Source organism: Bacillus sp. N6, from assembly GCF_052805735.1.
Map to the genome: position 1 here is coordinate 4,877,643 of NZ_CM127843.1, position 461,373 is coordinate 5,339,015.

Genomic DNA, 461,373 nt, shown 5'->3' on the forward strand with positions numbered 1-461,373 from the left:
ACAAATGGTGCACGCCATCCGTATGCATTTCCGAGTACAAGACCAAGCGGTACTCCAAGTACAAGTGATCCACTAATTCCCATAAAAATGATTCCAATTGCACGCGCACGAAAATGCGGTTCTACTACACTAGACGCAAGTGTTACAGATAGTGCAATAATTAATGAACCACTCGCCGCACAAATAACCCTTGAGAACATTAGCATTCCGTAATTCACACTAAATGCGGAAATAATATTTCCGATTAAGAAAATCGATAATGCTCCAACATACAATGTTTTTCTTTCAAACTTCCCTGTCAAAGCTAATAAAACTGGACCTGACAAAGCAAATACTACCGAAAATATTGTGATAAGCTGACCAGCTGCGCTAATAGATACTCCTAAATCATTGGCAACTAAATCGAGCGTTCCTCCTATAATTAACTCAACCGTTCCGACTACGAAAGCCGCGATAGCTAAAATATAAACACGAAAATTCAAGTCTTTCCCCACGCTTTCTTTTTTGGTTACTACGACTATAGTAACCAAAATAGAAAGTGGACGCAAGTATAATTTTTTTACAGTAAAAAAGGTAGGCGTATTATACGCCTACCCTTCCATCATTCTGTTTCTTTCTTCTTATTCAAGTACCAATACACCGGTAGTCCAGTAAAGACAATTCCAATTGATAAGAAACAACTCACTGGATCGTTAATAATCGCACTACCGATTACAAAGAACGAACCTAAAATCGCTACGATTGGTACGATTGGGAATAACGGTACACTATATGCACGCTCTTTATTCTTATTACGTTTTCTTAAAATGAAGACACCAATAAACGTCATTACATAGAAAATATAAATAATGAATACGGAAATCTCAGATAGCTTATTTGGATCACTAATAATCATTAAAATAATTCCTAAAATGATTTCAACAGTAATCGCATTTGCTGGTGTTTTAAATCTCGGACTTTCCTTTGCAATAAACTTAGAAAATGGAAGTTGTCCACGTTCCGCCATAGACATTGGAATACGTGGGAATGTTAAAATCTTTCCATTTAAACAACCGAAAATAGAAACGATAATACCTATACTAATAATTTTCCCGCCATATTCTCCAAGTAACATGCCCGCAGCTGTCGCTGTTGCATTTTCTCCAAGGTCTACAATTTTCGCTGCTGGTAATACATTTAATAACGCCAAGTTAATTAATACGTATGCAGCTGTTACAATTAAAATCCCAACTGTCATTGCTTTCGGTAATAATTTTGTTGGATTCTTCATTTCTCCGCCAATCGAAGCAAGTAAAATCCATCCGTCATAAGCAAATAACGTTGCTAAAATTGCCATACCGATACTTTGATTTTCTGATATCGGCACTACTACGTTAAAGATATCGCTATTCCCTTTCCAAAAACCTAGCACGACAATTAATATGATCGGAATCATCTTCCCGATTGTCGTGATTGTTTGGACGATACCTCCGTATTTTGTTCCCATACTATTTATAACGCCAAGGAACACAACCGTTCCAATTGCAATTGGTAAATTCCACACTTTATCTAAATAGAAAAAATTAATCATTAAAGAACTAAAGTATAAACCTAATGTTCCGATAATAGCAGGTCCATAAACAATTGTTTGCATCCAACCTGATAAATATCCCCAAAAACTTCCGTAAATCTCCTCTAAATACGTATACAACCCACCATTTTTCGGGATTTGCGCTCCAATTTCAGCTACTGTTAAACCACTTGCTAGCGTCAACAGACCACCAATTACCCAAGCAAGAATGGCCATATTAGAACTCCCCGAGTAATCTAATACGCTCCCTGGTTTCATAAACACACCAGATCCAATAATCGTTCCTACTACGATAGAAAGTGCTACTGTTAAACCAATTTTGTTCTTCTCATCATGATGCATGCTGCGTATCCTCCTTCCAATCCTAGTGTGATGCAAAAATGAAATAAAAAAACACTCCTCCCTAAAAAAGGGACGAGTGTTGTATTCGTGGTTCCACCCTTGTTTCAATTCGCAAAGTAACATACTTCACCAATTTCTCAAGTCTAAATAACGGTTTTTGCCGGCAAGCAATTACTAGATGCTCGTTCACTGCTGCAGTTCAGAGGTGGTAATCCATTTTTCCGTATTAGGAAGCTCACAGCCAAAGGCTTCCCTCTCTGAGAATCGTAAAAAATTGATCATGTCCTCATCATCACTTCTTGATGTCGAATTTTGTAGTTATTGTTCATTATATTGAATTGTTAGAAAAAATCAATATATTTTTTTATATAACATAGGAAATATTTCTCTTCTTATATTATAACAGAACATACAAAACTTCTCTAATTCCCTAAAAATGGTATAATTCTTTTAGGAGGTGTACTAATAATGATTGCTGTCTTTTGTATCATCGCTACGTTTCTCTCTGTTCTATTCGCTATCATGTATCGAAACAAGTATCCTGGTTATAGCATTTTAGCGGTAGCTATTATACCAGCTGTTTCCTTCTACGTATTGGGTAAATATCAATATACGGAAGTGTTTATCGGTTTTGCAATCTTCTACTGCGTCTTCGGATACATACTAACAATAAAAAGAATTTCAATGCCTCATTAAAAGGGACCGATTTCTACTTATAGAAATCGGCCCTTGCACGTACCTTCCTGTTGCCCACACGAAAGATACGACTTCATTCAATTATTTATCTTCTTTTTTCATAAAAAACTTATGGTGCGGTAAATCAACATTCAATGCCTCTAATTGTTTCTTTTCATTGTCTAAAATCGCTTTTGCTTTTTCTTTTGTTGCTTCATCTAATCCTGCAAACATGTCTTCATGCTTCTTTTTCTCTGGGAGTTTCACGCCTAACTTCGTTAATTCTTCTTTTGCTTGCTCATGCGTTAATTTTCCGGATTTTTCTTGCTCAAAAATTGACTTCACTTTTTCTTTCGTCTGTTCATCTAAATTAGCAAGCATATCTTTACGCTTACCTTTCTCTGGCATTTTCACACCTAACTTTGATAATTCCTCTTGCGCTTGTTCACGTGTTAATTTTCCAGATTTCTCTTGCTCTAAAATGGACTTCGCTTTTTCTTTCGCCTGTTCATCTAATCCTGCAAACATGTCTCCATGCTTACCTTTCTCCGGCATTTTCACGCCTAGCTTTGTTAATTCCTCTTTTGCTTGTTCACGTGTTAGTTTTCCGGATTTCTCTTGCTCTAAAATGGACTTCGCTTTTTCTTTCGCCTGTTCATCTAATCCTGCAAACATGTCTTTACGCTTCTCTTTCTCTGGAAGCTTTACACCTAGTTCCTCTAACTGTTTCTTTGTATCGTCCATAATTGTTTTTACTTTTTGTTTTGTAGCGTCATCCAAATCCTTTTTCGCCGTTTTTGCAGGCTGATCCACTGCTGGAGTATTCGTTGCCGCGAATGCCGGAATGCCGACTCCTCCAATGATTCCGAATGATAACGCACCTGCAATCGCTAAATACCCAACTGTTTTCTTCTTCATAGGAAATTTCCTCCTTCATATTTCTAATGCATGTACACTTTCGTATACAATGCCTATAGTAATGTCGGTTTCTTAACATTTCCTTAACGACTTAACAAAAAAACACCGCTCGTAATGAGCGGTGTTTCTCTATGCTTTTTGTAATTGTAACTCTTCACGTTCCATTATTTTTCTTAATACAATTGTTTGTGTCATTGTAAATAAGTTACCTGTTATCCAGTACAACACAAGTCCTGATGGCGCCGCAAACCCCATAAATAGAATCATTGCCGGCATCATAATTTGCTGCATCTTTAGCATCTGTACTTGTTCTCCAGGTGTCATATTCGATTGGAAAACTTTCATCTGAATAAATGTCGTTAACGCTGCAATAATCGGTAATATATGATATGGATCTGCATGTCCTAGGTTCACCCATAAAAACGAAGATGTGCGAATCTCTTCCGTTCTGCTAATCGCATAATACAAAGCAGAGAAAATCGGCATTTGTATTAATAATGGCCAGCAACCAGCAAGTGGATTCCAACCGCCTGATTTCATTAGTTCTGACATTTCTTTTTGATACTGCTTTTGTTTCTCAAGATCTTTGCTTACATCACCGTACTTTTTCTTTAGCTTCTGCAATTCAGGTTGCATTTTCTTCATTTTCGCTTGGCTGCGATATTGCGAAACAGCTAATGGAATCATTGCTGAACGAATAACGAGCGTCATAATAATGATAGCAATCCCAAAGCTAGCTCCAGGTATATGATGAGCAACAAATTGAATCATAAACGAGATTGGATATACAAAATAATGATCCCAAGTCCCAGTACTATGTGCATCAATTGGGGCCGCATTACTGCAACCAGATAAAACAAAAACAAATAATAATGATAAACTAACGAGCACAGCTCGGTATGATTTTAACATGTTCATTCCTCCAATGTTTCGTAATTATTTAGCGAAACATTGGTGTATACGGACCGACCTCGTCATTCTCTTCACTTGATTCTTGTCTGCGTACAGAACGAATCATTCCATATTTATAAAAAATAGAAAATAGCGGTACATTTCCCGCACTATCTTCACATGTATCAACTAACGCAAAAGCTCTTTGTCTACCGCTTGATGCTTGTTGACGCACAAAGCGAGAAACATTAGCAAGGAAGAAAACTTCTAATAAACAAAGTGCCGTCGTTACAAACGATATATATAGAATTGCATCCTGCAATAAAAATTCCATCGCTTCACATCCTTAATAAGGTCATTTTAGCACATTCAACAAACATTCTCTATTTCCTTTTATTTTCAAAAAAAGTATTTTGCATATTTTCTCAAGAAAATAATAATTAAGAAACGTTGTATTCGCTTTCTTTAGTATATTCACACACATCAATGAATAGGCTTGATTTATTAGAAATTTATAAAATTTTTGCATTATAATAAAACTATTGCCAGTTTTTGAAAAAACCTTTATTCTCTTCTTGTAATCAAAAATGAATATGGAGATGAAACATACTATGGGTCAACTAGGAGACGCCGATTACGTTCCCGACACCGCCTTTTTATCCTTCCCAGCAGCTAAAACATTTCACTTAGAATTTATGATACAGTTGGTTGTTATTTTTATAGCTTCTATTTTGTATGCAATTTCTATGAATATGTTTTTTATCCCGCATAACATGATTAGCGGTGGATTCGCTGGTGTAGGGATGATTATCGGTTATTTAATGCACTACAATATCGGTGCACTTATCTTTTTACTAAACATTCCTCTTCTTATTTTAAGTCACTTTTACTTAGGCAAGAAGACAACCTTTTTAACAGCTTACTTTGTAGCTGTATCATCGTTAGCGATGAACATTATCCCTGTACACCAGGTTTCAGACGATATTTTACTATCTTCTGTATTCGGTGGTGTAATCTGCGGAGCAGCTTCCGGAATCATATTCCGATTTGCTTCTTCAACAGGTGGCTTTGATGTTGTTGGATTGATTGTAGCGAAACATCGAGATATTTCAATTGGAGCAATCATCTTTGTATTCAACTTAGTCTTACTTGTTGCAGCAGGTTTTATTTTCGGATGGGATATTACACTTTATACGTTAATTAGCCGGTTTGTAGTCAGCAAAGTTATCGATGCTGTGCATACGAAACATATTAAATTAACGATAATGACAGTTACAGAAAAAGGTGAGGAAATAAAAAGCGCACTACTACATCACGGCATACGCGGGGTGACAATGGTAGACGCTGTCGGCGGCTATACAAACCATAAGAAAAAAATGATTTACACTGTCGTGACTCGCTATGAGTTAGGCGAAATGAAACGTATTATCCGTCAAGTGGATAACAAAGCATTTATGAACATTACTGAAACAGTTGAAATTGTCGGCCGTTTCAAACGCATATAAAAAAGGTTAATAAATTAAAGGGCATAACATATTAGTCATATATAATATGTTATGCCCTTTGTTATTCAACTCACGTACCTTTTAGCATAATAAAATCACTAAGTTTATTACTACAAATCGGAGGATAGCATCCCATATACAATACTATCTGTCCATTCATCTTTATTCCAAAAATCTTGTATGAAATGGGCTTCCTTTCTCATGCCTATTCGTTCACACAATTTTTGTGAAGCTGTATTACGTGCATCAAGATTAGCCTGTATACGATGTACATTAAATTCATTAAATAATTTCAATACCAAACTACTTACTGCTTCTGTCGCCAAACCTCTCCCAGCTACTTCATTTGAAAAACTATAACCAATCTCAACAGTGTCTTTCATATTTGTGTACCATACGGATAAATCACCAACTACTTTAGTTTTGTATATAACTGCCAAACTTAATATTGATTCTTTAGTAAGTACATTATTTGCTAACTTCTTATTAAATCTTTCCTGCATGTCTTCATGAGTCCACTTATTATGTAATAGGAACTTACATGTATCATCACTATTATAAATAACAAATACATCCTGTAAATCAGTACTCTTAAAAGGTCTAATTATTAATCTTTCTGTTGTGAACTCCAAGTTAGCTCTCCTCCCTTACATTCATACTATAAAACATTTTTTATAGTATTTAAGCCTCCTTCTTAGATCTCACCTTGATTACATATTTCATCATAATAAATTAAAATCCTTCTTCCACTAAACTGCACCGTTAATGGTATTTCCTTGCGCTTTTTATTTTTTACACTTATTACAAAATCAGATAATTCTATCATTATGTCTCTAAATGTGTTATAATGAAAGCAGACTCACAAAAAAAGAGTATATAGACTTGGAAGTTTCTCTTATTTTACAAGCAAAAAGAAACGAGCAGTCGGGTATATTTCAGACACCATACACGTAACGGTTTAAACAACCGATCATCTTAGTTACTCTTCAATGATCTTTTTATAAAAAGATACGTACAATTAAAACTCACTTCAATATACTATACCTACCTTTTTGACTTCCAAATCATCTTATTACATAAGGAGATGAACATATGAATCAATATATACGATATACAATAGCTGTCCTGTTTGCTATTATCGGCGGAACAATCTGCTTCTGGACAAACACACAGCTTGGAGAGAATATCATTTTTAATGGAATCGAAACACTTGTAAGCGCTTCAATTTTAGGCGGATACATTTACTTCCTCTTCAATCCAGAAGAAAATGCTCAAAAAACAATGTTATTAACAATGATCGGAATCGTTGGTGGATGTATTTCCTACTCAATGACAAACTATACATTACCACTTCAATTAAGCTCAGCTTTCTTCCACGGTCTATGGACTTGGTTCATTGCATTCTGCTTAGCAGACGTATTCAACCTATTACAAGACAATGAAGAAGATAGCGGTCGCCAAATTGAAAGTAACTCTTAAGCTGGAAGATACTCTTCCAGCTTTTTTATGTTGGTTTGCATACCCCGCATCACGATAAAAAGAAGTTACCCTCACGGCAACTTCTTTTCCATATACCCCACTTCGTATTCACTAAAATATATCAACGATTTTTCAAATATATCGATCGTTTCTCCACTTATATCAACGATTTTTTCATTATATCGACGCTTCGACACAAGATATCGATTTACCGACATTCTTCGACACTCAAAACGCACAACATACCCTATCCCCCAAGCAACTTACTGCCGAACTCTACGATTAAAAAGATAATTAATAGGATCGCGAGTATCTTTAATGCTACATATGCCACTTTAAAAACAACATAAATGAGCAAGACTATCAAAATAATTGATAAGATTTCCATATTTACTTCCTCCAAGCTTTGCTCTTCTTATCTCATTTTACTCGCCCTAGGCTGTTTATGGAACAGCCTAAGACGACATATAAAAAAGAGGATACCTCACCCATCGTAAGATACCCTCTCTTTCAGCTGCTTAAACCATTCTCTTTCTAATTGTAAATATCCCATTTCACTCTTCTCGGCGCTCTTTAATTCTTGATCAGCTTTCTTCATATAAGTACGGGACGCTTCCATATTGCCCTCTACATATTTAATAATTCCTTGTGTACGGTAATATCCACTTAGGTCCATTTTTGTAATAGCCTTTGCATGTTCCTTTGCTTCTTGCAACGAAAGACTATCCATCTGATAAAGAGCTTTATATAAAAGGTACCAACTATGAAAACTACTAACGAAAAACTTATTTTCTTTCGTTACAGGTAGTTGAACAATTCGTTCTATATACGGTATCGCTCTTTCCATCCCCTCTTGATCTGCACGAGCAAAAAAGACGAGCATAAGTCTACTCATTATCTCTCTTATCCCTTTATTCTCTTTTATTTTCTCCTCACTCAATTCTACTAATCTTTCATCCCAATCTTTCGGTCTTTTATAACTAAATAACTCACTCGATATTTGAATCTCATATAAGTGATTTCTAGCTCTTTCATCATCTTTAATTAAAATAAGAAATTGCATCCCATCACTCATAAGCATTCCTTTTATCGGCACAATTGTAACCACAAAGATTGCAAAATGGAAAAAGGAAAAATATAAAAGATATTGATAATAACTCACCATGTATATGTAACCGGAAGTAATACCAAATAGTAAACTCGTAATCGGTCCACCTAAAGTGAGCCACGCCCATTTTTTCGAAAGATTCGGTGTCTCTATAGAAGGTGGTACTAGTGTTGCAACGCCTCCAAAGTACGACCATAATTTATTTTCTCGAATACGTAATTTTCCCTTTTCTTTTTGAATAGTAATGGGTCCTACTGTCATAAATTTAAATGTTAAACCACCTATTACACCAAATACTACATGTCCTAGCTCATGAATGGCTAACACTAACAATGAAATTCCAACTATTGCCCATAGGTTCAAAATTACTTCTAATTTCCCAGTTCGGATTACTCCGTATAAAATGGACAGAATTAGCGCCACTGTCATTGAGCCAGCTGGCCTTCTTAAAATATCCACCTTTTTCTCCCCTTAATAAATCATTTTTCTCTGCATTTCGTACATGAACTTCCCGAGATGCAATATCCAAATAAATGAGATTAAGCCAATTAATACAAAATCGATATCACTAGCAGCTGTATATATAACGGCAGCCCACCATACATATGCCAATATTGTATTCGTAAATTCATACGCTTTATATCCAGCCTCATGCACAATGTGCTTTAATCCTTCATCTGCGTTTTTCGTCCACATTTTCATAGATTCCATATACGTTACACCTTGTTCAGGATATAGCTTATTATAACGATTTTTTGTTATGAGTCCGATAGTTACTACAGTAGTTAAACAAACAATCGAAGCTACTAAATTCCACACCGCAAATGAAACATTTGTATCCTGCAACAGTGCACGTCTACATGTAATAACTGCATATACAAACCATGCCTGCGTAACTATATCACCTACACGTAAATATATACTTATAATGCCTAATTTTCTGCCTTGTACGCTCTCTTCTTCATCGCGTGCCTCTGCTAACATACGTGTATTCTTCCAAGTATAGTACATCATTAAAATTCCAAAAATAGTACATATACCTACAAATGTATTGGATGATAATTTTCTCGGTTCATCCGAGAGTAAATTTAAAGCTATATAAGACGTTAAAAAGCCACCCATCATACTTACTGCTATTTTCCCCACAGAATCAAATTGTTTTTTTCGCTTACTCTTACTCTTCATCGTCCTCTTCCCCCTCTACTAACGTAAATATTTCCTCCACCGGTACATTGAAAATTTGTGCGATTTTTAACGACAATACGATAGATGGTGCATAATCCCCGCGCTCAATTAAACTAATCGTTTGCCGTGATGATCCAATCGCTTTCCCTAAATCCCCTTGTGATAAACGATGCTTTGCTCGCAATTCCCTCACTCGATTTTGAAGCTTCATGTCTTCCCTCTTTTTCATTTATTTAATTAAAATTGTAAATAATATCCTTATCTTTGTCAATTATAATTGTCATTACGACTATAATAATTGACAAGATACTTATTTCTTATCCTGTATCAAATTCCTATAAAGAATGTAAAATGTGCATTAAACATAGTCTTAAAAATAAAAAAGTCAGTGCTTTTGCACTGACTTCCTAAATTCTGACATAGAATGGATTTCATATTAACTTGCGTTTTGTAGTAATACTCGTTTTAACTGCTTACGGAAACGAATACCTAACGTAACTGCTACAATCACAATAACTCCAAAAATGATTTTACCGATATGACCTTCTAGCACTCCAAAGATATCATGTAAGTTTCCACCTAACCAGTAACCACCGATTAAGAAGAATGATACCCAAAATAGAGCGCCTGAATAAATTGTAATGGCAAAACGACGGAATGGTAAATTAATAATTCCTGCAAAGTATCCTGTGAAATGACGTACACCAGGAATAAAGAAACCAATAAAAATCAGGAAGTACCCATACTTATCAAACCACATTCTCGTTAAGTCAATTTTTCTTTGTGTTAAAAATACGTATTTCCCATACTTTTGAATGAAAGGCATACCTAATTTATTTCCTAAAAAGTATTGAATCGTCATTCCTACACTTGTCCCAATAAAGGATAGAATAATTAAAATCGGTAAACTTAAATCACCCTTATGTGCTAAAAATCCCGCATATGCTAACGTTGGCTCTCCCGGAAACGGAAGTGCAATATATTCTAACAGCAAACCTACAAGTACAACATAGTACCCGTATTGCTGAAATAATTCATGAATCCATTCCATGTCATCTCTCCTTTCAATCACGTACAACTTCTTACTATTATTGTATAAAAAAATTGTCGAAATAACTATCACAATAGCTTACATTTTTATTACATTTTTGTAAGGGTCACACTAATGATTTCCGTTCTTTATTAAGTAGCTAAAAGCATTTTTTAAGTCGAAATAACAAAAAGACGCATTAATAATATGCAAATTTTATCCATTTTTTAACACTGGAAAACCTTTCTTATTTTGTTCTCAATAAAAAACCACCACAAACTCATGCTAACTTCATATTAGCTTCATATACGTATTGTAAGATTATATCGGAATTTGTTGAAAAATTTAACTAATATATGACTAAGCATTAATTTGAATAAATATAAGTCGTTTTTCGAAATTGAAAAAAGGGTGAATACGAAATGGAAGCATATAAAATGCACGATTTTATTAATACAAATGTTGAATCTCATCAAAATGAAACCGTTTTTAATTTACACATATGTGAAACAAGTGAATTTGACGTAAGTTTAACAAAATCTACAACACTATCTTTTATCGTTTCAAAAAAGAATATTAAAATTGTCACGAAAAAATGGACTAACTCAAACCAAGAAAGCATGATTGGCAAAAGCTACATCATTCCAACGAAAGCTTTTCACTATTTCTTACCAATTATTTCTGAAAATGAAGATGAGCTAAATATTCAAGTTCAAAGTTTTGGACTACGTGGTGAGCTTTTATTAAACGAAAGATTACTTATTGATAAAAACAACAAACACAACAGCAAAATCACTACATTCTTTGAAACATTAGATGAAAATGTAAATAAAGCATTACGAGGATTACAACTTCATTGTATGTAAGACTATTACGATAGTAAAAGGAGAATAACAATGAAAAAATTATTATTAAGCGCACTATTATCATTAGGATTTTTAACTCTTCCATTCGCTAGCGCAGAGGCCGCTACAACGAAAGATCAATTAATTGTAGACACTCAGTTAAATAAAATGGATTATTATCAGGATGGAAAATTTATAAAAAGTTTTACTGTCGCTACTGGAAAAGCTGCAACGCCTACACCTAAAGGCACTTTTCAAATCGTAAATAAAATTAAAAACCGCCCTTATTATACAGGCAAAATTAAAGGCGGGGATCCACGTAATCCACTTGGTGACCGTTGGCTTGGATTAAATATGGCAGGAACTTACGGAACAACTTATGCGATTCACGGAACTAACAATAATCAAGCAATCGGCAAATGGACAACACTTGGTTGTATTCGTATGTATAATAATGATATACACTGGTTATTTGAGCGCGTTCAGCAGCAAGCTACTGTCACTGTCAAATAGCCTAAAAACAAGATTTATGTGTAGCCAAGAATTTTATGTCTTGGCTTATTTTATTTATTCATTTACAGTAGCAAAACAACTGTATTTACATATATAATAGGAATAGATTTGATTAGCTAATATCTAAACATTGATAAACGTAGATATTAAAATTATACAGTTATAATGTTTTATAAATTTTATAATACATACTATAATAGAACTACTGTAATTCTGAACTATTCAGTAACACTAAACTATTCCCCTTGCTACCTTCATGATTATTTTATAGCGGGGGCTTATTATATGTATAAACAATCTGAGTCACTCGAAAAATGATGAATTCGAATATTGCAGTAAAAAGCGTTATTTAGGAGGTGTTACTATGACGCATATACTGGTGATTGAAGACAACCCAGATATACAAGAACTTATTCGTGAATTTCTAATGGCACAAAACTTTACCGTTGATGTAGTTGGTGCTGGAACAGAAGGTATTCTTCTTTTCCAAAAAAATTCATATGATCTTGTCCTCCTCGATGTAATGTTACCAGATATAGATGGCTATAGTATTTGTAAAATTATGCGAGGACAATCTGATGTACCAATCATTATGTTAACAGGCTTACATAATGAAGAAAGTGAAATTAAAGGATTTGAGTTAGGTATTGATGACTATATTACGAAACCGTTCCATTACACTGTATTTATTAAGCGTGTAGAGGCTGTATTAAGAAGGGCAGCAACGAAGGAAGCAGAAGCTGCTACTATACTACAATTCCATGAATTGATGTTAAACTCTACAGCATATGCAGCTTATGTTCATGGTAATCAAATTGAATTGACAACAAAAGAATTTGAAATTATTTATACTTTACTGCAAAATCGAGGAAAAGTATTATCAAGAAGTGATTTGTTGAATAAGGTATGGGGCTATGAACATTATGGTGATGTAAGAGTTATAGATACACATATTAAAAACTTAAGAAAAAAATTAGGAATTACTTATATTAAAACGGTGAAAGGTATTGGCTACAAAATCGAATCGTAGTAAAGACAACATCACCAAAAATATTTTCATCAAAACCTTATTATTTTGTATTCTTTTATCACTTTGTCTTTATCAAATTATTTACTTTCTAGCTTCAAACTACGATAAAGAACGTTTTGCGAAAGAAAATGGAACGCCGACTACAGAACAGGCGGATTCAGATAAGCAAAACGATCAAAGTAAAACGAATCAAAATAAAGCTGTGTCAGAAGGGAACATTTCTAATTTCCAATCTTCTATTGTAGATTATAAATCTCTTTCTGCAGCTATCAATCACCTTTTGCAGCCTAGCCAAACTGCAAAAGCAAAAGAACATACACAAAACCTTTCGGGGAAAAATAGCACTTCTAATCAGCTTACAGAAGCAGAAAAGAAAGCCGCTAATAATGATGCCTTACATACACAAAATGCAGCAAGTAAAACAAATGATACAAATGATAATCCAAAGTTAGCAGATGCGTTGCAGCAGTTAGCTCCACAGGTTGGCGCGACAATGCTTGCATTATCTCTACTCGGATCTTTAATGTACGCAAAACTAATTGCTAAACCTTTTCAATATATGAGCGATGCTTTAAAAGATATTATGAATCTTGATTTCTCAGATAAAAAGCTACTTAACAAAAATACAGATCAAACAGATTTTAATTTGTCAGTAGCTGCTTCACAAGTACCAAATATTGTGAAGAATTTACATGAAAGCAATCAAGATTTAAGAAATGAGCTCAAGAAAGAACAACAATTAGAACAATCTCGTAAAGAATTTATGTCTATGGTATCCCATGAATTAAAAACACCAATCGCAGCCGTCATGGGACAACTAGATGGCATGATTCACGGAATTGGAGCTTATAAAGATAGAGATAAGTATTTGAAACGTTCCTACGAGATGATGCAAGACATTAACATATTAACGGAAAAAATGTCGGAATTATCCAAAATACAAAACCCTCAATTTAAACCGAATTTAGAAGTCATTTCTTTATCTAATATTATTGAGGATGTTATGAAGAAAGTAGATTACTTTGTATCTGTAAAACAATTAAATGTACAATCTAATATTAAACACGACGTACAAATTTTAGCTGATCCTAAATTTATTCAAACTGCTATTTTTAACATTATTTCAAATGCAATTCATTATACAATTGACCATCAGCACGTATATATAAAGCTTTATGAAAAACCAAACGGTTACGCATTAGAAGTATTGAATACAGGTTCACAAATTGATGAAGATAAACTTGCTCATTTATTTGAGCCTTTCTATCGCGCAAACCCTGATAAACACGGTTTAGTACAAGGTAGTGGTCTTGGATTATATATCGTGAAACAAATATTAGATAAACATCAGTTTCCTTACGGGATACAAAACACAGCTCAAGGTGTAAAATGCTCCATTGTATTCCCAAAAGCAATGTAACATTCACTATAATTACATACCCCAAACTCATACTTCATGTGTGAGTGGCGGAATTTTGTAGAGTGTCTTACTCTGTTTCGTTCGCCCGTTATCCTTATTTGGATAGCGGGCGTTTTTTATTACTTAAAAGGAGGATTTTTCATGGATAAGTTTAAATATTCATTGCTCGTTTTATTCGGTGCTTGCAGCTACGGCATACTTTCAACTATTTTCAAACTCGGATTCATAAATGGATTTTCAGCACATCAACTATTAGGGGGACAATATGTCTTCGGATGGATTGGACTATTTCTACTCGTTCTTTTCTTTTCACGTCATAAAGTAACAAAAAAACAATTCTTTTCATTACTAACCGTCGGAACAACAATGAGTATGACTGGAATTTTCTACGCTATTTCTGTAGAAGAACTACCCGCATCTATCGCTGTCGTCCTACTCTTTCAGTTCACTTGGATTGGTGTCATTATCGAAGCAATTGCAAATCGAACATTTCCAAGCCGCGATAAGATCATATCTATCCTTATTTTATTTGCTGGTACATTGTTTGCAGGTGGTGTATTTGAAGGCCTCGGACAAAGTTTTTCTACGAAAGGGATTATCTTTGGACTATTAGCTGCAGTCTCTTTTTCATTCTATGTTTTTGCAAGCGGACGCGTTGCTACAGATGTTCCGCCTTATACGAAAAGCTTTCTCATGACAACAAGTGCGACTCTTATCGTATGCCTATTCTTTCCGCCAACCTTTTTAACAGACGGTGCTTTGCAAGCTGGCCTATGGAAATATGCTTTCTTCCTCGGCTTGTTCGGTGTTGTCGTACCTGTCATTTGTTTTTCAATCGGTGTACCAAAGGTTGGAACAGGACTTGGTACAATATTAGGTGCAGCTGAATTACCAACTGCTATTATCGCTTCTATTACACTTGTACATGAAGTCGTAACGTTCATGCAGTGGATTGGAATTATTTTTATATTGGTTGGGATTTTCACTCCTCAGCTGCTTACGGCTAGGAAAGAAAAGAAACACAATCGCATGCATAGCGCTTGAAAAAATACAGAATTTATATAAAAGATATAACTGCAATTAAAATAAGTAAATTTATCTGGAGGTATAAATGACTATTTTAAGCATCATATTTTTTGCTATTATGTGTATCTTCTTCCTAATAAGATATATGAAAGAAAAGAAATTTTACGATTTACTTCTCATTCCCGTTTGTATATATGCAGGAGCAGTGAAAACTCCTTTCGTAGAGTACTTAAACTTTAATACTACATTTAAAATAACGTATGATATTGCAGCTATTATTCTTGTAATCCTTGCCGTACTTTTCTTTTTGAAAGATAAGAAAGAGAATCATACTGCATAACAAAAGACCTTTCATTTACTTGAAAGGTCTTTTTCTATATTTCACTTTACCGCTCCATATAGCTTCCCTACCTCATGCTCAATTTGTTTTACATCGATTCGCTCAAATAGTGGCTGCACGCTATCAATTCTACTTGGCAACGTATTTTGCGGTTCCCAATTTCGTTTAATAATCGACAATGTGCTTCTAACTCTTTCACTTGAAAATGGTAAAAACGGTTCAAGGAGATTTGCAAAATTAGCGATAAGATACACACAGTTATAAATCGTTTCTTCACATGAAACTGGATCATCTTCTCTTTGTTTCCAAGGCTGCTTTTCATCAAAATATTTATTTGCAAAACGTACTGCATCAAATATTGTCTCTAACGCCACCTTAAATTTAGTTTGCTCAATCGCCTCTCCTACATTTTTATATAATCCTTCTACTTTATCTTTCAGCTCTATATCAATGGTCCCCTTTGGTACAGTGCCATCATAATATTTTTCAATAAACTTTAATGTGCGGTTCACGAAGTTTCCATATGCTCCTAACAATTCACTATTATGACTGTAAATAAATTCACGCCATGAAAAATCAGTGTCACGATTTTCTGGTGCATTTACTGTTAAGAAGTAACGGATAGAATCTGGATCATAGCGTTCTAATATGTCAGGTACCCATACTGCCCAGTTTTTACTTGTAGATAATTTTCTTTTTTCAACTGTTAAATATTCATTCGAAACGATATGACGCGGGATTGCTTCTTCCCCTATTCCAAGTAATACCGCTGGCCAAATGACGGAGTGAAATGGAATATTATCCTTGCCGTGTACATAATATGTTTGCGCATCGCTATTCCAAAACTCTTGATCATCTTTTCCTGTTTCTTCAGCCCAATGTTTACTCGCTGAATAATATCCTGCCACTGCTTCAATCCATACGTAAATTTTTTTATCTTCATACCCTTTCACTGGAATTGATACCCCGATTGGTAAATCTCTTGATACAGCCCTATCTTGTAACCCTTCCTTTACATATCTCTCTGTTAGTTGAATCGCATTGTCGCGCCATGTCCCTGTTTGTTTGGCAATTTCTACAGCTCTTTTAATTTGCTGCTGAAATGTATGCAATGCAAAATAGAAATGCTCTGTTTCCTCTACAGATGGCGTACTACCACATAACTTACATTTCTTTTCTAACAAATCGAGAGGATCTAAAATAGCAGAACAAGCATCGCATTGATCTCCTCTTGCTGCTTCATGGCAATATGGACATATTCCTTCTACATAACGATCCGGTAAAAACTGCGTACACGTTTCACAATACGCTTGTTCCACTGTTTTTTTATAAATATAGCCTTCTTCTAATAAACGTAAAAAAACTTTTTGAACAGTTTCATGATGATGCTCGCTATCGGTACGTGTATAGCAATCATACGTAAAACCGAGATCACGAAAACATCGCTGAAATTCTTCATGATACTTATTAGCAATTTCTTTTGCTGTCACACCTTCTTGTTTTGCTCTAATTGCAATCGGTGTTCCATTGCAGTCACTCCCTGAAACATACAGCACATTCTCACCTTTTGCCCTGTAATAACGCGCTAAAATATCTCCAGGTAATAAACTCGCAATATGGCCAAGGTGTAACGAACCATTTGCATACGGCCAAGCACCTCCAATAAAAATACTCATCTTATATTCCTCCTTTAAAATATAAAAAGCCCCGCCCCTATCTTAAAAAAGATAAGGGCGGGGCTGTATAAACAGTCGCGGTACCACCTTATTTCGCCAATTACTCACATAATTAGCCTTAACAAGTACGGAGCTATATGCTCTTATACTGTGGTTTTGATAACGAGTACCAACTCTCGTCGCCGCCTACTATTATCATTTGATAAGTTCAGGACGAAGCTCAAAGGCCATTGTTCAAATGAATATTCTTGCTTCTTCTCAGCTACCGAAGCTCTCTGGAAAGAATATTTCCATTCTACTTTTCCTTTTCAACGCTTTTACGTATAACACGTATTTTACGACTAACTAACAGAAAAATCAAACTTTAAATCAAAAAAACAGGAAATCCCATCCTCCCGCCGAATACCTATACGTTCACAAAAGGAGTGATAACATTGAACCAAAAACAACTAAGCACTATAAATGAAAAAAGCTGGAATACAGCTGCTTATGAAGCTTGGACGAATCGCCATGGGGCGCCAGAGGATTATGCAAAAAAAATTATGGAAGATCCCACACGCGAAGTAGCACATTATTTACCTTACATACAATCTCCAAAAGGAAAACGTATTATTAACTTACTCGGCTCAAAAGGAAATAAAGCTGTCGCACTTGCCCTTTTAGGCTCTGACGTAACAGTTGTTGATATTTCAGCAAGTAATGCAAAATATGCAAATGAACTTGCTGCCGCCGCAGACGTCTCTATTCATTACATCGTTTCTGATGTACTAGATGTAAATCTCTCCAAATCATTTGATATCGTATTACTGGAGCTTGGTGTACTTCATTACTTTCTAGATTTAAAACCACTTTTCAAAAAAATTTCTCAACTACTAAAGCCAGGGGGGATACTTATCCTTCGCGATTACCATCCAATATACACAAAGCTATTAGGAGTAGACCATCCATCATTTCGAGCAAGTGGAAATTATTTCGATGAAGAATTAATTGAAGATGATGTTGCTTATAGCATCCTTCTTACAGAAGCACAGAAAAAATCGCTACCTAAAACAACCATCCGTCGCTGGACGCTAGGAGAAATCATTACAACACTTGCGGAAGAACGTTTTAAAATTGAAAAACTAGTTGAAGAATATGGATCTCATCAAAGATGGGTCTTCCCTTCTACTGCACCAGAAGGAATCGAAGAACGTATCCCTGGTCTATATACAATAATTGCGACAGCATGCAAAAAAGGATCCCTTCACGGATAGGATCCTTTTTGCATGCTCACGCATATAAGTTGAGGTTGGAGATTACCATAATTCTGTAGAATAGGACACAAGATATTTCAACATTTCGTCTCTGACTTACGTCGTCAAAAAGGGGTATGACCAACATAACGAAGAGTAATGTTTTTAGTTGATACTGATAATCGTTATCAACTAATTAGAAGTATACATGATGTCATTTCAAATTTCAATAGCATTTCTAATATTTATTTATGAATTTTATGATATGCAAATGTATACATTTTAAGAACTTTTTCTAATACCAATTTGACTCCTTCCATTATCTGCTATAATTTTTATTGAACAGATTAATAACTTCATAATAATGTTTTTATTAATTTCGTTTTAAATATCTATAAATCATAATAAACAGTTTAAATGAGGGTAGGGGTAACGATGAAATATGTTAGTATTCGAAAAAAACTACTGTTCACACTCTTAAGCATTTCTTCTTTATTTAGCATTGCTCTTATTGTTATTCTTTCATTCGCCATGAATCAAGCAAGTGAAATCGAAACGTTAAAAAATGATGTATCGAAAAGAGCGACGATTTTAAAAGAACGTGGCGATTGGTTCCAAGCACAAGTTGCTGGTTTACAAGAATATTTGCTATCACATGATCAAAAAGGATTAGATAAGTTCAACCGAGAAGGGAAAAAATTAGCTGATACTAGAGAGAAAGTAACAAGTGACAAAAAGCTCCCAGAAGGAATGAAAGAAGCCATTTTAATGGGAGGAAAATGGCGTAGCGTCATAGATAATGAGGTACTCCCTCTTGCGCGTGAAGGAAAATGGGACGAAGCATCCAAAATTGCTTTATCACAAACAGATTATGTAAATGATCTTTTAGGTCGTTTTAATAAATATACAAATGAAGAAAATGAGAAACGTGACGCATTAATTGCTGATGTCGAGTCTTCTTCATCACTTATTCAATATATTATTTTCTTCTCACTCATTACATGTACATTAACGTCTATTTTATTAGCATGGTGGTTCTCTGGTAAACTCGTTAAACCAATTCGAAAAATTGATGAGAAGTTAAAAGAATTAGCTTCTCAAGATGGAGATTTAACGGCTAGATTACACGTAACGAGTAAAGATGAAATTGGTGACATTGCAAATTCCTTTAATCAAATGCTCACTAACTTACAGCATATAATAAAACAAGTTCAACAAACATCAACAAGTGTAAAAGAAGCTTCCGAAAATGTATTTATCGAAACAACCGCTTCTATGGAAAATACGGCAAGGACCCAAGAAACTATGAATGCTCTTGAACACAATATTCGTTCACAAGTTTCTAGCATTGAAGAAAGTTCAACCGCAATGGATGACATGGCAACGAGTGTTCAGCGTATCGCTGAGTCCGCCTCTTCTGTTACTAGTTTAGCTGTCACAACGTCAGAAAAAGCAGATGATGGGAATAAAGTCATTGAGAAATCTATTACACAAATGCATACAATTAACGAAGCTGTTAACGCTACATCACAAGTAGTTGAGCGACTCATTACACATACAAATCATATAGATACTGCACTTCAATCTATTTCGAATATCGCCGACCAAACAAATTTACTCGCTTTAAACGCTTCTATTGAAGCAGCTCGTGCTGGTGAACACGGCAAAGGATTCGCTGTTGTTGCCGATGAAGTTCGAAAACTTGCTGAACAATCTCAACTAGCCGCAACTGACATTAACCATTTACTTCATCAAATTCAAGCTGATACAAAAATAGCAAATGACATGATGACACAAGGTCAAGCAGAAGCTTCTGAAGGAATTACTGTTATTCGTACCGCCGGATCTTCATTCTCAGAAATTGTTAACCACATTAACAAAGTCTCTACGCAAATGCAAGAAATGTCTGCAACTGCTGAAGAGATGGCTGCAAGCTCTGAAGAAATGAATGCAGCTTTAAATAATATCGCTTCCATTTCAAACGAAGTTGCTGCAGAAACATCACAAACAGCACATTCGGCTGGTGATCAAGTAAACAAAATGAGTATCGTGGCTAACAAATCATCTGAAATGAAAACAATCGTACAAGAACTTGAAGTTCTCGTTTCTCATTTCAAAACAAACGCTTAAAGTGAAAATGACACGAACTCAAAGGTATAGGAAAGCAAGTTTTACAGTCTCTCTTTTTTCACTTTAAAATATCTCTTTCTATCTCTCATTCCGTCTGCTATAATTCCTAAAGGAAATAAGAAAGCTTTATTCCAACTGGAGTAAAGCTTTCTTTCAATTTTTTACATTTATTAATTCTAATACTAAGATTTCACAAAGGAGGCTTTTTATCATATGAATTTTGTAAGTATCAGAAAAAAACTTATGTTCATGATGGGAACGATTTGCGCTTTATTTGGTATCGCCTTAGCATTTATTTTATTTTTTGCTATCGACCAATCTCGTAAAGCTGAAACATTACAAAAAGAAATTTCTCCACTGGCAACAGAATTGAAAGAGCGTGGAGACGCTTATCAAGTACAGCTCTCTGCTTTAAGGGGTTATTTACTACAACATGATCAAGTCGAATTAGACAAGTTTAATGAGATGAGTAAACGTCTTGAGGATTCAAAAGATAAACTTCTTTCTAATCCAAATGTTTCTTCGTCCGTGAAAAGCACAATGGAATTAGGGTCTACTTGGAGAAAGTTCGTTGAAGAAAAAGTAGTTACTCTTGCAAAAGAACAAAAATGGGAAGAAGCTTTACAAGTAGCTTCTTCAGAAAATGGCACTGTCTATAAAGTAATTGGTGATTTCACAAATTACAGTAATGAACAAGCTAAATTACGTGAACAATCTATTGAAAAAATTGATCAATCTTCACTAGGAATTGAATATGCAGTATTTCTATCACTTGTTATTTGTATTGTCGTTGCAATTATTCTTGCATGGTGGTTCTCTGGTAAACTTGTGAAACCAATTCAACAAATTGACACGAAACTAAAAGAATTAGCCTCTCAAGAAGGTGACTTAACAGCACGTCTACAAGTAAATAGCAACGATGAAATCGGTGCCATCGCAGCATCATTTAATAAAATGTTAGAAAACCTACAACATATTATTAATCGTGTTCAAAAAACATCAGTGGAAGTACAAACCGCTTCTGAAAATATGCTAGAAAAAACGAATACATCACGTGAGGCGACATTAAGAGTCCAAAGCTCGATGTCCAACTTAAATGCAAGTATTCAATCACAAACTTCTAGTATGGAAGAAAGTTCAACTGCAATGGATGATATGGCAGTAAGTGTTCAGCGCATTGCTGAATCTGCTTCATCTGTAGCGGAACTTGCTGTTGCCACATCTGAACATGCTAGCGATGGAAGTACCGTTATCCAAAAATCTGTTTCACAAATGACAACGATACACGAAGCTGTAAATGCTACGTCAGAAGTGGTTGAACGTCTAATCACTCATACGAAATATATTGATACTGCTGTACAATCTATTTCTAATATTGCTGAGCAAACAAACTTACTTGCTTTAAATGCTTCTATTGAGGCAGCTCGTGCTGGCGAGCAAGGAAAAGGATTTGCTGTCGTAGCTGACGAAGTTCGAAAACTTGCTGAACAATCTAAAACAGCTGCAACAGACATTAATCAATTACTACATCAAATTCAAAATGATACAGAAACTGCTAGCTCAATGATGTCTCAAGGCCGTTCTGAAGCATTTGAAGGCATTAATGTTATTCGTGAAGCTGGTACTTCTTTCTCAACAATTGTAGAACAAGTAAATAAAGTATCTACTCAAATGCAAGATATATCAGCAACTGCTGAAGAGATGGCTGCAAGTGCCGAAGAAATGAACGCTTCACTTAATAACATCGCTTCTATCTCGACTGAAGTATCCAGCGAAACTGCCGCAACGGCACAATCTGCTGAAAAAAAAGTTATCGTTATGAATGAAATGGCAGTAACTGCTGGAAAAATGAAACAAACAGTTGAAGAGTTAGATCAACTCGTATCTCATTTTAAAACAGAATAGATTTTCAAAAAAATATCCCCCTTTCAAAGAGGGATATTTTTTTGAGCTCATTTCCTGCACATTATACTCATTTCCGTTATAATGAGAATCGATATCATTAAATTGTAGGAGGGGCTGCTTATGTCACAAGAAGCATTTGAAAATAAATTATTTGCCAATTTAGAAGCTGTTATTGACCCTGAACTAGGTGTTGATATCGTTAATCTTGGATTAGTGTATGATGTTACAGCAGATGAAAATAATAATGCTGTCATTACGATGACTATGACTTCTATCGGTTGTCCAATGGCTGGGCAAATCGTATCAGACGTTAAAAAAGTATTATCAACGAACGTACCTGAAGTTAATGAAATAGAAGTAAATGTCGTTTGGAATCCACCGTGGTCGAAAGAACGTATGTCACGTATGGCGAAAATCGCATTAGGCATTCGCGACTAGCGGGATAAAGAAAAAAAACCTGACACTCTAGTCAGGTTTTTTTCTCTTATTATTTTACGCCTACTGCATCATAAGCTTTCGTTACAGCTTGTACAGCTTTAGAGTTTTTACCATATAAATCTTCAGCTGACTGAAGTGCAGCTTGACGCATCATTTTGAAGTCAGAGTTTGCAGTTAAATATTTCGTAAGCGCACGGTAGTAAATTTTTTCTGTCGCTTCACGGCCCACTCCAGTTACTTTCACGCCGTAGTGATCTCCGCCTTCAGATACTAAATAAGCAGCTTTATTATTAATACTACTGTTAATATGAACGCCGCCATTATCAGCTGTTCCAGTATAACGTTTACTATAGTGATCTGGGTAACCTTCACTTGGTTTTAATGGGTTTGGAATAGATGCTGGATCTTTTAGTGAACGAAGTGCATCGCCTGGTTTATCAGGTGTATAAATGTCAGCACCTAAATCCCAGCTCTTCTTCTCAACCATAACACCCATAATATCAGATAACGATTCATTTAACGCCCCTGACTCATTTTTGTAAACAAGGTTTGCTGTATGCTCAGTTACAGCATGCGTTAATTCGTGACCGATAACATCAAGTCCAGCAGATAATGGAATGAATGTTTTTCCATCGCCATCACCATACATCATTTGCACACCATTCCAAGCTGCGTTATTCCAAGCTGTACCTACGTGAACAGTAGAAATAAGCTTCGCACCTTTATCATCGAAAGAGTTACGATTAAATGTCTTTTTGTAGTAATCATATACTTTTCCTGCATTTACATGCGCATCAACTGCAGCTTTATCTTCGAAGAACTTAGATTTACTTTCAACTTCTTCTCCTGTATATCCAAGCCATTGTGAGAATAAATTAAACCAGTTCTCGTCCATATTTTCTGCATCAAATGTATGAACACCTTGTCCTCGTTTACCATCAAACAAGTTGAATTGTCCTGTTTTCGTATCTTGAGCAATTTCAAATGATTGTCTAGCACCTAATACTCCGTAACCAAATCCAGTAATGTTATCTACAGCGTTATATTTCTCAATAACATTTCCATTCGTTGCATCAACAAAATAATGCCAATATCCTGGAGCTGGTTTTGAAATCGATGCCTTAACTAAGTATGCAAGGTAGTAATTACCGTCCTTTTCATATACAAATAAATCTTTTTTCACACCGTCATAACTCTTTACTTTACCAATTTCTTTCTCAATATCTGCCTTAGCAATTGTTTCTGCTTGTTCCGCAGTAATGCTTGCAGCTGCAGGAATATTTTTATCATCTAAATTCGGAATAACTTGTCCGAAGAATGCTTTTACATTATTCTCTTTATCAAGTGTAACAGTTTGATCAGAACCGTACACAGGAATGTTATTATGTTTCTCAACTAGCTTTACATGTGTCGTATCAGATTCAGCGTCTTTTTCTTCCCCAACGATATTAAAATGCTTTTCAATATTTCCTGCTAATTTAAACATATCTTTCTTACTCTCTAAGTATTGAAAGACCGTCTCTTTTTTATCTAGCCCTTCCGGTGCTTTCCATTCTTCACCTATGTATGCAGGTGTTTTAAATTCTTGATGATATTGAATTTTTTGTTCTTCCGCTTTCGTTGTCGTTGCCCCAAACGCTCCAAATCCCCCGGCGATAACAGTTAACGCTAATGCTGATGAAATGACTTGCTTTTTCACTATAACATTCCCCATTCCCATAAAGATTTTTGACACTTTTATACAATTCTGATTTTTATAGCTGATACCTCTACCCAAAATTTGAGAAACATTTTTCAGACAATTCCAATCAAAAAAAGAGGACGTCCTATCGGATGTCCTCTTTTTTTTACACATTTTATTGTTTTTTCAATTCAATTGCTAAATAGTGTGATTGCTCTTTCGCTTGAATGTGAATATCTTCTTCTACCGCTTCTGCTGCATCACGCATAACAAGATTTTCACCATTGATTACACTGCTTCCTTCAATTTGTACAAGGTACAATTGACGGCCTTCTTTCACTGGAAAATGAATTTCTTTTCCAGCCTCTAATGATAAGGAGTATAAATTCGCATCTTGGTGAATTTGAATTGGTGCATTTCCTTCTACTGAAGATACCATATGGAACCATTCATTTTCGCGCTTGCTCCAATCAAATTTAAACTCACCATAGTTTGGTTTATGATCCGCACGGTCTGGTAAAATCCAAATTTGTAATAAACGCAGCGTTTCATTTCCTAAATTATGCTCGCTATGAAATACACCCGTGCCAGCACTCATATATTGAACATGTCCACGCTCAATCGTTCCGCGATTTCCCATGCTGTCTTCATGTGTTAAAGCACCATCTACAACGTAAGAAATAATCTCCATATCACGGTGCGGATGCATATCAAAACCAGTTTGTGCCGCTACTAGATCATCATTAATAACACGTAACGCTCCGAAGTTCATGTTATTTGGGTTATAGTAATTAGCAAAAGAAAAATGAAAATGTGTATTTAACCAGCCATGATTTGCTCTGCCCATATTTTTATGATCAACTTTTCTAAACATATCCTTCACCTCATACTATCTCGAATTCGAGATTTATTTTAAAATTTTTTCTTACTGTAACTTTTTTAGTAGTGTTAATAATTGCTTTTGTTCCTCTATATTTAAATTATGAAACTTCTCTGCTTGGAACGTTTCTTGAGGTGGGACGATTTCCTCATATAAAGCTCTTCCCTTTTCTGTTAAAGAAATATATTTCGTAGTACCCTCTTGTTCACGCGAAATCCACTCAAGCTGCTCCATTTTATTTAAAAGCTGCGTTACATTTCCTTTCGTAACAAATAGCTTATTTCCAAGTTCTTGCTGCGTTAAACGATCATGTCCTCCAACTTGAGCTAACACATCAAACTGGGCGGCAGATACATTCCATTTCTTCAAATGCTGATTCGTCTCACGAATACTCTTATTATAAAAACGTGATAAACGAAACCATAATAGTAGCCCTAGTCTATCTTCTGTTTTCATTTCATCACCTCGCTCGTTTCATACCATTAGTTTAGAACTAAACTTTATAAAAGTCAAATACTTATTTTTAATAAGTACAAAGAAAGCACAGCGCTATTTCTCCACTATGCTTTACATTAACTTTCTACTCTTATATTCATCCAATTTCCTCTCCGCGAACTTCCTCGCATCTTTTTCAATCCACCGCTCTTCGTACCGTTCACTTCCCACATACAATATATCTCTCTTATGCTGCATCGCATGGCGGAATTCATGCAGTAGCGTTTTGAGAACTTGCTCATACTCTTCCCATATACAAACGAAAATTAATTGCTTTTCTTTATGATAAAAACCACCTACTGGGAATAGGAACTCTTCTTCCTCTTCTCCTAATGATAGAAGCACATCGTTTGCATCACACGTATCACAAAAAATAACGGGCGTTTTACATACTTCAATAAGAGAAAACAAATCCTCTCTCAACTTTTTGATATCCCAAGGAAGCTCCGAATCCAACACATACCAATTCTCTACCTGTTGATATACATTTTGAAACTGGAGTTCCATTTCTCTTTATTCCCCTTTCCAAGCACCCTTTTTCTATATGTATGCCACAATATGGTAAATATTAAACGTATTCTTTCATCCTTGAAAAAATGCCAATAAAAAAGGAATCTACGTCGACATAGATTCCTTTTCTGTAATCACTTTTTTTTCATCATTTTTTTTAATACAAAATAACCAATTGCACAAACAATAGCAGCAAGTGCAAAGTATTTCACATATGGCCCCGCAACTTTATTAATACTTTCCCACTCTGTTCCTAATTTAAAACCTAAATATACAAACACAATTGACCACGGAATAACAGCTAATGTAGTTAGCGTAATAAACTTAGCATGTGACATTTTCGCAATACCCGCTGGTATCGAAATAGCATGACGCACAACCGGAATAAAACGTGCGGTAAAGATAACGCCAGTTCCATAACGATTAAACCAATCTTCAGCATAATCAATATGTTTCTTCTGAATTAAAATATATTTTCCATATCGCTCAAGAACAGGTCTTCCTCCATATCGACCAATCCAATAAATGAATAGTTGTGCAATTACACCACCAATTGTACCGAACGCGACAGCGCCCCAAAATGTAATGCTTCCTGTTGATACTAAATAACCTGCATAAGACAATACGATTTCACTTGGAATAACCTCTAGCATTAATCCAAGCATAATTCCCCAATAACCAAGTCCTTCTAAAAAAACTAAAACCGAATGAATCAACTCTCCTAACATCATTTACCTCTCTTTACTGTTTTCATTACAAAAATAAAAGTACAAGCAGGAAATATCTTGTACTTTTATTTTTTTAAATTTAGTTAGTCTTCGTATCCCACTTAAAGATTTTATTTAAGAATTTATATACATTCTTCGACTCTTTTGTCAAAAGTGGGCCTAAAATGGATAGTATAAGCACGTATAGTGCTGAGAATGGCTTCAGTACTGACATTAAACCACCGGCGATACCGATATTAGCCATAATGATGGAGAACTCTCCTCTTGAAACGATTGTTAATCCGATATTTGTTGATGCTTTATGAGATAATCCAGCTTGTCTTCCTGCGATCATTCCTGCTACAAAGTTACCGATTATCGTAAGAAGGACAGCGCCTAACGTTAACCATATCGCTCCGCCTAATGAGAACGGATCAATACTTAACCCGAAGCTGAAGAAGAAAATAGCTCCGAAAAAGTCTCTAAATGGAACAACAAGATGTTCAATTCGATCACTATGCTCTGTCTCAGAGAAAACTAATCCTAGAAGAAGTGCTCCAATTGCTTCTGCAACGTGAATTGTTTCTGAAAAACCAGCAATGAAGAATAACGAAGCAAATACTACAATAATAAAGATTTCATCTGAGCTAATGTTGAGCAATTTATTTAATAACGGCGTAGCCTTTCTAGCTACTATAAAGAATAGAAGCATATATCCTAAAGCAATTCCAATTGAAGTAAGGGCACCTAAGAAGGAAGCGTGATCCCCAAGTACTAAACCAGAAACAACTGATAAATATACAGCAAGGAATATATCTTCAAACATAATAATTCCTAAAATTAATTCGGTTTCATTATTACCAGTTCTTCTTAAGTCCACTAACACTTTAGCAACGATAGCGCTAGAAGAAATCGTAATAATACCCGCAATAATTAAGATTTCTAGTAATGGGAATCCCATTATAAATCCGTATAACAAACCAAGTGAAAAGTTAATTAAAATATAAATCGTTCCACCAATCGCAATAGAGCGTCCAGATTTAATTAGTTTTTTCATTGAAAATTCTAATCCTAGATAGAATAGAAGGAATAGAACCCCAATCCGTCCAAGGAAGGAAATTACACTTGCACTTTCAATAAATTTGAGATCGATAACACCTATCGTCGGTGCATGCGGTCCTACTAACATTCCAAGAACAATTAGAAAAGGAATTACTGAGAATTTAAATTTTCCAGCAATTACTGCTGCAATTGCCACTAAAACTAAAGCTGTACCAACTTCAAAAATTAACGTATCCATCTAATCAGTCCCCCCTATTTGAAAGTAATTCATTAATAATTTTTTTAATTTCTTCCCTCTCACCTGAAACTACAAGCATATCTCCTTCTTCAATTACTGTTTCTGGTCCTGGATTAAATAGCTTCTTCATGTTCTTCTTCATAACTGCGATTATCGTTACGCTATATGTTTTTCTTATTTCAAGATCGCCAATTGTTTTTCCGATTGCTGGAGCTGTATTCTCCACTTTGAACCACTCAATCGCTAAACCTTCAAAAACCATCTCAACATTTTCTAACGCCCTAGGCTTATATACCATTCCACCTAATATTGCTGCGATTTGTCTTGCCTCTGAGTCACGTAGTGAAATACTTGAGATGCTTTCTTCATGGTCTGAATCAAAATGATACATTTCTCTACGTCCATCATCATGAATAACAATTACCATCTTTTCGTTACCTTTCGTAACGATTTGAAACTTATAACCAATACCCGGAAGTTCACTTTCTCTAATATTCATTTTTAGCTCCTCCATAACTTTTTTATTTTAATTTTCTGTTTTTCTGTCTTTTATTCATCCAATCAGCTTTAGAAATTCTAACCACTCAGGATATTTGTGATTTGGAAATCTTTTATTGTAATAATAAGTGGACCCTAAAAAGATACTTAAAGATGTAATGATAAAAAATATATTACTTCTCATTTTCAAACTCTCAAGGCTTACTTTCAATAAAGAATCTTCTTTCAAATTATCCCCACCTTCTCGCTTTAAATTTAGTTTTTTAAAATGTAAATAATTCTAAAAATATTACGATGTAACATAATCATAACACAAAAATGATTTAAGTAACATAATTTTTTAGAAAAATTGATTCTCGTATATTTTTTGCATATAATTTTCTTATTACGAAAAAAAGGAAGTGTATTATATGGTTGATATCTTTAGCAGATTCCTTGAGGTAACGAATAATATTTTATGGTCATATATTCTTATTGCAATGCTAATCGGCTTCGGTCTTTACTTCTCTTTTAAATTAAAATTTGTCCAAATTACTCATTTCAGTGAGATGGTCAGCTTAATTAGTAAAGGGTTTAATCGAAAAGAAAAAAAGAAAGATAGCATCTCCCCATTCCAAGCATTTTGCTTAAGTGCAGCAGCACGTATCGGTATTGGGAACTTAGCTGGCGTAGCATTAGCAATTTCAATGGGTGGACCTGGCGCAATATTTTGGATGTGGTTTATCGCGATTATCGGAGCAGCTACTAGTTTCGTAGAATGTACACTTGCGCAAATTTATAAAGTAAAAGATGGAAGTAGGTTCCGTGGTGGACCAGCATATTACATGGAAAAAGGGTTAACCAAACGCTGGATGGGCGTCTGGTTTTCACTTCTTATTACAGTTGCGTACGGATTAATTTTCAATTCAGTTCAAGCGAATACAGTAACAATAGCGTTTGAAAATGCTTTTGGACTAGAGCGAACGATCGTAGGAGCTCTATTAGCCTTATTAGTTGCAGTTATTATTTTTGGTGGTATTAAGAGCATTTCACGTATTACAGAAATGATTGTTCCGCCAATGGCAATCGTTTATATCGGCGTGGCTATTTTTGTCGTTATTAACAACTTCAGTATGTTACCAAGCATTTTCATGGAAATCTTTAACGGTGCATTCGGTTTAGACCAAGCCATCGCTGGTGGTATTGGAGCAGCAATCAAGTTCGGTATTCAGCGCGGTTTATTCGCTACAGAAGCAGGAATGGGTAGTTCTCCTAATGCAGCCGCAACATCTGATGTATCTCACCCTGTAAAACAAGGGCTTGTTCAAGCATTAGGCGTTTTCGTAGATACATTCTTAGTATGTACATCAACAGCATTTATCGTATTATGTTCTGGACTTTACAAAGGATCAAATTTAGAAGGCATCGAATTAACACAAAACGCATTAAGTTCACAAATTGGACCGTGGGCAAGCACTTTCTTAGCGATTATTATTTTCCTATTCGCTTTCAGTTCACTTCTAGGAAACTACTATTATGGTGAAACAAATATCGCATTCATTAAAGAAAGCAAAACATGGTTAATGATTTATCGTGTTGCAGTTGTCGGAATGGTATTCTTCGGATCAATCGCTGCTCTTAAAACAGTTTGGAGTTTAGCTGATTTATTCATGGGACTAATGGTATTCACAAACTTAATTGCCATCTCATTCCTTAGCAAATTTGCTTACGCTGCATTAGTAGACTATTTGAAGCAAAAGAAACAAGGCAAAGATCCTGTCTTCGTTGCAAACTCTATCCCTGGCTTAAAGAATACAGAGTGCTGGGATGGACAGGATGTAGAAGAAAAACAAAAGGCTGTTTAATAAATAAAAGCGGAAGCGGCTCGTTCAGAACAAGAGCCATATCTCAAACAAAGGCCCTATTACTTCACCGTAATAGGGCCTTTTATTTACAACAGTTCATAATTTGTTCAAATTAATTCCAGCAAAAGGGTTGATTTATAGAGATTACTAGATTATAATAATTATAAATTAGTAATTGATATCACATAACAACTCAAAAGGAGATTGATCATAATGAACAAACAAGTAATCGAAGTATTAAACAAACAAGTAGCAGACTGGAGCGTTTTATTCACAAAACTTCACAACTTCCATTGGTATGTAAAAGGACCTCAATTCTTCACATTACACGAGAAATTCGAAGAACTTTACACAGAATCAGCTACTCACATCGATGAAATTGCAGAACGTATTTTAGCAATTGGCGGCAAACCAGTAGCAACAATGAAAGAATACTTAGAACTATCTTCTATTCAAGAAGCAGCATACGGAGAAACTGCAGAAGGGATGGTCGAAGCAATCATGAAAGACTACGAAATGATGCTAGTCGAACTGAAAAAAGGCATGGAAATCGCTCAAGATTCTGACGATGAAATGACATCTGACCTACTACTAGGTATCTACACAGAACTAGAAAAACACGCTTGGATGCTACGTGCGTTCTTGAATCAATAATAATTAAAAGCGGAAGCGGCTCGCTCAGAATCGCAGGGCATTGGAGCTCTCGACCTTGAAGCGCTTTTTGCTTCGAGCGAGAGAGCGAAATGACCGGAGATTCTAGCCGCTGGAGCTGGATATCATTAAAAGCAGAAGCGGCTCGCTCAGAATCGCAGGGCATTGGAGCTCTCGACCTTGAAGCGCTTTTTGCTTCGAGCGAGAGAGCGAAATGACCGGAGATTCTAGCCGCTGGAGCTGGATATCATTAAAAGCAGAAGCGGCTCGTTTAGAGTCGCTTTTTTATGTAATGGTCGCACTTAACGGTACACGAAATTATATCAACGATTTTTCAAATATATCGATCATAACTCGCAATATATCAACGATTTTTTCATTATATCGATCATTACCCGCAATATATCAACGATTTGACAAAGGATATCAATTTGCCGACAAATCACAACAATATCAGCGCCCCTCTCCCCTACTTTTATCAATATATTACAATCTCATCTATGTTAAAATATAGGAAACACCCTTTAGTATCATAGATCCAAAAAGCTTTTCCAAATTCATCATTTACTACTTAAATGACGGGAGTGGTTCAGTTGAAAGACTACTTAATTAGAGCATTTTTTGCGTTGATAACAGTTGGGATTCTCTTACTTATAGCTAATATTTTCAATATACATGTCGAGGTTAAAGACTATGCTTTCCTCGTTGTCGTAGCAATTGGTGGCGGATGGGGTGGCTGGTACCTGTATAAAAAACAAAGCAATCAAAATGATAAAGGCATTCCAAAGTAATATGGAATGCCTCTTTTATTGCCTTCTGTAATAAATAATGAAATTCAGGCCACTAATACAACCAATCGCAATAAACATACAAAGCGATTGTGGATCTCCAGCCAAATTATACTCATCAACAATAAAGCCAATCATAAAGAGTGTTATCGCCGAAACACCGATACACAATATCGAAATAAACCAAAGCGAAAATTCATTAATTAGCTCTTTCTTCTGTGTTGAAACGATTAGCATAACAAGAATAGACGCTGCTAAAATACTTTTAAAAACAGGACGTAAATACACAAACTCCTCCATCAATTTCTCCTTTTCCAAAAAACATCATATCTCAACATTAACATATTTAACCAAATTAAAAACACATGCCATCTTAAATTAAAACGACATGTGTTTCCGTATTTGCTATGATAGTTGCTTCCACTTTGTTCCCAAAACAGGACGCTCATAATTTTGGATTGCATGAATTAGTTTATCTGCCGTCTCAGCTGAAACGATCAATTCTTTATTTGATGGATTCATAAATCCTTCTTCTGCTGCACGTTCAACCATTTGCAGAATTGGTCCGTAAAAACCTTTTATGTTTAATAAACCAACCGGCTTATTGTGTATACCAATTTGTGACCAACATACAACTTCAAATAGTTCTTCAAACGTTCCGTATCCGCCTGGAAGCGCAATAAAAGCATCTGCAAGCTCTGCCATTTTCGCTTTACGTTCATGCATCGTCTCTACTTCAATTAATTCTGTTAATCCTGTATGCACAATTTCTCCTCGGAATAGACCGCGTGGCATAACACCTGTTACACGTCCACCTAAACGAAGAACTTCGTTTGCTACTTCTCCCATTAATCCAACGCATGAACCACCGTATACGAGCTCATACTCGTTCTCAACAAACATTTTACCTAACTGAATTGCCTGCTCTTTAAACTCTGGTCTCTCCCCTAAATTAGAACCTGCAAACACACAAATCTTTCTCATCCCTACACCCCGAAACTATATATTGTTATGATACAATGAACATTGTACAACATATTGAGGAGATGAGGAAGAAATGGATATCGTTGCATTTCAAAGATGGGTTGAGGAATTTTACGAAAAACGAAGCTGGTCACAGTATAATGCCTTTATTCGCTTAAATTTCTTAACCGAGGAAGTTGGGGAAGTTTCACGAGTCGTTCGTGCTATTGAAATCGGCCGCGATCGCCCTGATGAAGATGCGAAAACAGAAGAAGAGCTAAAACAAGAACTAAAAGAAGAACTTGGCGATGTACTATCTAACCTTATTATTCTTTCGCAAAAATATGATTTAGACCTACAAGACATTATGGACGCACACGTCACAAAGCTTTCGAAAAGGTTCGAAGTATCTAAATGAGAATATTATCAATTATGGTATAATATTCTTGTCACAATACTAAGGGGGATTTTATGTTATCAAAAAAATTGCACGACGCATTAAATGAACAAATGAACTTTGAATTTTACTCTGCCCATGCTTATATGGCAATGGCTGCTTACTGTACAGCTGAGAGCTATGATGGATTCGCTAACTTTTTCCTTGTACAAGCTGAAGAAGAACGTTTCCACGCAATGAAGCTTTACAACTATATTAATGACCGCGGAGAGCGCGCTATTATTACTGGATTTGATAATCCGAATAACGAATACGAATCTGTATTAAACGCTTTTGAAGTCGCACTTGAGCACGAGCGTGAAGTAACGAAACGTATTTACAACTTATCTGATATCGCTTGGGATGAGCGTGAACATGCAACAATTACATTCTTAAAATGGTTCGTTGACGAACAAGTTGAAGAAGAAGCTTCATTCGATAGCATCATCCAAAAACTAAAACGTATTACAAGCGATTCAAACGCACTGTTTATGCTAGATGCTGAATTAGAGAAACGTACATTTACGCCTCCAGCTGAGTAATATTTCAATCACCTTAATACATGTATTAAGGTGATTTTTTTGTTTGCTCTCTATCTTAAAATCACCTTAAATTTCCTCATATTTGACATAGTGCCAGATATAAAATGGTATTATTTTCAATATAAAAACGAATATACGAGGAGAGGAAAAATGAATCAACGTGTAGAAGCTGTTGATTCAATTCGTGGTTTCGCTTTGTTTGGCATTTTACTAGTCAATATGACATTAATTCAATTTGGGTTCTTCACCAGTGAAAAACCAACTTATCTATTTGGCGATCTTGATAAAGGTGCTAATTGGTTTATTCAATTTTTCGGCACACATAACTTTATATCCCTATTTTCTTTTCTATTTGGGCTTAGCATTATTTTGTTACAAAAAAGTATTATCGCAAAAGGAAAAAAATTCTTCCCCACATACATAAGACGTATTATCATTCTTTTACTACTCGGCTACATTCATGGCACTTTTGTTTGGGAGGGAGATATTTTATTTGCATACGGAATAATCGGGATTTTTTTAATAATATTCATCAATCGAAAACCGAAAACTTTGCTTATTTGGGCGATTATTCTACTCGCACTTATTACACTTATGTCTTATCAAACTGATCCATCTACAAATATAAATGATTTCGCACCTTATACTGAAAAAGAACATAAAGTCCATCAAACTGGAAGCTATATGGATCACGTCAACTTTAGATTGACTGAAAATCCTTTTGATTACATGGGAATTGACGGTGCATTCGGATTATTTTTCATATCAGTTTTCGCAATAATTTTTATGTCTCCACTGTTCCTACTCGGAATGTATGTAGGGAAAAAAGGCTGGCTATTTGAGGTCAGTAAACATATACCTGCTGTCAAAAAAATATGGTTTGCCACCGGTCTCTTCTCTTTTACAATTAAAATCTTAGCTATGTTCATAAAACACCCGGTTTTAATTATGTTACAAGATGGCCTTACACCAGTAACTATGACCTTCTTTTACGGAAGCACAATCATTTTATTATTCCATTACAAAAAAGCAACCCGTCTACTAACATACATGGCGAACATGGGGAAAATGTCCGTTAGTAATTACTTAGCGCAATCTATTATCGCAACAACCATTTTTTACGCATATGGATTTGGCTTATACGGGAAAATCGGCTATTTCTTCGGTATTCTTTTAACCATCGGAATTTATACGATTCAATTATTCGTTAGCACCTATTGGCTCCAGAAATACCGAATGGGGCCAGTGGAATATGTCTGGAGACTGGGAACTTATTTAGAGAAACCACGTTTTAAAAGAAACTTGGATAAAGCAAGTTAAACAAAAAAAGCAATGAGCCTACGCTCATTGCTTTTCTTAATTTATTAAAGCATAACCCCAACGATAATCGCTGATAATATACTTACTAACGTTGCACCGTATACAAGTTTTAAACCGAATGATGATACAACGTTTGCTTGTTTGCCATCGATACTCTTCGTTGCACCTGCGATAATTCCGATAGATGAGAAGTTCGCAAATGATACAAGGAAGATAGATAAAATACCTACTGTACGAGCTGATAAATCACCAGCTACTTTACCAAGGTCAAGCATTGCAACGAATTCGTTCGTTACTAATTTTGTTGCCATAATTTGTCCTGCTTGTAGCATCTCTGATGTTGGAATACCCATTACGAATGCTAATGGTGAGAAGATGTATCCTAAAATGCTTTGGAATGTGATTCCGAAAATTGAATCGAATACACCGTTAATTGCTGTAATTAATGCTACGAAACCGATTAACATCGCCGCTACTGTTACAGCGATTGAGAAACCAAGCATAATATATTCGCCTAACATTTCAAAGAATGTTTGTTTCTTGTCTTCTTGTAATTCTAAAATATCGTCTTCTTCTTTTACTTCATATGGATTAATGATATGAACGATAATGAATCCACTGAATAAGTTTAATACAAGTGCTGTTACTACATATTTTGGATCAATCATTTTCATATAAGAACCGACAATTGACATCGATACTGTAGACATTGAAGATGCACAAAGTGTGTATAAACGATTTTTCGGTAATTTGCTTAGTTGATCTTTTACTGTAATGAATACTTCCCCTTGACCAACGATTGCAGCTGCTACCGCATTATATGATTCTAGTTTTCCTAAACCGTTAACTTTACTTAATAGGAAACCGACTGCACGAATGATAATCGGTAAAACTTTAATATGTTGCAGGATCCCGATTAATACTGCTAAGAAAATAATCGGTAATAATACTGTTAAGAAGAATGGTGCTTGTCCATCGTTTGCTAGACCACCAAATACGAAATTAACCCCAGCTTCCGCAAATTTTAAAATAGAACCAAATCCATCTGCGATCCCTTTTACTAATACAAATCCGACCTTTGTATTTAGTAAGAAATACGCAAGTACCAATTGAATAACAAGCATAAGTGCAATTGGTTTATATTTAATCTTCTTACGATCTGAACTGATAAGGAAACCTAGTACAAACACTACAAGTAAACCGACTAGAAACATTACTATTTTCATATGTGAATCCCCCACTTCTCCCACGAATTATTGGTCGTATAACGTATAACGAATGACGTCTGACCATTGTTGTTAAAAAAATTTAAAACCCCTAAAACTATTCAACTGTCATCTAAAATCAGTAAGCGTTTACATAAATTGCAATTTATAAAAGGTAGCTTCTTCTCTCCTACCATACTTGAAAGTCTGAAATTGATACCACCTACAAATCAAATTGTAAGCGTTATCTAGGTGAAATGCAATATAAATTTTAAAAGATTTTTATATGTTAATATATTCCTAATTAATTGGTTTTTTCATGCAAATTTACCATAAAAAAAGTAGCCCTAGCTATGAGCTAGAGCCATCCTTTTTTTATAACATAACACCAACGATAATCGCTGATAGAATACTTACTAACGTCGCACCGTACACAAGGCGTAAACCGAATGATGATACAACATTTGATTGATTTTCATCGATACCTTTCGTTGCACCTGCGATAATTCCGATAGATGAGAAGTTCGCAAATGATACAAGGAATACAGAAAGAATACCAACCGTACGAGCCGATAAATCACCAGCTACTTTTCCAAGGTCAAGCATCGCAACAAACTCGTTTGATACTAATTTTGTTGCCATAATTTGTCCCGCTGTTACCATTTCTGCTTGCGGGATGCCCATTACGAATGCTAATGGTGAGAAAATATATCCTAAAATAGCTTGGAATGTAATACCGAACATTGTATCAAACAAGCTATTGATTGCTGTAATTAATGCTACGAAACCGAGTAACATAGCTGCTACTGTAATCGCAATCGTGAAACCAAGCATAATGTACTCGCTCAGCATTTCAAAGAATGATTGTTTTTTCTTATTTTCTAATTTCAGTGTATCTTCTTCTTCTGTAATATCGTACGGGTTAATAATATGAATGATAATGAAACCACTAAATAAATTTAATACAAGTGCTGTTACTACATATTTCGGTTCGATCATTTTCATATAAGAACCAACGATTGACATCGACACTGTCGACATAGAAGATGCACATAATGTATATAAACGATGTTTTGGGATTTTACTTAATTGATCTTTTACTGTAATAAATACTTCTGCTTGTCCAACAATGGCAGCTGCTACTGCGTTATATGATTCTAGTTTTCCTAGACCATTTACTTTACTTAACAACGTACCAATAGCACGAATAAATATCGGTAAAATTTTAAAGTGTTGCAGAATTCCGATTAAAACCGCAAAGAATACGATTGGTAATAACGCTGTTAAGAAGAATGAAACCTCTCCTTTATTAACAAGACCACCAAATACGAAAACGATTCCAGCTTCCGCATATCCAAGAAGTGCGCCAAATCCATCTGAAATTCCTTTTACTAAAATATAACCAACTTGCGTATTTAATAAGAAATAAGATAATGCTAGCTGAATAATAAGCATAATTGCGATTGGTTTATACTTAATCTTCTTTCGATCGGCACTTATAAGAAAACCGAGTACAAATACAACGAGTAATCCTACAAGGAACATAACAAACTTCATTAATAAAATCCTCCATTTAACTCTTCATTAACGTTGAACGTCTGACCATTCAAAACAAGAAATAATCCGAACTTTCCATTTCCCCTCAAAAATCTTCAATCGGATAGGAAAGATCATAAAACCTCTTATTTCAAAGGCATTTTCCATTCTAACATAAATCACAACTCATATCCGCACTTTTCTTAAAAAAATACATTTTATTACGAAACATTCATGAATGTTCGTCTTTTTCATTATAAAGCGAAACTTTAATGAGCAGGAGTTTCACTTCACACAAATAGCTGAACCAATAAAAATGAGCATCAAGTTTCACTTGATGCTCACCTCATTATACTGCTTTTTCTTTATCAGCTACTACTGGCTCATCCCAACACTCTGTATTGTTCAAACCTGGAATAGACTCCGCATAAAAGACTGGATCTTTCCCTTGTTTCTTTTGCTTAATATAATCTGATAACGCTGCGAAAGCATACTTAGAAAGGAATACAATTGCTACTAAGTTAATAACAGCCATAATTCCCATAAATAAATCTGCTAAATCCCAAACGATTTGAATTGTCGCTACAGATCCTAGCATAACCATACCAAGTACAGCAATGCGGTATGCATTTAATAACACTTTACTTCCATTTAAGAACTCAATATTTGTTTCACCATAGTAGTAGTTACCTACTAATGAACTAAATGCAAACAAGAAGATCGCAACTGCTACAAATATAGAAGCCCATGGACCGATATGTTGACTTAACGCCTGCTGCGTTAATTGAATTCCATTTAAATCAGCTGCATTATGCACGTCTGATAAAAGAATGATAAATGCTGTACAACTACAAATTAATAATGTATCTGTAAATACCCCTAAAGTTTGAATGAAACCTTGTTTAACTGGGTGCGTTACGTTTGCAGTCGCTGCTGCGTTTGGCGCACTACCCATACCTGCTTCATTTGAGAATAATCCACGTTTTACCCCTAATAAAATCGCAGCTCCTAATCCTCCGCCTACTACTTCTTTAATTCCGAAAGCATGTAAGAAAATTTCTTTAAATACATATGGAATTGCCGTAATGTTTGTTACAACAACGAATAATGCCACTGCTACATAAATAATTGCCATTACTGGAACTATCATTTCAACCGCGCGAGCAATTCGTTTTACTCCGCCGAAAATAATAACTGCAAGTAAACCAGCCATAACAAGACCTACTAATCTGCTATCTGTTTTAAATGCACCATCAAAGGCAGCTGCTACAGTATTAGACTGTACAGCGTTAAAAATCAATCCGAAACTTACTGTTATTAGAACAGAGAACACAACACCTAACCAGCGTTTATTTAAACCCTTTTCCATATAATACGCTGGGCCCCCACGGAATGCATTCCCATCTTTTACTTTATAAATTTGCGCTAATGTGCTCTCTACAAATGCAGAAGCACCCCCAATCACCGCAATTAACCACATCCAAAATACTGCTCCTGGACCACCTGCTGAGATCGCAATAGCTACACCAGCTAAGTTACCAGTACCTACACGAGAAGCTGTACTCATACAAAACGCTTGGAATGATGATACGCCGCTCTTCTCTTTTTGCGCTTTCCTCGTTTTCGAGCTTGCTCCATCCCCAAGCAAACGAATCATTTCACCGAAGTAACGAACTTGGACAAATTTCACACGAAATGAAAAATAGAGCCCTAACCCAATTAACATCGCAATAATGATATATGACCAAAGGATATTATTTACATCCCCAATTACCCTAGCTAAAAAATCCATATTTGTATTGCCCCCTCTTCCTAACAATAAGAAAATTATATTCTAAAAACTTTAAGTAATCAAGAACTTTATGTAAGGTTTTATGACATGAGTATGTTAATTATCTTAACATACGTGTTTTTTTTCATAAAAATATAGCTATTACATACATTTATCCAATACTCAATCACTTATCCTCTTCGACCAGTCATACTTTTAAAGCCGTACGTTCCCCATAATAACGAGAGAAACAAACAAAAAAAGTTATATTAATAATTACCCCTCACCCTTTTCATCATTTACTACAATAAAAAAGGCGAGCATCGAATTTGCCTCGATGCTCACCTTTTCAATTACACTGCTTTTTCTTTATCTGTTACCGCTGACTTATCCCAACACTCTGTATTCGTTAAACCAGGAATAGAATCTGCACTGAAGACTGGATCTTTTCCTTGTTTCTTTTGCCTTACATAGTCTGCTAATGCTGCATACGCAAATCGGCCAAGAAGTGTAATTGCAATTAAGTTCGTGATTACCATTAGACCCATAAATAAGTCTGCCATATTCCATACAACTTGAAGCGTCGCAACAGAACCGAATAATACCATTCCAACTACCGCAATACGGTAAATTGTTAACCACGTTTTGCTTTGCTTAATGAATTCAATATTTGTTTCACCATAATAGTAGTTTCCTAGAAGTGAACTAAATGCAAATAAGAAAATAATAATCGCTAAGAAACTGCTCGCCCATGGGCCAATTTGTGAACTTAATGCATTTTGTGTTAATTCAATACCTTCTAAATTCGTTGCTTTATATGCACCAGAACATAGTACGATAAACGCTGTTGATGTACATACTAAGAATGTATCTACTAATACTCCAATTGTTTGAATAAAACCTTGTTTCGCTGGATGCGTTACATCAGCTGTTGCTGCCGCGTTCGGCGCACTACCCATACCTGCTTCGTTCGCAAATAATCCGCGCTGAATACCATATTTCATCGCAGCACCGATACCGCCACCTACAGCTGAATCTAAACCGAATGCACCTTTAAAGATTTCCGTAAACACATCTGGTATTAAATAGAAGTTTTTAATGACAACAAAAATAGCTACTGCAATATAAATAAGCGCCATTGGCGGAACAATCATTTCCGACATACGTGCAATACTTTTTACACCACCAAAAATAATAACCCCAACTAATGCAGCTAATACAATACCAACAATATAACGCTCTAAGCCAAATGCATTTTCAAACGCTAATGTTACTGTATTTGCTTGTACTGAGTTGAAAATTAAACCGTAACTAATTGTAATCAGAATAGAGAACCAAATCCCCATCCAACGTTTATTTAAACCTTTTTCCATATAATAAGCAGGACCACCGCGGAAGCCACTGCCATCTTTTATTTTATAAATTTGCGCAAGCGTACTTTCTACGAAACTTGAAGACGCACCGATAATCGCAATAACCCACATCCAAAATACAGCTCCAGGTCCTCCCATAGAAATAGCTAACGCTACACCAGCTAAGTTCCCGATACCAATACGAGCTGCAGAACTCATACAAAATGCTTGGAACGATGATACGCTGCCCTTTTTACGTGTCTTGCCAGTTAGTCCATCACTCATTAAACGAATCATTTCCCCTAAATGAGTAAGTTGTACGAATTTTAATTTAATAGAAAAATAAAGCCCTAAACCAATTAACATTGCAATAAGAATATATGACCAAAGAATTGTATTCGTTGATGAAATAAATTGCTCTAAAATATTCATACAATTAACCCCCTCCTTTTCTCCATAAAACGAATTATATTTAAAAAACATTCAAAAATCAACATTTTTCGACAATTTGCAATTTCCAAATATTAGCCAGGTTCACAGTAACAATATCTTTATGACTGACTACCCTCCCTCTAACTGTGCATACTAAAACAAAAAATAAATTCACAAACAACCCTATTGACAAAAACACCAACCTGTAACTATAATGATTACAACAGGTTGTAACAAACCTAATTACAACAAATTCATTTACTTTCAGATATACACTTTAACAAAACACTTTGGAGGGATTTATTATGAAAATCGGAATTATCGGAGCAACTGGTAAAGCAGGAAGTCGTATTTTAAAAGAAGCATTGGATCGCGGACATGAAGTAACTGCAATCGTAAGAAACGCTGCAAAAATTACAGAAGACAATGTAAAAGTTTTAGAGAAAGATGTATTCTCTCTTACATCTAACGACTTGCAGGCATTTGACGTAGTTGTAAATGCATTCGGTGCTCCAGCAGGCGAAGAACACCTTCACGTAGATGCAGGAAACGTACTTATTGAAGCTGTGAAAGGTGCACCAAATACAAAATTACTTGTAGTTGGCGGAGCAGGAAGCTTATTTGTAGACGAAGAAAAAACAACACGTGTATTTGATACACCAGGTTTCCCGGGCGAATACCTTGCAACAGCTCAAAACCAAGGTAAAAACTTAGAAATCTTGCAACAAACAAATGATATCACTTGGACATTCATCAGCCCTTCTGCACTATTCACATTAGGAAAACGCACTGGTTCTTACAAAGCTGGCAAAGACAATCTTCTTGTTAACTCAAAAGGTGATAGCTACGTAAGTTACGAAGACTTCGCAGTTGCAGCACTTGATGAAATCGAAAACCCAAAACACGTAAACGAACGCTTCACAGTAGTTTCTGAAGCTGAATAATAAAAAAAGCTCGTAAAACATTATGTTTTACGAGCTTTTTCTTATTATTGCACTTGCTCTAATCCATTTTGAGTAATCTTAAAGGATATTTCTTGCCCCTTCATCGCATCCTCTTTTTTAACGAACTCATTCTTTTTGTACCAATTCAAACGACTCGGTTCCGCATGATATACTTTCAACACGTCTCCATACTCAAATGCCGTTCCATTTACTTGCCCAGCAAAATTCTTTGAAGTCTCTTGTCCTTCTGCCGTTACATGCTTTTTCTCATTTCCATTTTGATCATAAATCGTAAGGCCTATATACTGCTCATTTACAAAGCGATAATGAATCTCCTCATTTGTAAATGTTGCATGTAATTTCTTTTCAGCGTGGTTTAACGTAACAATTGAACGTGTTACATTCGACACACCTTGATATACTATGCTATCTCCATATGTAACTTCCACAAATACTTCTGTCACTTTCTTATTCCCAAAGCGATCTTTCGTTTCTACTTTTGCTTTTTGTTCACCAATTTTTGTTGTATCCGGTTTCTCTACAAATCCGAGTACTTCTCCATCTTTCACTTGAACAAAGTCTTTCGCATCTAATTTTTCAGCGTCCGTTCCGATTACTACTTTTTGTGGGACTGCTGTTACTTCTTGTTGCGCTTCCATTCTCTCGAAACCTTTTTCCGTTAATTTAAAGTACAACTCTTGTTTCCCTTTACCGTTACTTACAAACTCATTTTTTTGATACCACTTCAATCGATCTGATTCTGCATGATATACCTTAATAACATCACCATATGCGAAGTCTACACCATTTAACTGTTCTGCAAAGTTTTTCGAACTCTCTTGCCCCTCTGCCGAAATAACTTTCTTTTCATTTCCATTTTGATCGTATAGCGTGATTCCCATATATTTTTCATTCTCAAAACGATAATGAACTTTAGCATCCGTAAATGTTGCCTGTAGCTTTTTCGTATTATGATCCGCAGTTACGATAGAACGCGTATTATTACCATCACCTTGGAAGACTAAGCTATCGCCATAGATTACTTCCAATGGCACTTCCGTCACTTTCTTATTTCCAAAACGATCTTTCGTTTCTACTTTCACTTTTTGTTCACCGATTTTTGTTGTATCCGGTTTTTCTACAAATCCGAGTACTTCTCCATCTTTCACCTGAACAAAGTTTTTCGCTTCTAATTTTTCAGCGTCCGTTCCGATTACTACTTTTTGTGGTACTGCTGTTACTTCTTGTTGCGCTTCCATTCTCTCAAAGCCCTTTTCTGTTACTTTAAATAATAATTCTTTCTCTACCTTCGCCTTACCTTGTCCGATAAAGTCATTATTTTGATACCAATTAAAGCGATCTGATTCAGCGTGATACACTTTTACTACATCACCATACTCGAACTCTAACTCATTAATTGATTTCGCGAATTCTTCCGCATTTTCAACACCTTTTACTGTTGCTTTCTTTTTCTCATTTCCATTTTGGTCTAGTAATGAGAATTCAAAATACGTGTCTTCTTTAAAATAATAGTGCACTGGATTTGAATCAGCTATCGCACTAAACTTTTTCTGATCATGTTGCAGTGTTACGATTGATTTAATATTATTATCATAATTGAGCCCTTTGAATACTAAGCTATCACCATAACTAACATTTGCTACAACCGGAATTAAATTCTTATTACCTTTTTCATCTATAATTTCTACTTTTACAGTTTTTTCTCCAACTTCAGGCTTGCCTTGTTTAATCACACCTGTTGTTTTTACACCTTCCCCTAAATTCTGTACAAGTTCTTTTGCTTTTTTCTCATTATATGTAGTACCGATTACCACATTTTGGATTTTTTCATTATTTGGCTCGCCATATGGAACTTCATATAACTCAATTTGTTTCTCACGAATTGGATTGCTATCTGTAGATAACCAAATTTCTTTTTCTAATTTTGGTAAATTTAATTTTTCAATCTTTTCTCTCGTAGCATCATTTGCAATTAATCCCCATTTATCAAAGAAAGGAATTAAATTTTGTCCTGCCACTTTTGACGTCATATAAATAAACATCTGCTTTTTCTCTTCATCAGATTTAGGCAATTCTGTATCATGTAACAAACGATACATTTGATGTAAATTTGGATAGAACTGATCCCCATAAGCTAAATGCAACTGCCAAAACATAACTAATTTCTCAAATACATCCATCTTCTCTTGTGCATCCGGTTTACCTAAATAAGCAAATGCAGCTTCATAGCGCCCCTCTTGCTCTAACCTTGTTTTATGCCCGAATGTAGTTTGAACTGCCAAAGAATAAATATTAACGGTTACTTCTCCAAGTCCATCCCATAACCAAGTATCCTGTTGATGTTGATGTCCCACTTCATGCCAAGGCCCCCATCCATCATTAGTTAACTCTTCTAGATTTAGTACTGATTCTAAATTCCCTTTACTATAAGCTGTTCGATAATAAGTCGCATACATATAATTATCCGTATACCAGTCTTCAACAAAATGAATGGAATGTTTACCTTGATTCGCAACACCCGCATCATCTTTTGATAAACCTGATATCTTATGTTCTATATTAATTATTTCATCATGTTTCTTTAATAACGCAGCTGGGTCTTCTTGCTTCAAATGTTCCGCCACAGTTTCAGGATGCATAGTTAATAAACTATTTTCCCCCTTCATTTCTATTGCATATGGATCAGGATTCTCTGCCAACATACGCTTCCAATCTTTTGTCGTATGCTTACCTAAAATAAATAAAGGATTTGGTGTTCCGCCTTTTTTCACTTTAGCGACTACTTCTCCTGTGTTGTGATAATTATAAAAATATAATAGCCCCCCATTTGAAGAAGAAATTTTATTCTCACCGGGATTTAAATTGAATTGTTTAGGTTCTTCTTTTTCATAAGAATATGTACCAATATAAGCTTTAATCTGTTGAGTCCCTTCTACTTGAATAACTACTTCTTCACCTGGCTTTACATAAATGCCCGTTGGTTCATAAGGAGAAAAACTCATTCGACGCTGATGCAACTCACGCATCCCTTCTACATCACCTTTTGGCAGTAATTGATACACTCGCTCTTCTTGCTGTTTCTCTTTATTTTCAATCGTCATCTCTGCATACACCTTAGGTAATTCAAGTCCATATGGCGTTAATAACGTAGCTAAACAAACACCAGCTACTAATACCCTACTCTTTTTCTGCTTTGACATAATCTGTGTCCCCTGTCCTTTTTTTAGACAAACCACCCTATATATTAATTTAATAAGAAATCCTATTATTTTTATAAAAACATTTAATGAATAGACTAATACCTCTCGCACCTATATCAATTACTACCGCATTTCTCTAAATGTATTCGCTTTCTTATATTGTAAAATTTTTATGTAATATGTCCTCCTCACTTCTCTCTATTTGTGATGAGTTCTCTTCGTACATAAAAAGAGAATAGTAAAAGATATCATTTAGTATTGTCATCTATACATCTAAAAATAAAAATAGCAATAGAATATTACATTTTCTTCATATATGACCATCTATAGGTAGTTTTTCCAACTGAATTTTACACGCTTTCTACTTCGTTTGATAGACTTCACAATTAGAATAATGTTACAATTTTGTGAATAACATCCGTTGATTGTAATGTTTAGATTTTGTTATATTTTATTATTTTTAAATACTTTTTCAAACGTTAAAATAGTGTTTCACTCGATTAATTATTATCTTGATATATTTTTAAAGAATTCATATGAAAAAGCATTGGCATAAGCCAATGCTTTCTCATTATCTCTTTTGATTCGGTTTATGCGGTTCATTTGGAGTATATGGCTTATTTGGTTTATTTGGAGCCTCAGCCTTTTTCCAGCTTACCGCTAACTCTGGACTTGTTTTTTCTTCACTACGCTCAAGTAATACTACTGCATTTTGAATAGTCGGTGTACCTTTATGCGCAATTCCTTGTAGTTTCGTTAAATTTCCTGATACTTTAAAGCTAAATCCACCAGCTGGTGTTTGTTTCGGAATTAAAATGCGGAACTTCTCTCCTACATTAAATTCTGTTTTTGTTTCGCCTTTTTCATTTGCAAATTTCACGCCCGCTGGTGCACCTGTTGCTTGCACTTTATACGTTCCGCTTTTTGCATTTGTTTCTACTGTATATAAACCTGTTTCAAAGAAATCATTTTTTAATACTGCTTCTTGTTCTTCTGTAGGAGTTACACTCATCGTAATTTCTTGTAACTCTTCACTAGCGTTTGCTTTTGCAACGATGTCTTTCGTTACTTTCTCTACATTTTTATTGCGGAAATCTAAATCATTAACATCAATTTGTTTTAACGCATTCCACACTGCCAGCTGCGTTGCGTAATGCGCCTCTCTCCAATCAGATACTCCTAATTCTTGTGGGCTCTTTTGTGGATATCCATTCAACAGTACACGGTACACATTAATATCCACTTTCCCCATTTCCGGTAAATCTTGACCGCTCGGAGATTTTAAATCTACATTTAAGCAAAATGCAATTTTTCCATCTGCCGTTTTAATAAGTTCTGTTCGAATTGGTTTCTTCTTTGACTTACTATAACTCCAATTCATTTCATACTTTGTATGATCCATAACTTCTGCGAATGCTTTTTGAAGTGGGAATAATACAAATAAGACACTTAAAAACATAGCTAAAAGTTTGAACGATTGCTTTATATTCATGTTTACAGCCCCTTAATAACAAACTTAATACTAAGTAGTATTTAATTAGAAAATATTTTTATGCAAAAAAAAGAGCGCATAAAAGCACTCTTTTTTCTTTCTTACTTTAATCTTAGAAATCGAAGTTATCAGGATCTGGACCAACGCGGTGATTTTGGTTTAACGCATCGATTTTTTCCATGTCTTCTTTTGTTAATTCAAAGTTAAATACATCAGCATTTGCAATAATGCGGTGTTCTTTCGTTGATTTTGGAATTGTAATTACTCCGTTTTGAAGATCCCAACGTAAAATCACTTGTGCTGTTGTTTTACCGTGTTTCTCAGCAATTTCTTGTAATGTTTCATTATCTAATAATTGACCTTGCATTAGTGGTGACCATGCTTCCATTTGAATACCTTGTTCTTTACAGAAAGCTTGTAGTTCTTTTTGTGTTAAACGAGGGTGGTATTCTACTTGGTTAATCATTGGCTTAATTTCTGCATCTTTCATTACATCTTGTAAGTGATGAATTTGGAAGTTACTTACACCAATTGCACGTACACGCTCTTCTTTATAAAGTGTTTCTAGCGCTCTCCATGTATCTTTATATTTTCCTTCTGAAGGCCAGTGAACAAGATATAAATCTAAATAATCTAGTCCTAATTTTTTTAGACTCTCTTCGTATGCAGCGATTGTTGTTTCATACCCTTGATCTGCGTTCCATACTTTTGAAGTGATAAATAATTCTTCTCTTGAAATACCAGTCGCTTCAATACCTGCACGGATTCCTTCACCTACAGCTTTTTCATTTCCGTAAATTGCAGCTGTATCGATGCTACGGTATCCTGCTTTAATCGCTGATTTTACAGCTTCTACAAGTTCTGGTCCTTCTTCTACTTTAAATACACCTAAACCGAACCAAGGCATTTCTACACCATTATTTAATACTGTTTTACTTTGTAAGTTTTTCATTTTATTTTCTCTCCTTTTATTTTACTTGATCTCTTTTTTCTAATGTCATGCTCCATGCTGTTAAAATCACGGCACCTACTACCATAAGACCGCCTACCCAAGCAGTATGGATTAATCCTAACGAATTCGTTACAAGGCCACCTATATAAGAACCTAAAGCGATTCCTCCGTTAAATGCGGCAATATTAATTGCTGAAGCAACATCAACCGCACTTGGAACAAAGCGCTCTGCCAATATAACTACATATACTTGTAGCCCTGGAACATTCATAAATGCGAATAGTCCCATGAAAATAATTGTGATTAATCCAGCTACTTTAAATGGCGCTGTAAATGTTAAAACAAATAATATGATCGCTTGAATAAAGAACATGTAAAATAGCGCTCGAATCGGATTATGATTCGATAATTTCCCGCCAACCATATTCCCTATCGCAATTGCGATTCCATACACTAATAAAATGATAGTAACGGTACTTGCTTCAAATCCTGTTACTTCTTGTAATAGGGGTGATAAATACGTAAATGTTACGAATGTACCACCGTATCCAAGTGCAGTAATAATGAAAACAAGTAATAGTCTTCCATTTTTAATTAATTTAAATTGATCACGAAACGATACAGGTACACCATTTTTTAAATTAGATGGGACGAGTATACTGTTTGCGATGAAAGCAATAATTCCAATTACGACAATCGCCATAAATGACGCTCTCCAGCCAAACTCTTGACCGATAAATGTTCCAATTGGCACACCAGTAATAGTCGCAACTGTTAATCCAGTAAACATAATCGCAATTGCGCTAGCACGTTTATTCTCTGGTACGATTGCAGCTGCAATTGTAGATCCAATTGACATAAACACACCATGTGCAAACGCAGATACAATTCTTGCGATAATTAATACAGTGAAGCTTGTTGCTACCGCCGCAATGCCATTACCAATAATGAAAATAACCATAATCCACATTAATAATGTCTTCCGCGACATACTAGCCGTTAACGCTGTTAAAACAGGAGCTCCTACCGCTGCTCCTAACGCATATAAGGAAACCGTTAAACCGGCTGTTGTAACCGAAACATTTAAATCTTTTGAAATAGATGGTAGTAAACCGACACTAATAAACTCGGTCGTACCAATCCCAAACGCACTAATTGCTAGCGCTAATAAAGCAAACATACTTCTTCGGCTCGTCTGAGCTTCCGAAGATGGTACTGTATATGAACTCAATTGAATTCCTCCTTATTACAAGAAATCCAATCATAATAGTATGATAAAAAGGCCCCTTTATCTTCTAAAAAATATATTTCATACTTACAAATGCTATTATGAATGGTTTCATTCCTTTTTTGAAGAACGCACTTTAAAGTACGATAGGCACTAAAAAGTAACATAGTCACTTTTTGGTACCGTACTACTCATTTGCCTCTTACATGTGCTATTATGAAACATATTTAACATAATAAAAAGTACGTACTTTAAAGTGCTATAGGTACTAAAAAGTAACATTTGTATTATTAAACTTACTTTACTCAAAAAGGGAGGGGTTCATATGAAGAAATACAATATTCCTGTAGAGGCGACTTTAGAAGTTATCGGCGGCAAATGGAAAGTTGTTATTCTTTGTCACTTAACGAAAGGTACAAAGAGAACGAGTGAATTAAAACGCTCCATGCCTGGTATTACACAAAAAATGTTAACGCAGCAATTACGTGAATTAGAAGACGACGGGGTCATTCAAAGAAAAGTATACAACCAAGTCCCACCGAAAGTAGAATATTCTCTTACCGACTACGGTTGGTCTTTAGAATCCATTCTTGACTCTCTTTGTTCTTGGGGCGAATGCCATCTTGAAAAAGAAGGTAACACATCGATGCTAATTGCAGAAGGTGAATAATAGGAAAAAGGAAAAAACGAACATGAATTTGTTCGTTTTTTCCTTTTTTTCTATATATATATGTACATTTCTAACTGAAACAAAATATTTTATACGCTTTCATACCTTGTCAGCACTACGTTATACACTCAATATCAAATAATTAGGAATCATTTTTATGTTAACATAGGTGTATATAGTATATAATATAGGATATATATTATATACACTTTCCGGTAACGGAGCTTTTCCATTATGCGGACAAGCCATATATCGGACAGTTCATAAATAATAAGTAAGACGTTATGGTTTTAGATTTATGTTTGCAGCTTACTTGCTGTCATAAATTTAAAGGCATTTTATTGTGTTTTGTGAAACTTTGCATAAAGTTTCGTAAACGTTTACTATCTTACTTATAAAAAATAAGAGTATTGCTATCGTAAAGGAGAATTGGAGATGCCAGAAACTATGACTCAAACAAAGCCAGAACAAGAAACTGTACAAATTTCTGCTAGCCAAGGACAACTTGATGTACTTGATCAGTTGTTAAAACCTGAGGTACAAGAATCATTAACAACACTAGTAGAACAGCTTCCAAAATTAACTGAGCTTGTTAACATTTTAACTAAGTCTTATGACTTCGCTCAAACTGTTGCTACTGATGAAGTATTAAAAAGCGACACTGTTGGTGCAATTACAGAGCTTGTAGAACCTGTAAAAGATACAGTGAAAAGCATGGCTGCAACTGCAATCGAAGCGAAAGATCGTGCTGACGAAAGTACTGAAGTTATCGGCCTATTCGGTCTATTAAAATTACTAAAAGATCCACAAGCACAAAAAATGTTCCGCTTTGTGAACGCATATCTTCAAATTAGTGCAGAACGTAACAATAAATAATTTAACTTATAACAACAATTAGTAAAGACGGGGGATATCATACTATGTCAAAACAAATTGTCATCTTAGGCGCTGGTTATGGCGGTCTTCTTGCCGCTTTAAACGTACGTAAATATTACAGCAAATCAGAAGCACAAGTTACAGTGATTAACCAATACCCAACACACCAAATCATCACTGAATTACACCGCCTTGCAGCTGGTAACGTGTCTGAGCAAGCAATTGCAATGCCACTTACAAAGCTTTTCAAAGGTAAAGATATCGATCTTAAAATTGCAACAGTTGAGTCATTCTCAGTTGATAGCAAAGAAATCAAACTAGCTGGCGGCACTACTTTATCTTACGATGCACTTGTAGTTGCTTTAGGAAGTAAAACTGCTTACTTCGGTATTCCAGGACTAGAAGAAAACAGCATGGTATTAAAATCTGCTGCTGATGCAAACAAAATCTACAAACACGTTGAAGACCGTATTCGTGAATACGCGAAAACGAAAAACGAAGCTGATGCTACAATCGTAATCGGTGGTGGCGGATTAACTGGCGTTGAGCTAGTTGGTGAGCTTGCTGACATTATGCCTAAACTTGCAAAAAGCCACGGCGTAAATCCAAAAGAAGTTAAACTTCTTCTTGTTGAAGCAGGTCCAAAAATCCTTCCAGTATTACCAGACCACTTAATCGAACGTGCAACTACTAGCCTAGAAGCACGCGGCGTTACATTCTTAACTGGTCTTCCTGTAACAAACGTTGCTGGCAATGAAATCGACTTAAAAGACGGTCAAAAACTTGTTGCTAACACATTCGTTTGGACAGGTGGCGTTCAAGGTAACCCATTAATCGGTGAATCAGGTCTTGAAGTTAACCGTGGACGTGCAACAGTTGATGCATACCTACAATCTACTTCTCACAAAGACGTATTTGTTGCTGGAGACAGCGCTGTTGTCTTCTCTCCAGACGGTCGTCCATACCCACCAACTGCACAAATCGCTTGGCAAATGGGTGAGTTGATTGGATACAACTTATACGCAGCACTAGAAGGCAAAGCATTCGAAGAGTTCGCACCTGTAAACTCTGGAACACTTGCTAGTCTAGGACGTAAAGATGCGGTTGCTACAATTGGAGCAAGCAATACTCCACTTAAAGGCTTACCAGCATCATTAATGAAAGAAGCAAGTAACGTTCGTTACTTATCACACATTAAAGGTCTATTCAGCTTAGCTTACTAATCTGAATATAAGCCCGAATCATGCCCAGCATGGTTCGGGCTATTTTTATCCGTAATTTTCTCTAACTTATTTATTCGGCAAAAGAATAATATAACCCTTTTAATTATCTAAATTTACTGATTATTTTATGTCCAAATTGTGTATACGAAAAGATGGAAGTATTCTTCCTACTCCCATCCTTTCACACAAACTATTCGCCTAACTTCACAAGGCTGTAGTTCTTCTTCCCTTTACGAATAATAATAAATCTGCCATCAAATGAATTTTCTACAGTAACATCCGTACCCACATCTGTTACTTTCTCACCATTCATAGAAATCGCACCATTATTAATGTCTTCGCGTGCTTGGCGTCTAGATGGTTCAATTCCTAAATCGACTAGCCACTCTACGATGTTTTTCGCCTCTTTTGAAGACTGGAACGTTGGCATTTCTTTAAAGCCTTGTTCAATTTCATCAGCTGTTAACGATTTAATATCCCCGCTAAATAACGCTGCTGTAATCTTCTCAGCTTGTAATAATGCCTCTTCTCCATGAACGAATTTCGTCATTTCTTCCGCTAACACTTTTTGCGCTTCACGTTTATGAGGTTCCGCTTCTACCTTCGCTGCTAATTCATCAATACGCTCTTTCGTTAAGAACGTAAAGTATTTCAAGTATTTAATTACGTCACGGTCATCTGTATTTACCCAGAACTGGTAAAATTCAAACGGTGTCGTTTTTTCAGGATCAAGCCAAACCGCACCACCTGCTGATTTACCAAACTTCGTACCGTCCGATTTTAATAATAACGGAATCGTTAATCCGAATACTTTCGCCTCATGACCTTCTAACTTACGAATTAAATCTAAACCACTCGTAATATTTCCCCACTGGTCACTACCACCAATTTGAAGTTGAACATCCTCTTTCGTGTATAAATGATGGAAATCCAGCGCTTGCAAAATTTGGTACGTGAATTCTGTGAAAGAAATACCTGTATCTAAACGGCTTGCTACAATATCCTTCGCTAACATGCTATTGATGCTAAAGTTTTTCCCGTAATCACGTAAAAACTCAATAATATTTATTTCATGTGTCCAATCATAGTTATTTACCATCTTCACTTCGCTATTTCCGCCAAAATCAAATAGCTTTTTCATTTGTGCTGTTAACGCATCTACATTATGCTGAACCACTTCTAACGTTTGAAGTTGACGCTCCGATTGTCGTCCACTCGGATCACCAATTGTTCCTGTTGCCCCGCCAATTAAAATAACAGGATGATGGCCAGCTAATTGGAATCTCTTCATCATCATAAACGGAATCAAATGTCCGATATGCATACTATCACCAGTCGGATCAACTCCGCAGTATAGTGAAATCTTTTTCTCTTCTACTAGCTTACGTAAACCTTCTTCGTCAGTCTGCTGATTAACGGCGCCACGCCATTCTAATTCATCAATAATATTCATCTTTTGTCATCCCCTTTATTTTTTAAAAACAAAAAAGCCCCTATGTCTACGATAGACATAGGGACGATTATTCACCGTGTTACCACCCAGTTTGCATAAATAGCATAGCTACTCATACCACTCTTAGCAATAATATCGATTGCTAGTCCGCTTAGCATTACCTAAGATACTCCAGAGTGTAATTCGCAAGTTTGTTTGTGCTAGGTTCCAGCAACCCCTAGCTCTCTCGTTAACAGTGACAAACTGCTACTGGGCTCTTTCAACGTATGTTATTTGTTAAATTATTAGCATTATATTGAATTGAAAACAAATTGTCAACAATACCCAAATATTATTTTAAAATAATTCATATCTTCATACGTATTTCGTTATTCCTTATCTTCTCCAATAATCCTTACTTCTCGCTCTAACTTCACGCCAAATTTCTCTTCAACTGTCTTTTGTACGAAGTGAATTAAATCGATGTAATCTTGTGCTGTTCCGTTATCAACATTCACCATAAATCCAGCGTGTTTTAAAGAAACTTCCACTCCACCAATTCGCTTACCTTGTAGTCCTGAGTCTTGAATCAACTTACCAGCAAAGTTATTTGGTGGACGCTTAAATACGCTACCACATGAAGGATATTCTAGAGGCTGTTTTGACTCACGCTTAAACGTTAAATCATCCATTTTTGCTTTAATTTCTTCACGTACACCTTCTTCAAGTTCAAATCTCGCTTCAAGAATAATGTAATGGTTGTTAGCAAATACACTCTTACGATATCCAAATTCAAATGCTTCTTTCGTCAAAGTACGTAGCTCTCCATCACCTGTCATTACAACAGCTTCTGTTAACACAAACGATACTTCACCACCGTAAGCACCAGCATTCATATATAACGCTCCGCCAACTGAACCTGGAATACCACAAGCAAACTCAAGACCCGTTAAGTTATGGTCTAAAGCAATACGTGATACGTCAATAATTGCTGCACCACACTGTGCTACAATCGTCGTTCCTGTTACAGTAACACCTGTAATATGAATTAAACTTACTGTAATCCCGCGAATTCCACCATCTTTAATAATGACATTCGATCCATTTCCTAAAAACGTAACTGGAATATTATATTCGTTCGCATATTTGATAACTTCTTGAATTTCATCATAATTTGTAGGCGCAACAAAAACATCTGCTTTTCCGCCAACTTTAATATGCGTATGATTCTTTAACATTTCATCTTGTTTAACATGTCCTTCAGGCAATACCGTACTTAAATATTTATAAACCTCTTGCATATTCATTTTACGATTCCTCTATTTCTATATTCATTTTATCCCGTTATACGGGCCCATAATATCCCCACGTACATGAAAGAACCTAAAGTGGTGGATACAGTGTACCCAAAATCAATTCGAGACACCTATAAACCTCTTAATTTATAAGAGGTGCCACTCATATTAAAATATATATTGCATAATAAAGCAACCCAAATGGACTACTAAACTTGACATGTCATCAGAAAGACAACAATTTGTAAAATATGTGACTTTTTCAAAACACTATCCCTCAGTATCTTACTATACCATACAAAAAGAAAGTGGTATTTTTTTGTACTTTTTACTTTATTTACATCAATAAAAAAGAGCACATCCGACAGAATGTGCTCTTTCTATACTCTTTATATTACTTTTCGTTCTCTTCTTTTTCTTTATCAAACCATAACAGCTCATCGTTATCAACTTCACCATTATAATTGATTAAAATTTCTTCTCCTGCTTTTATATCTTTATAAGCAAAGAAGTTAAACGTATGGTTCTCGAAGACAATATCATACGTTGCATTCGGTTTATATGAATGATTAAATAACATACCGTATCCTAAAAGGATTGCCGTATGATTGATCCCATACTCAAATGCGTAGTCAGCAAGTAACGTTTTCTCAATATGTTCATGCTGTTCATTCGGATAAGAGATAACTGGTGCTGCGTGTATCAACTCACCCTTTTTAATATCACGAGTTGCAAATACACCTCTATTAAATTCTCCATCACTAAGTTCAGAAGTCTTAACTTCGATCATATGCGTCACCTATATAATTCTTTCTTTGAAGTATTTTATTCCACTATTTGCGGATAGCTTGATTGGTGAGGGCTAATAATCAGTATGTACTAGTCTCACTTTATCTCCTTAAGCTTGGCAGAAAACGCGCAGAAAAGCAATTAAATTCCTATCAAGTATTCATTTCAATGAAAAAAGAGCACATCATTTGTGCTCTTTCCAAGCAATATTACTTTTCTAAAATATCTTCTAACAACTTCACTTGCTCGCTAACAGTTTGTAACGTCTTCACTGACGTATCATTTCGATGTTTTTCTTCTTCCACACTCGCTAGCACTTCTTCTGTAGCTGTAGAAGTTTGCTGAATTACGTTAGAAGCATGCGTAACATCCTTTACGATATTCGTCGTTTTAACTTGGAAACTTTCTTGATGAACAACAACCTCTCGCATTACTTCATTAATCGCATCAATAAACTTCCCTAAATCAGTTACGTTTGTTAAAACGCTTGCTAACATTTCGTTACATTCTTCTTGTACTCTTTCTGACTTCTCTACCTGCACTTCTACCTTACTTGCTTGATTACTAAACTCCTTCAAAATCCCTTGAATTCTTCCCGCAGAACGATTTGATTCTTCAGCAAGCTTTAACACTTCACTCGCTACAATAGCAAAACCTTTTCCATGCTCGCCTGCCCTGGCAGCTTCAATATTTGCATTTAAAGCTAGCAAACTCGTCTGACTTGAAATATTCGTTATTACATCTACAATTTCATTAATTTGTTTCGATTGCATCATTAAATCTCTAAATATAATTCCAGACTGTGAAACAACATCATTTAAACTTCTCATGTTAGTTTCAAAATTTCTTAGAGTATGTACACTACCTTTTGAAATTTCTAAGCTTTCATCCACACGAGCCGATGCAGTTCTTACTTGAGAGATGATTTGTTCAATATTTCCCTCCATATCATTCAATACTTCTACCGAACGATACATCATCTCTGATTGTGATTGCGTACCAACTGCCACCTCTTCAAAGGCAAAATTAATTTCACTCATCGATTCCATCGACGTGTTCATATTTTGTCTTAAATGATTGAAATTACTATCTAGTTTCACAACTGTTTCTTCAATAAGTCTTTGCGTCTCTTCTAACTCCTGAGCTTTTCTCATTACTTCTTGCTTCTCATCACTTAAACGAAGGAGCAGATTAGAACCGATTTTCGTGACGCCCCACATAGCGATTGTTACAATCGCTAACAAACTTGCGAAATTAGCAGCTTCAGATGAGGCTGTATAAGCAAAAAATTGCTCCGGCCAATAGCTACAAAGGATAAATGTGATCACAACAGCTACCCCGCCAAGAATTAAAATGAGGCGCTCACTTAAGTAAATAAGTGAAACAGCTAATGTAAAATAGACCATTTGAAATACAGCCGGGCTTTCATTAAAAGCTTGTACCATAATGTAAGACATTGTAAGCAACATAAATGTCATGATATATTTATACGCTGATTCCATACTTTTTATAAAAGTAAAAAGCGTTCCAAATACAACGACAGAAATACCACAAATCCAAAACGCTATTGCTCTCTCTGTAAAAATATATCCATAATACCCAATCGCGATTATCCCAAGGAAGAAACTACAAATCGTTATAAACAGTAATAAATGATTTTTCTGTGATTCTTTCTCAAGGTTAGAAAAACAAGTCCTCTTTAACCACTCCATATGAAGCCCCACCTTCTACTTATACATATCAATTACTTCAGTTTAAATACCGCACTTACTGGGTTATGATCGCTATTTTCAAACTTTAAATCTTTCCCTTGTACATTTACAATCTCTACATTCGGTGAAACGATAAAGCCATCAATAATAGTGACGAAATTTTCACCTTCTACATATTTCTTTACATCATCTCTCACAGTCATAACAGACGGATCTACAGCCCACTTAAAGCCACCGTCCGTAAAGTCCTTCGGTAACTCTACTAACCACTCAGGACGCTCTTTCACGAACTTCGGATCACTTAATTGAGCGTTTGAAACTAATTGATTCCAATCTCCGCCCATTATTACGTAATCACCATTTTCATAATGCTTGTTCATATATTCTTTTAAATACTCTACTTGCTGTTTTCTAATTTTCCCGCCTTCATCATAAGCAGACAAATGTAAATTTACGAGTCTAACATGTTTCCCATTATTAACAGGAATTTTATATTCCACAATTGCTCGATCTAAATCAAACAAACGCTTTGGCCAAGGCTCCATTCCAGGAAGCTGGAACCTCTTCGCTTCTTGAACAGTGTATTTAGAAAACGTACTTAATCCAGCCTCCGCATAGCCCATTGGATTTGTTATTGGCACTGGAACCCATTTCGTATCGTAGTTCTTACCAAATGATGAAACATAATCAGGTAATCCTTTTTTCAAAAATTCATGTTCATTTACATCAAATGAACGAAGTGACTTTATATCAACTTCTTGTAATAGTGCAAAATCACTATTCTCATTTTGTAAAAACGAAAGCATATTCTTTAAATTAGTTTCCGTTTGCTCTTTACTACTTGAACCAGATCCCTTTCCACCATCCATAAAGAAATCTTGGTCCTTATCTAACCCAGCATATCCAATATTAAATGTTGTAACTTTAAATTCATTTCCAGTCGCTAATACGCGCTCCTTATTATTCTCCACCTTCAAGCTTATAACATCAGCAGGCTGTTCTTTAGTAAGTGTCATATAAGCTAGAAATCCTCCTACAATGCCCGCTACTACTAAAACACATGTAAATACGATTTTAAAAAATTTCTTCAAATAAATGACTCCTTTTCACGCGAATTTATTTTTCTTTATTTTCAGTCAAATAAAACAAAACGACACACATAAGAAACATTTTATCATAATTAAAACTGTATATCACTATATTTAGTTGATAAGTAATCAATCCCATTTTAATTACTTAAAAAGCCTTCAGACATCAAAAAAAGAAAAGTTACACCCTCCTCCTCACTGGAAATTAAACGGTATATTTAGTACACTATATGTAATAATCATAGGCGATGGAGTTCGCCATAAACGCTGCTTAGCTAATGACTCCTACCAGTATACATACTGGTAGGAGTCTATTTTTTTGAGCAAGCTATTTAAAGAGGTGAGAAAATTGATTTATATTATCGTCGGCATTGCCGGTATATTAGGAGCTCTTTCTCGTTATTATTTAGGTCTTAATATCTCCACATTTTGGCATCATTCATTTCCATTAGCAACATTACTCATTAACTTAATCGGTTGCTTCTTCTTAGCGTGGCTAACTACTTATATCGCTCGGCTAAACATCTTACCTTCAGAGGTCATCACAGGCATCGGGACTGGATTCATCGGTTCCTTTACGACTTTTTCAACATTTAGTGTAGAAACTGTGCAATTGATCAATCATTCTGAGTGGAGCATAGCCTTCTTATATGTATCATGTAGCATACTTGGTGGCCTCATTATGTCTGGCCTTGGCTATACACTTGGAGATTTCTTAATTAAGAAATCTCTTACGGAAGGTGATTACTCATGATAGAAGCCTTATTAGTCGCAACAGGAGGATTTTTCGGTGCGATTACACGATTTGCAATTAGCAATTGGTTTAAGAAAAGAAATAAAACACAATTTCCAATTGCTACATTCCTTATTAATATAACAGGAGCATTTTTACTCGGATATATAATTGGCAACGGAGTTACTACAGGCTGGCAACTATTATTAGGTACTGGATTTATGGGCGCATTCACTACATTTTCTACGTTTAAATTAGAATCTGTTCAGCTTCTCAATCTTAAAAAACCGTACATCTTCCTTTTATATTTAAGTGCTACTTACATAATTGGTATCCTCTTCGCATTCCTTGGGATGAAGCTAGGTGGAATATAAAAAAAGCGACTCTATTGAGTCGCTTTCTTTCATAAGAAATATGTCCCGCCATATGGAATGGAAAATAAACCAGCTGGATGTACATCGTAATGTACAATTTGCATCGGAAGCTGTGAATACGGCATATACTGACTTTGCATCATTTGTGCTGCTTGTGCTTGCTGCTGCATGTGAATAGCCTGATACACAGCATGAATTGTTCCCTGTGCCCCTGCCCAAGTAATAGCCGATCCTACTTGTCTTCCATTATAAAAATGATGGTTCATCATGATTCATCTCACTTATTCTTTTTTTCCATATGGTATGTTTCTATTTCATAGTGAGTGTTTTGTCCCTATTGGTAGCCCCTATCTATTGCCCTTTTTCAGCTTTGAAGTAATAAATCCAAATAATAATACACCAATGCCACTAAGGAACAATACATAACTTATCGGTACTAGGAAAAAGAAAGGTTCTTCAAGGAATCCATCCGCTCCTACTTTACTGTTTGAAGCATGTATAGTTAAAGAAATAATCGCTAAAATCATGAAAGAAATAGCTACTACGTATTTATTTTTCATTTCACATTCTCCTCTACTTATGTAATTCTCCTTAAATCGTTAACATCATATTATCTAAAATGAAATTAACAGTCAATAATTATTTATTGTTAAACAATAAATAATTATTGACTAAACTAATAACAAAAAGGTTTGCGAAGCATATTAAATTCCTTCACAAACCTTCTAAATTATAAATTTTTACACTTCAAACCTCTTGCTTAATACAATATACATTGCGCAAAATAACACGAATATCCCAGCATAAATTAACAAAATCTCTACACTAAACATATCCGACAATGGACCAAATATTATCATTCCTAAAGGAAGCGCGCATGAATTCGCAATTTGTACAAGACTAAACATCCGTCCGTGCATTGATGGTTCTACTTTCTCCTGCAATAACACAGTAACTGGTGTATTAAAGCACGGCATTGTTATACCAATTAAAAAATTAAATACTAAATACATAATAAATATCGGTGCTATTCCGAGTCCAATCATAAGCAGTCCATATAATGCACAAGCTAGCGCTGTTGTATACATACGATTACGAAAGCCACCCCACGCCGCAATCAATACGCCACCAGCTGCCGCACCGGCACTAAAGGTCATCTCACTAGCAGTAAGTCTCCACATTTCGGCCCCGAAAGAACGAGTTACCATTAAAGGTGTTAAAAAAGCAGCTGGACTTATTAAAATCATGACGATAATTAATAAAACGATTAGCCTTTTAATAAATACATTTTCTTTTAAATAAGAGAACCCTTCTTTAATTCCTTGTAGATTAGATTTTTGCTTACTCTCTACATTCACATGTCCTTCCACCTGAATGATAAACATAATACTAATTCCAATCATAGCCGTAATAACATCAATAAAAAATGTTGTTTCAATGCTGGCAATAGAAAGAATCGTCGCACTTGCTGCTGGAGAAAGAAACATAATTAAAGATGTAATACTGCTATTTATTCCATTTACTTTCATAAGATACTCTTTAGGAACGATTTGCGGAATTAATGCATTCACAGCTGGCGTTTGTACTCCTGTTCCAGCTGAACGAATGAGTAACACAATAAAAAGTAACCAAATACTTTTATATCCTGTTAAAAATAAAATTGCTAAAACTAACGTCGCAATCGCTATAATCCCATCCGATAACATAATCATCTTTTTACGGTCATAACGATCAATCCAAACACCTGCAAACAAAGATATCGCAATTTGTGGTAGGAAACCGCAAACAGTTGAAATAGTCAACATCACTCCTGATGATGTTGTAAGGGTGATATACCATATAATCGCGTATTGCACGAGAGAGGAGCCGAACAACGAAATAGTTTGAGCGGTCAAAAATAATATAATTTTCGTTTTCCAATTGTTTTCACTCATATGTTTCACACCCCCTTAACTAATCCTGTCTCTATATGAAAGATGCTATCTGCCCACTCAAGATAAAAACTCGCTTCGTGAGATACGAGTATAATGCTGCCCTTAAAATTAATTAGCGCCTTTTGCAAAGCTTCCTTCGCTTCTGCATCTAAATGATTTGTCGGCTCATCTAAAATTAAGAAGTTACAAGGTGATAGTAATAATCCGCACAGTTTCACCTTCGATTGTTCACCACCACTTAACGTACGAATTTCTTGCGAAACGTGCGTATCCTTCACTCCACACGCAGCTAAATGATGGCGTATTTCCTTCATACTCAGTTTAGGAAACTGTTCTGAAATAATTTGAAGCGGCGTTAAAGAATCATTGCTCCAATTTAAATCTTGCTCATAATATCCAATCTTTATTTGCTCTGAAAAGTGAAACTCTCCAGAAATACTAGCAATATTTCCAACGATTGTTTTTAATAAAGTAGATTTCCCTACTCCATTGAAACCTGTAATAACAAGTTTTTGCCCACCCATTACTGAAAAATTCAACTTCGGTAAGAGAGCGAAGTGGTAACCAACTTCAAGGTTATTTACTTCAAGAACTGTCTGAACTGAAATGGGAAGTTCCTGAAAATGAATAGAAGGTTTATGAGTAAAACTTGGTGGCGCAATTCTTTCCATACGCTCCAATTGTTTTCTACGACCTTGCGCTATTTTTGAATTCACCCCAGCAATATTTCTACGAATATACTCTTCCGTTTTTTCAATTTTCTTTTGCTGTGCATAATATTGGCGAATATAATCTTTTCGCAAATGCTCCTTCTGCCTTACAAAATCTGAGTATTTACCGTAATACTTCTTAACTGTTCCGAACTCTACATCACATATGCAAGAAGTTACTTTTTCCAGAAAATCAAAATCATGTGACACTACAATAAACGCTCCTTCAAAATTCATTAAATAATTAGCAAGCCACTCCACATGCCCCTTATCAAGAAAATTCGTCGGTTCATCTAGTAATAAAATATTAGGCTCTTCTAATAAGAGCTTCGCTAAAATTACCTTTGCACACTGCCCTCCGCTTAATTCACCAATAACACGATCCATCCCAATTGCATCAATACCTAAACCGGCTGCCACCTTATTCGTAATACTGTCTACTGAATAAAAATCACGAGCCTCAAGCTGCTCTTGCATTTCAGCCGCTTTTAGTAGTTGATTCTCATCTCCAGTCATCGCACTTTCTTCATATAACTTGTTCATTCTCTTTTCCATTTCATACAAATCATAAAAAGCTCTCTTTAAATATTGTGAAATGGTATAACCCTCATCAATGTCAGCGTATTGATCAAGATGCCCAATTTGAATATTAGGTTGCCACTTTATGTCTCCCTTATCAGAAATAATTTCCCCCACCAATATTTTCATTAATGTGCTTTTTCCTGCACCATTCTGCCCAACAATTCCCATATGCTCCCCTTTATGCAAATCAAAAGAAGCATTCTCGTATAATACTTTATCTATAAAACTATGTGATAAACTTTCAACTTTAAGTAAACTCATTTTTATTCCTCTTTTCCTGAAATTAAAAAAAGCAGAGAGATAGCGTCATTCGACACTAGCCCTCTGCTTCGTGGTTTTTCCTATACTACTCCAATTTACAGTAAAGACTCATCGGAATAATATACACAAAGGGCCATAGACAAAGCATTGTCTATGGCCCCTTAATCTATTTTATACACCAGCTGAAAAACCATAACGAAATAAGCATAGATAAACTATACTTTTTTAGAAAAGTTATTCAGCCGATGAATATAGGGGATTTATACCCCTTGATTAAGCTCCGTACAACGCTTCACCGTATACATTTGTGCGGAGCAAAGTTTTCTAATGAGTTTTACAAATTTTATATAAAGCATATTCTGCACCTTCCTTAATACTTAAAAGGGATTTTAGCATACGGTTTTATGAAGCGTCAACATTACTTCCGAATCTTTCAACTACTTGTTTTCAAAATATTGCTTCTGAAACATACACATTCTTATCGCATTATGATAGTTACCATCAACGAAAAACTCATCGATAAGCTCACCTTCTACAATAAACCCAACCTTTTTATAAACATGTACTGCTTTTTCATTTTCCTTATCCACAACTAAATATATCTTATGCATATTTAATACAGCGAAAGCATAATCCATTGCTAAACGCGTCGCCTCTACTGCATAACCATACCCTTGATAATTCGGATCAATAATAATTTGGAATTCTGTTCTACGATGAATATAATCGATTTCTACTAACTCAACTAATCCAACCATTTCATTGTCTTTCTCAACGATAAATCGGCGTTCGCTTTGATCATGTATATGTTTATCGTATAAGTCTTGCAGCTCCACAAATGCCTCATATGGCTCTTCAAACCAATACGACATAATATGCGCATTATTATTCAGTTCGTGTACGAACTTTAAATCTTCTCGTTCCAATGGACGTAACTTCAATTCCTGATTCATTCCTATAACCTCCAAGTAAAAGAAACCTCTTCACTTAATTTCTCAATTTTTTTCGATTTCAAACGCCCTAATTTCATTGTAAACTTTCAAGCAACTTGAAGGTCAAGACGTAAAAAAGTAGTGCAAACTTACGTCTGCACTACTACTCTTTTCTCAAATCTCTCATATTCGATATGTATAAAGCAATAACTAAAACAAGAATTGCTCCTGCGTATAATAACGTCTCCATCGGTTCCTCATGAGACACAATAATTAATCGAATTAAAGCCGTAATTCCGATATAAATAAAATAACGTAACGGGAAATGATAATTCGATTTAAAATACTTAATAATTAATGCAATGAACTCGAAGTATAAGAAATAGACGATGATACTTTCAACCAATTTATAAGACGTATACTCTTTTGACGAAAAAATATACTGCACAAACGTGATCGTCTCATTCACTAAGAAAATTGATAACACAATGGATAATATAATTAAAGCTATATTTAATATCCATTGCAAAACACTAGCTATAACATGATCGATATTAAATGACTTCATTTTCTCTTTAGACTCCCCTTCGTATAAGTACTTATTTATTATAGCAAAATTACGATTGGAAAGAAGTTAAATCATATATTCGTCCTTTGTTGTTTCCAGTGTAGGGAAGATTTAGTGTGTGGAGAATTCTGTTTACAACCATACCCGACGAAACATTGAGAAACTCTTTCAAATTACCATTCGTACATGTCTTACTAATGAGCAATGCATAATCTCGTATAGCATCCACATGTGCCACTTTTGAAAAATCTTTACAACTTGTACAACGCCAACCCTTCTTAACTTTAACCATTGGAATAACTAAGCATTTCTCACATTGTACTCCATTTAGCAACTCCTCTTTTTCTATTTTATATTGCTCAAGTATATTTTGTTGAAGTGGAGAATGCTCCGCTATTATTTGATGAATGAGCCTATCTACATTATCTATAACTTTTCTCTTATATTTACTTTCAAACCACTTTATTTTATGAGGTAAATTGGCACTATGAATAATTGTATGAAGAAGATTGTCATCTGAAGATTTTATAATGGTACGAGGCGAGCTAATAACAACGAGGGACTCAATTGGAAGACTAGAGGAAAATCCATGTGAGTTTAACCATTTCTTTAGTTGTATTTCTTGCCTTTTTATTTGTAAAACCGGATCTGGAAATCCCTCTGAATTTCCTTCTGTTATTCGGATAAGTTGATTAAACTTTGCATCAAACATTAATGTACCTGCTATATTTTTTATCTCAAGAAAAAGAAGAAACTTTGTGGAAAGGATAATAGTATCAATTTGAAAGTATTTATCATAATTACATAAGCGAACATCATGTAAAACACTATACTCTTTCTCAGAAATAAAACTAAGCGGATAATCAATCGCTTGCTCTCCTTTATACCCCGCCATGTGTTTTGCCAAGTTTTCTCCAATTAAATTTCGTTTCGGATGATGTACAGGTAACCTTCTAAGAAGTGCTTCTAACTGTCTTATATAAATCGGCATTTTTCTCTCTTTCACAATCACCTCAAACACCCCTTTACAAATATATCAACGATTTTTCCAATATATCTATCACAACTCACAATATATCAACGATTTTTCTAATATATCTATCACAACTCACAATATATCAACGATTTTTCTAATATATCTATCACAACTCACAATATATCAACGATTTTTCCAATATATCGATTGGTCGACAATATCTGACACTACCTCACTCCAATCACTCACAGCATATCCTAGAAAAACATCTTCAGCAAAAACTTAAAATCGCATTTCCTCATAAAAAAACATAACCCGCTCCTCCAGCAAAGGTATGATTTTTAACCCTGCGATGCCACTCTATCTATAACCTTGCTGTGAATTCCACAAAATCCATTTGTACTTATACCAACTTTCACTTTTTTCACACTGAAACTATATCCGTTAAAATCGTTTCATAACGTTATTACTTCCGCATAGCTACAATTTATATAATAACGGTACAGTACAAATAACGTGCTGAATCACTAAGTATGGGGGAATAACGATGAACGAAGCGTTACTATTAGTAGACATACAAAATGATTACTTTGAAGGCGGCAATATGGAATTACATCAACCTGAAAAAGCCGCACAGAAAGCGAAAGAAGTTTTGAAAGCATTTCGTGAAAAACATAAAACAGTTATTCACGTACAACATATTGCGAACAATGAAGGGGCTACTTTCTTCTTACCCGATACAATAGGTGTTCAAATTTATGATGATGTACAACCAATTGCTAACGAAAGAGTCATTCAAAAACATCACCCTAACAGTTTTTTAAGAACAAATTTATTAGAAACATTACAGACAGAGAAAATAGACCGACTAGTCATTTGCGGTATGATGACTCATGTATGTATTGATGCAACAGTGCGCGCTGCCAGTGACTTCGGATTTCAATGTATTGTAATTGAAGATGCTTGTACAACAAAAGATTTAGAATTCCAAGGAAATCTAATCCCCGCAGTACACGCTCATCAATCGTTCATGAGTGCATTAGAGTTTGGTGATATTTATGCAACAGTCATGTCAGCAAACTGTTTTATAAACAAAAGCAAATAAAGAATTACAGTTCCATATGAAAAAAGAAAGGATAAGTATCTTATTCTTTCTTTTTTTCCATCGTCTTAATGACAGTATTTATACGATAATCACCATAATGTAAAACATCTGCAAGAGCCTCTTCTAATTGCTGATGCGAAGATGTGTGAAGAGTCATGACATAGCATCCATCGCCGCTTATACGATACATTTCAGTAATTACGTCCGTTTTTTCAAAAAAGTTTTGAATTTGATTATGATAGTGTGGTGCATGTAAAAATAGTGTAACAAAGGTCATAATAGAACCTTCTAGCTTCGCCCTATCGATATTTATCGTATATTTTTGAATAACACCTGCTTCTTCTAATTTATTAATTCGTTTCCCAACAGCCTGGCCAGTCAAATGTACTATCTCCCCAATTTCCTTCCAGTTCATTCTAGCGTTTTCTTGTAGTAATTGTATAATCTTAAAATCTGTTGAATCAAACATGGACATCCCCTTCCTATATGAAACGAATTCTATAAAATCTTCATTTCCCCTACAGTTTTTCTCAAAAGTTTTGCACTACAATCGATTAGCTCTATTAGCAATTACATTATTATTAGCGGCTTTCCTTCTTCTTTACAATGTATTTTTTGGATTACTCGTAGGCACTACAGCAATCTAGCGATTTTTTATAAATATGAACAAATTTTAGGAATTAGTTTATCTTTTTTTAATGTTTTATTTAGAGGCAGTTTATAGTCGGGTATTAACATAAGAAACGTAGCAACTAAGTTCATATATGACGCACTGCTACTATAATCGCTAACCGTACTACTTGAAATCATAAAATAAGGAGACGATAAAACATGAACAAAAAAGCAAAAGCACTATCATCCGTACTGCTCGGATTCACATTAGCATTAACAGGGTGTGCTGGTACTAAAGCTGAAGAAAATCATGGGAAACAAAAACAAGAACAAGTTGCTAAAGAAACAAAAAAGGAAAATAAATTAACTAAAGGGCAAAAAATGGCTAATATTCTTAGCGAGACAAATTGGCAAGGTACACGAGTGTATGACAAAGATAAGAATGACTTAACAAAAGAGAATGCAAACTTCATTGGTCTTGCAAAATATGATGCGAAGTCAGGCAGATATGAATTTTTTGATGCTAAAACAGGTGCAAGTCGTGGCGATAAAGGAACTTTCTTTGTCACAAATGATGGGAAGAAGAGAATATTGATTTCAGAATCAATGAAGTATCAAGCTGTCGTTGACATGACAAAACTAAATAAAAATGTATTTACTTATAAACGAATGGGGAAAGACGCTAACGGTAAAGATGTAGAAGTTTTCGTTGAACATGTTCCATATAAAGAAAAAGAACTTTCTTTCACTGATCCGGACAAGCAGCTGAACACGACTACAGGAGATATTGTTAAAAACGTTGATGGAGATAAAATTTTGGGCGGTACCCTTTGGCACGGAACAAAGGTATTAGACGAAGCTGGTAACGATGTAACACAGTTTAATTCAAATTTTATAAGTTTAGCAAAATTTGATGACAAATCTAATAAATATGAGTTTTTCAATAGCGAAACAGGTCAAAGCCGCGGTGACTATGGCTACTTCGATGTTGTACACGAAAATAAAATAAGAGCCCATGTTTCAATTGGAAATAACAAATACGGTGCTGCTCTTGAGCTTACTGAACTAAATAAGAATAAATTTACGTATAAAAGAACTGGTAAAGACCAAGCTGGTAAGGATATAACTATATTCGTTGAACATGAACCTTATAAAGGTGATATGAAACCACAATTTAGTTTTTAAATACGTTTGATTAAAGATCCTGTACTGAGTTGCAGGATCTTTCTTATTAAGCAAGAGAACGAAAAGACGAAAAACATGTAGCTTTTCGTCTTCACAATATTCCCACCTTATAGTTGATGATTTACAAAACCTAAAAACATACCGATACAAAATAAAATAAATCCAATTAGAATTAAGGGAAGAGTGAAGCCACCCCAAGCTGGTTTATTAGCAAACGCCCTTATTTTAAAATTAATCCTCGCTAAAGACATGATAACGATACCCGCTATTGATAAAATTGTAGTTACATAAGTCATCTATAATAATACTCCTCTTCTATATTGATTTTATATCTCTGCAAACCATCTACATAAGTGTTACAGTCCACTATTCATAAATGTCATCCCAATTGTAGCAATCCAGCTTTGTGCCACATCATTTGTAAAATTCATTCTTCACTCCTAAAAAAAAGACAGAACCAGACGGTTCGGTCTTTTTTGTTTTATAATAATCTCTTTTATTTTTGCTACAATACCTTTTTCTTATAAATCTTACGCTAACACAGCTTTTGATTAACTTATCCTGAAATATTATGAATTTGCGTTCAACTTATCTAAAATACCTTTATCTATTTTTGCTTGATTCACTTTAGCTATTTTAGAAACAATCCCACGGCGCTCTTCCCAATCAATCAAATAATATTGATTTTTTTCCAATTCATTTTGCAAGGAAATTTTCAGTTCTCTTTCTTCCCCTTTTTTATCGTACACCTTCTCATCATAAACATGATACGTAAGAACTTCTCCATTACTCAATTTTTCATTTTCTACTGTAGAATCCGTCGTTACTTTTACATAATATTGTTTAGTCGAATAGTACCCATTCCCTGACTTCATATAGTAGAAAGCACCTCCTACTATAGCTAATAACACAAAAATTCTCATGATCCATTTCATATGATAATACCTAACCTTTCTATTATACTTGTAAGATTTATACCCGTTAAAATATAAACCTTCCTTACCTTAAGTATGCTTTAACCATAAAGATGGTACAATCCAGTTTCCTTACATCCACATTACATTTTTGTAATCCTATCATTTTACAAAAGTTTCTTAAGTTGGCCCAAAACAAAGGAACATAAAGTTTTATTCCTCCAATTGCCACACTTTTAGCAACACTTGTCCAAGTAATAGGAATTTCATTTCAATCCATTTTACGTGAAGAAGTAAATCAACGCCGATTAACTATATTAGGAATTACATTATTAATCAGCCCTCACCGATCGGGCCGCCCGGCAAATAGAGGAATAAAATTTGTGACTAAGTAAAAAAGCGCCCTACTTATAGGGCGCTTTTTTTATACTTAATGACTAATACTAGCTGTTGGGTATAATGTTGTTCCTCCAATTGAAACTTTTATTTCATTTGTTAATGGAACGTTTTGTTCATTAATAATTGTTCTCCACCATTCCCATGCAAGACCTGTACATTCTCTTGCTACAATTTTTATATTTTTTGAATTCGGTGGAAGAGGGATAACTGTAGAGTAATGAGCCGTTTTGTCTTTTCTACTACCATCCCACGTTTTATGTGTTAGTACTTCGTTACCCTTTTGATCAAATGTGAATTCATCCCAAGATACATCAAATTGAGCAACGTAAGCACCGTAATGATCAAGTGTCATTTTAGCACTTGAATATTCTGTAGTTGTCGTCTCAATATAATCTGTATTGTTATGAACAGCAGCAGTTGCATTATCTTTTAAGAAAGTACTTGTATATGAAATTGGGTATGCTGGATTTTTAAGACTTAATTCAGCATTATCTTTAATAATATTTCGGATTTCATTGAAATCTTTAGTAACAACCTTGTTATGCTCTTTCGCATCTCCGCCTAATACTACAGCAGTAAAGGTACTTTCTTCAAAAATATCTTTATACTGTCCACTTGTTTCAACGCTGTTATTCTTAAGTAAGGCTTTAAAAGCAGCTTGTACATCTTTGCTCTTAGATGTTGTTTCTAATTTTACATAAATCGTTCTACCATAAGCTACATTTGAAACCATAACAGGTGGAGCCGAATTACTTACGCCTTTTCGAGTTAACTCGTCAAAAGTAACGCTATTATCAAAAAGGTCGGATGGATTGTTAGGTAGTTCAGCACTTACCGTATAAAATATTTGCTTATACGCCGCTACCATCACTTTTTTCTCTCCATTTGCAACCGCATTAAAATCAATGTTTAGACTGTTATCAAGATATTTAGCGTTAACATTAAGAGCGCTTGCGATTTGTGATTTACTATAAACCATAGATTCCGTATACTGCATTCTTGCAGGTAACGTATGTGTTGTAGAATACTTTTCATTCCAAGTAGATACTAAATCGTCTACTGCTCCAGCTACATTACCATATGTCGGATTTTGGACAGTGATTGTATTTTCTTTTCTCATACCCGGTAAGTCTATACTAATATTCAAAGGCTTTCTCTTAGCCACTAATAAACTTGGTTGATTGTCTGCAAAAGCTTTATTTGCAAGTTGTACAGCTCCTGGATACGTGCGATTCACTACAGAATCAATAATTGAAATATCGACTGGTGACGTTGTAAGTGATTTTTTCTCGCGTTCCACTACTACAAATTTACCATTTGAATTAATACTTTCTTTCGGAACAAAACTTTCTACTTTATCACCATTTACAGCTAAAACCTCTTGATTATTATATTTAAGATTTGCTATACCAGTATTAATGCCACTAGCATTTTTGGTTACATCAGTTACATTACTTGCTTGTGTTTCTGCGAAGGAAATAGATGAATAATTAATAGTGCATAGACTAACTAATAAACATGTAAGGAACTTTCTTCTTTTAGTGTTTTTCTTAATATTCAGAAAAATCACCCCGTTCTTTTTTTAGTAAAATATGATAATGATTGATAAATGATAGCTAACTAATAAACTTACATAAATGCTTTTAAAAGTTCTTGAATTAACGGGATTACGCCACCTACAAATTTTAAAACTGCCATTGCGATTTCCATATTATTTCCTCCTTTTTATTGCTACGAAAATGTGATTTATCTTTATGCCCTCATTATAGTGACCCCTTACACTTTTATCAATACACTCTGATATGCAATATTACATATACAAAAAACAAGCTGAATTCTTTTGAAAAATTATACAGAGATATTTTTTCCACTTGGTACATACTTGAAAAGGTGAAGCATTCTTTTGCATTTTATGAGTAATCACATAAAAAAAGCTGCTGCCTATAAAATACAGACAGCAACTTCAACTAGAGTGTCTTGCATAATCTACGCAAGACATTTTATAACTAATAAACAGCGATTGGCCCATAAGGACCATTAATAATCTCTATTTTTGTTTCAAAAATATCTGTCAAAAGTGTTGGGTCCATAACTTCTTCTACTGTTCCAAAAGCAGCAATTTGTCCATCTTTCATAGCACAAATTTTATCCGAGTATTTAGCTGCAAAATTTATGTCATGCATGACAGTCAAAATTGTTCTTCCAAATTCATTAGCTGCACGTCTTAAATGCTCCATCATTTGAACAGAACGAGCAACATCAAGGTTGTTCAAAGGTTCGTCCAAAAGTACATATTCAGTCTCTTGGCACAATACCATCGCTACATATGCCCTTTGTCTTTGACCACCAGAAAGCTCATCTAAATATCTATTCTCTAAACTAGTTAAATCTAAGAAATCGATATATTTAGAAATGATAACCTCATCTTCTTTAGTCAATCTTCCCTTTGAATAAGGAAAGCGCCCAAATCCAACTAATTGTCTAACTGTAAGCCTAGTTACAAAATGATTTTCTTGTCGCAATATAGTCAAAACTTTTGCTAAGTCTTTTGATTTGGATTCAGAAACATCCATATTTGCTACCTGAATTTGACCTTCATCCATATCTAAAAGTCTGCCAATCATCAAAAGTGTCGTTGACTTTCCAGCGCCATTTGGTCCAATTAAAGAAGTAAAGCCTGCTTTTGGTATTTCAATATCCAAAGGTCCTATTTTTACCTTATCAGTATAGAACTTTTTAACATTATCAATTTTTATCATAAAGCCCTCTTCCTTAAAACTATAGTTAAGAATATGATTCCACCGAATAATTCAATAATAACTGAAACTACACCTTGAGCATGGAATACATGATACATTAAAAAGTATGCGCTCGTCATTATTAAAAATCCTATAGCAAAAGCCATCGGAAAAATATATCTATGATCATAAGTTGACGCTGCCTGATAACTCAAAGTTGCCACTAAAAAGCCGTAGAAAGTAAGTGGCCCAATTAGAGCTGTTGAAATGGACATTAAAATAGCTACTAATACAAGCGTATAAATTACACTAGGTTGGTATTTAACTCCAAAAGAAGTAGCAACATCTTTTCCTAGTGACAAAACATTCAAATTCTTAGAATGAGCAAAAATTAATACCGCTACAATTATGATCATAGGAATTACAATAGGAAAATATGCAGGATCTGCATGATTAACAGAACCAAATAATCTTGCTTGTAAAATATCAAATTCTGAAGGCGCAAGTAGTTTTCTCATGAAAGTTGACACAGAATTTAGCCCGGTACCAATAATAATTCCAACTAAAAGCATAAGTTGTAAATTCCCGTATTTACCGGAAAGTAACCATCCATAAAGTATCAAACTCATGAAGACCATAACAACAACTTGGAATAAAAATGATCCAATTCCATTAAAATTTATTAACGCACTAGCACCAAAGAAGAATACTGTACTCGTTTGAATTGCTGAATAAAGTGATTCGAAACCTAAAAGTGAAGGAGTAATAATTTTATTATTCGTAATAGATTGGAAAGCAACTGTCGACAAGCTATGGCAAACCGCAGCAATAATCATTGCAACAATAGCTACTATCCTTCTCTTAACGACTGGGATAAAAGAAGGTGAATCTATCGGAACTGGATTGTTATAAACTAAAAGTCCATATGAAGAAAGAAGACCTAAAGCAATCAATGTTATCAGTAAAATCCAATAACGTCTTGCTTCCTTCTTAGACCGAAAAGCGCTAGCTGATCTACTTTCATTATGAAGGCTAGAATCGATTTCGACATTTTCTTTTTTTCTATATTCTAATGTGATCATCGTAGCCTCCTTGGTTTTCTTTGTCTCAATAAAATAGTAATAAACACGACTGCTCCCACTGTTGCAAGTATTAAAGAAACAGGTAATTCAAAAGGCTGTATAATTGTTCGAGAAATGATGTCACAGGCAGTTATTGATCCCATTCCGATCACACAAACCCAAGGTAAATTACTCCTAAGATCATCACCTCTAAACATTGAAACGATATTTGGCACAATTAATCCTAAGAAAGGTAAGTGTCCGATAACAGCTGCAACAATTCCAACTGCAACAGAGATAAGAGCAGTCCCAAAAAGAACAATTCTATTGTAATTAACTCCAAGACTCGTTGCGACATCTTCTCCTAGTCCAGCTAAAGTCAATCTATTAGCATACATAAAAATAAGAAAAGTAATGATAACAATCAGCCATAAATATTCATATCTTCCCACCTGAATGTTAGCAAATGAACCTACAAACCAAGTTTCAATACTTTGCGTCTTTTGAAAAAGGAGTCCTAAAAAAGTAGACACTGCAGAAATTACTGCTCCAAGCATCAATCCAATAATCGGAACAATTAAAGACGAACGAAGCTTAACTCTTCTTAAAAATAGAAAGAAAATCATAGTTCCTATAAAAGAAAAAATGATTGCACCAGTCATTCTTTGAACTAAAGTCGGGGCAGGAAATAATAAATACACAAAAAGCAGGCCTAAGCCTGACCATTCAATAGTCCCCGTTGTAGTAGGTTCAACAAAACGATTCTGTGTAATGAGTTGCATTACGAGCCCTGCCATCGCCATCGCAGCTCCAGTAAGCATTAATGCAGCTGTTCTCGGAACACGAGTTATGAAAAACATCTCTGTCCCGTCCTCTTGTCCACGTATATCATAAACTCCAGTAAACAGTGATATAATCCCTAAAATTATAACAACTATAACTGCTATTATAAAAGGTTTTGTCCATATTTTATTTTGATTATAAAACTGGGGTTGAGAAATATTCTCAACCCTAGAAATCATATTTTTTGACACTGTTTCGTACCCCTTTACACTACTTAGCTAAAGTTTTTGCCATATTTCCAAATAACTCTATATAAGTTTGAATTGATTCATTTGTGTAAGTATCTTCTGGTGCATAAATAACTTGTTTTTTAGAAACAGCAGTTGTGTTTTGAAGAGCAGGTGATTTAGAAATAACATCCTTAGCAGGTGTTGACTTAGCTGCATCAGATGTTGCAGCATCACGATCTAATACGAAAATCCAATCAGGATTTGTTTGTGCAATAGCTTCAACAGAAACGTCATCACCTTTATGACCTGCAGTAGAATTTGAAACTTCTAACGCTGGAGTCCAACCGAAAATTTCATACATTGGTCCCCAAACACGACCAGAATGTGGCGCAGCAAAACCAATATTACCACCAGTAACGATAACACTCATAACTTTATCTTTTCCGTTATAAGCAGATTTTGCTTTTTCAATAGATTTATCAAAATCAGCTACTAATTGTTTAGCTTCTTTATCTTTATTAAAGATTTTTCCTAAAGTAACTGTAGAATCTTTAAGTCCTTTTACTAAGTTTTCGCCAGGCTTAGTAGCTTTCTCAGAAACATCAAAATTAAGATCAATAACTGCTGCATTTGGTACTAATTTTTTGATTTCTTCGTAATGGTCAGCAAATCTTTGACCAACAATTACAAGTTCAGGATTTGCCGCTGCAATAATTTCTAGATTTGGTTCACGGTGATTCCCAATATTTTGAACTTTTTCATCCTTTTTATATGCTGAATCAGCAGGCATGATATCCTTTGGAGCAGCCGCTAATTTAATTCCCCAATCAGATAAAGTTTCAAAAGTTCTGTTATCCAAAGCAACTACATTCTTTGGGTTTACAGGGACTTTAACAGTTCCATGAGCATCAGTGATTTCAACCGTTTTTGGCTTATCACTACCATTATCTTTATTATTAGCCTTCGAAGTTTCTTTACTTGAATCTGAGCAAGCTACTAACATTAAAGTGAAAATTGCTAGAATACTCACTAATTTTAAAAGCATAGATTTTTTCATATGTATACTCCTTATAGTGTGATTTATTTCGAAAATGATGACATCCATAGATTGAATTAGAAAGTAATTTTCATTCAATTGAATCGCTATTGATAATCATTTTCATTTGAACATCCTGTTAATTAGTATAGTCATTAATTCTGTGAAAATCTTGTGAATGGTGTGAATTAATAAAATCAGGCACACAAAGTAATATGTGAAGTCGGGCGTGTTGATTAACCTTTATTCTTCAGAGCGTGTCGATTTTTTTCGAGTAGACACTTTCATTAGATCTGGTCTCAACTAATGCGCGCTAGAATCGTCCCCTCCACACTACCCAAAAGATGCTCATTAATAGCTAATGTTTTCATAATCCATTGCCTGATAGAAATATTCTTTTTTCATCTTTTAATACTTCTCAGGAACTATTTAATGATCACATTTAATAAAAAAAAATGAGTAAAACCGAATGAAATAGTTTTACTCATTTTTTTATTATCTTATTTTTATCAGTCAATCATTGAATAGCCTCTGCCATGTATCGTTTGAATATATCTGTCTTTCTTCTCGCACTTTAACTTTTTTCTTACATACCCAATATATAAATCTACTACATTTGGATTTACTACTACGTTATATCCCCAAACTTGATTCAAAAGCATCTCACGGCTCAATATTGTGTTTTTGTTTTTGATTAAAAATACAAGTAAATCATACTCGCGCTTAGTAAGTGAGAGATTTTCGCCACCTTTTTTCACAATATTGCTTGATGCATCAACAAAGAGATCTTTAAACTGAAAAAATTTCATCTCATTTTGCTGGATATAGTCACTTCTCCTTAAAATTGCTTGAACCCTTGCTACTAATTCTTCTTTCACAAATGGTTTTCTTATATAATCATCTGCTCCTGCTTGTAGCCCTGCTATGCAATCCTTACTAGAAATATTGTCGGTCACAATAATTATCGGTGTGGTTTTAACAAGTCGTATTTGTCTGCAAATTTCTGGTCCCGATATACTTAATGAGTCCCAATCCAATATGATAATATCCCAATCTTGTTCATATATTATATTTAAACCTTGGTTTTCATTGTGAAGTTTTAAAATGAAATAGCCTTCTTGCGTTAGACCGCTTACGATTTTCTTTGCTGAAGACCGTTCATTTTTAATCACCAACACCTGCTTCACCGATGGTTCACCTCTACTTCAATATAACTTATTTAGATAAAAAATTATCCCCAAAAAACAATTTAAGATTTATAAATTTAAAACTCCTAAATAATCCATTAAAACAGTTTATTAGGAGAACTCTATATAATCTTACAATAGGTATGGATAAAAACACAAAACATATGAAGATTCGAATAAAGAGAAGTATTAATTGAATAGAGATGTTTATCCCCCCACTGATTATCAGTCCTCACCAATCGGGCTTTTACTGGGTAAAATTGTGATAGTTAAGGGATAACACACAAGATGCATTGATGATGTAATTGAAAGAACCAAGAAATTAGATACATTCTATTTTTAGAACCATAAATTTGCCACAAACAAAAAGAACCATAACCTCGCCAATCTGGCAAAATTATGGTTCATATCATACAAAATAAAAAAACCACCAAATATGTATTGGTGGAGACGGTGGGAGTCGAACCCACGTCCAAAAATATCGGCACTTAAGCTTCTACGAGTGTAGTCGATATATTAGCATTTCGCGAACTCTTCGGCCTATCGACAGGCTTCCAAGTTGCTAGTCTGATTGTTCTCTTCCTTCGCCCTCAGACGGCGAACTCCGGCGTAGTCCACTTAGTTTGAGTCCCTTACCCTACCACATGGACGATGGAGGGAGGAACCTTTAGTGCAATTAAGCAGCTAAAGAAAGATTGTTTTGTTTGCCAATTATAGGCTTTGACGTTTTAACGAGGCCGATCCCCTCGACTCGCAACCTAAGCTCGAACTATCCCTGTCGAATCCGTAACGTCCCCATGATAAAAATGGAGCATACGAAGAAAATATCGTGATAGCTACTAAGAGCTGTTTTTCAATGTGCAACAACCTTACATAAGTTATTATATCATACGCGCGCCGTTTTACAAATGTAAATATCTGTATTACATCTTTTGGCGATCACGGAACACGCGTGCAATTTCACGTTTTGCTTCTTTCTCTTTTAAATCGTGACGTTTATCGTATTGTTTCTTACCTTTTGCTAAACCAAGTGCCATTTTTGCAAATCCATTTTTCAAATAGATTCTAAGTGGAACTAATGCGTAACCTGTTTCTTTTGCAGCGCCCGCTAGCTTATCAATTTCTTTTTTATGAAGAAGTAATTTTCTCGTACGAAGTGGATCATGGTTGAAACGATTCCCTTGTTCGTATGTATTAATGTGCATATTATGAACCCATACTTCACCATTATGTACACGTGCAAACGCATCTTTCAAGTTCACACGACCAGCGCGAATCGACTTAATTTCCGTTCCTTGAAGGACAAGCCCTGCTTCGTATGTTTCTTCGATAAAATAATCATGAAACGCTTTTTTATTTTGTGCAATAACCTTACCTGTACCTTTTGGCATATAACGTCCCTCCTCTATTTTTACTATTGTAACAAATGTTAATAAAAAGCGAAAGTGGCTCGTTCAGAATGTGAGGCGGATGGAGCTTCTGACCTTGAGGCGCTCTTTGCCTCTAGAGAAGAAGCGAAGCCGCCAAACATTCTAGCCACTGTAGCTGGATTATACAAAAAGCGAAAGTGGCTCGCTCTCAAGCCACCAATAAAAAAAGAAAAAGCCCCGCTTTTCATCAAAGCGAAGCCACTCTTTTCTTACTTACGCTTTTTCTTTTTCTTCTTGAATCCTGGTACGTTTTCGAAAAATCCTTTTTTCTTCTTGCCGTTACCATCTTTTTTCCCTGGCTGACTTGCGGATGCGGATGTGGATGCAGATGCGGATCCTCTTCCTTTTCCTTTGCCACCACGGTCAAATTTTCTACCTGTGCCACGTTCACCGCCGCGCTCATTACTGCGCTCGCTACGTCCACCGCGTTTCTTTCTGCCTGTTCTTGGCTGCTCGATAACGACTGGACGATCTTTGAACTTACGGCGAGGCGTACCTTTCATGCCAACGATTTCAAAGTCGATTGCACGCTCGTCTTTGTTTACGTTAATAACGCGAATTGTAATTTCATCACCGATGCGGAATACGTTTCCTGTACGTTCTCCGATCATAGCGAAATGTTGCTCGTCATAACGGTAGTAATCATCCGTTAAATAACTAACGTGTACAAGACCTTCAATTGTATTTGGAAGCTCTACGAATAAACCGAAGTTTGTTACAGAGCTAATCATACCGTCATACTCTTCACCGATCTTATCAACCATATACTCTGCTTTTTTCATCTCATCTGTTTCACGCTCTGCTTCAACAGCACGGCGTTCCATATTAGAAGAGTGCTCTGCAATCTCAGGTAATTTTTCACGCCATTTTGCTTGCGTTTCATTGTCGACTTTACCATTAATAATGTATTCACGAATTAATCTATGAACAATTGTATCTGGGTAACGACGAATTGGTGATGTGAAATGTGTGTAGAACTCAGTTGATAAACCGAAATGTCCTAAACTATCCGCATCGTAACGAGCTTGCTTCATAGAACGAAGCATAACTGTTGAAATAACTACTTCTTCTGGCTGTCCTTGAACCATTTCAAGAATTTGTTGCAGCGCACGAGGGTGCACTTCATTCGCACGTCCTTTTACCGCATATCCGAAGTTCGTTACAAACTCGAAGAAACGCTCAAGCTTATCTTCTTTCGGATCTTCATGGACACGGTACATAAACGGTACGTTCATCCAGTGGAAGTGCTCTGCTACTGTTTCATTCGCAACAAGCATAAATTCTTCAATTAACTTCTCTGATACAGAGCGATCGCGCATAACAACATCAGTCGGTTTTCCTTCTTCATCTACTAATACTTTCGCTTCTTTAAAGTCAAAGTCAATTGCACCACGGCGCATACGTTTTTCACGTAGAATTTGTGCCAATTGCCCCATCTCTTTAAACATCGGTACTAATGGCTCATAACGCTTAATTAACTCTTCGTCCTCATCTTCTAAAATGCTTCTTACGTCAGCATACGTCATACGCTCTGTCGTTTTAATCACACTTTGGAAAATCTCGTGTTTAACAACATCACCTAAGTTGTTGATTTCCATTTCACAAGATAATGTCAGACGGTCTACTTTCGGATTTAATGAGCAAATACCGTTAGATAGACGATGTGGAATCATTGGAATTACACGGTCAACAAGATACACACTTGTCGCTCTTTCCGCTGCTTCTACATCAATTGGAGAACCTTCTTGAACGTAATGACTTACATCCGCAATGTGAACGCCTAGCTTGTAATTGCCGTTCTCAAGCTTCGTTACTGTAACAGCGTCATCTAAATCTTTCGCATCTGCACCATCAATCGTTACGATCATTTGATCACGTAAATCACGGCGATCTTTTAAATCTTCTTCTGAAATCGTTTCTGGTACACTGTTTGCATGCTCCATCACTTCTTCAGGGAATGCTAAAGGTAAATGATGTTTATGAATGACAGATAAAATATCTACTCCTGGATCATTTTTATGACCTAGAATTTGAATAACTTCACCTTCTGCACTTAAACGGTTTTCTGGGTAGCTCGTAATTTTCACAACTACCTTATGACCTTCTACAGCACCCATTGATGCACTTTTCAAGATAAAGATATCACTCGTCCAGCGCTTATTGTCAGGTATAACAAACCCAAAGTTTTTCGATTCTGTATATGTACCAACAAGTTCTTTCGTTCCACGCTCTAAAATGCGTACAATTGAACCTTCTTGACGTGAACCGCTCGATTGAGAACTAAGTCGTGCTAATACTGTATCGCCATGAAGTGCACCGTTTAATTCTGTAGGAGGGATGAAAAGATCATCGTCTCCCGTTTTCTTCTCGTCTGGTACAACGAATGCAAAGCCACGTGCATGTCCAATTAACTTACCTCTTACTAAATTCATCTTTTCAGGAAGACCGTAACGGTTGCTACGTGTACGAATAACAAGTCCCTTCTCTTCCATCATTACAAGTGCCTTTACAAAATCTTTAAAGCCCTCAGAACCTTCAATTCCAAATGCCTCTTCTAACTCTTGTATCGTTAGCGGTTTATACGCTTCTTCTCTCATAAATAATAACAACTTATCAATATGTTCTTGTATGATTTCTTCCAAGCAAAAATACCTCCTTTAAAACCTTATATTATTTAGTGTATCCGAAAGATAGGGGATGTATAAAGTGAAACTTTAATCGGTGGGGGTTTGTTCATCCCCCCACTGATTATTAGTTGAACCAATCGGGCCTTTACGGGCAGTTGATCCCTACCTAACTTCTTCGCTTTCGCTGAATTTTAAGGTGGGAGGCTTACTGCCCGTTAATGCGGGATAAAGTGAAACTTCAATACTCCCCTTATGATTTTTACAGTTTTCACAAAAAATTCCTTATGAAAAAAAGAGGCAACTAGATCTTACCAATCTAGTTGCTCCAAGAAGTTATATACATCCTCATGTAGCTCGTCACGTTGTTTATCAAGTGTAATGACATGCGTAGAGTCTTCATACCATTTAATGTCTTTTAACGTAGATTCTACACCGTTATAAATAATGTTAGCACTATCTGTATTAATCATTTCGTCATGACGTGCTTGTACAACAAATGTTGGTGCATAAATCATATCCACATTGTTACGTACGTCAGCAATTAATTGTTGTAATGCTTTTAATGTATTCATCGGTGTCTTTTGGAATTCCAACATTTCTTGTTCAATTTGTTCTGGTGATTTTTGCTCACGTTTTTTATATTCGCGGGCATATGCCAATATACCTTGGTACATCGTTTCTTCGCTCTTAATATACATCGGTGCACACATTGGTACTACACCTAAAACCGGTACTGTATAACCTAATTTTAAAGAAAATACGCCGCCAAGTGACAATCCAACAACAGCAATTTTCTCAAAACCTTTATCTTTTAAAAGCTGATATGCCTCCGTTACATCTTGCCACCAATCTGTAGGGCCTGTATGAACAAGCTCTTCTGGTGGTACACCGTGCCCTTTATAAATTGGCGCATGACAAGTATAGCCTTTCTTTTCTAAGAAACGCCCTAACATACGTACATCAGCTGAGTTCCCTGTGAATCCATGTAGTAATAAAACAGCGCGGTCTCCACCCTCAAATGTAAATGGTTTCGGAGATGCTAATTTCATCATGTACTTCTCCTCTTTCTCTTCTGTAATCTAGTCGTATTCTTTCTATATCTAGTGTACCATATTTGTATTTCTATAATCTAATTAGAAACATCTTTCAAATGGCAAAACAAAAAAGAAGAACCATTAGTACATCTTACTAACGCTTCTTCTTTCAATTCTATAAGTTTAAGTACGTAACAGCAATTGTTAATACAAAGAACAATACAGCTAAAACAATTGTAATACGGTTTAATACTGCTTCAATTCCACGTGCTTTTTGCTTACCAAATAATTGCTCTGCACCGCCTGAAATTGCACCTGAAAGGCCTGAGCTATTACTAGACTGCATAAGTACCATAACAATCATTAAAATCGATACAGTAATAAGTAAAACGGATAATAACGTATGCACTTGGCGTACCTCCTACAAAGATTCAGTTATTGTAACTGTAGCATAAATCCTATAGAAAAGCGAGAGCTATAGAGTTGCCCTCGCTTTTCTTCTATTACATAAACATCATTGCAAATAACGGTCCAAGTAAACATGTCAAAATTGCTGTTAATGTCATTGTTACCGATCCAATAACACCTTCATGTTCGTTATTTTTCATCGCTCTCATAACACCCATAATATGAGAAGCACATCCAAATCCGATACCTTTACCAACTGAGTTTGTAACACGGCTCCATTTCAACAAGAGAGGTCCTGTAATTGTTCCAGTAATACCTGCGATAACAACGAAAGCTGCTGTTAAGGAAGGTACACCACCAACTTGTTCAGAAACGCTCATCGCAACTGGCATTGTTACCGATTTTGGTAAAGACGATAAGATTAAGCTTTTATCTGTTCCCATAAGTGAAGCAATGGCAAAATCACTAGCGATTGCAACTGTTGTACCTACTAATACCCCACCAGCAATCGGTACAACATATTTTTGCAGAACATGACGTTGTTTATAAAGAGGAATTGCAAATGCTACAACACCGGGTCCAAGTAGCTTTGCAATCCAGCCACCACCACTTTCCATATAATGTTGATATGGTATATCAAGCACGATAAATAGGAAAGCCATTAATCCTGTTGCTACAAGCATTGGAATGGTGAATGGTGTTGGAAATAATTTATAGATTTTTTTAGATAATTGATATAATAGCACCGTAAAAAGAACCCAACCGATTCCGATTAATATTTGGCTCATCGCGACTCTCTTTCCTTCCTATTCGCAAGATATTGTCCTGTATGTCCTGCGACAATAATAATTAAAAACGTACTCGCTACAACTGTAATGAAAAGAGAAATTCCTTTACTCATAAAAAAAGCACCGTAATTCATTAGGCCAAGCGTTGGCGGAATTAATAAAAACGGCATAATAGCAACGAGTGTTTCTGCTCCTAAATCGAACCATTTCACTGGAAGAACTTTTAGGCTAAGTAAAACAAGTAAGAGGAACATCCCAATCAAACTTCCTGGGATTGGAATGTTTAACATTTCTTGCACCCAAGTTCCAACCATATAAAACACGTAAAGAGCAGCAATTTGGACAAGAATCTTTGTAAATTTCATGTTCATCATCCCTCATGTTTATACGATCTTCTGTTAATATCTTTATCATAGTATAAATTGTAAAAAGCTGCAATTTATCAACTTGACAGCAAAAAAAGCCGATGTTATACGCTTACAACCTTGATATGACTGCATTTCCAAATGAAAATTACGTCAAAAACCTTGACCTAATATAAAAAGTTTTTATTTTCTGAATTTATAAGACTGTTATTTCAATAAAATAATCTTTTTATCCTTAAACTTACATATATATAAAGTGAAACTTTAATCATTGAGGGTTTCCTCATCCCCATTGATCATTCCTCACCAAGCGGGTTTGTACGGGATAAACAAGATAGGTGGTGAACATATGCCCAAAAAAGTTCTCATTTTTTGTGATCCTGGGATTGATGATACGATGGCTCTCCTCTTAGCATTCTTTATCAATGAAATAGAAATCGTCGGTATCGTTGCTGATTACGGCAATGTTCCAAAAAAAATGGCCGTAGAAAATGCTCATTTTCTTACAAGCGAAGTAAAGGGTAGAAATATCAAAATCTTTGGTGGATCAGAACGTCCAATTACTGGTGCTCCTCCTGCTTTTTTTACAGATGTACACGGGAAACAAGGGCTCGGGCCAATTATTCCAAAGGTGAATGTAACTAACGAAGAAATGGAGAATTTTTTTGAAGTTATTCCTCTTATTGAACAGTATAAAGATGAATTAATTATTGTGAGCTTAGGAAGACTTACCTCCCTAGCAATTTTATTTATCGTATGTAAACAATTAATGGAGCAAGTTAAATCTTACTACGTAATGGGCGGTGCCTTTTTACATCCTGGTAATGTTACCCCTATTTCCGAAGCAAACTTTTATGGCGACCCTACTGCAGCTAATATAGTCCTTCAATCCGCAGCTAACATGTACATATACCCATTAAACGTCACCCAATATTCCATCATTACACCAGAAATGACCGAATACATTGAGGCAAAAGGAAAAGCCCCACTTGTCAAACCGTTATTCGATCATTATTACTACGGATATTATAAAGACACCCTACCACATTTAAAGGGCAGCCCCTTCCATGACACAATGCCAATACTCGCTTTACTTGATAACTCTATGTTTACCTATCACAAATCACCTATCGTTGTCATGACAGAATCTTATGCACAGGGGGCAAGCATTGGAGAATTTCGCTCTTTAGGAGAACCTAAACCATTTATTGATTGGCCGAGTCATCAAATAGCAATTGATTTTGATTATAACCGCTTCTTCAAACATTTCATGTCACTTATGACAGGTGAACAATTTTAACATAAAAAAACAGACCGTGATTTCTCACGGTCTGTCGTTTATTTTCTACAATTATCGTTTGATGTTATAGAAAGATTTGATACCATCGTAAACAGCGATTTCGCCTAGTTCGTCTTCGATGCGTAATAATTGGTTGTACTTAGCAATACGGTCAGTACGGCTCATAGAACCAGTTTTGATTTGGCCAGCGTTAGTTGCAACTGCGATGTCAGCGATTGTAGCATCTTCAGTTTCACCAGAACGGTGAGATACAACTGCTGTGTAACCAGCACGTTTAGCCATTTCGATAGCTTCGAAAGTCTCAGTTAAAGTACCGATTTGGTTAACTTTAATTAAGATTGAGTTAGAGATACCTTTTTCGATACCTTCAGCAAGTTTTTGAGTGTTAGTTACGAATAAATCGTCACCAACTAATTGTACTTTATCACCGATACGCTCAGTTAATAATTTGTGACCATCCCAGTCGTTTTCGTCTAAACCATCTTCGATAGAGATGATTGGGAAGTCTTTGCAAAGCTCTTCGTAGAAATCAACCATTTCTGCAGAAGTTAAGCCAGTACGGCCTTCGCCTGCAAGGTCATATTTACCAGTTTCTTTGTTGTAGAACTCAGAAGAAGCAACGTCCATTCCTAAGAATACGTTCTCGCCAGCTTTGTAACCAGCTTTTTCGATAGCTTCGATGATTACTTCTAGAGCTTCACGGTTAGAACCAAGGTTTGGAGCGAATCCACCTTCGTCACCTACTGCAGTGTTAAGACCTTTGTCATGTAATACAGCTTTAAGTGCATGGAATACTTCAGCACCCATACGGATTGATTCTTTGAATGTTGGAGCACCAACTGGTAAGATCATGAACTCTTGGAAGTCAACGTTGTTATCAGCGTGAGAACCACCGTTGATGATGTTCATCATTGGAGTTGGTAATTGTTTTGCATTGAATCCACCAAGGTAACGGTATAATGGAAGACCTACGAAGTCAGCTGCTGCGTGAGCTACTGCCATAGATACACCAAGGATAGCGTTAGCGCCTAGTTTACCTTTGTTTGGAGTGCCATCTAATTCGATCATAGCACGGTCGATACCAGCTTGGTCAGTTACATCGAAACCAGCGATTTCTGGAGCGATAATTTCGTTAACGTTGTTTACTGCGTTAACAACACCTTTACCAAGGTAACGAGATTTGTCACCGTCACGTAATTCTACTGCTTCGTGCTCACCAGTAGATGCACCACTTGGTACGATAGCGCGTCCGAAAGCGCCGCTTTCTGTGTAAACTTCTACTTCTACAGTTGGGTTACCACGAGAGTCAAGGACTTCGCGAGCATAAACATCAATAATTGTTGACATAATAAATTCTCTCCTTTTTATATAAGCAAATTATTTAATAATTGTTTTACCTGTCATTTCTTTCGGTTGTTCCACATTTAAAAGTGTAAGCATTGTTGGAGCGATATCTCCTAAAATACCACCTTCACGAAGCTCTACATCATTTTTTGTAACGATGAAAGGAACCGGGTTAGTTGTATGAGCTGTCATAGGACCGCCATCAGCAGTTAACTCCTGATCAGCATTACCATGGTCAGCAGTAATAAGTGCTACACCATCTTTTGCAAGAATCGCTTCTACAACTTTTCCTAAACATTCGTCAGTTGCTTCTACTGCTTTAATTGTTGGTTCCATCATCCCAGAATGGCCAACCATATCACAGTTCGCAAAGTTAAGAATGATAACATCATGTTTATCATTTTCGATTTCATTTACTAAAGCGTCCGTTACTTCGTAAATGCTCATTTCAGGTTTCAAGTCATACGTTGCAACCTTTGGTGAGTTAATTAAGATACGCTCTTCTCCTGGGAATTCAGCCTCACGACCACCGCTAAAGAAGAATGTAACGTGCGGATACTTTTCAGTTTCCGCGATGCGAAGTTGCTTTAATCCCGCTTGCGCAACAACTTCACCTAAAGTGTTATCAAGGTTCATTGGCTTGAATGCCACGTAACCATCTACAGTTTCACTGAAGTGTGTCATACATACGAATTCTGGAATGTGAGGTACTTTTTCACCACGATCGAACTCACGGAAGTCTTCGTTTGTAAATACACGAGCAATTTGAATTGCACGGTCTGGACGGAAGTTATAGAAGATAACTGCATCATCATCATTGATTGTTGCAACTGGCGTGTTATCTTCGTTAACAATTACAGACGGCAATACGAATTCATCATAGATACCGTTCGCATAAGAGTCTTCTACACACTCTTCTGCTGATTTATAAGTAGGGCCTTCACCATTCACCATAGCACTGTAACATTTTTCTACGCGATCCCAACGCTTGTCACGGTCCATAGAGTAATAACGACCAGAGATAGTCGCGAATTGTCCTACTCCTGTTTCTTTAATTACTTCATTCGTTGCATCGATATAACCTTTTGCTGTTTGTGGTCCAACATCGCGGCCATCTAAGAATGCATGGATATAAACTTTCTCCACGCCTTCTTTTGCTGCTAAGCGAAGAAGAGCAAACATATGGTTCATGTGACTGTGCACACCACCGTCAGAAAGTAAACCGAATAAATGAAGTGCAGTACCTTTTTCTTTTACGCTTTTAATTGCATTTTGGAAAGTTTCGTTCTTATCGAACTCACCTTCACGAATTGCAACGTTAACGCGTGTTAAGCTTTGATATACTACGCGGCCAGCACCGATATTTAAGTGACCAACCTCAGAGTTACCCATTTGACCTTCTGGAAGACCTACCGCCTCACCACAAGCTGTAAGCGTTGTATGAGGGAATTTGTTCCAGTAACCATCAAAATTAGGTTTCTTAGCTTGTGCTACAGCATTCCCGTAAGTTTCTTCACGAAGTCCGAAACCGTCAAGAATGATTAAAGCTGTTGGCTTTCTCATTTTACCGCCCCCAGAAGACCTAAGAACGAAGCAGGCTCTAAGCTAGCACCGCCAACTAAAGCGCCGTCGATGTCAGATTGTGCCATATACTCTTTAATGTTTTCTGGTTTTACGCTACCGCCGTATTGGATACGAACAGCTTCTGCAGCTTCTGGAGAAACAGCTTCTGCAACAACTTTACGGATGTGCGCACATACTTCGTTTGCATCTGCAGAAGAAGAAGATTTACCTGTACCGATAGCCCAGATTGGCTCATAAGCGATAACAGTTGCTTTAACTTGCTCTTCTGTTAAACCTGCAAGTGCTTTTGTCACTTGACCTGCTACTAGATCAAATGTTTTTCCGCTTTCGCGCTCTTCTAAAGTCTCACCACAACATACGATTGGTGTTAAACCATGTTCAAATGCTGCGATAGTCTTTTTGTTTACTGATTCGTCTGTTTCAGCAAACATTTCACGACGCTCAGAGTGGCCAAGTACTACATAGCCAACTTTTAAGTCGCTAAGTGCTACTGGGCTAATTTCGCCAGTGAATGCACCATTTTTTTCGAAGTGCATGTTTTGTGCACCTACTTGTAAGTCAGTTCCTTCAGTTGCTGCTACAAGGCGCTCTAAGAATAGAGCTGGAGAGCAAACTACTGCATCAACAGCTGAAGCTGCTGGGATTTGACCTTTAACTTCCTCTACGAAGCTAACTGCTTCAGATAGAGTTTTATTCATTTTCCAGTTACCTGCGATAATTGGTTTACGCATGCTTTGCACCGTCCTTTTTCTTTGGCTGCTACTTATTTGTCGTTAAGACAAACTACACCTGGAAGCTCTTTACCTTCCATGAATTCTAATGACGCACCGCCGCCAGTAGAAATGTGGCTCATTTTATCAGCCATACCGAATTTTTCAACAGCTGCTGCAGAGTCACCACCGCCGATAACAGAGTATGTATCTTCTGCATCTGCTAATGCTTGTCCTACTGCTTTTGTACCTTCTGCGAATGGAGTCATTTCGAATACACCCATTGGTCCATTCCATACAACAAGCTTAGAATTTTTAATTACATCTGCATAAATTTCACGTGTTTTAGGACCGATGTCCACGCCTTCCCAGTTAGAAGGGATAGAGTCGATACCAACGATTTTAGTTGTTGCAGTTTCAGAGAATTCCTCAGTGATTACAACATCAACTGGCATGTAGAAGTTTACGCCTTTTTCTTTTGCAAGTTGCATAAATTCTTTAGCTAGTTCAATCTTGTCGTCTTCACATAGAGATAGACCAATTTCATGACCTAAAGCTTTAACGAATGTGTAAGCAAGTCCGCCACCGATGATTAAGTTATCTACTTTGTCTAATAGATGACGAATTACACCGATTTTATCTTTTACTTTCGCACCACCGATGATAGCTGTAAATGGACGTTCTGGGTTAGAAAGTGCTTTACCAAGTACATCTAACTCTTTTTCCATTAATAGACCAGATACTGCTGGTAGGTAGTCTGCGATACCTGCTGTAGAAGCATGAGCACGGTGAGCTGCACCGAATGCATCGTTTACGAAGATGTCAGCAAGTGCTGCAAATTCTTTCGCAAGTTCTGCATCGTTCTTTTCTTCGCCCGCATAGAAACGTACGTTTTCAAGAACTAATACGTCGCCTTCGTTCATTGCTGCAACCATTTCTTGTGCAACTGGTCCGAATGCTTCGTCCGCTTTTTTAACATCTTTACCAAGAAGCTCGCCTAAACGTGCTGCTACTGGAGTAAGACGTAATTCTTCTACTGCTTGACCTTTTGGACGGCCTAAGTGGCTTGCTAAAATAACTTTCGCACCTTGCTCTACTAAATATTGAATTGTAGGAAGAGCTGCACGGATACGAGTTTCATCTGTAATTTTGCCTTCTTTCATAGGTACGTTGAAATCAACGCGGCAAAATACACGCTTACCTTTTAAATCTACGTCACGAATTGATTTTTTGTTCATTGGATTTCCCTCCGACTACTAGTTAGGATTGACAAAACCCATTCAAAAGCTTAACACATTTGCTTTTAAAACGAAAGAAGAGAGAGAGGGAACAAACCCTCTCCCTCGTTTTGTCATTGATAACTTATATAATTAAGAATTAAAGACCTTTTGAAGTCATGTAAGCTGCTAAGTCTACTACGCGGTTAGAGTAACCAGTTTCGTTATCGTACCAAGAAAGTACTTTAACCATGTTACCTTCCATTACCATTGTAGATAATGCATCGATTGTAGAAGAAGCTGTACATCCGTTATAGTCGATAGATACTAATGGCTCTTCGCTGTATCCAAGGATACCTTTTAATTCGCCTTCAGCTGCTGCTTTGAATGCTGCGTTTACATCTTCAACTGTTACTTCTTTGTCAAGTTCAACAACTAAGTCAACAAGAGAAACGTTAGCAGTTGGAACACGTACAGCGCCACCGTTTAATTTACCTTTAAGTTCTGGTAATACTAATGCTACAGCTTTAGCAGCACCAGTAGATGTTGGGATCATGTTTTCAGCTGCTGCACGAGCACGACGTAAATCTTTGTGTGGTAAGTCTAAGATTTGTTGGTCGTTAGTGTAAGAGTGAATTGTTGTCATCATTCCGCGTTTTACGCCGAATTTTTCGTTTAATACTTTAGCGAATGGAGCTAGACAGTTTGTAGTACAAGAAGCGTTAGATACTACGTTGTGGTTAGCTGCATCGTATTGTTCATGGTTAACACCCATAACTACAGTGATATCTTCGTCAGAAGCTGGAGCTGAGATGATAACTTTCTTAACTGATCCACCTAAGTGTTTTTCAGCGTCTGATTTTTTAGTGAAACGGCCAGTAGATTCTACTACTACTTCTACTCCGTAGTCGCTCCATGGTAATTGAGCTGGGTCACGCTCAGCGATAACTTTAATTTCTTTACCGTTAACAACGATGCTGTTTTCGTTAGCAGATACTTCTGCATTTAAAGTTCCGTGAACTGTGTCATATTTTAAAAGGTGAGCTAATGTTTTAGCATCTGTTAAGTCGTTGATTGCTACTACTTCTACCTCAGAGTTGTTAAGAGCTGCGCGGAATACGTTACGTCCGATACGTCCAAATCCATTAATACCAATTTTAGTCATTTGAATTTCCTCCTTGGGGGATTATATTAAAGGGTAAAACCCTTTGTTAATTGTTTTGCTGCACCTTCATCTGTAATTAGAATTGAAGTGTGCCCTTGCTTTATTACAGCCTGTATTGCTTTTGCCTTTGAAGAACCTCCAGCGACTGCAACAACGTGAGATACATTTTGTAAATCCTCAAGTTGCATACCAACTGTTCTTACTTTATGAACAACATTTCCTTCTTCATTAAAGTAGTAACCGAAAGCTTCGCCAACTGCTTCGCTTGCTTGAATCTTTAACCAATCTGCTTCTGAAGTACTTCTGCGACGTGCCATTGTTAACGCATCACCTATTCCATGAATGACGATATTGGAAGATCGAATCAACTCAAGAACTTCTTTCACGGAAGGCTCTGTCACAATAGACGCATATGCTTCGCTACTAACATGGTCTGGAACATACAATAAGCGATAATTACTCATCGTATTTTGCGCCATCTTGGCACAAATGGTATTGGCTTCTAATTCAACACCTTCTCCAATTCCACCACGTGCTGGGACAAATAGCATATGTAAATCTTTGCAATCAAGTTGCATCATGTCCGCAGCAGCAGCTAGCGTAGTTCCTCCAGCCACAGCAACGATATTATTCGCTGTCAGACGGTCTTTTATACAAGTCACACAAGCACGGCCCATCTCCAGTTTGACCCAAGGTGATTCATCACTATCACCAGGGACAACGAAAACTTCATCCAAGTCTAATGTTTCCTTAAGTTGCTTTTCTAAAACCTTTAACCCGGAAATTTCTTTCATAAAGTCTTCCAAAGCAAGAACTAAAGCTGTTCCTTCTTCTGTCAAAGTCATTCCAGAAGAAGCGACGTGAACTAAGTTTTGTTCTTTCAAAACTTGAACTTCACTTCGCAATACTCGTTCTGTCATACCGAGACTTGCTGATAAGTTTCTTCTTCCAATCGGCTGCATGAGCCTAATGTATTGAAGAATTTGCATTCTCGTTTGCATAACAGGTAGCAGATCAGGTAATAATTTTTTTGTATTCTGAATCCATGAGCGCATATCTTTTCTCCTCACTACATCGGTTCATTTTCCCTCGTGGTCACTTTACGTCCCGTAGTGACATTTTGTGTCCCACATAGGTTAAAAAAATAATCCCTGCTACGTGTATTATTGTAACAGGAGATAGAAACTTATTCAACTCTTAACTGCATTCTTTATATAGTTTATTATGACACCTTTGTGAATGTTACCATATTCTACTTGTTTTCCGTCCATTTCTACAACCGGAATCATTAAGTGATATTTTTCTAAAAGGTCATTATCTTCATATATATCTATTTCCTCGATTTGAAAAGAATATTCACATTGTACTTCCTGTAAAACTTGTTTCGCCTTCACGCAAAGGCCACAATCTTTTTTAGTATACAGTACAACTTTCATCTTCTTCACCTATCCGATCGTTTTTCGTAATGACGAAGCTGGGATATGCATTTGTTCTCTATACTTCGCCACTGTTCTTCGAGAAATAACAATTTCATGCTCTTCTTCTAATAATTTTGAAATCTTTTGATCTGAAAGTGGCTTTTTCTTATCCTCTGCCCCAATTAGCGTTTGAATAAATTGTTTTACACGTTTTGTAGAAACTGCTTCATCTTCAGTCGTCGAAACGGCATTGCTAAAGAACGATTTCATCTCAAATAAACCGTGTGGTGTTTGCACATATTTATTTCGCGTCGCACGACTAATTGTTGATTCATGCACACTTAACTCTTCCGCTACCTCTTTTAAAGCGAGAGGTCTTAAATACTCTGGACCTTTCCAGAAGAAATCATGTTGTTTTTCCATAATAATATTCATCACTTGCAGCAGTGTCTGTTTTCTCTGCTTCAAACTGCGCATAATCCACTGCACATGCTGATACTTTTCTGATACGTAAGATGCTACTTCACTTTCACTATTATTAAGAAGCGCACTATATTCAGAATGAATTTCAATTCTCGGCATATTTCTCTCATTCATTTGTAAAACGAGGCGATCGCCATCTTTTTTCACCGCCATATCAGGCACAATATAAAGTGGTTTATCTGAAGAAAACGCAAGACCTGGTTTTGGTTGTAATGACGTTATACAATTTACCGCACTCTGTAATTCCTCATTACTACATTTCAACACTTGAACGAGCTTTCGCCAATCTTTCTTCACAAAATAAGCGAAATGATCTTCTACAACCTCTTCTGCTAATCCATTCCGTCTTTGTAAGCGCTTCAATTGCAAGGTTAGACATTCCTGAATATTACGCGCCCCTACCCCTGCTGGTTCCAGTGATTGGACAAGCTCTACAGAGCGGTCGACTACATGAACATGCGCAGAAAGGAGCTCTGCTAACTCTTCATTCGTTTCTTGTAAATATCCATTTCCATCCATGTTCATAATAATGAAAGAAGCTACTTTTCGCTCTTCTTCATCTATTTTATAATACTGTATTTGATTTAATAAATGTTGCTGAATCGTTGTAGAATCCACACTGTAGATCTCCATCTGATTCTCGACTTGTTTGCTGGTACTTTTACTGTTGTTAGAGCTCTTTTTCTTCTCCCTCTCAAAACCACCTAACTCAATAAGGGGATTCTCTAACGATTGCTCATACAAAAACTCCGATAATTCTTGTACATTATACTGGAGCATTGTAATCGCTTGCCTTAACTCTTGTGTCATTGCCAAACGTAAGCTTTGTTCTTGTAAAAGACTTGCCTTCAAACTAATCTCCCCCTTGTTTCTATTGTACAATAAGTTTGGTAAAAGGAGAATGCTATCACAGACACCCATTCCAAAATATTATTAATTTATATGTATTAATGAGATTTACAACTTACAACCTAAATTTGAATAATATTGAAAGAAAATAATAAACTCAATTATTTGTTACCACATACTAATAGTAACCCTTAATTTTATATATAACAACATTAAATTTATCTCTGTTCAATTCCAAAATAAAAAGAGCAGTTTAGGTATAGTGACACTTCACTATGCCTAACTACTCTTTTACGATTCTTAATTAAGAAAGAAACCTCTTATTTAAAGCTAAGGAACTTTGATTCCTAATTACATAGGAATCATAGAGATAATCGTTCGATTCACTAGACGCTCCTTGAATTCCTCTCATCTCTTCCACAGACAACTCAACTATTTTTTTCACGCTTCTCTCGTTATTACTATCCATCATTTTTTGTTTTCTTTTCGAAAAAAATCCCATAATTTATTCCCCCCTGCAATTAATTATTTTTTAACAATTGAATGAATTTAAGGTTCTTACCACTTCTTAATACACCTTTCGGATAGACCTTCGCTGCAAACATAGCAATTAAGCTAATGCTAGCCAGTAATACAACCATAGATGTAATAATTTCTAAACTCCCAACGGATCCATTAATAATCCTAACTACCATACTAATTGGAGCTGTAAACGGAACATATGATGTCACCCTTGATACTAGCCCTTCAGGGTTATCAAGTACTACTAATAACTCCACCACTAAGCTTCCCATCAATATAAGAGTAATCGGCATCGTTGTTCCGGATAATTCTTCTGGCCTGCTTACCATAGAACCAAACACTGCGAAAAGTGCCGCATAAACGAAGTAACCGAGAACAAAATATAACAAGAAATATGCAGCATGCTCACCTGTAATCATATTTACATCAATATTCACTCCAAAAAACGAATCCGATACCTTGAAAATTCCAGATTTAATATATAGCGCCATACTAAGGAAGAAAATAAATAACTGTGTCAAACTAGCAAGACCGACTCCTAATATCTTCCCAAAGACCATGTGAACAGGCGACACCTTCGTTACCATCACTTCCATAACACGCGACGCCTTCTCTGACGCTACCGCTGTAGCAATCGCATTTCCATACGAAGTAATTGCTAAGTACATAATCGCTACTAATAAATACACCAGTAAGAATGAGCTTGTTTCTTCGTTATTTAAGTTTTGCTTTTTCGCTTGCACGTTCATCGTCAGTGATTTCACAGCCTCTTCTGATAACTGTTGTTTAACTACCGCACTTTGAAAATACTGATTTTGTACAAATACCTGCGCACTTTGAATCAACTTAGGATTATCCACCTTCATAAAGTAATCTAATACTGGTTCAGCACCCGCACCCTCTTTTAATATAAAGAGCGCTTCGACTTTCTTATCTAACAAATCTTGCTTATATTGATTTAATTTTGTTTTATCACCTAAAGACCAATCCCATTCTGGAAGAGCTTTACTAAGATTAGATTGATCCAAAGTAACATTAGGTGCTTCGGAAATAAATACAACTTTTGCTTTTTCTTTCTCTCCAGAAAACTTTTGTACTAAAGTTGGAAAGGAGAATAAGAATATCCCTCCCCCTATTAATAACAATGTCATCCCAATAAATATTTTCGTCCTCACACGATCCCAATACGTTTGCCCTAAAACAATCCAGAAATTCCTCATTACTTATGCACCCGCCTTTTCAACAAAGATTTGATGTAAAGAAGGTTCTTTAATAGAAACATCTCGGATATATTGTTTAGTTTTAATGTCTTCAAGCAGCGAAAATGCATCCTCTCCATCATTAACTTTAATCATGAACGTACGATTAACTTTTTCAAAATTGAAATTTTTCTTCTTAAGAATAGGTTCAATATCCCCTTCCGTTTGCAACGTCATATATTTGTATTGATAACTTTTCTTAATATCTGACAAGGCACCCGATAATACAAGTTGACCATTTTTCATAATACAAATTTCCTCACAGAACGTTTCTACACTGTCCATTTGATGACTACAGAAGATAATCGTTTTTCTTTGCGCGATTAACTCGAGCACAACATTTTTTAACATCTCTGCATTTACAGGATCCAATCCACTAAATGGTTCATCTAGTATGATGAATTCCGGATTATGCAATATCGCTGAAATCAATTGAATTTTTTGTTGATTTCCCTTTGACAATTCCTCTGTTTTCTTCTTTAAATGTGGTGTCATTTCTAATTTTTCTAGCCACTGTAACGCATGCCTTTTTGCAAGATTAGCTGGCATTCCTTCTAACTTGCCGAAATACACCAATTGCTCCACTACATTCATTTTCGGGTATAATCCACGCTCTTCTGGTAAATAGCCAATAGATAGGTCTTTCTTTGAAAAAGGGCGATTATTCCATAGAATTTGGCCGCTATCCGGTTTGATTAAATCTAAGATCATACGAATCGTTGTCGTCTTACCAGCACCATTTCGGCCCAGCATCCCTAAAATTCCACCTTCTTCTACACGTATATTTAAATCATTAACGGCTTTATATTCACCAAATGTTTTATTTAATCCTTGAATTTCAAATGCCATATATAACATCCCCTTTACTGTTTAATAAAGTAAATAACTGCCATTCCTAAAGCAATTCCGCCAATCATAAGTAAAAACTTTTTAAAATTCATCTTTATCTCTCCCATTTTTTGAAATTTGTATTTCGAAAATCAAGTGCACCCTTCGCATTTACAATACCTTTTCCAAAATATTTTTTTCCGTCATCTAATGCCGGTTTGGCCCCCTGATATAATCTTGTTTTAACAAATCCATTACTAGGCTTCAGCCTAAATTTTTCTTTATATTCCGCAATTACAAGTGCGGCTGTAGCAGAAACTTTAGGAACTGCTAGACTCGTTCCAATCATCAGCTCATACCCTCTATCAAACCCTAACCATTCACTTAGCTGGGATTGCGGAAGGTTTGTAGGATATGTGGTTAATACCATAGCTGTTTCATCTCCCACTTTTTCACTTTCCCACAAAGATCCATAATCTCCTGATGGAGCTGCAATATCAACATTGGTTCCATAATTAGAGTAATAAGCTAATCGATCATCTTTATTTGTTCCCGCAACAGTTACTACCCCCGGTAAACCTCCTGGCATATGAAGTTGTAAGTCGTTTTCATATCCTCTTTGCTTAGCTAATTGAAAAGGATTTGAAATATCGAATCCTTCTGTTCCAGAGGAAGCCACTAGCAAACTCCCTTTACTATTCGCATACTCTATTGCTCTTTTATAAGCTAAGTACACAGCTCCTTCTTCTGGATCTTTAATGGACTTGTATGTTCCTAAACTTAAATTAATAACATCCATACCATCATTTGCAGCCTCTACAATAGCTTTAATAATCCAGCTTGAATCCGCAGAACTACCTTGAAATACTTTGTATGGTACAATCCCAATTTTGGGCGCTACCCCCTTTATTTTCCCATCAGCAGCTATTAACCCAGCAATCATTGTTCCATGACCAATATTATCTTCAATTGATTCTACATTCGGAACTAAAATTTTCCCCTGACTAACTATATTTCCCTTTAGCGCAGGATGATTTACATCAATCCCACTATCAATAACACCAATCTTTACACTATGATTTCCTTGTTCAATTTTATAGCTCTCTCCATTTTCTGTTACCTTATCGACATCCCATTTCCATTTGCTATAATCGACCTCTTCTTGTTCTAATTGTGAAGGTGCGTATTTTGTTATATTCGAAGGTTTCTTTACTATAGCGGGCGGCTTTAATTCCACTACATCCTCTCTACCTGCTTTTTCAATTATCTCTTTATAATTTTTTAATAAATGCTGCTTCGCTTCTTGTACTCTTTCTAAATTATCACCTTCGATATTCAGCATCTTAATTTCTTTTATTACTTCTAGCTTTAAATCGGGATATTTATCTCTAATTTCCTTTATCATCTCATCCGTATTTTCACCTTGCCTCAATGTAAACACATACGAATTTTCTTTAATTTGATTATGTTTCATTTCTTCAGCGCTTATCGTACTAACTCCAACTATAGGAAGGTTTAATAATAATCCTACTGTAATTCCAGCACCTATTTTCGCTATAGTGTTTCGATATTTAGGCCAATCTTTCACTTTTAATCCCTCCTTTTACTTCCTGAGCTTTTGACAATTGATAATAATACCCTTGCTTCTCAAGTAATTCTGTATGTGATCCTATCTCTACAATTGCTCCCTTATCCATAACAATAATCTTATCTGCATTCTTAACCGTACTTAACCTATGTGCAATGACAATCCTTGTACATAACATATCAGTTAAATTCTCATCAATAACTCTTTCAGACAATGTATCAAGTGCACTTGTCGCCTCATCTAATATTAGAATAGATGGGTTTGTTACCAATGCTCTAGCTAATATTAATCTTTGCCTTTGCCCACCAGAGAAGTTAACTCCAAATTCAGATACCATCGTTTGAAAATTTAATGGTAGCATCATAATATCTTCTAATATATTCGCTTGCTTCGATGCCTCAATTACTCCATTCGGAGGCACCCCTTTCCTTTGCGCAATGATATTTTCTCCTACCGTTTTGTTAAACAATCTCGCTTCTTGGAAAACAACGCCTATTGATTTCCTTAAAAATTTCAAATTTAACTTTTCGCTTTCAATCCCATCAAATCGGATTTTCCCATTCGTTGGTGTATATAGTCCGAGAAGCATTTTTACAATTGTACTTTTTCCAGACCCAGACGCCCCAACAATTGCGACCTTCTCACCAGCTTTGATTTTAAACGAAACATTCTGAATTGCATCTTCACTGAAATAATTGTGACGATAAGAAACATTGTCAAACTCAATATCACCATTCAGTTTCTTAATTCCTGAAAATTGATTGACCTCTCTCTCCGATCTCGCATGCATTACATCGTAAATCCGCTGAATATAGGAGCTAATATAAATCAATTCACCATAGCCACTCCCAATGGAGATAATCGGAGTTATAAACGAAATCGCTAACGCATTAAAGCCGAGTACACTTCCTAATGTCATATTTCCAGCTAGCACCTGTTGTCCACTGAACCAAAGCAGAAACAACGGTAAGATAAATTGAATAGAACCCGCTAATGTATTCATCAATGCCGTCCATATAGATCTCTTCTCTGCATGAATAAGCTGAGAACCAAAGCGTTCTTGCCATTCTTTATACACTTGCTTTTCCAATCCCATAACCTTCACGTCACTAATCCCATTAATACTCTCAGACAAAATCCTTTGAACTTGAGCTTGAGCCGAAACCTCTTTATCAGCTAACTTCTTAGAAACAGTCGTGCTCATGACAAGTAGGGCGAATATAACACTCCCAACTGCTAACACAACGAATCCTAATAAGGTCGAATAACGAAACATGAAGAATAAGTAAGTGAAAAGCAGAATTCCATCTATAAGAAAGGAAATTACCTTAGTAGATAATATTTGTCTAATATATACATTGGAATTTGCTCTAAATAACAGTTCTCCCATAGAGCGATTCTCAAAAAAGTTATAAGAAAGACTTAATAGTTTTTCTATAAAACTTTGCATTAAAGACATATCAATTGCCGTTTGCAACTTCGCTATTAGGAAACCTCTTAATGAAGCAAATACTTGATAACTTATTAGTAATACTAAAATACTGTAACCTATCATATTCATATAGCTCGGATCTCTCGGAATAATTACATGGTCAGTCATCCAACTTGTGACAAATGGAATCACCAGCGCAAAAGCCTGAATTATCAAAGAGGCTAATACAATTAAAGCTATTAATTTCTTTTTCCCTAACACAAACGATAAAAAGAATTGCAAATGAGAGACACCTTTTTGTTTTTGAAATGACTCATCTGGTTCTAGTGTTAATACAAATCCAGAATACTTTTCCTCCATTTCTTTTTTAGAGATTTTATTTCTTCCGTAAGCAGGGTCTATAACTATAGCCCCCTTTTTTGTCACTTTCTCTAGGACTACATAATGTTTATGTTCCCAATGGATAACTGCTGGTAATTTAACTTCACTTAAAGCTTCATATTCAGCTTTATATCCTTTTACTTGAAAACCATTTTCCCTAGCAATATGCATAAGCTGGTATAAAGATGTACCACCTTTTGGAACACCAAACTCTTCTCTTAATTCAGCTAACGAAACATGCTTTTCATAAAAACTAAAGACCATCGCCAATGAGGCTAATCCACATTCGCTATGTTCCATCTGTTCTATAAAGGGCACCTTTGCCATTTTATTCCCCCCTATCTCTTTAACTATTAATCATAGCAACACCCTCATGGTTACCATGATTAAAATTAAATTCAAATGTAATTAATCCTAAAAAATATGCAGCTATTCCAATTTGGACCCTTGAATGTATTTCTAACTTTCTTTTAATTGAGGCTACTAATTCACCCACTCTCCTTCTACTAATAAATAACTCCCTTGCTATTTCAACATCCTTCAAACCTCGTGCAATCAACACAGCTACTTCTTTTTCTCGACCACTTAAAACTTTCTTCATCATTCTCCTCCTTTATTCTCAATCCATATTAGATTATTTTTTCTCGTTTATTAAACTGTGTTGTCTTAATCTGTACTCATATCATATCCTTCTTTTAAACGTTATTGTCCGCAATGCACGTTGTAGTTACCGCAAACAAATTAGCGGGATTCTCCGCAACATCTTCATTAAAAAAACATATCGCATTTGCGATATGTTTAATTGTGAAGATGTCCCTCTTATGTTACAATTGGAATATTCCGAATTTTTACAAAAGGGGAGTTGCGAGTGATTTATTCATTACAAAATGAATTAATTTTGCGTGCAAAAAAACTGGTTTATGGACATTTTTTCGAATCTACATTACGTCAATGTTCTTCAGAATATATTGAATACAAATTCAATGATTCTACTCGTTTTGCTAACATCACTCTCGTACATTATGAAATATTTCAAGATAACCAAAATGAAGAGGAAAAACAATTACTGCTAACAATTATAGAATTACTTATGCTCGCTCTAGATATTATGGATGATATTCAAGACGAAGATTTCTTAGAAGGACCTTGGACAAAACATCCAATTGCCACAAATCTCAATATAATTATGGGATTTTTACTTATTTGTTTGCAAGAAGTTGACAAGGCTTCCCTTTCAATTCAAATGAAAAACTGGCTCAAAAATGAAATACACTCTTCTATTTTAAACTCTATTAATGGACAACAACTAGATCTTAAAAATGAAATCCATTCCGAGAAAGATTATATTGATATGGTAACTCACAAATCTGGATATCTAATTAAACTTGCATGCTTATTAGGAACAGGGAATATCAATCCTATCCAGCGTTCTTTAATTGAAAACTACGCACTATGTATAGGCGTTATTAATCAAATAAAAAACGACATGCGTGATATTATGCAATGGGATAAGAAAAATGATTTTCTTAATTTAAAGAAAACTTTACCAATACTATATTATTTAAATAGTAAAAATGATAACTTTATACTTATAAAAAAGTTCTTTAATCAAGAGATACAATATGATGAATTAAATAATCAAACATTAGATTCTTTAAAACACATATTACTGTACGGTGGATCAATGGAGTACTGCTCCGTTATGCAGAACCTATATGTATACAAATCAAAAGGATACATCGAACAACTTTCACTCAGTCAAGCAAATAAGGATAGGTTAATTGATACTCTAATTTAGTTTACTTCCATGTCTCAGCAGCTTTACTAAGTAAAGACGACTTATTTAAAGTACCTAAAATAATTTCTAATTCTTGTTTTGATATACCATCAATGGCTATTGTTCCTTGACTACACACATTTTTAAATTGAATATCTTCTAATATACGTTCAACTAATTCTCTAATCATATATCGTTCACCCCACCAATTTTTATAGTTTTATATTATTACATATTCTTTTGCTATTATCCGCAATCCTATTGCGGGATTCCGAAATTATATATGATAGTGAGGTAATTCTAGCAATGATTAAACAACGTCCAATTTATTTCGTAATTTCATTAATAATTTTTTACTTAATCATACAAAGTTACATCCTCTACAAGTTTTATCAGCCTTACAGTGGCATTATCGCTTCTAAAGAAAAACATAATACATATACAATCAGTCAAATTGATACGTCGGGTTGGGCTGCAAAAACAGCCTTAAAAGCAGGTGATGAAATTTACAAAGTGGATGGGGCGAATCCTTATTTAGGGGTTTTCAAGCGATACCAAAATCAATTTTTAAATGCAACTGAAATTCAAACTATACAGAATGATAGGATTTCTACTTATAGCACAACAGCTACTTCAGACAACGAAGAGCTAATTATTACATTATATCTACCAATGATTTTTTCTCTGACCATTTTAAGCTTATGCTTTATTGTCTATAGAAATAAAGCTATAAGGCGAGAAGAGCGTTATTTTATGCTTTTTTTATTAGCAACCTCTATTAGCCTTTCCGCCTCTTCTATATCTAGTAAATCTGATTTTGGCGGACTCTTAATTATAAGTATCTCTTTTCAAAGTGTATCTTTATTTCTTACTTTATTTTTATATCAGCTGTTTAAGCGGAAGGAAATTATTATTATACATAAAAATGTGATTAGATTTCACATTTTTCTATACATGACCGTTATTACTACCGGCTTATTATCCGTTACCTTTCTTCCAAATTTGCAACAAGTCTCTGCTTACACAGATTTAGCTTATTTATGTTTTAGTATTCTTTTAAGTGTATATTTCCTTTTAAAAGGATACATAAAATATAGAAATACTTTACACAGGCCTTTTTTTAAATTTATGTTAGTTATCCAATGTATTTCTTTCGGGCCATTTATAATGCTATATGCTCTTCCAAGGATATTATTTAATGCAGCCATTATTAGGGCTGATATTGCAGCATTATTCCTATTTTGCATTCCAATTGGCTACTTTTATTTAATATTAACAAAGCAAATCTTTGATATTGATTTTATGTTTGATCGTGTTCGGTACTACTCTTTGCTTTCATTACTTCCAACTATCATTATTACATTAATTATAAGCTGGGGTATTAATCCTGATGAGCGATTCTTTATTAGACTCATGCAAAATTTCATTATCATTTTCCCTTTAAACATACTGTTTCTTGTAATAAAAGAACGATTAGATTTCACATTTCGCAATCAATTATTCAGAAGCAAAACCAATTTACATGTAAGTATTGATCAATTCGCACAACAACTTTCTTCCATTATGAAAGTAAAAGATTTAGAGAAAAAATTTATGAATGAAATTATCTCCCTACTAAAACCGTGTTTTATACAATTTATTGAGTTTGATACAAAACAAAATACATACAATTGTTATAAAAGTTACGGAGAAACAGAAAAATTTAATCTTTCGAAAAAGAAACAATGGGGAATGGAATCAGGGTATATAAATGATTTATTAGAAGATGACGGATGCATCGGTATTTATTTATATTCTACCCAAAACACAAAGCATTACATTTGGGTTGGAAATAAAACCAACAATATTAAATTTAATATCAATGAAAAAACTTGGTTTATTGCTATCGTAAAATATGTACGTCTAGTTTATGAAAACCTAAATTCAGTTAATCAAATCATTCAATCTTTAGAAAAAGAAAGCATAGCAAATAAAACACACTCAGCAACTCTTTCGCGCCTACTATTTCAAATTTCAGAAACTGAAAGGCGTCGGCTTGCTGCGGATCTTCATGACGCTGCCCTGCAAGACCAAATTGTCTGGTATCGTAAACTAGAAACCGTATTAAAAGAACATACTGTACCAGGTGAATTGCAGGGACAATTAGAAAAAATAAAATTCGGTATGTTTGATGTTATTCAACAAATTCGTGACACTTGTAATGAATTAAAACCGGCTCTTCTATCTGAAATTGGTCTTATAGGTGCACTTAAAGAGCTATTAGCACAAATGCAACTACGTACTAATTTCCGAATTCAATTTGAATATGACTCAATACAGGAGAATCATTACGAATTTGATAAAATTTTATCTATTTATCGTATTATCCAAGAATTATTAAACAATGCTGATAAGCACTCTAATGCAACCTTAATTAATATATTTTTATGGGAAGAAAATAATTGTATTTATCTAGATTATCGTGATAACGGCATCGGTTTTAATACCCAAGCCCCCTATTCTTCAAATAAACATATGGGTTTATCTGGAATCAAAGGGCGCGTTCAAGGAATAGGAGGCGAAATTCAGCTTATTTCAGAAATAGGAAATGGACTACAAGTAAATATTACTATACCGAGGTGAATAAAATGATACACGTTTTGATTGTAGACGATCACCAAATAGTGGGTGAAGGTACGAAAAATATGATCGAATTAGAAGAAGATATTCAAGCAACATACATTTTAAACGAACAGGAAGCAATTTCTCAAAGTTCAAAAACACCTTTTGATATATATCTTTTAGACATGAACATGCCTAATTATAGTGGACTTGATGTGGCTCAAAAACTTTTACACATACAACCAGATGCAAAAATTATTCTCTACACAGGCTTCGAATATTTATCACAATTTAATTTATTAATAGATTCTGGTATTAGCGGTATTGTTAGCAAATCAGCATCACAGCAAGAGTTATTAATGGCTATTCGGGCCGTCTTAAATGGGTATACTTTAATTCCAATTTCTTTATTGCGACAACTTCGAGTTGAAGATATGACTGTTGATAACTTAGATACGAAAAGAGCATCAAGCCATGTTACAATTACACAAAAAGAATTAGAAATTCTTGAATCCATTGCGAAAGGAAAAAGTAATAAACAAATTGCAGATGAATTATATATGAGTTCTAGGGCTGTTGAATATAATTTAACGAAACTGTTTAAAAAGTTCAAGGTGAGTTCTCGTTCTGAAGCATTAGCTGAAGCTGTTCGAAAAGGTATAATAAATGTAAATGTATAATAAAGACATTCTACCAAAAGGTAGAATGTCTTTTCATTTATCCTTTTACATTTTCTAATGTCATAACGGATGGAATTTCATTCGGCTGTAATAGTCTTAACAACTGCATACCAACTCCTGCTATCCCTACAAACATACCAAATGATTGAATATCATCTGGTGCATCACATTGATAACTACCAGTTTCTCTATAATTATTAATAACTTGTATGCCAATTTGTAACGCCTGTTCATACAATTCTTTATTACCATACAACTGTGAAACAGCCAATAGTAATTCCGTGTCCCCCATATTCCCATGACATAATGTATCATTATTTTTAAATCCATACTTTCGTACATTATCTACAGCCACTCGAATTTCTTCGTCCATTTCTACATCTTCTTCATAGCTTCTTACTAAAACTCTACTCAATCCTATTCCAGTGGAACCGTGGCACCATTGATGTAAGCACTTCTTCTCACTCTCTCTTGTGTCTTTCCACGCACTTTCTTCTTTTTCAAACAATGATCGATCATAAGCAAATGCTTTTTTAGCTAAATCAATATATTCTTGATTCCTATTCATAATCCCTGAACGCCATAAGCTCCAAGCGATACCACTCGTCCCATGAGAAAAACCGCCTAAATAACTGTTAGTATGTTTATTCTTCCACGCTACTCCACTTTCTAATATTGATACATTTTCCACCAAATGCTTACTGTACATATCAGCAAGATCTAAATAATCTTGATCCTTTGTCATTTCAAATAAATTAAGAGCCACTTGAATAACTCCTGCTGAGCCACTTAACAAATCAAACTCTTCTTCTTCTTTGAGCCTTTCTTTTAATTCTACTTTTATTTCTTCTAAAAAATCCTGATATTCTTTTCTAGGACTTATAGATTGAAAATGTGCTAATGGATATAACAATGAATATTTACCCAAGAAGGTCGATAGAAGCCCCTTCGCTTTCGATAAAGGGTTCATCGCTGACTTCAACGCCTTATGAGCAACCTCTAAATATTTTTCGTTTCCCGTAACCTTATTTAGATACAATAAGAATAGTGCTACGCCACCTAAACCGTCATATAAATTTTGCTTCATCGGGGCAACATACCACTTGTCGTGAATAACATTTGCTTGTAACCATGATGCTGTTGTTTTATCATCTGATAATACTACATTCTCTACTAAAGACTCTCCGATATTTATAGCTTCCTGCAAGATTGTCTCCTGATGATTTTCTAATAATTCACTTCTGTAATCCTCTTTTCTTCTCACTTTAATATCAACATCTCTATTTCCCTGTATTGCCAACTTCAGCCACCCTCGTTGCTTTTCCAATTCCTTATCATCAAAATGATAAATTCTATTATATACTTGCTCATAACCGCTCTCCTTAAAAAAGTCTTCCATCCTTTCACCTGTACTACTATATAGATCTCGTGAATCTGTAAAAGTCGTAAATATAGGAACATCCGCACGTAATAAGTCTTGAATCTCATGAATGACTAGCCCCTTATTTTCATATGGGTAATACCATACTCTTTCAAATAATTGTTCCAATAAAATTGAATCTCTCATATAGTCTGGGTGTGTAGACTCTTGTAAGAAATTACAATATTGTTGAGTCGCCCTAGCAACAATGCGAATTTTATTTTCTCTAAATGTAATTAAAGGTCCTCTTTCTGATAAAATCTCTTCCTTATACTCAATAAAAAATTTACACATTTCCTGAAAACCATCAATAATAAAGGTTAAATAATCCTCTACATAAATTTCTTCTACTCCAAGTTTCGGTAGATTTTTAGCACTTTGACTTTTGGCTTCTTTCATAGTAAATTCCATTTCATCCTTACTATTTTGACTTAAGGCCAGCACCTTAAACGGCAAATCTTGCTCTTTTCCATTTAAAGCACTTAAATCTATACCTTTTCCATCGATGTTTTGAAACATAGCTTGCGGTAACAATCCAGATCCTATCACTGAGTCGCTTTGTTCATATTTCAATTTTACTTCCGCACTATCCGGAAAATTCAGTTTTGGATATTGATGAAAAATCGTCTCCGAATCAATAATGTATGGATACTCTCCATGAGCAATTATATTTTCAAAATGCAAATCAGCACCTTTTAACATATACATTAAACCAATCAACTTACCAAAACGTAAATAGTAGCGCTCCACCTCTTCTTTAGAAGAGCACGGTTTATACAATATTTTTTCTTCCCATCCATATTCACCAAAGTCTAAAACTTTATATGATGGAAGTTGTATACTTCCACTTACCTCATTCATCCATTCTAAAAATGCATGGTACGATTTCGTAATTTCCATAGACTTTGGCTTGTATAAAATTTCTTTACCTGAAGAGAATACAAGCTGGACAACTGTTTTCCCTTCTTGATGTGTATCTCCTAATCCAACCTTAATTTTGCTTAATGATACATCCTGCAATTGAAATTCTTTTTGTAACTGTAGCCAATTTTCATTCAAACGAAATAGTAACATTTGAACATTTTGTATAAAATACTCTGTTCTCAAAATTAACCTTCGTGTTAATGTTGCGTATTCCTCATAGAACGCAATTAAATTCTCCTTATTTCTAGCTTTCTCTCTGACAAAGGAAAGAAATCGCTCTTCTGGAGTCTCTCCTACTAGTTCTTCCCTTAGTTTTGCAATATTAAATTCTAAGACTAGTGATCGCACCGCATTATTTAATAACTCTTCTACTAAAGATCGCACTAGCATTTCTTTAATCTCTTCATGCTCATAACGTATCTTATTTAATCTATATTTCAACGAACTATCTATCATTTCGGCTGCATAAAGTGCAAACGGCCTAACAAATTCTATAAACCCTAAATCTTCCTCTGCACTTAATGACTTACTTTCACACAACTCTATTCCTATTTCTAACATGCGCAAATTCACATGTTCATTTAATTCATCTATATATAAATGCTCTTTTGATTCAGGGATTTTCTCAATTAAACTCGCAAAATCTTCTTTTGTCATTTCATTCATTTTTAATTTAAAATCAAAATCAGCTTTATTACTTCTAAACATTTTATCTATCCATTTATTTAATTGGGCTAAATTTAAATCCTCCGATAATAATAAATCTCTTCTACTCTTTAGCGTTTTATAACGCTCTTTCAAATTAAGACTCTTCGCAAATGCCTTTTCATTTATATATGAGTGAATTAACATAATAATTTAATCCCCTTCCTTATTTTAAAATCCATATTCCAATAAATTGGTCCCCTTCAGGGGAAACAGATTCCAACATTCGATTTTTCGCATTCGAATATTGGAATCTGTTTCATTCAAAAGGAGATGAATACCCCTTTCGAATGAAACCTATCTACTTACAAATTTTAATTGATGCCGTTATTCCTATAATTACTCCCACACAAAGTGGTGTTGTTTCTGGTTGTACATCCGATGCCCCTTGGATTTCCGCTAATTCTTCCTCACTTAATTCATTTAGCGCTTTTCCAGATGGGTGTTTCGGTAAGTCTTTTAACTTTTCTCTTACTTGGGGATCTTTCCAAGCCTCTACTAACTCTTCTTTTGTGAACTTGTATTCTTTTGACATTTCATTCATCCTCTCGTTTTGTTTTTTATTTTATTTACAAATCTTAATTGACGTTGTTAATCCTATAATTACTCCCACACAAAGTGGTGTTGTTTCTGGTTGTACATCCGATGCCCCTTGGATTTCCGCTAATTCTTCCTCACTTAATTCATTTAGCGCTTTTCCAGATGGGTGTTTCGGTAAGTCTTTTAACTTTTCTCTTACTTGGGGATCTTTCCAAGCCTCTACTAACTCTTCTTTTGTGAACTTGTATCCTTTTGACATTTCATTCATCCTCTCGTTTTGGTTTTTATTTTATTTACAAATCTTAATTGACGTTGTTAATCCTATAATTACTCCCACACAAAGCGGCGTTGTTTCTGGTTGTACATCCGATGCCCCTTGAATTTCCGCTAATTCTTCCTCACTTAATTCGTTTAGTGCTTTTCCTGATGGGTGTTTCGGTAAGTCTTTTAACTTTTCTCTTACTTGGGGATCTTTCCAAGCCTCTACTAACTCTTCTTTTGTGAACTTGTATCCTTTTGACATTTCATTCATCCTCTCGTTTTGTTTTTTATTTTTATTTACAAATCTTAATTGACGTTGTTAATCCTATAATTACTCCCACACAAAGCGGCGTTGTTTCTGGTTGTACATCCGATGCCCCTTGAATTTCCGCTAGTTCTTCTTCGCTTAATTCATTTAACGCTTTTCCTGATGGGTGTTTCGGTAAGTCTTTTAATTTTTCTCTTACTTGTGGATCTTTCCATGCCTCTACTAACTCTTCTTTTGTAAACTTGTAGCCTTTTGTCATTTCATTCATCCTCTCGTTTTGTTTTTTATTTTTATTTACAAATCTTAATTGACGTTGTTAATCCTATAATTACTCCCACACAAAGTGGTGTTGTTTCTGGTTGTACATCCGATGCCCCTTGAATTTCCGCTAATTCTTCTTCGCTTAATTCATTTAACGCTTTTCCTGATGGATGTTTCGGTAAATCTTTTAATTTTTCTCTTACTTGTGGATCTTTCCATGCCTCTACTAACTCTTCTTTTGTAAACTTGTAGCCTTTTGTCATTTCATTCATCCTCTCATTTTGTTTTTTATTTTTATTTACAAATCTTAATTGACGTTGTTAATCCTATAATTACTCCCACACAAAGTGGTGTTGTTTCTGGTTGTACATCCGATGCCCCTTGAATTTCCGCTAATTCTTCTTCGCTTAATTCATTTAACGCTTTTCCTGATGGATGTTTCGGTAAATCTTTTAATTTTTCTCTTACTTGTGGATCTTTCCATGCCTCTACTAACTCTTCTTTTGTAAACTTGTAGCCTTTTGTCATTTCATTCATCCTCTCATTTTGTTTTTTATTTTTATTTACAAATCTTAATTGACGTTGTTAATCCTATAATTACTCCCACACAAAGTGGTGTTGTTTCTGGTTGTACATCTGATGCCCCTTGAATTTCCGCTAGTTCTTCTTCGCTTAATTCATTTAACGCTTTACCCGATGGATGTTTCGGTAAATCTTTTAACTTTTCTCTTACTTGTGGATCTTTCCAAGCCTCTACTAACTCTTCTTTTGTGAACTTGTATCCTTTTGAAATTTCATTCATCCTCTCATTTTGTTTTTTATTTTTATTTACAAATCTTAATTGACGTTGTTAATCCTATAATTACTCCCACACAAAGTGGTGTTGTTTCTGGTTGTACATCTGATGCCCCTTGAATTTCCGCTAGTTCTTCTTCGCTTAATTCATTTAACGCTTTACCCGATGGATGTTTCGGTAAATCTTTTAACTTTTCTCTTACTTGTGGATCTTTCCAAGCCTCTACTAACTCTTCTTTTGTGAACTTGTATCCTTTTGACATTTCATTCATCCTCTCATTTTGTTTTTTATTTTTATTTACAAATCTTAATTGACGTTGTTAATCCTATAATTACTCCCACACAAAGTGGTGTTGTTTCTGGTTGTACATCCGATGCCCCTTGGATTTCCGCTAATTCTTCCTCACTTAATTCATTTAGCGCTTTTCCAGATGGGTGTTTCGGTAAGTCTTTTAATTTTTCTCTTACTTGTGGATCTTTCCATGCTTCTACTAATCCCTCTTTTGTAAATTTAAATTTCTTAACCATTTCATTCCTCCTTTTGTTTTTCTATTCATTTGTTTATTTATTTGTTTGTTGTTCTCTACAGTTATAAATTTACAAGATTCAAAGTTTTTAGGTAACTTCGCAAAATTGCATATTTTTAACATTTTTAAAATAAAAAATTCCTAACCTACAAAATGTAAGTTAGGAATTTCAGCTCCGGATTCAACAGTAAATAAACAATAATAGGCTAACAATAACATCAAAAAAGCCCTTTGCACGTGGTATTTTTACTTACCACACAAAGGGCTTCTGCACAAAATAATATTAAAGTTTATATAACGCGCCCAGAGGGATTCGAACCCCCGGCAGACGTGGTACCGGAAACCACCGCTCTATCCGACTGAGCTATGGGCGCATGATTATAGAAAACACTTCATTTTCTTCTCATAATAATAGCAATAAAATCCATCTAAATCAATAAAAATATCCCCGTAATACCTTATGCATCTTAGCTAAAAGCATATAAAATCTATTTCACCCCTAAATTTTCCAATCATAAATTCACCCCAACTCACAAATTATAATCTTTGAATTGATATTCCAAAGGGGGCTTCATTCAATGACTGTAATTACGAAACTAAAGCAAACTGTTTCTGGATTAAAAAGTGCACAAGCTAGCTTAGAGGGATTCGCTCTTGATACGGATAACCAACAAGCGAAGCAACTTTTCCAAACAGCTGCGCAGCAAACACAAACGATTATCGATTCTTTAAACCCACGCGTTGAAGAAGTCCAACAAGAAGAACCACAATACTCACAGCAATAACAAATCAGTCTTGCTGTGAAATAGAAAAAGGATGATATGCAGTCATCCTTTTTCTATCACATTACATATTGCAATAGAAATGGAATGATAATTATGCGAAAACTCGGCCTCATAACCGCATTATTTGCACTTCTATTTAGCTCTTTTACCGGATGTGATAATAGTCCTTTAGATAAAAAAGTGAAAGAAGAAGCAAAACGAACGGAGAAAGAAAAAGGTCCAAAGTTAACAAAGACGAGTACGGAATCCTTTAATCAATCTATATCACAAGGAGCAAAGAAAAGAGCTCTCGCTATGGATGAAATTATAAAAAGCACAGCAGTGAATTCAAATTTAGATCTCTACATAGCAGTTACACCTGAGCATCACGAAAGGTTTGGATTAAAACCTCTTCGTAAAAAGCTTCAAAAGCAGCTAAGTGATGAGCATCCTACTTTCGATGTTCGTGTCAGTACAGATAAAAAAATCTTTATGTTACTCGAAAAACTCGAAAGAAAAATTAAGGAAAAAGAAGTATCTAAAGATGAAATTAATAAACAATTAAAATTCATTGGTAAAAAAATGGAGTCTAACACTTAACGCTTTTTAAAAGAAAAGGAAGGATTGCAATGTCTAGTAAAGATAAAAACTTAACCCCTGTACAACAGGAGTATAAAAAATTCGAACAAGAACGCGAACCGAAACGACCTGTCTTAAAAAATTGTATAAAAGCCTTTTTCGTCGGTGGTTTTATTTGCTTCATCGGACAACTTATTTCTACTTTTTACATCACATATTTTGATTTCACTGAACGCTCAGCAGGAAATCCAACAGTCGCAACTCTTATTTTCATTTCTATGTTACTAACTGGATTTGGTATATACGATCGTTTTGGACAGTTTGCTGGTGCTGGTACAGCTGTACCTGTTACTGGATTTGGTAACTCTGTTATTGCAGCATGCATCGAACACCGAACGGAAGGATTCGTCCTTGGTGTTGGCGGCAATATGTTTAAACTAGCGGGTTCTGTTATTTTATTTGGTGTATTTTCAGCTTTCGTCATCGCACTTATTAAAACGATTCTCGTTCAATGGGGAGGTCTATAAATGTTACAAGGACACCGAACGTGGGTATTTGAAAATAAACCCGTTATTATTTCGACAGGAGTCGTTGGTGGACCGTTTGAAGCAAAGGGGAACATCCCAGAAGACTTCGATATCCTTCATGAAGATTTATGGCTCGGACAAGATTCCTATGAAAAAGCACATAAAATTTTATTCGAAGAAGCTTGTAGTCGCGCTACTGAAAAAGCAGAGCTTCGTAAAGATGATATTCAATTTGTACTTGCAGGAGATTTAATCAATCAAATTACTCCAACAAGCTTTGCTTGCCGGACACTTGGCACTCCTTATCTCGGATTATTCGGGGCTTGTTCTACTTCTATGGAAGGTTTAGCACTTGGGGCAAGTATCGTAAATGCAAAAGGCGCAAAATATTTATTAACTGGTGCATCCAGTCATAATACAGCTGTAGAAAAACAATTCCGCTATCCTACCGAATACGGCGGACAAAAGCCACCTACTGCACAGTGGACAGTAACCGGAGCAGGAGCCGCCATTTTAAGCGATACTGGACATGGTCCAAGAGTAACCTCTGCAACAATCGGACGAGTGGTTGATATGGGCTTAACGGATCCGTTTAATATGGGAGGCGCAATGGCTCCAGCTGCAGTTGATACAATTGAAGCCCATTTACGTGAACGCCAAATTGATGCCTCTTACTACGATTTAATCGTAACAGGCGATCTCGGACATGTAGGACGCGAAATTGCTTATGACTTACTACATAAACACGGAACGAAAGTAACGAGCGAACAATTTCAAGATTGCGGAATTATCATTTATAGAGAAGGACAACCAGTCATAGCTGGTGCTAGCGGGCCTGGATGTTCCGCAACAGTCGTGTACGGTCATTTATTAAACCGAATGAAAAGAGGAGAGTTCAAAAAAATACTTGTCGTTGCGACAGGCGCTTTACTATCTCCACTTACATTCCAACAAGAAGAAACGATTCCGTGTATCGCTCACGCCGTTTCGATTGAATTTGGAGGTGCAACGCAATGATTTTTTTCTGGGCTTTCGTCATCGGCGGACTCATATGCGTAATCGGACAACTTATGTTTGATGTCGGCAAGTTAACACCAGCTCATACAATGGCAACACTCGTTGTTGCTGGAGCTATATTAGATGGATTTAATTTGTATGAGCCATTAATTGATTTCGCTGGAGCCGGGGCAACTGTACCTATTACAAGCTTTGGTAATGCCCTCGTTCATGGCGCAATGGAAGAAGCTGCAAAACATGGCATCGTTGGCGTTATTACTGGCATGTTTAAAGTAACGAGCGCCGGCGTATCCGCGGCTATTATTTTCGGCTTCATAGGTGCATTGTTATTTAAACCGAAAGGATAAGGAGTGTTTGTATGACTGTTATCGCTAGCGTAAAAACTTGCCTTGCTAGTGTAAGAGGAGCTCAAGCAAGTTTAAGCTCTCTTTCATTAAATTCACAAGACGACGAATCCAAACGCGTATTTCATGAATGTATGTTAGAAATGGAAAACGTCATCGCTGATTTACAGAATAGAGTTTCAGTATTAGAACGTGAAGAACCTCAATATAAAGGGTTTTAAGTAGACTGGAGGAAATGACTATGTCTCACCTGCCGGAATGGACACTTGTCATTCTTCGCTCTGTATTCATATTAATTATTTTATTCGCTATTACGAAATGGTTAGGGAAAAGACAAATCTCTCAGCTCTCCTTTTTTGAATACATTGCCGGAATGACAATTGGTGACATCGCTGCCCAAGTATCTACAGGGCTCGATTCAAAATTTTTTCACGGCGTCTTTGCGATACTCATTTTCGCTGTGGTACCTTTTTTAACAGGAATCCTCTCTTTAAAGAACAAAACAGCTCGGGATTTCTTTGAAGGGAAATCTACCGTATTAATAAAAGATGGAAAGATACTCGAAGATAACTTAAAGAAAGAAAAATATACGAGTGACGAATTACTGGAACTTCTCCGTGGAAAAAGTGCGTTCAGCGTAGCTGAAGTCGAATTTGCTGTCTTAGAACCGAGTGGAGAATTAAATGTACTATTAAAGAAAGATTCTCAGCCACTTACTGCAAAAGACATCGGTTTAAAAGTACCAAACGAGAAAGAACCACAAACTGTTATTATGGATGGAAATGTACTAGATGAACCTCTTTCAGCAAGCGGACATAACCGCGCTTGGTTACATTCAGAATTAGAAAAACTCGGCGTTGTTATTGAAAATGTCTTTCTCGGTCAAGTCGATTCATACGGACAACTTACTATCGACATTTACAATGACAAACTCCAAATGCCTTCTCCTCAAAACAAACCTTTATTATTAGCATCTTTAAAAAAATGTCATGCTGATCTTGAACTATTTTCCCTAGAAACAAAGTCGAAATCAGCAAGCGAAATGTATAGTAAAAACGCGAAACAAATCGAAAAGATTTTAAATAAAGTAACCTATCTTTTAAAAGAGTAATTATCGAAAGAACGCTTCAGTTAAAAGGCGTTCTTTTCTTTTTTCTCCAGTTTTCATAACGTTTAAATTTATGTAATTCGGTTATGATGTTGAAGATACATAAGCAGGGAATTTCGAAAACATAGCGAATATTTCATGGTACAACTACATATTTTTTTGATTTAAAGTGGTTTCGTTTGACCTTTATTGACCATAATTGTATTATAAGACTAAGAAAGCTTTATAAGGAGGAAATAACAGATGAATTTAATTCCTACAGTAATTGAACAAACAAATCGTGGAGAACGCGCTTACGATATTTACTCTCGACTACTAAAAGACCGCATCATTATGCTTGGTAGTGCAATTGATGACAACGTAGCTAACTCAATCGTTTCCCAGCTTTTATTCTTGGAATCTCAAGATCCAGAAAAAGATATTCACATCTACATCAACAGCCCTGGTGGTTCTATCACAGCAGGTATGGCAATCTATGATACAATGCAGTTTATTAAGCCACAAGTATCAACAATCTGTATCGGTATGGCTGCATCTATGGGTGCATTCTTACTTGCAGCAGGTGAAAAAGGCAAACGTTATGCACTTCCAAACAGTGAAGTAATGATTCACCAACCACTTGGTGGAGCACAAGGTCAAGCGACTGAAATCGAAATCGCTGCAAAACGTATCCTATTCTTACGTGAAAAACTAAACCAAATTCTTGCTGACCGCACTGGTCAACCACTTGAAGTACTACAACGCGACACAGACCGCGACAACTTCATGACAGCGGAAAAAGCTTTAGAATACGGTTTAATCGATAAGATCTTTACAAATCGTTAATACTTAAAAGCGAAAGCGGCTCGTTTAGAATCGCAGGGCGATGGAGCCCCTGATTCCGAGGCGCTTTTTGCCTCGAATGAAGGGGCGAAACAACCGGAGATTCTAAACGCTAGAGCTAGATATAACTAAAAGCGGAAGCGCCCTATAATTGGGCGCTTCTTTTATATATTGTTCCCCGCTCACATACCCCATCCAGTATCCCTCTAAATATATCAACGATTTTGCAATTATATCGAACAAAACTCAAATTATATCAACGATTTTTTTAATATATCAACGGTTCGACACAACATATCGATTTACCGACAATCTCCGACAAGGACAAACCAGCTAAATACCCCTCCCCGCTAATCCGCACAAACAACAAAACAAAAAAACTATCGCATATACGCGATAGCTCTTTATTGTACATATGCAGCTAATGCTTCTAAAGCCTCTTCTGCATCTGAACCTTCTGTTGTAATTGTTATCATGCTTCCAGTTCCAATTGCTAAGCTCATAATCCCCATTATGCTCTTTGCATTTACTGTCTTTCCATCTTTCTCAATAAAGATATCTGCATGAAAGCGATTTGCCTCTTGTACAAACAACGCAGCCGGACGTGCTTGTAAACCGTTTTTTAATGAAACCTGAACTCGTTTTTGAACCACAGCTCCATTTCCCCTTTAACCTCTTATTTTTTTGCTACCGTTTCCCCCGCGCGTAATTTCTCTGCAATTTCATCGATTTTACGCAAACGATGATTAATACCCGATTTACTAATTTTCCCCCCGGATACCATCTCACCTAACTCTTTCAATGTTACATCTTGATAATCTCTTCGTAGTTGCGCAATCTCTTGTAGTTTATCTGGCAATATATCAAGACCAACCGTCTCATCAATATAGCGGATATTTTCAATCTGCCTTAGCGCTGCACCAATTGTTTTATTTAAATTAGCTGTTTCGCAGTTCACTAAACGATTTACGGAATTACGCATATCACGTACGATTCGAATATCTTCAAACCTTAAAAGTGCATTATGAGCACCAATAATATTTAAAAATTCCGTAATTTTCTCCGCTTCTTTCAAATACGTAATGTACCCTTTTCTTCTTTCCAACGTCTTACTATTTAAATCAAATCCGTTCATCAGTTCACATATAGCATCATTATGTTCCTTATATAACGAAAAGATCTCTAAATGATAAGATGATGTTTCTGGGTTATTTACTGAACCACCTGCTAAAAATGCACCGCGTAAATACGATCGTTTACAACACTTCTTCTCAATCAATTCTTGTGATATATTTCGAATAAATGAAAAGTCATCTCGAACGATATGAAGATCGGCTAATATTTCGCGAGACTTTTCAACAAGCCTTACGATATATACATTATTTTTCTTCAATCGCATTTTTTTACGAACAAGTAATTCTACCGTCACATCATATCCTTTTTTCAAAAGCGTATAAATCCTTCTTGCAATTGCCGCATTTTCTGTTTGAATATCGATAGATAGACGACGGTTTGAAAAAGAAAGCGATCCGTTCATTCGAAGTAACGCCGATAATTCTGCTTTCTCACAGCATTCTTTCACTTCAAGATTCGTCAACTCTTTCTTTGTTTCTGATGCAAATGACACAGTCAACACCTCCTTATACGATTATTATGGAACAAAATTCTTGTCCTATATGAATGAGGAGCGCCACCTCAAACGAGGCAACGCACATTTATAACAATGAATATAAAATCGAAGCTAACTTTAACGTATCATGCCTTACAACACGATCATCATACTTCGCTAATCCCTCTTGAATAACATCAATATTATTTTCAGCAAACCGTTCTTCATCCACTACAACTGGTGTAGACATTTCTTCCTCATATAACTTACGTAATTCACAAGGAATCTCACGGTTATTTACAATTGCAGTATTGATAAATGGTTGCCCTAAATGATCGTGTAACGCCTGCACATGATCAAAAGCAGTATATCCCATCGTTTCACCCGCTTGTGTCATAACGTTACATACATATACCTTCTTCGCCTTTGCAGCAAGAACAGCGTCCCCAATTTTGTTAACAACTAAGTTGGGTAATATACTCGTATACAAACTTCCTGGCCCGAAAACAAGTAAATCAGCTCGTTTAATCTCAGCCAACGTTTCATGCAATGGCTCTACATCTTCTGGAGTTAAAAAGACACGATTAATCTTCTTTCCGTAATAGGGAATCTTTGATTCACCTGTGACAATTTCCCCATCTTCAAGTTCCGCATGAAGTACCGCACTTTGATTCGCTGCTGGTAATACACGTCCTCTGACATTTAATACTTTACTTGTTTCCGTAATTGCATGGAAAAAGTCTCCTGTAATCGAGGTCATACCTGCCAACAATAGATTTCCTAACGCATGACCTTTCAGTCCGTCTCCTGTTGTGAAACGGTGCTGAAATAAAGCTTCCACCAGTGGCTCTACATCCGATAACGCAACCAGTACGTTACGGATGTCACCTGGAGGTGGAATTTCTAGCTCATCACGTAATCTACCCGAACTGCCACCATCATCAGCGATTGTAACAACTGCTGTAATATCAACAGGATATTGCTTTAATCCTCTTAATAAAACAGAGAGTCCAGTTCCGCCTCCCATGATGACAATTTTAGGCTTTCTCTCTTTTTTCATCCCTTAATGGCCCTTTCTCTTCTCCACATCACGATGAGATACATGAACACTATACTCTGGTTTCAAATGTTTCCCAAGGTATTCTGTAAGCGTAACAGAACGATGCTGTCCACCTGTACATCCAATTGCAATTACAAGTTGACTTTTGCCTTCTCTTTTATAATGAGGCAGCATGAAAGTAATCAGATCCGTCAACTTCTCTAAAAACTTATGTGTCTCATTAAATTTCAGTACATACGAAGAAACTTCTTCATCTAGTCCTGTTAATGGCTTCATATGTGGAATGTAATATGGATTTGGTAAAAAACGAACATCAAATACTAAATCTGCATCAATTGGAATCCCGTACTTAAATCCAAATGACATAACATTTACACGAAATGCTTGCTCAGTTTCTGTTGAGAACAAGTGAACAATTTTTTCACGTAATTCTTTCGGTTTTAAATCCGACGTATCAAGCACAATATTTGCTCGTGCCTTCATATCTGTTAATAAATTGCGCTCTGCTTCGATTCCCTTTAACGGCAAACCAGTTGGTGCAAGTGGATGCGAACGTCTCGTTTCTTTATAACGAGTTACAAGCGTACTATCTTTCGCATCTAAAAATAAAATATGAGGAATAATCCATGTACGTTCTGATAAATCATCAAGTGCTCCCCATAAATGCTCGAAAAACTCGCGGCCACGTAAATCAATACCAAGTGCCACTTTATTCATTTTCCCTTTTGAATCCGCCATAAGCTCAATAAACTTTGGCAATAACATCGGTGGTAAATTATCTACACAAAAATATCCTAAATCTTCAAAACTTTGTAAAGCTACTGTTTTTCCAGCTCCAGACATCCCTGTAATAATTACCATTTTTATATCATTATTCTCTGTCATCGTATCCTCTCCTTGACGGTTTAACTCGGATCTAATCGATATGAAAGCAACTCAAAATCTGGGGTATATACAAATGTACCGTAGATTATGCCATTTCCTTTAATTAAATAATCAATAATGTGATAATCTCCTGGCGCCATTGCTAAATCATCAATTTTATCAAATGTATGCCAACCAATGATGCCTTCTTCGCTCTCTAGTTTGTTTTCTCCTGCAAAATCTGTCGCTAAAAAGGAGAACATCATCCATTCAGAAACAACTTTATCACCTTCTTGGATGACAAAGGTGAAGACCCCCTTTAACGCTGGGTTTTTCAAATAAATACCTGTTTCTTCGCGATATTCGCGAACAACGGAATCTCTTACAGTCTCACCACGCTCCATTTTCCCGCCTGGTGCAACCCACCAATTTCGGCGAGGTTTTTGGAGTAAGAGTACTTCATTATCTCTAATTAACACACAGTTTGTCACTCTTTGCATGTTTCTTCACCTCAGCTACTTGCAGTAAAATTTCTCACTGCATACTTCTTTCATTATACTATCAAAAACAGTTTGCTACAACGAAGGAGCCAGTCCTCTTTCGCTAAGCATATGCTACTCAACAATTTTAAAAAAGCTTTCCATAACAAGCAATGTAAATGCTTAGACTTTTAATGAATAGCATGAAAAATCCCCTTAACGATTTTTATCGCCAAGGGGATTAAAGCCCTTATTTCTTACCGAAATAAGTAACAATCGCAAATCCTAAAATAAAGGTAATAATTGAACTTATAATTGAAAATCCGCCGGTTGGAATACCAGGGAACACAATTACAATCGAACCGATAACTAGTCCAATAATTGCCGCAAATGTCATACTTTTATAACGATCTAATAAAAAACTAATGCCTTTACTACTTACAACAAATCCAACCATAACACCAGCACCGATAACCACGATTAAAGGTAAGTTAAGTGTAGTTAAAGCGTTAATTGCTGTTGGATACACACCAATAATTAATAAAATAAACGATCCACTAATCCCAGGAAGTAGCATAGCCATACTAGCCATCCATCCTGCGAAAAATAAACCAATTGCATTTAAAATTGTTAACGTCGTAATTGGATCTGCTGCCTTATCTGGTTTAAAGAAAGCTGTGATCGCAACAAGAATTGCTGCAACTATTAATAAAACAATGTGCTTACCTTTAAACGACGACTTTGCATCAGCTTCTCTCATTAACATCGGTAATATACTAATAATTAAACCGAGGAAGAAAAATTGAGTCGGTTCATAATGATTTGCAAGTAAATATTTAATAACATGACTTAACGTTAAAAACGCTGCTGCCACACCAGCTGCAAGTGGAATTAAAAACCCTAAATGTTTTTTCCATTCACGACTAAAGAATCCACTAATTGCCGCAAGCAATTGTTCATAAATCCCTAACACAACAGCGATTGTACCGCCGCTCACACCAGGAATTAAATCACTAACGCCCATACAAAATCCACGATATATATTACGCCATTCCATACTGAATAAATTCCTCATTTCTTATAGTGATTTTTTCCGTAAAGTCCAGTATATCAATAAGAAAGCTTATAATCCTTATATTTTTTGACAATACTTTGACATTTTCACACAAAAAAAGAAGAAAGCTCCTGTCGGTAGCTTTCTTCTCACAAGGTATATTATCCCTTATTTTTCTGATACAGTTTTTAATTCCTCTAATAATTCTTCTACGTAATGTTGTGCACTTTGTGCTGCAATACTACCGTCACCTGTTGCAGTTACAATTTGACGAAGCATTTTTTCACGAACATCACCAGCTGCGAAAATACCAGGGATTTTAGTTTCCATACGTTCGTTCGTTTCAAGGTAACCATTTTCATTTGTAATACCTAGTTCAACAAATGGTTTTGATAATGGTAACATACCGATGTATACGAATACGCCGTCAGTTTTGACTTCTTTCTCTTCTCCACTGTTTACGTCTACAAGTGTTACACTTCCTACTTTACCGCTTGCTTCGTTAATTTCTTTTATAGTGTGGTTCCAAATGAAATCTACTTTTTCGTTTTGGAAAGCACGGTCTTGTAAAATTTTCTGTGCACGAAGCGTGTCACGACGGTGAACGATCGTTACTTTTGATGCGAAGCGTGTTAAGAACACACCCTCTTCAACAGCAGAATCTCCACCGCCAATTACGATAAGTTCTTTTCCTTTAAAGAATGCCCCATCACATACTGCACAATATGATACCCCACGGCCGCCAAGTTCTGTTTCACCCGGTACACCAATTTTTTTATACTCTGCACCGCTTGCAACGATAATTGCACGTGCTTTATATTCTTTTTTACCAGCAATAATTGTTTTGTATTCTTTACCATCGATGACTTCTTTCACATCACCGTATGCATATTCAGCACCAAATTTCTTCGCATGCTCGAACATTTTATTTGATAAGTCTGGTCCTAAAATAGACTCATAACCTGGGTAGTTTTCTACATCTTCCGTGTTTGCCATTTGGCCACCTGGAATACCACGCTCAAGCATTAATGTGCTTAAATTTGCACGAGATGTATATACTGCAGCTGTCATACCAGCTGGTCCTGCACCAATAATAACGACATCATAAATTTTTTCTTCTGACACACTATTCACTCCTATCCATTCCTACACAATTAAGTTACCCTCATTATACTGTTAGCATCATTTTTTTCCCAATGATTTGCTTATCTTATGTGTGCGTACGCTTAACAGCTTGCACATACTTTCGGACAGTCGCTACAGATACATTATATACATCCCCAAGCTCCGACTGTGTCATTTTATTTCCTTGTTCGCCGCGTACAATGTATTCAATCGCAGCTGACCAGCCGTACACATTTGTAAATATGTCTCCAGATGTATATAAACGTATGAACGTACAAAACCAAAAGTGTAAACACTCTTCAATTAATTCATCATCTTTTTTCGTATAATTGTATAAGGCATCCGCGATTCTCGCGCACTGCTCAAATTGTTGTAAATCAGCTGGAATACTCTTATGACTATTAAGTAAAAAGAAGTACTTTGCAAGTTGCGATACGATGGGAACACCGTTCTTCGCTTGCGTTATATCAAAGAAGAATCCAACCTTCTCCGGCGTTGACAATTCATTCATTAAATATAAAGCTAGCATTTGTTCTTCTAGCGTCGCACTTTGCTGAAATGATTTTCGTAATTCTTCAAATAACACGTTTTGTCCTTCATCTGCTAAATTCAGCGCATTCCACGGTTCTTTTCCCTTTTTATCAGGATGCAATTCCACGACATGTTGCCACATTTTTTCAGCTAGTTGCTGATCTTTCACCATATACGCAGAATATGCAAACCAATAATAAAAACTAACGTCTCCTTCGTATCCTTGACGCTTTAATAGTTTGAACCATTTATATGCATGCTCGAAATAACCAATTGTTGCAAGTGTAGTTCCCAGTTTCAAACGATGTTCAAATGAAATCGGATATACCGAAACTAACTGTCCCGCTAACGCTTCTACTTGTTTATGCTCTCCAATTGAATATAGAAAAATAAGCGTATTACAAAGCGCATGTATATTACCAGGATTTTTCTCTAAAATCATTTCTGTTAACTTCAGTGCTTTGTCTACATTACCCGATTGAAAATGTGCAATGGCTAAATTATTATGACCTGACCAAAATTCCGGATAATCTTTCGTAACAATTTCTAATGTAGCAATTGCTTCTTCCAATTGTCCATTACGAATATAACGATTCGCTTCTTCCTGCATAACAATTAAATCATCTTCATCTTCAATCTCTTCCGCACCCATTGCTTCTTCTTCCATAATCTCAAGAAGTTCTAATGTATCTTCTACGAATTCCTTCTCTTTTGCAACTTCTAAATAACGATCCGCATATTTCTTCGCCTGTTGAAATAACCCCATATATGCATAATTATTTGCAATAAAATAATAGCACTGTTCAAGTTCTGGATTAGATCTAACTAACTTTAAGAAGATTTGGTTCGACTCTTGATATTCACCAGCCTCAGATAATACTGTTGCTAATTGACATAAAATAAACGGCTCCTTCTCACTTTGTGCCGCTCTTCGAAAATATTTAATTGCATCTTGCAATTTTTGCCCTTTGTAAGCTCTCATCCCTTTTTTATAAAAGAAGTCCGCTAATTGATTAAAAGAGATAACTTGTCCGTTCTCCTTATATATCCTTTGATTTTTCCCCATATATCCTCCAGTTTTTTGTTTTCTTCGCTCACACATTCTTCTATCTATAAGTATAAACGATTCCGTAAAAAACAAAACAGTATATTATACTCAATTATTTCCTTTTTATTCATAAAAAAAGAGGAGAAATGTTACATTTTCACCATGAACCTTCTCTTGCGGTCATTTGCTCTTTCGTATAAATAATACGCATTGGATTTCCACCTACGAAAGCACCGCTCGGTACATCTCTATGAACAAGTGTGCCAGCTGAGACAGTCGCACCGTCTCCAATTTTCACACCTGGTAATATTGTTACATTCGCTCCAATCATCACTTCATTTCCAATGACGATTTCCCCAAGTCGATATTCACGAATTAAATATTCATGCGCTAAAAGCGTTGTATTATAGCCAATAATCGAATTCTCTCCCACAGTTATCTTTTCCGGGAACATAATATCCGGCATTACCATAAGCGCAAATGATGTTTTCTTTCCTACTTTCATCCGTAAAAAAGTACGGTACAACCAATTCTTCACAGATAAAAATGGCGTGTAACGCGCAATTTGGATAATAATAAAGTTTTTCATTACCTTCCAAAAAGACACTGTTTTATACACATTCCATAATGAATTTTCTCCTGAAACAGGATAGCGCGTTGTCCGTCGCACTTAGCTCGCTCCTCTACTAACTTACTTGGACCTTTATGAACGGTTCATATTAGACAAAATCGGTAGCAAATCGCTCATTTTATCTAGCATAAAGTCCGGCTTGTAAGCCTCTAAATACGCTCTACCTTTCAGCGTCCATGAAACCGCAGCTGTTTTCGTCCCCGCATTTTGACCACCGACAATATCATGATGATTATCTCCAACCATCAATGCCTCTTCTGGTTTTGCATCTAATAATTCAAGCGCTTTTTCAAGTGGCTCTGGATGTGGTTTCACATGCTCTACATCATCAATTGTCACGACAACATCAAAAAATTCATCAAGCTTTGACAACTGTAATCCCATCTCAACGGTTTGTCTCGCTTTCGTTGTAACAATACCAACTTTATAACCTTGCTTCTTCAACTCTCGAACTGTTTCATATACAGTTTCATATTCTTCTACTAATTCATCATGATGATCATGGTTAAATTCGCGATAACTTGTAATCATCTCTTCAACCTTACTTTCATCAATCTTACTGAAAGTATCATGCAAAGATGGACCGATAAATGGCAACACATCTTCACGCTTATATTGATTTGGATAATACGTATTTAAAGTATGTAAAAAAGAAGAAATAATAAGTTCGTTTGTATTAATTAAAGTTCCATCTAAATCAAATAACACTGTATTTATTCTCATTGCCTTAGTCCTTTCGCCTTCCTGAATATGAAAGAAGCAGCATCTTATAATAAGATGCTACTTTTCTCTAATTTTCCGAATATCTTTTATCAGCTTGCCCCATTTTTCGTCTCACAATAATGAAAATAATAGAAATAACAACAAGTCCAATTGACATTACTTGTGCAATACGAAGTGGTCCTAGCATTAAACTATCTGTACGTAAGCCTTCTACGAAGAAGCGTCCTACTGAATACCAAATTAAATATGTGAAGAATAATTCCCCGCGGCGTAAATTCACTTTTCTTAATGCAAGTAGTAAAATTACACCTGCAAAATTCCATAATGATTCATATAAAAACGTCGGATGATAGTACACACCCTCAATATACATTTGATTAATAATGAAATCTGGTAAATGAAGACCTTCTAAAAACTGTCTCGTTACTTCATCACCATGCGCCTCTTGGTTCATAAAGTTTCCCCATCGGCCAATTGCTTGTCCTAATAAAATACTTGGTGCAGCAATATCCGCCAACTTCCAGAATGAAACCCCGCGTCGCTTTGCAAAAAGAATCCCTGTAATAACCGCTCCGATTAAACCACCATGAATCGCCAAGCCACCTTGACGAATATTAATAATTTGACTCGGGTTTTGCGCGTAATATTCCCATTCAAAAATAACATAGTACATTCTCGCAAATAGAATAGCGATCGGTACTGCAATTAATACAAGGTCAACAAATGTATCTTTTGGAATACCTAGCCTTTCTCCCTCGCGAGTTGCTAGCCAAAGACCTAATAGCACCCCTGTACCGATAATAATCCCGTACCAATAAACAGGAAACGGCCCAAGTTGGACAGCTACGCGGTCAAGCTGCGGTACAGAACCTAACAGCATATGTATGACCTCCCTCTCCAATGTTTACTCCTGATTCCCTAACTCAATCGCACTCATTAATCGTTCTGAGAACTGCTGTGCTGCATTGACTCCCATACGCTTTAAACGGAAGTTCATCGCTGCTACTTCAATAATAACAGCCAAGTTTCGACCAGGACGAACTGGAAGTGTAATCTTCGTAAGTTCTGTATCAATAATTTTCATCTTCTCTTCATCAAGACCTAAGCGATCATAGTTTTTCTTTTGATCCCAAATTTCAAGATTAATAACAAGTGTAATACGCTTATAATTTCGCACTGCCCCTGCACCGAATAACGTCATAACGTTAATGATACCTAGACCACGAATTTCTAATAAATGCTCAATTAAATCTGGTGAGCTTCCTACTAATGTGTCTTCATCTTCTTGGCGAATTTCTACACTATCATCCGCAACAAGGCGGTGACCACGCTTCACAAGTTCAAGAGCTGTCTCACTTTTACCAACACCACTTTGACCTGTAATTAAAACACCAACACCGTAAATATCTACTAATACACCATGAACAGCAGTTGTTGGTGCTAGCTTACCTTCTAAATAATTAGTTAAACGACTTGATAATCTCGTTGTCGTTTGAGAAGAACGTAATAAAGGCATGCCTGATTCACGTGATGCTTGTAATAACTCATCTGGTACATCTTGATTACGAGTTATAATAATACATGGCGTCTCCTCGGTACAAAGCGCTTTCATTCTCTCTTGTTTTTGCTCTGTTGTTAACGTATCAAAGAACGTAAGCTCCGTTTTTCCAAGAAGCTGCACGCGATCAGCTGGATAATATGTAAAGAATCCTGCCATTTCAATTCCAGGTCGTGATAAATCACTTGTATCAATCGGACGATGAATTCCTTCCTCACCACTTATTAACTCCAATTGAAATTGTTCAATTAAATCTTTTGTCCTTACTTTTGGCATATGTATAAACCTCCACTCCGCTGCGGGTTCAGTCTCGTTTGATGTAAAATTCCATTCTACCGGATATTGTACCATTTTTTTCTGGAAACAAGAAATACGGTTTCTAATAAATAGAAAAAAACATTTCATACGAATAATGAAATGTTTTTCTTTTTGTCATTTTCTCTTTTTTTCATATAGAGGTTCCACAATTGCCTTCTCAATAATCATATTAAAAATTGAAATACAAATTGCCGCAACAATCGCTACACCAAATCCTGATATATTAAAAGCATCTCCTAATAATGAATCTGCTATTTTTAACGTAATCGCATTAATAACAATTAAGAAGAAGCCGAAAGTTACAACAGTAATTGGTAGCGTAATTAAAATTAAAAACGGCTTTACGAACACATTTAAAACCGCCAATATAATACTCGCAATAATTGCAGTTTGTATATTTGCTACGTAAAATGCATCTGGTGCAATCCCTTTTAAAAGCCCCGATACAGCGATTAACACAACGCTATTTACAAGAAGTGATACAATCCATCTCATTTCGTTACACATCCTTTTAAACATATATATTTCATCATACGCTAATAGATAATAAACGCAAGTATGATACAAACACTTATATCAACTTATTCTATCTTTCATGCTTGTATACCTACTAACATACTTACCAGTTTTTCCTCGTAAAATAAAAACCGAGCGTCATTTCCACTCGGTTTTCATCAATAAACTTATTGCGATAACTCTACTTCTTTTATTTTCTCTTTCATTCTTGCTTTATCACGATTTAAAATCTCTTTTAAATACTTACCAGTATACGAGCGCTCTTCTTTTACTACTTGCTCTGGCGTTCCCGAAGCGACGATTTGTCCACCTTTGTCCCCGCCTTCTGGTCCAAGATCAACAATATAATCAGCTGTTTTAATCACATCTAAATTATGTTCAATTACAAGTACCGTCTCACCACTCTCAACAAGACGTTGCAGCACTTCTAGAAGACGTGCAATATCATGCGCATGCAACCCAGTCGTTGGCTCATCTAAAATATATAACGTACGACCTGTAGAACGACGGTGTAATTCAGAAGCTAATTTCACACGCTGTGCTTCCCCACCAGATAATGTTGTTGCTGGTTGACCTAATTTCATATAACCAAGCCCAACATCTACAAGCGTTTGAAGTTTACGCTTAATTTTAGGAATATTGGCGAAGAATTCTACTCCATCTTCAATTGTCATCCCTAACACTTCAGAAATATTCTTATCTTTATATTTCACTTCTAACGTTTCACGATTATATCGTTTACCGTGACAAACTTCACACGGAACATACACATCTGGTAGGAAATGCATTTCAATTTTAATAATTCCATCACCACGGCACGCTTCACAACGGCCACCTTTTACGTTAAAGCTGAAACGTCCTTTTTGATATCCGCGCACTTTCGCTTCATTCGTTTGTGCAAACACATCACGAATATCATCGAATACACCTGTGTACGTAGCTGGATTAGAGCGTGGTGTACGACCAATTGGCGATTGATCAATATCAATTACTTTATCTAAATGTTCAAGACCTTTAATCTCTTTATGAGTACCTGGCTTCGCTTTCGCTTTATATAACTTTTGAGCTAACGATTTATATAGTACTTCATTAATCATCGTACTTTTACCTGATCCAGATACACCTGTTACCGCTACAAACGTACCGAGTGGGAATGACATTTTTGCATTCTTTAAGTTATTCTCTTTTGCGCCGACAATCTCCACTTTACGTCCGTCACCTTTACGTCTTTCAAGTGGAACTGGAATAAACTCTTTACCGCTTAAATATTTTCCTGTTAACGAATTATCATCTTGCATCACTTCAGCTGGTGTCCCTGCCGATACAACTTGCCCACCGTGAATACCTGCACCTGGTCCGATATCCAGTAAATAATCAGCAGCCATCATTGTATCTTCATCATGCTCAACAACGATTAATGTATTACCTAAATCGCGCATTTCTTGCAATGTACGAATAAGACGATCGTTATCGCGCTGGTGTAAACCAATTGAAGGCTCATCAAGAATATAAAGTACGCCAGTTAGACGAGAACCAATTTGCGTCGCTAAGCGAATACGCTGCGCCTCACCACCTGATAACGTACCAGCCGCACGACTTAGCGTTAAATAATCTAAACCAACGTTCACTAAGAATCCAACGCGCTCCTGAATTTCTCTTAAAATTAAATGAGCTATTTTTTGTTGTTTCTCCGTTAACTCTACATTCGAGAAAAATTCTTGTACTTCTTGAACTGAATACTTCGTTACGTCAGCAATCGTTTTATCACCAACAAAAACAGCTAAGCTTTCAGGCTTTAAGCGGCCGCCTTTACACTTCGGACACGCTTGTTCTGCCATATACTTTTCCATTTGCTCACGAATGTAATCAGAACTCGTTTCACGATAACGACGTTCAATGTTTGGAATAACACCTTCAAATAAAATCTCATTTTCCTTTACTTGACCGAATTCATTTACATAGCGGAAATAAACCTTCTCTTCCCCACTTCCGTACAACACTTTATCAAATAAATCTTTCGGTATATCTTTCACAGGCATATCCATATCAACGCCGTAGTGATTACATACAGATTGTAAAAGTTGTGGATAGTATTGTGAACTTGTCGGTTCCCAAGGTGCAATCGCATGTTCATTTAATGATAAATCCCAGTTCGGGATAACAAGCTCTAAATCTACCTCTAGCTTTGAACCAAGTCCATCACAAGAAGGACACGCTCCAAACGGACTGTTGAAGGAGAACATACGCGGCTCTAATTCTCCGATTGAAAAACCACAATGTGGACAAGCATGATGTTCACTAAATAGAAGTTCCTCTTCTCCCATTACATCGATTAACACTCGGCCTCCGCCAAGCTTTAATGCACTTTCAAGTGAATCAGCAAGACGGCTTGCGATTCCTTCTTTTACAACAATACGGTCAATTACAACTTCAATAGAATGCTTCTTATTTTTATCTAACGTAATCTCTTCAGACACATCAAGCATTTCACCATCAACACGTACACGAACATATCCTTGCTTCTTAATATCTTCAAGTACTTTCACATGTGCACCTTTACGCCCAGAAACGATAGGAGCTAACACTTGTAATTTCGTACGTTCAGGATATTCAAGAACACGGTCTACCATCTGCTCTACTGTTTGTGATGTAATTTCAATCCCATGATTTGGACAAATTGGCGTACCAATTCGCGCAAATAATAAACGTAAATAATCATAAATCTCCGTTACCGTTCCGACAGTTGAACGTGGATTACGACTCGTCGTTTTTTGATCGATTGAAATCGCTGGTGACAATCCTTCAATCGTATCTACATCCGGCTTATCCATTTGTCCTAAAAACTGGCGCGCATACGCAGATAACGATTCTACGTATCTGCGCTGCCCTTCTGCATAAATCGTATCAAATGCTAATGATGATTTCCCCGAACCAGACAATCCCGTTACAACGACAAGCTGATTTCTCGGAATGGTTACATCAATATTTTTTAAGTTATGTGCTCTAGCACCTTTTACAACGATAAAATCCTTGCTCTTACTCACTCTTTTCACCCTTCCGCTTTTAATTCTAATAGTAAATCTCTTAGTTCAGCTGCACGCTCGAAGTCTAACGCTTTTGCTGCTTCTTTCATCTCTGCTTCCATCTTCGCAATTGTCTTTTCACGCTCTTTTTTCGTCATTTTCTTAGCAGGAGTTGCTTCGTATGTTTCTGTCTCTTCAGCAGTTGTCGTTGCACGGATTACATCACGTACGCCTTTTTGAATCGTTTTCGGCGTAATACCATGCTCTTTATTGTAGGCTTCTTGTATAGTACGACGACGCTGCGTTTCTTCAATTGCAATTCCCATTGATCTTGTTATACGATCTGCGTACATAATAACGCGGCCGTTTTCATTACGCGCGGCACGACCAATTGTTTGAATTAATGAGCGCTCCGAACGTAAGAACCCTTCCTTATCAGCATCTAAAATCGCTACAAGTGATACTTCTGGAATATCTAATCCTTCTCGTAATAAGTTAATACCGACCAGTACATCAAACTTACCAAGGCGAAGATCGCGGATAATTTCAATACGTTCTAACGTTTTAATTTCAGAATGAAGATAGTTCACTTTAATTCCTACATCTTTTAAGTAGTCCGTTAAATCCTCTGACATTTTCTTCGTTAAAGTCGTAATTAATACACGTTCATTTTTTGCAATACGATCTTGAATCTCTCCTAATAAATCGTCAATTTGCCCTTCAATAGGTCGTATATCGATTGGTGGATCTAAAAGCCCTGTTGGACGAATAATTTGTTCTATTACTTCTGGTGACTGCTCTAACTCGTACGGTCCTGGCGTCGCCGAAACGTAAATAACTTGATTCGTTTTCTCCTCAAACTCATCAAACATGAGCGGTCTATTATCTAAAGCTGATGGCAGACGGAATCCATGATCCACAAGCACTTGCTTACGTGCTTGGTCCCCGTTATACATCGCTCTTACTTGTGGCACTGATACGTGCGACTCATCCATAACAATTAAGAAATCTTCCGGGAAATAGTCCAATAACGTATACGGTGTTGCACCCGCTGGACGAAGTGTTAAATGACGGGAATAGTTTTCAATACCTGAACAAAAGCCCATCTCGCGCATCATTTCTAAATCATAACGTGTACGTTGCTCTATACGCTGCGCTTCTAACAACTTACCGTTATCATTTAATTCCTTTAAACGCTCTTCTAATTCTTTTTCGATATTTTCAATAGCGACCTTCATTTTCTCTTCACGTGTAACGAAGTGAGATGCTGGGAAGATTGCTACATGATCACGTTCTGCTAATACTTCACCTGTTAACGCATTTACTTCACGAATACGATCAATTTCATCGCCGAAAAATTCAATTCGAATACAATGCTCATCAAGTGATGCTGGGAAGATTTCAACTACATCTCCGCGCACACGGAATGTACCACGCTTGAAATCAATATCATTACGTCCATACTGTACATCAACAAGTTCACGAAGCAATTGATTGCGGTCCTTCTCCATACCAACTCGAAGTGATACAACTAACTCGCGGTATTCTTCAGGAGAACCTAAACCATATATACACGAAACACTCGCAACGATAATTACATCGTCCCGTTCAAATAATGCAGACGTTGCCGAGTGACGCAATTTATCAATTTCATCATTAATCTGCGCGTCCTTTTCAATAAACGTATCTGTTTGTGGTACATACGCTTCCGGCTGATAATAATCGTAATAACTAACAAAATACTCAACTGCATTATTCGGGAAAAAGTCTTTCAACTCACTATATAACTGTCCTGCTAACGTTTTATTGTGAGCCATAACAAGTGTTGGCTTTTGCACTTCTTTAATGACATTTGAAATCGTAAATGTCTTACCCGTTCCTGTCGCTCCAAGCAACACTTGCTTTTTCTTTCCACTATTAATTCCCTCTACAAGCTTCTCTATAGCTACCGGCTGATCACCTTGCGGGGAATACGCTGATATAATTTCAAATTGATGTTCCAAGTAAAATCCGACCTCCTCATAAAAATCTGTATTATTATTTTACCACGAATGCCTATAAAAAACCTAAAAAAACGAACAGATATTCGGTAAAGTTTTCGACAATATACACATAGAAAAAGGAAGGAGTAAATACTTCCTTCCTCTACTAATTCTATTTTTTAGGTACATATACTAAGTCATATCCATTGCGCCCAGCTTCATTCATACAATCTATTAACCGATAAGTACTTTCTGATTCGCGCTGCTCTTTAACAATACTTTTACAACTATCTTTATGTAACCCTTTATCCTTCCCAGCAAATTTGTCTTTTCTATTATCTGACACATAAAATATATCGTTCCCACTATACTCTAACGTTTGAAAAATCGGATCCCCTTCAAGGGTATACTGTACAATTCTTATTTTATCAACTTCCCTTTGCTCGACATTCAAAACGAACTTTTCAAATTTATCTAGATTGGAAATCCTGGTTCCCTTTACAATGACATCGTTCTTCTTATCAATTGTAGTGTTAGATGGTGAGCATGCTACTAAACTAAAGAGAAATAGACATATAAAGCTGGTTCTTTTTTCTATTGTCATCCTCTCCTATAAAAATTATTTGTATACCCAAAAGCTACTTTCAACTATGAAAGTAGCTTTTCTTTTCCTTTCTCCTTCTTCGGAAAAACCACATATGAAAATGAAATCGCTGTATCAACTAAAAATATAATTGCCCACACTTGGCTCACGCGACTTGCAGCTTTATTTAAAACGATTCCCGATTCTAACCAATTACCCCATTGTTCAAATGGAATAAATCCATACGCGAAGAAAAAGAATATGTGCACACCAACGAATAAAACAAGATGTAATACCCAATTTTTTATTTCCTGCTTTGCATAGGCCATACCTGTTAATTCTACCTGTTCTTCAATAATAGGCGCCGGTTCATTACGCCATTTCGCAACTAGCTTTTGCGCAAATATATCAAGCTTCTTCAAATCCTTTTTCCCGTAGAAAACTGCATACAGTAAAATAATTACAGTAATGATTTGAAAATTAGAGAACTTTCCTGTTTGATAATAGTCCACTGCCCCTAATGTTAAAATAAACACTTCATTTACGAGGAGTACAATCCCCATAATAAAGCTCGCCTTCTTTAAACGGAATCCGTAACGGAGTAAAAAGAAACCGATAGCCGATAACCAAAATACAATCTCTGCTCCAATTAAAAAATACCAACGATATTCTGGGAGTATGCTCATTTATCCTTCTCCTTTTCATCATATATACGAAAAGCTTCATCCATATATAATAAAAACTCTTCGTCAATTGGATACATGCTCATTTTCTGTGAATCTTCCTTTGATTTTCTAACCTCCCATAACTTATCTAAAAACGCTTCGTCACCATTAGCCATTTCTAAACACTTCTGCATTAATCTCTTCATTGCCCTTTGTACTTCATCACTAGTGGCTTCTTTACCCTCTTTCATAAAAATACGTAATTGCTTTAATAAATCTACCCATTCTAAAACATTCTGATCTTCCTCACTCATATTCGGTAAATTATGAAGCAACTTTTGTTCTTCCTTTGAAAATACTTCATTTTGAAATATTTCACGTATACGAGGAGACTGTTTTGAAAGCTGAATAAGTTCAAACATAACTTTCCAATCAAGTTCTCCCTCTACATCTACCGAATAAACAACCGCTTGTAAAACACGCTCCATTCGATTAAATTTCTTTTGTTCTTCCTGTACAAATCGAAGTTGGTTTTCAAGTGATTTTTTCAAATCCAGCTCACCTTTTACTAACATATTCGCAACTTCTTTTAATGAAAATCCCATTTCTTTTAAAAATAAAATTTGTTGCAAACGAATAACGTCAGCTTCACTATATAACCGATGCCCACCCTCTGTTTTTCCGCTCGGCTTTAATAAATCTATTTGATCATAATAACGTAGTGTACGTACTGTAACCCCTGTTTCTCTCGTCAATTCTTGTATTGAAATCACTACCATCACCTCTTCCCCCTCATTATAGAAGATGACGTTACGTAACTTTCAAGTGTTTTGTAAAAAAAATACAAAAAGCTGTTTATACAAAGTGTATAAACAGCTTTTATGGAAATAACCCCTTTTGTATGGCGCGCCCACAAAATAAAATAAGTGCTCCAACAACAACACTCGTTGCCGTTTTATGATAATGGGCTAATACTAATAAATAATACGATAAACCTACAGTACCAATCATAATACAAATACTTGGCACTGGATTACGAGAAAAGTTTTGCATTCCCCAAAGAAGCGCAAATATAGCTGTAGCGACACATAACACCGGTAATTCCATCCCAGTTCCCCTTTTTCTATCTATTATTCTTTGTTGCTAACACGCTCGTTGATGCGATACTAATTAATAAACCAAAACCAATCCTTATATATTTAAACGTTTAATCTAATTGAAATCTCTCAAGCTTATCCTTTTTTTCTCTCCCCTTACTCCAGCGTAAAGATTTCCTCCACCTTCACTCCAAAATACTTGGCGATTTTTAAGGATAACTCTAGACTCGGATTGTAATGATGATTTTCAATCGCCACTATCGTCTGCCGCGTCACCTGCATCGCCTTTGCCATTTCAACTTGTGTTATATGATTTTGCTTTCTTAACTCTTTTATTTTATTTTTCACACCCATAGGATCCACCTTCAAAAGTAAAGATATCTTTACTTAAATTATAAATATTTTCCAGTTACAAGTAAAGATATCTTTACAAATTTTAGAAAAACATTTCAATGCATATCTTCTCTAACAAAGTACAAGAGTAATTCAATTTATATCAGCGATTTTTTAAATATATCAGCGCAACTTAAAATATATCGGCGATTTTGCAAATATATCAGCGCAACTCCATTTATATCGGCGATTTCCCAAATATATCGACATCAGTAGCACCATAAGCATAAGAAAGAAGCTGCCCCAAAATATCTTTTGGAACAGCTTCTTCGTCCTACTTATATAAATCCTAATCCCCATACAAGAACGTATCCAAGAACCGATAAGCAAACCGAGCCAATCAGCCCTGCCACGAATGCTTTACTTCCTAATTTACGGAAAGTTTTAAACTCTACATTTAAACCGAGCCCTGCCATCGCCATTGCGATTAGCATATAAGCAATTACAACAATGTATCCCGCAACAACTTCTGGAATAATCCCAAGCGAATGCACTGCACTCATTGCTAAAAACCCGAAGATGAACCATGGAATTGGAAGGTCGCGCCATGATCTTTTTTCCTCGCTACCTTCACTCTTACCAAACCATAATCCGATTAAAATCGCTACTGGTACAAGCATTGCAACGCGCGTTAGTTTCACGATAACTGCGATATCTACAGCCGTGCTTCCTCCTGGCGCCGCAGCCGCAATTACGTGAGCAATTTCATGCAGTGTCGCCCCTGAGAACACTCCATATCCGTATGGAGATAGGCCAAGCACTGGATATAATAACGTATAAATAAGCGTAAATATTGTACCTAAAATTGCAATGATCGCCGCTCCAACTGCTGTTTCGTCATCTTTTGCTTTCACTTGCGGTGCAATTGCCACGACCGCGGCCGCGCCGCAAATTGCCGTACCGCATGCTGTTAAAATCCCAAGTTTCTTTTCTACTTTAAATACTTTCGTTAGTCCGTATACAACAAAAATAGTAAATGTAATAACAACCGCCGCGATGACCAATACTTTCGGCCCCGCCTTCGCAATATCAACAAGATTTAATCGCATTCCAAGTAAGATGATCCCAAAGCGCAGTAACTTCTTACTCGCAAAGTTCGTTCCTGCAATCGCATCATGAGGAACTCCAATTGCAGCGCGCCAAACCATCCCAATTAGAATAGCAATTACTAATTGTCCCATAATATTTAAAAATGGAAGCTCTGCTAAATATTTCGCGGCAATTGCGATTAATAATGTAATCCCAATTCCTTGCGAAAATCCAAAGCCCTTCTTCTTTTGTATAACAAGTGTTTGTTCCACCTTGTACCACCCCAATAATCGTATTGGAACATGCATGTTCTTTCTACTTACATTATAAGAGAGTTTCTATAATAAGTTTAATACCAATACCAAATCTCTATCATCAGAAATACTTATGATAAGATGAAAGAAAAACGAAAGGAGCTTTGCAAATGAACGTAGACATTTTAAAAATTTTTGTTACTGTCGTTGAACAGAAACACTTCTCTCGTGCAGCGGAATTATTAAATCTTTCACAGCCTGGCGTAAGTATGCATATACGCAACTTAGAAAACGAATTTGGAACTACACTCATTCAGCGATCTCCGAAACATGTCCAAGTCACGGAAGCTGGAAATATATTATATATTCATGCAAAGCAAATGCTCTCTCTTTACGAAGATGCTAAGCAAGAAATTAATGAACTACATAACGTTGTAACAGGAACACTTCGCATCGGTGCTAGTTTTACAATTGGCGAATACTTACTTCCAAAAATACTCGCTAACTATGCGAATGAAAATCCACGCGTCGAAGTGCATACCTTTATCTCAAATACAGAAGAAGTTTTGCAAAGTCTTCGCTCTAATCAAATTGATATCGGCTTAGTGGAAGGGCAAGTCGTATACGCTGATGTTAACGTTGAAACATTTATGCAAGATGAAATGAAGCTCGTCGTTCCGCCAAATCATCCACTACTCCGCACAAAGGAAATAAATGAAAGCACACTCCAAGATCAAGTATGGGTACTAAGAGAAAGTGGTTCTGGTACACGCGCTTATAGTGACCGATTTATTCATCAACACCATTTAAAAATGAAACGATTCTTTACATTCAGTAGTATCCAAAGTGTAAAGGAAGCTGTTAGTGCCGGTCTTGGCATCGCTATACTTTCTGATTGGACTGTACGGAAAGAGCTACTAGCAAAAGAACTATTCCACATCGAAGTTCCAAATGAACAACTAATCCGTCCGTTCTCTATCGTTCGCGGCAAATATTTCATTCCATCTAAAGCCATTCAAGTGTTCTTAAATTATGTAAATTCTTTTGCGAAAAAACAGAGTTGACCTTCACATTAGTGTGAAGGTTTACAATACATGTAAAAGGAGTGAAACACATTGCGAATTGGAGAATTATCAAAAGAAACTGGCGTTAGTGAAAGATCACTAAGACATTACGAAGAAAAGGGATTACTCCCTTCTAAGCGCCTCGCAAATGGCTACCGTGATTTTGATGAAAGTGCCGTCGAAAAAGTGGAGCTTATTCAAATGTACTTACAAATTGGCTTAAATTTAGAAGAGACAGCAAGGATGCTGCGCTGCCTTGAAATTGAACCGCACCTGTACGACAATCCGTGCAGCAGTATCCTTACGCTTTACGAAGATAAACTCAATGAAGTAACAAAGCAAATCACATTGCTTTCCAACATCCAAGCGAATTTGCAAAAACACGTTTCACTCCTAAAACAAGCAAAAGAAAAGGAATGATTACATGTTTGTTATACATGGCAGTTCAAGACAAAACGGAAATACGGAAGCTTTAACACATATGATGATTGATGGAATTGAAACAGAACAAATTTATTTACGTGATCACACAGTCTATCCTATTACAGATAAGCGTCATGATGCAGAAGGATTCCAACCTGTAAATGATGACTACGAGCAGTTAACGAAACGCATGTTAGAGCACGACACGATTATCTTTGCTACACCATTATATTGGTACGGAATGAGTGGACATATGAAAAACTTTGTTGATCGCTGGTCACAAAGCTTGCGCGATACATCTCTTCATTTCAAAGAAAAAATGAAAGGCAAAAAAATGTATGTTGTCATCGTTGGCGGGGATAATCCAAAGCTAAAAGCATTACCGCTTATTGCTCAATTCCAATATATCTTTGATTTTGTTGGTTCTTCATTTGAAGGTTATGTTATTGGAGATGCGAATGGACTGGATGAAATTAAAAACGATGCTGAGGCGCTGGCAAAAACACAATTGTATAATAATAAATTCAAAAATAGCGAACAGAAATAAGTTTGACAAACCCTTTTGTATGCGCATACAATAAAGTAATATTATGAAAGGAAGGTACTTTGACCAATGAAGTTCTAATTCTCTTATTTATTTCATCCATCACAAATAGTGAACAAAAATGATGAAAACTAGCAGAGGATTAGTCTGTCCATTTGTCGATACTTTCTTTCGAAACGATCATGTAAAAAATCGTTTATTTATATACGATTTTTTACATACAAGGGCGACGTTTATCCTCTCTAGTGAAACTAGGGAGGTTTTTTTATGACTATTTTATTCGCAAGTAATATTGAAAAGAGCTTTGGTGATCGCACACTATTTACGTTACCATCACTGAAAATTCAAGCACAGGATCGCATAGGTATTGTCGGAGTCAACGGAGCTGGTAAATCTACGTTATTACAAATATTAAGTAAAGAAATAGAAGCTGACAGAGGCATAGTAACTCATCATAGTTCTATCAGCATAATTCCTCAGCTTAGCGAGGAATTACCGGAAACTACCTCTTCCCTTGCAAAAGGAAAATGGAGTATTTCAAACGTTACCGACGTAATGAGCGGTGGTGAACGAATGCGGCTAAAGATTGCCCATGCTCTCGAACAAAATGCAGGCATTTTATTCGCTGATGAACCAACAAGCCACTTAGATATGGTCGGTACAGAGCAATTAGAAAAGGCACTTTCATCCTATAAAGGAGCACTTGTTTTAATATCGCATGATCGTGAATTTCTAGATAATATATGTACCAAAATTATTGAAATTGAAGACGGTATTATTCAAGAGTATAAAGGGAATTATTCCAACTATCGAACGCAAAAAGAACGTGAACGAATACAAAAACAAGCAGAATATGAGCAATATGTACAAGAAAAAAATCGTTTAGAACAATCCATTCTACAAAAAAAGCAACGTGCTTCTAGCATGATAAAAATCCCAACACGGTTCAGTTCATCTGAATCTAAACTTTATAAATTAAGTGGAGCTCATGGTCAAGAACAGGTTAGTAAAGCAGCAAAAGCATTAGAGACACGTCTCGAAAAATTAGAAAAGAAAGAAAAGCCAAAGGATTTTTCTCAAGCTCAGTTTGACGTACAATACCATACACCCATTCATAGTAAGGTGGCAGTACAGTTCAATAAAGCAACAAAGAAAATAGGCGACCGCACACTATTTAAAAATATGAATGGAACTATTGTCCCTGGTGCAAAACTAGCTATTTTAGGGGCAAATGGAAGTGGCAAAACCACTTTGTTCAACATGCTTCTCACAAACGAGCGTGGCATGCAGCTATCGAAAAGTTGTAAAGTTGGATACTTCGAACAAACATTATCTATTTTAAAAACAGATAAAACCATTTTAGAAAACGTTCTAGAAGAAACAAAATATACGGAAGCATTCGTTCGCACAATACTTGCACGGCTTCTATTCCGTCGTGAGGATGTTCATAAACCTGTGCACGTTCTAAGCGGGGGTGAACGAATGAAGGTTGCACTCGCAAAAGTATTTTTAGGAAACTATAATATGCTTCTGCTAGATGAACCGACAAACTATTTAGACTTAGCAACGCAAGAAGAATTAGAAACCATGTTACAAGAATATCCTGGCACAATACTTTTCATTAGCCATGACCGTGCCTTTATTCGCTCTGTTGCAGACCATATTCTACAAGTAGATGAGAGTGAACCAAGAGTATTCCACGGTAATTACGAGCAATACACAAAAAGAACAACCGGGAATTCTGTAAACGTTACTAAACAAGAATTATTAAGGTTACAAACAAAATTAACTGAAGTCATCAGTCGGATTTCTATACCCAATCATCACGATGACATCACATCTCTCAACCAAGAATACGAAACATTATTAGTTCAAATACGGAAATGTAAAGAAGCGCTCTAATGTCTTCCCTATATATCGACGGGACCTTCCGCATTTCCCAAGAAATATTGAAACTTCGACATATAAAGTAAAAAGCCATGCATCAGTGAACTGCACCCCAATTGTTAGACACAGTCTAACAATTGGAGGTGCAGTTTTTTGTATGACAAAATTTACGAAGGATTTAAAGTTAACGCTCGTTCAAGGATTTAATCCGAAAATAATTTCTCAAGCAGAATATGCAAAACAGATGCATATTACAAAGGCACAATTTCAATACTGGTTACGCTTATACGAACTCCATGGAGAAGAAGGTTTATACGAGGTCTATACAAATTACACCGCAGAGTTTAAACTAGACGTACTAAATTTTATGGCTCAATCGGGTATATCGTTAATGGATACAGCGGCTATCTTCATGATTCCTTCTTTTACAACGGTTTATCAATGGAAGAAGCAATTTGAAGTAGGTGGCTTAGATGCCCTTGAACCAAAGAAAAAGGGGCGTCCATCCATGAAAAATAAAAACACAAAACATGATACTAAAAAGATTCCGGCAGAAGGTTCAGTTGAAGCGTTACAAGCTGAATTAGAACGCTTACGTATGGAAAATGCGTATTTAAAAAAGTTGAATGCCTTAGTTCAAAACAAGGAAAAATCACCAAACAAGACAAGGCACAAGTAGTCTATGAATTAAGGCATGAGTTTCAAGTGAAAGAATTAGTAAAGTTAGCGGATATCCCTCGAAGCACCTATTATTTTTATGTAAAACAAATGGATAGAATCGATCCAGATGCCGATTTAAAAGTAGAAATTAAAGCGATTTATGATGAACACGAAGGTCGTTATGGATATCGTCGTATTCGTGATGAGTTAGCCAATCGTAATCAAATAGTGAATCATAAAAAAGTGCAACGAATTATGAAAGAGTTAGGTTTAAAATGTCTTGTACGTATGAAAAAATATAAATCTTATAAAGGAACAGTTGGTAAAATCGCACCTCATATTTTAGAGCGTAAATTTACGGCAGATACGCCAAATGAAAAATGGGTAACCGATATTACAGAATTTAAATTATTCGGTGAGAAACTTTATTTATCACCTGTATTAGACTTGTATAATGGTGAAATCATTACCTATACAATTGGCTCTAGACCGACGTATTCACTTGTTTCAGAAATGTTAGAGACAGCATTAGAAGGTTTACCTGAAAATCACCAACTAATGATGCATTCAGATCAAGGGTGGCATTATCAAATGAAACAGTACCGTCACCCATTACAAAAAAGAGGTATCGTACAAAGTATGTCTCGTAAAGGCAACTGTTATGACAACGCAGTAATGGAGAATTTCTTTGGAATCATGAAGTCTGAGTTTCTCTACATAAAAGAGTTTGAAAGTGTAGAGCACTTCAAAATAGAATTAGAAAAATATATAGATTATTACAATACAAAACGGATAAAAGCAAAATTAAAAATGAGCCCGGTGCAATACCGGACTCATTTTTATCGAGCTGCCTAATGAAATAACCGTGTCTAACTTTTAGGGGTCACTTCACATCAGCACGGCTTTTCATTTTAGATACGGACAGCAGTCCCGCTCACAGCAACCATTAGCATCCCTTCGCGAACTACTTCGTAATCCACGTCGATACCAACAATTGCATTTGCATTTTTTTGTCTTGCGAAAGTTTTCATCTCTTCCATTGCAATGTCGCGCGCTTCTTTTAATTTACTTTCATAAGCACCCGCACGACCGCCGACAACGTCACGGACAGAAGCGAAGAGGTCACGAACGATATTCGCGCCCATAATCGCTTCTCCATTGACGATATCGATATACTCAATAATTTCTTTTCCTTGAATTGTAGACGTTGTTGTTACAATCATACTTTATTTCCTCCCATATGAGATTTTTACCTACTTATGGTGCACTAATTCAGTACAAATTATATTTACGAACTAAACTGAGCTTCGTATAACCTACTGTATCCTCCGCCTTGCTCAATTAATTCATCATGTGAACCTTGTTCTGCAATACCGTCTTTATTTACAACGACAATTCGATCTGCATTTTTAATCGTTGCAAGTCTGTGAGCGATAACTAACGTTGTACGGCCAGCTGCTAATTCAGCAAGTGATTTTTGAATTGCAAGTTCCGTCTCAGTATCTAGTGCGGAAGTAGCTTCATCTAGTATTAAAATTGGCGGGTTTTTCAAGAACATACGAGCAATTGCTAGACGCTGCTTCTGTCCACCAGAAAGTTTTACACCACGCTCACCGATAACAGTATCTAAACCGTCTGGTTGTGAGTAAATTAAGTCTTCTAACTGCGCACGTTTTACTGCCTGCCAAATTTCAGCTTCTGACGCCTTTAAGTTCCCGTAAGCAATATTTTCACGAATTGTTCCTGAGAATAAGAACACATCTTGCTGCACAATTCCAATTTGCTTACGAAGTGAAGATAATGTCATATCTTTCGTATCAATTCCATCAATTTGAATCGATCCAGATGATTGCTCATAAAAACGTGGTAATAGGCTACATAACGTCGTTTTCCCAGCTCCTGATGGTCCAACGAACGCAACTGTTTCACCTGCATGTATGTTCAAACTAATGTCATTTAAAATCGGTTCTTTGTTTTCATATCCAAACGTAATGTTGTTATATTGAATATCACCATGTACATGCTTCACTTCCATTGCATCTTTAGAGTCTACAATGTCAGGCTCTGTTTCAAGAAGCTCTACATACCTTTTAAAACCAGCGATTCCTTTCGGATAGCTTTCGATTACCGCGTTAATTTTTTCAATTGGACGGAAGAAAATATTCGTTAATAGAACGAATCCGATAAATCCACCGTATGTTAATTCTCCTTGCAGAACAAACCATGTACCGCATATTAATACGAAGAGCGTTACGAGACGCATGAGCATATAACTAATCGATGAATTTAAAGCCATAATTTTATACGCCATTAATTTCGTTGTACGGAAACGAGCGTTGTTCACAGCGAATTGCTCTTTCTCAAACTTTTCATTTCCGAATGCTTGTACAACGCGAATACCACCAACGTTGTTCTCAATACATGCATTGAAATCAGCAACGTCTGAGAATAAACGTCTAAATGTACCTGTCATTTTTTTATTGAAGTAAAGTGCTAACCATAATAGGAATGGAATGACGAAGAACGTTAATAACGCTAACTTCCAGTTGATCATCATCATAAATGAGAATGCCCCAACTAAAGTCATTACGGCGATAAATAAATCTTCTGGTCCATGGTGAGCAATTTCCCCAATTTCCATTAAATCGTTTGTAAGACGCGAAATTAAATGACCTGTTTTATTATTATCAAAAAATCTGAATGATAGCTTTTGAATATGATCAAATAATTTCTGCCTCATATCTGTTTCAATGTTAACACCAAGCATATGTCCCCAATATGTAACGACATATTGTAAGCCTGCATTTAACATATAAACTGCGAGTAAACCGAAACAAGCCCATAAAATAAGCGTCCAGTTTTGCCCTGGCAATAACTTATCAATAAATTGATTTACGATAAGCGGGAAGCCGAGTTCTAATAATCCTGCGACAACCGCACAAGAAAAGTCGAGTATAAATAAACCTTTATACGGTTTATAGTACGAGAAAAATTTACGCAGCATATCTTACCTCCATTTTCCAAAATTAAAAAGACTCCCTAAATGATAACCATTATCAAATAATTATTCAAGTTATCCGTCTATGAAACTGAAAATAAGCTTTGCGATAGCTGTCGTTTTTGGCCGGAAAGTCGATATATTCGAATAATCGCCGATATAAATTTCATTTACTAACTACCCTCCCCCCAAAAAACAAAAAAAGGTACCACCACAAGGTGATACCATTCCTTCTATTACATCGCTTCTGAATCCCACTCATGCTCCTGTTCAACGAATACAATACCTAATTCGTGATGTCCACCAGCATATAATGCAGTTTGTGCAAGACGAAGCTCACCATTTGTATCTAATACTTCTAATTTACAAAATGCTCCTGTCGTCTTCGTTTGAAGCGCATCATAAAATTCCTCGGCGGTTTTTGGAATGACTCCATTTACTTTCGTAATAATTTCTCCAGGCAGTAATTTCAGCTCTGCTCCAATTGTATTTGGAATTGTATCTAGTACAATGAGCCCATCATTGCGTGCAGCAAAATACGCTGGTCTTGTTTCATCAGCAATTTTCTCTTGCATCGAAATTGTGAAACGCCCAAGCATCGCGACTCCCATCGCGATAATTGCAAGTACGTGCCACCAGTAACTTGCGATTCCTAAAACGAGCACAAGTCCTGCTAATCCATAAACACGTCTTCCTGTAAATAATAAAGCTTCCGTCGGCTCATAACTTTTAATCTTTCTCATAAACCCAATTAAAAATGGAACGAGGAATAGAGAATATGTATTTGAACCTATTGAAACGACAGGCCACCATGAAATAAACTGCGTTACCGCATCACCCGGTACAAGAATAAAAATAGGAACGATCCATAAACGCTTTGATTCGTGTAAACCAATCTTTAATCCACGCTTCCCCTTCCTAATCTTCGGTGTAGAGTATCCTACCGCGTTTTTAGAAATCAATAAGCCTTCTACAATAAGCATAACGCCTAGTAAAATAGCAAGGGATACAATGGTACTCTCTTCACCTTCTCGAAGCTGTAAGAAGGAAACTGGTAGCTTAGAAGATAATAGAACACATACAATCGCAATGCTAAATGTATAAGCTGCCGATAAATATCGATACATAGCCGTTAATCCAAATAGTAATGTCCAAATTAAAATGGCCCATAAGCTTGCTTTAGAAACAACAAGTCCAAGCCCAATCGTAATAATAGATACTACTAATCCGTATCCAATCCCTGCAAATAGAGAGGTTCGCAGTTCAAACCAAATATCATAAACTTTAAAAGAAAAATCTTTTCGTTCTCTTAACATACGTAAGTATCCAACGAAGATACTACTTATTACAAATATATAGACAGCAGGGTGTAAGAAAAAACGTCCAACTGCCCGCATTATTTCAAAAATCCACGCCTCCACGAACTCATTCACCACCATTTATATCATTCTTTCTTTTTATATTATCACAACTAAACAAACGTTTGTTTAACACAAAAAAATACAGGCAGCAAACTGCCTGTATTTCTTCTTATTTTGCCATTAACTTTAATGCTGACTGTAATTGTAAATCATTTTCTCCAGAACGGATTTTTTCGATAATTTTAGTTTGAATCGCTTCAGCTGTCTTTTTATCAAGCTGTCCTGTCGCTTCCATCTCATTCGCATTTTGGAATGCTTTCAGCGCCGATTCTGTCTCTTTACTAAAGTATCCATCTTCACGACCTGGTACATACCCTAAGCTCTTAAGCATTTCTTGAGCATGTTTTACTTGTACATCATTTGAATTGTATGAAAGTGTTTTTTCAATTTGAATTGGTGTCGCATGATAATAATTTGGTTGCTTCACTTCTACTGTTGGTGCGATTCCTTTTTTATGAATCCAGTTCCCATCCGGTGTTAACCATTTAAACATCGTTAATTTAATGTTGCTGCCGTCTTTAAATGGAACAGCTTGCTGGACAGTACCTTTACCAAATGTTTTTTCACCAATTAAATCGTATCCTTCTCCTTCTTTCAGCGCACCCGCTAAAATCTCTGAAGCAGAAGCACTTCCATTATCAATTAATACTGAAATTGGATATGGTTTTCTCTCTTTCAGTTCCGTAGAGAATTTCTTCTTCTCACCATTTCGCTGCTCTACTTGTAGCATTGGCTTTTTATTCGTCATAATTTCCCCTAGTATATCTTCTACACTATTTAAATAGCCACCAGGATTACCACGCACGTCAATAACTAAGCCTTTTATATTTTTCTTCTCTAACTCTTTTAACTGATCCTTAAATTCCTTCGCTGTATTTTCAGCAAAAGAAGTGATTTGCATATAACCGATATCTTTTCCACTCTCTTGCTTCACAGAACTAAACACTGTAAAGATTGGAATCTTTTCACGCTTAATTTTAAATACAATCGGATCAGTTACTCCCGCACGTTTAATTTCAATTGCGACAGTCGTTCCCTTTTTACCACGAATTTTTAATACCGCTTCTTCACGTGATAAGTCTTTCACACTGTTTCCATCTACAGATAAAATTTGGTCATTCGGTTTAATTCCTATCTTTTCTGCTGGTGAACCTTTAATTGGCGATACGATAATAAGCTTATCGTCCGTCTTGTTCACCTCAGCCCCAATCCCCTCTAATTCAGGATCAAGCGATTCACTAAACTGTTTGGCTGTTTCTTTATCCATATACGTGGAATAAGGGTCCTTCAGCGTAGACAACATACCTTGTATTGCACCTTCAACTAACTTTTCATCTTTCACGTCTTCCACATAACGTGAATCAATTAGTGCATACGCCTCATTAATTTTTGCCAAATTCCCTTGCGCAGTGCTAGCATTCCCACTCGAAATTGTTTGCGTTACTTCTGCTGGGGTAACCCCAAATACAGACATGCCTGCAAACATTCCGCCAGCACCAATTAAAAATGCAACAACCATTCCAATAATTGCAACTCTACGTTTCAATGCGGAATTCCCCTTTCCAAAACACACAGGTGGTGTAGCAAAAGGCATCACACAGTGTGTGATGCCTTTACCTATTTCTACTATATGATAAGCTTGTACGAATTATGTTTGCAACTTTTTATACTTTTAAGAAGCGACGAATTGACATTACACTTCCCCACATACCGATTAAAGCACCGATTAATACTAGTAAACCAGCTAATTGGAATACGAAAGGACTGTATGGTAGCAGCTCGAAAATTGTTCCGCCAAGTTTTTCGTTAAACACACCTTGCAACGAATTATACGTAACTAGAATTAGGCCAATTGGAATAATTGATCCTAATACTCCTAAGAATAATCCCTCTAGCAAGAATGGCCAACGAATAAACCAGTTTGTTGCACCAACAAGTTTCATAATTTCAATTTCTGTACTACGAGCATAAATTGTAATTTTAATTGTATTAGAGATTAAGAACATCGCTGTGAATAAAAGACCAGCAATTAACGCAATCCCAATGTTACGACCAGTTTTTACAGTATCAAATAATCGTTCAACTTGCCCTTTTCCGTACTGAACATTACTGACAAACTGCATTTTTTCAACTTTCTTCGCGATTGTCGCTGTATCTGTTGGTTCTTTTGCTTTTACAACGAATACGTTTTTAAGTGGGTTATCTTGTTCAAATAACTCAAACGTTTTTCCACTATCACCTAAGCTTTTAATTAAACGTTTTAACTCTTCTTCTTTAGAAGAATATTTAATAGAATCTACTTTTGCAATCTTACTCATATCTTCTTCTAATTTCTTTTGATCCGCTTCTTTTGCAGCTGGATCAATGTGTACACGAATCTCTACATCTTGCTCTACTTTCGTCGCAAAATGGTTCATATTCATAATCGCTGTTAAAAAGACACCTACAAGTAATAATGTAACTGTTACTGCACTAACAGAAGCAAATGTCATCCATCCGTTACGTGATAGATTCTTTACACCTTCTCGCAAATGTCGACTAAGGGTCTTAGCCTTCATATCCGTATCCTCCCTCAATCTCATCTCGAACAATTTTTCCGCCTTCAATCGCGATTACACGATGACGGATTGTATTTACGATATCTGCATTATGCGTCGCCATAACGATCGTTGTGCCGCGCTCATTAATGCGAGTAAAAATATTCATAATATCAAGAGCTGTTTCAATATCTAAGTTACCTGTTGGCTCATCGGCAATTACAACCTTTGGTCTATTTACAATTGCTCTTGCAATAGCCACACGTTGTTGCTCCCCGCCCGAAAGCTCACTTGGAAGTGCGTCTGCACGATCTTCAAGGCCTACAAGACCTAGAACTTCTGTTACACGCTCACGAATTGCATCCGGTTCTTCTTCAATTACTTCTAAAGCAAACGCAACATTCTCATATACCGTTAATTTAGGTAGCAATTTAAAATCTTGGAAAATTACGCCTAATTGACGACGGAAATACGGAACGTCTCTTTCTGCCAATGTTTCGATAGTAAGTCCATTTACATTAATAGATCCTGTAGATGGTTTCTCTTCACGATACATCATTTTAATAAATGTAGATTTTCCGGCTCCACTCGGTCCAACTACGTATACGAATTCACCTTGTTTAATGTTAACTGTAAGACCAGCAATGGCTTTCATACCATTCGGGTACTCCTTATAAACATTCGTCATTTTTATCATTATTTATCACCCAATACTTAATGATTTTTTTCGAAATACTTTTCTGTACATCTGAAAATAAAAGACATCCTTCATTTTCACTTATTCATCCTTGTTGAAGGTAGTTTACTTATGCTTTCTCATAAGCAATACCACTCTATGTAATATATTTCAGCAAAATTCTACAAACCCCATTGTAACATCAAACGGTTTCCAATTTGGATACATTTTTGTTACAGTTATGTTACATTCCAGAAAAAGGAAAACGAGTTGAATATATTATCAACTCGTCCATTTCACCTTTTTTATTTATGTTCTGCTAACCATTCAGATACTTTTTTCGCATCTTCACCTTGAATAAGTCCTGGTGACATTGAACCGCGGCCTTTTTTAATAATCTCTTCGATATCTGCGGCGTCGTACTTACCGCCCACTTTTCTTAAATCAGGTCCAGTTGCCCCTGATAAATCTGTTGCGTGACATCCAGCACAACTTCTTTGGAAAATTTGTTCTGCGCTGTCTGTGCTTGCAGACTGTTTCGAAGACTTACTCTCTTCTTTATTTCCGCATGCTCCTAAAGTAAAAACAACCGATGTCCCTAGCGCAATAGCCAACAATTTCTTTTTCACTTCTATCGCTCCCCATTGTTGATATTCTTTTTATTCCTAACACACTCATTTTCATTATAAGCATTATCTTTATATAGAAAAACTAAGGTGTATTTCATATTCCTCAAAAATACAGTGAGAACCTTGATAAAATAAAGCTTTCATAAGTTGTTTCAATTCTGTGAACAACTTAAAAAACTTCTATAAAGAATCCTTTTTAAAAGGAAAATTAGAAAAGTTCTATATAAATCTTCACCCTATTACCGCTCTATTTTACTATTCTCTACTTTTTACAAAACAATATACAGCATTGTAATCTACATATAATCCCATCAAAAAGAGAAGTTGTCGTTTCCAACTTCTCTTCCTCTTTACTTCATCTATAAAAATAAAATCAAATGCCTTATATCCTCTATATCCTCAGCATGCGCCAACAATTTTGTTGGCTTTTTTTCGCTTATTAGATGCGAGAACGTAAGTAAGCATCAATAAATGGATCAATCTCTCCATCCATAACTGCTTGTACGTTACCAACCTCCGTATTTGTACGGTGGTCTTTTACAAGAGAATACGGGTGGAATACGTAAGAACGGATTTGGCTACCCCATCCGATTTCTTTTTGTTCCCCACGGATTTCATCTAATTGTGCCTGTTGCTCTTCTAGTTTCTTTTGATATAATTTCGCTTTTAACATCTTCATCGCATGCTCACGGTTTTTAATTTGTGAACGCTCTGACTGACACGTTACAACTGTATTTGTCGGTGTATGTGTAATACGAACTGCTGAATCTGTCGTATTTACGTGCTGTCCACCCGCTCCACTTGCGCGGTACGTATCAATTTTTAAATCTTCTGTACGTACTTCGATTTCAACTTCATCATTGAACTCTGGTACAACTTCACAAGATACAAACGATGTATGACGACGACCTGAAGAATCGAATGGTGAAATACGTACAAGACGATGTACACCTTTCTCTGCTTTTAAGTAACCGTAAGCGTTATGACCTTTAATTAATAAAGTTACACTCTTAATACCAGCTTCATCACCTGGTAAATAGTCAACCGTTTCTACTTTAAATCCACGTTTTTCAGCCCAACGTGTATACATACGTAATAACATAGAACCCCAGTCTTGTGACTCAGTTCCACCTGCACCTGGATGTAATTCTAAAATCGCATTATTTTTATCATAAGGATCACTTAATAGTAACTGAAGCTCATACTCATTCATTTCTTGAATTAAGCCTTTTACTTCTGATTCTAATTCCTCATGTAAATCTTCATCATATTCTTCTTTTAAAAGCTCATGCGTTACTTCTAAATTTTCGAACGTCTCATCTAACTGACGGAAACTTCCAACCATATCTTTTAACGCATTCGCTTCATTAATTACAACTTGTGCGCCTTGTTGGTCATCCCAAAATCCTGCGCCCATCATTTTTTCTTCTAATTCTGCAATTTGGTTCTCCTTAGTAGGGAGGTCAAAGAGACCCCCTAAAAGCCGCTAATCGCTTAGCCATTTTCTCTAATTCCTGTCTAATTTCTACTAATTCCATTTCCTTCACCTCTATGTAATTGCTGTTACTTTCGTATGAAAACAAGGGAAACTCTCTCCACTTATTACGGAGAGAGTTTAATTCTTCTTAATTATACATTTTTGATATAAAAGTTTGCAAAGCAGCCAAAGCTACCGCCCTATATTACTGAACAATACCACAGCAGTTTTTATATTTTTTACCGCTACCACATTTACATAAATCGTTGCGGCCCACTTGGTCACCTTTTACAACTGGCTTTTTCTTCGCTTCTTCGCCATCGCTAGATGGATGAACAGCTTCACCTTGAACAACTTCTTGACGTTCTAAGTTTTGTTCAATTTCAGCTTTCATAATGTAACGAGAAATTTCCTCTTCAATAGAAGCAACCATTGACTCGAACATCGCGAATCCTTCCATTTGGTACTCACGAAGTGGATCAATTTGACCGTAAGCACGTAAATGAATACCTTCACGAAGGTGATCCATCGCATCAATATGCTCTGTCCATTTCGTATCTACAACGCGGAATACAACAACCTTCTCAAACTCACGCATTTGCTCTTCTGGCATAAGCTTTTCTTTGTCATTATAACGCTCTATTAATTTCGCGATAATCGGTTCGCTCATTTCCTCAGGAGCAAGGCGACGTAATTCTTCTTCTTTTATGTCTCCTTCTTGAAGAAGGTTTGTATTTAAGTAGTCAACAAGACCTTTAATGTTCCAATCCTCTTCAATTTCCTCTTGTGTATGAAGCGCAACAGCACGTTCTACTGTAGATTTCATCATACCTTCAATAATGCCACGTAAGTTTTCTGATTCCATTACTTCTTGACGTTGCTTATAAATAACTTCACGTTGCTGACGAAGTACATCATCGTATTGTAATAACTGCTTACGTGCATCATAGTTATTTCCTTCAACACGTTTTTGTGCAGACTCTACCGCACGAGAAACCATTTTACTTTCAATTGGCTGAGAATCATCCATACCAAGACGATCCATCATTGCTTTCATATTATCTGAACCAAATCGGCGCATTAATTCATCTTCCATTGATAAGTAGAACTGCGTCACACCAGGGTCCCCTTGACGACCAGCACGACCACGTAACTGATTATCAATACGACGGCTTTCATGACGTTCTGTACCGATAACTGCTAGACCGAAGATTTTCACATCGTCTCCAAGCTTAATATCTGTACCACGACCAGCCATATTCGTTGCAATCGTTACAGCACCTTTCATACCGGCTTCTGCAATGATATCTGCTTCACGCGCATGGTTTTTCGCATTTAAAATGTTATGACGTACACCTTTACGTGTTAACATTTTTGAAATAAGCTCTGAAGTTTCAATTGCAACTGTACCTACAAGAACAGGTTGCCCTTGTTTATGACGATTTACAATATCCTCAACAACAGCATTGAACTTACCTTCCATTGATTTAAAGATTAAATCAGCACGATCATCACGAATAATCGGTTTGTTTGTTGGAATTACAATAACGTTCATATTGTAAATGTTACGGAATTCCTCTTCCTCTGTTTTCGCTGTACCAGTCATACCAGATAATTTTTCATACATACGGAAGTAGTTCTGGAATGTAATTGTCGCAAGCGTCATACTCTCATTTTGAATTTCTACACCTTCTTTTGCTTCAATCGCTTGGTGTAATCCTTCGCTATAACGACGACCTTTCATAAGACGACCAGTAAATTGGTCTACAATTACGATTTCGCCTTCTTGTACAACATAATCTGTATCACGGTGCATAACAACGTGTGCACGAAGCGCCTGATTAATATGGTGAAGAAGTGCTACATGTTTTAAATCGAATAAGTTTTCAATATGGAAAGCTTTCTCTGCTTTCGTAATACCATCTTCTGTTAACATTACATTTTTCGTTTTCACATCAAATGAATACTCTTTTTCATTTTCTAACGTACGAACGAATGCATTTGCAAACATGTATAGCTCTGTTGATTTTTGAGCTTGTCCCGAAATAATAAGCGGCGTACGCGCTTCATCGACTAAAATAGAATCGACTTCATCGATAATAGCAAAGTGAAGTGGACGTTGAACGCACTGCTCTTTATATAAAACCATGTTGTCACGTAAGTAATCGAATCCAAGCTCATTATTTGTGCTATACGTAATATCAGCAGCATAAGCCTCTTGTTTCTCTTCGCGTGACATATGGTTTAAGTTAATTCCTACCGTTAAGCCAAGGAACTCATGAAGTTGTCCCATTTCGTTCGCATCACGTTGTGCTAAGTATTCATTGACTGTAACAACGTGAACACCTTTTCCTGTTAAAGCATTTAAATATACAGGTAATGTAGATGTTAACGTTTTACCTTCACCCGTTTTCATCTCAGAAATATTCCCTTCATGTAAGGCAATACCCCCCATTAACTGTACGCCATATGGACGCATTCCAAGAACACGAGTTGCCGCTTCGCGAACAACTGCAAAAGCTTCAGGTAGTAGATCATCTACTGTTTCACCTTTTGTTAGACGTTCTTTAAATTCAAGCGTCTTTCCTTTTAATTGTTCATCAGTTAGTGGCTTAATAGATGACTCTAATGCATCAATTTGCTCAACTGTCTTTTGCATACGTTTAATTTGGCGTTGGTTTACATCAAACACCTTTTTTAAAATACCGATCATAGGAAATACGCTCCTCTTTTATTAAAATAAAACTTCCGATTGTTTTTCTTTTTCTCTATTACAATCAGTCGTTGTAAAAATCAAATGTATGTTATGCCAATTTTTCTCCTAATTAAAAAAACTAAAATGTATATACCTAATGATAATTGTAACACTTGTCTTATAACTATGACAACAATCGGCCGAATGTCTCGTTCTAAATTAAGAAAAGTTTTTTAAAAATCTATTTTCAGCAAAAAAAGCGCAGCCATTTCGGCTGCGCTTTTGAATTATTATTTAGTTTCGATTAAACCGTATTTCCCATCTTTACGGCCATATACAACATTAGTTTCATTTGTATCAGCATTTGTGAAGACGAAGAAATTATGTCCTAGCATATCCATTTGTAGGATCGCTTCTTCAACGTCCATCGGTTTTAAATCGAATCGTTTTGTACGTACAAGTTCTAATTCATCCTCTTCTACCGCATCCAGAACAGCTACTGCTTCTGGAAGGATAAAGTTCGTTTTCACAGAACCTTTCTCACGTAACTTACGATTTACCTTTGTTTTATGTTTACGAATTTGTCGCTCAAGTTTATCAACTACTAAATCGATAGCAGCGTACATATCACTATTAGTTTCTTCTGCACGAAGTAATAAATCAGTAAATGGTATTGTTACCTCGACACGTTGCTTGTCAGAGTATACTTTTAAATTAACTTTAATCTCTGGGAATGTATCAAAATAACGCTCTAACTTACTTAGTTTTTTCTCTACATATTCCTTTAATGCTGGAGTTACTTCAATATTTTCACCACGAATGTTGAATTTCATAGATGAATTCCTCCTTTCAAGCCTATGTCCTATAATTTCGACACTGGCTTAAAAACTCCTTCTAACTTTTTTAAAAAAATTAGTGGAATTGCGATTTTTTTATCGTTTTTTGTTGAAATGAAAAGATGCATCGTTTCTATCTTTATTTTATCCTATTAACATCATGGATAACGAATATAACTGTGGACAATTCGTTACAGAAAAGAAACAACTTTTTGACAACTTACCCTATAACAAAAAACCCCCTGCAAAAAACAAGAGGTTCTACTACATATATATAACGTTGCCACAAACGCAGCTTTCTCTTCCCAAAACAATATCCCCTACAGTTTCACAACATTAGCTGCTTGTGGTCCACGTGCTCCATCTACAATGTCAAACTCTACTTGTTGCCCTTCTTCTAATGACTTATACCCATCTTGTTGAATAGCAGAAAAATGGACAAATACATCGTCACCATCTTCACGCTCAATAAACCCAAATCCCTTTTCTGCATTGAACCATTTCACTCTTCCTTGCATGTTCATTCCATTCCCTTCACTCTAAAAATCAGGGCATTCGCCCCATATTTTGACTATAACGAATGACAACATATGAAGTCAAAGAAGACTTATCGCCTTTTTATTATCCCTTTCGACACTGCCATATTAACTTCTACAAAGTGTCAAACTAGATACTTCTCTTGCCCCTCTTTCATATAACAAACTTCCGATTTGCCTAACTGTAATTCCAGTCGTATACACATCATCAACGAGTAAAATATGTTGCCCAGAAAACATCTCTTCTCCCTGAAAATAAAAAGGATTGCTCCCTGACACCCTTTCTTTACGTGTCTTCTTACTCTGCTTTTCTGTTTCCCTTCTTCTTAATGATGGATAAGAAATTTTGACAGGTAAACAAGTTGCTAATAACTCAGCTTGATTAAAACCACGTTCAACTGCCCTTTCCTTACTAAGCGGAACAGCGATAACGGTTGAAACATTAGCAAAATACTTTTGAAATAAACTTCGAAAAGGACGATAAAAAATGCGCACTAACTCTGCATCCCCCCGAAACTTAAACTGCGCTACTATTTCTTTCATCTCATCATCATACATATATAACGAACGGTTTTTAAAAGAACGATACTTCGCCTCTTTCATCCACCTTAGACAATCTATACAAATACCGTCTTCTTGAAATGAGGCAGGAACATATTCTAAAGGCCGCCCACACTCCATACAAATTTCTCCTATAATATAGGAAAGTTTCTGCTCACATCTATCACATATATATTTTCTATGACACTTTACAAAAAAATTGTACCAACTAACCGTTTCTACAAAACACTCATCACAAAGTAAACAATGCATCAATCGATCAATCCTTGTTCTTTCGCATTTTTATTCATACCTTGAATATGTTTTTTCGCGCGCACCATCGCCTCTGTCTTACCATAGTGAAAATAAACGACCTCTCCATACGGTGCTTCAAAGCTCCGCCCTGCTCGGCCCGCAATTTGTACGAGTGCACTTTCTGAGAATATTTCTTCTTCCGCCCCTAAAACCGCTACTTGCAAATTTTTTACTGTTACGCCTCGCTCTAAAATTGTCGTTGTAACTAATAATGGGATTTCTCCTTTTCTGAAAGCCGCTACTTTTTCTTTTCTATCCGGATCTTCTGCATGTACACCTTCAATTCGCTTGTTTAATGACTTTAACAATAGGCTTATCTCTTCTATATATCGCACATGGGGAACAAATAAAAAAATAGGATATTTTTTATTTAAGTACGTTTGTAACCACTGTAGTAAAACTCGAGGAATTCTTTTATGAATGAGGCTTTTTTTCCAATTCCCGCACCAACAAAACAAAGGAACTGGCAAAGGATGACGGTGATATCGTCCAGAAACAATAACACCTTTTTGTTCACCTCTTCTAAATTTTCGCTTCCACGTTTCATCTGGAGTCGCAGTTAAATAAATACGCGCCGCTCTTTCTTTCATCGCTTGTTTTACCGCGTACTGTAACATTTGATCTGCACAATATGGAAAAGCATCTATCTCATCTACAACCATGACATGAAACGCCCTATAATAACGCAATAATTGATGCGTGGTTGCAACGACTAGTACTGCATCTTTTTCTTTATCCACACTCCCTCCATATAAAGCCGCTACCTTTATATATGGAAATACTTCTTGTAATCTCGGTGCTAATTCCAGAACAACATCCGTTCTCGGCGTTGCGATACAAACTCTTTCTCCTTTTTGAAGCGCTTCGTTAATACCGTAAAACAACATCTCTGTTTTCCCAGCCCCGCATACAGCCCAAATAAAAAATGATTCTTTTCGCTTAATAGCCTCTATAACTCCTTGCGCCGCCAAATTCTGACCAGTAGACAACGTTCCGCTCCACCGTAACAAGTTTAAATTCTTTTCTCTCTTTCTTTCAGCAATCCCGCGAACAAGTAAAGCACATTCACTTACCCTCCCCATCGTTATACACTTCCGGCAATATGTGCACACTTTACTGCATCTTTTACATAAAAACGACGCAAATAGCCGCTGTTCTATATTTCCACAGCGCTGACATACATATTTAGAAGCCTTCTTTTTTACACCTTGTACACACACGACCTCTCCCTTCTTTTTCAAATCATTTAATTCCCTCTGTAAATCTGAAGAAAGTTCGTCTAATAGCAACTGTTTCCCCGCTAGCATCGACAATCACCTCCAGCACTACTATAAACCCTTCTTCAAATCCCGTAAAAACTCAAAAAAGTCGATAACCTACTTATAAAATAGTAAGCTATCGACTTTATACACGTTTTTTATTCTTTTATAAATCCTAGAATCGACCGTAACCTAAGAAATGTTTTTGGTTATATGAGCTGTTGATATCACCGTACGCAATTCCTTTATCACTAGCATGAATCATTTGACCATTACCAACGTAAATACCAATGTGAGATGGACCTGCTTTATAAGTACCTTGGAAGAATACTAAGTCCCCTGGCTGTGGGCTACTTACTTTTGAAACTGAATGCCAGTAACCATTAACGTCTTGACGACCTACACCGAATACGTAAGAAATAAATCCACTACAGTCAAAACCACCGTTTGATGGAGATGCACTTCCCCAAACATATGGTAAACCTAAGTATTGTTGTGCTTTACCAATTACGCCAGGAGTCGGAGCTGGGCCTGGTGTCGGTTCTGGTTTTTTATCTTCTTTTTTAGGTGCCTCTTTTTTAGGCTCTTCCTTTTTAGGTTCTTCTTTTTTAGGCTCTTCTTTTTGAGCTTGTCCACCATTGTTTGCTGGTGCAGCTTGCTCTACAGGTGCTTGTGCTGGCTGAGCTTGCGCAGCTTTTGCAGCTTGCTCTGCTTGTTTTTGAGCAGCAGCTTCTTGTGCAGCTTTTGCTTGTGCTTCTTCTTCGGCAATGCGTTGTAATTGTAATGCTTGTTTCTCAAGCTCTTTCAATTGACCTTCCGTACTTGTCATTGAAGTTACAACTGTATCCATTTTACCGCTTAAATCGTTTACCGCTGTTGCTTTTTTCTCTTTTTCAGCGTCAAGTTCTTTCTTAGCAGTTTCAATTTGAGCTTGTGCTTCTTTTAATTCTTTTTGTTTCTCTTTTACCGTTGCAACATCTTTTTTCACACTAGCTTGATCTTCTTGTTGTGTTTTCATGATATCTTCATCAGACTCAAGAATTTTAGAAACAGAAGTTAAACGATCAACTAAATCTGCAACGTTTTTAGAGTTTACAAGAACTTCTGTTACAACGTTCGTATTTGGCTGTTCTTGAAGTGCAACTAAACGCTTTCTTAATAACTCTTCACGTTTTGCAATCTTCGTTTGTAATTCTGCAATATCTTTATTTTTCTTTTCAATTAATTGCTCAGTATCAGAAACTTTTTTCGTTGTTTCATCAAGCTTTGCAGCATTCTCTTGAACAGACTTATCTAAACCTTGAATTGTTTTGTTTAAGTCATTCATTTGTTTTTGTAATTCATCACGTTCTTGTTGTTGTTTATGTAAAGTGTCATTTTGTGTATTAATTTGTGATTTCACGTCAGAAATTTTATCTTCTGCAAATACATTTGGTGTTAGCCCTGAAAACATTAACCCTGCAACTAATGCGCAAGATGCCATTTTTAGCTTTTTCATTTTATTTTTTACACCGCTTTCTTTTTTCTTTTTCCGTATATAACCTATAAAATTTATACCATAATTCGGGATTTTTTTTGCTAATGTTACGTTTTTGTAAAACAAATGTAATATTATATGTAGATCTAGCGCAAAATTCGTATATTTTTGTATGTGTGTGTAGAAATTTATATACTTTTCTTACTTCTATAAACAAAGAAAAAACGTAAGGAATCCCTTACGTTTTATTAAATATACGAATACAAATGAAATGCTACTTCATCCATTTCTCAGCCCAATTTTGGACCTCATCCATAACACTTTCTAACGCTTTTCCCTTGTCAGTTAAGCCATACTCGATTCGAACTGGTACTTCTGGATAGACATTACGAACTACAATGCCCTCGCTTTCCAATTCCTTCAAACGCTCTGACAACATACGATCGCTCATATTTGGGATAATATCTGCGATTTCTCTAAAACGTTTCGACTCTTCAAGCAAAGATTTAATAATTAAGCCAGTCCACTTCTTACTAAGCAGAGTAAAAGCTGACTCAAACTTTGGACATAAACAAGAATTATGCTCCATATGTTTCACCTCTCTTCTATTATAATATAGTTTCTTGTAAAAAGTAAGTTATAAAACTTTCCTCATCATTTTATTTTACGTACATTTTACCATTTCCAAATATTAACTTGTCAACTAAACGTAACATACCCGTAAAAAAACCCTCTTAAAAAGAGAGCTTTTTATATCTTTATTACTTCGTATACCATCCAAGACCTAATGCACCTTCACCTAAGTGCGTACCAATTACAGCTCCAAAATAACCTGTACGAATTGTGACGTGAGGATATTTTGCTTCTAATTCTTTCTTCCATTCATTCGCTTCCTCTTCACGTTGCGCATGAATGATAACTGCTTCCATAGGTACACCTTTACTTGCTTGCTCATCAAAAATTTCAATGATACGTTTTAATGCTTTTTTACGTGTACGAATCTTTTCAAACGGAATAATGATTTTATCTCTAAAATATAAAACTGGTTTCACTTGTAACAGACTGCCGATGAAAGCTTGCGCGCTATTTAATCGACCACCACGTTGTAAATGATGTAAATCATCAACTACAAAATAGGCGTCCATCGTTTTCTTCATTTCATCAAAACGAGCAATAATCTCTTTTGGACTCTTTCCTTCACTTGCTAACCTTGCACCTTCACGCACATAAAATCCTTGTACTTCACAACTAATTTCAGAGTCATACGTGTATACATCAATACCCTCTACCATCTGTCCAGCTGTCGTTGATGTTTGATATGTACCACTAATTCCACTTGATAGGTGAATACTAATAACTGCATCATAATCTTTAGCTAGTTCTTCATATAGCTCAACAAACTTTCCGATTGCTGGTTGAGAAGTTTTTGGAAGTTCCTCTTGTTCACGTACTTTCACATAAAAATCATCTGCTGAAATTTCAGCTTCTTCTTGATAAGATTCTGTTCCAAACACAACGTTTAATGGAATCATATATATATTGAGTTCATCACGGATTTGCTTCGGTATATATGCTGTACTATCAGTAACAATAGCTATTTTCATTTTCGTACCTGCCTTATAAAAAGTTTTATTTCCTAATTTTACACGAAAACTACAAATGGTGCATCCATACAGGGAAATGCCGGTTGAAATTATACTCACCATCTCGACAAATTACAACAAAAAGATAAAATACTCACCAAAAACTTCAGCCTATTTAGAAAAAATGTTTGAATATAAAAAGGCTCGCTTTTAAAATGGAAAGTACTAGTCATTTTGATAGATAGGGGCGTATACAAGTGCTATTACAATATTTAACAATCAAAGACTACGGCGAACACGAAATCGTCATTCAAAAATCAAGATTTATTTGTTATATTAGCCGAGCAACGACTGAGGAAGAGGCTCAAGAATTTATACAAAAAATAAAAAAACAGCATTGGAATGCAACACATAATTGTTCCGCTTATTTAATTGGCGAACAAGATCATATTCAAAAAGCAAATGATGACGGCGAGCCTAGCGGTACAGCTGGCGTACCAATGCTAGAAGTACTAAAAAAACGTGGGCTAAAAGATACCGTCGTTGTCGTAACACGCTATTTTGGTGGCATTAAACTTGGCGCAGGTGGATTAATTCGTGCATATGGAAAGTGTACAAGCGAAGGCATTAATCATGTCGGTGTTGTCCAGCGAAAACTAATGCGTGTGATGCAAACCGAGATTGATTACACATTACTTGGCAAAGTGGAAAATGAATTACGCAATTCAAAATATGCCATTAAAGATATACATTATCTAGAAAATGTCACATTTGATACGTATGTAGAAGAAGACGGCAAACAAGCATTTACAGATTGGATGATTGAATTAACAAACGGGAAATGTACAATTACAGAAGGAGATATGTTGTACTTAGAACAAGATGTTATCTAAGCATAACTCTTTTATCACCTTCAAAGATTAATGTAGTGAATTACTTCCCTACAAATGAACTAACGAACTAAGGAGATTATATATGGAAGAACGTTATTATCATCTCCAAAATAGCAGAATAAAAAAGAAGCGAAGAAGGAAACTTTTCTTCTTCCTTATTTTCGCATTTTTATTTGGCAGTATAGGAGTTTATGTGTTAAATTCTTACTCTTCTCTTATGGGGATGTATAGTGGTTTTACTCGTGAAAAATCGGATTTAAGAAACGAAGATGTACAAATTACAAAGGAACCTTTTACAATTCTCATTATGGGTATAGAAGATTATGCGACAGATGGTCAAAATGGTCGTACAGACTCATTAATGTTTGCAACAATCAATCCGAAAACTAAAAAGGTTTCACTTATGAGCATTCCTCGTGATAGCCGCGTTCCGATTGTTGGAAAGGGAAAAGAAGACAAAATTAATGCCGCCCATGCTTACGGCGGAGAAGAAATGGCAATCAAAACTGTCGAAGGTTTTCTAAAAGTTCCTGTAGACCATTATATTAAAATTGATTTCCAAGGCTTTAAAGGTATCGTTGATGCTGTTGGCGGTGTTACCGTTGACGTACCCTTCGATTTCTGGGAGCGCTCTGACGTGGATTACTACAAAAAAATTCAATTTAAGCAAGGTCAGCAAAACTTAAACGGTGAAGAAGCACTTGCTTACGTCCGTATGCGAAAACAAGATCCAAATGGCGATTATGGTCGAGCTGCTAGACAAAGACAATTACTAGCCGCTGTTGCCCAAAAGTTAAACTCCACCTCTACTGTATTTAAAATTAAAGATTTAACAGCTGTCGTTGGAAAATATATAAAAACCGACATTCCTATTTCAGACGGACTTGCTCTTTACAATAAACTTTCTGGATTTGATCCTTCTACAATGCAAACGTTAAAGCTTGAAGGCGAAGACAAAAAGATAGGCGGTATTTATTACTTCCTTCCAGATCCAATCAGTGTAGAAACGGTGCGTAACGAAATTGAAAAAGAATTAGGGGAAAAAGCAAAAAATCCAACTACAAAAAACAACTCAAACCCTGATTCAAATTCAAGTTCTAATTCTAATTCTAACGAACAAGCAAAAAAAGAAACAAACCAAAATAAAACACCAACTGATCCGCCACCTTCTACAAATGCTCATGCAGAGTGGATTATGCGCAATCAGCCGTAACAAAAAGGCCCAATCTATCCGATTGGGCCTTTTTTATTTACTTATTAAAGTGTTGTAAAATCGCTTCTACAATGCGCTCTGATGCACGACCATCACCGTAAGGGTTAGATGCTTTCGCCATCTTATCATGAGCTTCTTTATCTGATAACAACTCATCTGCAAGACCAAAGATTGTCTCTTCGTCTGTTCCTGCTAATTTCAGCGTACCTGCTTCAATACCTTCAGGGCGCTCTGTTGTATCACGAAGAACAAGAACTGGTACCCCAAGTGATGGAGCTTCTTCTTGTACACCACCAGAATCCGTTAACATTAAGTATGAACGAGCTGCAACATTGTGGAAATCAATTACATCTAGCGGCTCAATTAAATGAATACGATTATGTTCACCTAAAATTTCATTTGCTATTTCACGAACAACAGGGTTCATATGAACAGGGTACACAACTTGTACATCTTCATGCTTATCAACAAGACGCTTAATTGCACGGAACATATTACGCATAGGTTCACCTAAGTTTTCACGACGGTGAGCTGTCATAAGTACAAGACGATCATTTCCAAGTTTCTCTAGTACAGGATGACTATATGTTTCTTTTACAGTCGTTTGCAACGCGTCAATCGCTGTATTTCCTGTGATGAAAATACGTGACTCATCTTTATTTTCCTTCTGTAAGTTCGTTGCTGATTTTGCTGTTGGTGAGAAATGAAGATCCGCCATTACACCTGTTAATTGACGATTCATCTCTTCTGGGTATGGAGAATACTTATCCCACGTACGAAGGCCCGCCTCAACATGACCTACTGGAATTTGATTATAAAAAGCAGCTAAGCTTGCAATAAATGTTGTTGTTGTATCACCATGTACAAGTACAATATCCGGCTTCGCTTCTTTCATTACTTTATCCAAACCTTCTAAACCGCGTGTTGTAACATCAATTAAAGTTTGGCGGTCTTTCATGATATTTAAATCGAAATCTGGCGTAATTCCAAAGATATTTAATACTTGATCTAACATTTGGCGATGCTGTGCTGTTACAGTCACAATCGATTCAATTTTTTCTGGGTGTTTTTGCAACTCTAATACAAGAGGTGCCATTTTAATTGCTTCTGGACGTGTCCCGAAAATTGTCATTACTTTTAAACGTTCAGTCATGTGATTGCCTCTTTTCTTTCACTATTTACAACTTCTATTATGACATATAAAAATATGCATGAGTACATCCCTTTTTAACGCATAACAGAAACTTTTCTATTACAAATACTTTTTCTGCCCACCGAGTAATAATCTATCTTTTGTTTCTTAACATCTTCATCAGTATAACAATTTCTCCCATCGAATAAAATAGGCTCTCTCATAAGTTGTACGTACTTTTCTAATGGGTACACTCGAATAGCTTCCCATTCTGTTACGATAAAAACCGCACTCGCATCTCTAATCGATTCATCTATACATCTACTATATTGTATAGCATCTCCAAATATATTTTTCACATATTGAATTGCTTTTGGGTCGTACAGAACAATTTCTGCACCTATATTAAGTAATGCTTCTATTATAATAAGAGATGATGCCTCTCTAATATCATCCGTATTCGGTTTAAATGACGCGCCAAGAACTGCAATCCGCTTTTTATTCATGTTCATAACTTTTTTCGCTTTTTCAATCAATAGCAGCTGTTGCTTATTATTTACTTCAATAACCGCTTTTAACAAACGAAAATCATGAGCAACATTTCCCGCAATTTGCACCAATGCTTTCGTATCTTTCGGGAAACACGATCCCCCGTATCCAATGCCCGCATTTAAAAAAGATGCACCAATTCTCTTATCCATTCCCATCCCTTTGGCAACATCCAATACATTTGCGCCTACCTTCTCACATATATTTGAAATTTCATTAATGAAACTAATCTTTGTAGCTAAAAAGGCATTCGATGCGTATTTAATCATCTCTGCACTTTTAATATCTGTAACATACGTTTCTAAGCATAATTGGCTATACAAACTCTCTACTCTTCTTGCTACTTCCTCACTATCCGCTCCAATTACAATACGATCTCCATGAAAGAAATCATAAATACCTGAACCTTCACGCAAAAACTCTGGATTCGATACGATATGTACTGTATGCCTCCCTTTTAAATTCCCCTCAATCCATTCCTTCATTACATCATTTGTACCTACTGGAACTGTACTTTTCGTAACAACAATAATATCGTTCTTCGCATATAATCCAATATCTTTACAAGCACTCTGAATATACGTTAAATCCGCCGTCCCATCTAATAAAGATGGTGTTCCAACTGCAATAAATATAAACTCTACATCATCAAATGCCTCTTCTTTATTTGATGTAAAAATTAAAGCATTATTCTTATATGCATGATTTATTAATTCATGTAATCTAACCTCATAAATAGTTAAATCCCCTTGTTTTATTCGTTTAATTTTTTCATCATCTATATCAAAACATGTAACTGAATGCCCCAACTTTGCCAATCCAACTCCTGTAATCAATCCAACATATCCAGTACCTATTATCGTAATTTTCATTTCCTTTTCGCACAGGAATTTACAATAGAAAAGATATGAAATACAGAATTCTCCCTGTGCTTCCCCCTCTCACATTAAAAATGAGAAAACCCTTTTCCTTCTTCATTATATGAATTACTTCCCTCATTCTTTTTAAAGTTTTTGTAAAATTAAATGCACTATAATATAAAGTGAAACTTTAATCAGTGGGGCTTTTACGGGCAGTTGATCCCCACTTAACTTCTTTGCTTCGCTGAATTTTGAGGTGGGGGTCTTACTGCCCGTTAATGCGGGATAAAGTAAAACTTTAATTAGTAGGAACGGGGCTACTAGTTGACGCGAGATAAATTCCCACATTTTAACATGAAACTTACTCATTTCTACGTGTAACACTTATAATACTGAACTAAAAGTATTCACTATCGAAGAAAAAAAGGAAATGTCATATTCCAAAGTCCAGTACGATTAACCTTCTCATATGATGCAACATTCTATATACAATTGTCATATATTCTATCCGCTTCCATTAACCGTAAAGAGAAAAAAAGATTGAATTCTAATCTTTTTGTGATACCATATGTTATGAGCCTGTAAATAAACATCATAATTTTCAGATAAATATATTTTCAAAAAAAAAAATTACGTTAGAATATAAAGGGTGGGGTATTAATGGACTCACAAGTGATTTATGCCATTTTGGCATCTTTCATCACTGTACTCGTCGTTACTCCTTTAGTTATTAAATTAGCTTTTAAAATAGGAGCGACAGATAAGCCAAACGCACGTAAAGTGCACCAAAAGATTATGCCACGTCTTGGCGGGTTAGCAATATTTATTGGTGTAGCTGTAGGATTTGTTGTCGGCGGCTTATATGAGCAAAGAATGTTATCGATAACACTAGGTGCGATTATCATTGTAATCATCGGAATTTTAGATGATATGTACGAGTTATCTGCAAGAGTAAAATTCGGTGGACAACTGTTAGTTGCCATTATGATTGTAAAAAGTGGATTATTAGTGCAAGTATTATATATCCCATTCCTTGGGGATACTGAACTTGGATGGCTTGCTTATCCAATTACAGTATTTTGGCTTGTAGGTATTACGAATGCAATCAACTTAATTGACGGCTTAGATGGATTATCTGCTGGTATTTCATCTATCGTACTTGCAACGCTAGCATATATGGCCTTCACTAGCCCATGGGGTACTGGAACAGCTATTATCTTGCCACTCGCATTAATTATATTAGCAAGTACAATTGGATTTTTATTCTACAACTTCCATCCAGCAAAAATTTTCATGGGAGATACAGGGGCACTATTTTTAGGATACTGTATTTCTGTTATATCGTTACTTGGATTATACAAAAGTGTAACGTTATTCAGTTTTATCGTTCCAATTATCATTTTAGGTGTACCTATATTTGATACGATATTTGCAATCATCCGTCGTATCGTAAATAAAAAACCTATTTCAGCACCAGATAAATCGCATTTACATCACCGCTTACTTGCAATGGGATTCTCTCATCGTAAAACGGTACTAATTATATACGCATTCGGTATTTTCTTTAGTGTAAATGCCATTATTTTCACTAGTGCAACGTTATGGTTATCCATTATTCTTCTTTTCGCTTTGATTTTCTTCACAGAAATCATTGCTGAAATAATCGGGCTTGTACATGAACGTTACAAACCACTTATTTCCTTTTATAAAAAAGTGAAAAAACGCGAAGACTAATTGTAGTATAGCCTTTACCATTATGAAATATTCAAATAGCATCCTTTAGGATGCTATTTTTTATTCCTTATTTTATATTTCCAAAATATAGATTGTTTGAGAGTTCCTCTATTGGAGAAAGATATACATAATAAGAAACGTATCAAGTTTTCTTTTTTACATCTTGATTGTCAAACTGAGGGTGAATGTTATGATCAAGCGAGTATTTCAATGTATTATTTTATTCTTAACAATTACTATGTACGCATCATCTAATACTGAAGCAACAACTGTTATTCCTGCTGAACATTATCCAAATACTGAAACGAACTCTCCTACACAAAAAATTGCGTACTTAACATTTGATGACGGGCCAAACAAATATACTACACAAATTTTAAACATCTTAAAAGAAAAGAACGGAAAAGCAACTTTCTTTGTTATTGGCGGAAAAGTGCCGCATTACAGAACAACGATGCAACGATTAATTAAAGAAGGACATTATATCGGGCTCCATAGCATGTCACATGATGTAAAACGCCTTTACACTGGTGACCCTTCCACTTTAATTGCAGAAATGGAACAAACACAAAGTATTGTCCAGCAAGTTACGAAATTAAATACACATCTCGTTCGCGTTCCATATGGTAGTATGCCTTACTTAAAAAAGAATTACCGTGACGCACTTGTATCAGCCCAGTATAAAATGTGGGATTGGACGATTGATACTTATGACTGGAAAAGCTATGATAATCCTTCTGCCATACTCGAAAGAGTGCGTAATCAAAGTGATGAACAAGTCGAAGTTATTTTAATGCATGATTCGAGTGTGACCGTACAAATACTGCCAAAAGTAATTGATTATTTACAGTCACAAGGATACAAACTTCTTCCCTATAATCCATCTTCTCATCTCAAGGTAAATTTTTGGAAAGACACAAGATTGTAACAGCTTTAGTACTTCTAGACTAAAGCTGTTTTATTTTTCTCTTCCCACCCTTCCCATTTTTGTGTAAACTTTTAAATAGTGATGAAGTTTCGAGGTGAATGGAAATGAAACGAATAGATCTCATTTTTAATGCAATACAAGAAGGAAATTATACAGAAGGTGTAACCGCATCAGAACTCGCTACATTTCTACAACTAGATCGCGCCAATGTAAGTAGCGACTTAAATAAACTTGTAAAAGATAAACGGTTATTAAAAACAAATACGCGACCTGTTCGTTTTTACATAGAAACGAACACTTCGTTGGAAACGCATTCAAAAGACATAACTTCATTAGATACATTTGCAATTGAAAATACGAGCCTTAAAATCGCAATTGAAAAAGCGAAAGCTTCTATTCTCTACCCTCCAAACGGTATGCATACTTTACTACTGGGAGAAACAGGGGTCGGAAAGTCTATGTTTGCTTCTTTAATGCACGAATATGCAATTGAAGTTGAACAGCTTCCCAAAAATGCACCATTTATCGTCTTTAACTGTGCTGATTACGCAAACAATCCACAACTACTACTTGGACAGTTATTTGGGATTAAAAAAGGAGCTTACACAGGAGCAAGTGATCAAAAAGGGTTAATTGAAAAAGCACATGAAGGAATTCTTTTCTTAGATGAAGTACATCGCCTACCTCCAGAGGGACAAGAAATGCTTTTCACCTTTATTGACCGCGGAGTGTACCGCCGCCTTGGAGAAACAGAGAACGAACGTAAAGCACAAGTATTAATCATTACTGCAACAACAGAAGAACCAAATTCCTTTTTATTAAAAACATTTACAAGACGTATACCGATGACTGTTACGCTGCCACCACTTCGTGAGCGTACACATAAAGAGCGCTTTGCTTTACTACAGCTATTTTTCACAAATGAAGCAATTCGTCTGCGAAAAGACATTCACGTTAGCCCAAATGCAATGCGTGCTTTCGTCTTTTACAATTGTCCCAATAACATTGGTCAATTAAAAACAGATGTTCAAATTGCCTGTGCGAAAGCCTATTCTGATTTGGTCACAAAGAAACGTGATTCTGTCTATGTTTCAAGTACAGATTTACCTTGGTATATGAAAGAAGGGTTGTTCATTGAAAGGAAGAGCCGTCACTTATACCAAATACCAAATGAAACATTTGTATTTACAGGTGAGGAAGGTTGGAGTAATCATAAAACAGAAGATGAAAAACGCTCTTCTATTTACGATTATATTGACTATAAATACGAAGAACTTCAAGCACGTGGTATTGAAGAGGAAGAATTAGAATTACTAATAGAAAATGATGTTCAAAGCTTTTTCGTACAATATTTTAACCAAATATCAAAAAAAACAAGCCATGAAAATGTTTTTAAAATTGTGGATCGTAATATCGTTTCCGTATGTGAAAAAATAGCGGAACTTGCTGAAAAGCATTTATCTAAGACGTTTGATGAAAAAGTATTTCTCGCTTTAAGTTTACATGTACAGACAACTCTACAACGTTTACAAAGTGGAAAACAAATACATCACCCACAATTAAATCAAATTCGTACGAAATATAAAGAAGCCTTTTCCGTAGCCATGCAATGCATTCAACTACTGGAAGAAGAATTACAAATAACAATGCCTATTGATGAAGCAGGCTTTTTAACAATGTTCTTCGTTGTTGATCCAATTCCTGCCTCACAAACAGAAGTAAAAGTATTAATATTAGCACACGGTAATGGCATCGCAACTGAAATGGCAAACGTTGCAAACGAACTTCTCGGCATTGAGGAAGTAACCGGTATTGATATGCCGTTACACGAATCACCGAAAGATTTCTTAGAGCGTGTGAAAGTTTATATGAAAACACTCCAAAATGTAAATGGGCTTCTTTTACTTGTTGATATGGGGTCACTTGCTTATATCGGTGACATATTAGAAACGGAGTTCAAAATCCCTGTACGTGTTCTCTCGATGACGAGCACACCACATGCACTAGAAGCAGCTCGAAAAGCTCAGCTCGGTTATTCATTAGATGCGCTATATGAAACAGTAAAAAATTTAACACCGTTTTACTTAAACGTACAAGAAGAAAAGAAAAAACCTCTCTCTCCAATGAAATCTGTTATTTTAACAGCTTGTTTAACTGGTGAAGGAAGTGCTTTAGCTATTCAAAAAATGTTAGAGAACTATTTACGATTTGATAAAGACTTAATTGAAATTATTCCGATTAGTATCGTCCATGAAAAAGACTTAACGAAAATGATCGAGAACATAAAAAAAGAGCGTAACATCATTTGTATCGTTACGAATTTCGATGTGCAAGTACCATGCTTAACATATCATTTCCAAGACATCGTAAACTACACAGCGATTCAGCCCATTCAAGAATTAATTACGTATGAAGAAACATATGCAAAAATGGCGGATATTCTTGAACAACAAATGCAACGTAACGATGGGGCATTACTGATCAAAACAATTCGTTACGCATTAAATACAATCCAAGAATTAATTTCCTTACAGCTAACTCCTGATAGCTTAATGGGTGTTATTCTGCATATGAGCTGTATGGTTGACCGTCTCCAAAAAGGAGAAAGCCTTCTTCCTCATCCTGATAAGGAGAAAAGGAGACAAGATGAATACTGGATGTATATGAAAGTAAAAAAAGCATTGCAACCAATTGAAAATACATTTGAAATACAAATACCAGATGACGAAGTATTTTACGTTATGGACTTCTTTATTAAAAATCAACCTGTTAAAAATTAATCGAGGCAGTTTTTAAAAATATCGACCGTAACGCGAGTTATATCAGCGATTATTGAAATATATCGGCGCAACTCAGATTATATCAGCGATTTTCAAAATATATCGATTTACCGACAATAATCGCTAAAACTAGCACCTTATATAATGAGAAAAGGCTGTTCCAACATATGGACAGCCTTTTCCTCTACTTCTTTACTTTTCTAACTCGCCCTCTTATTTCTCCTCTTTTTTGTGATTTCGTATGAACATTAACATATACATTTGCTTGAATAATTTCTTGAAGTAAATGTACAAATGATTTCCCTTGTAAAGGTCCCTCAAAATCCTCCACATTCACTACACCAGTAATACTTCCCTCGTTCAAGCTAATCCCTTGCTCCAGTGGACCATACAAATATAAAACAACAGGACCAATTTGAGTAGACTTCCCTAAATGAATTTGACACGATGTAACCTTTTCTATATTTTTTAGTATTACTCTGTAATGCAATTTCGTTAAATCATCACTAAAAATAAACTCTACTACCCCAAAAGCTTCTGTATTTACAGGAGGCACTTCCCTCTTACCTGTTAACCTGGCAAAGAAATGTGTTGTCATAAGGCATTCTCCTTATATAAATTTCCCAGCACTACTTCTACTACTTTATGGTTTAGACATAATCATTTATGACTTTTTCAATTTTAATTACAAAGAAAAGATTCACAAAATCTTTACATTAGATTTGTTCCTTTTGCTTTACCACTTCTTGTATAATGCACATAGCAAAAACATTCTAGGAGGTTATTTTGAAAAAAAACAAACACACCTTTCACGCATTATTAGAGATTTTTCTCGTCTCATTTAAATTAGGGCTTACTTCATTCGGCGGTCCTGTCGCTCATCTTGGTTATTTCCACCACGAATACGTGCAAAAAAGAAAATGGATGGATGAAAAAAGTTATGGAGACTTAGTAGCACTGTGTCAATTCCTTCCTGGCCCTGCCAGCAGTCAAGTCGGTATGGGGGTTGGATTATTACGGGGCGGGCTTTTAGGAGCTATTATTTCATGGATTGGATTCACTTTACCGTCTGTCCTTGTTTTAGTTTTCTTCGCCTCATTCCTTAATCAGTTCGATTTTGGGAGTGCTGGCTGGATTCATGGACTAAAACTTGTAGCAGTCGCTATTGTCGCTCACGCCATATGGGGAATGGCGCAAAAGTTAACTCCAGATCGCAACCGTGCGACGATTGCGATTGTAACTGCCGCAATCGCCTTATTATGGCCAAGTAGTTGGACACAAGTCATCCTCATTATAATATGTGGCTTTATCGGCTGGTTTTTATATCGCAACCAACCAATTAGCCAATCTCAAAATATAAAAGTACCTATTTCAAAAAAGATAGCAGTTTCTTGTCTCGTCTTATTCTTTGGACTATTACTACTGCTACCGATATTAAGACCGTTCTCTTATTACATCGCTTTATTTGATAGTTTCTATCGCTCTGGCGCACTTGTATTTGGAGGAGGACACGTCGTGCTGCCTCTTCTTGAAGGTGAGTTCGTACAAAACGGAATGATGACGAAAGAACAGTTCCTAGCTGGATACGGATTAACACAAGCAGTACCAGGACCACTATTTACATTCGCCTCTTATATAGGAGCAGTGTTAAACGGGACGCTTGGGGCAACACTCGCAACAATTGCGATTTTCCTCCCTGCTTTCTTACTCGTTATTGGTGTTTTACCATTTTGGAACAGTGTGAGAAAAATATCATTCATACAAGGCGCACTACTTGGAGTCAATGCCGCAGTTGTCGGTATTTTAATTGCCGCTTTTTACGATCCCATTTGGACGAGTACAATTATAAATGCTTCAGATTTCGTTTTCGCTTCGCTTCTTTTTTGCTTACTAGCTTTTTGGAAAACACCACCTTGGGTTATCGTTATACTGGGAGCCTTTGGCGGATATATTCTGTCCATTTTATAAATAGAAAAAACGACGGCATGATGTAGCCGTCGTTTTTTCTATTAAAACTTCACAAGCTCTATTCCTTCTGGCAACTCACTCTCTGTTAAAATACGCAGTTCCTTCACACGATCCATTACGTAAGAAGAACGCTTCACAAGCTCTGGATCAATATAAGCTGGATGAACCATAATTTCTACCGTTTGTTCACCTTGTACTCTTTCTTTTAACTTCACAAAGTAATCTTCCGTCACACCATCCGCATAAAAGTCACTGTAAAATACATCAGAAAATGGATGCACCGCTCTATCTTCCTCACAACGACGAATCGGAACATTATATTTAGCCGCTAATCTCTCTAGAACATCATGTAAAATCGGTAAACCATGCACATGATGATGACTATCTAAATGAGTTGGTGTTAATCCGTAAGATAGGAATTTCTCAATTTGAGCAGTCCATTCTCTCTCAACTTCTTCTGGATTTATATTCCCTTTCCTTACAACACTTTGTTTATGAAACGATCCGTTTTCCCCTACGAGTGACGGTACATCCTTTAACAGTGGTTCTCCTGCCGTTAATACAAGATGTACGCCTACTCCGAGTAGGTTGTACTCTTTCGCTAAGCGTACCGCATGCTCTGTTCCTGGCATATTCATCATCATCGTCGTTGAATTTACAAGTCCATTTATATGCCCATCAATAATGCCGTAATTTGTACCTTCTGTAAGACCGAAATCATCTGCATTTACAATTAACTTAATCATCATAATACCTCCTAATAGAATAAAAAAAGCGGGCTAAATAGCGCCGCTTTTACTTCTCTACCTTTTTAAAGAACTGCGGAAGATACTCTTTATGTGCTTCCAACATTTCATCTAAAATTTGTTTTGCAACTTTATCTGATGGTACAAGTGGATTGATTGTCATAGCAAGCAACGCCTTATGATAATCCCCTGTAACAGCAGCTTCAATTGTTGTGCGCTCGAATGATTTAATTTGTTGTACTAAACCGCGAACTGGTACTGGAAGATCTCCCACTGCAATTGGTTTTGGACCTTCTTTCGTAATAATACAGTTCACTTCAACAGCAGAATCATGTGGTAAGCTTGCAATTGTTCCGTTGTTTCGTGTATTAACAGGCTGGATATCACCTTTATTATTGTAAATAGACGTAATTAAGCTACATGCTGCATCACTATAATAAGCTCCGCCACGCTTTTCTAATTGTGGTGGTTTAATATCTAAGTTCGGGTCTTTATATAACTCAAACAAATCATTTTCTAATTGTTTTACTACTTCTGCACGTGTACCTTTTTCAACAGAAGCTTCTTTCTCTTCTTCTAACATTTCACGTGTTTTGTAGTAGTAACGATGGTATGGACATGGAATTGCACGAAGTCCGCGAATAAAGTCTGGTTCCCAGTTAAGCGCTGCGATATTTTCCATCGTAATTTGCTTTTCTGGATCTGTTACAAGCTCTAACACGCGGTCCATTACACTCACGCCATCTAAATATACGTCTAGTCCGTATACCATATGATTTAAACCTGCGAAATCAACGTGTACACGACTCGCATCTACTTCAAGTAATTTTGCAAGACCCATACGAATTCCGATTGGAACGTTACATAGACCAACTACTCTTTGAATATTTGTATAACGAAGGACAGCTTCTGTTACCATACCAGCTGGATTTGCAAAGTTAATTAACCATGCATTCGGACAGAGCTCCTCCATATCTTTACAAATATCTAAAATAACAGGAATCGTTCTCAACGCTTTGAATAGACCACCAGGACCATTCGTTTCCTGACCGATTACATCATATTTTAACGGGATTGCTTCATCTTTTGCACGTGCTTCTAATAAACCAACGCGAAGTTGTGTTGTTACGAAGTCAGCATCTTTTAATGCCTCACGGCGATCAAGTGTTAAATGTACCTCGATTGGTAAACCTGATTTTTTCACCATACGTTTCGCTAAGTTACCAACGATTTCTAACTTTTCTTTTCCTGCCTCAATATCTACTAACCAAATTTCACGAACAGGAAGCTCATCATAACGCTTAATAAATCCTTCAATTAACTCTGGTGTATAACTAGATCCACCGCCGATTGTAGCAATTTTAATTCCAGTCATGCTTTATTCCCCTTTCGCTTCAAGCTTTTTATAAAGATCGATAAACTCTGCTGCTAATTCTTTCACTGTAATCGCATTCATTAAATGATCTTGTGCGTGAATTAAAAGAACACTAATCTCTGTTTTTTCTCCTCTTGCTTCTGATTGTATGAGCTCTGTTTGGAAATGATGCGCTTCATTAATCGCTTCTTTCGCCTTTACCATCGCTTCATCTGCTTCTGCCATTTTCCCCTGTTTGGCAAATTGAAGTGCCTCCATCGCAAAGCTTCGTGCGTTACCACTATTTAAAATCAATTGGAATGGAATTTGTTCTGCTGTAGTCATCATAATTACCGCCCTCTCTATAAGGTTCAACCGATTTAAATACCCCTTCAGTTTGAACATCTCTATTAAAGTTTTAATTTATTAATGATAGTTTGGTGTTCTTGCAGATGTGTTTCATCTTTTTGAACATGATATAAAGGTAATTATTCTGACGAGCTATAAGAACTCGCCAGAATAATATTTTTTAAAGTGATACTGAATTGTCGCTTCCTTTTGTTTCAGCTTTTGCAGCCTGTACATAAGTACGGTCACACATTAATACGAATGGATAGTAAATTACTACCGCGATTGCAAAGTTTACCACTTGTAGTGCTGCACCAGCGATGCTTCCGCCCGCTACAAGATAACCACTAAAGATTGGTGGCATTGTCCAAGGAACTAAAGCAACTGTTTTTGGTACCCACCCTAAAGAAATCGCTGTATAAGAAGTAATAACTAATACAACCGGTGTAAGTACGAATGGAATGATTAACGCTGGATTTAATACGATTGGTGTACCGAAAATAACTGGTTCGTTAATATTGAAGAAACCAGGACCGATAGATACGCGACCTACACCACGAAGTTGCGCACTTTTTGCAACAAGCATTACCGCTACTAAGAATGCTAATGTTGCACCTGATCCGCCGATGTATACGTATACATCAAAGAATGGCTTTGTGAAAATGTGCGGTACATCATATGCAGACATACCATCGTTAAATAATTTAATGTTCTTTTCTAGTGCTGGTAAATAAATTGGGTCGATAATACCACCGATAATATTAGGACCATGTAATCCGAAGAACCATAACACGTGAATAAGTAATGCGATAATAATTGCACTTGGTAACGTACCTGCTAAACCTTGTAATGGTAATTGAATTGTTTCAAATACGATTTTATGAATACTTGTTCCCGCTAATTTCACAGCTAACTGAATACTTGCTGTTACGATTAAAATAACGAATGCTGGAACTAATGCTGCAAATGATTTCATTACTGCTGGTGGAACACCATCTGGCATCTTAATTGTAATATCCCTTTGAACAAAGAACCTGAATACCTCGGTTACAAGAAGAGCTACAATGATAGAAACGAATAAACCTTGTGATCCTGTCCAAGCTAAATCAATACCGCCTTCTTTTGGCGTTGTCGGAGATATAATAATTAATGCACCGAATGTAATAATTGCTGCTGACAACGCGTCTACACCGTAAGATTTCGCTAAATTATAACTTATCCCAACTGCGGCTATGAGGGCTAATATTGCAAAGGACCCTGTCCACATACCACCGCCGATATCTTTCCAAACATCCCCAAATGCACCCTTCATAAGTTTTTGGAATGCATCAACTGGTAGATTATTTATAAGTACTGCAAACGATCCAACTAAAATAAGAGGCATAACTGCGATAAAACCATCACGGATTGCAACTAAATGACGCTGCGATCCGATTCTTCCTGCGACTGGAACTAAATATTTCTCCATAAATGCAATAAACTTTTGCATTTCGCTTCCCCCCTAATTATTTTTTAAGTGTTAATGCGTGATCTAAGACTGCTTCTCCATTCATCATGCCGTAGTGCATTGGATTGATAACGTCGATTCCAACGTTTCTCTCATCAGCAAGCGTTTTCATTGAAGAAAGCATGTAACGAACTTGTGGTCCTAGTAATAACACATCTGCTTGATCGATATTTGTTTTTACTGCATCCCCAGATACAGCCCAAATCTTTCCTTCTAGACCGCGAGCTTTTGCAGCCGCTTCCATTTTTGTAACTAGTAAACTTGTAGACATCCCTGCTGAACAACATAATAAAATATTCATTTGAAAATCCCCCTTGTGTAGTATAAAAAATTTATGTTTATTTATTTTTCTTCACGCTATTTATTAATGCAATTAGCGTGCCAACTTTTTAAAACCACTAAAATCAGTGCTTTTTCGAGCATTTTCTTTGTGTGTTAACGCTTTCAATTAGTGTGTCGTCCAAAAAACACACAGTGTGTTATAAAACAACACGCTTTTAACACATAACTGTATGAAAATAGATTAGTGTTTAGTTGTCTAGTTATGTTTAATATGAAAAAACACTAAAAAACTTTTTCAATGAAAAATAATTCATTATTTTAACCCACTATTTAGTGAAATAAAAAAACCTTGCATAAGCAAGGTTCATTCATCCACCGACATCTTCCTATATAACTCTACAAACTCACTCGCTAATTCTTTCACCGTAATTGCATTCATTAAATGGTCTTGTGCGTGTACCATTAAAAGAGTAACTTCGGTCTTTTCGCCACCAGCTTCTTTCTGGATAAGCTCCGTTTGTACACGGTGCGCCTCTTTTAATTCCTCTAGTGCTTCTTGTAATTTAGCTTCAGCTTCTGTAAACTCCCCACGCTTCGCACAATCAATTGCTTCCATTGAACAACTTCTCGCGTTTCCCCCATGCAAGATTAAATGAAAAGCTTTCGTCTCTATCGTATCCATTTTAGTTCTTTACTCCCCCTTTTCTTCCGCCAGTTTTTGTTTATCCCATATTTTTAAGAACGGTAAATAAATGAAGAATGCTAGCGCAAAGTTAACAAGTTGCAAAATAACACCTGAAATTTTTCCGCCTGATCCTAAATATCCACTAAAAAGAATCGGTGTCGTCCAAGGTACAGCAGCTCCGCTCGGACGGGCAACTAGCCCCCATTCCATCGCAAAGTAAGAAACAATCGTTAATACAACCGGAACTACTATAAATGGAATAAGTAAAAGTGGATTCATGACAATCGGCATCCCGAAAGTCACCATTTCATTAATATTAAAAATACCAGGTGCAATCGACAATCGACCTATACTTTTTAATTGCTGACTTCGCGCAAACAATAACATTCCGACAACTAAAGCTAGTGTTGCACCTGAACCGCCCATATAAATCCATAAATCAAAAAACTGTGCGGTAATCGTATTCGGTACATCTTGACCCGCTTGAAAAGCAACTCGGTTTTGATCCATTAACGATAACCAAATTGGGCTCATTACACCACCAACAATTGCAGCACCATGAATTCCGCACGCCCAAAGAACATGGACAATAATAACTGCAATTACTGCACCCCAAAGACTAGCTCCCAGTATACTAAGCGGCTCTTGCAGTAGCTTCCCTACAACATTATGAATGCTGCCGAAAGTTGTGTGTTCAAAAATTAATCTAATAATCCAAACAACTGTCACAACAATAAATCCTGGAATAAGCGCTGCAAATGAACGCGTGACAGCTGGTGGAACTGTCTCTGGCATCTTTATAATTATCTTTTTTTGTACAATAAATCGATAAAGTTCAGTAGATATAAGTGCAATAATCATTGCTACAAATAACCCTTGGCTTCCCATTAATGCAGCTGGGATAGCGCCTTCTACAAGTACACTTTCTTTTGTACTTGGTATAATATATGCAACTTGAAATGGAGTCGCAAGTAAAAACGTCACAAGCGACAATGCCCCGGATGCTAAAGCATCCACTTTATAATACTCTCCAAGCCTGTAAGCGATTCCAAAAACAGCTATTAAAGCCATTATATTAAAAGTTGCACTAACTGGATACCCTAAAGCTCTCTGCCAATTCTCACCAAACAAACCTGCCATAAACTCGTTATATCCAGGTATCGGCAGTGCACTAATAATGAGGAAAAACGATCCAATAATTAAGAAAGGCATCGTTAAAATAATTCCATCTCGAATTGCTTGCAAATGCCTCTGCTCTGCAACCTTCCCTGCTACCGGCATCACGTACTTCTCTAAAAACCGTATCATCTATCCCACTCTCCTCATGGTTTCATTGACAAAGCTGCTTGCAAGATAGCTTCTCCATTACAAAGTCCGTAATGAACGGATTGAATGACATCAACAGGTATCCCTTTATCCTTACATAATTCTTTCATTTTCGGTAATAAATAACGTACTTGCGGTCCAAGTAAAAGGACATCAGCTTTATCAATATGACTATTCACTTCAGAACCTGATACTGCCCAGATTTTTACTTCTATCCCTCTTGCCTCTGCTGCTTTCTCCATCTTTGTAACAATCAAACTGGAAGACATTCCCGCTGCACAGCAAAGCAAAATATTCATTCCGCTTCCCTCCCCCTTTTTCTAAACCTAAGTTATGGTGCATCCCTTGCCACCACTAGGTTACAAATATATATGTCTAGATTTCCTGCTGTATGCCGAGCTTAAAAACAAAAATTTCTTGGTTTTCACGCTATTCCATTTATCCGTATTCTCCTAGTAAAGAGGACTCTAACTCGCTATAATGATTCAGTATGATTTTTTTAATTGATAGGAGGATATATTTATGAAGGCATATCGCTTTCCGCTTATTTTATTATCTTCTATCCTAATTGGTGGTTTCATTGGTTATTTCATGGGTGCCGATGCAGTTGCTTTAAAGCCGCTTGGTGACATTTTCTTAAACTTAATGTTTACGATTGTTGTACCTCTAGTGTTCTTTAGCATCGCATCGTCTATTGCTAATATGGATGGATTAAAACGTTTCGGTAAAATTATGTCTAGTATGGCTGGGACTTTCTTATTTACAAGTATTTTGGCTGCTATTTTTATGATTATTGTCGTGAAAGTATTCCCGCCAGCACAAGGTGTTGTACTAGAACTAACACAACCTGACAAAGCCGGCAAAGCTGTTAGTGTTGCAGATCAAATCGTCGGTATTTTAACAGTATCTGACTTCTCGAAGTTACTATCTCGTGAAAATATGTTAGCTCTTATTTTCTTCTCTATCTTAATGGGGATTGCAACTTCAGCAGTTGGCGAAAAAGGAAAACCATTCGCTACATTCCTACAAGCTGGTGCAGAGATTTCAATGAAGGTTGTATCTTTCATTATGTACTACGCTCCAATCGGACTTGCTGCTTACTTCGCAGCATTAGTTGGTGAATTCGGACCACAACTTCTTGGAACTTACTTCCGAGCGGCAATGGTATACTATCCAGCTTCTCTAATTTATTTCTTTGTATTCTTCACATTCTATGCATACCTTGCAGGTCGCAAGCAAGGTGTACAAGTATTTTGGAAGAACATGGTCTCTCCTACAGTTACATCACTTGCAACTTGTAGTAGTGCCGCAAGTATTCCAGCGAACTTAGAAGCAACGAAGAAAATGGGTATTTCTTCAGACGTTCGTGAAACAGTTGTCCTTCTTGGTTCTACACTTCATAAAGACGGCTCTGTTTTAGGTGGCGTATTAAAAATTGCTTTCTTATTCGGTATTTTCAACATGGAATTCGAAGGACCGAAAACATTAGCAATCGCACTTGTTGTTTCTTTATTAGTAGGAACAGTAATGGGTGCTATTCCAGGCGGTGGTATGATTGGTGAAATGTTAATCGTATCTCTATACGGTTTCCCGCCAGAAGCACTGCCAATTATCGCAGCAATTAGTACAATCATTGATCCACCTGCAACGATGTTAAACGTAACAGCAGATAACGCTTGTGCGGTAATGACAGCTCGCCTTGTAGAAGGTAAGAATTGGATCAAAAACAAATTTGCTTAATAGCTAGAAAGAGGATGCTCTAAACGAGCATCCTCTTTTTGTCGTTATTTGTTGATAAGTTGATATTTCCTCTCGCCACAAATTTGTTGAAATCTTCACAAATATTCCACATCCATTATCCATTCTCCGTACTATAATCATGTATGGAAAAGGAGATGGAAATAATGACACAAAGCGCACCCGAATTTAAAGTTTTGCAAAGCATTGCATTTCTCGCTGTCGTTTTGCAAAGTTCCTTATTATATACAATGAATCAAGGAAATGTCTTACTTGAGCAATCCCTCATTATGGGCATGCTATTTAATCTTGCAAAATTCTCAGCACCAGCATTCATATTTATCGTTGGATTTCACTTAATTCGTCACTATACGAAGCAATTAGTATATAAAGAATATATTTCTGAAAAAGCGACACACTTACTCATTCCTTATTTCTTTTGGTCTATTCTTTACTTATTAACAACAAATGATCTTATTACATTACAAGGCGGAATAAAAATTTTATTACTCGGAACAGCCGCGCCCCATCTTTGGTACGTTATTATGATGTTCCAAATTCACTTATTGTTCCCTTTACTATGCACACTTTTTTATTGGTTTCAAAAACGAACAGAAAATAAAAAAGACATATATAAATATATGACCTTTTTCGCTTGCCTATATTTTCTATTAATGTGGTTCTCTTCTCACTATATTTTTAATGGAGAAAAATTAACAAGTTCAACAATTTTACATTATACAGATCGATCATTTCTATTCTACTCATTCTATTTCGTTATGGGTGGCATTGCCGCTGTAGCACTAAAAACTTGGCGTCTATTCGTCATGAAACATATCCCGCTCATAACAATATTATTTTTCATCTTATTTTTATTCATCAATTATGAGTTGTTTAGTTTTTACGGAGCAAACTCTATTCATTTAACTGTTTCTACCTATTTAAAACCATCTATGTTTTTATATATCGTATGCGAAATTATCATACTGTATGTGTTATCTATTATGATAGTACAGCGTCGTGGTTTCTTATATAAAACGTTACGTTTCATTGGAAATTACACGTATGGTGCTTATTTAGCTCACTTATTCTTCTTGCAACTATGTACAAAACTTCTTTCCTTATTCACGCTGCAAGAAAATACTATATTATATAGCCTATTACTATTTGTGTTAACGGCTATTATCTCTATTTCAACAATGGTCATTTGTAGCACAATACCATTTCATACTTGGATTACAGGTCCTTCTCCTACAACAAAGATGAAATGGACGAAGGTTGTATTCCGAAAAAATCATAAAAAACTATTCAAGCCATATATTTGATATAATGATACGCATATAAAAAGAAAGCGAGAGACACCTATGATTAATCAAGTTGGACAAATTATGCTATATGTAAATAACCAAGACGAAACAGTACAATTTTGGACAGAAAAAGTAGGGTTCCAAATCATTGCGGAAGAGAATAACGGAAACGGATTCCGCTGGATTGAAATTGCACCGGCGAAAGAAGCAGGAACAAGCATCGTCCTTCACGATAAAGCGTTAATCGCCAAGATGCAACCTGAACTAAACCTTAATACACCTTCACTTATGTTCTTCTCAAATGACTTAGACCGTCTATATAAAGATCTTTCTGAGAAAAATGTCACAGTTGGACAGGTTGTAGATTTACCTACTGGTAGAGCATTCAACTTTGCTGATAATGAAAATAATTACTTTGCAGTAATGGAACGTAAATAAAAAATAAGCTATCCGAAAAAATCGGATAGCTTATTTCCTGTTAAGAAACTTGTTCTACATTCGTTTCTCTATGCTGTATATGGCTCGTGATCCAAGCAATTCCACCGGCAACAACGAGATAACATAACAATATTAAAATTTGTATTTTTAATTGCGACCAATCTCCTAAAGAGATAACATCTTGTAATCCTCTAAGAGAATGAGACATTGGGAGAAACTGCCCAATTTTGCTAAGAACAGCTATGTTTAATTCTCCTGGGAAAGTCCCCCCGCTTGTCGCTAATTGCAAGACAAGAAGCGTTACTGCTAAGAACTTTCCAACAAGACCAAATACTGTTACTAACATAAGAATAAATGTCATGAACGTAAAGGAAATCACAATACTTGATAAAACAAAAAGTGGTACACTGGCAACTTCTAATTTCATAACACCTAGCACAACTACATCTACGAGTAGCGCTTGAATAAGTCCAATTAAATATACCAATCCTAGTTTATTAATAAAATGTACCGTTCCACTTACCTTCATATTTTGTCTACGACCAAGCGGTAAAATATTCGATGCCATAATTCCGCCAACATAAAATGCAAGCGATAAGAAATATGGTGCAATGCCTGAACCGTAGTTAGGAACGTCAGAAACTGTTGACTTCACTAACTGAACTGGCTCTGAGAACATCGTATTGCGTGCATCATCATTACGAACATTCGCTATCTTCTCTGCACCCTCTCCCAATTTCGTAGAAAGTTCTTTCGAACCATCATCAAGTTTAACAAGTCCATTTGTTAATTTACCAGCACCGTTATTCAGCTCCGTTCCACCACTCGCAAGCTGGTTTACACCTTCTTGCAATGATGTAAATCCATTTCCCCACTTCGTAAATCCATCAGCCAAATTCGATGCACCATCTGCTATCTTTTGCGTTCCAGCAGTAGCTTCATTTAACTTAACTCCGAATGTATTTATGCCTTCTTCAATCTTATGTTGACCGTCAGTAAGCTTCTTCGCACCTTGTGTCAATTGTTGTTGGCTATTATTTAAAGTACTTGCTGCTTTAGCTAGTCCATTAGACGTAGCAACAATTTTTTGAAAAGCGGGATCTTGCTGCACTTCTGGATGATTTTTCACGTACTCTTCTAATTGTTGTTTTACACTATTTGCCGCATTGTCCGCTTTCGCTTGCCCTTCAGCAAGTTTTTCATTTCCATTCACCCATTCATTTGTACCAGCACTTAATTCACTAATTCCTGATTGTAACGTTTTTTCACCTTGTGCTAGTAATTCCATACCACTATGAAGTGATGTCGCTCCTTGACTCAGCTCATTTGCTCCCCCGGTTAAAGCAGATTGACTGGATGCAAGCTTTTCACTTCCTTCTTTCAATTTCGATGTCCCATTACTTAAACGATCAATACCATCCGCAAGCTGATTCACTCCATTTTTTGCATCGGTCGTTCCTTCATGTAACTTCTCAGCACCATTACTTGCATCACTCAATCCTTGTGCCAAATCTTGAAACTTTGAAAAGACACCTTCTGTATAAGATTTCGTAATACTGTTTGAGATTTTTGTTTTCATATTTTCAACAGCTGTCGTTCCAATTTGAGCTGCTACAAAGTTTTTACCTGGATTTACTTTGTACTGCAACTTTGCCGGCTCTGGTTTCTCATCCATAAGTGTACTTACCTTTTTAGAGAAATTCTCTGGAATCGTAACAACCATATAATATTTATCTTCTTTTAACCCTTCATCTGCATTTTTTTCTGATACGAAATGAAAAGCTAGTTCCTTATTCTCTTTTAAATTTTTAACAAAATCGTCTCCTGCATGAATTGTTTTTTCATCCATCACAGCACCCTTATCTAAGTTCACAACTGCAACGGGTAATTTATCTAATCTTCCGTACGGATCCCAATATCCAGCTAAAAAGAATCCTGAATAAATTAACGGAACGATTAATAAAAAAATTAAAGCGATACGTCCATGTTTATGGTGCCACATCGCTTTCCAATCTTTAAATATAAGTTGAATTCCCTTCATGAAACATACTCCTTCTCCGAATTTAACACCATTAGAATGGTTTAACAGATTTACTATACACGTCACTTTCCATACTGTATAATACATCTTTAATTATCAATTCATTCCTTTTGGTCTATAGAAAGGAGATTCGAAATGGAACTGCTCCAGTTAAAATACTTTCAGACAGTTGCACGACTAGAACATATGACAAAGGCAGCTGAAGAATTGCATATCGCGCAACCTTCACTCAGCAAAACAATAGCTAGACTCGAAAAGGATTTAGGCGTCCCTTTATTTGATCGCCAAGGCCGACAGATTACTTTAAATTCTTTCGGAAAAGTATTTTTAAAACGAGTAGAACGTATTTTTCATGAATTAAGTGAAGGGGAACGAGAAATTAAAGATTTAGCCGAATTACAACAAAGCTCTATTACACTGGCCGTTTCTATTCCGAGAATATTACCAGAACTACTTGGCTCTTTTTTAATAGAACATCCTAACGTTCGATTTCAACAATTTCTTGCATCTACTCCTTCTATGAAACGACAACTAGATAATATAGAAATTGACTTTTGTATCTCCTCTGTGCCAATTGAAGGTGAGGAGGTTGTTTGGGAACCACTTATTACAGAAGAAATTTTCTTAGTCGTCCCTTCAGGCCACCGTTTATCCGGCCGAGCAAATATCCACCTGCATGAAGTAAAAGACGAACCGTTTATTAGTATGAACACTGGCTACGGATTTCGGCACTTAACGGATGAATTTTGTAAAGAAGCTGGTTTCACTCCGCATATTGCTTTTGAAGTCGATGAACCGACCGTGATTAGCGACCTCATTAAGCAAGGTCTCGGCATCGCTTTTGTTCCAAGTTTAACTTTATTAAAAAACTCTACTTTAGCATCAAGCAAGTTGCGTATTATTGAACCCACTTGTCAGCGAACCATCGGATTAAGTTGGTCAAAAAAACGTTACTTATCAAAAACAGCTCAGCAATTCCGTGAATTTGTGATTGACTACTTCTCTAATATTAGAACGTAAAATTATATGAACAAATAAAAGGTGCCACCCTCATATGGTGGCACCTTTTATTGTTCACTCTTTTTTAATTCCATTTCAGCTAAAAGTGGTAGCACGTTATCAAAAATATGCGTATTATTATTTTCACCTGTTACATATCCACCGTAATATCTACTAAATACGTTGTCATTTCGGAATGTGGCCATATGATCATACAATTCCTTCGCAAACTTTGTATCACCTGTTTGTAGTACGTACAAAATTGTTAATCCGTACGCGGCCGGCGATTCATAATTCACAGTTTGTTTTCCCGTTTCTAAATTGTAACGACCGTATAGCTTTCCATCCTCTTGGAACTTCTTCTTTATAAATTCCAAATAAGCAGCTGATGAAAGATCTCCTAAACTTCGATGATATGCAACGTATGATTGGTCAATAAGATTCACTTCTTTATCGTACGTAAATGTACCATCTTCTTTATACTCTTTTGGGAATGCCCAGCCATGCCTTGGATAATCCGCTAAAAATTGAACGACTTCCTGATATTGCTGAGCAGAAACTTTGCCGTACTTCTTCATATAGGAGAATGCACGCGGATTTATGTATGATGTTGTTACAAAATTATTTTGTTTCCCGGCATCTGCATCATAATAATCAACATAATAATTATCTTTTTTATTATAACTAAGTACAGCATCACTTAATTGATCAGCAAGGTTTTTATAACGCTCTTCCTTATACATTTCATAAGCACGATATAATTGTTCTATAATACGAAGATCATCTATAAGTGCATTTGTAGCTGACTGCCTCTCTCCCTTTTCAGAGAGTTTCCATAAAACGATATGATTCTTATATATGAAATTATCTTGAATAACCTTTACTTGCTCATCAAATAACGCCTGATCATCTTTATCAAGTGTATACTGTAACCATAATCCCGCCGATTCTGATAATGCTTCACGTCCCTTAGCTTCACCCGTACCTGCCTTAGTATCTACTAAACGATACGTGGCAAGTGTTCCATTGTCATTCACCATATGTCTTAAAATAAAATTTTCTGTACGGTTTCCTTGTAAAGCTGACCAAAATACAATTCCACCTAAAGCGATTAAGAAGATAACTCCAATCCCTATATATAAACGTTTCCGCAATCTTTTCACCTCCCTAGTAAGGCTAACCTTAATTTTATCAGAACATACATAAATTTAAAAAAGACAATCTATTAGATTGTCTCCCGCATTTCTATCCCTCACAAACCTCTTTAGAAGGTTTATATAGCGATTGTACAAGTCGATCATATTCACGACGCGTAATTTCTTTATTATATAGCTTCAATAATAAATCTCTATGCTCTTTTGAAAATGCCATCTTTTTAATGACTTCAGGATACATAAAACACCCTCTCCATTTCACATAAACTTCTTGATTCCGAAAAATAGAACTTATGTTCGCATAAAAGATTATAAAAGATTCCTGAGCAAAAAACAAACAAAACATGACCAACCATTTATTTCTTTCTATTCAAAATATTACAACATTATATTATCATATTCACTTTTTAAATACATATATATTTTTGGTAGTTTTTTTGAATAAATCTTCCAATTCAATCAGAAAATAATGGCAAAAAAGAAGAGGAGTTTACATATGGATACGGTAACATTAGCAAGAGCATTTTTTGGTTCTTCATTAGCATTCCACATTATCTTTGCAACACTTGGCGTCGGACTTTCATTGATGATTTTTATAAGCGAAATACTTTATCACTGGAAGAAAGACTCCGACTATGCCATTATGGCGAAAAGATGGACAAAGGCGTTTGCTATTCTTCTCGGTGTAGCAATTCCAACTGGAACAATTGTTGGTGTGCAAATCTCACTTCTTTGGCCTGGTTTCGCCAAAATTGTTGGGCAAGTTATTTCTGTTCCCTTCCAAATTGAGATTTTCGCCTTCTTTTTGGAGGCTTTATTCATGTCGATTTACGTATATGCAGCTGATAAACTTCCTCCATTTATGAGATTAATCTCGCTATTTTTCGTCATGCTTGGTGCCACGGCATCCGCCGTACTCATTACATCAGCAAATACATGGATGAATACACCAGCAGGCTTTTCAATGAATCCAGATGGATCTGTTTTTAACGTTGATCCGTGGAAAGCTTTCTTTAATCCGAGTTTTGGCACAAGTGCATTCCATGTTGTTATTACGGCTTATGCAACTGGTGCGGCTGTCATTGCTTCTATCGCTGGATTTAAATTATTGAAGAAAAATTTAAGTACACGTGAAATTGCTTATCATAAAAAAGGGCTACTATTAGGGCTTGTCGTTACATTTATTACAGGCGCTACGATGTGGCTTTCAGGACATGAATCAGCGATTGCCTTACATAAACACTCACCTGAAAAACTTGCATCTGCTGAAGCTTTATTTGAAACGACATCACACGCACCGCTATCCATTGGCGGAGTTGTGGATCCTAATACACTTGAACTAAACTACGCACTTGAAATTCCAAACATGCTTAGCTTATTAGTGGGACTAGACCCTAGCACTGTCGTAAAAGGTTTAAAGGAATTCCCACAAGAAACATGGCCACCATTTTATACACATACACTATTCAACTTAATGGTCGGCACTGCTGCGTTTACCTTTGCAGTTGCAGCAATTGCGCTCTTATATTGGTACTTCGTTTACCGAAAAAAGGGAACAGAACTACCAAAGTGGCTACTTTGGGGGGCTGCTGCATGCGGACCAATTATGATGCTCGGTATTGAATTCGGCTGGATTTTCAGTTGTAGCGGTCGTCAACCATGGACAATTTATGGTATGCAACGTACCGTCGATGCATCTACACGCGCCGATTTCGTCGGTCCTTTATTTGTTTTGTTCATCATTTTATATGTTGGACTCGCTATTTTAACAGTCATTGTTCTACGGACATTCTTTAGAAGACATCCATTAAAGAATGATTTACAACACCAAGGAGGCGATTCTCATGCATGAGGAAAGTATTGCAATCATCATCTTATGGGCCCTTATTTTCGTATACAGTATATTAGGGTCCATCGATTTTGGCGCTGGTTTTTGGGGCATGGTATACGCAAAACATCCAACGCTCGCTGCTAAACTTGCGAATCGGTACTTATCACCAACTTGGGAAGTAACAAATACGTTTCTCGTCTTCGTCGTTGTCGCATTTCTCGGCTTCTTTCCGAAAGCAGCCTTTACTCTTGCGACAGTAATGTTCGTACCAGTTATGTTAATTTTAGTGCTCGTTGCAGTACGTAGTACATTTATGGTATTTGCTTACTCCTTGCCGAAATATCAGTACCTTCTTCGGGTTATTTCAGGTATTACTGGTCTCTTAATTCCAGCACTATTAATTACCGTTTTACCCGTTACAGAAGGAGCCTATATTACAATGTCTGAAGGGAAAGAAGTACTCCTGTATGGAAAACTTCTTTCTAGCCCGGTTATCTATTGCTATATGCTCTTCGGAATAACGTCTGAACTATTTCTCTCCTCTCTCTTTCTTGCTGATTTTGCGAGAGAACAAAGTTCAGAAGATACGTATAGAATTTATAGAAGAAATGCCATCATCCTTGGTCCTGCAACGCTCGTTACGGCGATCATCGCCCTCGTTGTAATGGATCCTGAAACACATTGGCTTATGCAAGGATTAATAAAGCAATTCCCGTGGTTTACAGTTTCTATTGTTTTATTCGTTATCGGATACTCGTCCCTTTGGTGGACAAACAAAAAGTACAATACACTAGGATATCCTCGCATTGCCGTTTTAGCTGTCGTCGCTCAATATGCATTTGCAAGCTACGCTTACGGCGTCGCGCATTTACCTTATATTATTTATCCTGACGTAACTGTATTTACAAGCTTTACAACGACAGAAACGTTCTATGCACTGCTCATTCTATACGCAATTGGGATTGCAATTTTATTACCAGGATTTATTTTCTTCTGGAATTTATTCTTGAAGGATCGTACTTTTTTGAAGGAAAAATAATATAGCATTGGGGTCTGTTCCAAAAGGTATTTTGGGATGGGCTCCTTTTGTCATGTTTTGTCGATAAGTCGATATATTTTAAAAATCGCTGATATATTTTGAGTTGCGCCGATATATTTCAATGATCGCTGATATATTTTGAGTTACGCCGATATATTTCAATAATCGCCGATATAAATCTCATTTACTACCCAATCAATTTATAGACTCCTCTCATAATAGTTATTTCACTATTCGTGACACTTGTCCTTTAGCTTGAAAAACACATATTCGCTTCATCTCGTTATACGTCTAGTTCTTCTTATTTTTTGCTGAATATACTACCAATATAAACTTGAGACAAGCTACATCTGTTCAAGGGAAAATAGAAAGGTAGGCAAAATATGAGCATTGAAATATGGATTACTATTATTGTATTCTTCTTAACGATGATTGTTATCTTTTGGCGGCCTCGTGGTTTAAATGAGGCATGGCCAGCAGCAATCGGAGCTGGTATCATCATAATTACTGGACTTGTATCAAAACCAGACATCATGGATATTATAAGTAAAATTGGCGGTGCCTCCATAACAATATTAGCAACTATTGTTATGGCAGTTATATTAGAAAGCTTCGGCTTCTTCCATTGGTCCGCAGCGAAACTAGCAAATTTAGCAAAGGGTTCTGGGCGCCGCTTATACTGGTATATTCAATTATTATGTTTTCTTATGACTCTTTTATTTAATAACGACGGTAGTATTTTAATTACAACTCCCATTTTAATTCTTCTTCTAAAAAATCTTCAATTAAAACCTCATCAGCAAATTCCTTATTTATTAAGTGGTGCTTTAATCGCTACGGCATCTAGTGCACCAATTGGTGTAAGTAATATCGTAAATTTAATCGCATTAAACATCGTCCATATGACTCTTTATATGCATACTGCTATGATGTTTGTACCTGCAACATTAGGCTTATTATTTATGTCATGGCTTATGTATACAGTTTTGAAGAAAAAACTTCCGAAAAAATTACCTGTTTCTTCATATGATATTGAAGAAATTTTCTTCACGAAAAACTTCCATCCACTAAAAGGAAATAATTCTGTTGATACGAAACAAAAGCGTACAAGATTCATGTTAAAAGTATTAGGTTTCGTCTTCCTTATGCGCTGCCTTTTATTCGTTGCATCCTTCTTATCCATTCCAATCGAAATTGTTGCTGTACTTGGTTCACTCGTTCTTCTCATTTGGAGATGGTACTACTTACGAACAAACCCTGTCGATATCTTGAAAAAGACACCGTGGCACATTTTAATTTTCGCTTTCTCTATGTACGTCATTATTTACGGGCTTCACAATGCAGGATTAACAGCGGCGCTCGTAAATTGGCTTGAACCAGTTGTAAGTCAACATCTACTCTATGCTAGCTTTGCAATGGGTGGACTCGTCTCCCTCCTCTCTAACGTCTTCAATAACCATCCTGCACTTATGATTGGTACAATCACATTAACCGAAATGGGACTAGACCCAGTCACATTAAAAACTATCTACCTCGCAAACATTATTGGTAGTGACATCGGTTCACTATTATTACCAATTGGTACACTAGCTTCCCTCATTTGGATGTATATTCTGAAACAAAACAAAATTAAAGTAAAATGGAAAGACTATTTAAGTGTATCCCTTATCGTTATTCCTCTCACAACAGTCGTCACATTATTCCTCTTATTCTACTGGGTACATCTCTTCTTCGCCTTATAAAGTGAAACTTTAATCAGTGGGGGTTTTGTTCATCCCCCACTGATTATTAGCCTTAACCAATCGGGCTTTTACGGGCAGCCCGACCCCGACCTAACTTCTTTGCTTCCGCTGAATTTTGAGGTGGGGGTCTTACTGCCCACAAATAGCGGGATAAACAACAGAAGCCCCATTTGCTACCGTCTTAGCAAATGGGGCTTCTTCTATAATAAAGTTAGGTACTACAGTGTGATCAATCAAGTAAAGAGGTGTAACGTGTTATTGATATAAATGACTACCAGCTTCTTTAAATTCTTCTGCTTTCTCTTTCATTCCTTTTTCAATTGCTTCTGTCGTTTCTAAATCATTTTCTTTTGCATATTCACGGATATCATGTGAAATTCTCATACTACAAAACTTCGGTCCACACATTGAACAGAAGTGAGCTGTCTTTGCCCCTTCTGCAGGCAACGTTTCATCGTGATATTCCATCGCACGTTCAGGATCTAAAGATAAATTAAATTGATCGCGCCAACGAAATTCGAAACGTGCTTTTGAAAGTGCATCATCACGCTGATGAGCCGTTTTATGTCCTTTTGCAAGATCAGCCGCATGCGCTGCAATTTTGTACGTAATAACACCCGTGCGTACATCATCTTTATTCGGTAAACCTAAATGTTCTTTCGGCGTTACATAACAAAGCATCGCCGTTCCAAACCAACCGATCATCGCAGCTCCAATTGCCGATGTAATATGGTCATAACCTGGTGCAATATCTGTCGTTAGTGGCCCAAGTGTATAAAACGGCGCGCCCTGACAAATATCAAGCTCTTTCTCCATATTCTCTTTAATTAAGTGCATCGGTACGTGTCCAGGTCCTTCGATCATAACTTGCACATCATGTTTCCAAGCAATTTTAGTTAATTCACCAAGTGTTTCAAGCTCAGAAAACTGTGCTTCGTCATTTGCATCTGCAATAGACCCTGGACGTAATCCATCTCCAAGAGAGAACGAAACATCGTACTGCTTCATAATTTCACAAATCTCTTCAAAGTGAGTATATAGGAAGTTTTCTTTATGATGGAATAGACACCACTGCGCCATAATCGAACCACCGCGCGAAACGATACCTGTCGTACGCTTTGCCGTGATTGGAATGTAACGAAGCAATACACCAGCGTGAATCGTAAAGTAATCAACGCCTTGCTCCGCTTGCTCAATTAACGTATCACGATACACTTCCCACGTTAAATCTTCTGCAATTCCATTTACCTTTTCAAGCGCTTGATAAATCGGCACAGTTCCAACTGGTACAGGCGCGTTACGAATAATCCACTCACGCGTCGTATGAATGTTTTTACCTGTAGATAAATCCATAATCGTATCTGCACCCCAGCGCGTTGCCCACGTCATCTTCTCTACTTCTTCTGCAATAGAAGAAGATACAGCAGAGTTTCCGATATTTGCATTTACCTTCACGTGGAAATTACGCCCGATAATCATCGGTTCTGCTTCCGGATGATTAATATTCGCTGGTAAAATAGCACGCCCTTCCGCAATTTCCTTACGAACAAACTCAGGCTCTACTCCTTCACGAATTGCAACGTATTCCATCTCAGACGTAATAATGCCATTACGCGCATAATGCATTTGCGTAACATTTGCACCTTGCTTCGCTCTAAGCGGCTGGCGATCCATTTGCGGGAAAACAGGTGTATGTTTCGAAGCCACTTTCACACCATCATCCTCTGGTTTCACCTCGCGCCCTTCATATGCCTCTACATCCCCGCGCTCCATGATCCAAGAATGACGCGGCGTTGGAATTCCCTTTTCCAGCTCCACTTTATACGCCGGATCCGTATAAGGACCGCTCGTATCATACACACGGACTGGAGGATTTGGGATGCCGTTCGTTTCGCTTTGTTCAATCTCACGCATCGGCACTTTCATGCCTGCGCGTGGTCCATCCACATATACTTTCTTACTCCCTGGTAAACTCGATTTCAATTCAATTTGCTCAGCTGAAACAGACTGTTTCATAACCTTTGTTGCCTCCCCTGTTCGTGACAAGGACGAGATATGGCCAGCGCATGCCAAAATAAAAAGAGCCAGGTCCATAAAAAAATAAGGACCTGGCTCATAAAAGACATCATTATGTAAAGCCGTTAACTTCCCTACGCTGGTACGAGCCAGATCAGGTCCAAAGGGTTAAGAAGATCACGCGCTTCTCTCTCAGCCTACGCATACGTTAGGCACCCCTAGTTTATCACTGATTTAATTTTCAATACTTTCCCATCATACACGATAATCTGAAAAATGCAAAGGTTATTTCTTTTTCTCTTTATGGAATCATCCACGTTAAATAATATGCTTGAACATACCTCATAATACCAACAATAATTACGAAGAACACCCTATTGTAAAAATAGTTTATGACTTAACATGGGAGTTTAAAAACATCTTCACCACAAAGAGTATTGAGAATTTCGACCATTGTATTGAGAAAATGAAGAATACTAATATACAAGAATTTAAGAGCTTTACGAATGGATTAGCCGGGGATATTGAAGCTGTCAGAAATGCGGTAACTTATGAGAATAATAATGGTCTTGCCGAAGGGAGCATAAACAAGTTAAAGCTTATTAAAAGAATCATGTATGGTCGATACAAATTCTCCACATTGCGGACAAAGATTCTACTTTTGGAGAGAATGAGACTTTTCAACTAACTCCGGAAAGAACCATTTTTTACTTGCCAAATACATTCATCAGTCCCATTTGACAAAGAGCCTTTGTCTCTGCTGCATTTCGCTACAACTGCTACCTGCCATACAACCTGCAATAGAGATAGGTAACAATTTACTATACAAGGAACAAAATTGACCTGCTCCTCCATTTAGTGATTTAACTATCTTTATTATTCAGAGCTAAAACTCAAAGAGAAAGCTCTTACATTTATTGTAACATTATTTCCTTAATATGTTAATTTTTGTTATCTTGTTAGTTAAAGGGGTACTTAGTACAAAAAATAACCGTAGATAGTAGCACGAACACTGTTCTTGTTATAATTAATTTTTTTCAGAACGTCTATAATCCTCTTTTAAAAAATATATGTAAATATAATAAAAAACGAATGATTAATAGAAATATTCTACACCACTCGTTTTTTATCGGACTTCTTTTTACTGTACTTTTATTTTCTTTATGAGTTATTAGAAAAATAATTGTCTATATAAGTCTTTATTTTTTCAAAATTCTTTTCCATAAATAAGATTGCTGGTACTTCAATTATTGGAAGATTATTTTCATTATCAAAAGCTGGACACGGTTTGGGAACTACCAAATAGTCAACTGAGTTTTTATCCCTAATATAATTAATTGAAACATCATAATACTTAGAAAAATATTCCTTCAAATCATTCTGATTCCTTAAAAATGGTAGAGAAAATATTGAACCATAATTTATACCAGCGTCGACAATTAATACAAAGCATATTTTTTTCATGATACACCCTCCTCGTATAATAAGTTTTAAGTTAATAACTGTTCCTTGAAAATTAAATAGTTTTTATCTTCAAGAGCTACATCAAAAAAATGATGTATGGGTAAAATTTAGTCTTGGATACTGGGGGATTCCCCCAGATAATGGAAGTGCAGAAATGGATCCATCGGGAATATGCTTACTCCTCCTGTAGTTCGACCACGTTAAAAGACTGTGACCCAGACCAAAATGCACTGCATACGCACAAGCTGTATCGGTTTCCTTCACTTACCTCTCATAGTGGTGGGAGGGCAGCTTAGATGAAGGCAATCATTGAATACTCATACGCGAGGTTGTGGCTATGTTTTGGACTCTAGGGAGATCCCACAGTATCCAAGCTCATTCCAAATACTATTCAAAGAAAGGAAGTCCTTTCTTTGAGATTATTCGTAGCTATTGATGTAAGCTCTGAAAAACTTGATGTATGTTTTCTTGACAGTCATGACACTGTTTTGAAAGAAATTTGTCTTTCAAACGATGTGAATGGTGCCAACGCCATTAAGGAGGATGTTCTCCATTTTCACCATTTGTACAACTATAAAAAAATTGTCATTGGCATGGAATCTACTTCCGTCTATAGTTTCCATCCTTCCATGTTCCTAACGGAAGATAAGGATTTGAGGGCTTTAGACGTGGAAGTGGTCGTACAAAATCCAACAGCCATCCATCGGTATAAAAAACTCTTTGAAGAAGATAAGACCGATAAAATAGATGCTTTCCGTATTGCCGATTTTTTACGAATCGGGCGGTATAATAAGTTTCTTATCAAGGAGGAAAAATACGTTGCCCTTCAACGTTTAACACGATCTAGATATCAACTCGTTCACCAGCAAACAGAATGTAAGCAACACTTTCTGAAGAACCTTTACTACAAATGTAATACGTTATCGAAAGAGTTAAATATCCCTGTTTTTGGTGCGACGATGATGGAAATACTCTCAGATTCCCTTTCGTTGGATGAAATCGCAGAAATGGATCTAGAAGCACTCGCTACTCTTCTTCAGAAAAAGGGGAAAGGACGCTTTAGCGACCCGGAAGATTTAGCGAAAACCATCAAGAAAGCCATACGTGACTCCTACCGACTAGGTAAGGTCGTTCAAGACTCTGTGGACATTGTATTAGCCACTTATGCACGATTGATTCAAACATTGAAAAAACAAATCAAAGAGATAGAAAAAGCATTACTGCTTTATTCTAAGCCATTCCAGAAGCGAGATATTTAACAAGTGTTCCAGGCATTGGAGTCGTATACGCCGCGGGAATCATTGCGGAAGTTGGACAAATTGAACGCTTTGAGAACGAAGCACAATTGGCCAAATACACCGGTCTTTACTGGAAAAAATCGCAATCTGGAAACTTTGAATCGGAACGAACACCCAAGACACGAACGGGAAACCAGTATCTTCGTTATTACATGGTTGAAGCTGCCAACTCTGTACAACTTCGTGAAGCTACTTACCGTGCTTATTATTTAAAGAAATATGATGAAGTTCCGAAATACAAACATAAAAGAGCCCTTGTCTAAAGCCGTAACTAGATTCGCTAAATTGTTTTTCAAATATTGAACCAAGCACTTGACTGATTGCTTGTTGAACAACCCTATCCACTACTGTCGGTATTCCCAATTTGCGCATCTTCCATAAAAAGAGCCAGGTCCATAAAAAAATAAGGACCTGGCTCATAAAGACATCATTATGTAAAGCCGTTAACTTCCCTACGCTGGTACGAGCCAGATTAGGTCCAAAGGGTTAAGAAGTTCACGCGCTTCTCTCTCAGCCTACGCATACGTTAGGCACCCCTAGTTTATCACTGATTTAATTTTCAATACTTTTCCATTATACACCATAATTTGGAAAATTCAAAGTTTATTTCTTTTGTTGTTTATGGAATCATCCACGTTAAATAATAAGCCTGAACATAAGTCATAATACCAACAATAATTACGAAGAACAAACTATGCTTCACTGTAAAACGGAACAAATCCGATTCTTTTCCAGCAAGACCAACTGCTGCACAAGCAATCGCAATCGACTGCGGAGAAATCATTTTACCTGTTACACCGCCTGTTGTATTTGCTGCAACAAGAAGCACTTCAGATACGCCGACTTGCTGCGCTGTAATGGCTTGTAAATTCGAGAACAGTGCATTCGCAGACGTATCAGACCCTGTTAAGAATACGCCAATCCAGCCTAAGAAAGGCGAGAAGAACGGGAATAGTCCGCCAGTTCCTGCTAGTGCTAACGCTAACGTAGAAGATAGACCAGAATAGTTTGCGATAAATGCAAACCCTAGTACGAATCCGATTGATAGAATTGGCATTTTTAATTCACTTAACGTTTCTTTAAATGTCACTACTGCATCTTTTACATTCATTTTCAAAATAAACATGGAAATGATACAAGCAATTAAAATCGCCGTTCCGGTTGCTGATAATACATCAAACTTCAGAATTGCCTCGTAAGGCGTTGGTTTATTTACAATCGGCTCTGCTTTCATTACTAGATTATGCAGACCTGGAATTTCAAACTTAAATACAAGACTTGCTAAAGCCCCTCCTGGAGCGAATAATGCCTTAAAGAAACTTTGGCTCCAAATGACTACCATAACCGTTAATACGATAAATGGAGACCATGCTTTTACTACTTTTCCAAACGTTAATTTCGGCATCGATGCTGCTGTCGTTGTTGCTGCTACTTCACTATTTGCTTGCTCGGATTGATAGATTTCTTTCGGCTGCCAAACTTTTAAGAACAGCGCTAAACTAATTAAACTTACAAGTGCCGATGTAATATCCGGAAGTTCCGGCCCTAAAAATGTCGCTGTAATGAATTGCGTAATTGCAAATGAACTACCCGCTACAAGTAACGCAGGCCACGTTTGTCTTATCCCTTTAAATCCATCCATTAAAAATACGATAAAGAATGGAACAAATAATGATAGGAACGGTAATTGATGTCCAGCCATTTGTCCAATTTTATGTGGATCAATACCCGTTACTTGTCCAGCAACTGTAATCGGAATTCCCATCGCTCCGAACGCCACTGGTGCAGTATTTGCAATCAAACAAAGACCTGCTGCGTATAAAGGATTTAACCCAAGACCCGCAAGAAGCGCTGCTGTAATCGCTACTGGTGCTCCAAATCCTGCCGCTCCTTCTAAAAATGCTCCAAATGAAAATCCAATTAAAATAACGAGTAGACGATGATCGTTCGTAATCGATAATACCGATGCACGAATCACATCGAATTGACCTGTTTTTACAGAAATTTTATATAAAAATACCGACATAATGATAATCCAAGCAATCGGCCATAATCCGTATAAGAAACCATATCCGGTCGCTGCCATTGCCATCGTGAACGGCATTTTATAAGCGAATAACGCTACTAAAACTGTAAGTACAACTGTAATAAATCCTGCCACATACCCTTTCATGCGGAAAACTGCTAAAGCTAAGAAAAAAAAGATAATCGGAATAAGTGCGACCGCTGCCGAAATCCAAATGTTTCCGAATGGATCATAAACTTGTGTCCATGTGTTCATTGTTCTCTCCCCCTAAAGAATCCCCTTTTAAATAGAATAACCTCATCAATAGACTATCAGGTCATCATACCTTTAAGCCTAAAATAAAAAAACGTTTAAGAAAACGTTTTCAACAACTTCCATTTATACTGTACCATAACAATTTCCATTAAAAAAGATTTTTTTGAAAATTTTATCATTTAACAAAAAAATCTTACAAAATCGTCATGTTCCTGTAATGTTCATCGATAGAAAGCTTGCAAAATTTATTGCATAATAATAGTATAACAACGGACATTATTTATGAGGTGATATATATGAATGGAAACAAAATATTAGCTGCTTTATCGTACTTTAGTGTACTATTTGCCCCTATCTTATTCCCAATTATCGTTTGGATTGTGGGGGACGCTGAAACAAAGCCACATGCAAAACGTGCTCTATGGACACACATCATTCCAAGTATTGCTACATTTATCGGCGTAGCCATTTTAGGAATTATGGGCATGGGATCTGAACAAGCAGATATAACACTTGGAATTGGATCAATGATTGTCTTAGCTATTTGCGGAATCATCAGCTTATACTACTTCATCTGGAACATTGTAAAAGGAATTAAAGTACTGAAAGCTTAATTTGAAACAAACGTTTGTTTAAAAAAGGACCCTTGCAAATTGCAAGGGTCCTTTTCCGTTCACTTTATCTTCTGCGTTTCTTCTTTTTTCTCATCATTTTCTTTCGGCGCGTATTCACTTTATCCGCTATAATGTGGAGCGTACTTGCCACAACAATTCCCATTAAGAACGTTACAATTTCAACCTCATGTTTCTTCGCAATTTCTATTAAATTACCATCCAGTGCGATTACATTTAATAGAAATAAAAATGGAGAAAAGACGATTAACATGTACGCAATACGAATCACATCACCAAGTATAATCGTATGCGTAAAGAAAGATCGATGCGGCATTACTTTTTTATAAGGATACCAAAATATACGTAAGAAACCCCATTTGTTATAAGCATTACTGTACGTATCTAAATCCGGTGTTAAAAATGAAGTACCTACTAAAAAACCAATTGCAAAAGTTAATAAAAAATCAAAATTTGTTAATCCATACGAAAAAAGCAAAAACAAAACAACCGGAAGGGATATTAAGTTTATTTTCGTATGCGTTCTTCCTGATGGCATAATGCACTTCCTCGCTTACGTTCGTCCTGTCACCTTATGACAGGTTTCACCTATTGACCTAATTTCTGATCGATAAATGTTGTGTCTATATCCGAACCAAACCATTCTGCCAACTTCACTCGTGCCTTATCTTTCACATCTTCATTGACGTATAACGACACCTGTATTAGTGCGGCCGTTAATGCCCCTAAATCATCCGTATAGCCAATTCCAGCAATGAAATCTGGAATCGCATCAATCGGTGCAATAAAATAAGCAAGTGCTCCAATTACAATAATTTTCACTCGCTTTGGAACATCGGGTCTTTGCAAAACGTAAAACAGTAATAAACTTGTATAAATGACCGACTGCCCTGCTTGCTTTGCAACATGTTTTACTTTCTTCCAAAACGCTTCAACTGAAAATTTTTGTTTCATGTAAAAGCCTCCCTATTTTTAAAAAGAAATAAGCTACAATATGTTATCAGTAAAAGTTCATGGAAATTACACAAAACCTATCAATGAACTTTCATTGTAACAAACAAACTGAAAAAGAACAAGTGTTCGTTAATTTTTACACGATTTCCTTCATATAATAGATTTCTAGATAACCCTTGCCCATCTTCGTTTCTTATTTCTCAACAAAGAAAATTTTCACTTCCACTTAACATTCTGCTCTATCTTTGTTATATTTTCTAGTTGACGGACATATAAACGAATGTTAAAGTTTTCTCTGGTAGTGACAAATCTTATACAAAAAATGTAAAATGTTATAGTGTTTCTCAGAAATGAATTTTGTTGTATAATACAGAAATGACGTTATGCTTATGAGCAACAAAAGAAACCAAAAGGGTATGCATAGTTATAGTCGTATATGGGTGAATATAGAACCTTTAATTATGGCCAAGAAAACTATGTATTTTTTATTTTAGCATTTTTCGCTCCAAAATCGACCAAGCCTGATAGAGAAAGGGTGGAAATGAATGAAAGAAACCTTGAAATCACAATTTCAAAATGTGCGTTTCACTGTATTCGTAGCTTTAGCCTTATGGCTGAAAACTTACATTATTACACGCACAAGTTTTGATTTAAAACTTGAATCTTTCATGCAAGAATTCATTTTATTCCTTAGCCCATTAGCAGCATCATTACTGCTTGTTGGTCTTGCATTATTTGCAAAAGGGAAAAAACGTAACTATATAGCACTAGGAATTAATTTTATCTTAACAATCGTTCTTGTTGGTAACGTAATGTTCTACGGATTCTACAATGACTTCGTTACTTTACCAGTACTCGGACAAACATCTAACTTCGGAAGTTTAGGTTCTAGTGTGAAAGAATTATTTAACTACAAAATTATTCTTGCATTTGCAGACATTATCATATTCTTCGTTCTGTTGAAGAAAATGAAAAACTTTGCACCTACAGAGCGTGTAGCACGCCCGATGCGTTCTCTATACTTCGTATCAACAGTTGCTATTTTCTTCGCAAACTTAGGACTTGCAGAAGCTGAACGCCCAGAACTATTAACACGTTCATTCGACCGCGTTATGCTTGTTAAAAACTTAGGATTATATGTACACCAAGTATACGATCTTGGCTTACAAGCAAAATCAAGTTCACAAAAAGCATTCGCTGACGGTAGTAAATTACAAGAAACAGAAAACTACGTAAAAACAACACAAAGTAAACCAGATCCAAATATGTTCGGTACTGCAAAAGGGAAAAACGTAATTGTTGTCTCTCTTGAGTCATTACAAACATTCTTAATTGGTGCAACAGTTAACGGACAAGAAGTTACACCATTCTTAAACCAATTTACGAAAGAAAGTTATTACTTTGATAACTTCTTCCATCAAACTGGTCAAGGTAAAACATCTGATGCTGAATTCCTAGTAGATACTTCGTTATATCCACTAGACCGCGGTGCTGTATTCTTCACACACGGTAACAATGAATATACAGCAACTCCAGAAATTTTACGTCAGCAAGGGTATCACACGTCGGTATTCCACGCAAACAACGCAACATTCTGGAACCGTAACATTATGTATCCAGCACTTGGTTATGATCGTTACTACAACGAGCTTGATTACAAGATTACGCCGGAAACAAAATTAAACTGGGGATTAAAAGATATCGAATACTTCGATCAATCTATTGATATGTTGAAAGAAGTGAAGCAACCATTCTATACTCGCTTCCTTACTTTAACAAATCATTACCCATTCACTTACGATGAAAGTACAAAATTAATCGACGAATATAATTCTGGTGATGGAGTATTTGACCGTTACATGGTAACTGCTCGTTACTTAGACGAAGCAATGAAACACTTTATTGAGCGTCTAAAAGCAGAAGGTATTTACGACAACTCAGTAATCGTATTCTACGGTGACCACTACGGTATTTCTGAAAACCATAACCGTGCAATGGCACAGTTCTTAGGAAAAGAAGAAATCACTGCATTTGACCATATGAACTTACAAAAAACACCGATGTTTATTCACGTTCCAGGTCAAAAAGAAGGTAAAACAATTTCGAAACCAACTGGTGAAATTGACATTAAACCAACTATTCTAAACTTACTTGGTGTAGATTCTACAAATGACGTTCGATTCGGTCATGATGTATTCTCACCTGATAATAAAGGATTTGTTGTTCTTCGTGACGGTAGCTTCGTTACAGATAAATACATGTACACAAACAGTACATTCTACGACCGTGCTACTGGCGAAGTTGTACAATTACCGAAAGAAGAATCTCAACCACTAATTGATCGTGCCCAAAATGAATTGAACATGTCTGATAAAATCATTGAAGGTGACTTACTTCGCTTCTCTGAAAGTAATAAGATCAAAACTGGTGAAGTAAAAACAGCTATTAAAGAAGAAAAGAAGAGCGCTGAGTAATCTCAGCCTCTTTTTTTATTTTCTTCCATACAACTACTTATATTCATTAACTTTAAAATTACATAACCTTTACCAAATATTCACATAGTTTTAATGAAGAATCTCTATAATAAAATATGTAAACAAGGTTCTACATATTTCTTATCTCTCATCTTTCGTAAGATCCCTTAAAGAAATGTGTAAATCTTTTGTTTCTACTTTCTTATAATTGTCTTTCAACATGTTTTGTTTCCATACACAAAGCATTCAACGAGACAATGTCCCTATGAAAGATAGCTACCCTCCTTGTGCAGCATTCCATAAGAATGTTGCTTTTTTTTATTTAAAAGCAGGATTCTCATTCTTATTTTCGAATTTGTATATACAAAATGCTGTAAAGTGAAACTTTAATCAGCCCTCACCAATCGGGCATTTACGGGCATATGTAGAGAATTACTTACATAAAAATTACTATAGTGATTCTTATCTCGCATGAATGAAAGTTTCACGTTACTTACGTACTTACGAAAGGATGGGACGGAAATTGGCATACGAAAAATTTGTACTTTGGAATGATGAAGTTATTGATACAACAAAACAACAAACGTACATAGAACTTGAAGAAAGAGGTTTGCAGTTCGGAGATGGTGTCTACGAGGTTATTCGCCTATATAAAGGGAACTTTCACTTATTAGATCCGCACATAACGAGATTATATCGATCCATGGAAGAAATAGAATTATCGCTCCCTTTCTCAAAAGCTGAACTCATCACTTTACTTTACAAATTAATTGAAAGAAACCATTTCCACGAAGATGGCACAATTTATTTGCAAGTATCTCGCGGTGTACAAGCTCGCACACATATATTTTCATATGACAACCCTCCGACAATTTATGCCTATATTACAAAAAAAGAAAGACCAGCGTTATGGATCGAATATGGTATACGCGCTATATCAGAACCGGATACTCGATGGTTACGCTGTGACATTAAATCATTAAATTTATTACCAAACGTACTAGCTGCTACGAAAGCTGAACGGAAAGGCTGTAAAGAGGCACTTCTCGTAAGGAATGGTATTGTAACGGAAGGAAGTCATTCCAACTTCTTTTTAATTAAAAACGGAACCCTTTACACACATCCAGCCAATCACCTTATTTTAAATGGCATTATTCGTCAATATGTCCTTTCTTTAGCGAATACTCTTCACATACCTGTACAGGAAGAACTTTTCAGCGTTCGTGACGTTTATCAAGCAGATGAATGCTTTTTCACCGGCACAACGATTGAAATTTTACCAATGACCCACCTTGATGGAACCGCGATTCAAGATGGGCAAGTTGGACCTATCACCAAAAAACTGCAAAAATCTTTTAATAAAATCTTGTTACAATCCAATATGTCATCTTCTTAAACACGAATAATTTCTGTCCTTTCATATTCAATATATGCATTTAAATGGAAATCAAGGTGTAAATTTATGCCTTGATTTTTTCTTGTAATCTTTTTGTCATATTCAGATTCCCACATAAGCCTTGACAGTAATCGACATGCTCTTTAGAATTTTTAACAGTTGGTAAATATTTCTTCACTACATTACAGACAGAAAGGAATCGACAAATTATGAAAAAGTATCTTGCCGGTCTTGCGGCAGTGTCTGTAGCAGGAGGAGCAGCACCTACACTTGATAGTGTTCAAGCTGCACCTGAACAAAATACACAAAAAGCTGCTACAACTGTCCAAGCTTCTGCGTCAAACAACTCATCTTATACGGTAAACGCGAGCGTCTTACATGTTCGTGCGGGATCAAGCACTTCTCACGACATCATCTCACGCGTTTATAACGGTCAATCATTAAACGTGATTGGCGAAGAAAATGGTTGGTTCAAAATTAACATTAACGGAAAAACAGGCTTTGTTAGTGGCGAATTTGTATCAAAAAGTGGAGCAGCAAACAACAATGTAAGCACAGGTGGAAACAATAAAGTTACTGCTGATGTATTACGTGTACGTACAGCTCCTAACACATCTAGTTCTGTTTCTGGACGTGTATATGAAGGACAAACATTAAACGTAATTGGACAAGAAAATGGTTGGGTGAAAATTAACCATAATGGACAAGTAGGTTATGTAAGTGGCGAATTCGTATCTGGCGTTTCTTCTAATGGGGGTTCTTCAAACAACAATACGAATAATAACAACCAAGAAGTAAAACCAGCAAGCGGAAACTATACAGTAAATGTATCTTCCCTTCGCGTTCGTACAGGTCCTAGCACTTCTCACACAACTGTAGGTTCTGTCAAAAAAGGACAAGTAGTACAAGTTGTCGGCGAAGTTCAAGATTGGTTCAAAATCAATTACGCAGGACAAACTGCTTATATAAGCAAAGACTACGTAACAAAAGGCGGTTCTAACGAAAACGTTACAGAAGGCAACAAACAAGAGCAAAACAATAATAATGGAACTATTCAAACTGGTGGTTCTTACGTAGTTAACGCTACATCTTTACGTGTTCGTACAGGCCCTGCCGCTTACCATAGTGTAATTGGTGGCGTTTTAAACGGTACAACATTAAATGTAGTTGGATCTGAAAACGGTTGGTTTAAAGTAAATTACCAAGGAAAAACAGGCTTTGTTAGTAGCGAATTTGTAAAATTCGTTAAAGGTGGCACTACTACTCCTGAGCAACCAAAACAACCTGAAAACCCTAACCAAGGTGCAATTGGCGACTATTACATTAATGCTTCTGCACTAAATGTACGTAGCGGCGAAGGTACAAATTATAGAATCATAGGCGCACTTCCACAAGGTCAGAAGGTTCAAGTAATCTCTGAAAACTCTGGATGGAGCAAAATTAACTACAACGGTCAAAATGGTTATATCGGAACACGTTACCTATCTAAAACACCAGTTGGAGGCGCAGTAGATAATAAGCCTAACAATAACCAAAATAACAATCAAAACAATAACAACAATAATAATACAGGCAATAATAGTGGCGACAGTTCTTCCGTACTTGCATATGCAAAATCAATGCAAGGTGTACCATACGTTTGGGGCGGAACTTCTGCTAACGGCGTAGACTGCAGTGGCTACATCTACCACGTATTTAAGAAATTTGGTCATAACATTAGCCGTCAAAGTGTTGCGGGATATTGGAGTAGCCTACCACAAACTTCAAATCCACAACCAGGTGACTTAATTTATTTCCAAAACACTTATAAATCAGGTCCTTCTCACATGGGTATTTACCTTGGGGGCGGATCATTTATCCAAGCTGGAGATAAAGGTGTAGCAATCGCTTCATTAAGTAACTCTTATTGGAAGAGCCACTTCTTAGGATACACGAAAGCACCTTAATTAATAGTTTCCAAGCCTTCTAGTTTACTAGAAGGCTTTTTGCTATGAGTTCAACATATTACTCCCTTTCTCCTACCTTCTCTCTATAAAAATAATGTATCCATTCTTCCATTTCATACACTTTATTCTGCAAAAATAATCCATAACGTTATCATAATGTATATATTCTCATAAAAAACATAACCTATTTCATGTCCATTCATTTCATATGTGTTTTTTTGAAGAATTTTCTTTTTATTTAAACTTTTCGTTAGACGTTTGACCTCCGATGTCCATTATGATAAGTTACTTAAGATGTATATTCGCAAAAGTATAGACAACTGGTTTATACACTTTTTTTACTATGAGGAAGGAGCATACACTGCATGAATCTTTTATGGGGAATTGGCGGCGTGATTGGAGTATTAGCAATTGCTTTCTTACTATCTTCCAACCGCAAAGCTATTAATTGGCGCACAATTTTAATTGCGCTAGCATTACAAATGTCATTTTCATTTATCGTATTACGATGGGATGCTGGTAAAGCAGGTTTAAAACACGCTGCTGACGGTGTTCAAGGATTAATTAATTTTTCTTACGAGGGAATTAAGTTCGTTGCTGGGGATTTAGTCAACGCAAAAGGACCTTGGGGATTTGTATTCTTTATTCAAGCACTACTTCCAATCGTATTTATTAGTTCATTAGTAGCAATCTTATATCATTTCGGTATTATGCAGAAATTTGTTAGTGTCGTTGGTGGTGCATTAAGTAAACTTCTTGGCACTTCTAAAGCAGAAAGCTTAAACTCAGTAACGACTGTATTTTTAGGACAAACTGAAGCTCCAATTTTAATTAAACCTTACTTAGCACGCTTAACAAATAGTGAATTCTTCACTATTATGGTAAGCGGTATGACAGCTGTTGCTGGATCCGTTCTTGTCGGCTATGCAGCAATGGGTATTCCGTTAGAGCACTTATTAGCAGCTGCAATTATGGCAGCTCCATCAAGCTTATTAATTGCAAAACTAATCATGCCAGAGACAGAAAAAGTAGATAATAACGTTGAACTTTCTACAGAACGTGAAGATGCAAACGTTATCGATGCAGCTGCACGCGGTGCATCTGAAGGTATGCAACTTGTTATTAACGTAGCAGCAATGTTAATGGCTTTCATCGCATTAATCGCTTTATTAAATGGATTATTAGGATGGGTTGGTTCTTGGTTCGATATTAAACTTAGCCTTGATTTAATCTTCGGTTACTTATTATCACCATTTGCAATCTTAATCGGTGTTTCTCCAGGTGAAGCTGTACAAGCAGCAAGCTTTATCGGTCAAAAACTTGCAATCAACGAATTCGTTGCATACGCAAACTTAGGACCACACATGGCAGAGTTCTCTGACAAAACAAATCTAATTTTAACATTCGCAATCTGTGGATTCGCAAACTTCTCTTCTATCGCAATTCAGTTAGGTGTAACAGGAACTTTAGCTCCTACTCGCCGTAAACAAATTGCACAATTAGGGATTAAAGCAGTTATCGCTGGTACATTAGCGAACTTCTTAAACGCAGCAGTTGCAGGTATGATGTTCCTATAAACTTATATAGAGTCTTCTCTTTCTCCAAGAGAAGACTTTTTTCATGCAATCCAAACGTATTATATATATCTATCAACCACCTTATCCCAAATATAAGAACATTATGATACAATAATGTTTAGATCTTTTTATTTTTCTGATGAAAATAGAAATACTACTTGTTGTTGCCCTTCAAAAGAATTTAACGACATAGTCAATTTCTTAATAATTGCGCATACTACAAGTATCTATGGATGAAATAGCTTTAAGGAGGAAAGTTTTGTGAAAGATAAGTTCTATAAAATCCTCTCTATGTGGATTCTACAAATTGTATTTTATTTTACTACTGTACATGTGACGAATTATGAGCATGCGCTCATTTTTACAATAATATACGTAATCGTAAATGTACTATTCTTATTTTTAGCTGACAAAACAGCATTTATTTTCTTCATACTAGGAACCATCATTTCCGTATTTTATTTATTTTATGAAGCATGGCTTCATTTATGGAGTACATCAGTTCAATGGCAATATATGATTACCCACTTCCTGATGGCAGCTAACTTCTTCATTGTATACATAACAACTCACCTATTGAAAAAAGTTATTCATGAAAATAAAACTTTGACTGAGCGTGTGAGAACGTTGGAACAATATATTGGAGAATCAAAATTACTAACAAGACAAGAATTCGAGAGACGCCAAGCGTTATTAACGACTGCAATGAATCGTCGTAATGAAACAGGCTTTATTGTTTACTTTGATTTCACTTCCTTTAGTAAATATACGAAGGAAAGTGTTATGGACCGTGTAGCTTCCTTATTAGTTGAAACCGTAAGGAATGATTTTGACCTTGCTGCTGAATATGATAATAATACGCTAGTTATTTTATTACAAAACACAAATGAAGCTGGTGCTGATATTGTAATGAACCGCCTAAAGCCAAAAATGGAGCAATGGCTTGCAGCTGAAGCAATCCGAGATATAAAAATTTCACGTGAGCAAATTGGAAACAAAGGACAGACATTGTTATGATGACTCTCGTTATACTTCTTTTATTTCTTCTGTTTTGCGTACTCGTTTTTTGGATCAGTATCACATTTTCAATTAAATATGTTCTTATTTTTACGGCCTTTCTATTCTCTGGCTTACTCGTTTACTACTCTTTCTTAACAATTGCGGGCTTAATTCACCGAAATAGTAAACGAAAAGATCGTACATTAGAACATTATCCGAGCGTCGATATTTTCATCCCTGCTCATAATGAAGGGGTCGTTATTAAAGATACTTTAGAGGCAATGGCGAAGATTGAATATCCAGGAAAGCTAACCATTTATTTATTAAATGATAACTCTCAAGATGAAACACCTGAAATCGGCGATGATTTCGACAAAGCTTATGCCCACATTCGTCACATTCGTGTTCCACCCGGTGAACCGAAGGGTAAATCACGTGTACTAAACTATGGCCTTAGTATTTCAGATGGTGAATACTTCTGTGTTTACGATGCAGATAACCAGCCTGAACCACACGCACTGCGAATGCTTGTAGAGCACGCTGAAACAACTGAAGATGCTGTTGGGGCTGTTGGACATGTTCGTACAGTAAATGAAAAAAGAAACTGGCTGACGCGAATGATTTCGCTAGAATTTCAAATCTTCCAGCTCCTTATGCAATCTGGACGCTGGTTACTATTCCAAACAGGCTCACTGACAGGAACAAACATGCTTCTTCGTCGCTCTGCACTAGAAGAGCTTGGTGGCTATGACCCTTATGCAATTGCAGAAGATGCCGAATTAACATTACGAATTACACAAAAAGGTTATCTCTTACCAATCGTCCCAGAATCAGTTACTTGGGAACAAGAACCAGAGCATTTAAAAATTCTTATTAAACAACGTACACGTTGGCTCCAAGGGAATTTATACATTTTAGAAAAAATGTTCTCGTCATTAAGCTTCTTTAAAGGAAAACTGCTCGTTCATTCCTTACAACAAGTTCTAGTGTATGTTGTATTTTGGCTATTCCTAATCATTTCGAACGTTTGGTTTGTAATTGGGCTACTCGGGATATTCCAAATTCAATATAGCATTCCGCTACTATTTATGTGGTATGTCGCATATATTACATATGTTTCTCAATTATTTAGTGCCCAGAGTGTCGAACGAACCTTTACACCGACTAATATTTTTATTAGCGTTATTATGTACTTTACGTACGCACAGCTCTTTACGTACTTATTTATTCGTAGCTTAATCTTATACTTACGTGCAAAGAGTAAGAAACAAGTCATCGGCTGGGATAAGACAGTTCGATTCAAAAAAGATAAATAATAAAAATAAGCACAGAGCGCCGTATGCTCTGTGCTTATTTATTGCCGTATAAATTATATATCAGACAATACCCCTTAGCTGAAAGTAATTTCACGTCCATCCCCCAACGAACGATCGACCTTCATTTATATACGAAAAAGTGATTGCTATTTTTGTAGAACCAATTGCTTCTCTTGCTGTTCTTTGCGCGTTTCAGTCTTAGGTTCCGTGCTTTCTTGGACACTACGATGTGCCACACGTTTCAAACAAATATGCTTCCACTTTCTTTCGTAACGTTTCATTATTCTAGATGTCCCCCTTGAATGCGCTTTAAAACTATTTGAAATCGCTTACAGGAAATAATATAGCACATATATATAAACGTGACAACACATTTCCGACATATTTTTGACAAAAATACGAATAGAATTCGTAAGGTATCGAATATTGTCGAAACCTATCGTTTTTTCTTCGTATAAAAGGCATACTACTTATATGGTAAAGTATTTTATTTCCCCTACCCGCATCTCAAATTCCTTCTATATAAAGTGAAACTTTCATTAGCCATCACCAATCGGGCTTTTACAAGCAGCTCGATTTATTTGCTTTTGCTGAATTTTGAGGTGGGGTTCTTACTGCTCAGCAAATAGAGGGATAAAAAAAGAGCTGATATGAAATCAGCTCTTTTCCTTCTATTATTAATGACGCTTCATACGTCCTTCTTTTTGTAACTCTTTAAATAAGGCTGCCATCATAAAGAAAATAACAAAGACGAACGGGAATGCTGCAATGATAGCTGCTGTTTGTAATGCTTCTAATCCGCCAATATATAATAGCGTAGAAGCTATCGCGGCTAGAACGATACCCCAAATCATTTTAATACGATTTGGTGGGTTTAAACTACCATGTGTCGTTAACATCCCTAAAACGAATGTTGCAGAGTCTGCAGATGTAATAAAGAATGTTGCAATAAGTAAAATACCTAAAACCGATAAAGCTGATCCAAAGCTGCCCATCTGATCAAACATAGCGAATAATCCTACTTCTGTTCCCATTTCTTTCACTTTGTCGAAGATATGTGCATCACCAAACAGCTCCATATGAATACCAGTACCGCCGAACACAGAGAACCAAAGTGCACCAATTACGGTCGGCACAAGTAACACACCGATAACAAACTCACGAATCGTACGACCTCGTGAAACACGAGCAATAAACGTACCTACGAACGGTGACCACGCAATCCACCATGCCCAATAGAAAATTGTCCATGACTGAATCCATTGATTTCCACCTTCATCCAATGGACTTAAACGGAAGCTCATGCTTGGTAATTCCTGAATATAAGAACCGATTGTTGAAGTGAAGTAATTCATAATAAAGTTTGTTGGACCTGCAAATAATACAATGATCATAAGTGCAAAGGCAAAAATAATATTCGTATTACTTAAATATTTAATTCCTTTATCAAGACCTGTTTGCGCAGATAACATAAATAATACTGTTACGATTGCAATAATAACTAACTGTGTCGTTAATGAGTTCGGGATAGATGTTAAATAACTAACACCACCTGCAATTTGTTTTGCACCGAGACCTAACGACGTTGCAACACCAAACACAGTTGCGAAAACAGCTAACACATCAAACGAATGAGCAATACGTCCGTGTTCCCCGCCCTTAAATAACGGACCTACTGTTGCACTAATCGTACTTGCTTTTCCTTTTCTAAAGGTAAAGTAAGCAATACATAACGCTACAAACGCATATAGTCCCCAAGGATGTAATCCCCAATGGAAAAATGAAAAACGCAGTGCAAGGCGCGCACTTTCCTCAGTTGCACTATCTCCAAACGGAGGTGCGTATAAATGGTTTAATGGTTCGGCAACGCCCCAGAAAACTAAGCCAATACCCATACCAGCACTAAATAACATAGCAAACCATGTCATATAACTATAATCAGGTTCGTCATCATCTTTACCTAAACGAATAGAACCGTATTTCGAAACAATTAAAAAGATAGATACACCTAAAATAATAGAAACGGAAATAATATAAAACCAGCCAAACTTACTAACTAATGCAGTTTGAATTGCGGTTGTTACACTTCCTAAGCTACCTTTTCCAATAATAGATTCGGGAATAATCCCCCAAATTGTAAATGCAATACATAATGTTAATGAAACGATGAATGTTTTTGTCAGTTTCCTCATCAAATCCCCCTTCGTAGGTTTCGTTTTTGTAAATAACATAAATTCCGATATGTAAAATCGGATAGAAAACTATAATTTTGTGGTGATTTTCTTACTTTCACCTTCACCAATTCGAATTCTTATGGACAGCCTTACCTTTCGTATAACCTTTTCACTCTGCAAGAGCTACAAGTTAGAAATACTGCTGTCAAATTGTGTGAGAAAAACGCGGATAGGAATGTATTTTCCTAAAAAAGGATGTGTTACATATGTAAAAAAGGGCAAAGTTCTTCCTTGCAACCCTTTCGTTTTGTAACAATTATGCGGTTTTTTTGCTAGTATATAGCACGTGTTTATAGCTTCACAAACAAAATGTTTATGTTTATATAACTATATTACCCATAAAACGGTAAAATACTCAAGGAATGTAATCGTTTAGTAAACATCATGTAACATTCCTGTAATATTCTTATTTACGTCGAAAAAAACATGTTGTATTAAATATTTTGAATATAACTAGAAACCTATGAGTCATATAGAATGAAAAACGCTTTCCTATATTTTTTGTTATATTACAGGATGTTAACGACTTATTACGAATGGTTTGTAATTGTGTGTTTTCCCCAAATCCGAAAAAATCTGTTGCTATAATGAGGACACGAAAACAAACGCAATGGAGGCTATCATGAAAAAATTAATTGGTATAGCAACAGCAGCAGTTTTTGGTCTTGGGATTTTCACATCATCTGCTAATGCAGAAACTGTTGTAACAACAGACGTACTAAACGTACGCGAAAACCCTACTACGGAATCAAAAGTTGTCGGTAAATTACTAAACGGTAATAAGATAGATGTTCAAAATACAGAGAACGGATGGTCAAAAGTTACTTTAGACGGTAAAGACGCATTCGTAAGTGCAGAGTTCACAAAAAGCATCTACTACGTAACAGCTAACGTATTAAACGTACGTGCTGAAGCGAACACAAACTCAGAAATTCTTGGAAAGTTGAAGAAAGACGATGTAATCGAAACAACGAACCAAGTACAAAATGAGTGGTTACAATTTGAATATAACGGGAAAACAGCTTATGTTCATGTTCCTTTCTTAACAGGTACAGCACCTGTAATTGAGAAACAAGAAACGACTGTTCCTGCTAAAGCTGAAGCACCAGCTAAGGCTCAAGCACCTGCAGCACAAGCAAAACCAGCTGCTAAGCCTGCTGTGAAAGCTGCTGAAACTAACACACCATCTGGTGGTCGTGAGTTAACAGTTGTAGCTACAGCATATACAGCTCACCCGAGCGAAAACGGTGGCACATATGGCGGCCGTGTATTAACTGCAATGGGTCATGATTTAACTGCGAATCCAAACATGAAAATGATCGCTGTTGACCCGAAAGTAATCCCATTAGGATCTAAAGTATGGGTAGAAGGTTACGGAGAAGCTATCGCTGGAGATACTGGTGGTGCAATTAAAGGTAACCGTATCGACATCTTACTTGGATCAGATAGCGCTGCTCAAAAATGGGGACGCAAAACTGTTAAAGTGAAAATTTTAAAATAACCAATGACTGCTAAATTACAAGCCGGTTCTCTTTATTGAGAGCTGGCTTTTATTTATTTATAATACATATAAGGAGGCTATGCCCATGAATGTACAAGCAAAAGTAGACTGGATTGGTACGCCAAAGCCGTACATATATAAAGATGACGTAACATATAACGCTACTTCTATTGATTTCTCACTCGCTGGCGATGATAATCGCTATAAGTTAATTGTGCTCAAGTCTGAAAACAATACACATTACAAAATTGTGCAATATGGAATAAAACCAGGCTCTCAAAAACCATTTCCTATCGACATTCCATTTGAACAAAATATGTTGCCAATTATAGAGCAAATATTACATGATCCGTATGTACAAGCGATATTAAAGGAAACGCACTCATAATTTTAAAAAAATATATCAACGATTTTCCGAATATATCTATCATAAATCGCAATATATCAACGATTTTTCAATTATATCTATCATAACTTACGATATATCAACGGTTTGACACGAAATATCGATTTAGCTACAAAAAAGAAGCTGTTCAAATATTGAACAGCTTCTCTCATATTAACGAGTTGGACCAGATACATCTTCTGATTTCAACGTATTATTTGCACCAAGAGAATGATACAGCATCTTTCCATTTCCATTCACAGTTACAATATGTTCGTTATTAAAACTTTTGAACTTCACAGATCCATCACCGTAACGAATATGATACTCTTCATATGTCGTTACTTTATATTTCGTATCACTTTGACGCTCTACATTACGAACTTCCATCGTTAATAAGTCTTCTGTAATTCCTTTTTTGTGTAAATACTGTATATAATCACGGTCTTCCTTATACGATTTCCCGCTCTTATCATAATTATTTTCAATTAAACTAAAATCATTTAATGAAATTGCACGTACGTTATCATAAATATGATTTTTTACAAATTCGCCCACTGCTGAATTTGATGTTTCTTTCGGGAATTTTAAGTAATACGTGCTTTGGTCTCCAATTTTAATACTTTCAGATTTCATCACACCAAAATCAGTAGTTTTCTCTAAATGTACTTCTACTGTTTCATCTGTGGATACAGGACCAAGCTTATAACTTCCATAACTTAATTTTCCACGTTTTTTCCCGTTCACAAATACAGTTGCATCACTTTCATCAGAAGAAATGCTTACATACTTGCCTTCAAGCGATAAATCAATTTTCACTTTCTCGCTCTGTTCATCCGCTAAATCTACTTCTTTCTCTGTTTCTAATTCAGTAAGTTCTGTCTTCGCCGTTGCCTTTACAACATATGTACCTGGGAAGTATGGCCCCAACTCTTTCGAATTTTTATCACTAGAAAGCTCTGTTTCTTTTTTGTCATTCACATATATTTCTGCATTCTTTGCAGTTGTACTTACATTCATATAATAAGATTTCATGCTGAACTTATACTTTGGATATAAGAACCACTCTTTTCCCTCTTCTACTATTTCCCCGTCTTTAAATGCAGCTTTATCTTTTGTTAACTTTTGATCTACTGTCTCTTTCTGTAAATAAGACAACAATTGTTTGTTGTAAGAAGGATTCTCTTTTAAATAATGCATGTACGCTTTAATATCCTCTGTCTTAATCTTTAAGCTTGAATCATTTGCTTTCACAAACTCATCAATTGCGTTAATATCTTTCTTTTGGAATGCTTCAATCATTACATTTACTTGCTTTTCTTTTGAAAACTTATATGCTCCAAATTTATATGCCCCAAATAATAAAATAACAATAATAGCTAAACCAATGATTAAAAATAAATTTTTCTTACTTTTCACTGGTTTTGTCTCGCTTTGTAATTCTGTATATGAAGCAGCAGTGTTATCAACGATTACTTCTACTTTACTCCCACACTCAGGACAAAAGTTCAAATGGTCTGCAACGTTCTTTTTACATGTTCCACAAAACTTCAACGTGCTCTCCTCCTATTTTTTAGCTAATTTCATTCCAGCAAATGCTGCTACATATGTCACAATCAAGCTAAACAAAGTTAAATATATAAATGAATTTTGCATAGATAATACCGTTCCACTTGTTCCAAATAAACCTGTTACAGTTCCTGAAACATTAATTTGGAACTTAGAAATCATATTCATTACAATCATCATAATTGTGTAAGAACCACTACATACCGCTAATGTAATATATATATTGGCAGTCGGTAATTTAGCTAACTTTCTTCCCGCTCTAAACATAAAGAACAATGGAATAATAAGCAGTAATAAACCATAATGGAATACGTTATTCACTTTATCAAATTCTGCAAGGCTTTCCTCATTTGCTCCTTTTGAAATCAATATCTCTCTGAGCTCTACGCCATTTACAGAGACGCCTGATATAAATGAAAACGATAGTGTGCTCTCATATGCTTTTGATTTCTTACCAATTCCAGTAAATTCCTTACTAAGTGCTGGACTTGATACTTCTAACGGCGCAAAATGAGCCATACTCCATAATTGAGGTGTTAACTCTAATGCTAATAATGTACTTTCTGATTTTAAAGTTGTTATTTCTTTTAATGGTTCAATACCATCTTCCTTACTTACTAACGCCATAATACAAACCGCTACCGCTGTTACTAAAAGTCCTTTTATCATAGCTGAAACACCGTAATAAACAGACGCTCCATATGGCATTAACTCTTGAAATGCTGCTGCCATATTGTTTTTGCTTGTATGAGCAATAAATCCTAATAAGGTAAATAATGTCCCACATACAAAACCACTCAATAAACTCTTAATCGCTGAATAGCCAACCGTAATCTTACCTGCATCTGAGAATGGAATTGCAAAAGATTGTGATGCTATAAAACTTATAATGAATAAAAAGACGCCATAAATAATACCAACTGTTGATGCCATAAAAATTTGATCTTTAATCGTTTTCGCAACATGCTGTTTCCCTAACCAAATTCCTGTACCAACGAAAATAATAAATGGAATGATTAGTAGTAATGTAAATGGAGTATGCCAAGATAAAGAAAATATCAATCCACTATCGTCGTTAGCTGTAAAACCAAGTAAATGATAACTTAACATCGTAGAAGTTGCACTCGAATAAAAATTCGGCAACATATCTAATTCTTTCGCAAATTTGCTAAACATCTCACTTATTATAGAAGCAAATAATAAACTACCAATCCAACCAGCAATTAACATGAGAATACTTGCAACAGCCCCACCAATAAAACCTTTTTGTAAAACGGCTTTATCTGCTTTAAATTCAACTTTAGAAGCACCATCCATTGTAGGCAATTTTACAGATTGTTCTTTTTTCTTCGCAACAAATAAAGAATACCCACACCTTTGACAATATAAATTTTTTTGAGCATTTTCATTGCCACAACCTTTGCAGTATTTTGCAGTATCTTTTTCTAATGTTATTGCATCTATAGCTCCTGCAATCTCCATACTACCTTCATTTGGACAATAATTTACTTCTTCACCATGTTGTTTTCCACATGTGCGACAATACATTTAATTCACTCCCCACTTTGCTTAATTCCACAAACTGGACAGTAAGTAGAGTTTTTATCGATATGCTCATTACATGAAATACAATTTACCGTTTCACCTTCATTTTCTACTGCTAACATTGGGTTAGGCTTTCCACACGAACCACAAAACTTATCATTTATTGATAAGGGTCCACCACATTCACATGTAGCTTTTTCACCTTGTTGTTTTTGCAATTCAACAATGCGTTTTCTTGCTTGATAAATAGCTACATCAAATTCTTGAACTGGAGCAATCATTTCTTTTAAGCTCGCTTCATTTACTCCATTTCCTCTTAATTGAACGTACACTTGCTGTCCAACCTCTAATAGAACCTCTGCTTTTTTCTGCATTTGCACTTGCATTCCCTTTTTCAATTGAGCAATTTCTTGTGCAACTTGCAACTTCATTTTCCCTTGTTCTATTCCTTCTTGTAACTTATTCATTCCACTACCTAACTTCGTCTGTAAATCTGACAAATCATTTCTCCTCCTATACGTATATATTCATATATGAAATTAACATTTTATATATTACCATGATTTTCAAGTTATGTAATCCAAATTTCATTTTTTCTGTTTTGAGCATTTTTTGTTTATAATGGTAAAGGAAAGAAATATGTGTACGGAGGAATATTATGCTGCAACACTCAATTACGAAAGATGAAATTATGATGATTGCGAATGAGTTCGTTCAAGGACTAGATCCACAGCAAACAGCTGATCAGGAACATGTCGCTACAGCTCGGCACCTATATCGTAGTGGTGTTGTCTACAACGTTGACTTTGATGGTTATACACTATCAGGAACTGTAGATGCGGACGGCAACGTATATAGCGTTCATATTCCGATTCGTAACGTCGCTGAAAGTTATTGTGATTGCTTCGCACCAACACAATGTGAGCATATGCTTGCTGTATTACTATCTGCAGCGTCTAGTTTCGGGCAAGTAGGAGATGTATTAACTTTATTTAAAAATAATACGAAACCTTCCCTTCCTCCTATTCGAACTGCAAGACAAGTATTGCAATCATCAGCTTTTGAAGAAACCGATTATAAAAGTTGGCAATCGTATTTTGAAAAAGAATATGAATCATTTAAAAAAGAACAAGCTCGGCTTACTTATAAACAAATGTATTTTCTTATGAGTATCTTTACAGATTTCTATACGAAACTTGAGCGGAAAGCTCCGCGTGTCATTGCGATACATGAATTATTCAGGTTACACGCAGCACTTTACTGCTTTCAAAAGTTATTAGAAGAAATTCAGGCATTCGACGCAAACAAAACGTATTCTTATCACCAACCTGTTAATGTCATTCGCCTATTTGTAGACAAAGTGGAATCCATCGTTCGGGACTTACAATCAGAAGCGATTCCTTCAGAGTCTGAAATAATTTTACAAGAAACAGCTCGTCTCGTTCATGAAGTATTCTTCTCTACCGACACTTATACGCAAGAGCGATTTTTCATTTATCGTCACATATGGAGTGAACTTTTAAACAATAAAGAGAAAATACAAGAAGAAGAAAAACGAATCGATACGAAAATCAATCCACTATCCAAAGCGTTAGCGTCTTCCCATCTTCTCTTTTTGAATGACGAAGATCTACTAGCGATGGACTTACTAAAAAAACAGCCTGCTTCTGTTGTGAGTCTATACTTCTATTGGTTAGAAGAACTATTAAGTGCCATGCAGTGGGATCGTGCGAAAAATTGGCTTTCCTTTACGTATAAACAAGTAAAGAAAACAATCCAAGATCACGAAAATACGATTTTTATAAAAGATGTCGTTCGCCTATTTGTAATCATGTATGAAACATATGCAACACATACAAATGAACAAGCTGGTTTCGAAATGATCTTACAAGAACTATTACCGTATAGTTTCACAAACTATGAACAGTACGTACTCGCGAAAAAACAGTATCGCACATGGGCAGAGCTTCATCTCCTATATGGATTTGAAGCAATTGAACTGTTAAAAGAGCCACTGAAAGATATTGAAAAAGAAGCGCCAGAAGCGGCACTTCCTCTTTACCATCTTGCTGCTGTAGAGGCAATTGAAGAACGAAATCGCAAATCATATAAACGCGCAGTTCGTTACTTAAAGAAATTACGTACATTATATAAACGATTAAAACGCACCGATGAATGGGATGCTTTCATTATTCACATCGCCAATCTCCATTCACGTCTGCGTGCACTACAAGAGGAATTACGGAAAGGAAAATTAATCGATGATCAATCAAACTGAAGTAACAATTAGGCTCCAGCATGTTAGTCAAGGTTGGTTCCTTTGGGGAGAAGATGACAGCGGTACTCCATTATCCGTAACAAGTTGGAAACGAAATGCATTCACATGGCACTCCACTTCTTTCTACGGTACGTTTCTAAAAGAAGCAACCTTCGAAGGAAAACAAGGTGTTATGCTAACAAACGCACAAGCATTTGAATACATTGCAAACAAACCGATGAATTCATTTGCACATATGCAAATAAACGGACCTATTACAGCCCTTACGAAAGATGCAAATGAATTATGGGATGCCTTTACGAGTGGCAGCTTCGTACCAGATATGAATCATTGGTCCAAACAACCATCTTGGAAAGTTCAAAATACACCAATTGAAGATGACACATTAGCATCTCTTTTCTCAGCAGCAGTTAATGAAAGCATATTACAAGATAATCGCTCAAATGACGGCTGGGAAGATGCCAAAAGACTATATGAACATTACGACTTTACGAAAAGACAATTGGAAACAGCACTACATGAAGAAGATTGGCTTCGAAAAATTGGTTATATTGAAGATGATCTTCCGTTTACAATCGGACTAAGACTGCAAGAACCACAAGAAGAATTTGAAATGTGGAAGCTTGAAACAATTGTGACACCAAAGCGCGGGGCGCATCGCATATATGTATATGAAAACATCGATTCCTTACCGAAAAGATGGCACGATTACGAAGAACGGATTACAGAAACACAAGAAGGTTTTAGTAAGCTCATACCGTGGTTAAAAGAAGAAGATACGTTCCGAAATGAGCTCTTTGAAACCGAAGCGTGGAACTTCTTAACAGAAGCAAGCAATGAATTACTTGCAGCTGGCATTACAATTTTACTACCATCATGGTGGCAAAATTTAAAAGCAACAAAACCGAAATTACGTGTCCAGTTGAAGCAAAATACAGCACAAACACAATCGTTCTTCGGTATGAATACGCTCGTTAATTTTGACTGGCGCATTTCGACAAACGGCATTGATTTATCAGAAAGCGAATTTTTCGAACTCGTTGAACAAAACAAACGTCTATTTAATATAAACGGTCAATGGATGCGACTAGATCCAGCCTTTATCGAAGAAGTAAGGAAACTCATGAACCGTGCCGATAAATACGGACTAGAGATGAAAGATGTCCTGCAGCAACATTTATCAAATACGGCTGAAACGGAAATTGTAGAAGATAATAGCCCGTTTACTGATATTGAAATCGAACTAGATGGATATTATGAAGAACTCTTCCAGAAGCTGCTTCATATTGGAGATATTCCAAAAGTAGATGTCCCTACTTCACTAAACGCAACACTTCGTCCGTATCAACAACACGGTATTGAATGGTTATTATATTTACGAAAGCTTGGATTTGGAGCATTGCTAGCTGACGATATGGGACTCGGTAAAAGTATTCAAACAATCTCTTACTTACTATATATAAAAGAAAACAATCTCAAAACAGGCCCTGCATTAATCGTAGCGCCGACATCTGTTCTTGGAAATTGGCAAAAAGAATTTGAGCGTTTCGCACCGAATTTACGTGTTCAATTACATTACGGAAGTAATAGAGATAAGGGCAATTTATTTGAAGATTTCCTTCAATCGGCAGATGTTGTATTAACATCTTATGCATTGGCTCAGCTCGATGAGGAAGAACTGACTTCATTATGCTGGGATGCTGTTATTTTGGATGAAGCACAAAATATTAAGAACCCACATACGAAACAGTCGAAAGCAGTACGAAACTTGCAAGCAAATCACAAAATCGCTTTAACTGGTACGCCGATGGAAAATCGCCTCGCTGAACTTTGGTCCATTTTCGACTTTATTAATCATGGATATCTCGGAAGCTTAGGGCAATTCCAGCGCCGCTTCGTCACACCGATTGAAAAAGATCGTGATGAAGGAAAAATCCAACAAGTTCAACGGTTTATCTCACCATTTTTACTGCGCCGAACGAAGAAAGATCAAACAGTCGCATTAAATTTACCAGATAAACAAGAACAAAAAGCTTACTGTCCTCTTACTGGTGAACAAGCTTCCTTATATGAACAACTTGTTCAAGATACACTGCAAAATGTCGAAGGATTAAGCGGAATTGAAAGACGTGGCTTTATATTACTTATGCTGAACAAGCTAAAACAAATTTGTAATCATCCTGCTCTTTATTTAAAAGAAGAAGAGCCACAAAATGTCGTTGAACGCTCCATGAAAACAAAAATATTAATGGAGCTCATCGAAAATATAAAAAATCAAAATGAAAGTTGCCTCATCTTCACTCAATACATCGGCATGGGGAACATGCTAAAACGTGTGCTAGAAGAAAAATTCGGCCAGCGTGTCCTCTTCTTAAACGGTAGTGTACCGAAAAAAGATCGTGACAAGATGATTGAGGAATTCCAAAATGGAACGTATGACATTTTTATCTTATCCTTAAAAGCTGGCGGAACAGGATTAAACTTAACCGCTGCCAACCATGTCATTCACTACGATCGTTGGTGGAATCCAGCTGTGGAAAATCAAGCAACAGACCGCGCATATCGTATCGGTCAAAAACGATTTGTTCATGTTCACAAACTCATTACAACAGGAACATTAGAAGAAAAAATTGATGAAATGCTAGAAAGAAAACAATCTCTAAACAATGCGGTCATCACAAGCGATAGTTGGATGACTGAACTATCAACAGACGAACTAAAAGAATTACTTGGTGTATAAAGTGAAACTTTAATCAGTGGAGGTTTTGTTCATCCCCACTGATTATTAGTTGAACCAATCGGGCTTTTACGGGCAGTTGATCACCTCCCTAACTTCTTTGCTTTCGCTGAATTTTGAGGTGGGGGTCTTACTGCCCGTTAATGCGGGATAAAGTGAAACTTTAATCAGGCCAGTTACGGGAAATTTTACTACCCGCAAAAAAGAGCTAATCTCGAAATGAGATTAGCTCTTTTTTCTATTCCAAAACCAATTACTTATTATAATCCCGGTTAATCCGCCGCACGTATCAAGCAATGAATCTTGCCACATTGGTGTACGGTCCCCCGTATACCATTGATGGATTTCATCAAATGTTGCATAACCTGCCACGAAAAGAAGGGCATATATAAAACATCTTTTCCTCGAATGACCTGATCGATGAAAAGCGTAATAAATCAATGAACCTAGCATAAAGAACACCATAAAATGAGCACCTTTACGAAGGAAAAACTCAATAAATCCGCCTACACCTTTATTGGCAATACTAACAGGGGTTCCTCCACCATAATCGATAGATACCCATGAAAAATGCTCTTTCACAAATTCAACATTCACATATTGTTCAATATCTGAACGCATATCCTGCTTTTTATATGGTTGTGCCGAAGAATAGAAAATCAGCCCCATCCATAGTAATACAGGAATCCAAAATAACCATTTACGATTCATTATCCAGAATTCTCCTCTCTTAATCTTTTAAGGGTACCAAAAAAAAGAAAAAATTTCACGCCAAAACATGACATTTGTACCCTATTTATAAAGTGAAAGGAGGTGATACACATGGCAATTGAAACAATCGTAATGGATTTAACTTTACGTCTTGTCTTAAACAACGGATTAGATAAGAACGGCAAAACAGTTTTCAAGAGCAAACAATTTAAACGTGTTAAAACAAATGCGAGCTTAGATCAAGTACACAACGTAGCTCATGCTCTCGCTTCCTTACAAGCATCACCACTTCACGCTGTACAACTTGTTAGCACATCAGATCTTTCTAAACTATAAAGTAAAACTCGGATCAGTGGGGATTTTATTCATCCCCGCTGATTATTAGCCGCAATTTAACCAGCAGACCCGAGTCCCGTAAATAGCGGGATAAATACAAAGGAGGGAATAACACATGCAAGTACTAGAGTTAATTTTCGCGAAAGAAGATGGAAAAACAGTCGTTTTTTCTATCGATACGCCCATCACACCAATCGATGCACAAGTCGTAAATCAAGTAATGGATACAATCCTTGCCTCATCTGTATTTTCATCCATTGATGAAAATACAAGAAAAAAGGGAGCTCGCCTTGTAGAAAAAAATGTATCTGAAGTTCCAATTACTCTATAAAATGAAAAAGACGAATCTGCATCATTTTGCAGATTCGTCTTTTTTCTTCGGCATTTCAATCGGAATAAAAATCTTTGAAAAACCGACGCATACGTACTTATAATGTTCTTCACCTATATCAAACTCAGTCGTATATGTTGAGAAGAATATATAATCATTTCGCTTCGTATAATGATCAATTAATAACCCAACTTGTGGCTCAACATACTTTTTCGCTAACTTTTTACCGGCCGATGCCAAGTCGCCAAGGAGACCCTCTTCATTCTCTTTTTGAACTTCATCTAGCTTCTTACTCACATCATTACGCTTCATAAACTGCTTCGCTGCCCATTCTGTATATTCTCCTTTACTCGGATTGCTGTTTGCTAAATATACTAGGAGAACGACAACTAAAGCCATAATAATATACTTTTTCTTCATACTATATCACCGCCTACTCTTTTCTATTTTCATATATATGTACAAGCGATGCAAATTAGAAAGACTATCACCTATTGATTGTAAACGAATAGCCAAAATTTACAATATGAAATAGAATATTAACAATTAATTTACTTAATTTATATATAATTATATTCAGAATGAAAATTATAAGGGAGGATATAGAATTATGGATAATGAAAACAACATTTTTATTTCTAGTTCTACAATGATGCTTGAACCATGTAAACACCCTTATTACCGTACAAAAATTATCGACAGTAGCGGGAACCATCTTTACTCTTGTCAAACTGCTCTCCAACTTATACAGAAATCTTGTCTAACAAATATTCATTCTACTTATCAAGGGAGACGTAATGCTGTAAAAACAAAATTTAAATTTAAACAAAACGTTCCAATTCCGATCAATCATAGAGAATATATTTGTGCTTTCCCAACAGAATCTCCTGCTTCTCCAAATTGTATTTGGCTTTTCTTTAAACATGTTCATACAATAGAGTTTTTCCAAAAAGCTAAACGAGCTAAAATTCATTTTTCAAACGGAGCTACCGTAACGATACAAATTAGTTCCCATAAGCTAAGTCAGCAATTATGGAAAGCTGGATATGTATTATCCCAAATGAACATGCAAGATTCATCACCTTAATAACAAATAGAATGGAAGGTAGTATTTCCTTACCTTCCATTCTATTTGTTATTTTTATCCTCTTACACTATCTCGCATTTTCTCGAGTGCTTGCCGATACATCCATCTTACTTGATAATATGTCATTTCCGTCTCTAAAGCGATTTCTCCCATCGTCTTCCCTACAAAAAAACGTTCAAAAATAATATACTTCTCCTTCTCGTCTAACACACTCATAAAATCCTTCACTCTCATTTCAACATCTTCAAAATGAAAGATGTCCTCATACTCTCCTACACATACACATCTTTCTTGTACAGTAGATTCTTTCTTCAATCTTTCTAATATATAACCACGCACCGTTACAAGTGCATATGCAGGGAAATACCCCTTCTTTGCATCAAATCTTTCATACGCATGCCAAAGACCAATTAAACCACATTGATAATACTCTTCATAATCTTGGCGAATACCTAATTTCTTTATTTGATTTACAATCATTCCTTCATACAAAACAACTGCCTCTGTAAAAGTCGCTGGCTTCACACAGTACCCGTTTCTAAAAGGTATACCTTTCTAGTATTCCGCGGTACCTTCACAATATAAAAATAAAGAAAAGATTTCACTGTGAGTAATTTCAAATACTACCGACGGAATTTGAAATTACACTATGTAGTATTTGAAATTTTGTTGGCGGTATTTGAAGTAAGGGTAAAAATAAAAAAGGTGACTCTCTTGAAGAGTCACCTTTTTTATTTTATTTCCTTATTGGAACATACCTTGTAAAGCTCCCATTCCAAGAGTTAAAACAAAGAAAACAATAGTAATAATTGTTGCCTGCTTTTTAGTTAAACCTGCTGTAATTTGAAGACCTAGCCATGTAACTGCATATCCCCAGATTGTAAACACTTCAAATTTACTTACAATGCCTTTTACAACACCACTACTTGAAGCAAAGATTGGCTCTAGGCCAGTGTACATTTCTTGACCTGATCCACCTAAAATATATGCTAAAATCGTATTTATTAATAAACCTAGTAATGAAATAACACTTGAATATACAGTAATCGCTAATAACTTTTTAAAAGAAGTATCATTGCTTATAAACACCATTAACACTTTATACACCACAGCACTAAGTAGAAAGACAAATGCCATACTAATAGCAATTACCCCAAATCCCATACCGTATGTCATTGCAGCTGAAACAGTAACACCTAATTCCTTATTAAGTTTAATTGCCTCAGGTGTTAGAGAATATACATAAGCAGCAAATCCCCCAACAAGCCCAGCTATTAAAACAAGTAGCCAAAATGCACCCCAAACTGCATTACTCGTCTTCATTCTCTCAAACTGCTCACCTGGAGAAGTAATCATTCCAAATAATGATGGCTTTTTTGAAACTACATCTTGCGTATTAATATTCGCTTCCATTATAACGCCTCCTTCTATTTATATAACCCGTTCTAACGGGCGGTTCACTTCCTCACGCAAGAGGCTACGAACCGCCCACTAGAACGGTAATGTGTAGTTCTACTACACTATTAATTATTCATAACGCAATGCTTCAATTGGATCTAATTTCGCAGCTTTGTTCGCTGGAATTAATCCGAAAATAATACCAAGTGTCATCGAGAACAGTACGCCTCCAACGACAACTTCCCATGAAACGAGTGGTGGCCATTTTGCGAATGTAGAAACGATATATGCTCCGCCATACCCAAGACCAATTCCGATCAAACCACCTAGAAGTGTTAACATAACTGCTTCAATTAAAAACTGTAATAAAATTTTACTACGCGTTGCTCCAAGTGCTTTACGTACACCAATTTCACGCGTACGCTCCGTTACAGATACAAGCATGATGTTCATAACACCGATACCACCAACGACTAATGAAATACCAGCGATACCACCGATGATCATTGTCATAATACCGGTCATCTTCGAAATACCTTCTTGAATTTCTTTTAAATTCATAACTTCATATTTACCAGTTGCATCAGTCGGTTTACGACTATTTAAAACATCTGCAGCTTTTTTACCTGCTTTTTCTAGATTATCTACATTTTTTGCTTGAACAGAAATATTTTGAATTTCATCTTTTCCATACAGTGTCGGCCATAATGAAATGGGAACTAGTGCTTCTGATGGTCCCATTCCCATAAACTCATTATCTGATTTGTAGACACCAATAATTTGCATCGGTTGACCTTTCATTTCAATAATTTTACCGACTGGATTGGTATCCTTAAACACCTTTTCTTCCATTTGTTTACTAATCATGACAACGTTATTACCTTGATCCACATCTGATTCTTGTAAAGAACGTCCCTTTAACAACTTTACTTTATTTACTGCAAAGTACTCACTATCTAATCCAGTAATACTCACCATTTCTTTTTTATCTTCAATATCAAGTGGTTCCATGGTTGAATTTGTTGTTACCACATGTGCGATTTCTGGAATTTTTTTAATTTCAAAAATGTCTTCTTCAGTTATCTTCGGTGCTTCTACCATTCCCATACCGAAAGGATCGTTTATATCTGCACTATAATGAATCGGAACTGTTTGATTACCTGCCCCAACAAACTGCGATTTCAATGCCGCTTCCCCGCCTTGCCCGATTGCAACGACCGTAATAATCGAACCTACCCCGATAATAATACCGAGCATCGTAAGAGCTGAACGTAATTTATGAGCTAAAATAGAAGATAGGGCAATTTTTATACTATCTAGTAAACTCATACCGCACACCTTCTATCTTCTGTAACTTTCCCGTCTCGCAGTACAATGCGGCGGGAAGAATACGCTGCTACTTCCTCTTCATGCGTAACCATAACAATTGTTGTACCTTCTGCATTAAGCTTCGTGAAAATATCCATAACTTGCTCACCAGACTTCGTATCAAGTGCACCAGTCGGTTCATCGGCCATAATGAACGTTGGGTTATTCGCAATCGCTCTTGCAATCGCTACACGCTGCTTCTGTCCACCGGATAACTCATTTGGTAAATGATGCACGCGGTCTGCTAATCCAACTTTACCTAACGCCTCCAAAGCACGCTTGCGACGCTCCGCTTTCTTCACGCCACCGTATACGAGCGGAAGCTCAACATTTTCCACTGCGGAAAGACGAGGCAGTAAATTAAAATGCTGGAATACAAAGCCAATATATTCATTACGAATTAAAGCAAGCTTTGACTCGTCTGCTGTTAAGATATTCACGTCATTCAGCATATATTCGCCTTCTGTTGGACGATCTAAGCAACCAATAATATTCATAAGCGTCGACTTACCAGAACCAGACGGTCCCATAATCGAAACGAACTCACCACTCTGAATCGTTAAACTAATACCATGCAAAATCGGCACCGCCAATTTTCCTTGATAATACGTTTTAGCAATATTATTTAACGTAATCATTTCTCTTTCACTTCCATTCCGTCATACACATCGTCGGAAGGATTTTTAACCACCTTTTGCCCCACTGTTACGCCTTCTACAACCTCTGTCCAGTCTCCATCAGTAGAACCTTTTTTCACATTTTGTTTACGAAGCTTCCCTTTATCCTCAACATAAACAAATGCATCATCGCCTTTTTCTACAATGCTTTTACTTGGAACAGCAATCATCGTCTTATTCTCTAAGTTTACTTGCAGGGAAACATGATAACCTGGAGATAAACCATCTTGACTATCAAGGCTAGCTTTATATGTATATTGGGACATATTTTGAGTTGCTTCACCCATGCCGCCAGCTTGCGCCATCTCTGCACTTGTTGGGAATTCGCTTACCTCTGTAATCTTACCAGTCCACTTCTTCTTATTATTTGCTTTCGCTGTTACAGTGAATGTTTGATCCTTTTGAATTTGTGACTTCTGAAGCTCAGTTAACGTACCTTGAACTTGGAATGGATCTTTAGAAGCTACTTGTAAAAACGCTTTTCCTTGACCACCTAACGCTTGAGATGAACTTTGTGCCGCATCTTTATCTAACTTTTGAACAACACCAGCGAAATTACTATAGATCGTAAGCTCTTTCTGCTTCTTACTTAACTCTTCTTTCTGCAACTTTCCTTTTTCTTTCTCAAGGTCAGTTGTCTTTTGAGCTATCTCTAATTCGTTTACTTGCTCGTCCATCGGATCTGTTACTTCTTTCCCAGCTCCGCTATCTTTTGCCTTCTTAATTTCTTTCTTGAGCGAATCAATCTTTTTCTTTCCTTGATCATAACGCATATCCGCCATCTTCTGATCAAGCTCAGCTTGCTTCATTTGAAGGTTAATCTCTTCATTGTCATAAGAGAATAACTTCGTACCTTTTTCTACCTCTTGCCCTTCTTTTACCTCAATATCTTTCACTTTTCCTTTGGCCGGATCTGCATAGAAGCTTTCGATATTACCAGGCTTCACCTGACCAGAAATTAACTTTGTATTATTCAGCTTACGCTCTGTCACTTTCTCAAAACTTACAGCATCAGCATTTGTTGATGCACCCTTCTTCTTACCTTGCATAACAAAAATATTAATTGCCGCTACAATAACAATTAGTGCAATAACCCCAATAATAATCCATTTCTTCTTCTTGTTTGGAGTACGAACCGTATTTGGTAACATATTCTCTCTCCCTTTATAAATTAATAGTTTAATAAATACCATAATTGTATAAAACTTTCTGAAAATAAATTGTATATTATTACAATCTTTTTACAAAGTTTTACACATCCATTTATATTGTAACAAAAATTCCAATGATTAGAAATATGACATTATATCTTTTAAGATAGATTTAAGGAAAGGAAAAAGAGCAATTTTAATTGAATGGAAGCCATTCTTTATTAACAAACTTCTTGCCAAAATGAATCATTAAAATCATTTTCTTAATTGCACCATCGTTATTTTGTCATATATATTTGACATTTCATCTATTCAATTATAAAATGTCACATATAAATGACATTTCGGTACACGAGGTCTACAACCATCAATGGGAGGGTTATATTTGAATAACGTTAAACAATATCGAAAATCTGAAGGTCTATCGCAGCTAGAATTAGCTAAAAAAGTTAACGTAGCGAGACAGACAATAAACTTAATTGAAAACAATAAATATAACCCCTCTTTAGCCTTATGTATCGAATTAGCAAAAGCACTAAAAACAGATTTAAACAGTCTATTTTGGGAGGGAGATTAAATGATGAAAATTGAATGGAAAGAAAGAGTTTATAATAGTTTTGTTGGAACACTAAGTGAGAGAGATGAATACCAAAAACAAGAAATCAATAAAGAGTTATCTGTAGCTGGAATTGGTTTGTGGTGGTTAAATATGTTGGTAATGCTTATTATGTTACTTGTTGATACTATGAATCACACAATATCTATAGGAACAATATTCGTTTTTCTATCTAATATGATTTACGCTAATTACTTAGCCTTTAAATTCAAGAAAAAAGGTTTAAGTGATACTGAATGTGCAACAAAAGAAGAATATTTACAACACAAGAAAAAATTAAGAAAAGCTGGCTTAAAAGCAGGTGTGCTTTGGGGCTTTCAAATGTTTGTTTTTATGAATTATATCCTTCCCTATGTAGGCTCAGAAGAAATCTCTATTTCTTTATTTGATGTTGTGCTTTGGGGTTGCGCTGGCGGATTTTTCGGTATAACCATGTATCTATTTGGTTTATGGAATCTAAAAAAATTATATTAATTAACAAAAATCATTTACATATTAAACTGCAATTTTACATACTGTTTGTTTTTTCTAATATAAAAGCTATCCAATCACACACAATTGGATAGCTTTTTCAAACAAAATATTAAGCTACTTTAGGATCTTTTCTCTCATGTCCACGTTGAACAATAAATAAGAAGATTGTTGATAAAACCGCACCTGTTAATAGTAAGATGAAACAACCATCCCAGCCAGAACGATCAACAATAACACCAATTGCTGCGTTAGCTACAAGACTTCCGCCTACATAACCGAATAGACCACACATACCAACTGTCGTACCTACTGCAAATTTCGGTACTAATTCCATTGCACTTAAACCGATTAAGAACTGTGGTACATAAATTAAACAACCGATAATAGAAACTGCAATACTTACAACAAGTACGCTAGTTGCTTGCCAATATATAAACGTACCAATAACAACTCCAACCATACTAATAATACATAATGGCATACGTTTTCCTTTAAACAATTTATCACTTAAAAAACCAACGATTAATGAACTTGGAATTGCCATACCTTCAAAGATTGCATATGCCGCATGCGCTTCCGCTTTTGAAAATCCTTTAACTGTCGTTAAATAAAGTGGAACCCAGTTAATAACACCGAAACGAATTAAATAAACAAAAGCATTCGCAATACATAAGAACCATACAAATTTATTTTTCACTACATACTTCATTAAAATTTCTTTTGGTGACATCTTGTTAGCATTATCTGCTTTTTCAAGATTTTCATAGTCATTACGATACTCATCAATTGGAGGAAGACCTTCAGATTCTGGTGTATCCTTCGCATTAATCCAAACAAGAACCGAAATTACCATTGCGATAATTGCAGGGAAAATAAACACGCCGCCTTGCCAATGGTTTTCACCAAAAATACCTACACCAATTCCGACAAGTGGTGGCACAAGCATTCCACCAACGTTATGTGAAATATTCCAAAGACCTGTTTTCGTACCGCGTTCTTTCTTCGAGAACCATTTTGTCATAACAATACTACAAGGTGGTGCTCCCATACCTTGTACAATACCGTTAACAACAAGTAATGTAACAATCATCCCAAATGATGATGCAAAGCCGAAACAAATATTTACAAGCCCTGATAAGAATAAACCGACTGCGATAAAGCGCTGGGCGAAAGCTTTATCTGATAAATTACCCATAAAGAACTTACTAAATCCATAAACAATTGCCATTACTGAACCTAGTAGACCAATTTCAGCTGTACTAAAACCATATTCTTGTACTAAATACGTACTTGATAACGTAAAGTTACTACGAACTAAATAATAAGCAGCATATCCAACTGAAATCCCGATTAACACACGAATACGTAGTAATCGATATACACGGTCGATCATATCCGCTGGCAATCTTTCAATTGCAGGTGCTGGCTTGAGCCATTTAAACATATATTTTCGTCTCCTTTTCTCACTTCAGAGAGAGACGCTGTCTATTCCATATCTCGATTATTCCGCTATTTGATATATTTTGGTTCGTCCTTCTAACCGGCTGTCCTTCTATTTCTTTCTCATTCTTCGCAAACATCGTTGGTACGCCAAACGACACTTTTTCTAAAATATGCCCCGCTTCTTCTGATAAACAATAATCAATAAATAAATCCGCAATAATACCACTCGGTGCACGTTTTAGTTTAGAAATCGCATTAACGGATAACCCTGTTTGCTCAGGTTCGTTACTTAAAATCGGAAAGCCTTGTTTTTGAAGCATTCTCTGATCTCCCATAAAGTTGATGCCTATCATATATTCACCACTCGCAACAAGTTCTGCTGGGATGTAACCATTCACTGTTACTTCTCCAACTTGTTCTGCCAGATTCTTCACATATTCCTTCGCTTCCTCTTCACCTAACGTATCAATAAGTGATTGAAAAAACGTATATGCTGTACCTGAAACATTTGGATCGGGCATGACAATCTTTCCCTTATATATTGGATCCAATAAATCTTTCCATCTTAATGGATACGAGAGACCGAGCGGCGCTATTTCCTCGTTCCACCGCTCTTTATTAATCGCAATTGCCAGCTTCTCCACTTCATAACCGTACCAATAACCATCTTTATCTTTAACAGTTTTTGAAATACGATTTGCATGTTGGCTTATCACAGGAATAGAAAGATTTTTTTGCTTCATCATTTGATGCGCATCTACTGTACCGCCAATAATAATATCCGCCTTCGGATTTCCAGCTTCTTCTTCCACTCTACGAAGAAGTTCTTCTGTTGAAAGACGAATAAATTCATACGTACATCCGCGCGGTTTACAAAATGATGAAAGTAACGCTTCACCAACTTCCTCACGAGCCGCTACATACGCAACAATATGACGATCATCCAAAATAGGGAGACCATTTTTACTATATTTAATAGAGGTTGTATCTCGAGAGCAACTAGACATCGCTCCTCCAATTACTAGCAAAAAGAAGAAAAAGGCTATCTTTCTCATGACGCATTCTCCTTTACGAATAACTCTGCTAGAGAGCCTTTCATATACATGACATTTCCGTTATTATCACCGAGATATTGCACAACAAAGTACGATGGATACACAGAAATCGTAAGAATATCTTCACGATCATTCTTTACACGCTTACCTGTTTTATAAGCTGTAATATAAGCAATCGGTTCATTCTGCGATTGTAATAACTTCTGAATTTCTCCGTAATCTGTAATTTGCTTTGCGTATCGAATAGAATCAAGTATGTGCGTAAGATTGATAGTACGTACCACATCGCCTTGACGTACTACGACGTCCTTTGCTGAAGCAAAGAAATCACTAATACGCTCTGGCGTGTAATACAGGCTTAATAAATACGTTTGAAGTGCTGAAATCATCGGATCCATGCCATTCTTTCCGTATACATTTTCCCCATACTGGAACAAGTCACCTACTGCAAAAGTACGCTTATGTCCATTCAAGTACGTTACTTCTCCAGTAAATACTTGTTCTTGGCTCTTAACGCCCTCAGGCTCTATTCGAATTCGGTCAAAGAATGAAACAATCGTATGCAAACGAACTTCATCCGTTACAACAATTTCTCCCCACTTTTCATGTCTTACTTTCACTTCAATTGGAAGAGATTCATTCACCCTTTGTAAAACGGCTTGTTTATCATTTACAATGTTAATTCGATTATAGATTTGCTTCTCCATAACATAAAACAAAACAAGAGAAACAATCATACAAATGACAAACATAAGAATTTGAAATGATAGCCTTTTCATTTCTGCCTACCTCCAAGATAAAAAAACGTTGTTTCGAAAATACCGCATAATTGTTTCATAAATGTATCATTTAACCGCTTTCAAGTTTTTTATGTCTTCCATCCTTCTCGGAAGCAAAAATGTAATGAATATTGTAGTACCTATTTCTTCACTACTCTCAATCCGCATGCTTCCGCCCTGTTTATTCATAATCTCCTGACAAATATACAAACCATAACCATTCCCGTAACTAGAAGGAAGTGCCTTTCCTTTCGGAGACTCATTCCACTCTGCAAGCACCACTTCATCTATACCGATCCCATCATCATGAACAAAAACCTTCGCCTCCTGCTCATTTACAATTACATTCATACGAATGTGCGAAGCATCACTATACTTAATTGCATTATCAAGCACATTTAAGAAAATTTGCTTCGTCTTATCAAAATCTGCAACAACATGTACATCCGTTAACTCATTTATCACTTCAATTTCAAACTGATTTAGACGAGGTTTCACAATTGAAACTGCTTCTTCTGCCAATTCCTTTATGTTCACAACTGTAGGAGACACCTCAAACGTACTCGTCCCATATTTCGAAGACTTAAGCAGTTCCTCTACAAGTGATAATAAACGCTCACTTTCCACCGCCACATAACGAAGACTTTCCTGTACATCTTCTTTCGATTGTAACTTCGGAATTAAATCAACATAACCGATAATTGCCGTTAGCGGTGTTTTTAGCTCATGCGTAATGCGGTCTAGGAAATCTTTCTGCTTCTCTTTCTCCTCCTGCAATTGCTTAATATGCAGTTCAATTCCATCGGCCATCGCGTTAAAAGATGCGGAAAGCTGAGCAATTTCCACGTACTCATTTAACTCAATCTTACTCTTATAATCACCATTCGCGAGCCGCTGTGCCATTTGTCTCAACTGATCAATTGGTTTATGAAGAGACTTCGCCAAACGAATCGCAAAGAAAATACCGGTAGCTACTAGGCAAAGAGACGTCATTAAGAACGTCCAGCTCACATTTGTTAAAACTTCCTTCTCACCCGTTAACTCATTTATAAAACGAATACTTCCAATGACATCGTTTCCATAATAAACCGGGCTTGAAAACAAAAGAATGGGAGCGGGATCCGCCTCCTCAAAAACATAAGACTTCTTTCCCTTCAAGGAACTCTCAATGTCGATGTTACGGTGAAGCAATGCTCCTTTTTGTGTATCTGCAACAACATCGCCATTCTTCCCGATCATCTGTACACGGACATCCATACGCTTCGCTAAATACGACGCAATTAAAAGTGAATTAGGACCAAGCGTATCCACTTCTGCTTCCTTCTCTAAATAATTCATCGTGTAAATTTGTGCTTCTACACTTAACTTTTCTAAAGAATCTGCTGCATTATGATACATATTCTTTTCTAACGTAATATAAACAACTGCATATAAAAGAACAAAAATCGGAATTAACAGCCCAACTATTCCGAACACCATATTTCGCTTTAAAGACATACCATCACCACTTAACAATCCAGTTTATAGCCAACGCCATAAATTGTCTTAATATATTCTCCGCTCGTCCCAAGCTTCTTTCGAAGTCTCTGCACCATAATATCAACTGCTCTCGTATTTCCGATATACTCAAACCCCCATACTTTCTCAAGCAACTCATCCCTCATAAACACACGCTGCGGATTTGAAACAAATAACTGACATAAATTAAACTCTCGGTACGTTAACTGAATCTCTTGTCCACTCACATGTACCTTTCTTTCCTTAGGACAAATCACTATCTCTCCAGCCTCAATTACTTCATGACTTACAGCCGCCTCCGTCTTCTTTACACGCCGCGCCATATTCTTAACCCGAAGAATAAGCTCCGCATAATTAAACGGCTTCGTCACATAATCATCAGCACCAAGCTGCAAGCCAAGCAACTTATCATTCATCTGACTCTTTGCCGTTAACATAAGCACCGGAATATCCCTATCCCTCTCACGGAACAAACGAAGCAACTCATACCCATCCGTATCCGGAAGCATAACATCCAAAATCAATACATCCGGCCCTTCATTCCATCGCTCTAAAGCTTCTCGCCCATCAGCCGCTGCCAATACTTCATAACCTTCCATCTCCAACTGCATCCGAATCAAATTACGAATACTCGATTCATCATCAACCACAAGTATTTTCATTATTTTCCTCCTTCCATCATGTATTATAGTACAGTTTAGTATAGCAAAAATCGTACAAAAAAAGAGAGGGTATTGTCGAACATATTTTGTCGACGATACCCTCTCTTTCACTTATTATATTTATTTAGCATATCCATTCGGTTGCTTTTGATGCCAATTCCAAGCATGTTCAATGATTGTCTTAACATTTACATACTTAGGATCCCATCCTAGCTTCTCTTTCGCTTTCTTAGAAGAAGCAACTAAACGTGCTGGATCGCCCGCACGGCGCGGTGCTACCTCAGCAGGAATTTCATGATTTGTAACTTCTCGAACTGCATCAACGATTTCTTTTACACTGAAACCATTACCATTTCCTAAGTTATAGAAATCACTCTCTCCGCCGTTCTGCAAGTCTTTAAGCCCTAAGAAATGAGCCGCTACTAAATCTTCAACATGAATATAATCACGGATACAAGTACCGTCTGGTGTATTATAATCATCACCAAACATCATAATCTTCTCACGTTGACCTAAAGCCACTTGCAGCACAAGAGGAATTAAATGTGTTTCTGGACGGTGATCTTCCCCAATAATACCATTTGGAGTTGCACCAGCCACGTTAAAGTATCTGAAAATCTTATAACGTAAATTAGAAGCTTGGCTATACCAATGAAGCATCTTCTCGATTGCTAACTTCGTCTCTCCGTACGTATTCGTAGGATTTGTCATCGTTTCCTCAGTAATAAGATCCACATCTACCTCACCATACGTTGCCGCAGTAGAAGAGAAAATGAACTTATCTACCTTAAACTCATCCATTACCTCTAATAAACAAAGTGCACCATACACATTGTTATTATAATATTGAAGGGGCTTTTCCATACTAACTCCGACTAAAGAATCAGCTGCAAAATGCATAACAGCCTCAATATTTTCTTGTGTAAAAACATCTCTTAAAAATGCTTTATCACGAAGGTCGCCATTATAAAATTTCGCGCCTTCCGTAATTGCATCTTCATGACCAGTTTGTAAGTTATCTACTACTACTACAGATAAACCTTCGTCTACTAATTTTTTCACAGCGTGAGAACCGATGTACCCGGCTCCGCCGCAGATTAGGATTGAGTTCATTGTTTTCCTCCTACTATTTTCAAATCTCTTAATTATAAAAGGACAAGGTATACGAGAACTCGTACACCTTTTATCTCTCCTTCATTACTTAGCTACAAAATAATCAGTTACATATTTCGCCCAAACGTCATGTCCTTTTGCACTTGGGAAACCAAATTCTTCTTGTAAGTATGGTAGGATAGCCTTTGTTGTCGCATCAGGCCATGCTCCCCAATGATCAATATATGTATAATTATTTTGCGTTGCAAATTGTTTTAATGCTTCAATCGATTTCGGATAATTTTTCGCACCATACACTGGATTTGATGGTTGAATCATAATCGTAGCGCCTTTTGCACTAGTAGAAAGTGCTTGAACAAACTTCTGTGTATTCACAACAGAGTTCCCATTACCAGTTTTACCGTTATCAGTAATGAATGGTGGTTCAAATAAAATCACATCTGGATTGTCTTTCGCAATCTCTTTATCACGCTTATTCGCGATTAACTCTTCTGTGCTTTCACCCTTATATTCCTTTACCGTCACATTCCATAAACCTTTACCGTAAGCTGTTTCTAAATTAGTTGTTAACTTAGCTGCCCAAGCATCTTTTGCAGATGAAGAAGCTTCATCACCAACAATAACAAGGTTTACTGGCTTTTTATCCTCAGCAGCTTTCTTTAACTTCTCTTTCACTGCATCTGGCAAGTTCTTCGCATATGCTTCATTAAAAGATGACTTTGTATCTTGTTTTTTCTCTTCCTTTTTCTCTTCTTTCTTTGCTCCGCTATCTTTCACTTCAGCCTTTGTTTTCGTTACTTCACTCGTTTGTCCTGTTGCATTCGCAATCTTCTTATTCCAGTACAGTTTACCACTCACAATCGAAGCTACAAACAATACAAAAATAATAAGGACAAGTACTGCTTTCTTATTCATCGATTCACCTCATCTATTAATCTCACAATATATAATACTAATATAAATCCATGCAAAAATAAACCCAACTCCTTCCAAAGGAGTTGGGTTATTACATATTACTTAGTCACTTCAAGATGCGCTCTTAACTTATTCGTTAAATCTTGTTTTGCTGCCTCTGGGACATAGTAGTACCAAATACCATCAGCGGCTTTGTGACCGTCACCTGGAATTTGGATATCTTCACTGTTTTCCAGGCAATTTTTATAATTCTTTTGCATATCAAACATTTGATCTTGCGTTAAGTTTGTCTTCACATTTTTTTGAATTGCTGTCAACACATCACCATAACTTGTTAAAGAAGAGAAAGTTGCGCCTTTCTTAATAACAGCTTGCATCACTTGGCGCTGACGCATTTGACGTCCGAAGTCACCGCGGGGATCTTCATAGCGCATACGTGTGAATGATAGTGCCTCATCACCTGTTAAATGAATATTTCCTTTAGCAAAATGATGCTTGTCTTGTTTAAATTCTAAATCATTATTGACATCTACCCCGCCAACTGCATCCACAATATCTTTAAATCCTGCCATATTCACTTCAATATAATAATTAATAGGAACATTCAAGAATTTTTCTACTGTCGCTACAGACATGTCTACCCCACCAAATGCGTAGGCATGGTTAATTTTATCACTCTTTCCTTTTCCAACAATTTCAGTATATGTATCACGTGGAATACTCACTGTCTTCATAGAATTATTTTTAGGGTTTAATGTAATAAGTATTAAAGAATCAGATCTACCTTTTTCATTCCCTCGTTCATCTACCCCTAATAATAAAATTGAAACGGGTTCAGATTTGCTAATTTTCACTTCTTCAGTACCTTTAGAATCTTTATCGCGTTTCAATGGCTTATGAACTTCATCTAATGTTTTTGAGACAGAAGAGTATATACTATAGGCATAAGCTCCTCCACCTATAATTAGGATTCCTATAATTCCTAATATCCAAAATAGGATTTTCTTTTTCATTACTTACCCTTCTTTCTACTTGAACACCTATTGGTTCTACATATTCCATCTAATTTAACTATACGAATGAACATTAGTAATTCCCCTAAAAACCGCTAGATAAATTTTTTGGTTATATAATTTCTAACAATCGGCTCTTTTATTTAGACTTAATCAGCATTTTAACATTACGCCATAAATCAATTATATCATTTTTCTTAATCATTAAGTAAATCATATATACTACCAGATAAATGAACAATGCTGATATAACACTTAAATACCACGATATAACAATAAATATTATTGTTATACTTAACTCTAATATAATATCCATCTTAACTTCAATATTTAAAAATCTTGCTAGATAAATTTCTGCAACAATACATCTAAATGCTAATAACAATATTATACATAATATTGTTAAATTTAAACTATTTAATACAAATACACTTATACATGTTAATACTAAACTCATAGCAACCGTAGTTAAATTTATTATCAACATCCATTTTTCTTTACGAAGGGTCTTTAAATATGTATTAATTAATAATAACATTTTACCTTCATACAAACACATTGGAAATAACAATGCCATATAAGTTAAACTATCGGCATATTGTGGTAACCATGCTGATAAGATCACTTTTAGTGGATAATAAAAAATTAAAAGCCCTACTAACGGTAGTGTGATAAGTGTTCTTACCATTTTATAAATTGCAGGCAATCTTTCTTGCGGTGTACGTTTTAAAGTAGGAAACAAGACTGCCGCTATTGCGTTAATAAACAACATCAACATATTGGAGATACTTAATGTTAAAGCGACCTTTCCAAAAGTCTCGATACTCCAGTTAGCTTCAATAAAAAAGCGTACTATTCCAATAATAAGCATACTCGCTAAATTAGCAAATAATAACTTACTGCCCACAGAAATATTTATTACTATTTCTTTTATACTCATTTTCACCGAATCAAATTTCCCAATAACTAATTCTTTACATACATAAAAAGAATAGAACACTGAAAAAATCTTACCAATTATATCAGCTACAATAAGATACTCAAATTGCTTGATTCCACTAATTAAAAAAGCAATGACTAATATAAAGTATATTACACGTTCAATCATTAACATAATAGATGATTCTTTAATACGATTAGTAGCTTGTAGCATAAACATTAACAAAGAACGTGGAACTATCAATATACCAGCTAAGCAAGTAAACAGAACAACTATCGTTTTACTTGTACCTGGTGAAACTAAAATATAAAATAGCACAATTGAAGAGCTAATAAAAATTTCTAATACAACTAGAAACCAATATTGTGATACAAAAACTTTCTTATTTAAATCTTTATATTCATATCCGCCATAACGTAAATAAGCGCCATCAGTTAAACCTAAGGACATATACGATATATATGATATATAAAAAATATATAACTGCCAGTATCCATAATCATTAATACTAATAAATCTTGGCACTATTAATATTAGAACTATGGATATGACAGTAGCCAAAACATGAGTAATAAGTGTATAAGAAAAATTCTTAGCAAATTTTTTAACCGAACTGTTCATGTATTTACCTCTTTATTTTTTACTACCTAAATTAAAATAATATTAATCACAAAAATTTCACTGTTTAAATTTAATGCTAGACGGCATATAACGAACCCTCTAGCATTAAATCTGTTAAATAAAATTTTTATAATTAATATTATCAACTGCAAAATAAAAACTATTACATTCATCCTTAAAACAAAAAAATTAAGCTTTTTTAAATTTTTTCCAAATGAAATAATAGAGTCGAACATTCATTCTAGCAATTAGGGTAGAAATTTTCAGGAAACTACCATTTAAATCGCTTATTTTAAAACGATACAAATTCTTTTTTAATTTCTCATAATGTTTTTCTTCAATAGTTCCCTCTTGTATACCATGCATTAATAAACTTATGTTCATATGCACATAATAGCTTTTATATTTTTTTTTATCAACATCATCAATATTTAATACACGAATTATGTTCTCCACTGCATCTAGAGCAGTTAATTTTTTCAAACTGTATTTCGCCTTAGATGCATTATTATCATGAATTATATAATGATAGTATGGTGTAGAATCATACACAATATTTTCAGCGTTTAAAATAGCCTTGCAACAGAATAATAGGTCTTCACAAAAGTGAATATTCTCATCAAAATGTATTTCAAAATTCTTATGGAATAATTTCGATGAAAACAGTTTATTCCATAAAAACCCTCTAAATCCATTAACATCAAGGATACTGTTTAACGCTTCTGTGCTATTTAGTACCTTAACACTTGGTGCAACTGTCTCCTGTAGAATATCTCCATCAACATTTTCCTTAATATATCCACAAATCGCCATATCTACTTGATGCTTTTGAATTAATTCATGCAGCTTTTCAAACATAATAGGATCAATCCAATCATCTGGATCCACAAACCCAATATATGCCCCACTAGCTATACTTAGTGCAGCATTTCTCGCTGAAGAAACTCCACCATTTTCCTTATGAATAACCTTAAAACGTTTATCTTTTTGAGCATATTCATCACAAATTAATCCACTCCGATCAGTGGATCCATCATTCACTAAAACAATCTCCAAATCCCGGTAACTTTGGTTCCTAATACTCTCCAAACATCTTGGCAAGAATTTCTCTGCATTGTATACTGGGATGATTAATGAAATCAACATTTTAAACACCTTTCCAATTAAGTTTGAACATTTTTAACATCTGATTCCTTCATAGTCTTTTCCACGTTTCGAATCTGGCATAATCATCGCCCCTAAGAAAATTATGCATATTGTTAAAAGGTTTATTAAACTAAATGTAGAAACAATAAAAGATGTAAAAGTATCACGTGGTGCATATAATAATAATCTTGTCATCGATAAGCACATCCAAGCCCCTAAAATACCTTTTTTAAATAACTTAGGCATTAAAGCTAAGATTATTCCAATTATAAAGTTTCCTATTATAACTCCAAAATAACTAAAATCTTTAAACAGTTCAGCAATATAGCTAGAACCGTACCCCCATCCTGTTATATATCTGGAAGGGCTGAGAATATAAGAAACACTATCTGCAAAACTATTTCCATACAATGCTGATTCTATACTTTGTGCGGTGTACTTTGGCACATCAAATAATGCCTGAGTTATACTATTATTATTAATAAAATCAGTTAATCTACCAATAGTATAAAGCTTGCCTTCTGGTAATTGGGGTGCTAATGTTTGAGCGTAACCAATTAAATTTGCACTTACGCCCTGTGCATAGAAAAATTCACTTATTCCCTCTAAAAAAGAATGTTGAACTGTACTGTCCATTCGAAGATACGATACTGTATTTAATAATACAAGCATTACTGGAAATGCACCTAGACATAACATAATTTCCTTTTTCCCAAACCAGCTCTGATCTTTATCAGTAACATTTCTAAAACATAGATAAACTACAATCATCAATACATTTAATACGAAATTATTTCTCTGTCCCACTGCTAGCGAGAAAACCCCTAACACAAGATATAAAAATAAGGGGAATACTGTTTTTTTCTTAGTTGGCATAGTACCTAAATATACAAATAATGCCACCGGGCACATTTCTGCCAATTTAATTACCCACGATGGAAATGAGGAGGCATATGAAGAATACAATTCCATATATCCTACGTCATTAGTAAATTTCGCCTTATCCCATAGCACTAAAAAATTAAAAATATAAGTAAAATAAAATAAAATTTTACTTATAAATGCAATATTTTTTATATTTTTTGTACCATACCTTTTAACCTCTTTATTTCTTTTTTGCTCATCATCTTTTACAAAACAATATCCCAAAAATAAAAATAATAAACCAAGAAATAAGGTAACAAAGATACTCCATATTATCTGTTCATTATTGAAATCTAATCCATAATAGCTATCATTATATTTATCATAATATCCAGTTAATGGCTTAACTACTAATCTTGCTACTAAAAAAGTGAAAAAAGTACCATTAAAAGCAAAAAATACTATTCTTTCACTTAAACGTTCACCTGAATATAGTATATTGTGGATAAACATCCCACAAATAGCTGTTAATATGATATTTAACTCTGAAAAAATCATCCCAATAATAAAAATGACGATTGAAAAAAACAAAGTAAAATACCTCAAAATTTTAACCAATGGTACACCCCCATTCATTCAATAAATTTTATTTATCTAAACTTGGTTATTTCCTGTTCTTCACAAAATCTATCCATAGATTATCTATTCTCTGCTGTCTACTATATTTTCGTTGAGTAATACCTTCCTGAGCTCTTTTCAGGTAAACATTATTAAATTCTCCAATAATTGTAGCTGGTGTACCAGCCACAATTACCCCACTTGGAACATCCTTTGTTACAATACTACCAGCAGCAATAATAACATTTGAACCAATGCGAACATTAGGCATAATTATAGAATTCGAGCCAATAAAAACATTATCCATAACCTCTATACATCCCATGTGAAAAACAAATTCCTCTGAATCATTTGACATATAATTAAAGACCTGATGTAGTACATCATGGCATACAAAAACTACTCCTGATGCAATTGATATATTATTATGTAATCGAATTAATTTAGGATCTCCAGGTAGTTTCCTCGGCTGAAAGAATACATTCTCACCTATCCCATGAAGGATATTTTTTTCCCTTAAATAGTCAGCTCTTTTAAATCCATTTGATAAAACCGCAAATCGTAGTTTATTAATTTTATACCGCAAACTCATAAAAGTTTCTCCTCTTATATGGATAAATTTAAATATCTACTATTTTCTAAAACAAGCTGATTTACAAATTCAGAATAAAGAACCTCAGCATTACTTCTTTCCTTCCAAATTCCTAACGCATTATCACACATTTTCTTATATTGCTCACTATTCATGCTATGAAATCCATTAAGTGATTCAACAATTTCTTTAACCGTACAATCTTTATCTAATAGATATCCGTTTTTTCCATTTTTAACAATTTCCCTTGTACCACCAACATCCGTAGCGATAACTGGAAGCCCCATAGATATTGCTTCCATGATTGCTACAGGTACTCCTTCGGATGCAGATAAATTAACAAAAACAGTTGCAGGATTTTCTTTATACCAATTTAAAACCTCTTGATTTTTAACGAATCCAGTAAATTTAACTTGTTCCATATTAAGTTTACTTTTTGCTAATTTTTTTATACGTTCAAACTCTGGACCTCCACCAATATGAGTCCAGATATATGGGATATTCTTCTCTTCTAACTTCACTAAAGCTTCTATTAGTAAATCAATTCGTTTTACCTTACGTACTACAGAACAGCTCACAATATATAACTTATCGTTCATAGTATTACTAAGTACATTAGTTGAGATTGTTCCCAATCTTTCTACACTTACCTTATCCTTATATGCAGGATATGTTTGATTTAAGGCCTCTACTCCATCTTGCGAACAAGGATATACTGCATCAAGAGACTTTAATAAATAGTCTCTCTCCGGTAAATACTTCAAAGGTGCCGCATCTTCATACAAATCATATCTATGTGCGCGCGAAATTGTATATGGATTTCTTTCTTTAAAATATTTATGCTTTAATTCTACAGCAACTCTTGCAGTTATATATAACCAATAACTATATACTGTAATTGAATCATACTGTTCAAAATCATACTCATTCAATTGACGCTCTACTCGATCGTATACATCCATTGCACGACTTTCAAAATAATAACAATATAATTTATGCGACAGTTTCCCTTTAGAATCCGCTTTAATCATTTTTGTTTTTAATTTATCTTTATTAATAGTACTAAATTGCCTTAATACCATTTTGGATTTTCCTGCAATGGAATGTTTTATTCCTATTGGTAAAATCACAACATTTTCAGGGACAGTCCTAGTCTGTTGCATCTCATTAGATACCATAGTGGAAATAATATAAATTTTTTTATAACTCTTAGATAGGTACTCTATTTCTGATTCCAAATATTCCTCACCTTTATGAAAAGGGTAATAATTGGTCAAGAGTATCAAACAATTATTCACTAATTTCCCACCTTTTGTTTTTCATCGTTATTTCTATTTATATTTTTTGATTTTATTACAGAGGTTGCCGTTAAGAATATAACCTTTAGATCCAACATAAACGATACATTTTCTACATAATACACATCATTTTTTACACGTTGCTCCATTGTAGAATTATTTCTTAAGACCGCTTGATTATAACCTGTAATACCAGGTCGGACATCAAACTTTTTAAAGAATTCTTTTGGATAAATATCCTTATTTCCTAATGGACTTGGTCTTGGACCTACAAAACTCATATCACCTTTTAGTACATTAAGTAGTTGTGGAAGTTCATCTATACTTGTCTTCCTTAAAATATTTCCAATTTTTGTTACCCTTGGGTCGTTATCAGAATTAAATGTACTACCATCTTCATTACGAATATCCGGTGCATTTACTTTCATCGAACGAAACTTATACATAGGAAATTCTCTCATTCCTTTTCCCAATCTAGGCGCATTATAGAAAACAGGTCCCTTATCTTCTAATTTAATCATAATAACTACCGGTATCATGATTATTAGTAAAAAAGGAAGTAATAATAGAGAGCCTATTATATCAAAAACGCGTTTAATACCATAACGGTACATCATCCAACCCCCGCATTAATAAATGTATTTCCTCTACAGCTGTGGCAAAATTATAATCTGTTGAAAAATCTAGTAATTCCTTTGCTTTACTACTATCCATATAAGAAGAATGTATTCCTTCATTAGCATTAGGATCTTTCACTAATAAATTATCTTTGTTTCCAAACGCATTATTAATTGTATTTGCAACTTCATAATTTGTTAAAGCATCCCCACTACCTATATTAAAAGCACCTGAAAGCTTCTCTTGTTTTAATGCACAAATTACAGATTTTGCTGCATCTTTTGCATATAAAAACTCTCTTTTTGCAACACTATTAGCATGTAAAGTTAATTGTTCACCATGAAATGCTTGTCTGAAAAACCTATTAATCATATAATTATTTTTTTCATTAAACCCATATAAATGGGCGAATCTCAAGTTTTTAATAAAAAGCCCTTTTTTTCTAGAATAAATATTTCCAATATGCTCACAGGCCAACTTACTAACACCGTACATTAAATCAGGTAACGGTAATTCCTTCTCATTCCACGGTAGGGACGTTTCATCAGAGTAGGCTGATATTGTAGATGCATACACAATATTACTAATATTATTTTCATAGCATGCATCGTATAAATTTTGTGTTAGAATTTCATTATCATGAAACTCAGATATCTTCCCTTGGCTACCTCTTGTGGCTGCAAGATGCACCACTGCATCTACATCATTTAATTGATTTATCAAGTCTTCCAAAGTATAATCCGAAACTCTGTATTCGTAATCATTTATCGCTTTACTACTAATACTTCTTGTTAAAATGATAGGAGTATTCCCATCATTTTTAATGCTTTCAACAACGTATTGACCTAGAAAACCCGTTCCACCAGTAACAGCTATTTTCATCTTAGTCTCTCTCTCCGTAATTTGTTTTTAATCCTAACCAGCACTACTCTCAAATTATTCAATGGCCTTATTTAATCTTTATAAATAAAATATCCAATCTTATCATTTTTACCATTTACTGGACGAATATTATCTCCTTGTTTGTAATAATTAAAGCTATCTAGGGAATTTTTTATTTGGTTTTCAAATGCCAAATAATCTGCTGCGGTATTTGGTTTTTGACAGATAAATTCCAAAATATATTTATCATTTGGATTTTTTTTGATATTCTCCAATTCAGAAGTATCCCCATTTAATAAGTGCTCAAATGTTAGCTTCATTAAATTAACTTCATTATAATAAGATAGTAAATTCCACATATGGCAACCATCTAAACGAGGGGTTATTTCAATAATATATGGCATTCCCTCTTCTAATTTCATTTGTGCATAAACAGGTCCATTTTTTATTTCCAATTTGGCACATGCAGCTTCTATTATGCTATTTAATAAACTCGTAGTATTAGAAGTAAGGTTTACAGTTGGGACAATGTGTTTATGAATTAATCCCGTATATTCAGGCCAAGTTTCTCTATCGGACGCAACTAAATACTTCACTTTTCCATTTACTAGATAACCATTTACAGAAAGTTCTGGACCAGAAATATATTGCTCTAATATTACTAATCCTGAACGAGAATATTCTGTAGCAGCCTTATAGCTTTCTACATATTCCTCTCGATTTTGAACTAATTTTACCCCTCTTTGCCCTTGTGAATCAGCTGGTTTTAAGATAAAAGGAAATTCCATTTTTAATTCATCATCTTCACTTTTTACAACCTGAAATTTTACATTTCCTTCAAAGTCGTTCCCCAAAGTTTTTCTCATTAAGTCCTTATTATTACATATACGTGCCGTTTTTTCTGATACAAAATGTGGCATTTCTAACTTTTCACTGATTAAAGATGCTATCGGCATAGCTAAGTCTGAACCTGTAGAGTAAACAACAGAAATTTGATTTTTCTCGATATAATCAATAATTGCCTCTGAGTCTAAAATATTTATTTCGGCAAAGTGATCTGCTACATCTGCTCCTGGTCCATCTTTAGCCATTGCACAAGCATAAGTTTCATATCCCACTTTTTTCAGTTCCAAGATTGCATCCATCTGAACTGCTGCAACTCCTAGAATTAGAACTCTTTTTTTCATATATTTATAGTTCTCCTTATCTATTGTTTAAAATCTCTTTAAAAGTATCAGTAATATATTTTACCTCTTCATTTGTTAATCTTGTATGTAAAGGTAACGTGATTTCATTTTTATACATATTAAATGCATTAGGATAATTCTTTATATCAAATCCTAAGTTTTTATACGCTGTAAACATAGGCAATGGTTTATAATGTACATTGCTTGCAATTCCCATCTCGGCTAACTCAATAATAATTTTATTTCTTTCAGACTCTTCAATCCCAGGCATTCTTGCTAAATAAAGATGTCCCGATGAAGAGAAATCATCCCCATAATGTTTCAGACTTTGAATTCCATATGGCAACAATTCTTTGTCATACATTTCAATAATCTCTCTACGTCTACCCATAAGAGATTCATATCTATCCAACTGGACTAATCCAATTGCTGCCATTATATCTGTCATATTACATTTATAAGCTGGGTAAACAATATCATACTCCCATGCGCCTTTTTGAGTCTTTGCTAGGGCATCCTTAGATTGTCCATGAAGGCTGTATAACATAAATTGTTGATATACCCACTCATCGTCTAAACCTAAATCATTGCGCCATACAACGCCCCCACCTTCTGCCGTTGTTAAATTCTTCACAGCATGGAAAGAATAGCAAGTAAAATCAGCAACTTGTCCACATCTTTTTCCTTTTCGTTCAGCACCAAATGCATGCGCTGCATCGGTCATTACAATTATTCTTTCAAATAACTCTTGAGTTTTATTATTAGGTTTGAATAAATCTTTTTTGCTTTCTACTACGCTATATATTGTATCGTAATCACACATTTTACCCGCAATATCAACTGGAATAATTACCTTAGTCTTTTCAGTAATCGCATCAGCAAGTTTTTCATAATCCATTTCAAAAGAATCAGGAGCTGTATCAACTAAAACAATTTTTGCCCCTACGTGCTCTATAATTGATGCAGAAGCTGTATAAGTATAAGCTGAAGTAATAACCTCATCTCCAGGTCCTACTCCTAAAATTCGAAGTGTTAACTCCATGGCAGCTGTAGCTGAATTCAAACAAACCGCTTTATTTGTTCCAACGTATTCAGCAATCTTCTTTTCAAGTTCCTTTGTTCTAGGACCTGTTGTAATCCAACCCGATTTCATCGCCTTTATTACTTCTTCTATTTCTACTTCTGTAATGTCTGGTGGAGAAAACGGAATATTTCTTATCGCATTATTAATCATTTAAGCTTCCTCACTTTACTTATTAATGTTCGTTTTAAAACTAGCTAGCTTATCTTAAATATCTAGCAAAAGCCTCTTGTTATACTCAATGTTTTAAATTTAGCTATTTACTTCAACTTTATTATTCGCAAAATCTAATAAGGTTTTCCTAATGTTCTCTTGACTCATCTGCTCAAACTCATCTATAAATTGTTGAATGGATTCAAAATCTTTTAAAACAGCCTTTCCTATATGAATTTTAGGAAATACTTGTTCCTTATAGATTTCATTATCATTTAACAACTCTTCGTACATCTTCTCTCCCGGTCTTAGTCCACTATACTCAATTCCAATTTCTTCAACAGAATAACCTGACAGCTGAATTAAATTTTTTGCCAAATCTGCAATTTTAACAGGTTCGCCCATATCCAATACAAATAGTTCCCCACCTCTTGCCAAGGATCCAGCTTGAATCACAAGTCTTGATGCCTCTGGAATTGTCATAAAGTATCGAGTGATATCTGGGTGGGTAACTGTAACTGGTCCCCCACTTTGAATTTGTTTTTTAAACAATGGAATTACACTTCCACGACTACCTAATACATTTCCAAACCTAACAGCTACAAATCGTGTTCGACTTATCATAGCCATGTGTTGAACAACCATTTCTGCAACACGTTTTGTTGCTCCCATTACATTTGTTGGGTTTACCGCTTTATCTGTTGAGACCATAACAAATGTATTGATTCCAAACGTATCTGCAGCTTCTGCCACATTTTTGGTACCAATTATATTATTTTTTACAGCCTCTTCAGGATTCCGTTCCATCAATGGAACGTGTTTATGTGCAGCTGCATGGTATACCACAAATGGTTTGTGCTTTTTCATTATTTCAAATATTTTATTTCGATCTTGTATATCAGCAATTTCCGTTACAAATTCTGCTTGCTCTTTATACTTAGTTCTCAATTCCATCTCGATATGGTAAATACTATTCTCTCCATGTCCTAAAAGAACCATTTTTGCTGGTTTATATTTTAAAATCTGACGGCAAATCTCTGATCCAATAGAGCCCCCAGCACCCGTTATTAAAACCGTCTTATCTTTAATCTTCTCACCTATTCCCTTATCATCTAATTGAACAGGCTCTCGCCCTAGTAAATCTTCCACTTGCACATCACGAAATTCATTTACAGACACTTTTCCATCTAATAAGTCTTCTAACATCGGCACAATTTGCGTTTTCGCCTTCGTTTTTCTACACTTCTCAAAAACCTCATTTATTTGCCCTCTATTTAATGAAGGGATTGCAATAATGATATGTTCTATATCATTATCTTCTACAATTTCTTGAATATGATTTGTTGTACCAATAACCGGCACATTATAAATCTCCAATTTTTGCTTATTTCTATCATCATCAACAAACGCAATTGGATACAAATCTGCTTCTTTATTATGTTGTAATTGACGCACCACCATTGTCCCTGCTGAACCTGCACCAATAATTAATGTTCGTTTTTTATCAGTTGCTTTTGAAATATATGTATCACGGAACATACGCCATACAAAACGAGAACCACCAATTAATAATAAATGTAACATCCATGCGATCGCTAAAATCCGAACATAAATATCATGATTTATAATCTGTTGAACAATTGCTGTTACTAAAATCGATAATGTAATTGCTTTAAATATTTGTTTTAATTCTCCAATACTTGCATATTCCCACGCCTTGTTATAAAGCTTATAAATAGCAGCAAAAATATGATGACTACACAATAATGTAATAGAACTAATAACTACTGTCATAGGAATTTTGTTTAATACATTTGGATGTATAAACCAATAACTTAAATACACGGCAGTTAATACGATAAATGAATCTAATAAAATCAATAATGAGAGCCGTCTTCGATAACTCAATATACCTGTTCCCTTCTTTATATAATTCTTATCTTATTAATAATAAAAAAGGACATTCTCCTATGAATGTACCTCTTCCTTTTTTACAAGTTCCTTCATATACTTCATTAACTCTACATTTAATTCTTCATTTTGTAGCGCCATCTCAATCGTCGTCTTAATAAATCCAAACTTCTCCCCAACATCGTAACGCGTACCCTCAAAGTCATAAGCAAATACACGTTGAACTTCATTTAAACGTTGAATCGCATCTGTTAATTGGATTTCTCCACCCGCACCTGTTTGTTGATTCTCAAGAAACATAAAGATTTCTGGCGTTAATACGTAACGTCCCATAATTGCTAAATTTGATGGTGCAGTTCCTTTAGCTGGCTTCTCCACAAATTGACGTACTTGATAACGGCGATCGCTTTGTTCAATCGGATCGATAATACCGTAACGATGTGTTTCGTTTTCAGGCACTGTTTGTACACCAATAACAGATGATTGTGTTCCTTCATATTGATCCATTAATTGACGTAGACATGGTGTTTCAGCTTGTACAATATCATCACCAAGTAATACTGCAAATGGTTCATTTCCAATAAATTTACGTGCACACCATACTGCATGTCCTAGCCCTCTTGGTTCTTTCTGTCTTATGTAATGAATATTAATTTTTGAAGAAGCTTGTACTTTTTCAAGCATCTCATACTTCCCTTTTTCTAAAAGGCTTTGTTCTAGTTCAAATGAATGATCAAAATGATCTTCAATCGCTCGCTTTCCTTTTCCAGTAACAATAATAATATCTTCAATTCCTGATTCTATCGCTTCTTCCACTATGTATTGAATTGTTGGTTTATCAACGATAGGTAACATTTCTTTCGGCATCGCTTTCGTTGCTGGTAAAAATCTTGTTCCCAGACCAGCTGCTGGAATAATTGCTTTTCTTACTTTTTTCAATTTTAGTCCCCCTGCATCCTTTTATTTATATGTAGCAATAACAAAAACCCTACCTATAGAGTCATGTTTATAACTCCATAGGTAGAGTTTCTATTACAAATAAATTATGGGCATCTAACCCACCCTCACGTCATACTCCCGACGACAAGCGTCTAAGGTAGGTTCGAAATAAAAATTTCTACCCACAGCACGACCGAGTGCCCCCATTGATAACGGTTAGGAGACATCACCAATTTTTATTTAAAAAATACCGAACAATTTTTTACGGCGAATTTGTTCTGGATCTTCTTTGTAAATTGCCTTCCCGCTAATTAATAAGTACGGATTTTCTTTCAAATCACTCATAACACTCGTTCCAAATTCTTTCTCAATTAATTCATAGCTTTCCGCTAAATGAAATCCTCTTGACGTCGTATTATGTGCATCTGAAGCGACCATATGTGTTAAATTATGTTCTACAAGTTGTAGTGAAAACTTTTTAATTTTCTTCCCAAATTTACCCAATAAACTACCTGCCGTTACTTGCGTTAATGCCCCTTTATTTACAATGTTATATAACTTATCTGGCCGCTCGATTAACTCGGCATTACGTTCTGGATGAACAATAATTGGAATCATTCCCTTTACACGTAATTCGTATAATAATTGTTCGGCATAACGTGGTACATGATTAGATGGAAATTCAATAAATATATATTTATTTGTTTCGTTTAAAGTAACGATTTTACCAGCTTCATAGTCTTCTAATAAATCGCCATATAACCTGACTTCTTGCCCAGGTAAAATAGTAAGTGGAATATTATGTTGTTGTAGTTCATCATTTAGTTGTTTTACGTGATGAATAATTGGGGTACGTTCATTTACATATTTTCCATTTTGATGGTGCGGCGTTGCGACAATTGTATGTATTCCTTCTGACACGGCTTGTTGCGCCATAGCTAAACTATCTGTTACTGTCTGTGCACCATCATCGATACCAGGTAAAATGTGACAATGTAAATCTATCATTTGTTTCATCCTCCCTCTCTCCTATAAAGATCTTTTTTCCCTTGAATATGAGATATCTCTCATATTCAAGGGAAAAAAGGAGATATGTTTTTACCATATCTCACCCTTTTAATTAGTTTGCACCGTAATAATAATATAAGCCTTCTTCACGTTCACGATCGTTCAGAACAACGCCCAACAATTTACCTTTTGCAGACTCCAATAATCCTTTTGCTTTTACTGCTGTTTCTTTCTCTGTTGATTCACTACGAACAACAAGAATGGAAGCATCACATACATTTGCCATAATTTGCGCATCCGTTACAGCTAAAATTGGCGGCATATCAAAAATAACTAAATCGTACATACTGTATGCTTGTCCAAGAAGTTCTTTCATTGATTTTGAGCCTAACAATTCTGCTGGATTTGGTGGGATTGGACCACATGCTAAAAAGCTTAGATTATCTATAGATGTCGTTTGTACACATTTCTCTAAACGTTCACTATGTGTTAATACATTCGTGAGTCCAAAAATATTATCTACTTGGAACATTTGATGCATTGCTGGTTTACGCATATCTGCATCAATTAATAACACTTTTTTTCCTTGTTGAGCAAACACAACTGCCATATTCGCTGTCGTTGTCGTTTTCCCTTCACTCGGATTCGCAGATGTTACCAGTAATGAATGTAAATTCATATCAATAGCTGCAAATTCAATATTCGTTCGAATATTACGATATTGTTCTGAAATTGGTGATTTCGGTTGTTGATGAGCAATTAATTGACGGCGTTGACGATGATTCTTTTTCTTTTTAAATAAATTAAGAGCCAATTGTTTGTCCCCTCACTTTTCTTGATGATGGAGCGTGTGATTTCACGTTCATTGTTTCTTCATCCATACGAGCTACAATCCCTAATACTGGTAAGCCAAGTAAGTTTTCCACATCTTCTTCTTTTTTCACTGTGTTATCTAAGTACTCTAGTAAGAATGCAAGACCAACTGAAGCCATTAAACCAACAATGAAAGCAATTGCTACATTAAGCATAGGCGCTGGTTTAATTGGGGATTGATTTTCTGCAACTTCCGCTTTTGACAATACTGTTACATTATCAACGTTCATAATTTTTGCAACTTCACCTTTAAATACATCTGCCGTTGCATTCGCAATATCGCGAGCTAGTTTTGGATCTTTATCCTCAGCTGTTACAGAGATTACTTGTGAATCCTTTTCATTTGCTACAGTAATCTTTCCTGTTAGCGCTTGAGCTGTCATATTTAAATTTAATTTTTCATTCACTTGTTCTAAGATTACTGGACTTTTAATAATAACCTTATATGTATTCGTTAATTGAATATTTGATTGAATTTCCCCTAACTGAATTGCCGTCCCCTCTTGCTTCTTCTGATTCACAAGAATTTGCGTCGAAGATTGATAGATTGGTGTCATGAAGAAAAAGCTAATGATAGCACTTACAATAGCTGCACCAAAGGCAATTACGAGGATCATTGCTAAACGTTTTTTTAAGATATGAAATAACTCTTTTAGACTAATTGTTTCTTCCATAGGTTCCTCCAACTTTCTAAAATTTACACATAGGAAAAATTATAACATATAAATCTTACATTTTTTATTTTTAATAATTCAGTTCTATATTTGTTCACAAGAAACAAGTTTAATCTTACAAAATAATCTTAAATATGACAACACATTCCAATCATTTTCCAAAATTTTTATTTTATCACGTTTTTTACACTGTGTAACTTGATAAAGAATTTTCGGAAAACAATAAAAAACCAACAAAAATTTTGTTGGCTTTTCATATTTTAGTAATAACCATACTGCTCTTTTTCTTCTCTTTTATCGTTTAAAACGACACCGAGTATTTTGCCTGATGCTTTATCTAATATTTGTTTCGCTTTTACGATTTTATCTTTTTCCGTCTTTTCACTTCGTACAACGAGTACGATTCCATCACATTTATTCGCAAGTATTTGTGCATCCGTAACCGCAAGGACAGGTGGTGTGTCGATTAATATAATATCAAACATGTTATATGCTTCTAGCAACGCCTCGTCCATAGCCCGGCTCCCTAATAGTTCTGCTGGGTTTGGCGGGATTGGACCTGCTGCCATTAAGTATACGTTCTCTATATCTGTTTTTTGAATGCATTGCATAAGTTTTGCTTGTCCTGATAATAAGTTCGTTAACCCATTTGAACTATGAATGGCAAATAAGTTTTGTATCGTCGGCTTACGCAAGTCAGCTCCAATTAATAAAACTTTCTTTCCTTGTTGTCCGAAAACAACTGCTAAGTTTGAGATTGTTGTTGTTTTCCCATCACCTGGATCGGCTGAAGTAACAATAATAGAACGAACATGATTATCTACAGATGTAAACTCAATGTTTGTACGAATGTTACGGTATTGTTCTGTAATACGCGATTTAGGCTCTTTATGTGTAATTAATTGTCGTAATGGTTTTCTTTTCTTTCTCCCGAACATATTCATAATCTCCTTTTGTGAAATGCGACATTTCCCTTTTCTCTCTCTTATGCTCGATTTCATACGTCTAATTAATATTCTTGCTGATTTCCCCACATTTCATCATAATCAATAACATTCTACTTTGTCTTATTTAAGTACCTTAACAATATGACAATGCCCTTATTTCTTTATTACCTTTATCACTTATCCTGTTTTCTAGATAAATAATAAAGTAAGTATATGGTAATTGCCATCTATTTACAAGTTATTTTCTGATTAGTTTGTATATTATCGTTTCATCGTTATATAGCAGAAATTAAAAAAATCTCCTTGTCTTTTTACAAGGAGATTTTTTTAGTACTATCTATTCTTTTTTATCACCAATCGCAAATGTAATTTCTGCCTCACATGCAACTTCACCATCTACTGTTGCGATTGCTTTTCCTTTTCCAATCGGGCCGCGTACGCGTGTCATTTCTACTTCTAGACGAAGCTGATCACCTGGGCGTACTTGTTTTTTGAAACGGCAATTGTCGATACCTGCAAAGAAAGCAAGTCTTCCGCGGTTTTCTTCTTTCTTTAATACTGCAACTGCTCCGACTTGTGCTAATGCTTCTACAATAAGTACACCAGGCATAACTGCATAGTCAGGGAAGTGTCCGTTAAAGAATTCTTCGTTTGCGGATACATTTTTAATCCCAACCGCTCTTTTACCTTCATCTACTTCTAATATTTTATCAACAAGTAAAAATGGATAGCGGTGAGGAATGATTTCTTTAATTTGTTCTATATTTAGCATGTAACAATCGCCCCTTTTGTAATATTGGTCTTACCACTTGGACATATTGCTATTATCCCATTTTGTTTATTGTTTGTCATTACAAAGTAACATTTTATATTTAGCACGACTTCCTAAAAAAAAAATGCACACACTCTATTCCATTAAAATAGTTGCACATTTTTGCAACTGACACGGAGGTGGAAAGGAGTGTATGCCCAAATTAGGGAAAGGCAATATGTATTGAAACATTATTTGCCTTAATGTCGTATTCGACTCATTATATTATAAACGTTTTCAATTAAGGAAATATTAAATTTAACCATATATATGAATATTTTACCTGTTTCCTTCACATTTCTCTATTTTCCTTCCATTTTCGCAAAAAATCAAAATAAAAAAATATAAAAACGAAAAAAAAAAGAACTAAGGCGTCATCCTTAGTTCTTTCAAATTATCTCAAAGCACGCTTTGGTAATCTGTCGATATTCTCTAACATAATACCTGTACCAACCGCAACGCAGTGCATTGGGTTTTCAGCAATTAATACTGGTACTTTTAGTTCTTCTGCTAGAAGCATATCGATACCGTGTAGTAAAGCTCCACCGCCTGTTAGAATAACACCGCGGTCGATGATATCTGCAGATAATTCTGGTGGCGTGCGCTCTAATACACCTTTTGCAGCTTGTACAATAACAGCTGCATTTTCTTTTAATGCTTCTGTAATTTCTTCAGAGCATACTGTAATTGTACGTGGTAAGCCTGTTACCATGTCACGTCCGCGAATTTCAAGTTCTTCGCTACGTGCACCTGGGAATACTGTACCAACTTTAATTTTAATATCTTCTGAAGTACGTTCTCCGATTAATAGCTTATACTTACGTTTAATATAGTTTAAGATCTCCATATCAAACTTATCGCCAGCCATTTTGATAGAGGAAGAGGTAACAATATCACCCATAGATAGTACAGCGATATCTGTTGTACCTCCACCAATATCAACAACCATGTTACCGCTTGGTTGGAAGATTTCCATACCAGCACCAACTGCGGCTACTTTTGGTTCTTCTTCTAAAAATACTGTTTTACCACCTGAACGTTCAGCAGCTTCACGAATTGCTTTTTGTTCTACTGATGTAATATTTGTTGGACAACAAATTAAAATACGAGGTTTTGAAAAGAAGCTCTTTACGTCCAATTTGTTAATGAAATACTTTAACATTGCTTCTGTAATTTCGAAATCTGCGATTACACCATCTTTAAGTGGACGAATTGCTACAATATTACCAGGCGTACGTCCCACCATACTTCTCGCTTCTTCACCGACTGCTAATACTTTACCACTATTACGATCAATGGCCACAACAGATGGCTCATTTAATACAATACCCTTACCTTTAACATGAATTAATACGTTAGCCGTACCTAGGTCAATTCCGATATCTCGCGCAAACATTCCCGTTTTTTCCTCCTCGATATTCAAAATCAGGTTACACCCGAATTCTTTTCACCTAATTTCTGATTTTATCATAAATTTAACAGAAACGTAATATTCGCAAAAAGAATTCTTCTGAAAAATATTACCGAATGTGAACGGAATGTTTGCTACTGTAACATTATTGACGTACAGGCTTCTCTACATCTTCTTTTCTATACTTTTGTTTTGTTGCTTCTCCACCTCTTAAATGACGAATAGACTTATGATAATCAAGAATTTCTTTTACTTCATTTGCGAGCTCTGGATTAATCTCTGGTAGACGTTCTGTTAAATCTTTATGGACTGTACTCTTTGATACCCCAAATTCCTTTGCAATGACACGCACTGTCTTTCTTGTCTCCACGATATACTTACCAATCTTGATAGTTCTCTCTTTGATGTAATCGTGCACACCACTCGCCTCCCTAATTTGGATGTGAGAAGGGTGAAATGAGCCTCGCTGCATATGACTAAGAAGTAAGTGTGAGTGCTGTTTGTAAGCGTTAAACATTCTTGGATTTATAATGAAATGATTCACGATTTCTCACCTCAAACACTCTCTTTGCTTTGGTTTATACCATTGTATTGCCCGCACTACTGATATATGCTACATGTTCACTATTTTTGCGGACTAAGTTAAGAAAAATTACGTTTTTTTGTGAGAAATACGTTAAAACTGACTATTATGGCCAAAAAAAATGACACCTTGTATAAAAGGCGTCATTCTTCTCGTTCCAATTCTTCTTCTAATAACTGATGGTGGGGAACCTCTTTCTTACCGGCAATATAATAATATAAAGTGAATAAAACAAACAATAAAATAATAGCAGTCGACAGAACAAACAAAAATGACACAGTATCCCCTCCCTTTTGTAATATATATTCGAGAATCTCGTCATTTTTCCTTGTTTTTACAACTTTTTTCTCGAAATTGAGTATTTTTATATAAAGTGAAACTTTAATCAGTGGGTGCCATTTCCCACTGATTATTAGTTGAACCAATCGGGCTTTTACGGGCAGTTGATCCCCGACCTAACTTCTTAGCTTTCACTGAATTTTGAAGTAGGGGTCTTACTGCCCGTTAATGCGGGATAAAAATAAAAAAATCAATTCTCTTGATGAGAACTGATTTTTTCACTTTCTTATTCTTGTGAAGAAGAATCGTTAGATGATTCTGTAGAACCATTTGTTGATTTTTCTTCTTTCTTCGGTTCTTCTTTTTTGTCACTAGTTGAACTGCTTGTTGATTTCTCTTCTTTTTGAGACTTGTCTTCTGTTTTATTTTCTGGTTTCGTGCTCGTTGACTTCTCTTCTTTTTGAGATTTGTCTTCAGCTTTTTTACCAGAAGCATTCGTAGCCTTTGCAGCACCTGCATCAGCTTTAATTTCTGTTACTGATTTATTTAAGTAACGTTCAGGGTTCACAGCCACATTGTCTTTACGTACTTCAAAGTGAACGTGAAATCCTGCCTCTTTATTCATTGCACTTAGACCAGATGTTCCTAATACTTCACCTTGTGCAACTCTTGCACCTTTTTCTACTTTCACACTGCCTAAGCTTTGATAAGATACCGCTACACCATTTCCACTATCAACTGTTACAACATAACCAAGAAGTGAATCTTTTTCAGCTTTCGTTACTGTACCACTTAAAGCAGCGGCAACATTAAATTCTTTTCCATTCTTCGCAGCAATGTCAATTCCTTTGTTTGGGGAATATGTGTTGTTATAAAAGACAAGTGCTTTTTCTTGTTCCGCCTCAGTTGCTGCATCTTCATAGAATTTCTTTTGTACGACTACTTCCGCATTCGCGGCTGCTGGCATTTTCACTACTTCTGAAGATTTCGTTACTGGTACTGCTGGATCTTCCGATTGTGTATACGGTGTTGCTTGATCGTGGTTTGGAGTCTTCTTCGGATTAGCTCCTTGGAACCATAGCGCAACCATTAAGATTACCGCTGCACAAGCAATGTATAGTGCCGGAAACACCCATCTTTTTTGAAATAAATGTACTACCTTTTGCGACTTTTTATTATTTCTTCCTCGCATTCCATCATCACCTCAGCAATCATTTTGAACAATATTCACGTATCCTATACAACGTATAACTAATTACTTTTCGACAAAATTTGTAAAAATATGTATAAGAACTGTAAAATTTCCGAGGAAATGATAGAAAAAAGAAAAAACTGAGCGTTTCGGCTCAGTTTTTAGTCCATTTGTTTCTTCTTATATACGATTAAACACGCAATAAGCGCAATAATAAGCCACACTCCAACATTTAATACATGCCCACTAATACTACTAAACCCAGCTCCATCTACTAAGCTTTTGATTGCTTTTACAATATGAGATGTTGGAAGATACTCAATTAGTGTCTTAATTACTTTATTTTCAACCATCGGCTCAAATTGTACAGCTAAATACATCGTCATTAAAATAGGCATACCAATTAAAGATGTTTGTGGTACAGAAGATGCAAGTAATCCAATCATTGTTCCAAGCACGATAAACAAAATAGTTCCACATAAGAATACCAATCCTACCAATGGAAGATTAATATTTAACTGATCTAAAATGAATAAATTTGCAATACAAATGACCATCGTCAGACCCGATGTTAATAAACTCTTTCCAAGAAGAACTTCAACAGAAGATGCTGGGGATAACATCAACACACGCAGTGTATGTTTTTCTTTTTCTTCTGCAATTACCATAGATTGAACAAATCCTGCGACAAATAGGAAGGCCATTATAGTAGTAGTGCCTAACATTTCCTTTCCTACTCCAAATCTGCTAAACAAAAATGAAAGTATAATTGGTAAAAATGCCATTAATAACACTTGTGAATTTGTCTTAAAATCTTGGACTTCTTTCCGAAAAATAGCTGAAAATCTTCTCATTGAAAACGTCATTATAATCCCCTCCCAGTAACTTCAATAAAGATATCGCCTAGCGTTGGTTCGTGTGAATGAATAGATAACAGTTCGCCCTTTTTCATCCATTCTGAAATACGTTTTGCGCCTAATTCATCTTTTTGCACTACTTCTTTTTGTTTATCTTTTAATACGACCTGTATTTGATCCTTAGCGTATTGTAAGCGCAGGTTCTCTGGCGTATCAAGCGCTACAATTTCTCCGCTACAAAGGAAGGCAATGCGGTTACAAAGCGTTTCTGCTTCATCCATGTTGTGAGTCGTTAAGAAAATCGTCGTTCCTTCTTCATTTAAGTCTTTTAAGATTTTATGAATGTTTTGTACGTTTACTGGATCGAGTGCAGATGTTGGTTCGTCTAAGAAGAGAATATCTGGTTTATGAAGGATTGCTCTTGCTAGTGTGACGCGTTGCTTCATTCCCTTTGATAGTTTCTTTACTGGTGTTTTTTTATCATCTAATAAATTTACTTGTGCTAGTACTTCATTGATTCGTTCTTTTTTACAATCGTATAAGTCACAAAATAATAGTAAGTTATCATAAATGCTAAGTCTTTCATATAAGCCGCTGTTATCTGTTAAAATACCAATTCGTTTGTAATCGATGCTACTTGGTCCTGTAATATCTTTCCCTAATACTCTTACCGTTCCAACACTATGAAGCAATTGAGAAGTTAAAATTTTTACTGTTGTCGTCTTACCAGATCCACTCGGTCCGAGGAATCCAAAAATCTCTCCTTGCTTCACCTCAATATTTACATTTCGAAGTGCCGTTTTTCCACTGAAACTTTTCATTACATCTTTCATTTCAATTGCCAATGTCATTTCTTCATCCCCTTTGTTTTTCTTCTTTATAGATGAAAGTCGCTTTAGCGCTTTTCGTTCGTTTGTTTCGCTTTTCTTGACTCAATCATATGAAAAACAAAGGGTTTACGCAGTAAAATACCGGTAAAAGGAGTATTTTTACCGGTGAATGAATCGCATGTTGAGCTTATTGGAGCACTTTTTATAGCCCAATCACGCCTTTTAATTCATCCATTCGTCCTTTTGAAAGTGGAATTGAACTTTTTCTTTCGTCGTCTAAAATTAAGCTAAAACTGTTACGAGTCCAAGTAATCACTTCTCGTACTCTTTGTAAATTTACAAGGTACGAGCGATGACATCTAAAGAAACCAAAACCTGTTAATCTCGCTTCTAGTTCACTTAATGTTAAGGCGCATACGAAATCCCCTTCACGAACGTGAATATGTGTTACTCCGTTTTGCGTTTCAATGAAATGAATTTCCATCGGATCAAGTAAAATGATTTTATCGTTCACTTTCGCAGGTATTCTTTCTAACTTCATTTGCGGAATCATTTGAATGACTTTTTCTTCATCGACTTCTTCCACTTCCTCTTGCTCAATTTCTATCTTTTTCACACCCTCGTTGTTTAATATGTATACATCCTCTGTTAACGAAAGGGCATCCGATAGAAATGATGACGTAATAAAAATCGCCTTTCCTTGTTCTTTCATTTTCATGATTGCTTTTCGAATAATAACCGTACTCTCTATATCTACATTTTGCTCTGGCTCTTCCAAAATAACTAAATCCGGATTATGAATCATCACTCGCCCGATATGAAGACGGCGTTTCTCTGAAAATGATAATTTTTCTATTTTAACGTTTAGTTTATCTAGGAGACCAACAGACTGCACAACTTCTTCTATACTTATCTTTGATTCATAAAGCCCTAATAAAAATTTGAAGTATTCTTTCACCTTCAAACGATCATATGCCTCATCTTTCAAAAAACAAAAACCGATGCGGGAATAATTTTTCTTTCCAATTGCTTCCCCTTCAAACAGTACATTGCCAGTCGACGCCTCTTCTTCACCAATAATGATGCGGTGTAACACTTTAGCTGTATGATTATTGCATTGCAAAACAATACATTGTCCCTTCTCCACCTCTAGCTCAACTGCCGGTAACTGGTTCGCCTTCCCTAATTGTTTCAACTCTAGTAACGCCATTTCATTTCCCCCAAATGCCTTTTTATCCTATTATATCAAACAGTTAATGGAAAATTATGATATTTTAAACAGAAAAAAATAGGTGCCAGAGTTCTGACACCTATTTCTTCACCATCAATTTTCCTTCATAATCATTCATCGTCTTTATTTCAACGCCTTTATAGTAATGAGCGACGATATCTGTATATTTCTTTCCTTCCGCTGCCATGCCGTTCGCCCCGTATTGACTCATACCAACGCCGTGACCGAAGCCTTTCGTCGTAACGATGATTTTATCTCCTTGTTGTTTCCACGTGAAATCAGAAGAACGTAAATCTAACTTTTCACGAACTTCTTTTCCTGTCAATGTTTTTCCTTGAAAAGCTACATCCTTTACGCGCTTTCCTTCCGTAAGGTCTTTAATGTTTCCAACCTTCCCGTCTGCTAGCACTTTCACACCGAGACGTTTTTGAAAATCAGCTACTGTAAATGTTTGCTCGCTCGTAAACTTTGGTGAGGCTTGATCCCACGGACTATCTACACTTTTCAAGTACGGATAATCATTTCCCCAATAGTCAGCTGCATTTTCTGTTCGACCATTACTCGTTGAAAAGAAGGATGCTGAAATTGGTTTTCCATCATACGTTAAAACTTGTCCTGCTGTTTTCGAAACAGCTTCTTCGATTTTCTTCAAATTATTTTCGTAGTTATTGCCCCATTGCTTCTTCAATTCATCTTTGCTTTTGTACACTTGATCTTTCACCGTATCTGTCACGTCTGCATTATTTTTCTTTCCTCCGCTTAGCATACGTTGTACTACAAATGTTCTTGCTGCTAATGCCTGTGCCTTTAGTGCCTCTATTTCAAAACTGGCATTCATCTCAGAAGCTACTACACCGGTCACATACTCCTCCATAGGTAATGATTCTACCTTCTTTTGTTTCTCACGATATACAGCAACTTGAACCGCTGTATCTACTTTTCCTGGAGCTGGTATACTTTCTATCGCTGGAGGAGTTTTAGAGGCCGTTTCTTCCCCTACTTTTGCTTTCGCAAATGGGATAACAAGGGCTGCAGGTACAATGATAACGAGCGCTATTAAGAGCGCTACTGTAATAAAAAGTGGCTTTGAAAATTTCATCCTATTTTTCCCCCAATATAAAAGCTTTACTCCATTCATTCTTATGGAACAACTCTTTCTTTTAGAACACACTTAAGGGGAAGAGCATAAAACGGAAATTTTCTAAATATTTTTACTGGTACGTGCATAAGTATAGAATTTATTGACTATAACAGTAATAACCCAAAAAAAATAGCCCCTATGTCAAAAGACATAGAGACTATTTCAATTAAGCGTGAAGATCAGAAACTTCTTGTTCTTTCACTTCTTCTACTTTTTCGTTTACACGTTCAATAGTTGCACCTAATGCAGCTAATTTCTTATGGAAATCTACATAACCACGGTCAAGATGTTTTAACTCAGTTACACGAGTATAACCTTCTGATACTAAACCAGCTAAGATTAATGCAGCTGCAGCACGTAAATCAGTTGCGCCTACTTCAGCACCTTGTAAGCTGTTTGGACCGTTCATAATAACAGAACGACCTTCAATTTTAATATCAGCATTCATACGACGGAATTCTTCAACGTGCATAAAGCGGTTTTCGAATACCGTTTCTGTAATCATGCTTGTTCCATCAGCTTGTAGTAATAATGCCATCATTTGTGATTGCATGTCTGTTGGGAAACCTGGGTGAGGCATAGTTTTAATATCAACCGCTTTTAACTTATCTGGGCCGATAACACGTACACCTTCGTTTTCCTCAATAATTTTAACACCCATTTCTTCCATTTTCGCTGTAATTGAGCGTAAATGTTCAGGTACAGCATTTTCAATTAAGATGTCTCCACCAGTAATTGCTGCTGCAACCATGAATGTTCCCGCTTCAATACGGTCAGGAATAATAGAGTGGTTTGCACCATATAATTTATCAACGCCTTCGATACGAATCGTTCCAGTTCCAGCTCCGCGTACTTTCGCTCCCATCGCATTTAAGAAGTTAGCTAAGTCAACGATTTCTGGTTCTTTCGCTGCGTTTTCAAGAATTGTTGTCCCTTTTGCTAATGTAGCTGCAGACATAATGTTTTCTGTCGCGCCTACGCTTGGGAAGTCTAAGTAGATTTTAGCTCCTTTTAGTTCTCCCTCAACATATGCCTCAACAAAACCGTTACCAACCTGTACTTTTGCTCCCATTGCTTCGAAGCCTTTTAAATGTTGGTCAATTGGACGTGAACCGATTGCACATCCACCAGGAAGTGCAATACGAGCACGACCGTTACGTGCTAATAATGGTCCCATTACTTGAACAGATGCACGCATTTTACGTACATATTCAAATGGTGCTTCAATGTTTAGTTCTTTAGAAGAATCGATTGTTACTTGATTATTTTCAAATACGACTTCAGCATTTAAATGACGTAATACCTCATTAATTGTGTATACATCAGACAAAACTGGTACTTCAGATAGTACATTCTTTCCATCACTCGCTAATAGGGCTGCAGCGATTATAGGTAATACAGCATTTTTTGCGCCCTCAACACGCACTGTGCCGTTTAACCGCTTTCCGCCACGGACGATGATCTTTTCCAAATTATTCCCCTCCGTGTCCTTTTTTCAGTATCTATTCACTCAATACTCAGAAGTTATGATCGGTGTGCCAACCACAATTGTATCTTTGTTGTCTGTAGAACGTATTGCTATTTGCACATTTATTTTCTCTCTATTTGTTGAAAGAGCGTCATCCCACTTTTTATTGTATGCGGAGACTGACACAAATGCTCTTTCTTCTACTTGTTCGATCGCTCTTGCTGAAAGATCTTTCAAAACCTGATTGGTTTTATTTTGCAAAACACCTTCAATCTTATCATTCAGTACACCTTGAACACAAGTGTAAATTATAGGTTTTTCACTAAAAATTTTATTTACTTTTTGAACATACTTCGGGTCCCATTTCGCCCCACTTACTTCAAAGATAATGAAAGTGTTTTCTTTAGTATTTTCTTTACTCCAAGTTACTACTACTCGTTCTTCATGAGAAGCAAACTTTTTATAGGATGTAGCTTTATATCCATCTGGAGATTGCTCTACTTCCCACTTTTGAATATTTGCCTTGTCCTTCACATCGTTTAACAACTTTTGAAACGTATGTATATTAGAAATTGTTTTTGTTTCTCTAGCTAACCATGACCATTTTTCTACTTTAGCATCATTTTTCTCTAAAGCCTTAATCATGCTCTCCATTTTCTGTTCATCGCTTATCGGTTTCATCTCTCTATATCCAACCAAAAATAAAACAACACTAAGTGCAACAATAAGAATGGCTTTAAGCTTCAATTTCATCCCCTCCTATCCCCATTGTTAACGGAGATTTGAGGTTCTATACACTTACTTTACTAAATACGTTAAACTCTTCGAATAGCCTAAATAATCAAGGAAAAAGTTACTTACAGATGTCCCAATTGCAATTGTAATTAAGATGAGTAATACTCGCGTCTGCAGCACTTTTCCGGACTTCATTAAACGCTCAATGTGAATGCCTTGCAAAGCCCACCACGTAATGGTAATAAACAATAAATGCGAAACAATGGCAATCAGTGCTTGTTGCCCTAAAAGTTGTGCCAAAAAATCGACCCCTTTTTACTCAGCTACTACTTATGAAAGAATATAAAAACGATACCATAATAAGTAGGAGCCACACTTTTTCAAATGCACATAGACATCTTACATTTTACATCGTGATTTTCTTTCAAAAAACGTATATCTACATTACAAGTTAACACAAAATAAAAAGCGCAGAGTACTGACTCCACACCTTTTATTTTCACTATTGTACCACGTTCCCTAAGAAGAAGAAATCTTTCATTAATGGAAAATATTCATAAAAGAAATTGTACCCAATCATCGGCATAATCCCTAGTATTACAATCGAAATTGCACAAAGGCTCATAACAACCTTTATATTTAATGGTAACCGTATCCTCTCTTCTGTCTCTCCGGTGCGGAAAAACATTTGTTGTAAAATACGGAAATAATATACGAATGAAACAACTGTCGTACCCATCATAATCGAAGCTAGTACGTAATGTGCTGGCTCTACATGAAGCGCGCCTAAAAAGATGTTAATCTTTCCAATGAAGCCAGCCGTCCCTGGTATCCCGGCCAGCGATAAAATAAAGATTGTCATCATGATCGCTGCAAATGGTGATTTCTTATATAATCCGGTGAAAATCTTTATGTTTTCCTTATCGTTTTGTAAGATTAAGCCGTGGATAACGGCAAACGCGCCTATATTCATAAGCATGTATGCCAGCATATAAAACCACATGCTATCCAGCGTAAATGGTGATAATGCCACAAGTGGAACGAGCAAATACCCAGCATGCGCAATGCCTGAATAAGCAAATAAACGTTTTACATTGTATTGTTTTAACGCGACTACATTCCCAACAATCATCGTAATACTTGCTAGCACCGCAATATATATACTCATATGCCCATATAAAGACTGCATATCTCCTTGTATTAATACACTTGCAAAAACCATAAGGAACAAACGAATAATGAGTAGGAACCCAGCAATTTTAGAAATCGTTCCAAGAAAGGCAGTAACAGGTGTAGTCGCTCCTTCATACACATCAGGTGCCCACATATGAAACGGCACTGTGGCAATTTTAAATGAGAGACCGACTAGCAATAAAAGAAATGCGAGAGCTAGCAATAACTGAATACCACTAGCGAGCTCCCCAGTGAGTACCTTTTGCATATCTACAATGTTAGTTGAACCTGTAATACCGTATAAATAACTCATTCCGAAGAGCGTAATCGCCGTTCCAATTCCTCCGCTAATGACATATTTCATTGCCGCTTCATTTGATGCACGGTTCTTTTTTCGTATTCCTACTAAAATATAAGAAGAAAGTGAAAGTAACTCTAAACCAACGAAAAGGGTGATAAAGTCAACACTAGAAGCCATGAACATCGCACCAAGAAGTGCCATTAAAAATAAGTAATAATATTCGCCCTTATCTTCAATCGGATTCTTCTTATCATCGCTCATTGCGATGCATAAAATGAGAGCTGAGGCGCCTAATAACAACGTTTTAAACCCTTTTGAAAATCCATCTAACACAAACGATCCGTTTAAAATATCTCCAGCTGGTTCGCTATATAGCGTAATTAATGAAACAATTGCTAATACGATGGCAGCGATCGCACCAAGAGCTACATATCTATGGTTCAGCTTAAAAAACAAATCACATATGGAAAGAAGGATGGCGGCCCCAAGAATAATAAATTCTGGCACCATTAGATGCCACGATAAGCTAAGTAACGTATTCATATCCATCCTACTTCACCCCCAATGTTTTCAATGTATTTTGAAGCGGATCCCCTAGTATCTCTGGCATAACTCCAATTGCAATAATACAAAAGATAAGTAGTAAAACAGGGACATACTCCCATCCATGTATATCAGATTTTGCTTCCCACTCTTTCTTTCCGAATGTCACTTGAAGTGTCGCCCTTAATACATATACAGCGGTTAAAATGATGCCAATCACACCGACTGCAGCAATGACGGGCTCTCCTTGAAATAAACCGAGAAAGGCAAGAAATTCACTAACAAACCCAGACATCCCTGGTAATCCAAGCGATGCCATTCCTCCTGCTAAGAAGAAGCCGCTAAGTACTGGGACACTTTTTGCGAGTCCACCAAGCGCTGTAATTTCTGATGTTCCGAAACGTTGTTCTATAACACCGAGTAAGAAAAACAGTAAGGCTGCAATTAAACCGTGCGATACAACCTGGAATAACGCCCCTTGTGTACCCGGTGCATTAAGTGACGCAAGTCCCATTAACACAATTCCCATATGCGAAATACTAGAGTAAGCCAGTACTTTCCTAAAGTCCGTTTGGATGAGCGCTAAAAAGGCACCGTACAATAAATTAATTACACCTAATATCGCAATTAGCGTTGCAACATCGTGAAAATATTCCGGGAATAGCCCTTTTCCGAAGCGAATAATACCGTACGCTCCAATCTTTAGCAAAACACCAGCATGAAGCATAACTACAGCTGGATGCGCTTCTATGTGCACATTGACCATCCAACGGTGCAACGGAAAAACAGGTAGTTTAATTGCAAAGGCAATCATTATGGAAATAAATACACCAAGCTGCAAGCTACTTGGGATGATGAGTTCTCCTTCTGCACTTACGCTTCTTAATATCTCTTTCAGCTCCACAATATTTGTTGTACCTGTTTTCGCGAACAAAATTGAGAAAACAATGAGCAAAATAGCTGAGCCAATACCGTTATATATTAAATAACTATACGCAGCCTTTTCGCTCGATAATTTCCCCCACTTCCCAATCAATAAGAACATTGGTGGCAACGTAATTTCAAAGAAGATAAAAAACAACATTAGATTTTGAGCAGCAAAGACGCCGAGCATCCCTATTTCTAGCATGAGTAACAGCATATAAAATGCTTTTAAATTTCTTTTAATAGAAAAGGCTGCAATTGCTGCGAGCATCGCTAGAAGAGCCGTCAGCACCATCATAACAAGCGACAAACCATCAATACCGAGCTCGTAATAAATAGAAAACCACCTTTTATCCACCGCTGTAAAATCTCCGAACTTAATCCATTTCACCTTTTCATCAAATAGTGACAAGCTCTTTCCAGAAGCATATGTACAAGCGAGGACGATAGCGATTCCAAATGGAAGTGCCGTCCCAAATAAGCCAAGCGCCCGCACTGTACGCAATTCCTTTTTCGGTGTTAATACAAGCAATAAAATTCCTAAAAGCGGGGAAAAAATGAAGAACGTTAACAACAAATCATTCATCGTAAATCCCCTCCTGTATAGAGCAAAATAATGACGAGTACAGCGAGCGAAACCGCCGTTACAGTACCGTACACTTGTACATTCCCGTTTTGAAGTTTCGACCCAAGATTACTTGTACCTTTAACTACGCTTCCAATTAAAACTGCAATTCCCTCGACTACATACACTTCAAATAAGCGAAGCACATGAGCGATTCCTTTTGTAATAGGGATCACCGTCATGTTGTATAGTTCATCCACATAATATTTTTCTTTCAAAAGATTATAAAGCGAGGTTTCCGTACCCCCAGCCCAATCTCTAGAAATTGATTTCTTGCCATATATAAAATATGCAAGAGCGATTCCCGCAAATGAAACGAGAGTCGCAACAATCATAATCCAAACTGGCCCATGCGCTTCTTCAACCTTGAACCCTACATCTTTCGTCAACCAATCTCCCAGAAACGTACCGAACCATGGTGTATTTATATATCCTGCCACTACTGCGAGAACGCCGAGAACAATCATTGGATACGTCATAACGCGGGGCGACTCATGCACATCTTCCTTCGTCTTCGTTTCTCCGGTAAAGACAAGAAAGTATAGGCGGAACATATAAAACGCTGTCAAAAACGCCGCAATTACTGCTAAAGTAAATAAAACGTAATTGCCATTCATCCAAGTCGCCGCTAAAATTTCATCTTTGCTGAAAAAACCGGAAAGGAGCGGAACACCGCTAATGGCAAGGGTACCTATTAGAAATAGCGTACCAGTTACTTTCATCTTCTTCTGTAAACCGCCCATTTTATTAATGTTTTGCGTATGCACTGCATGAATTACACTTCCTGCTGCCAAAAATAGTAGTGCTTTAAAAAAAGCATGTGTCGTTAAATGGAAGACACCGGCTACATAACCTGCAGAACCTAACGCAAGCATCATATATCCAAGCTGGCTAACTGTAGAATAAGCAAGTACTCTCTTGATATCTGTTTGCACGAGACCGATAGAGGCCGCAAAGATTGCAGTGAAAGCTCCAACGATTGCCACGGTCTGCATCGCCACTGTACTTGCTGAAAATAGAGGGAACATCGTCGCTACTAAATATACGCCTGCTGCAACCATCGTCGCGGCGTGAATAAGTGCCGAAACAGGCGTTGGCCCCTCCATTGCATCTGGCAACCACGTATGAAGCGGGAACTGACCTGATTTCCCCATCGCCCCGATAAAAATTAATATCGCTGTTATCGTAATCATGTAAGGAGGTAAATCCCCTGTATAAATCGCCCTAAATATTGCGTCATATTCAAAACTACCTGCGTACCAAAAAATTAAAATCATCCCGATAAATAAACCAACATCCCCAATACGGGTCATAATAAAAGCCTTTTTTGCAGCAGCCTTCGCTTCTTCTTTAAAGAAATAAAAACCGATAAGTAAAAATGAGCCAAGGCCAACTAATTCCCAAAATATATAAAGCTGTAATAAATTCGTTGATATAACAAGCCCTAACATCGCAAATGTAAAGAGTCCTAAATATGCGTAAAAGGTTGGTAATCGTTCATCACCTTTCATATAACCTTTCGAATACACATGTACAAGCAGACTCACAAGCGTAACGATAAATAACATTAAAGCTCCTAATGCAGTCACCTCAAAGCCGAATGATATATCCACATCTCCAGCTCTAAGCCACACCCACTTATGCTTCACGCTTGCTTCTGAAAACCTTTCTATTAACACAAGTACCGCAAGTATAAAGGAGAGAAAGACGAAAAAAATACTAAGTACGCTGCTTCCTTCTCTAATTTTCTTCCCGAATATAATAAGTAACAAAAACGAAACGAGTGGGAAAAGCGGTATGAGCCATGCATAATCGATCATTGTTTCCTTCCCCCTTTTTCGGTCACAATGCTATCCTTTGAGCGTATCCATTTCATCCACCTGAACTGTCGTACGATTACGATACAAAGCAATTAAAATAGCGAGTCCTACCGCCGCTTCTGCTGCCGCTACAGCCATCGTAAACAGTGAGAAAATTTGACCTGTTAAATTCGGAAATAGGCCTAATTTACTAAACGCCACTAAGTTTAAATTGGCAGCATTCAGCATTAATTCGATACAAACTAATACGCTTACTGTATTCCGCTTTGTTAAAGCTCCAAATAGACCGATGCAAAACAAAATAATCGCAAGTGTTAAATATACAGAAGCCGGAACGCTACTCATTGGAATCCTCCTCTTTCTCGTCCTTTTTCGCAAGTATAATCGCGCCAACGAGTGCTACAAGTAAAATAACTGAAGTTAGTTCAAATGGAATAATATATTTTGAATAGAGAAGCGTACCGATTTGAAGTGTGTTGTTTTCATGGAGAGGTAAACTTCCTTGTGTGCTTTCATTTGCAAAATCAACATTATTAACAGCGAAATACATAACCGCTCCAAATGCTACAACTGCAAAGAAGATAATCCATTTTCGAAGAGTAAGACGCGATTCATTTTCCGCGTTATGTTTCGTTAACATAATGCCGAAAATCATAATAATTGTGATTGCACCAGAGTAAAGTAAAATTTGTGCAACGCCTATAAATTCAGCTGATAAAAGAAAATACAAACCTGCAATGCTGAGAAATGTCAGAACGAGAGCTAGCATCATGTGCATAACTTTCGTTAAGTTCAACATAAGAACACCGCCGATAATTGCAGACAAGGATAGTATAAAGAATGCTACAAACTCGCCATTCATGCCTTATTCTCCTTCCTGACGTTTTCGTCGTTTTCGTCAAGCCACTGCAAATTTTTAAATAAGTCATCACGTGAATATTCCGCGAGTTCAAAGTTATTTGTCATGACAATTGCCTCTGTCGGGCAAACTTCTGTACATAAATCACAAAGAATACAAATCTCAAAATTAATATCATACGTGTCGATAATTTTTCCTTTTTTCGTAGGATCTGGATGTTTCTTTCCTGTTAACTGAATACAGTCTGTCGGACAAATGTTAGAGCATTGATTACAAACAATACATTTCTCCGGATAAAATTTTTGAATCCCCCGAAAACGGTCTGGCAACGGCAACGGCTGATTTGGATAATCATACGTTACCTTCTTCTTGCTCAAATTACTTAATGTATATTTTAATCCTTTAAATAGTCCTTTCATCTCTTACTGGCACCCCCCTCATAGATTAGAAGAATAACTCCTTAATCAATGCCGTTAAGAAAATATTTGCAAGTGCAATCGGCAATAATACTTTCCATCCAAACTCCATTAACTGGTCACCTCTTATACGTGGGAACGTAACGCGGAACCAAATTAATAGAAAGACTACACTGCTAAATTTCAAAGCAAACCATACGGCACCTGGGATAAATCCAAGAAACATGACTGGATTCCATCCTCCTAAAAAGAGCACTGTAATTAACGATGCCATCCCGAAGAAATATACGTACTCTGAAAGCATGAAAAACGCCCAGCGAAAACCTGAGTATTCCGTATGGTATCCAGAAACAAGTTCTGACTCCGCTTCTGGCAAATCGAATGGCGTCCTATTTAACTCTGCAACTGCTGCGATTAAGAAAACGACGAAGCCAATTGGCTGTACGAAAATGTACCAAACCTTCTCCTGCGCCGCTACAATCTCATTTAAATTCAGGCTACCAGCTAACAAAACGATACCAATTACACTCATTACGAGCGGAATCTCATAAGAAATCATTTGCGCCGCCGCACGCATCCCTCCTAAAAGGGAATATTTATTATTCGATGCCCATCCCCCAGTTACAACACCTATCGTCGTAATACCGGAAACAGCAATATAATAAAGTAGCCCGACTCCAATATCTGCAAATTGAAATTTATCAGTGAACGGGATAACTGCAAGCACCATAAATGCTGGTGCAAATGCAATGACAGGCGCTAATATAAACAGCGGTTTATCTGCTGCTTTCGGAATACTATCTTCTTTCAATAATAGTTTTAAAACATCAGCTACCGTTTGCAGTAAACCGAATCGGCCTCCAACCTGGTTTGGTCCAATCCGCCCTTGCATAAACCCCATCACTTTCCGTTCTGCCAAAATTCCATATGTAACGAAGCCAAGGACTGCAAATAGTAGAAGCACCGCTAATCCGAAAAAAATGAAGAAATTCGTCCAGCTTGAAGGTGATTGTAAGAGCGTCTCAATCATTAGCCATCAACCTCCCCAAGTACAATATCAACTCCACCTAAAATCGTAATTAAATTAGCGATATTTTCACCTTTTAATAACTTCGGTAAAATTTGTAAGTTATAAAAAGATGGCCTGCGAAACTTCAAACGGTACGGCTCTTTCTTTCCATCACTAGCGATATAACAACCAATCTCTCCGCGCGGCGATTCAATACGTACAAACGCTTCTCCCTTAGGTGCCTTAATAATTTTCGGTACTTTTGCCAGCACAGCTCCATCTTTCGGGAACTGCTGAACCGCTTGCTCAACAATCTTTAAAGACTCCTCGATTTCTTGCATTCGGCAAACGTAGCGATCCCAAGCATCTCCCACGCTTCCAACAGGAATATCAAAATCAAAACGATCATAAATCGAATATGGCTCATCTTTGCGAAGATCCCAGTTTACTCCAGTGCACCGCAAATTTGCTCCGCTTAAAGAATACGAAATCGCTTCTTCCGCGCTATATATACCAACGCCTTTCACACGATTTAAGAAAATCTCATTACCGCTAACAAGATCATGATAACCTGCCAATTGCTCTCTCATATACGGAACAAACTCTTCCACCTTTTCAATCCAACCATCTGGCGCATCCCACTTCACACCACCAACTCTCATATAGTTAAAAGTAAGCCGTGCCCCGCATAATTCATTTAATAAATTTATAATCATCTCTCGTTCACGAAACGCGTACAGAAACGGGCTGACCGCTCCTATATCAAGAAGATTCGTCCCCCACCAAACGAGATGACTTGCAATTCTTCCTAGCTCCATCGCAAGTACTCGCAAATATTCGGCACGCTCTGGAATTCCAAGCCCCATCATCGTCTCTACAGCATGGCAAATGACGTAATTATTCGTCATGGCTGATAAATAGTCCATTCGATCTGTATAAGGAATAATTTGCGTATACTGTAAGCTCTCAGCAATCTTTTCCGTCCCGCGATGCAAATACCCAATAACCGGTGTAGCTTCTTTAATAATTTCCCCGTCAATCTTAATTACGAGCCTGAACACACCATGTGTACTCGGATGCTGAGGTCCTACATTCAAAAGCATCTCTTCCGTGCGGATCATAGCTACACCTCCACATCATACGGTTCATAGTCTTTTCTAAGCGGATATCCTACCCAATCCTCTGGCATTAAAATACGCGTTAAATTCGGATGCCCTTTAAATACAATGCCGAGCAAATCGTACGCTTCTCTCTCCGGCCAGTCAGCCCCTTTCCAAAGCGCTGTCACAGACTCGACTTGCGGCGCTTCCCGGTCTAGTTTTACCTTCACCGCTACCGATTGTTTCTTGCCATATGAAAACAAATGAACATACACTTCCATATGTGTCACAAAATCCGTCGCATGTAGCTCTGACATATAATCAAAAGCAAGTCCCTTATGGAATCGCAGTGACTCCATCACTTCATAATATTTTGCGGGATCCACCACAAGAGTTGGCACATCCTTTGACAATTTATTAATATAGGAATCTACTAATGCACCCTCTCCTAACTTCTCCCTAATAGCCTCAACATACTGATTTAAATGCGGTTGATTTACGGACGGTTCTTCCTGCTTCGGCTCCTCCTCTTTCTTACCTTCAGCTCCCTTTGTCTTCGCTCTTGCAGCCGCTGCTGCTTTCGCTTTTGCAGCTGCAATTGCCTTGGCCTTTTCATCTCCCGAATCCCCATCACCTTGCGACGCTTTCTGCTTCGCTAATGCTGCCGCTTTTGCCTTGGCCGCCGCCACCGCCTTCGCCTTGGCTTTCGCTTTTTCTTCTTCCGTTACTTCTTCTGTCCCTTCTCTTTTCTGTTTCGCTAACGCTGCCGCTTTTGCTTTTGCAGCTGCTGCCGCCTTCGCCTTGGCTTTCGCTTTTTCTTCTTCCGTTACTTCTTCTGTCCCTTCTCTTTTCTGTTTCGCTAACGCCGCCGCTTTTGCCTTGGCCGCCGCCACCGCCTTCGCCTTGGCTTTCGCTTTTTCTTCTTCCGTTACTTCTTCTGTTCCTTCTCTTTTTTGCTTCGCTAACGCTGCCGCTTTTGCTTTTGCTGCCGCTGCTGCCTTTGCCTTCACTTTCGCTTTTTCTTCTTCCGTTACTTCTTCTGTTCCTTCTCTTTTCTGCTTCGCTAACGCTGCCGCTTTTGCTGCCGCTGCTGCACGTCGTTTTGCTTCTTCTATAGTAATATCATCATTTTTTGGTAGCGCTTTCTCTTTTTCTCGATCTTCTGCCTCAAGCTCACTTATTTCCGCCCCGTGTTTCGCTACAAGGCGTTTTCTCGCTTCTTCTTTTGCACGCCTAGCTGCTTCTTTTTTCAGATCCTCTAAATCTTTGTTTGGATTACTCATTTATTCGTCACCTGCTTCCCGGTCTTTGCTTCGTAACGAATTTTTTCTTTTAATTTATTAATTCCATAAATTAAAGCAGCCGGATTTGGAGGACAACCAGGAATATACACATCAACTGGTACGATTTGGTCTACACCTTTCACAACAGCATATGAATTTACATACGGACCACCTGCTGTCGCACAAGATCCCATCGCAATAACCCATTTCGGTTCAGGCATTTGATCATATAAACGCCGAACAATAGGAGCCATCTTCTTCGTTACTGTTCCCGATACAATCATGACGTCCGATTGCCTTGGTGAAGTTCGAAAAAATGACCCAAATCGATCTAAATCATAATGTGATGAGCCTACTCCCATCATTTCAATTGCACAGCACGCCAGTCCGAATGTCATCGGCCATAAAGAATTGCTCCTCGCCCATCCTTTCAACTGTTCCAATGTAGAAAAAAAGATATTTCGTTCTAATTCTGCTCGCTCATTTGGATGTAATTCCTCAAAATTTATAACCATTGTAACACCTTCTTTTTCCAAGCATACGCTAATCCAACTAGCAACATTACAACAAAGATGAGCATCTCAATTAATGCAAATAAACCTAGCTTGTCATACGCAACAGCCCAAGGATATAAAAATAAAGTTTCTACATCAAAGATCACAAACAATAAAGCGAAAATATAATAACGAGCATGAAACCGAATATTTGCATCGTGAAAAGGCTCAATTCCACTCTCATACGTCGTCGCCTTTGCTGCACTTGGTTTATTTGGGCGCAGCATCCTTCCTAATGTAAGAGCCACTACCGGCAGCAATATACCTAATAGCAAGAAAATTAAAACGATCATATAACTATTTTCATATACACTTGCCATTGTGAAACCCTCCCCCCTAAATTAAGAACAAGTTCACATAGTAAACAATATGTCCTAGTTGCAGTAATTATTATTTTTAAATTTTTCTAAATAATACAACTATTCTAATCATTATAGCAAACTTCAAATTCCTATGTCGATATGTTGGGAGACAGAAACAAGAATTATTAAAATCTATCTTTACAACTTGCTATAATTGTGCAAAATAAATATAAAACTTATATACGCTTTTCAAGGAACCGTAGGTGATATAAATGAAAAAACAAACACATGTAAGTATTCTTATAAGCATTGTATTGCTGTCCATAACGCTTCACTACGTAGCGATGCCTTTTCTATATGAATACTCATTTCCTTTTCAGCTATTAATCGGAACGAGTACCCTATTAATTGATATTATCGCTTGTAGTTATATTCTTTACTTTTCAAACATGAAAGAAGGGCTACCTCGTTTATTTTGGATCATATTATCTGTTGGAGCTCTCTCTTATTTTATCGGTGATATAGTCGTTGCCTATCAGCGTTTAATTGTAAAGGACTTCTATACGTTCGTTGATCCGTCTGATTTTTTTTACTTACTTTTTTTAGTTAGTTTTGCCTTTGCCTTTCTATACGAAATCATTTACAACCGAGATTTATTAGAAAAACTTTTTATGCTATGTGATATTTGTATTATCGTTACAGCCCAATTTACTTTAAGTTACTACTTACTTATTGAACGAACCATTCACATCTTTACAACATCCTATATCGACATATTTGTTCAACTTACCTATCCAATGGCTGATTTACTCTTTCTCTTAATAGGAATCAATCTTTTATTCAAACCACTATCCTTATTACCTAAAAAGGTTGGTGCGCTTCTTGGCAGTGCTTTAATTTTATATGCTACTACCGATGCGATTTATGCTTATATAAAATACTTCATACCAGAGTATTCTATGTTTACAGTTACTCCTTTCTATCAAGTAACCTTAGTACTAGTAGCAATTGCCTGTATTCTCCATACAAAAGAACCTGAAAAACAAGAACAAGTACTACTAACACTTAAAATTGGTGAAGCAATCCGATTATCATTACCGTATATTTCGGTAGTAATGCTTATTGTTTTTATATTAGTCGAATACGTTTTTGCGCCTATTATAGTAATCGGACTGATAATAACTTTCTCTTTCGTTCTCATACGTCATAGTTTAGTTCGAAAACAAAATAAAATATTATTGCTAGCTCAAATGCAATTCAACTCAGAACTCGAGAAACAAATTGAACTACGTACAGAAGATTTAGTAGAACAGAAAAATGAACTCTATCATAATCAACAAATGTTTAAATCTTTATACGAGCATCATCCAGATCCAATCTTCACATTAGATTTGTACGGTAATTTTCTCAAAGTAAATAACGCTGGTACTACTTTACTCGGTTATCAAACGAATGAATTATTAAACCAGCCTTACTACTCACTCATATACGAAGAAGATTTAGAAGAAATGATTAACGCCTTTCATCGTGTAAAAAAGGGATATTCTATCTCTTTAGAAATACGGGCGTACCATAAAAACAGAGATATTTACTACTTGCACGTTACCGCCGTACCGATCTTTTTAAAGGAGAAAATTTCTGGAGTTTATTTAATGATTAAAGATATTACGGAAAGCAAACAACAACAAGAACAAATTAATTTCCTAGCATACCATGATACTTTAACAGAGCTTGCAAATCGTCGTGCATTTCATAAACATTTAGAACAGGCAATTGCACGAGCAAAAGTATCGAAAAAGTCTTTTGCTGTTATGTTTCTCGACCTAGACCGTTTTAAAGTTATTAATGATACCCTCGGTCATCGAGTAGGAGACCTATTGCTTATCGCAGTAGCAAAAAGGCTCGAAAGAATATCAACATCAAATATGAAACTCGCGCGGCTAGCTGGAGATGAGTTCACAATCCTTATCGAGAATTACAAAAAAAAGCCAGATGTCCAAAAAATAGCTGATATGATTGTAGCGGCCATGAATGAGCCATTTGAAATCGAAAATCAACATTTACAAATCTCACCGAGTATCGGAATTGCAATATATCCTGAAGCAGGTGAAGATCCACTATCCATTTTGCAGCATGCTGATATGGCCATGTACGAAGCAAAGAATAAAGGAAAAAACGGTAGCTCTCTTTACACGAAAGAACTATATAAAAAAATGGAGCGAAAAGCTCGAATTGAAAAAGATTTGCCAATCGCTTTAGTAAACAAAGAATTTTATCTCGTTTATCAACCACAAATTGATACGACAACAAATAAAATTATCGGTGCTGAAGCTTTAATACGGTGGAAACACCCGCTATTAGGTGACATTTCACCATGTGAGTTTATTCCAATTGTAGAAGAGACGCCACAAGTAGTCCCACTTGGACATTGGGTATTACAAGAAGCTTGTCTCCAATTAAAAATATGGCATACCTTTGGCTACCAAAATTTAAAAATAAGTGTTAATTTATCTGCAAAAGAGTTCCGGCAAGATCAATTAATCGAAAACATTTCACAAATATTAAACGACGTGCAAGTCGATCCAAAATATGTAACCCTTGAGTTAACAGAAAGAATTGCAATGATTGACGAGAAAGAAACGTTATTAAGACTGAAGCAATTAAAAGAATACGGTATCCAAACTTCCATTGATGACTTCGGTACTGGGTATTCTTCTCTTGCTTATTTATCAATTTTTCCAATCGACACATTAAAAGTACCGAGAGAATTTACACAATTAGCTGATCATCGTCCTGAAGAACGAGCCATCGTTTCTACAATCCTTTCCCTCGCAAATACTTTAAATCTTTCAGTCGTTGCCGAAGGAATTGAAACCGAAAAACAGCTTAAGTTTCTGCAAAAACATAAATGTAAATATATGCAAGGTTACTATTTCAGTAAACCACTTACTAGCAATCAATTTATAAAGTTTCTACAAAAAAACCCCAGTATGAACAAATAATTCATACTGGGGGTTTTTTAGTGCTAAATATTTTTCTCATAATATTCTTCTGCGATCTCTTCGTAAAAAGCCGCAGATGTTGTGTAGAAATATGGAATTAACCATAAGAATCCAATCCCTAATGTAATACAACTTAATATAAACCAACCGATAAAACTTAAACATAAAATAAAATACTCCATCTTATGTCCATCCATCATACGACGACTTTCTGTAATAGCTTGGTTCAGTGAATATTCAGGATGATCGTTTATAATAAAGTATGTCATCGCATAAGAAAATGATTTAATAATACCTGGAATAATGAACAATAACGTCCATAAGAAAAGATAAAGATTTACTAATAAATATAATAAAAATGATTTTAGAAATCTCTTTCCCTCTGAAAACCAAATAAATACATTACCGATACTAGCTTGATTTTCACGAAGGATATTTAAACCAAGGTAATATCCACCTAAAGTTAACGGCCCAGTAACAAAAAATGTAAGAATATTCGTTGAAAGTGAACCATTTGTTTTTTGCCAACCGAAAATTAAAGAAAATCCCCAATCAACACTAAAACTAAAAGCCGTGATAAGAATTGAAATGAGCAGTGTAGCTCCAACAGCTAATCCCCACTTCCCTTCTAATGAATCTAGTGCTTCTCCTTTTAGATCACTAATCATGCGTAGCCTCGCCTCCTATACACAATAATTCTATTAGTATAGCATGTTCCTATTGAAATTCACCTTTTGAAATGTAGCGATAAAAGTGTGCTGTCGTTGTACTCATATACGGACTAAGCCAAAGAAATCCTATTCCAAAAGTAAGAAGCGCTAAAACAACCCAGCCTATGAAGCTCAGCCATAAAAGAAACAAATCTAACTTATGACCCCTCATAAGATTCTTACTTTCCTTCATCGCCTGCGAAACACTATATTCTGGATTTTCAATCATCACATAGTACGTCAGTGCATAAGAAAAATACATCACAATCATACCAACAATTGAAATTGCTAATAGTACGAAGAAAGCTATTGTAAACGACAGATTTCCTTCTTCACCTAAGAATATGAATAAACCTGTTAACAACATCGGAATCCATGTACCTGTATATAACAAAATCGCAAGCATTGCCCACATTGTTTTCATCATTCTTTTAAAACCACGGAATCCTTCGAATAAGTAATCTACTTTAGCATCTTCTCGTTTACTAATCTGTAAAAATACATTTGTATAACCATATGACGTAATCCCATACGATGCGTTACTCAAAATTATCATAATGCAATAAAAAATTCCAAAGGTAATACCCGCTCCAATTGACATCGTTTCCGCTTCAAATGATCCAGTCACACTTACAACTGAAAGAAATATAATAATTCCTGGAATTAATAATATAAGCATTGCAGCCATCGAAACGACATAACTTAAAATAAAATATAAAATCGTTGATCCAACACCTAGTCCCCATTTCCCCTTTAAGGAGTACAATGCTTCTCGTTTCATTTCACCGATCATTGATTCATCCCCTTCATAAAATATAAATTGTTGTACACTTCTACTTATACAAGCATCAATATAATTATACCAGTTTTGTAAAATTATCCATAAAATACACAAAAAAATCCGTAAAGGCAAGGCCCTTACGGATTTTTTTACTTCATATCAGAAACATTTAAACGGTTCACAGCACGTTGTAATGCCATTTCTGCACGTCTAAAGTCAACATGTGCTTGTTTGTCTTGCATACGTTGCTCAGCGCGACGCTTCGCTTCATTTGCACGATGGATATCGATATGGTTTGCTTCTTCAGCAGATGATGATAATACAGTTACTTTATCTGGACGAACTTCGATAAAGCCACCGCTTACTGCTACATAATCAGTGTGTCCACCATTTTTCAGACGAACTGCACTAATTTTTAATGGTGCAACAGTTGGAATGTGACCTGGTAAGATCCCCATTTCCCCACTCTCTGCTTTTACACTTACCATTTCTACTTCTTTTTCGTAAACCGGTCCATCAGGAGTTACAATACTGACTGGAAATGTCTTCATACTTCGTCCCTCCTAAGGCCTTACGCCATCATTTTCTTCGCGTTCTCAATAACTTCTTCAATGCTACCAACTAAGCGGAATGCATCTTCTGGAAGGTCATCATATTTTCCTTCTAGAATTTCTTTGAAGCCACTAACTGTATTTTTTACAGGTACGTAAGAACCTTTTTGACCTGTAAACTGCTCAGCTACGTGGAAGTTTTGAGATAAGAAGAATTGAATACGACGAGCACGATGTACAACTAACTTATCTTCTTCAGATAACTCATCCATACCTAAGATAGCGATGATATCTTGAAGTTCTTTGTAACGTTGTAAAGTTTGCTGCACTTGACGTGCTACTTCATAATGCTCTTCTCCTACGATTTCTGGAGAAAGTGCACGAGATGTAGATGCTAATGGATCTACGGCTGGGTAAATACCCATTTGTGTTAAACGACGCTCTAAGTTTGTTGTTGCATCTAAGTGAGCGAATGTTGTAGCTGGTGCTGGGTCAGTATAGTCATCGGCTGGTACATATACCGCTTGGATAGACGTGATAGACCCTTTATTTGTAGATGTAATACGCTCTTGTAATTGACCCATTTCTGTTGCAAGTGTTGGTTGGTAACCTACCGCAGATGGCATACGACCAAGAAGGGCAGATACTTCAGAACCAGCTTGCGTGAAACGGAAGATGTTATCGATGAACAGAAGTACGTCTTGTCCTTGCTCATCACGGAAATGCTCAGCCATTGTTAAACCTGTTAATGCAACACGTTGACGTGCTCCAGGTGGCTCATTCATTTGTCCGAATACCATCGCAGTTTTCTTGATTACGCCAGAATCGCTCATTTCATGGTATAAGTCATTACCCTCACGAGTACGCTCACCTACACCAGCGAATACAGAGATACCACCGTGCTCTTGTGCGATGTTGTTAATTAATTCCTGAATTAATACTGTTTTACCTACGCCGGCACCACCGAATAGGCCGATCTTACCACCCTTAATGTAAGGAGCAAGTAAGTCTACTACTTTAATACCAGTTTCAAGAATTTCTACTTTAGTAGATAATTCTTCGAATGCAGGTGCTTGACGGTGAATTGGATCACGGTGTACATCCGCAGGAAGTTCACCATCTAAGTCAATTGCATCACCTAATACGTTGAATACACGACCAAGTGTTGCATCACCAACTGGTACAGAGATTGCTTTACCAGTATCTTCTACTTCTGTGCCACGAACAAGTCCATCTGTGGAAGACATCGCAACTGTACGAACTGTATCATCACCTAAATGAAGTGCAACTTCAAATGTTAAGTTCATGCTTCCGTTTTCGTTGCTTTGTTTTACCGTAAGGGCGTTGTAGATTTCTGGTAGCTTTCCGCCATCAAACTTAACGTCTACAACCGGACCCATGATTTGCGTAACGCGCCCTTTATTCATCGGGTTCCCTCCTAGCTTTCTTTTAATTAGCCAGCTCTCTAAGCGAAGTCGGCTTTTAATTTTTTATTAGTTTAGCTTACGCGACTCTTTTGAAAGAGCCGCTTCCACTTTTTATTGAATCTAGTTCCAGCGGCTAGAACAGTCGGTCATTTCGCGCCTTCCTGTGAGGCAAACTACGCCTCTTCGTCAGGAGCTCCAATGCCCTCCTGTTCTGGACGAGCCGCTTCCACTTTTTATTACTATTCTAACGCTGCTGCTCCACCAACGATTTCCGTAATTTCTTGCGTAATCGCTGCCTGACGCGCACGGTTGAATGAAAGTGTAAGTGAATCGATAACTTCCATTGCGTTGTCTGTAGCACTCTTCATTGCTGTCATACGCGCTGCGTGCTCACTTGCTTTACCATCTAGTAATGCACCGTACACTAAGCTTTCTGCGTATTGTGGCAATAATACTTTTAAAATTTCTTCTTCAGAAGGTTCAAATTCATAAGCTGTCGTCGGTTTGTCAGACGCCACATCAGTAAGCGGTAAAATTTTATTTTCCGTTACTTCTTGTGAAATTTTACTTACGTAATGGTTGTAGTAAATATACAGCTCATCATAAGCACCATCTGCGAACATCGCAATTGCTCGAGAAGCAAGATCTTTAATATCAGTAAATGATGGGTGGTCAGATAATCCAACTACTTCATCAATGATGTTAAAGCCGCGACGTTTTAAATAATCACGTCCTAGTCGTCCAAGTACAATAATTGAATATTGATTTGAATCCATATTATGACGTTCACGAATTACGTTACTTACTGTACGTAATACGTTACTGTTATAACCACCTGCTAGTCCGCGATCAGATGTAATAACGATGTATCCTGTACGCTTTACAGGACGCGCATTTAGCATTGGATGATTAATTCCTTTACTTCCTTGCGCAATGCTCGCTACTACTTCTTGAATCTTTTCCATATACGGAACGAAAGATTTAGCATTTTGCTCTGCACGGTTTAACTTAGATGCAGATACCATCTCCATCGCCTTCGTAATTTGACTCGTTTTCTTTGTCGAGGTAATCTTCGCTTTTATATCGCGTAAAGATGCCACAGGTTTTCACCACCTTTTTTCCGGAAGTTGGCACGATTAGTAAGAATCCTCTTCCTAATCTACGTTGCAAGATATTCTTGCTCATGATTGAAGGAAAAGAATAGGTGCACCTACTCTTTTCCTTTACATAACCGTCAGCAATCTCAGAGGCTGAGATGCCTTATATATTATCTAGCGTCGGCGGCTTGTACGAGCCGCTTCCGCTTTTATTAATCTAGTTCCGCCTCTTAGCCGATGGGGCTGAACAGTCGGCTTCACTTTTATTATTATTCAGAAGCTACGAATACTTTTTTAAATCCGTTAATTGCTGCTGCAAATTTGTCGTCATCCGCAAGTTTCTTAGTTGTGCGGATTTCTTCTAATAAGTCAGTCGCATTAGAATCTAACCAAGCATGGAATTCTTCTTCGAAACGAGTGATATCTACTACTGGGATATCATCTAGGAATCCACGTGTTAAAGCGTAAAGAATGATAACTTGTTTCTCTACACGTAACGGTTTGTGTAATCCTTGTTTTAATACCTCAACAGTACGAGCACCACGGTTTAATTTCGCTTGAGTTGCTTTATCAAGGTCAGAACCGAACTGAGCGAACGCTTCTAACTCACGGTAAGATGCAAGGTCAAGACGAAGTGTACCTGATACTTTACTCATTGCTTTAATCTGAGCAGATCCACCTACACGAGATACAGAAGTACCCGCATCGATCGCTGGACGTACGCCAGAGAAGAATAGGTCAGATTGTAAGAAGATTTGTCCATCCGTAATAGAAATTACGTTTGTTGGGATGTATGCTGATACGTCCCCTGCTTGTGTTTCGATGAAAGGTAGTGCAGTTAAAGAACCGCCGCCTCTTGCATCACTTAATTTTGCTGCACGCTCTAATAAGCGAGAATGTAAGTAGAATACATCCCCTGGATAAGCTTCACGACCTGGAGGACGACGTAATAGTAATGACAGCTCACGGTAAGCCGCTGCTTGTTTTGATAAGTCATCATATACTACTAATACGTGTTTTCCATTGTACATGAACTCTTCACCCATTGTTACACCAGCATAAGGAGCTAAGTATAATAATGGAGCTGGTTGAGAAGCAGATGCAGTTACAACGATTGTGTACTCTAATGCACCGTGCTTACGTAGTGTTTCTACTACGTTACGTACAGTTGATTCTTTTTGTCCGATAGCTACATAGATACAAATCATATCTTCATCTTTTTGGTTAATGATTGTATCAAGTGCAACTGCTGTTTTACCAGTTTGACGGTCACCGATGATTAACTCACGTTGACCACGGCCAATTGGTACAAGAGCGTCGATCGCTTTAATACCTGTTTGAAGTGGCTCATGAACAGATTTACGATCCATTACACCTGGTGCTGGACTTTCGATTGGACGAGTGTTTGTTGTATTGATTGGGCCTAAACCATCAACTGGTTGACCTAATGGGTTTACAACACGACCAATTAGTTCTTTTCCTACTGGTACTTGCATGATGCGACCAGTACGACGAACTTCGTCACCTTCACGGATTTCTGTGTAAGGTCCTAAAATGATAATACCTACGTTGTTTTCCTCTAAGTTTTGTGCTAGTCCCATAACGCCGTTAGAGAACTCTACAAGCTCACCAGCCATAACGTTATCAAGACCATGAGCACGCGCAATACCGTCACCAACTTGGATAACTGTACCAACATCACTAACTTCGATTTCAGACTGATAGTTCTCGATTTGTTGCTTTATCAGTGCGCTAATTTCTTCAGCTCTGATGCTCATGTGCTTCACCCCTATCTATTCTTCATTAATTCACGCTGAATACGTGCTAATTTTCCTTGTAAACTTCCGTCATAAATGCGATTTCCAATGCGTACTTTAATTCCGCCTAGTAAATCTTCATCTACAACATTTTTCACGCGAATTGCATCTTTTCCCGTTCTCTTTGCAAATGCTTCTGCAATGTTAAGCTTCTCTTCTTCAGATAGAAGACGAATAGAATATACAGTTGCATCCGCTACGTTACGTTCTTCATTAGCAAGAACAACATATTCATCTGCAATTTCAGGTAAGATATCAATACGCTTGTTATCAATTAAAATATATAACGTATTTAAAATTGATTCAGAAACAGATCCGAATACGTTTGCAAGAAACGTTTTCTTCTGCTCTTTTGAAATGTTCGGTTGCGTTAAAAAGCTATGTAGTTCTCCGTTCTTTACATAAACGTTTTGTACAAGGCGTAATTCTTCTTCAAACATTTCTAATACGTGTTTTTCTTTTGCAATTTTAAAAAGAGCGACAGCATAACGTTTTGCTACAATCCCATTGCTCATCGCGCTTCTCCTACTTCTTTAATATAATCGCGAATTAACTTAACTTGATCTTCTTCTTTTAATTCTTTTTCAATTACTTTAGAAGCAATTTGAACAGATAAAGAAGCGACTTGTTCTTGTAAAGCAGCAATCGCTTGCTCTTTTTCGCGTTGAATTTCTTGTACAGCAGATGCTTTAATTGATTCTGCTTCTTCTTTCGCAGCAGCAACAATAACATCCTTTTGATCTACAGCTTGTTTTTTCGCTCTTTCGATTAACTCTTGTGCTTCAACACGTGATTGTTTTAACATTTCACGTTGTTCTTCTACTAACTTCTTCGCTTCAGCGTTACTTCTTTCTGCAGCGTCGATTTCATTAGTAACATGCTCTTCACGTTCTTTCATAATTCCCATTAAAGGACCCCACGCAAATTTGCGTAGCATTACTAATAGAATTAAGAAAATGAACAATGTATAAGCAATCGTTCCAAATGGAATGGCAGCTCCTAATAATAAAGTTGGCACAAGGATTCACTCCCTTCAAAATATCTAAATTGATCATATGAAAAAAAAAGACATACGTTTCGTTCATAAAGCAATGGCGAAGAAAGTTCGGAAAAACACTCTTCGCCATCTATGTAAGGGGAGTCTCCCTTATTTGTTCATTACGATGAATGCAATAACTACACCGATGATTGGAAGTGCCTCAACTAAAGCAACCCCGATGAACATAATTGTTTGAAGTGCGCCTTTTAATTCTGGTTGACGAGCAACACCTTCGATTGTACGTGATACGATAAGACCGTTACCAATACCTGCACCTAATGCTGATAAACCAATTGCAATTGCAGCTGCGATTACACCTAAACTCATTTAATTTGTCCTCCTTTGTATTATAAAAAAATAAATTTTTTCTTACTTAAATTATATTAATGGTCATGACTTACTTTATGAGCCATATAAACCATCGTTAACATAACGAAAATAAATGCTTGGATTGATCCAACGAATACACTGAATCCCATCCATGCTAACATTGGTACAAGCGCACCTAATGCTCCAAGGAATGATGCCCCGCCTAACTTAGCAAGTAATCCTAATAAGATCTCACCTGCATAAATGTTACCGAATAAACGAAGACCTAACGTTAATGTGTTAGCAAACTCCTCAATAACCTTTAATGGGAATAAGAATTTCATAGGTTGGAAATAACCTTTAACATACTCTTTCGTACCCTTCATCTTAATTCCATAATAATGGGTGAGGGTAACTACCATCACGGCTAATGTTAATGTAACTGCTGGATCAGACGTTGGTGACCTCCACCATGCAATATGTTCGCCAGCTTCAGTTGCTGAATACATGAATGGTAAACCAAGGAAGTTCGATACGATGATAAACATGATAAGCGTAACGCCAAGCGTTAAGAAACGTCCACCTGTTTTCCAGTCCATCGTACTATTGATAATCCCTTTCACGAAGTCAAACACCCATTCCATGAAGTTTTGCATCCCGGTTGGGCGAAGGGCTAAGCTGCGAGTTCCGATAACAGCGATTAAGAAAACAATAACTGCTGCTACAGTAACCATCATAACTGATGACAAATCGAACGTTAAACCTAGAAATTCAACTAATTTACCGTGTTCCACTAGTAATTCACCTCTCTTCCCTGCTCTTATACTCTAAATAAAGAAAATCTATGATCATGACAAGGTATCCTGTCAGCAATCCTACACCTAAGCCCCACATCGCAATTAACTCTTGATATTTGGCTGCAAATAAAATTAATAACCCAATCGTGGCGAATCTTGAATATGTACTTACAGCTGTCGCCTTAAACTTCACGTTTTCTCCATTTGTTACGCGATCTAACAGCTTGTCTGTTCTACGTGCAATGATGCGCAAACTAAGAAAACTGAAAATCGTTCCGATAATCAGCCCAAGAAATACATCCTTGTAAGAGGTAAATCCCCATCCTAGCACTAGAAGCGCAAGCAAGTAGTACATATATTTCTTTTGTCTTTGGACAAGTCCATGTACGTCTATCATCATTGCTCTCCCGAATAGTAATGTCGAATGAGTCGAATCATTGCGTATACCCCTGTTCCTAACCCGAGTAATAACCCTATAATAAGAAACAATGGAAACGTTCCAACCTTATTATCAATCCACTGCCCACCAAAGATTCCAACAAGTATAGAACCGACTAACTGAGCAAGAATTCCTGACATTAAAGCATATGCTTTTATATGGCTGCGATCGTTTTTTTGCAAGGATTCATCCCTCCAATATGTAACCCTCATTCACGATGTGTTAATAATAACTCATTTTTTTGCATAAATCCTATACAAAACAAAAAGTTTACATTTTCGTCACGGAATAGATGTAATTTTGTCACTGAAAGCCCTACCATCTATCCCCGTTGTTAGCATACAATAGGGTATTAACAGTGTCAACGAGAAATCGTAAAAAATCTAAAAATTTGAGTATTAGGCATTTCCTCCCAAAAATGAAAACGTTCCCCTTCTAAATACTGGTTACATATATGCAATTTCTAACAGTTTTCTCTTTATAATAGAAGGAAATGTTCACAAGTTTGTCACTATTATATTTTCGAGATATAACGCTTTTCTTCCATAATATAGTGTTCCTCAGACGTAAGACTTCTATATTATATGTGATGTGTATGCAACTTATGTTGTATATACGATGTATATTTATCCTCCCCCTCCCCTACTTGTTTGCAGCAAAAAAAAAACGAGCAGGGGAATCTCCCCTGCTCGTCAGTTGTCTTACTTCGTTCCGAATAAACGGTCACCAGCATCACCAAGACCTGGTACTACATATCCGTGGTCATTTAATTTCTCATCTAATGCTGCTACATAAATATCAACATCAGGATGTTCTTCTTGTACTACTTTTACCCCTTCTGGAGCTGCAACGATACACATTAATTTAATTTGTTTCGCACCGCGCTTTTTCAGAGAGTTAATCGCTTCAGCCGCAGAACCACCTGTTGCTAGCATCGGATCTAGTACGATAAAGTCGCGCTCTTCTACATCCGTTGGAAGTTTCACATAGTATTCTACCGGTTGCAATGTTTTAGGGTCACGGTATAAACCAACGTGTCCTACTTTTGCTGCTGGAATTAATTTCAGAATTCCATCAACCATTCCTAAACCTGCACGTAAAATCGGAATTAAACCAAGTTTTTTACCAGCGATCACTTTTGTTGTCGCTTTGCTTACAGGCGTTTCAATTTCGATGTCCTTAAGCGGAAGGTCGCGAGTAATTTCGAAAGCCATTAAGCTTGCTACTTCGTCCACTAATTCACGAAAATCTTTCGTACCTGTATTCTTATCGCGAATATATGTAATCTTATGTTGAATTAACGGGTGATCAAATACATACAGTTTTCCCATGTGAATCTCTCCTTTAGATGATATTCATGCGTTTGCACGCTTTTTTACACTATTTACGATTGTAAAGAAAACGCTACTAATATTCAAGGGCAAATTTGGCAAAATCATGATTTTACGATGAATCTATCTAGTATCTTTACCAATTATGGGAGCTGTATCCTTCATTATATCGCCAAAATTTATTCATCATTTGTATACATACTTTAAAAATAATATATGTCCACAAAAAAGACCGCCAAAACAATTAAGTCTCGGCAGTCTTCTTCAATCTATTATAGATTTGGATACATTGGGAATTTGCTAGTTAACGCTTCTACACGCTTACGTACTTCTTCTAATGCAGCTTCATTTTCATGATTTTTTAATGTATAAGCAATAAGTGACGCAATTTCATCCATTTCTTCTAAACCGAAACCACGAGATGTTACAGCTGCTGTACCGATACGTACACCACTTGTTACAAATGGGCTTGCTGTTTCAAATGGAATTGTATTTTTGTTCACTGTAATACCAACTTCATCTAATACGTGCTCTGCTACTTTACCTGTGATTTCTAAGTTACGAACATCAATCAAGATTAAGTGATTGTCTGTTCCGCCAGAAACAAGTGTAAGTCCTTCTTTTTGAAGACCTTCAGCTAAGCGGTTCGCATTGTTAATGATATTTTGTGCATATGTTTTGAAATCATCTTGAAGTGCTTCACCAAACGCAACAGCTTTTGCAGCGATTACGTGCATAAGTGGACCACCTTGAATACCAGGGAAGATTGATTTATCAATTTGTTTTGCAAATTGCTCTTCACATAAAATCATACCACCACGCGGGCCACGTAACGTTTTATGTGTTGTCGTTGTAACGAAATGTGCATGTGGTACTGGATTCGGATGTAAACCAGCAGCTACTAAACCAGCGATATGTGCCATATCAACCATTAAATAAGCGCCCACTTCATCTGCAATCTCACGGAATCGCTTGAAATCGATAACACGAGGGTATGCACTTGCACCTGCAACGATTAATTTTGGTTTATGTTCTTTCGCTTTTGCTAATACATCATCGTAATTAATACGGTGAGAGTCAGCATCCACGCCATATTCTACGAAATTATATTGTACTCCACTGAAGTTAACAGGGCTTCCGTGTGTTAAGTGACCACCATGAGATAAATTCATACCAAGTACTGTATCGCCTTGCTCTAAAATCGTGAAGTATACTGCCATGTTCGCTTGTGCACCAGAGTGTGGTTGAACATTTACGTGCTCTGCGCCGAAAATTTCTTTCACGCGATCACGTGCGATATCTTCTACTACGTCTACGTGTTCACAGCCACCATAATAACGTTTTCCAGGATATCCTTCAGCATACTTATTCGTTAAAACAGAACCTTGCGCCTCCATTACTGCTTCACTTACGAAGTTTTCCGAAGCAATTAACTCAATCTTCGAACGCTGTCTTCCTAGTTCTGCCTCAATTGCAGCAAATACCTTTTCATCTTGACGTTTTAAATGATCCACCAAAATCCCCCTTTTCTGAACGAATTACATCAATTCCCAACAGTTTTTTCTTATTTATTCAGAAAAAACGAAAATTCAGGTTGTAATTCTTTCGAACCTTCATGTTTTCAACTACATTCTAACATGACTTTCTATATCATAAAAGAAAAAAAAGACCGAAAATCGGTCTTTTCTTTCTTCTACTATAAAGTCAGACAACATACCTTTTATCTTATGATAAACAGCTACTATATGACTTCCTAATTTCTCATATTTAACTGCAAGTGGTAGTCTCTTCCGCCACCGCGTAAACAGCACGTGCTCCACCTATTAGTTTTCCACGTGTTTTGGCCATCGTTACATGTGCACTTCCAATTGCCTTCACACTTGTACGAACCGGAACAGCTACATGTTTTAAATGCATACCAATAAACGTATCACCAATATCCATTCCTGCATCTGCTTTAATAAACTCAACTACTACCGGATCTTTCAAATTGTGATACGCATATGTCCCCAATGCACCACCTGCTGATCTAACAGGCGTAACTGTTACAATTTCAAATTGATATTTTATCGCTACTTCTCTCTCAACCACTAAAGCACGGTTTAAATGCTCACAACATTGAAACGCTAATTCAATACCTGTTTGCTCTTGAAATTGTTTTAACTCAGAAAAAATCGCCTCTGCTACTTCCATCGTTCCTGATGTTCCAATTCTTTCGCCTAGCACTTCACTCGTGCTACAACCCACTACAAAAATTTGACCGCTTTGTAATGAAGCTTGTTCTTGGAAATCAGAAAGCGACATTTGTAGCTGTTCTCTTACCTTTACGATTTCTGTCATTACGCCTCTTCCTTTCACAGGTTGGTTCACCAAATTATATTTCACACTACTGATAGTTAGAATGTATTACTTTGTTTCGTATGTTTTAATTTTTCCTACGCGGTTTTCGTGACGACCACCTTCATAGTCAGTTGTTAACCAGATTTTCGCGATATCACGCGCTAGACCAGCACCAATTACACGCTCGCCCATTGCTAGCATGTTAGTGTCATTATGCTCTCTCGTTGCTTTCGCGCTGAAAGTATCATGCACTAACGCACAACGGATACCATTTACTTTGTTTGCTGCGATTGACATACCAATGCCTGTCCCACAAACTAAAATACCACGATCCACTTCACCATTCGCTACCATTTCAGCTGCTGGAAACGCAAAGTCAGGGTAATCAACAGAACCAGCTTCACATTCACAACCTAAATCAACATATTCAATATTTAACTCTTCTAATAAATTTACAAGTTCTTTGCGGATATTCATACCGCCGTGATCAGATGCTATTACTACTTTCATTTTTACCCCTCCAAAGTTTCAATCAATTATCTTCATTTCACACTCGCTACCTCAATAGGACGAAGTGATCTCCAATATCGTATTATACACGAAACATCAACCTACCGAATGTTTTTTCAGTAAAGTTTGTACAAGTTTTTCCATCTCATCTAACGTTTCTTTATAAATAGAAAGCGAGCCTCCAAATGGATCTGAAATGTCCTTGCCTATACCTTCAGTTAATCCATATAACGTATTCAATTTCTTTTCAACACTCGGATAATGCCCAAGTACAATTTGTTTATGATTTTCTGTCATCGTTACGACAATATCAGCCCAATCAAGCAAAGTTTCGTTTACTTGCTGCGCGGTATGGTCAATTGAAATCCCTTTTTCAGCTAAAGCTTCCTTCGCATGTACCGATGCATCGCTCCCAGGATAGGCGAAAACACCGGCAGATTGTACTTCAAACCTATCTCCTCCGTGATGACGAAGCAACGCCTCAGCCATTGGACTACGACATGTATTGCCAGTACAAACAAATAATACTCGTTTCATCCAAACCCACCCCTATATTCGATTTCTTACCACTCATCATAACTTACATTAGAATAGAACAAAAGAAATGTGAATATACAAAAGGCGCATTTCTCTTATATTTTTTCTAAGAAAAATGCGCCTTATCCACATATATGTGAAACCCTATTTCCAAGTGCCCAGAGTATTTTAACATACCTACTGAATATGCAACAAAAATAAGGAATCCATTTCATACGAAACGGATTCCTCTTATACAGCAATTATTTCATTGTAACTTTCATTACTTCTGTTGAACCTTTTGTAGCTGTTACGCCTACAGTTGTCTTAATAGACTCAGCTGCATCTGTGTTTGTAATAACGATTGGAGTAATTGTGCTTTTCGCTTTTTCACGGATTAATTCTAAGTCGAATGAGATTAATTTATCTCCAGCTTTTACAGCTTGGCCTTCAGAAACGTGAGCTTCGAAACCTTCGCCTTCCATTTTTACAGTTTCTAATCCAACGTGGATTAAAATTTCTGTGCCATTTTTCGCTTTAATTCCGATAGCATGTTTTGTGTGGAATAATTGTACGATTTCACCATCAACTGGAGATACAACTACACCTTCAGTAGGATCGATTGCAACACCGTCACCCATCATACGACCAGCGAATACTGGATCTGGTACTTCTTCAATATTTTTCACTGCTCCAGTTAATGGAGCTACGATTGTTTCTTCATTTGTTTTTGAACCAAGACCGAATAATTTTTTAAACATAGGATAGTCCTCCTTATAATTTACCTAAAAGTTTATAGGGCAATCCCTAGTAAAGCTCGGGATACATGTAAGACTTCATACTTCGAATATTATACTGTAAAAACGCTTTCGAAATAAATTACGTCATTACTAATAGACTCTTATTGTAGCGCTTCACAAAATTCCAGTCAATTCTGATTGTCTGAATAACAATAAGAAGTTAACTTCTATTTATATTTTCTCTTTTTTTGCCCAACTTGTCTAGAGGTCTTTACCACATTTTATTTTTTGTTGTTAATTTGTAAAATTTAATTCAAACTTTTTTTAAAATCCACTTGACTAAAGTAAGTAACTATTTTATCATTACTTACGTAAGGTAAGTTAATAACTTTTAGGAGGTTTTTAAAAATGATGGATTTCGGTCTACTTATTATTCGTCTTATTATAGGAATTACATTCATGGGTCATGGCGCTCAAAAATTATTTGGTTGGTTCGGCGGTTACGGTTTAAAAGGAACAGGTGGCTGGATGGAGTCAATCGGTTTACGCCCTGGTGTATTTATGGCATTTATGGCTGGCGCAACTGAATTACTAGGTGGTTTCTTATTCGCATCAGGTATTTTCATTGTAGTTGGTTCATTATTTATCGTTGGAACAATGTTAATGGCTATCTTCACTGTTCACGGAAAAAATGGTTACTGGATAACACAAAATGGATATGAATATAACTTAATGTTAATCGCTGTTGCTGTTGGTGTAGCTTTAATCGGACCTGGCGCATACGTTTTACTTTAATTTTTATCTCAGATTTGAGATTCTTGAAAAAGAACTTACTTCATTACAATTGAAGTAAGTTCTTTTTATGAAACAAAATATTATTTCCAGCAGGATTTTCTCATCGTTATCTTGTAAACAAACAATAAGTATTCATATTTAGAAAGGGGATTACAAGCATGTTATCCATTAATCCAAATGAACAAACTGAAAAAGATAATTACAAATTACTTACTGGAAGTATCATCCCTCGCCCTGTCGCATTCGTTACTTCTTTAACAAAAGACGGTGTATTAAACGGCGCACCATATAGTTATTTTAATATTGTCGCTGCTAATCCACCACTTATCTCAGTATCTGTACAACGAAAAGCCGGAGAAAGAAAGGACACTTCCCGAAACGCAATTGAAAAAGGTGAATTTGTCGTACATATTTCTGACGAATCATATGTAGCAGCAATTAATGAAACAGCAGCTAATCTCCCGCCAAATGAAAGTGAAATTGAACTAGCAAAACTAACACCAATTGAAAGTGAAGTCATCTCCGTTCCAGGTGTAAAAGAAGCAAATATTCGAATGGAATGCGTATTAGAACGTGCAATTCCACTTGGTGGAACAGAAGACTCACCAGCTTGTGATCTACTAATTGGACGCGTCGTTCGTTTCCACGTTGCCGAACATCTATATGAAAAAGGGCGCATTCACGCAGAAGGACTCAAACCAATAAGCCGCCTAGCAGGACACAACTATGCAAAATTAGGAGAACAATTTGAATTGGTTAGGCCAGTTTAAAAGTGGAAGTGGCCCGTTTAGCTCTGACCAGCTAAGGTTCTCTCGCACAAAAGGTGCTTTTTACCTTTCGTGCGGGAGGTTCTTAGATGCGAAGAGCTGGCCACTGGAACTGGATAATATCTAAAAGCGAAAGCGGCTCGCTCAGAATCGCAGGGCATTGGAGCTCTCGACCTTGAAGCGCTTTTTGCTTCATGCGAGAGAGCGAAATGACCGGAGATTCTAGCCGCTGAAGCTGGATAATATTTAAAAGCGAAAGCGGCTCGCTCATGGGAGGGGGATGGAGCTTCTGACGTAGAGGCGCTTTTTGCCTCGCAGGAAGACGCGAAGCCACCGACCATTCTAGCCGCTGGAACTGGATAATATCTAAAAGCGAAAGCGGCTCGCTCAGAATCGATTCCTGCCATCACTCAAACATAAAAATCCCCTGCTTTTTAGCAGGGGATTTTTATCATTGTAATTCTTCCTTCTTTTCCTCTAAAGTAGGCAGTTTTTCTTTTTTCGGTTTCCCTAGCTTAATTACGAAGAAGTATAGGGAAAGCAGTGTAATAAGAAAAACAATTAAAAACGGGTACGGAGAGTAAAAGGCACGCGCCGCCTCAGTCTTTCCCGCAACAAATTTCAATGACTCAATATCTAAAAACTCAGCAAACATTTGTACACCGAGCATACTAAACCAAAAAACAAAAAAACTAATAATAACACCAAAAACTTGCTTCAATCTCGTCATTCATCTCATCCTTTCTATATCTGTAATTTTTAGTGCAATAAATATAGTACAAACAAAATATTCACAGAAAGGAACCATCTCACCATTCACGAATTAACTTAATACAACCTAACATCGAAATTTGCAAAATAATACCCCAAATTATAAGTATTCTTAGCCATCGAGGAAAGAAGGTTAAAAACTTAACATACCATTCCAATAGCTTGTTCATAATTCCCTCCTACATAAAATTATATAGGAAAAAGGATATATAATCCAAATCCAACCAAAATGATACCACCTACTATCTCACCATATGTACCGAGCATATCTTTCGCATGTCTCCCAATTAATAAACCAATCCACGCTAATAACATGCTAACAAATCCAAAAAGTAATATTGTAATGATTGTTTGTGCCCCATAAATACCAAGACTAAGCCCTACTGAGAAACTATCTATACTAACGCCAAATGCAAATACGAATAGGCTAATTCCAATAGGGGCAGTTCTAGTCTCTTCATTTTGTAAAATGGTCGAATATACGATATAAAAACCTAGTCCGATTAATAAAATAGCACCCGCAAAATGTGCAATATCTCCATATTTCTCTGATAAAAAACGACCTAGTACCATTCCTATAAACGGCATAATAATATGAAATATCCCTATCGTCATACCAATATACAGGATTTGTCTTAACTTTAGGGGCATCATCCCCATACCAAGACTCACCGAGAACGCATCCATCCCTAAGGCGAATGCCATAATTATTAAAGGTATTAGCTGTTCAAACGTCATTCATGCCCCTCCTTGGACGTGCTACTTCACAATATGCTTATCCAAGGAGAAATATTCTGTTTGCTAATCGTACCTTATCATTCAATAATAATATGATGTCCTGCCGCTTTTGTTAAACGATTCATAATAGCATTTCCTATTCCTTCATTAGGGAACGACTCACTAAAAATAACATCCACTTCACTTGCATCAAATGTTCTAAGTACATCATATAATTTAGTCGCAACGCTAGCTAAGTCACTTCGAACACCACAAGATAATATAACATCTGCGCTATATACATGCTGATACTCTTCTGTCGTTAATACGCCTACTTTAAATCCTTCTTCCTTTTTCTCATCTACAAGATGCTGAATAAACTCACGTGAGCCCTCAACAATACTAAGTGGTGCTTTCGGCGCATAATGTGTGTATTTCATTCCAGGTGATTTCGGTTTTTCCTTCTCATCCTTTAAAGCTGGATCTAAAGAAACGGTACCTATCACTGCTTCTAATTGTTCTTTCGTAATCCCACCTGGACGTAATATTGTTGGAACCGTGCTTGTACAATCAATTACAGTTGATTCAACGCCTACTCCAGTTGCACCACCATCAACAATACCTGCGATCTTCCCGTTCAAATCTTCATATACGTGAGAAGCTAGTGTTGGACTTGGACGCCCTGAACGATTCGCACTTGGTGCCGCAACAGGTACATTCGCCTCTTCAATAAGAGCAAGTGCAACTGGATGATCAGGCATTCTTACCCCAACCGTATTAAGTCCTGCTGTCACCCTCTCTGAAATCCCTTCTTTTCTCGGCAAAATAATTGTTAATGGTCCTGGCCAAAAATGCGCCATTAACTTCTCTGCAACTGGTGGAATTTCTTTCACAATCCCATCTAACTGAGATTTTGTACCTATGTGGACAATGAGTGGATTATCACTCGGTCTTCCTTTCGCTTCGAAAATTTTTGCGATTGCTTCATCATCCATCGCGTTTGCACCTAACCCATATACTGTTTCCGTAGGGAAAGCAACCGCCTCATTTTCTCTTAATAATTTTGCTGCTTCTTGTAACTGTGGATAATATTTTTTTCTTTCCACAACATTATCCACAACCCACATATTTGTATGCATTTTTTTCCACGTCCTTTTCTACCCTTAAATACTTATCTATTTTTAGTTTACTATGAGATTTATCCAAAAGACAAACAAGGTTTATCCACAAAATGTGGATAAACCTAATTAATCCGTGGATAACTTTGTGAATAGCTGACAATTTAGTATTATTGCATTCTGCTCTTTTATATTTTTACAAAAATGTTCTAACTGTTGAATTCCCTCTGGAACCTCATCCTTTTCTATAGTAAAAAAGTCAAAGAACTGAAAGATTGGTACAGATTGTGGATGGTTTGTTAGTAAGTACAATTGTTGAACACTTTTTTCTTTCATATACTGCAAAAACATTTCAAAAAAATATAAGAAAGTCTGTTTATCCACATGAGGTGTGAATAAACAAGAACGAATAAGTACATCTTCCCCACTTTGTTCATAACCAATTACAGCTCGTATTTCTTCCGCCTCTTCCAAAATCATAAATTGTGCGTACAACTCATTTATTTTATCATCTTTTTTATTAGCTTGTCCGAAAAAAGAATGTAATCTTTCCACATCTGCTTTCGTAGCAAAATACACTTTCTTCATAATAAATCCCTCCTCATTTTTATATATGAGGAGGGATTTATTAATAGTACTATTTAGAGAATAAAGATCTAAAAGCTTCTACAATAAACAATTTAACTTCTGGCTTTTCTTCTTCCTCTTCTACTTTTACATACTCATTTTGCTTTTCTTGTTTTTTCTCCACAGGTTTCTCCACTTTTTCCAAAGTTTTTGTTTCTTCTTTACTTACAGGCTGCTCTTCGACTTTTGTTTCATTTTTTACTACTTTCTTTTCAGAAGATGTTACTTTTTTTACTACCTCCTGTTTTACAACTTTCGTTTCTTTTACCTTATCCACTTTCTTCTCTTCTGTATTTACTACTTCCTCATCTAGTTGTTTCACCTGCTCCTCTTCAGGAGATTCCGCCTTCACAACGTGCTCTTCTTTTCTTACAGCTGTCCCACTCGAAAAATCTAAGAAACACATTGGTGGAAATAATACACACCACCAGTTCGCCCCTTCACCTTCTCCAATTGTAATCAATACCGCTTCATATTCTCCTGCTGGATAAATAAAATTCCCATATACCTTTGTAGGAAACTTTACATTCTTACTAAATTTCACTTGAAATGATTCTTTACTTCCTTCTCTTTTTAACGTATTTTCCACCGTTTTCTCGATTTCTGGAATATGACTTTGAATTACTTTGCGCGCCTCTTCAAATGAAGTTAAATCCGCTACCCATCCATCAATTTGTGCTTTTACTTCATCACGCACTTTACGCTTTAATGCCTGGTCTTTATCTGAATCACTATTTGCTAAAATTCGTAATCGAACGGCCTCTTTCGGAATAACTGAAGGCCCTTTTGCATCAGCTTTCATATATCCAAACTGCACAAGTAACTGTGCACCAATTAATAATATAAGAAGATAAGCAATAACTTGTTTTTTCATTTCCTCCACCGTCCCCTCTACAAACAGTGTGGACAGACTTTCATATTTCTAAACTATTAAATTCAAAATCTATATGAATTTTCCCACAAAAAAATGGAGTAAGGTGTGAACCTTACTCCATTTCTGCAAATACCATACGGTCTTTTCCGTTAATATCAAAAACAACCTCAACATGGGCATGTGGAAAAGCTTGTTGTAACAATCTTTTTACATCCTCACCTTGTCCTACTCCAATTTCAAACGCTACAATTGCTTTCTCCTGCAACACATTAGGCAATTCTTCCATAAAACGGCGATAAAAATCTAATCCGTCTTCTCCACCAACAAGCGCTCTCTTCGGCTCATGCTCTTTCACAACAGGAGAAAGACCACGCCAATCCTCTTCCGGTATATATGGAGGATTTGAAACAACAACATCTAGCTTTTGACCCGTTTTATGAAATGGTGACAATAAATCACCGTGATAGAACGTTACTTCTGCACCTAAAGCTTTTGCATTTTCTTTTGCAACTTCAATCGACTCTTGTGCAATATCTACTGTATACACGTGGAGATTTTTATTTTCTAAAGCAAGCGTAATAGAAATCGCTCCACTACCTGTGCCTATGTCTGCTACATGTAGTTCCTTTTCGCCAAAATGGCGCTCAATTCTTTCTAATACTCCTACTATAAGCTCTTCTGTTTCCGGTCTTGGTATTAATACTTCTTCATTCACAAAGAACGACCGGCCATAAAACATTTCATAACCAATCATATATTGAATAGGAATACCTTCTACATGCTTGTGGATAAACTCCGTAAAGCTTGCCTCTTGTTCCTCATTTATTTCTTCACGCATATTCATAAGTAATCCTGTTCTGTTCATCTTTAATACATGACAAAGGACAATTTCTCCCGCATTTTCATCTCGTCCATTTTCCTGTAAAAAAGAAGAAGCCCATTTCAGGGCTTCATAGACACGCATTACTCAGCTGCCTCCATCCTTTGAGCCTGATCTTCCATCACTAAGGCATTGATGAAATCATCTAACTTACCTTGTAAGATTTGATCTAGCTTTTGAATCGTTAAACCGATTCGATGGTCTGTAACACGGTTTTGCGGGAAGTTATACGTACGAATACGCTCTGAACGATCACCCGTACCAACAGCTTGTTTACGGTTTTGATCATATTCAGCTTGTGCTTCTTGTCTAAACTTATCATAAACACGTGCGCGTAATACTTTCATCGCTTTTTCTTTATTCTTAATTTGTGATTTCTCATCCTGACAAGATACAACTACACCAGTCGGTAAATGCGTTAAACGTACCGCTGACATCGTTGTATTAACACTTTGTCCACCAGGACCACTAGAAGCGAATGTATCAACACGAACATCTTTCTCGTGAATGTCGATTTCTACTTCTTCTGCCTCTGGTAATACAGCTACAGTTGCTGTAGATGTATGAATACGTCCACCAGATTCCGTTTCAGGAACACGTTGTACACGGTGAGCACCATTCTCGAATTTCAGCTTCGCGAAAGCACCTTTACCGTTAATCATAAAGATAATCTCTTTATATCCACCTAACTCTGTATAGCTAGCCTCGATAATTTCTGTTTTCCAACCTTGAACCTCAGCATAACGGCTATACATGCGGTATAAGTCACCAGCAAATAAAGCGGCCTCGTCGCCACCAGCAGCCCCACGAACCTCAACGATAACGTTCTTATCATCATTAGGGTCCTTTGGAACTAGTAAAATTTTCAGACGTTCTGATAACGTTTTTTCTTGTGATTCTAACTCAGAAACCTCTTCTTTTACCATGTCACGCATTTCTGCGTCTAACTTCTCTTCTAACATTGCTTTCGCATCTTTTAATTGCTCACGAACATCCTTATACTCACGATACACCTCTACCGTTTCCTGTATATCAGACTGTTCCTTTGAATATTCACGAAGTTTATTTGTATCGCTAATAACCTCTGGGTCACTTAACAATTCATTTAACTTCTCATAACGATTTTCTACAGCTTGCAAACGATCTAACACATCATTCACCTCTACATCCTAGTATCTAATACAAATAGTATATGGTACTTACTCAAAAAAACGCAAATTATATTTAAAAGCGTAAGCGGCTCACACCACCCACACTCTCTATTCTGAAAAAAACCCGCCTTGCGCAGCGAGTTTTACTTATCTTTGTTTGTAGGAACTGCATGACAATGACGACAGCGTGGCTCATACGATTCTGAAGCCCCAACTAAAATAATCGGATCATCAAATGCCGCTGGTTCTCCATCAATTAATCGTTGTGTACGACTTGCCGGAGATCCACATGCAGAACATACTGCTTGTAGCTTTGTTACATGTTCAGCAATCGCCATCAGCTGAGGAACTTGTCCAAATGGTAGACCACGGAAATCTTGGTCTAAACCAGCTACAATGACACGATAGCCACGATTTGCCAATACTTGCACCACTTCCACAATGTCCCCATCAAAGAATTGTACCTCATCGATTGCAATTACATCCATATCTTCAGTGATATGTTCAAATATATCTTTTGAAGCTGAAACAGGAACTGCTTTTACCTTTAATCCGTTATGTGATACAACGTCTTCTTCACTATAGCGATTATCAATACATGGTTTAAATACAATTGCATGTTGTTTCGCAAATTGCGTACGGCGCACACGGCGGATTAACTCTTCTGATTTACCAGAAAACATACTACCGCAAATCACTTCAATCCAGCCATTTTGATTTATTAAGTACATGAAGCTCTCCTTTCATCTACTTTTTAGTTAAAAGTAGGGTAAAGGTATAATATTTTCACAAAAAAAACAGACAAGCGAATACATACACTTGCCTGTTTTATGTTTTTATTACTTGATACCGTATTTCTTATTGAAGCGATCAACGCGTCCGTCTGCAGTAGCAAACTTCTGACGTCCAGTGTAGAATGGGTGAGAATCAGAACTGATCTCAACTTTTAGTAATGGATAAGTGTTACCATCTTCCCACTCAACAGTTTCGCTAGAGCCTTTAGTAGACCCGCTTAAGAATTTGAAGCCTGTGTTTGTGTCCATGAATACAACTTTCTTGTAATCTGGGTGAATTCCTGCTTTCATTCTTTTCATCTCCTTCCGCCCTGAATCATTTTCGAAACAGAGTTTTTCATCTTCAGCTGCATACACAACTATATTGATGAAACACATATGATGAAATTATAACAAGGCTAACTTCATTTTGCAACTACCTGTTTTTGTCTTTTGAAATTAAAAGTGTAGACGGCTCGTTTAGCTCTGACTGGCTAAGGTTCTCTCGCACAAAAGGTGCTTTTTAACTTTAGTGCGGGAGGTTCTTAGACACGAAGAGCTAGCCGTCGGAACTAGATACAATTTAAAAGCAGAAGCGGCTCGTTCAGAATGGGAGGGGGATGGAGCTTCTGACGTAGAGGTGCTTTTTACCTCGTAGGAAGACGCGAAGCCACCGACCATTCTAGCCGCTGGAGCTGGATATCACCTTAAAAGTGGCGGGGGCTCGCTCAGCTCTGACCAGCTAAGGTTCTCCCACTTATTTCTCTCTTTAATATCACCTAAAAGGCATAAAAAACTCGCTTACTATAAAATAAGCGAGTCCCAATCTTTTCCCTTTACTTAGTTGTTACATATCTTTTCGAGTCTGCAACAATGTTTTGTAAAAATTCTTCGTTTGTCTTCGTTTGACGAAGCTTACGTAAGAAACTTTCAACAAAGTCTGGTGTATCACGCATTGTTTTACGAATGCCCCATAACTTGTCTAAATGCTCTTTTGGAATTAATAGATCTTCTTTACGTGTACCAGAACGACGAATATCAATCGCTGGGAAGATACGACGTTCAGCTAACGAACGATCTAAGTGAAGTTCCATATTTCCAGTTCCTTTAAATTCCTCGTAAATAACATCGTCCATACGAGATCCTGTATCAACAAGGGCTGTTGCTAAAATCGTTAAGCTACCGCCTTCTTCAATATTACGTGCAGCTCCAAAGAAACGCTTCGGTCTATGGAAAGCCGCTGGGTCGATACCACCCGATAATGTTCTACCACTTGGCGGAATAACGAGGTTGTAAGCTCGCGCTAAACGGGTAATACTATCCATTAAAATGATAACATCTTTTTTGTGCTCTACAAGACGCATTGCACGTTCTAACACAAGTTCAGCTACTTTAATATGATTTTCTGGTACTTCATCAAAAGTAGAACTTACAACGTCGCCCTTAACAGAACGTTCAATGTCTGTTACTTCCTCTGGACGCTCATCAATTAAAAGCACAATTAATTCTGCTTCTGGATGATTTGTTGTAACACTGTGTGCAATTTCTTTTAATAGACTTGTTTTACCAGCCTTTGGAGGCGCAACAATTAAACCACGTTGTCCAAATCCAACTGGTGCGATTAAATCCATGATACGTGTCGGTAACTTTTTCGGTTCCGTTTCCAATTTCATTTGGCGATCTGGGTATAATGGTGTTAATGCAGGGAAATGCACACGCTCTTTTGCTGAATCTGGATCATCTCCGTTTACAGCTTCAACTTGTAATAACCCAAAATAGCGTTCATTTTCTTTCGGAGGTCGTACTTTACCAGAAACTTTGTCTCCATTACGTAAATCGAAACGACGAATTTGCGAAGCTGAGATATAAATATCTTCTGAGCTTGGAGAATAGTTGATAGGACGTAGGAATCCAAATCCTTCTGATTGAATAATTTCTAATACGCCTTCCATGAAAAAGAAACCTTCTTTTTCTGCTCGAGCTTTCAAAATAGAAAAGATTAACTCTTTTTTCGTTAACTTGCTATAATACGAAATCTTAAATTCTTTCGCAAGCTCGTATAACTCTTTTAATTTCATGTTTTCTAATGCTGCAATTGACAAATTCATTCAGACACCACACTTTAACGTTATTCTCTTTTTTCATGGGTAAAGGGAAAAAATACGGAAGGCAAATAATTAATAATGAAAGGCAATAAGTTCAAGTAGGGTAATATTCACTATTGTAACCCTTTTATCTAGTTTTAATCAATACGTTGGAACACAAATACAAGAAGCGAAGACAAGAAAATTTGTCTTCGCTTCTTATTTAATTTAGTTCCGGCTCCGATAGTTAAAAAGATCGACCATTTTAACCTTTCTGAACGAGCCGCTTCCACCTTTTACTTAATAACCAAGTTCGGTTTTTTATTTAAGCTATGACGACCATCTACAAAGCGAACTGTACCTGATTTTGCACGCATAACAAGAGATTGCGTTGTTCCTACGCTACCTTTAAATTGAACACCACGTAATAGTTCACCATCTGTTACACCTGTTGCTGCAAAGATTGCATCGTCACCTTTTACTAAGTCCTCCATACGAAGGATACGATTAATGTCTTCTATGCCCATTTTTTTACAACGTGCTAATTCAGCTTCGTTTTGTGGCAATAGTTTTCCGTGAATTTCTCCACCTAAACATTTTAAAGCAACTGCTGCTAATACACCTTCAGGTGCTCCACCAGATCCAAATAGAATATCTACACCTGTACGGTCAAACGCTGTATTAATTGCTCCAGCTACATCTCCATCGTTAATTAATTTAATACGAGCACCAGCCTTACGAATTTCTTCGATAATTGCTTGGTGACGTGGACGGTTTAAAACTGTTGCTACAACATCTTCAATGTCTTTATTTTTCGCTTTCGCAACTGCACGTAAGTTATCAATAATAGGCGCATCAATGTCGACTGCCCCAACTGCTTCTGGGCCAACCGCGATTTTATCCATGTACATGTCAGGAGCATGTAACAAATTACCGTGATCTGCAATTGCAATAACAGCAAGAGCATTCCAGCCACCAGCTGCTACGATGTTTGTCCCTTCTAAAGGATCAACCGCAACGTCTACACGTGGTCCATATCCTGTACCTAATTTCTCTCCGATATATAGCATTGGTGCTTCATCCATCTCACCTTCACCAATTACGACTGTACCTTTCATCGGAATTGTATCAAATACATCACGCATAGCTGATGTTGCTGCACCGTCTGCCTCATCCTTTTTCCCGCGCCCCATCCAACGCGCTGATGATAATGCTGCAGCCTCTGTTACACGTACTAACTCCATAGATAAACTTCTTTCCACAATAATCCCTCTCCTTTAAGTCTTTATATTTCTGCCGTATTTTGTGAACCGTGTTTTTCTATAAAGTGTACTTCCGCAAGTAGTGATGCTTCGCTTCCCCCTTACGGAAGTATCACTTATGCGTTCTTCATCTCTTCAATTTCTTGTTTTGTCATTTGTTCTCGCCAAATGTTTGCTCCAAGCCCTTTAAGCTTGTCCACTATATTCTCATAACCTCGATCAATATGCTCAAGTCCTGTTACTTCTGTAATTCCATCTGCCATTAACCCTGCAATAACAAGTGCCGCTCCCGCTCGTAAATCACTCGCCTTCACTTTTGCACCTTGCAGTAACACAGGACCAGTTACAATTGCCGAACGACCTTCTACTTTAATTTGAGCATTCATACGACGTAATTCATCAATGTGTTTGAAACGGGCACCGTAAATTGTATCTGTTACAACTCCCGTCCCGTGTGCTTTTGTTAAAAGCGTCGTAAACGGCTGTTGTAAATCTGTTGGAAAACCTGGATATACAAGCGTTTTGATATCAACTACTTTTAACTTTCTATTACCGTTCACTGTAATTTGATCATCATTCGTTTCAACTTGAACACCAGCTTCTCTTAGCTTTGCAGTAACTGATTCTAAATGCTGAGGAATAACGTTATCAACCGTTACTTCTCCTCCTGATGCAGCTCCTAGAATCATATACGTACCAGCTTCAATACGATCTGGGATGATAGTATGGTGACAACCATGTAAAGAGTCCACACCATCTATTCGGATTACATCTGTACCGGCACCTTTAATACGTGCTCCCATGCTTGTTAACAATGTAGCTACATCAATAATCTCGGGCTCTTTCGCTGCATTTTCAATAACAGTTCTACCTTTTGCTCGTACAGCTGCTAGCATAATATTAATCGTAGCCCCCACACTAACAACATCTAAATAAATACGTGCTCCATGTAGTTCATCTGCTCTTAAATAGATAGCACCTTGTTCATTTGTAACATGTGCACCTAGCGCTTCAAACCCTTTAATATGCTGATCAATCGGCCTCGGTCCTAAGTGACATCCACCCGGAAGCCCAATAACAGCTTTTTTAAAACGGCCAAGCATCGCACCCATTAAATAATAAGAAGCGCGCAATTTTTTCACTTTTCCATTTGGCAAAGGCATTGCAACCATGTTAGAAGGATCGACTACCATCTCTTCCTCCTGTCCATAAGTTACTTTCCCTCCAATTTCCTCTAGTAAGTCGCCTAACATTTTCACGTCCGAAATATTAGGGACACCACCAATAGTTACTGGAGTATCTGCTAAAATTGTCGCTGGAATTAATGCAACGGCACTGTTCTTTGCACCGCTTACTCGAATTGTTCCATTTAAAGCTCTTCCGCCTTCAATTAGCAATTTTTCCATATTGAGCTCCCTTCTTGTGAATGTATTTACTTTCTATCTTTTCATAGAAAGCTCCCCTTAAGAATCTCAATTACTCTTTCCATCCCAAAACTCAATAAATAGGAAACCATTATCTCCATTTCTCCTGTAGCACGAATAGATAAAGATCAACTATTCATCGAATTCACTTTATCAATTTAGATACGTTATCACATTTATTAATAGGACTATGCACATTATTTTCTATTTAAAAACCAAAAATGATAAAATCTTTCGACTTGTTCACGCTTTCATTATACAACGAAAGGAAACCGTCTAAAAGACTAGACGGTTTCCAAAACGGAATTTTATTCTTACGCTTTACCGTTAGAACCGAACTCACGCATTTTACCAGCAACAGTTGCTTTAATAGCGTCGCGGCCAGGTCCAATAAATTTACGAGGATCGTAAACTTCTTGGTCTTTGTTTAATACTTCACGAACAGCTTTTGTAAACTCGATTTGGTTCTCAGTGTTTACGTTGATTTTTGAAGTACCTAAAGAGATAGCTTTTACGATATCAGCAGTTGGGATACCAGTACCACCGTGTAATACTAAAGGTACGCCAGTGAAGTCACGAACTTGTTCCATTTCAGCGAATCCTAAGTTAGGCTCACCTTTGTAAGGACCGTGTACAGAACCTAAAGCTGGAGCTAGGCAATCGATACCTGTTGCTTCAACAAGGTGCTTACACTCTGCTGGGTCAGCGTAAATTACGCCTTCAGCGATTACGTCGTCTTCTTGTCCGCCAACTGTTCCAAGCTCAGCTTCAACAGATACGTTACGAGCGTGTGCGTATTCTACTACTTGTTTAGTAGTTTCAACGTTTTCTTCGAATGGGTGGTGAGAAGCGTCGATCATTACAGATGTGAAACCTGCATCGATTGCTTCTTTACATTTTTCGAAGCTTGAACCATGGTCAAGGTGAATCGCTACAGGAACAGTGATGTTCATTTCTTCGATTAAAGCTTTAACCATAGCTACAACTGTTTTGAAACCAGTCATATGACGAGCTGCACCCTCAGATACACCTAGGATTACAGGAGATTTTTCTTCTTCCGCAGCAGCTAAGATAGCTTGAGTCCACTCTAAGTTGTTCATGTTGAATTGACCAACTGCGTATTTTCCTTCTAGTGCTTTGTTTAGCATTTCTTTCATAGAAACTAAAGGCATGGTGAATCCTCCTAAAAAACGTTTTTTGTATCCGATAAGTTCTTATCGCTGGTAGTATGACCAGAATAAGGTAAAATATGTATATCTACATACCGGACTTTTTTCTACACTCAATAGGATAACAACTTGTACTCAAAAACTCAACCGTATTCACCTGCACAATAGTCCATGTAAACGCTTTTTTCCATATTTTTTATAAAAAATTCATTTTTACGCCTCTACAGCGAGCTCATTTCTCACAGCTTGACGAATTTCATCAATATCAAATGGTTTAGCAAAATGCATTAAAGCTCCTAAATCTTTTGCTTCTTGGATCATATCAAGCTCTCCATAAGCAGTCATTAAAATGACTTTAATACTCTCATCAATTTCTTTTACATGCTTTAAAATCTCTATACCATCCATGCCTGGAATTTTCATATCTAACACTACTAAATCTGGATTATCTTTTTTCACGATATCTAAAGCTTGAAATCCATTCGCTGCTTGGAATGTCTGATAACCTTCTTTTTGGAACACTTCATGTAATAACACACGAATCCCATATTGATCATCAACAATTAAAATTTTACCTTCCATAATTCCCAACCTTTCTGTGTAAGTACAAGATTTAAAGCTTCTTATATCTTAACGATTTATTTTCGCTATTCTTTGGCAAATTCCTTCCTATTCTTTCTTATTTTACCGTTTCCTATTTTGTTATGCTACCCTACGATTTCACCTTTCTAAAAAAATAAACTATAATGAAAGCCGGCAAGCACGTACGAAGGGAGTAATATTATGTTAAAAATTTTTTCAACTCAATTAAGTGGTTATTTCTCCAAAATTTCTCAAAAAGAAGAAATGAATATAGAAGATAGCGCTCGTTTACTTGCTCAAGCACTAGTTGGCGATGGTTTCATTTATTTATATGGTACAAATGAAATGGAGGGCGTTGTTGCCGAAGCACTATTCGGTGCTGAACCAATGAAGCAAGCAAAACGCTTATTTGAAAATGGTAAAGAAGCAGAAGTAACCTCTGCGGATCGTGTACTTCTTATTAGCCGTTTTTCAACAGATGAAGCGGTTGTAGAAATTGCAAAAAAACTACAAGAAGAGGGACACTCTATTGTCGGCATTTCTGCTCTTCAAGAAGGTACGGAATCACTGGAACAATATACAGACGTACATATTGATACAAAACTGTTAAAAGGTCTTATTCCAGACGATGAAGGTAATCGCTACGGGTTCCCAAGCTTAATAGTAGCTTTATTTGCTTATCACGGAATCAAATTTACAATTGATGAAATGTTAAATGAATATTAAAAAAAGCGCCTTGTTTCAGGCGCTTTTTTTATTACTTGCTCTCTTTATTCGTAATAGAAGCTCTTACGAAGTCATGGAACAATGGTTGTGGACGGTTTGGACGAGAAACAAGTTCTGGGTGGAACTGTGCTGCCACGAACCAAGGGTGGTCTTTTAATTCAATGATTTCAACTAGACGGCCGTCTGGGCTTGTACCAGAGAATACAAATCCTTCTTTTTCCATATCCGGACGGAACTGATTGTTGAACTCATAACGATGACGATGACGCTCATATACAACCGGCTCATTATAAGCATTGTAAGCATTTGTTTCTTCAGCAAGCTTACATGGGTATAGACCAAGACGAAGTGTACCACCTAAGTCCTCTACATCTTTTTGTTCTGGTAATAAGTCAATGATTGCATATGGCGTATCAGGATTGATCTCAGAAGAGTTAGCACCTTCTAAACCTAATACATTACGTGCGAATTCGATTGATGCAAGTTGCATACCTAAGCAAATTCCTAAGAATGGAACTTTGTTTTCACGAGCATATTGAATCGCAACGATTTTACCTTCTACACCACGATCGCCAAAGCCACCTGGTACAAGGATACCATCTGTGTCTCCTACTAATTCTTGTACATTTTCTGCTGTTACGTGCTCAGCATTTACCCATTTTACTTCTACATCTGTGTCGAATGAGTAACCAGCATGACGAAGTGCTTCTACAACAGAAATATATGCATCTTGAAGTTCTACATATTTACCAACAAGAGCGATTTTTGTTTTCTTAGAAAGATTACGTACTTTGTTAACTAGCGCAGTCCACTCTGTCATATCTGCAGCTGGATTGTCTAATTTTAAGTGATCACAAACGATTTGGTCCATGTTTTGTTCTTGAAGAGATAATGGAACCGCATATAAAGTATCTGCATCGCGAGCTTCGATAACTGCTTTTGTATCGATATCACAGAATAATGCAAGCTTGTCTTTCATATCTTGAGAAACAGGCATTTCTGTACGAACAACGATGATGTTTGGTTGAATACCTAAGCTACGAAGTTCTTTAACGCTATGTTGCGTTGGTTTTGTTTTCATTTCACCCGCTGCTTTTAAGTACGGGATTAACGTACAGTGAATGTACATTACATTGTCACGACCGATGTCGCTCTTAATTTGACGGATTGCTTCTAAGAATGGTAGAGACTCGATGTCACCAACAGTTCCACCGATTTCTGTAATAACAACATCCGCATTTGTTTCACGACCAGAACGATATACGCGTTCTTTAATTTCGTTAGTGATGTGAGGAATAACTTGAACCGTTCCTCCTAAATATTCACCGCGACGCTCTTTTTGAAGAACTGAAGAGTAAATTTTACCTGTTGTTACGTTGCTGTATTTGTTTAAGTTAATGTCGATGAAACGCTCATAGTGACCAAGGTCTAAGTCAGTTTCTGCGCCATCATCTGTTACGAATACCTCACCGTGTTGATATGGGCTCATAGTCCCTGGGTCTACGTTAATGTATGGATCAAACTTTTGAATCGTTACGTTTAAACCACGATTTTTTAAAAGTCTTCCAAGAGATGCTGCTGTAATACCTTTTCCTAAAGACGATACTACACCGCCTGTTACAAAAATATACTTAGTCATGAAAAAGCTCCCTTCTATTTTGCTGTTATATAATCACCGTTGCAAAGCGCAACGTATGTAGATAACACTGTATCCATCTTATTGTTAGACTCTTTTTATTTTCTAAACAAAAAACAAAAAAGAAAATTGCTCCCCTCATCACATAAAGTAATAAGTAGGGAGCAATTTTCTTTTATATTTACACTTTAAAAGTATTATCGTCCTTTTTTAAAGAGCCCAAAAATGATTCTACATGGACGATAATGAAAAGTCAAGAACTACAGTTCTTCCTCTTCTTCTTCTTCAGTTTCATCATACTCAAGTTCTTCTTCAGCGAAGTCGTCGTCTTCATCTTCTTCTAAATCATCAAGATCGTCGTCATCTCCGTCTTCATCTTCAAGAACCTTGTCCAAATCTTCTACATCATCTTCGTCGTCGTCTGCATTTCCGTCTGCATCGTCAAAGTCATCTTCATCTTCTTCAATGTAGTCGTCAAAACCGTCTTCCTCAACTTTACGTTTCTTCTTCGGTTTTGGCTGCGGTAAGATTTCTTCATCAATTTGCTCATATGGGTACCAGCTGCGTAGTCCCCAACGATTTTCTCCTAAATTAATGAAACGTCCATCGATGTTTAAGTCTGTATAAAATTGTGCGAGTTTCGCATTAACTTGCTCTTGAGATAGTCCCAGCACTTGAGCGATTTCTTGAACCAACTCGTTGAATGTCGTTGCTTGTTTTTTATCCCCTAAAACGCTATGTACAACTTCAATCATTGAACATTCTTTTAGCTCTTCTGGTGAATATTGCTTAAAATCCACTTATGCGGCACTTCCTTTCATCAAATATAACCTTATATATAACGGCCTGCTTAAAAAAATCCATACTATTCATTATAAACAAAAGTCGCACAAATATGCTACAAAAAAAACGGGAAACTTTTATATGGTAATAAAATTAATAATTTGTCTGTCCCTTATTTCGGAAGCATATGGGCCCCTTGCAATACATACCTAATTTGCATTTCTGTATATTCTTCGAGCGTATACAGTTTTTGCAGCGCCCAGCGTCTAAATCCCCACATCTGTCCTTGTATAAAAATATTATGGGCAAGAAGCTGTATTTCTTTTTTATTTAATGTAAATGTTCCATTTTCCGTACACTGTTCTAAAATATTCTCGAACATTCCTACCATTTGAAACTCCTTTTCTAATACATACGGAAGTGATTCTTTTGGTAAAAAGCGTACCTCTTGATACATTATCAATACTTCTTCCTGCAATTCGTCCATCACTTTAAAGTAATTCGTTATTGCTATCTTTAAACTTTCTATACTCCCTTTTTCTGTACACACTACTTCCTCTAATCGTTCTTTTACATGTTCATATATACTATCACAAACTAAATACAACACATCATCTTTTGTACGAATGTACTCATAAAGTGTCCCTATACTAAATCCAGCCGCTTTTGCAATTTCTCTCGTTGTTGTACGCGGAAATCCTTTTTGTTTAAACAGTTGCACCGAACCTTTAATCATTTGTTCACGTCTTAACGCAACTAATTTTTCATCTTTCACCGATGCATGTACATTATGTTTAACCATTCCCTTCACCTCTCTCTATTATTTTTTGGAAGGAAAAAGCGTAGGAAAATACCTACGCTTTCGTCCCTACTTCGTTAACATACGAGAAATTACAAGCCTCTGAATCTCTTGTGTTCCTTCGTATATTTGTGTAATCTTTGCATCTCGCATATAACGCTCTACTGGATAATCTTTCGTATAACCGTAACCACCAAATACTTGCACCGCTTCAGTCGTCACCTTCATCGCTGTATCCCCTGCAAATACTTTTGACATCGCTGATTCTTTTCCATACGGAAGCCCTTCTGATTCAAGCCAAGCCGCTTGATATGTTAAAAGGCGTGCCGCTTCTACATCTGTTGCCATATCCGCAAGTTTAAAGCCAATCCCTTGCTGCGCCGCAATTGGTTTTCCAAATTGATGGCGCTCCCTTGCATATTCTACAGAAGCATCTAAAGCCCCTTGTGCAATACCAACAGCTTGCGCCGCAATACCGTTACGACCTCCATCTAATGTTTGCATCGCAACTTTAAATCCTTGCCCCTCTTCTCCAAGTAGATTCTCTACCGGAATACGGCAATCTTCAAACATAATTTCAGTCGTTGGTGAAGAGCGAATCCCTAGCTTGCTCTCCTTCTTCCCAACTGAAAATCCCGGTGTATCACTTTCTACAATAAATGCACTCGTACCGCGCTGCTTCGATTCAGGATCAGTTAGCGCAAAAACAACATAAATATCAGCAATACCGCCATTTGTAATGAAAATTTTTGATCCATTTAAAATATAATGGTCGCCATCTCTTTTTGCGATTGTCTTCATTCCACCAGCATCCGATCCAGATCCTGGCTCCGTTAAGCCGTATGCACCAATTTTCTTCCCTTCAGCCATCGGTCGTAAAAACTTTTGCTTTTGTTCTTCTGTCCCAAATTTAAAAATTGGCCATCCCGCAAGTGAAGTATGCGCAGATAGTGTTACACCTGTTGAAGCACAAACTCGAGATAATTCTTCAATCGCAATTACATACGCTAAGTAATCGCTTCCAATTCCGCCGTACTCTTCGGGCCATGGAATACCGGTTAAACCAAGCTCTGCCATTTGATCAAATAACTCTCGATCAAATCGCTCTTCCTCATCACGCTCAGCTGCTGTTGGTGCTACTTCATTTTTAGCAAAATCTCGAACCATTTTTCTTATCATTTCATGTTCTTCTGATAGTTTAAAATGCATCTCCGTCTCCCCCTCGCCCTTTTATAAAGCACGGCTAATAACAAGTTTCTGTATTTCACTTGTTCCTTCATATATTTGCGTGATCTTCGCATCACGGAAAAATCGTTCTACTGGATATTCTTTCGTATAACCGTAACCACCAAATACTTGCACCGCCTCAATCGCGACTTCAACCGCTGTCTTAGAAGCAAATAATTTCGCAATAGATGCTTCTTTACCGCATGGTAATCCTTGTGCCCTAAGAGACGCCGCTCTATATACGAGTAACCTTGCTGCTTCGACACTTGTTGCCATATCTGCAAGCTTGAAGCCAATCCCTTGCTGCGCCGCAATTGGTTTCCCAAATTGTTCTCGTTCTTTTGCATAATCAATCGCACATGCAAGCGCCGCTTCAGCAATTCCTAACGCCTGTGCACCGATTCCAATTCGCCCAACATCTAAATTCGCCATCGCCACCTTGAATCCTTGTCCTTCTTCCCCAAGTAAATTCTCCGCTGGCACTTTCATATCTTCAAAAGTAAGTTGTACTGTACGAGAACCGAGGAGCCCCATCTTATGTTCATCTTTTCCGATGATTAAACCAGGTGTATCTTTCTCTACTATAAATGCAGAAATACCACTTTTCCCTGCCTCTGGATTTGTAGAAGCGAATACAATGTATGTACTTGCTTCACCACCATTTGTAATAAACACTTTCGATCCATTAATAATATAATGATCGCCTTTTTTGACAGCTCTTGATTTCAAACTCCCTGCATCTGATCCTGCATTTGGCTCTGTTAAAGCAAATGCGCCTAAATATTCCCCGGTTGCAAGTTTAGAAACATATTTTTTCTTCTGTTCTTCTGTTCCGAAATATAAAATCGGATTCATTCCAACTGACGTATGTACAGCTAAAATTACACCAACTGTTGCACTTACCTTTGAGATTTCCTCAATGGCTAGAATATAAGAAATAAAATCCATTTCTGCCCCGCCGTATTTTGCAGGCGCTGGAATACCCATTAATCCAAGCTCACCCATCTTTTGCAAAATCTCTTTCGGGAACACCCCTTGTTCCATACTAGGAACAAAGGGAGCAATTTCCTTCTGTGCAAAATCCCGAACCATTTTCCTCATCATTTGCTGCTCTCCATTAAAACGAAAGTTCATATATTCCGCCTCCATTTGCTATATATCCTTTAAATAATTTGGTAAGACCACTATTTTGTAACAAAAGGGGCATTTATTCGTAAACGTAGAATCCACGACCTGTTTTACGCCCTAACCATCCTGCATTTACATACTTACGTAATAACGGACATGGGCGATATTTACTATCTCCTAATCCTTCATGCAACACTTCCATAATGTATAAACACGTATCTAAACCGATAAAATCAGCGAGTGTCAAAGGCCCCATCGGATGGTTCATACCAAGCTTCATGACCTCATCAATTGCTTCTTTCGTCGCTACACCTTCGTATAACGTATAAATTGCTTCGTTAATCATCGGTAGCAAAATGCGGTTTGATACAAAACCTGGGAAATCATTTACTTCAACTGGCACTTTCCCAATTTTTTTCGTAATATCTTCAATTGCTTCATATACCGCATCATCTGTAGCCAAACCACGAATAATCTCAACAAGCTTCATAACTGGAACTGGATTCATAAAGTGCATGCCGATTACTTTTTCCGGACGCTTCGTTACCGCTGCAATTTCTGTAATTGGCAGAGATGACGTATTTGTCGCTAAAATTGCGTGTTCTGGAGCAATTTCATCTAGATTCGCAAAGATTTTCTTTTTAATATCCATTTTCTCAACAGCTGCTTCAATAATAAGATCCGCTTCTTTCACACAATCTAAATCAAGCGTTACTGTAAGACGATTTAATGTCGCTTCCTTCTCTTCTTCCTTCATGCGTCCTTTTTCTACTTGGCGCGCTAAGTTTTTCGTAATGATAGCCAATCCTCTATCTAATTGCTCTTGTTTTAAATCTTGTACCTTCACGTCATATCCTGCCATTGCACATACTTGTGCAATTCCTGATCCCATTTGCCCTGCACCAATTACAACAATGTTTTGTACACCCATTTTTTCTTCCCCCTTAATTGTTAATAAATTTTATACCCTCGAACTTTAATTAGTGAACTTCAATCATCACTGCGTCCCCTTGACCGCCACCGCTACAAATCGATGCAATTCCAATTCCGCCGCCGCGCTGCTTAAGTGCATGGATTAGCGTAACGATAATGCGCGCTCCGCTTGCTCCAATTGGATGGCCCATCGCTACCGCGCCGCCATTTACATTCAATTTTTCTGGATCAATTCCTGCGATTTCTGTACTTGCAATTGCTACCGCTGCAAATGCTTCATTAATCTCGAATAAATCGATGTCTTCAATTGTCTTGCCTGTTTTTTCAAGCAATGCGTTAATTGCATAACCTGGCGTTCTTGGGAAATCTTTAGATTCCACTGCAATTGCTGTATGCGCCAAAATTGTCGCTAATGGCTTTCTTCCTTCTTGCTTCGCTCTGTCTTCGCTCATTAACACAAGTGCGGCACCACCATCGTTTAGTCCTGGCGCATTACCAGCTGTCACTGCCGCTTCCTTATCAAATACAGGTTTTAACTTTGCTAACTTTTCAATCGTTGTATCTTCACGTGGCGCCTCATCCTTTGCAACGACAATAGGATCGCCTTTTCTTTGCGGGATCGTTACTGGCACGATCTCCTCTTCAAAACGTCCTTCTTTATGCGCTGAAACCGCACGCTGATGGCTACGATATGCCCATTCATCTTGTGCTTCGCGAGAAATTCCATCTTCCTTCGCAACTTCTCCTCCATAAACACCCATGTGTGTACCTGAAAATGCGCATGTTAAACCGTCAGCAACGTTTAAATCAATAACTTCGTTGTTGCCCATTCTGTATCCCCATCTTGCTCCGCGTAAAATGTAAGGACTGTTACTCATCGACTCCATACCGCCAGCTACAATCAGTGATTGATCGCCAGTACGAATAATTTGATCCGCTAACGTAACCGCACGAAGTCCTGATGCACAAACTTTATTCACTGTTTCCGTCTGCACTTCCCAAGGGATTCCAGCAGCCCTTGCAGCTTGACGCGATGGAATTTGCCCCTGTCCCCCCTGAATAACCGTTCCAAATATAACTTCTTCAACATCACTAGCCGCAACATTTGCTCTTTCAAGCGCTGCTTTAATTGCAATTCCTCCAAGTTCCGTCGCTTTTACATCTTTTAAAGATCCTCCAAATTTTCCAACTGGTGTTCTTGCAGCACTTAAAATAACTGTTTTACTCATGTTTCTTTCCCCCATTTCTTTTTTTAACACTGAGCGCTCGCTCGGTATCCCTACGTTGAGAAGAGGTGCAATCATTGCACCTCTTTCTAAAGTTGTATACATTCTTATAAACTACATCGCTTCTTTTTTCTGTCCGATAACAGATCGTTCTAAAATCTCTGTCACATCAAGAGTTTGAACTTTCTCTTCTACCTCTTTCGCTTTCGTTCCATCACTGATCATCGTTAAGCAATATGGACAACCTGTACCGATAATGGATGGCTGTACAGCTAATGCTTGTTCTGTACGAGCAACGTTAATACGAGAACCTGTTGTTTCTTCCATCCACATTAAGCCACCACCTGCGCCACAGCACATTCCAGTTTCACGGTTACGTGCCATTTCTACAAGATTCACTCCAGGAATCGCTTTCAAAATGTCACGTGGCGCTTCGTACACTTCGTTGTATCTTCCTAAATAACAGGAATCATGGTACGTAACTGTTTCTTCAATAGCGTGAACAGGCTTTAAGCGCCCTTCTTTCACCCACTGAGCTAACAATTCTGTATGATGATAGACTTCTGCTTGCAAGCCAAAGTCCGGATACTCATTTTTAAATGTGTTATAAGCATGAGGATCAATCGTAACGATTTTCTTCACTCCTGCCTTTTCAAATTCTTCGATATTCTTTGTCGCCATCTCTTGGAATACAAATTCATTTCCAAGGCGGCGTGGTGTATCTCCAGAATTCTTTTCTTTATTACCGAGAATTGCGAATGAAATGCCTGCTTCGTTCATTAACTTCGCAAACGATATCGCAATCTTCTGACTACGATTGTCGTATGATCCCATTGAACCAACCCAGAATAAATACTCGAATTCCTCCCCAGCTTTTGATTTTTCTTTTACAGTTGGAACTGTTACTTCGTCATCACCTTGGCGCCATGTTTCACGCTCTTTACGGTTCAGACCCCACGGATTCCCTTGACGCTCGATATTTGTCATCGCGCGTTGTGCTTCCGCGTCCATTTTTCCTTCTGTTAAAACGAGATATCGACGTAAATCAATAATTTTGTCAACATGCTCATTCATAACTGGACATTGATCTTCACAGTTACGACACGTTGTACATGCCCAAATCTCTTCTTCTGTAATAACATCTCCGATTAAACTCGGATCGTAAGCGAGAGTTGTAGCCGCTGATTCTTGTTGTCCTTTTCCAGCCGCCATCATCGCTAACTGATTTCCTTGTGTATTATTGAAGGCAACTACTGGAACCCACGGTGCTTTTGATGTTACCGCAGCTCCTTTATCAGTTAAATGATCACGAAGTTTTAAAATTAAGTCCATCGGCGATAACATTTTTCCTGTTCCTGTTGCCGGACACATATTTGTACAACGACCACACTCTACACAAGCGTATAAGTCAATAAGTTGATTTTGTCTAAAGTCTTCAATTTTACCAACACCAAATGTTTCTTGCGTTTCATCTTCAAAATCAATCTTTTCAAGCTTCCCTGGGTTTGAAAGACGACCGAAGAATACATTAGCTGGTCCCGCAATTAAATGCGCATGTTTTGATTGTGGAACATAGACTAAAAACGTTAACAAAATTAGTAAATGCACCCACCAAGAAAAATAGAACACTGAAATGGCTACGGTTTCATTTATCCCGCTAAAAACGTAAGCGATTGCAGAAGCGATTGGTTCACTCCATGAAAGCTCCTCGCCATGCCATATAAGTCCCATACCGTTACCAAGTAGCACAGAAATCATTAAGCCACCGATAAAGATAAGAACAAGACCTGATTTGAAGTTACGTTTTAAACGAACAAGCTTTTCTACATAACGTCTATGAAAAGCCCAAAATACTGCAATTAAAATAACAAGTGTGACAATTTCCTGGAAGAATGTAAATGCAGGGTATAGTGGTCCAAGTGGAAGATGTGATCCTGGTGCGAGTCCTTTCCAAACGAAGTCAATTGCTCCAAATTGGACAAGAATAAATCCGTAAAAGAACATAACGTGAATGATGCCGCTTTTCTTATCTTTCAGCAGCTTTTTCTGACCGAAAACATTGACCTTAAGGAGATCCCAACGCTCTTTAAAACGACGGTCAAATTCAATTTTTTTTCCTAATTGTATGTAGGCCATTCTCGTCCGTATAAGATATACAAACAAATATCCTGCATAAGCAATAACAGCAATGGCAGCCAGCCAATTAATGATCAGTAAGCTATTCATTTTTATGCTACCCCTCTCTTTGTAAGCCCTCTTTCTTTTTTGAATCTTCAAAAATATATAATTTTCTGAATTATATCCCCTATCCCCATTATATAATGAGTGAGCATTCAGTCAACAGTTTTTTGTTATAGAACAACACATTTTTTCATAAAGCTGTTTATTTCGGTGAAACTATAAAGTGAAACTTTAATCAGTAGGGCTTTTACGGGCAGTTGATTTCCAAACTAACTTCTACTTATCCACCAGTTTTTGAGGTGAGAGGCTTACTGCCCGTTAAAGCGGGATAAAGTGAAACTTTAATCAGTGCAACATACTATCATCTGATGAAATTTATAATAACAGCCGTGCTACCCGTATCATTTGTAACACACTGAAGGTGAAAAGAATGCGAAGGAGGGAATTCACTGATGCTCTACTTATCTCTTTTGTTAATATCCGTTGCTCTTTGGATTATAATTGATCTTTCATACGGGAGATTTCTTCATTTAAAACGGGTAAGCTCTCGCACTTTCCCTTTACGTCAAAGTGATTTTCACCTTTATACATACGGGAAAGATTTATATGACGCTTTATTTACTGATATAAAACAAGCACAGCACCACATTCATATTTTATTCTTCATTGTAAAAAATGATAAAATCAGTCGCGAATTTTTAAAGTTGTTGATTGATAAGGCTCAGGAAGGAATTGAAGTACGACTTTTACTTGATCGATTTGGCAGCCATTATTTATCAAACGAAGCTATTCGCTCCCTGCGAAAACACGGTGTATCTTTTTCATTTTGTCATAAGGTAAAATTTCCTCTGCCTTTCTTTTCTGCTAATCAAAGAAACCATAGAAAAATTACAGTGATTGATGGGAAAACTGGCTATATCGGGGGATTTAATATCGGCGAAGAGTATCTGGGGCATAATGAATATTTAGGATTATGGCGAGACTATCATTTACGTCTTACAGGAGAAGGGGTTCAAGATTTACAAAAGCAATTTTTGCATGACTGGTTTGATGATACGAAACAGAATTTATTGGATGCTTCTCTTTATTTTCCAAAACAAAACCCAGGTACCATACTGCATCAATTTATTCCGACTGATGGTGCTTATTTACAGCATACTTTTTTACATTTAATTAACGGAGCAAAAAAAGAAATCTGTATCGGTACACCATATTTCATTCCTGGAAAAAAAATTATGAATGCCTTATTAAAAGCAAGAGAAAGAGGGGTTCAAATCACAATTCTTGTTCCAGAAAAAGCTGATCACCCTCTCGTTCGAGAAGCAAAATTCCCGTACTGCCGAAAATTAATACAGGCTGGTTGCAATATTTATGCATTTCAACAAGGTTTTTTTCACGCCAAAATTATTATAGTGGATGATGATATTTGTGATATCGGAACAGCAAACTTTGATATGAGAAGTTTATATATTAACCATGAAATAAACTGCCTGTTATATAGTAAACATTTCGTTCAAACAGTAAAAAATAAATTCCATGAAGACCTAAAGAATGCATCCATACTTTCCTATAGCGACGTAAACCCAACTTCTCTTATCGATAGAGGAAAGGAATGGATTGGAACAATGCTTGCTTTCTTTTTATAGGAAAGACAATGAATAAAAGAGGTGTATCTTATATGATTATGCGGTTTGGATATGTCTCACATGCAATGGCACTCTGGGACTGTTCTCCTGCCAAAACAATGACGTTTACAAGCTTTAAGAAACTCAGCAAGCAAGAGCGAGAAGACAAACTGTACCATATTATAAAGCAAAATTTAGAGCACACAATACGTATCCTACATTACAATATAGCGCATGAAATCCCACTATATCGCCTATCGTCTTCAATCGTCCCACTTGCAACACATCCCGAAGTCGAGTTTGACTATATTGGGGTATTCACACCACTTTGGCGTAAAATAGGAGCTTTAATTAAAGAACACAATTTACGAATAAGTTTTCATCCAAATCAATTTACGCTATTTACAAGCGACAAGCCACATATTACTACTAACGCTATTACGGATATGACTTATCATTATAAAGTATTAGATGCTATAGGCATTGCAGATTCCTCTTACATTAATATTCATGTAGGTGGAGCCTATGGAAATAAAGAAAAGGCAATTGAGCGCTTCCATGAAAACATAAAAAAACTTCCTGCACATATAAAAAAACAAATGACTCTTGAAAACGATGATAAAACATATACAACTTCTGAAACTTTATCAATTTGCCAAAAAGAAAATATCCCATTTGTATTTGATTATCATCATCATATGGCCAATCTTTGCGAGGAACCACTAGAAGAGTTGCTTCCTGCAATTTTTGAAACTTGGTCACATACAAATATCTCTCCCAAAGTTCACATTTCCTCTCCGAGATCGGAAAAAGAATTTAGGGCTCATGCTGAATATATCGATTTAGATTTTATCAAGCCCTTCTTACACGTTGCAAAAAAAAACAATCATAATTTCGATATTATGATTGAAAGTAAACAAAAAGACTTAGCACTATTCCAATTAATAAATGAACTTTCTGCTATAAGAGGAATTAAAAGAATAAGTGGTGCAAAGTTACAGTGGTAAATTGTAACTTTGCACCATTTTTTCAAAAAAGTAATTTTTATAGTAAAAAACATCCTATTTTATATGCTATTATTTAAATTAGCATTCCCCCGAGATTCAACTTTATTGAAACGGAGTCATAATATGATTAGTCAAAAAAAGTATGTACAATTTGTCATAATATACATATCTATATTCGCTCTTTGGATACTCTTTATTCCAAATGAGTCACATATAAAGGAAATTGGGATTCTTTTCTTATTCTGTTTCGCTGCACTTTTTTCTTGCCACTGTTTATATAAAGCTATTAAGAAAATGAAACGCAGTGATAAACTATTTTGGATTTTATTACTATGTACTTGCCTATGTGGATTAATTATGGAGATAACCCTATTTCTTAGTTCACTTTCCATACATGATCAATCTATATTTTCATATAAAGCATTGCCTTTTTTTATCATACAATATATTTTGCTCTTTGTTGGATTTGCTATAAAGTTTATAAAGAATTACTCTATTAAGGGGCTTTCGCAATTTTCATTCGATAGCATCTTTATTATTATTATGAACATTTATTTCACCTTAACTTTTATCTTAGATCTTTCAAGTTTCCGCATGTTAACAAAGGATACTTGGATTTTAATTGGGTATTTCATTGCACAATCATTAGTAATTTACGCCGTTATTAGCCTATATAGAAGAGAACAATATTCTTCTAGTAGAATCGCATTAATTATCGGCTTCACTATTATACTCATATACGGTTATATTCATCTGTTTCAATTGAACTTTGGGATGAAAACTTCTGCTGAAATTAATTATTTAATACACACTGCTTCTATTTTATTAATTGGACTTTCTTCCATACTATATATTTTAGATAAACCAATGCAGCATGAAACGAAAACAAAATATTATCGATTCGATTATGTACGTTTTATACTACCTTATTTTAGTATAATTATTACTTTTTCTTTTATTATCATTCAACCTTGGGATGATAAGTTCATGTTAATCGGTCTCGTATTATCACTTATTTTGTTATTCTTGCGGCAACTTTACATGTGGAAAGATAATCAAGCACTAATCCATACATATGAACAGTTGACTACACAACTAGAGGATGAAGTTGAAGAAGGTGCATTTGCATTATCAAAAAGTGAACAACGTTATAAATCTTTATTCGAAGATCATCCCGATGCCGTTTTCTCTTTAAATATGAATGGCATTTTTCAACACTCTAATAAGGCATGCGAAAGCTTATTTACTGCCTATTATTGCGAAGTGGCAAGCTATTCTCTGGTACACTTCATTGATTCAAAAGACCACGAACTACTAAAGAAGGCTTTACAAATTACAAAGGAAGGTAGGCCACAAACGTTAGAAGTTCGTACAAAAGAACAAGAAGGCTATTATTATTATCTCCATATTACACTTATCCCTACTTTTATAAACAAAGAAGTGGTCGGAATGTTTGGGATAGCGCGTGATATTACCACTTTATATGAAAAACAAAAACAAGTAGAACATTTAGCCTTTCACGATGCACTTACTGGATTACCAAATCGCCGAAAGTTCGAAAAAGATTTAAAAGCCATTTTAAATACAGCCCAAACTAACGCAAATGATGTCGCCGTCATATTCCTTGATTTAGATCGATTTAAAAAAATTAACGATAGACTTGGTCATGACGTCGGAGATTTATTATTAATTGAAGTAGCAAAAAGATTACGCGGTTGCTTGCGTTCAAAAGATGTCGTCGCTCGCCAAGGTGGAGATGAGTTTACAATTCTATTACCAGAAATGTACTCAGAAAAAAGTGCAATTTTTATAGCTGAACAGATTTTAACTATTTTAAACAAACCATTCTTCATTCAAGGCGAAGAACTCTCTATTACACCAAGTATCGGAATTGCGATGTACCCTGATTATGGAACTGATGTAAATGAGTTAATGAAAAATGCTGATATGGCTATGTACCGTGCGAAAGCAAATGGAAAAAACAGATTTGTTTTCTTCTCAAAAGAAATGAGTATCGCTCAAAATGAAATTCAATTCTTAGAAGGTGAACTTTCAAAAGCATTACAACAAAATGAATTTTTCCTTGAATACCAGCCACAAGTAAGCACAAAAACAAAACAAATTATCGGTTTTGAAGCATTAATACGTTGGAAGCATCCAAAACTCGGTATCGTATCTCCGGCCCAATTTATCCCCCTAGCAGAGGAAACTGGTTTTATTATTGAACTTGGTAATTGGATTTTACGTACTGCCTGTTTAGAGGCAAAAAGATGGCATAATCAAGGTTTTTCTCACTTAAAAGTTGGTGTGAATTTATCTGTTGTTCAATTTAACCATGCAGATTTAATCCCAACTATTTCAAAGGTGTTGGAAGAAACAGAACTGAAACCAGAAGCACTAGATATTGAAATTACGGAAAGCATCGCAATTAATCAAAATCAATCTGTAGTTGCAAAACTAGAACAACTTCAAAATCTCGGTATTCAAATTTCAATCGATGACTTTGGAACTGGTTATAGTTCTTTAGCTTATTTAACAAAATATCCAATCAACACATTAAAAATTGCTCGAGAGTTTATTTGTGGAATTACAACTAGTCCTTTAGAAGAAGCAATTGTCTCTTCCATTATTACACTATCAAAAGAATTAAATTTAGAAGTGATTGCAGAAGGTGTAGAAACAGAAGAAGAATGGGAATTTTTACATAAACAAAATTGTGATCACATTCAAGGATTCTTTATTAGCAAACCTGTTTCTAGTAAAGACGTTTGGATGTTACTCCATAAAAAAACAACCGTCTAAGTAAGACGGTTGTTTTTTTAAAACTCAAAAGGCATATCTGAAGCTAATTGTACCTCTTGATCATCATGAGAAATTACTTGGCTTTTCTCTAAAGCTGTATCCGCTAATGAAATACCCCATGTCATTGCTAACGTTAATAGACTACCGATAAGTAGTTTCTTCATATTCCATCACCCACATTTTTTCTTTTAATATATCATGAAAATTTATCCATACATTATGCAATTATGCATATTTAGTTTTTGCGTTATTTTATTTCGTCATTTTTTTCATAAATTTTTCTTTATACGTATGCATTTCTAATATATCAAAAAAGAAATAAGCCTTTTCATAAGCTTCTTCACTCTCTGTCTCATCATAGCCTAGCTTTTCTAAACATTCACCTTTTTGATAGTATAGCTGCCCAATCAATGCCATACTATTAATTCGACACGATATTTCAATAGCTTTATTTATTTGATAAAGAGCCCCTTCATATTGATTATCTAAGTATAATGTTTTCGCATAATTATGTCTTACCTTCACATCAAACTCTTTATTTTCAGGTAATGCCTCTAATTGCTTTAATATACCTTCAAATAACTCCATGCCCTTCTTAAAGTAACCATTTTCAGCATAAATATTTGCAATTGCATTCTCTATATAAAGATTTTGGTACACATCAATCCCAGTTAATTGTTGATTTAACAATTTTTTTAATTCTAAAATACAATATTCATAATCACTTTTCTTCAATACATACGCTGCTACATGATATTGCCATTGAAGAAATTGCTGAAACTCAGGATGATATTCTTCCTTTTTCAACTCATTCCATACTTTATTATAAATTTCTTTATATTTCTTTTGCTTACAAAGCATAATGATTTGATCTTTTAACTGCTTTTTCCTCTCAATATCGGAATAAATGAGTACCTCATAAAAATGAATAATGGGAACTTGTAATTTTGCTGCAATACCTTGCAATATATCCATACTTGGGTATACCGCACCCGATTCAATTCTGCTCACTTCCGATTGATGACATATGTTCTCGGATAACTGTTTTTGTGTTAATCCTCTCAACACTCTAATTTTCTTAATTTCACTTCCTAATTTCTCTGCGTGCATACTTACTCACCATCCCATTATAACAATCTAATTTGTTAAGTTGTCATACCACTACAATAATGTGAATTCGACAATTTTTGATATGAAATAATGCATAATATATATAAAATTCGGCAAATTTTTCATACAATTCATCTCACATACAATAATAGATTAGGAGTGTTATAGATGAATTATAGAAAACTTGCTAGTGCTTTCGTTACATTCGGTCTTCTTTGTCCTTTATCAACAGAAGCTATTCATGCTCAAGAATTAGACAAAAGTGCAGTCAAAGTTGAAATTGCTCAGCCTGGTTTAACAATCGGGAAATTAACACAACCTCAAAATGATACGAAAGAAAATATTGCTAAAAAGTATTTAAAGGGTGAGGTAAATGGGGCGAAAGCTCAACAAGAACAAGTCACTACTGAAAAAAATGTAGATTTCCAACCTACAAATAAAGAAACCAAAGAAAATCAAACCGAAGTTCGCCTTGCACAAACATATAAAAACTATAAAGTATATGGCCAAGATCTCATTGTAAAAGTAGATAAAAATGGAGTGATCACAACTGTTAGTGGTAAAGTTGTTCAAAATTTAAATCAACAACCTAATCTTACTATAACAAATTTTTTGTCGAAAAATGAAGTAAAATCTAAATTACGCGATATAGTTCAAATTCCAAGTGATGCAGTTGAGACAGAATTCTCTAGCGAAACCGTTGTTTATAAGAAAAAAGATGGCTATTATACATTCGCAACTGTTATTACATTTACTTATGAAAACAATGAACAGATTATAAATGGCAATGCTATCGTTGATCTAAAAACTGGCGAAGTACTTTTCCAAGAAAAATTCATTAAAAACAAAGAGAATAAGACTATAAATCAAGTAACATCACCTAGATTATCCCCTGCAAGTGAGCAAGGAACTGGGAAAAATGCACTTCAAGAAAACATCTCTTTCAATATTGCCAAAGGAACCGATGGAAAATTTTATTTAGCGGATTTATCACGCGGAAATGGTATTTATATTTATAATGCAAACTACGCCGATTCCCTCGGGGGATATAGTCAAGCTGGTTATCCAGGGACACTAATTTCAAGTAGCACTCCTAATTTTGCAGATAAAGAAGCCGCGGGCGCTATGAAGAACATGAGTGATATTTATGATTACTTTAAGAAAGAACATAATCTAAAAAGTTACGACAATAAAGATTCAAAAGTTGTTGCTAGTGTACACGGTTTTGATTCTACTGAAGTTAGTGATGGTGTAAAAGAAGACTATGTAAATGCGTTTTGGCATCCTGCTTGGAACCAAATGGTATTTGGTGATGGTTTAGACGGAAAACTAACATCAGCTCTTGATGTAACAGCTCATGAATTTGGACATGCTGTATTCAGTGGCACGACGAAAAATAAAGTCGTGAGATATCCAAGCGCTGAAACATCTGCACTAAACGAGGGATTAGCAGATTTCTGGGGTACACAAATCGAATATTACGTAAAGAAAGATAAGGGAAACTGGATTATGGGCGATACATTAGGCGGCCTAACAATTCGTGATATCCCAAGGGAAATTGGTGACGGCGGCCATAAACTATATACAAATTTACAAGATTTCTATAACGATGGTAATAATCAAGAATCACACGTGAATTCTGGTATTATTAGTCACGTATTATATCAATTAGCTGAAGGTAAAACATATAACGGTGTTGCTGTTCAAAAACAAGGTAATGAAAAAGTAAGTAAAGTTGTTATGCGTGCATTGCAAAATTACGCAACTTCCGCTGAAGACTTTGAATCACTTCAATCTCACATCGTACAAGCTGCAAAAGATCTATATGGCACTGCCGTATCAAATGAATTTGCAAAGGCATTTGAAGCACATGGTTACAAGTCATTACAAAAAGTAAATCAAGTAATAGAAGTAAAATAAGTATAAAAAGAAGGTCACCTCTCATAGGTAACCTTCTTTTTATATCCAACCCTTTTCTTCCGCAATTGTAATTGCCTCAATTCTATTTTTCGCATCGAGCTTCGTTAATACTTCAGAAATATAATTACGTACTGTACCCGGTGAAAGATAAAGTGCCTTCGCAATTTCGTTTGCCGTCTTTCCTTCTTTCGCAAGCAACAATACTTCCTTTTCGCGATCTGACAACGGATTTTGCTCCTGCCATAGGCCGAACATTAAATCTTGGGAGACCTCTCGTTTCCCCTTCATTACATTACGAATTGCTGCTGCTAAATCTTCACTTGGGCTATCCTTTAACAAATAGCCGTGCACACCAGCTTTCATTGCTCTTTCAAAATATCCCGGCCGTGCAAATGTTGTTAAAATCATTACTTTACATAATGATTTTTCTTTTTTTAACGCTTCAGCAACATCTAATCCACTTTGAATCGGCATTTCAATATCCATAATACTTATATCCGGTTTTAACGATTCAATTAATTTTAGCGCCTCTTCCCCGTTTGCCGCTTGCCCAATTACTTCGATATCATCTTCTAGATCAAGTAGGGCCCCTAATGCACCACGAAGCATCCGTTGATCTTCTGCAATAATAATTCGAATCATGCCCTCACCTCATCTTTTCCTGTTCTAATTACAACTGGAACTTTTACTGTTAACAACGTCCCTGGATTGATTGTACCTAGTTCAACAAATCCATCAATAAGAGCAATTCGTTCTTTCATGCCGCGGATACCATTTCCATCATGATTTTGATCTGTTAAACCGATTCCGTTATCTTTTACTTTCAAAATCAGCTCACCTTGCGATTCTAATACAGAAACTGTGCACCGCGTTGCCTTGCTATGTTTTACAACATTCGTAACAGCCTCACGTAAACACATCCCGACAATATTTTGTTCAATTGGTGATAACGAACTCGAGCTGGCTTCTTGCCTCACTTCTAATTCAATATTAGCTGCTTGTAAGATCGCTTTTATTTGCTCTAGCTCTTCTTCTACCGTAATCATACGCATATCAGAAATTAATTCTCTCAGCTGTTTTAAGGCTGTACGAGACGTTTGTGTAATTTCCTTCGCTTCCGCACTTGCACGCTCTGGATTTTTCACAATTAACTTCTCAACGAGCTGGCTTTTCAAAGTAATAAGAGATAACGTATGCCCTAATGTGTCATGAAGATCTCTTGCAATCCGCTGCCGTTCTTCACGTTTTACTAAGTCTTTAATTTGCTCGTTCGCCTGATCCAATTGATTTCTTAACATCTTTTTCTGATTAAAATTGCGCATACCAAATGGCGTAAGAAGCATTAAAATAAACATTGGAACGATATTTACTAAACTTGTAGTTGTTAGTTGATTCATATTTACAAATAAAAATGCTCCAAGCATGATAACTAACGAACATAACAGCACTCGAAATACTTTCTTATTTGGCGCAAATCCCATCGCACTTGCTGTGAAAAAGCCAAAAAATATCATAAAAGGATTATAAAATAAAGCAAATAAAAAGATGAGTACCATTTGAATACACGCCCAAAAAACAAACGTCCTCTGAACAAAATAAAGCTGACGGTATGTGACGATAAAAATTATCAACATACCGCTTCCTATTACAAGCTTCCATCCTGATGCCTGCGCTAAGTGATAAATTGGAAATAATAGATAAACAAACCACATATACGGGAAGAATCCCATATGTTTCGGAAAAATCTCAATCCTCTTCTTCTCTATCATTTATACCGCTTCCTGTCTTTTTCTTATATATATTGATACTACAACAAATATAAGGAAATAACCTCCTAATACCGCGATATTTTCCCATCCAATTGATTTTCCAGCTACAATATCCCACGCACCACTTCCGAAATGGTATGTCGGTGTCCATTCACCAATCGTTCTTAATATTTTGGGGAATACTTCAATCGGCATCCATAACCCGCCAACTATAGCTAAACTCATATTTAAGATATTTGCTAAGCCAGCAGCTGCGTCCGCCTTCTTAATGGAACCTATTACTGTTCCTAATGCTAAAAATGGTGTTACCCCTAACAATAACCATAACCCCGCACCAATCCATTGCCCTACTGTTAACTCAACATGATTAATCAATATCCCTGCTATAAAAATAACTAAGATTGAAAAAGCATTCACCACTGTTTGGGCAATAATTTTAGCAGTTATATACGCACCCTCTGGAAGTGGTGTGATTTTCAAAAGATGTGTCCATCCTTGCCCTCTTTCCTGAGAAAGTCTCACACCGAAACTAAAGAGTGCAGTCCCTACAATACTGAAAGTTGCCATCGAAATTAAATAGTGTGCTTTCCACGCATCTCCGTTTTGTGGTACTTGAACAACATTTGTGAAAATGTAGTAAAACATAACAGGCATTAATAATGAGAAAAAGATAAATAATTTATTGCGAAATGTACGTAAAATTTCTATTTTACACTGCATCCATAACGCTCTCATGCGATTTCCCCCTTCTGATTTGCGACGAACTGTTCAAATGCTTCATCAAGGCTTCCACGTTCAACTGAAACATCTGTTACAGGTAAACTCCTTTGATAAATGGCTTTTAAAGTTGCATCCGTATCCTCTGTTGTTAAAATGAAGCGTCCTTCGTTTGACTTAACTTCTGTTACATTTGGTAATCCCTTTAGTAATTTTGTAGGAATGCTTTCCTTCGAGTAAAATGTGATTGTTTTTCGCGAAATCGTCGCTTTCATTTCGTCTGGTGTACCATCTGCGATAATCTTTCCGTTCGCAAATAATAAGATACGATTTGCTAAAGCATCTGCTTCTTCTAAATAATGCGTCGTTAAAATAATTGTTTTCCCTTCACTTGCTAACTTTCGAATCGTTTCCCAAAACATTCTTCGAGACGTAATATCCATTCCGACTGTCGGCTCATCTAAAAATAACAAATCTGGATTTCCCGCAAGTGCAAGCGCAAAATTCAACCTTCTTTTTTGCCCACCTGATAACTTCTCACATCTTTGCTTTCGCTCTGATTCTAAATTTGATAACTGCAGTAACGTTTCTTTCGCTATAGGATTCGTATAATAACTACGGAATAACTCGATTGCCTCTTCCACCGTAATACTATCAATGACACTTACTTCTTGCAGCATCGCACCGAGGCTATTACGAACATCTCTATGCTTTGGACTCTTTCCAAATATAAAGACCTTACCTTCTGTCGGGTCCTTTAATCCAAGCATCATCGACATCGTCGTTGTTTTCCCCGCACCATTCGGACCAAGTAACGCTACTATTTCCCCTTTATTTACATGAAATGAAACATTATTTACTGCGTTTTTATGTTTAAATGTTTTAGAAACACCATTTACTTCAATAATCTTTTCCATCTCTCCACCCCCGCTGTTTCTTATATTTACATTGTATTACTTGGAAAACTTAGGAAACAGTATGATGCGTCATGACATCGATATGACAATTGTCATGTATTCTTTATGAGAGGAATCAAGCTGCATACCGCAAGCGAGTAGCAGGACGAAAATAAACATGATACAATCGGTTAAGATATATATTCGAGGAAGGACAGTGGTTTTCATGATTATTCGTAATGAACAAGATTTAGAAGGCTTACGAAAAATCGGCCGCATCGTTGCGCTTGCACGTGAAGAAATGAAAAAAGAAGCGAAGCCAGGTATGACAACGAAAGAGCTTGATTTGATCGGTAAAAAAGTATTAGATGAACATGGTGCTATTTCTGCACCTGAAAAAGAATATGATTTCCCAGGTGTAACTTGCATTAGTGTAAATGAGGAAGTTGCTCATGGTATTCCAGGAGATCGCGTATTAAAAGAAGGCGACTTAGTAAACGTCGATGTATCTGCTGCACTTGATGGCTATTATGCAGATACAGGTATCTCATTTGTTCTTGGAGAAGACGAAGCAAAAGAAAAGCTTTGCCAAGCAGCGGTTGATGCATTTTGGGCAGCAATGAAAAAGGTTAGAGCTGGCTCAAAACAAAATCAAATTGGTCGTGCTGTTTCAAACTTTGCACATAAAAGTGGATACAATGTTATTCAAAACTTAACTGGTCACGGCATTGGTCTTAGCTTACATGAAGCACCAAATCACATTTTAAGTTACTATGATCCAATGGATAATGCGCTTCTAAAAGACGGTCTTGTTATCGCTGTAGAACCGTTCATCTCTATGAAAGCTGATCATATTATTGAACGTGGTGACGACGGCTGGACATTCGTTACACCTGATAAAAGTCTTGTTGCACAATGTGAACATACCGTTGTCGTAACGCGCGGCGAACCAATAATTTTAACAGAAATCTAATACCAAAAACGGCTGTTTTGTAGATTTATTCCACATAAAACAGCCGTTTTTATTTTTGGGAAAATATGTGAACTACTGTTGAACTCTTTATCATTTAAGTATATAATCTTTAGCGGAGGTTACTTAAGCTTATCTTTACTAAAAAGATATTGTAACTAAGGAGTAAAACACCTTCTTTCTTATTGTTTAAACAGTCTCAAAAATGACCGTAGTAACGTGTTAGTCGAATATTCTGTAATTCTTATATTCCTCTAACAATGTAAGAAACTATCATCTTTCAACTTCGGTCCACTAATCGCACAACTCTCTTTAGACAAAATAAATGACTATTTTCAAAGTACATATTGTCTTCATTCTGACCAAAACCAACCCTATCTAGCTTTTTATCTCCACATAACTTTAAGGCAAAAATAAGCCTTCACAAAGGGATACACTACATTGGTTAGTATGTATCGTAAAACTTACCTTTATAACCATTCTTTTTTACTAGATATACATGAAAACTATCTCACATATAAAGGTCTGATATCATTCTTTAATATCAGTATTTTTTTCGACATTTTTTGTCGAATTGTGTATATTTCCACAGAACTGTGTAAATATACATTTTGTTTTACGTTAAATAATATTACTTTGAACATAATCCTACTTGTCTGAGAACGCGTATAGAAACGGAGGGATAGCAAAAAGTAAATAGCTTATAAAAAATACTTTTTATATTCCATTTGTTCATGTGGAATAAGTCCCCAATGGACAAATGAATGTTCAGAGGAGGAAAAATGAAAAAACTTTTCAATGTATGTTTAATTGTATTCGTACTATTTTCGCAACTTGCTAGTTTTCCATACAATCAAGTAAAAGCGGAAACCTTAACAGGAGATTCCTTATTTGACACTGTTGAAATGAAAGATGCAACGAATCATATTATTGACGAAGCATTAAATCCTAAAAACTTAATAAATGCAGGATCAATCATTCACCTAGAATATGCTTGGTCAATAAAAGATCATCAAATTGCACAAGAAAAAGATGCAACAGTTCTTCAAATACCTAACGCATTAAAAGTAAAAAATGACCAACAAGGAAACTTGATGGCAGATCAACAAATTATTGGTCAATATTTTGTTACGGCAAACGATAACAAAATGAAAATAGTCTTTAACGATTCAGTAAAAGATTCAAAAGGTGTTAAGGGAAAAATTAAATTTGACACTGTATTCAATCCAGATTTAAAACCTGGCATAAAAGCCGTCCCACTTACTTTCCCTCTAGGTACAGTAGCTAAGACTATCTCAGTTCCTGTTCAAGTAGATAACCCTACTTCACCTACTATTAATAGTGATGATGCTAAGCAGACTACCGAAGAGCAAAAGAACGGTGACGCACAGCAACCTACTGAACAGCCAAAAGATGGTGAAACACAGCAGAAACCTGCGGAACAACCAAAAGACGGGAATCCTCAGCAGCCTGCGAAACAGTCAAAAGATGGTGAGACACAGCAGAAACCTGCGGAACAACCAAAAGACGGGAACACTCAGCAACCTGCGGAACAGCCGAAAGACGGGAATCCTCAGCAGCCTACGGAACAGCCAAAAGATGGCGGGACACAGCAACCTACTGAGAACCCTGGTGATAACACAACAGGGCAACCTGTTGAAAATCCAGACCCATCACCTAAGCAAATTAAAGAAAATATTTTAACAAGCGTAAAATTAACAGATAAAGACGGAAAACCATTTAATGATACAGATAATCGTCCAAATCCTGATTCTGCTGCCAATATCGATTTTACATGGGAAGTTTTAGAATCATTAAAAGTAAAAAAGGGAGATTACTATATTTTCCAACTCCCGGAATATTTTATCGTCCACAACACCATTACACAGCCTTTAGTTGATGGAACAGGACATGAAATTGGGACGTTCGTTGTTGACTTAAACGGAAAAGTAACTATGACTTTTAACGAGTACGTTGAAGACAATCCTAATATAGATGGTCATTTAAAAGTTGGTACGGAATTCAATAAAACAAAAATTAAAGGGACTACGGAACAAAAAATTCCTTTCCCAATTAAAGAACAAGACGTTATTATCGAGCTTGATTTCAAACCTAATGTAAAGAAATCTATGAATAAAAAAGGTATACCTGATAGACCGATTAATACGAATCAAATCAATTGGACAGTCGAAATGAACAAAACAAAAGACATTCTTACAAACGCTGTCTTCCAAGACAATATTCCAAATGGAGCCAGTCTCAATGAAGATTCTATTAAGGTTTATGAGTTAGAAGTAGATATTAACGGGAAAACGACTCGTGGAGCCGAAGTTAGTAAAGAAGAATATACACTCACTTCATCCTCCGATAAATTAAATATCGCTTTTAAAAATGAAACGAAAAAAGCATATCAAATTGAATATGCGACAAAAATTACTGACGAAAGTGTTACTAGTTTCAAAAATGAAGCAAAAGTATCCAGCAAGAATCAAGGAGATGTATCCGCAAATGCAACTGTAACTGTTTCACGCGGTACACATCTAGAGAAAACTAGTAAATATAATCCAAAAACACAAACAATTGAATGGACAATTACTTTCAACGGTGATCAAAGAGATATTAAACAATCTGATGCGCTTTTAAAAGACATCTTGGACAAATCTCATAAAGTTGATGCAAGTTCTATCGTGGTTAAAAATGCTTCTTATGATAATAACGGAAAACTTGTTACAGGTGACAACGCCACAAACTTTACTGTAAAAGAAACCGATGAGGGATTTGATTTACAATTTAATGAAGATATTAATAGTGCCTATGTGATTACTTATACATCGAAAGCCAAGAATGATGTTATACAAGATGGCGAAATCGAAAATACAATTATTGCAGATGGAAAATGGAGTAAAACAAACAAAGTTACATTACAACAACAAAACATCATAAAGAAACATAATAAAAATGCAAACGATACAGATTACAATAAGAAAACAACGAAATGGACAATTATTGTAAATGATAACAATTACGTGTTAAATGATGCTGTTATCACTGATACGTTTGACTATAGTGGACTTACATTACAAAAAGATAGTTTCAAAATTACTGATGGATCAACTGAACTGAAATTAGACTCTGATTACACACTTGATGTAACAGCTGACGGATTCAAAGTAACACTAGCTGGTAGTTATAAGTCTAATATGGATAAAACTTTAACCATCACGTACACAACAGACTTTAATTACGAGACTCTATCTAAAAAGGATGATAATAAATCATTCAAAAATACAGCTGAGTTATCATGGAAAGATATAAATGGGAACGATAAAAATAGTAAATCTCATGATAGATTCAATCCTGACGGCTATACAAAAGGAAACGGATTTAAATACGGTTCTTACAATGCCCAAACGAAAGAAATCAAATGGGACATAGGGTTTAACTATAATAACAGGACTATTAAAGACCCTTCTATCGTTGACGTACTAGAAAACAATCAAAAACTTATACCAGACTCCATTGAGATTCATCATATGGAATTAACTGGTGGTGCAGACGGTTATAAATTAGGGGCACTTGTTTCCCCTGACGAATATACGGTAGAAAATGCAACGAAAGATAATAAAAATACATTAACGATTCATTTTAAAAATGAAATTAAAACAGCGTACCATATCAGCTTTAAAACTTCACTTGCAGGTGAAGAAATTAATAAGCGCTATGATAATTACGCCAAATTAAAAGATGGATCGGAAACTATCGCCAATATTCATGGTGCATTCGAGATCAAAAATGGTGGTAGCGGCGTTACGAAAAAAGCAAAACAAAATGACAAGTACATTGATTGGAGCGTTTCTATTAATGCAAGTCAATCAACGATTGAAAATGCTGTCGTAACAGACGATCCGACAGACAATCAAATTCTCGATGAAAAGTCATTCCACCTATATGGGACAACAGTAGCCGTGGATGGCACTTTAACGAAAGATACAACAAACGAATTAAAAGAAGGAAAAGACTATAAACTCAAAATAACAACAGACAACAATACGGGGAAACAACAATTTACAATTGAATTTCTTCATACTATTGATCGAGCTTATATTTTAGAATACCGTTCACTCATTAATGCAGACAATAATGAAAAAGTAAGCAATAAAGCGAAGATTACTGGTAATAGTTTAAAATTAACAGAAACTGAAAAAATTGAAGAAATAGTAGTTAAAGTATCTTCTGGATCTGGAGGCGGTTCTGCTACTAAGGGACGCGGAAACCTTCAAATTAAAAAAGTAGATAATGCAGATCCAAATAAAATTTTATCTGGCGTAGTATTTACTTTATTCGATCGCACAGGTACAACTGCTATTCGAACAATTACAACAGACGACAATGGTATCGCTCAGTTTAACAACTTAAAACGCGATGAATATCTGCTTAGAGAAATGAAAACTCTTGATGGATATGTCATTAGTAAAGAATTAAAAGCAGGTAAACTTGTTAAGCTTGGTGCAGAAGAAACTACAACATATACTCTTAAAAACGAGAAATTTGTTGGAAAAGTAGTACTTACAAAGACTGATGCTCATAACAAAGAAAAGCTTAAAAATGCAGTTTTCTCTCTGCTTGATCAAAACCATAATGTCATTCCTGAACATAAAGAATTAATAACAAATGATAAAGGACAAATTACTGTAGATAATTTAAAACCAGGAACTTACTACTTAAAAGAAATAAAGGCTCCTGAACATTATCAATTAGATGATCGACTTATTGAATTTACAATCGAGGAAGATCAAACAACAGTAATTAATAAAGAGGCCCAAAACAACTTGATTAGAGGCTCAGTTATCCTAACAAAAGTTGATAAAGAGGGTAATACTTTAGAAGGTGCAGTATTTAGTGTACGGGACCGAAATAACAAAAGAATTCCTGGTTATACCAAATTAACGACAAATGGTAACGGACAAATCGAAGCGAAAAATTTACTTCCTGGAGAGTACCAATTTGTTGAAGAGAAAGCTCCTGAACATTATGAAATAGATAAAAAACCACTTAAATTTACAATTGAAAAGAGCCAACAGAAAGCACTTACTGTTAAAGCGACAAATCACCTCATTAAAGGTGGTGTCACTTTAACGAAAGTCGATGATGTCGATGGCACTGCCCTTGAAGGTGCTGTATTTAAAATTGTCGATGCGAATGACGAGAAACAAGTAATTCGTGAAAATATAAAAACAGGTTCAGATGGAAAAGTTACCGTTAAAGATTTAGAGCCTGGTGCTTATAAATTTATCGAAACAGAAGCTCCTAAGGATTATACATTAAGTACAAACCCTATCGAGTTTACAATTGATAAAAGCCAACAAGCTCTTGCTACTGTTACGGCAAATAATAGCTTAAAAACGGGCGAGGTTGAATTATTAAAAGTTGATGAGTTTGGTGAGAAAAAACCACTAGAAGGTGCAGTATTCAAACTTGTCGATACAAATAATAATGACGTTTCCCCTCACACTAACTTAACTACTGATAAACACGGTAAAGTTAAAGTTAGTAACCTACGTCCTGGTACGTATAAATTTATTGAAATAGCTGCTCCTGAACATTACGTTTTACGAGCAGAACCTATTGAATTTACAATCGATAGAAGTCAGAAAGAAACTCTACTTGTGAAAGCTGAAAATGCTTTAAAACCAGGAGATGTTGAATTAACAAAAGTTGATGATATCGATGGTACAGCTCTTGAAGGCGCTGTATTTAAAATTGTTGATGCAAATGATGAAAAGAAAGTTATTCGCGAAAATGTAAAAACTGGTGCGGATGGTAAAGCTATCGCTACTGGCTTACGCCCTGGCGATTATAAATTTATCGAAGTAACAGCACCGAAGTATTACGACAAAAATACAAAACCAATTAAATTTACGATTACAGAAAGTCAAACAACTCAGGCTACTGTTACCGCTAAAAACAGCTTAACAAAAGGCGGTATTGAGTTAACAAAAGTGAATGCTGCAGATGAAAAGGAAACACTTGAAGGTGCAGTATTTAAAATCGTTAATAGAGATACTAATGAAGATGTTCGTACGGACCTTGTTACGAATAGTAAAGGAATGCTAGTTGTAGATGACTTACGTCCTGGTAACTATAAGCTTATCGAAACAAAGGCTCCAACTTATTACGATGTAAATGTAGAACCAATTGAATTTACAATCGAAAAAGGACAACAAAAACTCCTTCCACTTACATTTAAAAATAGTTTAACGAAAGGAAAAGTTAAACTTATTAAAGAAGATGATGTGGAAAGTAGTAAAGCTCTTGCCGGCGCTGTATTCACATTGCAAGATGCAACTGGCAAAGAAATTATGAAAGATTTAACAACAGATGATTACGGAGTATTAGTTATTCCTGATTTAGCACCAGGGGATTATCAATTTATCGAAACAAAAGCCCCTGAACATTATAAATTAGACAAAACACCTATTAAGTTCACAATTAAAAAAGGTAGTAAGGAAGATCTTCCTATCCCTGTTACTGTAAAAAATAGTTTACTTACAGGTGGCGTCACTTTAACAAAAGTTGATGATGTTGATGGCACTACTCTTGAAGGTGCAGAATTTATAATCGTTGACGCTCATGATACTAAAAAGGTAATTCGCAAAGGTTTAACAACTGATAAAAACGGTAAAATTTCTGCTTCTAATTTACGTCCTGGAGACTATCAATTTATTGAAGTAAAAGCTCCAAAAGACTATACCTTAAGCAAAGACCCTATTCCGTTCACTATCGAAAAAAGTCAAAAAGAGAATATTACTGTTACTGCTACTAACAGTTTAAAGAAAGGTGCAGTAACATTAACAAAAATTGATGACATCGATCGTACGATGCTCGAAGGTGCAATCTTTAAGATTGTTGATATGAATGGTAAGGAAGTTCATACGAATCTTGTTACAGATAAACACGGTAAAATTTCTGTTTCTGATTTACGCCCTGGAGACTATCAGTTCATTGAAACAAAAGCTCCTGAGCACTATGTATTAGATGAAACAACGATTCCATTTACAATTGAAAGAAGTCAAACGAAAGAGATCAATGTTACAGGCAAAAATGCTTTGAAAAAAGGTAGCGTTGAACTAACAAAGATTGACGATATTGATATAACTACAAAACTTGCTAACGCCGTATTTAATTTATTAGATGCAGACGGAGAGCTAGTTAAAGAAGGCCTAAAAACAAATGATGAAGGTAAAATTGTTGTTGAAAACCTACGTCCTGGTACGTATCAATTCGTTGAAACAATTGCTCCTGAACATTACGATTTAGATAAAAAACCTATCGTATTTACAATTAAAAAGAGCCAAACTGAAACTCTTCATATCACTGCTACAAATGCTTTAACAAAGGGTGCAGTTAAACTTTCTAAAGTAGACGATGTTGATGGCACTGTTCTTAAAGATGCAGTATTTAAAATTGTTAATATGAACGGTGATGTAGTTCATAAAGACCTTGTTACAAATGAACAAGGAATAATCGAAATTAATGACCTACGTCCTGGTGATTACCAATTTATCGAAACGAAAGCTCCTAAGCATTACGTTTTAGATGAAACACCAATCAAATTCACTATTGAAAAAGGACAGAAGAAAGCTATTTCTTTAACTGCTACAAATAGCTTAAAACAAGGTAGTATCGAATTACTTAAAGTTGATGATTTAAACACTCAAACAAAACTTGCTGATGCGGTATTTAATTTACTGGATCAAGATGGCAAAGTACTTAAAACAGATTTAAAAACAAACAGTGAAGGTAAAATCGTTATCGAAAACTTACGTCCTGGTACGTATCAATTCGTTGAAATAACGGCTCCTGAACACTATGATTTAGACAAAAAACCAATTATATTTACAATTGAAAAAAGCCAAAAAGATATTGCTACCGTTACTATGAAAAATAGTTTAACAAAAGGCGGCGTGGAACTTTCTAAAGTGGATGACGTCGATGGCACTACTCTTGAAGGCGCAGTATTTAAAATTGTGGATATGAATGGTACTGTAATTCGCAAAAATCTTGTTACGAATCAACAAGGTAAAATTAGCGTTTCTGACCTACGTCCTGGTGATTATCAATTCATCGAGACAACGGCTCCGAAACACTACGATTTAAACAAAGAGCCAATTCCATTCACAATTACAAAGAGCCAAGCTGATCCTATCTCCGTTACAGCTACAAATAGCTTAACGAAAGGCGCTGTGGAACTTTCTAAAGTGGATGATGTAGATGGTACTGCTCTTAAAGATGCGGTATTTAAAATTACTGATCTGAATGGTAACGAGATTCGTACTGAGCTTACAACAGATGTACATGGAAAAATTTCTGTTTCTGATTTACGTCCTGGGGACTATCAGTTTGTTGAAACGAAAGCTCCTGAACACTATAAATTAGATAGTACACCTATTAAGTTTACAATTAAGAAAAGCCAAAAAGAAAAGCTCCAAGTTACTGCTACAAATAGCTTAACTGAGGGTGCTGTAGAATTAGTAAAAGTGGATGATATAAATCCAGATACAAAACTTTCTGATGCAGTGTTTAACATCATCGATGCGAAAGGTAAAATTGTTCGCACTGATTTAACTACTGATAAAGATGGTAAGATTACTGCTACGAACTTACGCCCAGGAGACTATCAATTCATTGAAACGAAAGCTCCTAAGCATTACGATTTAAATAAAACACCTATTAGCTTCACTATCGAAAGAAGTCAACTAACTCACGCTTCTGTTACTGCTAAGAATGGCCTAACAAAAGGTGGCGTGGAATTAACGAAAGTTGACTCTATAGATAAGAAAGAAATGCTAGAAGGTGCGGTATTTAAAATTACTGATCTGAACGGTAACGACATTCGTACGAATTTAGTTACCAATAAAGACGGAAAAATCATCGCTAAAGACTTACAACCAGGAGACTATCAATTTATTGAAACAAAAGCTCCTAAACATTACGACTTAAATGAAGAACCAATTAAGTTCACAATCGAAAGAAGTCAACTAACTCACGCTTCTGTTACAGCTATTAATAGCTTAACGAAAGGTAGTGTTGAGTTAATTAAAGTTGATGATGCCAAGCAAAACACAACACTTGAAGGTGCAGTATTTAAAATTGTTAATAAGGATGGACACGATGTTCGTACCGATTTAACTACTGATAAAAACGGCCGTTTAGTTGTGGATGAATTACCGCCAGGAGACTATGAGTTTATCGAAACAAAAGCTCCTGAACACTATGACTTAAACAAAACACCTATTAAGTTCACAGTTAAAAAAGGCCAAGAAAAAATCGCCTCTGTTACTGCTACGAATAGCTTAACTAAAGGCGCAGTTGAATTAACTAAAGTTGATGACATCGATGGTACTACTCTTGAAGGAGCAATCTTTAAAATTGTAGATATGGACGGCAAGGATGTTCGTTCTGATTTAACTACCGATAAAGATGGGAAGATTTCTGTTTCTGATTTACGTCCGGGAGATTATCAGTTCATTGAAACGAAAGCTCCTAAGCATTATGACTTAAATCAAAATCCTATCAAGTTTACTATTGAAAAGAGTCAAACTGCTAAAGCTTCTGTTACTGCTACTAACAGCTTAACTAAAGGCGCAGTTGAATTAACTAAAGTTGATGACATCGATGGTACTACTCTTGCAGGGGCTATCTTTAAAATTGTAGATATGAACGGTAAAGATGTTCATTCTGATTTAACTACTGATAAAGATGGGAAGATTTCTGTTTCTGATTTACGTCCAGGAGATTATCAGTTCATTGAAACGAAAGCTCCAACTGGCTATGATTTAAACATTAAACCAATTCCTTTCACAATTACGAAAGGACAATCTCAGATTACCTCTGTTACAGCTTTAAATAGTTTAACAACAGGTTCAATTGAGTTAACTAAAGTTGATATTGATCACCATGGAACACTTGAAGGTGCCATTTTCAATATTTTAGACCAAGATGGAAAAATCATCCGAGAAGGTTTAAAAACAGACCAACACGGAAAAGTAATCGTAAATGATTTGAAACCTGGTAATTATCAATTAGTAGAAACACAGGCTCCTAAAGGCTATCAATTAGATGCATCACCAATAAACTTTACAATTGATAAAGCCCAAGCTACACCACTACAAATTACAGTTTCAAATAAAAAGATTGAATCTTCGTCAGGTGGAGATGACAAGCCAGTTACTCCTCCAAATAAAGAAGAAAACAAAGGCAATGAAACATCTGAGAAACACAAAAACGGAACTTCCGAAGAAACATCAAATGAAACAGATAACAAACAGCAAGATGATCGAAATACGGATAAACACCTTCCAAATACAGGTCATAAAGAAGACCCTACACAAACAGTAGGTATCGTCCTTCTACTAGCTGGATTATTAAGTATTTTAGCTACAAAACGCAAAAAACATTATTAATAATGTTTTTACATCCAATCAATCTCTCAATTGATTGGATGTTTTTTTATACAAAAAGGACGATACATAAAGTATCGTCCTTTTAACGGGGTGAGGCTGCCCAAAAGTACGGAAAACCTTTGAACAGCCTCTTATTTTCATATGGATGCCTTACATATATCACTGATAATAATTATGAAATGCGGAAACATAATTACCATCAACTGATTCAAACATGAGAAATGAAACCCTACAGTGGTTCCATTTCTCTACATAATCTAAAGTTTGGGTACACTAGATTCATGCAATGTAGGAGCTTTCAGAATAGAAAGCGAACCTTCGTTTAAAATGATAGCATACATATCTTCCTCAAAAATATGCAAATATGCATATATTGTTTTTATTTCTCAATGTCAGAATATTGAAAAATAAAAGACGCGAAGGTAAAATAAAGTCATTATCCGTCTTCTTTTGTCAGTCACAGAGAATAGAAGAATAGGAGAGGAAAAAATGAGAAAATCATTGAAACAAAAAATAGTAAGCTCTTTGCTTGCTGTATCACTCGCTGTTAGCTTAGCTCCAATTGGGCAAGCAAAAGCGGATTCCACGTCAGAGGTTACACAAACTCCATCTATTACAAAACAGATTGATCCAAACCGCGCAATTGAACATGTTCGTTTCTTATCTGAAACAATTGGTCCTCGACCCGGTGGAACAAAATCCGAAGAATGGGCTTCTCGTTACATTGGTATGCAGCTTAAATCGATGGGCTATGAAGTAGAATATCAGCCATTTCAGGTGCCCGATCAGTACGTTGGATTCATTGAATCACCACTATCAATAAAACGTAATTGGCAAGCTGGTGCTGCTCCTAATTCACTAATTTCTACAGAAGCTGTTACAGCTCCCCTTATCTTTGTTCAAGGTGGGACAAAATTAGAAGATATTCCAAACGAAGTAAACGGTAAAATTGTTTTATTTGAAAGAGGAACGACAATTACAGACTATAATAAACAAGTTGAAAATGCTGTTAGCAAAGGTGCAAAAGGTGTTCTTTTATACAGTTTAATTGGCGGACGCGGAAATTATGGACAAACCTTCAATCCCCGCCTAACGAAAAAGCAATCTATCCCTGTCTTTGGTCTTGCTTATGCGCAAGGAAATGCATTTAAAGAAGAAATCGCTAAAAAAGGGACAACAATTCTTTCCCTAAAAGCGAGACATGAATCTAAATTAACATCTCTAAATGTTATCGCCAAAAAGAAACCAAAAAAGAGTACCGGTAATGAAAAAGCAGTCGTTGTAAGTTCGCACTATGATAGTGTTGTCGGAGCACCTGGCGCAAATGATAATGCTTCTGGAACTGGATTAGTATTAGAACTAGCTCGTGCTTTTCAAAATGTAGAAACTGATAAGGAAATTCGGTTTATTACCTTTGGTTCTGAAGAGACTGGCTTACTTGGCTCCGATTATTACGTTAATAGTCTATCCCAAAAAGAACGCAATCGAATTTTAGGTGTCTTTAACGCAGACATGGTTGCAACAAATTATGATAAAGCAAAGAATTTATACGCTATGACACCTGATGGCTCTACAAACTTTGTAACAGATGCTGCCTTGCAAGCAGGTAAACAACTAAATAATGACCTCGTCCTACAAGGTAAATTCGGTTCTAGTGATCATGTTCCATTTGCTGAAGCTGGTATTCCTGCTGCTCTATTTATTTGGATGGGTGTCGATAGTTGGAATCCATTAATCTATCATATTGAGAAGGTATACCATACACCTCAAGATAACGTATTAGAAAATATTTCACCTGAACGAATGAAAATGGCATTAGACGTTATCGGAACAGGGGTTTATAACTCGCTTCAAAAACCTGTTACTCAAACTGAACAGAAAGCTGCTTAATCAATAAAAGACCACTGATTTTTATCAGTGGTCTTTTATTGAGAAAAAATATATATGCATAAAAGCATATTTTATCCTACTCATTATCGTATACAATATTAACTGTAACAATATCGATTACAACTTATAAGGAGGCTTTTTCTATTATGAAAAAAATGATTTTAGCAGGTGCGTTAACTTTAGCAGGAATTACCGGCGCTACCGCGTTTATTCCTGAAACAAAAGTCGCTGCTGCCGCTCAAGAACAAAGCTTTACAAAATTTTATTCTTTGCAAACTGGAGGTAGTTCTGAACAAGAACCTGTTTTCCTTCAAAAGGGACAAGAGTTAACAATTCAACCTAACAGCAAAACTCCTAGTTACAGTGTTTATGACTCAAATCATAACCTTATTGGACGTTATTCTGATGGTTACGGCCGAATTTTCACTGCAAAAACAGATGGAAATATGTACGTTCAATTTCATGCACCTTACGTTTACTATAGTCCTGTTAGTTTTTCTGTTACTTATACAATCCAATAAAATAAAGGGCCTTTCTCAAGGGCCCTTTAGTTTGCTTCCCAATTCACTTTTACAAAACCATCTTTCACCATTAAACCACTTATATTAAATACATACTTTTCATTTGCTTTTAATGTAGCTTTAAAAGTACCTTTTTTCGATTCACAGATTTCTTTTAACTCTCTTATACCTTCTCCTTCTCCTTTCCTTTCATATAAGCTAAAGCATAAGTTACCAAGTTTTGCATCTGTTTCATAAGAAAATGTTACTTCTGTATCTTTTGCATACTCAAGTTCAATACCTTTCCCAGCAATATCCCATGATGAGAATTTTGCCTCGTAACTTGTCTCCCCTCGCTTCTCATTTTCTAAATATATATCACCAGCTCTCCACATATCATCTAGCGTTTGAACAAAAGCAAAGCCGCTAAGTAATACAAACATCGCACTTGCAAATATGACAACTAATTTTATCTTTTGTTTTTTCATAACCTTCATCGTATGTTCGCCTTCTATTTTCTTGTTACTTCTTCGTATCATATATAACAAAACTCCAATAAAAAATGGCAATACAATCGCTATAACACTCCACCACTTACTTATTCCACACGTTTTCGCATCTGTATACACCCATGATGCTACACATACTAAAAGTGCTATAAAAGCCAAAAACATTGTAATCCCAGCTATCTCAAATACTACAAATGGATTAGCGAACTCTATCATGTAATTTATACTCCTTCTTTAAAAATGACTGTATGACAACGTATATAGGAATGTATAGGTGCATCATAATAACTATCGTTATAATGACAGATATTTTATGATCCAAATGACTAACAAACTGCTCTAGGATGACTGTTAATACAATCATCCAAATAGCATGAATGAAAACAACCCATCTCTTTTCTAATTTCCGAGCATTTCGCACGCTCTGTTTCGTATGATTTATCAGCTCTTCGCTAGGAATCATCTCTCCCGCTAAACTGCTCTTTATTTTCTGTTCAAATTTATCTTCCTTCATGCACGAAACCCTCCAAATGTTCTCGCATTTTCTTTTTCGCATAATTGAGACGATACTTCACCGTACCAATCGGTATATTTAATATTTCACTCATTTCCTTGTAAGAATATTGTTCATAGTAATAGAGTACGAGTACCGTTTTATATTTTTCATTTAATAACTGTATTACTTCCCGTATCATTTCCGCTTCCACTTTTTGAATAAATTCTTCTGATATATTCACTTCATCTGCGAAATCTATTTCTCCACCATCTTCTTTATGAAACAAATCCAATATTCGATCTTTCCACCTTTTTTTCTTACGATAAAAATCATAAAACGTACGAACACAAATTGTAGTAATCCACTTTTTATAATTATCCACATAAGAAAGTTGGTGCCTTGATGAAAAAACCTTTATCCACGTCTCTTGAAAAATATCTTCCGCATCTTCTTTCGTTTTCGCTAACTTATAGCATAAGGAATATATTTGCTGCTTATATATATCAATTAATTCTTCTACCTTTTCTTCCATCATAAGCCTCCTGTCATTTATATAAGACGACGCAAATTATCCTTTTGTTTGATAAAATTTTATTTTTTTATTATCTCCATACAAAAAGGCAATCACAACATCGTGTGATTGCCTTTTACTGAAAGCGAAAAATCGGCTCCGCTTTGCTAGAATACTCGGTGGCTTCGCGCCTTCCTCCGAGGCAAAGTACGCCTCTCTGTCAGGAGCTCCATCCCCCTCCTATTCTAAACGAGCCGCTTTCGCTTTTCTTAATTACATTTTTTCTGGTGCAGATACTCCTACGATTGCTAATGCATTTTGAAGTGTAGTGCGTACTGCTTTCATTAACTCGTAACGAGCTTTACTTAATTCTAAGTTATCTTGGTTCAATACTTTTTCTGCATTGTAGAAGCTGTGTAATGCTGCTGCTAATTCAAATGCATAGCTTGTAATGCGGTGTGGCAGACGTTTTTGTGCTGCATCCGCAACTACAGCTGGGAATTCACCAAGTTTTTTCAGTAACTCTACTTCTTTCTCAGAAGTAACAAGTTTGTAATTCACGTCTCCATCTGCAGCTAATCCTAACTCTTCACCTTGACGAAGGATACTGCATACACGAGCATGAGCATATTGTGCATAGTATACTGGGTTTTCATTAGATTTTGATACAGCTAAGTCCATATCGAAGTCTAAATGAGAATCACCGCTACGCATCGCGAAGAAGTATCTCATTGCGTCCACGCCTACTTCTTCCATAAGCTCACGAAGTGTAACTGCTTTACCTGTACGCTTACTCATTTTCATTTTTTCACCATTTTGGTACAGTTGTACCATTTGGATGATTTCTACTTCAAGTGTTTCTTTATCGTAACCTAGCGCTTGAATAGCAGCTTTCATACGAGGAATGTAACCGTGGTGGTCAGCACCCCAAATGTTGATTAACTTATCGAAACCACGCTCTAATTTATCACGGTGATAAGCGATATCTGGCGTTAAGTATGTGTAAGAACCGTCATTTTTAATTAATACACGGTTTTTGTCGTCACCGTAAGTCATTGAACGGAACCAAGTTGCTCCGCCTTCTTCAAAGATTTCATCACGCTCTTTTAATACAGCAAGTGCAGCATCAATTTTTCCGTTTTTGTATAATGATGTTTCTGAGAACCATACATCAAATTTAACACGGAAGCTCTCTAAGTCTTTTTGAAGTTTTGCTAACTCATATTTCAAACCATATTCACGGTAGAATTCATAGCTTTCTTTTTCATCAGCTTTTGCGTAACGATCACCAAACTCTTCAGCTAAACGTTTACCGATTCCAATGATATCCGCACCATGGTAACCGTCTTCTGGCATTTCTTTCTCTAAACCTAATGCTTGCATGTAACGAGCTTCAACAGAAAGAGCTAAGTTATGAATTTGGTTACCAGCATCATTAATATAGTACTCACGAGATACATCGTATCCTGCTTTTGCTAATACGTTACATAAAGTGTCACCTACTGCCGCACCACGTGCATGTCCTAAGTGAAGGTCACCTGTTGGATTCGCAGATACGAACTCAACTTGTACTTTTTCACCTTTACCAGTGTTCGTTTCACCGTAAGCTTCACCAGCGTTTACGATTGTTGGAATTAAATCTGTTAAGTAGCTATTATCCATATAGAAGTTAATAAAACCAGGACCAGCGATTTCGATTTTTTCAATAGAAGCTTTTGCTTTATCGAAGTTTGCAACTAGTTCTTCTGCAATCATACGAGGTGCTTTTTTCGCAACGCGTGCAAGTTGCATTGCCATATTTGTAGAGAAGTCACCATTTGTTTTATCTTTTGGAGATTCTAATACAACGTTTGGAATCTGTTCTTCTGTCGCTAATTCTGCCTTTAATACAGCAGCTTGAATTTCTTCTTTAATCAATCCTTTTACCTGTTCTAAGGAATTCATTATTTTGCCTCCTTCAAATTAATTGTAATTGTATATCTGCCAGCTTCTTGTTCACTTAGAAGCAATGCGTACGTTAAGAAGAGTTGTCCTTTTTTCTTTTCATCCGACCATTTAAAAAGAACGTTATCAGTTTTCGTTTGCAGTGCAAACGTACCAAGTTCACTCGTATACGTACCCGTTGTCCATTCACCTTTCACATGCGTCTGACGCATAGAAATAGCACCTGAACGCATAATGAGAACTTGTTCATCTTGAATTTTAATAATTGTTTTCACTTCGCCTTGTTCGTTCGGCTCCTGGAATGTTACATATGTACCTTGACCTTTTACATAGTATTGACCATTTGCTTCAAAAGCAACGGTTTCCTTCCTCGCCCCTTCACGGATTTCTGTTACGAAATGAACGTGTACCGGCAAGCCTGCAAGTTGTTTCTTCACGTCTTGCACACCTTTCAAATGTTATAGATATTAAATACTACTTATAATAAATCACTTTTCCTATCATATCAAAAAAAGACGCTGTCTGTCTGCTGAAAAATCAGGAAAACTCCATTTCAAAAAATAATTCACTTCTACTTTATTTCATGTGATAAAATATTTTTTAAATCTAAATATTCTTTTAATTATAGAGGTGAATTCAGTGATACCAACAAAGTTAAAAAAGGGTGATGAAATACGCGTGATTTCACCATCCTGTAGTTTAAGTATTGTTTCAAATGAAAATAGAAAACTTGCTATAAAAAGATTAACTGACATGGGCTTTCAAGTTACATTCTCAAAATATGCCGATGAGATAGATCAATTTGCTTCCTCTTCTATTTCTTCCCGCATTCAAGACCTCCATGAAGCATTTGGAGACCCTAATGTAAAAGCTATTTTGACGACACTTGGCGGATACAACTCCAATGGTTTATTGAAACATCTCGATTATGATCTAATTCGTAAAAACCCGAAATTTTTCTGTGGTTATTCTGATATTACTGCCTTAAATAATGCAATTTACACAAAAACAGGGCTTGTTACATATTCGGGTCCCCACTTCTCTTCATTTGGAATGGAGAAAGGGCTCGAGTATACAAACGATTACTTTTTACAATGCTTAACCACTAATGAGCCTATTGAAATCATTCCGGCGGAAACGTGGAGCGATGATTCTTGGTATATGGATCAGGAAAATCGAGAATTTATAAAAAATGAAGGGTATGTTCCAATTCAAGAGGGAGAAGCGACAGGAGAAATTATCGGTGGCAATATGAGCACACTTAATTTACTACAAGGCACACCATATATGCCAAACTTAAAGGGCAAAATTTTATTCCTTGAAGAAGACAGTTTAACAGGAAAATCAACGCTTAAAACTTTTGATCGCTATCTACATTCCCTTATGCAGCAACCTGATTTTGAACATATAACAGGTATTGTAATAGGAAGAATGCAAAAAGAAGCAGAATGTACGATAGCGGACATTCAAGAAATGATTTCTTCAAAACCTGAACTTGCACATATTCCTATCATTGCAAATGCAAATTTTGGACATACAACTCCAATTTTTACTTTTCCAATTGGTGGACATGCCAAAATCATTTCTAACAAAGAAAATACATCTATCACTATTTTAACGCACTAAAAAAGGAGCGAACGATTCGCTCCTTTTATGGTTTTTCTATTTTTTGCAACGCTTTTTGCGGGATTGACTCTTTCGTTATTTCAGCCCATCCTTTTCCTTGCATACCTTTTGCATAAATTTTTATAAAAGCACCTGCATGCAATTCACGATTTACCATTCTTTTAATAATTTGTTGCTTTCCGTCCTCTGTATACCCTTTAAATGTATACAAATATTCACCGTCTTTTTTCTCACCTTTATCTACAACCGCATAATAATCTTGTATTTCTTTATTTGAAAAGAAGTTGTCTACAAAAGCATGTACACCTTCTGTTTTTGTGTTTAAATAATATGCTGTTCCCCCTAAAATGATGGCGAATACAGCTAAAACTTTAATTACCAATTTCATACATGCGCCTCCTGTTTGCACTTCTTTCTCACTAGTATTATATCTATACTTGTATTATACGGAAAAGAGCATACTATACTCTATCTAAAAGTCTTACACTTTCCTTACATTATTGTAAGGGATTTTTTCTTACAGCAAGTTCCCAAGAAAAAATTTTTCCGTTTCATACACTTTTATATTATTATTGAATGATACGAATTTTTATTACAAAAATCAAAGGAGACAGTTTTCAAATGGCTATCTTGCAAGGTTTAGCACTATTACTTGTTGTACTTTGTCTATTTACACTTTTCAGTTACCGTGCGCCTTACGGAATGAAGGCGATGGGCGCTTTAGCTAATGCAGCAATCGCAAGTTTTCTTATTGAAGCATTTCACCGTTATATAGGTGGAGAAATGTTTCATAATGACTTTTTACAATCAGTAGGAGAAGCTTCTGGTAGTATGAGCGGTGTCGCAGCAGCGATTTTAGTCGCATTAGCAATCGGTGTTTCCCCCGTATACGCTGTTTTAATTGGTATCGCTACTAGTGGATTCGGTATTTTACCAGGATTTTTCGCCGGATACGTTTGTGCCTTCGTCGTGAAATTTCTCGAAAAGAAATTACCGGCTGGTGTGGAATTTTTAGCAATCCTATTTATCGCTGCACCAATCTCACGTGGAATGGCAATGCTTATGGATCCGCTCGTTAACGCAACACTTGGTAAAATCGGTTCTATGATATCAGTTGCAACTACAGAAAGTCCTATCATTATGGGTATTATGCTTGGTGGATTAATAACAGTTATTTCTACCTCTCCACTGAGTTCTATGGCACTAACTGCAATGCTTGGATTAACAGGTTTACCAATGGCAATTGGTAGTCTTGCCGTAGCAGCCTCAGCCCCGATGAACTTTATTTTCTTTAAGCGACTAAAAATTTGCTCAAAGAAAGACACAATCGCTGTAGCAATCGAGCCTTTAACACAAGCAGATGTTGTTTCAGCAAATCCAATTCCAATTTATGCAACAAACTTCGTTGGCGGTGCACTTGCCGGTATTATTACATCGCTATTCCAGCTTGTTAATAATGCACCAGGAACAGCATCACCAATTCCAGGTCTTCTTGTCCTATTCGGATTTAATGACGTTATAAAAGTAACGATTGCTGCTGTACTATGTGGAATCGTTACCACTATTGTCGGATACATCGGGTCTATTGTGTTCCGTAAATATCCGATCCGCTCTGCTGATGAAATTCGTGGAGTTACTTCGGAAGAGAAGGTTGCATAAGAAAAAGAGCTATTCCCATCGTTTGAGAATAGCTTTTTTTGTGTTGCGTAACGGTAAATGAAATTATATCGGCGATTTTTTTAATATATCGACTTACCGACACATAACGACAAAATAAGAGCCCTCTAATCATATAGAGGGCTCTTACTTTATCTAGCTACGCCTCTCTAAACAGTCGGCTTCACTTTTATTTTACCCAACCGAGCAGCATTTCCCGCACGAATTTGCTTGCTGCGACTGGTGTTTGATCACTATGGTCGTAGACTGGGGCTACTTCTACTAAGTCTGCTCCAACTACATTTATATTTGAATTTGCAATTGCTACGATGGAATCTAATAATTCTTTAGATGTGATACCGCCAGCTTCTAACGTTCCTGTTCCTGGAGCGTGAGCTGGGTCTAATACATCAATGTCGATTGTGACATAGACTGGGCGTCCAGCAAGTTTCGGTAATACTTCTTTTAAAGGTTCTAATACGTCAAATTTATATAAGTTCATACCTACTTCTTTCGCCCATTCAAATTCTTCCTTCATTCCAGAACGAATTCCGAAAGAATATACGTTTTCCGGACCAATTAAATCACACACTTTACGAATTGGTGTAGAGTGGGATAAAGGCTCCCCTTCATACGATTCACGTAAATCAGTATGAGCATCCATGTGGATGATTGCTAAATCCGGATATTTTTTTGCCATTGCCTTAAAAATTGGCCAAGACACTAGGTGCTCACCGCCGAGACCTAGTGGAAACTTATCGGCATCTAAAAGTTTTGATACATACTCTTCAATCATGTCTAAGCTGCGTTGTGCGTTTCCGAATGGTAATGGGATATCACCCGCATCAAAATATTTTACCTCTTCTAATTCACGATCTAAATACGGACTATATTCTTCAAGACCGATTGATACTTCACGAATACGTGCAGGGCCAAAACGAGATCCTGGACGGTAACTTACTGTCCAATCCATAGGCATCCCATAAATAACTACCTTTGACTCTTCAAAACTTGGATGACTTTTAATAAATACTTTACCTGAATAAGCTTCATCAAAACGCATATTCTTTTCCTCCTTATGTGGAACTTAAGGTATCCCAACCTTTCACTATTTCTCAAATTTGGAGCGAATTGCTCCTCTTTCTCGATTTACCGGGTCTTCTTTTTAACAACAAGAAGACGATTTTCTCTACAGAAGTGTAAGTAGCTAGCATGTTCAAGTCTTCTGGACAAACACCTTAAATGAGCTACTCACACTTTATTTGTTCAAGCTCGATTTTCTTACTTAATTAAATCGCCAACAAATTTCGGTAATGCGAATGCTGCGTTGTGTAATTCTTTTGTGTAGTATTTCGTTTCGATTTCGTGGAAACGCTCTTCACTTACTTCTAATGGATCATGTTTTTTAGATCCAATTGTGAACGTCCAAAGACCACTTGGGTATGTTGGAATATTAGCTGTGTATAAACGAGTAATTGGGAAAATTTCTTTTACATCTTTAAACACAGTCGTAATTAACTCTGGTGTGAACCAAGGGTTGTCCGTTTGTGCAACGAAAATACCATCTTCTTTTAACGCTTTTGAAATTCCAGCGTAAAAGCCTTTTGTAAATAGGTTTACTGCTGGTCCTACTGGCTCAGTAGAATCTACCATAATTACATCGTATTCATTTTCGCTTTCTGCGATATGTAGGAAACCGTCTCCTACTTTTACTTCTACACGCTCATTATCTAATGCGCCTGCAATTGATGGTAAGTATTGTTTAGAGTACTCAATTACTTTTCCATCGATTTCAACAAGAGTTGCTTTCTTTACACTTGGGTGTTTTAACACTTCACGAATAACACCACCATCACCGCCACCAACAACTAATACGTTTTCAGGGTTTGGATGTGTAAATAAAGGTACGTGCGCTACCATTTCATGATAAACGAACTCATCTTTTTCTGTTGTCATAACCATACCATCTAAAATAAGCATGTTTCCGAACTCTTCTGTTTCAACCATATCAAGTTTTTGGAATTCTGTTTGCTCCGTATGTAATGTGCGGTTAATACGCGCCGTAATCCCAAAATGTTTTGTTTGTTTTTCAGTGAACCATAGTTCCATCGTACAATCACGCCTTTCAATGCAAATTTATAATAGGGACATCATTAATGTCCCCTAACAAAAATAAAACAAAACATCCAAAATGTATAGTTAAAAGTACAAAAATACCGAAAATATATTTTAGTCAGAGGGTTCTAACATATATGTATAAAGAAAACCCTTTCTTAAGAAAGGGCTTTTGTCTCTATTTCTACTGGTTTACGAATTGGAATTAGGATCATAATACAACCAACTAACACCACAATTCCACCTACTAAAAACGGACTTTGTGGTGAAACAGTATGACCGATAATTCCTGATAAAATCGGAGCAATTGCGCCCCCTAACCAACGAACAAAGTTATAAACACCCGACGTAACAGATCTTTCATAAGGTGAAATATCCATTACATAACTTGTATATAATGCATTGTTTAAGCCAGATGCTAATCCTGATAAAACGATAAGAGTAATTTGTAACCACATAATTTTCACAAAGAATAGTGCAATTAAGAAAATCGCAAATACAAGTAAACTACCCTTCAATAATGTTTTTGGTTCATATTTCCCTTCTAGCTTATGTGCTAAAATTGCAGAACCATAAGCTAACGCTAATCCCCATCCGCAAAATACAAAGCCTAATTGAATAGCTGATAAATGCATAATAAGTGGTGAATATGCTAACACAACGAAAAATCCGTAGTAGTATAACATTCCTGAAATCGCACCTTGCATAAACGGTTTATATTTCACCAGGTTAAGTAATTCTCCTACGCCAGCAGCCTTACGTTTCACTTTTCGCTCCGGTTCTTTTACAAAAAAGAATACTAAAATAAATGCTAAGAAGATTAAAATACTCGTCGCGAAAAACGGATAACGCCAAGAATGTCCACCTAGTATTCCACCCAATAACGGCCCCCCAGCCATACCTAAGCCGATCGCTGCTTCGTATAATCCTACTGCTTCATGAACTTCTTTACTTAATGCTATTAACAGCGTCATTGCTGTAGCAAAAAACATCGCATTTCCTAATCCCCATCCAGCACGGAAAAGAGATAATTGAGCAATCGTTTGCGATATACCACATATAAACGCAAATACAGTCACAATCGCAAGACCGATTGTCATCATCCGTTTATCACCAAATCTTGATGCAAATATACCAGCTGGTAACATCATGATTGCCATCGTTAAAATATAAGCAGTAAATAACATTTCAACTTGCCAATGCGTTGCACCAATTTTCTCTGCAATAATCGGCAAAATTGGGTCGACTACTCCTATACCCGAAAAGGCAAGGAAGGTAGCCACCACTGTAATCAATCTCCCTAGTTTTTGTTTGCTCTCCATTTTGATTACTCTCCTTTTGTGCTCTCTAAAAATGTTACTGCACGATGTAAACTATCTTCAAGTTCTGCCTTTACACGTTGCATTTGCTCCATTTTTTCGTCTAACGTTTGCACTTGTTTTTCAAGCATATCTTTAATTTCTTGAATCACTTCACGATCACGAGGGTTCTCGCTATTTCTTCTTTTCTCCATTCTTTCTTTTAGTGATAAGAAATGCTGCATTTCTTGAAGTGTGATTCCTAGCACTTCTTTCGCTTCTACAATTCTTTTAATTCTGGCAATATCCTCATCCGTATACAGACGAATATTCCCCTCACTACGTTCTGGGGGATGAATTAAACCAATTTCCTCATAATAACGAAGTGTACGTTTTGTTAAACCGACTTGCTTTGTTACTTCATCAATTTTATACATGTTTATTCCTCCCTTCACTTGATTATTACATTTTACGTTAACGTTAACTTTTCTGCAACTGTTAGACTTTTGTAAATGTTTGTCATATTCAATTGTATTTTCCCTAAAGCAGTTTCATAATGAAAGAAAAGAGATAATAAGGAGAATTTCACATGAGTAAACCACTTATTTTCGCTCACCGCGGAGTAAAAGGTACACATCCCGAAAATACGATGATTGCCTTCCAAGAAGCAGAACGCATTGGCGCTCACGGAATTGAACTCGATGTCCACTTATCAAAAGATGGTGAACTTGTCGTAATTCACGATGAAACCGTCGATCGTACAACAAATGGCGTTGGACTTATTTCGGAAAAAACGGTAGAGGAATTACAATCATTGGACGCTGGTAGCTATAAAGACTCTTCTTTCCATGAAGCAAAAATCCCAACGTTGCGTGAGGTTTTCATTTGGCTTTCCACAACGAACTTACAACTAAATATTGAATTAAAGACAGATGTTATTCATTACCCAAATATTGAGGAAAAAGCTGTTGCACTTGTGCGCGAATATCATCTTTCTAATCAAATTGTATTTTCATCATTTAACCATGACTCTGTTTCATTATTAGCAGAAATTGCTCCTGAAATCCCAAGAGCAATTTTATATGATACACCGATTGCTGATCCAATTGCCGAAGCAAAACAGAGAAAAGCAAGTGGATTACATCCAAACTTCCAGCTATTAACGAAAGAATTTGTGCAATTAGCACAAGAGCAAGGATATGTTTTCCGTCCATATACAATTAACGAATACAAAGATTTACAAACTATGATTGATTATGGTGTAGATGTCATCATTACCGATTGGCCAGCACGTGCCTTTGAGCTCCTTTCTTAATGGAAGGAGCTTTTTATTTTCGAAATTTCATTGTTTAAAATAAATGAAAACCCTCAATACTAATACAATAACGCTTGTATTAATGAGGGGCTGAAAAAAGATGGATCAGACTATGAATCCAAAACTTAAAAAATATAAACGTCTTTTCTTCACCGCAATGTTTTCTTGCGTCCTTTTCTTCGTTTTTTCTTTTTTTGTTATTATTATAGTCGCAAAAATTATGGGACCTCCTCCTGTTGCGGTCCCACAAACAAGCGTCTTTTACGCAAACGATGATACTGTTATTGGACAAAGTAATGAAATTCAAAAACGTTACAATGTATCTCTCAATGAAATTTCTCCTTATGTAAAAGAGGCGACACTATCTATCGAAGACCAACGATTCTACAAACATCACGGCTTCGATGTGAAACGGATTGCAGGTGCAATTGTTGCTGATTTAAAAGCGATGGCAAAGGTACAAGGAGCTAGTACAATTACACAACAATACGCGCGTAATCTGTATTTAGATCATGATAAAACGTGGAAACGGAAATTATTAGAGGCAATGTACACTGTCCGCCTTGAAGTAAACTATAATAAAAATCATATTTTAGAAGGATATTTAAATACAATTTATTACGGACATGGCGCTTATGGAATCGAAGCTGCGTCCCGTCTATATTTCGATAAAACAGCAAAAGATTTAACATTAGCAGAAGCTAGTATGCTCGCAGGTATCCCGAAAGGGCCAAGTGTCTATTCTCCCTTTTTGAAAGAGGATCGTGCTAAAGGACGACAAGCTCTCATATTAGATGAAATGGTCGAACAAGGATATATTACGAAGCAACAAGCAGCCTTAGCGAAGAAAGAGCCACTAACTTTTGCCTCATTAGATACGAAAAAAGTAGCAGAGGTCGCACCATATTTCCAAGATGCTGTACAAGCTTCGCTTCTTCGTGATGTTGGATTAGACGAACAAGCTTTACAACGGGGTGGCTTGCGAATTTATACAACGCTAGACCCTAAACTACAAGCTGTAGCAGAGCAAGCTGTAAAAGATCATATACCTGACACAACAAACATACAAACTGCTCTCGTCTCTATGAATCCAACGACAGGTGAAGTGGCTGCTCTTGTTGGCGGAACTGATTATACTACGAGTCAATTTAACAGGGCTACACAAGCCGTTCGTCAGCCTGGTTCTACATTTAAGCCATTTCTATATTATGCAGCATTAGAACGAGGATTCACGCCTGCTACGCGCTTAAAAAGCGAATATACTGTATTTACTTTAGGTGACGGCGTTTCAAAGTATAAACCAAAAAACTATAAAGATTATTATGCAGATGATTTTGTAACGATGGCACAAGCTCTCGCAGTCTCTGATAACATATATGCTGTAAAAACGAATTTATTTTTAGGAGATGACGCACTCGCAAAAACAGCAAAACAATTTGGAATTACAAGTGCATTAAAAGATGTGCCTTCTCTAGCTCTCGGCACATCACCCGTAAAACCAATTGAAATGGTTAACGCTTATAGCATGTTCGCAAACGGTGGAAAAGAAGTAAAACCTACTTTCATTCGCCGCATTATGGATCATGAAGGAAATATATTATACGATGCTCATTTAGAGAGTAAACAAGTTCTCGACAAGAGCAAAGCGTTTGTAATGGAAGAAATGATGACCGGTATGTTTAATAAGAAACTAAGCAGTTATGCTGCTGTAACTGGCCAATCGATGTTATCAAAATTATCAAGAACATATGCCGGAAAATCTGGTTCTACTGAAACGGATAGTTGGATGATCGGATTTACTCCGCAAATCGTAACAGGTGTATGGGTCGGATATGATCAACCTAAATCTATTTCAAACGTAGCAGAACAAGGATATGCGAAGAAAATATGGACTGATACGATGGAGAAAGGCTTAGATGGACAGCCCAAAAAAGAATTTAAACAACCAGGTGACGTCGTAGCGGTTAGTATCAACCCAGAGAACGGTAAAATTGCTACAAAAAATTGTCCTATTTCTGTGAAAATGTATTTCGCTAAAGGTACCGAACCGACTGAATATTGTATGGATCACGTCGATGATAAAGAAGAATTTGAAAAAACGACTGAAGAAAAGAAAAAAACAAGTTGGTGGAAAAAATATCTTCCTTGGTAAAAAAAATAGCTGACGGGCATCCGTCAGCTATTTTTTATTCACTTAATAATGCACGACGCAATTCTTCACTAGATTCGTTCCAAATCGCTTCATTATGTTCTTTCAAGAACGTACCAAGTACTTTTTTAGATGATTCATCCATATGGTCAACCATAATGTGACGCTTCATTGATTTATCCATTTTGTTTACGTGTTCTGGAAGTGATTTATATCCGCGACGAATTTCACGGTCTACTGTCATTTCACAAGCTGTTACACCTGCGTAATAAGCACCAGTTGCAGTTCTTTCAATCGTTACCCAAACAAGCCAAAATGGTTTTCCGTTTGGAACTTCATCTTTATTTGTTAAAAACTTAATACCTTTTTCTACTGTACTACGCGCATGCATCGCACCGATATCAACGAATGCGGTTTTCTCTAGTACATCAACAAATACAGGTGAAATGTTTTCTAGGCTTAATGCCCCAACACCAAATCCACCATGTCCATCTGTTGAATCATTTTTCACGATATTAAAACCGATTTTTTTCTTTTTCTCTGTCATATGTAAAATCCTCCTCACTTAAAAATTATAAAAGGCCAAAAATAGGCGCAATGATACTTTGTAAAAACATTAATACATGCGGAATAACTACCTGGAAAATAGGTTGAATTGTGTAATTACTAAGCGGTGTAATAACGAGAATTAATAACGCAATCGCTCCATATTTTTCATACTGTGTCATTTTCGCGCGAATATTTGCTGGTGCTAAATCTTCCACTACACGATACCCATCAAGTGGCGGGATCGGTAATAAATTAAATACAAGTAAAACAATATTTAACATAATAAAGAGCTCAAAAAACTTTCCTAATGTTTCAGCTACTGCAACTGGAACTGCATCTAACACTCCAAATACTGCTAAGCTATACAAAATAATTAAACCAATTGCACTTAAAATTAAGTTACTAATCGGCCCTGCAATTGAAACTAATATGCCTGCAAGACGCGGCCTTTTAAAGTTATATGGGTTAACAGGAACCGGTCTTGCCCAACCGAATCCAAGAATTAATACTGCAATCAAACCGATAGGGTCTAAATGAGCCATCGGTGATAACGTTAAACGCCCTTGTCTCTTTGCTGTATCGTCCCCAAATTTATATGCAACATATGCATGTGCAAATTCATGAACGGATAATGCAATAATAATCGCCATTGCTACCAACGGAATTTCGTGCAATGGATATCTAAATAACTGATCCATACTTCATCTCCTCTTCCATATGTCAAAAAAAGAAATTATTTGTTTTTTCGATTGTTCTTCCCCATAATCCGCTATAATAAGAGTGTAACTTACATAAAAGGAGCGATTGTACATGCCATACGTAACCGTGAAAATGCTAGAAGGACGCACAGAAGAACAAAAGAAAGCTCTTGCTGAGAAAGTAACAGCAGCAGTAAGCGAAACAACTGGTGCTCCTGAAGAAAACATCGTTGTTTTCATCGAAGAAATGTCTAAGAATCATTATGCAGTTGGCGGAAAACGCTTAAGCGACAAATAATTTCAAGTTTTTCATAAGAAGCAGCCACTAGCTGCTTCTTATTTCTTTCCTTCTAACAACTCAATAATTCTTTCTTTATATTTTCCTTTTCTTCCATCTTCATAGATTAAATCATGTGGATAGAATAGCTTTTGGTCCGTTCTTTTCTTACCTGTAATCGCCTCAACAATATCCGATTCACGTGAAAGCTCTCTAAGCTCTCCGTTTGGCATAAGAAGTAGGATTGGCAAACGCTCTTCTTCTTCTCCTGCACGATAAAAGTCATACGGTAAGTCTGATGTTGAATCAACTACTAAATAATACTCCGGATCAAGTCCAATCTTTTTAAATAAACTACTTAATTCCATCCAATTATCTAAACCGTGTTTATCTGTAAACTCTACATATTTAAATAGATTTCGATTCATAAAACGGCGGCATAAATCGCTTAAAATTGGATCTTCTTCTTCCTGCCATACTTGGAAGTAGTAATACATAACGTTCTCGTCTAACTTTAAATAATCCTCTACTGTTACTTCTTCTTCAAATAAAGAATAGAAATGAACAGGATGATTTTTAAATGTATAATACTTCTCGTACAATGATTTAGCACGGTGTAAAATCTTCGTTAAAATAACTTCTGCACTTCGCGTTACCGGGTGGAAATATACTTGCCAATACATTTGATAACGACTCATAATGTAATGCTCAACAGCATGCATACCACTATTTTTAATGACTACTTGATCCCCATACGGGCGCATTACACGCAGTATACGTTCCATATCGAAGTTTCCATACTTTACGCCTGTAAAATAAGCATCTCTTAATAAATAATCCATACGATCCGCATCAATTTGGCTCGAAATCATACTAATTGCTAATTTATTAGTAGACGTTTTTGCAATTACATCTGCTACCTTTTGTGGAAACTCCTTATCAACACGACTTAATACATCATTAATCTCCGTATTGCCAACAATAATCTTTTGCGTAAATTTCTCATGATCTAATGAAAATACTTTTTCAAACGAGTGAGAAAATGGGCCGTGACCGACATCATGAAGTAATGCCGCACATAAACATAACAATCTATCTTCAGCATTCCAATTTGGTCTGCCATCAAACACATCATCAATCATACGACGAATAATTTCGTATACACCTAACGAATGAGTAAAGCGACTATGCTCTGCACCGTGAAATGTAAAAAATGTCGTTCCAAGCTGCTTAATACGGCGCAAGCGTTGAAATTCTTTCGTTCCGATTAAATCCCAAATAACACGATCACGCACGTGCACATATTTATGTACTGGGTCTTTAAACACTTTTGTTTCGCTGAGTTTGTCGTTTAAATATACCACTTTCCGACATCCCCCTTTCTTTACTACATTCTTACTTTATATTATAAACGAAATGAGAAACAGAAAGAAATGAAAGACTGTATTAATTACCTTTATAAAAAGAAAAAATCACCTTTACCGAAGTAAAAGTGATTTCCTTTATACATTATTTACCTAAAACGAATTCAGCAACTTCGTCTAAGATCATATCTTTCCCTAGTGGGAAGTAACCTTTGTTTAAGTCTTCATTTTTAATTGTAAATACGTGGTTGTTTTTAACAGCGTTCATGTTTTTCCAAATTGATTCTTCTTGGAATTCTTTTAAGCGCTGAGAACCGTCACCAGTTGTAAATACGAATAAGTAATCTGGGTTGTAATCGATTAAAGCTTCTTTTTGTACTTGTACTAGTGGTTTATCAGTTGGTGTACCTTTAACTGCTGGTAGTTTTAAATCATTAAAGATTACGCTACCGTAACCGTAGTCACCGTATACGCGGAAAGCATTTGGATACGCAGCCATTTTCATGAATGTTGCTTCACCAGTTTTAGCGACGATTTTGTCATGTAATTTGCTTGCTTTTTCATCATACTTTTTGAACCATTCTTTTGTTTCTTTTTCTTTACCGAAGATTTGACCTACTTCTTCGAATTTTGGACGCCATTGATCTAATGGAGTGTTTAACATAACTGTTGGTGCAATTTTAGATAATTGATCATAAATCTTTTCTTGACGATTATTTACAAGAATTAAATCTGGTTTTGCAGCAGCTACTGCTTCGATGTTAATTTTATCGCCCCAAGCAGAACCAACTGGTTTAACGTCTTTTAGTTTCTTTTCAATATGTGCATCAATTTTTTCTTGAGATGTATTAGCAGTAATAACCGGTTTCATACCGAAAATTAATAATTCTTCTGTTGAACCACTAAGGTCAGCAATTTTCTTTGGGTTTGCAGGAATTTTAATTTCCCCTTTTGCATGTTTTACAGTGCGCTCTTCAGTCTTTGCATCTGCTTTCTTTTCTTCTTCTTTGTTAGAACAAGCAGCAAATAGTACAGAAGTCACAACTAATACCATTGCTAATAGTGCCATTTTAAAATTCTTCATGTTCCCACTCCTTCTAGCTGTATTTATCTTATAAGTTGCAATGAACTATAAGAAACGAAGATAACAATTAATCAATATATTTTTATTAATTGTTGTTAATACCCCATTCTAACGGGCGTTCAACTTCCCATTCTTATATAAGAAGCTCAACGTCCATTAGAAGTCCCCCTCTTCACGAGGGGGTTCTACTTATGCTTTTTTACGCAATTGATTACTAATCATCGCTAAATCATATGTTAAGCAAATTGGCTTACAGTTTACTGGACATGGAACGATTTGAGCTTCAATCTCAAATACGTTACGAAGTGTTTCACTTGTCATAACTTCATCTGGCGTTCCTTGTTTCATTAACTTACCTGCTTTTAATGCAATCATATGATCTGAGAAACGAGAAGCGTGGTTTAAGTCATGGATAACCATAACAATCGTTCTACCTTCTTCTTCATTTAACTTTTTCAATAAGTTTAATACTTCTAATTGATGAGCCATATCTAAGTACGTTGTTGGTTCATCCAATACAAGTAATTCTGTTCCTTGTGCAAGAGCCATTGCAATCCAAACACGTTGACGTTGACCACCAGATAGCGCTTCTGCTGGACGATTCGCAAATTCTTTCATTCCTGTCACTTCAAGTGCCCAGTTAATGTAGCGATAATCCTCTTCTTTCAACGTGCCAAACCCTTTTTGATGAGGGAATCTTCCGTATGACACAAGCTCAAATACAGTAAGACCCGTTGGTACTTCTGCAGTTTGTGGTAAAATCGCCATTTTCTTTGCAATTTCTTTCGTTGGCTGTTTCTCAATTGCTTTTCCGTCAAGATAAACAGTACCTTGTTTTGCCTTCAAAATACGAGACGCCGTTTTTAATAATGTGGACTTCCCACAACCATTTGGCCCAATAATTGTTGTAATTTTCCCTTCCGGAATTTCAACTGTTAATCCATCAATAATTAAACCTTCATTATAGCCAACAGATACCGCATCAACCGCTAAAGTTGCCATACGAAAAGCCTCCCTTTATTTTGTCCTCATAAGTAAATAAATGAAATACGGTGCACCAATTACAGAAATAACAAGACCGACTGGTATTTCTGAAGTTGTTAGTACACTTCTTGAAATTACGTCTGCGAATAAAAGTAAAAACGTTCCTATTAGCGCAGCTGTGGGCAACATGATTTGATGTTTGCCACCAACAAGGCGCCTTGCTAAATGCGGGGCCATTAAACCGATAAAGCCAATTCCACCGGCAACAGCAACAGATGCACCCGCTAAACAAACTGCAATAAATAATAATTTACGTCTTTCTTTTTCTACATTTACACCAAGGCCAACTGCTGTAGAATCGCCTAGGTTCATTACATTTAATATGTGTGCTTTACTTATAGCAAGCGGTAAGAAAATAACCATCCATGGAAGTACACTTAATACGAATTTCCAATCTGTACCCCACAGACTTCCCGCCAGCCAAATCGTAGCAAAACGAAAATCGTTAGATGTCATCTTCATAGAGAAAATTAAACTAACAGCTCCAAATCCAGCTGCAACGGCAATACCGACTAGTATTAATCGAGTCGATGAAACGCCGTCTTTCCATGCTAATAAATAAATAATTACCGCTGCTAATATCGCCCCAACTAGTGCGAAAAATGGAAGAATGAATACAGATAAAAATGTACCAGTCCCTACTTTCCCGAAGAAGAAGTAGACGAATATAACAACTGTTAATCCCGCTCCAGCATTAATCCCTATAATACCTGGATCAGCAAGTGGATTTCGTGATAAACCTTGCAAAATCGCACCTGACATAGCTAAAGCAGATCCGACTAGTATAGCAATTACCATACGCGGCATACGGAATTCAAATAAAATAACAGACTGATCTTCAGCCCCTAGTCCAACCAATGACTTTAATACGTCCATTGGGGGTATTTTAAAAGTTCCTGTATTTAAACTAATAAGAAATATAGAAACGATTAGTCCTACTAAAATCGTTAATATAGAAATGTTCTTTTTTGTTAAGACACTCGTCCTCACATCTTTCCTCTCCCTTCATTACGTGCTAAGTAGAGGAAGAATGGAACCCCAATTAGCGCTGTAATTGCTCCAATTGGCGTTTCAAATGGCGGGTTAATAACGCGAGATAACATATCTGCACATTCAATTAACAGCCCACCTAAGACCGCAGAACATGGAATAACCCATCTATAGTCCGAGCCTACAAGGAAACGAGTCATATGCGGGATTACAAGACCAACAAACCCTACTGATCCTGCCATGGAAACTGCGGAACCCGTTAAAACAAGAACAAGTACTGTTCCGATAAATTTAATTAATGTCGTATTTTGACCAAGTCCAATTGCAATTTCTTCACCGAAGCTCAAAATTGTAATATATCTCGACATCATAATTGCGATAAAAAGACAAACAAGGCCAATTGGCACTAACATATTAATACTTTGCCATTTCACTCCAGCAACTCCGCCTGCATTCCACATGCTCACCTCTTGGGCAAGATTAAAATACAATGCGATTCCAGATGAAATTGCCCCTAATAAAGCACTAATAGCTGCACCTGCTAAAGCTAATTTCACAGGTGTTAATCCACCTGGTGAAGAAGACCCAATTCCATATACAATGCTTGCACCAAACGCAGCTCCAATAAAAGATGCGATAACAAACATTAAATAAGGTGAATTAGGGAAAAATGCATACATAATTGCAATTCCAAATACAGCCCCATCTGTAATTCCCATTAACGATGGTGAAGCAAGTGGATTTCGCGTCATGCCTTGCATAATTGCTCCTGATACCGCTAAAAAGGCACCTGCAACTACGCCCCCTATTGCTCTAGGCATGCGAAGCTCTTGAATTACGTTATGATGTGTAATAGATCCATCAAACTGAAATACAGCTTGCCATACAGTCTTTAAACTAATATCTGCAGCCCCAAAAGAAATAGAAACTGCCATGCTTAAAGCTAACAAAACTGTACCCGCTACTAAAATAATAGAAGCGATGAGCGGTCTGCTCTTAATCTCTTTAACATTCTCTTCTTGCTGTTCTATACTGCTTGCGCTCGCTTCCATCCCTCAACCATCCTAACCAACAACATATATTTATTAAAATGAAATTTATTCTCAAATAGTAATAAAAAAATTAGGTGAATTGTTATTTTCCTGATAATGATTCTCAGAATCAGACACTTCTATTCTACCTATCGCTTTAAAAGACTGTCAACCATTATTTTGAAATATAAATTTATATAAATTGGAACTTTAATACAAAAGTTATATCCATCCTTTAGAAAACGTTCGTCCACACAAGAGTACTTTCGCAGAATAAATCTTTCCTCTTATGGGCATAAAAAAAGAAGAGTAATCTTTTCACTCTTCTTTTTCTTACTTATTTAACTTTGCTTCAATTTTTACGATTAACTCATCTTCTGTTGGAGCCGCAACTGGACGGTTATTTACAAATGCGAATGATTTTTTACGACCAGGACCACAGTAAGACTGACATCCAACTTCAATCGTTGCACATGAATCTACTTTTTTTAACTTCGGAACTAACGTTTTAACGTTCGTTGCCTGACAGTCATCGCACACGCGAAATTCGTTTCCCATTATATAACACTTCCTCTATTTTAAACTTTTCTCAAGTTCGTTTAAAAATAAACACTAAATGGTATTTTACCGCTCTTTGAAGCTCGTTGCAAGTTTCCCTACAAAGCCTATTCTCTACATAATGCTACATATTTATATGCTCTCCTATAGAAGCGCTCACCATTCACGGGAAAATTTTTACCTTTCATCGAAATCTACCATATTTTTAAAAGCTTTGTATAAAAGTTTATTTTTTTGCCCATTATAAAAATAGGAAGTTCATAAAAAGAAAGGGAGTTGAATCTATGAAAGTAAGACAAGATGCTTGGACAGATGAGGATGATTTATTACTTGCTGAAACGGTACTTCGTCATGTTCGAGAAGGAAGTACGCAATTAAATGCATTTGAGGAAGTAGGAGATCAGTTAAATCGTACATCTGCTGCTTGTGGTTTCCGCTGGAATGCTGTCGTTCGCTATAGCTATGAACAAGCTCTTCAACTAGCAAAAAAACATCGTAAAGATAAAATGCGTGCTGCAAGCGGTGAACAAGCGAAAAAACGTTTACTTTATACACCACCAGCTTCAGATTCGATAACTGATTATGAAGAATTAGCACAAGAGGAATCAATCGTACAATATAAAGAAGCTATTCCATATCAAGAATCTACTGCTCCTGCTGCAAGAAGCTCTATGACAATGCAAGATGTTATTTATTTTTTACAAACAGTCGGATCTTCAAATATAAAAGTGACAGCTCTTGAAAACGAGAATACGAGATTGAAACAAGAAATTAAAGCACAAATCCTTCGGAGTGAGGAACTAGAAAAGAAACTAGAAAAGTTAGAAAAGCAATCTCATACTGTACAAGAAGATTACGAAACACTTATGAACATTATGAACCGAGCTCGTAAATTGGCAGTCATGGATGACGAAGAACGTTCTCAAACATCTTTCCGAATGGACCGAAACGGTAATTTAGAAAAAATTGCAGAATAAAAAGGATGCATGTAATGCATCCTTTTTATTATTTCACCTTTAAGCTCCCCCTTTATATGTGAGAAAACTCCATTCTTCATTTTTTGCTATAATAGAGATTGTCATTTTAAAGATAAGGGGTTAGTTATATGAGCAATTCCCGTTCCATTTTATCTCAGCCAGAGTGGCGCATTGTAGATCAGTCTAGTTTGGGACCAACATTCCATGCACTTCAGTCATTCGCAATGGATGACACATTATGCACAAGCATTGGAAATGGCAAGTCAGCCGCAACAATGCGTTCTTGGGTTCATCACAATACAATTGTCCTTGGCATTCAAGATTCACGCCTTCCGCATTTAGAAGAAGGTATTTCTTTTTTAAAACAACACAACTTCAATGTTATTGTTCGTAATTCTGGCGGGCTTGCAGTCGTGCTTGATGAAGGTGTTTTAAACGTATCACTTTTATTCCAAGAAACAGAAAAAGGTATCGATATTGATCTTGGATACGATACGATGTGGCATTTAATTAAGGAGATGTTAAAGGATTACAACGTTACTATCGAGGCAAAAGAAATTGTTGGCTCTTACTGTCCTGGTAGTTATGACTTAAGTATTCGCGATCAAAAATTCGCTGGTATTTCACAACGTCGTATTCGCGGCGGTGTCGCTGTCCAAATTTATCTCTGTGCTACCGGAAGTGGCTCTGAGCGTGCCGCACTCGTTCGTGATTTCTACAACCTAGCAATTCAAGGAAAAGAAACACGCTTTACGTACCCTGAAATTGTACCAAGTACGATGGCCTCACTCTCAGAATTACTTGGCGAAACCATTACAGTACAAGATTTAATGATGCGTCTTTTAAAAACATTGCAGCAATTCGCTCCAAAGTTAACACCATCTCAATTAACAATAGATGAGATTCCTTTATATGAGACGAATTTACAACGTATTATTGATCGTAATAATAAAGCACTTGGCTTAGAAAAATAAAAATGACCACCCTTAGGGTGGTCATTTTCCATACTAATTCATTTTAGAATTAAAGTGCTTGAGCTGCTGTAATTAAAGCTAACTTGTACACTTCTTCTTCGTTACATCCACGAGACAGGTCATTTACAGGCATGTTTAAACCTTGTAAGATTGGTCCTACTGCTTCGAAGTTACCTAAACGTTGAGCGATTTTGTAGCCGATATTACCAGCTTCTAAGCTTGGGAATACGAATACGTTAGCATCACCTTTAATTGTAGAACCTGGAGCTTTTTTCTCAGCTACAGATGGTACGAATGCAGCATCGAATTGGAATTCTCCATCTAAAGTTAACTCAGGAGCCATTTCTTTTGCAATGCGAGTTGCTTCTACAACTTTTTCTGTTTCTGGAGATTTCGCAGAACCTTTTGTAGAGAAGCTTAACATAGCAACGCGTGGATCAATGCCGAATAACTCAGCAGTTTTCGCACTTTCGATACCGATTTCAGCTAAATCTTGGCTGTTTGGTGCAATGTTAATTGCGCAATCAGCGAATACATATTTCTCTTCTTCACGTACCATGATGAATACGCCAGAAGTTTTTGTAACGCCTGGTTTTGTTTTAATAATTTGAAGTGCCGGACGAACTGTATCAGCTGTAGAGTGAGCTGCACCACTTACTAAACCGTGTGCTTTGCCCATGTATACAAGCATTGTACCGAAGTAGTTTTCGTCTTTAAGGATTTTGCGAGCGTCTTCTTCAGTTGCTTTACCTTTACGGCGTTCAACGAAAGATGCTACCATTGCATCCATTTCTTCGTATGTAGCTGGGTCGTAAATATCAACGCCTGCTAATGTTAAATTCATGCTAGCAGCTTTTGCGCTAATTTCTTCCTTATTACCAACTAAGATTGGTTTTACTAACTCTTCTTTTGCTAAACGCTCTGCAGCGCCTAAAATTCTTTCATCAGTTCCTTCAGGAAGTACGATAGAAATGCCTTTTCCTTGAACTTTTTCTTTTACTGTTGTAAATAAGTTGCTCACGAATAAACCCTCCTACATATGTTAAAAAACTCTATCTTTAAGAATACTGCTTTTCTTCTATATTTTAAACTTATAGCTCCCAAAAAATAGATAAAATAAAAATGATTATATTTTCATAAAATTCAGCCGTTAAATTCACCTCGCTTAAACACTTAAATGTGACAATTTTATGCGCCAAGGTTTTATATAGATGATTTTAAAACTATATATGCTATAGTTAACGTGTAAAACTATCATTAACTGAGGTGAATAGAATGAGTGAAGCAACAACAACGTTAGATGGCTGGTATTGTTTACATGATTTACGTTCTATTGATTGGGCTGCATGGAAAACATTATCTAGCGACGAACGCGGACAAGCAGTGTCTGAATTTTTAAATGTCGTTGAAAAATGGAACGAAGTAGCTACTGCGAAAAAAGGTAGTCACGCAATGTATACAGTTGTTGGTCAAAAAGCTGATATTATGCTTATGATTTTACGTCCAACAATGGAAGAGTTAAATGAAATTGAGACAGAATTGAATAAAACAACATTAGCTGAATATATGGTTCCTGCATATTCTTACGTATCTGTTGTTGAACTAAGCAACTACCTTCCAGCTGATGAGGATCCATATCAAAATCCACAAATTTTAGCTCGCTTATATCCTGAATTACCGAAAGCAAATCATATTTGCTTCTATCCAATGGATAAGCGTCGCCAAGGTGATGACAACTGGTACATGCTTCCTATGGAAGAGCGTAAAAAAATGATGTACAGTCATAGTAAGATTGGTCGCCAATACGCAGGGAAAGTACGCCAAGTTATTTCAGGATCTGTTGGATTCGATGATTTCGAGTGGGGCGTAACATTATTCGCTGACGATGTTCTTCAATTTAAGAAACTTATATATGAAATGCGATTTGATGAAGTAAGTGCTCGTTATGGTGAATTCGGAACATTCTTCGTTGGAAACATCTTACCAGACGAAAAAGTAGAGAAATTTTTACACATATAATATTGAAAAAGGGACGAAATTCGTTCCTTTTTTTATTTCCCTCTATATTTCTCCTCAAAAAACTCCTTTTTCCCGCAAATTCGAACAAAAACCGACAAATTCCTTACAAAATTGTAACTTTTCTATATCCAAATTCATGCTAAAATGGTACGAGCTATATGCTAATAACGATGCGAAGGTGATAATTTATATGAAGAAAATCTTGTCTATTTTACTAGCGCTTCTATTGTCAATTTCTTCCTTAGGAGTAACAACATCCCATGCGGAAGAAAAAATACAAATAGAAGCTGCTGCTGCACTTCTATTTGATGCAGATACAGGGAAAATACTGCATGAACAAAACCCAGACGAACTGCTAGCTATTGCTAGTATGTCAAAATTAATTGTTGTTTACGCTGTTTTAGAAGCAATTAAAGAAGGGAAAATTACTTGGGATACGAAAGTAAATATTTCCGATTACGCTTATGAAGTCTCACGTAATAATGAATTCTCTAACGTACCATTTGAGAAAGGACGTCAATATACTGTAAAAGAATTATATCATTCTATTGTTATCTTCTCTGCAAACGGGTCTAGTATTGCTTTAGCAGAGCTACTTGCAGGAAGTGAGAAAAACTTCTTAAATCTTGCAAATGAACATGCAAAAAAACTAGGGTTAAAGAAATATAAATTTGTAAACGCTACTGGTTTAAATAACGCTGACTTAAAAGGGAAACATCCCGAGGGTACTGATCCAAATGCAGAAAACTCTATGTCAGCTCGCGATATGGGTATACTTTCAAAAGTAATGATTACAAAGTATCCAGAAATGCTAGAGGATACAAAACAAAGATTTAGAAACTTCCCAGACAATCATCCAAAACCAATTCGTATGGAAAACTGGAACTGGATGTTACCAGGAGCTGCCTTCGCTTATGAAGGTACTGATGGTTTAAAAACAGGAAGTTCTGATACAGCTGGATATGGATTTACTATTACTGCGAAACGCGGTGATTTACGTCTTATCTCGGTTATTATTAAAACGAAATCAATGGACGAGCGCTTCACAGAATCTCGTGAATTAATCGAATATGGATTTAATAACTTTGAAAAACAAAAGCTCAAGGTTGATAAAAATAACACAATCTCTGTAGTAAAAGGGAAAGAAGATCAAGTAACGGTTGCACCTGAAAAAGAAATAACAGTAATTGCGAAAAAAGGTAGCAAAGATCCTTATAAAATTGGGACTGAATTAGATAAATCTCTTGCTGAAGATGGACATTTAGTTGCTCCTGTTAAGAAAGATGCTAAAGTAGGCTCAATTACTTTAGCATCAACTGATAAATATGGTTTCTTAGACGGTAGTAAAAGTATGAAAGTTACTGCAAAAACAACAGAGGAAGTTGAAAAAGCAAATTGGTTTGTGCTAACAATGCGCTCTATTGGAGATTTCTTCTCAAACTTATGGTCTAAAGTATTTTAATGATGAAAAGCTAGCTCACGCTAGCTTTTTTTATTTTCCTCTCTCAATGTAAAACTTCGTTTGGTTGTCATATCTGAGTCCTTTTTCTCATACGTATGAACTAGTAATTGTTCCACACTTCATCTAGAAATAAACCTCTTTCCAAAAGGTATTACAAAAAGAGAGGTGACACATAATGGGTGTTATTGCTTATAACGAAGCAGATGTAAAGTTGTTAGCTAGACTGATGCGTGCTGAAGCCGAAGGAGAAGGGCAACAAGGAATGTTAATGGTCGGAAACGTTGGGGTAAATCGTGTCCGCGGAAATTGTTTAGACTTTAAAAGTATTCGTAATTTACGTCAAATGGTGTATCAAAATCCTGGTGGTTTTGAGGCAACACAAAAAGGATATTTTTATCAAAGAGCCCGTGAACAAGATATCGCCTTAGCAAGGCGAACTATTCAAGGACAACGTTTTTGGCCCGCTAACTTTGCCTTATGGTTCTTTAGACCTGAAGGTCCTTGTCCACCAACTTGGTATAACCAACAAAACTCTGGTCGCTTCAAAAAGCACTGCTTCTTCCAACCATCTGGTGAAGACTGTCCTAGCGTATATTAAGAGATGAAAATGAGGAGGGATTTTTGAATGGCACAGCAACAAAATCCGTACTATGGAACAGGTTTTTATCAACCATCTGGAACTTATGTCCAACCACAACAAATGACTCAACAACAACAGCAAGCAATGCAACAACAAACAGCTCAAGCTGCGCAAGCTCAATATGCAATTTCTCAAGGCATGTTACCTCTAGAGCAATCCTATATTGAAAATATCCTTCGTTTAAACAAAGGTAAGCAAGCTACAGTTGTAATGACTTATGAACGTGGCAGTTCCCTTGGTACACAATCTTATACAGGTATTATTGAAGCAGCTGGCCGTGACCATATCGTTATTAGTGAACCGCAATCAGGAAAACGCTATTTACTATTAATGATCTACTTAGATTACGTAGAATTTCCAGAAGAAATTACGTATTTACCTAGTCAACAAGCAACTTATACTCCAAGACCATAAAAAAAGCTGGCAAATGCCAGCTTTTGTTTTTTATAATCCTTTTACAACTGCAGTCCCTACTAGAATCCACGCCACAATAAACGCTACACCACCAAGAGGTGTAATTGGACCAAAGAACTTAATGCCTGTCGTACTTAATGCATACAAACTACCTGAGAACATAATAATCCCAGCTACCATTAGCCAACCAGCAGTAGTTAAAAGTGATGATTGAACCTTATCCATCAATAAAGCAACTACGAATAATCCACCTGCATGAAACATCTGATATGTAACGCCTGTTTTCCAAACTTCTAACATTTTCGCAGAAATTTTATTTTCTAAACCGTGTGCTCCAAAGGCCCCTAACGCAACAGATAGCCCCGCTGCAATACAACCTAGTAAAAAGAAAATTTTCATCTTAATTCCCCTTTTTTACCTTTATCATAAGCAATTTTTTCATATAAGCCAAACGATTTAATTCTTAAAAATCAAATAAAGAATTACCATTTGCACCTTCTTCTTTTATATACACAGGTTCTCCAGAAACTGGTATAACTGGTTGAACTGTTGTTATAGGCTGTGATCCAATTACTTGCGATTGAATTTGCGGCTCCCTATACGTAGAAGATTCAACCTGTTCATCTAATAGTAAATCGCATAAAGCACGCACAACTAATAAATGTTCTTTTGACTTTTGTCCTTCGCTACTTTTTGCCTTCGCAATTTCATTCGCCATTTTATTTAAAATCTTGTCACTAGATATTTGCATTCCTTATCACCTCGTACTTTGTAATTCTTTCTCAAATTGTCCCAGTTTCTCTACTGAACCAAATACTATTATCATATCATGTTCTTGTAGTTTTTCCTGCCCTGTTGGATTATGTATAATATTCCCATTTCTTGAAATCGCTAATATCGTTACATCAAACTGATTCCTTACATTACTCTCTAGTAACGATTTACCGACTAGTATTGAATCTTTGCCAACTAGAATTTCTTCAATGACAAATGACTGTTCTACTCCATACAACACTGTATCAATATAATGAACGGTTAATGGATTTGCAATACCTTTTGCTATATGAATACCTGCCATACTAGATGGATTAATAACCTTATTTGCACCAGCACGCCTTAATTTCTCTTCAGTTTCTGGCTTTTCAGATCTCGCCACAATTTTAATCGTATCGTTTAATCCTCTTGCTGTTAATGTAATAAATACATTTTCGGCATCATTTGCAACAATAGCAACTAAACCAGCTGCTTTTAAAATTCCGGCATTATGTAATACTTGATCTTCCGTTGCATCTCCATGTACAAATAAAAGCTTTTCCTGCTCCAATATGCTTTCATCTTTATCAACAACGACAAATGGAATATTCTTTTCTTGCAATTCATGTACAACTTGAAGCCCCACTCTACCGCAACCACATACTATAATATGATTTTTCAACTGCGCTATTTGTTTATCCATCTTCTTCCTCCGTACTGCATGAAATAAATTCCCTTCAATAATCATAGCTGCCACTACCCCAATTGCATATGTAACAATACCTACACCAACAGGAATAATAAGGAGCGCAAATACTTTCCCTGCTTGCGTTACAGGAACGGCATCTCCGTATCCAACAGTCAATACAGTAATCATCGTCATCCAAAATGCTTGAAACAAACTAATCTCTTCAATTGTCATAAATCCTATCGTTCCTAGAATTACAACAAAAGTCATACATATAACTGCTATCCATAATTGCTTACGTGCATTCATACCGTGTTTCAACTCTTTTCTCTATCTACAATCTTTGCCAGTGGAAATAAAATACGTATATACTAGATACGGAATCTATGAAAGAGGTTGATATAATGAAGACATTTCTTTCCGCCTTACAATGGGCACTATTTATTTTAGCTGGAAGCCTTATTGTACCAATTAGTGTCGCAACTAGTTATGGTCTTGATGGCGCTGAAGCCATTGCATTCGTACAAAGAACATTATTTGTTCTAGGCTTTGCTGGTCTCTTGCAAGCTATATTTGGGCATAAACTTCCTATTCAAGAAGGTCCTGCTGGCCTTTGGTGGGGAATTTTCTCCCTTTACGCAAGTTTAGGCGTCGTATTATTTGGATCAAGCAATGAGACACTTAAAGTTCTTCAATATGCTTTCTTATTAAGCGGTATTATTTGTATTATTCTTAGCGTTTTTGGACTTATTGATAAACTCGTTCGCTATTTTACACCGACAGTCATTGGAACGTATTTATTTCTTCTTGTCGCGCAACTCAGTGGCTCCTTCTTAAAGGGAATGTTTGGCCTTGATGGAAAACATACAGAAGTACAACCTAACGTATTTATTCTTTCACTCATTGTTATTTTACTATCCTTTTTCATCATGAAGCTACCTATTATTGGACAATATTCCGTTCTTTTCAGTATCATATGCGGCTGGATATTATTCGCATGCTTCGGATTATCTAATCCAATAACACCAGTGACAGACATAATTCGTTTTCCGTCCTTATTTGTTTTCGGCATGCCTCGTGTTGAATGGAACATGGTAATTACGGTCATATTTGTTACACTCTTACTTCTAACAAATATGTTAGCAAGTATTCGCGTTGTACAAAAGGTTGTCTCTAAATATGAAGAAAATGCTGCATCAGATCGTTTTAAACAAGCCGGCATTATAACAGGAATCAACCAATTGCTAGGCGGCCTGTTTTCAGCTATTGGACCTGTCGCTATTTCTGGATCAGCAGGTTTTATTGCAACGACTAATATTTATAAACGTCTCCCTTTTATATTAGGGTCAAGCTTTATTATTGTCGTTAGTATATTCCCAAAGATTACTTCATTCTTTGCAGCAATCCCTGTTGCAGTTGGTTATGCCGCTATTTATCCTGTATTCGCAAGCATGATTGGCCTCGCCTTTCGAGAATACGAAACTGTCCAGGATAAGGAACAATTATTTAAAGTAGCCGGTCTTTCAATCTTCACAGGAGTCGGAGTTATGTTTGTTCCAGCAGGAGCATATTCCACACTTCCACCATTTCTAGCATCGTTTTTAAGTAACGGTCTCGTTCTTGGATCAGTAATGGCCATTTTGCTAGAAATACTATTTTCTCGTTCCACAGCAAAACAAATATCGTAAATTGGAAAACTTCCATTATTGCACTCTACCTTTAGAGTTGTTACGATAAAATCAAACTTGAATCATTGGGGTTTTATCCATCCCCAATGATTATTAACCGATATTATGAGCAACACACTCATAATGATTTATCTACTTCTTTTCAAAGAGGTTTGATGTCTTACTATTATTCCTCAACATCTTCATGAACATGTATTTTGATTTCAATTAAAGAAAGGAATTTTCTATATGACTTATAAAATGATTGTTTTAGATTTAGATGATACTTTATTACGTGATGACCATACTATTTCACCTCGTACGAAAGAAGCGTTAATGACTGCACAAGAGCAAGGGGTAAAGGTTGTACTTGCTTCTGGACGTCCAACGTTTGGTATGCGCAATGTAGCCAAAGAACTTCGCTTAGAAGAATACGGCAGTTTCATTCTATCTTTTAATGGCGCAAAAATTATTAACTGTAAAACAAACGAAGAAATCTTTAGTAGTACACTATCTCCTGAAATCGTTCACAACCTATTTGAAATTAGTAAAACTGAAGATGTATGGATTCATACTTATATGGGCGATGATATCGTAACGGAAGAAAATAATCCTTATACTGAAATTGAGGGCGATATTACTGGTATGCCAATTGTTGTAGTAGATGACTTTAAAGCCGCAGTTAAAGAGCCTGTAGTAAAAGTATTAATGAATAAAGAAGCTGAACGCCTTGTTGAAGTTGAAAAGAAACTTCAACAACAACTAGAAGGCCAATTAAGCGTGATGCGTTCGAAACCATTCTTCTTAGAATTTACTGAAGCCGGTGTTACAAAAGGAACGAGCTTAAACAAACTGATTCAAAAGCTTGGCATTAAGCGTGAAGAAGTTATCGCAATGGGCGATAGCTATAACGACCAAGCAATGATTGAATTTGCTGGTCTTGGTGTTGCAATGGGCAATGCACCTGATGATATTAAAGAAATTGCAAACTACGTAACAGATACAAATATGAATGATGGTGTCGCAAAAGTTGTAGAGAAATTCGTTTTAAAAACGGATGTACTTGTTTAATATTTTCATTCACAAAACCTATTTGAAGTCAAATACTTCAAATAGGTTTTTATTTAAATTCTCATGCTTTTGTGACTATATTTTGAACTTTGCACTATTCTCGTAGTGTAAACTTTCTTTTTGTATATAATGAAACAAAATAGACTATTTTATTTTGAAAAAGAATACAAATTTACTATATACAAGCATACGTTAAAGGAGGCTACTTTATGTTATCTACACCAATCGGACGATTAAGAGCAATTGGACTAGTTGAGGGTATTTCTTTCCTATTACTATTATTTGTAGCAATGCCATTGAAATATTTCGCAGGATTTGCAACAGCTGTTAAAATTACAGGCATGGCTCATGGTGTTCTGTTTATTCTATTCATCTTTGCAGTAATTCAAGTAACAATCGTACACCGTAAATCAATTTTATGGGCACTTGGAGCATTTGTTTCATCAGTTATCCCATTTGGTACTTTTGTACTAGATGCAAAATTAAAGAACGAGCAACAATAATAATAAAAAGGTAGTTAACGACTGTTAACTACCTTTTCTATTTATAAATTTGGAATTTCCCAATCAATTTCTCTTTCTCCCATATTAGCTAAAATCGTATTTACTTTAGAGTATGGCTTACTACCAAAGAAACCACGTCTTGCCGATAATGGGCTTGGATGTACAGATTCGATAATATGATGATTCGGATTCGTAATTAACTTCTTCTTCGCCTGTGCATGGCGCCCCCACAATATGAAAACAACTGGCTTTGCACGTTCGTTCAACAGTTCAATCACACGATCTGTGAAGTGCTCCCATCCTTTTCCCTTATGAGAATTTGCTTCGCCTTGACGAACTGTTAATACGGTATTTAGTAGTAATACTCCTTGTTCCGCCCATTTTACTAAATAACCGTTATTCGGGATTTCATAACCATATTCATCTCGAAGTTCTTTATACATATTTAACAATGATGGTGGTGTTTTAACATCAGGTTGTACAGAAAAACTTAAACCATGCGCTTGATTCGGTCCATGATATGGATCTTGTCCTAAAATAACAACCTTTGTATTTTCATAACTTGTATACTGAAGAGCGTTAAAAATATCTTCTACCTTCGGATAAACAACATGCGTGCTGTACTCTTTTGTCAAAAAACTGGATAGAGTACGATAATACTCTTTCTCAAATTCTGGTGCCAATAATGGTCCCCAATCATTCTTTAAAACATTTTCCATACTGTCACTTCCTGTCTAATTAATTCAACATATCCTGTTTTGTAAATACTAAGAACGAAATAATAAGGGAAACAACTGCCCAAACAGTTAAATTCATCAAAGAAAATCCCATTGATAAGCCTTGTAATGCAGGTAATTTTCCTGATAAATAATCCGTTAATGATAAATTCACGCTAAAAATATATTTCGCACCTTCCCAAGATGTTGCGAACGAGCTTAAGATACCGCCTGCAATTAATGCAGCTAGCATAACGCCCATACCAGCTGGTGTATTACGAATTAAAACAGAGACCATAAATGATATAGTTCCGACAACGATAGCAACAAACCAGGCTAGTCCATACGCCATTAAGATGTATTGCCACTGCGGAATCAGATGCACAAAGTTCGTATTTAACGTTTCCTTATCAATGACGAATCCTGTTAAAACAGGTAAATTCCATCCCGAGTATCCAAATACAAGCCCTGATAATATGTAAGCAAACAAACCTACAAGAAACAGTATGAGCGAAATGAAAAATAACATCGTCACGTATTTACTAAGGAGTATTTTCCAGCGCCGAATCGGCCGCGTAAGTAACATCTTCATTGTCCCATCACTTCGTTCTCCTGAAACGATATCAATAGCGACAATCATTACGAGAAGCGGAATAAACAATGTAATTCCTTGTTCAATAAATGCTCTGACAAAAGTCGGTGCACCCGGTGCCATCGGGTTAATATCATGATCTAAATAATATTGTTGTTGCTCAACTCTTACCTTTAACCAATCACGCCATTCTTCTGGCAACCTAGAATTGTTCAACCGGTTCTGAGAATCAACAATTTGCTGTTGCAATGAAACCTTCCAATCAGTTGTACCGAGTCTTTTTTGTGTCGTTTCTATTTCACGATACTGCGCGTACACAAAAAGCGGGATCAAGATTGCTAAAATAAGCATGACAACAAAAATACGTTTCTTACGGTAAATCTTTTCTGATTCATTTAAAACTAGATTCGCAAATTCACGCATGCTGCTCACCCCTTGTGAGTTCAATAAATAAATCTTCTAGCGTAAATACAAGCTCCTTAACGCTATGTACATCTATTTCATTTTCTACAAATTTTTTATTCCAACTACTTATAGATGCAATATCCATGCGGCATAGTAATCGCTCGCCTTTTACACTCACTTCTCTTATTTCCTCGGCCGCTTCTAGCATATCTTTCGCCTTAGAAATTGGTGTAACAATCCATTCTACACGATCACTTGCTGTTTTAATTAATTCTTCAACTTTGGCAACTGTTATCATCTTTCCTTTATGAATAATAGCAACGCGATCGCATATCATTTGCACTTCACTTAGCAAGTGACTTGAAATAAACACGCTCATATTTTCTTCTTTCACAAGCTTATGTATAAATTCCCTAAGTTCTCTAATCCCTGCTGGATCTAAACCATTCGTTGGCTCATCTAATATAAGCAATTTAGGATTCCCAAGGAGCGCCTGTGCAATTCCAAGGCGTTGTTTCATACCAAGTGAGTACGTTTTTACCTTGTCATGAATTCTTTCATCTAAATGAACCATTTCAGCAATTTCAATAATTCGTTCATCTGATATATCACCTAACATACGAGCAAATTGCTTTAAATTTTCCCATCCTGTTAAATATGTATACAACTCTGGGTTTTCAACGATACTCCCAATTTGACGCATCGCTTCTCTGAAATTTTCCTTAATCGAATAACCACCGATAGAAATCTTACCTTCTGTCGCCTTAATCAATCCGACTAACATTCGAATGGTAGTCGTCTTTCCAGCACCGTTTGGTCCTAGGAACCCGAACACTTCTCCTTGCTTTACATCAAAGGAAATATTCTCTACAAGAGTCTTGTTTCCAATTACCTTCTTCAAGTCTCGTACGGAAAGTATCGTCGTCATTTTACCCCTCCTTGTTCTAGTTTTAATTTACTTACAACATTTTGAACTAAACGTTCTGCCATATACGTATAACCTACTTCATTCGGATGAAAATGATCAGAGTATAATAAATCTTTCCCGCGGTTTTGGAATAAATCAAATGTCGGTGTAATATACACATTTTTATCGTTTAGCGCTAACTTCTCTAAAGATGCATTCCAGTCCACAACAATGTTTGAAGACCCTTTTAAATCTTCTACATCTTCAAAAGGATTGTATAAACCAAGCCAAAAAATCGGACTATTTGCATTTAATTTACGAATTTCTTCTATAATTTTCTTTGCTTCATTTTGAAACGTTTCTGTATCAGGACGATACGTCTCTAAATCTATTTTCCCGAGCGATTCCCAGCCTGGGAACAAATCATTCCCGCCAATCGTTAACACGATTACATCTGCTTGCTTAATTGAATATTGAGCGCCACTACTCTCAATTTGTTTTAATAAATCGGGCATTTTTGCACCACTAACTGCTAAATTTGTTAATGCAATTTTTTGCTTATAATCTTTTTGTAAATCCTCTTTCATTCGCCCAACATAACCAATTCCTTCTTTATCACCAACGCCACGCGTTAATGAATCACCTAAACTAACGATTTGTAACGTTCCCGTTTTCTTTTTCTCTTTTGCCACTACATCGGTCTTTTTAATTAAATTTGAAGCTTTCGGATTTAATACATCATTTACACCTGAAACAAAGCCATATGCAAATAAACAGAAAGATGCAATTGTAATGAGTAGAATTACTTTTACTACTTTTGATCTCATATCAAAACCCCTTTTAGCCCTCATAGATTGTCCATAATTATACCAAACGAAATTTTGAAAAGCGATTTTCACACCTTCTCAATTATGTCGTTTCTCTATCTACTAACTCTGGTAATAACTCTATATGCTTCACATCTAATTTCTCTTCATTAATCTTTTCATATAATAATTCAAACGCTTTCACTCCAACGTTTTTACTAGAATGCGAAATCGTCGTTATACCCAATATATCTGCCACCTCTTGATCATCACACCCGATAATCGTAATATCCTCTGGAATACGAACTCCTTGTTTTTTTGCTTCTGTAACCATCCCCGCTGCAATATGGTTACAAGATACAAGGAACGCCGTCGGTTTTACTGACATATGAGCCCATTCTCTAATTACATTGCGTCCATCTTCCACTGTAAAACATCCCTCAAATTTCCAGGTCTCTAACGGTGTTACGATACTCTGTTGAAGCGAATCTTCGTACGCCTTCTTTCGTCTTTGGCTATTAACGCTATTACTTCTTCCAATACAATATCCAATACGTGTATGACCGGCATCTATCAAGCTTTTCATCCCACGTGAAAATACTTTGTAGTAATCGATATGGACACTTGAAATATACTTCGAATCTATTTCTTCACACATAACAATCGGGCCGAATTTCGTATATTCTTCAAGCTTCTCTTTACTATTTGTCCGAGAACAAATAATAACCCCATCAAGCTTTTTCATTTTTAACATATTTAAAATTTCTAGTTCTCTTTCTTCGCTATAATTTGTCTGGCAAAGCATCATATTATAATTATTCTTTGCTGTTTCTTTTGATATCCCCTCGATAATAGCACTATAATATTGATCATTTACGTGTGGCAATAAAACGCCAATTACATTCGTTTTTCCTTTCACTAAATGAATTGCATTCACGTTTTGCGTGTAATTTAATTCTTCTATAATTGCTAAAATTTCTTTTCGTTTCTGTTCATTTACGTACGGATGATTATTTAGTACACGTGAAACAGTTGAAACAGATACTCCAGCAAGTTCAGCAATCTTTCTTATATTTGTCATCTCATTTTCCCCTTCTCACAAAAATTCTCCCTTGACCTGGTAAGCTTTCCACAATATATCCTTTCCTAGCAAATACATTTAGAAAGGATATACAACTATGCTTCGATTCAAATTAGAATATATATTTTTCATTGGCGGTTTACTCATTCTTGCCATCGGTATTAATATGATGACAACAATTACTTCCTTTGGACTTAGTCCTTATGATTCCTTCTTTATTGCACTATATCAAAATTTTGGGATAAGCATTGGTTTTTGGATTTTCATGATTAACTTTGCCTTTACACTTATCGTACTCTTTTGGAATAAAAAACAAATTACAATCGGTACAATTGTAACGATGGTTCTTATTTCTCTTTTTGTTGATTGGATTGGTTCCATTACAACTATTATGGACGCTATCCGCTCTCTTCCAAAATATATAACACTTATTTGCGGAAATCTATTCGTTGGAGCTGGAATTGGTCTTTACGTCTCTACAAACCTTTGCGCAGCGCCTCAAGAAGCTTTCGTTTTAACGGTTGCTGAAAAGAAAAAATGGACGTTTAGAAGAACAGAGATTTCATTAGCCTTTTTATTTTTAACGTTAAGCTTTTTATTAGATGGACCTATCTATTTTGGAACAATCATCTTATCCTTTACAACAGGCTGGATTATCCAAGCATTTATTCAAGTTGGTACGCAGATTTTAAATAGAAAAGAGCCTATTAAGCAAGCTGCTTAATAGGCTCTTTCTGTTTTATGGTAAGAGATACTACTTAGCATCCCCTTCAATTCGATAGTTCGCTTTCAAACAATCGATTTCTTCATACCCTTGCAACGTATGTAGAATATAATCATAATCAGCAAGAGACGCACGATGCGTTACAATTACAATTTCAGCCTTTCCTTTCTCTTCAAGCGGCATTTGAATAATCTTTTCAAAGCTAACGCCACGCTCAGAGAACAATGAAGTAATTTTTGCAAATACACCAATTTCGTCTTTTACATGAAGTCTTAAAAACTTTTTCACGACAATTTCGTCTGGCTCTTTTAATACTTTTTGATATTGTGGGACTACAGCACTATTTCCTGTTACCCCTAATCTAATATTTTGCATTACAGCAACTAAATCCGAAACAACAGCTGTCGCTGTCGGTAAACTTCCTGCGCCTGGTCCATAAAACATCGTTTCTCCAACTGCTTCACCGTACACATACACAGCGTTATATTCATTTTGTACTGCCGCAAGAGGATGTGTATTTGGAAGTAAAGTTGGTTCAACTGTAACCTCCAATTTTTCACCATCTCGTTTTGCAAGACCGATTAATTTAATTGTATAACCTAAGCTCTTACTGTATTCAATATCTTCCTCTGTAATAGAGGTAATCCCTTTTACTTTCACATCTCCAAGCTCTACATTTGTAGAGAAACCGAGAGTAGCTAAAATCGTCATTTTTCTTGCTGCATCTAAACCTTCTACGTCTGATGTTGGATCTGCTTCTGCAAATCCAAGTTGTTGGGCTTCTTTTAACACGTCGTTATATGCTCTCCCTTCATCTGACATTTTCGTCAAAATAAAATTTGTCGTTCCATTTACAATTCCCATTACTTTCGTAATAAGATCTGAAGAAAGTCCTTCTACGATACTGCGTAAAATTGGAATTCCCCCTGCCACACTCGCCTCATAGAATAAATCAGCCTTATTATCTTTTGCTGTCGCTAATAATTCAGCTCCATGTAATGCCATTAAGTCTTTATTTGCAGTTACAACATGCTTTCCGCTTTTTAAAGCTTGTAAAATATATGATTTTGCATCATCAATGCCACCCATCACTTCGATGACAACATCAATATTTGGATTATCTAAAATTTCATTTGCATCTTGTGTTAATAGAGTAGAAGGTACCTCTACCTCTCTCTCTTTCTCAATGTTTTGCACTAATACTTTCGTTACCTTAACTGGACAACCTACTTGGTGTATGAGTCGTTCTTGATGATCCGTAATAATACGAACCACACCACTGCCAACTGTCCCAAGACCTAATAACCCAACTTGAATTTCTTTCATAGTACTGTCCACCCCTCAAAAATTGTGTTTAGATGAAATTATATGAGTAAAAAATCTGAAAAACAATGTATTTTGAACATTCGGAAAAATATAAGTTAATCTTTACAAGGAAAACGTTGCCACGTGTTACACAATCTTTCTTTACAATATATAAGGGGTTTCTTGATACACGTAATAATTCAACCAATTAGAAAACAATAAATTACCATGACTCCTCCACCTAACAAGCGGCTTTTCATCTGGATTATTATGTTTAAAATAGTTTTTTGGCACATCAATATTTAATCCCTTGTCACGATCTCGTTCGTATTCTTGTTTTAACGTCTCACAACTATATTCGCTATGTCCAAGGGCAAAAACTTGCCTTCCTTCTGGCCCAATAACAAGGTGAACACCTGCTTCTTCAGAGCTTGCTAACAATGTTAATTCTTTCACTTCTCTAATATCATTCTCTCGTACTTCTGTATGACGAGAATGCGGAGCAAAAAACAATTCATCAAATCCTTGTAACAATTTCACATGTTGCTCGCAAACCTCATGTTCAAATACACCGAACATTTTTTCCTTAAGGGGATACTTTGGAACACCATAATGATAGTACAAACCAGCCTGTGCCCCCCAGCAAATATGGAGCGTAGATGTTACATTCGTTTTTGAATACTCCATAATACGTTTAAGCTCTTCCCAATAATCTACTTCTTCAAAAGAAAGAGTTTCAACTGGTGCTCCTGTAATAATGAGCCCATCAAATTTTTCATTTTCAATATCACGAAACGTTTTATAAAAGCTCGTTAAATGGTCCTGCGCTACATTACGAGACAGATGTGATTCCATATGAAGTAAATGAACATCTAATTGCAACGGTGTGTTTCCAATTAAGCGAAGTAATTGTGCCTCTGTATCTTGCTTCGTTGGCATTAAATTTAATATAGCAATTTTCAAAGCGCGTATATCTTGTGTTTCTGCCCGCTCCTTCGTCATTACAAAAATATTTTCTTTTTGCAACACTTTGCGAGCCGGTAAATCTTTATCAATTATGATCGGCATGTGTTTTGCCTCCAACTAGAGCTGCTTCTAAATCTGCAATAATATCAGAAACATCTTCTATACCAACCGATAAACGAATTAAATCAGATGTAACACCAGCTAAACGCTGATCTTCAGCATTTAATTGTCTATGCGTCGTACTAGCGGGATGTATAACGCAAGTTCGTGCATCAGCTACGTGCGTTACAAGAGTTGCTAGTTTTACATTTGCGATAAATTCTTTTGCTGCTTCTAATCCCCCTTTAATACCAAATGTTAAAACCCCACTAGCACCTTTTTTCAAATACTTTTGTGCTAACGAGTAATTTTCATTACTATCTAATCCCGGATAATTCACCCATTCAATACGTTCATGATTAGCAAGCCACTTAGCAACTGCCAGAGCATTTTCGCTATGACGCTCCATTCGTAAATGCAAAGTCTCTAAGCCAATATTGCTAATATATGCATTGAATGGGCTCATACAATTTCCATAATCTCTTAATAGTTGAACACGTGCTTTCACAATATATGCTGCTGCACCAAAGTTTTGAACGTAACTTACACCGTGATAACTTGGATCTGGTTCAACAAGCTCAGGATATTTTCCATTTGTCCAATCAAAATTTCCACCGTCAATTACAATACCGCCTAAAGAGCTCGCATGCCCATCGATATATTTAGTCGTAGAATGAACAATAATATTTGCCCCATATTCAAACGCTTGGCATAAATAAGGAGTTGCTAATGTATTATCAACGATAAAAGGTACCTCTAATTCTTTAGCGGCAGCTGAAAATTCTTTGAAATTTAAAACATTCATCGCTGGATTTCCTAATGATTCTGCATAGATAAGTTTCGTCTTATCGTTAGCAAGTGCCGTAATTTCATCTGCCGTTAAATTTGGATTAAAGAACGTAACATCAATGCCAAGCTTACGTAAACTCACCCCAAATAAATTAAACGTTCCCCCGTAAACAGTTGAAGAGCAAAGTAAATGATCCCCACTACTACAAATATTTAAAACTGCGAGCATAATAGCTGCTTGCCCAGAAGCCGTTGCAACAGCTCCTACACCGCCTTCTAAATCTGATAACTTCTGCTCAAATGCGGCTAGAGTAGGGTTTCCAATACGCGTATAAATATATCCTTCTGCCTCTAAGTTAAATAGAGCTGCTAAATCATCCGAAGTATCGTATTTATACGTTGTGCTTTGATAAAGTGGTAAAACACGTGGTTCACCATTCTTTGGCGTATAGCCACCTTGCACACAAATCGTTCCTTTTCCCCATGATTCTCCCATCTCTCATTCTCCTTTCTTTTATACAAAATAAAAAACTGCCCCTTTCCTGAAAACAAGAAAGGAGCAGTTTGAAAACACGCTCTAAAGGCTCTTTCTTATCTCTCAGGATTACTACCTGCAGGATTTGGCACAATTCCGTTATACGGCTGTTGCCAAGGTTTCATCGGGCCTGTCCCTCCACCTTTTCTTGATAAGACTATGCAATTACCGTTGATTTTATAGCAATAATTTCCTAATGTCAAACAGTTTTTCTGAATGTTCTAAAATAAATGTTAACAGTTTCATATAAAGCAACAAAAGAAATATATTCTAGTCTATTTCAAAAAAGACCTTTAAAAAACTCAAATCAGTCTATAAAATTAAATAAGTAATTTAACCTATAAATTCAAATTCTCTAAAATTCAGCCTATATGTTGAATAGGCGGTCCTCTCAAAAAGATACTATATATATTCAATCCATTTTCCACTAGTATATTTCACTTTTTCCCTACTGAGATTTACATAACGGAGGTATAACATGAAAAATAAAAAAGATATGCAGTACATACTTGCTCTATATGGCATTCTTCTAGGATCTATAGTAGGAGCTACAGTCTGGTTATTTTTAGTCACAATAAATATTGGAATCCACTTTATTTGGGGATACTTGCCTGAAGTTCTCTCTTATCCCTCTTATTACACCCTTTGCGTAACAATAATTGGCGGGGGCCTCGTTGGTCTATCACAAAAATATTTCGGTATATATCCACGCCTTATGCCTGAAGTGATGACTGAATATAAAAAAACTGGTCGAATCGAATATCGCTTTGTCCATCAGGCTACTTTAACAGCGATTATTGTTTTAATTTTCGGAGCTAGTCTTGGTCCAGAAGCCGCACTAGTTGGAATTATAGGCGGACTGTGCACATGGGTAGGGGATCGCTTTAAATTTGCCTTAAAGGGTATGAATGAGCTAACCGAGATTGGAATTGGCGCTACTTTAAGTGTCATTTTTAACGCACCATTATTCGGTTATTTAGCACCGAATGAAAATGAGGGGGAACAAATTGCTGCTTTTTCTAAAGGAAAAAAGGCAATTGTATACTTAGCTACTACTTTCGCAGGTTTTTCTGTTTATTTACTACTGAGTAAACTCGATAATCGTGGATCCTTTATTGTTGATTTCGGGGAAGGTGCACTTTCTTTCAATGAATGGATCGCATTTCTTCCACTTGCTAGTATCGGTGCTATAGTTGGTTTCTTTTATTTCAAGTTAGAATTCACATTAGAGAAGTTAATTCACCCTTTTAGGGAATACAAGCTGACACTCGGAATTATCGGTGGCATTTTATTAGGAATTGCAGGAACTTTTCTTCCGTACACATTATTTTCAGGGGAACATCAATTAAAAGAGTTAGTTGTTGAATGGAGCCATTTATCTTTTTGGATACTACTTCTTTCAGGGATTTTAAAGTTGTGTATTACTGCCGTTTGTTTGAACACAGGGTGGCGGGGTGGACATATATTCCCAATTATATTTTCCGGATCAAGTATTGGATACGCTATAGCATCTATTCTTCCTATAGATCCAGTAGCATCCGTTGCTATCGTAACGACAGCAATTTCAAGCTATGCGTTACGAAAGCCAATAGCTATAACATTACTATTACTTATGTTTTTCCCGCTTAATTTACTATTGCCCATGCTTGGTGCAGCTGCTATCGGGAATGCCTTTCCACTCCCAAAACATAACGAAAATAAAAATTAATAAAAATAGGCAGTGGGGACGAAAGCTCCACTGCCTATTTTTTTATTACACATGCTGCTTTAATAACGCTTCTAACTCCTCAAAATTATGCACTTCATATGTCGGTATAATCCCACTATCATTTAATTTCCTTTCTGGATTAAACCAACAAGTATCAATTCCCGCTACATATCCACCTTTAATATCAGCGCTTAATGAATCACCAATAATCAGCCCTTCTTCAGGTGCAAAGTTAGGAATCCGTTCAAAAACATAATCAAAATACTCTTTCATCGGCTTTTGAAAACCTGTATCTTCCGAAACAAAAACATCTTTAAACAATGAATGTAACCCTGCATTACGCAAACGTTTATCTTGCGTCTTAGAAACACCATTTGTCACTATATACAACTCATACTCCCCTTGAATTTGATTTATAAATTCAAACGCACCTTGCATGAGTTGATTTCCTTCTTCTAAGTAGTTACGGTAATTATTTTCGAGTAATATTCCGTCTACTTCTTCTCCATACTCTTGAAACAACAGAGAGAATCGTGTATTTATAACTTCCTTGCGTGATAGTTCACCTTTTTCAAAAGCATCCCAAAGACCTTTATTTATTTTTTTATAACGAGCCTCTATCTCGTCTGTTAAAGGGATTCCCTTCTCTTCAAAAAGCACCCGTAAAGCCATTTTTTCAGCCTTTTGGAAATCTAATAATGTATCATCTACATCAAATAGCAATGTTTTATATTTTTTCATAAATTCATCACACTCTCTTTTCTACAAAAACAAATTTACATAAATCGTATCATTCCTTCTTGTAAAGATAATAGGAGATATCTCATACTATACATAGGGGTGAAAATATGAAAATCAGCAAAAATGAGGAAGAAATTTATCAATACATGCAAATCCATCAATTCCATACCCTATTTTCATTTCATGTCTTGCCATATGTAGAGCTGCATTCTTTTCAAACGAAAGAGATGATATGTAGCGAAGGAAATGCTCTCCCTTATCTCTATTACTTAATTTCTGGGAAAGCAAAAATATATATGAGTCATAAAAACGGGAAGGTTTCATTAATTAATTTTATTCAAGCACCATCTTTTATCGGGGAATTAGGATTAATAGGAGTAGAAAATATTACTAAGTCCGTTGAAGTACTAGAAGATTGTGTTTGTTTGGCACTTCCTCTTAAAGATTGTCAGCAACTTTTATTACAAGATGCAACGTTTTTACAGCACTTATGCAAATTTATTGGAGAAAAGACAATTACTCGCACTGAAAATTACGCAAAAAACTATAGTTATCCTTTTGAAAATCGATTAGCTGCTTTTATTTTATTAACAGAACAAAATAATTGTTATATAGAAAAGCATACTGAGGCCTCGGAATATTTAAATGTCAGCTACCGTCATCTTTTATATGTATTAAATCAGTTTTGCCAACAAAATTACTTAAAAAAAGACGGAAGAACCTATTACATACGAGATCGAATTCAATTAAAAAAACTTGCTGATGAACTAAAAATATAAAAAAAGCAGCATTAACGTTTACATGTTAATGCTGCTTTTTCGAGTGACGATTATAATTTTAATTAAAATTTACTTGCTACTTTAGCTGCTTCTTCAAGACCTGTAGCAATGATTTCTTCCGCTTTATCTGGGAATTGGTTATGTCCTTCAATAATTACTGTTTCCATGTTTGTTGCGCCGAAGAAGCCCATCATACTTGCTACATATTTAACAGCCATTTCTACCTCAGCTGCTGGACCTTCTGAATATACGCCGCCTCGTGCATTTAATAATGCAATCTTCTTATCACCGATTAGGCCAACTGGACCCTCTGGCGTGTATTTGAACGTTTTACCAGCACGGTTTAAATAATCAATATATGTGTGTAGCACTGCTGGAATCGTTAAGTTCCATAATGGGAAGCCGAAAACAACTTTATCAGCTTCTAGGAATTGATTTAAATACTTATCAGCAACTGCTACTGCTTTTGCCTCTTCTTCTGTTAAATCAAATCCTTTACCTGCCTTGAATGTACCATTGATCATGTCTACACCTACATATGGTAATTCTTCTTTATATAAATCCAGTTCTACTACTGTATCATTTGGGTGTGCTTCTTTATAGTTTGCTAAAAATGCCTCATATAATTTTACACTAACTGCTTGTTCCGCTGGACGGTTGTTTGCTTTAACGAATAAAACTGTTGCCATTATTTCTTCCTCCTAGTACTCACTCTTATGTTGTTATATGCTTTCAAAAAAGGTATCCCTTGTAATTGTTGTTTTGTTGCTTACAAACATATTTTATCTTTATATCAAGACAATTTCGTCCTCACATAGACGTATTTTTCCATAAAAAAAGTCCACCTTCTAAAGGCGAACTAGGTCTTACGACTTTTGTCTTATACAATTCCATTTTTCACTGCATATAACGCCGCTTGCGTACGATCGGATAAATTTAATTTACTCAAAATGCTACTTACATGCGCCTTAACCGTCTTTTCTGTAATAACTAAAACAGATGCAATTTCCTTATTGCTCATCCCTTTTGCTAATAGTTGCAACACCTCATTTTCTCTCGCTGTTAGCACATCCACTTGAATAGAATGTTCTTCTTCCTTTTCTTCTACAGGTAATGTTTGAGAGAGAAGAGCATTTGCTATATCCGGATGTAATTGAATATTACCTTTATATGCACTTCGAATAGCCTCAACAAGCTGATCCGGTTCTACATCTTTTAAAATATACCCACTTGCTCCAGCCCTTAATGCAGGTAACACATGCGCCTGATCAGAAAAGCTAGTTAATACAATTACTTTCACATTTGGATACTCTTTTTTAATATATGCCGTCGCCTCAACACCATCCATTTCAGGCATATATAAATCCATTAATATAACATCAGGATTTATTTCTCCTACTTTCACTAACGCTTCTTTCCCATTATTCGCTTCTCCAACTAACTCTAAATCTTCCTGTGTACTTAAGAAAAATGCTAATCCTTTTAAAACGACTGTATGATCATCAACTAACAATACTTTTATTTTCACAAACTTCCCTCATTTTCACATCATAATGGTACATTTACTTTTACGCTCGTTCGTTTATTACTACTTACAATTTTAATTGTTCCACCAACTAATTCTACTCTTTCACGCATCGTAGTCATACCTAGTGATTTCTTTTCTTTTATATTCTTTTCCACAAAGCCCTTTCCTTGATCAACTATTTCTAATGATACATTTTTCTCATTCACTGTAAAATAAATCGTCGCTTCTTTTACACCTGCATGCTTACTTACATTGTTCAGTGCTTCTTGGCCAATGCGCCATAAAGCTTCTTCTACTACACGAGGTAAATCACGAACACCCGTAACTTGCTCCCTAATTTTCAGTCCCAAATTTTCACCGTACTGCTTTAGAGCTGGCAATAATCCTTTTTCTAATCCTGCTGGACGAAGCTGCCAAATTAATGTCCTCATTTCTTTCAAAGCTCCTTGTGCAAGTTCACGCATCTCATGCAAAGATTGATCTACCTTTTCATTTTTACCTTTTAAAACTGCCTCGGCGCCTTTTGTCATGAAGGTTAATGAAAATAATTTTTGCGAAACAGAATCATGTAAATCTCTTGCTAATCGGTTTCTTTCTTCCATTCGTACAAGTTCACGGCGCTGCTCGTTTAACCTCAAATTCTCTATTATTAACGAAACATGGTTTGATAGCGCTTGAATTACATCTATTGTATTAGCATCAAACTCTCCATTATTCAAGCTAACACATAAAACACCAAATATATGGTTTTGAATATGTATTGGCGTAGCAATAACAGTTTGATTTAGATGCACATTATGCCCTATTTGATGTTTTATTAGAACTGGTTCATCTTGCTCTAACGCCTTGTTGGCCGCCTCTTTTACATCCTCTTGTAACTCTTCCTGAACGTAAGACGCTCGCAGAGATAATTCTTTTTCCTCCCTAATAAAAAGCGCTACTTGATTCCATTGAAATACTTCACCTACGTGATTTACCACCTTTTCAGGTAATACATTAAACTTATGAATCGTTTTTAAATCTTGAATGAAACGCTCTAATTTCACATAATAATGTGCTCTTCTTTTTTCATTTTCATATAATTTTGTTCGCTTTAAAGCCGTACCAATTTGGAAAGCAACCGATTGGAGTAATACTAATTCTTCTTCCGAAAAATGTGTTTTACCCGGACTTGCAACATTTAACAACCCAAATTTTTCTCCTCCAGCTTTTAAAGGAACCGTAGCATGATGAAGAATGCCCTCCGTATCTCCCCAATTATATTCAATTGCATTATTAATTCTTTTACATTCAATAATATTAACGGCTCTCTCTAATTTCCCATCTACAAAACCTCGTAAACACCAACACTCACCTTCGCACATCGGGCGTTTATTTTCATATGTAAGTGCCTCTGGTAATTGGTAATCAATCAACTTCGTATACTTCCCATTTTCATCTGCAAGAAAAATCCATCCTGTCGTTAAGCCTGTCACACTTAGTAATTTCTCTAGGACAGCTTGCAATACATGATACGTATCATTTGATGTATTTAATGTTTCTGCAATTTCCTTTAATATAACTAATTCATTTGTACGATTATCTCGAAACATACTCAGTCTCCTGCATACAAGATTTTAAATAGCTCTTAAAATAAATCATCTACTTTTCACTTTGTACTTATTCGTAACATTGATATAATGGTGAAAACATAGTTTTCATTATATCACTTGAGGGGGCTTTCATAATGACATTAAATAAAGCACTTACTATCGCTGGTTCTGACACAAGTGGCGGTGCTGGTATACAAGCAGATTTAAAAACATTCCAAGAACTTGGCGTATACGGAATGACATCTCTTACAACAATCGTAACGATGGATCCACATAACGGTTGGGCACATAACGTATTTCCAATCCCAGCTTCTACATTAAAACCACAATTAGAAACAACAATTGAAGGTGTTGGCGTAGATGCTTTAAAAACAGGTATGCTTGGATCAGTAGAAATTATTGAAATGGTTGCAGAAACAATCGAAAAGCACAATTTCAAAAATGTAGTAGTTGACCCTGTTATGGTATGTAAAGGTGCAGATGAAGCATTACATCCTGAAACGAACGATTGCTTACGTGACGTTCTTGTGCCAAAGGCATTAGTTGTAACGCCAAACTTATTTGAAGCTTACCAATTAAGCGGTGTGAAAATTAATTCTCTTGAGGACATGAAAGAAGCAGCGAAGAAAATCCACGCTTTAGGTGCCAAATACGTACTAATTAAAGGCGGAAGCAAACTTGGTACGGAAACTGCAATCGACGTCCTATATGATGGAGAAACATTCGAACTTCTAGAATCAGAAAAAATCGATACAACCAATACACACGGTGCAGGTTGTACATATTCTGCTGCAATTACAGCAGAACTTGCAAAAGGAAAACCTGTGAAAGAAGCAGTAAAAACTGCTAAAGAATTCATCACAGCTGCTATTCGTTACTCATTCAAAATTAACGAATACGTAGGTCCAACTCACCATGGTGCATATCGTAAATTCGTTGTATCAAAAGAACTTGTCTAATATATAAATAAAAACACTCACAAGGTTCATACATTGACTCTGTGAGTGTTTTTTATAAGCTTTATGTCTTCTGGTCATCTTATCTTTAAGATGCAGAGCTGACCTTATTTCTACCATTTCGTTTCGAGTAGTATAACGCATCATCCGCCGCTTGAATAAATTGCTCTGATGACCCTTCATACTCTGAAACCCCTACCGAAACCGTAATTTTTATTTTTGTTCCATCTAACAATTGAAATGGGTGACTTTCAACAGCTGTACGAATTTGCTCGCCCATACAAATTCCGTAAGCTAATCCCTTATTCGGTATCAAAAGCGCAAACTCCTCTCCCCCCTTTCGAAAAGCCAAATCTGGAAATTGTGAAGTTTCTCGTAAAATACATCCTACTTGTTTTAACACTTCGTCCCCTGCAGGATGCCCGTACGTATCATTTACATACTTAAAGTGATCAATATCTATAAGGAGTAAACAAAGCGAATCATTTTTCATGTTCTTATTACTAATATGATGATTCATCTCTAAATCAAACTGTCTTACGTTTCCTAGACCTGTCAATGCATCTATCGTTGCGTATTGTTTCATCTTTTGAAATAACTCATTGGATTGTAAAACATAGTTTGTACTTACGAATGTTATGTAACCTGTAGTAATACTTGAAATTAAATATAGTACAACTACAGATATATCATTAAATAATATATACATCGGTACTATCAAAATAGAAAGGCAGTATACGTGTAACCATACTAACTTTAACGTAATCGAAGTTTGTATTCTTGCAATAAAGATAACACCAATTCCACTTAGTAAAATTGTATAGCAAGCCAATTCGGAAGCTAAAGAGTACTCAGTAAAAATTAGCCGAGTAATTAAAATTATAGTAACTGTTATACTACTAGCTACCGGACCTCCAACTATAATTGCCAAAATAACGGCTAAATAACGTAAATCCAACATAATATCTTCAATGTGTACACCAAAATGCATTAACAGTACACCTAATATTCCAGTAAAAATACCGATTACACACTTCTGCAAAAAAGAGAATTCTTCTTTTAACGGTTTATCCCTTAAAAGCTGACCTCCAACAAAAATAAAGGAAATAATAATTGTTGTATTTACAAATAAGTCCCTTAACATAAAATAATCTCCCTACTTTTCCATCTATCCCCTTCCTCACTTTATTGTATACGAAATCCCTATAATTCCCAAAGTTTTTTGTTTATTTTTTTGCTGTTCCACGTGAAACAGCAAAAAAATAAAAAGGGCGAAAACTCGCCCTTTTTCATTAACAACAGCGTGATATTTTTCCACCCTTTGCATTAAATCTTGCTTCTTGTGCCTCAGCAAAAAATTGCTTTTGACATACAACCTCTTCTTCAGGATGATGCTTTTTCATATGCTCTACGTATACTTCATAACTTGGTACCCCAACGAGCAAACTAATAAAGCGCTTCCTTTTCCCCCATACTTGCCACAGCTTTTTAAGCATAGTTCCTCGACTCACTTTCATCTCTAGGAATATATGGTGCCTCTTTTAACGGCATTGGCTTATTTCTCAATACTTGTATCCAAATTCGAAGTGCTGAAATTAACACAGCGATTACAACTATCATAAAAATCCCACAAAGCGCTGCATCGATATAATCATTAAAAATAATTTGCTTCATTTGAGCAACATTTTTAGCTGGTGCTAACACTTTCCCTTCATCTAGCGCTCCCTGAAACACCTTTGCGTGAGATAGAAATCCGATTTTAGGATTTTCATGAAATAGCTTTTGATAACCAGCTGTCATTGTTACAATAAGCAATCCCACAGTTGGAATAAGTGTTACCCAAACGTACGCCTTTTTCCCCATTTTGAACAAAATTGTCGTTCCAAGTAATAATGCGATACCCGCTAACATTTGATTTGCAATACCGAAAAGCGGCCATAATGTATTAATTCCACCGAGCGGATCTATTACCCCTTGGTATAGGAAATATCCCCACCCTAATACACATAGCGTTGTAGCTATTACATTCGCTAATGTAGAATCTGTTTTCGCAAAAGGCTTATATACATGCCCTAAAATATCTTGAATCATAAATCGTCCTACACGCGTTCCTGCGTCAATCGTTGTTAAAATAAATAAGGCTTCAAAAAGAATGGCAAAATGATACCAGAATGCCATCATCGCCGTCCCACCTATTACTTGTGAGAAAATATATGCCATACCTATTGCTAACGTCGGTGCGCCACCTGTACGTGATAAAATTGTTTGCTCTCCAACATTTACAGCAAGTTCTTTTAGTTCATTTGGTGTAATAGCAAATCCCCATGAAGAAATAACTTGAGCTGCCTGTGATACATCCGTACCAATAAGTGCCGCAGGACTATTAATCGCAAAATAAGTTCCTGGCGTTAATACACAAGCTGCAATCATTGCCATCGCCGCTACAAACGACTCCATTAACATTGCTCCGTAACCGATTGGCTGTGCGTGTCCCTCTTGCTCAATCATTTTTGGAGTTGTACCAGATGAAACGAGAGCATGGAATCCAGAGACCGCACCACAGGCAATCGTAATAAATAAGAACGGGAATAAATTACCGGAGAAAACAGGACCAGTTCCATCAATAAATTGCGAAACTGCTGGCATTTGTAAATTGGGTGCTACAATTAAAATACCAATCGCCAATCCAACGATTGTTCCAACTTTTAAAAATGTACTTAAATAATCACGTGGTGCTAATAGCATCCAAACTGGTAATGCAGATGCAATAAATCCATATACAATAAGCATAATAGCAATTGTTTCACCACTAAATGTGAACATACTTGCAAGTGTTGGATTTTCTGCTACATACTGTCCTCCAACAAGAGATAAAATAAGTAGGATAATACCAATTACTGACCCTTCTCCAACACGACCAGGCCTAATATAGCGCATATAAATTCCCATTAAAATAGCGATAGGAATCGTTGCTGCTATCGTAAACATTCCCCAAGGACTTCCGATCAGTGCCTTTACTACGACTAACGCTAATACTGCTAATAAAATAATCATAATTCCTAAAATACCTATCATTGCAATTAGTCCTGTAACAGGTCCAATCTCATCCTTAATCATTTCTCCTAACGATTTACCATTACGTCTCATCGAAGCAAATAAAATGACAAAATCTTGGACAGCCCCCGCAACAACTACCCCAACAATAATCCAAATGGTCCCTGGTAAATATCCCATTTGTGCTGCTAAAATCGGTCCTACTAAAGGTCCCGCCCCAGCAATCGCTGCAAAGTGATGTCCAAATAATACCCACTTATTTGTCGGAACATAGTCTTTCCCATCGTTTAATGTATGGGCTGGTGTTTGCCGATTATCATCTAAATTAAAAACCTTTCTCGCTATAAATCTACTATAAAAACGATAAGCAACTGCATATACACATACGGCAGCTACTAAGAGCCATACAGCATTAATGGTTTCACCTTGTGATAAAGCTATTACCCCAAAAGCACCTGCTCCTACTGCTGTAATAACGCCCCAAAGTAAGATCGATTTCAATGTCTTCACATACAATTCCCCCAATACTATTTCTTAGTGGAGATTGTACTAAATTTTCTGAATATTTAACTTGAATCCTCCTTATCATGAAGGATTTTCAGTTTATCATGTTAAAATACTCTCATTACCTACTATAATTCAATGTTATTTCGAAGGCGTTTTACATAATTACGACTGACTGGAATCGGTTGCTCATCATACCTATCTAAATACAAATTATACGTGCCATTATAATAAGGTTTCAGTTCTTTTACATATGACATATTAATTAAATAGCTTTTATGCACACGTAAAAAATCATATGCATTTAGCTTATTTTCTAATTCCTGAAGTGTATATGTTGAAATATACTGATTATTCGTTGTGTAAATTGAAACAGTTTTATTTTCTTTATTTTTACTTACATATACGATATCTTCTGGAAGCATATATCGTATACCTTCTTGACTTTCTATCGGTAGTTTCCGCAAATAACTCTTTGCTTTCTCACCTTGTTCTTTACCTATTTTATATAAAAGAAATTGTAAATCTTCTTCACGAAATGGTCGTAATAAATAATAAAATGCTTGGAAACGAAAAGCTGTAATAGATTCCTCTATGTTTTCACCTACAAAAATAAATTTTGTATAGCAATTTATTTCTCGTAATAAACTTGCATATTCAAAACCAGTACCATCTAGTAATTTGGAACTTAAAAAAACAAAGTCTGGTATATGTTTTTTCATCATAAATAAAGATTCTGTTCCTGTCTTTGCTTCAAAACATTCTACATTTCTCATATTTTCAGTGAAATTTTCAGCTAACTCTCTTCTCTCTTCTGCCTCTTCCATGATCAGTAAAATTTTCATTTCTTCAACCACCTAATTCTTTGTCCATATGTCCTGCTGTATACATTCGCTTTTATAAGAAATAATCCCTTTTTCTTACTATACCATTATTTATCTAAAAAAACAGAAAAAAGGAAACCCCTTCGGTTTCCTCTCCCCCTTTATCCTACATTAACTGCCTAGAAAGAACCAAGTAGTGTAGGGTAATAAACGATCAGGCATACATTTAAAATTTCACTTTATACTAATTCTCGTTGCTTCGTTTCTTGTCCAAGTATTACTACAGCGAATACACCAATTAAAATTGATCCGCAGAAAATCGTAAATATTAATGATAGTGAAGCTTCTGAGGCAACTAAATACCCCACTAATAGTGGTCCAAGAATACCACCAATACGCCCAAACGCTGCTGCCATTCCTGCACCTGTACCACGAATAACGGTTGGATACTGCTCAGGTGTATAGGCGTATAATGCTCCCCAAGCACCTAAGTTAAAGAAGGATAGTAACATACCTGCCACGATTAATACTGTTAATGAATCCGCAACCCCAAACAAATAGGCACTGCAAGCTGTCCCGATTAAATACGTAACCAAAACAAATTTACGACCGAGACGTTCAATAAACCAAGCAGCGGTGAAATACCCTGGAAGTTGAGCTAACGTCATAATAAGTACGTATTGGAAACTTTTTATTAAACTAAACCCTTTTAGCACCATTACACTCGGTAACCAAAGGAACATTCCATAATAGGAAAAGACAACACAAAACCATAGAATCCATAGCATAATTGTTGCTTTACGATATTCCCCAGACCAAACTGATTTTATATTTTCAATAACAGATGGTCTTTTTTCAACTTTTTGGAACCTTGGGGAATCCGGTAAATTCCATCTTAAATATAAAGCATATAGTGCTGGAACTGCACTCAATACCATCGCAATTTCCCAACCATATTTCGGAATAACAAAATACGAGATAAGAGCTGCAATTAACCATCCACCTGCCCAAAAACTTTCTAATAACACAACAATTTTCCCACGCTCATGTGCTTCAACACTCTCTGATACTAGTGTAGAGGCAACCGGAAGCTCTCCGCCAAGCCCCATACCAATTACAAAGCGTAAAACGAGAAACATCGCGAGTGTCGTCGTTAACGCAGTTAAACCACTACCGATAGAAAATAATAATAATGTAATAATAAAGACTGATTTTCGCCCTATTTTATCTGATAGTATCCCAAAAATAAGCGCTCCTACTGCCATACCGATTGAGTTAATACTACCTATCCAGCCCATTTCCTGGCTCGTTAATCCCCAATCCTTTTGCAAGGCTACCATTACAAATGAAAGCATTCCAACATCCATTGCATCAAATAGCCATCCAAGCCCAGCTATACCAAGTAGTTTACGCTTCGAAATTTCTTTTACCTTGCCCACTAGAAGTCCTCCTCACACAGGTGTCTTTACACATCATTTTACATGTGTGAATTGTATAAGTAAAATACTTTTGTGTAAAAAATTTCTCCTTCATCATTCCCAAAAAGTAAAACGTCTATCCCGATTGGTGAGGGCTAATAATCAGTAGGGATGCCTCACTGATTAAAGTTTCAATTTATTAAAAATGAACAAATAAAAAAAGCAGCGATATTTCGCTACTTTTTCGAACGCATTACTTCTTTTAAAAATTCCGCTAATACTAACTGACGACGCCAGCGTGTTGGATTACTGCATAATCTATAAAACCACTCTAAATGAATCGCTTGAATCCATTTTGGTGCACGTTTTACTTCTCCAGCCCATACGTCTAAACTTCCACCCACTCCAACAGCCATTTTCGTTTCTAAACGATGCTTATTGTTTTGGATAAAGTTCTCTTGTCTCGGGAAACCGAGTGCAACAAGTAATAAATCTGGTTTTGCTTCTTGAATGCGAGAAATAATATTCTCTTCGTCTTCTTGTTTAAAATAACCATCTTGTGTACCGGCGATGGATACAGCTGAATATGTCTTTGTTAAATGATCTGCTGCAGCTTGTACAACATGCGGCTTTGCACCTAATAAGAAAACAGATACTGGTTTACTATCTTCTGATAACTTCGCAAGTAAATTACACATTAAATCAAAACCTGCTACACGCTCTTTTAAAGGTGTACCAAGCATACCACTTGCCTTTACAACCCCAATACCATCAGGTGTAATTAAATCTGTATTCAATAATGTTTGATAGAACTTTTCATCCTTTTTTGCGCACATAACAATTTCAGGATTTGCTGTTACTACCTGAAACGTATGAGTTCGTTCCGCTTCTAGTTGTTCTTTTAAATATTGGACCGTTTCATCCATTGTCATTGTAGAAAAAGGAACGCCTAGAATATCAACTGTTTGTACTGCCATAGTTAACTATCCTCTCTATCATTACAAGTTTTTCGCTATTAATTGCTTATATGTTTCTTTTGTATCTTCATATAGTTTTTGAAGTGAGAAGTTCATAGTAGCATGCTCATAAATATGTTTACCCATTGCTGCTAATTCTCCCGTTTTCCACTTATCATACGCTTCTTCTAAAGCTAATGCTAATGCCTTTCCATCACCTGTTGGCACAATCCATCCGTAAGTTTCATCTACGATTAATGGCTCAATTTCTCCAGCCCTAGTCACAATTGATGGTACACGTTGATTTGCCGCTTCTAATAAAACTAGCGGGAACCCTTCACTATGGGAAGTTAATAAATTTACATGTGACGACGCAAATAATTGTTTTACATCTTGACGATGTCCTAAAAACTCTACTTTATCGTTAATCCCTTTTTCAGTAGCTAATGACTTTAGATTTTCTTCTAATGGGCCATCGCCAACTAATAATACTTTAATTTTCTCTAATTTTGTTTGTTGTAACGCATCGAATAAAACTTCATGTCCTTTGACGGGATGTAATCGTGCTACTTGGATTGCCGTAAATACATCTTCATCAATATTGAACATTTCTTTTTTATTATAGCCTTCTGCTTTTTCCTGATCGTATTCAATTCCATTATAAATAACATGCATCTTGTCATTTGAAATGCCTAATGCTGCCAAGCTTTTTTTCAATCTATTTGTTACAACGAAAAATAAATCTATATTTTTTAAGGCTTTCAAATTTAATTTCGTAAAAATCCAACCTTTTAAGCCCTGTTTAGTAAAGTCTTGAAATGGATCACTATGAATAGTCGTTACCCATTTTGCCTTTATTCTCTTTTTCATTAAAGAAACATAGAAATTAGCCCTAGGACCATGTGTATGAACTACATCAAATTTTTCTTTATTAATAAATTCACTTATATTCTTTAAAATGGATAAATCATAGCGCGATTTTTGTGAAAACACATGGACTTTTATCCCTAACTCCCTTGCTTCCTTCGCAACAATTCCATCTTCAAATACTGCTAATTCTACTTCACCAGTTGGAAACTGATCGAGAAGTGAAATAATATGTGTTTTCCCTCCCCCATCTTCTGCTCCTGCATTCATATGCAATATTCTCATATTTTTTCCTCCTTTAAATCCTCGCTACGTTTCCATCTATTTTTATTTTACTGTACTAAAAAATAAAAGCTAACAAAAGTTAGCTTTTATTTTTATCATTCAATTTCTAGGTCTACTATTAGATAAGCTAACACCACTACAAAGTAAATTCCAACTCCTGGTGCTGTTAAAATATGTCCTGCAATATAAGCAATACCTAACGCTAACAATAAGCTTGCTGAAATCATTCCATATTTTATATTAAATATGTCCTTAAATCTCGTAGCAAATGCTAGTAGAATTCTTAGCCCGTAATAAATAAATGGAATCATTAGTAATACAAAGCCAATAATCCCGAAATCGTAAAACCAATCATGGAAGTCCATTTCAATTAGTTTTGGATCTGGCTGCTTTTGTTCATTGTATTTAAAGTTACCTGCATAACCCATTCCTAATAACTTTTGTGACATTGGCGCTTCTTTAAAGAACTGCTTATGTCTTTCTTCATATACTTGACGTCCACTGAAAATAAGGTTTTCTTGATTTTCTTTCTTTTGCTCTTTCTCAAGTTCTTTCTTAACTTCCTCTTCTATCTTCGCCTTTTCTTCTGGCTTTTCAACTTTATGATGATTTTCTTCTTTTGCTTTAAGTTCTTGTTCTTTTTTCAACTTATCTTTAATTTCTTGTTCTTTTTGGCCTTGCTGAGCCACATTTTGCTCTGATAAATAATTATTATGAATGCCCATATTTTGTGCTAATGGTGTTTGTTTAAACGTCCCAACTACACCAGCTAATAGGACAATAGCAATTACTGCGTTAAGTGCAAGAGATTTTTTGTTCGGATTTTTTCTATTAAATAATAATTGTAGTACAATGATCCCGATTGCTGCTGCCAACGTAGCACCAATTGAGCCCATTCCTACTTTTGTACCAACTTGAATTAATGAGTAAATCATTAAAAGTGATGGAATCCAATATAAAATATGTTTCCAGCTCTTTGTTTTTTGAATAGAATATAGTACCACAATAGGGAAAATAATAGCTAAGATTGAACCTAGTTCATTCCCTGCATAGAACCAACCTCGAGAACCAACCTTCATCCATTCATAACTACCAAAGTCAGTAGATGTTGAAATAGAAATAACCATAATTGCGTTAATGATTAATGTAGAATATACAATACTATTTCGAACCTTATCACTAATATTAACTTTCGTTTTCAATGATTTTAAAGCTAAAATGTATGATCCCAGCATAATATATATATATAATGCTTTCGCAACGAATTTAACTTCTTCACCAAGTACAATAGGATCCTTAACTAGTTTGTTATTAATAAATCCTATCCCTAAAACGCCGGCTAATAATATAAGATAAATTAAAAACTTTCTATTTTCCTTCTCTTTTGCCTGAATTAAAATGTAAATACCACCAACAGCCATAATAAGGAATCTTACTAAAATTCCAACGGTAGCATTTGACTTTAATAAAGTGATGCTAAGAGACGTTAATAAATCTAAAACAGGCTGTAAAATAATAAAAAAGAGCAAAAAATGCTCAAATCTAACCCTAGCTTGATTTGCTAACATTCCAAGACCTCCATACAAAATCTTAACATTATCTTTTAATCATAATTTATTATCGTTAAAACACACCTAGCAATTATAACATAACTCATATTTAAATTGAGAACTTATTTTTATGCCGAAACTAACCAAATCCAGCTTAAGTAGTGCTAGAAAACATTATCCTTTAGCTATTCTTCCCTATCTCTATAAAAACTATCTAACACTCTTCCACTTATTATCAGCATTATAGTAACATTTGTTAATTTATTTATAAGTATATAAAATTTAATAATTACACACAAACACCCACTCGGCTATCCTACAACTAAAGATTAACCTTGCTTCGTTTTCTCCTAAGCATTTTCAAACGCTTTCTTTATGTATTTTATCCGTTTTTATACATGTAACGAAAAGTAATTGTTATTTCCAATACTTTAGTGTATATTTTTTCTCTGGAACATCTTTAAGAGAAAGGGATTAAGGCCATGTTATTAATCGATATATTTACGTTTCTTGGCATTATCGCCGCTGCCATTTCTGGTACATTAGTTGGTTTAAAAAAAGATTTAGATTTATTTGGTGTCCTTTGTTTAGCTGTAGCTACTGCGCTCGGCGGCGGTATTATTCGTGATATCATGATTGGTAACCTGCCCCCTGTCGCATTTGTAAAACCCATTTACTTTTTCGTAAGTGTATTATCAGCATTATTTACTTGTATGTTTTTTGAGCGTATCAATAAACTTCAAGTCGTTATTATGCTTTCTGATGCTGTTGGATTAGGCGTTTTTACAGCTATTGGTGCAAATGCGGCAATGTCACATCATGTTGACGCCTCATTTCTAGTTGTTTCAATGGGAGTCATTACAGGTATTGGAGGCGGTATTTTGCGTGACATTTGTGCTCAAGATATCCCTTACGTATTCCGAAAAGAGATTTACGCAATCGCTTCTATCTTAGGAGCAATTAGCTTCCTAATCACATACGCTATGGGGGCGCACGTATTAGCTTTCTATGTTTGTTTATTAGTAACATTCGTTATTCGTGTCGTCACTGTAATATATAATGTGCATTTCCCTGTTTTCTTTAAAACACATGCTAAAATTAATAAAGGCCATTAAGAGAATTCTATCTAGAATTCTCTTAATTTATATACTATTCAACGAACTAATATAGAGTAATTATATATAAGCATATATAATTACTCTATATTAGTTTTAAAATTGAAAACGTTTTATATACAGGGGGAAGAATGATGCTTGGGGTTTTCAGAAAAAATATTAATAAAACAAATGCCAGTATAATCGAATTAAGTAAGGACCAACAAATAACTTTTAATGTACCTACTAATTCTGAATTGAAAATTCAAATGGATATGCTACATATTTCAAAAGAAGATTTACAAGTTGTAAAAGTACTACAGCCTTTTATTTATGCAGAAATTGATTGGATTACTGAAAAATTCTATGCCAACATTACAAAACAACCTAATTTAATTACTATTATTGAACGTTACAGCTCTATTCCAAAACTAAAACAAACTTTAAAAACACATATTAAAGAATTATTCAGCGGCAATATGCATGAAGATTTCATTGAACAGCGTGTTAGAATTGCCAAAAGACATGTGCAAATTGGTTTACATCGAAAATGGTATACTGCTGCTTATCAAGAATTATTCCGCTCTATCATGAAGATTTTGCAAACAAAAATAACAACAATCGATGATTTTTCCTATTCTATAAATGTCATAAATAAATTATTCACTCTTGAACAAGAACTTGTTCTTGCAGCTTATGAATCTGAATATGAAAGAATGCAAAAAGAGCATGAGAAAGAAAAAGAACTAACTGCTATGACAATTACGCATATCGCAACAGAACTAGCTGCTGTATCTGAAAAGACAAGCTCTTCTATTCAAAAACTAACCGCTAAGTCTGAAACTATTGTAGAGATTGCTAAAACAGGTACATCATTAGCTACAACATCTGAAGAAAAAGCGAATAAAGGGAAAGAACAATTAAACCAGCAAAACAAACGAATGGGATCTATTCAAATGAATATGGAAACGATTATTACAGATACTCATGAACTTCTTGATATTTCTAACAAAATTAACGAAATCATAGATATCGTTAAATCAATCGCGGAGCAAACAAATTTACTCGCACTAAATGCTGCTATCGAGTCTGCACGTGCTGGAGAATTTGGGAAGGGGTTTTCTGTTGTTGCTGGTGAAATCCGAAAATTATCAGAGCAAACGAAAGAATCTATCTTTAACGTTACAAAGCTCGTCGAAAAAACAAATGAACAAATTATCCGTGTCTCGTCTTCCGTGAAACAAATTAGCTCTCTCGTATCAGAAGGAACGGATAGTATGTCGGCAACAGATCGATACTTCCAAGAAATTGTAAAAGATATGTCTAACTCAAAAGAACAGAATAAGAAAATTGAACATGAGCTACAAGCTATTTCACAAGTAATGAAAGGAATTCAAGATGATTCCTCACAAATGGCTCTAACAGCCGATAATTTACAACTAGAACTAAATCGATAAGATAAAGTGAAACTTTAATCAGCCCTCAACAATCGGGCTTTTACAGGCAGTCCGCCCCCACCTAACTTCTTTGCTTTCGCTGATTTTGAGGTGGGGGTCTTACTGTCCGGAAAATAGCGGAATAAAATTCAGGTCCGGCATACTTTCCATTTTGCACTGACTACTAAATTTCATCTTCCATCAAAAAAAGAATCCAGAATGGATTCTTTTTATTTTCTGAAAAATATTTTTTGACAATACACATAACTCATATAAACACCAAAGCTCTGCAAAATAAACAATGCCGGCATAATTACATTGTAATATGCCATATCTACTTGGAAAAGCCTTAACAATACGTAGCCACTAATTAAAAATAAGAACAACATATATCCTTCATTTTGTTGTTTCTTAATAAGGAAGTGCAATAGAGCTATAGTCATAAACAATGTTACGGCTATATATATCAGTTTTTCACATTTGAAAAGAATAGAATTTATCCCCTCATCTGAAAACTGATTTATCATCGGTTCTAAAAGTTTAAATCTTTCTCCCTCAATCTCTTTTAACTTTTGATCAATATGCTCTGTTACACTTTGATTTTTCGATATTTTTTCCTCATGTTTCGTTTTTCCAATTAAGACAGATTGAACATACGTCTCATTCGAAATCGTATATTGTGACAATCCCATTGCCTTAATTCCATAATTCACACCAAAATGAGTACTATAAAATAGAATAAGTATCCCTACCATCTTTAGTAACACTTTTTGTTTCGTTGCTGATTGAGACACTTCAATTAATAATACATATACAGTGATAAAAATAGGAAGAAATAATCCTATCGGGAAAATCATATTACTAAATGCAAATAAAACCGCTGAAAACACCCACATATAAGGATGATCTAACCCTTTATATAAAAGTATGTAACAAGCAAAATAAAATAAAAATATTGCAAGTGACTCAGGAGTTAATACGGAACTCAGCAATATATTTGGAATATACAGAGCATAAAATATAGAAGCAATACGACCGCATTCTTCTCCAAAAACCATTGCCGCAATACGATAAATAAAAAATGCGGTTCCTGCGCAAAATAACACATTAAATAGTTGTAAAGCGAATAATGTATCACCGAATATACGAATGATTACTGACTCATATATAATAAAAGGCAAATGAGTTACAGTCCCTATATTATTACCAATTGCAATCTGCTTTGCAGACTCATACATCACTTTCATATCACCAATTATTGGAGCATCTACAAATAACAGCATACTAAGCCTCACAACTATAGATATACTTATAAGAAAAATAAGAAATTGTTTATCTGTAAAACGATATTGTAGAATTGATGCCACTAACAAAATAAGTATGACGAAAATTGCCAATATGATTGTTACACTTGTTGTACTTCCTCCAAAGAATTGCTTACTTGTCTCAAATGCTACCCAACAACTATAAACGAAAAATGCGAGCATCGCACCGATCGTAATTTTATTGAAGAAAGATGAAAAATTTGTTTGTATATGATTCATATGTCCATTGCACCTCTATTTCCATTCATAACAAAATGATTCTATCATGAATGGGTACACGGCTGATAGGGAATTTCTATGACGAATACATAGTCATTACTTTTTACTTGCAATGTAAGCGAATCCTCTTTTACACTACATTTTAGATAAAATAAATTTTCTTTCAGTTACATGAATACAAATACAGAAGTTTAAATAATCCTCTTTTGGAATACACTTTACTTCATTAAATATCTAATATGAGTACTCCACTTACACATATTATTCTGATTGAAAACAGACTATAGGGGCTGAATATATGGAAAAGAAATTCATGCGAGAATCTAAAGCAATTAAGACAACACGTGTTTTTCCTAACGATTTAAATAATCACCAAACACTTTTTGGAGGGAAATTATTAGCAGAAATTGATAGTATTGCTTCAATTGCGGCTGCAAGACATAGTCGTAAACATTGCGTAACAGCATCTATTGATTCAGTTGATTTTTTAACTCCAATTCACCAAGCTGATTCTGTTTGTTATGAAGCATTTGTGTGTTATACAGGGAAATCTTCAATGGAAGTTTTCGTAAAAGTAATCGCAGAAAATTTATTAGCAGGCGAGCGTAGAATTGCTGCTACTTGCTTCATTACATTTGTGGCTATAAAAGATGGAAAACCTTCGTCCGTACCACAAGTACTACCTGAAACTCAGGAAGAACATTGGTTACACACAACCGGTTTAGAACGCGCGGAAAACCGAAAAAAGGGACGTTTAAAAAGTAAAGAGATGGCTGAAGTTTTAACTTTAAGTAAGCCTTGGAATATTTAACATAATCTTCTCATCATACATGCACAGGTCCTTCCTTGCATGTATTTTTTATTATAAAAAATACTATCGCTTGCTTCATCATAATGCGGAATGGATAGCGCTTCATTAAAAGATATATAAATAATAGTATTGGATATAAAGCAACTTGTAGGCGTAAGTACAATGCTAAAAAGTAGAAAATATTTCGTTTTATGAGTATCAGCTAATTTTAAGCTCCAATATAATAATCCCCATGAAAAGAATAGAAACTGTCCTTCTGTTAAAGTTAAATTTTCCACAACAATCTCTGGAGGATACACCGCTAATAAGAAAGCACCTATTAATCCTGCAGCGGGATTCAATAAATAAGTACCAATCTTATAAGTTAGTAAAATAATAAGTACTCCTAATAGGATAATAATTAATTTAGCTACAAAAAGGCCTTTATTACCATTTCCCAAAAAGTAAAATACAGTAACTAAAAACACTGGAAAACCTGGCATAATATGAATAGGTGGTTTATCAAGCTCATGATATATTAACATTCCTGTTTCCAATAAAATAGTTTCCATTTTTTGATAACCTATATCATCGCTAGCTAGAGTCAAATCTGCACCATGTGTTTGTAAAGTTGCAAAACGAAGCGCAAATCGCCTTAACATTTCATATTCCCCCTTAAAATACATAATTTTCAAAGTTGATTTACAAAGTTTATATGCGTTAAACTGATACAGATGTTCTTGTAATCTTCTTCCTTTCAAAAGGCTTGTATATATGGTGCAAGACATAAAAAATTTGAGGAGATAAAAATTCTATGATGGAACAAAAACAACTTGTTTCTGTTGTCATACCTCTGTATAACACAGAAAAATATATTGAAGACACAATGCAGTCAATACTGGATCAAACATATAAAAACATTGAAATTGTAATTGTAGATGATGGAAGTAAAGATCAATCACCTTCTATCGTAAAAAATCTTGCAGAAAAATATCCGGGGCAAGTAAAATACGTTCACCAAAAAAACCAAGGCGTTTCAGTAGCTCGTAATGCAGGGATTGAAAATGCTAGCGGGGAATACGTCGCTTTCCTTGATAGTGATGACTTATGGCATCCAACTAAAATTGAGAAACAAATCGAGAGTATGCACAAAAACAACATGGATGCTTGCTATTGTGGTTATATGAATTTCTACGAAGAAACAGGCGAAAAGGTTGAGCATACAACAAACTTTATTAAAGGTGATATGGCAAAAGCATTCTTAACACACCAAGTTGTTGCTCAAACAAGTACTTGGATTTTCAAACGCTCTATCGCAATGAATCATAATATCCGTTTTACACCAGGATGTAGCTGGGGAGAAGACTTGGAGTTTTTATTTAAACTAATGAGTGTGACAAATGTATGCTATGTCGATGAATATTTAACATATTATAGAATCTTATCCGAAGGAAATCTTTCTTCTAAATATAAAGATTACGAATTAAAAACAACTAAAGAACTGGAAGTATTCAATCGTATGAAAGACTGGGTACATAATAAATCTCAAGACTTCATTACGAAAGACCCTCAGTCACTTATTGAGATTCTTGAGACTTATTTATTCCCTTATACGGTTATCAATAATGCTTGTATATACATTAAAGAAAACTCTCAATTAAATAATGCCCAAGTTCAATTAATCAAAAAAGATATAAAGAAATATTGCCGTAAAATCTATTCAAAAAACGGAAAGCGTAGTAAAAAACTATATGCAATGCTTTGGTTTGTACGAATTAAATTTCTGTTTTCTTAAACTGAAAATATAGTACTCATCTCTCTTTCCGTAAACAAATCAAATTTACAAATAGGACAAACGAAAAAGGTCCTAAAGAATAGAAAGGTTTTTTCTCATGAAAACAAATAAGATTCTTAAAAATGCCTCCTACCTATTTGTAGGAAATATTACTGTTCGATTTGTACTTGCTATCGCGACGATTCTCTTCGCAAGATACGTTTCTCCTGGTGAGTATGGGATGTTTACAACTGCATTAGCAGTTTCCGCTGTTATTTGTTATTTCACAGATGCAGGTTTGACACATACGTTTATGCGTGAAGGAACGAGAAAGGATGCAAATATTAGCGTACTAATCAGTAGTTATTTACGCATTCGTTTCGTATTAGCTGTCGTAATTTCTGTACTCTTCGCTATTTTTGCTCAGTTCTTCTATACAGATGCCTACTTACGCGCCATGGTATATTGGGTTGTACTACCAACAATGTTTGGAGCAACTTTACAAGGTGTCGGGATGGCTTACTTCCAAGTAACAGAACGTATGCAATTTACAGCCATTATTTCTGTAATACAAGGTGTAACAGCCGCAGCTGCTCTTCTACTAGGAATGTCATTTAAATGGTCACTTATGATGGTCGCTGCCATGTACGGAATATCCAGTCTTGTAACAGGTGTCATCGCCTTTATAATGGTAATTCGCCATACGACAGTTCATAAGGGCTGGGACAAAGGGATTTTAGATCAACTGCTGATTTTCACAATCAATGGCATTATCATTATGCTCTTGCCACAGTTAGGGCCTATTATATTAGAAAAAGTTTCAACGTACGAGCAAGTTGGATTCTTTGGAGCTGCTTCTAAAATACCCGCTGTACTTTATCAAATACCCGGTGTAATTGCAGCAGCCTTTTATCCAAAGTTATTTGCTTTTGGAAATGAAAAAAATATTGATGAACATAGAAAACTATCTCTGTTTGAATTAAAGCTTATGTCTTTCTTAGGAATGGGGATTTCTATTCCATTCATCGCTAATCCAAGATTTTGGATTGTTACTTTATTAGGTGAAGAGTATGCCCCAGCTGGTGACGCTCTTGCAATTTTAGCCTTTATGGTCATTTTACAATCTATCAACTACCCACTTGCTGATAATTTAACGACAATTGGTCAACAGTGGAAGCGTGCGACAACGATGGGGATTGGGTTAGCTGTTGCTGTCATAAGTTACATCGTATTAGGTAGCCAATTTGGAATGATGGGAGCAGCTGTAGCTGCTATCCTTACCGAGATTACATTATTAATCGGCTTTACTTTATTCGCTCGTAAAGGCTTTACATTACTATTCAAAGGAACAATATTCAATGCACTAGCATTTATAATCAGTTACGCTCTATATCGTACTGTGTTAATTAACTTACCACCACTAGTAGCTTTAACACTTACTGGTATATTGTACGGCATTATCGGTCTTGCAATTGACCCACAAATACGCAGGTTACTTTTAGGGTTTGCGAATAAAAAGCTAGGCAGATAAACAACAACGAAGCAAGTTTCTCTTCCAAATTATGAGGAGAAACTTGCTTTGTTTACTTATATACATTTTTTGAAATGATAGCATTATATCGAAGAATTTAGTATCATGATTCAAGACACTATTTAGAATTGAACGGAGGACATTATGAGCTTATTAACTGTTGAAAAATTAGGCCATACATTTGGTGATCGTACATTATTTAAAGATGTATCCATGCGCTTACTCGCAGGAGAACATGTTGGATTAGTTGGAGCAAACGGTGTTGGTAAATCAACATTTATGAATATAATTACTGGTGAACTTATCCATGATGAAGGCCGCGTCGAATGGACACCTGGCACAAATTATGGTTACTTAGACCAACATACAATTTTAACACCTGGCCGTACAATTCGTGACGTATTAGCAGATGCATTTTTACCTTTATTTAAAAAAGAAAAAGCTTTAAATGAAGTTACAGAAAAAATGGGAACTGCTACACCTGAAGAATTAGAAGAACTTCTTGAGCAAATGGCGGAAATACAAGATGCTCTTGAAGCAGGCGGTTTCTATTTATTAGATATGAAAATTGAGGAAGCAGCGCGCGGTCTTGGAATTGACGCAATTGGTTTAGATCGTGATGTTGCTGCATTAAGTGGTGGACAACGTACAAAAGTATTACTTGCAAAGTTACTACTTGAGCAACCAGAAGTATTACTATTAGATGAGCCTACCAACTATTTAGACGTTGAACATATTCATTGGTTAACAAATTATTTAAAAGAATATCCACACGCATTCCTATTAATTTCCCATGATACGGAATTTATGAATAAATGTGTCGATGTTATTTTCCATCTAGAATTCACAAAGATGACGCGTTATACAGCGACATATGAAAAATTCCTAGAGCTAGCGGAAATTAATAAAAACCAACATATTAATGCTTATGAAAAACAAAAAGAATTTATAAAAAAACAAGAAGATTTTATTGCGAAGAATAAAGCGCGCTACTCAACGACAGGTCGTGCAAAAAGTCGTCAAAAACAACTCGATCGTATGGAACGTATCGATCGTCCTGAGACGGCGATTAAACCTGAATTCTCGTTTAAAGAAAGTCGCGCAAGTAGCCGATTCGTCTTTGAAGGAGAAAATGTAGAAATTGGATATACACACCCGTTATTACCAAAACTAACAATGACAATTGAACGCGGTGAAAAAATTGCAATCGTCGGATGTAATGGCGTAGGTAAGTCTACACTATTAAAGACGATTTTAGGTAAAATCAAACCATTAAGCGGAAAAACAAGCCTTGGTGATTTCTTAAACCCATCATACTTCGAACAAGAAGTGAAAGCTGATAATATAACACCGATTGATGATGTTTGGAACACGTTCCCTAGCCTAGACCAACATCAAATACGTGCAATGTTGGCAAAGTGCGGTTTAAAAAACGAACATATTTCTCGTCCTCTAAGCCAATTAAGTGGTGGCGAACAAGCGAAAGTCCGTTTATGTAAGCTAATGGGGGAAGAGAGCAACTGGTTACTATTTGACGAGCCAACAAATCACCTTGATGTTACAGCAAAAGAAGAATTGAAGAAAGCGATGAGAGCTTACAAAGGAACAATTCTTTTAGTGTGTCATGAACCAGACTTTTATGAAGATTGGATAACAAAAGTTTGGAATGTTGAAGAATGGTCGCAACACAATTCATAACTTTCCACTACATTTTTCTTACATATTAATTTCTATGTAAGAAAAATGTATTTTTATATTCCGTCCTAATAAAAATATAAAATACATCTCCTATATAGCCCCGGGCGTATTTTGATAAGTAAACTAATCATGGTATTCTTTTAGGTGATACTCTACATACCAAGAATAGAATATTCTCAACTACTAAAATATAATTGATTTGAAGGAGTGTATAAATTTAATGCCGATTACAGCATTTAATAGAATCAATTCTTTTTTGACTAAATCTTTATTAATACTATGTCTCATTATCTTGTCATGGATTACGTGGGAATCATATCTCACAATTAGCGATAAACTAGACATTCCAAATTCAGTAAGTCTTCCTATTATGATTGGAATCGGGCTCGTTTTTCTTATAGTAGCGTGCTTAATAAATAAATATATGTCATCGCTAACATTCGTGATTTCACTTACTTTATTAGCTTTTATCGTTCGCTTAATTTGGATTCTACAAATACCAAGCGTACCTTTATCAGATTTTGCAATAATGTATAATAGCGCTATTCAAGCTGCCCACGGTGATTTTAGTTTTACAAATACTACATATTTCACTTCGTGGGTGTATCAACTTGGATTTACGATGTATGAAGCGCTCATTATAAAGATTTTTGGAGAAGGAATATTTGCTTTACAATTTTTAAATGTCCTATTTTGTACGGGAACTACAATATTTGTTTATAAAATCACTGCGAAAACATTTAATGAATGGTCCGGACGTATCGCTGGATTGATGTATGCATTATATATTCCAAGTATTATGCTAAGTTCTGTGTTAACAAATCAACATCTAGCTACTTTCTTCTTTTACTTTGGATTTTATTTATTAGTAACTAAAGGATTGCAAAGTGAATACATGTGGATTTTTATTGGTATCTTATTATCTTTAGGGGACATTATGCGACCACTTGGTATGTTAATTTTAATTGCTGTCGCTATTTACATCTTCCTACATGGAATGCTGGGGAAACCTAAAAAAATCATTTTCAATTCTTTTAAGAAATTATGTGGGATTTTTATTGTTTTCTACTTAGTTCACTACATGATAAGCTTTGCATTTATCTCTTCTGGAATTACACAATATCCATTATCGAATCGCGATCCTCTTTGGAAATTTGTTGTCGGTCTTAACCATGAAACAAAGGGTGGGTATTCCCATGAAGACGCAGGCCATATTATGTCTCTAGAGGTTGGCGAAGAACGCACTTTAGAAGAAAAGAAAATTATTAAAGAACGATTAGCTGACAAGGACAAGGTTATATCATTATTTGAAGAGAAGTTTGCACTTATGTGGGGTGATACCGATTCTTCACCATCATGGAGCTTATATACACCTAACTTTGAAATTCTGGATGGGATGCAAGATTTAAAAGAGAATGCTATTCTATATGAGCGCTATATGTATACAGCTGCGATGTTCTTCGGAATAATAGCGATTCTTTACCTTATAGTAACAAAACAAGACAATCTTCATTACACATTATTCTTACTACTAATTGTTGGATATGTATTAATTCATCTATTAATTGAATACCAAACTAGATACAGGTATTTCATAATACCAAGTTTCAGCATAATACAAAGTTATGGGATATACGTATGTTTTCAATACGTTCGAAAATTCAAAAGAAATTAAGTGCAAAGTACCTCCTTTTCAACCTTGGAGATACTTTCTTATAAATAAATAATATGAAGTTCAAAAATATGTTATACTATCTACTGGTATCTTTTTTCCTATACCACCTAAATTTATATATTTTATAAAAATGAGGATAATATTATGGAGAAACTCTTAAAGTTTGGTTTAGTAGGAATCTTTAATACGCTCATTACAATTATTAGCTTTTGGATATTATTAAAATTTGGGATGAACTACCTTATTGCGAATACCATTGCCTATTTAATTGGTGTTGCCAATAGCTACTATTGGAATAAAAATTGGGTGTTTAAACCTAATAATAAAAGCACGTCAATGTTCTTTAAATTTCTAACTGTAAATTTAATTGTATTGGCTTTTAATACATTATGTTTATTTATATTAGTAGATAAACTTGCCTTTAATGCGCTAATTGCACAGATTTTCGCAATTGGTGTCGGAATGGTTATCAATTTTGTCCTTAATAAAATTTGGACATTCAACCAAACTGAAAAGGCTACTAATTAAACTTAAACAACTTATTAAAACTACGGAGGATATAACATGCAAAAATTAATTTCGGTTGTAGTTCCTATGTACTTCGAGGAAGAAGTAGCGCAGGAATGTTATAACCGTTTAAAGTCCGTTATGCTTCAAAATGATATTAATTACGAGTTTGTCTTTGTAAACGACGGTAGCACAGACCGTACAATGGAAATCTTATCTGAGATTGCATCAAATGATTACCGTACAAAAATCGTTAATTTCGCGCGTAACTTTGGACATCAAGTAGCCGTTACAGCTGGTATTGCTGCTGCAAAAGGTGATGCTATTGTAATTATAGATGCAGACTTACAAGATCCACCTGAAGTTATTCCTGAACTTATTGCAAAATGGGAAGAAGGATATGAAGTTGTTTATGCAAAACGTAAACAACGTAAAGGTGAAACTTGGTTTAAACTTTTAACAGCTAAGTATTTCTATAAATTCTTAAATTACATGTCCGATATCGATATCCCAAAAGATACTGGTGATTTCCGAATCATCGATCGTAAAGTAGCTGATGTTTTCAATCAAATGACTGAGCGCAATCGTTTCATTCGTGGGATGATGTCTTGGGTTGGCTTCCGCCAAACGTATGTTGAATATGAACGTGACGAGCGCTTTGCTGGTGAAACAAAATACCCATTGAAGAAAATGATTAAATTTGCATCTGATGGCATTATTGCGTTTTCAACAAAACCGTTACGTATAGTTATGACTTTAGGCTTATTATCAGTTCTCATTTCAATAATTGTCTTAGTATATACAATTACTGTGAAAATTATTGGCTCTGGTACGCAAACAGGTTGGGCATCTATTATGGTCGCTATTACATTCTTTAGCGGTATTCAGTTACTTGGCCTTGGAATCGTCGGTCAATATATTGCTCGTATTTATGACGAAAGTAAAAACCGTCCAATTTATATCGTGAAAGAAACAATTAACCTTGAAAAAGAAGAGACTGTACAGAAAAAAGAAATAGTGAATATATAATAAAAAGGTAACAATGAAAGCCATCATTGTTACCTTTTTATATTGTAATACTCCATAATCCGCAAGCGAAATTCCTTTAAATTTGGATATACCTCTAAGTTAGATAACATCCCTTGAATGACTGGAATTCTAGGGTTTGACCTCATTTCTGACTCTAAAACATCTAATGTAACAAGCAATTCATCATCTTCTAATTGATCAGCTAATGTTCGCTTAAACACAATGATTTCTTTTAAAAAACGTTCTTTAACTTGCTCCTTAATAAGCTCTGATTTACAAACAAACTCCCCAAGCCCTTCTTCGTGTAGAACAGGTTCTTCCAAAGATTCTATGAGCCCATCTACTAAATGATCTATCCTTTTTAAAATAAATATCGATACATAGGACAAATCAATTTCTAATGCTTGTAAAATAATTAATTCTAAATACCCACGGCATATACCTTCTACCATAATTACTAAATCCAATAAATATGGCATAACCTTTTCACCATAAATGGACAATAAACTATTCCGATAAAATGCATGAGACTCTAACTTCATCCGCATCATAAATTCTTCCACTTCTTTATTAAACGGAATGGCATTTTCTCTTGCATGCATAATAATAAACTCTTTATGTTTTTGCACATCAGTAAACTGAAAGTATAATTGCTTTTTAAATTTTTCACGTGGTAGTAAAGACTCTTTTTCAATATCCAGCATTTTCTTTTGGATTTTTTCATAATAATATCGAAGCGTCGCTAATAAAAGCTCATCTTTCGATTTAAAGTACAAATAAAAAGCTCCCTTTGAAATACCACAAGTGGTGACGATTTCTTGTACCGACGTTGCATTTACACCCTTAGTCGCAAATAACTTCATAGCCGCTTCTATAATTAAACGCTCTTTTTCTTTCATATCTTCTCTCCTAAATTTAATCTCGCATCTTATTATAAATGTATTATACCATCTCTTTTTATTGACGATTGACCAACTGGTCAGTTATATTATGTATTAGACTGACCAGTTGGTCAATACAATAAAAAGGGAGCGCAAACATGAACAAAATCATCAATTTCTCGTTAAAAAATAAGTTCGCAGTTTGGCTACTAACCATTATTGTTACTATTGCAGGGATCTACTCTGGACTCAATATGAAGCTGGAAACAATTCCTGATATTACAACACCGATTGTAACAGTAACTACGGTCTATCCTGGTGCTACACCAGAAGAAGTAGCTGATAAAGTTTCAAAGCCGATGGAAGAACAACTACAAAATTTAAGCGGTGTTAACGTTGTAAGCTCATCATCTTTTCAAAACGCATCTTCTATTCAAGTAGAATACGATTTTGATAAAAATATGGAAAAAGCAGAAACAGAAATTAAAGAAGCTCTCACAAATGTAAAACTCCCAGAAGGTGTTAAAGATCCTAAAGTTTCACGAGTAAACTTCAATGCTTTCCCAGTTATTTCGTTAAGCGTAGCAAGCAAGAATGAATCTTTAGCTACCTTAACTGAAAATGTAGAAAAAAATGTTGTACCAGGATTAAAAGGACTTGATGGTGTTGCATCTGTCCAAATTGCTGGCCAACAAGTAGATGAAGTACAGCTTGTCTTCAAGAAAGATAAAATGAAAGAACTAGGACTAAGTGAAGATACTGTAAAAAATGTGATTAAGGGATCGGATGTATCTTTACCACTTGGCTTATACACATTTAAAGACACGGAAAAATCAGTTGTTGTAGATGGCAATATTACAACGATTAAAGCATTAAAAGAACTTAAAATTCCAGCTATACCTTCCTCACCTAACGGTCAAGGTAGTCAAAATGCTGGCGCTGGTGCACAAACGCCGCAAATGAATCCAGCTGCTATGAACGGGATTCCAACAGTTACATTAGACGAAATTGCTGACATTAAAGAAGTTGGGAAAGCAGAATCCATTTCTCGAACAAATGGAAAAGAAGCAATTGGAATTCAAATTGTGAAGGCCTCTGATGCAAATACAGTTGATGTTGTAAATGCAGTAAAAGATAAAGTAAAAGATCTTGAGAAAAAATATAAAGATTTAGAGATCATTTCAACATTCGACCAAGGTGCACCTATTGAAAAATCAGTTGAAACAATGCTAAGCAAAGCAATTTTCGGTGCTATCTTTGCGATTGTTATTATTATGCTGTTCCTACGAAATATTCGAACAACGTTAATCTCTGTCGTTTCAATACCACTTTCTTTATTAATTGCTGTTTTAGTCATAAAGCAAATGGATATTACGCTTAACATTATGACACTTGGAGCAATGACCGTTGCTATAGGCCGCGTTGTCGATGACTCAATTGTTGTTATTGAAAATATTTACCGACGTATGTCGTTATCAGAAGAGAAATTGCGCGGAAAAGATTTAATTCGTGAAGCTACGAAAGAAATGTTTATCCCAATTATGTCTTCTACCATTGTAACAATTGCTGTATTTTTACCACTTGGACTAGTAAAAGGTATGATTGGTGAAATGTTCTTACCATTTGCCTTAACTATCGTCTTCGCTTTATTAGCATCATTACTAGTAGCTGTTACAATCGTACCGATGCTAGCTCACTCTTTATTTAAGAAAGAGAGTATGAGGGAAAAAGAAGTACATCATGAAGAAAAACCAAGTAAATTAGCAAATGGTTATAAACGCATACTTGCATGGGCTTTAAATCACAAAATTATTACATCAAGTATCGCTGTCCTTCTATTGGTTGGTAGTCTTGCACTTGTACCAGTTATCGGTGTAAGTTTCTTACCTTCTGAAGAAGAAAAAATGATTATTGCAACATATAATCCTGAACCAGGTCAAACGTTAGAAGACGTTGAAAAAATTGCAACAAAAGCTGAGAAGCACTTCCAAGATAATAAAGACGTCAAAACAATTCAGTTCTCATTAGGTGGAGAGAATCCAATGAGTCCTGGTCAATCAAACCAAGCAATGTTCTTCGTGCAATATGATAACGACACGAAAAACTTCGAAAAAGAGAAAGAACAAGTCGTTAAAGATTTACAGAAGATGTCTGGCAAAGGCGAATGGAAAAACCAAGACTTCGGAGCAAGTGGCGGTAGTAATGAAATTAAACTATACGTTTACGGAGATAGCTCAGAAGACATTAAGCCTGTCGTAAAAGATATTCAAAATATCATGAAGAAAAATAAAGACTTAAAAGATATAGATTCTAGTATTGCAAAAACATATGCAGAGTACACTTTAGTCGCAGATCAAGAAAAGCTAAGTAAAATGGGCTTAACGGCTGCTCAAATTGGAATGGGACTTTCTAATCAACATGATCGCCCTGTTCTGACAACAATTAAAAAAGACGGTAAAGATATCAATGTATATGTAGAAGCTGAAAAACAAAATTATGAAACAATCGATGACTTAACAAATCGCAAAATTACAACACCACTTGGTAATGAAGTAGCTGTGAAAGATGTTATGACTGTAAAAGAAGGTGAAACATCGAATACAGTAACACACCGAGATGGACGTGTTTATGCAGAGGTTAGTGCAAAACTAACATCTGATGACGTTTCAAAAGCATCTGCTGCAGTCCAAAAAGAAGTAGATAAAATGGATCTTCCTTCCGGTGTAGATGTTTCTATGGGCGGTGTTACTAAAGATATTGAAGAATCATTCAAACAACTGGGCTTAGCGATGTTAGCTGCGATTGCCATTGTATACTTCGTTCTTGTCGTTACATTTGGCGGTGCTCTTGCACCATTCGCAATTTTATTCTCGCTACCATTCACAATTATTGGGGCTCTTGTTGCCTTATTAATCTCTGGTGAAACATTAAGTGTATCTGCAATGATTGGTGCGCTTATGTTAATCGGTATCGTTGTAACAAACGCAATCGTGCTTATCGACCGCGTTATTCATAAAGAAAATGAAGGTCTATCAACACGTGAAGCTTTATTAGAAGCTGGTGCAACACGCCTTCGTCCAATTTTAATGACTGCAATTGCAACAATCGGTGCTCTTATCCCGCTTGCATTAGGATTTGAAGGTAGTGGCTTAATTTCTAAAGGACTTGGTGTAACAGTAATTGGTGGATTAACAAGTTCAACGTTATTAACACTTCTTATTGTTCCAATCGTTTATGAAGTATTAAGCAAGTTCAAAAAGAAAAAAGTAAAATAACAAAAAAATAACCTCGCTAACTGCGAGGTTATTTTTTATTTCCAAACAAGATTAGGAAATCGCCATAGCCTTCTTTCTCTAATTCCTCTTTTGGAATAAATCGAAGAGCTGCGGAATTAATACAGTAACGAAGGCCATTTGGTCCTGGACCGTCTGGAAATACGTGCCCAAGATGTGAGTCTCCTTCTTTACTTCTCACTTCTGTACGTGTCATATTATGACTCACATCCATCTTTTCTTTCACACTTGCTGACATAACTGGTTTTGTAAAACTAGGCCATCCACATCCACTATCAAATTTGTCTAGAGAAGTAAACAGCGGCTCACCTGAAACGATGTCTACATAAAGACCTTCCTCTTTATGGTTCCAATACTCATTTCGAAATGGTGGTTCTGTACCATTTTCCTGTGTTACATAAAACTGCATCTCATTGAGTTTTTCTTTTAAATGAGCATTATCCTTTGGCCAATGTTGCTTAATAAAAGCATCTCGTCCTGAACCTTTACGATATAACTCATAGCGGAATGTGTTTTTCTTATGATATCCTTGGTGATATTCTTCAGCTGGATAAAATGTAGCTGCTGGTAGTATTTTTGTCGCAATTGGTTTTGAAAAGCGTCCACTCTGCTCAAGCTCTTCTTTTGAGGCCTCAGCTTTTTTATGTTGTTCTTCATTATGATAAAAAATCACCGTTTCATAAGACTGCCCGCGGTCGTGGAATTGTCCCCCAATATCAGTCGGATCAATTTGTCTCCAATATATATTTAACAATTCCTCATACGGCATTTTATTTGCATCAAATGTAATTTGTACTGCTTCATAATGTCCTGTTGTTTCTGAGCACACTTCTTTATAGGTTGGGTCCTCTTTATGACCGCCTGTATAACCTGAAACAACCTGTATAATTCCCTCCATCTCTTCAAATGGAGAAACCATACACCAGAAACACCCTCCAGCAAATGTAGCCAATTCTACCTTTTCATTTACAGCCATTACTTCACCCCTATTCTATATTCTCCTTACAGTATGGCATAAGAAACATAATGTTATAAAAGAAAAAGCATCGAACATCGATGCTTTTTCTCTACTTCACTTTATTTTGTTCCAACATCCTTCTCAATTTCATCACTTGTCACGTCTAAAACATCTAGTAAGAAAATGAAGATTGGAATACCGATAATCAGTCCCCATACACCTAAGAAGTGCTCTGAGAAAATTAATACCATAAAAGTATAGAAAATCGGTAAATTTGTTTTTTGCGACATAAACTTCGGATTTAATACGTAACTTTCAAGCGCATGAATCACTGTTACGATAACTAAAATATAAACAACGTACATAATACCGCCAATATTGTAAGCAATCATACAAAGTGGGAATAACGAAATGATAACCCCCGCTACTGGAATTAATCCAAGTAAGAAAATCATTAATGCTAAACCTAATAATTGCGGGAATCCTAATATCCATAGTGCAATCACGGATAAAACACAGTTAACAACTGCAATTAAAAATTGTGCTTCGATTACTTTTCCGAATGAACGTGCAAATTTCTTACCGAAGTACTCAATTTCAGTATAGAAAATTGCAAGCCTGCTTTCTTTAAATTTTGCAGTAAAACCAACAATACGAGATTTTTCTAGTAAGAAAAACAAACTCAAAATTAAAGAAAGTAAAACTTGAAGACCAAATTTACCAACATTCGTAATTGATTTATACAAAATGTCTACGCCTTGTCCTACATATTTAGAAAGCTCCATATGATTGACAGCATTAACTGCATACTTAATTAGTTCACTATCTGGTGGGTTTCTTAAAAATACATTGAATTGGTAAATCAATTGTGAAATTTGTATCGTTAATACTGGTAAATATTTAAATAGTGTAATAGCAATTCCACCAATTAACATTACATATAGAAATGCTATAATAATTTTTCGATTAATAGGCATGAAATGATCTAATTTGCGGGAAATAAACTTTTGGAATCGATCCATTAAATACGTGAGAATAAACGTAATTAATATTAAATTCAACATACTTTGCAGCCCGTATAACACGAGAGCAAGTATTACTAATACGAGTAACCTCTGAAATCCTTTGCTTTGAAACAGGTTTTTTATTTGCATAATCGACGAATACTCTCTCCTGTCCTATAAACTAAAACGTTAATAAGTAGATTTCTCTCTCTTTTCTACTTTTAATTATTCATTCATATTAAGATTTTTATAAACTCATTATATGCCTACCTTAACAGGTATATAGTAGCTTACTTCTTATTTTACAATACAATGACCTAATTCAAAACGTATTCTACATAGTATTAATGAAGATTTAAGGAAACTTACATTTTTTTAAATAGGTCTTACCACTACTGTAACATAAAAAGCAAGCTATCAGTAGAAATCTGTCCTACAAATAGCTTGCTTTTCTTATTTTTTAAGTAAGTTTTACTATCCAATGAATGGCATGAACATCGGGATGACAACTACTGTTACAACCCCAACTACCGTTACAGCGATACTTGCCATCGCTGCCTCTACCTCACCCATTTCAATTCCTACTGCAACTCCTAATGCATGGCCCGCTGTTCCAAGTGCTAAACCTTTTGCAATCGGATGCTTCACTCTAAATGTTTTTAAGAATAATGCTCCTAATGCGTATACGATAACTGCGTTGAAAATAACCGCAAACGATGTAATTGCAGGAATACCACCAATACTTTCTGAAATTGGTAACGCAATTGCTGTTGTTGCTGCTTGTGGTAGCATTGAATTCATTACTGCTGTATCTAAACCGATTGCTTTTGCAACAATGAACACGACAATTACTGAACAAATAGATCCAACCACGATAGCTGATAAAATTTGCCACCAATATTTTTTCAACTTATCAACTTGTTTATATAGTGGGATAGCGAATGCAATTGTTGCTGGCTCTAAGAAGAAACTAATCATTTTTCCACCAGTATTATATTCTTCAAAAGTAAAGTTACCTACCTTTAGAAAGACAATCCCTAATACCATCGCTACGAATAATGGTGTAAATAGGAAGAACCCTTTTGAATGCTTGAATAATAATGTTCCGATTCCGTATGCGATTAATGAAACGACGATTCCGAAATATGGAGTCATTGTGCTTGCCATGTTCATTACCTCCTAACAATATATAAATTCAATGGTTACGCAACCTTTCCGTGCTTGCGTCCTTTATTTACTATTTTCAATTCTTTTGTATCTTCTGTTTCTTTTTCATCTTTTCCTAAAATGAATTGTGCAAATAATCCTGTTACAGCGAGTAAAATAACTGTTGCTACAACAATTACAGTTAAAATTTGTACAAAGTATTGCCCCATTACACCAAGAGAATTAATAACTGAAATACCTGATGGGACGAAAAGGAATCCGATAATGCCGGTTAAAGCTGTTCCAAGTGATTCAACTTGCTCCAATTTAATTACTTTTAAACATAATAGACTAAATAAAATAACTAACCCGATTACCGATGAAGGCATTGGAATTGGTAAATGCGTTGCAATAATATTTGAAATTAACATAATAGCTGAGAATATAAATGCTTGTGATAAGAAACTATATACTTTTTTCGTACTCATTTTGGCCACCTCTTTCGATTTGGTACCTTTATTGTATAGGATATAAACACTAAAGTAAGCGTTTACATAACAGAACGTCAAATATACAGAATCAGTTACAAATATAAAAGGATGAAATACAAAAGCTGCTTCTTAAATACGAAGCAGCTTCTTGAGTTCTTTTGCATATGTACGGCTAACAGGTACTTTCGATCCTTCTTTCATGATTAAATTATAAGTAGAATTGAACCATGGCTGAATTTCAGTAATATGATTAATATTCGCAATAAAGCTACGATGGATGCGCATGAAGCTTGCTTGTGGTAACTTCTTCTCTAAAATTACAAGTGTATCATGTGTTACATACGTTTCCCTCATTGTTTTTACTGTTACTTTCCCATCTACAAGCCCTACATATATAATGTCTTCAATATTCACAAGTACGATTGATTCTTCAATTGGTAATGCTAATTTATGCATCTCTGCTGCTACATCTGTCCCCTTTATTTCGTGCTTCGTTTCTATTTGCGCTTGTTTTTGTTTTTTATACTTCTTTAATGTTTGCACAATACGTTCTTCATCAAATGGTTTTAAAATGTAGTCTAACGCATCTACTTCAAATGCTTGCAGCGCATATTGATCATAGGCAGTAGCAAATACAATTGCAGGTGGATTTTTCATCTTCTTTAATATATTCGCGATTTCAAATCCGTTATCATCGGATAATTGAATATCTAAAAACACAATATCTGGTCTACTTTGCATTAGTTCTTCTAATGCGTCTTCCACACAATCAGCCTCACCAACTATCTCAACTTCTTTCGTTCTCTCTAATAAATACTTTAGTTCATCACGTGCTAACATTTCATCGTCAACTACTAATACTTTTAACACCCGGCTCTTCCTCCCCTACTTTTTTTGGAATAATAAAGGTAATCTCCGTCCCTTTATTTAATTCACTTTCGATATGAAGCATCGTTTCTTTCCCAAATAACCCAATAAGACGTTCATTAATATTATATAAAGCTGTTCCAGTCCCTTTCTTTGATGAAACTACCATCTTTCCTAATTGTTCTAAACGTTCTTCCTCAATTCCCTGTCCATTATCTTTTACTTCAAAGTGAACCATACCCTCTTTTTCAAAAACATGCACTTCCACTTCGCATATTGGTTGCTTCTTCGGAAAAGCATGTCGCAGTGCATTTTCAACCAATAGTTGAAGAACAAATGGTGGTACTAAAGTTGTCTTTAGCTCATCCTCAATATACATCTTTACCTCATACTTATTTGGGAACCTTGCTTGTTCTAATGATAAGTATGCCTGTACGTGGTTTAATTCTTGCTCTAGTGGAATCAATAACTGACGTGCCCCTTGCAAATTACAACGAAAATACACGCTCAGCTGTAATAATAACTTCCTTGCTTTTTCTACATCTGTTCGGCATAAAGCTGATACTGTATTAATCGCATTAAATAAAAAGTGCGGGTTAATTTGTGCTTGTAATGCTTTTATCTCCGCATCTTGAAGTAATTTACTTTGCAACTCAGCTTCTCCTAACTCTAACTGCGTGGAGAATATCTTTGCTAACCCCTCTGCTAATTCTTCTTCAACGCGACTTAACTGGTTAGAATTTTTGAAATACAGTTTTAATGTACCTATCGTATTTCCATGTGAAGTTAGTGGAATAACAATAGCGGCTTGTAAGGGACAGCTTTCATGTTGGCAATTAATAACCTCACGTGATTTCGCCTTCATTATTTGCCCTGTATGTAAAACCTCTTTTGATAAACCAGTTATTAAACTATGTGAAGGAATATGGTGATCTGATGCTAATCCAACGTGCGCTAATATTTTCTCTGTATCTGTTAAAGATACCGCATCCGTTCCTGTAAAGCGGTGAATAATTTGTGCCACATGCTTACACGATTCTTCTGTTAAACCTTGACGAAAATACGGTAACGTTTTATCAGCAATACGCAATACTTTATGAGTCTGAAGTGCTTTTGCATTCTCCTCCTGACGCAAAATAGCTTGTATCATAGAAAGTAAAATAAAACTTCCAAAACTATTTACAAGAATCATCGGTATCGCTATTGTTTTCACAACGCTAATTCCATCCTCTATAATTAATAAAATCATAACCATTTCTAAAGATACGATAAAAACACTTAAAACTGCTGAAAACTTAGGAGTAATTGTACGATTATATTTTTTGAAAATATATCCGATATAACCCGTTATAATCCCCGCTAAAATAGAAGAGATTGCGCAGCTTAGCGCTGTCGTACCACCAAGCATATAACGATGAATACCAGCAATAAACCCTACTCCAACCCCTACGATAGGGCCACCAAGTAAGCCACTAATACCAACACCCATAATACGCGTATTCGCAATTGTACTTGACGAAGAAACACCTTGTAACCAATTTTCATTCATAATCGTATTTCCTGCTATTTCAATCCCAGTGTAATTGCTTACAATTGTAAATACCGAAAAAATACAAATAAGCTTAAGCTTATCTACATAGCCATCCTGTTTATGAAGGAGACGTCTGAAAGTTTTAATATGAGAGAGTAAAAATCCTAAAATAACTATAAGTCCGACTCGTTCAATCATCATGAGTACTAAATTTAGCATCTTTGATTCATTCCTTTTTATTTAGTTAGTTTTATTATGGGAAAATAATGAAGTCGGCGTCAAGAAGAACGAAATGTTTTTTGAAATATTTTACACATAATAACTTCCTCTTTATTTGACAATACAATAGAAGAGTGCTAAAAATAAAGTAATATAATACAGTCCTTTAACCCAACCCCGTGAGGTTGAGAAGGAAGTCGGAATACAATATACGTATGTTCTTTTCTTAGGGATACGTATGCTTTTTTGGCCTTCTCATCATATCAGGTGAGAAGGCCTTTTGTTATTCTTCCATAGCGACTGTAGAAAATAAGGAGGAGTAATAATGAACGTCACTACTGATGTACAACAAATAACAGAGGAGACGAAAGCGAAAAGATATAAAACATTATTTGGTTCTGCGCTAGGATATGCAGCAGAAGGTTTAGATATGTTGCTATTATCTTTCGTACTTGTCTATATTTTAAAAGAGTTTCACTTAAGTCCTGTTGAAGGTGGAAACTTAACATTAGCTACCACAATAGGGATGTTAATTGGTTCTTATTTATTTGGATTTATTGCTGATTTATTTGGACGTATTCGTACAATGGCCTTCACAATCTTACTGTTTTCACTAGCAACCGCACTCATTTATTTCGCAACAGACTACTGGCAATTATTAATTCTTCGCTTTTTAGTTGGAATGGGAGTTGGTGGTGAATTCGGAATCGGAATGGCCATTGTAACAGAAACATGGTCTAAAGAAATGCGCGCTAAAGCGACATCTGTTGTTGCACTTGGATGGCAATTTGGTGTACTGGTTGCTTCACTCCTTCCAGCATTTATTGTCCCGCATTTTGGATGGAGAGCCGTTTTCTTATTTGGATTAATTCCAGCTTTACTAGCCGTCTATGTCCGTAAAAGTTTAAGTGAACCGAAAATATGGGAGCAAAAACAACGCTACAAAAAAGAACTATTACAAAAAGAAGCTGCAGGTAAATTAACACCTACTGAAGCAGAACAACTAAAACATATAAAAAAATTCCCACTTCGAAAGTTATTTGCCAGTAAAAAAGTAACAATCACAACAATCGGTCTTATTATTATGTCATTTATCCAGAACTTCGGATATTACGGAATCTTCACATGGATGCCAACTATTTTAGCAAATAAATATAACTATACATTAGCAAAAGCAAGTGGCTGGATGTTCATTTCTACCATCGGTATGCTAATTGGAATTGCAACCTTTGGTATTCTAGCTGATAAAATTGGTCGTCGTAACACTTTTGCAATTTATTATATTGGCGGTACAGTATACTGTCTCATTTACTTCTTCTTATTCACAGATTCAACATTATTATTATGGGGAAGTGCATTGCTTGGATTCTTTGCAAATGGAATGATGGGAGGATTTGGGGCAATTTTAGCTGAAAACTATCCTGCTGAAGCTCGCTCTACCGCAGAAAACTTTATTTTCGGTACAGGGCGTGGATTAGCTGGATTTGGGCCTGTTATTATCGGCTTACTCGCTACAGGTGGCAACCTACTTGGAGCATTGTCCCTGATTTTTATCATCTACCCAATCGGGTTAATTACAATGCTACTATGTGTACCAGAAACAAAGGGAAAAGTATTAGATTAAACGTAAAAGGGGAAGCATCTCATTTAAGATGCTTCCCCTTTTACGTTTTTATTTATTTTGATTTACTAGCCTTCTGAAATAAGAATGCAGTTTTATCATCTTCTTTTACAATACCTTGTTTTAATGCTAATTCTCCCGCAACTTTAGGCGCTAACCATAGCATCGGGAATAACAAAATTGATACCGGAACTGCCGTCACTACGATAAACGATTGTAGCGCATTAATACTTCCTTCACCCATATATAAAAGAATTGCTGCAACTGCTCCCATAATAAGCGACCAAAAAATTCGCAAACTAATTCTAGGATCTCCGTCTCCAGTCACTGCCATTGAAATGGAATACGCCATTGAATCTCCTGTTGTCACTACAAATAAAATTGTTAATAAAAGAAATGCTGGTCCAATAATATTAGAAAGTGGCAATTGTCCTGTAATTGCAATCATAGCTGCCGGCATACCAGATTCACTTAATGCGTCCGAGATAGAACCAGGATTCATTAACTCATAAAACACACCTGATCCACCTAATATAGTAAACCAAAACGTTGTAATAATAGGTGCGATAATTCCAATTGCAACGATGATTTCTCGAATCGTTCTCCCTCTTGAAATTCGACTCACTAAAATTGCCATCATTGGTCCGTATCCAATAAACCATCCCCAGAAAAAGATTGTCCAAGATCCTAACCAACTTGTATCACCACGGTATGTGCTCATCGGTATAAACTCACTTACATAAAATCCAAACGAAGAAACAAACGAATCAATAATAAATCCACCTGGCCCAAATAGTAATATGAATGCCATTAACAAAATTGCTAATCTAACATTTAAATTACTTATAATTTGAATCCCTTTATCAATACCTGTTACTGCCGATATGGTAGACACGGCCACTACGCAAACAATAATTGCCAATTGAGTAGTGAATACATCAGAAATTCCAAATAATTCTTGTAACCCATAACTTGCTTGTAAACCTAAAAATCCAATTGGGCCAATTGTACCTGCAGCTACTGCAATAATTGCAGCTGCATCAATTATCGTTCCAAGCAGGCTCTTTCTTAATTTTTCCCCAAAAATAGGATATAAAAGCGTTCGAGGTTTTAGCGGCATACCTTTATGATAATGTCCATACATCATAACTACCGCACTAATTGTACCTAAAATCGTCCATGCTAAAAATCCCCAATGCATATAACTTTGTGCTAAAGCAGGCATAACTGCTTCTTTCGTTCCAGCAGATATACCATCATGTATTGGTGGCACCGTCATCAAATGGTACATTGGCTCTGCTGCTGCCCAAAAAACGCCACCTCCGGCAAGTAATGTAGACATAATAATAGCAAGCCATTTTGCCGTACTAATCTCAGGTTTTTCTAATCCCCCAAGTTTAACTCTCCCATATTTGGAGAACGCCATACACATCGCAACAATAAATGTACCTAATAATAAAACTTGCCAGAAGGCACCAAAATATTTAATTGAAAAAGCGAAACTGTTATTAATCGCACTCTCTACATAATCCTTGTTCAAAAAAACTGCAATTACAAATAATAAAAGTGAACCACCGCTAATAATAAATACAGGCCAATCAGTTTTTCGACTCTTCATCCTCATTTACACTTCCTCCTTCCTCAGCAATCTAAAAAAACAACTCTATTATGTTTTATTGTTTAAACCCAAAACACAATAATTATATATGCATAACATTTTATCGACTTCCCACATACTTATGTTGTCCCTAAAAATATGCCAAATCCCTTATTAAAAAGAAAAAATCTCTTTCTCTTACATAAAAAAGCAAAACAAAAGACCTTATATTTCTATAAGGTCTTCGAAACAGAAATTTGATTATAACATAAGGAACTCCTTGGTTCAAAAATCCTCTTCCAAAAATAACCGAGAGTAAAGGCTTCCATTTGCTACATAACAGTAATTAAAAAAAATATATTTTGCAGAAAAAAACTGCACTAAATATTATTTATGAAAGAAATTTGGCTTCAAAATTTCATTCGGATACGGTTTATGATAAATATGAGTGGTAGCTGGAGATAATGGTGGAATAAGCCACACCCAATTACCTGTTACAACACGACCACAAGCAGCTTCTTGCTTCTCAAATTGCTGAAATTGTTGTGCAGCAGTATGATGATCAACAATACTAACTCCTTGTTTTTTAAAAGAGTGTAGTACGGCAATATTCAACTCAATTAGCGCCTTATCCTTCCATAACGTACCGTTTCTAGATGTATCTAAATCCATCATCTCCGCAACAGCCGGAAGTAAATTATAACGATCATGATCCGCTAAGTTGCGCGCCCCAATTTCTGTTCCCATATACCATCCATTGAACGGAGCGGCTGTATAAGAAATACCGCCAATTTCTAAGCGCATATCTGAAATCATTGGAACCCCATACCATTTTGCTCCAAGTGATGAAATAGGGTATTCTGGGTGTTCAATTGGCACTTCTTTGACTTCTTTCCTCGGAATTTCTTTATATGTAGGCGCCTTCCCGTTTATAGAAAATACAAGTGGCAATACATCGAAATTCGTACCTTCTCCTTGCCAGCCAAGCTCCTGACAAAAGTCCGTAAATGTAGCGGAATGCGAGTCACCGATCACTCCCATTTCTGTTTTATATCCTGCATATCGAATCAATTGGTGATTATAAATTCGTATATTATTTTCCTCACCTTGATATTGCTTAAAAATCGTAATGGTTGGTTTAACTTTTCCATCGTTCGTTGCATATTTAATATGATGAATTAATGCATTATATACACCCTCTTCATCATTTACTTCGCGCGCATCTAATATGTGCATCTTACTCCAAAATAGTCTTCCAATACATCTATTACTGTTACGCCATGCCATTCGTGAACCATGAACAAGTTCTTCAAATGTATGCTCATATGTCCCTGTCTTCTCTATCTCAATTTGAATTTCTTTTATACGTTCTTCTATCAATTGTTCTTTATGAAGCTCCTTATAACAAATCGTAATAAAATTACTTGCTTCCTCTATTAATTGTTTCGTTTTACTCATAAACAATCTCCTTCTATTTCAACAAAACCTTGCTACTTTACAGTATAAGCAAAAAGGATAGGAGTCACAAATGAAATTGAGAGTGTTACTTTTATTGTAATATTTTTCAGAAAATTAACAGACTTACTATTGACTTATATGGAAAATGGGTGTATTTTTGACTCAGGTAAAGTATTTTTACCTAGACCAACTTTTTTAAATAGAAAGGAGGTAATGTTATGTCTTCATTTCAATTGCCAAAGCTTTCATATGACTATGATGAACTAGAGCCACATATCGATAGCAATACACTTTCCATTCATCATGGAAAGCACCATGCGACATACGTAAACAATTTAAATGCTACTTTAGAAAATTATACTGAATTACATAATAAATCTTTAGAAGAATTGCTATGTAATTTAGATGCTTTACCGAAGGAAATCGTTACAGCTGTAAGAAATAACGGTGGTGGTCACTATTGTCATAGTCTTTTTTGGGAAGTGATGAGCCCACGAGGTGGCGGTGAGCCTAATGGAGACGTTGCAAAAGTAATTGATTATTATTTCAATACCTTTGACAACTTAAAAGATCAACTTTCCAAAGCAGCTATTAGTCGTTTTGGAAGTGGCTATGGATGGCTTGTTCTTGACGGTGAGGAACTCTCTGTTATGAGTACACCAAATCAAGATACGCCTTTGCAAGAAGGGAAAATCCCCTTACTCGTAATTGATGTATGGGAACATGCTTATTATTTAAAGTATCAAAATCGGCGCCCAGAGTTTGTTACCAATTGGTGGCATACAGTAAACTGGGACCAAGTAAACGAGAAGTATTTACAAGCAATTCAATCACAAAAACATTAGTCGTATGTATAAGGTAAATTTGGTAATGTAAAATCAGTATTGTCGAAATCCTCCAGAATCCCCCGGATTGCCACCGGGGGATTTATGATTACTTCATTGTATTTATATAATGTTTTAAAACATTTTTTATTTCTAGTTTCAGCTCTCGGAACAAAAATCCAAATTTACGAGCCTTTCCATTATGTAACGTACAGTTAGTTACCTCATTATAAGGAGCTATATTTTCTCCAGCTTCCTGGATGAGTGCTTTTATTCCCGTCTTCTCTTCTATGAAATGAATAATTTCTTCCGTAGAAACTACCCCGTTACTACAGGCGTTAATTGGTCCTTTCACATTTTCCATTCCGCACCAAGCTAGAAACTCTCCTGCCTCTTTTTCATGTATAAATGACAAAGTTCCATCTACATGATCCACAACGATAGGTTTTTGGTTCACAACACATTCAACGTAAAATTGTAACCTTTTCGTATAGTCATTTTCTCCAATAACAACTGGAAAACGCACTGCAACGACTGGGAATGTTGCATATTGAAATAAAACCGCTTCGGCTAATCGCTTTCCTTCACTATAATTAAAATCATTTCTATTTCCATATGTAATTGCATATTCGTATGGATTAAAGTCCTCTTCTAACAAACTTAATGCAGGTTCATAGACAGCCATTGAAGATGTCATAATATACTTCTTCGTTTTTCCTTTCAAAAATTCACATACCATTTTCGCTGCATTTGAACTATAGCATAAATTATCGTATACAATATCATAACTTTTTCCTTCTAGACGCTCTTCTAGTAGCTTTCTATCTTCTCTATCGACAATTATTCTTTTTACTGCGCTACCAAAAGAATCTTCAGTAACTCCCCTTGTGGCAATTGTTACATCGTGTCCAGCTTGCAAAAGGTACTCTACTAAATGTTTACCAAAAAACCTTGTTCCTCCTAACACCAACACTTTCTTCAATTTCATCATCCCCATTTTCATGATTTATGAGATACCACCTCTTTTATTATAAAACGCTAATATATATAAAAGCATGAAATCAGTTTAACGATTCCATGCTTTTATGCAGATCATATATTAACGTACTCGATATTTATAAATACAATAACAGAAGTACAAAATAGAAATTACTGATACATAAACCCATAATTCATATACGAATCCCTCTCCCCATACTCCCATAAAATAAAATAGTGAAGGTAAAGTCAATGTTACCCATGATTGTACGAAGGCAATCCTTCCAAGATATTGATTGATGTTCTTCTTTTGTGTATTTAATACAAAGAATAAATACCAAAGTAATGCCCACATAAACCACGTTAATGCATTAACAACATCATGGAATTGAACAAATGAAACAACCATATAGAATAAAGCAATAATTGCTACCCAAATACAAAACCATCCTAGACCACTACTATCCATTCCTTTTATAAAAGTAACACCTACATATAAATAAGTTAATCCAAATAAGAAAGTAGCCGCATATGAATACACTGTCCAATTGCTTTGGTCAGAAATCATGATCAAATAAAACGGAATAATAATTTGTAGTGCACCCACAAATAAATTAAAAACACCCGCACTTTTCATCTCTGCTTTCCCTAATATAACAAGACTATTTAAAAATAAAGCTGCCCCTGAAAGTAATAATCCTATATAACCCATATATATTCGTGTGAAAATCTTTACCTTTCACACTTTTAACCTCCCCACACTATAAAGTGATACTGATATTATTTTTCTTCCCATTTAAAACTACATACATAATTTTTCATCTGAATAAGTCAGACCTCCTACCTCAAAAAAAGAGGAAACTTAAAACGCTTTCAATAATAAATAATCCTATCAAAATATGAAATAGGATTCCTTGATTATAAACGGACTCTAGCAATGATACAAGTGTTGGAATACTTTTCAATAATACGCTTTCAATTTCTATAAAAAATTAATAAAATAATACATTCCTCTATCTCATTCTACTATCTTCTAGCATAAGATATTGTAAAATCATATCATTTAAAACAGCAAACGTTCTTTTCTAGATTCGCTAATAAACTTAATAAAAAATGACCTCTTGCTTTTATGCAAAGGTCATTTTTTTATTCATCATTAAACTTCTAAATAGCCATTTTTATTATTTGATTGCCATTTCCAAGAATCTGCACACATCTCTTCTAATCCGCGTGTTGCCTCCCAGCCTAATTCACGCTTCGCTTTAGATGCATCAGCAAAACACACTGCCACGTCACCTGGGCGACGCTCTGTAATTTTATAAGGAACTTTCTTGCCCGAAACTTTTTCAAACGCTTTAACCATCTCTAGTACACTATAGCCCATGCCTGTGCCTAGGTTATAAGCATCTACTCCTGTTGTATTCAGTACTTTCTCAAGCGCCTTTACGTGACCATTTGCTAAGTCCACAACATGAATGTAATCACGGACTCCCGTTCCATCTTTCGTTGGATAGTCATTTCCGAATACACTTAATTCTTTTAACTTACCTACTGCTACTTGTGTTACATATGGCATTAAGTTATTTGGAATTCCATTTGGATCTTCTCCAATACGCCCACTCTCGTGTGCACCAAATGGATTGAAATAACGAAGTAACGCGATACTCCATTCTGCATCTGCAAATGCTACATCACGCATAATTTGCTCAATCATTAATTTCGTTTGACCATATGGATTTGTTGCACTTAATGGAAACTCCTCCGTAATCGGTGACGTTTCCGGGATACCATATACAGTTGCAGATGAACTAAAGATCATCTTCTTAACATTATGTTTCTGCATTACTTCACATAGCACTAACGTGCTTGTAATGTTGTTATGATAATATGTTAATGGAATCGCTACTGACTCCCCTACAGCTTTAAATCCTGCAAAGTGAATAACTGCGTCAATTGCATTTTCTTCAAAAATTGCGTCAAGCACTTCATGATTTAAAACATCTTCTTTATAAAACTTAAATTGTTTTCCTGTTATTTCTTTCACTCGATTTATAGATTCTACCGAGCTATTCGAAAGGTTATCCACTACTATAACTTCGTAACCGCTATTTAGTAATTCTACGCATGTATGACTACCAATATATCCTGCTCCACCTGTTACAAGTATTGCCATAATTATAGTCCTCCATATTTCATTCATTATAAACTTCTCAAAGTATATCACATATTTCTTATCCTATGTTTAACATGCGAACACAGAAACTTACATTTTATCCCATAATGATTTTATAACATATACGATTCTAATCAGGTAATAAAAAAACGCCACATAATTTTTATTATGTGGCGTTTTTTTATTAAATTACGTAACAATATACACTTAGAAAATGCGCAAGACTACCTAATAATACAAAAACATGAAAAATTTCATGATGCCCCATATGTTTAAACTCTAACCATTTTGGCTTTGTTCCATAAATAAATCCACCAATTGTATAAAGAATGCCTCCAAGTACTAGAAGCACGATACCTCCTGCACTTAAGTTAGCAGCTAACGGTGCAAAGAACAGAACAATTAACCAGCCCATTGTAATATAAATTACTGTTGATAACCATCTCGGGCAACTAAACCAAAACATTTTAAAAACAATACCACAAATGGCCGTTGCATAAACTAAACAAAATAATAATAAACCGTTTGCGGAATGTAATGTAATTAAACAAAATGGTGCATATGTACCTGCAATTAATATAAAAATCATAGAGTGATCAAGCTTTCGAAAGAAATAAATAACTCGTTCACTGGCTACCACACTATGATATACAGCTGATGCTGTATACAGAACCATCATTCCGATGCCAAACAAAATAACAGCTGTAATTGCCGCAAAAGATGGCATCTTAATAGAAACTTTTACAAGCATAGCTAATAATGCAATAAATGATAATACAGCTCCCCCCAAGTGGGTAAAAGCATTAACCGGTTCCCTTATATAAGCATTCATATAAACACCCCTCATATAATTACATGTAGTTTCGATAACTACATGTAATTATATACGCATTATTATTAGAGGTCAACATTTACAATTCATTTGTTTCGTAATACCATATTTAGAGATAAATTTAACTTTATGCTCCACTAAGTTATAAAAGTGAGGGGTTCTACGTGAAAAATATAAATAAATTGCTTGAAACATTACATTTAGAAAAAAATATTACGCTTGAGGATATTCCAAATGTCGACTTGTATGTAGACCAGGTTGTCCAACTATTTGAAAATACTTATGCGGATACAACAAGAAACGATGATGAAAAAGTATTAACAAAAACAATGATTAACAATTATGCAAAAGGGAAACTGTTTATTCCAATCAAAAATAAAAAATACTCAAAAGAGCATATGATTTTAATTAGCCTAATTTATCAATTAAAAGGGGCCCTTTCCATTAATGACATAAAAAGCTCCTTAGAAAATATAAATGAATCCTTATTAGGCGATGATTCCTTCGAATTAAATACGCTATATAAAGATTATCTTACCCTTACCGAAAACAACGTTGAAAACTTTACACAAGACGTAAATAACCGTGTTTCAGAAGTAAGTGAGATTTCTTCCTTAGAAAATCCGAACCTAGAGAAATTTTTATTACTAACATCATTTGTGTCGATGAGTAATATGTACAGACGCTTAGCTGAGAAGTTGATTGATGATTTAAAAGAGTCCTAATAACTATCCGAATGATTGTAGTATTTTAGAAATTATATTTTCTAAGTATCCTCTCATGTTTATTTTTCTATTGGAATTTTACTCTTTCAAACTAAAAAAGTACATTTTGCATACTGGCAAAATGTACTTCTCTCTAAAATTATAATTTTTACTGTTTCTTTATTAGTAATTCAAAGCGATCACAATACTCTTTTACTAATAATTTACACATAGCATAGAAAATAAAAACATTAATAGTAACGATAAACATTCCCATATTCGTATTAGAGCCTGCATACAGAACCATTACTAGATTTAAAAAGATTGTTAACGTTAATCCTAAAGCTATTCCTGTCCACTTCATTTCATATAGCAATAAAAAGATGACAAATACTAATGCTGGGAAAGCATATCTCTCATGCATTTGCGTAGGTAACATAAAGAATGCAAAACTTATAAAAGTCGCTGCTTTTAATAGAACTGCCGTATTCATATGGCGATGGAAAAAGACATATAAACAAGTTAATGCCGCTGCAATAGACAAGAGTATTAATCCAACTGTTTTCAATGTAATATGTGGTAAAACTTGAATAGTATCTACCGTATTAGGATCCGTACCAATCGCGTAATACCAAATATTCATAGCAAATACAGTTACCGTTGGGAAAGTACCCACCGCATTTAAATATGCTTGTGTCAACATAGTAATAAATGTTCCATGTGCTGCGAAATAAAGGCCGAATATTAATAACGGGATACAGAACCCTATTATAAATTTAATTAATTGCTTACCTTCTCTTTTTTCAAAAATGATTTTTAGGAAATACATAGCAAATACAGGCGCAATTACGATTGATTGAAATTTAGCTAGTAACGCTATAGCGTAAATAGCACCAGACCAAGTTGGCTTATACATTAGCAATAAAATAGAACTAACCATCAATATACTATGTAACATGTCTACTTGACCCCAAATAGTCCCATCCACTATAACTGCTGGACTAAATGCAAAAAATGTCACTAATGCTGCTCTCACAATCGAATTTTCTATCCTTTTAGAAGCTATAGCAAAAATAATTATAGCCACTACTTCAAATGCAATTGATGGGACTCGAATTAAAACACCAGCAGCATCCACGGATATATTAAAAAATGACAATATCACTCCATAAATACCTAAAAGAGCTAAGAAAAAAGGAGGGTAGTTTACTAAATCCCCATGTGCATACACATCACCTAATCCATATTTACCTACCGTGTTCATCCAATCCACGAAAAATAGTTGATCTCGTTCATATCCTTCTAAATGAAATGCTAAATATATTCGTAATAAAAGAGATGCAACAACTACTACCATCAAATAAAAATGAAGCCATTTAAAACTCCACCTATCTTGAGTAAAATTCATTTCATAAACACCGTCCTTATTTTTTATAGCTTACAACAATTAAAATAAAATTGATTTACTTATATAAAAATATACTCCTAAATGAATTACCAATTTTCCTATTAAACGGTAGAAAAAACCAATTAAAAATACTAACATACAAAAAAACAATCGTCAATCACGTATTGGTTAAAGTCCATTCACATTATCCACTCTATAAGTAAGCCCCAAAAAAATATCCACCTTTAAAGTGGATATTTTCATTTATTTAATTGCCTCATGAACTTTTAATTGTTTACCTTTTATCGTTGTATTTCTCATAACCTTTAAAACCAGTGGTCCTTTTCCATTTAATATTTCAACGTAAGAAACGTTATCTTGTATCGTAATAATGCCTATATCTTCTGCTGTAACACCTTTAATTTTAGCAATTGTCCCGACGAAATCTACCGCTCTAATTTTCTTTTTCTTCCCGCCATTAAAGTACAGCTTCATAATGCCTTTGTTTATGTCCGCATTTTTATCTTTCTTTATAATTGGTTTAGCATATATCTTTTCTTCAAATGCAGCTTTCTCTTTCATAACTTCTTCTTTTGAAGGTCCAATTGCCTTTGGAATTTCAAAACCAATATACTCCTCAATCTCTTCTAAAAATCTATTTTCATATGGTGTTATAAATGTAATAGCTTTTCCACTATTTCCAGCTCGTCCCGTTCTTCCAGTACGATGTACATAGCTTTCTTTTTCAAGTGGAATATCATAATTAATAACATGTGTAATATTATCAATATCAATTCCTCTCGCAGCCACGTCTGTTGCTACTAAATAACGGAATTTCCCTTTTCTAAAATCATCCATGACTTCAAAACGATCTTCTTGTACCATACCACCATGTATTTTGTCGCAAGGATAGTTAGCTCGTTTTAACTGTCTATATACATGATCTACATTTTCTTGTGTACGGCAGAAAATAATACAACTATCAGGATTCTCAATCGTTGTTACATCTTTAAGTAGTGAAAGCTTCTCGTCTTCTATCACCTCAAAAAGAGTATGTTCAATTTTATCCGTTGTAATCCCAGCTGCTTTAATTTCGATATGAGTTGGTGAATTCATATATGTACGAGACAATTTTTCAACATCTTCTGGAAGTGTTGCTGAGAATAGCATTGTCATTCTTTTTATAGGTAATTCATCAATAATTGCCTCTACTTGATCGATAAAGCCCATATTTAGCATCTCATCTGCTTCATCAATAACTAAATACTTCAAACACTCTAAAGAAAGGGTACCCTTTTCAATATGATCCAACACACGACCAGGGGTCCCAACTACAATATGTGTCTTTTGCTTTAATTCTAATTTTTGACGTGCAAATGGAGATTTCCCATAAACTGCCGCAGCCTTAATCCTTTTGAATCGACCTATATTTGTAATATCTTCTTTTACCTGTACCGCAAGCTCTCTCGTTGGTGTTAAAACTAATGCTTGTGGTTTATTCTCTTCCCACTCCACCATTTCGCAAAGCGGAATACCAAATGAAGCTGTTTTTCCACTTCCAGTCTGGGACTTCACAACAAGATCCTTCTTTTGTAATGCGACTGGAATAACCTCACCTTGTACTTCTGTTGGATGATCATATCCTAACCCAGTAAGCGCCCTTACAATTTCCTTACTTAATTTATAATCAGAAAAACTTTTTTTACTCATATATTAACCTCATTTTATTCTGTATTATTTTCTTTTTTATCTTTTGTATACGTTACTATCACCCTACTTATTATACTTGAAACCTCACATAAAAAGGTGGATCATATCAGATTCATCTTTTTATATAGAAATAAACCTTATCATTTCATATATTGTTCAACTAATTGATAACATCTTTTGCTCGTATTGTTAGCATTAACCCTTTCATAGTACCCTCACCCTACCAAAAAATAAAAAGAATACATACAACCTTGTATAATTATCTCAATTTTCAACTTTTTTCATAAACGAACAATACAATTGAAAAAACGTTTTAAATTCGTTTTTAACGTTTTTTTTCAGATATAAAATCTACTTTTTAAAAAAATGTTAAGAAATCCTTTGACTTCTTAATAAAAATAATGTAAATTATCCTATGGACGAACATTTTTGATTAATAAAAATAAAATATTCGTATTTTAGGGGTGTAAATGATGGAAAACGTATTCGACTATGAAGATATTCAATTAATTCCTGCAAAATGTATTGTAAATAGCCGCTCTGAATGTGATACAACTGTCACTTTAGGAAAACATAAATTTAAATTACCTGTCGTGCCTGCAAATATGCAAACGATTATTGATGAAAGAATCGCAACTTATTTAGCTGAAAACAATTACTTCTATATCATGCATCGTTTCCAACCAGAGAAACGAATCTCATTCATTAGAGATATGCAATCACGTGGATTAATCGCTTCTATCAGCGTTGGTGTAAAAGAGGACGAATATGAATTCGTACAACAATTAGCTGCTGAGCAACTTACACCTGAATATATCACGATTGATATCGCACACGGTCATTCTAATGCTGTGATTAACATGATTCAACATATTAAAAAACATTTACCAGAGAGCTTCGTTATCGCTGGAAACGTTGGAACTCCCGAAGCGGTAAGAGAATTAGAAAATGCTGGTGCCGATGCAACAAAAGTTGGTATTGGACCTGGTAAAGTTTGTATTACTAAAATTAAAACAGGCTTCGGAACTGGTGGTTGGCAGCTAGCTGCACTTCGTTGGTGTGCAAAAGCTGCAAGTAAGCCAATTATCGCTGATGGTGGTATTCGTACACACGGCGACGTAGCTAAATCTATTCGATTTGGGGCAACTATGGTCATGATCGGTTCTCTATTCGCTGGTCACGAAGAGTCTCCAGGGGAAACAATTGAAAGAGATGGCAAACTTTATAAAGAATACTTCGGTTCTGCTTCTGAATTCCAAAAGGGTGAGAAGAAAAACGTTGAAGGTAAGAAAATGTTCGTTGAGCATAAAGGTTCTTTAGAAGATACGTTAATCGAAATGGAACAAGATCTTCAATCTTCTATCTCTTACGCTGGTGGAACAAAACTAGATGCTATTCGTACTGTAGATTATGTTGTCGTGAAAAACTCAATTTTTAATGGTGACAAAGTATATTAATTCTTAAAATTAAAAAGAAGGAGAAGCATAGAATTGCTTCTCCTTCTTTTTCATATATAAAAATGTTAAATATTTTTATTTTACTGAATTTTCTAGTATCATATTTTTAGATGCTTTTAATAAGGAGGATATAAGACATGAAAACTATAATTGAGAATCGTCTTGTTCGTGCGGAAGTACCTAACGAACTAAAATGGGATTTGTCTGATTTGTATAAGTCCAATGATGAGTGGCATACCGCATTAAACATATTAGAAAATGATATACAGAAACTTGATGCATTTAAAGGACGTTTACATACTAACTCCACAACTTTATTAAATTGCCTACTTTTAGAAGAAGAGCTTTTAATGAAGTTAACAAAACTGTACTCATATGCAAATTTAAAAGAATCTACTGATCGTACAAATCCAGTTATTCAAGCGAACTCTTCCAAAATTTCTGCTTTATGGACGAAAGTACATACTGCACTATCCTTTATTCATAATGAAATCCTCTCATTCGACGAAGGAACAATTGAAAAATATTTAACTGAAGAAACAAAACTCGAACCTTTCCGTAAGTCGTTACTAGAAATACTCAAAAAAAGGCAGCACACACTCTCTCCTGAAACAGAAGAAGCACTTGCTGCACTTGGCGAAGTTCATAGTTCTCCATACAAAATTTACGGCATGACTAAATTGGCAGATATGGATTTCACTTCTATACAAGACGAACAAGGAAACGAACTCCCTGTTTCTTTCGCATTATTTGAAAGCAAATATGAATTTTCTCCAAGCGCATACATACGTAGAAAAGCATACTCATCATTTGTTTCCACCTTGAAACGATATAAAAATACAGTTGCGACAACATATGCTACCGAAGTAAAAAAACAAGTAACACTTTCTCGTTTACGTAAATATGAATCCGTTACCCATATGCTATTAGAACCACAAAAGGTTCCACTTGAAATGTATAACAATCAACTTGATATTATTTATAAAGAATTAGCACCTCATATGCGCCGTTTTGCAGATTTAAAAAAGAAAGCATTAGGACTCGATCAAATGCTTTTCTGCGACTTACATGCACCTTTAGATCCCGAATTTAATCCGACGATTACTTATGAAGAAGCAGCCACGCTCATTCAAGATTCTTTAAAAGTATTAGGCGATGAATATAGTTCCATAATCGAAAAAGGATTCAAAGAAAGATGGGTAGATCTTGCAGATAACGTAGGCAAATCAACAGGGGCATTTTGCTCAAGTCCATACGGCTCTCATCCCTATATTTTAATTACATGGCAAAATACGATGCGTGGATGCTTCACATTAGCACATGAATTTGGACATGCTGGTCATTTCTATTTAGCAAATAAAAACCAACGTATCATGAACGTACGCCCATCTATGTACTTTGTTGAAGCACCATCAACTATGAATGAATTACTATTAGCTCAGCATTTACTAGCGACTACTGACAATAAGAGGATGCGCAGATGGGTCATTCTACAACTACTCGGCACATATTATCACAACTTTGTTACTCATTTACTTGAGGGTGAATACCAACGTAGAGTATATGCTCTAGCAGAAGAAGGACAGCCCCTTACAGCTACAACTTTAACTGAAATTAAAACAAATGTCCTTTCGACATTCTGGGGAGATTCTGTAGAAATCGATGAAGGTGCGGGCTTAACTTGGATGCGTCAGCCTCATTATTATATGGGTCTATATTCTTACACATATTCCGCAGGCCTCACTGCATCTACTGCAGTAGCTCAAATGATTAAAGATGAAGGACAACCTGCTATTGATCGCTGGTTAGATGTGCTTCGCGCTGGTGGTACAATGAGACCACTTGAACTAATGAAACATGCCGGAGTAGATATGTCAAAACCAGATGCAATCCGTCAAGCTGTTTCTTACGTTGGTTCATTAATTGATGAATTAGAGCATTCTTATCAAGAATAAAAAATAAGCCCTCGCTTTATGAGGGCTTATTTCATATTTACTTCCCAAACCTTTTACGATATCCACATTTCCTACAAAGCTCTTCAACCGCAACTCTTTTGGAAAATCCATCGACAATGTTTGTTGCTCTTTCACCTTCTATAATGTTAGAAAATGAATCGTTATTAATATTTCCAAGGTTAATAATCCCTTCACCATCTAAACAACAAGGAATAACCGTCCCATTCGCTAAAATCCCTGCTTGATTACGAAGTCCATGACAGAATCCTTTCCCATCATCCTCTTCTTCATGTAATGCTGGCCACTGGAATTCATAGTCTTGATTAATAAAGACACGTTCTGCAATTTTTATACCTTTTCCTGGTGTAAGCTTCTCTTCAATCTGATAAGATAGATCAAATTCATTTTCAATTATAGATAATAACTCCCTATTTTTCTGAATTTCAGCATTTGTTTTATTATCCTGAGTTAAATTCCATAACCTTAACGATACAATTAAATCTGATTGACTTGTCGCTTCCCTAATGAAGGAAAGTATACTCCTTACATAGCCCTCTTTATCTTGCGAACCTGGGTGTCCATCAAAACTATGCAGTGAAAAATTCATTTGTCTTAACGCGGGCTTATTTAACAGCCTATGCCTTCTCTTATTAATTAACGTTCCGTTCGTTGTAATATTAACTTTAAACCCTTTTTCATGACTTAAGTCTAATAGTTGATCTATTTTCGGATGGAGCAACGGCTCCCCCTTCACGTGCAAATAAATGTAGTCTGTGTGAGGTTTAATTTGGTCTAATCTTTTAGCAAAATCCTCTACAGAAATGAATTGCTTCTGCCTTTCCGTCGGCGGACAAAAGCTACACGCAAGATTACATACACTCGTAATCTCCAAGTAAAACTTCTTAAACTTCTTCACCTTTAATTCCTCACTTCTCTAACTACTTATACTTTTTTCCTCTTCATATTACAGCATATTTTTATGGAAATAGAAACATACTTATTTTAGGAAATCTACATACCATCTAATAATATTTAAAAGACCATCGGTAATTTTTGTCCAATGGTCTCTTTATCCTTTTTATATGCAAAGAATAAATTTATTTATGATACGGTTCATCATAACTATTCTAAATAAGCTTATTTTTTATTATTTTCATAATTAAATTTAACAAAAAAGGTAGTGCCTTCTGATCCTGTTTTAATTTCTATTTTTGCATTATGGCGGGCAGCAATGGCATAACATACACCTAACCCCAATCCAGTTCCATTATCTTTGGTCGTGTAAAATGGCGTACCCAGTTTCTCTAATACTTCAGGCCTAATACCTTTTCCTTGATCCTGCACTGCAAGCACCACACAATTTTGACCTTCCTTGTAGGTGCTAATGGTTAGAACTTTCCCTGTATCCATCGCTTCTAAGCCATTACGATATAGATTCATTAATAATTGCCGTATCTCATTACGATTTAAAAGTAATTCCGGAATGTCATTTGTATCGACTTGAATATACTTATTTTGATTGTGCGTATCAACCTTTATTAAAGGAATAATATCGCGGATAATTGAATTTAAATCTAACATCTGTAAATCCAATTTCCTTGTATTCCCCATTGAGAGAAATTCAGTAATAATAGAATTGGCACGGTTAAGTTCTTCAATCATTAAATGAAAGTACTTATTATGTTTCTCATAGGTATTCTCTTCTTTTAATAACTGCAAAAATCCTAGTACCGTTGTCATTGGATTTCTAATTTCATGGCTGATACCTGCTGCCATTTGCCCTATTAAATCAATGTTAGATAATCTTTTCAATTCCTGTTCATATTTCTTTTTTTCCGTTATGTTTTTAAAAATACAGCAAATACCATCATCATACGGGTATGCAATAACTTCGTGCCAATATTCATCTGCAGTAGAAAGAAATTCGAAATGAACTGTAGTTCGCTCTGACATTGCACGATGAAATTCCTTATACATAACTGTGTCGATGTCACTCGGGAAAACATCCCATATATTCTTTCCTAATACATCTTTTGCTGTTTTTCTTTGCGGAAAATATTGGTGCTTATTTACGTACGTAAATTCCCATTTATTATTTAAAGTAAAGAATCCATCCGTAATACATTCAATCACACTTGTAACTTTTTCATTAGCAGCAGCTAGCTCTCCCGTTCGCTCTTCCACTATACTTTCTAGTTTATCCATATATAACAAATTTGAAAACGTAGGGGCTGTGGCATCAACAATAGATTTTGCTAGTTGAATTTGAGAATTATCGTAATTGTGAGCTTTTCCTTCTTTACCAACGACGATTACCCCTAATACTTCTCCCATTGAAACCAATGGAATCATCAATAAATCCTTACTATCTATATTTTTTGTTTGAATAACCTCTTGGATCTTGGCTTCATAGCTTTTCTCTGTCCAATCCGCTTCTGTCCAATCACAGCCCTTACTTAATTTCGTTGTTTTAATCGTTGTTTTGTCTAGCGGATCTAGAAGATGGGCAGTCATATTTTTACTTTCTAAAATCTGATCTAAGTAAAAAAAGCATTTATCAAAACTCTCCTGTATTGAGGCACACATTGATAAATCACGGGTAACATTTAGTAACAGCTGCTTCTCAGCAATAAGGTTTTCCTTTTGTGTTAAATTATTTGCGTTTTGAATTGCGACCGCGGCCATATTTACATAAGCTTCAACACTTTGAATTTCTGAATCTGTTAAGTTCATCGGAATCCCATAATCAAATAAAAAAACCAGACCAAATAATTCTTGCCTAAATGAGATAGGCAGAGCTAATAAGGACTTAATTTTAAACGCATCAACGGGTCTCGGATCTGGTCGATGATCCTTTGAGGTATCAGGAATATAGATGGTTTTTTTCGTTTCAATAACTTCTTTTGCCAGTAAATCTACTTCAGGATCAATTACCTGAGTATCGAGCGTTACGCCATTTATGGTCTCTGGTTTTCCTGCAAACCCTCTAAATGTTCCATCTTCCTGGGGTAAATAAATTCCAACAGCATCGCACCTAACAATCTCCTCTGATATCGCCATTGTCACACGCCGTAATACTTCACGTAGTTCTAATTTTGTATTTATTATTTTTGTTATATTCGCGAGCCTAGAATATCTCGTCTGATCACTTACCATTCACATAGCCTCCAGTTATAGGCATAATAAAATAAATATGATAATATCAGCGTCTTACCTTTGTTTTACATAGAATACCTTACTTATGGTAAGGTTCCCCACGATTAATCCGAAACGCTCTATACACTTGCTCAAGCAACACTAATCGCATTAATTGGTGTGGTAACGTCATCTTTGAAAAAGAAAGTGATTCGTTTGAACGCTTCATTACTTCTGAACTTAGTCCGAGTGATCCACCAATTACAAATGCGACTTTACTCTTTCCGTATGTAGCAAGGCGATCTAGACTGACCGCAAATTCTTCTGATGACTTTTGCTTTCCTTCTATAGCTAATGCAATCACATGCGTGTCATCAGAAATTTTATCCAGTATACGTATACCTTCTTTTTCCTTTACAATTAACATTTCTGCTTCACTTAAATTTTCTGGTGCCTTTTCATCTGGCAATTCAATTACTTCTACTTTTGCGTATGCTGATAATCGTTTTAAGTATTCTGCTATACCTTGTTTCAAATATTTTTCTTTTAATTTCCCAATTGAAATAATCGAGATATTCACACGTATCCTCCACCTTACAAACATGTTATCCACAAAACTTATCCACATATCCACAAACACTACCCACATATTGTGTGAGAATCTGTGTTCGACACAACATATGTCGCCTCATTTTGACAAAATTCACATGTTTTTTTCTCTTTTTCTGAGTTATCCACACTGTTGATAACCGGCGCAACTTCACACTCATCCACAATAATATCTAACGCTAATTCAACATGTTCTAAACAACAAGGTAAATTCATTTTCTTCACCTCACTTTTCTACAATAGAAAACAGGAGGTAGGCCCTCCTGTTTTTAATACTTTTGAATGCCTAATTTCACTGTTGTTGTTACTCTTTTTGTACCACGATAAAACGTAAGAGTCATTTTATCATTAATTTCCTTATCATATAAGGCCGTGCGGAATCCAATAATATCGCGAATCGGTTTTCCATCTACTGCCACAATAACATCATGTTCTCTTAAACCAGCATCCGCGCCTGGCGAAGGACTTTTCACATCCAAAATACAAACTCCTTCTGTTACAGTACCTGGTAAATGTAATGTTTTTGACCAATAATAGTTTGGAATTTCATTTAATGACCTAAGTTCAATCCCAACATACGGTCTTCTTACTTTTCCATACTTCTCAAGTTCATTCATAATCGGAACAGCCCTAGTCACTGGAATAGCCAGTCCGATTCCTTCTACTTCTTTTGCAGCAATTTTCATTGAATTAATACCAATTAATTGTCCTGCTGCATTTACAAGCGCACCGCCACTATTCCCTGGGTTAATCGCCGCATCTGTTTGTAACACTTCTACTTGCCAATCATAATGTCCATCTTGATCTAAATCTACAGGGACAATACGTTCATTAGCTGAAATAATACCTTGCGTAACAGTTCCAGAGAATTGCAGTCCAAGTGGATTTCCAATCGCAATAACTGGCTCTCCTCTGCGAACAGTATTAGAATCGCCAATTTCAATTATTTTTTTCACATGCTTTGCATCTATTTCTAATACAGCTAAATCTGTGACTACATCGGTTCCTAATACTTTTCCAGGAACCTTCTTACCGTCACTTAGACTTACTTCAATACGATTCGCTCCAGCTACAACATGATTATTCGTTACAATATAAGCTTGACCATTTGTCTTTTTATAAATTACTCCTGATCCTGTACCAGCCTCTGAATCTGCCTCTGAAAAGTTATCTCGTTGAATGTTAATAACACCCACAACAGCTTCAGATGCACGATCAACAGCATCTACAAAGCTAATCTGTTTAATTCCTTGAGCTTCGGCCATATTACTTCCGCTTGCTTCAGCTTGCGGAAGCGTATCAGCAGAATTTGAAAATAAAGGAGCTCCAAACGCAAATAAAGAAGCTCCTACAATTGTTCCCGCTATACTAGAAAGAACTATACCTTTATGCTTCTTTTTCCCTGCACGTTTCATACGATAATTTTCTTCATCAATAAAGGACATATTTGTTCACCCATCTTCCTGAAAACAACTATATTCACCTTTATTGTTTACTAAAATGAAGAATTATACGTATTGAATTTTTGTAGGCATTTTTGGATCTGTATCGTGAATTTCAAAGGATTCACCCACTCCAAATCCTTTTTCCTCTAGTACTTGTGATACTGACATACGAGCTAGTTCTTTCATGTTATTATCTAAGCTTAAATGGGCTAAATAAATATGCTTTGTCTCATCTGTAATTACATCTGCCATCGCTAATGCAGCATCCTCATTACAAACATGCCCAACGTCGCTTAAAATGCGTCGTTTAATGCTCCATGGGTAACGTCCCATACGAAGCATTTCCACATCATGATTACTTTCAAACACGAAAGCATTAGCTCCCTTAATAACGCCCTTCATACGGTCGCTTACGTATCCCGTATCTGTAATAAGCGCTAATTTCCTATTATTGTTATGGAAAGCATAAAACATCGGTTCTGCCGCATCATGAGAAACTCCAAATGATTCGACTTCAATATCACCAAATGTTTTCACATCCCCAACTGAGAAAATGAATTTTTGCTCAGTTGGGATATTTCCTATTAAATGTTCCATTGCATTCCATGTTTTCTCATTCGCATAAATGGGTAAATCATATTTTCGCGCCAATACACCTAACCCTTTAATATGATCACTATGCTCATGTGTTACAAGAATACCTGATACATCATTTATATTCAGTTCTGCTTGTTTAAATAAAGCCTCTGTCGCTTTACCACTTAAACCTGCATCGACTAGTAATTTTTTTTCATCGGTTCCTACGTATAGCATATTTCCTGTACTTCCACTTGCAAGTACGCTAAAATGCAACCCCATTATTTCTCACTCCAGTATGTTCATCAACCACTTGATTTTCCTTTTCCCCTAATTCCATAACTTGTCCTTCAATTGCATTCACAAAGAAGTCCTGCTTTTGCTCCGTTTTTAAATTCCACGTTGGAGCAAGTACTTGGTTATTAGAAGTAGATGCGGTAAGAGTGGCATAACCAATTTGCGCTTCTTTAACATGTGTATTTCCATGAATTTTATTTTTTAAATACAAATTTTCTAAAGCTGTTTGAGCCGTAATAATTTCTTGCTCTTTCGTTTTTTCACCTTCGCCCATTTCTTTTAAATCAGTTAGCATTGTCTGCGTATATGAAACAAGTTCATTTTTTTCATTTAATTCCACAACAATCATCGCCTGATTATTATAGAAAATAGGCTTATCTTTATATTTTTGGAAGAAATAAATTTTAGAGTCTTTCACCGCTCCAAATTCATACTTTTGTCCATCCAATACATAGTTCTTCAAAAATTCATTATACTTATCTTTTGATAATGATTTCGTATTTAAAAAAGGCTCTTTTAGCTTACTTTCTATCGTGTACATATTTTGTATATGCGCCGTTTGATTTTTCAAAGACTGTATATCATCTTCTTTAAAGGCTTTATTTTCCGCTCTAATAAATGACTCTTTCTTCGGTTCCTTAGGGATATTCCCTATAGTAATTTTATTTGCTTTTAATTCTTGATCTATCTTTGTTTCTGCAATAAGCTCCAATTGATTACTATCTTGCTTTTGAATGAATTGAAAAATGAGAAAGAGGTCCAAAACAAAAAAGGTCACAATAAATATGGTTTTAATTCGATCCCAATCCATTTAGTCCTCCCTCACTCCACTCATAGATTTGCTGTTTACCCGTTTCACCTTCAACAAGCTTTACATACCAAATTGGTTGTAGTCGAACTACTTGCCCATCTAGTGATAACTTGTATCCAATACCAATATCCTTAATTACTTGTTTCTTTATCTCTGGATTATTTTCTAGGGATGCTATTACAACATGCCCTGACGGAAGAGTAACTTTCTGTTCTATGCCTTTAGTATTTAAAGACAGCAACGGTCTTTCATATTCCATTACTTCTTCTGATCCCCATTTTTGTCTCAATTCAGCTAATCCATCTGTATTGAATACGGAATATCCATCTTCATGTAAGCGAAATACTGTCTCTCCTTTATTCATATAGTCCAAACGATATGAATCCAGACTTCCACTGTGACCACTTACAAATTCAAAGCTTTTTTGTAACAGCATTAAATTATCTATCGTTTTCTCAGTTAAGACAGAAGAGTTTTTATACTTTAGCATGTGACGATCGTTTTCAATTTCCATGGATCTAATACCATCTGTAAATGTTTCTTTCGATATCTCAGTAATCGGACTTAAATAACGAGGATCACTAAACAGAGCATTCTTAAACGTATCAACTGCTAAATTAGATGAAATATATGTTATATTGTTTAACTCTGTCGTGCCATCTGGTAAAAATAACTTTTTCATATCATTGATTTGATAATCAAAATAGGGCTTTGCTGATACTATAAATTGATTTTGAGCATTTACAATATCTTTTAAATACACACCACTTAATTTTGCCTCATATATTTTAAAGTTATCACCATCAGAAACAAAGTTAATTTTAATTTCTTGATCCTTACTCCTAGAAGGATCAAGGAGAATACGATTAAAATGTTTAGGCTTATCTGTACTTTTCTCTTTCATGTTAAACATAGATTTAACTGCATCAAATGGGATATCAGTAGGGAAAACAAGTTCAATTTTCCCTTCACCATGCACATAGGATAGGAAATCACCCTTAGTGATTGATATCTCTCTAAACTCATGTAGTTCCCCTACTTCCAAAGGCTTATAGATTGATTCTATATCTGCCTCTCTTCTGCTCCCATAATGATTTTTATCTTTATGCACGATGATAGAAGTAGGACGGACAACATCGGAAATTTTAGTTTGATTCGTTCCTTCATTGCCCTGTACAAATTTTGCATTTTGCATGGATGTAGAATCTGGCACATACGTCCATAGGTTAAAAGTAAGAAACAGGCTAATTACAACTAGGTTAATTAAAACTATTGTTTTAAAGTTTTCCATACTCATTCCCAATCGTCCTCTTCATCTGCTGCCATTGGTAACGTGAAATAAATAGTTGTCCCTTTTCCTTCTTCACTCTTCGCCCAAATAGAGCCACCATGTGCCTCGATCATTTCTTTTGCAATTGCTAATCCAAGTCCCGTACCACCCATTTGTCTTGAACGAGCTTTATCTACGCGATAAAAACGTTCAAAGATTTTATCAACGTTTTCTTTTGGAATACCCATTCCTTGGTCACTTACGCTAATTTCTAATAAATCACCGCGATCACGTAAGCGATATGTTACTGTTCCACCTTCTGGTGAATACTTTAATGCGTTAGAAATAATGTTATACAGCACTTGAGTAATTTTGTCAGTATCCATATCAATAAACCTAGACTTCTTAGAGAAAGATCGTTTGAAACTTACATTTTGTTCTTTAGACATTTCAAAGCGATCAATAATATTATTAAAGAAATCAGTAAAGTCGACCCATTCTTTCATTAAACGGTGCTCTGTACTATCAAGTTTAGATAGCTGTAACAACGCATTTACAAGTCTAATCATTCTTTCTGTTTCTTCTTGTGTAACCGTTAAAAATTGTGGCGCAATATTCGGATCCTGCCATGCTCCATCTGTAAGTGCCTCTAAATAACTGCGCATCGTCGTTAATGGCGTCCTTAATTCATGAGAGACATTCGCTACAAACTCACGGCGTTCCCTTTCTATACGCTCCTGCTCTGTTACATCATATAATACGGCAATTAAACCATTTGCCTTCCCTGTTTCTTTTTGAATAACAGAGAAACTAGCACGTAAAATATATGGTTCATTTCTCGTACTAAAATCTAATAAAACAGAATCTGGCTCTTCATATAAATGATCGAGCGTAAATTCTTCCTGTATCCCTAATACCTCTAAAACAGATTGATCAAGCGCTGTTTCACGAGAAACATTTAACATCTTTTCCGCAGGGTCATTTAGTAAAATAATATCCCCTTTTCGGTCAGTAGCAATTACTCCATCTGTCATATGAGATAAAACAGATGATAGTTTACGCCTTTCACTTTCTGTAGAAGAACGAGCTTGTTGTAATTTTTTTGATAAATTATTGAAGGATAATGCCAGTTGTCCAATTTCATCATGGCTATGCACCTTTACTTTTCTCGAATAATTTCCTTTTGCCATTTCGATTGCTTGTCTCCGCATATCTGAAATTGGTCTTGTAATTGTTTGAGCCAATAAAATCCCAAGTACGGCCGTTACTAATAAGGCAATTACTGTTCCCGTAGCAAAAATTTGATTTATATCCTTCATTTGTTTATATACATCTTCCATAGATGCAACGATGTATATAACACCAAGCGCATCCTTGCCATTATCATCGAGAATCGGAGTAAGCATAACTTGAACACGATGGCCTGTACTACCATCCTTCTCAATTTTCACTTCTGGCTTTTTTTGCACCAACACTCGCTGAACAGCTATATCAGTTGATGTTCTATTCACCTTATTCTGCTTTGATTCATCTGAAATAGCCAGTAACTTTCTATGCGAATCAAATACACTTACCTCTTGTATAACTTTTTTTTGATCAGAGGCAAACTTTCGAATAGAAGTTTTAATCGTTTCATCTGTTGACTCTGTTTCTGCTTTTGTATAACTTTTTTTAAATTCTTGTTTCAAGTTATATGATAATAAGTTTGTTTGCTGCGTTAAAGAATCCCTAAAACCTTGTACTAGGCTCTTCTCTAATTCCCTTACAAAATATACCCCAATAACTTGCATCGCTATTAATATTAATAGCATATATATAAGCACAAATTTTAAATGAATAGATTGAAAAAAACCAACTTTCTTCATATACTATTCCTGCTCTGGGTCACGCAAGTAATACCCTACTCCACGTCTAGTTACAATTAAAGTAGGATGGCTTGGATTATCTTCAATTTTTTCACGCAAACGACGTACTGTTACGTCTACTGTGCGCACATCTCCAAAATAGTCATAACCCCAAACTGTTTGTAATAAATGTTCGCGTGTCATAACTTGTCCTAAGTGTTTCGCTAAATAATGTAGCAACTCAAATTCACGATGTGTAAGCTCGATATTTTCCTCGCGCTTCGTTACACTATATGCATTTGGATTAATAACAATTGGTCCAATAACCATTTCTGTATTTTCTTCTTTTTCTGCAGCACCACCTTGTTGGTGACGGCGTAAATTCGCCTTCACACGAGCAAGTAATTCTCTCGTGCTAAATGGCTTCGTTACATAATCATCTGCCCCAAGCTCAAGCCCTAATACTTTATCAATCTCAGAGTCCTTTGCTGTAAGCATAATAATCGGCATTTCTGAACTTTTACGTATTTCACGACAAACCTCTAAGCCATCTTTACCTGGTAGCATAATATCTAATAAAACCATATCTGGTTGTTCTTCATTAGCTTTTTCAATTGCTTCATCACCATCATGCGCCATTACTATTTCAAAACCTTCTTTTTCTAGGTTAAACTTCAAAATATCTGCAATCGGCTTTTCATCATCAACTACTAAAATTTTCTTTCCCATCATCGTCTATTTCCTCCTTATAAAAATATGGTCAATAATCCCTAAACATATTGATGTTTACATAGTATGTCCTATATGACCGCATCCTTTGTTTAAGTATTTTCTCCTCTATTCTCATAGACTCATGTATGATCCACTTTTACACGGAATCCTATACGATCTATAGAAAAACCTCTAGCTTCAACTGCTAGAGGCTCCTCGTTCTATTTTAAAATAACTACTCAGTTTTGTAAAATTACATAAATAAAAAGGATATTAAGTGGGCCCACTTAATATCCTGAGAGTGGCTCGGGACGGAATCGAACCGCCGACACGAGGATTTTCAGTCCTCTGCTCTACCGACTGAGCTACCGAGCCAAAACTATATATAAAACCACTAATGGTGGTATAAACAAAAGTGGCGGTCCCGACCGGGGTCGAACCGGCGATCTCCTGCGTGACAGGCAGGCATGTTAACCACTACACCACGGGACCAAAAATAAGCATAAAAAAAACATGACCCGTACGGGATTCGAACCCGTGTTACCGCCGTGAAAGGGCGGTGTCTTAACCACTTGACCAACGGGCCACGAAAAATAAAATGGTGAGCCATGAAGGATTCGAACCTTCGACCCTCTGATTAAAAGTCAGATGCTCTACCAACTGAGCTAATGGCTCATACTCACCAACGTCATATTTTCGTGACGACAAGATGTATCATAACATGTATTCTATATTCTTCGCAATACTTTTTTTCATTTTTTTTATAAAAGATAAGAAAAAACTCATGCGGACATGAGTTTTTTCTAAAAATATCAATTAAGCTTCGTATACATTACGAACAATATTCGTTTGGTTACGATCTGGTCCAACTGAGAACATAGATAATTGAATTCCTGTTAACTCACAAACACGTTCTACGTATTTTCGTGCATTTTCAGGAAGCTCGTCTAATGATTTTACACCAGTAATATCTTCTGTCCAACCTGGAAGCTCTTCATATACAGGCTCACATTTCGCTAAAATGTTTAAGTTTGCTGGAACTTCATCGATAACTTCGCCATTGTATTTGTAAGCAACACAAATTTTAAGAGTTGGAATATCTGTTAAAACGTCGATAGAGTTTAATGATAGATCCGTTAAACCACTAACACGACGCGCATGTCTTACAACAACGCTATCGAACCAACCTACGCGGCGCGGACGACCAGTTGTTGTTCCGTACTCACGACCAACTTCACGAATTTGATGACCAATTTCATCATTAAGTTCAGTAGGGAATGGACCGTCACCAACACGGCTTGTATATGCTTTACATACACCTACAACGCGAGTAACTTTCGCAGGACCAACTCCAGTTCCAACTGTTACACCACCCGCAATCGGGTTAGAAGATGTAACGAATGGGTACGTACCGTGGTCAATATCAAGCATAACACCTTGTGCACCTTCAAATAATACACGGTGATTGTTATCTAGTGCATCATTTAATACAACAGATGTGTCGCATACATATTGTGCGATTTGTTGTCCATATTCGAAGTACTCTTCAAAGATTTCTTCTACACTGAAACCTTCTGTATCGTACATTTTTTCAAACAAACGATTTTTCTCTACTAAATTGCGCTCAAGCTTCTCTTTAAATGCTTCACGATCTAAAAGATCAGCCATACGGATACCAATACGAGCAGCTTTATCCATATATGCAGGACCGATACCTTTTTTCGTTGTACCGATTTTGTTATCACCTTTACTAGCCTCTTCTAACTCATCTTGTTTTAAGTGATAAGGTAAAATAACGTGTGCACGGTTACTTACACGTAAATTATCAGTACTTACACCACGGTCGTGTAAGTATTTTAACTCTTCAAGTAATGCTTTCGGATCTACTACTAAGCCATTTCCGATTACACAAATTTTCTCTTTATAGAAAATACCAGATGGAATTAAGTGTAACTTATATTTAACTCCGCCGAAAACAATTGTATGTCCCGCGTTATTTCCACCTTGATATCTTGCAACTACTTCCGCATGCTCAGAAAGAAAATCAGTGATTTTACCTTTTCCTTCGTCGCCCCATTGTGTTCCTACAACTACTACTGAAGACATTATTAAAGCACCTCCGCAATTTTCAAACGATCTATTCAAACAATATAATTGTACCAAAACCGAAAAAGAAGTCAACCAAAAAGCGAACATTTTTTTATTAAAAATCATTTTCGTTCGTAAGAATTATGTTTTCACCTTATGAAAGCCTTATCTTTACACCATAAAAAAAGAAACACATCTTATTATAAGAAATGTGTTTCTTTTTTATACTGCCTTTATGCCCCATCCTCAAAGCGTCGTTCTAAGTTAACGAACTTATTGAACTCTTTGACGAATGCAAGTTCCACTGAACCTACTGGACCGTTACGTTGCTTTGCAATGATAATTTCAATTGTATTTTTATTTTCCGTTTCACGGTCATAGTAATCTTCACGATATAGGAAAGCTACAATATCAGCATCCTGCTCAATACTTCCAGATTCACGAATATCAGACATCATCGGGCGTTTATCCTGACGAGATTCTACACCACGAGATAACTGTGATAAGGCAATAACAGGCACTTGCAATTCACGTGCAATCCCTTTTAAAGTACGAGAAATCTCAGATACTTCCTGCTGACGGTTCTCACCTGATTTCCCACTTCCTTGAATAAGCTGTAAGTAGTCAATTAAAACCATTCCAAGACCTTGTTCTTGCTTTAGTCTACGACATTTTGCTCGAATCTCATTTACCTTAATTCCCGGTGTATCATCAATATATATACCGGCATTTGAAAGACTCCCCATCGCCATTGTTAATTTCGCCCAATCATCAGAAGTTAGTGACCCGGTACGAAGTCTTTGCGCATCGATATTTCCTTCTGCACAAAGCATACGCATAACAAGCTGATCGGAGCCCATCTCCAAGCTAAAAATCGCTACATTTTCATCCGTTTTCGTCGCTACGTTTTGTGCGATATTTAATGAAAATGCAGTTTTCCCTACTGACGGACGTGCTGCTACAATGATTAAATCATTTCGCTGGAAACCTGCCGTCATCTTATCTAATTCAGTAAATCCAGTTGGTATCCCAGTAACTTCACCTTTTTGATTATGCAAAAGTTCAATTTTATCATAAGCATCCACAAGAACATCTTTAATATTTTGAAATGCTTTTGCATTCGTTTGATGGGATACTTCTAATATTTTTTTCTCGGCCTCATTTAAAAGGCCGTCCACGTCATCTTCTCTCTCGTATCCATCCGACACTATATGAGTCGCTGTTCGAATTAAACGGCGTAAAAGTGCCTTTTCAGCAATGATACGTGCATAATATTCAACGTTAGCAGCTGTTGGAACAACTTCTGCTAACTCTGCTAGATAAGACACTCCACCAACTTCTTCTAGTAATCCTTGATCAGCCATCGCTGATGTCATTATTACTAAGTCGATCGGTTCTCCTTTATCAGATAATCCAAGCATGACCTCAAAAATCTTTTGATGTTTCGTTCGATAGAATGAATCAGGTACCAATAACTCCGATGCTGACGTTAACGCATCTTGATCAATTAATATGGCACCTAAAACCGCCTGCTCGGCCTCTATATTATGCGGAGGGGTACGATCAGCAAGTACATCACTCATACGCAATCCTCCTTGCTTAATTTATTTTTATTGTTCACTAACATGAACTTTTACTGTCGCTGTTACTTGCGGATGCAATTTCACTGTTACATTTGTGTAGCCTAATGCACGAATTGCATCATCCATTTCAAATTTACGTTTATCAAGTTTAATTTTATGTGATTTTTGCATCGCATCTACGATTTGTTTGCTCGTAATAGAACCGAATAAACGGCCACCTTCTCCAGATTTCGCCTTTAATTCTACAGTTAATTTCTCTAAAGTCTCTTTTAACTCTTTTGCATTTTCAAGCTCTGCTGCTGCATCTTTTTCTTCTTTACGCTTTTGAGCTTCTAAAGTTTTCATACTGCTATTTGTTGCTTCAGCAGCTAATCCTTGTTTTAGTAAGAAGTTATTTGCATAGCCATCCGGTACGTTTTTTATTTCTCCTTTTCTACCTTTACCTTTTACGTCTTTTAGAAAAATTACTTTCATGATTGTGTGCCTCCCTGTAAATAGTCATCAATAACAAATCGAAGCTTCTCCTCAGCTTCATCTACTGTAACATTTTTCATTTGTGTGGCTGCATTAGTCAAATGCCCGCCACCGCCTAAGTTTTCCATAATTAGCTGCACATTCACTTCACCTAAAGACCTGCTGCTAATTCCAATGAGATTCTCACCACGTTTCGCAACAACAAATGATGCAATAATCCCTGTCATCGTTAATAACGTGTCTGCCGATTGCGCAATAAGCACTTGATCGTAGTAATCATCACTATCAACTTTAGCAATCGCAATTCCATTTTTATAAATGTACGCATTTTTTATAGCTTTTGCAACCCGTAAATACTGATCCATATCTTCCTTTAAAAGTTCTTGTACAAGCACAGTATCTGCACCATGTGAGCGTAAATAAGAAGCAGCATCAAATGTACGAGCCCCTGTCCGGAATGTGAAACTTTTCGTGTCGACAATAATACCTGCTAACAATGCCGTCGCTTCTAGCATTGTCATCTTTAAATTTTTAGGTTGATACTCAAGTAATTCTGTAACCAATTCTGCCGTTGAAGAAGCATATGGTTCCATATAAACTAGCAATGGGTCTTCAATAAAATCTTCCCCACGACGATGATGATCAATAACTACTACATTTTCAATTTTATGTAACAGTTTTTGCTCCATCACCATAGAAGGTTTATGCGTATCAACAACAACAAGTAACGACTCATCATTTGCAAATTCCATCGCTTGCTCTGGAGTAATAAAATGAGACCATAACTCCTCATTTTGTTTCACTTTGTCCATCAAGCGTTTAATTCCCTTATCAGAATCATTTTCATCTAATACAATATATCCTTTACGCTCGTTTAATTGAGCCACTTTTAAAATACCAATCGCAGCACCAATTGCGTCCATATCAGGAGCCCTATGCCCCATGATAATGACATTACTACTTTCTAATACTAAATCCTTTAACGCATGCGAAATGACCCTAGCACGTACACGGGTACGCTTTTCAACCGGATTTGTCTTACCTCCATAGAACTTAACTTTACCTGTCGCTTGTTTAATAGCTACTTGGTCTCCCCCGCGCCCAAGCGCAAGGTCTAAACCAGATTGAGCCATTGCCCCAAGCTCTGACAAAGGTAAATCACCTGATCCGACACCTACACTTAATGTAAGTGGTATATTCCTTTTAGATGTTTCTTCACGCACCTGATCTAAAATACTAAATTTCCCTTTCTCCATCTGCGTCAGAATACTTTCATTTAGCACAACGAAGAATCTTTCTGAAGATGCACGTTTTAAATACGCACCATACTTAAGTGCCCATTCATTTAGTCGCGATGTCACAAGACTTGTTATATTCGTACGTAATTGATCATCTAATCCTTGTGTAACTTCATCATAATTATCCAAATAAATTACAGCTAAAACAGTGCGTTGATCCTCATACATCTTTTCGATTTCCGTTTGTTCCGTTACATCAAAGAAATAAATTAACTTTTCTTCTTTCCTTACAAAAACGCGAAATTTTCGATTATTTAAAGAGACTATATCATCAGAAGTTTCTCCTTTAATGAAAAGAAGTAATGTTTCTGATACATCGTAAAGGTGCCATCCAGCTAACGCATGCTGTCCCAGGCATGAAGATAAATAAGGATTTGCCCAATCAATCCCGTAATCCTTATTGTATAACAAAATACCAATCGGCATTTGGTTAAATGCTTCATTACTGACTTTCTTTACCCTCGTAATCATATCTGTCGTATGCTTTTCGAAATTCCTTTGAAAATTAAGTTCAAATCGTATAACGATAAAGAACACGATACAAAAAATGATAAAAGCAGCTATCCCCATAATTAAATGAAAATAACAGAGAATTGAAATGAGCACAAACACAAAAAATGCCAATACATAAACAGGATATAAAAACCACTGTTTCTTATCAAATTCAGGCATGTATACAACTCCTATAAAGTAAAACTAACTCACCTTCCAGTTAGTTAAACAGATTAAAATAGTATAAGGAATATTATTTTATTCCCCTATTTTAGAACGCAACGAAATCCCTAAGTCAATTATACCTAAGATTGTCACAAGAGGAAACAGCATCGGAATAAACATGCATACAATAAAACTAATAATAGGAACCCCTTTAGTAAAACCTTTTCTATACGCTAAAAAGGAAATGAATGTCAGCCCTTGCAGTACAAGCAATAGTGCAAATATGACATATAGGTTAGAAAATACCATATGTAAATATGATGTTGGATCTACTTTTATAAAAGTTGCTAACAAAATAAATATAACGTAATACCAAACAATACTCTTTGGTAATTGTAGATCTTTAAATTTAGGCCAAGGTATAATGTCGTGTTTTAACTTTTTCAAAACACTACCTGATATTATCACTGTAATCCAAGAAAAACATACTGAAACTAGAACAAGTATACTTGGAAATAACGATTGTAATATATCATTCATTTGTGTAAGTAACTCTTTTTGTTCCTTACTAATCGGCATACCTATAGCACTTACTATCTTTTCACTTTGCACCATACTTTCACTAAACACACTTTGCATCTGCTTCATTATATCTATGTTGAAAAACTTTATACTCGCAACATAAATAAGTACAAAACCAATTAAGTATGCAAGCGTCCCCGCTATTAAGATTTCCACTGGCTTTTTTCTTGTTTTATACGTATATCCTAAAACAATCCCTATCAATCCAAACATAATTGTCTTCACTAAATTCATAGGTTGACTCACAATAACAGTAACAAAAAGTGCCACTACAAAAATCACAAGCACATTAGATAGTTTATGTCTTATCGTTAATAGTATAAATGGTAACGGCAACGCAAAAGTTACAACAGTACCTAAAATCGGAACATACATAGATATAAGCAATAAAATTGCATATATAGCTAATAACGCTGCGCCTTCTGTAATAAACTTTGTTTGTTTCACATTTTAACCTCTCTTTCAAAAAAGAAAAGCATAGCAAAATGCACAGTAGAGTCCGACTCTACTGTGCATTTCATACGCTATTATTCACCAACATATGGTAAAAGTGCCATTTGACGAGCACGTTTAATTGCAACTGTAAGTTTGCGTTGGTATTTTGCGCTTGTCCCTGTTACACGACGAGGTAAAATTTTACCACGCTCAGAAACGAAACGTTTTAATAAATCAACATCTTTATAGTCAATGCGAGTGATGCCGTTAGCTGTGAAGAAACACACCTTACGACGTTTCGCACGTCCACCTTTGCGTCCTGCCATGTCTATTTCCCTCCATTCTTTGTTAAAACTAACAAATTTACTGTATTAGAACGGTAAATCGTCGTCGGAAATGTCGATCGGTTGACCTACATTTGAAAATGGATCGTCATTCTTCGTAAATCCAGAGTTCCCTTGATTACCTTGGTTACCTGAATTACTAGATTGACCAAATGGGTTAGAGCCTTGGTTACCGAAACCAGCTCCTGATGGTTGCTGATTGAATGAACCACGTTGCTCCCCACCGCCATTACGCGGCTCTAAAAATTGTACGCTTTCCGCAAGAACTTCTGTTACATATACACGTTTACCGTCTTGTCCATCGTAATTACGAGTTTGAAGACGTCCATCTACGCCTGCTAAGCTTCCTTTTTTCAAATAATTTGCTACGTTTTCTGCTTGTTTACGCCATATTACACAATTAATAAAGTCAGCTTCACGCTCACCTTGTTGATTCGCAAATGCGCGATTCACAGCTAACGTAAAAGTAG

At 36.1% G+C, this 461,373-nt stretch carries 438 protein-coding genes, 5 tRNA genes, 1 other RNA gene, 3 pseudogenes, 4 riboswitches and 3 other annotated features (2 of these 454 running past the window's edge); of the genes and pseudogenes, 122 read left to right on the plus strand and 325 right to left on the minus strand.

What is annotated here, in order from left to right; translation table 11 throughout:
- Positions 1 to 548, minus strand: the start of a protein-coding gene (locus tag ACUXVC_RS25270; RefSeq protein ID WP_446025870.1) for an MFS transporter. The gene continues 691 nt to the left of window position 1, outside the view; only the first 548 of its 1,239 coding nucleotides appear in the window; it begins with the start codon at positions 546 to 548; its stop codon lies off the left edge, out of view.
- A gap of 53 nt (positions 549 to 601) precedes the next feature.
- Positions 602 to 1,912, minus strand: a complete 1,311-nt coding sequence (locus ACUXVC_RS25275; RefSeq protein ID WP_023523356.1) for an APC family permease — start codon at positions 1,910 to 1,912, stop codon at positions 602 to 604.
- Positions 1,913 to 1,977: 65 nt separating this feature from the next.
- Positions 1,978 to 2,214, minus strand: a binding site (T-box leader).
- A gap of 166 nt (positions 2,215 to 2,380) precedes the next feature.
- Here ACUXVC_RS25275 and ACUXVC_RS25280 point away from each other — a divergent pair.
- Positions 2,381 to 2,608, plus strand: coding sequence for a hypothetical protein (locus ACUXVC_RS25280; RefSeq protein WP_053563416.1), 228 nt, complete (start codon positions 2,381 to 2,383; stop codon positions 2,606 to 2,608).
- A gap of 81 nt (positions 2,609 to 2,689) precedes the next feature.
- Here ACUXVC_RS25280 and ACUXVC_RS25285 read toward each other — a convergent pair whose 3' ends face one another.
- The 3 genes from ACUXVC_RS25285 to ACUXVC_RS25295 all read right to left on the minus strand — a co-directional run bounded on the left by ACUXVC_RS25285 (position 2,690) and on the right by ACUXVC_RS25295 (position 4,730).
- Positions 2,690 to 3,505, minus strand: coding sequence for a hypothetical protein (locus ACUXVC_RS25285; RefSeq protein ID WP_069356428.1), 816 nt, complete (start codon positions 3,503 to 3,505; stop codon positions 2,690 to 2,692).
- Positions 3,506 to 3,634: 129 nt separating this feature from the next.
- The gene (yidC, locus tag ACUXVC_RS25290; protein WP_446025871.1) at positions 3,635 to 4,417 is read right to left on the minus strand and encodes a membrane protein insertase YidC; all 783 of its coding nucleotides are present in this window, start codon (positions 4,415 to 4,417) and stop codon (positions 3,635 to 3,637) included.
- A gap of 28 nt (positions 4,418 to 4,445) precedes the next feature.
- Entirely contained in the window at positions 4,446 to 4,730 is a 285-nt protein-coding gene (locus ACUXVC_RS25295; RefSeq protein WP_000394930.1) for a hypothetical protein, read from the minus strand.
- A 277-nt stretch (positions 4,731 to 5,007) separates the two neighbouring features.
- Here ACUXVC_RS25295 and ACUXVC_RS25300 point away from each other — a divergent pair, with 277 nt between their 5' ends.
- Positions 5,008 to 5,901: a YitT family protein gene (locus tag ACUXVC_RS25300; RefSeq protein WP_000530043.1), complete on the plus strand. Its 894-nt coding sequence runs from the start codon at positions 5,008 to 5,010 to the stop codon at positions 5,899 to 5,901.
- Between the two features lie 110 nt (positions 5,902 to 6,011).
- On the opposite strand, the gene ACUXVC_RS25305 is transcribed toward ACUXVC_RS25300, so the two are convergent.
- Complete coding sequence (locus ACUXVC_RS25305; RefSeq protein ID WP_098126723.1) at positions 6,012 to 6,533, minus strand: GNAT family N-acetyltransferase; 522 nt, start codon at positions 6,531 to 6,533, stop codon at positions 6,012 to 6,014.
- Between the two features lie 460 nt (positions 6,534 to 6,993).
- On the opposite strand from ACUXVC_RS25305, the gene ACUXVC_RS25310 reads away from it, so the two are divergent.
- A complete protein-coding gene (locus ACUXVC_RS25310) occupies positions 6,994 to 7,380 on the plus strand; it encodes a DUF3938 domain-containing protein (RefSeq protein WP_001077773.1) in 387 nt (128 codons plus the stop codon).
- A gap of 247 nt (positions 7,381 to 7,627) precedes the next feature.
- Here ACUXVC_RS25310 and ACUXVC_RS25315 read toward each other — a convergent pair whose 3' ends face one another.
- The 5 genes from ACUXVC_RS25315 to ACUXVC_RS25335 all read right to left on the minus strand — a co-directional run bounded on the left by ACUXVC_RS25315 (position 7,628) and on the right by ACUXVC_RS25335 (position 10,724).
- Positions 7,628 to 7,768 carry a DUF3985 family protein gene (locus ACUXVC_RS25315; protein WP_000404758.1) on the minus strand — a complete coding sequence of 47 codons (141 nt, stop codon included), beginning with the start codon at positions 7,766 to 7,768 and terminating at the stop codon, positions 7,628 to 7,630.
- 96 nt (positions 7,769 to 7,864) lie between these two features.
- Positions 7,865 to 8,917, minus strand: coding sequence for a hypothetical protein (locus ACUXVC_RS25320; protein ID WP_141241129.1), 1,053 nt, complete (start codon positions 8,915 to 8,917; stop codon positions 7,865 to 7,867).
- A gap of 42 nt (positions 8,918 to 8,959) precedes the next feature.
- Complete coding sequence (locus tag ACUXVC_RS25325; RefSeq protein ID WP_144465563.1) at positions 8,960 to 9,673, minus strand: DUF3169 family protein; 714 nt, start codon at positions 9,671 to 9,673, stop codon at positions 8,960 to 8,962.
- Positions 9,663 to 9,884, minus strand: coding sequence for a helix-turn-helix transcriptional regulator (locus ACUXVC_RS25330; RefSeq protein ID WP_000776168.1), 222 nt, complete (start codon positions 9,882 to 9,884; stop codon positions 9,663 to 9,665). Before ACUXVC_RS25330 ends, ACUXVC_RS25325 begins: the two co-directional genes overlap by 11 nt.
- Positions 9,885 to 10,109: 225 nt before the next feature.
- A complete protein-coding gene (locus ACUXVC_RS25335) occupies positions 10,110 to 10,724 on the minus strand; it encodes a DedA family protein (protein WP_000454754.1) in 615 nt (204 codons plus the stop codon).
- A 401-nt stretch (positions 10,725 to 11,125) separates the two neighbouring features.
- On the opposite strand from ACUXVC_RS25335, the gene ACUXVC_RS25340 reads away from it, so the two are divergent.
- The 6 genes from ACUXVC_RS25340 (at position 11,126) to ACUXVC_RS25365 (ending at position 15,877) form a co-directional block, all read left to right on the plus strand.
- A complete protein-coding gene (locus ACUXVC_RS25340; protein WP_000388762.1) occupies positions 11,126 to 11,569 on the plus strand; it encodes a DUF3978 family protein in 444 nt (147 codons plus the stop codon).
- A 30-nt stretch (positions 11,570 to 11,599) separates the two neighbouring features.
- Positions 11,600 to 12,061 (plus strand): L,D-transpeptidase, encoded by a 462-nt coding sequence (locus ACUXVC_RS25345; RefSeq protein WP_000735058.1) that lies wholly within the window; start codon positions 11,600 to 11,602, stop codon positions 12,059 to 12,061.
- A 364-nt stretch (positions 12,062 to 12,425) separates the two neighbouring features.
- Positions 12,426 to 13,091 (plus strand): response regulator transcription factor, encoded by a 666-nt coding sequence (locus ACUXVC_RS25350; RefSeq protein WP_000148834.1) that lies wholly within the window; start codon positions 12,426 to 12,428, stop codon positions 13,089 to 13,091.
- Positions 13,069 to 14,511, plus strand: a complete 1,443-nt coding sequence (locus ACUXVC_RS25355; RefSeq protein ID WP_088020134.1) for a sensor histidine kinase — start codon at positions 13,069 to 13,071, stop codon at positions 14,509 to 14,511. The genes ACUXVC_RS25350 and ACUXVC_RS25355 overlap by 23 nt, the downstream gene beginning before the upstream one ends.
- Positions 14,512 to 14,652: 141 nt before the next feature.
- The gene (locus ACUXVC_RS25360; RefSeq protein ID WP_446025872.1) at positions 14,653 to 15,555 is read left to right on the plus strand and encodes an EamA family transporter; all 903 of its coding nucleotides are present in this window, start codon (positions 14,653 to 14,655) and stop codon (positions 15,553 to 15,555) included.
- 67 nt (positions 15,556 to 15,622) lie between these two features.
- Entirely contained in the window at positions 15,623 to 15,877 is a 255-nt protein-coding gene (locus ACUXVC_RS25365) for a hypothetical protein (protein WP_000154123.1), read from the plus strand.
- A gap of 41 nt (positions 15,878 to 15,918) precedes the next feature.
- Here the strand turns inward: ACUXVC_RS25365 and metG are convergent, their stop codons facing one another.
- Positions 15,919 to 17,553 (minus strand): methionine--tRNA ligase, encoded by a 1,635-nt coding sequence (gene metG, locus ACUXVC_RS25370; protein WP_446025873.1) that lies wholly within the window; start codon positions 17,551 to 17,553, stop codon positions 15,919 to 15,921.
- Between the two features lie 50 nt (positions 17,554 to 17,603).
- Positions 17,604 to 17,874 (minus strand) — a binding site (T-box leader).
- A 113-nt stretch (positions 17,875 to 17,987) separates the two neighbouring features.
- Here metG and ACUXVC_RS25375 point away from each other — a divergent pair.
- The 4 genes from ACUXVC_RS25375 (at position 17,988) to ACUXVC_RS25390 (ending at position 23,258) form a co-directional block, all read left to right on the plus strand.
- Positions 17,988 to 18,806 (plus strand): class I SAM-dependent methyltransferase, encoded by an 819-nt coding sequence (locus tag ACUXVC_RS25375; RefSeq protein WP_144465565.1) that lies wholly within the window; start codon positions 17,988 to 17,990, stop codon positions 18,804 to 18,806.
- Positions 18,807 to 19,220: 414 nt separating this feature from the next.
- Entirely contained in the window at positions 19,221 to 20,915 is a 1,695-nt protein-coding gene (locus tag ACUXVC_RS25380) for a methyl-accepting chemotaxis protein (protein WP_000878444.1), read from the plus strand.
- A gap of 213 nt (positions 20,916 to 21,128) precedes the next feature.
- Complete coding sequence (locus ACUXVC_RS25385; RefSeq protein ID WP_446025874.1) at positions 21,129 to 22,820, plus strand: methyl-accepting chemotaxis protein; 1,692 nt, start codon at positions 21,129 to 21,131, stop codon at positions 22,818 to 22,820.
- Between the two features lie 120 nt (positions 22,821 to 22,940).
- Positions 22,941 to 23,258 carry a metal-sulfur cluster assembly factor gene (locus ACUXVC_RS25390; protein WP_000076418.1) on the plus strand — a complete coding sequence of 106 codons (318 nt, stop codon included), beginning with the start codon at positions 22,941 to 22,943 and terminating at the stop codon, positions 23,256 to 23,258.
- Positions 23,259 to 23,307: 49 nt separating this feature from the next.
- Here ACUXVC_RS25390 and ACUXVC_RS25395 read toward each other — a convergent pair whose 3' ends face one another.
- The 7 genes from ACUXVC_RS25395 to ACUXVC_RS25425 form a co-directional block, all read right to left on the minus strand.
- Positions 23,308 to 24,957: a M4 family metallopeptidase gene (locus ACUXVC_RS25395; RefSeq protein ID WP_033685825.1), complete on the minus strand. Its 1,650-nt coding sequence runs from the start codon at positions 24,955 to 24,957 to the stop codon at positions 23,308 to 23,310.
- A gap of 157 nt (positions 24,958 to 25,114) precedes the next feature.
- Complete coding sequence (locus ACUXVC_RS25400; RefSeq protein WP_063548971.1) at positions 25,115 to 25,813, minus strand: pirin family protein; 699 nt, start codon at positions 25,811 to 25,813, stop codon at positions 25,115 to 25,117.
- Between the two features lie 51 nt (positions 25,814 to 25,864).
- Positions 25,865 to 26,275, minus strand: a complete 411-nt coding sequence (locus ACUXVC_RS25405; RefSeq protein WP_000845480.1) for a MarR family winged helix-turn-helix transcriptional regulator — start codon at positions 26,273 to 26,275, stop codon at positions 25,865 to 25,867.
- 111 nt (positions 26,276 to 26,386) lie between these two features.
- On the minus strand, positions 26,387 to 26,821 hold the full coding sequence (locus tag ACUXVC_RS25410) for a DUF3920 family protein (RefSeq protein WP_053563403.1): 435 nt from the start codon (positions 26,819 to 26,821) through the stop codon (positions 26,387 to 26,389).
- Positions 26,822 to 26,958: 137 nt separating this feature from the next.
- The gene (locus ACUXVC_RS25415; protein ID WP_000900214.1) at positions 26,959 to 27,552 is read right to left on the minus strand and encodes a DedA family protein; all 594 of its coding nucleotides are present in this window, start codon (positions 27,550 to 27,552) and stop codon (positions 26,959 to 26,961) included.
- A gap of 79 nt (positions 27,553 to 27,631) precedes the next feature.
- A complete protein-coding gene (locus tag ACUXVC_RS25420; protein WP_000380223.1) occupies positions 27,632 to 28,831 on the minus strand; it encodes a cation:proton antiporter in 1,200 nt (399 codons plus the stop codon).
- 4 nt (positions 28,832 to 28,835) lie between these two features.
- Positions 28,836 to 29,330 (minus strand): cation:proton antiporter regulatory subunit, encoded by a 495-nt coding sequence (locus tag ACUXVC_RS25425; protein WP_001026075.1) that lies wholly within the window; start codon positions 29,328 to 29,330, stop codon positions 28,836 to 28,838.
- 409 nt (positions 29,331 to 29,739) lie between these two features.
- On the opposite strand from ACUXVC_RS25425, the gene ACUXVC_RS25430 reads away from it, so the two are divergent.
- The 3 genes from ACUXVC_RS25430 (at position 29,740) to ACUXVC_RS25440 (ending at position 32,615) form a co-directional block, all read left to right on the plus strand.
- Entirely contained in the window at positions 29,740 to 31,173 is a 1,434-nt protein-coding gene (locus ACUXVC_RS25430) for an alanine/glycine:cation symporter family protein (protein ID WP_336456929.1), read from the plus strand.
- A 213-nt stretch (positions 31,174 to 31,386) separates the two neighbouring features.
- Positions 31,387 to 31,827 (plus strand): Dps family protein, encoded by a 441-nt coding sequence (locus ACUXVC_RS25435; RefSeq protein WP_001041895.1) that lies wholly within the window; start codon positions 31,387 to 31,389, stop codon positions 31,825 to 31,827.
- 590 nt (positions 31,828 to 32,417) lie between these two features.
- Entirely contained in the window at positions 32,418 to 32,615 is a 198-nt protein-coding gene (locus ACUXVC_RS25440) for a hypothetical protein (protein ID WP_000656310.1), read from the plus strand.
- Positions 32,616 to 32,630: 15 nt separating this feature from the next.
- Here the strand turns inward: ACUXVC_RS25440 and ACUXVC_RS25445 are convergent, their stop codons facing one another.
- Both ACUXVC_RS25445 and ACUXVC_RS25450 read right to left on the minus strand, forming a co-directional pair.
- Positions 32,631 to 32,912: a hypothetical protein gene (locus ACUXVC_RS25445; protein ID WP_078401324.1), complete on the minus strand. Its 282-nt coding sequence runs from the start codon at positions 32,910 to 32,912 to the stop codon at positions 32,631 to 32,633.
- A gap of 105 nt (positions 32,913 to 33,017) precedes the next feature.
- Entirely contained in the window at positions 33,018 to 33,596 is a 579-nt protein-coding gene (locus ACUXVC_RS25450) for an LOG family protein (protein ID WP_001225756.1), read from the minus strand.
- A 73-nt stretch (positions 33,597 to 33,669) separates the two neighbouring features.
- Here ACUXVC_RS25450 and ACUXVC_RS25455 point away from each other — a divergent pair, with 73 nt between their 5' ends.
- From ACUXVC_RS25455 to ACUXVC_RS25465, 3 genes are all read left to right on the plus strand, one after another.
- Complete coding sequence (locus ACUXVC_RS25455; RefSeq protein WP_000355749.1) at positions 33,670 to 33,993, plus strand: MazG nucleotide pyrophosphohydrolase domain-containing protein; 324 nt, start codon at positions 33,670 to 33,672, stop codon at positions 33,991 to 33,993.
- A gap of 53 nt (positions 33,994 to 34,046) precedes the next feature.
- On the plus strand, positions 34,047 to 34,553 hold the full coding sequence (locus ACUXVC_RS25460; RefSeq protein WP_000949403.1) for a ferritin: 507 nt from the start codon (positions 34,047 to 34,049) through the stop codon (positions 34,551 to 34,553).
- A gap of 150 nt (positions 34,554 to 34,703) precedes the next feature.
- Positions 34,704 to 35,873 (plus strand): DUF418 domain-containing protein, encoded by a 1,170-nt coding sequence (locus ACUXVC_RS25465; RefSeq protein ID WP_098126708.1) that lies wholly within the window; start codon positions 34,704 to 34,706, stop codon positions 35,871 to 35,873.
- 44 nt (positions 35,874 to 35,917) lie between these two features.
- Here ACUXVC_RS25465 and ACUXVC_RS25470 read toward each other — a convergent pair whose 3' ends face one another.
- The 4 genes from ACUXVC_RS25470 to ACUXVC_RS25485 all read right to left on the minus strand — a co-directional run bounded on the left by ACUXVC_RS25470 (position 35,918) and on the right by ACUXVC_RS25485 (position 42,169).
- Positions 35,918 to 37,099: a NupC/NupG family nucleoside CNT transporter gene (locus ACUXVC_RS25470; protein WP_000706853.1), complete on the minus strand. Its 1,182-nt coding sequence runs from the start codon at positions 37,097 to 37,099 to the stop codon at positions 35,918 to 35,920.
- 354 nt (positions 37,100 to 37,453) lie between these two features.
- A complete protein-coding gene (locus tag ACUXVC_RS25475; protein WP_000673841.1) occupies positions 37,454 to 38,635 on the minus strand; it encodes a NupC/NupG family nucleoside CNT transporter in 1,182 nt (393 codons plus the stop codon).
- 328 nt (positions 38,636 to 38,963) lie between these two features.
- Positions 38,964 to 40,406 (minus strand): alanine/glycine:cation symporter family protein, encoded by a 1,443-nt coding sequence (locus ACUXVC_RS25480; protein WP_075717274.1) that lies wholly within the window; start codon positions 40,404 to 40,406, stop codon positions 38,964 to 38,966.
- Between the two features lie 332 nt (positions 40,407 to 40,738).
- Positions 40,739 to 42,169 (minus strand): alanine/glycine:cation symporter family protein, encoded by a 1,431-nt coding sequence (locus tag ACUXVC_RS25485; protein WP_016123726.1) that lies wholly within the window; start codon positions 42,167 to 42,169, stop codon positions 40,739 to 40,741.
- A gap of 305 nt (positions 42,170 to 42,474) precedes the next feature.
- On the opposite strand from ACUXVC_RS25485, the gene ACUXVC_RS25490 reads away from it, so the two are divergent.
- Complete coding sequence (locus ACUXVC_RS25490) at positions 42,475 to 43,113, plus strand: NAD(P)-dependent oxidoreductase (RefSeq protein WP_446025875.1); 639 nt, start codon at positions 42,475 to 42,477, stop codon at positions 43,111 to 43,113.
- A 44-nt stretch (positions 43,114 to 43,157) separates the two neighbouring features.
- On the opposite strand, the gene ACUXVC_RS25495 is transcribed toward ACUXVC_RS25490, so the two are convergent.
- The 4 genes from ACUXVC_RS25495 to ACUXVC_RS25510 all read right to left on the minus strand — a co-directional run bounded on the left by ACUXVC_RS25495 (position 43,158) and on the right by ACUXVC_RS25510 (position 49,958).
- Positions 43,158 to 46,334, minus strand: a complete 3,177-nt coding sequence (locus tag ACUXVC_RS25495; protein WP_446025876.1) for a putative mucin/carbohydrate-binding domain-containing protein — start codon at positions 46,332 to 46,334, stop codon at positions 43,158 to 43,160.
- Between the two features lie 571 nt (positions 46,335 to 46,905).
- On the minus strand, positions 46,906 to 47,826 hold the full coding sequence (locus ACUXVC_RS25500; protein WP_001022532.1) for a thioester domain-containing protein: 921 nt from the start codon (positions 47,824 to 47,826) through the stop codon (positions 46,906 to 46,908).
- 112 nt (positions 47,827 to 47,938) lie between these two features.
- Entirely contained in the window at positions 47,939 to 48,778 is an 840-nt protein-coding gene (locus ACUXVC_RS25505) for an aldo/keto reductase (RefSeq protein WP_168410395.1), read from the minus strand.
- Positions 48,779 to 48,794: 16 nt separating this feature from the next.
- Entirely contained in the window at positions 48,795 to 49,958 is a 1,164-nt protein-coding gene (locus ACUXVC_RS25510; protein WP_168410432.1) for an MFS transporter, read from the minus strand.
- Positions 49,959 to 50,331: 373 nt separating this feature from the next.
- Here ACUXVC_RS25510 and ACUXVC_RS25515 point away from each other — a divergent pair, with 373 nt between their 5' ends.
- The 3 genes from ACUXVC_RS25515 (at position 50,332) to ACUXVC_RS25525 (ending at position 52,775) form a co-directional block, all read left to right on the plus strand.
- The gene (locus ACUXVC_RS25515) at positions 50,332 to 50,676 is read left to right on the plus strand and encodes a winged helix-turn-helix transcriptional regulator (protein WP_000760481.1); all 345 of its coding nucleotides are present in this window, start codon (positions 50,332 to 50,334) and stop codon (positions 50,674 to 50,676) included.
- Between the two features lie 435 nt (positions 50,677 to 51,111).
- Positions 51,112 to 51,552 carry a DUF1641 domain-containing protein gene (locus ACUXVC_RS25520; protein WP_001115310.1) on the plus strand — a complete coding sequence of 147 codons (441 nt, stop codon included), beginning with the start codon at positions 51,112 to 51,114 and terminating at the stop codon, positions 51,550 to 51,552.
- Between the two features lie 44 nt (positions 51,553 to 51,596).
- Positions 51,597 to 52,775: an NAD(P)/FAD-dependent oxidoreductase gene (locus tag ACUXVC_RS25525; RefSeq protein ID WP_000043199.1), complete on the plus strand. Its 1,179-nt coding sequence runs from the start codon at positions 51,597 to 51,599 to the stop codon at positions 52,773 to 52,775.
- A 190-nt stretch (positions 52,776 to 52,965) separates the two neighbouring features.
- Here ACUXVC_RS25525 and tyrS read toward each other — a convergent pair whose 3' ends face one another.
- The 5 genes from tyrS to ACUXVC_RS25550 all read right to left on the minus strand — a co-directional run bounded on the left by tyrS (position 52,966) and on the right by ACUXVC_RS25550 (position 59,094).
- Positions 52,966 to 54,228, minus strand: a complete 1,263-nt coding sequence (gene tyrS, locus ACUXVC_RS25530) for a tyrosine--tRNA ligase (RefSeq protein ID WP_446025877.1) — start codon at positions 54,226 to 54,228, stop codon at positions 52,966 to 52,968.
- A 56-nt stretch (positions 54,229 to 54,284) separates the two neighbouring features.
- Positions 54,285 to 54,500, minus strand: a binding site (T-box leader).
- 96 nt (positions 54,501 to 54,596) lie between these two features.
- Entirely contained in the window at positions 54,597 to 55,514 is a 918-nt protein-coding gene (murB, locus tag ACUXVC_RS25535; protein WP_001057106.1) for a UDP-N-acetylmuramate dehydrogenase, read from the minus strand.
- A 382-nt stretch (positions 55,515 to 55,896) separates the two neighbouring features.
- Positions 55,897 to 56,292 carry an SET domain-containing protein gene (locus tag ACUXVC_RS25540; protein WP_000573647.1) on the minus strand — a complete coding sequence of 132 codons (396 nt, stop codon included), beginning with the start codon at positions 56,290 to 56,292 and terminating at the stop codon, positions 55,897 to 55,899.
- 208 nt (positions 56,293 to 56,500) lie between these two features.
- A complete protein-coding gene (locus ACUXVC_RS25545) occupies positions 56,501 to 58,003 on the minus strand; it encodes a DUF4077 domain-containing protein (RefSeq protein ID WP_095690018.1) in 1,503 nt (500 codons plus the stop codon).
- Positions 58,004 to 58,035: 32 nt separating this feature from the next.
- A complete protein-coding gene (locus ACUXVC_RS25550; RefSeq protein WP_098126706.1) occupies positions 58,036 to 59,094 on the minus strand; it encodes an endonuclease/exonuclease/phosphatase family protein in 1,059 nt (352 codons plus the stop codon).
- A 232-nt stretch (positions 59,095 to 59,326) separates the two neighbouring features.
- Positions 59,327 to 59,386: riboswitch (Fluoride riboswitch) on the plus strand.
- A gap of 54 nt (positions 59,387 to 59,440) precedes the next feature.
- Here ACUXVC_RS25550 and crcB (ACUXVC_RS25555) point away from each other — a divergent pair.
- Both crcB (ACUXVC_RS25555) and crcB (ACUXVC_RS25560) read left to right on the plus strand, forming a co-directional pair.
- Positions 59,441 to 59,845, plus strand: coding sequence for a fluoride efflux transporter CrcB (crcB, locus tag ACUXVC_RS25555; protein WP_069356665.1), 405 nt, complete (start codon positions 59,441 to 59,443; stop codon positions 59,843 to 59,845).
- Positions 59,842 to 60,198 (plus strand): fluoride efflux transporter CrcB, encoded by a 357-nt coding sequence (gene crcB / locus ACUXVC_RS25560; RefSeq protein WP_000568579.1) that lies wholly within the window; start codon positions 59,842 to 59,844, stop codon positions 60,196 to 60,198. The genes crcB (ACUXVC_RS25555) and crcB (ACUXVC_RS25560) overlap by 4 nt, the downstream gene beginning before the upstream one ends.
- 29 nt (positions 60,199 to 60,227) lie before the next feature.
- Here the strand turns inward: crcB (ACUXVC_RS25560) and ACUXVC_RS25565 are convergent, their stop codons facing one another.
- From ACUXVC_RS25565 to ACUXVC_RS25595, 7 genes are all read right to left on the minus strand, one after another.
- On the minus strand, positions 60,228 to 60,467 hold the full coding sequence (locus ACUXVC_RS25565; RefSeq protein ID WP_029443564.1) for a DUF3947 family protein: 240 nt from the start codon (positions 60,465 to 60,467) through the stop codon (positions 60,228 to 60,230).
- A 78-nt stretch (positions 60,468 to 60,545) separates the two neighbouring features.
- The gene (locus ACUXVC_RS25570) at positions 60,546 to 60,758 is read right to left on the minus strand and encodes a DUF3955 domain-containing protein (RefSeq protein WP_000792612.1); all 213 of its coding nucleotides are present in this window, start codon (positions 60,756 to 60,758) and stop codon (positions 60,546 to 60,548) included.
- Between the two features lie 180 nt (positions 60,759 to 60,938).
- On the minus strand, positions 60,939 to 62,132 hold the full coding sequence (locus ACUXVC_RS25575) for an MFS transporter (protein WP_142947120.1): 1,194 nt from the start codon (positions 62,130 to 62,132) through the stop codon (positions 60,939 to 60,941).
- Between the two features lie 5 nt (positions 62,133 to 62,137).
- Entirely contained in the window at positions 62,138 to 63,685 is a 1,548-nt protein-coding gene (locus ACUXVC_RS25580; RefSeq protein ID WP_446025878.1) for an ABC-F family ATP-binding cassette domain-containing protein, read from the minus strand.
- Positions 63,686 to 64,122: 437 nt separating this feature from the next.
- On the minus strand, positions 64,123 to 64,638 hold the full coding sequence (gene speG / locus ACUXVC_RS25585) for a spermidine N1-acetyltransferase (protein WP_001071094.1): 516 nt from the start codon (positions 64,636 to 64,638) through the stop codon (positions 64,123 to 64,125).
- Between the two features lie 142 nt (positions 64,639 to 64,780).
- The gene (psiE, locus tag ACUXVC_RS25590; RefSeq protein ID WP_000834709.1) at positions 64,781 to 65,185 is read right to left on the minus strand and encodes a phosphate-starvation-inducible protein PsiE; all 405 of its coding nucleotides are present in this window, start codon (positions 65,183 to 65,185) and stop codon (positions 64,781 to 64,783) included.
- A 49-nt stretch (positions 65,186 to 65,234) separates the two neighbouring features.
- Complete coding sequence (locus ACUXVC_RS25595) at positions 65,235 to 66,191, minus strand: nuclease-related domain-containing protein (protein ID WP_016079776.1); 957 nt, start codon at positions 66,189 to 66,191, stop codon at positions 65,235 to 65,237.
- A 517-nt stretch (positions 66,192 to 66,708) separates the two neighbouring features.
- On the opposite strand from ACUXVC_RS25595, the gene ACUXVC_RS25600 reads away from it, so the two are divergent.
- A complete protein-coding gene (locus tag ACUXVC_RS25600; protein WP_053563388.1) occupies positions 66,709 to 67,266 on the plus strand; it encodes a cysteine hydrolase family protein in 558 nt (185 codons plus the stop codon).
- A gap of 40 nt (positions 67,267 to 67,306) precedes the next feature.
- Here the strand turns inward: ACUXVC_RS25600 and ACUXVC_RS25605 are convergent, their stop codons facing one another.
- A complete protein-coding gene (locus ACUXVC_RS25605) occupies positions 67,307 to 67,735 on the minus strand; it encodes an Lrp/AsnC family transcriptional regulator (protein WP_239661668.1) in 429 nt (142 codons plus the stop codon).
- Positions 67,736 to 68,097: 362 nt separating this feature from the next.
- Between ACUXVC_RS25605 and ACUXVC_RS25610 the strand changes: the two genes are divergently transcribed.
- Positions 68,098 to 69,063, plus strand: a complete 966-nt coding sequence (locus ACUXVC_RS25610; protein WP_001034143.1) for a DUF4822 domain-containing protein — start codon at positions 68,098 to 68,100, stop codon at positions 69,061 to 69,063.
- A gap of 107 nt (positions 69,064 to 69,170) precedes the next feature.
- Here ACUXVC_RS25610 and ACUXVC_RS25615 read toward each other — a convergent pair whose 3' ends face one another.
- The 15 genes from ACUXVC_RS25615 to ACUXVC_RS25685 all read right to left on the minus strand — a co-directional run bounded on the left by ACUXVC_RS25615 (position 69,171) and on the right by ACUXVC_RS25685 (position 84,063).
- The gene (locus ACUXVC_RS25615) at positions 69,171 to 69,359 is read right to left on the minus strand and encodes a hypothetical protein (protein WP_000222858.1); all 189 of its coding nucleotides are present in this window, start codon (positions 69,357 to 69,359) and stop codon (positions 69,171 to 69,173) included.
- A gap of 273 nt (positions 69,360 to 69,632) precedes the next feature.
- Complete coding sequence (locus ACUXVC_RS25620) at positions 69,633 to 69,998, minus strand: YxeA family protein (protein ID WP_144465573.1); 366 nt, start codon at positions 69,996 to 69,998, stop codon at positions 69,633 to 69,635.
- Between the two features lie 409 nt (positions 69,999 to 70,407).
- Complete coding sequence (alo, locus tag ACUXVC_RS25625) at positions 70,408 to 71,946, minus strand: anthrolysin O/cereolysin O family cholesterol-dependent cytolysin Alo (RefSeq protein ID WP_144465574.1); 1,539 nt, start codon at positions 71,944 to 71,946, stop codon at positions 70,408 to 70,410.
- Positions 71,947 to 72,382: 436 nt separating this feature from the next.
- The gene (locus ACUXVC_RS25630; protein ID WP_000590070.1) at positions 72,383 to 73,135 is read right to left on the minus strand and encodes an iron ABC transporter ATP-binding protein; all 753 of its coding nucleotides are present in this window, start codon (positions 73,133 to 73,135) and stop codon (positions 72,383 to 72,385) included.
- A complete protein-coding gene (locus ACUXVC_RS25635; RefSeq protein WP_000631245.1) occupies positions 73,132 to 74,196 on the minus strand; it encodes an iron chelate uptake ABC transporter family permease subunit in 1,065 nt (354 codons plus the stop codon). Before ACUXVC_RS25635 ends, ACUXVC_RS25630 begins: the two co-directional genes overlap by 4 nt.
- Positions 74,193 to 75,209, minus strand: coding sequence for an ABC transporter permease (locus ACUXVC_RS25640; RefSeq protein WP_000042077.1), 1,017 nt, complete (start codon positions 75,207 to 75,209; stop codon positions 74,193 to 74,195). The genes ACUXVC_RS25635 and ACUXVC_RS25640 overlap by 4 nt, the downstream gene beginning before the upstream one ends.
- A gap of 19 nt (positions 75,210 to 75,228) precedes the next feature.
- On the minus strand, positions 75,229 to 76,245 hold the full coding sequence (locus ACUXVC_RS25645; protein WP_139019786.1) for a siderophore ABC transporter substrate-binding protein: 1,017 nt from the start codon (positions 76,243 to 76,245) through the stop codon (positions 75,229 to 75,231).
- 488 nt (positions 76,246 to 76,733) lie between these two features.
- Positions 76,734 to 77,411, minus strand: coding sequence for a response regulator transcription factor (locus ACUXVC_RS25650; RefSeq protein WP_025118102.1), 678 nt, complete (start codon positions 77,409 to 77,411; stop codon positions 76,734 to 76,736).
- Between the two features lie 442 nt (positions 77,412 to 77,853).
- Positions 77,854 to 78,208: a transfer-messenger RNA gene (gene ssrA / locus ACUXVC_RS25655) on the minus strand.
- Positions 78,209 to 78,334: 126 nt separating this feature from the next.
- Entirely contained in the window at positions 78,335 to 78,802 is a 468-nt protein-coding gene (smpB, locus tag ACUXVC_RS25660; RefSeq protein ID WP_001123920.1) for an SsrA-binding protein, read from the minus strand.
- Between the two features lie 248 nt (positions 78,803 to 79,050).
- Positions 79,051 to 81,483 (minus strand): ribonuclease R, encoded by a 2,433-nt coding sequence (rnr, locus tag ACUXVC_RS25665; protein ID WP_075719987.1) that lies wholly within the window; start codon positions 81,481 to 81,483, stop codon positions 79,051 to 79,053.
- A 293-nt stretch (positions 81,484 to 81,776) separates the two neighbouring features.
- Positions 81,777 to 82,517 carry a carboxylesterase gene (estA, locus tag ACUXVC_RS25670; RefSeq protein ID WP_000761986.1) on the minus strand — a complete coding sequence of 247 codons (741 nt, stop codon included), beginning with the start codon at positions 82,515 to 82,517 and terminating at the stop codon, positions 81,777 to 81,779.
- 160 nt (positions 82,518 to 82,677) lie between these two features.
- Entirely contained in the window at positions 82,678 to 82,911 is a 234-nt protein-coding gene (secG, locus tag ACUXVC_RS25675; RefSeq protein ID WP_000557266.1) for a preprotein translocase subunit SecG, read from the minus strand.
- Positions 82,912 to 83,005: 94 nt separating this feature from the next.
- Entirely contained in the window at positions 83,006 to 83,698 is a 693-nt protein-coding gene (locus ACUXVC_RS25680) for an LrgB family protein (protein ID WP_000078304.1), read from the minus strand.
- Complete coding sequence (locus ACUXVC_RS25685; protein WP_000673222.1) at positions 83,695 to 84,063, minus strand: CidA/LrgA family holin-like protein; 369 nt, start codon at positions 84,061 to 84,063, stop codon at positions 83,695 to 83,697. The genes ACUXVC_RS25680 and ACUXVC_RS25685 overlap by 4 nt, the downstream gene beginning before the upstream one ends.
- A gap of 349 nt (positions 84,064 to 84,412) precedes the next feature.
- Here ACUXVC_RS25685 and ACUXVC_RS25690 point away from each other — a divergent pair, with 349 nt between their 5' ends.
- The gene (locus ACUXVC_RS25690) at positions 84,413 to 85,363 is read left to right on the plus strand and encodes a nucleoside hydrolase (protein WP_446025879.1); all 951 of its coding nucleotides are present in this window, start codon (positions 84,413 to 84,415) and stop codon (positions 85,361 to 85,363) included.
- Between the two features lie 51 nt (positions 85,364 to 85,414).
- Here the strand turns inward: ACUXVC_RS25690 and eno are convergent, their stop codons facing one another.
- The 14 genes from eno to ACUXVC_RS25760 form a co-directional block, all read right to left on the minus strand.
- Positions 85,415 to 86,710 carry a phosphopyruvate hydratase gene (gene eno, locus ACUXVC_RS25695; RefSeq protein ID WP_000103951.1) on the minus strand — a complete coding sequence of 432 codons (1,296 nt, stop codon included), beginning with the start codon at positions 86,708 to 86,710 and terminating at the stop codon, positions 85,415 to 85,417.
- Between the two features lie 30 nt (positions 86,711 to 86,740).
- Positions 86,741 to 88,270 carry a 2,3-bisphosphoglycerate-independent phosphoglycerate mutase gene (gpmI, locus tag ACUXVC_RS25700; RefSeq protein ID WP_001231158.1) on the minus strand — a complete coding sequence of 510 codons (1,530 nt, stop codon included), beginning with the start codon at positions 88,268 to 88,270 and terminating at the stop codon, positions 86,741 to 86,743.
- Positions 88,267 to 89,022, minus strand: coding sequence for a triose-phosphate isomerase (gene tpiA, locus ACUXVC_RS25705; protein WP_001231038.1), 756 nt, complete (start codon positions 89,020 to 89,022; stop codon positions 88,267 to 88,269). The genes gpmI and tpiA overlap by 4 nt, the downstream gene beginning before the upstream one ends.
- Positions 89,023 to 89,054: 32 nt before the next feature.
- Positions 89,055 to 90,239, minus strand: a complete 1,185-nt coding sequence (locus ACUXVC_RS25710) for a phosphoglycerate kinase (RefSeq protein ID WP_001036331.1) — start codon at positions 90,237 to 90,239, stop codon at positions 89,055 to 89,057.
- A 139-nt stretch (positions 90,240 to 90,378) separates the two neighbouring features.
- Positions 90,379 to 91,383, minus strand: a complete 1,005-nt coding sequence (gene gap / locus ACUXVC_RS25715; RefSeq protein ID WP_000161234.1) for a type I glyceraldehyde-3-phosphate dehydrogenase — start codon at positions 91,381 to 91,383, stop codon at positions 90,379 to 90,381.
- A gap of 26 nt (positions 91,384 to 91,409) precedes the next feature.
- Positions 91,410 to 92,438, minus strand: coding sequence for a gapA transcriptional regulator CggR (gene cggR / locus ACUXVC_RS25720; protein ID WP_001258185.1), 1,029 nt, complete (start codon positions 92,436 to 92,438; stop codon positions 91,410 to 91,412).
- A 135-nt stretch (positions 92,439 to 92,573) separates the two neighbouring features.
- A complete protein-coding gene (locus ACUXVC_RS25725) occupies positions 92,574 to 92,819 on the minus strand; it encodes a glutaredoxin family protein (protein ID WP_000869730.1) in 246 nt (81 codons plus the stop codon).
- 9 nt (positions 92,820 to 92,828) lie between these two features.
- The gene (rpoN, locus tag ACUXVC_RS25730) at positions 92,829 to 94,136 is read right to left on the minus strand and encodes an RNA polymerase factor sigma-54 (protein ID WP_446025880.1); all 1,308 of its coding nucleotides are present in this window, start codon (positions 94,134 to 94,136) and stop codon (positions 92,829 to 92,831) included.
- Positions 94,137 to 94,437: 301 nt separating this feature from the next.
- A complete protein-coding gene (locus ACUXVC_RS25735) occupies positions 94,438 to 94,635 on the minus strand; it encodes a hypothetical protein (protein WP_000505575.1) in 198 nt (65 codons plus the stop codon).
- A 19-nt stretch (positions 94,636 to 94,654) separates the two neighbouring features.
- On the minus strand, positions 94,655 to 95,875 hold the full coding sequence (locus ACUXVC_RS25740) for an ABC transporter permease (RefSeq protein ID WP_446025881.1): 1,221 nt from the start codon (positions 95,873 to 95,875) through the stop codon (positions 94,655 to 94,657).
- 3 nt (positions 95,876 to 95,878) lie between these two features.
- A complete protein-coding gene (locus ACUXVC_RS25745) occupies positions 95,879 to 96,763 on the minus strand; it encodes an ABC transporter ATP-binding protein (protein WP_000863493.1) in 885 nt (294 codons plus the stop codon).
- A gap of 94 nt (positions 96,764 to 96,857) precedes the next feature.
- Complete coding sequence (locus tag ACUXVC_RS25750) at positions 96,858 to 98,330, minus strand: S8 family peptidase (RefSeq protein ID WP_144465577.1); 1,473 nt, start codon at positions 98,328 to 98,330, stop codon at positions 96,858 to 96,860.
- Positions 98,314 to 100,470: a peptidase domain-containing ABC transporter gene (locus ACUXVC_RS25755; protein ID WP_098855476.1), complete on the minus strand. Its 2,157-nt coding sequence runs from the start codon at positions 100,468 to 100,470 to the stop codon at positions 98,314 to 98,316. The genes ACUXVC_RS25750 and ACUXVC_RS25755 overlap by 17 nt, the downstream gene beginning before the upstream one ends.
- Positions 100,471 to 100,489: 19 nt before the next feature.
- Positions 100,490 to 100,744: a response regulator transcription factor gene (locus ACUXVC_RS25760; protein WP_000757187.1), complete on the minus strand. Its 255-nt coding sequence runs from the start codon at positions 100,742 to 100,744 to the stop codon at positions 100,490 to 100,492.
- Positions 100,745 to 101,011: 267 nt separating this feature from the next.
- On the opposite strand from ACUXVC_RS25760, the gene ACUXVC_RS25765 reads away from it, so the two are divergent.
- The gene (locus tag ACUXVC_RS25765) at positions 101,012 to 101,941 is read left to right on the plus strand and encodes a polyprenyl synthetase family protein (RefSeq protein WP_000640554.1); all 930 of its coding nucleotides are present in this window, start codon (positions 101,012 to 101,014) and stop codon (positions 101,939 to 101,941) included.
- A 1-nt stretch (position 101,942) separates the two neighbouring features.
- Here the strand turns inward: ACUXVC_RS25765 and ACUXVC_RS25770 are convergent, their stop codons facing one another.
- The gene (locus ACUXVC_RS25770) at positions 101,943 to 102,110 is read right to left on the minus strand and encodes a hypothetical protein (protein WP_000617614.1); all 168 of its coding nucleotides are present in this window, start codon (positions 102,108 to 102,110) and stop codon (positions 101,943 to 101,945) included.
- 116 nt (positions 102,111 to 102,226) lie between these two features.
- On the opposite strand from ACUXVC_RS25770, the gene ACUXVC_RS25775 reads away from it, so the two are divergent.
- Entirely contained in the window at positions 102,227 to 104,542 is a 2,316-nt protein-coding gene (locus ACUXVC_RS25775; RefSeq protein WP_000595466.1) for a sensor histidine kinase, read from the plus strand.
- A gap of 5 nt (positions 104,543 to 104,547) precedes the next feature.
- Positions 104,548 to 105,201, plus strand: coding sequence for a response regulator (locus ACUXVC_RS25780; protein WP_000582194.1), 654 nt, complete (start codon positions 104,548 to 104,550; stop codon positions 105,199 to 105,201).
- A 37-nt stretch (positions 105,202 to 105,238) separates the two neighbouring features.
- On the opposite strand, the gene ACUXVC_RS25785 is transcribed toward ACUXVC_RS25780, so the two are convergent.
- The 11 genes from ACUXVC_RS25785 to ACUXVC_RS25835 all read right to left on the minus strand — a co-directional run bounded on the left by ACUXVC_RS25785 (position 105,239) and on the right by ACUXVC_RS25835 (position 111,276).
- Entirely contained in the window at positions 105,239 to 108,397 is a 3,159-nt protein-coding gene (locus ACUXVC_RS25785; protein WP_446025882.1) for a type 2 lanthipeptide synthetase LanM family protein, read from the minus strand.
- A gap of 154 nt (positions 108,398 to 108,551) precedes the next feature.
- Positions 108,552 to 108,785, minus strand: coding sequence for a mersacidin family lantibiotic (locus ACUXVC_RS25790; RefSeq protein ID WP_000032577.1), 234 nt, complete (start codon positions 108,783 to 108,785; stop codon positions 108,552 to 108,554).
- A gap of 30 nt (positions 108,786 to 108,815) precedes the next feature.
- Entirely contained in the window at positions 108,816 to 109,049 is a 234-nt protein-coding gene (locus ACUXVC_RS25795) for a mersacidin family lantibiotic (RefSeq protein ID WP_000033704.1), read from the minus strand.
- A 30-nt stretch (positions 109,050 to 109,079) separates the two neighbouring features.
- Positions 109,080 to 109,313 carry a mersacidin family lantibiotic gene (locus tag ACUXVC_RS25800; RefSeq protein ID WP_000033704.1) on the minus strand — a complete coding sequence of 78 codons (234 nt, stop codon included), beginning with the start codon at positions 109,311 to 109,313 and terminating at the stop codon, positions 109,080 to 109,082.
- A 31-nt stretch (positions 109,314 to 109,344) separates the two neighbouring features.
- Positions 109,345 to 109,578 carry a mersacidin family lantibiotic gene (locus ACUXVC_RS25805; RefSeq protein ID WP_000160316.1) on the minus strand — a complete coding sequence of 78 codons (234 nt, stop codon included), beginning with the start codon at positions 109,576 to 109,578 and terminating at the stop codon, positions 109,345 to 109,347.
- A 31-nt stretch (positions 109,579 to 109,609) separates the two neighbouring features.
- Positions 109,610 to 109,843: a mersacidin family lantibiotic gene (locus tag ACUXVC_RS25810; protein ID WP_000160316.1), complete on the minus strand. Its 234-nt coding sequence runs from the start codon at positions 109,841 to 109,843 to the stop codon at positions 109,610 to 109,612.
- Between the two features lie 31 nt (positions 109,844 to 109,874).
- On the minus strand, positions 109,875 to 110,108 hold the full coding sequence (locus tag ACUXVC_RS25815) for a mersacidin family lantibiotic (RefSeq protein ID WP_000160316.1): 234 nt from the start codon (positions 110,106 to 110,108) through the stop codon (positions 109,875 to 109,877).
- A gap of 31 nt (positions 110,109 to 110,139) precedes the next feature.
- The gene (locus ACUXVC_RS25820) at positions 110,140 to 110,382 is read right to left on the minus strand and encodes a mersacidin family lantibiotic (protein ID WP_255255468.1); all 243 of its coding nucleotides are present in this window, start codon (positions 110,380 to 110,382) and stop codon (positions 110,140 to 110,142) included.
- A gap of 22 nt (positions 110,383 to 110,404) precedes the next feature.
- Positions 110,405 to 110,638 carry a mersacidin family lantibiotic gene (locus ACUXVC_RS25825; RefSeq protein WP_000033704.1) on the minus strand — a complete coding sequence of 78 codons (234 nt, stop codon included), beginning with the start codon at positions 110,636 to 110,638 and terminating at the stop codon, positions 110,405 to 110,407.
- Positions 110,639 to 110,669: 31 nt separating this feature from the next.
- Positions 110,670 to 110,903, minus strand: a complete 234-nt coding sequence (locus ACUXVC_RS25830) for a mersacidin family lantibiotic (RefSeq protein ID WP_095690008.1) — start codon at positions 110,901 to 110,903, stop codon at positions 110,670 to 110,672.
- A gap of 297 nt (positions 110,904 to 111,200) precedes the next feature.
- Positions 111,201 to 111,276, minus strand: a tRNA-Arg gene (locus ACUXVC_RS25835).
- Positions 111,277 to 111,480: 204 nt separating this feature from the next.
- Between ACUXVC_RS25835 and ACUXVC_RS25840 the strand changes: the two genes are divergently transcribed.
- From ACUXVC_RS25840 to clpP, 8 genes are all read left to right on the plus strand, one after another.
- Positions 111,481 to 111,687 carry a DUF1657 domain-containing protein gene (locus tag ACUXVC_RS25840; RefSeq protein ID WP_000216166.1) on the plus strand — a complete coding sequence of 69 codons (207 nt, stop codon included), beginning with the start codon at positions 111,481 to 111,483 and terminating at the stop codon, positions 111,685 to 111,687.
- Between the two features lie 93 nt (positions 111,688 to 111,780).
- Positions 111,781 to 112,266: a YhcN/YlaJ family sporulation lipoprotein gene (locus ACUXVC_RS25845; protein WP_001228545.1), complete on the plus strand. Its 486-nt coding sequence runs from the start codon at positions 111,781 to 111,783 to the stop codon at positions 112,264 to 112,266.
- 29 nt (positions 112,267 to 112,295) lie between these two features.
- Entirely contained in the window at positions 112,296 to 112,772 is a 477-nt protein-coding gene (spoVAC, locus tag ACUXVC_RS25850; RefSeq protein WP_000095399.1) for a stage V sporulation protein AC, read from the plus strand.
- Positions 112,773 to 113,789, plus strand: a complete 1,017-nt coding sequence (gene spoVAD / locus ACUXVC_RS25855; RefSeq protein WP_000938972.1) for a stage V sporulation protein AD — start codon at positions 112,773 to 112,775, stop codon at positions 113,787 to 113,789.
- Positions 113,786 to 114,136, plus strand: coding sequence for a stage V sporulation protein AE (gene spoVAE, locus ACUXVC_RS25860; RefSeq protein ID WP_000575919.1), 351 nt, complete (start codon positions 113,786 to 113,788; stop codon positions 114,134 to 114,136). Before spoVAD ends, spoVAE begins: the two co-directional genes overlap by 4 nt.
- A gap of 11 nt (positions 114,137 to 114,147) precedes the next feature.
- The gene (locus ACUXVC_RS25865; RefSeq protein WP_098976693.1) at positions 114,148 to 114,354 is read left to right on the plus strand and encodes a DUF1657 domain-containing protein; all 207 of its coding nucleotides are present in this window, start codon (positions 114,148 to 114,150) and stop codon (positions 114,352 to 114,354) included.
- Between the two features lie 20 nt (positions 114,355 to 114,374).
- Entirely contained in the window at positions 114,375 to 115,244 is an 870-nt protein-coding gene (locus ACUXVC_RS25870; protein WP_060632849.1) for a DUF421 domain-containing protein, read from the plus strand.
- A gap of 240 nt (positions 115,245 to 115,484) precedes the next feature.
- Entirely contained in the window at positions 115,485 to 116,066 is a 582-nt protein-coding gene (gene clpP / locus ACUXVC_RS25875) for an ATP-dependent Clp endopeptidase proteolytic subunit ClpP (RefSeq protein ID WP_001049162.1), read from the plus strand.
- Between the two features lie 401 nt (positions 116,067 to 116,467).
- On the opposite strand, the gene ACUXVC_RS25880 is transcribed toward clpP, so the two are convergent.
- The 21 genes from ACUXVC_RS25880 to ACUXVC_RS25980 all read right to left on the minus strand — a co-directional run bounded on the left by ACUXVC_RS25880 (position 116,468) and on the right by ACUXVC_RS25980 (position 136,623).
- Entirely contained in the window at positions 116,468 to 116,716 is a 249-nt protein-coding gene (locus ACUXVC_RS25880) for an HPr family phosphocarrier protein (protein ID WP_000250307.1), read from the minus strand.
- Positions 116,717 to 116,739: 23 nt separating this feature from the next.
- Complete coding sequence (gene whiA / locus ACUXVC_RS25885; RefSeq protein WP_000006566.1) at positions 116,740 to 117,690, minus strand: DNA-binding protein WhiA; 951 nt, start codon at positions 117,688 to 117,690, stop codon at positions 116,740 to 116,742.
- Positions 117,691 to 117,778: 88 nt separating this feature from the next.
- Positions 117,779 to 118,732, minus strand: coding sequence for a gluconeogenesis factor YvcK family protein (locus ACUXVC_RS25890; RefSeq protein WP_000712187.1), 954 nt, complete (start codon positions 118,730 to 118,732; stop codon positions 117,779 to 117,781).
- 3 nt (positions 118,733 to 118,735) lie between these two features.
- Complete coding sequence (gene rapZ, locus ACUXVC_RS25895) at positions 118,736 to 119,617, minus strand: RNase adapter RapZ (RefSeq protein WP_000138459.1); 882 nt, start codon at positions 119,615 to 119,617, stop codon at positions 118,736 to 118,738.
- 20 nt (positions 119,618 to 119,637) lie between these two features.
- Positions 119,638 to 120,096 (minus strand): NUDIX hydrolase, encoded by a 459-nt coding sequence (locus tag ACUXVC_RS25900; RefSeq protein ID WP_001190080.1) that lies wholly within the window; start codon positions 120,094 to 120,096, stop codon positions 119,638 to 119,640.
- Between the two features lie 229 nt (positions 120,097 to 120,325).
- Positions 120,326 to 121,132, minus strand: coding sequence for a DUF368 domain-containing protein (locus ACUXVC_RS25905; protein WP_000455196.1), 807 nt, complete (start codon positions 121,130 to 121,132; stop codon positions 120,326 to 120,328).
- A 165-nt stretch (positions 121,133 to 121,297) separates the two neighbouring features.
- Complete coding sequence (gene trxB, locus ACUXVC_RS25910; RefSeq protein ID WP_001288078.1) at positions 121,298 to 122,254, minus strand: thioredoxin-disulfide reductase; 957 nt, start codon at positions 122,252 to 122,254, stop codon at positions 121,298 to 121,300.
- 85 nt (positions 122,255 to 122,339) lie between these two features.
- Positions 122,340 to 123,851 carry a tetratricopeptide repeat protein gene (locus ACUXVC_RS25915; protein WP_000517723.1) on the minus strand — a complete coding sequence of 504 codons (1,512 nt, stop codon included), beginning with the start codon at positions 123,849 to 123,851 and terminating at the stop codon, positions 122,340 to 122,342.
- A 139-nt stretch (positions 123,852 to 123,990) separates the two neighbouring features.
- Positions 123,991 to 124,503 carry an acyltransferase gene (locus ACUXVC_RS25920; protein ID WP_001255070.1) on the minus strand — a complete coding sequence of 171 codons (513 nt, stop codon included), beginning with the start codon at positions 124,501 to 124,503 and terminating at the stop codon, positions 123,991 to 123,993.
- Positions 124,504 to 124,536: 33 nt separating this feature from the next.
- Positions 124,537 to 125,187, minus strand: a complete 651-nt coding sequence (gene ppaX, locus ACUXVC_RS25925; protein WP_089171975.1) for a pyrophosphatase PpaX — start codon at positions 125,185 to 125,187, stop codon at positions 124,537 to 124,539.
- Between the two features lie 67 nt (positions 125,188 to 125,254).
- The gene (gene lgt / locus ACUXVC_RS25930) at positions 125,255 to 126,067 is read right to left on the minus strand and encodes a prolipoprotein diacylglyceryl transferase (protein WP_000924240.1); all 813 of its coding nucleotides are present in this window, start codon (positions 126,065 to 126,067) and stop codon (positions 125,255 to 125,257) included.
- A gap of 24 nt (positions 126,068 to 126,091) precedes the next feature.
- On the minus strand, positions 126,092 to 127,021 hold the full coding sequence (hprK, locus tag ACUXVC_RS25935) for an HPr(Ser) kinase/phosphatase (protein WP_001127251.1): 930 nt from the start codon (positions 127,019 to 127,021) through the stop codon (positions 126,092 to 126,094).
- A 156-nt stretch (positions 127,022 to 127,177) separates the two neighbouring features.
- Positions 127,178 to 127,558, minus strand: coding sequence for a phage holin family protein (locus ACUXVC_RS25940; protein ID WP_001267308.1), 381 nt, complete (start codon positions 127,556 to 127,558; stop codon positions 127,178 to 127,180).
- Between the two features lie 188 nt (positions 127,559 to 127,746).
- Positions 127,747 to 130,623 carry an excinuclease ABC subunit UvrA gene (gene uvrA, locus ACUXVC_RS25945; RefSeq protein WP_000045587.1) on the minus strand — a complete coding sequence of 959 codons (2,877 nt, stop codon included), beginning with the start codon at positions 130,621 to 130,623 and terminating at the stop codon, positions 127,747 to 127,749.
- Between the two features lie 5 nt (positions 130,624 to 130,628).
- On the minus strand, positions 130,629 to 132,605 hold the full coding sequence (gene uvrB / locus ACUXVC_RS25950) for an excinuclease ABC subunit B (protein WP_000400989.1): 1,977 nt from the start codon (positions 132,603 to 132,605) through the stop codon (positions 130,629 to 130,631).
- A gap of 151 nt (positions 132,606 to 132,756) precedes the next feature.
- A complete protein-coding gene (locus ACUXVC_RS25955; RefSeq protein ID WP_088022476.1) occupies positions 132,757 to 133,188 on the minus strand; it encodes a DUF4362 domain-containing protein in 432 nt (143 codons plus the stop codon).
- Between the two features lie 44 nt (positions 133,189 to 133,232).
- A complete protein-coding gene (locus tag ACUXVC_RS25960; RefSeq protein ID WP_446025883.1) occupies positions 133,233 to 133,853 on the minus strand; it encodes a hypothetical protein in 621 nt (206 codons plus the stop codon).
- Positions 133,850 to 134,611, minus strand: a complete 762-nt coding sequence (locus tag ACUXVC_RS25965) for a MerR family transcriptional regulator (protein ID WP_446025884.1) — start codon at positions 134,609 to 134,611, stop codon at positions 133,850 to 133,852. Before ACUXVC_RS25965 ends, ACUXVC_RS25960 begins: the two co-directional genes overlap by 4 nt.
- A gap of 100 nt (positions 134,612 to 134,711) precedes the next feature.
- Positions 134,712 to 134,939, minus strand: coding sequence for a hypothetical protein (locus ACUXVC_RS25970; protein ID WP_069356499.1), 228 nt, complete (start codon positions 134,937 to 134,939; stop codon positions 134,712 to 134,714).
- Between the two features lie 146 nt (positions 134,940 to 135,085).
- A complete protein-coding gene (locus ACUXVC_RS25975; protein ID WP_000538364.1) occupies positions 135,086 to 135,283 on the minus strand; it encodes a helix-turn-helix transcriptional regulator in 198 nt (65 codons plus the stop codon).
- Between the two features lie 317 nt (positions 135,284 to 135,600).
- Positions 135,601 to 136,623 carry a YeiH family protein gene (locus ACUXVC_RS25980; RefSeq protein ID WP_000438413.1) on the minus strand — a complete coding sequence of 341 codons (1,023 nt, stop codon included), beginning with the start codon at positions 136,621 to 136,623 and terminating at the stop codon, positions 135,601 to 135,603.
- 152 nt (positions 136,624 to 136,775) lie between these two features.
- Here ACUXVC_RS25980 and ACUXVC_RS25985 point away from each other — a divergent pair, with 152 nt between their 5' ends.
- The 5 genes from ACUXVC_RS25985 to ACUXVC_RS26005 all read left to right on the plus strand — a co-directional run bounded on the left by ACUXVC_RS25985 (position 136,776) and on the right by ACUXVC_RS26005 (position 142,038).
- Complete coding sequence (locus ACUXVC_RS25985; RefSeq protein WP_089171978.1) at positions 136,776 to 137,669, plus strand: LysR family transcriptional regulator; 894 nt, start codon at positions 136,776 to 136,778, stop codon at positions 137,667 to 137,669.
- A 51-nt stretch (positions 137,670 to 137,720) separates the two neighbouring features.
- Entirely contained in the window at positions 137,721 to 138,089 is a 369-nt protein-coding gene (locus ACUXVC_RS25990) for a MerR family transcriptional regulator (RefSeq protein ID WP_089171979.1), read from the plus strand.
- 4 nt (positions 138,090 to 138,093) lie between these two features.
- Positions 138,094 to 138,639 carry a flavodoxin family protein gene (locus ACUXVC_RS25995; protein WP_446025885.1) on the plus strand — a complete coding sequence of 182 codons (546 nt, stop codon included), beginning with the start codon at positions 138,094 to 138,096 and terminating at the stop codon, positions 138,637 to 138,639.
- Positions 138,640 to 138,903: 264 nt separating this feature from the next.
- Entirely contained in the window at positions 138,904 to 140,538 is a 1,635-nt protein-coding gene (abc-f, locus tag ACUXVC_RS26000; protein WP_446025886.1) for a ribosomal protection-like ABC-F family protein, read from the plus strand.
- A 142-nt stretch (positions 140,539 to 140,680) separates the two neighbouring features.
- Positions 140,681 to 142,038 (plus strand): IS3-like element ISBce18 family transposase gene (locus ACUXVC_RS26005; RefSeq protein ID WP_446025887.1). Its coding sequence is split into 2 segments (ribosomal slippage): positions 140,681 to 141,137 and positions 141,137 to 142,038, totalling 1,359 coding nucleotides; the frame shifts between segments, so codons are not numbered across the junction.
- Positions 142,039 to 142,094: 56 nt separating this feature from the next.
- On the opposite strand, the gene ACUXVC_RS26010 is transcribed toward ACUXVC_RS26005, so the two are convergent.
- The 16 genes from ACUXVC_RS26010 to ACUXVC_RS26085 form a co-directional block, all read right to left on the minus strand.
- Positions 142,095 to 142,406, minus strand: a complete 312-nt coding sequence (locus ACUXVC_RS26010) for a heavy metal-binding domain-containing protein (protein WP_000637523.1) — start codon at positions 142,404 to 142,406, stop codon at positions 142,095 to 142,097.
- A gap of 65 nt (positions 142,407 to 142,471) precedes the next feature.
- On the minus strand, positions 142,472 to 144,187 hold the full coding sequence (locus ACUXVC_RS26015) for an ABC transporter ATP-binding protein (RefSeq protein WP_446025888.1): 1,716 nt from the start codon (positions 144,185 to 144,187) through the stop codon (positions 142,472 to 142,474).
- 230 nt (positions 144,188 to 144,417) lie between these two features.
- Entirely contained in the window at positions 144,418 to 145,620 is a 1,203-nt protein-coding gene (locus ACUXVC_RS26020) for a PDZ domain-containing protein (protein WP_144465740.1), read from the minus strand.
- A gap of 91 nt (positions 145,621 to 145,711) precedes the next feature.
- Positions 145,712 to 147,148, minus strand: a complete 1,437-nt coding sequence (locus ACUXVC_RS26025) for a S41 family peptidase (RefSeq protein WP_000830318.1) — start codon at positions 147,146 to 147,148, stop codon at positions 145,712 to 145,714.
- A gap of 118 nt (positions 147,149 to 147,266) precedes the next feature.
- Positions 147,267 to 148,160 carry a permease-like cell division protein FtsX gene (gene ftsX, locus ACUXVC_RS26030; RefSeq protein ID WP_000645028.1) on the minus strand — a complete coding sequence of 298 codons (894 nt, stop codon included), beginning with the start codon at positions 148,158 to 148,160 and terminating at the stop codon, positions 147,267 to 147,269.
- The gene (ftsE, locus tag ACUXVC_RS26035; protein ID WP_000594319.1) at positions 148,150 to 148,836 is read right to left on the minus strand and encodes a cell division ATP-binding protein FtsE; all 687 of its coding nucleotides are present in this window, start codon (positions 148,834 to 148,836) and stop codon (positions 148,150 to 148,152) included. Before ftsE ends, ftsX begins: the two co-directional genes overlap by 11 nt.
- 284 nt (positions 148,837 to 149,120) lie before the next feature.
- Positions 149,121 to 149,444, minus strand: a complete 324-nt coding sequence (gene cccB / locus ACUXVC_RS26040) for a cytochrome c551 (protein ID WP_000727975.1) — start codon at positions 149,442 to 149,444, stop codon at positions 149,121 to 149,123.
- A 439-nt stretch (positions 149,445 to 149,883) separates the two neighbouring features.
- Positions 149,884 to 150,982 (minus strand): peptide chain release factor 2 gene (gene prfB, locus ACUXVC_RS26045; protein WP_096001455.1). Its coding sequence is split into 2 segments (ribosomal slippage): positions 149,884 to 150,909 and positions 150,911 to 150,982, totalling 1,098 coding nucleotides; the frame shifts between segments, so codons are not numbered across the junction.
- Positions 150,983 to 151,126: 144 nt separating this feature from the next.
- The gene (gene secA, locus ACUXVC_RS26050) at positions 151,127 to 153,634 is read right to left on the minus strand and encodes a preprotein translocase subunit SecA (protein ID WP_078400870.1); all 2,508 of its coding nucleotides are present in this window, start codon (positions 153,632 to 153,634) and stop codon (positions 151,127 to 151,129) included.
- A 272-nt stretch (positions 153,635 to 153,906) separates the two neighbouring features.
- The gene (gene hpf, locus ACUXVC_RS26055; protein WP_000671193.1) at positions 153,907 to 154,449 is read right to left on the minus strand and encodes a ribosome hibernation-promoting factor, HPF/YfiA family; all 543 of its coding nucleotides are present in this window, start codon (positions 154,447 to 154,449) and stop codon (positions 153,907 to 153,909) included.
- Between the two features lie 323 nt (positions 154,450 to 154,772).
- Positions 154,773 to 154,970 carry a cold shock protein CspC gene (gene cspC, locus ACUXVC_RS26060; RefSeq protein ID WP_001990088.1) on the minus strand — a complete coding sequence of 66 codons (198 nt, stop codon included), beginning with the start codon at positions 154,968 to 154,970 and terminating at the stop codon, positions 154,773 to 154,775.
- Between the two features lie 126 nt (positions 154,971 to 155,096).
- Positions 155,097 to 155,801 (minus strand): ComF family protein, encoded by a 705-nt coding sequence (locus ACUXVC_RS26065; RefSeq protein WP_090978131.1) that lies wholly within the window; start codon positions 155,799 to 155,801, stop codon positions 155,097 to 155,099.
- Complete coding sequence (gene comFA, locus ACUXVC_RS26070) at positions 155,801 to 157,150, minus strand: ATP-dependent helicase ComFA (RefSeq protein WP_095690002.1); 1,350 nt, start codon at positions 157,148 to 157,150, stop codon at positions 155,801 to 155,803. Before comFA ends, ACUXVC_RS26065 begins: the two co-directional genes overlap by 1 nt.
- Positions 157,151 to 157,277: 127 nt before the next feature.
- Positions 157,278 to 158,705 (minus strand): C40 family peptidase, encoded by a 1,428-nt coding sequence (locus tag ACUXVC_RS26075; RefSeq protein ID WP_144465742.1) that lies wholly within the window; start codon positions 158,703 to 158,705, stop codon positions 157,278 to 157,280.
- Positions 158,706 to 158,853: 148 nt separating this feature from the next.
- Positions 158,854 to 159,168 (minus strand): winged helix-turn-helix transcriptional regulator, encoded by a 315-nt coding sequence (locus ACUXVC_RS26080; RefSeq protein WP_000400857.1) that lies wholly within the window; start codon positions 159,166 to 159,168, stop codon positions 158,854 to 158,856.
- 172 nt (positions 159,169 to 159,340) lie between these two features.
- Complete coding sequence (locus tag ACUXVC_RS26085) at positions 159,341 to 160,183, minus strand: DegV family protein (RefSeq protein ID WP_000684727.1); 843 nt, start codon at positions 160,181 to 160,183, stop codon at positions 159,341 to 159,343.
- A gap of 236 nt (positions 160,184 to 160,419) precedes the next feature.
- On the opposite strand from ACUXVC_RS26085, the gene ACUXVC_RS26090 reads away from it, so the two are divergent.
- Together ACUXVC_RS26090 and ACUXVC_RS26095 are read left to right on the plus strand one after the other, a co-directional pair.
- On the plus strand, positions 160,420 to 161,055 hold the full coding sequence (locus tag ACUXVC_RS26090; protein ID WP_000926669.1) for a YigZ family protein: 636 nt from the start codon (positions 160,420 to 160,422) through the stop codon (positions 161,053 to 161,055).
- A gap of 82 nt (positions 161,056 to 161,137) precedes the next feature.
- The gene (locus ACUXVC_RS26095; protein WP_095690001.1) at positions 161,138 to 162,268 is read left to right on the plus strand and encodes an LCP family protein; all 1,131 of its coding nucleotides are present in this window, start codon (positions 161,138 to 161,140) and stop codon (positions 162,266 to 162,268) included.
- Positions 162,269 to 162,305: 37 nt separating this feature from the next.
- Here ACUXVC_RS26095 and wecB read toward each other — a convergent pair whose 3' ends face one another.
- Both wecB and ACUXVC_RS26105 read right to left on the minus strand, forming a co-directional pair.
- Positions 162,306 to 163,421 carry a non-hydrolyzing UDP-N-acetylglucosamine 2-epimerase gene (gene wecB, locus ACUXVC_RS26100; protein WP_000140121.1) on the minus strand — a complete coding sequence of 372 codons (1,116 nt, stop codon included), beginning with the start codon at positions 163,419 to 163,421 and terminating at the stop codon, positions 162,306 to 162,308.
- Between the two features lie 74 nt (positions 163,422 to 163,495).
- Complete coding sequence (locus ACUXVC_RS26105) at positions 163,496 to 164,821, minus strand: UDP-glucose dehydrogenase family protein (RefSeq protein WP_446025889.1); 1,326 nt, start codon at positions 164,819 to 164,821, stop codon at positions 163,496 to 163,498.
- Between the two features lie 648 nt (positions 164,822 to 165,469).
- On the opposite strand from ACUXVC_RS26105, the gene ACUXVC_RS26110 reads away from it, so the two are divergent.
- The 3 genes from ACUXVC_RS26110 (at position 165,470) to ACUXVC_RS26120 (ending at position 170,251) form a co-directional block, all read left to right on the plus strand.
- Positions 165,470 to 166,543, plus strand: coding sequence for a glycosyltransferase family 4 protein (locus tag ACUXVC_RS26110; protein WP_000378320.1), 1,074 nt, complete (start codon positions 165,470 to 165,472; stop codon positions 166,541 to 166,543).
- Between the two features lie 190 nt (positions 166,544 to 166,733).
- Entirely contained in the window at positions 166,734 to 167,471 is a 738-nt protein-coding gene (locus ACUXVC_RS26115) for a polysaccharide deacetylase family protein (RefSeq protein ID WP_446025890.1), read from the plus strand.
- 104 nt (positions 167,472 to 167,575) lie between these two features.
- The gene (locus tag ACUXVC_RS26120) at positions 167,576 to 170,251 is read left to right on the plus strand and encodes a PRD domain-containing protein (protein WP_000820950.1); all 2,676 of its coding nucleotides are present in this window, start codon (positions 167,576 to 167,578) and stop codon (positions 170,249 to 170,251) included.
- A 184-nt stretch (positions 170,252 to 170,435) separates the two neighbouring features.
- On the opposite strand, the gene exsM is transcribed toward ACUXVC_RS26120, so the two are convergent.
- Positions 170,436 to 170,849 (minus strand): exosporium regulatory protein ExsM, encoded by a 414-nt coding sequence (exsM, locus tag ACUXVC_RS26125; RefSeq protein WP_446025891.1) that lies wholly within the window; start codon positions 170,847 to 170,849, stop codon positions 170,436 to 170,438.
- Between the two features lie 188 nt (positions 170,850 to 171,037).
- Between exsM and ACUXVC_RS26130 the strand changes: the two genes are divergently transcribed.
- Positions 171,038 to 172,219 (plus strand): chromate transporter, encoded by a 1,182-nt coding sequence (locus ACUXVC_RS26130; RefSeq protein ID WP_098125972.1) that lies wholly within the window; start codon positions 171,038 to 171,040, stop codon positions 172,217 to 172,219.
- Positions 172,220 to 172,260: 41 nt separating this feature from the next.
- Here the strand turns inward: ACUXVC_RS26130 and chbG are convergent, their stop codons facing one another.
- The 8 genes from chbG to ACUXVC_RS26170 form a co-directional block, all read right to left on the minus strand.
- Positions 172,261 to 172,965 (minus strand): chitin disaccharide deacetylase, encoded by a 705-nt coding sequence (gene chbG, locus ACUXVC_RS26135; RefSeq protein WP_144465746.1) that lies wholly within the window; start codon positions 172,963 to 172,965, stop codon positions 172,261 to 172,263.
- Between the two features lie 49 nt (positions 172,966 to 173,014).
- Complete coding sequence (celF, locus tag ACUXVC_RS26140) at positions 173,015 to 174,340, minus strand: 6-phospho-beta-glucosidase (RefSeq protein ID WP_000145750.1); 1,326 nt, start codon at positions 174,338 to 174,340, stop codon at positions 173,015 to 173,017.
- 3 nt (positions 174,341 to 174,343) lie between these two features.
- Positions 174,344 to 174,667: a PTS lactose/cellobiose transporter subunit IIA gene (locus ACUXVC_RS26145; RefSeq protein ID WP_000989050.1), complete on the minus strand. Its 324-nt coding sequence runs from the start codon at positions 174,665 to 174,667 to the stop codon at positions 174,344 to 174,346.
- Positions 174,668 to 174,848: 181 nt separating this feature from the next.
- Positions 174,849 to 176,156 carry a PTS cellobiose transporter subunit IIC gene (gene celB, locus ACUXVC_RS26150; RefSeq protein WP_001168854.1) on the minus strand — a complete coding sequence of 436 codons (1,308 nt, stop codon included), beginning with the start codon at positions 176,154 to 176,156 and terminating at the stop codon, positions 174,849 to 174,851.
- 16 nt (positions 176,157 to 176,172) lie between these two features.
- Entirely contained in the window at positions 176,173 to 176,475 is a 303-nt protein-coding gene (locus ACUXVC_RS26155; protein WP_001023569.1) for a PTS sugar transporter subunit IIB, read from the minus strand.
- 345 nt (positions 176,476 to 176,820) lie between these two features.
- On the minus strand, positions 176,821 to 177,138 hold the full coding sequence (locus ACUXVC_RS26160) for a PTS lactose/cellobiose transporter subunit IIA (protein WP_000379645.1): 318 nt from the start codon (positions 177,136 to 177,138) through the stop codon (positions 176,821 to 176,823).
- A gap of 9 nt (positions 177,139 to 177,147) precedes the next feature.
- Positions 177,148 to 178,449, minus strand: a complete 1,302-nt coding sequence (gene celB, locus ACUXVC_RS26165) for a PTS cellobiose transporter subunit IIC (RefSeq protein ID WP_446025892.1) — start codon at positions 178,447 to 178,449, stop codon at positions 177,148 to 177,150.
- Between the two features lie 14 nt (positions 178,450 to 178,463).
- On the minus strand, positions 178,464 to 178,766 hold the full coding sequence (locus ACUXVC_RS26170; protein ID WP_001023543.1) for a PTS sugar transporter subunit IIB: 303 nt from the start codon (positions 178,764 to 178,766) through the stop codon (positions 178,464 to 178,466).
- Positions 178,767 to 178,989: 223 nt separating this feature from the next.
- Here ACUXVC_RS26170 and ACUXVC_RS26175 point away from each other — a divergent pair, with 223 nt between their 5' ends.
- The 3 genes from ACUXVC_RS26175 to ACUXVC_RS26185 all read left to right on the plus strand — a co-directional run bounded on the left by ACUXVC_RS26175 (position 178,990) and on the right by ACUXVC_RS26185 (position 181,949).
- Complete coding sequence (locus tag ACUXVC_RS26175) at positions 178,990 to 180,207, plus strand: dicarboxylate/amino acid:cation symporter (RefSeq protein WP_000649376.1); 1,218 nt, start codon at positions 178,990 to 178,992, stop codon at positions 180,205 to 180,207.
- 164 nt (positions 180,208 to 180,371) lie between these two features.
- Complete coding sequence (locus ACUXVC_RS26180; RefSeq protein WP_446025893.1) at positions 180,372 to 181,529, plus strand: acyltransferase; 1,158 nt, start codon at positions 180,372 to 180,374, stop codon at positions 181,527 to 181,529.
- A 39-nt stretch (positions 181,530 to 181,568) separates the two neighbouring features.
- Positions 181,569 to 181,949 carry a VOC family protein gene (locus ACUXVC_RS26185; RefSeq protein WP_000610162.1) on the plus strand — a complete coding sequence of 127 codons (381 nt, stop codon included), beginning with the start codon at positions 181,569 to 181,571 and terminating at the stop codon, positions 181,947 to 181,949.
- A gap of 40 nt (positions 181,950 to 181,989) precedes the next feature.
- On the opposite strand, the gene ACUXVC_RS26190 is transcribed toward ACUXVC_RS26185, so the two are convergent.
- Complete coding sequence (locus tag ACUXVC_RS26190; RefSeq protein WP_446025894.1) at positions 181,990 to 183,990, minus strand: YhgE/Pip family protein; 2,001 nt, start codon at positions 183,988 to 183,990, stop codon at positions 181,990 to 181,992.
- A gap of 135 nt (positions 183,991 to 184,125) precedes the next feature.
- On the opposite strand from ACUXVC_RS26190, the gene ACUXVC_RS26195 reads away from it, so the two are divergent.
- Entirely contained in the window at positions 184,126 to 185,010 is an 885-nt protein-coding gene (locus ACUXVC_RS26195) for a LysR family transcriptional regulator (protein ID WP_144465749.1), read from the plus strand.
- A gap of 47 nt (positions 185,011 to 185,057) precedes the next feature.
- Here the strand turns inward: ACUXVC_RS26195 and ACUXVC_RS26200 are convergent, their stop codons facing one another.
- Positions 185,058 to 186,143, minus strand: coding sequence for a transcriptional regulator (locus ACUXVC_RS26200; RefSeq protein WP_144465750.1), 1,086 nt, complete (start codon positions 186,141 to 186,143; stop codon positions 185,058 to 185,060).
- 91 nt (positions 186,144 to 186,234) lie between these two features.
- Entirely contained in the window at positions 186,235 to 186,384 is a 150-nt protein-coding gene (locus tag ACUXVC_RS26205) for a hypothetical protein (protein WP_000283179.1), read from the minus strand.
- 255 nt (positions 186,385 to 186,639) lie between these two features.
- Between ACUXVC_RS26205 and cydA the strand changes: the two genes are divergently transcribed.
- The 3 genes from cydA to ACUXVC_RS26220 all read left to right on the plus strand — a co-directional run bounded on the left by cydA (position 186,640) and on the right by ACUXVC_RS26220 (position 190,755).
- Positions 186,640 to 187,995: a cytochrome ubiquinol oxidase subunit I gene (gene cydA / locus ACUXVC_RS26210; RefSeq protein ID WP_144465751.1), complete on the plus strand. Its 1,356-nt coding sequence runs from the start codon at positions 186,640 to 186,642 to the stop codon at positions 187,993 to 187,995.
- Positions 187,988 to 189,013: a cytochrome d ubiquinol oxidase subunit II gene (locus tag ACUXVC_RS26215; protein WP_000544183.1), complete on the plus strand. Its 1,026-nt coding sequence runs from the start codon at positions 187,988 to 187,990 to the stop codon at positions 189,011 to 189,013. Before cydA ends, ACUXVC_RS26215 begins: the two co-directional genes overlap by 8 nt.
- 383 nt (positions 189,014 to 189,396) lie before the next feature.
- Positions 189,397 to 190,755: an arsenic transporter gene (locus ACUXVC_RS26220; protein WP_089171995.1), complete on the plus strand. Its 1,359-nt coding sequence runs from the start codon at positions 189,397 to 189,399 to the stop codon at positions 190,753 to 190,755.
- A 255-nt stretch (positions 190,756 to 191,010) separates the two neighbouring features.
- Here ACUXVC_RS26220 and thiC read toward each other — a convergent pair whose 3' ends face one another.
- Both thiC and ACUXVC_RS26230 read right to left on the minus strand, forming a co-directional pair.
- Positions 191,011 to 192,771: a phosphomethylpyrimidine synthase ThiC gene (gene thiC / locus ACUXVC_RS26225; RefSeq protein WP_000814450.1), complete on the minus strand. Its 1,761-nt coding sequence runs from the start codon at positions 192,769 to 192,771 to the stop codon at positions 191,011 to 191,013.
- A gap of 114 nt (positions 192,772 to 192,885) precedes the next feature.
- Positions 192,886 to 193,001, minus strand: a riboswitch (TPP riboswitch).
- Positions 193,002 to 193,072: 71 nt separating this feature from the next.
- Positions 193,073 to 193,144 (minus strand): annotated as a pseudogene (locus tag ACUXVC_RS26230) (L-lactate permease); the annotation flags it as partial.
- Between the two features lie 45 nt (positions 193,145 to 193,189).
- On the opposite strand from ACUXVC_RS26230, the gene ACUXVC_RS26235 reads away from it, so the two are divergent.
- Positions 193,190 to 193,459, plus strand: a complete 270-nt coding sequence (locus ACUXVC_RS26235) for a transposase (protein ID WP_372587750.1) — start codon at positions 193,190 to 193,192, stop codon at positions 193,457 to 193,459.
- A 473-nt stretch (positions 193,460 to 193,932) separates the two neighbouring features.
- Here ACUXVC_RS26235 and ACUXVC_RS26240 read toward each other — a convergent pair whose 3' ends face one another.
- Positions 193,933 to 194,235: a hypothetical protein gene (locus tag ACUXVC_RS26240; RefSeq protein ID WP_089171997.1), complete on the minus strand. Its 303-nt coding sequence runs from the start codon at positions 194,233 to 194,235 to the stop codon at positions 193,933 to 193,935.
- Positions 194,236 to 194,648: 413 nt separating this feature from the next.
- Here ACUXVC_RS26240 and ACUXVC_RS26245 point away from each other — a divergent pair, with 413 nt between their 5' ends.
- Entirely contained in the window at positions 194,649 to 195,494 is an 846-nt protein-coding gene (locus ACUXVC_RS26245; RefSeq protein ID WP_446025895.1) for an IS110 family transposase, read from the plus strand.
- Positions 195,495 to 195,535: 41 nt separating this feature from the next.
- Positions 195,536 to 195,796 (plus strand): transposase, encoded by a 261-nt coding sequence (locus ACUXVC_RS26250; RefSeq protein ID WP_446026158.1) that lies wholly within the window; start codon positions 195,536 to 195,538, stop codon positions 195,794 to 195,796.
- Between the two features lie 169 nt (positions 195,797 to 195,965).
- A riboswitch (TPP riboswitch) is annotated at positions 195,966 to 196,081 on the minus strand.
- 71 nt (positions 196,082 to 196,152) lie between these two features.
- Here ACUXVC_RS26250 and lldP read toward each other — a convergent pair.
- Entirely contained in the window at positions 196,153 to 197,814 is a 1,662-nt protein-coding gene (lldP, locus tag ACUXVC_RS26255) for an L-lactate permease (protein WP_023523515.1), read from the minus strand.
- Between the two features lie 296 nt (positions 197,815 to 198,110).
- Between lldP and ACUXVC_RS26260 the strand changes: the two genes are divergently transcribed.
- Positions 198,111 to 198,428: a DUF4870 domain-containing protein gene (locus tag ACUXVC_RS26260; protein WP_053563349.1), complete on the plus strand. Its 318-nt coding sequence runs from the start codon at positions 198,111 to 198,113 to the stop codon at positions 198,426 to 198,428.
- A 64-nt stretch (positions 198,429 to 198,492) separates the two neighbouring features.
- Here ACUXVC_RS26260 and ACUXVC_RS26265 read toward each other — a convergent pair whose 3' ends face one another.
- Positions 198,493 to 198,984, minus strand: coding sequence for a metal-binding protein (locus ACUXVC_RS26265; RefSeq protein ID WP_001139059.1), 492 nt, complete (start codon positions 198,982 to 198,984; stop codon positions 198,493 to 198,495).
- A gap of 50 nt (positions 198,985 to 199,034) precedes the next feature.
- A complete protein-coding gene (locus ACUXVC_RS26270; protein ID WP_000810378.1) occupies positions 199,035 to 199,400 on the minus strand; it encodes a YkvA family protein in 366 nt (121 codons plus the stop codon).
- A 545-nt stretch (positions 199,401 to 199,945) separates the two neighbouring features.
- Between ACUXVC_RS26270 and ACUXVC_RS26275 the strand changes: the two genes are divergently transcribed.
- The 6 genes from ACUXVC_RS26275 (at position 199,946) to ACUXVC_RS26300 (ending at position 209,108) form a co-directional block, all read left to right on the plus strand.
- Entirely contained in the window at positions 199,946 to 201,874 is a 1,929-nt protein-coding gene (locus ACUXVC_RS26275; protein ID WP_098125977.1) for an LTA synthase family protein, read from the plus strand.
- Positions 201,875 to 202,385: 511 nt separating this feature from the next.
- Positions 202,386 to 203,270, plus strand: a complete 885-nt coding sequence (locus ACUXVC_RS26280; protein ID WP_075717958.1) for a D-amino-acid transaminase — start codon at positions 202,386 to 202,388, stop codon at positions 203,268 to 203,270.
- 209 nt (positions 203,271 to 203,479) lie between these two features.
- Entirely contained in the window at positions 203,480 to 205,216 is a 1,737-nt protein-coding gene (locus tag ACUXVC_RS26285; protein WP_144465753.1) for a C40 family peptidase, read from the plus strand.
- A 365-nt stretch (positions 205,217 to 205,581) separates the two neighbouring features.
- Positions 205,582 to 206,793 carry a NupC/NupG family nucleoside CNT transporter gene (locus ACUXVC_RS26290; RefSeq protein ID WP_001051020.1) on the plus strand — a complete coding sequence of 404 codons (1,212 nt, stop codon included), beginning with the start codon at positions 205,582 to 205,584 and terminating at the stop codon, positions 206,791 to 206,793.
- Positions 206,794 to 207,054: 261 nt separating this feature from the next.
- The gene (locus ACUXVC_RS26295; protein WP_000653228.1) at positions 207,055 to 207,810 is read left to right on the plus strand and encodes a diguanylate cyclase; all 756 of its coding nucleotides are present in this window, start codon (positions 207,055 to 207,057) and stop codon (positions 207,808 to 207,810) included.
- Positions 207,807 to 209,108 carry a glycosyltransferase family 2 protein gene (locus ACUXVC_RS26300; RefSeq protein WP_000988751.1) on the plus strand — a complete coding sequence of 434 codons (1,302 nt, stop codon included), beginning with the start codon at positions 207,807 to 207,809 and terminating at the stop codon, positions 209,106 to 209,108. The genes ACUXVC_RS26295 and ACUXVC_RS26300 overlap by 4 nt, the downstream gene beginning before the upstream one ends.
- A gap of 677 nt (positions 209,109 to 209,785) precedes the next feature.
- On the opposite strand, the gene opuD is transcribed toward ACUXVC_RS26300, so the two are convergent.
- Positions 209,786 to 211,300 (minus strand): glycine betaine transporter OpuD, encoded by a 1,515-nt coding sequence (opuD, locus tag ACUXVC_RS26305; RefSeq protein ID WP_144465754.1) that lies wholly within the window; start codon positions 211,298 to 211,300, stop codon positions 209,786 to 209,788.
- A gap of 664 nt (positions 211,301 to 211,964) precedes the next feature.
- Between opuD and ACUXVC_RS26310 the strand changes: the two genes are divergently transcribed.
- Positions 211,965 to 212,843: a cell wall-binding protein EntA gene (locus ACUXVC_RS26310; RefSeq protein WP_053563347.1), complete on the plus strand. Its 879-nt coding sequence runs from the start codon at positions 211,965 to 211,967 to the stop codon at positions 212,841 to 212,843.
- Positions 212,844 to 212,928: 85 nt separating this feature from the next.
- Positions 212,929 to 213,231, plus strand: coding sequence for a DUF3910 family protein (locus tag ACUXVC_RS26315; protein ID WP_075717922.1), 303 nt, complete (start codon positions 212,929 to 212,931; stop codon positions 213,229 to 213,231).
- A 171-nt stretch (positions 213,232 to 213,402) separates the two neighbouring features.
- Here the strand turns inward: ACUXVC_RS26315 and ACUXVC_RS26320 are convergent, their stop codons facing one another.
- From ACUXVC_RS26320 to ACUXVC_RS26330, 3 genes are read right to left on the minus strand one after another with little or no spacing between them, the layout of a single operon-like run.
- Positions 213,403 to 214,782, minus strand: a complete 1,380-nt coding sequence (locus ACUXVC_RS26320; RefSeq protein ID WP_095689985.1) for a zinc ribbon domain-containing protein — start codon at positions 214,780 to 214,782, stop codon at positions 213,403 to 213,405.
- 12 nt (positions 214,783 to 214,794) lie between these two features.
- Positions 214,795 to 216,345: a zinc ribbon domain-containing protein gene (locus ACUXVC_RS26325; RefSeq protein WP_144465756.1), complete on the minus strand. Its 1,551-nt coding sequence runs from the start codon at positions 216,343 to 216,345 to the stop codon at positions 214,795 to 214,797.
- A gap of 5 nt (positions 216,346 to 216,350) precedes the next feature.
- A complete protein-coding gene (locus ACUXVC_RS26330; protein ID WP_001281749.1) occupies positions 216,351 to 216,842 on the minus strand; it encodes a zinc ribbon domain-containing protein in 492 nt (163 codons plus the stop codon).
- A 158-nt stretch (positions 216,843 to 217,000) separates the two neighbouring features.
- Here ACUXVC_RS26330 and ACUXVC_RS26335 point away from each other — a divergent pair, with 158 nt between their 5' ends.
- Together ACUXVC_RS26335 and ACUXVC_RS26340 are read left to right on the plus strand one after the other, a co-directional pair.
- Positions 217,001 to 218,620 (plus strand): SWIM zinc finger family protein, encoded by a 1,620-nt coding sequence (locus ACUXVC_RS26335; RefSeq protein WP_144465757.1) that lies wholly within the window; start codon positions 217,001 to 217,003, stop codon positions 218,618 to 218,620.
- Positions 218,604 to 221,360, plus strand: coding sequence for a DEAD/DEAH box helicase (locus ACUXVC_RS26340; protein ID WP_095689982.1), 2,757 nt, complete (start codon positions 218,604 to 218,606; stop codon positions 221,358 to 221,360). Before ACUXVC_RS26335 ends, ACUXVC_RS26340 begins: the two co-directional genes overlap by 17 nt.
- A 222-nt stretch (positions 221,361 to 221,582) precedes the next feature.
- Here ACUXVC_RS26340 and ACUXVC_RS26345 read toward each other — a convergent pair whose 3' ends face one another.
- On the minus strand, positions 221,583 to 222,068 hold the full coding sequence (locus ACUXVC_RS26345) for a VanZ family protein (RefSeq protein ID WP_023523524.1): 486 nt from the start codon (positions 222,066 to 222,068) through the stop codon (positions 221,583 to 221,585).
- Between the two features lie 111 nt (positions 222,069 to 222,179).
- On the opposite strand from ACUXVC_RS26345, the gene ACUXVC_RS26350 reads away from it, so the two are divergent.
- Together ACUXVC_RS26350 and ACUXVC_RS26355 are read left to right on the plus strand one after the other, a co-directional pair.
- Positions 222,180 to 222,404: a DUF1659 domain-containing protein gene (locus tag ACUXVC_RS26350; protein ID WP_000963861.1), complete on the plus strand. Its 225-nt coding sequence runs from the start codon at positions 222,180 to 222,182 to the stop codon at positions 222,402 to 222,404.
- 115 nt (positions 222,405 to 222,519) lie between these two features.
- A complete protein-coding gene (locus ACUXVC_RS26355) occupies positions 222,520 to 222,735 on the plus strand; it encodes a DUF2922 domain-containing protein (RefSeq protein ID WP_001197593.1) in 216 nt (71 codons plus the stop codon).
- 21 nt (positions 222,736 to 222,756) lie between these two features.
- Here ACUXVC_RS26355 and ACUXVC_RS26360 read toward each other — a convergent pair whose 3' ends face one another.
- Positions 222,757 to 223,155, minus strand: a complete 399-nt coding sequence (locus ACUXVC_RS26360) for a DUF4359 domain-containing protein (RefSeq protein ID WP_000731405.1) — start codon at positions 223,153 to 223,155, stop codon at positions 222,757 to 222,759.
- Positions 223,156 to 223,345: 190 nt separating this feature from the next.
- Between ACUXVC_RS26360 and ACUXVC_RS26365 the strand changes: the two genes are divergently transcribed.
- The gene (locus tag ACUXVC_RS26365) at positions 223,346 to 223,822 is read left to right on the plus strand and encodes a competence protein ComK (protein ID WP_000368314.1); all 477 of its coding nucleotides are present in this window, start codon (positions 223,346 to 223,348) and stop codon (positions 223,820 to 223,822) included.
- Positions 223,823 to 223,876: 54 nt separating this feature from the next.
- On the opposite strand, the gene ACUXVC_RS26370 is transcribed toward ACUXVC_RS26365, so the two are convergent.
- From ACUXVC_RS26370 to ACUXVC_RS26390, 5 genes are all read right to left on the minus strand, one after another.
- Positions 223,877 to 224,347 (minus strand): sigma-70 family RNA polymerase sigma factor, encoded by a 471-nt coding sequence (locus ACUXVC_RS26370; protein ID WP_000801297.1) that lies wholly within the window; start codon positions 224,345 to 224,347, stop codon positions 223,877 to 223,879.
- Between the two features lie 219 nt (positions 224,348 to 224,566).
- The gene (locus ACUXVC_RS26375; RefSeq protein WP_069356532.1) at positions 224,567 to 225,235 is read right to left on the minus strand and encodes a Yip1 family protein; all 669 of its coding nucleotides are present in this window, start codon (positions 225,233 to 225,235) and stop codon (positions 224,567 to 224,569) included.
- 114 nt (positions 225,236 to 225,349) lie between these two features.
- Positions 225,350 to 226,549, minus strand: coding sequence for an ABC transporter permease (locus ACUXVC_RS26380; protein WP_006922891.1), 1,200 nt, complete (start codon positions 226,547 to 226,549; stop codon positions 225,350 to 225,352).
- Positions 226,546 to 227,226, minus strand: coding sequence for an ABC transporter ATP-binding protein (locus ACUXVC_RS26385; RefSeq protein ID WP_000631624.1), 681 nt, complete (start codon positions 227,224 to 227,226; stop codon positions 226,546 to 226,548). The genes ACUXVC_RS26380 and ACUXVC_RS26385 overlap by 4 nt, the downstream gene beginning before the upstream one ends.
- Positions 227,223 to 228,416, minus strand: a complete 1,194-nt coding sequence (locus ACUXVC_RS26390) for an efflux RND transporter periplasmic adaptor subunit (RefSeq protein ID WP_071731473.1) — start codon at positions 228,414 to 228,416, stop codon at positions 227,223 to 227,225. The genes ACUXVC_RS26385 and ACUXVC_RS26390 overlap by 4 nt, the downstream gene beginning before the upstream one ends.
- Before the next feature lie 385 nt (positions 228,417 to 228,801).
- Here ACUXVC_RS26390 and ACUXVC_RS26395 point away from each other — a divergent pair, with 385 nt between their 5' ends.
- The gene (locus ACUXVC_RS26395; protein ID WP_001067016.1) at positions 228,802 to 228,993 is read left to right on the plus strand and encodes a helix-turn-helix transcriptional regulator; all 192 of its coding nucleotides are present in this window, start codon (positions 228,802 to 228,804) and stop codon (positions 228,991 to 228,993) included.
- Entirely contained in the window at positions 228,994 to 229,506 is a 513-nt protein-coding gene (locus ACUXVC_RS26400; RefSeq protein WP_446025896.1) for a DUF3278 domain-containing protein, read from the plus strand.
- 109 nt (positions 229,507 to 229,615) lie between these two features.
- Here ACUXVC_RS26400 and pgtP read toward each other — a convergent pair whose 3' ends face one another.
- The 46 genes from pgtP to nuoA form a co-directional block, all read right to left on the minus strand.
- Positions 229,616 to 230,950: an MFS transporter gene (pgtP, locus tag ACUXVC_RS26405; protein WP_000477603.1), complete on the minus strand. Its 1,335-nt coding sequence runs from the start codon at positions 230,948 to 230,950 to the stop codon at positions 229,616 to 229,618.
- A gap of 19 nt (positions 230,951 to 230,969) precedes the next feature.
- On the minus strand, positions 230,970 to 232,004 hold the full coding sequence (locus tag ACUXVC_RS26410; RefSeq protein ID WP_446025897.1) for an ABC transporter substrate-binding protein: 1,035 nt from the start codon (positions 232,002 to 232,004) through the stop codon (positions 230,970 to 230,972).
- Positions 232,001 to 232,783 (minus strand): DUF3919 family protein, encoded by a 783-nt coding sequence (locus ACUXVC_RS26415; RefSeq protein ID WP_000826618.1) that lies wholly within the window; start codon positions 232,781 to 232,783, stop codon positions 232,001 to 232,003. Before ACUXVC_RS26415 ends, ACUXVC_RS26410 begins: the two co-directional genes overlap by 4 nt.
- A gap of 66 nt (positions 232,784 to 232,849) precedes the next feature.
- Positions 232,850 to 234,280, minus strand: coding sequence for a HAMP domain-containing sensor histidine kinase (locus ACUXVC_RS26420; protein WP_063549099.1), 1,431 nt, complete (start codon positions 234,278 to 234,280; stop codon positions 232,850 to 232,852).
- Between the two features lie 11 nt (positions 234,281 to 234,291).
- Complete coding sequence (locus tag ACUXVC_RS26425) at positions 234,292 to 234,963, minus strand: response regulator transcription factor (RefSeq protein WP_000699553.1); 672 nt, start codon at positions 234,961 to 234,963, stop codon at positions 234,292 to 234,294.
- A 120-nt stretch (positions 234,964 to 235,083) separates the two neighbouring features.
- Complete coding sequence (galE, locus tag ACUXVC_RS26430; RefSeq protein WP_078994063.1) at positions 235,084 to 236,076, minus strand: UDP-glucose 4-epimerase GalE; 993 nt, start codon at positions 236,074 to 236,076, stop codon at positions 235,084 to 235,086.
- Positions 236,077 to 236,160: 84 nt separating this feature from the next.
- Positions 236,161 to 236,991 carry an SGNH/GDSL hydrolase family protein gene (locus tag ACUXVC_RS26435; RefSeq protein ID WP_098975813.1) on the minus strand — a complete coding sequence of 277 codons (831 nt, stop codon included), beginning with the start codon at positions 236,989 to 236,991 and terminating at the stop codon, positions 236,161 to 236,163.
- A 98-nt stretch (positions 236,992 to 237,089) separates the two neighbouring features.
- Positions 237,090 to 238,004, minus strand: coding sequence for a polyisoprenyl-teichoic acid--peptidoglycan teichoic acid transferase TagU (tagU, locus tag ACUXVC_RS26440; protein WP_000727039.1), 915 nt, complete (start codon positions 238,002 to 238,004; stop codon positions 237,090 to 237,092).
- 139 nt (positions 238,005 to 238,143) lie between these two features.
- A complete protein-coding gene (locus ACUXVC_RS26445) occupies positions 238,144 to 239,565 on the minus strand; it encodes a hypothetical protein (protein WP_088022183.1) in 1,422 nt (473 codons plus the stop codon).
- Between the two features lie 189 nt (positions 239,566 to 239,754).
- Entirely contained in the window at positions 239,755 to 240,711 is a 957-nt protein-coding gene (locus ACUXVC_RS26450; RefSeq protein ID WP_088022181.1) for a glycosyltransferase, read from the minus strand.
- A gap of 33 nt (positions 240,712 to 240,744) precedes the next feature.
- Complete coding sequence (locus ACUXVC_RS26455; protein WP_249275602.1) at positions 240,745 to 242,193, minus strand: O-antigen polysaccharide polymerase Wzy family protein; 1,449 nt, start codon at positions 242,191 to 242,193, stop codon at positions 240,745 to 240,747.
- A 46-nt stretch (positions 242,194 to 242,239) separates the two neighbouring features.
- A complete protein-coding gene (locus tag ACUXVC_RS26460; RefSeq protein WP_088022177.1) occupies positions 242,240 to 242,785 on the minus strand; it encodes an acyltransferase in 546 nt (181 codons plus the stop codon).
- A gap of 14 nt (positions 242,786 to 242,799) precedes the next feature.
- The gene (locus ACUXVC_RS26465; RefSeq protein WP_446025898.1) at positions 242,800 to 244,083 is read right to left on the minus strand and encodes a glycosyltransferase; all 1,284 of its coding nucleotides are present in this window, start codon (positions 244,081 to 244,083) and stop codon (positions 242,800 to 242,802) included.
- Entirely contained in the window at positions 244,083 to 244,697 is a 615-nt protein-coding gene (locus tag ACUXVC_RS26470; RefSeq protein WP_025709684.1) for a sugar transferase, read from the minus strand. Before ACUXVC_RS26470 ends, ACUXVC_RS26465 begins: the two co-directional genes overlap by 1 nt.
- Positions 244,678 to 245,583, minus strand: a complete 906-nt coding sequence (locus tag ACUXVC_RS26475) for an NAD-dependent epimerase/dehydratase family protein (RefSeq protein WP_090978541.1) — start codon at positions 245,581 to 245,583, stop codon at positions 244,678 to 244,680. The genes ACUXVC_RS26470 and ACUXVC_RS26475 overlap by 20 nt, the downstream gene beginning before the upstream one ends.
- A gap of 71 nt (positions 245,584 to 245,654) precedes the next feature.
- Positions 245,655 to 246,770 (minus strand): ATP-grasp domain-containing protein, encoded by a 1,116-nt coding sequence (locus ACUXVC_RS26480; protein WP_053563329.1) that lies wholly within the window; start codon positions 246,768 to 246,770, stop codon positions 245,655 to 245,657.
- Between the two features lie 16 nt (positions 246,771 to 246,786).
- The gene (locus ACUXVC_RS26485) at positions 246,787 to 248,004 is read right to left on the minus strand and encodes a DegT/DnrJ/EryC1/StrS family aminotransferase (protein ID WP_053563328.1); all 1,218 of its coding nucleotides are present in this window, start codon (positions 248,002 to 248,004) and stop codon (positions 246,787 to 246,789) included.
- Positions 248,005 to 248,103: 99 nt separating this feature from the next.
- Entirely contained in the window at positions 248,104 to 249,912 is a 1,809-nt protein-coding gene (locus ACUXVC_RS26490; protein WP_446025899.1) for a polysaccharide biosynthesis protein, read from the minus strand.
- Between the two features lie 60 nt (positions 249,913 to 249,972).
- The gene (gene bpsC / locus ACUXVC_RS26495; RefSeq protein WP_446025900.1) at positions 249,973 to 250,854 is read right to left on the minus strand and encodes a UTP--glucose-1-phosphate uridylyltransferase BpsC; all 882 of its coding nucleotides are present in this window, start codon (positions 250,852 to 250,854) and stop codon (positions 249,973 to 249,975) included.
- Positions 250,855 to 251,094: 240 nt separating this feature from the next.
- Positions 251,095 to 251,862: a tyrosine-protein phosphatase gene (locus ACUXVC_RS26500; RefSeq protein WP_088022187.1), complete on the minus strand. Its 768-nt coding sequence runs from the start codon at positions 251,860 to 251,862 to the stop codon at positions 251,095 to 251,097.
- 112 nt (positions 251,863 to 251,974) lie between these two features.
- Entirely contained in the window at positions 251,975 to 252,676 is a 702-nt protein-coding gene (locus tag ACUXVC_RS26505) for a CpsD/CapB family tyrosine-protein kinase (protein ID WP_088022164.1), read from the minus strand.
- Positions 252,666 to 253,409, minus strand: a complete 744-nt coding sequence (locus ACUXVC_RS26510) for a YveK family protein (protein WP_088022162.1) — start codon at positions 253,407 to 253,409, stop codon at positions 252,666 to 252,668. The genes ACUXVC_RS26505 and ACUXVC_RS26510 overlap by 11 nt, the downstream gene beginning before the upstream one ends.
- Positions 253,410 to 253,669: 260 nt before the next feature.
- Positions 253,670 to 254,347: a CpsD/CapB family tyrosine-protein kinase gene (locus tag ACUXVC_RS26515; protein WP_000467955.1), complete on the minus strand. Its 678-nt coding sequence runs from the start codon at positions 254,345 to 254,347 to the stop codon at positions 253,670 to 253,672.
- A gap of 346 nt (positions 254,348 to 254,693) precedes the next feature.
- Entirely contained in the window at positions 254,694 to 255,128 is a 435-nt protein-coding gene (gene fabZ / locus ACUXVC_RS26520) for a 3-hydroxyacyl-ACP dehydratase FabZ (protein WP_000931959.1), read from the minus strand.
- A gap of 433 nt (positions 255,129 to 255,561) precedes the next feature.
- Positions 255,562 to 256,563: a rod shape-determining protein gene (mreB, locus tag ACUXVC_RS26525; RefSeq protein WP_000457978.1), complete on the minus strand. Its 1,002-nt coding sequence runs from the start codon at positions 256,561 to 256,563 to the stop codon at positions 255,562 to 255,564.
- A 160-nt stretch (positions 256,564 to 256,723) separates the two neighbouring features.
- A complete protein-coding gene (gene spoIIID, locus ACUXVC_RS26530; RefSeq protein ID WP_000544012.1) occupies positions 256,724 to 256,996 on the minus strand; it encodes a sporulation transcriptional regulator SpoIIID in 273 nt (90 codons plus the stop codon).
- A gap of 308 nt (positions 256,997 to 257,304) precedes the next feature.
- The gene (locus ACUXVC_RS26535; RefSeq protein WP_000008903.1) at positions 257,305 to 257,439 is read right to left on the minus strand and encodes a hypothetical protein; all 135 of its coding nucleotides are present in this window, start codon (positions 257,437 to 257,439) and stop codon (positions 257,305 to 257,307) included.
- 287 nt (positions 257,440 to 257,726) lie between these two features.
- A complete protein-coding gene (locus ACUXVC_RS26540) occupies positions 257,727 to 258,632 on the minus strand; it encodes a peptidoglycan DD-metalloendopeptidase family protein (protein WP_446025901.1) in 906 nt (301 codons plus the stop codon).
- A 161-nt stretch (positions 258,633 to 258,793) separates the two neighbouring features.
- A complete protein-coding gene (locus ACUXVC_RS26545) occupies positions 258,794 to 259,498 on the minus strand; it encodes an ABC transporter permease (RefSeq protein ID WP_078400607.1) in 705 nt (234 codons plus the stop codon).
- The gene (locus tag ACUXVC_RS26550) at positions 259,498 to 260,340 is read right to left on the minus strand and encodes an ABC transporter ATP-binding protein (RefSeq protein WP_095689966.1); all 843 of its coding nucleotides are present in this window, start codon (positions 260,338 to 260,340) and stop codon (positions 259,498 to 259,500) included. The genes ACUXVC_RS26545 and ACUXVC_RS26550 overlap by 1 nt, the downstream gene beginning before the upstream one ends.
- A 181-nt stretch (positions 260,341 to 260,521) precedes the next feature.
- A complete protein-coding gene (locus ACUXVC_RS26555) occupies positions 260,522 to 261,529 on the minus strand; it encodes a LytTR family transcriptional regulator DNA-binding domain-containing protein (RefSeq protein WP_144465601.1) in 1,008 nt (335 codons plus the stop codon).
- Positions 261,530 to 261,629: 100 nt separating this feature from the next.
- Positions 261,630 to 262,649, minus strand: a complete 1,020-nt coding sequence (gene spoIID, locus ACUXVC_RS26560; RefSeq protein ID WP_000672651.1) for a stage II sporulation protein D — start codon at positions 262,647 to 262,649, stop codon at positions 261,630 to 261,632.
- A gap of 208 nt (positions 262,650 to 262,857) precedes the next feature.
- Positions 262,858 to 264,162 (minus strand): UDP-N-acetylglucosamine 1-carboxyvinyltransferase, encoded by a 1,305-nt coding sequence (gene murA, locus ACUXVC_RS26565; RefSeq protein WP_000411275.1) that lies wholly within the window; start codon positions 264,160 to 264,162, stop codon positions 262,858 to 262,860.
- A 39-nt stretch (positions 264,163 to 264,201) separates the two neighbouring features.
- A complete protein-coding gene (locus ACUXVC_RS26570; protein WP_000767913.1) occupies positions 264,202 to 264,906 on the minus strand; it encodes a YwmB family TATA-box binding protein in 705 nt (234 codons plus the stop codon).
- Positions 264,907 to 264,957: 51 nt separating this feature from the next.
- Positions 264,958 to 265,194, minus strand: a complete 237-nt coding sequence (locus ACUXVC_RS26575) for a DUF1146 family protein (RefSeq protein WP_000057889.1) — start codon at positions 265,192 to 265,194, stop codon at positions 264,958 to 264,960.
- Between the two features lie 202 nt (positions 265,195 to 265,396).
- Positions 265,397 to 266,911 (minus strand): NADH-quinone oxidoreductase subunit NuoN, encoded by a 1,515-nt coding sequence (gene nuoN, locus ACUXVC_RS26580; protein ID WP_340672848.1) that lies wholly within the window; start codon positions 266,909 to 266,911, stop codon positions 265,397 to 265,399.
- A gap of 7 nt (positions 266,912 to 266,918) precedes the next feature.
- Positions 266,919 to 268,421 (minus strand): NADH-quinone oxidoreductase subunit M, encoded by a 1,503-nt coding sequence (locus ACUXVC_RS26585; protein ID WP_053563318.1) that lies wholly within the window; start codon positions 268,419 to 268,421, stop codon positions 266,919 to 266,921.
- A complete protein-coding gene (gene nuoL, locus ACUXVC_RS26590; protein WP_000568236.1) occupies positions 268,418 to 270,280 on the minus strand; it encodes an NADH-quinone oxidoreductase subunit L in 1,863 nt (620 codons plus the stop codon). Before nuoL ends, ACUXVC_RS26585 begins: the two co-directional genes overlap by 4 nt.
- A 30-nt stretch (positions 270,281 to 270,310) precedes the next feature.
- The gene (gene nuoK / locus ACUXVC_RS26595) at positions 270,311 to 270,625 is read right to left on the minus strand and encodes an NADH-quinone oxidoreductase subunit NuoK (protein WP_144465599.1); all 315 of its coding nucleotides are present in this window, start codon (positions 270,623 to 270,625) and stop codon (positions 270,311 to 270,313) included.
- On the minus strand, positions 270,618 to 271,142 hold the full coding sequence (locus tag ACUXVC_RS26600) for an NADH-quinone oxidoreductase subunit J (RefSeq protein ID WP_001012812.1): 525 nt from the start codon (positions 271,140 to 271,142) through the stop codon (positions 270,618 to 270,620). The genes nuoK and ACUXVC_RS26600 overlap by 8 nt, the downstream gene beginning before the upstream one ends.
- Positions 271,139 to 271,558, minus strand: a complete 420-nt coding sequence (gene nuoI, locus ACUXVC_RS26605; protein ID WP_000677191.1) for an NADH-quinone oxidoreductase subunit NuoI — start codon at positions 271,556 to 271,558, stop codon at positions 271,139 to 271,141. The genes ACUXVC_RS26600 and nuoI overlap by 4 nt, the downstream gene beginning before the upstream one ends.
- Positions 271,559 to 271,583: 25 nt before the next feature.
- Positions 271,584 to 272,585: an NADH-quinone oxidoreductase subunit NuoH gene (gene nuoH, locus ACUXVC_RS26610; protein WP_000573426.1), complete on the minus strand. Its 1,002-nt coding sequence runs from the start codon at positions 272,583 to 272,585 to the stop codon at positions 271,584 to 271,586.
- Positions 272,585 to 273,685: an NADH-quinone oxidoreductase subunit NuoD gene (gene nuoD, locus ACUXVC_RS26615; RefSeq protein ID WP_144465598.1), complete on the minus strand. Its 1,101-nt coding sequence runs from the start codon at positions 273,683 to 273,685 to the stop codon at positions 272,585 to 272,587. Before nuoD ends, nuoH begins: the two co-directional genes overlap by 1 nt.
- Before the next feature lie 2 nt (positions 273,686 to 273,687).
- Positions 273,688 to 274,947, minus strand: a complete 1,260-nt coding sequence (locus tag ACUXVC_RS26620; RefSeq protein WP_144465597.1) for an NADH-quinone oxidoreductase subunit C — start codon at positions 274,945 to 274,947, stop codon at positions 273,688 to 273,690.
- Positions 274,944 to 275,462 carry an NADH-quinone oxidoreductase subunit NuoB gene (nuoB, locus tag ACUXVC_RS26625; protein ID WP_000236331.1) on the minus strand — a complete coding sequence of 173 codons (519 nt, stop codon included), beginning with the start codon at positions 275,460 to 275,462 and terminating at the stop codon, positions 274,944 to 274,946. The genes ACUXVC_RS26620 and nuoB overlap by 4 nt, the downstream gene beginning before the upstream one ends.
- Positions 275,453 to 275,821, minus strand: a complete 369-nt coding sequence (nuoA, locus tag ACUXVC_RS26630) for an NADH-quinone oxidoreductase subunit NuoA (RefSeq protein WP_000179273.1) — start codon at positions 275,819 to 275,821, stop codon at positions 275,453 to 275,455. The genes nuoB and nuoA overlap by 10 nt, the downstream gene beginning before the upstream one ends.
- Positions 275,822 to 276,075: 254 nt before the next feature.
- Here nuoA and ACUXVC_RS26635 point away from each other — a divergent pair, with 254 nt between their 5' ends.
- A complete protein-coding gene (locus ACUXVC_RS26635) occupies positions 276,076 to 278,805 on the plus strand; it encodes a putative bifunctional diguanylate cyclase/phosphodiesterase (RefSeq protein ID WP_144465596.1) in 2,730 nt (909 codons plus the stop codon).
- Between the two features lie 23 nt (positions 278,806 to 278,828).
- Here the strand turns inward: ACUXVC_RS26635 and ACUXVC_RS26640 are convergent, their stop codons facing one another.
- From ACUXVC_RS26640 to ACUXVC_RS26730, 19 genes are all read right to left on the minus strand, one after another.
- The gene (locus tag ACUXVC_RS26640) at positions 278,829 to 279,473 is read right to left on the minus strand and encodes a DUF975 family protein (protein WP_023523558.1); all 645 of its coding nucleotides are present in this window, start codon (positions 279,471 to 279,473) and stop codon (positions 278,829 to 278,831) included.
- 49 nt (positions 279,474 to 279,522) lie between these two features.
- Entirely contained in the window at positions 279,523 to 280,308 is a 786-nt protein-coding gene (locus ACUXVC_RS26645; protein ID WP_088324962.1) for a DUF975 family protein, read from the minus strand.
- Positions 280,309 to 280,445: 137 nt separating this feature from the next.
- Positions 280,446 to 280,847 (minus strand): F0F1 ATP synthase subunit epsilon, encoded by a 402-nt coding sequence (gene atpC, locus ACUXVC_RS26650; protein WP_000847215.1) that lies wholly within the window; start codon positions 280,845 to 280,847, stop codon positions 280,446 to 280,448.
- Positions 280,848 to 280,867: 20 nt separating this feature from the next.
- Positions 280,868 to 282,274, minus strand: coding sequence for a F0F1 ATP synthase subunit beta (gene atpD, locus ACUXVC_RS26655; protein ID WP_001032596.1), 1,407 nt, complete (start codon positions 282,272 to 282,274; stop codon positions 280,868 to 280,870).
- 239 nt (positions 282,275 to 282,513) lie between these two features.
- Positions 282,514 to 283,374 carry a F0F1 ATP synthase subunit gamma gene (atpG, locus tag ACUXVC_RS26660; protein ID WP_000157703.1) on the minus strand — a complete coding sequence of 287 codons (861 nt, stop codon included), beginning with the start codon at positions 283,372 to 283,374 and terminating at the stop codon, positions 282,514 to 282,516.
- Between the two features lie 266 nt (positions 283,375 to 283,640).
- Complete coding sequence (gene atpA / locus ACUXVC_RS26665) at positions 283,641 to 285,149, minus strand: F0F1 ATP synthase subunit alpha (protein ID WP_000027521.1); 1,509 nt, start codon at positions 285,147 to 285,149, stop codon at positions 283,641 to 283,643.
- An 11-nt stretch (positions 285,150 to 285,160) separates the two neighbouring features.
- Positions 285,161 to 285,703, minus strand: coding sequence for a F0F1 ATP synthase subunit delta (atpH, locus tag ACUXVC_RS26670; RefSeq protein WP_000064682.1), 543 nt, complete (start codon positions 285,701 to 285,703; stop codon positions 285,161 to 285,163).
- On the minus strand, positions 285,700 to 286,206 hold the full coding sequence (atpF, locus tag ACUXVC_RS26675) for a F0F1 ATP synthase subunit B (protein WP_001142615.1): 507 nt from the start codon (positions 286,204 to 286,206) through the stop codon (positions 285,700 to 285,702). Before atpF ends, atpH begins: the two co-directional genes overlap by 4 nt.
- 129 nt (positions 286,207 to 286,335) lie before the next feature.
- Positions 286,336 to 286,554: a F0F1 ATP synthase subunit C gene (gene atpE / locus ACUXVC_RS26680; RefSeq protein WP_000052064.1), complete on the minus strand. Its 219-nt coding sequence runs from the start codon at positions 286,552 to 286,554 to the stop codon at positions 286,336 to 286,338.
- A gap of 56 nt (positions 286,555 to 286,610) precedes the next feature.
- Positions 286,611 to 287,330, minus strand: a complete 720-nt coding sequence (gene atpB, locus ACUXVC_RS26685) for a F0F1 ATP synthase subunit A (protein ID WP_000399870.1) — start codon at positions 287,328 to 287,330, stop codon at positions 286,611 to 286,613.
- Between the two features lie 7 nt (positions 287,331 to 287,337).
- Positions 287,338 to 287,730, minus strand: a complete 393-nt coding sequence (locus ACUXVC_RS26690; protein ID WP_000567600.1) for an ATP synthase subunit I — start codon at positions 287,728 to 287,730, stop codon at positions 287,338 to 287,340.
- Entirely contained in the window at positions 287,730 to 287,954 is a 225-nt protein-coding gene (locus ACUXVC_RS26695; protein ID WP_001171223.1) for an AtpZ/AtpI family protein, read from the minus strand. Before ACUXVC_RS26695 ends, ACUXVC_RS26690 begins: the two co-directional genes overlap by 1 nt.
- Before the next feature lie 26 nt (positions 287,955 to 287,980).
- Positions 287,981 to 288,094, minus strand: coding sequence for a DUF4024 domain-containing protein (locus ACUXVC_RS26700; RefSeq protein ID WP_000232962.1), 114 nt, complete (start codon positions 288,092 to 288,094; stop codon positions 287,981 to 287,983).
- A gap of 379 nt (positions 288,095 to 288,473) precedes the next feature.
- Positions 288,474 to 289,103, minus strand: coding sequence for a uracil phosphoribosyltransferase (gene upp / locus ACUXVC_RS26705; RefSeq protein ID WP_000517539.1), 630 nt, complete (start codon positions 289,101 to 289,103; stop codon positions 288,474 to 288,476).
- A 272-nt stretch (positions 289,104 to 289,375) separates the two neighbouring features.
- Positions 289,376 to 290,617 (minus strand): serine hydroxymethyltransferase, encoded by a 1,242-nt coding sequence (glyA, locus tag ACUXVC_RS26710; RefSeq protein ID WP_000349806.1) that lies wholly within the window; start codon positions 290,615 to 290,617, stop codon positions 289,376 to 289,378.
- 253 nt (positions 290,618 to 290,870) lie between these two features.
- On the minus strand, positions 290,871 to 291,443 hold the full coding sequence (locus tag ACUXVC_RS26715; RefSeq protein ID WP_000136377.1) for a TIGR01440 family protein: 573 nt from the start codon (positions 291,441 to 291,443) through the stop codon (positions 290,871 to 290,873).
- Positions 291,444 to 291,509: 66 nt separating this feature from the next.
- On the minus strand, positions 291,510 to 291,953 hold the full coding sequence (gene rpiB / locus ACUXVC_RS26720) for a ribose 5-phosphate isomerase B (RefSeq protein WP_000869539.1): 444 nt from the start codon (positions 291,951 to 291,953) through the stop codon (positions 291,510 to 291,512).
- Between the two features lie 96 nt (positions 291,954 to 292,049).
- Positions 292,050 to 292,490, minus strand: a complete 441-nt coding sequence (locus ACUXVC_RS26725) for a low molecular weight protein arginine phosphatase (RefSeq protein WP_000832375.1) — start codon at positions 292,488 to 292,490, stop codon at positions 292,050 to 292,052.
- Positions 292,491 to 292,732: 242 nt separating this feature from the next.
- A complete protein-coding gene (locus ACUXVC_RS26730) occupies positions 292,733 to 293,230 on the minus strand; it encodes a PTS sugar transporter subunit IIA (protein WP_000473666.1) in 498 nt (165 codons plus the stop codon).
- Positions 293,231 to 293,617: 387 nt separating this feature from the next.
- On the opposite strand from ACUXVC_RS26730, the gene ACUXVC_RS26735 reads away from it, so the two are divergent.
- Together ACUXVC_RS26735 and ACUXVC_RS26740 are read left to right on the plus strand one after the other, a co-directional pair.
- Positions 293,618 to 294,004, plus strand: coding sequence for a DoxX family protein (locus ACUXVC_RS26735; RefSeq protein ID WP_086387497.1), 387 nt, complete (start codon positions 293,618 to 293,620; stop codon positions 294,002 to 294,004).
- Between the two features lie 158 nt (positions 294,005 to 294,162).
- Positions 294,163 to 294,774 carry a flavin reductase family protein gene (locus tag ACUXVC_RS26740; protein ID WP_000949046.1) on the plus strand — a complete coding sequence of 204 codons (612 nt, stop codon included), beginning with the start codon at positions 294,163 to 294,165 and terminating at the stop codon, positions 294,772 to 294,774.
- A gap of 448 nt (positions 294,775 to 295,222) precedes the next feature.
- On the opposite strand, the gene ACUXVC_RS26745 is transcribed toward ACUXVC_RS26740, so the two are convergent.
- From ACUXVC_RS26745 to spo0F, 15 genes are all read right to left on the minus strand, one after another.
- Positions 295,223 to 295,501, minus strand: coding sequence for a DUF3935 domain-containing protein (locus ACUXVC_RS26745; RefSeq protein ID WP_023523563.1), 279 nt, complete (start codon positions 295,499 to 295,501; stop codon positions 295,223 to 295,225).
- A gap of 79 nt (positions 295,502 to 295,580) precedes the next feature.
- The gene (locus tag ACUXVC_RS26750; RefSeq protein WP_255255467.1) at positions 295,581 to 295,712 is read right to left on the minus strand and encodes a hypothetical protein; all 132 of its coding nucleotides are present in this window, start codon (positions 295,710 to 295,712) and stop codon (positions 295,581 to 295,583) included.
- Between the two features lie 19 nt (positions 295,713 to 295,731).
- Positions 295,732 to 296,280, minus strand: a complete 549-nt coding sequence (locus ACUXVC_RS26755) for a manganese efflux pump MntP (RefSeq protein ID WP_000142475.1) — start codon at positions 296,278 to 296,280, stop codon at positions 295,732 to 295,734.
- 77 nt (positions 296,281 to 296,357) lie between these two features.
- On the minus strand, positions 296,358 to 297,398 hold the full coding sequence (locus ACUXVC_RS26760; RefSeq protein WP_050844751.1) for an L-threonylcarbamoyladenylate synthase: 1,041 nt from the start codon (positions 297,396 to 297,398) through the stop codon (positions 296,358 to 296,360).
- A 108-nt stretch (positions 297,399 to 297,506) separates the two neighbouring features.
- Complete coding sequence (locus ACUXVC_RS26765) at positions 297,507 to 297,965, minus strand: mechanosensitive ion channel protein (RefSeq protein WP_000758437.1); 459 nt, start codon at positions 297,963 to 297,965, stop codon at positions 297,507 to 297,509.
- A 49-nt stretch (positions 297,966 to 298,014) separates the two neighbouring features.
- Complete coding sequence (spoIIR, locus tag ACUXVC_RS26770; protein ID WP_095689958.1) at positions 298,015 to 298,878, minus strand: stage II sporulation protein R; 864 nt, start codon at positions 298,876 to 298,878, stop codon at positions 298,015 to 298,017.
- A 112-nt stretch (positions 298,879 to 298,990) separates the two neighbouring features.
- Positions 298,991 to 299,842 carry a peptide chain release factor N(5)-glutamine methyltransferase gene (gene prmC / locus ACUXVC_RS26775; protein ID WP_095689957.1) on the minus strand — a complete coding sequence of 284 codons (852 nt, stop codon included), beginning with the start codon at positions 299,840 to 299,842 and terminating at the stop codon, positions 298,991 to 298,993.
- Entirely contained in the window at positions 299,842 to 300,909 is a 1,068-nt protein-coding gene (prfA, locus tag ACUXVC_RS26780; RefSeq protein WP_000887066.1) for a peptide chain release factor 1, read from the minus strand. The genes prmC and prfA overlap by 1 nt, the downstream gene beginning before the upstream one ends.
- Positions 300,910 to 301,052: 143 nt before the next feature.
- Positions 301,053 to 301,640, minus strand: a complete 588-nt coding sequence (locus ACUXVC_RS26785) for a thymidine kinase (RefSeq protein ID WP_000280851.1) — start codon at positions 301,638 to 301,640, stop codon at positions 301,053 to 301,055.
- Between the two features lie 108 nt (positions 301,641 to 301,748).
- The gene (locus ACUXVC_RS26790) at positions 301,749 to 301,994 is read right to left on the minus strand and encodes a type B 50S ribosomal protein L31 (protein WP_000643435.1); all 246 of its coding nucleotides are present in this window, start codon (positions 301,992 to 301,994) and stop codon (positions 301,749 to 301,751) included.
- 524 nt (positions 301,995 to 302,518) lie between these two features.
- Positions 302,519 to 303,790, minus strand: coding sequence for a transcription termination factor Rho (gene rho / locus ACUXVC_RS26795; RefSeq protein ID WP_001053903.1), 1,272 nt, complete (start codon positions 303,788 to 303,790; stop codon positions 302,519 to 302,521).
- A gap of 272 nt (positions 303,791 to 304,062) precedes the next feature.
- On the minus strand, positions 304,063 to 305,028 hold the full coding sequence (gene glpX / locus ACUXVC_RS26800) for a class II fructose-bisphosphatase (protein WP_000442336.1): 966 nt from the start codon (positions 305,026 to 305,028) through the stop codon (positions 304,063 to 304,065).
- A gap of 116 nt (positions 305,029 to 305,144) precedes the next feature.
- Positions 305,145 to 306,434 carry a UDP-N-acetylglucosamine 1-carboxyvinyltransferase gene (murA, locus tag ACUXVC_RS26805; RefSeq protein ID WP_000413248.1) on the minus strand — a complete coding sequence of 430 codons (1,290 nt, stop codon included), beginning with the start codon at positions 306,432 to 306,434 and terminating at the stop codon, positions 305,145 to 305,147.
- 332 nt (positions 306,435 to 306,766) lie between these two features.
- Positions 306,767 to 307,624 carry a class II fructose-bisphosphate aldolase gene (locus ACUXVC_RS26810; protein WP_001131856.1) on the minus strand — a complete coding sequence of 286 codons (858 nt, stop codon included), beginning with the start codon at positions 307,622 to 307,624 and terminating at the stop codon, positions 306,767 to 306,769.
- Between the two features lie 210 nt (positions 307,625 to 307,834).
- Positions 307,835 to 308,203: a sporulation initiation phosphotransferase Spo0F gene (gene spo0F / locus ACUXVC_RS26815; protein ID WP_000398594.1), complete on the minus strand. Its 369-nt coding sequence runs from the start codon at positions 308,201 to 308,203 to the stop codon at positions 307,835 to 307,837.
- A gap of 201 nt (positions 308,204 to 308,404) precedes the next feature.
- Here spo0F and ACUXVC_RS26820 point away from each other — a divergent pair, with 201 nt between their 5' ends.
- On the plus strand, positions 308,405 to 308,929 hold the full coding sequence (locus tag ACUXVC_RS26820) for a DUF2529 domain-containing protein (RefSeq protein WP_097920061.1): 525 nt from the start codon (positions 308,405 to 308,407) through the stop codon (positions 308,927 to 308,929).
- Positions 308,930 to 308,960: 31 nt separating this feature from the next.
- Here ACUXVC_RS26820 and pyrG read toward each other — a convergent pair whose 3' ends face one another.
- The 8 genes from pyrG to ACUXVC_RS26860 all read right to left on the minus strand — a co-directional run bounded on the left by pyrG (position 308,961) and on the right by ACUXVC_RS26860 (position 318,887).
- Positions 308,961 to 310,568: a CTP synthase gene (gene pyrG / locus ACUXVC_RS26825; RefSeq protein ID WP_000170461.1), complete on the minus strand. Its 1,608-nt coding sequence runs from the start codon at positions 310,566 to 310,568 to the stop codon at positions 308,961 to 308,963.
- A gap of 257 nt (positions 310,569 to 310,825) precedes the next feature.
- On the minus strand, positions 310,826 to 311,365 hold the full coding sequence (gene rpoE, locus ACUXVC_RS26830; RefSeq protein WP_053563307.1) for a DNA-directed RNA polymerase subunit delta: 540 nt from the start codon (positions 311,363 to 311,365) through the stop codon (positions 310,826 to 310,828).
- Positions 311,366 to 311,520: 155 nt separating this feature from the next.
- Positions 311,521 to 312,150 carry a TetR/AcrR family transcriptional regulator gene (locus ACUXVC_RS26835; RefSeq protein ID WP_144465595.1) on the minus strand — a complete coding sequence of 210 codons (630 nt, stop codon included), beginning with the start codon at positions 312,148 to 312,150 and terminating at the stop codon, positions 311,521 to 311,523.
- A gap of 66 nt (positions 312,151 to 312,216) precedes the next feature.
- Positions 312,217 to 313,356 carry an acyl-CoA dehydrogenase AcdA gene (acdA, locus tag ACUXVC_RS26840; RefSeq protein ID WP_000545543.1) on the minus strand — a complete coding sequence of 380 codons (1,140 nt, stop codon included), beginning with the start codon at positions 313,354 to 313,356 and terminating at the stop codon, positions 312,217 to 312,219.
- Positions 313,357 to 313,377: 21 nt separating this feature from the next.
- A complete protein-coding gene (locus tag ACUXVC_RS26845; RefSeq protein WP_144465594.1) occupies positions 313,378 to 314,508 on the minus strand; it encodes an acyl-CoA dehydrogenase in 1,131 nt (376 codons plus the stop codon).
- A 73-nt stretch (positions 314,509 to 314,581) separates the two neighbouring features.
- Positions 314,582 to 315,433, minus strand: a complete 852-nt coding sequence (locus ACUXVC_RS26850) for a 3-hydroxybutyryl-CoA dehydrogenase (protein ID WP_000538874.1) — start codon at positions 315,431 to 315,433, stop codon at positions 314,582 to 314,584.
- Positions 315,434 to 315,482: 49 nt separating this feature from the next.
- Positions 315,483 to 316,766, minus strand: a complete 1,284-nt coding sequence (locus tag ACUXVC_RS26855) for an acetyl-CoA C-acetyltransferase (RefSeq protein ID WP_120459809.1) — start codon at positions 316,764 to 316,766, stop codon at positions 315,483 to 315,485.
- Between the two features lie 9 nt (positions 316,767 to 316,775).
- Entirely contained in the window at positions 316,776 to 318,887 is a 2,112-nt protein-coding gene (locus tag ACUXVC_RS26860; protein WP_001086772.1) for a heterodisulfide reductase-related iron-sulfur binding cluster, read from the minus strand.
- Positions 318,888 to 319,294: 407 nt separating this feature from the next.
- Between ACUXVC_RS26860 and cls the strand changes: the two genes are divergently transcribed.
- The 3 genes from cls to ACUXVC_RS26875 all read left to right on the plus strand — a co-directional run bounded on the left by cls (position 319,295) and on the right by ACUXVC_RS26875 (position 324,276).
- Positions 319,295 to 320,488, plus strand: coding sequence for a cardiolipin synthase (cls, locus tag ACUXVC_RS26865; RefSeq protein ID WP_144465593.1), 1,194 nt, complete (start codon positions 319,295 to 319,297; stop codon positions 320,486 to 320,488).
- A gap of 32 nt (positions 320,489 to 320,520) precedes the next feature.
- Complete coding sequence (gene uvsE / locus ACUXVC_RS26870) at positions 320,521 to 321,474, plus strand: UV DNA damage repair endonuclease UvsE (protein WP_144465612.1); 954 nt, start codon at positions 320,521 to 320,523, stop codon at positions 321,472 to 321,474.
- 123 nt (positions 321,475 to 321,597) lie between these two features.
- Positions 321,598 to 324,276, plus strand: a complete 2,679-nt coding sequence (locus ACUXVC_RS26875; protein ID WP_095689953.1) for a DUF4084 domain-containing protein — start codon at positions 321,598 to 321,600, stop codon at positions 324,274 to 324,276.
- A 17-nt stretch (positions 324,277 to 324,293) separates the two neighbouring features.
- On the opposite strand, the gene ACUXVC_RS26880 is transcribed toward ACUXVC_RS26875, so the two are convergent.
- A complete protein-coding gene (locus ACUXVC_RS26880; RefSeq protein ID WP_000734744.1) occupies positions 324,294 to 324,440 on the minus strand; it encodes a quorum-sensing peptide PapR in 147 nt (48 codons plus the stop codon).
- A gap of 88 nt (positions 324,441 to 324,528) precedes the next feature.
- The gene (locus tag ACUXVC_RS26885; protein ID WP_071731522.1) at positions 324,529 to 325,386 is read right to left on the minus strand and encodes a helix-turn-helix domain-containing protein; all 858 of its coding nucleotides are present in this window, start codon (positions 325,384 to 325,386) and stop codon (positions 324,529 to 324,531) included.
- Positions 325,387 to 325,554: 168 nt separating this feature from the next.
- Between ACUXVC_RS26885 and ACUXVC_RS26890 the strand changes: the two genes are divergently transcribed.
- Positions 325,555 to 327,306 carry a M4 family metallopeptidase gene (locus ACUXVC_RS26890; protein ID WP_095689952.1) on the plus strand — a complete coding sequence of 584 codons (1,752 nt, stop codon included), beginning with the start codon at positions 325,555 to 325,557 and terminating at the stop codon, positions 327,304 to 327,306.
- A 39-nt stretch (positions 327,307 to 327,345) separates the two neighbouring features.
- Here the strand turns inward: ACUXVC_RS26890 and ACUXVC_RS26895 are convergent, their stop codons facing one another.
- From ACUXVC_RS26895 to ACUXVC_RS26910, 4 genes are read right to left on the minus strand one after another with little or no spacing between them, the layout of a single operon-like run.
- Positions 327,346 to 327,948 carry a response regulator transcription factor gene (locus ACUXVC_RS26895; RefSeq protein ID WP_053563301.1) on the minus strand — a complete coding sequence of 201 codons (603 nt, stop codon included), beginning with the start codon at positions 327,946 to 327,948 and terminating at the stop codon, positions 327,346 to 327,348.
- Positions 327,945 to 329,075: a sensor histidine kinase gene (locus tag ACUXVC_RS26900; protein ID WP_063549175.1), complete on the minus strand. Its 1,131-nt coding sequence runs from the start codon at positions 329,073 to 329,075 to the stop codon at positions 327,945 to 327,947. The genes ACUXVC_RS26895 and ACUXVC_RS26900 overlap by 4 nt, the downstream gene beginning before the upstream one ends.
- Positions 329,076 to 329,810 (minus strand): ABC transporter permease, encoded by a 735-nt coding sequence (locus ACUXVC_RS26905; protein WP_001202428.1) that lies wholly within the window; start codon positions 329,808 to 329,810, stop codon positions 329,076 to 329,078.
- Positions 329,807 to 330,709, minus strand: coding sequence for an ABC transporter ATP-binding protein (locus ACUXVC_RS26910; protein ID WP_144465592.1), 903 nt, complete (start codon positions 330,707 to 330,709; stop codon positions 329,807 to 329,809). Before ACUXVC_RS26910 ends, ACUXVC_RS26905 begins: the two co-directional genes overlap by 4 nt.
- Before the next feature lie 157 nt (positions 330,710 to 330,866).
- On the opposite strand from ACUXVC_RS26910, the gene map reads away from it, so the two are divergent.
- The 4 genes from map (at position 330,867) to ACUXVC_RS26930 (ending at position 344,532) form a co-directional block, all read left to right on the plus strand.
- Positions 330,867 to 331,661, plus strand: a complete 795-nt coding sequence (gene map / locus ACUXVC_RS26915; RefSeq protein ID WP_100910518.1) for a type I methionyl aminopeptidase — start codon at positions 330,867 to 330,869, stop codon at positions 331,659 to 331,661.
- 779 nt (positions 331,662 to 332,440) lie between these two features.
- Positions 332,441 to 342,121, plus strand: coding sequence for a SpaA isopeptide-forming pilin-related protein (locus ACUXVC_RS26920; protein ID WP_144465591.1), 9,681 nt, complete (start codon positions 332,441 to 332,443; stop codon positions 342,119 to 342,121).
- Positions 342,122 to 342,610: 489 nt separating this feature from the next.
- Entirely contained in the window at positions 342,611 to 344,011 is a 1,401-nt protein-coding gene (locus tag ACUXVC_RS26925; protein ID WP_053563296.1) for a M28 family metallopeptidase, read from the plus strand.
- 146 nt (positions 344,012 to 344,157) lie between these two features.
- A complete protein-coding gene (locus ACUXVC_RS26930; RefSeq protein WP_000738223.1) occupies positions 344,158 to 344,532 on the plus strand; it encodes a hypothetical protein in 375 nt (124 codons plus the stop codon).
- Positions 344,533 to 344,558: 26 nt separating this feature from the next.
- Here the strand turns inward: ACUXVC_RS26930 and ACUXVC_RS26935 are convergent, their stop codons facing one another.
- The 5 genes from ACUXVC_RS26935 to ACUXVC_RS26955 all read right to left on the minus strand — a co-directional run bounded on the left by ACUXVC_RS26935 (position 344,559) and on the right by ACUXVC_RS26955 (position 348,408).
- Positions 344,559 to 345,236, minus strand: a complete 678-nt coding sequence (locus ACUXVC_RS26935; protein WP_095689949.1) for an anti-sigma factor — start codon at positions 345,234 to 345,236, stop codon at positions 344,559 to 344,561.
- Positions 345,220 to 345,534 carry a hypothetical protein gene (locus ACUXVC_RS26940; RefSeq protein ID WP_053563294.1) on the minus strand — a complete coding sequence of 105 codons (315 nt, stop codon included), beginning with the start codon at positions 345,532 to 345,534 and terminating at the stop codon, positions 345,220 to 345,222. Before ACUXVC_RS26940 ends, ACUXVC_RS26935 begins: the two co-directional genes overlap by 17 nt.
- Positions 345,521 to 346,048 carry an RNA polymerase sigma factor gene (locus ACUXVC_RS26945; RefSeq protein WP_000391649.1) on the minus strand — a complete coding sequence of 176 codons (528 nt, stop codon included), beginning with the start codon at positions 346,046 to 346,048 and terminating at the stop codon, positions 345,521 to 345,523. Before ACUXVC_RS26945 ends, ACUXVC_RS26940 begins: the two co-directional genes overlap by 14 nt.
- A 252-nt stretch (positions 346,049 to 346,300) precedes the next feature.
- On the minus strand, positions 346,301 to 347,971 hold the full coding sequence (argS, locus tag ACUXVC_RS26950; RefSeq protein ID WP_001086464.1) for an arginine--tRNA ligase: 1,671 nt from the start codon (positions 347,969 to 347,971) through the stop codon (positions 346,301 to 346,303).
- Positions 347,971 to 348,408: a DUF1934 domain-containing protein gene (locus ACUXVC_RS26955; protein ID WP_000744343.1), complete on the minus strand. Its 438-nt coding sequence runs from the start codon at positions 348,406 to 348,408 to the stop codon at positions 347,971 to 347,973. The genes argS and ACUXVC_RS26955 overlap by 1 nt, the downstream gene beginning before the upstream one ends.
- Before the next feature lie 202 nt (positions 348,409 to 348,610).
- On the opposite strand from ACUXVC_RS26955, the gene ACUXVC_RS26960 reads away from it, so the two are divergent.
- Positions 348,611 to 349,597 (plus strand): S66 family peptidase, encoded by a 987-nt coding sequence (locus ACUXVC_RS26960; RefSeq protein WP_053563292.1) that lies wholly within the window; start codon positions 348,611 to 348,613, stop codon positions 349,595 to 349,597.
- 25 nt (positions 349,598 to 349,622) lie between these two features.
- Here ACUXVC_RS26960 and ACUXVC_RS26965 read toward each other — a convergent pair whose 3' ends face one another.
- Complete coding sequence (locus ACUXVC_RS26965) at positions 349,623 to 349,985, minus strand: YxeA family protein (protein WP_071713926.1); 363 nt, start codon at positions 349,983 to 349,985, stop codon at positions 349,623 to 349,625.
- A 233-nt stretch (positions 349,986 to 350,218) separates the two neighbouring features.
- Here ACUXVC_RS26965 and ACUXVC_RS26970 point away from each other — a divergent pair, with 233 nt between their 5' ends.
- A complete protein-coding gene (locus ACUXVC_RS26970; protein ID WP_000996313.1) occupies positions 350,219 to 351,256 on the plus strand; it encodes a PTS sugar transporter subunit IIC in 1,038 nt (345 codons plus the stop codon).
- Positions 351,257 to 351,443: 187 nt separating this feature from the next.
- Here ACUXVC_RS26970 and speB read toward each other — a convergent pair whose 3' ends face one another.
- The 4 genes from speB to ACUXVC_RS26990 form a co-directional block, all read right to left on the minus strand.
- The gene (gene speB, locus ACUXVC_RS26975) at positions 351,444 to 352,316 is read right to left on the minus strand and encodes an agmatinase (RefSeq protein WP_001209831.1); all 873 of its coding nucleotides are present in this window, start codon (positions 352,314 to 352,316) and stop codon (positions 351,444 to 351,446) included.
- Positions 352,317 to 352,534: 218 nt separating this feature from the next.
- On the minus strand, positions 352,535 to 353,362 hold the full coding sequence (speE, locus tag ACUXVC_RS26980; protein WP_000424696.1) for a polyamine aminopropyltransferase: 828 nt from the start codon (positions 353,360 to 353,362) through the stop codon (positions 352,535 to 352,537).
- Between the two features lie 164 nt (positions 353,363 to 353,526).
- On the minus strand, positions 353,527 to 354,690 hold the full coding sequence (locus tag ACUXVC_RS26985; protein ID WP_000444233.1) for an MFS transporter: 1,164 nt from the start codon (positions 354,688 to 354,690) through the stop codon (positions 353,527 to 353,529).
- Positions 354,691 to 354,695: 5 nt separating this feature from the next.
- Positions 354,696 to 355,103, minus strand: a complete 408-nt coding sequence (locus tag ACUXVC_RS26990; RefSeq protein WP_048656345.1) for a MerR family transcriptional regulator — start codon at positions 355,101 to 355,103, stop codon at positions 354,696 to 354,698.
- A 152-nt stretch (positions 355,104 to 355,255) separates the two neighbouring features.
- Between ACUXVC_RS26990 and ACUXVC_RS26995 the strand changes: the two genes are divergently transcribed.
- Together ACUXVC_RS26995 and ACUXVC_RS27000 are read left to right on the plus strand one after the other, a co-directional pair.
- Complete coding sequence (locus ACUXVC_RS26995) at positions 355,256 to 355,981, plus strand: glycerophosphodiester phosphodiesterase (RefSeq protein WP_144465590.1); 726 nt, start codon at positions 355,256 to 355,258, stop codon at positions 355,979 to 355,981.
- 100 nt (positions 355,982 to 356,081) lie between these two features.
- Positions 356,082 to 358,133 (plus strand): transglycosylase domain-containing protein, encoded by a 2,052-nt coding sequence (locus ACUXVC_RS27000; protein WP_088022134.1) that lies wholly within the window; start codon positions 356,082 to 356,084, stop codon positions 358,131 to 358,133.
- A gap of 34 nt (positions 358,134 to 358,167) precedes the next feature.
- Here the strand turns inward: ACUXVC_RS27000 and ACUXVC_RS27005 are convergent, their stop codons facing one another.
- Together ACUXVC_RS27005 and ACUXVC_RS27010 are read right to left on the minus strand one after the other, a co-directional pair.
- A complete protein-coding gene (locus tag ACUXVC_RS27005) occupies positions 358,168 to 358,677 on the minus strand; it encodes a YwhD family protein (protein WP_000136683.1) in 510 nt (169 codons plus the stop codon).
- Between the two features lie 25 nt (positions 358,678 to 358,702).
- Positions 358,703 to 359,377 carry a site-2 protease family protein gene (locus ACUXVC_RS27010; protein WP_000372443.1) on the minus strand — a complete coding sequence of 225 codons (675 nt, stop codon included), beginning with the start codon at positions 359,375 to 359,377 and terminating at the stop codon, positions 358,703 to 358,705.
- 112 nt (positions 359,378 to 359,489) lie between these two features.
- On the opposite strand from ACUXVC_RS27010, the gene ACUXVC_RS27015 reads away from it, so the two are divergent.
- On the plus strand, positions 359,490 to 359,675 hold the full coding sequence (locus ACUXVC_RS27015; RefSeq protein WP_001147171.1) for a 2-hydroxymuconate tautomerase: 186 nt from the start codon (positions 359,490 to 359,492) through the stop codon (positions 359,673 to 359,675).
- 38 nt (positions 359,676 to 359,713) lie between these two features.
- Here the strand turns inward: ACUXVC_RS27015 and ACUXVC_RS27020 are convergent, their stop codons facing one another.
- From ACUXVC_RS27020 to ACUXVC_RS27045, 6 genes are all read right to left on the minus strand, one after another.
- Complete coding sequence (locus tag ACUXVC_RS27020; protein ID WP_144465589.1) at positions 359,714 to 361,018, minus strand: HD domain-containing protein; 1,305 nt, start codon at positions 361,016 to 361,018, stop codon at positions 359,714 to 359,716.
- 145 nt (positions 361,019 to 361,163) lie between these two features.
- On the minus strand, positions 361,164 to 362,102 hold the full coding sequence (locus ACUXVC_RS27025) for an ABC transporter substrate-binding protein (protein WP_000787724.1): 939 nt from the start codon (positions 362,100 to 362,102) through the stop codon (positions 361,164 to 361,166).
- 189 nt (positions 362,103 to 362,291) lie between these two features.
- Entirely contained in the window at positions 362,292 to 363,104 is an 813-nt protein-coding gene (locus ACUXVC_RS27030; RefSeq protein ID WP_000212068.1) for an ABC transporter ATP-binding protein, read from the minus strand.
- Between the two features lie 15 nt (positions 363,105 to 363,119).
- Positions 363,120 to 364,136: a FecCD family ABC transporter permease gene (locus ACUXVC_RS27035; RefSeq protein ID WP_001260757.1), complete on the minus strand. Its 1,017-nt coding sequence runs from the start codon at positions 364,134 to 364,136 to the stop codon at positions 363,120 to 363,122.
- Positions 364,133 to 365,188, minus strand: coding sequence for a FecCD family ABC transporter permease (locus tag ACUXVC_RS27040; RefSeq protein WP_000388296.1), 1,056 nt, complete (start codon positions 365,186 to 365,188; stop codon positions 364,133 to 364,135). The genes ACUXVC_RS27035 and ACUXVC_RS27040 overlap by 4 nt, the downstream gene beginning before the upstream one ends.
- A gap of 312 nt (positions 365,189 to 365,500) precedes the next feature.
- Positions 365,501 to 365,725 carry a DUF1450 domain-containing protein gene (locus ACUXVC_RS27045; protein WP_000526079.1) on the minus strand — a complete coding sequence of 75 codons (225 nt, stop codon included), beginning with the start codon at positions 365,723 to 365,725 and terminating at the stop codon, positions 365,501 to 365,503.
- 284 nt (positions 365,726 to 366,009) lie between these two features.
- Between ACUXVC_RS27045 and ACUXVC_RS27050 the strand changes: the two genes are divergently transcribed.
- Together ACUXVC_RS27050 and ACUXVC_RS27055 are read left to right on the plus strand one after the other, a co-directional pair.
- Entirely contained in the window at positions 366,010 to 366,702 is a 693-nt protein-coding gene (locus ACUXVC_RS27050) for an RsfA family transcriptional regulator (protein WP_075718667.1), read from the plus strand.
- 128 nt (positions 366,703 to 366,830) lie between these two features.
- Positions 366,831 to 367,676 (plus strand): lipoate--protein ligase family protein, encoded by an 846-nt coding sequence (locus ACUXVC_RS27055; protein WP_000071945.1) that lies wholly within the window; start codon positions 366,831 to 366,833, stop codon positions 367,674 to 367,676.
- 49 nt (positions 367,677 to 367,725) lie between these two features.
- Here the strand turns inward: ACUXVC_RS27055 and pta are convergent, their stop codons facing one another.
- Entirely contained in the window at positions 367,726 to 368,697 is a 972-nt protein-coding gene (pta, locus tag ACUXVC_RS27060; protein ID WP_000067215.1) for a phosphate acetyltransferase, read from the minus strand.
- 254 nt (positions 368,698 to 368,951) lie between these two features.
- Here pta and hemQ point away from each other — a divergent pair, with 254 nt between their 5' ends.
- From hemQ to gerQ, 4 genes are all read left to right on the plus strand, one after another.
- Complete coding sequence (hemQ, locus tag ACUXVC_RS27065; RefSeq protein WP_001287595.1) at positions 368,952 to 369,695, plus strand: hydrogen peroxide-dependent heme synthase; 744 nt, start codon at positions 368,952 to 368,954, stop codon at positions 369,693 to 369,695.
- Between the two features lie 190 nt (positions 369,696 to 369,885).
- Positions 369,886 to 371,157 (plus strand): serine hydrolase, encoded by a 1,272-nt coding sequence (locus ACUXVC_RS27070; protein WP_000722847.1) that lies wholly within the window; start codon positions 369,886 to 369,888, stop codon positions 371,155 to 371,157.
- A gap of 175 nt (positions 371,158 to 371,332) precedes the next feature.
- Positions 371,333 to 371,755, plus strand: coding sequence for a cell wall hydrolase CwlJ (cwlJ, locus tag ACUXVC_RS27075; protein ID WP_000538155.1), 423 nt, complete (start codon positions 371,333 to 371,335; stop codon positions 371,753 to 371,755).
- A gap of 27 nt (positions 371,756 to 371,782) precedes the next feature.
- Positions 371,783 to 372,211, plus strand: coding sequence for a spore coat protein GerQ (gerQ, locus tag ACUXVC_RS27080; RefSeq protein ID WP_000068652.1), 429 nt, complete (start codon positions 371,783 to 371,785; stop codon positions 372,209 to 372,211).
- A gap of 30 nt (positions 372,212 to 372,241) precedes the next feature.
- Here gerQ and ACUXVC_RS27085 read toward each other — a convergent pair whose 3' ends face one another.
- The 3 genes from ACUXVC_RS27085 to ACUXVC_RS27095 form a co-directional block, all read right to left on the minus strand.
- Positions 372,242 to 372,610 carry a DUF423 domain-containing protein gene (locus ACUXVC_RS27085; RefSeq protein WP_000688315.1) on the minus strand — a complete coding sequence of 123 codons (369 nt, stop codon included), beginning with the start codon at positions 372,608 to 372,610 and terminating at the stop codon, positions 372,242 to 372,244.
- Positions 372,611 to 372,674: 64 nt separating this feature from the next.
- Positions 372,675 to 372,962 (minus strand): YwdI family protein, encoded by a 288-nt coding sequence (locus tag ACUXVC_RS27090; RefSeq protein WP_001167346.1) that lies wholly within the window; start codon positions 372,960 to 372,962, stop codon positions 372,675 to 372,677.
- A gap of 6 nt (positions 372,963 to 372,968) precedes the next feature.
- Positions 372,969 to 373,961 (minus strand): potassium channel family protein, encoded by a 993-nt coding sequence (locus ACUXVC_RS27095; protein WP_000993985.1) that lies wholly within the window; start codon positions 373,959 to 373,961, stop codon positions 372,969 to 372,971.
- Between the two features lie 95 nt (positions 373,962 to 374,056).
- Between ACUXVC_RS27095 and ACUXVC_RS27100 the strand changes: the two genes are divergently transcribed.
- The 3 genes from ACUXVC_RS27100 (at position 374,057) to ACUXVC_RS27110 (ending at position 376,893) form a co-directional block, all read left to right on the plus strand.
- Positions 374,057 to 375,340, plus strand: coding sequence for a purine/pyrimidine permease (locus tag ACUXVC_RS27100; RefSeq protein WP_000847031.1), 1,284 nt, complete (start codon positions 374,057 to 374,059; stop codon positions 375,338 to 375,340).
- Between the two features lie 228 nt (positions 375,341 to 375,568).
- Positions 375,569 to 376,390, plus strand: a complete 822-nt coding sequence (locus ACUXVC_RS27105; protein WP_000221387.1) for a Cof-type HAD-IIB family hydrolase — start codon at positions 375,569 to 375,571, stop codon at positions 376,388 to 376,390.
- 209 nt (positions 376,391 to 376,599) lie between these two features.
- On the plus strand, positions 376,600 to 376,893 hold the full coding sequence (locus ACUXVC_RS27110; protein WP_000953396.1) for a DUF3817 domain-containing protein: 294 nt from the start codon (positions 376,600 to 376,602) through the stop codon (positions 376,891 to 376,893).
- A 41-nt stretch (positions 376,894 to 376,934) separates the two neighbouring features.
- Here the strand turns inward: ACUXVC_RS27110 and ACUXVC_RS27115 are convergent, their stop codons facing one another.
- From ACUXVC_RS27115 to ACUXVC_RS27135, 5 genes are read right to left on the minus strand one after another with little or no spacing between them, the layout of a single operon-like run.
- Entirely contained in the window at positions 376,935 to 377,612 is a 678-nt protein-coding gene (locus tag ACUXVC_RS27115; protein WP_095689944.1) for a uracil-DNA glycosylase, read from the minus strand.
- A gap of 19 nt (positions 377,613 to 377,631) precedes the next feature.
- On the minus strand, positions 377,632 to 378,624 hold the full coding sequence (locus tag ACUXVC_RS27120; RefSeq protein ID WP_001206475.1) for an ABC transporter permease subunit: 993 nt from the start codon (positions 378,622 to 378,624) through the stop codon (positions 377,632 to 377,634).
- Positions 378,617 to 379,534: an ABC transporter ATP-binding protein gene (locus tag ACUXVC_RS27125; protein WP_000207730.1), complete on the minus strand. Its 918-nt coding sequence runs from the start codon at positions 379,532 to 379,534 to the stop codon at positions 378,617 to 378,619. The genes ACUXVC_RS27120 and ACUXVC_RS27125 overlap by 8 nt, the downstream gene beginning before the upstream one ends.
- A complete protein-coding gene (locus ACUXVC_RS27130; protein WP_015055217.1) occupies positions 379,531 to 380,412 on the minus strand; it encodes an SGNH/GDSL hydrolase family protein in 882 nt (293 codons plus the stop codon). The genes ACUXVC_RS27125 and ACUXVC_RS27130 overlap by 4 nt, the downstream gene beginning before the upstream one ends.
- Before the next feature lie 10 nt (positions 380,413 to 380,422).
- The gene (locus tag ACUXVC_RS27135; RefSeq protein ID WP_000181976.1) at positions 380,423 to 381,400 is read right to left on the minus strand and encodes a LacI family DNA-binding transcriptional regulator; all 978 of its coding nucleotides are present in this window, start codon (positions 381,398 to 381,400) and stop codon (positions 380,423 to 380,425) included.
- Positions 381,401 to 381,497: 97 nt separating this feature from the next.
- Here ACUXVC_RS27135 and ACUXVC_RS27140 point away from each other — a divergent pair, with 97 nt between their 5' ends.
- A complete protein-coding gene (locus ACUXVC_RS27140; RefSeq protein ID WP_000943411.1) occupies positions 381,498 to 382,124 on the plus strand; it encodes a YczE/YyaS/YitT family protein in 627 nt (208 codons plus the stop codon).
- A 30-nt stretch (positions 382,125 to 382,154) separates the two neighbouring features.
- Here the strand turns inward: ACUXVC_RS27140 and ACUXVC_RS27145 are convergent, their stop codons facing one another.
- The 3 genes from ACUXVC_RS27145 to ACUXVC_RS27155 form a co-directional block, all read right to left on the minus strand.
- Positions 382,155 to 383,450, minus strand: coding sequence for a homoserine dehydrogenase (locus ACUXVC_RS27145; protein ID WP_000659109.1), 1,296 nt, complete (start codon positions 383,448 to 383,450; stop codon positions 382,155 to 382,157).
- Positions 383,451 to 383,591: 141 nt separating this feature from the next.
- Complete coding sequence (gene metA, locus ACUXVC_RS27150) at positions 383,592 to 384,497, minus strand: homoserine O-acetyltransferase MetA (RefSeq protein ID WP_144465587.1); 906 nt, start codon at positions 384,495 to 384,497, stop codon at positions 383,592 to 383,594.
- Positions 384,481 to 385,779 carry a bifunctional O-acetylhomoserine aminocarboxypropyltransferase/cysteine synthase gene (locus tag ACUXVC_RS27155; protein WP_000504786.1) on the minus strand — a complete coding sequence of 433 codons (1,299 nt, stop codon included), beginning with the start codon at positions 385,777 to 385,779 and terminating at the stop codon, positions 384,481 to 384,483. Before ACUXVC_RS27155 ends, metA begins: the two co-directional genes overlap by 17 nt.
- Before the next feature lie 92 nt (positions 385,780 to 385,871).
- Positions 385,872 to 385,976: riboswitch (SAM riboswitch) on the minus strand.
- Positions 385,977 to 386,296: 320 nt separating this feature from the next.
- On the opposite strand from ACUXVC_RS27155, the gene ACUXVC_RS27160 reads away from it, so the two are divergent.
- Positions 386,297 to 387,526: a chloride channel protein gene (locus ACUXVC_RS27160; RefSeq protein WP_144465586.1), complete on the plus strand. Its 1,230-nt coding sequence runs from the start codon at positions 386,297 to 386,299 to the stop codon at positions 387,524 to 387,526.
- A gap of 45 nt (positions 387,527 to 387,571) precedes the next feature.
- Here ACUXVC_RS27160 and ACUXVC_RS27165 read toward each other — a convergent pair whose 3' ends face one another.
- Complete coding sequence (locus ACUXVC_RS27165; protein WP_144465585.1) at positions 387,572 to 388,267, minus strand: YjjG family noncanonical pyrimidine nucleotidase; 696 nt, start codon at positions 388,265 to 388,267, stop codon at positions 387,572 to 387,574.
- Between the two features lie 107 nt (positions 388,268 to 388,374).
- On the opposite strand from ACUXVC_RS27165, the gene ACUXVC_RS27170 reads away from it, so the two are divergent.
- Positions 388,375 to 389,046: a transcriptional regulator YeiL gene (locus tag ACUXVC_RS27170; RefSeq protein WP_095689942.1), complete on the plus strand. Its 672-nt coding sequence runs from the start codon at positions 388,375 to 388,377 to the stop codon at positions 389,044 to 389,046.
- A gap of 62 nt (positions 389,047 to 389,108) precedes the next feature.
- On the opposite strand, the gene ACUXVC_RS27175 is transcribed toward ACUXVC_RS27170, so the two are convergent.
- The 3 genes from ACUXVC_RS27175 to ACUXVC_RS27185 all read right to left on the minus strand — a co-directional run bounded on the left by ACUXVC_RS27175 (position 389,109) and on the right by ACUXVC_RS27185 (position 392,166).
- Entirely contained in the window at positions 389,109 to 389,735 is a 627-nt protein-coding gene (locus ACUXVC_RS27175; protein ID WP_000246722.1) for an FMN-dependent NADH-azoreductase, read from the minus strand.
- Between the two features lie 191 nt (positions 389,736 to 389,926).
- Positions 389,927 to 390,574 (minus strand): response regulator, encoded by a 648-nt coding sequence (locus ACUXVC_RS27180; RefSeq protein WP_144465584.1) that lies wholly within the window; start codon positions 390,572 to 390,574, stop codon positions 389,927 to 389,929.
- Positions 390,575 to 390,594: 20 nt separating this feature from the next.
- Positions 390,595 to 392,166 (minus strand): GAF domain-containing sensor histidine kinase, encoded by a 1,572-nt coding sequence (locus ACUXVC_RS27185; protein ID WP_000488131.1) that lies wholly within the window; start codon positions 392,164 to 392,166, stop codon positions 390,595 to 390,597.
- Between the two features lie 134 nt (positions 392,167 to 392,300).
- Here ACUXVC_RS27185 and pdxK point away from each other — a divergent pair, with 134 nt between their 5' ends.
- Complete coding sequence (gene pdxK / locus ACUXVC_RS27190) at positions 392,301 to 393,125, plus strand: pyridoxine/pyridoxal/pyridoxamine kinase (RefSeq protein ID WP_000174259.1); 825 nt, start codon at positions 392,301 to 392,303, stop codon at positions 393,123 to 393,125.
- A gap of 85 nt (positions 393,126 to 393,210) precedes the next feature.
- Here pdxK and ACUXVC_RS27195 read toward each other — a convergent pair whose 3' ends face one another.
- The 8 genes from ACUXVC_RS27195 to ACUXVC_RS27230 form a co-directional block, all read right to left on the minus strand.
- Complete coding sequence (locus tag ACUXVC_RS27195; RefSeq protein WP_000942875.1) at positions 393,211 to 394,266, minus strand: GGDEF domain-containing protein; 1,056 nt, start codon at positions 394,264 to 394,266, stop codon at positions 393,211 to 393,213.
- A gap of 148 nt (positions 394,267 to 394,414) precedes the next feature.
- Positions 394,415 to 394,618 carry a YbdD/YjiX family protein gene (locus ACUXVC_RS27200; RefSeq protein WP_023523602.1) on the minus strand — a complete coding sequence of 68 codons (204 nt, stop codon included), beginning with the start codon at positions 394,616 to 394,618 and terminating at the stop codon, positions 394,415 to 394,417.
- Complete coding sequence (gene cstA / locus ACUXVC_RS27205; RefSeq protein ID WP_095689940.1) at positions 394,611 to 396,686, minus strand: carbon starvation protein CstA; 2,076 nt, start codon at positions 396,684 to 396,686, stop codon at positions 394,611 to 394,613. Before cstA ends, ACUXVC_RS27200 begins: the two co-directional genes overlap by 8 nt.
- Positions 396,687 to 396,808: 122 nt before the next feature.
- Positions 396,809 to 397,525 (minus strand): LytR/AlgR family response regulator transcription factor, encoded by a 717-nt coding sequence (locus ACUXVC_RS27210; RefSeq protein ID WP_000698259.1) that lies wholly within the window; start codon positions 397,523 to 397,525, stop codon positions 396,809 to 396,811.
- Between the two features lie 218 nt (positions 397,526 to 397,743).
- Positions 397,744 to 398,943: an MFS transporter gene (locus ACUXVC_RS27215; protein WP_063549207.1), complete on the minus strand. Its 1,200-nt coding sequence runs from the start codon at positions 398,941 to 398,943 to the stop codon at positions 397,744 to 397,746.
- Positions 398,944 to 399,158: 215 nt separating this feature from the next.
- Positions 399,159 to 399,899, minus strand: coding sequence for a WecB/TagA/CpsF family glycosyltransferase (locus ACUXVC_RS27220; protein WP_000290751.1), 741 nt, complete (start codon positions 399,897 to 399,899; stop codon positions 399,159 to 399,161).
- Positions 399,900 to 399,920: 21 nt separating this feature from the next.
- Positions 399,921 to 401,030, minus strand: coding sequence for a glycosyltransferase family 4 protein (locus ACUXVC_RS27225; RefSeq protein ID WP_053563282.1), 1,110 nt, complete (start codon positions 401,028 to 401,030; stop codon positions 399,921 to 399,923).
- Between the two features lie 95 nt (positions 401,031 to 401,125).
- Positions 401,126 to 402,598 carry an O-antigen ligase family protein gene (locus ACUXVC_RS27230; protein ID WP_053563281.1) on the minus strand — a complete coding sequence of 491 codons (1,473 nt, stop codon included), beginning with the start codon at positions 402,596 to 402,598 and terminating at the stop codon, positions 401,126 to 401,128.
- A 464-nt stretch (positions 402,599 to 403,062) separates the two neighbouring features.
- Between ACUXVC_RS27230 and ACUXVC_RS27235 the strand changes: the two genes are divergently transcribed.
- From ACUXVC_RS27235 to ACUXVC_RS27245, 3 genes and pseudogenes are all read left to right on the plus strand, one after another.
- The gene (locus ACUXVC_RS27235; protein WP_000924377.1) at positions 403,063 to 403,695 is read left to right on the plus strand and encodes a trimeric intracellular cation channel family protein; all 633 of its coding nucleotides are present in this window, start codon (positions 403,063 to 403,065) and stop codon (positions 403,693 to 403,695) included.
- Between the two features lie 134 nt (positions 403,696 to 403,829).
- Positions 403,830 to 404,375, plus strand: a pseudogene (locus ACUXVC_RS27240) (protoglobin family protein); the annotation flags it as partial.
- 54 nt (positions 404,376 to 404,429) lie between these two features.
- On the plus strand, positions 404,430 to 405,131 hold the full coding sequence (locus tag ACUXVC_RS27245) for a methyl-accepting chemotaxis protein (protein ID WP_372430521.1): 702 nt from the start codon (positions 404,430 to 404,432) through the stop codon (positions 405,129 to 405,131).
- A gap of 209 nt (positions 405,132 to 405,340) precedes the next feature.
- On the opposite strand, the gene ACUXVC_RS27250 is transcribed toward ACUXVC_RS27245, so the two are convergent.
- The gene (locus ACUXVC_RS27250; RefSeq protein WP_053563280.1) at positions 405,341 to 406,654 is read right to left on the minus strand and encodes an ArnT family glycosyltransferase; all 1,314 of its coding nucleotides are present in this window, start codon (positions 406,652 to 406,654) and stop codon (positions 405,341 to 405,343) included.
- A gap of 298 nt (positions 406,655 to 406,952) precedes the next feature.
- Here ACUXVC_RS27250 and ACUXVC_RS27255 point away from each other — a divergent pair, with 298 nt between their 5' ends.
- Positions 406,953 to 407,465, plus strand: a complete 513-nt coding sequence (locus ACUXVC_RS27255; RefSeq protein WP_000412126.1) for an acyl-CoA thioesterase — start codon at positions 406,953 to 406,955, stop codon at positions 407,463 to 407,465.
- Positions 407,466 to 407,526: 61 nt separating this feature from the next.
- Here ACUXVC_RS27255 and ACUXVC_RS27260 read toward each other — a convergent pair.
- Positions 407,527 to 408,130 (minus strand): annotated as a pseudogene (locus ACUXVC_RS27260) (4-amino-4-deoxy-L-arabinose transferase); the annotation flags it as partial.
- Positions 408,131 to 408,258: 128 nt separating this feature from the next.
- Here ACUXVC_RS27260 and ACUXVC_RS27265 point away from each other — a divergent pair.
- From ACUXVC_RS27265 to ACUXVC_RS27290, 6 genes are all read left to right on the plus strand, one after another.
- Positions 408,259 to 409,239, plus strand: a complete 981-nt coding sequence (locus tag ACUXVC_RS27265; RefSeq protein WP_144465583.1) for a glycosyltransferase family 2 protein — start codon at positions 408,259 to 408,261, stop codon at positions 409,237 to 409,239.
- Positions 409,240 to 409,336: 97 nt separating this feature from the next.
- Entirely contained in the window at positions 409,337 to 410,749 is a 1,413-nt protein-coding gene (locus ACUXVC_RS27270; RefSeq protein ID WP_000856145.1) for an oligosaccharide flippase family protein, read from the plus strand.
- Positions 410,750 to 410,893: 144 nt separating this feature from the next.
- Positions 410,894 to 412,447, plus strand: coding sequence for an ABC-F family ATP-binding cassette domain-containing protein (locus ACUXVC_RS27275; protein ID WP_000055383.1), 1,554 nt, complete (start codon positions 410,894 to 410,896; stop codon positions 412,445 to 412,447).
- 220 nt (positions 412,448 to 412,667) lie between these two features.
- Positions 412,668 to 414,122 (plus strand): glycosyltransferase family 39 protein, encoded by a 1,455-nt coding sequence (locus ACUXVC_RS27280; protein WP_144465582.1) that lies wholly within the window; start codon positions 412,668 to 412,670, stop codon positions 414,120 to 414,122.
- A gap of 144 nt (positions 414,123 to 414,266) precedes the next feature.
- A complete protein-coding gene (locus ACUXVC_RS27285) occupies positions 414,267 to 414,650 on the plus strand; it encodes a GtrA family protein (protein WP_000413280.1) in 384 nt (127 codons plus the stop codon).
- A 36-nt stretch (positions 414,651 to 414,686) separates the two neighbouring features.
- Positions 414,687 to 415,658 (plus strand): glycosyltransferase family 2 protein, encoded by a 972-nt coding sequence (locus ACUXVC_RS27290; protein WP_001170716.1) that lies wholly within the window; start codon positions 414,687 to 414,689, stop codon positions 415,656 to 415,658.
- Between the two features lie 29 nt (positions 415,659 to 415,687).
- Here the strand turns inward: ACUXVC_RS27290 and ACUXVC_RS27295 are convergent, their stop codons facing one another.
- Entirely contained in the window at positions 415,688 to 416,557 is an 870-nt protein-coding gene (locus ACUXVC_RS27295; protein WP_098127294.1) for a TetR/AcrR family transcriptional regulator, read from the minus strand.
- Between the two features lie 140 nt (positions 416,558 to 416,697).
- On the opposite strand from ACUXVC_RS27295, the gene ACUXVC_RS27300 reads away from it, so the two are divergent.
- Positions 416,698 to 419,814 carry an efflux RND transporter permease subunit gene (locus tag ACUXVC_RS27300; RefSeq protein ID WP_095689932.1) on the plus strand — a complete coding sequence of 1,039 codons (3,117 nt, stop codon included), beginning with the start codon at positions 416,698 to 416,700 and terminating at the stop codon, positions 419,812 to 419,814.
- A gap of 28 nt (positions 419,815 to 419,842) precedes the next feature.
- On the opposite strand, the gene msrB is transcribed toward ACUXVC_RS27300, so the two are convergent.
- The 6 genes from msrB to lytS form a co-directional block, all read right to left on the minus strand.
- Positions 419,843 to 420,808 (minus strand): peptide-methionine (R)-S-oxide reductase MsrB, encoded by a 966-nt coding sequence (gene msrB / locus ACUXVC_RS27305; RefSeq protein WP_000290179.1) that lies wholly within the window; start codon positions 420,806 to 420,808, stop codon positions 419,843 to 419,845.
- Positions 420,809 to 420,909: 101 nt separating this feature from the next.
- Positions 420,910 to 421,944 carry an AI-2E family transporter gene (locus tag ACUXVC_RS27310; RefSeq protein WP_001166009.1) on the minus strand — a complete coding sequence of 345 codons (1,035 nt, stop codon included), beginning with the start codon at positions 421,942 to 421,944 and terminating at the stop codon, positions 420,910 to 420,912.
- A 324-nt stretch (positions 421,945 to 422,268) separates the two neighbouring features.
- On the minus strand, positions 422,269 to 422,961 hold the full coding sequence (lrgB, locus tag ACUXVC_RS27315) for an antiholin-like protein LrgB (RefSeq protein ID WP_000168869.1): 693 nt from the start codon (positions 422,959 to 422,961) through the stop codon (positions 422,269 to 422,271).
- A gap of 35 nt (positions 422,962 to 422,996) precedes the next feature.
- Positions 422,997 to 423,428 carry an antiholin-like murein hydrolase modulator LrgA gene (lrgA, locus tag ACUXVC_RS27320; RefSeq protein WP_053563271.1) on the minus strand — a complete coding sequence of 144 codons (432 nt, stop codon included), beginning with the start codon at positions 423,426 to 423,428 and terminating at the stop codon, positions 422,997 to 422,999.
- A 132-nt stretch (positions 423,429 to 423,560) separates the two neighbouring features.
- Positions 423,561 to 424,301: a LytR/AlgR family response regulator transcription factor gene (locus tag ACUXVC_RS27325; RefSeq protein WP_000921848.1), complete on the minus strand. Its 741-nt coding sequence runs from the start codon at positions 424,299 to 424,301 to the stop codon at positions 423,561 to 423,563.
- On the minus strand, positions 424,279 to 426,048 hold the full coding sequence (gene lytS, locus ACUXVC_RS27330) for a two-component system sensor histidine kinase LytS (protein ID WP_000933592.1): 1,770 nt from the start codon (positions 426,046 to 426,048) through the stop codon (positions 424,279 to 424,281). The genes ACUXVC_RS27325 and lytS overlap by 23 nt, the downstream gene beginning before the upstream one ends.
- Positions 426,049 to 426,373: 325 nt before the next feature.
- Here lytS and ACUXVC_RS27335 point away from each other — a divergent pair, with 325 nt between their 5' ends.
- Entirely contained in the window at positions 426,374 to 427,672 is a 1,299-nt protein-coding gene (locus ACUXVC_RS27335; RefSeq protein ID WP_095689930.1) for an MFS transporter, read from the plus strand.
- A gap of 52 nt (positions 427,673 to 427,724) precedes the next feature.
- Here the strand turns inward: ACUXVC_RS27335 and ACUXVC_RS27340 are convergent, their stop codons facing one another.
- Both ACUXVC_RS27340 and ACUXVC_RS27345 read right to left on the minus strand, forming a co-directional pair.
- Positions 427,725 to 429,293 (minus strand): BCCT family transporter, encoded by a 1,569-nt coding sequence (locus ACUXVC_RS27340; protein ID WP_063246476.1) that lies wholly within the window; start codon positions 429,291 to 429,293, stop codon positions 427,725 to 427,727.
- Between the two features lie 360 nt (positions 429,294 to 429,653).
- Positions 429,654 to 430,724, minus strand: coding sequence for a nitric oxide synthase oxygenase (locus ACUXVC_RS27345; protein WP_000047620.1), 1,071 nt, complete (start codon positions 430,722 to 430,724; stop codon positions 429,654 to 429,656).
- 218 nt (positions 430,725 to 430,942) lie between these two features.
- Between ACUXVC_RS27345 and sodA the strand changes: the two genes are divergently transcribed.
- Positions 430,943 to 431,569 (plus strand): superoxide dismutase [Mn], encoded by a 627-nt coding sequence (gene sodA / locus ACUXVC_RS27350; RefSeq protein WP_000094037.1) that lies wholly within the window; start codon positions 430,943 to 430,945, stop codon positions 431,567 to 431,569.
- An 88-nt stretch (positions 431,570 to 431,657) separates the two neighbouring features.
- Here the strand turns inward: sodA and ACUXVC_RS27355 are convergent, their stop codons facing one another.
- The 4 genes from ACUXVC_RS27355 to trhA all read right to left on the minus strand — a co-directional run bounded on the left by ACUXVC_RS27355 (position 431,658) and on the right by trhA (position 435,531).
- Positions 431,658 to 432,551: an NAD-dependent epimerase/dehydratase family protein gene (locus tag ACUXVC_RS27355; protein WP_141240957.1), complete on the minus strand. Its 894-nt coding sequence runs from the start codon at positions 432,549 to 432,551 to the stop codon at positions 431,658 to 431,660.
- Positions 432,552 to 432,647: 96 nt separating this feature from the next.
- Positions 432,648 to 433,238, minus strand: a complete 591-nt coding sequence (locus ACUXVC_RS27360) for an AmiS/UreI family transporter (protein ID WP_000540540.1) — start codon at positions 433,236 to 433,238, stop codon at positions 432,648 to 432,650.
- 444 nt (positions 433,239 to 433,682) lie between these two features.
- On the minus strand, positions 433,683 to 434,699 hold the full coding sequence (gene galE, locus ACUXVC_RS27365) for a UDP-glucose 4-epimerase GalE (protein ID WP_053563268.1): 1,017 nt from the start codon (positions 434,697 to 434,699) through the stop codon (positions 433,683 to 433,685).
- Positions 434,700 to 434,883: 184 nt separating this feature from the next.
- Positions 434,884 to 435,531, minus strand: coding sequence for a PAQR family membrane homeostasis protein TrhA (gene trhA / locus ACUXVC_RS27370; protein WP_095689927.1), 648 nt, complete (start codon positions 435,529 to 435,531; stop codon positions 434,884 to 434,886).
- A 164-nt stretch (positions 435,532 to 435,695) separates the two neighbouring features.
- Here trhA and ACUXVC_RS27375 point away from each other — a divergent pair, with 164 nt between their 5' ends.
- The gene (locus ACUXVC_RS27375; RefSeq protein ID WP_088022546.1) at positions 435,696 to 436,256 is read left to right on the plus strand and encodes a DUF1836 domain-containing protein; all 561 of its coding nucleotides are present in this window, start codon (positions 435,696 to 435,698) and stop codon (positions 436,254 to 436,256) included.
- A 148-nt stretch (positions 436,257 to 436,404) separates the two neighbouring features.
- Here the strand turns inward: ACUXVC_RS27375 and ACUXVC_RS27380 are convergent, their stop codons facing one another.
- Both ACUXVC_RS27380 and dbpA read right to left on the minus strand, forming a co-directional pair.
- Positions 436,405 to 437,643, minus strand: a complete 1,239-nt coding sequence (locus ACUXVC_RS27380; protein WP_053563265.1) for a hypothetical protein — start codon at positions 437,641 to 437,643, stop codon at positions 436,405 to 436,407.
- A 243-nt stretch (positions 437,644 to 437,886) separates the two neighbouring features.
- Complete coding sequence (dbpA, locus tag ACUXVC_RS27385; RefSeq protein WP_053563264.1) at positions 437,887 to 439,332, minus strand: ATP-dependent RNA helicase DbpA; 1,446 nt, start codon at positions 439,330 to 439,332, stop codon at positions 437,887 to 437,889.
- Between the two features lie 473 nt (positions 439,333 to 439,805).
- Between dbpA and guaC the strand changes: the two genes are divergently transcribed.
- A complete protein-coding gene (gene guaC, locus ACUXVC_RS27390; protein ID WP_000432447.1) occupies positions 439,806 to 440,789 on the plus strand; it encodes a GMP reductase in 984 nt (327 codons plus the stop codon).
- Between the two features lie 137 nt (positions 440,790 to 440,926).
- Positions 440,927 to 442,744, plus strand: a complete 1,818-nt coding sequence (gene pepF / locus ACUXVC_RS27395; RefSeq protein ID WP_144465871.1) for an oligoendopeptidase F — start codon at positions 440,927 to 440,929, stop codon at positions 442,742 to 442,744.
- A 37-nt stretch (positions 442,745 to 442,781) separates the two neighbouring features.
- Here the strand turns inward: pepF and ACUXVC_RS27400 are convergent, their stop codons facing one another.
- The 21 genes from ACUXVC_RS27400 to ssb all read right to left on the minus strand — a co-directional run.
- Positions 442,782 to 443,660 (minus strand): radical SAM/SPASM domain-containing protein, encoded by an 879-nt coding sequence (locus ACUXVC_RS27400; protein ID WP_000713633.1) that lies wholly within the window; start codon positions 443,658 to 443,660, stop codon positions 442,782 to 442,784.
- A 221-nt stretch (positions 443,661 to 443,881) separates the two neighbouring features.
- Positions 443,882 to 445,900 (minus strand): GAF domain-containing sensor histidine kinase, encoded by a 2,019-nt coding sequence (locus ACUXVC_RS27405; protein ID WP_098126210.1) that lies wholly within the window; start codon positions 445,898 to 445,900, stop codon positions 443,882 to 443,884.
- A gap of 79 nt (positions 445,901 to 445,979) precedes the next feature.
- Complete coding sequence (gene rlmH, locus ACUXVC_RS27410) at positions 445,980 to 446,459, minus strand: 23S rRNA (pseudouridine(1915)-N(3))-methyltransferase RlmH (protein WP_001027003.1); 480 nt, start codon at positions 446,457 to 446,459, stop codon at positions 445,980 to 445,982.
- A 59-nt stretch (positions 446,460 to 446,518) separates the two neighbouring features.
- Entirely contained in the window at positions 446,519 to 446,704 is a 186-nt protein-coding gene (locus ACUXVC_RS27415; protein WP_001052833.1) for a CxxH/CxxC protein, read from the minus strand.
- A 53-nt stretch (positions 446,705 to 446,757) separates the two neighbouring features.
- Positions 446,758 to 447,933, minus strand: coding sequence for a S1C family serine protease (locus tag ACUXVC_RS27420; RefSeq protein WP_000008032.1), 1,176 nt, complete (start codon positions 447,931 to 447,933; stop codon positions 446,758 to 446,760).
- 63 nt (positions 447,934 to 447,996) lie between these two features.
- On the minus strand, positions 447,997 to 448,791 hold the full coding sequence (locus ACUXVC_RS27425) for an MBL fold metallo-hydrolase (RefSeq protein ID WP_016079549.1): 795 nt from the start codon (positions 448,789 to 448,791) through the stop codon (positions 447,997 to 447,999).
- Positions 448,775 to 449,617 (minus strand): two-component system regulatory protein YycI, encoded by an 843-nt coding sequence (locus ACUXVC_RS27430; protein ID WP_000383720.1) that lies wholly within the window; start codon positions 449,615 to 449,617, stop codon positions 448,775 to 448,777. Before ACUXVC_RS27430 ends, ACUXVC_RS27425 begins: the two co-directional genes overlap by 17 nt.
- Positions 449,598 to 450,914: a YycH family regulatory protein gene (locus tag ACUXVC_RS27435; protein ID WP_000061569.1), complete on the minus strand. Its 1,317-nt coding sequence runs from the start codon at positions 450,912 to 450,914 to the stop codon at positions 449,598 to 449,600. Before ACUXVC_RS27435 ends, ACUXVC_RS27430 begins: the two co-directional genes overlap by 20 nt.
- Positions 450,911 to 452,752: a cell wall metabolism sensor histidine kinase WalK gene (gene walK, locus ACUXVC_RS27440; RefSeq protein ID WP_000755367.1), complete on the minus strand. Its 1,842-nt coding sequence runs from the start codon at positions 452,750 to 452,752 to the stop codon at positions 450,911 to 450,913. Before walK ends, ACUXVC_RS27435 begins: the two co-directional genes overlap by 4 nt.
- Positions 452,753 to 452,755: 3 nt before the next feature.
- Entirely contained in the window at positions 452,756 to 453,463 is a 708-nt protein-coding gene (walR, locus tag ACUXVC_RS27445; protein WP_000971865.1) for a cell wall metabolism DNA-binding response regulator WalR, read from the minus strand.
- 281 nt (positions 453,464 to 453,744) lie between these two features.
- Positions 453,745 to 453,817: transfer RNA gene (locus tag ACUXVC_RS27450), tRNA-Phe, on the minus strand.
- Positions 453,818 to 453,858: 41 nt separating this feature from the next.
- A tRNA-Asp gene (locus ACUXVC_RS27455) sits at positions 453,859 to 453,934 on the minus strand.
- Between the two features lie 22 nt (positions 453,935 to 453,956).
- Positions 453,957 to 454,028 (minus strand) — tRNA-Glu (locus tag ACUXVC_RS27460).
- A 13-nt stretch (positions 454,029 to 454,041) separates the two neighbouring features.
- Positions 454,042 to 454,117 (minus strand) — tRNA-Lys (locus tag ACUXVC_RS27465).
- Between the two features lie 141 nt (positions 454,118 to 454,258).
- Positions 454,259 to 455,548, minus strand: a complete 1,290-nt coding sequence (locus tag ACUXVC_RS27470; protein WP_000100229.1) for an adenylosuccinate synthase — start codon at positions 455,546 to 455,548, stop codon at positions 454,259 to 454,261.
- Positions 455,549 to 455,763: 215 nt separating this feature from the next.
- Positions 455,764 to 457,113, minus strand: a complete 1,350-nt coding sequence (gene dnaB / locus ACUXVC_RS27475) for a replicative DNA helicase (RefSeq protein WP_001286147.1) — start codon at positions 457,111 to 457,113, stop codon at positions 455,764 to 455,766.
- A 27-nt stretch (positions 457,114 to 457,140) separates the two neighbouring features.
- A complete protein-coding gene (rplI, locus tag ACUXVC_RS27480) occupies positions 457,141 to 457,587 on the minus strand; it encodes a 50S ribosomal protein L9 (RefSeq protein WP_144465872.1) in 447 nt (148 codons plus the stop codon).
- On the minus strand, positions 457,584 to 459,557 hold the full coding sequence (locus ACUXVC_RS27485) for a DHH family phosphoesterase (RefSeq protein WP_001113779.1): 1,974 nt from the start codon (positions 459,555 to 459,557) through the stop codon (positions 457,584 to 457,586). The genes rplI and ACUXVC_RS27485 overlap by 4 nt, the downstream gene beginning before the upstream one ends.
- A 78-nt stretch (positions 459,558 to 459,635) precedes the next feature.
- Positions 459,636 to 460,571, minus strand: a complete 936-nt coding sequence (locus ACUXVC_RS27490) for a YybS family protein (protein ID WP_144465873.1) — start codon at positions 460,569 to 460,571, stop codon at positions 459,636 to 459,638.
- Between the two features lie 80 nt (positions 460,572 to 460,651).
- Positions 460,652 to 460,885, minus strand: coding sequence for a 30S ribosomal protein S18 (rpsR, locus tag ACUXVC_RS27495; protein ID WP_000918873.1), 234 nt, complete (start codon positions 460,883 to 460,885; stop codon positions 460,652 to 460,654).
- Positions 460,886 to 460,930: 45 nt separating this feature from the next.
- Positions 460,931 to 461,373, minus strand: the 3' portion of a protein-coding gene (gene ssb / locus ACUXVC_RS27500) for a single-stranded DNA-binding protein (RefSeq protein WP_002094213.1). The gene runs 79 nt beyond the window's last position; only the last 443 of its 522 coding nucleotides appear in the window; its start codon lies beyond the right edge, outside the window — the gene reads right to left on this strand; it ends in the stop codon at positions 460,931 to 460,933.

Bases quoted from the DNA above. Each gene is read 5' to 3' on its own strand.
- ACUXVC_RS25410 (WP_053563403.1), bottom strand. From the start codon at position 26,821: ATGGAACTCCAGTTTCAAAATGTATATCAACAGGTAGAGAATTGGTAT.
- gpmI (WP_001231158.1), bottom strand. From the start codon at position 88,270: ATGAGAAAGCCAACAGCTTTAATCATTCTTGACGGTTTCGGACTTCGT.
- ACUXVC_RS26325 (WP_144465756.1), bottom strand. From the start codon at position 216,345: ATGTATTGTCGCACATGTGGAAAACAACATGGTGAAGAAGTAAATTAT.
- walR (WP_000971865.1), bottom strand. From the start codon at position 453,463: ATGATGGGAAAGAAAATTTTAGTAGTTGATGATGAAAAGCCGATTGCA.
- acdA (WP_000545543.1), bottom strand. From the start codon at position 313,356: ATGCATTTTAAACTATCAGAAGAACATGAAATGATAAGAAAAATGGTT.
- ACUXVC_RS25380 (WP_000878444.1), top strand. From the start codon at position 19,221: ATGAAATATGTTAGTATTCGAAAAAAACTACTGTTCACACTCTTAAGC.
- ftsX (WP_000645028.1), bottom strand. From the start codon at position 148,160: ATGAAGGCTAAGACCCTTAGTCGACATTTGCGAGAAGGTGTAAAGAAT.
- ACUXVC_RS25805 (WP_000160316.1), bottom strand. From the start codon at position 109,578: ATGACAAAAGGCTACAAGTTTACAAAAGAAGAGTTAGTAGAGGCATGG.
- ACUXVC_RS26920 (WP_144465591.1), top strand. From the start codon at position 332,441: ATGAAAAAACTTTTCAATGTATGTTTAATTGTATTCGTACTATTTTCG.
- ACUXVC_RS26860 (WP_001086772.1), bottom strand. From the start codon at position 318,887: ATGAATAGCTTACTGATCATTAATTGGCTGGCTGCCATTGCTGTTATT.
- cls (WP_144465593.1), top strand. From the start codon at position 319,295: ATGCTCTACTTATCTCTTTTGTTAATATCCGTTGCTCTTTGGATTATA.
- ACUXVC_RS25840 (WP_000216166.1), top strand. From the start codon at position 111,481: ATGACTGTAATTACGAAACTAAAGCAAACTGTTTCTGGATTAAAAAGT.
- ACUXVC_RS27230 (WP_053563281.1), bottom strand. From the start codon at position 402,598: ATGTTAGCAAATCAAGCTAGGGTTAGATTTGAGCATTTTTTGCTCTTT.
- ACUXVC_RS26510 (WP_088022162.1), bottom strand. From the start codon at position 253,409: ATGGAAGAAACAATTAGTCTAAAAGAGTTATTTCATATCTTAAAAAAA.
- wecB (WP_000140121.1), bottom strand. From the start codon at position 163,421: ATGACTGAACGTTTAAAAGTAATGACAATTTTCGGGACACGTCCAGAA.
- ACUXVC_RS26260 (WP_053563349.1), top strand. From the start codon at position 198,111: ATGAATGGAAACAAAATATTAGCTGCTTTATCGTACTTTAGTGTACTA.
- murB (WP_001057106.1), bottom strand. From the start codon at position 55,514: ATGAATATGCAAGAGGTTTATAAATATTTAAGTACGGTATTGCCTGAA.
- ACUXVC_RS25830 (WP_095690008.1), bottom strand. From the start codon at position 110,903: ATGGTTAAGAAATTTAAATTTACAAAAGAGGGATTAGTAGAAGCATGG.
- spoIIR (WP_095689958.1), bottom strand. From the start codon at position 298,878: ATGAAAAAACAAGTTATTGCTTATCTTCTTATATTATTAATTGGTGCA.
- ACUXVC_RS25390 (WP_000076418.1), top strand. From the start codon at position 22,941: ATGTCACAAGAAGCATTTGAAAATAAATTATTTGCCAATTTAGAAGCT.
- ACUXVC_RS27115 (WP_095689944.1), bottom strand. From the start codon at position 377,612: ATGGAAAATGTTTTAAAGAATGATTGGGGACCATTATTGGCACCAGAA.
- ACUXVC_RS25420 (WP_000380223.1), bottom strand. From the start codon at position 28,831: ATGGATACGTTAATTTTTGAAGTTGGTACAGCTTTAGTTTTAGTGGCA.
- ACUXVC_RS25905 (WP_000455196.1), bottom strand. From the start codon at position 121,132: ATGGAATGGCGTAATATATATCGTGGATTTTGTATGGGCGTTAGTGAT.
- tpiA (WP_001231038.1), bottom strand. From the start codon at position 89,022: ATGCGTAAACCAATTATCGCAGGTAACTGGAAAATGAATAAAACTCTA.
- ACUXVC_RS27095 (WP_000993985.1), bottom strand. From the start codon at position 373,961: ATGAATGCACGTAAGCAATTATGGATAGCAGTTATATGTATGACTTTT.
- ACUXVC_RS26270 (WP_000810378.1), bottom strand. From the start codon at position 199,400: ATGAAACAAAAATTTTCAGTTGAAGCGTTTTGGAAGAAAGTAAAACAT.
- ACUXVC_RS25455 (WP_000355749.1), top strand. From the start codon at position 33,670: ATGGATATCGTTGCATTTCAAAGATGGGTTGAGGAATTTTACGAAAAA.
- ACUXVC_RS25330 (WP_000776168.1), bottom strand. From the start codon at position 9,884: ATGAAGCTTCAAAATCGAGTGAGGGAATTGCGAGCAAAGCATCGTTTA.
- ACUXVC_RS25430 (WP_336456929.1), top strand. From the start codon at position 29,740: ATGGTTGATATCTTTAGCAGATTCCTTGAGGTAACGAATAATATTTTA.
- ACUXVC_RS26600 (WP_001012812.1), bottom strand. From the start codon at position 271,142: ATGAATGGCGAGTTTGTAGCATTCTTTATACTATCCTTGTCTGCAATT.
- chbG (WP_144465746.1), bottom strand. From the start codon at position 172,965: ATGATTAAGTTAATTGTAAATGCAGATGATTTCGGTCTTACAGAAGGT.
- ACUXVC_RS25780 (WP_000582194.1), top strand. From the start codon at position 104,548: ATGATACACGTTTTGATTGTAGACGATCACCAAATAGTGGGTGAAGGT.
- ACUXVC_RS25995 (WP_446025885.1), top strand. From the start codon at position 138,094: ATGTTTGTTATACATGGCAGTTCAAGACAAAACGGAAATACGGAAGCT.
- msrB (WP_000290179.1), bottom strand. From the start codon at position 420,808: ATGGCTGTAAATGAAAAGGTAGAATTGGCTACATTTGCTGGAGGGTGT.
- ACUXVC_RS27270 (WP_000856145.1), top strand. From the start codon at position 409,337: ATGAAAACAAATAAGATTCTTAAAAATGCCTCCTACCTATTTGTAGGA.
- clpP (WP_001049162.1), top strand. From the start codon at position 115,485: ATGAATTTAATTCCTACAGTAATTGAACAAACAAATCGTGGAGAACGC.
- rho (WP_001053903.1), bottom strand. From the start codon at position 303,790: ATGAATTTGTCAATTGCAGCATTAGAAAACATGAAATTAAAAGAGTTA.
- ACUXVC_RS25400 (WP_063548971.1), bottom strand. From the start codon at position 25,813: ATGTTTAGAAAAGTTGATCATAAAAATATGGGCAGAGCAAATCATGGC.
- ACUXVC_RS26190 (WP_446025894.1), bottom strand. From the start codon at position 183,990: ATGAAGGGAATTCAACTTATATTTAAAGATTGGAAAGCGATGTGGCAC.
- ACUXVC_RS26020 (WP_144465740.1), bottom strand. From the start codon at position 145,620: ATGGTGGTGAATGAGTTCGTGGAGGCGTGGATTTTTGAAATAATGCGG.
- ACUXVC_RS27255 (WP_000412126.1), top strand. From the start codon at position 406,953: ATGGAAAAGAAATTCATGCGAGAATCTAAAGCAATTAAGACAACACGT.
- ACUXVC_RS26930 (WP_000738223.1), top strand. From the start codon at position 344,158: ATGAAAAAAATGATTTTAGCAGGTGCGTTAACTTTAGCAGGAATTACC.
- ACUXVC_RS27420 (WP_000008032.1), bottom strand. From the start codon at position 447,933: ATGTCCTTTATTGATGAAGAAAATTATCGTATGAAACGTGCAGGGAAA.
- ACUXVC_RS27040 (WP_000388296.1), bottom strand. From the start codon at position 365,188: ATGGAAGCGAGCGCAAGCAGTATAGAACAGCAAGAAGAGAATGTTAAA.
- ACUXVC_RS26420 (WP_063549099.1), bottom strand. From the start codon at position 234,280: ATGTCTTTAAAGCGAAATATGGTGTTCGGAATAGTTGGGCTGTTAATT.
- hemQ (WP_001287595.1), top strand. From the start codon at position 368,952: ATGAGTGAAGCAACAACAACGTTAGATGGCTGGTATTGTTTACATGAT.
- ACUXVC_RS27195 (WP_000942875.1), bottom strand. From the start codon at position 394,266: ATGTTAAGGGACTTATTTGTAAATACAACAATTATTATTTCCTTTATT.
- ACUXVC_RS26765 (WP_000758437.1), bottom strand. From the start codon at position 297,965: ATGAAGAAAGTGTATTTTGCTACGAAAGCAGATGTGGAAAGATTACAT.
- ACUXVC_RS26965 (WP_071713926.1), bottom strand. From the start codon at position 349,985: ATGAAATTGGTAATTAAAGTTTTAGCTGTATTCGCCATCATTTTAGGG.
- uvsE (WP_144465612.1), top strand. From the start codon at position 320,521: ATGATTATGCGGTTTGGATATGTCTCACATGCAATGGCACTCTGGGAC.
- ACUXVC_RS25745 (WP_000863493.1), bottom strand. From the start codon at position 96,763: ATGGCATTTGAAATTCAAGGATTAAATAAAACATTTGGTGAATATAAA.
- ACUXVC_RS27435 (WP_000061569.1), bottom strand. From the start codon at position 450,914: ATGAGTATGGAAAACTTTAAAACAATAGTTTTAATTAACCTAGTTGTA.
- ACUXVC_RS27225 (WP_053563282.1), bottom strand. From the start codon at position 401,030: ATGAGAATATTGCATATGAATGCAGGAGCAGAAGATGGGGGAGGGAAA.
- nuoK (WP_144465599.1), bottom strand. From the start codon at position 270,625: ATGAGTAGCGTTCCGGCTTCTGTATATTTAACACTTGCGATTATTTTG.
- ACUXVC_RS26545 (WP_078400607.1), bottom strand. From the start codon at position 259,498: ATGACGTTTTCAATGAGAAGATTTTCAGCTATTTTTCGGAAAGAAGTC.
- ACUXVC_RS27175 (WP_000246722.1), bottom strand. From the start codon at position 389,735: ATGGCAACAGTTTTATTCGTTAAAGCAAACAACCGTCCAGCGGAACAA.
- ACUXVC_RS26380 (WP_006922891.1), bottom strand. From the start codon at position 226,549: ATGAGTTTACTAGATAGTATAAAAATTGCCCTATCTTCTATTTTAGCT.
- celB (WP_446025892.1), bottom strand. From the start codon at position 178,449: ATGATACGGTTTTTAGAGAAGTACGTGATGCCGGTAGCAGGGAAGGTT.
- ACUXVC_RS26755 (WP_000142475.1), bottom strand. From the start codon at position 296,280: ATGACGTTTGAACAGCTAATACCTTTAATAATTATGGCATTCGCCTTA.
- ACUXVC_RS25600 (WP_053563388.1), top strand. From the start codon at position 66,709: ATGAACGAAGCGTTACTATTAGTAGACATACAAAATGATTACTTTGAA.
- ACUXVC_RS25760 (WP_000757187.1), bottom strand. From the start codon at position 100,744: ATGAAGAAAGTTTTAAGTGGTCGAGAAAAAGAAGTAGCTGTGTTGATT.
- ACUXVC_RS26740 (WP_000949046.1), top strand. From the start codon at position 294,163: ATGTTATCCATTAATCCAAATGAACAAACTGAAAAAGATAATTACAAA.
- ACUXVC_RS26280 (WP_075717958.1), top strand. From the start codon at position 202,386: ATGGGACGGAAATTGGCATACGAAAAATTTGTACTTTGGAATGATGAA.
- ACUXVC_RS26550 (WP_095689966.1), bottom strand. From the start codon at position 260,340: ATGACATTGGCAATTGAAATGAAAGATGTAATGAAAAGTTTCAGTGGA.
- ACUXVC_RS25475 (WP_000673841.1), bottom strand. From the start codon at position 38,635: ATGAAGTTTGTTATGTTCCTTGTAGGATTACTCGTTGTATTTGTACTC.
- ACUXVC_RS26120 (WP_000820950.1), top strand. From the start codon at position 167,576: ATGAAACGAATAGATCTCATTTTTAATGCAATACAAGAAGGAAATTAT.
- ACUXVC_RS25630 (WP_000590070.1), bottom strand. From the start codon at position 73,135: ATGATAAAAATTGATAATGTTAAAAAGTTCTATACTGATAAGGTAAAA.
- ACUXVC_RS26555 (WP_144465601.1), bottom strand. From the start codon at position 261,529: ATGGCGTTACTAGAGTTGAAACAATTAGGGAAGGCGAACCAGTTACCG.
- ACUXVC_RS27405 (WP_098126210.1), bottom strand. From the start codon at position 445,900: ATGGTAAGTGATCAGACGAGATATTCTAGGCTCGCGAATATAACAAAA.
- ACUXVC_RS26940 (WP_053563294.1), bottom strand. From the start codon at position 345,534: ATGAAGGAAGATAAATTTGAACAGAAAATAAAGAGCAGTTTAGCGGGA.
- nuoA (WP_000179273.1), bottom strand. From the start codon at position 275,821: ATGGCAAGTGTATATGAAAATAGTTATATGATCGTTTTAATTTTCTTG.
- ACUXVC_RS27050 (WP_075718667.1), top strand. From the start codon at position 366,010: ATGAAAGTAAGACAAGATGCTTGGACAGATGAGGATGATTTATTACTT.
- ACUXVC_RS25790 (WP_000032577.1), bottom strand. From the start codon at position 108,785: ATGTCAAAAGAATACAAGTTCACAAAAGAAGAGTTAGTAGAGGCTTGG.
- ACUXVC_RS26010 (WP_000637523.1), bottom strand. From the start codon at position 142,406: ATGATTGTAACAACAACGTCTACAATTCAAGGAAAAGAAATTATTGAG.
- ACUXVC_RS27005 (WP_000136683.1), bottom strand. From the start codon at position 358,677: ATGACAGAGAAAAAGAAAAAAATCGGTTTTAATATCGTGAAAAATGAT.
- ACUXVC_RS26515 (WP_000467955.1), bottom strand. From the start codon at position 254,347: ATGTTCGGGAGAAAGAAAAGAAAACCATTACGACAATTAATTACACAT.
- cydA (WP_144465751.1), top strand. From the start codon at position 186,640: ATGGATACGGTAACATTAGCAAGAGCATTTTTTGGTTCTTCATTAGCA.
- ACUXVC_RS25985 (WP_089171978.1), top strand. From the start codon at position 136,776: ATGAACGTAGACATTTTAAAAATTTTTGTTACTGTCGTTGAACAGAAA.
- ACUXVC_RS25450 (WP_001225756.1), bottom strand. From the start codon at position 33,596: ATGAGAAAGATTTGTGTGTTTGCAGGTTCTAATTTAGGGGAGAGACCA.
- mreB (WP_000457978.1), bottom strand. From the start codon at position 256,563: ATGTTTGCGCGAGATATCGGAATTGACCTAGGTACGGCTAACGTATTA.
- celB (WP_001168854.1), bottom strand. From the start codon at position 176,156: ATGCAAAAGTTTATTGCATTTATGGAGAAATATTTAGTTCCAGTCGCA.
- ACUXVC_RS26065 (WP_090978131.1), bottom strand. From the start codon at position 155,801: ATGCATTGTTTACTTTGTGATGAGTGTTTTGTAGAAACGGTTAGTTGG.
- atpA (WP_000027521.1), bottom strand. From the start codon at position 285,149: ATGAGCATCAGAGCTGAAGAAATTAGCGCACTGATAAAGCAACAAATC.
- ACUXVC_RS26335 (WP_144465757.1), top strand. From the start codon at position 217,001: ATGCTGCAACACTCAATTACGAAAGATGAAATTATGATGATTGCGAAT.
- ACUXVC_RS27340 (WP_063246476.1), bottom strand. From the start codon at position 429,293: ATGAGGATGAAGAGTCGAAAAACTGATTGGCCTGTATTTATTATTAGC.
- ACUXVC_RS27210 (WP_000698259.1), bottom strand. From the start codon at position 397,525: ATGAAAATTTTACTGATCATGGAAGAGGCAGAAGAGAGAAGAGAGTTA.
- upp (WP_000517539.1), bottom strand. From the start codon at position 289,103: ATGGGAAAACTGTATGTATTTGATCACCCGTTAATTCAACATAAGATT.
- ACUXVC_RS26220 (WP_089171995.1), top strand. From the start codon at position 189,397: ATGAGCATTGAAATATGGATTACTATTATTGTATTCTTCTTAACGATG.
- comFA (WP_095690002.1), bottom strand. From the start codon at position 157,150: ATGCTAGCGGGGAAACAGTTGCTATTAGACGAACTTTCTTCAGATTTA.
- ACUXVC_RS26585 (WP_053563318.1), bottom strand. From the start codon at position 268,421: ATGAATGATTTGTTGTTAACGTTCTTCATTTTTTCCCCGCTTTTAGGA.
- ACUXVC_RS26760 (WP_050844751.1), bottom strand. From the start codon at position 297,398: ATGCATACAAATATGTGGGTTGTGGATAATGTTGTGGAAAGAAAAAAA.
- rapZ (WP_000138459.1), bottom strand. From the start codon at position 119,617: ATGACAGAGAATAATGATATAAAAATGGTAATTATTACAGGGATGTCT.
- ACUXVC_RS27285 (WP_000413280.1), top strand. From the start codon at position 414,267: ATGGAGAAACTCTTAAAGTTTGGTTTAGTAGGAATCTTTAATACGCTC.
- ACUXVC_RS25490 (WP_446025875.1), top strand. From the start codon at position 42,475: ATGAAAATCGGAATTATCGGAGCAACTGGTAAAGCAGGAAGTCGTATT.
- pyrG (WP_000170461.1), bottom strand. From the start codon at position 310,568: ATGACTAAGTATATTTTTGTAACAGGCGGTGTAGTATCGTCTTTAGGA.
- pdxK (WP_000174259.1), top strand. From the start codon at position 392,301: ATGACATTAAATAAAGCACTTACTATCGCTGGTTCTGACACAAGTGGC.
- ACUXVC_RS27300 (WP_095689932.1), top strand. From the start codon at position 416,698: ATGAACAAAATCATCAATTTCTCGTTAAAAAATAAGTTCGCAGTTTGG.
- ACUXVC_RS26810 (WP_001131856.1), bottom strand. From the start codon at position 307,624: ATGCCTTTAGTTTCTATGAAAGAAATGCTAAACAAAGCACTAGAAGGA.
- ACUXVC_RS26460 (WP_088022177.1), bottom strand. From the start codon at position 242,785: ATGAGTTTGCGGTATAAAATTAATAAACTACGATTTGCGGTTTTATCA.
- ACUXVC_RS27185 (WP_000488131.1), bottom strand. From the start codon at position 392,166: ATGTTTCGAGATAATCGTACAAATGAATTAGTTATATTAAAGGAAATT.
- ACUXVC_RS26735 (WP_086387497.1), top strand. From the start codon at position 293,618: ATGATGGATTTCGGTCTACTTATTATTCGTCTTATTATAGGAATTACA.
- ACUXVC_RS26360 (WP_000731405.1), bottom strand. From the start codon at position 223,155: ATGAAGAAAAAGTATATTATTATGGCTTTAGTTGTCGTTCTCCTAGTA.
- ACUXVC_RS25495 (WP_446025876.1), bottom strand. From the start codon at position 46,334: ATGTCAAAGCAGAAAAAGAGTAGGGTATTAGTAGCTGGTGTTTGTTTA.
- ACUXVC_RS26990 (WP_048656345.1), bottom strand. From the start codon at position 355,103: ATGTATAAAATTGATGAAGTAACAAAGCAAGTCGGTTTAACAAAACGT.
- gap (WP_000161234.1), bottom strand. From the start codon at position 91,383: ATGACTAAAATTGGTATTAATGGATTTGGACGTATCGGACGTAACGTA.
- ACUXVC_RS26850 (WP_000538874.1), bottom strand. From the start codon at position 315,433: ATGGGTGTACAAAACATTGTTGTAATTGGTGCAGGGCAAATGGGATCA.
- ACUXVC_RS27110 (WP_000953396.1), top strand. From the start codon at position 376,600: ATGTTATCTACACCAATCGGACGATTAAGAGCAATTGGACTAGTTGAG.
- ACUXVC_RS26880 (WP_000734744.1), bottom strand. From the start codon at position 324,440: ATGAAGAAACTACTTATCGGTAGTCTATTAACGTTAGCAATGACATGG.
- pgtP (WP_000477603.1), bottom strand. From the start codon at position 230,950: ATGTTTAAATGGCTCAAGCCAGCACCTGCAATTGAAAGATTGCCAGCG.
- nuoD (WP_144465598.1), bottom strand. From the start codon at position 273,685: ATGATCCGCACGGAAGAGATGCTTTTGAATGTAGGACCTCAGCATCCG.
- opuD (WP_144465754.1), bottom strand. From the start codon at position 211,300: ATGAGGAAACTGACAAAAACATTCATCGTTTCATTAACATTATGTATT.
- ACUXVC_RS25415 (WP_000900214.1), bottom strand. From the start codon at position 27,552: ATGTTAGGAGAGTTGATTCATTCGGTTTTAGTTTTTTTAGAAGGACTT.
- ACUXVC_RS26115 (WP_446025890.1), top strand. From the start codon at position 166,734: ATGATCAAGCGAGTATTTCAATGTATTATTTTATTCTTAACAATTACT.
- ACUXVC_RS27025 (WP_000787724.1), bottom strand. From the start codon at position 362,102: ATGAAGAATTTTAAAATGGCACTATTAGCAATGGTATTAGTTGTGACT.
- ACUXVC_RS25565 (WP_029443564.1), bottom strand. From the start codon at position 60,467: ATGATGAACCATCATTTTTATAATGGAAGACAAGTAGGATCGGCTATT.
- ACUXVC_RS25785 (WP_446025882.1), bottom strand. From the start codon at position 108,397: ATGTTAATTCACTCATATATAAATGAAAAGGCATTTGCGAAGAGTCTT.
- secA (WP_078400870.1), bottom strand. From the start codon at position 153,634: ATGATCGGTATTTTAAAAAAGGTGTTTGATGTAAACCAACGCCAAATT.
- ACUXVC_RS26080 (WP_000400857.1), bottom strand. From the start codon at position 159,168: ATGGAGCATAATTCTTGTTTATGTCCAAAGTTTGAGTCAGCTTTTACT.
- atpH (WP_000064682.1), bottom strand. From the start codon at position 285,703: ATGAGCAATGGGATTGTAGCAAAACGTTATGCTGTCGCTCTTTTTAAA.
- ACUXVC_RS26725 (WP_000832375.1), bottom strand. From the start codon at position 292,490: ATGAAACGAGTATTATTTGTTTGTACTGGCAATACATGTCGTAGTCCA.
- ACUXVC_RS26355 (WP_001197593.1), top strand. From the start codon at position 222,520: ATGCAAGTACTAGAGTTAATTTTCGCGAAAGAAGATGGAAAAACAGTC.
- ACUXVC_RS27010 (WP_000372443.1), bottom strand. From the start codon at position 359,377: ATGGATCAGTTATTTAGATATCCATTGCACGAAATTCCGTTGGTAGCA.
- ACUXVC_RS27015 (WP_001147171.1), top strand. From the start codon at position 359,490: ATGCCATACGTAACCGTGAAAATGCTAGAAGGACGCACAGAAGAACAA.
- nuoL (WP_000568236.1), bottom strand. From the start codon at position 270,280: ATGATCGATTATGCATGGCTCATACCGCTTTTCCCACTCGTTTCGTTT.
- ACUXVC_RS25525 (WP_000043199.1), top strand. From the start codon at position 51,597: ATGTCAAAACAAATTGTCATCTTAGGCGCTGGTTATGGCGGTCTTCTT.
- atpE (WP_000052064.1), bottom strand. From the start codon at position 286,554: ATGAGTTTAGGTGTAATCGCAGCTGCAATTGCAATTGGTTTATCAGCA.
- pepF (WP_144465871.1), top strand. From the start codon at position 440,927: ATGAAAACTATAATTGAGAATCGTCTTGTTCGTGCGGAAGTACCTAAC.
- ACUXVC_RS26085 (WP_000684727.1), bottom strand. From the start codon at position 160,183: ATGAAAATAGCTATTGTTACTGATAGTACAGCATATATACCGAAGCAA.
- ACUXVC_RS27280 (WP_144465582.1), top strand. From the start codon at position 412,668: ATGCCGATTACAGCATTTAATAGAATCAATTCTTTTTTGACTAAATCT.
- ACUXVC_RS26340 (WP_095689982.1), top strand. From the start codon at position 218,604: ATGATCAATCAAACTGAAGTAACAATTAGGCTCCAGCATGTTAGTCAA.
- ACUXVC_RS26895 (WP_053563301.1), bottom strand. From the start codon at position 327,948: ATGATTCGAATTATTATTGCAGAAGATCAACGGATGCTTCGTGGTGCA.
- ACUXVC_RS26645 (WP_088324962.1), bottom strand. From the start codon at position 280,308: ATGATCGGTGAAATGAAACGAGAAGCATTGTACTCCTTAAAGGGGAAA.
- ACUXVC_RS26265 (WP_001139059.1), bottom strand. From the start codon at position 198,984: ATGCCATCAGGAAGAACGCATACGAAAATAAACTTAATATCCCTTCCG.
- ACUXVC_RS25340 (WP_000388762.1), top strand. From the start codon at position 11,126: ATGGAAGCATATAAAATGCACGATTTTATTAATACAAATGTTGAATCT.
- nuoN (WP_340672848.1), bottom strand. From the start codon at position 266,911: ATGAATACGTTACTTAGCTTATCGTGGCATCTAATGGTGCCAGAATTT.
- lrgA (WP_053563271.1), bottom strand. From the start codon at position 423,428: ATGAGTACGAAAAAAGTATATAGTTTCTTATCACAAGCATTTATATTC.
- ACUXVC_RS25580 (WP_446025878.1), bottom strand. From the start codon at position 63,685: ATGAGTTTACTTAAAGTTGAAAGTTTATCACATAGTTTTATAGATAAA.
- lytS (WP_000933592.1), bottom strand. From the start codon at position 426,048: ATGCTAAATTTAGTACTCATGATGATTGAACGAGTCGGACTTATAGTT.
- ACUXVC_RS26900 (WP_063549175.1), bottom strand. From the start codon at position 329,075: ATGATAGAGAAGAAGAGGATTGAGATTTTTCCGAAACATATGGGATTC.
- ACUXVC_RS26415 (WP_000826618.1), bottom strand. From the start codon at position 232,783: ATGAAAAGGCTATCATTTCAAATTCTTATGTTTGTCATTTGTATGATT.
- celF (WP_000145750.1), bottom strand. From the start codon at position 174,340: ATGACTGGAATTAAAATTGCTACAATCGGCGGTGGATCTAGTTATACA.
- ACUXVC_RS26820 (WP_097920061.1), top strand. From the start codon at position 308,405: ATGTTAAAAATTTTTTCAACTCAATTAAGTGGTTATTTCTCCAAAATT.
- ACUXVC_RS26835 (WP_144465595.1), bottom strand. From the start codon at position 312,150: ATGGTTAAACATAATGTACATGCATCGGTGAAAGATGAAAAATTAGTT.
- tagU (WP_000727039.1), bottom strand. From the start codon at position 238,004: ATGAAAAAGAAAATCCTATTTTGGATATTAGGAATTATAGGAATCCTA.
- gerQ (WP_000068652.1), top strand. From the start codon at position 371,783: ATGGCACAGCAACAAAATCCGTACTATGGAACAGGTTTTTATCAACCA.
- ACUXVC_RS27105 (WP_000221387.1), top strand. From the start codon at position 375,569: ATGACTTATAAAATGATTGTTTTAGATTTAGATGATACTTTATTACGT.
- ACUXVC_RS26690 (WP_000567600.1), bottom strand. From the start codon at position 287,730: ATGATAGACGTACATGGACTTGTCCAAAGACAAAAGAAATATATGTAC.
- rplI (WP_144465872.1), bottom strand. From the start codon at position 457,587: ATGAAAGTAATTTTTCTAAAAGACGTAAAAGGTAAAGGTAGAAAAGGA.
- atpD (WP_001032596.1), bottom strand. From the start codon at position 282,274: ATGAATAAAGGGCGCGTTACGCAAATCATGGGTCCGGTTGTAGACGTT.
- ACUXVC_RS27055 (WP_000071945.1), top strand. From the start codon at position 366,831: ATGAGCAATTCCCGTTCCATTTTATCTCAGCCAGAGTGGCGCATTGTA.
- galE (WP_053563268.1), bottom strand. From the start codon at position 434,699: ATGGCAATACTTGTAACAGGTGGAGCAGGATATATTGGTAGTCATACA.
- cwlJ (WP_000538155.1), top strand. From the start codon at position 371,333: ATGGGTGTTATTGCTTATAACGAAGCAGATGTAAAGTTGTTAGCTAGA.
- lldP (WP_023523515.1), bottom strand. From the start codon at position 197,814: ATGAACACATGGACACAAGTTTATGATCCATTCGGAAACATTTGGATT.
- ACUXVC_RS26155 (WP_001023569.1), bottom strand. From the start codon at position 176,475: ATGAATATTTTATTATGTTGTTCAGCAGGGATGTCTACAAGTTTACTA.
- dnaB (WP_001286147.1), bottom strand. From the start codon at position 457,113: ATGAGTGATGTACTTGCTGATCGTACCCCTCCGCATAATATAGAGGCC.
- estA (WP_000761986.1), bottom strand. From the start codon at position 82,517: ATGAAATTAGCATCTCCGAAACCATTTACATTTGAGGGTGGAGACCGC.
- ACUXVC_RS26640 (WP_023523558.1), bottom strand. From the start codon at position 279,473: ATGATTAGTGATCTAAAAGGAGAAGCACTAGATTCATTAGAAGGGAAG.
- ACUXVC_RS25285 (WP_069356428.1), bottom strand. From the start codon at position 3,505: ATGAAGAAGAAAACAGTTGGGTATTTAGCGATTGCAGGTGCGTTATCA.
- ACUXVC_RS25970 (WP_069356499.1), bottom strand. From the start codon at position 134,939: ATGGAATTACCGGTGTTATGTGTCGCTACAGCTATATTTGCGCTTCTT.
- sodA (WP_000094037.1), top strand. From the start codon at position 430,943: ATGTCTTCATTTCAATTGCCAAAGCTTTCATATGACTATGATGAACTA.
- ACUXVC_RS26885 (WP_071731522.1), bottom strand. From the start codon at position 325,386: ATGCACGCAGAGAAATTAGGAAGTGAAATTAAGAAAATTAGAGTGTTG.
- ACUXVC_RS27425 (WP_016079549.1), bottom strand. From the start codon at position 448,791: ATGGGGTTGCATTTTAGCGTACTTGCAAGTGGAAGTACAGGAAATATG.
- ACUXVC_RS25685 (WP_000673222.1), bottom strand. From the start codon at position 84,063: ATGAAATTTACAAAGATTCTTGTCCAAATTGCTGCTCTTTACGTGTTT.
- ppaX (WP_089171975.1), bottom strand. From the start codon at position 125,187: ATGAGAATAAATACAGTGTTATTTGATTTAGATGGAACTTTAATTAAT.
- ACUXVC_RS25725 (WP_000869730.1), bottom strand. From the start codon at position 92,819: ATGAAAGTTGTACTGTATACTAAAAAAGATTGTGGCCTTTGCGTGAAG.
- ACUXVC_RS25820 (WP_255255468.1), bottom strand. From the start codon at position 110,382: ATGAATGAAATTTCAAAAGGATACAAGTTCACAAAAGAAGAGTTAGTA.
- hpf (WP_000671193.1), bottom strand. From the start codon at position 154,449: ATGAAATTCAACATTCGTGGTGAAAATATTGAAGTAACTCCAGCATTA.
- ACUXVC_RS26700 (WP_000232962.1), bottom strand. From the start codon at position 288,094: ATGGTAGGGCTTTCAGTGACAAAATTACATCTATTCCGTGACGAAAAT.
- cspC (WP_001990088.1), bottom strand. From the start codon at position 154,970: ATGCAAGGAAGAGTGAAATGGTTCAATGCAGAAAAGGGATTTGGGTTT.
- ACUXVC_RS27170 (WP_095689942.1), top strand. From the start codon at position 388,375: ATGAAAATCAGCAAAAATGAGGAAGAAATTTATCAATACATGCAAATC.
- ACUXVC_RS26175 (WP_000649376.1), top strand. From the start codon at position 178,990: ATGAAGGCATATCGCTTTCCGCTTATTTTATTATCTTCTATCCTAATT.
- ACUXVC_RS25300 (WP_000530043.1), top strand. From the start codon at position 5,008: ATGGGTCAACTAGGAGACGCCGATTACGTTCCCGACACCGCCTTTTTA.
- ACUXVC_RS26730 (WP_000473666.1), bottom strand. From the start codon at position 293,230: ATGTTTAAAAAATTATTCGGTCTTGGTTCAAAAACAAATGAAGAAACA.
- ACUXVC_RS27100 (WP_000847031.1), top strand. From the start codon at position 374,057: ATGAAGACATTTCTTTCCGCCTTACAATGGGCACTATTTATTTTAGCT.
- ACUXVC_RS25825 (WP_000033704.1), bottom strand. From the start codon at position 110,638: ATGTCAAAAGGATACAAGTTCACAAAAGAAGAGTTAGTAGAGGCTTGG.
- speE (WP_000424696.1), bottom strand. From the start codon at position 353,362: ATGGAACTATGGTTCACTGAAAAACAAACAAAACATTTTGGGATTACG.
- hprK (WP_001127251.1), bottom strand. From the start codon at position 127,021: ATGCCAAAAGTAAGGACAAAAGATTTAATTGAACAATTTCAATTGGAG.
- ACUXVC_RS25425 (WP_001026075.1), bottom strand. From the start codon at position 29,330: ATGAATATTAGAGAAAGTGAACTTCCGGGTATTGGTTATAAGTTTCAA.
- atpC (WP_000847215.1), bottom strand. From the start codon at position 280,847: ATGAAGACATTTCCAGTCAGTATTGTAACTCCTGATGGACCGGTTTAC.
- ACUXVC_RS26935 (WP_095689949.1), bottom strand. From the start codon at position 345,236: ATGATAGAGTTCGCTAATCCATTTGTAGTATTTGAGATAGCTGGGATT.
- ACUXVC_RS27295 (WP_098127294.1), bottom strand. From the start codon at position 416,557: ATGAAAGAAAAAGAGCGTTTAATTATAGAAGCGGCTATGAAGTTATTT.
- ACUXVC_RS26365 (WP_000368314.1), top strand. From the start codon at position 223,346: ATGGATAATGAAAACAACATTTTTATTTCTAGTTCTACAATGATGCTT.
- ACUXVC_RS25520 (WP_001115310.1), top strand. From the start codon at position 51,112: ATGCCAGAAACTATGACTCAAACAAAGCCAGAACAAGAAACTGTACAA.
- nuoI (WP_000677191.1), bottom strand. From the start codon at position 271,558: ATGAAAGGACTATTTAAAGGATTAAAATATACATTAAGTAATTTGAGC.
- ACUXVC_RS25335 (WP_000454754.1), bottom strand. From the start codon at position 10,724: ATGGAATGGATTCATGAATTATTTCAGCAATACGGGTACTATGTTGTA.
- ACUXVC_RS26180 (WP_446025893.1), top strand. From the start codon at position 180,372: ATGACACAAAGCGCACCCGAATTTAAAGTTTTGCAAAGCATTGCATTT.
- smpB (WP_001123920.1), bottom strand. From the start codon at position 78,802: ATGCCAAAAGGTACAGGTAAGGTTATTGCACAAAATAAAAAAGCGTTT.
- ACUXVC_RS25975 (WP_000538364.1), bottom strand. From the start codon at position 135,283: ATGGGTGTGAAAAATAAAATAAAAGAGTTAAGAAAGCAAAATCATATA.
- ACUXVC_RS25690 (WP_446025879.1), top strand. From the start codon at position 84,413: ATGCCCAAAAAAGTTCTCATTTTTTGTGATCCTGGGATTGATGATACG.
- ACUXVC_RS26480 (WP_053563329.1), bottom strand. From the start codon at position 246,770: ATGAAAAAAAGAGTTCTAATTCTAGGAGTTGCAGCAGTTCAGATGGAT.
- prmC (WP_095689957.1), bottom strand. From the start codon at position 299,842: ATGCGTGTCTATGAAGCCCTGAAATGGGCTTCTTCTTTTTTACAGGAA.
- ACUXVC_RS25615 (WP_000222858.1), bottom strand. From the start codon at position 69,359: ATGACTTATGTAACTACAATTTTATCAATAGCGGGTATCGTTATCATG.
- ACUXVC_RS25800 (WP_000033704.1), bottom strand. From the start codon at position 109,313: ATGTCAAAAGGATACAAGTTCACAAAAGAAGAGTTAGTAGAGGCTTGG.
- abc-f (WP_446025886.1), top strand. From the start codon at position 138,904: ATGACTATTTTATTCGCAAGTAATATTGAAAAGAGCTTTGGTGATCGC.
- ACUXVC_RS25815 (WP_000160316.1), bottom strand. From the start codon at position 110,108: ATGACAAAAGGCTACAAGTTTACAAAAGAAGAGTTAGTAGAGGCATGG.
- ACUXVC_RS26905 (WP_001202428.1), bottom strand. From the start codon at position 329,810: ATGAGAGCGTTATGGATGCAGTGTAAAATAGAAATTTTACGTACATTT.
- ACUXVC_RS26500 (WP_088022187.1), bottom strand. From the start codon at position 251,862: ATGATAGATTTACATTGTCACATTTTACCTGGTATCGATGATGGTGCA.
- ACUXVC_RS25620 (WP_144465573.1), bottom strand. From the start codon at position 69,998: ATGAAATGGATCATGAGAATTTTTGTGTTATTAGCTATAGTAGGAGGT.
- ACUXVC_RS25845 (WP_001228545.1), top strand. From the start codon at position 111,781: ATGCGAAAACTCGGCCTCATAACCGCATTATTTGCACTTCTATTTAGC.
- ACUXVC_RS26785 (WP_000280851.1), bottom strand. From the start codon at position 301,640: ATGTACTTAATAAATCAAAATGGCTGGATTGAAGTGATTTGCGGTAGT.
- ACUXVC_RS27290 (WP_001170716.1), top strand. From the start codon at position 414,687: ATGCAAAAATTAATTTCGGTTGTAGTTCCTATGTACTTCGAGGAAGAA.
- ACUXVC_RS26470 (WP_025709684.1), bottom strand. From the start codon at position 244,697: ATGTACCGTTATGGTATTAAACGCGTTTTTGATATAATAGGCTCTCTA.
- ACUXVC_RS27120 (WP_001206475.1), bottom strand. From the start codon at position 378,624: ATGCGTGAATTTGCGAATCTAGTTTTAAATGAATCAGAAAAGATTTAC.
- ACUXVC_RS25605 (WP_239661668.1), bottom strand. From the start codon at position 67,735: ATGTTTGATTCAACAGATTTTAAGATTATACAATTACTACAAGAAAAC.
- ACUXVC_RS26475 (WP_090978541.1), bottom strand. From the start codon at position 245,583: ATGAAAATAGCTGTTACTGGTGGAACGGGTTTTCTAGGTCAATACGTT.
- spoVAC (WP_000095399.1), top strand. From the start codon at position 112,296: ATGTCTAGTAAAGATAAAAACTTAACCCCTGTACAACAGGAGTATAAA.
- ACUXVC_RS25770 (WP_000617614.1), bottom strand. From the start codon at position 102,110: ATGATTAGAGAATTAGTTGAACGTATATTAGAAGATATTCAATTTAAA.
- ACUXVC_RS25940 (WP_001267308.1), bottom strand. From the start codon at position 127,558: ATGAGATGGATTGTATCACTTCTTGTAAATAGCGTTGTGTTAATCGCT.
- ACUXVC_RS25350 (WP_000148834.1), top strand. From the start codon at position 12,426: ATGACGCATATACTGGTGATTGAAGACAACCCAGATATACAAGAACTT.
- ACUXVC_RS25465 (WP_098126708.1), top strand. From the start codon at position 34,704: ATGAATCAACGTGTAGAAGCTGTTGATTCAATTCGTGGTTTCGCTTTG.
- rpsR (WP_000918873.1), bottom strand. From the start codon at position 460,885: ATGGCAGGACGCAAAGGTGGACGTGCGAAACGTCGTAAGGTGTGTTTC.
- ACUXVC_RS27145 (WP_000659109.1), bottom strand. From the start codon at position 383,450: ATGAAAGAAATTCAAGTTGGGTTATTAGGTCTTGGGACAGTTGGCAGT.
- ACUXVC_RS26925 (WP_053563296.1), top strand. From the start codon at position 342,611: ATGAGAAAATCATTGAAACAAAAAATAGTAAGCTCTTTGCTTGCTGTA.
- psiE (WP_000834709.1), bottom strand. From the start codon at position 65,185: ATGAAGTCATTTAATATCGATCATGTTATAGCTAGTGTTTTGCAATGG.
- ACUXVC_RS26445 (WP_088022183.1), bottom strand. From the start codon at position 239,565: ATGAACAGTTCGGTTAAAAAATTTGCTAAGAATTTTTCTTATACACTT.
- ACUXVC_RS25360 (WP_446025872.1), top strand. From the start codon at position 14,653: ATGGATAAGTTTAAATATTCATTGCTCGTTTTATTCGGTGCTTGCAGC.
- ACUXVC_RS26240 (WP_089171997.1), bottom strand. From the start codon at position 194,235: ATGAAAAAAATATGCTTTGTATTAATTGTCGACGCTGGTATAAATTAT.
- ACUXVC_RS26195 (WP_144465749.1), top strand. From the start codon at position 184,126: ATGGAACTGCTCCAGTTAAAATACTTTCAGACAGTTGCACGACTAGAA.
- ACUXVC_RS25365 (WP_000154123.1), top strand. From the start codon at position 15,623: ATGACTATTTTAAGCATCATATTTTTTGCTATTATGTGTATCTTCTTC.
- spoVAD (WP_000938972.1), top strand. From the start codon at position 112,773: ATGTTACAAGGACACCGAACGTGGGTATTTGAAAATAAACCCGTTATT.
- speB (WP_001209831.1), bottom strand. From the start codon at position 352,316: ATGCGTTTTGATGAAGCTTATTCAGGTAAAGTATTTATTAAAAGTCAT.
- lgt (WP_000924240.1), bottom strand. From the start codon at position 126,067: ATGCTGTTAGGTTCTGTACCGCAGCTTGACCGCGTAGCTGTCCAACTT.
- ACUXVC_RS26185 (WP_000610162.1), top strand. From the start codon at position 181,569: ATGATTAATCAAGTTGGACAAATTATGCTATATGTAAATAACCAAGAC.
- lrgB (WP_000168869.1), bottom strand. From the start codon at position 422,961: ATGGCAAGCACAATGACTCCATATTTCGGAATCGTCGTTTCATTAATC.
- argS (WP_001086464.1), bottom strand. From the start codon at position 347,971: ATGAATTCCTTAGAACAGGTAAAAGGATTGATTAAAGAAGAAATTCAA.
- ACUXVC_RS25740 (WP_446025881.1), bottom strand. From the start codon at position 95,875: ATGAGGAATTTCTGGATTGTTTTAGGGCAAACGTATTGGGATCGTGTG.
- exsM (WP_446025891.1), bottom strand. From the start codon at position 170,849: ATGACAACACATTTCTTTGCCAGGTTAACAGGTAAGAGGGAAGTGCCT.
- yidC (WP_446025871.1), bottom strand. From the start codon at position 4,417: ATGTTAAAATCATACCGAGCTGTGCTCGTTAGTTTATCATTATTATTT.
- ACUXVC_RS25310 (WP_001077773.1), top strand. From the start codon at position 6,994: ATGAATCAATATATACGATATACAATAGCTGTCCTGTTTGCTATTATC.
- ACUXVC_RS26410 (WP_446025897.1), bottom strand. From the start codon at position 232,004: ATGAGAAAGATAGCCTTTTTCTTCTTTTTGCTAGTAATTGGAGGAGCG.
- guaC (WP_000432447.1), top strand. From the start codon at position 439,806: ATGGAAAACGTATTCGACTATGAAGATATTCAATTAATTCCTGCAAAA.
- nuoB (WP_000236331.1), bottom strand. From the start codon at position 275,462: ATGGTTATAAATTTTGAGGAATTACATCCAAATGAGCGAGCAGAATTA.
- ACUXVC_RS26310 (WP_053563347.1), top strand. From the start codon at position 211,965: ATGAAAAAATTAATTGGTATAGCAACAGCAGCAGTTTTTGGTCTTGGG.
- ACUXVC_RS25965 (WP_446025884.1), bottom strand. From the start codon at position 134,611: ATGGTAGTGATTTCAATACAAGAATTGACGAGAGAAACAGGGGTTACA.
- ACUXVC_RS25500 (WP_001022532.1), bottom strand. From the start codon at position 47,826: ATGAATATAAAGCAATCGTTCAAACTTTTAGCTATGTTTTTAAGTGTC.
- ACUXVC_RS26290 (WP_001051020.1), top strand. From the start codon at position 205,582: ATGAATCTTTTATGGGGAATTGGCGGCGTGATTGGAGTATTAGCAATT.
- ACUXVC_RS25645 (WP_139019786.1), bottom strand. From the start codon at position 76,245: ATGAAAAAATCTATGCTTTTAAAATTAGTGAGTATTCTAGCAATTTTC.
- ACUXVC_RS26015 (WP_446025888.1), bottom strand. From the start codon at position 144,187: ATGCTGCGTAAATTTTTCTCGTACTATAAACCGTATAAAGGTTTATTT.
- ACUXVC_RS26095 (WP_095690001.1), top strand. From the start codon at position 161,138: ATGGAAGAACGTTATTATCATCTCCAAAATAGCAGAATAAAAAAGAAG.
- ACUXVC_RS27275 (WP_000055383.1), top strand. From the start codon at position 410,894: ATGAGCTTATTAACTGTTGAAAAATTAGGCCATACATTTGGTGATCGT.
- ACUXVC_RS26485 (WP_053563328.1), bottom strand. From the start codon at position 248,004: ATGATTAATAATGCGATAAGAAATATTCCGTTTTCTCCACCAGACATT.
- ACUXVC_RS26160 (WP_000379645.1), bottom strand. From the start codon at position 177,138: ATGGATACGATAGAGACGAAAGCTTTTCATTTAATCTTGCATGGGGGA.
- fabZ (WP_000931959.1), bottom strand. From the start codon at position 255,128: ATGCTAAATATAGAACAAATTAAAGAAATCATTCCTCACCGCTATCCA.
- ACUXVC_RS26205 (WP_000283179.1), bottom strand. From the start codon at position 186,384: ATGTATCCTGAAGTCATTAAAAAGATGGCATTTTCAAAAGAGCATAGA.
- ACUXVC_RS25795 (WP_000033704.1), bottom strand. From the start codon at position 109,049: ATGTCAAAAGGATACAAGTTCACAAAAGAAGAGTTAGTAGAGGCTTGG.
- ACUXVC_RS26620 (WP_144465597.1), bottom strand. From the start codon at position 274,947: ATGAGTAATCCAAACAAAGATTTAGAGGATCTGAAAAAAGAAGCAGCT.
- ACUXVC_RS25865 (WP_098976693.1), top strand. From the start codon at position 114,148: ATGACTGTTATCGCTAGCGTAAAAACTTGCCTTGCTAGTGTAAGAGGA.
- ACUXVC_RS26845 (WP_144465594.1), bottom strand. From the start codon at position 314,508: ATGAACTTTCGTTTTAATGGAGAGCAGCAAATGATGAGGAAAATGGTT.
- ACUXVC_RS27085 (WP_000688315.1), bottom strand. From the start codon at position 372,610: ATGAAAATTTTCTTTTTACTAGGTTGTATTGCAGCGGGGCTATCTGTT.
- ACUXVC_RS26435 (WP_098975813.1), bottom strand. From the start codon at position 236,991: ATGAATAAGAAAGCAGTACTTGTCCTTATTATTTTTGTATTGTTTGTA.
- ACUXVC_RS25445 (WP_078401324.1), bottom strand. From the start codon at position 32,912: ATGGAGGAGTTTGTGTATTTACGTCCTGTTTTTAAAAGTATTTTAGCA.
- ACUXVC_RS26970 (WP_000996313.1), top strand. From the start codon at position 350,219: ATGGCTATCTTGCAAGGTTTAGCACTATTACTTGTTGTACTTTGTCTA.
- ACUXVC_RS26385 (WP_000631624.1), bottom strand. From the start codon at position 227,226: ATGATTACGTTAAATAATATTGCTAAAACGTATTATCAAGGAAAATTG.
- ACUXVC_RS27345 (WP_000047620.1), bottom strand. From the start codon at position 430,724: ATGAGTAAAACGAAACAATTAATAGAGGAAGCAAGTAATTTTATTACG.
- ACUXVC_RS25345 (WP_000735058.1), top strand. From the start codon at position 11,600: ATGAAAAAATTATTATTAAGCGCACTATTATCATTAGGATTTTTAACT.
- ACUXVC_RS26350 (WP_000963861.1), top strand. From the start codon at position 222,180: ATGGCAATTGAAACAATCGTAATGGATTTAACTTTACGTCTTGTCTTA.
- ACUXVC_RS26300 (WP_000988751.1), top strand. From the start codon at position 207,807: ATGATGACTCTCGTTATACTTCTTTTATTTCTTCTGTTTTGCGTACTC.
- ACUXVC_RS25470 (WP_000706853.1), bottom strand. From the start codon at position 37,099: ATGAAAATAGTAATGTTTCTAGTCGGTTTACTTGTAGTGTTTGTACTA.
- trhA (WP_095689927.1), bottom strand. From the start codon at position 435,531: ATGAATGCTTATATAAGGGAACCGGTTAATGCTTTTACCCACTTGGGG.
- ACUXVC_RS25755 (WP_098855476.1), bottom strand. From the start codon at position 100,470: ATGGCAAAGGTGCCCTTTATAGAACAGATGGAACATAGCGAATGTGGA.
- ACUXVC_RS26400 (WP_446025896.1), top strand. From the start codon at position 228,994: ATGATGAAAATTGAATGGAAAGAAAGAGTTTATAATAGTTTTGTTGGA.
- ACUXVC_RS26375 (WP_069356532.1), bottom strand. From the start codon at position 225,235: ATGGAAGCGAATATTAATACGCAAGATGTAGTTTCAAAAAAGCCATCA.
- dbpA (WP_053563264.1), bottom strand. From the start codon at position 439,332: ATGAGTAAAAAAAGTTTTTCTGATTATAAATTAAGTAAGGAAATTGTA.
- ACUXVC_RS25545 (WP_095690018.1), bottom strand. From the start codon at position 58,003: ATGGAGTGGTTAAAGAGGACTTGTTTTTCTAACCTTGAGAAAGAATCA.
- metA (WP_144465587.1), bottom strand. From the start codon at position 384,497: ATGCCGATCATAATTGATAAAGATTTACCGGCTCGCAAAGTGTTGCAA.
- ACUXVC_RS26875 (WP_095689953.1), top strand. From the start codon at position 321,598: ATGATTAGTCAAAAAAAGTATGTACAATTTGTCATAATATACATATCT.
- ACUXVC_RS25460 (WP_000949403.1), top strand. From the start codon at position 34,047: ATGTTATCAAAAAAATTGCACGACGCATTAAATGAACAAATGAACTTT.
- ACUXVC_RS27470 (WP_000100229.1), bottom strand. From the start codon at position 455,548: ATGTCTTCAGTAGTAGTTGTAGGAACACAATGGGGCGACGAAGGAAAA.
- ACUXVC_RS27485 (WP_001113779.1), bottom strand. From the start codon at position 459,557: ATGCCTGAATTTGATAAGAAACAGTGGTTTTTATATCCTGTTTATGTA.
- crcB (WP_000568579.1), top strand. From the start codon at position 59,842: ATGATAGAAGCCTTATTAGTCGCAACAGGAGGATTTTTCGGTGCGATT.
- ACUXVC_RS27090 (WP_001167346.1), bottom strand. From the start codon at position 372,962: ATGCAAATATCTAGTGACAAGATTTTAAATAAAATGGCGAATGAAATT.
- ACUXVC_RS26910 (WP_144465592.1), bottom strand. From the start codon at position 330,709: ATGGAAAAGATTATTGAAGTAAATGGTGTTTCTAAAACATTTAAACAT.
- ACUXVC_RS26215 (WP_000544183.1), top strand. From the start codon at position 187,988: ATGCATGAGGAAAGTATTGCAATCATCATCTTATGGGCCCTTATTTTC.
- ACUXVC_RS25635 (WP_000631245.1), bottom strand. From the start codon at position 74,196: ATGATCACATTAGAATATAGAAAAAAAGAAAATGTCGAAATCGATTCT.
- ACUXVC_RS25515 (WP_000760481.1), top strand. From the start codon at position 50,332: ATGAAGAAATACAATATTCCTGTAGAGGCGACTTTAGAAGTTATCGGC.
- ACUXVC_RS26105 (WP_446025889.1), bottom strand. From the start codon at position 164,821: ATGAAAATTACGATAATAGGTACTGGATATGTTGGATTGATTACAGGA.
- ACUXVC_RS27430 (WP_000383720.1), bottom strand. From the start codon at position 449,617: ATGGATTGGGATCGAATTAAAACCATATTTATTGTGACCTTTTTTGTT.
- ACUXVC_RS27200 (WP_023523602.1), bottom strand. From the start codon at position 394,618: ATGCTTAAAAAGCTGTGGCAAGTATGGGGGAAAAGGAAGCGCTTTATT.
- ACUXVC_RS25570 (WP_000792612.1), bottom strand. From the start codon at position 60,758: ATGAAAAATAAATACGTAGTAGCTATTTCTTTCATGATTTTAGCGATT.
- ACUXVC_RS25575 (WP_142947120.1), bottom strand. From the start codon at position 62,132: ATGAGTGAAAACAATTGGAAAACGAAAATTATATTATTTTTGACCGCT.
- ACUXVC_RS27310 (WP_001166009.1), bottom strand. From the start codon at position 421,944: ATGCAAATAAAAAACCTGTTTCAAAGCAAAGGATTTCAGAGGTTACTC.
- ACUXVC_RS25485 (WP_016123726.1), bottom strand. From the start codon at position 42,169: ATGAATATTTTAGAGCAATTTATTTCATCAACGAATACAATTCTTTGG.
- ACUXVC_RS26170 (WP_001023543.1), bottom strand. From the start codon at position 178,766: ATGAATATTTTGCTTTGCTGTGCAGCGGGAATGTCTTCCAGTTTGATT.
- walK (WP_000755367.1), bottom strand. From the start codon at position 452,752: ATGAAGAAAGTTGGTTTTTTTCAATCTATTCATTTAAAATTTGTGCTT.
- ACUXVC_RS25870 (WP_060632849.1), top strand. From the start codon at position 114,375: ATGTCTCACCTGCCGGAATGGACACTTGTCATTCTTCGCTCTGTATTC.
- ACUXVC_RS26715 (WP_000136377.1), bottom strand. From the start codon at position 291,443: ATGACAGAAATCGTAAAGGTAAGAGAACAGCTACAAATGTCGCTTTCT.
- ACUXVC_RS26285 (WP_144465753.1), top strand. From the start codon at position 203,480: ATGAAAAAGTATCTTGCCGGTCTTGCGGCAGTGTCTGTAGCAGGAGGA.
- ACUXVC_RS25810 (WP_000160316.1), bottom strand. From the start codon at position 109,843: ATGACAAAAGGCTACAAGTTTACAAAAGAAGAGTTAGTAGAGGCATGG.
- ACUXVC_RS25385 (WP_446025874.1), top strand. From the start codon at position 21,129: ATGAATTTTGTAAGTATCAGAAAAAAACTTATGTTCATGATGGGAACG.
- ACUXVC_RS25435 (WP_001041895.1), top strand. From the start codon at position 31,387: ATGAACAAACAAGTAATCGAAGTATTAAACAAACAAGTAGCAGACTGG.
- ACUXVC_RS26890 (WP_095689952.1), top strand. From the start codon at position 325,555: ATGAATTATAGAAAACTTGCTAGTGCTTTCGTTACATTCGGTCTTCTT.
- ACUXVC_RS25275 (WP_023523356.1), bottom strand. From the start codon at position 1,912: ATGCATCATGATGAGAAGAACAAAATTGGTTTAACAGTAGCACTTTCT.
- ACUXVC_RS27380 (WP_053563265.1), bottom strand. From the start codon at position 437,643: ATGAATTTTACTCAAGATAGGTGGAGTTTTAAATGGCTTCATTTTTAT.
- speG (WP_001071094.1), bottom strand. From the start codon at position 64,638: ATGAATCAGGAATTGAAGTTACGTCCATTGGAACGAGAAGATTTAAAG.
- ACUXVC_RS26855 (WP_120459809.1), bottom strand. From the start codon at position 316,766: ATGTATACAACTTTAGAAAGAGGTGCAATGATTGCACCTCTTCTCAAC.
- ACUXVC_RS27045 (WP_000526079.1), bottom strand. From the start codon at position 365,725: ATGGGAAACGAATTTCGCGTGTGCGATGACTGTCAGGCAACGAACGTT.
- ACUXVC_RS25915 (WP_000517723.1), bottom strand. From the start codon at position 123,851: ATGGGGAAAAATCAAAGGATATATAAGGAGAACGGACAAGTTATCTCT.
- ACUXVC_RS25315 (WP_000404758.1), bottom strand. From the start codon at position 7,768: ATGGAAATCTTATCAATTATTTTGATAGTCTTGCTCATTTATGTTGTT.
- ACUXVC_RS27335 (WP_095689930.1), top strand. From the start codon at position 426,374: ATGAACGTCACTACTGATGTACAACAAATAACAGAGGAGACGAAAGCG.
- cggR (WP_001258185.1), bottom strand. From the start codon at position 92,438: ATGCGCTCATGGATTCAGAATACAAAAAAATTATTACCTGATCTGCTA.
- ACUXVC_RS25735 (WP_000505575.1), bottom strand. From the start codon at position 94,635: ATGGGATTTTTTTCGAAAAGAAAACAAAAAATGATGGATAGTAATAAC.
- ACUXVC_RS26750 (WP_255255467.1), bottom strand. From the start codon at position 295,712: ATGAACAAGCTATTGGAATGGTATGTTAAGTTTTTAACCTTCTTTCCT.
- spo0F (WP_000398594.1), bottom strand. From the start codon at position 308,203: ATGGAAGGTAAAATTTTAATTGTTGATGATCAATATGGGATTCGTGTG.
- ACUXVC_RS25680 (WP_000078304.1), bottom strand. From the start codon at position 83,698: ATGAGCCAAATATTAATCGGAATCGGTTGGGTTCTTTTTACGGTGCTA.
- ACUXVC_RS25405 (WP_000845480.1), bottom strand. From the start codon at position 26,275: ATGAAAACAGAAGATAGACTAGGGCTACTATTATGGTTTCGTTTATCA.
- ACUXVC_RS26540 (WP_446025901.1), bottom strand. From the start codon at position 258,632: ATGCGAGGAAGAAATAATAAAAAGTCGCAAAAGGTAGTACATTTATTT.
- ACUXVC_RS27030 (WP_000212068.1), bottom strand. From the start codon at position 363,104: ATGGCAACTTTAGCGGTTGATGCGGTATCTGTTGGCTATAATGAAGGT.
- murA (WP_000413248.1), bottom strand. From the start codon at position 306,434: ATGGAAAAATTGCTAATTGAAGGCGGAAGAGCTTTAAATGGAACAATT.
- ACUXVC_RS26110 (WP_000378320.1), top strand. From the start codon at position 165,470: ATGGACTCACAAGTGATTTATGCCATTTTGGCATCTTTCATCACTGTA.
- ACUXVC_RS25505 (WP_168410395.1), bottom strand. From the start codon at position 48,778: ATGAAAAACTTACAAAGTAAAACAGTATTAAATAATGGTGTAGAAATG.
- ftsE (WP_000594319.1), bottom strand. From the start codon at position 148,836: ATGATAAAAATGACGAATGTTTATAAGGAGTACCCGAATGGTATGAAA.
- tyrS (WP_446025877.1), bottom strand. From the start codon at position 54,228: ATGAATATTATTGATGAATTAGAATGGCGTGGCGCCGTTAATCAGCAG.
- ACUXVC_RS25710 (WP_001036331.1), bottom strand. From the start codon at position 90,239: ATGAACAAAAAATCAATTCGTGACGTAGATTTAAAAGGTAAGCGTGTA.
- ACUXVC_RS27140 (WP_000943411.1), top strand. From the start codon at position 381,498: ATGCTTCGATTCAAATTAGAATATATATTTTTCATTGGCGGTTTACTC.
- ACUXVC_RS26315 (WP_075717922.1), top strand. From the start codon at position 212,929: ATGAATGTACAAGCAAAAGTAGACTGGATTGGTACGCCAAAGCCGTAC.
- ACUXVC_RS27070 (WP_000722847.1), top strand. From the start codon at position 369,886: ATGAAGAAAATCTTGTCTATTTTACTAGCGCTTCTATTGTCAATTTCT.
- ACUXVC_RS26345 (WP_023523524.1), bottom strand. From the start codon at position 222,068: ATGAATCGTAAATGGTTATTTTGGATTCCTGTATTACTATGGATGGGG.
- ACUXVC_RS27360 (WP_000540540.1), bottom strand. From the start codon at position 433,238: ATGGGTTATATAGGATTATTACTTTCAGGGGCAGCTTTATTTTTAAAT.
- ACUXVC_RS25610 (WP_001034143.1), top strand. From the start codon at position 68,098: ATGAACAAAAAAGCAAAAGCACTATCATCCGTACTGCTCGGATTCACA.
- ACUXVC_RS25890 (WP_000712187.1), bottom strand. From the start codon at position 118,732: ATGAAAAAAGAGAGAAAGCCTAAAATTGTCATCATGGGAGGCGGAACT.
- ACUXVC_RS27155 (WP_000504786.1), bottom strand. From the start codon at position 385,779: ATGGGAGAATCATGGGGAAAAGGAACGATTTGTGTGCAAGGTGGCTAT.
- ACUXVC_RS27160 (WP_144465586.1), top strand. From the start codon at position 386,297: ATGAAAAATAAAAAAGATATGCAGTACATACTTGCTCTATATGGCATT.
- galE (WP_078994063.1), bottom strand. From the start codon at position 236,076: ATGAACTCAATCCTAATCTGCGGCGGAGCCGGGTACATCGGTTCTCAC.
- ACUXVC_RS26450 (WP_088022181.1), bottom strand. From the start codon at position 240,711: ATGTTGATTTCATTAATCATCCCAGTATACAATGCAGAGAAATTCTTG.
- ACUXVC_RS26635 (WP_144465596.1), top strand. From the start codon at position 276,076: ATGAAAAAACAAACACATGTAAGTATTCTTATAAGCATTGTATTGCTG.
- ACUXVC_RS26275 (WP_098125977.1), top strand. From the start codon at position 199,946: ATGAAAGAAACCTTGAAATCACAATTTCAAAATGTGCGTTTCACTGTA.
- ACUXVC_RS25540 (WP_000573647.1), bottom strand. From the start codon at position 56,292: ATGATCGAAGTTAAGACTTCTGAACTTAGTGATGGAGAATTTAATAGA.
- ACUXVC_RS27415 (WP_001052833.1), bottom strand. From the start codon at position 446,704: ATGAATTTACCTTGTTGTTTAGAACATGTTGAATTAGCGTTAGATATT.
- ACUXVC_RS25960 (WP_446025883.1), bottom strand. From the start codon at position 133,853: ATGAGCATACTCCCAGAATATCGTTGGTATTTTTTAATTGGAGCAGAG.
- ACUXVC_RS25775 (WP_000595466.1), top strand. From the start codon at position 102,227: ATGATTAAACAACGTCCAATTTATTTCGTAATTTCATTAATAATTTTT.
- ACUXVC_RS26745 (WP_023523563.1), bottom strand. From the start codon at position 295,501: ATGACGAGATTGAAGCAAGTTTTTGGTGTTATTATTAGTTTTTTTGTT.
- spoIID (WP_000672651.1), bottom strand. From the start codon at position 262,649: ATGAAATTTTCAAAGCCACTTTTTATTACAGTAGCGCTCTTAATAGCG.
- metG (WP_446025873.1), bottom strand. From the start codon at position 17,553: ATGAGTATTTTTATTGGAGGTGCTTGGCCGTATGCAAATGGTTCGTTA.
- ACUXVC_RS25280 (WP_053563416.1), top strand. From the start codon at position 2,381: ATGATTGCTGTCTTTTGTATCATCGCTACGTTTCTCTCTGTTCTATTC.
- rpiB (WP_000869539.1), bottom strand. From the start codon at position 291,953: ATGAAAGTAGTAATAGCATCTGATCACGGCGGTATGAATATCCGCAAA.
- ACUXVC_RS26945 (WP_000391649.1), bottom strand. From the start codon at position 346,048: ATGGAAGAAAAGGTAGAAGAATTAATTGATATATATAAGCAGCAAATA.
- ACUXVC_RS27220 (WP_000290751.1), bottom strand. From the start codon at position 399,899: ATGGCAGTACAAACAGTTGATATTCTAGGCGTTCCTTTTTCTACAATG.
- ACUXVC_RS26790 (WP_000643435.1), bottom strand. From the start codon at position 301,994: ATGAAAGCAGGAATTCACCCAGATTACAAGAAAGTTGTATTCATGGAC.
- ACUXVC_RS26145 (WP_000989050.1), bottom strand. From the start codon at position 174,667: ATGATGACTACAGCAGAACAAATTCCATTCCAATTGATTTTAAATAGT.
- spoVAE (WP_000575919.1), top strand. From the start codon at position 113,786: ATGATTTTTTTCTGGGCTTTCGTCATCGGCGGACTCATATGCGTAATC.
- ACUXVC_RS27165 (WP_144465585.1), bottom strand. From the start codon at position 388,267: ATGAAAAAATATAAAACATTGCTATTTGATGTAGATGATACATTATTA.
- ACUXVC_RS27265 (WP_144465583.1), top strand. From the start codon at position 408,259: ATGATGGAACAAAAACAACTTGTTTCTGTTGTCATACCTCTGTATAAC.
- ACUXVC_RS25320 (WP_141241129.1), bottom strand. From the start codon at position 8,917: ATGACAGTGGCGCTAATTCTGTCCATTTTATACGGAGTAATCCGAACT.
- ACUXVC_RS26995 (WP_144465590.1), top strand. From the start codon at position 355,256: ATGAGTAAACCACTTATTTTCGCTCACCGCGGAGTAAAAGGTACACAT.
- ACUXVC_RS27245 (WP_372430521.1), top strand. From the start codon at position 404,430: ATGACAATTACGCATATCGCAACAGAACTAGCTGCTGTATCTGAAAAG.
- ACUXVC_RS25295 (WP_000394930.1), bottom strand. From the start codon at position 4,730: ATGGAATTTTTATTGCAGGATGCAATTCTATATATATCGTTTGTAACG.
- ACUXVC_RS27125 (WP_000207730.1), bottom strand. From the start codon at position 379,534: ATGACGACGATACTTTCCGTACGAGACTTGAAGAAGGTAATTGGAAAC.
- map (WP_100910518.1), top strand. From the start codon at position 330,867: ATGATACAATCGGTTAAGATATATATTCGAGGAAGGACAGTGGTTTTC.
- thiC (WP_000814450.1), bottom strand. From the start codon at position 192,771: ATGAAACAGTCTGTTTCAGCTGAGCAAATTGAATTGAAATCGAGTTTA.
- ACUXVC_RS26985 (WP_000444233.1), bottom strand. From the start codon at position 354,690: ATGGAGAGCAAACAAAAACTAGGGAGATTGATTACAGTGGTGGCTACC.
- ACUXVC_RS27250 (WP_053563280.1), bottom strand. From the start codon at position 406,654: ATGAATCATATACAAACAAATTTTTCATCTTTCTTCAATAAAATTACG.
- ACUXVC_RS25480 (WP_075717274.1), bottom strand. From the start codon at position 40,406: ATGGATTTTTTAGCTAGGGTAATTGGGGATGTAAATAATATCCTTTGG.
- ACUXVC_RS25900 (WP_001190080.1), bottom strand. From the start codon at position 120,096: ATGCAAAGAGTGACAAACTGTGTGTTAATTAGAGATAATGAAGTACTC.
- ACUXVC_RS26425 (WP_000699553.1), bottom strand. From the start codon at position 234,963: ATGAAAATACTTGTGGTTGATGATGAATCGAGTATTCGTAATTTGATT.
- ACUXVC_RS25510 (WP_168410432.1), bottom strand. From the start codon at position 49,958: ATGTTTGCTTTATTAGCGCTAGCAATTAGTGCGTTTGGGATTGGTACG.
- ACUXVC_RS27000 (WP_088022134.1), top strand. From the start codon at position 356,082: ATGGATCAGACTATGAATCCAAAACTTAAAAAATATAAACGTCTTTTC.
- ACUXVC_RS27235 (WP_000924377.1), top strand. From the start codon at position 403,063: ATGTTATTAATCGATATATTTACGTTTCTTGGCATTATCGCCGCTGCC.
- ACUXVC_RS25955 (WP_088022476.1), bottom strand. From the start codon at position 133,188: ATGACAATAGAAAAAAGAACCAGCTTTATATGTCTATTTCTCTTTAGT.
- ACUXVC_RS27135 (WP_000181976.1), bottom strand. From the start codon at position 381,400: ATGACAAATATAAGAAAGATTGCTGAACTTGCTGGAGTATCTGTTTCA.
- ACUXVC_RS26390 (WP_071731473.1), bottom strand. From the start codon at position 228,416: ATGTTACCAAATACGGTTCGTACTCCAAACAAGAAGAAGAAATGGATT.
- ACUXVC_RS25325 (WP_144465563.1), bottom strand. From the start codon at position 9,673: ATGAAGAGTAAGAGTAAGCGAAAAAAACAATTTGATTCTGTGGGGAAA.
- nuoH (WP_000573426.1), bottom strand. From the start codon at position 272,585: ATGATTGAGACGCTCTTACAATCACCTTCAAGCTGGACGAATTTCTTC.
- eno (WP_000103951.1), bottom strand. From the start codon at position 86,710: ATGTCAACAATTATTGATGTTTATGCTCGCGAAGTCCTTGACTCTCGT.
- ACUXVC_RS27355 (WP_141240957.1), bottom strand. From the start codon at position 432,551: ATGAAAATGGGGATGATGAAATTGAAGAAAGTGTTGGTGTTAGGAGGA.